Genomic DNA, 461,373 nt, shown 5'->3' with positions numbered 1-461,373 from the left:
CGCCGAGAAGACTAAGTGACGTAGCGCTTCAGAGAACACTACTAGGCGACACGGTGGTAAAGGCCGCCGATAGACCAGAAGCGGCAGCAATGCTGGGCTTCTACATGGGCGTAGTATTTGACACCCCTGCAAGACACACACTATTCGTTGGAAGCGAGGCCGAAAGCATTGTAGACATCGCTCTTGACGAGCGCTTCAAGAAAGCATACGCTTACAACACCGTACTCAGCGGTCAAGTACTGATGAGGGCGTCGGCAGAACAAATGGTTGCAGGCGGCAGGGGAAGACCATGGTACGAGCCCTTCAGCGACCTCAGCGGAATAGTAGCATTGCTTGGCGCACTACAAGTAGCCAAGATAAGGCCGTCTCCTGACAAGATACTTGGCATACGTGTGCTCAGCAAGATAAAGAAGCAAGTACTGAAGCTCGTTGACCCCTATGGCGACTACATGCTGGCACGCGGCACACTGGTACTAGAGCTGGACAAGCTGATAAATGAGCGGGAAGAAGACCCCGTCGTAGGCGTAAAGTACGAGAAGCTCGGCGTCGGAATGGCCAAGGACATCTCGTGGTTCAGAGGAAAGATACCCAGCAGAGCATACACAGCCCTTGAAGCGGTAGCAAAGGCGGTAAAGGAGAAGCGTGACGACATTAAGAAGGAGCTAGAGCAGCTCTTCAACCTAACGTTCGGCTTTACAAAGTAAAGTATGCGCTCTTAAGAATTGTGAAGCCGCATGATATAACCCCCAAGTTATCTTTTTAACACATATGCTTGTGTCATGTCTTTCTTCTCGGTTGATTTAACGCATGAATAATTATAACATAGCCGTTATGCTAGATCTCTAGCCTCCTTAAATTCTAAGTAGAGCTTGGCCAAGGATTTGAGCCCAAAAGATAAGTGTAATACCATAGCATCCAGTGTTTGGGGCAGCCAGTACCTTGGGCTACGATATACCAGCAATAGTTGCCGAGACTGGCGCAATATTGCTCGGCAGTTACATTGCGGTAGACGGTTATTATCCGAGAAGAAGGATACGTATTGTTACTCACATACATGAGGATCATACTAGAGGTCTTGCGCAAAGCATACGTGAGTCAGACTTCATTGCAGCGACACCGCTTACGCTTGACTTGCTCGAGGCATTAGGGAAGAGAGTGCCTCCAGCCAAGAAGCTAGAAATGCCGTACGGGGTTAGAGTGCGTATAGAAGATGATATAGTTGAGCTTAGAAAGGCTAACCACATACCCGGTGCTGCTGAAGTAATAGTTGAGCTTAGAAATGGTCTTCAAGTAGGTTATACTGGGGACTTTAAACTACCAGGCACTGAGATACTGAAGGGATTAGACGTCCTTGTAATAGACGCTACCTATGGGCTTGAAGAACACATACGGCCTTGGCAAGATGAAATGGAATACATCTTAAGCGATATCGTCAGAGAGGGACTCATACATGGCCCAGTTCATCTATATGCGTATAATGGTAAAGTAGAAGAAGTCATGCTTATTCTACGAAGATTTGACATAGATGCACCCTTCATAGTGAGTAGACGCGTTTACAATACGACAAAAGTGCTCTGCAAACACGGCTATTGTATAAATGACGTGTATATCGCTCGATCCAAGGCGGCTGAAGAAGCGCAACAGTACGGATACTACGTACAATTCCACCACTATTCTTCGTGGTGGAGTAGACGTAGACAGTACAGAGGAACACATATACTTCTTACGGGATGGGAGCTACGCGAACCGTATCGCCAAATTTCTCCAAATGAGTGGATAGTTTCGTTTAGTGATCATGCAGATTTCCGTCAGCTAGTTAATTACGTCGAAGAAGCAAAACCAAGATTACTCATTGTCGATGCATATCGCGGAGGACGTTCAGCATATTATTTTGCCTCCTATGTCTCTAAGCGTCTTGGAATAGAGGCCCTAGCTATGCCTTAAGCCTTGAGGGGTGATCGTTGGAGTGAGCAAAGAAGACGACGAGATTACTCGTCTTGCATGGTTAAGCCGAATAACACTTGATGATGATACTAGAAAGCGTATCACCGAGAGGATGAATGCCGCTAGGAAAATTGTTGACAGGCTCCTCCAGGCGAACGTTGAGGGTATAGAGCCTCTTTATCACCCACAAGAGGGGCAAGCCGGGTTCCTTAGAAGGGATGAACCCAGCAGCCGTGATTTTGACCTCGACACTGCTTTGAAGAATGCGGCACGCACTGAGGAGAAGTTCATAGTAGCGCCTAGAACCGTTGAGGAATAAGTGACTAGAGTTTACTGTGCTACTTGTTTAGTTCGCTATCTTTGCTGTTATTCTTAGCTCTCTGACTACTGAGGCCAATTTGGCTGCACGTTGCGGATCAATAGGCATTTTTGTTGAGCCGCCGTGCTTTATGTATGTGCCGACTATGAAGCCGTCTGCGAGGTTCCAGTAAGCCTTTATATTTTCGGCTGTTATACCACTGCCTATTATTATTGGCTTTGTTTTAGCTAGTTGACGTATTGCTGCAACGTAGCCTGGGCTTGGGGCTTCCGAGGTGGCACGACTTGTTACTATGATTGCATCCATTCTCCCTCGGGATACGCAGTCATGAACTACGTCGCTAAGTGGCCTCTCTCCTAAAGGACTACTATGTTTTACATCTACGTCGGCAAAGACGGCAACATGTCTATCGAGTCTTTGTCTTAATTTCTCAAGCTCATGAGATATCGGCATCAGCAAGCCCTCGCCGGACACTCTTACTTCGCAGTACGCGTTTATTCTCACAAAGTGGGCGCCAGCAGCATAAGCTGCTGCAAGGCCTTGGAGCCCGGCATTTCGTAATAAGCTTATTCCGACTTTTAGCCCAGTTTCACGTATGACTTCTCGTGCAATCACTGTAATAGATGATAGAACAAGGTCATTTACTCTGACTGAATAGGGATTATCAGAATAATTTTCAAGTATTACAGCGTCGAAACCGGCTTCTTCAAGCTTCTTTGCCTCGGCAACACTATATTCTATTACTCTATCAATACCCGAATAACCTATAATTGAGCCAGGTAAAGGTGGTAAATGGACAACTCCGATCAAAGGCTTGAGTCCAAAACCCGGAATGCGATACTCTGATCGCATGCCTAAGCGCCTCTTAATACGTTTTCAAGTACGTTGCCGTTCTGATAGGCACCCATACTCGTTAAACCAATATTAAGCCTTACAAATATTCACATCAACTTGGCGTTATGAGGAGACGCTGTCCCCGAGGCGACCCTCGAGGGATGAAGCTCCTCCCCCTTTGCCGACGCTGCTTGGTAAGGTCCTATTGTTCCTTAAAAACCTCTTTAACTATGTTGAGTATGCGCTCTTCTAGTCGAGATTCCTGAGTAGCTCCCATGATTACGTCAGCTACATGTCCATTTACGAAAATTATGGTCGTTGGTATATTGTCAACCGAGTATCTATCAGCTATTTCAGGTGCTTGGTCAGTATCTAGGTAGACAAAGACTATTCCTTTCTCAGGATTCGCCAGCTTTCGTGCAACTCTTTTGAATACAGGCGTATAGGCTTTGCACGGATTGCACCAAGGTGCTGAAAACTCTACTACAACTACTTTATATTTTGACAAGATCCTATCAAAATCGTCCTTTGTTGCATAGATAAGTGGGTCTCCAAGCTCCTTCTCAATAATCTTTATTTTTTCGTTGATAAGCATTTTTAGTTTTTCAACATCCTCGCTCATTCAGCTATACACCCTCTTCCTTACTCTGCCAGAGCTACACCCTTTAATTCACTGCCTTAGAGTTATCAGAACGGGGTTCTAGGTATTGAAAACCTTCTTCAAAGAAATCGTGATAAATACATCAAAAAGACTCGAGGCAATAAACATAACTCGCTACGTCGAGGAGGCTGTACGCGAAAGCGGAATACAAAATGGCATTTGCTTAGTATTTGCACCACATGCTACAGCGGCAATAATAGCAAATGAGTTTGAGCCCGGACTCATAGATGATTACATAGAATTCATTAAACAAGTTTTTAAACCAGATTATAGATGGAAACACAACCTTATAGATAACAATGCTCACGCACATCTAGCATCTGCCGTGATAGGGCCTTCACGCATTTTCCCTGTAAAAGACGGTAGACTTGTACGTGGAACATGGCAAGAAATTATTCTCCTAGAGCTTGACGGTCCTCGTAGCTCTAGGAGAATAATAGTAGAGGTTTTGGGTGAGTAAATTGGCTCAACCTAGGCTCTATGTCGCGTCTCCCGAAGATATAATCAAGGGAGAAGTCACTGATGTATACTTTAGGCGTACTAGGAAGATTTTGGAGGAAAAAGGCTTATGTGATGTACTGGTTAGGGCAGAACTTCACGCATATAGTCTTCCTAAGGGATATGAATGGGCTGTTTTTGCTGGGCTGGAAGAGGCATTAGCAATTTTAAAAGGCAAGGACATTAATGTCTACGCTTTACCAGAAGGAACGATATTTCAGCCACGAATTCCCTTAATGATCATTGAGGGGCCGTACTGCGAGTTCGCCGAGTTCGAGACCGCAATCCTCGGTGTGCTACGGCACGAATCGAGTATTGCAACAAAAGCTGCCCGTATGAAGCTGGCTGCAGGAGACAAGCCTGTTCTCTTCTTCGGGCTTCGCGCACTCCATCCAGCAGTTGCCCCTATGGCTGATAGGGCAGCCTATCTTGGTGGTTGTGATGCTGTCTCCGGAACTTATTCGGAAAAGGCTCTTGGACTTAAACCACAGGGAACTATGCCCCATGCACTAATAATTGTGTTCGGCAACCCCGTTGAGGCTTGGAAGGCCTTTGACGAAGTTGTTGAGAGCGATGTGGCTCGTGTAGCGCTTGTAGACACGTTTTACGATGAGCGCTATGAAGCACTCTTGGCCGCGAGAACGCTTGGCGAGAGACTAGCTGCCGTAAGGCTTGATACCCCGAGCAGTAGGAGAGGCAACATGCGCCAAATAGTTGAGGAAGTAAGATGGACGCTAGACCTACACGGATACAAGAATGTTAAGATAATAGTGAGTGGAGGGCTTGACGAGGAGAAAATAAGAGAGCTACGAGACGTAGCTGACGCATTCGGAGTTGGAACTTCTATAGCGTTTCCACCCAGCATAGATATAAGCATGGACATAGTGGAGGTGCATAAAGAGGGTAAATGGATACCCATTTCTAAGCGCGGAAAGCTCCCTGGAGCAAAGAAGGTTTATCGGTGCAAAACACTCGAAGACATAGTAATCCCCTGGCAAGAGGAACCAAAGACCATGTGCAGCAACGGCAAGCCACCAAAGCCCCTGCTACAACTCTATATCGAAAGAGGCAAGCTTGTCAGGGACTTACCGAGCCTTGAGCAGATAAGAAGCTACGTACTGTCACAGCTAAAGGAGATTGGCAACTCCAGCTAGCTTTCTTCCCTCAAGTACTGCAAGATTTAACATTATTTCTCTATTACTAAACCTGAGCAGCTTCGACATCCCTCTACACGTTAGCAGCAACTTGCATTCAGCGCTAAAGTCGTCACCATTAACCAATATTTCTGAGCCACTCGACACTACTCCGTTGCATGTAAATGTACAGCTGCATTCTTTGGGACAAACTATCCTATACAGACAGTTCTCTTCACGACCACACGATTCGAAGAGAACAATTTTCTCCGTTTCAGGGAATGCTGGGCTATCCTCGATGACCCCGTTCCTAGACCATAGTCGTAGTACGTGCTTACCGCTAGCTCGTAGCGCAACAATTCCGGCTTGGACAATATGAGGTATATCGTCAAGCTCAAGTACTACAAGGCCTGGATGCATCGTTGCCTTAACAAGCAGTACGTAACCATTCCTTGTCTCCTCTATGTCGAAATCATCTATTTTTGCGAGCTTCGACTCTACATCTTCGAAGTAAGACTTAGGACTTACTCTTTTCCTCAATAAGAACCCATCCGTGTTAACAAGGCCTAGTAAACAGGGTTGATCTCGCCTTATTACTAATCTTAGAACTTGTTCTCGGCTAGTGGAGTGTTTAGCTAGTACACAATCTTGGCTAACAATTTTATAGTAGTTGTCGCCCAAGGAGCACTTTATACGGAGTAAATCTATACCTTCTACTCCATCTAGTTTGCATTTTACCTCATCATCTATCTTGAATACATTCAATGCTGTAGATCTATAGCATTTCTCATTTTCATTTATGCATATGTAGACATCTTTACTGTTAATAAGCGCATTGCATTCATCCACATTTTTAATTGCTGTTATCGCTTTATCTCCCTGAAATACAACTTCTTTAAGTACCTTATTTCCTATCACTAAATTTGCGTTTATTTCACCATAGGGCTCAAGGATCTCTCCCGGTATCGCGCTAATACTGACAATGCACTTCCCGCACTGCACTCCATAACATATTTCATTGCTAGCTAAAAAGACGCTGATTCTCATGTATATGTCAGTACTATGCTCGTCTGACTGATAATACTGTCCAAACAATTCTTGAATAATATTATTGATACGCGAATCTATCTCGAACTCACTATTGTTTCCTATTCGCCGGCTAATGTATATAGACGTCTTTGCTAGAGGAATTTTACCGAAACTATTATACTCTATATCTACGTATACTTTTGATGACAAAATTTGTGCTATTATTAATTCTTTCCCTGAATCTAGCTTTACAACTGACAATATGTATGGGTGAAGTAAATCTATGTTTTCAGTACTCTTAAACACATCGAGGAATACCTTCGCCGAATAGAATGGAAAGAATGAGGAATTAATTGGTTCCAGGTCGCAAAGCACATATGTATCACCCTTAATGCTTCTACCTTTAGCCATATTTGTACAGGATGCTAGTATCTCTATGTAGCCCGAAGAATCTACCGAGAAAACTATACCGGTGTCATGGCTAACTAGGATTGCTGTATTTGTCGAAGTATCGTATCCTAAAGGCTCTATATTCTCTCTTAGGGGTATATCAACTATCCCGGTAACCGGGGAGACAACTCGAACGAAATCGTCAAATCTTACAGCAATTACCCCGCCTTCGTAGAGTATTGTTTTAGGTTTTATTGATGATATCCGCGTATGCAAAAAGCCTCCAATATCGTCGATAATAGCGAAGTACTCGTTGCCCTTCTTGTAGACAACGGCAAACGTATCAGCTTCCTTAAAAACATTGATTATTTTTATATTGTGTATTGCTTCGCTGCTAACGCATCCAGTGATTCTTGGATATATTGTGATCGATGAGTAAAACCTGTTCTTTGCGACACGATATAGGGCGCGAACACCTCTATAATCAGTTGCTAGCTTATTACACTTACCCATGTCTACTTCATTTCTATCATTGCCCGTTCCTAGTTTTACGAACTGTATGCCCCCTTTCGAGCTTATTTCAATTCCATAGGCATTTTTATACATAGCAACACTATAGGTAGCGCCATTACTTATAGTTAACGAATTAATTATTTTAAAAGGCAGCTCATAAACCATCATTTTCCTTCGAAAGTACAAGAACACCCATATATTATGCTTCAGCATAATACAGTGTAGCAGAGCCCTCTGACACTATTTCACAAGACAACTGTACGCGTAAATGTTATCTACTTGTAGAAGACCTATCATCATTAAGACAAACAGATATTGTAACAGGAAATGGTGGCGGGGGGCCCGCGGTGCGGGCTCTTGGTAGCGGGGGGTGGATTTGAACCACCGACCTCGGGGTTATGAGCCCCGCGGGCTACCAGGCTACCCTACCCCGCTATGTTACCCCGCCATCCTCCATGTTTTATGAAGGTACTAAGTATGGTCCCTCCTCTATATACTTTACGCTATGGAGCCAAGGGTAGGACCTTGCGTGAAGAGATTAAACCTGTGCCCAGAATACTGTGAAAAGATATGGGGATGACTTGACCTCCCCGCAGATGAGCTGACTATGTTTAAGGGTGCTGAAAGGGTGAGCTGGAAGGACCCCCATTCTCGTAGAGAAATTGTATATTTGCTAACCATGCTGGTCCCTGTGGGTCATACTGTTACCTACTCTGTGCTGGCCGAGCTTACTGGGACTTCACCCCGGGCTATAGGTGCCTATATGCGCGCCAACAAGGATATAGTCGTTGTTCCATGCCACCGTGTCGTATCAAAGACAGGGCTTGGTGGTTATAGCAGGGGCTTAGAGTTTAAGAAAAAATTACTAAAAATCGAGGGCGCAATTACTGATAACGGACTCACACATGTAATAAGAAGTGTTGACCAATTTTGGCGTGTCGTGGAAGAAGCAGGAGAAGTAGTGACAGTAATAGATGACCCCTGACTCTTTCTCAGTCCACAGGGAATTCATCACCTCCGCTTCTTCAGCTAGGTGTTGGCTCAGCATGTTGCATGATGAGGACCTTTGGAGCCGAGTGGTGATGTGACGGCGGAATACTGAGTCTATGAATAGCGGGTCGGTCCTGGCCACTTCTATCATCTATCCATTATCGCTCAGTTAAAGGGTGTGATCCTCATCCCGAGCTAAGTCTAAGCCAAGAGACATTATTAAGTGACTATGAAGCACATATTTTCTAAGCACTTGGCGCTCGGATATGCGTTAGCCTTATACTATGCTTTCATGATTTTAACACGCGAATACGGGTAGAGAGGGGAAATACTACTATGCAGGAAGCGAGACTTAGAACAGTTCGCAACAAGAGGTGGAGATACCGAGTAGAAGACTTTCCGGAGCCTTATCGCACACTTTACCGTATACTGGAGAAACAGGGCTATATAATAATAGGCAGACATAGCGCGTACAAGAAATGTCATTGGACCCATGCAGCAATAGTTGAAAATAGGTATTGCTATAAGTGCAAGTTCTACGGAATAGCAAGCCATAGATGTATACAAATGACCCCTTCAGCGCTATGGTGCTGGAACGCATGTCTACACTGCTGGCGCCTACGCCCCACAGATACCCTGTCCTTTGACGAGACTAAGCTTCCATGGGTCGACGACCCTGACCTAATTGTTGAAGGAAGTATCGAGGCGCACAGAGAAGCCGTTATGGGGTACCTAGGACACCCAAAGCTGGATGACGCCATGCGGAAGAGAATAGAAGAAGCAATGAGCCCGCACCACGCAGCTATAAGTCTAACCGGCGAACCCGCACTATATCCACGCCTAGGAGAACTCATACAAGAGTACCATAAGCGCGGAATAACAACATTTCTTGTCACGAGAGGTGTAAGGCCGGATGTCCTAGCAAACCTTGAGGAAGAGCCAACACAGCTCTATATAAGCATTGAGGCCTGGGATAAGAAGAGCTATGAGAAGTTCAATAGACCACTTGTACCAAGAGCCTGGGAACTAACAATGAAGACTCTAGAGCTTCTACCAAGTTTCTCTAGCCCAACCGTAATACGATTCACGCTTGTCCGCAGCTTCAATATACACGAAGAGGCTCTTAAGGCGTGGGCAAAGATGGTGGAGATTTCACAGCCAACCTATATTGAGCTGAAATCCTACATGTATGTTGGCGCCTCAAGGCAAAGACTTAGAAGAGATGACATGCTAAAACACATTGAGGTACTAAGCATTGCCAAGAAGTTTGCCGAAATGACAGGTTACAACATAGTATCCCAGCAGATAGAGAGCAGAGTAGTACTGCTGTCCAGGCTCGAAAAACCGGTACGTGTCGGTGAAGGATGCCCTGAAGGATGGCGCCGTGAAAAAGAAAGGCTCGAACAGATGCTTGAAGAGCTAAAGCAACATGAAAACCTCGATGAGCTTGAATACAGAATGGTTACCGAGAATAAGATATGAGAGGCTTATTGTTTTTCCTTCTTTCTTAGCCCATACCTCATTAGAATCTCATAGAGCCTCCGAGCCTTCATCGTATACAGTCTTATCTTCCCACCCTTAGGCTCCTCTATTTCGACATAGTTCCTCTCCTCGTTAAGAACGACTTTCGTACCCTCGGGAAGAGGAAAGCCAATAACCTTCCCAAGAGAACCTCTGAGCATAATACCTTTATCTGTTACAACGAAGCCCTTAGGCACCATTGGTGCAAGCGGCTTTCCAGCCTTAAGGCCTAGTCTTCGCTGAACTAGGAAGTTCAAAAGAGTCATAGCCTCAAACACACTAAGCCATATTATAAAGCCTGCAATAACTTCACTGCGGACACCAAGCCCGCGGAGACCATCCACTAGACTCTGATAATTACCTCGGATAACCCAGAACAGTGGCAGATACAGGAACACTATTGCAAATGATATCATTGAAGCCTTCATTTGCTTAGAGTATAAGTCTAATAACTCTTCGTCCTCCATAGCTAGCTGTAACGCATTCTCTTCCCGTAATAACTGCCGCGCACGCTCAATGTCTTGTCTCGATACACTAACGCCACCGCTACTTCTAGCGCTATAGGTACTTATCCCTATCATGAGCCCTAGGTATACTAGGAACAACAACCAGACGTAACGCGGAAAAGCAGCAAAAGCATATGATAATACCACGATGTAGATCTGGCTTATTATCATCATTGTTCTCTGTGAGAGCACTCCAAGTCCCCGGAGCAAGGCTTAGTCACAACCCCTTTAAAAACTAAGTAAAATAGCAGGTATAACGTAGATAACTGTGATGAAAAGAGGGAAACCGAGTTAGCAAGTGCTATGAGGAGCATGGCTGAGCGCTGAGTTCACTAAGGAAAACACAACGCTACGCTAGCTACATCGCCTCGGCCGTGGACGGGCTCTATCATTGCCCCCGGTATGGGGCTGTACTAGGCCTGCGTGTCACCTCATCGGCTATTAGGCCCGTTTTTATATGAATGAAGGAATCCCTTTATAAGCCACTGCGTCATGAAAATATAGCAAAAGTACTGGAGACGTGGAGGGCGCCGCCGTAGCTCAGCGGGCAGAGCACCGGCCTCGTAAGCGCCCGCACGTGTCCGCGGGTTCCGAGGGAGCCGGGGGTCCCGGGTTCAAATCCCGGCGGCGGCTCCAAATCCATCGCTGCGGGCCTTCCCAGCCTCTTTCAAATCTTTAAATGGTTAAGTCGTAACTATTCACAACCTGGCACTATATAGCTATTGTTTTATTTCATCTTAATGGGGCTCAGCTACCCCGGAGGGAGACATCCCACTATGGGTTCCTTTGGCATGACTCTCTTCATAGCCCAGGTACTCTTAGAGCAGACTGGGGATATCAAGGCTTAACACTGGCGGTGCTATAGTTTTAGCCCCACGTCTTTCAAGTAGGCTTAGTGGAGGCAGGCCGTGACATATCCCTGGGCACCTTCAGCCAATAACCGCGATAGAGAGGAAATGCTTAGACGCATAGGAGTAAGGGACCCAATGGATCTTTATCGTGACGTGCCGAGAGAGGTCACTCTCAAGGAGCCGCCAAGCGTTGGTTTTGGCAGGATGCTCTCAGAGTGGGAGCTTAGGAGAATAATTGACGAGAAACTTTCAAGAAACAAGTACTTCGCCGATCCACCGCCTTTCCTCGGCGGAGGCATATGTTTTCACTACGTGCCTGCCGTAATTGACGCAATTATTTCGAGAAGCGAGTTCTATACCGCGTATACGCCTTATCAGCCTGAAATTAACCAAGGTCTTCTACAAGCATTCTTTGAGTACCAGAGCCTCATGGCGGATCTCCTTGAAATGGATGTTGTGAACGTCTCTATGTATGATTGGAGCACTGCGGCAGCTGAGGCCTTATTAGCAGCTATGAGGGTTACTCGTCGCCGTAAGCTACTTGTTTCTTCAAATATTAATCCGGAGCACATGGAGGTAATTAGGACATGGCTTATAGGTAAGAACGTCAAAATAGAGGAAGTAGGTTTTGAGAAAGAAAGCGGCAAAATAGATATCAATGAAGTTGAGAAAAAGATTGATAACGAGACAGCCGCTATTTATGTCGAGACACCAAACTTCTTTGGAGTACTTGAGGAGAATCTTGAAGCAATAGCTGATAAGGCGCATGAGCATGGAGCCTTGTTTGTTGTAGGGATAGAGCCTCTCAGTCTAGGTATAGTTAAGCCGCCTGGAAGGTACGGTGCAGACATAGTTGTTGGTGATGCGCAACCGCTTGGGATAGGACTTAACTACGGTGGCCCGCTTCTAGGCATATTTGCTACTAAGTGGGATAGGAAGCTTGTAAGGCAGATGCCGGGCCGGCTCATCGGCCTTACGCGGACAATTGATGGAACGGAACAAGGCTTTGTAATGATACTTCAAACGCGTGAACAACACATACGTAGAGAGAAGGCAACATCCAATATAACTAGTAATGAGGCACTCCTCGCTGTTGCTGCAGCAGCGTACTTGTCTCTTCTCGGAGGCCGCGGTATAAGAGAGTTAGCAAAGACCATATGGATTAGGAGCCACTATACTGCAAAAAGGCTAAATGAAATCGGAGTAAAGGCGCCACTATTTGATGCAGAGTTTTTCAAGGAGTTCGTTGCCCGCTTTCCCAAGCCCTACAGAGAGATACACCGCCGACTTCTAGCAAAGGGCATAATGGGCGGCCTTGATCTCAGGGACAAACCTCCTCTCAGAGACGAGTACTCAGCCCTTTTCTGTGTAACAGAGGCCCATAGTAAGAAAGATATTGATAGACTCGTAGAAGCTATAGGTGAGTTGATGTGACTGTCCTTCGGAGGGGATGGAGACAAGCCAAATGGCCTGAACCACTTATATACGATATAGGCGGTCCTCAGCGAAGCGGCTACATAATACCTTTTAGAGAAGAAGATGACGTAATTAGAGAGAGCCTTGGAACAACACCTGAATCAGAGCTAGCAAAGCGTGGCCTCTTGAGAGAAGAGATGCCAAACATACCGGGTGCGAGCGAGGTAGAAGTCACACGCCACTTTACTAGGCTAAGTCAGATGAGCTATGGTGTGGACGTTGGCCCTGTCCCCCTAGGCTCGTGCACAATGAAGTATAATCCAAAGATCAATGAGGTCCTTACACGCGACCCTAGGATAGCATTCCTACATCCCTATCAGGACGAGGAGACTGTCCAAGGCCTCCTTGAAATGCTATACGAGCTTGAGAAGTGGCTCGCAGAGCTTACTGGTATGGATCGTTGTAGTCTCCAGGTTCCTGCAGGGGCTGCAGGAGAACTCGCCGGTGCGCTAATGATACGTAAATACTTCATTGATAAGAGGGAGAATAGGGATGAAATGCTGATACCAGATTCGGCCCACGGAACTAACCCAGCAAGCGCGGCTATGGCGGGCTTCCGTGTTATAAGAATACCGTCAACGGAGCATGGGACTGTCGATCTTGACGCAATAAAGGCTGTTCTGAGTGCCAAGACTGCTGGCATAATGCTTACTAATCCAAACACCCTGGGAATATTCGAGGACCGCATACTTGAAGTTGCAGAGATTCTTCACGAGAATGGCTCGCTTCTCTACTATGATGGCGCGAACCTTAACGGTATAATGGGTATTGTACGACCAGGCGATATGGGGTTCGACATTGTTCATCTAAATCTTCACAAGACCTTCTCTGCACCACATGGCGGAGGAGGACCTGGGGCAGGAGTTGTCTGCGCCAAAGGAGAACTTGTTGATTATTTGCCGAGGCCCCTCATAGGTAAGAAGAATGGCAAGTACTACTGGGATTACAAGTGCGAGAGATGTATTGGCAGAATCCGTGCATACTATGGAAATATTATTCCTTTAGTGAAAGCATACCTGTATATTGCTGCTCTTGGCGGGAAAGGGCTGAGGGAAACCGCAATACAGAGCGTAATAAACACCAATTACTTTATAGCATTAATGCGGGATGTAAAGGGCTACGAGCTTCCATACGACCCTGATAGGCCTAGAAAGCACGAAGTAGTTTTCTCAGCAAAGCCGCTGGCACACGATACTGGTGTAACAGCACTAGATGTCGCAAAGGCCTTACTTGATAGAGGGTTACATGCACCAACAATATACTTCCCCCTAATAGTTGAGGAGGCCTTGATGATCGAGTTCACTGAGTCCGAACCTAGGAGAGAAATAGAGCGTTATGCAGAAGTGCTCAAAGAAATAGCTGAAACTGCGTACAGGGATCCCAATAGTGTCAAGTCCTCGCCACGTAACACAAGCGTTGGAAGGCTCGACGATGTCTATGCTAATCACCCGAAGTCGGTCACACCGACCTATAGGGTCCTATTGAGAAGAATGCACGGCGAGCAGCTAGTGCTCTAAATATCTAAATAAAAGAGCTTATTATAACACATTTTTCCCATAAATTTTCTTTATGAGCTCAATAACATATTTTTCATACTTTTTTATAAGAGTCTTCGGGATAGATCTTGCTCTAGGACAATAAGGGTCAACTACAACTCCTTTTCCAGGCGCATATACGAGCGGATAAAGTCTACATCCTACGGGTCTGTAGGCGTATATCTTACACCTTCCCGTGGATGGATCAAGGAAGAAACAGTGGCCATTAATATTGCGTAATCTGGGAATCCCGTCTGGGCCGATGACGACGAACTCTTCTCTCCTATAGCCTAGTCTTTCTATACGCTTTATGTCCTCCTCGGTAAGCGGCATTTCCGTGTCATAGCAACACTTTGCACAAAACCTTCCATCACGTAGCCGGCAATCAACCGGGAAAGCAGGAACACTGTCAATGCTTGATGTAGGTGACTTTGATGCTTCCCCCCCTGAGTCTCTCTTCGACCTCTTCTCTGCCAGGGATACTTTGCGCCCCACGCCTCTGCACCTTGAGCCCTGAAGCAATGCTTGCTGCACGTAGCGCCTCTTCCATACTATGTCCCTCAACGAAATACGTGTTAAACACTGCTATGAAGACGTCGCCAGCACCGGTTGTGTCGACGACCTCGCCTTCCTTATATGCTTCGACATCATATACACCTTCGCGGGTAATTAATGAGGCACCTTCTCCCCCTTTCTTCAGCAAAACAAACCTAAGTCTTCCACTAAGCTTTGAAGCTATTAGTGCAGGGTCTCTGCTACCAAAGATAAGGCTTGCTTCAACACGGTTAACTGCAATAAGGTCAACTCTATCAACTATCTGCTCCAACAGCGTGGGCCCATACTTCTTAGCTACACGTCCGCCGGGATCATAGGTGACGAATCTCGCGTTTATTGTAGCAGTTGCACGCGCAACTATCTCTGGCTCTCTACTAGCAACGTGTAGTATATCCGATTCAGCACCCTCGGCTTCATCGCCTCTAAGCAATGTATTTGCCCCCCTCATTGTCGCCATTGCTCGCTCGCCGCCCGGCGCTACAAGTATCACTACAATACCTGGGTCCCGATCATGGTGTACAACTACATAGTCAGTACGAATTCCACTTTTTCTCAAAGAGTCTAATAAGTAGGCTCCGAGACCACGCGCACCTAGATGCCCAACGAGGAAAGACACATGACCAAACCTTGCAACGGTCACTGCATAATTAGATGCTGCACCACCGGGGCCTATATAGAGTTCTTTCGCTGTCGTATCTTCGTCGGGTCCAGGTATGTTCTCTACGAGGACATAAATATCTAGATTTATGTTTCCAATAGATATGTGTTTATAGGTGTTCATTCCCCTAAGCCCCCAAAAATGCCCGGTAAGGCCTCTATTCATATAGAAATCTTATTACTTGCCTTGCCCGGCCATTCTCTATCCAGAGGTGCCGGCAATGGCAAAGTGGGTTGTCGCGTCAGCATGGCCATACGTTAACAACGTACCGCATCTAGGAAACCTAATAGGTTCAATACTTTCCGCTGACGTCTTTGCACGCTATCTCAGACTTAAGGGAGAAGATGTTGTATTTGTCAGCGGAAGCGATGAACACGGTACACCGATCGAAATAGAGGCAATAAAGAGAGGTGTACACCCGAAACAATTAACAGATCAGGCTCACGAATATATAACAAAGCTGTTTAAGGAGTACGGTATAAGCTTTGATAACTATACGAGGACGGAGAGCGAGACCCATAAGGAATTCGTGCGAGAATTCATGATGAAGCTCTACAACAACGGATATGTATTTACACAGGACGAGATATTACCCTATTGTCCTCGCGATAAAATGTTCCTACCAGACAGATTTGTTATCGGAACATGTCCTTACTGCGGCTACCCTAAAGCCCATGGAGACCAGTGCGATAACTGTGGTAGGCTACTACACCCAACCGAGTTAATAAATCCGAGATGCGCTATATGTGGTGGGCCAGTAGAGTTCCGTAAAAGCAAGCATTGGTTCTTCGATTTACCAAAGCTACAAGATAAACTAATGAAGTGGCTTGAAGAGAGCAACTTACCCGCCAAGGTCAAAAACTATAGCCTTAACTGGGTAAAGGAGGGGCTTAAGCCTAGGAGCATCACGCGAGACAACAAGTGGGGAATACCAGCACCATTCCCTGGGGCTGAAGGCAAAACAATCTACGTATGGTTTGATGCGCTACTGGGATATATCTCAGCAACAAAGGAGTTCGGTGAAAAGCACGGCGACCCTGATCTCTGGAAGAGGTACTGGTTTGATAAAGAGACTCGAACAGTCTACTTTATAGGCAAGGACAATATTCCATTCCACGCAATAATATTCCCAGCAATGCTTATGGCAAGTGGAGAGCCATACGTCCTCCCGTGGTATATATCTGCTACTGAGTACCTACTCTTTGAGGGCGAGCAGTTCTCAAAGAGTAGGCGTTGGGGTATTTGGATCGACGAAGCACTTGAGCTTCTGCCAGCAGATTATTGGAGGTTTGTCCTTATTAAGATAAGGCCTGAGACAAAGGACACAGACTTTACGTGGAAGGAGCTCGTGAAGATAGTTAATAAGGATATGAACGATGATATTGGCAACTTTGTGCATAGGGTGCTAAAGTTCACGGAGAGTAGATTCAAAGGGATAGTGCCAGAGCCTGGAGAATATACGGACATCGATAGAGAATATGCAGAATATGTAAAGTCTGCCTCCAGCCGAGTAGCCGAGCAATTCGAAGCTTTTAGACTCAAACAAGCACTTGAAGAGACAATAGAGCTTGCACGTAGAGGAAACCAGTACTTAAACGCCAAAGCTCCCTGGGACGCAATAAAGACTAATCCAGAAGATGCTGCAACAACAATATACATAGCAATTAACGCCGTGGCAACACTCGCCGTGCTCCTGGCACCCTTCACACCAGTATCTGCGGAAAAACTATGGCGCATGCTCAACCTGGAGGGCAGCGTACACCAAAAAGGAATTTGGAGCAAGGTTGCTAGCACTTTCATAGTAAAGCCAGGGCACAAGATAGGAAAACCTGAACCCCTCTTCAAGAAACTGCCTGCAGACTTCGAGAATAAGGCTCCAAAGCTATTAGAAGAAGCACGTAGGAAAGTAATGGAGAAGAGGCCGCCACTGCTTAGGTGGTAAACGAGAGGCCTTGGATAAACTTGGCGAAACTAATACGTATAAAGAATGGGCGTTTTTATTTCGAAAAAGCTCTTGAAGAATACATTAGAATGATCTATAGATACAATACGCTCATCCGCGAGACAGGTTACTATCTCAAACCAGTGCACATTGTAACGAAGAAGACGAACGAGGGCAAGAAGACCTACATCTACATAGGCAGGTATTGGTGGAAGATAAAATACGTTGGAAAGAGGGGGAGAACCTCAAGAATTAAATGGATATATGTAGGCAAGGAGAAGCCAGCTGAGCTCAAGGACTACCCGGATCCACCCTATCACCCGCTAGCTGGCTTAAAGGTCGTTATTGATGGAAACGATGTGCTTATTGACGAGAAAACTCTACGAAAATACCGCTGGCTTTTCGAACAATCAATTCTAGCAGGCGACTCGCAATAAGCTTGCGTGCTCCGGTACTTAGCGTAAGAATTATGCACCCTAGCATTATAGATTCAAGCAATGTACGGGGGAAGTGAGGAGCCTTCCCCTCATCAGAGCCGGATGCGATGAAGAAGATGCGGCCGCCACCGATACATAATCAATAGGCGATTAGTCTTGGTAGAGGTAAAAGTCAAGATACTTGGCGCGGACAGCTTTGGCTCAAGATCTATGGCCACGAGCTTAGAAGTTGGCGGCGTCAAGATACTTATTGATCCAGGCGTGAGTTACGCTCCTCGCAGATATGGGTTACCTCCTCATCCTGTTGAAATAGCTAGGCTGAACGAAATCAAGGAGAGAATACTAGGAGAGATCAGTGATGCAGACATAGTTATCATAACACATTATCACTATGATCATTATCTCTACAAGCCAGAGGACGTAGAGTACTATAGGGGTAAAGTACTTCTTATAAAAGACCCTTCGTCAAACATAAATGTTAGTCAGCGCATAAGGGCTCATAGACTACTTAAAACGAACAAGGTTAGCGAGATAGCAAAGTCTATTAATATTCTAGACTCTAGCACATACATTGTTGATAAAGACTTCGTAGTTGTTGGCTCACCGCCAGTCCCTCATGGTGCTGAAGGCTCCAAGCTTGGCTACGTGGTAATGGTTTTGATAAGTTGTTGCGGCGAAAAAATAGTTCATGCATCTGATGTCCAAGGCCCTATGTCCAGAAAAGCACTAGATGTCATTCTTTCTTGGAAACCATCACTCGTAATCATAAGTGGGCCTCCGACCTACTTTGCAGGAATAAAGGTTGAGGAGGACAAGGTAAACCAGGGCCTCAGCAATCTGAGAAAACTCGTGGAAAGCGTTGATACCGTTATAGTCGATCATCACTTTGCACGAGATCTAAACTATCCTTCTTACCTAGAGGAGCTAAGGAGTATTAATAAGCGGGTAATGTCGGCGGCTGAATATATGGGCTACCCTATTGAACTTCTTGAGGCACGGAGAAAAGAACTGTGGAAAAAAGAGAAAGCCGCTAATAGTGATAGAGCATCTGGAGAATCATTTCTCGAAGTGGATTAGGGCAGAATACCAGCATGCGAAAAACATCGCGGGCGAAAGACTAGTCATAACTAATCTTGGCCGGTACCTCACGGAGGCAAGAAGACACGGACTATGTGGTAATACTTGTAGTTGTTTTGGAGAGTCAGTACTTGAACTTAGGGATGTGCTTTACTCTGATCCCGGACATGTAATAATCCTTGATCCCTTTGCGGAAAAGGTCTTAGAGCCAGCAGAGGCTGCTAGGGCAGAAGCGATAGTTATAGGGGGTATTCTAGGCGATCACCCGCCCCGGGCGAGGACAAGAAAGCTTCTAACTTCGCGTGCGCCCGGTATGCGGTCAAGGAGCCTGGGCCCGTATCAGCTAAGCATTGATGGCGCCGTATACGTCGCCCTTCGTGTCATAGAGGGCGCTAATCCCTCCGATGTTCCCCTCGTACATAGGCCCCGAATAACAGTTAATCTCGGGCTAGTGGAAGTTGAAATAGAACTTCCATTCTCGTATCCAGCTGTGGATGGGAAACCACTGATATCTAGAGAGGTCGTAGAACTCTTGGCTAGAGGGTTAGGGCTGGAAGAGTATAGAGAACTAAATAGAGGATAAACAGATAAGTGTATTTTGGAGTTCAGAGCACTGAGCCGATAAAGTATCCAAGCATAAGTGCTGCAGGGCTGCTAATTATTCCAGCGGAGACAACATCGTTTCTCCCAAGTGTATCGCCACGCGGCCAAACATATATGGTGGCTATGTAGATTATCACGAATATTAGTGCTGAGACCCAGCAGAGGCTTGCGTCAAGCTTCCCCGCAATTAGGCCTAAGATAAAGCCCGAGAGCACTCTTACTAGGGCTAGCTTTGACCTAGCCATTCTCTTCTCGAAATATGTACTTAATGGGTCTTGGCGGCTCAAGCGCATCCCCCTTAGCTATGCTGAGGAGGCGTGAACGTCCAGGTATCCTCTCGCGAATGTCTTCAACACTAAGAGCACTAATTAGCTCTCGGTGTTCATCACTGGCGTTTTTGTAGAAGCGCTTCTTAAGGCTTTTTGCAAGCAGTGAGGGATCCTCGTCTCCTGGTATAAGTACCGCATAAACAAGGCTCCTCCTCTTCACAAGATACTCGGGACCAATTATTACGACTGGATAGTCATTTTCCTTTCCAACGCCTAGGGCGAGCCTAAGCTCAACACCTCGGATATAGTTGCGCTTTCCATAAACCATGAATGCTCCCTTTGAGATGTACTCGCCGGGTGGAGGAGACTTCGATACCTGGTTACCCCAAACCCAGTAAACATCTACACTTCCTACACCACTCTTCCACGCCTTTGAGTAAGCCGCTGTTAACAGTGCTGCCTCGCGGAGATCAGTCTCTGGTGGCTCATGCCCCTCTGCAAACACGACAACTGCGGGCGCGCCATGTATATCCGCGTGCATGAATATTCTACGCGGATTAAGATAACGCTTCACTATTGACTCGTTCTGGTCTGCGTCACGCCCACCTATGGCTAAGAATCCATTACTGGTAACAAGCCAGTGATACCTCTCATACCATTCTTTTCTCCTGATCTTCGCCCTTGCTTCAACCCTTATGCTTTTCTGCAACGCGTCAAGTTCTTTCAACTTCCTTTCGAGCTCTTCTACTGCCTTCCTTCCGCGCTCAACTTTTGCACGAATTTCGCCAACGCGTTTATACAGGTCCACGACTAGTTGACTTGGATCGCTACGAATATCGATATCAACGACAATGCCGTTTATGTTTACAAGTATTTTTCCTTCTGAGGGCCTAACATCCACAACGCCTGGACAATTCCCGGGAATATACTCCCAGCCAGCTGTTTCTCGGTAGCGCCTAGCACATTCTAGTGCTTCGTAGAGAAGCGATATGTTTTCAGCAATAAGCTGCGCCTTCTTCTCAGCTTTCTCCATCTTAGCTTTAAGTTCTTCAAGGCTCCTCCTCGCCTTCTCAAGCGATGAGAGAAGCTTTGCCCTCTCGGCTTCAACACGGCTTGCTTTCTTCTCCTCTTCCACTGCTTTAAGTATTTCAACGAAATACTCGTCTGCCGCATCGCTAAAGCTGCTAAACTCCTCAACTCCGAAACCATAATACTCAACAAGCATTCTTGGCTTAAAAGGCACAATAGTTAATGGGGCATTATTGTCATATACTATATAGCCTCTTGAACTCAGCGACTCAGTATAGATTTCCCTAAAACTCTCTACAAGATCATCTACAACTTTAGCGACCTCAATACAACTTGTATCAGGCGATAAGCCTACACGTAATAATGCCTCCTCTACAGCCTCGCCGGGATACCCAAGCAGTCTGACCAAGAATCTAACAGCATTACACTCATTGTCCTTTTCTGCTGCCGCTAAACCTGATAGCACATGTTCTTTACTTAGCTCTGCAGGCGATATACTACTGCTTGGAGGAGGCTGGTACCGCACGCCGCGCCTTATTTCCCTATCCTTTAGCTTCATAGCGGTATTTACTTGGATAATGATTCCATTCTCATCGAGTAATGCTATAATGCCCCGAGGAAGCACCTCAACTATGAGGCGATAAACCTGGTCGCCTTTTTTAAACACGAATTCAACGATTCTATCAAAATCAAGTTGTTGGACACCATCCAGTACAAGTCCTCTCAGATACTTTCTTAGCCCCATTATGAAGGGGGGCGGCATCGATTTCTCGGCAATGTCGTATCGAGTTAAATGAACACGTTCTCCGGGCACTGCAACGACCCGAGCATCAACACCGCCGCCCTTGAATCGAAGCATAAGACCCTTTCCATAAGCATATATATTGTTTAAGCGTACACTCCTTAGCCTCGTATTAAGCTCATTTACAACTGCAACTATATCGAAACTCGTCATTGATTTCTTCTGCTTTATCAAGGCCCTTGTTCCCTACGAGGTGTCTCGTAAGCTAGTATGGCACAAGTTCTAGACAATGCATGGGAGCCGCGATGCTACACGTATAGACAGATTCTACACATAATGGCTAAAAGAAGGTACATGCATCTATTTTCCGTATAGCTAGACGCAATGCTTAAAGAAAAGCAGTTTTACTTAGACGCTTTCTTCACGAGATATATTGCTGCACGACGATTAGGCGCATAGAGCTCAACGAGGCCTTCTCTTTCAAGCCTCTTGAGGACTTTCTTAGCAAGGCTTACTGTCATGTTGTACTTTTCTGCAAGCATGTAAGGTGTGAGGTATTTTTCTCTTCGAATATCTCTGGTTATCCGTTTATACAAATCCTCTGGGACGTAGGCCGTATATTCCCTCGCCGACCTTTCCGCCATCCCGCTACCCCGCATCAAGAGGGCTTCTAGAAAACATAGTATTAAAGGTTAATGCACAATATTCGGACTGCTTGCGTGAAACCGTATTGGGAGAATACAAAAACCACGTAAGGGCAAAACAATGTAGCAAGACGCCATGTCAGCTTCTGTTCGCCGCTAGCCAGCTATCTTTTCTCCTTCCTCGGTAAGCTTGTAGACGCCTTCTTCAACTCTCTCAACAAGCCCGAGACGGACTAGTTTTCTCATCTTGGCTGCCACTCTTCGGGCATCAAGGCCTGCCTGTGCAGCTATTTCTTTAGGCCTAGTGGGCTTTCCTATTGCCTTCATAGCGCGCAGTATCGCCATGTCAATCTCATCTAGTTCTGAGCGAGTCGCCATATCTTTCTCACCCCCTGGTCACCGCTTATACTATCCTCAATTAAAATAATACAATGCACTAGGTTTTAAGTATTTTATAAAGTGATAATAGTATCTTTGAACAAGATCGTTAAAGCTTTTATTTATTCCGGGATTTGTTTTTAGACAATCTATAGATCTTTTTCAAGTTTTTATAATATGCTTGAAGAGGGCTTCTGGTACCGCATTCTGCCTTACAAATTCCGAGCGTTTTCATTTTTTCACAACTATAAACTAGGTACTTCTTACCTGAGCCCCGAAGTCCTGCCAAGTGTTCGACTTGGTATCTAGTTATTTTTTCGTTGAAATCTGGCATGTTTCTAAATAGGTCTACAACCGTCTCTATATCAGCACCGATGTTTAGCATGAATGTTGCAAGGGCAAAGCGTTCGTGATGGCTGAGGTTCTCCCCACGTCTTGCACGTTCAACTAGGTCAGATATGCAGGGTGGAAAAGCTTCCTCCATTACAACGCCTCTAGGAATGGAAATTGCGCCCTTGCTGTCTATCCTTGGCTTATATCTTTCTGCGAGAACCTTGCGTAAGGCATCAATGTGCTCTCTTATTTTCTCTTTGATCTGATACGCTGTTTTCGATGCAATATTCGCAACATAGTTTTCAATATACAGCGTTATGGCTTCTTTAGCTAATCGTGCCACCTGGTCTTTTTTGAGAAAGACATAACCGCGCAGAACGGGAAGGTTGACCGGCTTCCATGCAGGGTCGCCGATGAGCCTACGTGCAAACGTAACATACTCTGCAAATCTTACAGAGTAGTCGTATATATCGTAGACTATTATGCCTCTCACAAGGCCTATAGGCGACTTATAGAGGCCCTTGCGGTACTGTAGTGTAGAGATACCAACTAGTCTGGCTATATGCGCTAGAACTTCGTCTCTTTCATCTTTTAGGCCATTGTATGCCCTATCGGCTTCTGCTAGCGCGAATCTGGATGAAAGCCATTTATCTCTTATAGCTGCGACCATAGCTGCCGCATAATGGAATACCAGGATTTCTTCATCGGGTTGCTCGAGCGGTTTAGTGCTGTGCCCCGACTTGATTATTTTCTCAACACGCGATCTTGCGAGGTCAAGGAAATCGTTCTTAATCTCGGCGAGCTTTGCTAAATCGAGCCCGTATCGACGGTAAGCAACCTCGCCAGCATCAGCTAGGAACGGATAAAGCCTTAGGTCAACTATTGCAGCAGCAGTACTCATTGTTACCAGCCCTACAGCTAGCTAGCTGTAAGAGTGCTAAAACAAAAAGCAAAGCCACTACATACTATCTCAGATACGGTATTAGCGTAAATAGACTTATGGCATATGAGATTAGTCTCCTATCCTAGAGGGATGAAAAGGGTGGATCATCAGCCAAGCATAGATATTAGGCTTTACCCCGAGCCCAAAGAAGCCTACGAATTTCTAAAAGACGCCATTAAGCAAAAAGACACCGTATTACTGCTTGCATCGTGTAGTGTTGAATACGAGGGCAGAGGCGCAAGCAGGCTTGGACAGGGCGATAGATTAGTTATAATAAAGCGTGACGGGGCAGTATTAGTTCATAGACCGACGGGTTACTCTCCAGTTAACTGGCAACCCGAGAGCCATGTAATAAATATAGACATGGATAAGGATATAATGATAGTTAGAAGTATAAGGAAGAGGCCGAAAGAGATACTGACTATTTTCATTCATAAGGTATACCTCGTTGCCAGAGCCAAGGAGCTCATTGACGACGCCGATTTCATAGAGTATCTAGATGAAAGAGAGATCTCTGATTACATAGCGGAAAACCCCGACATAATCGAGGAAGGTTTGCACGTGATTTCACGTGAGCGCCGTATAGGAGAAGGCTACGCAGACATAATTGCGAGAGACAAGAAAGGCAACTATGTGGTCATAGAGGTTAAGAGAGTTACCGCCACAAAGGATGCCGTCAAACAATTATTTAGTTACGTCGAAGAGCTTCGGAAGGCAAATCCTAATGCACCTGTAAGAGGCATTCTCGTTGCACCTTCAGCTACGAAGGATGCAGTGATTCTTGCTCAAAGCCTTGGTCTCGAATTCAAACAAATAGACATAGTAAGGATATACCGGGATATAAGGAGCAAAAAGAGGCCAAGAGCTTCAAAATCTCTACTAGAGTATTTTGGCGGAACTAGAAAGGAGAAATAACTTGCATAGTTGCTGAGACTCATTGTTGCTTATCCAGGAGGCGCTGATGGGGCAAAGGATGGCGCCATGTTTATGACGGCTAGTAGCGAGAGCAACGTCAGTACCGTAAGCAGCGACGCATGGAAGAATCCAGAAGCGAGGCTCTGATCCTGTATCTTGCCTGCTACAAGGCCACTTAGCCAAGCATTGACTATGGAGCCTAGTGAAGCTATCAGTAGCAACATGTTAATGGTTTCAGGCGAGATTCTTGCCTGGTATGCGGCCCCGCCTATGACTACATTGCTCACTGCTTGCGACAGCATTAGAAGAGTAAGAACGCTTGACACAGCTACAAGTATAGCACCAAAGTACGGCATAACTATGTAGGGTCTCAGTCTCTTTCTTAGGGATTCATGTATATCTATTAGGCTTGCAATAAACCGCGCGATAGCATCTATTGTCGTCGCAGAGCCGCCGCCAACGTCTATCGCGTCAACAAGGAACCTCATACTTACTCTAAGTATCCAGCTAGTATAGCCTCTAAGTGCCCTACGTGCAGCTCTCTCTATGTGGAGACCGATTGAAACTGCGCCAGCTATTCTCTTAACAATGTTGTTTAGCTCACCATAGTTCCTCTTCGCTAAAACGATGAGGCTTTTCTCGGGGCTAAGTCCTGTCCTTCTTATCTCCGAGAGATCCCTAAAGAAGGAGGAAACAGCGCGCAGTACAGCCCTCTCTCTTCTCACTCTTCTCACAAACACTATGCCTGGGATAATAGATGTTGTAAATAGCCCTGCAGCTAATGACGAGGTTAGCCAGATTATAGTGCTCCTTGTAATCTTGTTTGTTAGGACATCGCTAAGCGCACCAGTAAGGCTAAACATGATACCGGTGACGAGAAAACCCGCCACACCAGATACCAGTAAATATGCGTAGGGCTCACGTATTCCCTCTTGTCCAGGTATAAGGCTATCAAGCATTGAAATTATTGCCGCTGTTATTGCCGGAAGAGCTACAAAGGTGTATAACATTATACCGTTAATGCCTGCAAAGCCGCCTCCTCCTCCAACAAGGCCGCTCACAATAAAGAAGATGTAGAAAGACAGCGTGCCAAGAATAGCTACTGCAGCATAAGCCTCTACGACAAGACCTACTTTTTCTGCACGGTTTCTCAAATCCTCCATGCGGGCTGCAAAGACTTCTTGCGTCCTTATCTCCAAGTAATGACGCACATCTCCACCAGTCCTTATAGTAGTAAGGTAGCCGAGCATGAAGTCACGGTAAAGCCTTGAGGGATGAGTGGCTGCGTTCTTCTCAAGGGCTGTAAGAATATCTTTTCCAAAGATTTTTACATCTCTTAGTATCCTTAGGGCTTCCTTGCGCAGAGCCTTAAAAACTTTGAGATTGGCTAAACGCTCTATTACCTTCTCAGGTGCAACACCTGCATAGGCCATTGCGGTCATGTAAGCCGCGAAAAATGGGAACTCTTTGTCCACAGCATCTGCTCGTGACGAGGCCTTTATACTTGGATAGGCAAGTCCTACACTGAACAAGATTAAAGGCACTAAGAACGATACCAACAACATGATGACTTTTGCTATCAGTGACTCAGCTACGAGGAGAACAATTATATCAGTTATACCCAGCACTATGCTTAAGATGAGTATTGCGAACAACAGTCGTGCGACATAGAGAGTTGGGAAGACAGTAAGCCCTGCCTTCTCTATTTCCTCGCTGAGCCTAAACCGTTTGACTATAGCCTCTGCTTGTTTCCGAAACAGCAGAAGCGCTACACTATCAAATATGAGAAGTAACGATGTAGTACTTTTTATCTCGCCCACAGCCTTGCTGTCCGACAAGCTCTAACCACCTAGTATTGGCGCAACTCGCTCCTAGCCTGGATTACTGGGCCCTAGCTCGTTGACGACGCGCTGGTAGATTCTTTCGGGCTCAAGATAGTACTCCCTAATAATACGGGCAACTTCCTTATAACCTCTAAGCCCTTTCAGCCTCATCCACTCCATTACCGTTGCTCGCCTATCTAGCTCTTCATATATTTGTTCAATGTCCCAGCCACGTAACTCGGCTATGAGCTTTAAGAGCCCACTCTTTTCGAGGAATAAGTTGTGTTCATCCTCTTTTGGATCCCATTTATGCACATCAACAAAGGTATCCGCATCGGCTATTTCCCATGTGTTTGTTATTCTTCTCGTTACAATAGGTTTTCCTGTCCTCTTATCTATCATCTCTACCCTTCTGATGAGGGCAGCAAAGTTCATTAGGGGTATATAACCCTTCGGTATGTTCATTGGCGGGCTCGTAAGCCTCTTAATTGCTGCATCTATGTTCTCGGCGTGCAGGGTCGTCATTCCGCCGTGCCCAGTGGCCATTGCCTGGAATAATACATACGCTTCCTCACCACGGACTTCTCCGACAACAATTATGTCTGGTCTGTATCTTAGACTTATACGTACAAGATCGTAAAGCGTGATTTCACCTATACGCTCTCCGCCAAGACCATAGCTCATTCGGGGAACAAGTTGCGTCCAGTTCTCAAGCGGTAGCCTGAGCTCCGGTGTATCTTCAATGGTTACAACCTTGACTGACGGCTTCAACATTGTGAGAAGAGCGTTAAGGGATGTGGTTTTACCTGAGCCCGTCACACCCATTATCATTCCAGGACGCTTAAACTCCATGAGCAACCAATAGTATGCGGCTAGGCGCGGGCTCAAGGTCCCAAATTCAAGCAAATCAACAATTGTTAGAGGTTCCTCGCGGAACTTTCTAATAGTGAATGTTGAACCAGAGGTTGACACCTCTCTACGGTAAGTTGCGGCCAGTCGATGACCGCCTGGCAGTATAGCGTCTACTACTGGAAAAGCTACTGAAACGTGTTTTCCAGCCATATGGGCCAGCTTTATAACAAGGTTGTCAAGCTCGTCCTCGTCCGAGAATATCAAAGATGTGGGTATGTACTCGTAGCGCGAGTGCCAAACATAGACTGGCTTGCGCACACCGCTACATGAAATATCTTCTACAAAGGGATCCTTCATAAGCGGGTCGATAGGACCGAAACCCACAGCATCTCTAAGTACATAATAGAGTATCTTGCTCCAAGATATACCAGGGGTTCTCCCCATTCTTATCTGGAAAGTATTTACAATTCTTTTTGCCTCAGCAGTAAAATAGGAGACAATCTCCTTATCGGAAGGAGGGGGTTCTAGTTCCCAATAAAGTATGTCCATTATTTGTTCATAGACCTCCTTTTCTTTGGGAGAAAGAGGAACTTCATCGATATAGTAGATTATTTCGCTTGTTTTCTTGTGCTGCAATATGCGTGCGTAGGCCCAGGGTTCTTCAAGAGGATACGACTCTAACTCTTTATAATCTCTGTAGCTTATCATAATCGAAGTAACATGTTCTGCTTTTTCAATTTTCTCAACAGGTATCTTGTGTTCTTCGCTATCCTCGGTCTTTGCCTTTTTGTGTTTTCTGAGCCGTATTTTTCCTAAATTTATATTCAATCGTATTTTTGGCACCTAGATCCCCGGAATATTTTGCTGCATTACTCTAAGAACCTTTGCTAGGCTCCGGATAGGTAGAATAAGCAATAATATTTTTAAGTTTTAAGGATGAGGACATGAAGCCACGGGTATAGTGAACTTGTTTAGCTTTGTCGAAGCCCGCCGCAGCCTCAGAATTAACCATGTATTAGTGACCGTACTTTTCCTAGCACTCGTAACAAGCCTGGTAATTATACATACCGTGGCATCTGCAGAAGATAGCAATTCTTCGATGGATATTCCCTTTGGGCTAACCTGGAGGCTTGGGTCTGTTTACTTGTCGCAACACTTATCGAAGGACTTGTACTTATTCGCTATTGAGAATAACAATACAAACTATGTTGTACTGATGAAAATTAAGCCTTCAGCTCCTCCACGCTACGAAATAATAAAGAACATAAGTATTCCTTCAAGAGTATCAGCTGTAGCCCTTGACAGCCTTTTGGACCCTTTATCAGTAGCAATCGGTTTTGCAAATAAGGTTCTGATAATAGATTTGGCGCAAAATACTACAACATTTTTCGCTGTATTGGGCAACATTCATAAAATATATCCATATGGGCCCCGCGCATATATAGTATTGACTGACAAAGGAGTTTTCGCAATAAGGTCTTATAAGGATACATGGTTCGAAGCCCGTCCAGTCATAGGAACGCTTCTTGAGAAGAAAAGAGAAGGAGTTAAGATAGATGATATAATTCCTGTACTCATATCGAGGAATAGCAGCCTTGAATATACTTACTTGCTAGTAGCCAAAGAAGAGGTTGCACCTGCAGCTACAATACAAGTACCAATAGAGGTTCTTTGGGCAAACGGCTCCCTAGTTAATAGCGGCTTATTGTACCTTGTTGTAAGCCATACACTCGTCTCAGAAGCTACTATCACTAATGGCTCTACTATGATAGCTATTCCAAAGTCGCAGCCCAAGCTCATGTTTTACGCTAAAATAGACAAAAGATGCTATGGTCCAATAGTAGTCCCCCTAGACCAGCTTATATCCCAGAACATTAGCAAGCCTCTTTTAATTGAGCCAAATATGACAGTACCCTGTCAATTATTAACCATGTTTTCAAAACAGAATTATCTAGCCATTCTAAGCCCGGAAGGTAATCTTACGTTAAAGGAATATCCCCTGCAACGCACAACCACGAACACATTAGGAAATATAAATGTGCTATTAGCATATATGGATAGTGATAGAATCTACCTATGGATATCCGGCTCGAGATCAAAGGTATTCACGACCGAAGACTTTATCGCAATACTAGTCTTTGCTAGAAAGGACTTTAGCCCACTAATTCAGCTATGGCGGTACTATGCAGGCATAAAGGCCACATATGTAGCTGTTAGTACTGATACAAAGCTCGTCGCAATAGGGACTAGTAGCGGCGATATCTATATTGCAGAGAAAACCGAAAACGGCTCCTATGCTCTCAAGTGGTCTCTACCATTATTATCACAAATTAGAACAATTAGTCTAGTGAAGGCAAGGAACGAGTACATTCTCTCCGGCTCGGATAGTAAAGGTAACGTAGCATTAGCTGTAATAACCGGGGATAAGCCTCCAAGAATTTACACAATCTCTACAAATAATGAGCCCTTCGTATACTTCAACGGCTTGCAGGCATTCTTTATTGAAAAATCATTCAACAATACGCTCTATGCTGTTATTCCGACAGTAAAAGGTCTTACAGTACTAACAAATGTTAACAAGGTTATAGATAAAGGAGTAACTATAAAGAGTTTTAACGATTTCATTGTCGGAACAGCTAGGATAACGGTCATAAACGAGGATAACGAGCCCATAAAGGGATTTAAAGCAATAACGAAAATACTGCTCGGCAATACAACGGTACTGCAAAGGGAGGTAGTATCAGAGACAAATATAGCCGATGTGCCTTGCTTCAAGTACGCGTTCACACAAGTAATTATAGAGCCTTTTGAAAAAGAAAAATACGAGAACATAGTAAAAACTATTAATTGTAGTAGCACATCAATTACCTACGACGACATCATAATAAAGATTCCATATAAGAAATACAACGTCTCATTATCCATTAGGGACTCCTATACCAAGGCACCTCCTCTAGTCGATCTAGAGGTTTATGTCCACGACATAAAGAGGAATAAAACCTATGTATATCACTATCCGGCTAATGTATCAGTGATTAGTCTTAAGCACCTTATTCCAGGAAACTATACAATACGTGTCCTTGACCCTTCTGGTATATTATATCGCGAATCAGCAACGTCAGCACTAATTCCTCAAGAATTGAACATAAGTATAGAAGTTAATAGAAGACCTATAACGACAATAGTACGATTATCGCCGAGCCAAGATGTTAAGAAAGCGCTTGTCGATACCACGAACCTAGATATTCTCTTAGTTAAGGTTTATGGCAAGAATGGGGAAAAGCTCTTCGAGTACCATGTAAAAGCGCCATTACAACCAACAGATATAAGTTTTACAACCCTCTATAGAGGGGACGCAATTATAGAAATTATTGACCTACCTCCTACTGGCTATGGAAAGCTATTTGCCGACATAAAGTACAACGTACATATTCCACTAGACAAGCCAACTACAATGATAACTGTAAGGCTTGTCCCAATGAAGCATCCTGTAAGTATAGAGACGTATTCGGAAGGCGAAAAACCCGTTAAGACACTGATTAAAATCTACTATGTGAATGCAACAAAACCCGTTATTACATCTGAATCAATGAATGGAAAAATAAGTATCGAGTTAATTAAAGGAAAATATTGTCTTGAGGCCATACCGCTGGAAGAGTACCTAGGGTTTAAGCTATACATGACTAATAAGACATGCTTTGAAGTTAAGGGCATTGATAGAGAGAACATTAGTATCCTTGTTAAGCGTGGCAGAAAAATAAGCAACATTATAATAGTTGATTCTATTTCAAAGGGAGGGAAAATAATTGATAATATCACTGTTGTCCTTGACGGCAAAGAAGTAGCAAGTCTTGCTAAGGGCAAAGTTCACCGGCTAGCCTTACCCATATTGATAAATGGTTCAACTATAAGTATTAAGTCAGCTAACAACGTTTATAAGAATTTAGAGAAAAAAGTTAAACCACAGAAAAAAGACATTGTTTTAAAGCTCGTAAGAAATTCATACAAGTACACATTAGTAATTATGAGCACAGAGGGCGAGAAAATAACTGGTGCAACTGTGACAATAACCGGCATTGACAACATACTAAACTTAAAGTATGTTAGCGATGAAAACGGACAAGTAAGCATAAACATTCCTTACGGCACTTACAAGGTTTGCGCTAGTTCGCCTGGTTATTACTTAAAATGCCTCGTATCAACTATCCATGCATCAGCAAGCTATATTGTAAAACTTAAGCCAACACCAGCAACTCTTATAAAGAAGTATATAATACCGATAACAATAGCAATAGTTGGTGCTATACTGATAGTTGCTGTACGCATGTACTTCAAACGCGTCCTAGAACGGCTATCAACAGAAGAGTTCTAAACCTAGACATACTTGAAAACACGTTTTAATGTACGTTGAAAATAAATTGTTTGGTATAAAAGCTTCTACATGCGTGGGGGAGAAAGGTGGCTACAGGCATAAAAGAATTCTCTTCTGCACAGGAGCTACTACGATTTATAGACCTACAATTAACAGATCTTAGAAAAACTCTTGGCGAGCTCCTGCGCATAATAGAGGAGCTGCGGGCAAAGAGCGAGCTTGATAAAAAGATTAGGGAATTAGTCATGAGGCTCGGTGCTAAAAGGGAATCTGTGCAATCTGAAAGACAAGATATAATAAAGCTTGAGGAGGGTATGGAGCTTATCATCAACCCGCCGCCATCTGTGGAGCTTCGTTATCTTGAAGACCTGGCTGAGTCTATTAACAAAAAGATAGCCAAGCTTCAGACAGCTCGAAAAGGTGTCGAAAAACTAGCAGAGATAGGGCTTGAAGCTAAGCTTGAAGTAATCTTGGTAGACGATGTCCCGACATCAATAATAATACGGTTCTAGACTCGCTTCACAGAGACTATGCTGGGAGCTATCCAATAAGGCTTTACTGGCAAGGTTTGTTCCTAGCCAGTATAGTAGTATTAGGTAAAGCGGGCTTTACCGGTGGAAAACCCTGGAGATAGAGCTTCTCCGGTATCTTTCGGAAGGGGTTAAGGACCTAGCAACGGTTAACCTATACTACATCCTTTTGGCCTTAGGCCTTTACTATTTATCCGTGCTTCTTTACGCGCTCCGTTTGCAACTTGTTTTAAGAAAAGTGAGTATCGAGATAAGCATAAAAGATGCCGTTGCTGCACATATGCTAACAATCGTCGTAAATAACCTAACGCCTAGCGCGAAAACAGGTGGGGAACTTGCAAGGGCTGCTTATGTATATTTTAAGACAAAGGCCCCTCTCGTCAATATTGTCACTGCCATAGCTTTTGAACGGTTTTCTGAAGCTTTCCCCGTCATAGCCATGGCGATTGTAGGACTCTATATGGAGCTAATGTCTGGCAACTTGACCATATACGTTATTGCTGCAGCCATATTACCTATAGTTGGAATATACATTGGAGTAAGATATTGGGATAGACTCATGAACTATGCGATTGAAAAGATGGCAGAGAGAGGGATTCAATTACTAAACGGAGACGCCGAGATAGCATCGCTAAGGGAGATGATTTCAGATAAAAAGATCCTCGCAATAAGTATTGCCATAAGCTCATTCGTCTGGATCCTAGACGTTATGAGACTATATGTTATCGGCTTGGCAGTAAGCTGGAAGGCACCCCTCTTAAGATTTATCTTATTGTCCATAGGTTATCTAGCGGTAAGCTTGTTTGCAATAACTCCCGGCGGACTAGGAATAGTGGAGGGCGGGCTTACAGCGCTTCTCGTTGCCCTTGGTGCTCCTCCAAACAAGGCTGTCACAATAATGATTATGGAGAGGCTTATATCTTATGCAATAGCTACGCTACTCGGGGGCGTTGTGGCGACCGTTACTGGAGGATGGCATGCTTGGAGACTCTTAAGATCGCGCTGGCGTCAGACTGGTTCTACCCAAAAATAGGCGGTATTGAGACCCATGTGCAAGAGTTAGCGTTAAATCTACTCCGCTTAGGTCATGAACCCCACGTGATTACTCACGATTATAGGAAATTTGGCTCAAAGTTTCAAGATAATTTTCCGTTTAAGGTTCACAGGCTCCACGGCGAAATATACAATTCTCAAGAACATATATCTCTCGGTATAAGAACAATATATGAAGCTAATAAGCTCTATAAGAAAGAGAGGTTTGATTTAACACACATACATAGTATTTACTCACCATTGGGCATAATAATTGCGAATATTTCGCGAGGACTTAGAGGAGTACCTGTAGTCGCTACAAACCATTCATTCTTTGAGTGGAAACGACGTCGATGGAAGCTATGGTTACCCATACTAAGGTACGCGTTAAAACGTGTAGATGCTTTTATTGCTGTGAGCAGAGCCGTAGCTAGAGATACGAGAAAACTACTCAAAAATGATCCTCGACCACTCCATATAGTACCTAACGCCGTTGACACGAGTTTTTGGAGACCACCAGATCATGAAGAAAGAATGAGGGCCAGAGCAGCTATCGGCGCCTCTCAGAACGATGTCGTAATCTTTGCACCAGGTCGCTTTACCGAACGGAAACGAATACACGTTGTTCCAAGGATTGTTGCCGAGGCCTCGAAGTCGCTGAGCCGTACTAAGCACAAGCGACTATACCTAGTGATAGTTGGCGATGGCCCTTATAGACCGGTTATCGAGAACGAGATAAGCCAGTATAAGGCTAAAGAACTATTCAAAGCCTATATGAACGGATTTGTTGAAAGGAAAATGCTGCGAGAATATTACTGGGCAGCCGACTTAACAATCGTGCCATCGCCTATTGAGGCGTTCTCAATAACAGCACTCGAGTCCATGGCTTGTGGCACACCGGTTCTCGGCTATCGCGGCGGCGGCATCGAAGATGTAGTCGTTGATGGCGTGACGGGATTCCTTGTAAAAGATGATGAAGAAGCTGTTAACCGCTTAGTGTTCCTCGCAGAGAGTGATGATATTCGCGCAAAAATGAGGGAACATGCTCCCTATCATGTTGCACGCAACTTTTCCTGGAATAAGATAGTCTACGAGATACTTGAGATATACAAGTCAGTGCTCGATTCAAGTGACCCCGAAGAGAAACTATTCCTACTTTATAAGGGCTGGCTGAGGCTGAGCAAGCTATGGAAAAGATAGTCTTAATAAGCTTTGATGTTGAGCCAGACTGCCCTCCCTATCTAAGCAGCACTACAGGGATAGAACAGGGAATGCCCCTGATCCTTGAACTTCTTAGCACGGAGAATGTGAGGGCTACGTTCTTCACCACTGCGGTTATAGCTGAAAAGTTCCCAAAAATAGTTAAAAGAATAGTGGATGAAGGGCATGAACTAGGCTGCCATGGATATAGACATGAAAGGTTTGACAAGCTTAGTTACGACGAGGCGCGCAAGGCTATTGAGAAGGCAACCACGCTACTGAGACGCTTCGGCGATGTCATTTCATTTAGAGCACCTAATTTAATGTTTCCGGAACATTACATTAGAATACTAATTGATAATAATTATATGAGTGACTCATCTAATGCTAAGTATAAACCTCCTTTCCCTAGAGGGCTAGAGATATTCGAGGAAGGAATTATACGTGTGCCTGCATCTGTTACTTCATCCGTACTAAGGCTTCCATGGAGAATCCAGAAAGCAATTCATTCCAGGCTTAAATCGCCAATAGTATACTTTGCACACCCATGGGAATATGTTGATATGCGGAAGAAAAAGGTACGTTTTGACTGCAAGTTTGGCACCGGTGAACACGCTTTAAAGAATCTGCAAAGACTTATACAATTCCACCGCGAAAAAGGAGCCGTTTTCATGACCTTTAGAGAGTTTGTTAAACTAGTGTTTTCTAGCAGGATCCAGTTCGCCAGCCAAATGCTTTCGAACAACACCCACAACTTCTTCGTCAAGTCTCAGTCCAATACTTTGCAGGATTTTCACGGCAACCTCTAAGCTAGATACGCCTGACGCTAGTACTCCAAGACGAAGCATAGCTTCATACATATCTCTATTATTGGCAAGCCGTTTTGCAAGACTCTTTTCGCCGCTCAAGTAAAGATACGCAAGCGTTGGAGCACCCCTCTTCACAACGGTTATATCATTATTCCACTGTGGCTCAGCTGCCGAGCCTCGTAAGAGCTTCTTTAGCCTCTGCACGGCGTATTTCTCGAACTCACTTAGAAGACCCTCCTCTACTGTACTATAATATGGTGCGATTGATCTCTTTACTAGGGAGCCAATATCACGTATTTTCTCCGTAAACAATATTATCGACGAAGCAATCGCCGCTGATATCTTCTTTATTCTAGTGACTGATACGTGGTCAGGGGTATCGAGGCTCGTATGATAATAGGCATCAGGCCACTCATTAAGCATCGAGCCAGGTACCCCAAGCGATACCAGTATATCATGATCACTTCCAGGCTCATAGGGTACTATCCCGCCATAGTTTTCTGCATCAACCCGTCCAAGCACCTCGTCGAGAACAATATCAAACGGGTTGATGAGGGGTGGCGGACTAGCAACTAACCTCAACCTTCCTCCAGTTATAGCTAGATTTGCAGCAACCATGTCAACACTAAGCCCTAGTAAAGCCTCCTCTGTATTTAATATGCCGTGGATGTCTGCGGCAGCAAGTCCTGTCCATTCTGGAACGAAGAACGCTTCTACCCTTATGCCTGCGTTGGATAGTTTTTCGCTGTAATGCTGTAAGGCAGCAAGAGCCTCTACTAGTACTGCCACTCCACTTGCATTGTCGTGGCTTCCTGGGCGCGGGTGACATATGTGGGCTACGAGGACTATTGAAGCGGCACCATCACCTATACTTGCTCGGAGGATTGGTGTCTTAGATAACACGTCATAACTGCTATCGATTCGTATTCTAACTTTTTTTCCTACGAGGAGAAGGGCTTGTTCATAGTTTATACTTGCGGCGAGTGTTCTCGGCGGGTCACGGAAGTGTGGTGGAAAAAGCCCCCAATATCTTATCCCGGGCCCTTTGTGCAAGCCTATAACAGCGTTAACACCTTCTTCGTCAGCTTCATAGTATTCTACAGTGTTAAATTTTCGGACAAGCCGTATATTGCCTTCTTCGAAGCGCAATATGCCCTCTTCTTCTCCGGGAGGCGAGCCAGCCATAGCTATAAGAGGGGTGTCGAGATTACTTAGTACTTCATGCCACTCTCCATTTTCTCCGCGGGCTTCAATTGTAGCTGACTCGAGTCGCCATCCCCGAGGCTCCCAGAACCCCCAATATTCATGTAACCCCAGGGGCCCTTGGAGGCTTTCAAATCTATATTCTATTCCTAGTTCATCGAATAGTTGGGCAACATGCTCTGCAGCAATAACCAGCTCATCACTACCCTGTAATCTATGGAACCTAGAGAGCGATGCTAGTAGCTCGTATCCGCGAAGCTCGTCTACGCTCCTAGCAACCGCGGTAAAAAGCTGACCTAGGTTCATATCACTATCCCTCCAGATGCTCCTTAACGCGTTCCTGGTTATGTAGAACATTCTTAGCTAGCTCGGAGCCTGTGGGCAGCCATGCACCTAGCTTCTTTGCCTCACTAATTACCTCCTCGAGTACGCGTATCCTGCTACCCCTCCCAATACATTGAGGATGCATAGTCAGTGAAAGGTACCCGTTATTCTCTGAAGCATACCTTATCTCCTCAAGCCACATGTCAAGAAGCTGACTAGGAGTAAGCGAGCGATAGTACTCCAAATAAGGCCAGTCATCGAGTCTCCAATCAACCGGGAGCTCGACAAGCCTTATACCATTCCTGCTAATTATGTATGGCTCTTCATCGTCCATCAAACTACTATCATAAACAAAGCCATAGCTCGTGATAAAGCCTAATGTGTGACTGCTCCACTTCCAGTATGGCGCCCTAAAACCATAGAGGTTTGACCCTACTACCTTTCGGAGCGCTGAGACCATGCTTTCAAATACCTTTCTCTCCTCTTCCCACGATAGTTCATCTAATCGCTCATGCATATACCCATGCGCTGCTACTTCATGGCCTTCGTCAATAATTCTTGCCACTAGCTCTGGGTATTGTTCCGCGACCCACCCTGGAACAAAGAATGTTGACCTTATGCCATGCTTTCGAAGGACATCAAGAACCTTAAACAAGCCACGCCGAGCTGCAAAGCGCCCCCGGCTTCTCGCTACGGGGTCAGCCCCTTTACGCGCTTCAGCAGAGTCAACATCTAGGTCGAAGCTTAGGAATAAGATGAATCTATGCAAGCAGGTCATCCCTATGCATTAGCTTATGTCTTCCTAGGTTTAAACAAGTATCCCGCTTATTATCAACAACCTTAGTATAGTAACATAAACAATCAACATGTTAAAAATTAGGCCTCGCACTCGGCGTCTGTAATATTGAAAGATTCAATTCCATGCTTTTTAAGAATATGCTCCATGAGTTCATATGCAGCGATTATCCTTCTCGCCAAGGGTGTAAGCTTTGAGCCTTTCCTATCCGTTTCAACTAAGCGGGCACCGAGTATGGTCTCTGCATGTTTTATGCGCGTCCAGAGTCTGCGATAATTTATTCCAAGCTTTTCTGCTGCTGCACGTATACTTCCAGCCTCCTCTATGGCTTTAAGGGATTCAACTAGGCCTTTACCTCCAATTATTGCTCCTCCACAACTAATATAGAGTACTGCCTCGATCCTAATGTCACATTTCATCTACTCGCCCGTGAGACAAGCTATTGTATTAAGTAACGGTAAAATTTTACATTGAGCCCGGGCTTGCTTATCTAATAGAGCGTGTTATTTCATCGTATCGTACTTGCTGCTAGGTGTGAAGCTCTATTGCGAGGCATTGCACAATTACTTAAGGATGTCTTAGGCAAGGAAAAAGTCTACGATGACTCTGCCGTGGTCTCGTTATATATACGAGAAGCTAGCGGTCTTTCTTCGAAAGAGTTACCGTTAGCAGTTGTTTTCCCAGAGTCGGCCAAAGATGTCTCGGTTCTACTCTCTTACGCATATAAACACGATATCAAAGTGTTCCCTGTCGGCTCCTCTACTAGCCTCTCTGGCTCCGCCGTCCCCATCAACAAGGGAATAGTGCTCAGTACAGAGCGGATGCGTTCACTAAAAGAGATTAGAATAGTTGATTCCATCGTTAGAGCCGAACCAGGGTTAAGAATTGACGAACTGAATCTCGTTCTCGCAAAACACGGGCACATGTTTCCAGTTGACCCGGCAAGCTCGTCTGTCGCGACAATCGGCGGCGCTATAAACACTGGAGCCGGTGGCATGCGTGGAGCCAAGTATGGAACTATGCGTGACTGGGTTCTAGGTTTAGAAATCGTGTTACCCGATGAAAAAGGAACTATAATGAGGATTGGGTGCCGTACACTCAAGTGCAGACAAGGGTACGACCTTGTAAGGCTTATCGTTGGCAGTGAGGGCACACTGGCCGTAGTTACCGAGGCATATCTGCGCATAACGCCCCTACCAGAGGCAACACCAACAGTACTAGCATTTTTTGATAATCTAGAAGACCTTGTCAATACTGTTCAAGACATAAAGGAGAGAGCTATACAGCCATTGCTCATGGAGTTCCTCGATGCAAAAACAGTTAGTAAGGCATCCGAGCTTATCAACACTCCTATAAAGGCTAAGGGGAACATGCTTCTTGTCACGGTTGATACAGCGAGAGAAGCTGCTAGCAGAGTAAAGGAAGAAATATCGAGCATTATGCGCGAACATGGTGCCTCAAATATATATACTGCGTCAAGTCTCGAAGAAGCCGAGAAGAAGGGATTCCTAGCACTTCGTAAAAGCCTCTTTCCCGTCCAAATAGCTCTTTCACGCCAAATTCTCGGGAAGAACAAGGTCCAGGTATTGATTGAAGATATAGCCGTGCCTCCAAGCAGGCTTATAGAAGCGGTAAACGAGATAAGAATGCTTGAGGAAAAATACGGTCTCCAAACCATAATGGGCGGCCATATAGGTGATGGAAACCTTCACCCAGCGGTAGGATTCGACCCCTCTGATCAAGCTCAAGTAAGAAGGGTGCACGAATGGGCTACGGAGCTAATGAGACTAGCAATAAGGCTTGGAGGAACCATTAGCGCAGAACACGGAATAGGCTTGCTAAAGAAGGAGGGCCTCGTAATGGAACTCAAGGCCAATAATGCTATCAAGGCTCTTGAAATCATGCGAAAGATTAAGGAAGCATTTGATCCTAAGAATATACTCAATCCCGGCAAGGTGATATAAGCAATGACCAGCGACCCGTCTGCTATAATCAAGGAAGCAGAGAAATGCATGTATTGCGGTTTTTGCGAGGCGGTCTGCCCTACCCAGCCCCATGGCGACCACAGGGGATACGGGCCAAGGGGCAGAGTAGCACTGGCCAAGCTTGTCCTCGAAGGAGGCATTGAAGAGACGAAGAACGTTCTTGACTCGCTCTTTACTTGTACTCTATGTGGAGCATGCGTCCTTAAATGCCCTGCAGCCATAAACATAGTGGAGATTATTAGATATACTCGCTCATTTATACTAAACGAGCTCAATGATTCCTCGTAGATGATGAACCGTCCACCTGCGAGCCATTAGCGATGAAGAATTTGGGCGCCACTGAACGATCATGTATTTTTATTAACTACATGGCTTATCGATGGCGTTGCAAACATATTGCTGCCGCTGACCGCATAGCAACGCACAAGTACATGGTACAGATACTCGGTGCTATACGGAGAGTTAAGCATGGATACTACCAGAAGAGACCTTGAAGAGTACGTTGAAACATTGCTCATGAGGGCCGATAAACGTGTACTAAGGTCACTTGCGCCAACATATCGTTGTGCAATACTTGTGCTGCGCCAACTCGTCCATGGCCCAACTAGTATCTCGGATCTAAATACTATGATTGAGAGCAGGGGGTTTCAGTGCCGCTCACTAGGAAAAGTTATCAACATGCTTATTTTCTACGATTTTGTGAGCTGCAGTGGAAAAGAGAACGAGAAAACCTGTTCATTAACACAAATTGGCTTTGAAATGGCTTCCGCCCTTGTCGAGTTCGTTGAAAGCCTTCGCTCATTTACCTATAGTGTGCTTGACGGGACGGCTACGGAGAACGATATTGTAGCCAATCTTGCAACCAGCATGGCGAGCACTATTGGACTTGTTGAATCATATATCGAGGAGCCAAGCCTTGCCCCCCTCTATATTCCTATTCACATGTACATTACCGGTCTTAGTACTGCAATAATCGCTGTGCTTGCACGTATAGACGCCCGGGTTCTCCATGTTGTACGAAGTCTGGGCTTCAAGGAGCAGTAATAGTTAATAGTAGTTGCTTCGATTAGTGGATTTATAAGATTTCCGTCAAAAAGGTATTTTTACACACGTTTATAACACTATTCAGAAAGGCTACCCAAAAATCTAAGCCTATAGCTTTTCCTCAACGGTAATACTTATCAAGAACACACATAGTAAAACTTATATGGGTGAGACATATGAGCGAGCTAGAACTCAAAGTACTATACGAAGACGAAGAACTCGTAGTAATGAAGGCACCAACAGACGAAGAGCTAATGGACCTAGTCTACAAGTACATTAGAACTAAGGGCCGGCCAGTAACTTGGAAAGAGCTCAGAGAAGTATTCAGTGGTACGGCGGGCGAGGACAGGCTAAGAAGGGCATTGATAAAGCTAAGACAAGCCGGCAAAATAGTCGAACTCCGAGGCGGAAGGTACGCAACCCCTGACATGCCTGGCGTGCTAGAGGAACTAGAAGAGAGACGTAGGAGAAGAGTCCTAAGAGAAGCACTAAGCCTTGAATGGGGTATTAAGTTCGGAAAAAAGAGGACAAAGGCAGCCTCAGCAGCCTCAGCAACGACGCAAACAAACTGAGACACACCGCAACTTACCGCTGAATAATATTGCTATACTCTGAATAGGGCCAAGCTTTTTCACTAATCCTAGTTCTGTATAATACAAGACTAGGTCGATGTATGTATGCCGGCTAAGGCTGGCGAAAAGAAGAAGGCACGGCTTCCGGAAATATTGCTACTGGCACGGCCAAAGCAACCTCTCAGAGTTCGAGCAGAAGAGCTGGAAGGCCTCGTGGTACTCCGAGGAGAGGATGGCTCTATAGCAGTTGTTCCGCGTGACGAAGTATGTACGCTGGCTGAGAGGCTAAACTTGATAGTTGAGAACTTTAAGTGTTAGGCAATGCCTTCTAGCAGCTATGATAGAAACAATCAAATGTTTTATTATCTCTGTTTCTATACGGTTTTCTCTACACTTATTTAACCTAAATCTATAAAAACTCCCTTATGGCGAGGTTCCCTAAACGGTACAATAAGGTATAACGGTACAAACTTCGATGCACAATTGCATAGTCAAAGAGGTGCAGAATAGTGGCCCAGCTGGTTAGTAAGATGCAGGCCGATGGTACAGAAAAGGGCAACGAGGATTTCATCATAGGCAGACACGTGTATGGCAACCTATATGGGGTTAAGCGCGAGCTCCTAGAGAACGAGGATTTCCTGCGAAAGCTTGTAGTTGATGCCGCCAAGGCGGGAGACATGCATCTAGTTGATCTAAAGGTCTGGAAGTTCCAAGGCCACCATGGCGGGGTTTCTGTCATAGCTCTTGTCCTTGAGAGCCATGTGTCGATACACACATGGCCGGACTACGGTTACGCAACAGTTGACGTCTATACATGCGGCGAAAGAGGCGATCCATGGAAAGCATTCAACTACATAGTTGCAAGGCTGCGCCCAAGGAAGTATCGAGTACACTATGCCGATAGAAGCAGCATCTCGGAGGAAGATGCCTCAGAGACGGCCACGGCAATCTCATAGCCCATATTCTAGGGCTCAATGAAACACGGCTCTTCATCGGCCGTCTCTGTCTAGAATGCTGCTTAACATAATACAACCCAATGCTGAGCAAGTTCTTCATGGTAATCATTTTGGTATGACTTGCCTCTAAAACGTTATAAACGTTATAGGAGGCTCGGATTCTCAGCCAGTATGCAGACACACTAGATGGGAGCATTAAGGATTATTGTTGCTCTACATGCCTCATAAATTCCATAACAGTTATTCCTAGAATTTCCCCATCTCGTATTCTTACTACTATGTTATCGCCTATAAGCATGGCTTCTTCAGCTTCTTCCTCCGGGTCAGCAAAGTGGATATATAGTGTGTCGCTTTGCTTATCATACTCGATGTACAACTTCTCGATATCTTTTATACATAGCTTTTTAGGTCTTTTTTCGAAGAGCTCGTTCAATCCGGCGTCCCCTGCAAATGAGTCTTCTTGCAAGTACGGTTACTAAGCTTAGTGCTGCGAAAAGCAATGATAGGGCCATTAGTATTTCATTCGGCTGCATTCTTTTTCATCCATGTATGCTCTGACTAGGTCCCTCTCGGTCATAATTGCCTTAAGATCGTGGTCCTCGAGTAAGAGGACAGCTCTCTCAGTAATAGCAAGGATTATTTCTGCCACATCGCTGACCCGGGCTTCGTCATAGTTGAGTACTGCTGCTGGTGATGCGTACTCGGCCACTGGTCGTAGAAGGGTTTCTGCTCTCGGCTTTCGGACTATTGCTCGCAGAAGCGAAGACATTGTTGAAATATAGTAGTCTTCGTCGTACTTGAATGGCATTCGTCTAAAGCCTTGCTCAAGCATGAATCCGAGCGCTTCTATGAGCGGTTGTTCAGGCTCTCCTACGACTACATTATTTGTTGCGTATCTTCTTGCAGGCTTTTCTGAATCAAGTAGCTCGAAGGCAGTATCCAGCTCCGCGTAGCCTCCTAGGAACTTGCCATTATCGTCCACGAGGGGCACGAATCCTATGTTTCGAGTCACTATTAGCTCTGCTGCCTTGCATAGATCCGGCTCACGTATCACGATAGGGGGTTTTGTCGATATCTCGGCCACAGCCGTGTCAAGCACTGCCTCCATGGTTGCTTGCTCTACTGTTCCTGCATTCTCAAAGGCTTCTACAACATACTTTGCAATATCCTTTACGGATAGTATACCTACGAGGATATTGTTTTCATCAACAACTGCTGCATGGCCTATGCCGCGCGTAGCAAACAATCTTATGGCCTTGCTTATCGGTGTACCGGTATCAACTATCTCATAGAATCTGTGCAGGCCTTAGGCACCCCCCTTCTAGCATAGTGTATGCTTCTCCTAGAATACTCTTTTTGCCCACAGCATCCACAAGGTTATATGGATGTGAAGATGGCGTTCTCTCGTAGAGGTGAACTAGCATGGAGGAAGCACTGAGAAAGCTAATTCAGGAAGGAGAGAACTACGTCGATGTAACTCTCTACGTTAAGCCGGAGGCTAGATTCACGGGGCTCAAAATGGAGACCGGCGAGCTGGTATTCTACACAGATGAGCCTCCAATAGAGGGGAGAGCGAATGCAAGCCTTGTAAGGTTCTTCGCCAGGTTGCTGAAGGTGCCGACATCGAGGGTAGAGATAGTCTACGGCGCGCGCTCGAGGACAAAGAAGATTAGGATACACGGTGTGACCGCTGACCAAGTCATAGAGAAAATTATTGAGGCGCTTCGGGAAACCGAGGCTAGAGCCTAGTCTGCGCGGAAAAGGAATATAGCGTTTTTAGCATAAAACAAAACAGTACCCTTAGTCAAGTATTTTAGCTATAAGGGCGTGTTGGAGGCCTTGCAGGCGACACGAAGAATATATGAGCTTACGCCTTATCGTGTCCTTGCACGCGCTGTTGCAGAGACACTGCGGGCAATGGGCACCACGGTGGAGGAAAAAGAGGTTGAGTTCATTGTTTCTGAGTCACCTCGGCCAGAGCTAGGGGACTACGGCATCCCTGTGGCACGCTTCGCTAAGAAGCACGGCGTGGACTTCAAGCTATTTTCTCAAAGTGTTGCGGAGAGGCTGAGGAAGATAGAGCACGTTGCAGATGTGAAACAAGTTGCGGGCTATGTTAACATAGTTCTAGATGCTTCGGTGATCTCGAAGGAGCTCTTCAGGGCGGTGCTCGAGGACGGTGAGAGCTTTGGGCACTTGAAGGTAGATAAGCCTCTTAGAATAGTCGTTGAGCATACGAGTGCGAACCCAGTACATCCTCTACACATAGGCCATGCACGTAATGCTGCACTGGGAGACACACTTGCAAGGATGCTTAGAGAGAGAGGACACGTTGTGCAAACTAGGTTCTATATCGATGATATGGGGCGCCAAGTAGCAGTGCTTGTTTATGGGGTTAAGCTTCTCGGCGGCTTATCTATACCAGGGAATGTTAAGCCTGATCACTGGATAGGCCTTGTCTATGCGCTTACTCATACCCTTGCAGATATAGAGTCTCTGAAGAAAGAACTCGAGCAGCTGAAAGAGCAGGGTGAGGAAGAGAAGTATAGGGAGAGGCTAAGGGAGCTCGACGAGCTTGTAGCAGCAGCCTCGAGGCTAAGAGAGAAGGCTCCAGAGCTTTTCGAGAAGCTCGCAGAGGCCGTGAAGGGCAGGGATCCAGACAAAGATATATCGGAGATAATGAAGAGCTACGAGTTTCGCAGAGACGAGGAAATAGTAAAGCTTACGCGAGGCGTTGTAGAAGAGTGTCTAAAAGGTTTTAGGGAGACACTCGCAAGGCTCGGCATTGGCTTTGACCAGTGGGACTGGGAAAGCGACCTAGTATGGAGCAGCCTTGTAGGCCGAATCCTTGAAGAGGCGCGCAAAAGCCCCTATGCAACGACCTATAAGGGAGCACTAGCACTAAACCTCCAACCAATCCTCGACGACCCCGTCGTACGCCAGGCGCTAGGAGTACCAGAGAACTATGAAGTCCCACCACTTATCCTACAGAGAAGCGATGGCACAACGCTCTACACTACAAGAGACATAGCGTATAGCATAAAGAAGTTCAGAGAATTCAACGCAGACAAAGTGTACAACGTGATCGCGGCAGAGCAAAGGCTCCCCCAGCTCCAGATAAGGCTCGCACTCGTAGCACTCGGCTACCGACGTGAAGGCCTCAACATGCACCACTACGCCTATGAAATGGTTCACCTACCGGGGCGCCGAATGAGCGGCAGGAGAGGCGAGTACGTCACACTGGACGAGCTCATAGACCAGGCTGTCGCGAGAGCACGAGCAGAGGTTGAGAAGCGCTCACCCAACCTACCCGAAGAAGAGAAGCAAAAGATAGCAGAAGCAGTAGGAACAGCGGCAATACGCTACACACTAGTCTCAGTCTCAGCAACGAAGCCAATGACGTTCAACATCGAAGAAGCGCTCAACTTCGAGCAGAACAGCGCACCCTACATACTCTATACGCATGCCAGAGCAGCAAATATACTCGCAAAAGCAGCGGAGAGAGCAATAAGCATAGAGTGGAACAACATAGATTACAACGCAGCAAACGAGAACCCCTTGAGAAGAAAACTCGTACTACAACTGCTCAACTATCCATATATATTTGCAAAAGCAGCCGACGAGCTCAAACCAGAACTAATAGTAGCGTATCTCAACAACCTAGCAGACACCTTTAACAAGTGGTACACAAGCGGCGACAGCGCAATAAACGAGCCCGACCCAGCCAAGAGGAACTACAAGCTAGCACTGGTATACACAGCTAAAACCGTGATAGCAAACGCGCTCAAAGTGCTTGGCATAAAACCCCTCGAAAGAATGTAAAAACACCCTACCCTTACCAATCTAACAGACAACACGGGAACCAGGCGGGCCCGTAGCCTAGCCAGGATAGGGCGCCGGCCTTCGGAGCCGGAGGTCCGGGGTTCAAATCCCCGCGGGCCCGCCAACCTCTTTTATCTAAAAATTGTTTCTATCTTTTTGTAAAAATGCAGCAACAATTAAGATGTGTTTCTTGGTCGGAAGCTCCTTCTCTGTTATATCTTAATCTACTTGCTTCTAGGGGAGAGTACTACTAGAGTATAGGGAAGAGATGACCAAAATGATGAGAATACCTTCTTGGTGTAAACCGGCTTTAAATACAACAACTGTGCTTCCGGGCGATATCGTTATTAATATAAGCAATGGTGGTGTTTCTGCTGTCGTTAGGCGTGTTATTGGTGGATTCTATCTTGTTGTTCCTAAGTACGTTTTCGGCCAGGGGCCTTGGAGGTTTCTTGGAGAAAGTCTTGAGCGGCTACTTTCTAGTTATGCACCTGGCGAGGTTTATCGTGCTGCACGTAGATCCGGTTTCTTGTCATATGTAGCTCAGTATGGTAGGGATGTGCCGCTTATATCGGTAGGGCCTTGTGAGAGGAATGTGATTGTTTGTAGTGGCAAGTTGTTTGCTGATATGTTTTACCGTATACGGGGTCTTGATTACCTTGAGGTATGGATTGAAGCAGTATCTGAGCTCCGGGACTTAGTCGGCTCCGGTGTTATCGAGTGCTTGAGACCGACGGGTTCTCTTCTTATGGGGAGTTTTATGGAGTTCTCTGACATAGATGTCGTGTTTGATATTGCTTCTCCCTGGTGCTATGAGCGCCTTATAGAGCTGGTTGAAGCTGCGGAGGAGAAGCGCGTTCCTGTTGGCGAGAGGTTCTTGTCAGAGGAGTATGTTTTGCATGAGGCTTCTAGTAGACATATACCCTTAGGGGTTGCTAGGAGGGTCTTGAGGCCGTGGACGAGGCTCCGCTTAGCCGGCCGCGAGGCTAGCATCTCTGTTCTCGACTCGCAGCGCAGAACCGAGGAGGAGAGAAGAGTATGGATTATTACCAGCGAGGTTACTGAGACGCGGGTTAGTGTTGAGCCATACGATGCAAGGCTTGGGGATTTTCCGGGAATCGTTGAGACGAAGGAAGGCTATATCGTTGTTTTTGATGGGTTCTATGTTCCTGCTCTCTTCGAGGGAGGCAGGTTCCGTGTGAGAGGGCTAAAAGCTAGGATTGTCTTAGGAGGCGGCGACTCGGTTGATGCTATAGCTGTGGGGGTTGCTGAGGCATCTACATTTGTTGAGCCTTTATCTTAGGCTTTTTCCAGCGTTTTTCCTACTGATTTGCTTAGTATCTCATAGGCTTTGCTTAGAGCTGTCTTCTTTGCTTCTGGCGTCTCTGCCGCTAATGCTTCAACTATTGCTCCAAATAAGCGGTAGAGGTCAAGTAATTCGTCCCTCAGAAACTCTACTTTCTCTTCTAGGTCACTTATCCTCGTGTTCATAACGTCCATTAAGACGTCTATTGTGTGGAGGATCTCGTCAAGGCCCTCCACATGTTCATGGTGATGGTGGTGATGGTCGTGTGTTTCCTGGACTTCCTCTACGACTTTTTGAAGGTCCTCCTCCTTCTTTGGTAGCGTCATCCTCATACGCTTACCCATACTGCTCCACCTCTCTTATCCAACGCCAGGCGTTTGAGGAGTATGCCCGAATAGTATTAATTAGCTTAGCGTTTACGTCCGGACCGGCTATGAACAAAAGTGGTGCTAAGATCTAGTTATCACTATGGGACCCCGTTGAACGCGCTATTGCTGTTGCTCGTCCTCTTCGGGGACAAATACTTCCTCCTTGTCAACCACTATGTCTAGTACAAGGTCCTTGTTATGACGCGATATGAACGATAGGTACGTAATAACCTTTCTCGCACCTCTGTCGTCGACGCACTTGGTCTCATATATTTTCCCATCCTTTGTCTCAACAAAGAAGCGGGTCATGCCGGGAGTATCGCATTTTTCCCACCAATACCTTTTGGCTAAGCCAACTGCAACTAGGCCCTCCAGGTGAGCCACTGGAATACGAGGATAGTGTGCCATACTCATCGCCTCTCCGTTTGCCTGAGGACACCCGGAGCAATAACTGTTTTCAACAAGGTTTAATTAGTGGACATGCCGCAGACAACAACGTAGATTGCAAAGGAAATGATTAATAGGAGGAGCGCACCGTGGTTCACCATTATGAGGTGCTTGTTCTCAGCACTGTTTTCCCTCGCCTTTATCTCTACTAGGAATAATCCTGCCAAGAGTGCCGCGAAGACCAGGTAAACGCCGAGCGACATTTCCTCGCCCTGCTTAACCTCTACTCCCTTTAGGCTTTGCTTTAGAAGGTTTTATACTGATTCATTACTGGTCTAGAATAGGTGCTGTAGGTGGAGGATAAGGCTAGAATTGCACAAAGGATTGCTGATGCTCTGAAGTACTTTGGCGGCTTTGTTTACCAGGATTCGCTGGATAGACACGAGGACGTTATGAGCGTTGTCAGAGAAGCTGGTCTTGCCTTTCTTCTCAACACGGTTGTGATTGATAGAAGGCAAAGGATTTATGCACTCCTGCTTAACGATAAGCGATGCCAAGTACAATGCGCGCACAGCTCTGGCTGCCCAGAAGACGATGACATTTGCAAAGAGAAATGCTTAGAGGATTGCAGGAAGGAGCTCATAGACAAGGTCGTGGAGGCGCTAAATAGGTATGCCGAACGCATTAAACGCAAGCATTAATCTAACGTACATGATTCATTCACTAACAATATTATTCATAGCCATAGACCCCGTAGGCAATGCCCCCCTATTCTATGGGTTAACATCAATGCTCTCTGACGAAAAACGCCAAAAAATAGTTAAGGACAGCTGCGTGGTTGCAACAATAATACTGTTAATCTTTGCACTTGTGGGCGACCTATTGCTATATTATTTCGGCTTATCCCTCGCAGACTTCCGCATAGCTGGCGGAATAATACTGCTAATCTACGGAATTGCCGGTATCTTCGGCTGGACCGAGGCAACAGGAATACGCCATCCAGAAGAGGCTGAAGCGATAGCAATAGTGCCGCTTGCTACACCTCTTCTAGCTGGCCCCGCAGCCATAGCCACTGTGCTATATATAAAGGCGATTTACGGCATACTGTACGCGATTATAAGCATAGCTGTAAACACAGCCATAACCTATGCAATGCTTGCCTATAGCGAGAAATTATTAGAACTTCTAGGCGAGAACGGTGCACTCGCACTCTCTAAGATAATGTCAATCCTACTAGCAGCGATAGCTGTGTCGATGATAAGGGCGGGCATAGTTGAGGCTATAGCAACGGCTAAGAGCAAGACAACAACCTAGCATTCTTAGCTAAAAACTATAGCAGGAAAAAGGCTACTGTGATTCCTCCTTCTGAGCCTCTATTCGATACTCTTTTCCACCTATCTCTACAATCGCATATACTGCTTCAAGGTTACGAATAATGCCGAAGTATATGCTTAGCGACGACTTTGGAGCTAGGGCTTGGTCTATAGTTATTCTCTCTGTAACGCGTTTCCGTAGGTGTCCGAGCTCAACGCGCTCCGTTGATTCCATACCGGATCGCGCTATGTATACGAAGTACTCGACTTCTATGGCCTTTAGGTTTAACTGCTTATCACACTTATTGGTTATAACTATTTGAGAGTCTTCCTGCTTATAGCTTAGACAATTCTCTAATTCTTTTACAATATCTTCCGCGTGCATTGAGAGCCTCCGTCTGATGCATACTATTATGCCCCTTAGTAAGTGTTTCAGTTGCCGTGCTTCAAGAATTAGGCTCAGAGCCGGTGGAGGGCGCTCATCAGGAATCGCCGACGTGCAATCCTCTTCATCGCCCTTGTTATTATTCCCTATCTGTAGTACCGGTAATAGAAATAATGCTAGCAACACGTTTTTAGCACGTAGGAGATGAGGAGAAACCCCGTCTCATGAGCACGGGCTGTGATGAGTGCACCGGTTACCGATCCTACGATAAGAAGAAGGCAGTAGACGAGATACGATTGCTCGCTATGACGCTATTATCAAAATGTTTAAGTGAGTAGTTAGTTGTCAGCTGAGCAACTCGTCTTCATCCCTGGTAGCCAGGGGTCAGCTGAAAACCGGGCTCATCCTCGGTTTTATAACAAGTCCTTGTCAGATATATTATTGACTAGCTCTATAACCATGCTATCATAGATAGGAGGTAAGATATATTCCCTAGCAAAGGCTTGTGTAATACTGGTTATGGGGCTGCACAAGGTTGAAGCTAGTCGATAAAGGTGTTGAAGGACTCTTAGAAAAAGTCCAGGCGTTCTATAAAGCACTGAGAGAGCCCTTCGTAGCTCGAGACGAGGAGGTAGAAGCGCTGACCCTCGCACTGATGGCTAGGGAGCATGTTATTCTGATTGGTGAGCCGGGCACAGCTAAATCAGCCATAGCTAGGAGAGCTGCTGAACTCATTAATGCAAGATTCTTCAAGTACCTCTTAACCAAGTACACAGAGCCCAGTGAACTGTTTGGGCCTCTGGACCTCAATGCTCTCCACGAAGGCAAATACGTTAGGATTACTAAGGGCAAGATGCCGGAAGCCGAAATAGTGTTCCTCGACGAGGTGTTCAACGCTAACTCTGCAGTGTTAAACGCACTCCTAAGCATTATGCAGGAACGTATATGGTATGATGGTTACACAGAGATTCACGTACCTCTATGGACTCTTATAGGTGCAACCAACCGTGTGCCCGAGGAGCCAGAGCTAGAGGCTATCTATGACCGCTTCCTCATAAGGCAATATGCTAAGCCCGTGCCCGAGAACAAGTGGAGCGAGCTACTGGATGCTGGGTGGAGAATAGAGTCTGGTAAGGTCCCGCCGGCCGAGCCAGTGCTAGACATGAACACCCTCATGCAGGTTCACAAGCTAGTGTTCAACGTTGATCTCTCACAGGTAAAGCCGAAGCTGCTAAGGCTTTACGCAATATTCGAGGAAAGAGGTATACACCTAACAGATCGAAGGAAGACAAAGGCGCTGAAGGTAGTTGCTGCACACGCATTGCTAGAGGGGAGAATTGTTGCGCAGGAGAAAGACCTAGTTGCACTAAAATACGTAGCACCGAGAGATATAGAGGACTTCGAGAAAGTACATATAATACTGTCTGAAGAGCTCAAGATGCCAGAGCGCTTCATAAAAGAACTCAACGACATAAGGGCCAATGTCAGGGAAACGTACCACCTTGTCGACACGATGCGGAGCTATGATCCGAGACTCGTTGACTTGTTTAGGAGCTTAAAGATAGCTAAGAGTAGAATATTGAACATATTAAAGGAAACCGATAATCAGAGCGTGAAAAAGCTCGCCGAGCAGACACTTGAGGAAATAGATAAACTGCTTGAAAAAATCTCATATAAACTGGGGATATAGCCAGATGCCATATATTAAAGGCGTAAGCCTAGATGATCCTCCGACAAAGTATCGAGCCGAGAGAATAATATCCATACTTCATAAGCTTCTTCCAAACCCGGCCCATAAGCCGGATTTCTTTGACGAGAAACTCTCAATATCAATATACTATGCACTCTTTCTTCCATTCCCCATTCTAAGAGAGCCAGAAAAGAAGGATCAAAAAGAATTGACAAAGTATGCTCTGCTCTCCGCGCTTTTGTCCTCAAACCAGTTGAGAAACGTTAAGCGCTATACTGTGGCTGATTCAACCACTAGTACCGTCGTATCAGCAGTACTAATGGAAACTATAGCTGAAGAGCTTAGGAGGCTAAACCAGCACCAAGGCGGAGACGCGAAAGCAGATGAACAAATGCAAGCACCAAGCGCTGGACAGAGTAACGAGGAGCTTAACAACATAGTTGACAAAGCTCTAGAGTCGGTTCAAGATGTTGCTAGACAAGCCAAAGAAATATCAAGTCTTGCTATGAAATTTGCAGCTGGAAACGCATCTATGCTCTCACTTGACGACGTTATCCAAGACGTTATCAACTTGGCTAAAAACACTAATGTAAAAGCAATCTTTGAGGTACTTAAGCTAGTTGAAGACGAGGCGAACATGTATATACGGCTTAAAAAGGTTCCGAGCCCTCGAGGCGAATTAGAAGGCTATGAACTCGGCAACGACGTTGAGAAGATAGTGCCAAGTGAGCTTGCTCTACCAAAAGAGCTATTTCTTATCAAGTTTGCCGAGCGAAACCTGCTTCTATACCGAAAAGTCGTCACAAGGGATTACGGTAAATTCTACATTCTCCTAGACAAGAGCGGCAGCATGATGGGGCTTAAAATTGTATGGGCAAAGGCAGTCGCACTCGCGCTAGCACAGCGAGCAGTTAGGGAGAGAAGAGAATTCTTTGTACGCTTCTTCGACAGCATACCTTACCCGCCAATCCGAATCTCTAAGAGAATTCATGGAAGGGACGTAGTAAAGCTACTAGAGTATCTTGCACGCATAAGGGCCAATGGCGGAACCGATATAACGAGAGCAATACTGACCGCGACCGACGATATAGCGTCAACAACTTCCGGGAACCGGGTCTCTGACATAATACTGATAACTGATGGTGAAGACCGGGTAGCTATAGATATGGTAAAACGGGGGCTCGCGCGCGCAAACGCAAGGTTGCACACAGTTATGATCCACGGCAACAATCCGGACCTAAGAGCTATCTCTGATAGCTACATGGTTGCAACAAAACTTGACAAATATGAGGCACTGAAAGTCATTTCTATTAGCTAGGCGCCTCAACATCATAGAAAGCTATAATGTTATCAATATTTATTTTAGCAACGACTTCCTCGTCTATTATGCCTTCCTGTAGTAGAGCTAATTGATTATCCACGATTTCCCACGGGCATGAAGAGACGCAAGGCCTTTTAGGGTCATCTATGTAGTCCGACTCAATAAGCACTCTATCAATTCTCCTTATCTGCTGAAGCGCTTTTCGTAAGAGCTCTTTCTTACCAGGCAGAGTTGCCCAGAAACCGCTTTGTGTCGCAATGTCTGCTACGCGTGTCGACGCATGATGAAATAATATGAGGTGTCGGGGCGCTTTAGCTAGCTCTACGAGCTTCTCAACAGTCTTTACTGTTGCTGCGCCGGAGTTCTCAAGATGAAGATGTATGCGACACCCGCCGCTTACGAGTTCGAATGCTCTTAGCATTATTGTTGACGCTATAGCTAAGCGCTCCGGCATCGTCTTATAATGTTGACGGCCAACTTCGCCGATTCCGTTAATAATTCCCTTTTCGCAAAGCTCTACCTCGTACTCTACAACCTTAATGCCTACATCCAGAACCTCCTCTGGCGCCATACCAATGCTTATAAGCTTATCAACATCAGCTGGATGAAAGCCTGCAAGACATGATACGCGTATTCCTGCTTGCCGTGCCTCGGCACATCCCTTTAAGAAAATCTCTATGGACCTAATATACGCGTCAAAGGCTGTTCTTGGCGTAATATTTATTCCATAGTGCCATGGCGAGAGCGCAATAAATGCAATGAACCAGCCGTTTTTCTCCTTAAACTTCTTAGCTATATTAAATGCACCTAACCCCTTTGGAGAGAAATGTGCATGTGCATCAGCAAACATGAGTCCAGACATGACTGTCACCCTTCCAACACCTTCAAGACTATGGTACGGCTACCCCCGCTTCATGCTTTCAGCGAAGGACCACTTCATCATACCCTGGAGCACCCAGGGTCAATAAGTGTAGGGGCATCATCACAAGACAAGCATTATTCCATTTCCATGCCAGCGCGTCATTTTAGACTACTTTTTTGGCTATAGAGTTCCGAAGATATGCATGGAAGTAATGAAGATATGAATCAGTCCTCACACGGTTCTTCATAGGAATGTTGATCCTCGGCCCGGAATCGTTCATCACGGCTGCTTAGCTTCTCATATTCTCTTCTTATGATAGGTCCTGGTAAATACTATATTATGTTGCGAGTTTATTCTGTATTCTTGCGGTGCCAAAACACATGAAGCCAAGTAGCGCCATTTTTAAAGTACTATTGGCGGCTTCTATAACGTTAGCCTACATAATCGGAGCAATAATGGGGCTTTCGCATCCCTATGCTGAGCTTATTAAAGAAAACAAATACCTAAACATAGTTAACACCTTACCCGCATTTTGGGAATTTATATCAATATATTTAAATAATATAGTAGTATCGTTAATTATCTTTATATTTTCTTTAACTATACTGCTTGGATTCTACCAGGTCTGGATAAACGGCTACGCAGTTGGCACGGTAATAGCGCTTGCACTTAAGAATAATATACCTATCCTTACAGTACTATCTCTCCTCCTACCGCACGGAGTAATAGAGATACCAGCAATGCTCTATGCCGCCTTTCTCGGAATTCAATTACCTTTCTCTATTAATAAGAAAAATAGGGCCGGAAAAACGCTTTTAGCCAAGACGTTAAAAGGTCTCCTTACAGTTTCCGTGTTACTTTTCATCGCGGCCTTTGTTGAAGCTTTTATTACGCCAATAATCGCTGCGTTAGTAACTAGTTGAGAAAAAGATAATAAATAGTCTAACCATATTATCAAAAATGGCGAATAAACTAGCTTAAAGGGGAACTAACATGTCGGCAAGCCTCGAAGAAATAAGGCTCAGACTTCCTACAGGGAGAGAGGCAAGCATAGTAGAGGGACTACGCTTCTGCTACGATCTAAGCGAAACAGATACAGCAATATTAGTGGAACTACTCAAAGGCAAAGAATACACAGTAGACGAACTTGCAGAAAAACTTAAGCTAAGCAAGGCCACCGTTAATAGAAGCCTAACAAAGCTCGTTGAGATCGGATTCGTTTCAAGAACACGCGAAAAGAAGGGAGGCGCAGGAAGACCAAAATACAAATACTACGTACAAGACCCGGAAAAAGTTATTCAGAAAATAATATCGGACTTCGAGCAATGTGCACGCACATATAGAGAAGTCCTACAGGAACTCCTCTCTAAGATAGGAACGCGAAAATAACGGAAACCGCCTAGGCTATATCGGTAGCAGTATCAAGAACTACCAATGCTCCGTCCTTAACCTTTTTATCTTCATCATTATCGTCTATTTTCATTGCAGGATTATTCTCGATAACACTTACTTCCTGAGTAGATTCAAAGGATATACTGCTAACCACTTGCATGTAATAAATCAATGCCTCGCGTATGAACTCGCTACGCGACGTATAGCCTAGGCTCCGCCACAACCGGTCTATCTCCTCAAGGAGGTCGACTTCAAGCTTTATGCTAACCACTTTCTTAGGTGAAGGAATCACTATGTCAAAGACAGGGCGCTGCACTCTATTAATTCTTGCCATGCTTTCACCACGTACCTCCTAGCATATGATATTACGTTGAGCCTAAAATATAGGGAAGTTTTTAAATAATTGTCATAAAAACGCTCAATAACATGTGAGAATTTTTAAATCAAACAGGATGAAAGAGGTAAGGGTAATACTTTCAGATATTACAAATACGTATTAGTTCAAGCTCTAATAGTGAAAAACATAGGTGCAAGAAATGAGTACCAAGCAGCAAGACGAATTATTGAAAAATAACAGCACAAAATTAGTAAAGCTAGGAGAAGCAGTAGTAACATGCCCAATTTGTGGATCAAAGTCTCTCCGAATAACTGATTACTTATACGATCTACCGCTTGTTGGAAAGATAATACTCACGACTGGCAAGTGCGAGAAATGCGGATATAAGTATAATGATGTAAGACTTGCCGAGGCCAAGCCACCTCAAAGAATAATACTCAAAGTAGAAGACGAGGACGACCTCAACGCGTTAGTTGTGAGGGCTTCATCAGCATCCATAATTATTCCAGAAAAAGGCCTTGAGATGCACCCAGGGCCTGCCTCGCAAGGCTTCATAACTACCGTGGAGGGGCTTCTTGAAAGATTCCGCGAAGCAATAGAACTTGCTTGTAAAGACCCCGAAGCAAGTAAGGAGAAATGCAATGAACTCCTTGAATGGATAAAGCGGGCAAAAGAGGGACAAGAAGACTTTACCGTCATAATAGAGGATCCCGAAGGAGTTAGCACAATAGTATCTCCGAAAGCTAGAACCGAGCCACTTAATGAAAAAAGACGGGACTAACTCATAATGCTTACTCGACTTTTATTTCTAAGCCTTCTTCCTCTTCCTCTTTTTCGGGTTTTTTCTTCTCAAAAGTTATTTCAAGTATACCATTCCTATACTTCGCCTTAGCAGTTTCCGGTTTTACCTCTGCAGGTAACTCTATTTCCTTGTAGTACTTCCTATCCTTGTCCTCCGCTCTTATTATGAGCTTGTTATCTTTGACCTTTATCTTAATCTTATCCTTATCTACACCTGGTACTTCCGCGATAACCGTAACTTTGTCCTTCTCCTCTATAACATCTACTAGTGGCTCAACGACTTCTTCTACAACGGCTTTCCTACCAATGCGCTTAACGTTGCCGAACTCCTCTATTATCGGCTGTCCGTCGGGACCTATGGTTATTCTTACGCCATACACTATGGGGCCGCGTACTTCACCCTTGGATTCTAGTGACGGTGATAGTGCCCGTGCCTCGAACTCTTCCATCATCCTTGCAACAAAGCGTTCCATTTCCCTTATTGTTCTCTCTATCTCATCAAATACGTCGCCAAGCCCGAACCCAAATCTGCGTCTCCAAGGAGAACTCATCTCTACCACTCTCCAGAGGTATTTCGGGAGAACAGCCCCTAATATTCAGACTACTTTTCCCGAGACGGCGTAATCACTAACATATTAACGTGTTGAAAGAATGCTACATTGCATAGAGTATGAGACCTAGCACTAATAAACACCCGATAACAGAGTGTGAAAAGCTCGGAAACCCTTAGCGCCTTAACCGCTTAGAGGTGGTCGTGTGCGCGAAAAGTACGACGTGATTATAGCGGGTCTCGGGCCAGCCGGCACAGTTGCACTCTGGCACTTGGCACGTAAAGGCTTTAATGTCGCAGCAATTGATTGGCGCAACCTTAACACCCTTTGGGGAAAACCATGCGGCGATGCACTGGGAGCACATCATCCACGTGAAGCAGGTCTCCCCGAGCCTCCAAGCACAGTAATAAAGAACCATGTCAAGGCTATTGACATATACTCGCCAGGTGAGACTACAAGGTATAGGGTTCACGGAGAAGGCTACATCATTAACCGTAATGCGTTTGGAAAATGGCTTGTTGAAAGCGTCATTGACAAAGATAACGTCGATGTATTCTTCAACTCGAAGGTTCTAGAGCCGATAATAAAAGATAACAAGGTTGTGGGAGTACGTGCCAAGATAGCAGATAAGGTTGCCGAACTCAGATCCAGCATTGTTATCGAGGCAACGGGCTTCTCAAGAGTGCTGAGAAACAAGCTTCCACACGAATGGCCCATCTATGAGCCCATAGACCCAAGAGATACGAATATAGCGTACCGCGAGGTTATAGAATACGAAGATTACAAGATAGATGAGCCGGATGTGATACGGATATATCTTGACCAAGAAATCGCACCAGGAGGATACTGGTGGTACTTCCCGGAATCAGCGAAGAGTGTTAACGTAGGCCTCGGCGTACAAGGTGGCATGGGCTATCCGAACCCAATGACTATATACAAAGAGAAGCTAACTAAACATCCACTTCTCCAAAAGAAGTATCATGTGCACAATGCCGCCGGTGCACCTCTCCCAACGCGTAGGCCGTCTAATACACTTGTTGGACCAGGCATAGTTGCCATAGGCGATGCAGGATACACTGTCAACCCTGTACACGGAGGCGGTATGGGCTACGCGTTCCGAGCAGCATACTACGCTGCACAAGCAATCGAAGAAGCATATAACAGGAACGATTTCAGCGAAGAAGGCTTATGGAGCCTAAACATAAACTATATGCAAAATGTAGGAGCCAAGCAAGCAGCCCTAGACGTCTTCAGGAGGTTCTTGCAGCGTTTACCCAACGACGATATACGATACGGTATGGAGAAGAAGCTTCTTCCAGAGGAGGACGTGCTATATACAAGCAATGTTGGCGAACTCCGCATAAGTACGCTTGAGAAAGCAAAGATAATAATTAGGGGTCTTGGGAGACCAAGCCTTCTCGCAAAGCTCAAACTCGTCGGCGACTACATGAAAAAGGCTAGGGATCACTACATGAACTATCCGGAGAGCCCAGCGCAGCTAAGTGAATGGATAAAGGAGACAGAGAGAATATTCAACGAGTTTGAGCAAAAACTTGCAGAGAAGATGTGATGCCAATGGCGCTTCAATGGACCCCTAGCTGGGAGGATATAATAATAGAGAGTCATGGCGTGAGACTTAAAGTCAAAAGGGATAAGGAGACAGGGCTACTTCTATGCCCTATATGCGGCGAGGAGAAAAAGGCAGCATATTTCTTCACAGCTGAAGACCTTATATTTCATTTATTAGCACATACCAAGAGGCTTGAGAAACAAACAATCATGCCTCGGACTAGAGTAGAAGAGCAAGAAGAGGAATATGAAGAGGATGAAGAAGAATAAAACCTTTTTACTAGACATTTATTCAACTCCAACAATCGATGTGGTGGGAGCGAAGTTCACTAAGGGCGGCCCACCATTTTATGCATCACTTGCACTGCATGCTATAGGAGCAACTTATAGAATAATCTTAAATATCCCAGATAATGCTGAAAGCAGTTTAGCACTAATAGAATATCTTAATCCAACTAGCAAAAAACCCGTCAAAATAGACAACCATACATTAATTTTTAAAATAGACGTTCAAAATGATGAACGAAAAATAAAACTTCTCGGAAAGGAGTACAAAAGCATCGTTGTTTCACAGGAATCGAGTTTTGCGCTGTTCTCGCCCTTATTATGGGAGTACACGACTTCTGACATGCTCAAAGTAATAAACTCCCATGGCTGCACGCTAGTTGATATTCAAGGGTTTTCGAGACTAAAGCTAGAAGACAGTGAAGTCATTAACACGTTCGAGGCTGCTCTTTCCGTACTGTCTTCCATCGTGCTGAGTTCGTCTAATTGTGTAATAGCTAAGTTCAGCCTAGAAGACTTCGCAAACAACATTGAAGCCGCTACCACCGCAACGAGAATTCTCGTAAGGAGAGGCATTAGAGTAGTACTAACCATGGGTTCTGCTGGGCTTGTTGCCGCGGATAACGGAGTATGTTTAAGTATTGAGCCTTTGCTAAAATCGGGTTACTCTGTAGGTGCAGGAGATATTCTTGCTACACTCATACTTTATGCTATTTATAGCGGAATGGACTTTACTGAGGCACTATTAGCTGCTACCTCGGCGACTTCGTGCATATTAACACTGCTTGAAAAACACGGAGTTGTGGCCAGAGCCTCGTGCGCCAAACACTTTAAGGAGCATATTGCTGCGAGTAAACGCTTCCTATTCAGTAATTGCTGCTTGGAGAATGTCGCTGCTTCTCTTTCCAATAAAAGGTAGTGCTTTTTCGCGCTCCTTAATACCGAGCATTTCCAGCGCTATATCGACTATCTCCTCTACGGCTAGGCTTCTGCCCCTTGCAACTTCTCTACCGTTAATTACGAGCAGAGGCAGTGTATCAGATGCTGGTATGTATTGTGTAAATATGTCCCAGTAAACTGTTCTAGGAATAACTATGGCATCTATCCCGTATTCCTTGAAGAGTTTCTCAGAGGCCTTCTTCGCATTTTCAACGAGTTCATCTGTTAAAGGATCTAAACCACCATATACAATTATCTCGACATCTACGGCTGCGCCGATTTCGATTTCAATGTGTGTCCCGACATCATGTGTTGAGACGTTAATTGACCCTAGGCTTGCCGACACAGTGAGACCCCGGTGTAAGTACTGAGCGAATTAGCTCTTAAGATGCTGAGCCCCCAATAACCCAGCCAAGGCAATCATTAGAAATGAAAATAGGGAGAGTGGGCATCCACGGGGAATTCTTACGTTCGTTTCCGGTAGTACCTTTAGCCGAGTGGAACACCAAATTAACCGCAGAGGTATAATTAAAGGTATTACTTGGGGCTCAGCGAAGTGAGTTCGTTTAAGCATACAGACGAGGCTAAGAGGTCTAAAGATTATGTAGACCCACGATTCTCTATTGCAGAGGAAAAAGCTAGGGATATACTTATTCGAAAGGCTGGTGAGTGGCATAGCATAGTAGATGCATACTGGCTTCTGCGGAGAATGGAGGATGATATAGGCATACCCGTAACCTATGACATAGTTGAAAAGGCATACATGGGTGCTTTGCGGGTCCTCGCAACCGATAAACCGGTTAAAAGCATCACACATTTACGCATGAGTAATGCAAAGGACTTATCAAGCATAGAATCCAGTAATTCGTAGCGTTAAGCTTACTAGACCAACCACTCTCCGAGTAGACTACTCGGTGCCATACAAATTGACTACTCCTTTTTGGGACAAGGCTTTCTCCCTAATTCCTCCCGAGGCAAGAGAGGTACTAGAGCTAACACAACGCCATAATATATGGCGCAAGAAGGAAACTATTAACCTGATTGCCAGCGAGAACGCCATGAGCCCTCTAGCCCTTGCAGCATACATCAGCGACATGATGCACAGATATGCTGAAGGAAAACCCTTCAAAAGATACTACCAAGGAACAAAGTATGTTGACGAAGTTGAAACACGCGTAATGAAGCTCATGGGCGACATTCTCGGAGGAGCCTTCGTAGATCCGAGACCAGTGAGCGGAACCATTGCTAATGCCTCAGTGTTTAGAGTGCTAGGCGAATGTGGGTCAAAGGCAGTCATCGCGCCCGTGCAAGCAGGCGCGCATGTGAGCCATACAAAGTTCGGCACACTTGGAGCCCTGTGTATAGAGCATATAGAGATGCCATATGATGCTGAGAACCTCAATGTTGACGTGGATAAGGCGGTTAAGCTAATAGAGAGTGTCAAGCCATCATTCGCGGTGCTAGGAGGGAGTGTCTATCTTTTCCCGCACCCGGTTAAAGAAATTGCAGAAGCTATCCACTCTGTAGGTGGCAAGCTCGTATATGATGCTGCTCATGTCCTAGGACTAATAGTTGGAAAACGATGGCGAAATCCTCTCGACCACGGTGCAGATGTTCTAACAGCTTCAACTCACAAAACATTTCCTGGGCCTCAGGGCGGCATAATTGCTACGAGAGATGAACAGCTCTATAAGAGGATATCAAGGGCTGTCTTCCCCTACTTTGTAAGTAATCATCACCTTCACCGTCTACCCGCCTTAGCTATAACAGCTATAGAGATGAAATACTTTGGAGAAGCATATGCGGACCAGGTAGTACGTAATGCAAGAGCATTAGCAGAGGCACTGGCTGCTGAGGGGTTCAAGGTTCTCGGCGAGCACCTTGGCTATACAAGAAGCCACCAGGTAGTACTCGATGTCCGAGCACAGGGTGGAGGCGCAAAGGCTGCAGTTTTGCTTGAACAAGCAAACATCATTGTAAACAAGAATCTACTGCCATACGATCCGCCAGACGCTATAAAGGATCCGAGTGGCCTCCGCCTCGGTGTACAAGAAATGACAAGGTACGGAATGAAGGAGGACAATATGAAGGATATAGCACGCTTCATGAAGAGGGTACTGATAGATAAAGAGGATCCTGCGAAAATAGCAAAGGAGGTTACCGAGTATAGGAAGGAGTTCCTTGAGGTAAAGTACTGCTTTGATATCAACCCGATAAGCGATGGTAAATTATACTTGCTCTGGTAACAAACCATCTAGCTATCTAAAAACATGTATAAAATAATATTTCATCTAATTGTTTATTCGTATCTAAGCAAAGAATTGCGGGAGGCAAGTCCCCTTACCCTCATCCATGCCCCGTGCCGCGGGGCTGTCCGGGGGGCGGCGCGCATTTTGAATAGGTGTATTCATAGTAGGGTTTTCTAGGTATCGTTCGAGATGTACAGGCCTCGTGCATGGATAGTTACGATCGGCTATGAGCTACTTATTGGCAGAATAGTTAATACTAATGCGGCACACATAGCCAAGGAGCTCACCCTTAGGGGCGCAATAGTTGATAGAATAGTCACTATCGGCGACTCTATAGACGACATAGTATCTACCATAAGAGAGGCGCTGCAACGAGCAGACATAATAGTAACAACAGGAGGGTTAGGCCCAACCGACGACGATAAGACTCTCGAAGCAATAGCTGCTGCAACAAATAGGCCTTTAGTACTCAATAGCGAGGCCCTAGAAATGATCAATAAGTTTTACTCGCAACGAGGCTTACCACTTACTCCCGAACGTCTAAAGATGGCTTATCTGCCTGCTGGCTCAACCCCTATACCGAATAAAGTTGGAGCTGCACCGGGTATGTTACTCCACCACGATACTACATTCATAATAGCATTGCCGGGAGTTCCAAGAGAAATGGAAGAAATGCTGCCCTTAGCCCTGGATAAAATACGATTCATTTTTCCAAAAATCTGCGTCATAGAAAAGGGAACCGAGATCAAAGGTATACCCGAATCAACGCTTGCTCCTCTTCTACGAAGAGCTTCAAAGAAATGCCTAGACTGCTATGTCAAGAGCCATCCGAAGGGCCACGAACTGAGAGAACCCATTATTGATGTAAAGGTGCTAGCCTTTGGCAATACATGTGAGGAAGCAGAAAAGAAAGCTAATACTGTTTTGGCTGAGCTTAGCAAGCTTATAGGAGAACACGGGAGGTCACAATGAGTTTTTCAAGGCTTGCAAAACAATATAACACCATATTGTTGCCGATGACTGCCTTATTATTCGCCTTACTCTATGCTGCTATAAGAATAAATAGTAAAATCCTACTATTTTTAACAATAGCATTAATAATATTTGCACCTATTATAGCATACTTTTTAACTATTTCTATATTTTCAAAAAAGACACTGAAAGGTGTTGGCGAAAAAGAGTATTAATAGGCGGTTTATTTCTACTCTAGTTAAAGGAGGGTAGACATATGAGCAAAGAAGTTGCTAAGAAGAAGCTCGACCCCGAGGAAGTAAAAAAGAAGGTCATAGAAGCGCTAAGAAATGTGTATGACCCAGAAATTCCCGTGAACATATACGATTTAGGCCTTGTCTACGACATAAAGATAGAAGATGGCAAGATAAAGGTTAGGCTTGGATTAACTGCACCAGGATGCCCAGTATCAGGCCAAATAGCATTTATGGCTGAAGAAGCTATCCGCCAAGCGGTTCCGGAAGCCGAAGATGTTGAAATTGAGCTGGATCTCGAAACCCCCTGGGATCCTAGAAGAGTTACTCCCGAGGGAAGGCAGCAGCTTAAAGAACTATTTGGCTACGACGTCGTGGAAGAATGGATAAAACGCTATGAAGAAATGTACGGCTCACAGGAAGCATAGTTTGTGCATAAAACCAGGCGACATTTTTCAAAGAGAGACAACAACGTTTCGACTACCTATCCCTATTATTAATTATCTTGAGATCCTTCACGACCGCGCAATGATATATGCATTCTTCGACACACTCGTTATATGTCTCAAAGCCTTGGTGCTCTAAATTGCTGCACTTTTCGATACACTTATCCTCGCAGAACATGAGAGGCATTTTTACACCCGTATATTTTAGGCAGCCTCAGCGTTAATTAGTGGTCATGCCGCGGTTGCCTACACTTCGAACTCTGCTGCATTATATAAACTGTACAAGGGCTCGTAACGATATACACAATAACGCTCCTAGTTAGAGGGTTTTCTGTGGGGTAGCACTTCCTTGCCATGGAGCATCTTGACCTATCTTCGCAATAATCCAGAGATTTTAAAGGAAAGCCTTAGAAAGCGTGGAATGGATGAGAGCTTAGTTGATAAGGCACGCCAGCTTGACGAAGAGTGGAGAAAGCTTAAAAGAATGGTTGACGAAATTAGGCACCAGCACAACTTAATCACAAGGAGCATAGCCAAGGCGAAAGACGATAAGGAAAGGAGGAAGCTAATAGAGGAAGCTAAGAAGCTCCTACGTACCCGAGAAGAGCTTGAACAGAAGCTTAAGATTATTGAGGAAGAAAGGCAGCGCATACTGCTCTCATTGCCTAACATAGTTCACGAATCAGTTCCCGTCGGTTTCTCAGACGACGAGAATGTTCCAATACGATTCTGGGGCAAACCACGTGTATATAGAGAGTACTTGGACAAGTTTAAAGAACAAACCGAGAAGTGGGGATTCAAGGTAGACTACGAACTCATAGACTGGAAGCCAGTTGGCCATGCCGACATGCTAGAGTACGTTCTTAGACTCGGCGATACCCAGAAGGCAGCCGAAGTTGCAGGATCTCGTTTCTACTACCTATTTGACGACATCGTTTGGCTAGACTTCGCGCTACTACTATATGCTATTGATAGGCTAACTGCAAAGGGGTATAAGCTCGTACTGCCTCCATACATGCTTCGTCACAGGATAATGATGGGGGTAGTTGACCTAGAAACCTTTAAGGACGCTATCTACAAGATCGAAGACGAAGATCTATACCTTATAGCTACAGCCGAGCACCCGTTAGCAGCACTATACTACAATGAGGAGATAATGGAAGACGAGCTTCCAATAAAGCTGGTCGGTATAAGCCCATGCTTTAGGAAGGAGGCAGGAGCCGGTAACCGCGACCTTAAGGGAATCTTCCGCGTCCACCAGTTCCATAAGGTTGAGCAATACGTCTTTGCAAAACCGGAGGAGAGCTGGGATATTCACGAAGAACTGATACGCAACGCTGAGGAGCTCTTCCAGGGCCTAGGTCTGCCTTACCGGGTCGTAAACGTTGTATCCGGAGAACTAGGCGCTCCAGCGGCAAAGAAATATGATCTTGAAGCATGGATGCCTGCCCAGGGCAAGTATAGGGAAATGGTCAGTGCAAGCAATACAACTGACTGGCAAAGCTACAGACTGAACATAAGGCTTGTTCGCAGAAAAGGGATGGAGAGAGAGTATGTCCATACACTTAATTCTACAGCAATAGCATCTACTAGAACTATTACTGCAATTCTGGAGAACTTCCAGGAACCAGACGGTGCAGTTACGATACCGAAAGTTCTTAGGAAATATCTTGAACCGTTTGAGAAGGCTCCGAAGGAAGCCATATACCCTGCTGAACGTAGAAAGTAGAGCGTAGGGAGGAAGGTAGAAGTGGAGATAAAAGAGAGGATATTATCACTTATTGAGAATGCGCCGCAGTTGAATAAGGCGGCATTTTACAGCGACCCATATGTTGAGAAAACGGTAGAAGAGCTGCATCGCCGATGGGAGCAAGCTAATTATGAGGGAGAGCCTATAGACTATGCAACTCCTGACGAGCTTAACAGGTTACTCGAGCTTGCAGAATATTATGTACGGCTGCCTTTCTGGAAGGCATATAAGATAGTTAAGGAGAGGACTGAGAAGGGAAGCGCGAAGAGCGATTAAGACCCATAGGTTATGACAGTGTGTTTTGACTTCTTAATCGTAGCTGACTCCTTTTTCCTAGGCTATGGGTGCCTAGGGGATGTTTCTTTTTGAAAGATTTGTGCCGGAGAAGATTTGGCGCCGTCTAAGGCCTGACGCTATCTACATTTGGGATAACGATGAAGTACGCAAAAGGCTTAAATGGTACTATCTTGTCATGATTGATAGAGTCCCGGCAAAGTTTCTCTTGGCAAAGATTGCTGAGAGCCCAGAGAGGAAAATAGATTCCTTTGACCTAGAACAATTACTTGACTTACGCCGGAGGATGGTAAAGGAACATAGGTTGCTAGTTAATGCAGCTAGTCGTGAAAAGTACCTACTTGAGGATTTTGAGAAAGACTATAAGGGCTGGAAGGGCGTTGTTTCTCTCCTTGACGTTGATATACAGATTGTTAAAAAGCTCTTCAATCCTTGTAGGCTATGTGAACGACGGTGCTTAATTGATAGGAGCAAACGTATTGGAGCCTGCCGGCTAGATCACCGCACATATGTGCATAGCTGGTTCCATCACTTGGGTGAGGAGGCGCCGCTCGTTCCTAGCGGAACAATATTTTATGGGGGCTGCAACTTTACATGTGTATATTGTCAGAACTATGATATTAGTCAAAAATACCCTAGAAGCGGTGAAGTAGTTACGCCCAGAAGGCTGGCAGAAATACAATACCAGTTACGAATTATGGGAGCCAGAAACATTAACCATGTAGGCGGCGAGCCCACACCTAGCCTTCACACAATAATAGAGTCATTCAAATTCTTAGATATAAATGTGCCGCAAATATGGAACAGCAACATGTATATGACCTTAGAGGTAACAGAGGTATTAACAGACGTAATCGATCTTTGGCTGCCTGATTTCAAATATGGTAACAATAAGTGTGCTTTGCGTTTGTCGGCCGTACCACGCTATTTTGAAGTCGTGTCTAGGAATCACATCATAGCATCAAGGGATGGAGACATGATTATACGTCATCTTGTGCTCCCAGGCCACGTAGAGTGCTGTAGCAAAAGGATAATAAGATGGATAGCAGAGAACCTTCCTAAGGACAAGGTGCTTGTAAACATAATGGATCAATATAGGCCAGAGAACCTGGTAGCCCAATATCCTAGGCGCTGGCCGGAACTCTCGAGGCCTGTTTACAGAGAAGAGGTAGAAGAGGTAATGGCACTTGCAGACAAACTAGGCATAGTATATGAGCCGGTGAGCAGATAGGTGTAGCGGTCTTGGCACGTTTCAAGAGAGTTCTAATACTTGATGGCTATACTGACGAACCTGCTGGTTTTGGGGTACCTCCTTACCTAGACGTGTATCCAAGGTACATAGCTGGGGCTATATGGAGCGTGGATAAGACTGTCAGTATTCGCTACATGACCGTAGACCAGGCGAGAAGAAATATACACAACTTCCTCAAACAAGCAAACACATATGATCTTCTAGTCGTAATAGCAGGCGCAATTGTCCCCGGAAAATACCTCGGAGGAGAACCCATAACTCTTCAGGAACTCCAGACGTGGTTTCGCCTTATAGATAGGCCGTTCAAGGTACTTGCTGGCGCCGCCGCTAGATGGGGGATAGGCAACATCGGAGGAACGGTAGCTGCATTACCAAGGACTGTCAAGGAGAATTTCGACGTAATAGTTGCTGGTGAGCCAGAGGCGTACATTTACGAATTATTCAGATTCGGTGAAGAAAAAGCACACCCCTGGAGCATAATCGATGACGAGAACCTTGCCCCTCTTGCAGAATTTTCGCGACTAGGCGCCAGAATAGTGACCCAACACCCCAATTACGGCTATAACCTTATAGCGGAAATAGAAACCTATCGGGGATGCCCGCGTTGGATAAGTGGAGGATGCAGCTTCTGCGCAACCAAGCTATACGGAAGACCACGCCAACGGAAAGTAGAGGACGTAGTTAAGGAGGTTGAGGCGCTCTATAAGGCTGGCGTACGACATTTCCGTATAGGCAGACAAGCAGACATAATGACTTATGGTAGCAATGAACTCGCGGAAAAGGAGTGGCCCCGCCCCAATCCGGAGGCCATTAGAAGGCTGTTTTATGGAATAAGAGTTGTTGCGCCAGGTCTTCAAACGCTCCACATAGATAACGTGAATCCTGGCACAATTGTTAGATACGAGGAGGAAAGCATCGAAATCTTAAAGATAATCATTCAGTACCATACGCCTGGCGACGTGGCTGCACTAGGCATTGAAACAGCTGATCCACGAGTTGTTAAGGCGAATAATCTGAAAACTTACCCGGAAGAATCGCTTAGAGCAATAGAAATAATAAACAAATATGGCAATAGGCCTGGCTATAACGGCCTACCTGAGCTCCTTCCGGGAATAAACTTTGTACTAGGCCTTATAGGGGAGACGAAGGAAACTTATCGACTTAATGAGGAATTCCTCAGGAGGATCTACGAGAAAGGCCTCAATGTACGCCGCATAAACGTGAGAAAAGTACTCATTCTACCCAATACTGTTCTTGCAAAATATGGTACAAAAATTATCGAAAAACATCTAAAGTCGGCAAAAAGGTTTGAGCGACAAGCGCTCAATTATTCGCGGCTCTTTCTTGAACGTTTGGTTCCACGGGGCACGATACTAAGATACCTCTACGTTGAAAAATATGATCCCCAGCTAAAGGTTACCTTTGCTAGACAAGCTGGGAGCTATCCATTAGTCGTAGAAATACCATGCAAAATCGAGGTAAAGGCCGTTATAGATGTCTATATTTACGCCCATTCATCTAGAAGTGTGAGGGGACTACCCATACCACTTAATCCAAACAATACACCACTATCTATTCTCACTAGGATAGTCGGCCCCGAAGTAGCTAGGAAGATAATATCGCAGAGGCCCTTCAAGTCCGACATTGAGCTCAGAAAGATAATTGGCACTACTGGCCACAAAGGACTTCTAAGCATAAAAGGACATACATGTGTGTTTTCTTAAACGCGTTAATGAGCGTAACCTATACAATGAGCTATACCATTTAAATGTGTGTAAAAAAGAGATACACTGGGTATGGAGTAGGTGCTTAGAGGGAATAAAGATGACAGTCCCATACCAGAAAGAGAGAGCAAGCAATCCATTAGCCGACGATACCGTTATGGAGGCTCCTGGAGAATATGATCCAAAAACAAAGACCATAGTAATAGCCGAGAAGAGGATAAAGATAGGCGGACCAATACCAAAGCTTAAAGACGGCGAAAAATTCGTAGCATATACAACCAGCATTTGTCCGTATTGTTTGAGACTCCTTCCAGCAATAATATTTGAGAAAGACAACAAGATATACATCAGAAAAGTATGCCCAGAACACGGAGAGATAGAAGAACTTTACTTTGGCGATGCAAGGACCTATTATAGGTTCTTCAAGTATGAAGAAGAAGGTGTCGGGGTAAAGCCATACGTACAGCTAAAAGCACCATGCCCATTTAACTGCGGCCTATGCCCACTACATAAGAATCACACGGCGCTAGCAAACCTTGTCGTAACTAATCGCTGTGATCTCTCATGCTGGTACTGCTTCTTCTATGCAGAAAAGATGGGCTACGTTTATGAACCCACGCTTGACCAGATAAGGGCAATGATTCGCCAGTACAAGAAGCAGGGCGTGTCTATGGCTGTACAGATAACGGGCGGTGAGCCAACACTTCGAGAAGACTTACCAGAGATAATAAAGCTCCTTAAGGAGGAGGGCGTAACTCACATCCAGCTAAACACGCATGGAATAACTTTTGCAAGGCTATGGTTTGAGAAGAGCCCTGAAGAGGCAGTTAGATATGCGCGTACTCTTAGAGAAGCAGGAGTAAATACTGTCTATATGAGCTTTGACGGTGTAACACCAAGAGCGAATCCAAAGAACCATTGGGAGGTCCCATACACGCTTGAAGTTTTCCGCAAGGCTGGAATGACCAGCGTCGTACTAGTTCCAACAGTCATTAAGGGTATAAATGACCAAGAGCTTGGAGCTATAGTAAAGTTTGCCGCAAAGCACATAGATGTTGTACGCGGCGTTAACTTCCAGCCTGTAAGCCTTACAGGAAGAATGAAGAAAGATGAGAGAAGAAAGTACAGAGTAACCATACCCGACGTCCTACGCTGGGTCGAAGAACAAACCGATGGACAAATACCTATGGATGCCTGGTTCCCTATACCGGTTGCAGCAAAATTTGCTTACTTCCTTGAAGCTGTAAGTGGCGAACTAAAAGTATGCATGGGCAACCACCCTGCTTGCGGCTCCGCGACATATGTATTCGTCGAACGCGGCGCCGACGGCCTACCCAAGAAATTCATACCCATTACAGAGTTCTTCGACGTAGAGGGCTTCATAGAATATATGGACCAGAAGACTGCTGAGCTACGCAAGGACTCGGAAAGCTTCGGCTCCAAGTTTAGGAAGACGATAAGACTCGCAACAATAGTAAAGGACTTGCCCAAGTTCACTATAAAAGAGAAAATACCAAAAGACCTCAATATAACAAAGCTGCTAGTCAATGTATTCATTAAGAGGAACTACGAAGCGTTAGGCGAGCTTCACTATAGACTGCTCTTCCTAGGAAACATGCACTTCATGGATCAATACAACTATGACGTTGAGAGAGTAATGAGGTGTAATATACACTACCTAATGCCTGATGGAAGAATCGTGCCATTCTGTGCCTACAACGTATTGAACGACCTCTATAGAGACTACGTGATAAAGAAGTACGGTATACCTCTAGAGGAATACAAGAAAAAGTATGGAGGCAAAGGCATAGGGCCTGATGTGAAGTATGTGCGCAACATTAAGCTACTAAAGAGTACACCAATATACTACGAGGCATATAGAGGCATCGTTCCCGACGAAATACTGTTTGGCAAGAAAGATGAAGCAAAATAAGAACAATATCTCACATACTTAGTTTAGCCGTTAGAAGCACGTGGTATTTTTCTCTAAAGTTGTTCCATACCTGGTTTTTAACCTCAACAAAATCCATGTTCTTAATTAACGCGATTTCCTTGAGAACGTCGATGATCATAAGCGGTGTCAGTTTCATTCCACGGTACTCGTATGGCGAGTCTGACTCTGTTAGCATAATGCTAATGCTTGCCTTCTTGACTACTTCTCTATGCTTCTTTTGTATCTTTATAGCAGGATTTATGGAAATGGTATACCCATGCTGTTCTATTTGGCCCAATAAAGCGAGGGGGCCAGTATACCAGTGAAAGTTCGCATACTTGATATCATACTTGACAAGCAAGTCAAATACTTCACTCCAAGTACCTGCGGTATGCAAGTTTAGTACGAGGTTGTGCTCCCTCGCAGCCTCTAAAAATATAGCGAAGACCTTTCTTTGCTTCTCTATAGTTTCTCCAACAAATTTAGTGTCAAGACCAACTTCGCCTATGCAACGTATGCCTTTATCAAGAGCTAGTTCTACGATTCTCTTTGCCTCATCTATGGCTTCCTTTTCGTTCTTAATACTCCATGGATGGAGACCTATGCATGGAATGATCATGGAGTATTGTCTTGCTAGTTCTATAGTCCTATAGGAGGACTCTAGGTCATCACTTACACCAACTAAGATAGCTTCCTCTCCTAGGCCGGAGAGTATACTTTTAAGCTGCTCTTCACTAAACTCGTGGAGATGAGCATGCATATCGATAAGCCTTGAACCCATGCTCTGCCCCCTCATAGGTAATTCATTTTTATTGGCTTAGATAGCTATATTTTACTAGCGCTCTGGAACTGGTAAGAGAGGCTGTGATGACCATCCCGACATAGGCGAGTAAAATACGATGAAGTTGTGGCGGCTGACTGAGCCTCAACCCGTAAAAGACTCATCATTTCGATCAGCTTAGGCGGCCACGAATCATCGGCTCTTCTGCGCAATACTATATGGTCAAGATCGTCACGTCTTTTCTTGCAGGAAATGCAACATTCACTATGAGTATATTGTCTATTGTTACCTCTAGCCGTTTAGAGTTATGGGCATGACCATGTATCACTATATTTGGTTTTGACTCTCTTATAGCTTTTTCCATAAAAATACTGCCCATTTCCGGCCATATACTCTTATCTTCTCCTTCAAGTGTCAGGTATGTTGGCGCATAATGCATTAGCACTACTACCTTCTCATACTCTTTTTTAAGACGAAGAACTTCTTCTTTTAGACGTATAGCACGTTCACGATAAACTTTCTCAATGCCTGGAATATGGCGCCGTTGCCACCTTGTAGGTCTATCCAGGGAACCCCTTGTACCATAGATTGCTATCTCCTCGCCACCGCTTGATACATACACATAATGGTTGTCATTTAGCCACACAATTTCCGGGTATCTAGTGATGAACTCTCTTTCTCTATCCATGTATTCTTCGTTGCCAAAAACCGCGATTATCCTTGCTTTACCGCAAAACTTCTTTGTAACTTCAATAACCGGTTTCAGTGCAGCAACATTTCCTTTCTCAACCATATCACCAGCCCATAGGACTAGCTCTACTTTCTCGCAGTCAGCGCGATGCTTTGAGAGCGCCGACATATAGTGCATTAGATAACGCGGACTGTGAACATCAGATGTAGACATCACGAGTAAGCTCAAAGGCTTTGTCCCAGTATGTCATGCAATAACTGGAAGCCCGGACTTAAAATCGTAGAGGAAGAGAGCGCGGTGAATACGTCCCGGCCCCGATCACTCTGCTCCGCTACGGAGCTGTCACGGGGCCAATTCTTGATACTGTATCACGTTCCCTTTTATTGGATACCCTACTACCTCAGCATTGTGACTAGAATAGTGGTAAAAGTTATGAATCTCAAGTATAGTCCTTAAGAGAGAGACTGGATGTGATGAATAAACGGAGGCAGAATAGTGAAGAGGCTGAGCTACGCTGATCCAGCCTCCTTGGTATTTTCTTTGACAGTTTACTGGTGGTATGGGGGACTGAGATCTCTTGGATAAGCTATATGTATTAAAGCTTGTTGAAGAAGGAGTACCTCTATATATGCCTAAGGCTCCTCAGCGACTTGCCTTAGCTTTATCACTTTATGCATACATTATTCATAAAGACTCCTATATCTGCGCAAGCCCAGTAATTAAGACAATTATCGAAAAAACACTTGATAGAGCTGAAAAAGATAGGGTGTATTCGTGCAACGAATGTCCACTGAATAGCGAGAAGAAAGGAATAATTCTCTGGTGTGACAATAGGCCAAAAAACATCCTTATAGTTGCAGGCACCATACTGCGCAATTGGCGTAAACTTGGCTTATTGAGACTAAATGCACGCAGTATTGACGCGAATCTTTATCTTATAGAATTCGTTGACAGGCACGACGCTTTACCACGAAGAGAGTATGTAGAGATAAGAGGACTTGAATTGCTTCACCCTATAGAGGAGCCGTGTAGCAATGAAATTATGAATTTACTGCATGAATATTACGGCTCGGGCGACATCGAGCTACGCGAAGCCGTAGAAATTGTATCTCTTAATCTTAAAATACCTAAGACCATTGCCAGAAGCAAGCTCATCGAATTAGCCGAAAAAGGCTGCATTAAGATGAAAGGAAGATATGTTGAAATATACTAGCTTATTACTATAGCTGGTCTCCCCGGTATTACGGCGGCAAGTTTCTGTTTCGGCACATTATCTCCTGCTTCGTCAACACTTATTACCTCTACATTTTCTATTCCAATTCTTGACGCAATGTAGCCGCTAAACGTTTTCAGTACTTCCCGCTCATTGAAGCTTCTTATGCTTGCTATCCTTCTAATTGTTTCTTCATCAAGCCCCCGCATGTACTCGAACAGTTTCTTTGCTAGAGCTGCTGCCTGTTTGCCTCCAAGACCTTCATTCATTAATGCCTTTATTGCATCCCTCATCTGGCCCTTATTGATTATCACAGACGCCACTAGTGAGGCATACTTCCAGGCCTCAGGTTTCTCAACGATTAACACTACCTTATGCGGTTCACCTCTATAGATTCTTAATATGGCTTTTATATCCTCCACGACCTTGTCAACATAGGACACTGCGAGTTCAGCCTCATCATCGATCTTAGAGCTATCGGGTAGAGGCCATGACTCTACCGAGACGAAGCCTTGCTTCCCAATACTATGCCAGAGTTCCTCAGCTAGATGAGGAGCTATGGGTGCTAACATCCGTATCCAGGCATCAACATACTCTCTGAGCGCGGGGCCAGGTCTGCCCCTAATCTCAAGGTACTTCTTTGCATCGTTTTCCATCTCATAGAGGACCCTTACTGTGGCTGCGCGGATCCTTAAGCCATCGAAAGCATTGGTGACTTGTTCTATGTGTTTTTGTAATCTACTGACAAGCCATCTATCAGCTATCGTGGTTTCACTATCTATGTTTCTTAGCTCGCTAACTATTTGCTCTATTTTGCGTAGTTGCGACATAACGCTACGAGCAAGCTCCTCGGTGAAGTTTGCATCTTGTAGTATTTCCGCTGCTGCTAGTAGTGTCGCACGTACTGTGTCAACACCGTAGACGCGTAGAGCTCTTCTAAGTGGAACGATGTTTCGCAGGCTCTTACTCATTTTCTTTCCTTCAAGTAGCACGAAGCCATTAACCACTATTTGGCGCGGCCATTTGTCTCTGGGAAATATGGCTACGTGATTAAACAGGAAGAATGTCAAGTGATTTGGCACTAGGTCTCTGCCACTATGCCTTGAGTCCAACGGGTACCAGTACTCGAATTCACGACGCAAGTCTTCAAGCACACCAACGGGTATGCTTGTTTCCCTTGAAACAGCTGTTACATTGCCTTTTCCAAGTAATACATAGTCCCAGAAGCTCGGTGCTAGTTGATCGGCTTTTAATCCGTAGCTTCTTATTTTATGGATAACCGTGTAGAACGCCATGTATATTGTTGAGTCACTGAGACTTTCAATGATCCATCCAGGAGCCCAGGGCAGCTCGGTTCCAAGCCCACGCGTTCTTGCAGCTGCCCTTTCGCGGAGCCAGTCAACCACTTTTATGAATTCATCCCGCATTATTTCAGGAACAATCCGCATCTCTTTAAGCAGTTCAAGCACTCTTTGCTTCCAGGCTGGATCGCCATAGTTTATAAACCATTGATCCTTCAGCACTTTCACAACTATTTCTGTGCCACAACGACAATAGACGGGGCGGTTCATTATCTCATACATTTTGTCCCCGTAACCTAGTTCGGTCAACCACTTAGCTACTGCATCGCGGGCTTCGCGCACCGGACGACCAAGTATCCAGGCTTTTAGGGCAGCGACTATGAATTTCCTATACTCCTCCGGAACTTCTTGGTAAACTCTATTGATAATATCAGTCCTCATTATACCTTTATTAAACTCATCACTATAGAGAGTTTTTGTTGCTTCATCGAGCTTATCTTTTTCTAGCTGGCTCTTTATGCCCATTTTTTCAACGATATCTTTTGCCGGTATCTCACCATATCCTGGAACTCTTATAAGCGGTATAGGCTTGAGCCTTTCCGGATCTATTCCAAGCTTTGATAGAAGCTCGCTGTTATTATCAATCAAGTCACGTAGAGCCACATAGTCGTATGGAGCATGAGCTGGAACACTCATTACCACACCAGTCGCAGTGTCAGGGTCAACGAAGCTGGCAGGTAGTATTGGAACCTTTTCACCTGTTGCTGGATTGATTACCCATTTGCCTACGAGTTCGCTTCCTTTGAGCGTCTTTGTTTCAGCAACGTTGTCTCGCTGGAATCTTAGCTTAAATGCCGCCCTCTTGCTAACAATATATTTCTTGCCATCAATTATTACTAGGCTGTACTCGGCATCCGGGTTAACCCAGATATTTGTAACGCCGAAGACCGTTTCCGGCCTCAGTGTAGCTGCCGGAAGATAGTAGTCGAAATCACTTAGCTTGAACAGTATTAGAGTAAACTCGCCGATTTCCGGTTCAACGTCACCTTTGGTATCATGCATTCCTACTGGCATGCCATGCTTCGGGCACCAGCCGACAGGATGCGTTCCCTTAGTTACGAGGCCTTTCTCTCGTAGCTTTATAAACTGCCATGTAATGAATTTCTTGAATTCGGGATCTATGCTAGTAAATTCTCTTCTCCAGTCAATACTGTAACCCATTTCCATCATTGCGTTTTTTGCGTCTGTGTGAAAGTAGCGAGCTAGCGACAGGGGGTCTTTCAGCTTCTCAATATCTTCCGGAGGCACATCATAGACGTTTATCATTAGATCTATTAACTCCTTGTCGCCACTTGCTATCTGCTCTGCCATTGTCAGTATCGGTGTTCCAGTATAGTGAAATCCCATCGGGAATAATACGTTGTATCCTTTCATTCTAAGGTAGCGTGCATACGCGTCGGTAATAGTATAGGTCCTTCCGTGTCCCAGGTGTAGCGGGCTGTTTGGATACGGGAATGCTGCAGTAAGGAAGAACTTTGGTTTGTCTTCACGGGGATCTGCTTCAAATATCCTAGATTCTCTCCAAGCTTTTTGCCATTTCTGCGCTATCTCGAACAAGCGCTTTGCGTATTCACTAATCGGTTTCCTTCTAAGCGCAGCTGGCGAAGCAATAACTGACCACCTTACTTTGTCGAACTTTTGGGCACGGTACCAAGATAAGGGCCATTACACACTGAGAAATCTATTTTGAATAAAAGCTTAACGCTGGGTACAAGCTGCTTCTTTAACAATTTAAACCGTTCTAACATTGACACGAGTAAGCGGTAAGGAGGGGCTACTCTAATGGATTATGTAAGGAAGACCATGAAGGAAATAGCGGTATTTATAGAGAAGGTCGCTGACAAGCTCCACGAACAAGAAGTGAAAAGAATGATAGATGCGCTCGTAGACGCATACCAGGAAGGTAGGAAGGTCCTGGTTATGGGCGCTGGCCGCAGCGGGCTCGTGGGACGGGCTTTTGCGATGCGCCTTATGCATCTAGGGTTCAATGTCTACGTGCTAGGTGAAACGATAACGCCGAGCATAGGGGAAAACGATGTCGTGGTTGCAATATCGGGTTCTGGCAGGACGCAACTCATTGTCACAGCAGCTGAAGCGGCGAAGAAGGTCAAGGCAAAAATAATTGCCATCACAAGCTATCCTGAGAGCCCCTTAGGCAAACTAGCCGATATCGTTGTAGAGATACCTGGCCGTACAAAGCTTGCACCGGATATAGACTACTTCGCAAGACAGATACTGGGCATACATGAACCACTAGCACCCCTTGGCACACTCTTCGAGGATACTGCACTTGCTTTCCTTGATGGAGTAGTTGTTGAGCTCATGCATAGGCTCGGAAAGAGCGAGAAAGATTTGAAAGCAAAGCATGCAAATATAGAACTCTAAACCAAGAATAATGTATCAAGGACTAGACGTCATGAAGAGAAGGCAGATACTGCGCAGCGGCAAGGTCGTAAACGCATTTGACCCATGGGGCAACCCTCTTTGCACATGCCCTCCAAAATACTCCCTTAACCCCTATACCGGCTGCAGTCATTTTTGCCTATATTGTTACGCTACATCATATATCGGTAGGAAGCCTAGCACACCTAAGAAGAACTACAAGGAAAGACTTCTATATGATATAGCACATGTAATTGACCCACGATTTCACATAGATATGTCGACGAGTAGTGATCCGTACCCTCCCGAAGAGGCGAAGTACAAACTAACCAGGTGGAGCCTAGAGCAGCTCTTGCCACTCGGCTTCAAAGTATTAATTATAACAAAGGGCTCGCTTGTGGCACGCGACGCAAAACTGCTTGCCAGCGGCAACGCAGCCGTAACAATGACGATTACAACGCTTGATGAGACTCTGGCAAGGAGACTTGAACCTGGTGCACCTAGTCCTCGAGACCGCATACTTGCCTTAAAGAGACTTAACGAAGAAGGAGTACCAGTTGGTATTCGATTAGACCCTGTTTTTCCTCTTCTAACGGATTCTGAAGAAAATATCTCAGAGGTCTTGGAGGCTGCCAGGGCTGCGGGCGCAAGATTTGTTGTTACCTCAACATACAAAGCTAAACCAGACAACTACAAGAGAATGCTAGAGGCTTTTCCCGAGCTTAGACAAAAGTATGACGAACTCTACAAAATCAGGGGAGAACGACTATACGGATACCGCTATCTTCCACTAGAGATACGAAAAGAGATTCTTCTAAGAGTTAGGAAAATAGCGTTGCGACTAGGCATGGAGTATGCTACGTGTAGAGAGGGGTTTCCGAACCTACATACAGCTCCAACATGCGATGGATCACACTTGATACCTTTAAGAATAAGAGCGCGAATTACCAGGAAGAGTTCAAGAACACTTAACGAATTCATCAACAAAGAGTAAGTGTGTAATGATTCAGCGTTCTCTGAACTTAGGTGAAGCAGCCCACTTTTTGAGAAACTCAGCAACACTCCTTGATAGCCTCAGTAAGTCTTGGCGCAAGAGTTCTTGAGGAGGCCATTCACCGTTTTTTAGATACCTTCTTGCACACTCTACACAGACCCTAATAACCGGGGTCACCTGGATAGAACATTTTTCGCAAACGGGCCGACCACAAATAGGGCATGTCGCTATAGACAGATTTGATTTACATACAGCACAGAGTGCTTGGGAGCAAATTACACACTTATCGCCAGCCCAATGCTGGTCACAGACGCTTCTCCCACACAGAGGACAGACATGGGTAGCCGGCCTTCCACATATATCACATCTATTCTTCTTCGCCCTCTTCACTTGCTTCCTCCTCGGTTTCCTCTTCCTCTTCTTCAAAGCTCTTTCTCGAGTATAGCGTTGAGAGTATTTTTAAAGCAGTCTCGCGTGCCTCCGTAAGCTCCTTTTGCGATTTTGCATATATTCTCGCCTTGTACTTATCGATCCCCTCTGGCTCTATGAGAACCACTGCATCAACGGGGGCCATGTGTGCTCTTGCAGCAAACCGGCTAACCTTGCTCGCCGGTATGATCAAAGTATCGCTGTATTTATAACCATTTATCTTTACATCATCAACACTTTCTGCAACCATTCCATATGGAGAGGAGCGCGGCTGGGCCGACCGGCGCCCACGCTTACGGGGACGTCGCTGAAGCACATAGACCTCCTTTAACTGTAGCCAAGTGTCCCCATGCTTAATTAGTACTCTCAACTGTTCCCCCAGGCAATACATTGTATACTACTGGGCTATAAGGTCGCTCTTAGCAAGATGATATCGGTGAAACACTCTACTCCTCGTAATCGTAACGCGCTAAAACACCTAAACGGTCAGAGATAACACCCTTTCTTACCAAGTTCTCGTATGTTCTCCATATACGCTTAATTGTTACATGCCTAACGTCGAATCCCTTTTCTTTGAGAATCTCTAGCACATACTCCGGAAAATCGTCTGGATGGCCAGCAAAACTTCCTACCGCTTCAATGACTGCTTCAACCACGTCCCGTGAAGAAGGATAGGGATTTTTCTTGCGTCGTTTTTGCCTAAGTTCTGCCTCAGCTTCTTCAATTTCTTTTAGATATTCTTCTGGTATGTAGTCATAGTCAATACTCTCCTTCAACCTGTACGCCTCCTTTTCATCGAAAGCCTTACAGAATAGATCATTCTTCGACGCCGTAGCCCGGTTGACGATACACCAACATCCTCTGACGTTCTTAGTATATTTACTTCAAATTTTTTCCTAAGCTCTTTTATTATCTTTGATGCACTACCTCGGTCAGACAGATAGATATCGGCTCCATTTTTTAGTTCGACTATATCAATTATAGATGAAACCACTTGCCTACTTGTCTCGAAGAGGCTAGAAAGAGCCTCAGCAAGCTTTCTTGGCGGCATCCCTCTTAGCTGTACTACAACGTCATAGTCGCCGCTTCGGCTCTCCTTACAGAGAGGGCACACTGTTGGCTTAGCATATATTTCAACATTGTAGGTTTGTCTCACTACATCATCAACGTCCTTTATGACAAAGCTGAATGTTAGTTCATATACTGTTCTCCAGGATGGAATTGTATGTGGAGTTATTTCTTCAAGTTTATAGGAGATGACTAATGGTGTACACGGCTTTACTTGATTCGCAACATACCATTCTAGATAGCGACGTGCAGCATCTCCAAGCTCTCCTCCTTCAACCCACTTGTATCCTATACGTATACTCCCACAGTATTTACAATAATCAAATTCTATGCGCTTAGGAATACACAGCAATTGTGTTGTTTCAAGAAAGCAGTCCAGACACAATGCACCGACGTGAGCACCTGGCTTTAATTCCTTACCGCATCTTGCACAAACTAATCTAGCCAACTATAAATCCCTATAGCTATACTAGTGCCAGAACCGGGTATTAGTTTATGTTTTATGTCAAATGATGACATGTACCCGGACCGAGCAACAAGCTAGTGCAATGAGGTATCCTAGTCCAGCTGATATAATTTGGAGCGGCAGGATACTTCTTAACGGAGTTACGGCCTGGTAATATTAATCCTAATGCTTTTCGAAATAAAGTAAATATTAGGATAAGCGCTGGGTGCAACCTTGCCCGTGGAGGCAATTAGCGATTCCTCGGCTACAATATCTTTAAGCCAAGACGTCATACAAGAAACAAGTATTGAAAAAGAAATATCTATTGTTGCCTCAATTACTTCAGTTCTCAAGAAGCTTGGCGTCCCCGCGGATGAAGCAAGAGAGCATCTCTACGACTTATTATCGGAATGGATTAGGTCAAACACATATTACACTTACATAGAGGACTTGTTACCATACTGCAGCATGAAGGAGAAAGAAATAGATGACCTCATAGAGCTTCTTGGAGAGGATGGCTTAGAAGCCCTACTTACAGTTCTGAGCATAGGAAAGTGCAGAGAGGAGGACGAGATCGAGCTCCTAAGAGAGTTAATGGAATATCTTGGTGTCAACGAGAAGGCTAAAGAAGTAATAACAAACAAAGCGCTAGAACAAGGGTGTAAGGGATTGCGTACAGCAGCTATAGCACTATTAGCGACAAAACCAGGAGGATGAGAAAGAGTTGGATTCACGAGGCGTTCAACTGGTAGAGATCGTCGCAAAAATAGCTGACTTGGCAATCCGGAGGGCTTGCAACCTCTCCTACGACGTCTCTGCTCTTCCACCAAGCCTTAGGAGCGCTGCTCTTGAGATAATTGAGCGAGTTGCATCACAACTTGTAGTTCACGACGGCGATACGCTTAGATGCAAATTGTGTGGCAGAGGCCCTTTTACCCGAAAAGGGCTTTATCTGCATATAAGGCGTGTCCACTTAGACCAAGTCTACGAAATCACTAGAAGGGAGCTGGAAGACTACATCTGGCGTCTTAGAAACCTTTGAGAAGGGTCAGGAGGGGCGGAGCTTACTCATAGCCTCTCCAGGCTCATAATTGGAGTCTTCCTTCATCCCCTAGTTACGCAGTATGTTTTGTAAATTATGTCTCCCTTTTAGTGATCGTGCGAAAGCCTTTCTCAGTCTCAAGAATCACGGCGTCAACATCATCTGCGAGAACAACCTCTCCACAATATATGTAGATATCTTCATCAAACGATATCCGTTTGAACGCATCTAGTCCAACCTTTTGACCGTGTTTAAGCCCTTTTAATATCCGAACAGCGCGAAGACGTACAGGTTCAGGGAATAGAAGAGTACAATTGTCAATAGTCGTTATAGTAGTTCTATACGTATCTTCTTCCTTACCTCTCTCAGAAAACACTATGACCTTTCCTGGTGTAGCTTTATATCTCTCCTTATACTCTGCTACTATATCGTAGATGTCGCCAACACGCTGTTCCTCCTTTTCCGGCCTAAGTACTGTTAGCAATACTCCATCAATGTCTAACCTATCCGCTCCGAATACACGGATTACGACATTGGACTTGCTCAATAACTGTGCACCTCTACCACAGACACCACTTACAATTGTTCAAAGAAATACTTGACTTCAAAATATAGCCAAGATAAACACATAGAAGGGGTATTGTGTAGATACACTGTACGGTATGCCGGTGAGGACAACCTATGGCGGAACTGAAATAATGATGGGAGTCAGCCGGGCCCCGAGGCCATGACCTATTACTTCTTATACCCTATTTTTCTCAGAAATGCCCGTCTCTCGGCAATATCATCCTCGGTCTCAACGCCTAAAGGTGTATAGCCGTCAACAACACCTATGACTCCTCTACCCTGGTCCGTCTCGGCAACAAGCACTTGTAGCGGATTAGCTGTAGCCGCGTATATCCTTACAACTTCTTGTACGTGCTTGATGGCATTAAGCACATTTATAGGCCACGCATTACGAATATAGATTACGAACACATGGCCTGCTGCAATACGCTTAGCCGCCTCTATAGCGTAGTTTTTGAGTTCTTCATCATTACCCTCATATCTAATTAGTCGCTTCTGGCTAGCCTCGCAAAAAGCTATGCCAAACCGTATATTGGGCACACTAGTTACAAGAGCCTCATAGAGATCCTCAAGCGTTTTTATGAAATGAGATTGCCCGATAATCACATTAGCGCCTTCCGGTATCGGTATATCAACGACATCAATTTTCTTTAGTTTAGGACTAAACTCCAACAATTATCCCCCATTCTATTGTTTAGTAACTCAAAACTAATACGTTACTCTATATTACTCTTGAGGATGAAAACGTGCAAAACAATCGCCTACCATGATGTTCTTGCAGAGAAAATCTCATCTAATTCTTCATTGTATGGAGGCCCATCACAATAATCTATTCCTATACTTACGGAATTTTCTCCATTATTTATCTTGACCTCTATACTTACTACCACACACTTTATAGGCGACACAAACTTTATTATATTGTTATTGTTGAAGGATATTTTATTTAGTAATTTTGAAGAAATGTTAACTTTTTCTAGATATCCTTTGATTCGGTGCTTGTTTACTGCAATTCCCTCATCATGTAAGGCCTTAACAACTACCTCGACTCGTCCATTGGTTTCGGAAATATCGATCTCGGCTACATTCTCGTGTATAATACGTGAAAGATGCAAGAGATTCCCCATAATCTATCATCCCTTTTAGTCTCCATACATCATTGCACAGTATTCTGAAAAACAAATAAGTTTCAAACAAGAGGTAGCGGAAAATGGAACCACACAGGGGACTCCAAACTTAACGCACCAAGCTACTATAACATAATAAAGGTGTTTACGATGAGTACAACAGTCTCTCGACGAAAAATAGACTTCCTACGCCACATAGTTAACCGCGTGCTTGCAAGCTCTGACGTGCCTCAACAATTTATTGATGACGTTAAGAAACTTGTGGGGAAAGCTGAGGACAAATACAAATTTGACGCATTTAGCGGCGACATACGCAAGCTAGCCGATTATATTAGAAGCCGCGACTTCGATGACCTTGTAACTCTCTTGAAGTCGAACGATAAAGGCCTAGAAATACTCAAAAAGATACTTGAAGAAGCAAAGAAAGCATATAGCGACATACCAGAAATAGTTGAGGCGATAGATGAGCGCCTGAAAACTCTTGGCGCTGAAACTAAGGAGACAGAGACTAGAACTGATGATACAGCCGTTGTAAGAGAAGTCGCAAGCGCGCTCTCCTCAAAGGGTTTCAAGATATCTAAGCTGGATGAGAAAAATAAGATAATAGAAGCCGAGAAGGACGATATAAAGGTCGTCCTTACCGACATAAAGAGAAAGGATGGAGTCTTAATAGTAGATACTATCGAGGTTAGAAACCTGCAATTCAAATCAGCTGACGACGTCGCCGAGAAGATTTCAAAACTAAGTAGCTAGTTGTTGTCAGCAGTTACAAGCGCTTACTCTAGGAGCGATTTTAAGATAAAGCCAGTCAGTTTTGGCAACGATGTTTTTAGCCCAAGCTGACCCTTAAACCACTCTATGAGGATATCGTCATCCAAGGAGGCAAGAACCTTTTTTGCAAAAGCACTGCCCAGTGATGCACTCATACCAAATATTAGCTTGTTAATCCTTACCTGATATATTAGCGGTCTAAGTTTTTCCCGATAAGAGTTCCAGCCAAAAGACAATTCACCATCCCCGCTATATTTTAGTGACTCGAAGGCAGCAATAGCGGAGAGAACTGCAGGCCTAATACCTTCTCCTCCAAGACTCATTACGAGACCAGCTGCTTCACCTACCCTTATACAATTGCCGCTTCCTAGGCTTATTTCTGGCAATATCGTGACTATTGAGTGCTTTTCCTCTAGTATGCTGTTTTCTACTTGTTCTCCTAATAAGCGCGAAATTATTTTCAAAGATCTTGCTCGGGGTGTATTGTTACCTAGAAATCCTCCACCAATGTTAATGGTATCGCCTTTACTAAATACCCACACAAGGCCAGGTGCTCCCCCAAAATCAATGACTTGTATAGCCTCTCCCGAGATACCAATACGGTTCTTAGCTAGTGCTTGCCATACCAGCACTTTCTGCCCCTTGGATGCGAAGGGGCCGCGTGCATCGAAGAAAAGCACGTTATCATCGATATCACTTGAACATTTTATTTGTTCTCTTATTGTTTTGATTCCAACCTTATTTCTAATATTGTTTATCCATACCGCCTTATCTATGATAGCCCAAACGGGCTCCTTTGACTCGATTACGCGAATCATGTTAAGATTTTCATCATATATTTTGAATACATGTATTCGATCATATATAGGCGGCCTTGGAACATTCCACTTATCAAGAACGCCGAGAAGCCATAAAGGGAATGCCTCTCCGCATGGCTTGGTATAGCTGGGTGAGATATCATACGTTTCTACGACGAAACCATTCATGGTGGCCAAATACGCCATAATGGATCCAGCAACGCCAGCGCCTATAATCCTCAACTGGCTGTTGTTGCGACTATTGCTTGTCATCATATTTAGACCTCCTAGCATAAGCGCACAGCCAATACATTACCGTTGTCTAAACCGGCAAAAATATAGGTAGTTATTTATAGTAAAAGAAAAGCCTGGCATAAGCCCCTCCTATACAAGGTCTAAACAACGTCTTTCAAGCCTTGGCCGTATGATAACTAGGCTAATACATATGATACGGGGTGAAAACATGACCGCGAAGCATATCTCGAACGAAGAACTGGAACGTATTTTAAGTCAAGCAGAGGAGAGGGAAAGAAAAGATCCAAAGAAGCGCTGGATAATGAGAATGCTTAGAAGCGCAAAACAGTACCACAAAATGTGCCCATATTATGACAAGCGAACCGGGAAATGCTTCCTCAAGCTAGGTGAGCGCTGCGAACGAGACGGCAAATTCGATGGGTGTCCTGTATTCATAGAATGGCTTTCACAGAAATACGATGAGCTAAAGGCCAAAGGCAGGCCTCTACCGATGGACTTCCTTGACTTAACATTGGCTGTCTAAGCTATGAACAAATGTTTGCAACATGTTTTTCAACAATACTGATCAGCACTACAAGCACAAGCGCTGCAACAACAAGTCCATGCTTTCTATTCTGTTCATATTCTAAGAACGCATTAGGCATAGTTAATATAGCAAATATTTTTATAAAACAATCATTGCTAAACAACATAAGAATATTAAGTATATATGGAAAATAAAGTATAAAACTTCTTTTAAACAAATCAACATTATAATCATCTACAAAAACACTGGGGGATCTCAATAATCCGTCTGTTCCAATGGTAAAATACGCCTTTAGGCCCAGAAGGCGTGCAGCAGCGTAATGTAACATTTCATGAAGAACTATAAACACTGGTGGAATGAGTATCTTTACTATAACATCATACATAGAGACCCCTAGCTGAAACTAATGGACAGTATTAGTACAAAAAAATTTGCAAAAAACTTACATTTAGCTAAAAGAACTGCATAATAACTCCTAGAGGAACATATACAAGGTAATTATTGAATACCTATTCGAAACTTTCACCCAAGACTATACAATAAAAATAGTCATGCAAAATTTTATATAAAATTAATGTTAAGAAGAAAATACGGCATAACTACATATCATAAAGCTCTCTCCTGCATCATCCGATATGTCTATGTATATAGAGCATAGTATCTTCCTTCTTCATCTCCTTCGACTATACCTTCTTCAATTAGCTTATTGAGGGCATACCTAATTTTGTCTTCACTTGCAAGACCGGAAAGCTTACTATGCAGCTCTCGAACCGTCATAGGCCTCTCCTGTAAAAGCTCAAGAATTATATCACGCAATTGATCCTCATTAGGCGCAACAACAACTACTACATCATCGTCTTCATATAGCTTATCGAGAACTATTCCTTGATCGTAAACATATACCTCCTCGTTATTTCTGCGCCTTGGATCAGCTGCCAAGCCCACTCACTCCCCATGCTTCTCCTGTAGGGGCCACACCCTTTTATAGCCCTTACATTTTAAACCCCATAAATCTTATCGTTAATGAGGCTTTGCAGGGTATTATTAGGCCAAATCGTTTTGGACTGCTCGTAAATACTTATTCATACAACTTGCTAGGGGGCCGCAGCAGTGTTTACGGCAAATAGACTAGAGTTGCTCACAATATGTGAGCATATCAAATATGGCGAAAGACTGGCCAAAAAATACTACGAGAACTATTCAAGGAAAATGAGGGCGAGTCCAAACACTTTCCTTATTAAGAGGCTTGTAGATGAACTTGAATACGTAATTAATACCTTCAACCGTATAAGCATAATGCTATGTGACACTGATACAATTAGCCCATATAATGCGTTTAGTGAAGCCGATAAATTGTATACACGCATAATAGGCTTAGACTTCATGCCCTCAGAGATACGTGCAATGGTATATGAAATTCGCTACGAAATAAAGAAACTCTTGTAAAATAGCGCCATATCCGCTGTCTTTCCTTTGCTAACTTTTTATACATATAGGGGGTCAACGGCCTAAAGCTTCATCAAATATTATTGTTTTTCAGTAGAGGCCATTTACTATCATCCCCCGAGGATCTCTATCCTAACTAGTTAATAGGCTTATAGCCTATAGCCTATTGCGGCTAAGAAAGCTCATTCTTTTAATATTACAGTGGTAGGGCTCTAACCTGGTAGCAATAAAAGGTAGGAGAGCCGTGAAGCTCTTGGAGGCTCTACAAACTAGCTTAAGGGCTGCCAAGGTTCCCGGACAAGTCGCAGCGAAAATTATAGCTCTTGCAGAAGATGTCCTAGCACGCTATAAGATATCCGATGATAGAGAACTCTTTGGCCTACCTGACTGGAATCTTTGGCTCGTTTTAATAAAGTCATTGCTGTCAACGCTGACAAAGACACTGAAGAAGGAAGGATTCTGCCATGCAAACGCATATGTTATCGGGGCTCTAATAACGCTTGACGAGAGGGCTGCCTCGATGATAAGAGAGTGGGTCAAGACCCGGTGCAAGGCGGGTATAGACCCTTGCTGCAAGAATCCACCTTGCTGCAATATAGCATAACAATGACGTGAGGACCTTGGCGGCTAAGAGCACTTGCGAGGAAAAGCTAAGCATTCTAATAGAGGAGAATAAGCGAATAAGAAACGAGATTGCAAATATCATTAGCGAGAACAAGGTCTTCGAACAGATTAAAGACTTATTGGCCATTATACGTAAACTCGAAGAACGACTTGAAGCGCTAGAGAGGGAGAACGAAAAACTGAGAAAAGAACTCAGAGCATGTAGAGGCGAAAACACCACATCAACTGGTTAAACCAAATTAGTGCCTTGCACTTCTTCGGCCTGTATACAGAAAAGCGGCTACTATTGTATTATTACATACTTTCCTCGGAGGAGACTACGTAGTGCCATGCCCATGGTACCAGAACGGTGTCTGTACTTCGCCTAAGCTTGGTAAGCCTTCTTCAGCCGTCGTATCAAAAGAAAGATGCCTTGGCTCGGAGGCCGAGTATAAGTCGTGTAGATTCTATGTTGACCCGGAGGCTTCTAAGAAGCAGTCACCGCTAGAGGCTGCAATGAAGCCTGCTTTGGAGAAGCAGCTTCGCCCTTATACCGCTATTCACTTGTTATCAACTCGGCCCCGCTCGGAGTGTCCCTTTATGAGGGTATATAATTATGGAGGAGGCTACCTGGCGTTCTGCGAGGTACTTAATAGATTACTAACGCGAAGCGAGGTAACGAAGTGCGAGAGATACTGGTCTACATGCCCCTTCTACAAGATGGGAATAAAAGCGAGAACGTAGGGACGAGAAAATAATTACGAGTAAATTCTCACAAGCTTTATTGACTATTACAAACTATTGATGGCGGGGAAGGTAATCCTATCAATGATTCAAGGATCATATTGGAGCCTACTAGATACTCGGCTAGGACTTCTTCTGAGACATCGACAGCTGGTACAGGTATTTCTACTCCATTGACGAAAACAAAGGGAGTAAACCCCTCTTCTAGGTCTATCACAGGAACCGTTACCTCGTGCACAGATACAATATACCCTTTTTCCCGCAGAGCATTAGCAGCCTTCTCAATGTTTCTTGCTAAACTATGGCTTAATGGGCCATAGCCTCTAAACACCGTTATTTCGATAACCATGCCACAGTACCCATTAACTATATCCTCTAAGAGCTCGAGGATATACTGGAAGAGACGTAGTAATACCAATAAGGCATTGTCTAGCCTAGGCTAGTATCTAATATAAATGTATGTTAGCATATTTCTTCCGGAATAGGGGACGCTTATGAGTGCGGCAAGGCTTGAGATAGATAAGACCACGCTGAAAAAGATTATAAGAGAGCTAAAGAAATGGAAGGCGCCAGCAACCGTTCTGCTAAGCCTATATATTCCGCCGGGGAGGCCGATAAGCGATGTAGTAAACCTGCTCCGAACAGAATACTCCATAACTGATAACATTAAGCTGAAACGAACCCGTGACGCTGTTCAACGAGCATTAGCAGCCGCTATTGATAGGCTATCGAAGGTCCAAAAGGTTCCAGAGAACGGCCTAGTACTGTTCTGCGGCCAAGACATGGATACTAACGAATTCATATGCTTAATGTTCTCACCGCCAGAACCTGTACCTGTGTTCTTCTATAGAACCGATAAATGGTTCCACACCGAGTTTCTTGAAGAAATGGTTGAAAGCGACGAAGTATACGGACTCGTTATCGTAGAAAGAGATGAAGCAACAATAGGTATTCTCAAAGGAAGCAGGATACAGGTACTCGAGGAGCTAGAGGGCTATGTACCAGGCAAGCACCACCGAGGAGGCCAGAGCCAGAGGCGTTTCGATAGACAAATTGAGCAATTCGTGAAAGGCTTCTACCAGGAAGTAGCACAGGCAATGAATAAACACTTCTTACCATTCATTGAGAAAGGCAAGCTTAAAGCAATAATAATAGGCGGCCCAGCATACGCTAAGCAAGACTTCCTCAAAGAAGCAAAGGACTTTCTCGACTACCGCGTAAGGCAGAAGATCGCCTCGCAGACCGTTGACGTCGCATACCAGGGCGAGGCAGGGCTCCGCGAACTCGTAATAAGGGCCGCAGACATCATAGAAAAGAACAAGTATGCCGAACTACACAAGGCTATAGAAGAGTTCAAACTCCACCTAGCAAAAGACGATGGGCTAGCGATATACGGTGACCGCGACATCAAGACAGCACTAGAGATGGGAGCATTAAAGTTTATAGTCGTTGACGAGGAAAGGCACGACGCAGAACAACTCGCTGAAGAAGCGAAGAAATATGGAACCGAGGTATACATTCTTACAGGCGATTTCCCTGAAGCCGAGTGGATAAGAAAGACATTCAAAGGTCTCGTAGGCGTTCTACGCTTCAAACTCTACTAGCGAATAGCGTTACAACACACCTTACCCATCCTCCAAGAGCCTCAGGGGCCTAGTGAAGCCTTTTACACCAAGAATAATCTCCTAAACTTAGAATAGAGGGTAAGGCCACTGTGCCAAGAAGAATACCTCCAGAACTCTGTGCCAAGTGCAAGGGCTACAAGCGGCTCTGCGGCCTCCCCTATTGCCCAATACTTGCAAGGTTTAGAGCCCAAGTACAAGCTCTATCAAGGGCCGCAAATCCAAGGGACGTTGAAGGCTCTTCTCCTCCAAGCATAATTGTTGGTGAGAAGAATTACCCCCTCGTACCAATTTTCTACCAAATCCCTCCAGGTGTATGGGGCGAAACTGCACGACGATACGATGACCCCATCGGGTGGCACAGCTCCGGTGCAAGCCTTGGAGAGATTCTCCAGCTTAGATCACAGCTTGTAGGAGCACTAACAAGGGCCAAAGCCACAGACCCTTGGCGCCTATACGAGAAGGAAGTCTCAATTGCAGCTGCCTCAGTAAAGCCCGTAGACAGCGAAGCCAGCCTAGAAAAGCCTCCTATACCAACCCTTCGCTTCGACGGCCTACTGGCCCCTCAAGGCCCCTCAGCGCCTGCTACACTTCTCAAGATTACAAGCAATCCAGTCCTTCCGAAAAGACTTAAAAAAATGATATGGGATGACGTCAGTGCTGTCGAAGCCGTAATGGATCTCTACCGCAACAATACAGACATTTACACGATAATAAAGGCGTTCTCCCTAGGCCTCTTCGGGAAAAAGAGAAACAGGCGACTTGTACCAACACGATGGGCTATAACCGCGGTTGACCAAATTATTTCAACCAATTTGCTTCGAAGCGTCCGAACCTTTAGGCCAATTAACGAGATCCGTGTATTTAACTACTCCTATCTAGGCAACATATTCACAATTATTCTATTGCCAGGAAGCTACGAAGCTGAGCTATACGAGGTCTGGCATCCCTTTACCCCTTGGACGCAAGGAGCAAGAGAACCGATAGCTTACCGTATCAGTGAACGTCCCTCGCTAAGAATGAATATAATCGATGGCGGGTATATTGCAATAAGGCTTGCAATAGCAGAATACTTATTCAGAGAACGAAGACAAGCGAAGGCAATAATAATTCGGGAAATAACACGCGACTACTACGCACCAGTAGGCAATTGGCACATTAGAGAGAGTGTTCGGAGGGCACTTTCACTCACACCCTTTAAGACTAATAGCCTAAGGGAGGCGATCACAGAAGCATCAAAAATACTAAGATCCAAGAAGGCTGTCGAAGCCCTTAATTCGTCAAAACTGCTCACAAAGTATGCTAAGACTAAGCGCTTAGACGAGTACATAAGGCACAGCTAGACTACATTTAACCCTCCCTCAATACAGTTCTCTCATAAATGGCGATGTATTGTGCCACAGCTCTCTACAGGTTTTGTAATAGCTGGGGCATATGCTGATAAGCTACGCAGAGTCTTATTTGCACAGCTCAGGGACGAGATAAAGAAAGGAGCTATTGAGTCGAAACAAGTAGCCTATAGGGCGGGTGAGCTCAACAGGCTTCTATTCGAGATACTCGTCAACAAGCTAAAGATAGACAAGGGTGATGTTGTTCGGATAAGGATTGAGTACGAGCTAAAAGACGGCGACATTGAGTGGAAGCTTGACACCCTCAGAGTAGAGGCGTTTAGGAGAATACCTGACGAGGAAGTAGACAAGGCCGTAAAAGAGGTAATCTCGGCAGCAAAGGAGGTACTTGAGCGACCTGTATCAGAGGAAGAAAGAGCATGGACAGAGGCCAAGGAGCGCGAAGTAGAGAGGGAAGTAGCAGCACGCCGGGAAGAAATCGTCGCAGCCAAGGTTGAAGAAGAGTATAAGCCTCCAACAAGGATAGCTGATGCGCTATCTGTCGGGAAGACACGCAGTGGAGAAGAACTCCTTATTCTCAAAGACGAGAAAGGCGGAAATGTAGGCCTCGTAATACTATCACCAATAGATGGGAAAACAAAGGCTAAAATTATCGTTGTCCATGGAAAGGAGGCGTACAGCGCAGAAACCATTCTTGAAGAAGACATTGAACAAATAACATCAAATACGGAGAAAATAGTAGAAATAACAAATAATATCAGTTATAAGAAAATAGGTAAACAAGACGCAGAGAAAGTAATAAAACAAAAGCTAGAAGAACTTTACTAGCACGACATTTTTCAAACAATGCATTAAATGTCGGTTCAGCGAGGTCTCCAATCATCACTCAAAGGGTCAGAATAAATCGGCCTCTACATCCCCAGTACTCTCCATGCCCACTAGGTTTAAATACTCTGCACAACAATATATTCTATAACTGCGAGGGCAGAGAATACCCTTGGATAAACTCGGCTTTAGCCGCTTTGCTGACTCCCTTCTCAAACAAAAGAATCATAAATTGACTAACATGACAATAAACCTTAACGACATTATTGATGCGGAACTGCACGATGACGCCATATACCTGGTCACGGTCTCAGGAAAAATAATACGAATAAACATAACTCCACAAACAAGAGAGCTCTATTGGCAAATTAAGATAAGAAACCGTCGTAAAGCCTTTGGAATATAGAGTTAGAAGACTCTTCATATCATGCAGCATTTCTTTTCTATAGCTATTATCCTACTACTTCTACAACTGACTAGAATCGATGTACTCTAGGAGAACTAAGGAATAGGGGTATTGCCCTCTTTGTTTATTCCTATGTAGTTACAATAATGGTTAAATGCCAATACTCATGGTGGTCATTGTTCTGACTCTTTATATTAATGTACCCTTGCCAGTTTGTATAAACTGAGCTTTTGCTTCAATGTTATAATTTAAGATAATTAAGCTAAGCCCTTCCAGAGTATAGTAAAGCAGAGGTATTCCCCTGACAATAATACTGCGTTACTAGCCCATATGTTGAAATAGAAGAAATAACAGCTACCTCGCTGTTTCTAGATTTCTAGATGCTTGAACATAGTGCTAAGAGGCGTTTTGTATTCTTTGAGAGGCCAATGCGTGTCCCGAGTCTCTTATCGTTGTAAATATATATCAAGCCCTTTGACTGAAGGCTCCTTAGGACAGTAAGTAGCCATGCTCTATCAGCTTCAAGCGTTTTCTCAAGTTGATCTATGTAAGTATATGTCATGTTCCACTTAATGTAGTGCTCCATTAAAGCCTCAAGAACAAGTCTTTCATCTTCGTCGAGTTCTAGATCATCAAGTATTGATCGTATGCAGAGCTTCTTTGGCTTTTTCTTTTGTCGTTTATTGCTTCTATTACTAGTTAACTCGGCAATAAATGGCTGAATTTGGCCTGAGACATCGGGCTCTGCGAAAACTTTTTTGTTATTCATTGTCGCTTTTACTGTTTCACTTAGACTCTCAGAAAGTATTTGTCTTGCAAGTGCAGCGTACTGTGCCACTCTCGAGTTCATCTCGCGCTCAAGTATATTGCGAGCGAATTCCTCGCCTAGTGGTGTCAAGACCCAGAATCCGTTCTCGTAGTCAAACAAGCCTCTCGTCTTCCAGTAACTTAGATAGCTACTCACATAGCGTGTTGGCTTGCCCACAACTTGCGCTATTTCGGATGCCCGCATAGGTCTAGCAAGCAGCAGTACTGCTATAGCCTCTACAAGCTTGCTTCTCGGCTTATTACGCTGCTGGGTTTCATCTAGGGTCTCGGAACTCGCAGCCAGTATTGCGAAGTCATCGTCGCTAGTAATACTTATTCGCTTCCTCATACAACCCCATAGAGTAGTATTCCTGGAATGTGCGGGATTTCAGCGGTGGAGACGAAATAATACCTGGCTAGGGTGTTTTGAAATGGTTTATACAATACTTGTAAGTGGCCTCTTGGAGTATGATTCTGGAAAAACGTGGCTTGTGGTGGGTCTTGCCAAGCTTCTCAAAGAGATGGGATATAGCGTAAGAGTGTTCAAACCTGTAGCGGGCCATAATTTCTGGCAAAGCTATAACGCTGTGCACGAGTCGCTTAGAAAAGGCATTCTTGTAGGCAATGACATACTCATATACGAGAAATACCTTGGGCTAGAGAACCCGCATATGGTTAACCCTATTGATATATTGCTCTCCTATCCCGATCCGTTAGCAATGAGAGGTCCAAGCGAGTACTATGCGGCAATCTCTAATATCAAGAACATGGTTTTGATGGCACGGATTACGTCCTGTAAAGAAAGGAAAACAAAGCATTACTTATTTGAAAGAAACCTCTTGATTATGCCTATGTATGTACGTGAAAAAATGCGTGTCCTCGCCGAGAAACTTGACTCGGAACCAGCAGAGCCAGAAGTAATACTGAACTACTTAGCCTCACCAAACGCGAGCAACTTGCTTGAGGAATGCCGCGAAGAACTAGGGAGAGGCGCCGACATTCTTCTAATAGAGTCTTTTTCGGACTCAGTGATACCTTATGTAGGTGTTGAGAAGAGTGTTGACTTGTTTATTCTTGTTGCACCAGGGAAGGCCATGGTCTTTACAGGAGAGAAGCTGAGGCAAGCTCTTGAAATTCTTGGTATTAGTGCGCCAAAAGCTAGTAGTTTCCTCGCCGTTGCTCGGTCAAGCACTTTGCTGGTAGAGGAACTTCCACCAGCTAGGGATCCCGCTGAGCTATCCGGGCTCTTAAGGTTGACTCGGCTCGTGGAGTTAGTTGCTTAACCCCCTGTAGTTCTTAACTCTCGTATTGATGCATTTATCGAGGGGTTCGGTATGCCTGCTAAGCTTTTATTCCAAGAAGATAGTTATTTAAGGGAATTTGAAAGCGTAGTGACAAGGATAGATGGCAACAAGGTGTTTCTCCAAGCTACGGCTTTCCATCCGAGACCCGCGGGTGGCCTAGATGCTGATAAGGGTAAGCTTATCGTTGAGAATGGAGTAGCCTTAGAGGTTGTTGACACAGTTCTAGATAATGGTGATGTCGCGCACATAGTTGAGGGAGACTTGTCAAATGTGAAGCCGGGTATGAAGGTTCGTGGGATTATTGACTGGGAGCGGCGCTATAGGATGATGCAGCTACACACGGCTAGCCATATTCTTGCAGCAGTGCTTTATAATAAGTATGGTGCGCGCGTGACTGGTGGCCATATTTCTCCCGATATGGCGCGGGATGATTTTGAAATCCAGGTTGAGGACTGGAAGAAGGCAATAATGGAGGCCGTAGACGAGACGAACAGTATTATTAAGAGATGTATAGAGGTTAAAGTCTACTGGTTGCCTAGAGAAGAGGCACTCCGGATTCCAGGCATAGTGAAGCTAGCGGATAGGCTTCCTCCAGAGGTAGATAGGCTGCGCATCGTGGAGATACCCGGTATAGATATACAAGCTGACGGTGGGCCTCACGTAAAGAACACGTGTGAAATTCCAGGCATAGAAGTGGTTAGGCTAGAGAGTCGTGGAAGACGAAGAAAAAGAGTTTATTACAGATTGGTCTCTGATTAGGCTGCTAGTGCTAAGTATACTGCAAGTATGAAGAGGAGCAACCATGCAGCTATGTTTTTGGAGAATATTTTTGAGCCGTCAAGGGGGTATAGCGGTAAGAGATTAAATAACGCGAACCACGCATTGATATCGGCGAACCCTGTAAGCAAGTACACGAGACGATAGTTTGTCATACTCCTCGCACCAATAATTGCCACAAAGCTTAGAACGATGTTTGACAACGGGCCCGCTATTGCGATATTTTCCTCACGCGGAGCCCCCCAGCAGAAGGCTATTCTAACATAACCGGGTGCTAGTATTGCGAAAGGTATGCCGACACTAACCAATATGCCGGACAACAGTGTAATCAGCATACCGCGCTTCGATAACGTAAACCTTGCCATACATGATTCCCTTACTGCAGCATATTTGTGCGCATATTCGTGCACAAGAAACCCTATAAGAGCTCCAACAAGTACGCCAGCAGAGTAACCTAGGGGCCTAGCAATAATGTTCAATAATCGTATACCGTCAAAGCCGAAGGCTATAGCTAGTGACGCAGCAACTACCGATAATGGTTCAGGAAGCTCGATTTCGTCTCTCCCGTGAAACACGTACATAGCTTCCACCTTTCCATGTCCCTAGTCCACCGGCATAACATGTTCTTCTCCATAGTCAACTATGACCCTTACATATCCGCGCAGCAACTGATCTAGCTCAGGATCGCCGGTGTCTACTCTGAGCTTTCTAAGTCTTGATAACTTGCTCCTTGTTGCAATAACAATTATGTTCTTTGGCCTTGCAAGCTTCACTATCCTTGGCGAAATTTGCTGGTTACCTCGACCTAGTATGTAGCCTTGGCCCCCAATAGGCGTGACAATAATCTTAGCCTTTCCGCCTTTTTCTATATGCTTTTTTACTATATTGTATAGGGTCTCTTCGTCAACATCGAGCGCAACAACCTCCTTATCGTGATAAACATCTACGCCGAGCACTGTTTTTGGAAGACCGAGAATGTCTGCGATCTTCTTTGTCGTCGTACCCGGTCCTACGATATAGAGGGTACATTCTTCCATGTTCTCTACAACGTATCTTGCAATAGCTTCCTTATTTTCCTCTTCATCGAGTGTTGAAAGAGATGGTTGTTTTGAAGAGCCAACAAGGTACCGGCTGCACGGTGTTTTCACGTATCCATAAAGTTTGACGCGGAGTTCACCTCTTCTAAAAGCATCCTCGTCTATGTCCAATATCTCGGCGTCGCAAGTGCTTGGATTTCTAACCCAGTCCAGTAATGCATTGGCGGCTGCTTCAGGGTTTTCTGCGAATACGGAGCTATACATCTTTACCCCGCCGGGTACTCCGAGGAGGGGTATTTCCTCTCTGTTGGCCGATCTAAGAGCATCTACTATGTCGCGTGCAGTGCCGTCACCGCCTACAAAAACAACCAAGTCCGCATTATTGATTATACAGTTCCTAACAGTGTTTATAGTATCCTTAGGCGAGGTCGGGAACACTGAATAGGTATAGACCTTTTGAAAATCTTGTATGCTTACTTCCTTTAGAAGCTCCTCGCCCATAAGATCACTCGCTGTCAGAAACTCAATATCCTTATCGAGGCCAAGCTCTTTGACCTTTCTAAGAAAAGTTAAAGCTCGGCTGGGAGCCACTAGTTTTGCACCTTTTCTAAGTGCGATTAATGCTGCTTCGCCATCGCTTCCTTTAAGCGCTAAAGGTCCGCCTATTCCGGCAAGGGGATTCACGACGAAGCAGACGCGTCGCTTCAAATGAGTCGCCCGCTTTAGTTCCTAGGTAGCTGCTAGCTCTATCTTCTTCTACTCCCTGCTGCTGGTTAGTTCCCCGGGAAGTAGGGCCGTGAAGGCCAGCAGTAGAAAGAGACGAGTATTGTTCTTTGGCCGTTTTCAACCATTCCATAAAGGGCATTTGGAGGCCGTCAAGTGGCTGCTCGAGTATTTTGACGAGGTAGTAATTCTCATAGGAATGGCGGATGAGAGCCATACCTGGCTTAATCCATTTACAGCTGGCGAGCGCTTATTAATGATACACAATTCGCTAATTGAGAGCGGAATTGACGGTAGAAGATTCTTAACAGCTACAATACATACCCTAAGAATATTCCAAGGATATGCTTCATATATACTCGCATATGTGCCTCCAGTGGATGCGGTTGCTACGGCAAATCCAGCAGTAGCTCGAGGATTTAGAGACGCCGGTATAAATGTAGTAACACCTCCTCTTCGGCGCAGAGACGAGTGGAGAGGAGAAGCTATACGCTGCAAGATGATCTTAGGCGACGAATCTTGGCGCAACGCTGTACCCAGGCCTGTAGAAGAGGTAATAGACTTAGTGGACGGTGTTCAACGCGTCCGCGACATAGTGGCAGATCGCATTAATGAACTAGTGAAAACATGTAAGAAACGTGAACAACACTTATAGAGACAAGATCGCTGAAATAATGCGATAGACGCGTCAATGTTTAACAGGAACAATTTCTTAGCAATCAATTTCCTTGCAGCACTAACATAGCTTCTTGCATAAACCTCAGGTACGCCTGGAAACACAGCATCACCATCGGCGATGACTCCAATAGCTTCTAAGGGTTTTGGCGAGCCAAGGCTTAGTACGAGAAGATCCCTTACTTCAAGAATACTTTCTGAGTCAATCGCACACGGTACAATAGCTGCAGTGTAGTTGTCTACGGACTCGCATACGATGATGTCAAGCAGTTGTTTGGCTTCCTCGGTGAGAACGGCACCTCCTCTTGTGTGTTCTACGAATCCATGCCTCCTAAGCGTTAAGAGAATGTTTCTTGACCTCTTTTCGCCCACATCAAGCATCCTTGATAAGAGAATCCTACCGATTGGTTCAAGATATTTTATGACAAGAAGTGCCTCGAGTAATAATGGATCATTTTTCGGAACTTTTCTTACTAGCTTTTCTAGGTTCTTACTACACTTCACTGCTTTCGCTCCTCTTTTTGCCTTGGTCTTAGAAAGCGTGGCTCTTCTAGCCCTGAATACTTGTTAATAATCTCGATCCACTTGTCCTCGTTAATCTCGACCCCGTAGTCTAGTAGGAAAGCGGCAAACGCTTGTGCGTCAATCTCGTTTCTAAGGATTTTTTCTTCAACGTCCTTCCAGGAAGGCTTTGCCTTTACCCCGGCCTCGTAGTATAGCCATTCCACTATCTCTTCCAATGGTACATTTGATTGCTTGGCATGTACGAGTAATATTTTCTTGACTTCTTTTTCGGCAAGTGTGCGTAAAAATCTCTTGCTCATCTTGAAAAGCCTCCCCCGGTCCGTGAATACGTCATAGCCCTCACGGGCTTAGTAAAGAGGCCCCGGTCATCGGCACTACGTAGTCATGGTGCAAAAATGGCTTGATACGAACTAGCGCCTACTATCGTTACTCCGTTTTGCAAGAAAGGCTGGTTCCAAGTTTATGTTCTTTACCGGTAATTTGAGGTAGTCTGCGACCCTCTGTATAATCCAGCTATATTGTGGATTGCCCTTACTGTAGCGGAGCTTAAGCTTCTCGTAGTTTGCACGCAATAAGAGCTCGCCTGCGGGAGAATAAACCTCTATGTATCCCTTCACGTGTCCACGCAAATTACGTACAAGGTGTACTTGAACCATGTACCATCCCTCAGGAACATCAAGGTAAACTCTGTAGGCTTCACCTTTACTATAAACCGGCTTTACTGGATGAGCTATTCTAGGCCTCGCCTCTTTTACATCACCTTCAGCTGAGACTAGGAGGACTATATCGCGTACGGCGTGCTTTCCTCTCCGGCTCTTGCTCTTCTCAATCCGTGCCTCTAACATTTTATGTCGTCCTCCACGCCATTGTCGGAATAACAATGGTCGGGGAATCTGTAGAACTACTTTACGAGGAGCGCGGCGCCTCTAACCTCAATCTCCGGTTTACCGTCAATTACATACACGTTGACCCCCTTAATGAGTCCAGTTGGTGCTAGGGCAGGCCTCTGTAATGATACGAGCTTGATATTGTTAAGCTCCTTTTCCTCGGCAAGGCGCCCATCATCGTCGTAGTACTTGATCCTTACCGTGTTGCTGTCTTTAAACAACACTATTATTGTCTTCAACTACTTCACCATACTTTTGCGGCTACTCGGTCTCTATATAGAATTTTGGCGGCTCTATTCTTTGGCTCTTGCAGCGAGGACAACGACTCGGCTTGCGAGGCTCCTTTAGGTCTTTGAAGACATACCCGCAGTCTTTACACCGTGGGGGAATCATGTAGAGAACAGCCCGTCCACCATATCTTCTGCGAAGAGTCTTTGCAATATGCTTTAGGTGCTCGTAAACCTCAGCTTCCCCCCTATAAGGGTCAAGTCCAACCATTTCAGCGATTTCTCTTGCAGTAAGGGGGCGCTTGGCCTCTATGAGTAGTCTAAGTATTTTCTCTCTAACGGTTTCTTCTAGGCTCATTATGACTATTTGCACCCAGTGTTTTATTTACTCTAACACGCTTTGAGTTTTAAACGAAGAGCAGGGGTATGCTTCCCTACAACTATAATACAAGGTTGAGGATATCTAAACTCGGCTTATATATGACATATGGATTAGGTACTAGGAGGGGAAATATTCCTTTAATCGCTCTTCAGCAACTATTTGTGCTTCTTGGAGAATTTTTCTTGCATGCTCTTCGACTACTGGACTGCTTGGAGTAAGCTCTATGCCGCTTGCGGATGCTATTTGGGATATCATGTTATCAAGATCTGTTAACATGCTTGATATGGCCGGCATGACAAGTCCTTCTGTATTTCGGAGATCGGTCACAACCCGCTTAAGTACCGATAAGTCCTCTGATGCGATGAGTCCTATATCAGCAAGTGTCTCGAGCCTTATTGATGCTATTTCGAGAACGGCTTGTAAGTAGAGAATCTTCTGTAACATAGGTTTTAGTGCTTCATCTTTCGTCCTTTCATAGGTATTACGGAGCCTCGATGCAAGCAAGCTTAGTCTCGATACGGCATAGCGTGTAGCAACGGCTAGCTCTAGAAGCCGTATCCTAGGACTAGCCTGTCTCCTCCTCTTTGCGCGGAACAGCATGCTTAACCCCTTTCTTAGCTAGAACTAGGTCGTCGCCGCGCCTATATCACCATAGAGTTAGGTGTGTTTCTTAGAGATGCCCTAAAAAGGGAAAGGACACATAGGACTTACCTAGTTGCATTGTCCGACTCTAGCCTATCCATTGATAGACGATATAGGCTATTCCGAGAATGTAGGTGTCATTGCCAACTTTTTGAATTATAACGTTGCCTTGCCTATCGACGAAGGGCGATAAGAGTACTAAGTATGGCTTGAAGTGTTTAAACTTTACTGGTTTGCCCTGCTGGTTTAGCCCAGCCACGTAGACCGATGTTACGTTAAATCCTTTGCTCACTCCCTTGAAAGGTATGAACAGTATCCCGCTCGTGTTCAGATGATACGGAGCGTCTACGAACATTTTGTATATGGTTGAGTTTAAGTAGTGCTGCAGTACTCTCTGGGTTAGTCCCTCATTTAGCTTCATTACTCCAGCTATTAGAAGCATTGCAGACGATTTAGCGATGTCCCCGAGGCTTGGGCTATAGATTATAGCGCCTGTTGAAGGATTATAGAGCACAGCCTCATGAATCAGTACCAGTGTTTTATTTGGTTTAAGTCTTAAGGACTTAAGGATATTTGAAGCTTCTTCTTCGCTTGTCGTTGTAAAGAACTTTGCCAGCAGCTTAATCTGTGTACCATTAGATGTTGAGCCGTCTGCTACCGTGGCTCTGTCTGAGCCAACGGTTATCAGATAACCGTAATCCCACCATGCAACTACAACTGTATCGTTGCTTGTCTTCGTGCGCAATAAGTGTAGCAAATATAGCCAACCATATTGTTGTGCATTCATACTAGGCATGTCTAGCTGGATAGGAGCTGTGGTTCTCACCATGCTTAGCGACTCTGCTGCACCTGCTGCGATGCCTACAAATACTAATATCGCTAGGAGTGCTGCACCTACAACTTTTACCTCATAGATTTCCTCGCGTGGTCTCAAAGCTTTTGCCCTCCTGGCTTTATCTGTCGGCGATAGCCCTCTTACCATGTCTCCCAGCATTGCAGCCGTAGCGAGTACTCCGAAAACTGAGGCAACTTGTTCAAAGTAAGCCATGCCTAGAACAGCATAGTAGAAGGCTAGCGAGGCTATTGAGAGCGGCAAGTGTTCTGATTTGTTGTTTCTCAGGGCTCTATAGAGCAGGTAGAGGCCGGCAATGGGTGCTACGAAGAGCACTATGTTCATTCTATGGAGCAGGAGCGGGAAGCTTGGTGGATTGTTCTCTGCTACAGTGAATTCTATTACTCCTAGGCCTTTTGATGCGAGCCCCCTTAGGGGTCCGAGCATTGCATAGTAGTATTTTCCGGATATACCGATGGAGGGGGCAGTAAACAGTACAGCTATCCAGGAGAGTATCAGTATACCGGCATATATCGGCTTTAGCTTCTCAACTGTTATGTAACCTTTCTTGCCCTTGAAAATGCTCATAATTGCTTCATATATTGCAAAGAACACGATTGTTGCTATGAGCGGGAGAAGCATAAATCTCGGCGGTATAGACAACGAGGTTGCTCTTACCACTAGTAATGTGATAAAGTATGCAGTAGTGCCCGTGATGCCTAATAAGAAGTTTGTTCGCACCTCTTCTCGCGTGCTCGAAGCTAATGGTGAAAGTATTGCTGTAGCAGCTATTACGAGTCCGGCTAAGAGGTAACCTCCCCAGACTAATGCTATGAAGCCACCAATTATGCCTGAGAGCGCTGCGAGTATGAAGTCTTTGCGGCGTAGGCTTTCAGCAAATATCCATATAGCTGCAACGAGGAAGGGCATTGCTACGCCGACTTTCTCTACGAATCCTGCATATGTTCTAATTATAGAGGATGGAAGCACAGCAGCTAGAAGTGCTGCAGCTATTGCGGCACCTTCTCCATAGAGTCTGTACATGTATGCTGCTGCTATAAGGACTAGGAGTGCTCCGAAGATTGGAGGTATTAGTGTAACCCACTGGGCAACACTGAGCCCGCTTGGTGGTAATGCCCCTATGAATGGTATGAACGGTTTCTCTGACCGAGTAAAGTCTCTACCCCATGGGTACCAGAACTTCATTACAGCAGGATTGGGGGGCTTAAGTGTGTCCCATGAACTGAGGCCATGTGTGTGGAGGTAGTTTGCGAGCCAATATTCTATCAATGGATCCATTGCGCCGAAATATGCTACGGTTGAAACATCTCCTAGCCCCATTTCTACTGAATTATCAACTATCTCCTTGTAATTGTTATATGGCATGTAACGTACGTAATAACCAGTAACTATCGCTATAAGTACGACAGTTATTGTAAATAAGAAACCATACCGGTGAAAGATGTGAGACAATTGCTTAAGCATTGAAGCACTGGAAGAGTCTTTATGTCTGCCCCGTTTTGTCACGTCTTTCTTCACCATTACTCATCCCCGTATCGGTCATTTAGCTTCAATCTTTCCTGCGGACTTTAAGCGTTCTCAGTATGTTTGCCAAGGCAAGTAGAGCAGCGGCAGCATTGAGTACTGTAAAGATAGGGTCCCTTATCATGATAGCATAGAGGGTTAGGAGAAGGCTTCCCATAAAATACAAGACGCTTAGCCTTAAAGGAGGAAGAGCCGTTATAGATACAGCCCACCCTATTACTATGAAAATCATTCCGGCAACGCCAAGTGCCAGGACAGGGTCCATGACCTACATCCCTCATCCCTAACGATGCTTGAAGATTAAAAGGGCTAGCGCTAGGGGAGGTCATTGGGGTGAGTACTGGACGTGACCTTGGCCGAGATCGTGTTCCAGCAAAAGAAGCTAGAACAGCGCTATGGTGTTGAGGGCAGAGTTGCAGGAAAATATGTTGAGGCAGGATTCCACGTAAGAATGCATGTACAGACCAGGCATGGCAAGGTGTCTTTCGTAGCCATAAAGGGTTCGGAAAAATATGCAGTAGATGTTATAGTTGAAAAAAGAACTGTTAACAAAGCCGATGTTGAAACCCTTCTGTCAAAGGCTAAGAGTCTTGGCGCGCGCCCAGTACTTGTACTCTATGGTGCAGGGCCTAAGCTAAGCGAGGAAGCCTTGGCAACTGTTAAGGAAAGTGGCGTTGTTGTAAAAAGAATTAGGGATTAACACCTACTTGGTTTTTACAATTAGTTTAGTCGCTAAGAATTAGAGCTAATACAGCTTTTTGTGCGTGCAGTCTATTCTCTGCTTGATCCCATACGACGCTCCATGGCCCTTCAATAACCTCTTCTGTGACTTCTTCACCACGGTGTGCTGGTAAGCAGTGCATGAAGATTGCATTATTATTTGCAAGCGACATCAGTTTTTCATTAACTTGGTAATTCTTTAGAAGCCTTCTCTTCTCCTCTGCTTGGGCTTCTTCACCCATGCTAACCCATACATCTGTGTATACAACGTCAGCCCCCTTGACGGCTTCAAAGGGGTCCTCGATTAGTTCCACTAGTCCGCCGCTTTCGTTGGCAGCTTGTATGGCTGCTTGCAAGATGTCTTCACGAGGTCTTAGCTCCTTTGGTGATGCAAGAACTATGTGGCCACCAAGCTTTGCCACGGCAAGCATAAGGCTATGAGCTACGTTGTTTCGTGCATCGCCGACATATACTATTTTTACCCCTTTTACGGAGCCCTTCTTCTCCTTAATCGTTAATACGTCAGCAAGCGCTTGTAAGGGGTGCTCAAGATCGCTTAGCATGTTTATTACCGGTACAGAGGAATATGCGGCCAGCTCCTCCAGGCTCTTATGGCTATATACTCTTGCTGCGATTGCATCAACGTAGCGCGAGAGCACGCGGGCCGTGTCCTTAATAGGCTCGCCCCTGGCTAGCTGGAGTTCGTCGCGTCGAAGATATAGTGGATAACCTCCTAGCTGAGCTACTGCTACTTCCATGCTAACTCTTGTACGTGTGCTCGGCTTCTCAAAGATTAGCGCGACAGTCTTTCCCTTTAGGACAGGTATTATTCTTTCGCCGGAGTAGTATCTAGTCTTCATTATCCTTGCAGTATCAAGTACTAATTCTATTTCTTCTCTTGAAAGATCCTTTATTGATAATAAGTCTCTGCCTCTAAGTGGGCCTGGCACGTATTACCACCCTTACTCCAGGAGTATGGTTAAAATATCTAGGTGAATGTATAGAAGGATTTTGTCGTTTAAAACAGTAACATGAGATATGCTCAGTCCATGGGAGTGTCTTCATCTATTCTCTGTGACCGCTTACCCACATCATCGCGTAGTTTCGGCCTCCTCACCTAGTCAACGTGACTCCAATATTACTACAGCTACCTAAGACCTTAAGTATAATATCGCTTGTCTCTGCAACGGAGAACGGACTATCGCATATTATCCTTATGCTCGACGAAAACATTGACGGGAAGAACCCAGTGCCTTCAATTTTTTGAACAGGGTGTGGTGTTGTAACCTTTATTAAACAGTTGCTTGTCCCTATTATTATCCATGATTTCGTCTTAGTGGTTGTGCATTTTACTCTAGCTTGCTCTGCATGTTTCTTACAAATAAAGTTAAACAGCGCATCCATGCACTCGTAGATACTGGTTAGATTATGCGAGTTGGCCCCGAGCTCAACAGAGTAGCAATCAATCATAATCCTCACCAATATTAACATATGTTTAAGGTATTTTAGGCTGCATGCATCACTGTTTTTGAAATCTGGGGTGCACTACTAAAATGAATGGTGCGGGAGGATCGGTGCAAATGAACAAAATAGGGAGAGCAGCGTCGACCAGTCTGATGCACGTAATCGGTGAATTGACTAAGTTTAAGCAAACAATGTTGTTACTCTTTTCAATGTATACTGCATTTATAGCGGGTGGAGGCCTTCATAAACCCATAGAAACCCATCTATGGTTATGGATAATAGGGTATATGGCAATAGGCTCAACTACAGCTGTTAACATGTATTTTGACAGAGATATAGATGCTTTAATGGCACGTACTAATAAGCGGCCCTTGCCAAGCGGCCTCGTTAAACCAAGATCTGTTCTATACCTCTCAATAAGCTTATTCATTATCTCGCTAGTGCTGGGAGCTTTATTGGTAAATGTCTACTATAGTCTCGCCATATTTGTTGGATTCTTCTTCGACATTATTGCATATACCCTGCTTCTTAAACGACGAACACCGCTTAGCATAATCATGGGTGCTGTAGCAGGAGGAGCACCCGCGCTAGGTGGGTGGGCCGCTGCAACAAGCTCCATAACTGCACCTGCAGTGCTGTTTTCATTACTCGTTGCAGCATGGGTTCCTAGCCATATCTGGTTCCTAGCCTCATATTATCGAGAAGATTACGCCGCTGCAAATGTTCCAATGTTGCCAGTAGTAGCTGATGCCACAGCTGTCGGCACAGGTATAGGACTCGGTGCGCTCGTATTAGCACACGTGATTATAGCCCTTTGGCTTCTAGGTGCAGTGGGGGTTGCATCACTGGCTTATGGGCTCTTAGCGTCTTCCCACATCTTTAGTCTCGCAGTAGAGTATGTTGATAAAAAAGGCGATAAGGAGACTTCGTTCAAAGCGTTTAAGATGGTAAATATGCATCTCGGTATGCTGTTCCTCGTAATAATACTAGAGAAGGCCCTCATGGCACTTTCCTAAGCTATTCCAAGAGGAAGGTACCGGGCCAAGAAGCGTTAGCTAAGAGCGTATTTCCCCCATTCTTCAAGGTATTTTGTTAAGTGTTTTATGCCATCTTTTCCTGTAAACATCATTCTTCCATCTCTTTTTGGGAGGCCAAGACGCATTGTTTTCCATTTCCTTCCTGGTTTCCAGAGTTTTGCATCCAGCGGATACATTACAAATGGTTTCCGAAGGCTATTTGCCTCACGTATTGCCTCAATTATTTTTTCCACTTTTTCCTCACGTGTTGAGGCATTCGCGATGCGAGGCCTTACCTCTACGGGTTCGCCCCTCCAATTTAAGCACGGTAAAAGCTTAAAATCATAAGTAACCCTTATTCTGGTACAGCCTGCACAAAATAGGTAATTTCCTACAGGTCCTACAAGCTCTACTCTGACCCCATTATCTAGTGTAATTATGGGGCGGTTGTGTAGCCCTAGCCTATACTCTATTGATATTATTCTATTCTCGAGCATTTCTACAATGCGCCATCGGGGAAGGTAGTGGTTTTTGAAGGTTTTGATTGCCTTTCCTACGGGGTGTAGCTCTATAAATTGTACCATTGCATTGAGATCTGCTGCGAGATCAATGACCTTAGGTATATCTTGCTCGTTGAGCCCCCTCAGTATGACGAAATTGATCTTAATAGGTATATTATAATCCTTAAGAAGTTTCAAGTTTTCAATTACTCTCCGAAAGAGAGACGATCTGGTTATCTTTCTAAATCTCTCCTCATCTAGTGCGTGAAGACTTACATTTATGTGGTCAATACCTGCATCAGCTATGCCAGGTAAATGCTTATGAAGTAGTGATGCATTAGTCGTAAGAGATACGTATGCGTTATTGCGTTTTAGTATACGTACTATGTCAACAAGATCCTCACGAAGTGTGGGTTCACCCCCTGTAATTTTAAACGCCTTGATATCTAGCCTATCAGCTGCTTCCTTTAACAGCTCTATTTCTTCAAGACTTAGCTCTATCTCTCGGAGATGAGATTCCTTGTAGCCCTCCATGTGGCAGAAAATACACGAAAAGTTACATCTACCGGTAACCATTATTCGTAAGTTGGTCAAAGGCCTGCCGTAAGCGTCAAAGAGCAGAGCAGAGCCACCATGTGTCTGACTAGTGGCACCAGAACCCTATATCAACAGCGCTGAAATATTCCGCTTACACATTCTACACCTAGTTCATATGAAGGGTTAAACAGATATTGGCCGTACTCGAAGACTAGTATTTAATGGAAAGCGTGGTGTCACTCAATCAAAGAGATACGAGTAAATGAAAGGCCAGCAGGACGTGAACTGTGGTGAGTAGCTATGAAAAGTAATGGCGAAGTGGTTTGCCCAAGATGTGGAGTTAAAATGGAGTACAGAGTCGAAATAGAGTTTGGCGAGAATGGTTCCAAGAAGATACGCTATTATTATCGATGCCCCCGTTGCGGCTATCGAGAAAGCGACTTACTAATAATAGTTCGCCGCGACGGTGCAGGAAAAATAGTCATAGAGAAAGAAGAATACATAAAGCGTGTAAAAGGGCGATGATTGTACGAAAACGAGATCATGTTGGTTTAATACACCCAGCACTACATTATCTAAAATACAACAATGTTTTTATTGAAGGTCTTCGTGAATTTCCCTAATTGGGTTCTTTGCCCTTTACGCTTCAACTAGAAGCACGTGCTCTGCTTTATACCAGATAGTAGGAATCAGGTTGCAGGTGCTACGCGGAGCCTTGACAAACAAGGACGTGTTCAAGAGAATCATTAGGTCTGTAATAGACTTACTCTCACAACTTAGAAGCATGAGTACATACGCACGTATACTTGAAGCAAGAAGCATTGCTCGTAGAATGTTCATTACTAATAGTTTTGATGGGCTCCTCTCAAGCCTTGGTGTCATTCTCGGAAGTTATCTCAGCGGAGCAACCAACCCTGCTAACTACATAGGAGGCGTTGCAGGAGCTTCATTTGCTATGGGATTCTTCAGTGGATTCATAGCAACATACATGTCTGAAAGAGCCGAGAGACTGAGAGAGCTACGTGAAACTGAGAAAGCTGTACTTCACTCACTTAAGGGAAGCATATATGAACGTGCAGCGCGTGTTGTCCCACTCTACGTTGCTATCTGGAGTGGCTTTGGAGCAATAATCCTCCCCCTTATAGGAATATTGCCGTTCATCATATCAGCAGTTCTAGGGTTCGGCGCGCGAATATCATTACTTGTCTATGCGTCTGCAGCGATAATTATTGGAGAATTGTTTGCCCTTGGAGCATATCTCGGGCATATAAGCGGAGAGAATCCGATCATTAGCGGACTGCGACTTGCCTTAATAGGACTCGGTGCAGTAATATTCTTTGCCTTTATAGGAGCAGTAGTCTAGCCTGGTTCAATGCCCCTCAGTACAGCGAAGAGTTCATCACGCCATACACTTATGTAGGTATCAGCTCCGCCGGAAGCATTCATCGGGATACCCGTATGGATTGTAGCAGTATGTTTGAGGATATATGTATACGTTACAGCTGGTGTAAAAAAATAGTTGCATATGTACTAATGATGCAGGGCATGGATGAATCTCACGGCCTCCCACACACGATAAGAGTCTTATGTAACTCGCTCTACTTGGTTAAAAGGCTTCAAGACGTTAATATGGATGAAGAAGTCGTTATATTAGCATCATTATTGCATGATATTGGTAGGGGGTTTGAGGACTATCTTAATCTCCATCATGCAGAGATAAGCGCTATACTAGCAAAGCCTATTCTCGAAGAAGTAGGAATAAGTAGGGATAAGCAGAAACACGTTATTGATGCTATTCTTGAACATAGCTTTAGTATAGGAGGTAAACCTTCAAGTATGGAGTCGTGCATAGTTAGTGATGCTGACAAGCTCGACGCCTTAGGAGCCATCGGTGTCTATAGGCTTATAGAGACGTCCGCTATGAGGAGCCGAGTGGTTGCAGACACGTTAGCACATGTATGGGAAAAATTAGTCAAGCTCCCAGACCTTATGTGTCTAGATGTTTCTCGCCAAGAGGCTCATAGAAGACTAAAAGTATTGAAAGAATTCATAGACATGCTTAGAAGTGAGATCCTCCCATATGAGGATGCAATTGCCAAGTCGTTTACTATTGCGTTTGACTTCTTGGAGAAAGAACGAAAAAGGCTTACACATAGCTAGTCAAACGGTGTAGTCCTTTTGCCTAGCGTAAACAAGCTAGTATTATTAATCCTAGATGGTGCTGCCGACCGTCCTGTGGACGGCAAAACGCCTCTGAGCGAGGCAAAGACTCCAGGCCTTGACACATTGGCTAAGAATGCTGTTTGTGGTTTTCATTATCCCGTAGAACCGGGAATAGCGCCAGAGAGTGATCTTGCGACAATTTCTCTGCTCGGATATGATCCAGAAAAATACTATACTGGAAGAGGCCCTCTCGAGGCATTAGGTATAGGTCTAAGTATTCGAGAAGGCTATGAAGTCGCATTTAGGGCCAACTTTGCAACTATAGACCCTAAGACACGTAGGGTAATAGATAGGCGTGTTGGACGTAGCTTGAGCAGCGAGGAAGCCAAGGCGCTTGCAGCGAGCCTTGATGGTATGAGGCTCAGTCTTGACGGATATGCGGTTGTGAGGGCTACCATAGGTCATAGAGCAGTTGTTATACTGGGGAGCGAAACCTATAGGCTCAGTGCAGAGGTACAGAACATAGATCCAGCATATGTGAGAAAAGGCAAGGTCTCAGTCGCTGTTCAAAATCCAGATATGGTATTGCCGCGATGTAAGCCTCTCAGTGATATACCTGAGGCATATAATACATGTAAACTTGTTGATGAATTTATTGAAAAAACAATAGAAATATTAGAAAAACATGAAGTAAACAAAATGCGTGAGCAACGTGGATTACTGAAAGCAAACGTTCTACTCCTCCGAGATGCCGGCGATAAGATGCCTAAAATGCCGCCTCTGTCTTCAATACTAGGAGTGAAAAGCGCGGCAGCCATAGCGGAAATGCCCGTCGAAATAGGTATTGCACGTGCAGCAGCCATGAATATCTATACTGTTGAGCCTCCTAGCGGGAACCTAGAGAAGGACCTCCCTAACCGGCTTGAAAAAGCCATAGAAGCAATAAGAGAGAACGATTTCACATATATTCATCTAAAAGGGCCCGATGAACCTGGACACGATGGTAGCTTTGATAAGAAGAAGAGAGCAATTGAACTAATAGATGAATACTTCGTACAGCCCCTCTTAGATAGCATAAACCTCGAAGAGACCGCTATCATCGTTACATCCGACCATGCAACGCCCTGGAGCCTCAAGAGTCATAGCGGAGACCCAGTGCCCTGGATGCTCAGTAACCCGGCGATAGAAGGCGAAATTGGTAGATTTAATGAAATTGTATGCGATTCCAAAGCATTGGTAAAACTTGAGCATGGCTGGGAACTACTTCCTTGGGTCAAAAACTACCTTGTCAAGAAGGGGTTATGGATTTCTCAGTAGCGCCCGAAGCTTCATCACATTAGCAAAGGGGTCAGCTCCGGTCCACGTCAGCACATAGCTTCCAGCAATTCTTTTTCGCTCTAGGCGATTAATCTACTTATCTCCAATGATATAGTCACATTATCTCGAACACAATCGTATGCAGCATGTTAAGCCTATTAATCGCTCTAATGTAGCCGGAGTAATCGTCTTTTGCCTTCTTAACTTCTTTGGCTATTTCGATTAAAGCCCAATAATCATCCTCTTGTAGGGGCTTACTTAGCCTGATAACTGATACGCAATTTGTAGAAAATATTAGCTCTGCTAAGCCGCCTGCTGAGAGAAACTCTGCTGTTGATTCGATATCAGGGCCAGATGGATAACAATAAGGACTTGGATGTGTATGTGCCATGATGACGGCAGGTATAGACGGTAGTGATATTCGTGTTTCGCCTCCGCGTCCATATGCGGCTTCGGCGTTCCACCCAATAATTAAGAAATACTCATAGCCCGTTGATGCTGCTTGTCTCATCAAGTTTCCAAATCCTTGTATAAATAGCGATACCGCTTCCTTGCTTAAATGATCATAGGTTTTTGCAGACCATGGCTCATTTTCTAAGCATTTTATGTTGCACTCCTTAATAGGCACCATTATAGCTTTGCTGATGTAGTTTCTAAAAGCATCAATACTATCCGTACAGCATTTATGCTCGTCAAAGATAATTACTGTGTCTTTATTGTCGTCAACAGCGACCCTTGCCCTATGTGAGCAATCCTCTTCATAATATGAGAGGAGGTGGAAAGCCACTCCTCTGCACACTATTTTATTGAGTATTTTCTTTGAGTTATCTAAGCTTAGTAAGTGCTCGAACTCGGTTTCCAGAGGGCCTCGGGCCGGCATCCCCTATTCCTCATGGGTTTCGGTAGAGCCCAGGGCCTTCCTCATAAGCCCATAGAAATAATATACGATTTTTCGCCTCTTTTTCTCTATGCTCCGCGATACAATCGGTCATTGTCTAAAGGTATGTTATGGGGTAGACGTTCTAGGGGCTTTAAATAAAAAGTATGGAAGCAGCATCAATATTATTGCAAGGACCATTAATATTATTGCAGCGAGTACTGCTATTTTTACAGCTCTCTCGCTTGTTCCAAATATTATGGGTATGGGCCCTATTACTACTACTCCTCCGACCTCGCCGCTTGATGCCCTTAGGGCTGTGTAGAGGAAGCCAACAATAATGAGAAGCATGCCGACGAGAATCACTATGAACCCTATAAGCACAAGCTTTGGCGCAATACCAAGCTGCTCCATGCACAGCCCCTCAAGGCTTAGGATATTAAAGCCGACAGTATAAGTCTTTGACAAGTACTGTTCTGAGACAAGTTTTTGCACCCCTTCGTTCATCTACTTACTTTATGTAGGAAGAGGAGGGAAAGGTACCGGGGAAAGAAATGTATTGGAACTATCAGCCGTCGGTGCCTTGGGTTCCTACCCGCGATGAGGTAATAAAGGCCCTAGTATCCCTTCTTAATCCGTCGAAGGGCAGCATTATCTACGACATTGGCTGCGGCGATGGTAGAGTAGCTATTGCTATAGCCAAAGAATTCCCCCATGTAAGGGTCAAATGTATAGAGGCGCGCAAAGACCTTGTTGAGAAAGCACGTAAGAATGTTGAAGAAAACAAGTTAAGCGAGAACGTGGATGTAATAGAGGGTGATTTCTTCAAGATAGAGCTGAAGGATGCAAATATAATATATATGTATTTGCTTACGAGTGTCAACCAGAAGCTTCGGCCAAAGCTTGAGGAGGAGCTAAGGGAAGGTACGGTAATAATATCGCTTGACTTTCCGATACCGGGCTGGGATCCGGTTGCTGTTATTGAGCTGCCAAGGTCTTGGCAAAGAGTATTCTATGTATATGTAAAAGGAGTATCTGATAGAAAGCTGAGTGGCAGTGAAAAAGATAAGGTGCTAAGAAGTGCCTTAAGCATGCTGAAAATCAGAAAGGAGGAGTTAAAAATACCTTAAGAAAAACTCGGTTTTAAATTATTTCTCAATCCTCCACACGGTTTTGCCGCCCGGATAATCGAGGAGCTTTATTCCGAGTCTAGATAGTTCGGCACGAATCCAATCAGCTAGGTCATATTCTTTTCGTGCTCTCAGCTCTGATCTAACCTTCACTATGAGTTCTATTAGTCTGTTTACCTCCTCTTCAGCGGGCATTAGAGGCTTTTCTTCTATGACGTCGAAAACCGCGTTGAATTCCCTAAGCAGCTTATAGGCCATTATCCCTGCAGTAAAGTATTCGTTTGTCAAAATATCGCGATTAATCACTCTAACAAGCTGTAGTATTGATGCGAGCGCGCCTGCAGTATTAAAGTCATCACTCATATATTCATGAAACTCTTTATATAGTCTGAGTACTTCTTGTAGCACACTTGTTTCTTTCTCGCTGAGACTCCCAGGGGGCGTTATAGCTTCAAGCATGTGTAAGAGGCTCTTGTACGCCGATTCAATTCTTTTCAGATTAGTTTGTGCCTGGGTTAATGCATCATCATTATAGTCTATTTGTGCCCTATAGTGGGCGCTTAGCAGCCACATGCGCAGCGTCTTTGCACCCCATTTTTTCTCAGCTTCTCTAAACACCACAATGTTTCCAAGACTTTTGCTCATCTTTTCCCCGCTTATCATTAAGTAGCCTGTATGAAGCCAATACTTCACCCACGGCTTTTTACCAAAGTATGCTTCACTCTGCGCCCTCTCGTTTTCATGGTGAGGGAATATGAGGTCTTGGCCGCCTCCATGTATGTCGAACTGTGGGCCGAGGTATTTTGAAGACATTACGCTGCACTCTATATGCCAGCCAGGCCTTCCTTTACCCCATGGCGCTTCCCAGTAGGGCTCGCCTGGTTTCCAGGCCTTCCACAGTGCAAAATCATAGGGATGCTTCTTTTCGCGAAGAACATCCTCTTCCTGTCTCCACTCTTCTGGGCTAAATCTGCCACTAAGAGCGCCATAGTCATCGTACTTTTCTACGTCAAAGTAAACGCTACCACTTGGCGCCACATACGCATAGCCCTTCTCTATCAAGCCTTGTATAAACTCTATTATATCGTTAATATGCTCTGTTACTCTCGGATGAATATCAATTTTTATCCTTAGCTTTTTGAGCATTTCTAGATAGTCTTTCATATAGGTGTCAACTATTTCTCTCCAATCAACCCCTTGCTCGTTGGCTTTGTTTATTATCTTATCATCGATATCGGTTATGTTTTGTACATGTATGACGTTATAGCCTCGTAGTACAAGATACCTCTTTATAGCGTCAAAGGCAACATATGTTCTCGCATGACCGAGATGCGAATAATCATAGACGGTTGGCCCACACGTGTACATTCTCACGATGCCGGGCTTAAGCGGTTTGAACACCTCTATACGATTTCCAAACGTATTCCTTACCTTGATTTCAGGTAGGTCGGGCCATTCGACTATAGGAGCTTTGAACACAATAGCTCCTCAACCCCCTTGTAAATTAACCCACATTGGTTATACCTAGTTGAAAGGGCTAAAGGGCGTTGGAGGCTGCAACGAGCCTAGTTAGAAGGCTTGAGGAACTACTTAAGCTAAAAAGTTCTTTGGCTTCAAGGCTGGAATCAGAGCTTTCGCAGAGAGAAATAGAGCAAGCCAGAAACGATCACCATGCTAAGCGCCGGCCTAGGCCATGTGGAATGACCATACACACCGGTATAGGTTGTAACCTCGGATGCCTCTATTGCTATGTCCCCGATATGGGGTTTCCCATGAAGCCCAAGCCTTATCCTTTGAACGGAAAACAGCTTGTCTATGCACTGCTCATGAATAAGTACTTTGTGCCAGGACCCCATGGCACTCTCTTAGCCTTTGGTTCAGTAACTGAACCATTTCTTCCAGAAACAAAGGAGCGTGCACTGGAATACATTGAGGCGACGTATCATTATCTAAGAAATCCTCAACAAATATCAACAAAGTCTATCTTAAGTGATGAAGATATTGATAAGCTTGTCAGAGTCTCGGATCCCAATATTAATGTGCTAATCACAATAGTTACTATTAATTTTGCAAAGAAATTAGAGCCTGCTGCTCCCTCGCCTGAAAAAAGGCTTGACTTTGCCTCAAAGCTAATAAGCAAAGGCATTAGTGTAACGCTCTTTATGCGTCCAATAATCCCCGGTGTAACTGACAGGGAAGCTGAGAATATACTGTCCTTGGCAAGGAAGGCTGGTATACGAACTGTTGTACTAGGTTCCCTGCGCGTGACCCCGGGAATTATTAAAAGGCTTAAAGCATCGGGAGTTGTTGACATAAGGGAAATCTTAAAGAGGTTGCCAAGGAATCCGCGTTCGGATAAGGACCAAGCCACAATTGTTGAAAATGACATTAAGGATAGAATCGCCAAATTGGCTAGAAAACTGGGACTTATCGTGCTACCAAGTAGCTGCTCCGCCAATGTGTATTCGCATAAAATGTGGTGCTATGGATGCAAGTGGGGGCCATGCGGTATATCCTCTAGAGAAATTAGGTACAGCGTAGAAGAACTAATCGAGGCTGCCGAGGCTCTCGGATGCAAAAAACCCCGAGTACATACTCGTCGAACAAGGCCATGGCTTGTAGAGCTTAGGTGTAAAGATGTCAAAGATGCAGGCAGAGTTGCGGCTTGGTTAGAGACATTGCTAAGAAGAGAAGTGGTTGTATCAAGATATTAGGCTCTTAGCGCTCTCCTCTTCTAGCCGACGAGATATAGGGAGGATGAATATTGGGCCTCAGCAAGCTATTCAACCTAATAGTAGCTCATGAACCAGGGTACTATGCGTCAAGAGAGGCTATGAGGACGATCCGAAGCATACTGGGAGCTGTGAGGCTCTTTGCTGCTCCTCAATCCCTGCTGCTTTTAAGCGTTGATGACCCCTACAAAGCCGTGGCTAAGCTCGCACGTGAACTCACCGACGATAGCGTCATATTGAGAGCTATACCTTTAGATGCGGTGTCTTCACCGTATTTAGACGATGTTGATAAGACTGTTAAGAAAACGCTTCAAGAAAAGTATGGAAGTAAGGATGGTAAGACGTTTGCCATTAGACTTGAAGGGCACTTAGTAGATAATGAGAGTGGGAGGCTTCTCCACAAGGATGAAGCGATAAGGCATCTTGCGAAAGGAATAGAGCTCCCGGTTAACCTAGATAATCCCGACATCCTTATACTCGTAAAAATCGTACGTGCATCGAAAGGACTCTACTATGCCGGCATAATGGTTGCTCCACCGTGTTCCATATATTCTAAGGCTAAGGGAGGAAACGTCTGCATAGAATATCCTGACGCGGCCGAACCTTTTTAAATATCATTGAGACCTCTCATAGCGTAATAATATTGTTATTCGGGGGTAATCCTGTCGATAATGCATGAAGACCATGCTGGTCCTGGTAGTGTTCGTGCGGAGAACGATATCGTTGGAGTAGTTGTAGATAATGCAACGCCAAGCGTAGTAAAGTTTGTCTCGAGGAATCCGCCGCCCGTAGCAGATTACGTGTTAGTAGAACATAGTAATGGTTTTGTCCTGGGGTTCGTTGAGGCTGTTGGAACCCGAAGCTTAACACTTTCAGCTATGCAAAGTATATATGACCCGATCGTGTTAGAAAGGCTGTTTTCTGGTGGCGGAGATAACAACGATATTTACTTTGAATGCGTCGCCCGTCTACTAGGGGACTTAGAGAGACTAGAGCTTCCTAGACTTCCACCGCTTCCTGGCTCACGCGTCTACAGAGCTCCTTCCGATCTTTTGCGCCGTATATTCGGAGGCCAAGAGCCGTATAAGATAAGGATAGGTAAGCTTGCTTCAAGAACAGATGTACCAGTCTATGTTAATGTTAATATGCTTGTTACGCGTCACTTAGCCGTACTAGCTGTAACCGGTGCTGGAAAAAGCAACACGGTCGCAATAATTGCTGACCGTCTTGTCCGAATAGGTGCCACGATCCTCATCTTCGACTTTCACGGCGAGTACGTTAATTCGACGATAGGTGGAGGTAGGCTGAACATTATTGAACCTAAGCTTAATCCTTGGACGCTCAGTGTCCAAGAAATAATGACTCTTCTAGGTGTTGAAAGGCGCTTCTATAACCAAGAAAGAGTCTTGCGCAAGGCTCTTAGATCACTAAGGGAACGGAATGAGCATCGCAGCGACTTCCTAGACGAGCTCGTTGAAGAGCTTGAAAAGATTGCCTCAAAAACGCGACTACGAAGAGAGGAGTCAAGTGCTGCAATTGCGCTTCAAAACAAAGTTGATAATCTGAAGGAGAGATACGGAGAAATAATAGACGATACCGCCGTCGATCTTGTGTCGAGACTAAGGTTTGGCTATGTGAATGTTGTTGACCTTAGCAGGCTGGACAGAGATGCAGCCGACGTTATAGTTAGTCATATGTTACGCGTTATTCTTCAGGAGCGCAAGCAGCACCGCCTTCTAGGTAAGAGCCGCATCCCGGTTCCAATACTTGTTGTTGTTGAGGAAGCGCACATAATAGCACCTCGAGACGAGGATACATTGTCCAAGTACTGGCTTGCCAGGATTGCTAGAGAGGGAAGAAAGTTTGGCATCGGATTGACAATAGTTAGTCAAAGGCCAAAGAACGTTGATCAAGACATACTCAGCCAGGCAAACAATATGATAATACTGCGAATAGTTGAACCAAGTGATCAAAAGTATGTACAAGCTGCTAGTGAACGTCTCAGCGACGACCTCTTAGCTCATCTGCCATCGCTTAATATCGGTGAAGCAATAGTCATCGGGCCCATGATAGCTTTGCCGGCGCTAGTCAAGATAGACAAGTTTGAAGGCAAATTTGGGGGTAGCGATATAGACGTTGTAGCCGAGTGGGTTAAATCGACGGCCATAGATAATGACGAGAATATAGTAGAAGATCCATGGTCCTCAATATTATGAAGTAATACATCCGGATCTTACTATGTAGGGGTAGGGTGTATAAGTGTTGGAGGACACTGCAGCCATTTTACATGTATCAGATACTCATCTAGGGTTCCGACAATATGCCCTTGTGGAGCGTGAGCGTGATATTTACGAAGTTTTCGGAGAAGTAATTGACATAGCTATCAAAGAGCATGTTGATATCGTCATACATAGTGGTGACTTCTTTGATTCTGTCAATCCACCACCACAAGCCTATTATCATGCTATTCCTCATTTATCGCGCTTAAGAGAGAAAGGTATACCCTTGCTTGTTGTTCCCGGCGATCACGATATCCCTAAAAGAAGAGTGATTCCACCACTCCTGGTGTTAGAGCGTCTTGGCCTTGTTAAAGTGGTTGGGCTTCGCGAGCCGGAGAAAATACAAGTAAGAGCGCGCGGGAAGAAAGTTATCGTTGCCGGCTATCGTAACATGAAGGGTCCAGGTGCTCGTCAAAGGATTCTCGAGGCGTTCAAGAAACTGAGTCTAGGTAGGTCAGAGGCTCCATCCATCCTTATGCTTCACCAGACGCTGAGAAACGTTGCACCTGAATACGAGATCGAATTAGGTGAGCTCCCTAAGAACTACTCATACTATGCCATGGGGCATATCCACCTATTTAAAACGTTTAGACTAGGTGAAAGCGCTGTAGTATATCCAGGTTCGCCTGAAGCTCTCCGTCTCGATGAAGCAGAGGCTCAGAGTGAAAGGTATATTGTATTAGCCGAAATTGGGGCTTCAAAGACTATAAGCATTAACAAGGTAAGGTTGACAAGTCCTCGTCCTCAGCTAGTTAGAAGGCATATATTCTCTGATGATAAGGCGTTAGCATCATTCCTAGTAAGCCTTAGAGAAGAAGTAATGAAAATAGCTAGTTTCGGGAAGAAACCATTACTCCACATCATAGTGGAACGAGTGCCTAGAGGGAAAAAGCAGCAAATATATTCGAAGATAGAGCAGCTCCTCCGTGATTACGTACTCGCTCTCAGACTGAGAATATCCACTATTGACACTAGGCTTCCCCACCCTGTGCAGCAGAGCACTTCAGCGATAAACCTCTATGAGATTCTAAAAGAGGTGTTAGGGAGCGACGAGGAGGCTAAGCTTGCACTAGATCTTATAGACGCATTAAGTATTGAGCCCAAGCAAGCTGCCCTTCGCCAAGCAGAGGAGATCATTAAGAAATACTTTGGGGTAGAGGTGTAAAACAATTGATTATTGAAAGGGTTGAATTAGAGAATGTGCTAAGCCATAGAAAGAGCACTATAGATCTCGGGAAAGGAATTATAGCTATTGTTGGTCCGAATGGTGCAGGCAAGTCGAGCATTATAGATGCTATATCATATGCGTTTTTCGGTACGCATAGCAGGGATCCGCGCAACAAGAAAGAAACTATAATCCGGCTAGGCGCACACTATGCTAGAATTATAATAGATTTCATCAGTAATGGGCGTTACTACCGCATACAAAAGACTATATCAAGGCATGGACGCACCGATACTAAGCTCATTGAGATCATTGACGGAAAACCAGCAGTCATAGCTACTTCTCCTTCTACGGTAGCCTCGGAGCTAAGGAAAATAATAGGCATAGATCCCCAAATAGCCGAGAAGTTGATAATAACAAGGCAGGGTCAGATAGAAGAAATACTAATTAATAAGGATAAGCGAATTGAACTAATAGATACCATTTTAAGGCTCAAGGCTGTTGAAAAAGCTTTCGATAGAATAGCTGACATTACCCGTACAGCAAGGAAGATACTTCAAGACAGAGAACGATTGCTCCAAAGAGAGAAGCAAAGGTTGGAGGTTCTCCGCTCCGAGATTGCAAAGTCTAGAGAAATTGAGGAGGCTTTGGCTAGAAAGAAGCCATTGCTTCATGAAAAAGAGCAGCGGCTCTCAGCGCTTAAGAGCGAGCTTGATGAAAGCACAGGGCGATTAATAAGTCTTGAGAAAACTATAGAAATGATAGAGAATAAAAAGAAGGACCTTGAGGTACTTATCAAGGATCTCGAAGCTGTTGAAAAAGAGCTAGCTGAGGCCCGGAAGGCATCTATTCGGCTCGAAGAACTGAAAAAGAAACGTGAACAAATAGAAATGAAAACCGAGCTGGTTAGAATCTTAAGTGATTTAGAATTATTTGAAAGGGAAAGACGGCGGCTAAAGGAGCGTATAAAAGAGCTTGAGAACGAAGTTAAGGAACTAGATGAGCTAGAACCTAAAGTAAAAGAATACGAAGAACTATTAAGGATTATAGAGGATAAGAAAGATATTGAGGACAAGTATCGCTATATAGAGTCAGAAATAAGTAGATTGAAGAATAAAATAAACGAGATCACAAGTCTAATAGAGAACGAGACACAGCGGGTTATGGATAAAGCTAAGCATTATCTCCCCTTCGAGCCGCCAAACGACATAAACGCGATTAGTGATGCTGTTAAAACTCTCCTTGATGCACTAAGACGCCAAGAAGAGAACCTTAGGCAGAAAGAAAAGACAATTCAATCTCTCATTGCAAGTGCGACGACGAGGATTCGTGAACTAGAGGATAAATTGCTAAAGCTAACAACGGCGCGAGGAGTATGCCCGCTTTGTGGCAGACCGCTAAGCGACGATGAACGTGTAAAGCTAATAGCGAGGCTACGCGATGATAAGAGAAGGCTTGAGAACGAATTATTACAACTTCAAAGAAAAGGTAATGAGATAGAATCTCAGCTGGCAAAAGTAAGCGAGCTAAGAAACGAAATAGAAGCACTTCTACAAGACGTAGAAGTAACCGTAAGATCGATAAGGCTTCGTCAACAAGAGCTAAGTGAGCTTAATTCGCGGCTACGTGAACTGAAGTCTTCCCTCTTAGAAGTATATGCTGCTTACAAGGAGTACAAGGAGGCAAAGGATAGGGCGGAGAGGCTTCACGAATATGTAGTGAGATATCAAGTTCTTATACGAAGAGCAAAAGACCTCGAAAGGTACAAAGAAGATTTGGAAAAACTAGAAGCAAGTATAAGTTCACTAGTACTTAGGGCTCGCGAAATCCTTGACCGTCTAGGACTAAGGGAGCCTCCCCAAAGGAGTCAACTAGAGGAAGAGATTAGACAATACATGGAAGAGGTTGCAAGAGTAAGCTCAGTAGCCCAGAAGCTTCCGGAACTTGAGAGAAGGCAGAAGCTCTTAATGGATCGTATTAATTCTATTAAGAAAGAGATTGAGGCTCTTGACCAGCTTAGAGAAGAATATGAACGGCTTCGCAAATATGTTGAGGCAAAGCGTGAAGAACTTTCATTACTTGAAAGAGAAGTTAGGGGATTATACAGTGAAGTTGCAGAGCTGGATGCAAGGCTGCGCGTAATTAAGGAACGCGAGAAAGAGTTCAAAGAAGCTATGGAAAAGATAAGAGAAATTGAAGAATATGTGGAAAAGTACAGAAAAGTAATAAACGTACTTGAAAAAATACGTAGAGCTTTGAGCCCGAATGGAATACCGAGGATAATTAGGGAAGCTGCGAGAAACCGGCTTGAACAGTGTCTACGAGACATACTATATGCCTTTAACATAGACTTCACCGATATACGGCTTGACGAGGATTACAATGTCTATGTTGTGACCAGGAATGGTGAGAAGAGTGTACAGATGCTTAGCGGAGGTGAACGCATAGCCTTAGCGATAGCATATAGACTCGCTATAGCGCGGTTAGTTGGTGAGAGTATCGAGACGTTAATCATGGATGAGCCAACGGTTCACCTTGATGAGGAAAAAAGGAGAGAATTAATCAACATTATACGTTATGGATTAGAATCAACGGGTCTTGCCCAGTTGGTAGTAATTACTCATGAAAGAGAACTAGAGGAAGCAGCAGACAAGGTAATTGAGGTTCAACAAGTAAATGGTGTGAGCAAAGTCTTAGAAAGAACTCCGGGTTCACAAGCTCTGCTCGTAGAGAGTTAAGGGCTCCCAGCAATTAGTGCAAAGCACGCTAACCTCTTCCCATGAACCATGCACAACCATGTCCCTATCCACAAGGACGGAGACAACATGGTCTGTGTCTTGATGTTTTTTGCGCAATTTAATGCGAAAGGCTATACCACTCACTACAGGCTTGATAAATGTATTTTTATCTTGACGCCCTATACTAATAATCGATAAATGCATTGTTTTAGCTATTTCCACAGCAATATTATATATATCGCTTGGCTCTGTCACGTTGCTTGCTTTTAGTAACCCTGCATAGAGCTTGGAGAGTGCAGCATGTAGTCTTAAAGGCTCCATGAACTTTTTTTGTTTTCTTAAACTGTCGGCATAACTTAAAACGAAGTCTGGCGCGCCATATTGATATAGTAGGATATCTTCGTCAATATGGTGTAGAAAGCTACATCTTCTAATGATTTGTGCGTGTTTTTCCAGCGGTAAGATCGGATATGTCGTCTCGAACCCAATAGTATTATCAACTAGCACTTCATCTAGGCTTTCGCCGTCGCTACGGCTAATTATTTGCTTATCGTTAACGAGTTGTAAAACACCTTTTCCTGCAAGTATTGTGCGTTTAGTTGTAGATATAACAGTAGATTTTCTTTCTAACATTCCGTAAAAATCAGTATTTGGGCTAGAATCTATGACTAGGACTATCTCAGCCTCTTGATAAGGCGGAAATGTCTGGACCATGTGTGCTTTTACAGGTGTTTCTGGAAGGAGCTTATCTAGGGAAGGATACCTCATTGAGATGTTTGCTCTTCCGCCTTTAGTCTCACCTATTAGGCATCCGCCATGAATTCTGAAATCAATTCCCTCCTCTCTATCAATGAATTTCCTAGGAGCACAAGTATATAGTCTATCACAAGTTGATTCAATAGTAATCTTTGGAATATTGGTTGCATCGATGTAAGCGAAGATGCTGCACTTCATTGGAGTTTCCCTCTTCCCCGTAACTTGTTCTAACAATGTACAGAGCTTATAAAATAAAGAAAGCATGAAGACCCGAATATTGTACAGAACAAATGATAGAATAATATATAAAGATGTTCAAGAAGTCTCTAGTGGAGGGCGTTAATTTGAACAACATTATAGGTGGGATACCGAAAGAAGTTCAATGGATAGAATTGCAGTTTACCGATTTAGCGGGCTATCTTAGAAGCGTAACGGTTGCCTCTCGCGAAATAGACGAGAAGGCGATCAAACAAGGCTTGAGCCTGCTTGATGGTAGTAGCGTGGAAGGATTCACTTCTATAGATGAAAGCGATTTAAGGCTAAAACCAGTTCTTGAAACGTTTGCCGTGATACCTTGGAGAGATAGAAGTGGGAGAGTCGTAGCAGAAATATATGATCGTAGTGGACGATATGCAAAAGACCCTCGATACATAGCTGAGCGCGCAGTTAAGTACTTGGACTCTCTAGGAATGAAGGCGTACTTCGGACCCGAAGTAGAATTCATGCTATTAAGCAAGGTGTATTTTGACGTTGCATCGCCTGTAACAGGGCTATGCTATAAGGTGGAGTCGCTTGAATATCCTCCAAGCGCCAATGGTTCGGGCTTCCAACGCATCAAGAAAGCATATCATACGCCGGAGCCGTTTAACAGAGTATATCCAGTTCTTATCGAGATAGCCGATACGTTGGAGAAGTATTTTGGCTTCCGAATAGAAAGCATGCATCATGAGGTAGCTGCTCTCGGACAAGTCGAGATAGGTTTTAGGTTCGGAGAACTCGTTGAAACAGCTGATAGAGTTATAACACTGAAGTATGTTGCTCGTAATATTGCGGCAAAGTATGGCTTATGGGCAGTCTTTATGCCCAAGCCCGTTGCCGGAGATAATGGGAACGGAATGCACACACATATAAGCTTGTGGAGTAATGAACACAACCTCTTCTACGACCCCGATGACGACTATGCTCAGCTGAGTCAAACAGCAAGATACTTCATAGGAGGCATAATAGAGCATGGAAGAGCTCTTGCCGCCATTGTCGCTCCTACAGTAAACAGCTATAAGAGACTAGTACCGGGCTACGAGGCCCCAGTCTACCTCGTTTGGAGCAAAGCTAACCGAAGCGCTGCAATAAGGATACCGAGCTACGGAGTAGAAGGAGAGAAGGAGAAGAGAATAGAATTCCGGTCACCAGATCCAAGTGCCAACCCGTATCTCGCGTTTGCAGCAATACTTGCAGCCGGTCTTGACGGTATAAAGAAGAAAATAGATCCAGGAGACCCTGTCGATAAAAACGTCTATACTATGAGCGAAGAAGAAAAGAAGAGACTAGGAATAAAGGAACTACCCAGAAGCCTTGACGAGGCCCTTGATGAGCTAGAAAGCGACAACGACTTCCTAAAACCGATATTTACCAAAGAGGTAATAGAAGGATTCGTTGAGCAAAAGAGACAAGAGTCTCGCGAAATAAACTCGTACCCATCACCGATAGAGGTATACACATATTTCACAATATAATCAATACATCTTTGCAAAAGTATAGTATCATAATGTTAAAATTTGGAATCCATCAGATATTTCTCCATGTAGTCCCACAATATGGTGGCTACTTACTCCACAGCTTGGAGTTACAACTGATAAGACCATTGTACAGTACACTAGGTACGACGTAGAGCAGCAAGCCATGACAAATAAACGGTATATAGAATGAAAGGTGGCGGGCCCGCGGGGATTTGAACCCCGGACTACCGGCTCCGCAGGCCGGCGTCCTATCCTGGCTAGACTACGGGCCCAGCCGTGTTAATAGACGAATAATCGTTATTTCCCTTAAAAGCCTTGTTTTAGTTGGTATCTCGATTCGTGAAGTAGCCAGGATCTATAATGGTCTGAATGGTCTGAGTGCTCTTATACGGTGTTACGCTCTAATACTATGTTACTATGGGTGCGCTAGATAGATGCCGCCGCGGCGTTTGCGCCAGCGTCCTGAGGGTGTAAAGAGCCTACTAGAATTTCTCGGCAAGAAAGAAGATAGAAAAGAGAAGGAACAAGAGTTTCCTAAGAAGAACAATTCTGCCTCTTTAACACCGCCTTCTAAGGATAACGATTCTGCAGCTGGAAGTCTTGAGGAGTTGTTGAACGAGCTTAAGTCTCAAAGAACTCGCGAGCTTAGCGTAGATAGTGCTTCTGTCGATATGCTTAGCGAGAAGCCTAGTTCAATAGAGGAGCATGACGCTAAAGAGCGTTATAAAGAAAATGTTGAGGCTAACTTGTCTAATGTCAGTGCGGCGAAGGAGCAAGCGGGTGAAGATGAATCTATTGATGTATCGCTTTATGAGTCTCTAAAAGAAGCTGAAGTAGATTCTTTGAGAAGCCTTAGCTCGTTGCCTCTTCTTAGGCTTCCGCGTGAAGCCGTTGAGGGAGATAAGGGCTTTCTCATACAAACCTATTATGATGGTGATGCAGGTGTTGCAGTTGTAAAGCTATATGATGATCAGCGTGGCGAAGTCATAGTTTATCATGATAAGACAGGATATAAGCCGTATTTCTTAACAGATATACCTCCGGATAAGCTGCAAGAGATACCTAGTGTCGTTCGGCATCCAGGCTTTGATCATGTAGAGGTCGTTGAGAAGTTTGACCTACTTAGATGGCAAAAGAAGAAGGTTACAAAAATAGTCGTGAGAACCCCGGATATAGTCCGCGTCCTCAGAGATAAGGTTCCACGTGCTTGGGAAGCTAACATAAAATTTCACCATAACTATATATATGACTATGGGCTTGTTCCTGGCATGATATATGAGGTTAGGGGAAATAGGCTTGTAGAGAATCCTATAACTGTCAGCGGCGAAGAATTATCATATATCAAATCTGCGTTTGAGAATGAGGATGAAGATACAATTAACCTAGCTGTAAAGTGGTATCCTATATTTGAAGCACCTCCCCCTAAGCCGAAACGAGTAGCAGTTGACATTGAGGTCTATACACCGTTTAAAGGTAGAGTTCCGGACCCTAGTACGGCCTCTTACCCTGTAATCAGTGTCGCATTTGCCTTCGAGGATGGTAGCCAAGCAGTTTTCGTCTTAAAAAGGCCTAATCTAAGACTCGGTAAGCTTCGCGAGGCGCTACCAAAGAATATCCATATCGAAATATTCGATGATGAGCGTGCTCTAATTCTTGAAACCTTTAAGATACTCGCAAACTACCCAATAGTGATAAGCTTCAACGGCGATAACTTCGACTTTCCCTATCTCTATATGAGAGCATTACGACTAGGTATAGATAAGAGCCATATACCGTTCCGGATCACGCGAAACTATGTTTCAATGAAGTATGGTGTACATATCGACTTATATCAATTCTTTAACATTAAAGCTATACAAGCATATGCTTTCGGCAACGCCTATAAGGAGTTCACACTTGACGCTATTGCCTCGGCTCTTTTAGGCGAACATAAGGTAGAAGTGGAGTCATCGATAAGCGATCTCTCTTTACTTGAGCTCGTAAGGTATAATGCGCGGGACGCGTACCTAACTTTACAGCTTACAAAGTTTAATAATGACCTTGTATGGACGTTGATTATACTGCTAATGCGTATATCGAAGCTTCCTATAGAAGATGTAACACGAAGCCAAGTATCTGCTTGGATTAAGAGCCTTTTCTATTGGGAACATAGGCGCAGAGGCTATCTCATACCGACAAGGGAAGAGATTATTAAACTAAAAGGAGGGGTAAAATCGCTTGCAATAATAAAGGGCAAGAAGTATCAAGGAGCGATAGTACTTGACCCTGCTAGTGGCGTGTTCTTTAACGTAGTTGTGCTTGACTTTGCAAGCCTGTATCCAAGTATAATTAAGAGATGGAACTTAAGCTACGAGACAGTTAATCCAGCATATTGCCCCGAATCAAAATTGGTTGATGTTCCAGGTGTAGGTCATAAGGTATGTATGAGTATACGTGGTCTTACATCGCAAATAGTTGGATTACTAAGAGATTATCGAGTAAAAATATATAAGAAGAAGGCGAAAAACAAGGAGCTTCCTCCTGATAAACGTGAATGGTACAACGTAGTACAAGCAGCTATGAAAGTATATATAAATGCCAGTTACGGTGTATTTGGTGCTGAAAACTTCCCATTTTATGCACCACCAGTAGCTGAAAGCGTCACAGCTATAGGACGTTACACGATTAAGCAAACGCTTCAAAAGGCTGCCGAGCTAGGCCTCCGCGTTCTATATGGAGACACAGATTCTCTCTTTGTTTGGAACCCTCATTCCGGCAAATTACAAGAGCTTCAAGAGTATGTTGAAAAAGAATTTGGACTCGATTTGGAAGTTGACAAGATTTATAGATTTGTAACATTTAGTGGACTAAAGAAAAACTATATAGGAGTATATGAGGATGGAAGTGTTGACGTAAAGGGAATGGTTGCAAAGAAACGCAACACTCCAGAGTTCCTAAAGCGCGAGTTTGCCGAGATAATCAAGGTCATAAGTTCAGTTAGGACCCCTGAAGACTTCGTCAGGGTACGCAATGATATCAAGAAGCGCTTAAAAGAAATGTATAAAGGTCTTCGTGATCTAAGCTACAACTTGGATGAACTTGCAATTAAAATGGCGCTCAACAAACCCGTTCATGAATACACGAAGAATACGCCTCAGCACGTCAAAGCAGCCCGTCAATTACTAAGTGTCGGCGTACAAGTGCTTCCAGGCGATATAGTGTCGTTTGTAAAGGTTAAGAGCAAGGAAGGAGTGAAACCAGTCCAACTTGCAAGGCTGCCAGAAGTCGACATTGAGAAGTATATTGAAAGTATGAGAAGTGTATTTGAGCAACTACTATCTGCAATAAGTATGTCATGGGACGAGATTATCGGGGCCTCGCGGCTCGAAGCATTTATTTTCTCTAGTAAAAGATAATTTGTCGATGAGGGTAGCTTATATGTGACATTTCTCACTTTTCAGCGAGTCCTACTTCTTTCGTTTTCTTCTCTTCTTTCTTGGTTTTTCTTCTTCAACTTCTTCTAGTCCCTCTTCTAGCCGTTTTAATTCTTCTTCACTTAGAGTTATCTCAGCTTCTCCTGTCCCGACTTTCTTCGGCTCCTTAGTTGCATCAACCAAATATTCTTTAAGCTGTTTGGCCTCTTCTTCGTCCAAGTATGGAGCTATAAGATACATGCGTTTATCTAAGTAGGAGTCGCCGAGCCATGCATTATCAAAGCTTATTGTAAGTACTGGTAGGTTTACTACCAGTTCATTTCCCTCTCTAAACATTTCAAAGTTGTATTCTTGTAGCTTGTCGAAGAGATCGGGATCAATGGGTAATCTGTATCTTAGTTCAAACTTTGTCCGTATTGCAGTGAAGTCGCTGCTTTCTGGGTTCCATTCTTCTAGAGCTTTCTTAGAAACTGCCTTTGCTATTTCACCGAAATTACCCTCTTGTATGTCCTCTTCTGTTATCTTTCCTTCATCTGCCCGTATCACGATTACCTTAATGATTCGTCACCGTGGTAGTGCTTCACAAGAATGAGGATTTTTAAACCTTAAATTTCTTCGTGATTATTTATCCGAGTATCCTATTATATATAAGTAGAGGTTGTGTGATACTCTTCCATCGTTTACGGTAGAGAAGATTATTGGTTCCCACTTTGTTATTCTAAACTCGTGGGAAACTATACGTGTTCCTACACGGAGTTCTTCTCTGAGTTTTGATGCAAGTGCGTCATTTACGCTTGTTAAGAGGAAGAGCGTTACTATCGACGCCTCGGATATATTAACCTTAAACATATCGTCGTTTATTATTTCAATCTTATCATCAAGTCCTAGCTTGTGTACATTCTCTCTTGCTTGCTCTGCAAGATGTCTTTGTATTTCAACACAAATTGCGCGCTTAACATTAAATTCTTTTACAGCGATAATTGGTATTCTTCCATCTCCGCATCCTAAGTCAATGACAACGTCGTCTTCTTGTGCCCCTGCAAGTTCAAGCATCTTTCGAGCAACGTATATAGGTGTTGGAACGAAGGGGACAAGTACCGAGTTCATATTATGCCTCCTGGTATCTGAGTTCCGAGTTATAATACTTGACTATCTTTCTAGCTCCTCTAGCTTTTTCATTATTTCCTCTTTCGCTTTTTCAATGCTTGGCTGCAGCTTCTCATCAAGAGGGAGTCGTGAAAGCAGTAATTTTATCTCGCCATTGTCAAGTTCTACTAGGAGTTGTGGAACCCATGCCATTCCAAGCTCGTCTGTATCGCCGTGTTCTATAAGGAAAACATAGTCCTCAATTCTGACCTCCTTATCGAGGCCCTTTTCTTTAGCTATTTCATCGAGTAATTTTAACCAGAGATTGTGATGAGGATGGTGCTCTGCAGTTACTAATATCAATTTCCGCGGCTTAGGCAAGTGTTTTTTCACCGAGGGCAAGACTTGCTATGTTAAGTTTATATGTTCTTTTGCTCCACTTTCTGACCAGTCCTCTTCTGTGCATTTCGGCAAGTATTCGTCCAGCAGTTTTTGTTGAAACGCCTAAGAGTCTTGCTAATTGGTCAACACTTACATAAATAAACCCTAACGCCACAAGTGTTGATGCTAAACGCTCAATACTTAGTTTTATTTGAGGCATTGTATCCCCGTCTTTAAGGCAGCAAAGCGTATCTAGAGGTTTGGGTGAGTAGACCGAATCTATCACTTTAGTCATTACTACACTTGTTACTTAGCAAGTTTTTCCTAGCATAATGGTTTTGCTTTGAGAGAAAGAGAAAAGAACAGCTAGGCAAAATGTTTTTGTTCCTAATGGGGAGTTTTGGAGCCGTGTACGCATACACGGAGTCGTCGCTGCCGGTATACGTACCGGATACAAGCGTGATAATTGAGGGGATGATTTCTAGGCTTATAAGTGAGGGTAAGATTAGAGGCAAGGTAATTATTCATAGGGCTGTTCTTGCCGAGTTAGAGAATCAAGCTAATCAGGGCAGAGCAACCGGCTATGCAGGGCTAGAAGAGATTAAGAAAATACGAATGCTTGCCGAACAAGGCCTTATAGAGCTAGAAATAGCAGGGCAGCGTCCATCATTCAGCGACATAAAATATGCAAGGTCCGGCTCCATTGACGCACTAATAAGGGACTACGCTTACGAAGCTGGAGCAACGCTTATCACTTCTGATAGGGTTCAAGCACTCGTTGCTGAAGCTATGGGTATGAGTGTTGTGTATATACCTCCGCGAATAAAGTCTGTAGAGAGGCTAAAAATAGAGGAGTATTTTGACGAAAACACTATGAGCGTCCACATAAAGGAGGGAGCACCGATTGTCGCGAAAAAGGGTTCGCCAGGTAATTGGGTACTGGTTGAGCTAACTTCTCAAAGTTTAAGCAGAGATGAGGTCGAGCAAATAGCGAGAGAGATAGTTGAAGCAGCCAGGCGTAGACAAGACGGCTTTATAGAAATAGATCGTGAAGGCTCTACCATAGTCCAGCTTGGCTCATTCCGTATAGTAATCACAAGGCCTCCTCTAAGCGAAGGATGGGAAATAACAGCTGTCAGACCCGTTAAGAAGTTAAAACTCAGCGATTATAAGCTCCCGGCAAAGCTCTTACAGCGGCTCGAAGAGAGGGCAGAAGGTATACTGATTGCAGGAGCTCCTGGCATGGGTAAGACAACGTTTGCCCAGGCTCTTGCAGAATATTACTCATCAAAAGGCAAAGTAGTGAAGACAATAGAATCTCCTAGGGATATGAGTTTGCCTCCTCAGATAACTCAGTACTCTAAGAGTTTTGCAGAGCTAGGTGAACTCCACGATATACTGCTCCTAAGTAGGCCGGACTATACTGTATTTGACGAACTACGAACAGATGAGGACTTCCGTCTATACATTGATTTACGCCTTGCGGGTATCGGTATGATAGGAGTTGTACATGCAACATCGCCTATTGATGCGGTTCAACGATTCATAAGGCGTGTTGATATAGGAATGTTGCCTAGCATCATAGATACAGTTATTTTCATAAATAAGGGGAGTGTTGAAAAAGTGTATGGTCTGAGAATGACGGTGAAACTGCCAACAGGGCTACGTGAAGCAGAGCTTGCAAGACCTGTCGTGGAGGTAAGAGATGTGCTCACAGACGAACTTGAATACGAGATATATACATTCGGAGAGCAAACTGTTGTTGTGCCGGTTAAGTCTGTGCAAGCACAAGGGCCCGCAGAGAAAATTAAAAGAATTATTGAGAGGATGATTCCAGGGGCACAGGTAGAGGTACAAGACGGTACCATAGTTGTCAATGTGCCGAGAGTTGCGGCAAGAGCTCTGATGAAGAAGATGAAGAGAATAAGAAAGCTTGAAGACAAGTATGGCGTCAATATAAGAATCAACATGATAGGATGAACGAGAAATGAATAGACGAAAGAGAGGATTCAGAGCCGAGCGTGAACTTGTTCAAAAGCTCTGGTCTAGGGGGTTTGCAGTAATTCGAGGCCCTGCTAGCGGTTCAGGTGCTCGTAAAATCTTTTACCCAGATGTTGTAGCAATATATAAAGGAAATGTATATGTTTTTGAAGTCAAATATAGAAGCAATAAGGACCATATAATATACCTTGATAAAGAAAAAGTTAGAAAATTGAAAGATTTTGCAGCAAGAGCAAACGCGCAGACTCTCCTTGCAGTACGATTTAAGGGAGGAAAATGGTATATAATTCCACTAGATAGCCAAAGCCTTGAAGATGTTGGAACAAGATATAAAGTTAATATTCAAAAATTAAAGGCAATCGAACTAGAAGAATTCATTAGGAACGTAGTTAATAATAGACTTGATAAATATATTAATAATTCAGCTGGGTAAGTTATCTTCATTCTGGCTTAATCAGTCCGGGAGTAATTCATCATTCTAGCTATGGTGTTGTATTTAAAGCCGACGCTAGGAACTTCGTACCTTTATTTCTCTAATAAAGTTTTCACCTTTATGCTTCCATATAACACGTATTGTTGTTAAAGCTTCTGGATTAATTTTTACATTTATTACCTTTGTTTCACCAGGATTGAGCTCATCGATAATCTTGCGCTCTATGATATTGCCTAGAGAGATGCTAACTACTATCATGTTTGTTACTTTCTTCTCCCCACTGTTTCGTATCTCAATGCTAACAGTATCATACTCACGTCTTGTAGCCATTCTTACATCTATTACTGGTTTTGGTGCTGTAGTTTCATATATTAACATTGCTGGAATGATAATCTCCCTAGGTAGGTAAGTAGCGTTTCCAATATGTGAAAGCATTAGTGTCTTTATGCTTCCGACTTGACCCGTATACTCTATTGTCCCCCTATATTCTGTTAACGCTTTTTCATACCCATCGCCCTTTATTAACAGCTTTGCTGATGCGTGAGGCAAATATATGCTCATTTTGATGTTTGCCTCGCTCATTGGCTGATCTATGTCTATGCTTATTGATCTGTTAGCCTCAATAACTATAGGCTCAACAACATATATGTATTTACTTGATGCGTTCTCGTCATTGTACACGGTTAAAAGACCTATATGAAGCAGTGTAAGCTCTTTTAGTTCTAAATAGTTTATCTCTACATTATACTCATCAGTCATCTTTGACTTGATAATGGGCGTTACATCGAATACGAGCTTACAGACATATCCATTGCTAATTTTTCTGCAATTTTGAGGCTTAAATTCTCTAGTTAATACCACATCTGCTATAGAAATTTTCCATCTTCTAACGCTAAGATCTTTGACAAGTACAGCTAAATCTAGAAAAGCGCTCTTAACAGAACTAGGTTCGTGATATAGGTTAAAATTCATAGAATATTTCGTCTGATTCCCGGTCCCGCCGAGACTTATATCAGGGGCAACAATATCATAAGCCACATCAAACTTGCCTTGATTCTTCAACAGTTGCATTATTGTCTCCCTCGTTAGCCACTACCTTCCTGCCGTCATAACTTTCTCTACCCTAGAGGCATATAAGAAGGATGCACCATGTTTTACTCAATTCCTGTATAATTTTTATTCTATTAGCCTAGATACTCTTTTACCTTAGACAAGACTTTCCTCATCGTTGTTTCCTCATGTGTGCCTTTGAGCGCTATATAATAGAGCCGTGCAGTTTTAGACTTGCCCGGACGAAGTAATCTTCCAAGTCTTTGAATGAACTGTCTCCGAGAAGAGGTTCCTGACACAACTATTCCGACGTTTGCATCAGGGATATCAATTCCTTCGTCGCCTAGAGTTGTTAAAACTAAAGCCCTATATCTCCCGTTTTTAAATAAGTTAAATATTATATTCCTAATATTTTTGTTTGTTTTACTTGTAATAACTGGTATCCCAAGGTTCTTTCCTATAATCTCTGCTTGCTCAACGTATTGAGTAAAAATAAGTATTTTCGAGCCCGCATTATACTCCCTTTCGAAAATCTCTTTAAGTTTTTCAAGTTTGGCTTTTGAGCTTATAAGAAGCTTTCTAGCTTGATTCATAAGCTGAATTGCTTGCCGAGCTGAGTTATCGCCCACGGCTGCAGCTCTTACTAGTTCTTCAATACTACGTCCCCTTGCTAATGTAATAAACTTCTTTCTAATTTCACGATATTTTGCTAGTATATCGCGTTCTGGACGTACAACTACAGGTATTATTTCGAAGGGCGCCACGTAGCCTTGCTCCATTAACTCGCTTAATGTTCGTCTATATACTATTCCGCCTATGAGACTGAATAGCTCTTCATGTCTACCGTCTTCCCGGTAAGGTGTCGCTGATAAACCTAAGCGATAAGGGGAAAGGACTTCTTCGGCTATCCGCTTAAATTTGTCAGCAGGAAGGTGATGGGCCTCATCAACGATTAGAAGCGAGAACTTATCTTTCAATATATCGATATTTCTGTGAGCTGATTGGTAGGTTGTGATGGTAATTGGTTTAATTTCCTTTTCGTCCGAGTAGAAAGCACCAATAAGTCGTTTGCCATTGTCTGTAAACGTTGCTATCTTGTTCATCCACTCAAGGAGCTGTTCCCTCGTATAAACTACAATAAGGGTTGGTACTTTGAGTGATGCTATAGCCGCAACTCCTATTATGGTCTTCCCCGTGCCAGTGGGTAGTACTATTACGCCTCTAAACTTGTTATTGCGCCAGGCTTCAAGGGCTTCAAGCTGATAATCACGTAGATTACCTTTAAACTCTATATCTATGTTATTAGGTCTTATAAGACTAGTTTCATCGATTATTTTGAATCCTTCAAGCTCTAATCGTTCGATTATATCTGCAATAGCATAAGGCTTTACAATAAAGCCTTGCTTAATGCGCGAGTACCTTACTAGCCCTCTTTCCCTAAAGTATGTGAGATAATCGTTTAGATAACTCTGGGATTTGATAATATATCCTTTCTCATCTTTTCTTATAATGACTTTTCTTAGTTCGTTTTGAATTTTTTCAATCAATAGTCTGGAGTCTGTATCCAATTCTCCCCCAAATCTTTCAATAAATTCTATAATTTCCTCAATCTTCTTTGCATAGCTATTACCATCTAAAGTTATCATAAAGAGACTGCAGCCCGATTCTCTGCCCAAGTAGGTCGCAAGTCTAATAATAGATTGGAATTCGCTCCTCTCAAGCCATCTGCATATTTTAAACTTCACAAACAATCATCAGCACCTTTGCTTAGCCTCGTTATTGCGGTCCTAGCGCCCTCCTAAGTTATCAATAAGCAGTAATACATCCTAGTTTTTCGCTCAATTCTTCAATAGCGTATAAACAAATAATTTTTGGCGATTTTTCAGAAGCCTCCTTTTCCCTAATATTAATACACTTAAGTATATCGGTAAAGACATCCTCTCTGTCTATAACTAGTATTAGCTTATTCTCTTCTCTGCATATATATAAAAGGGAATCAACAGAAATATTATTTGTGCATTTATTTACTCTATTTAGGTATAATATGTACCCTAATCTAACAAGTTCATCGTTGTCCCCGCTAAGCGAAAGCATGACTTTATATAAGTAGCCAATAATGGTGTCATTATTTCTTAGCAATATAGCAACATATCGGCAATCATTAATACTTGCAAACGCCTTCAAAAAGTTCTCATCAACTAATAACTGGGGCTCCCGGCGTGGGTTCGTCATCATTTCCCCTCTGTCAGTGTTTAAAACCTCGGTCATCGCGCCCAGATATACAAATAAAGTCTCTATTCTCAGTTATCTTGTTTTTATCCATACAGGAAAGTATTAGTATCTTAAGTGCGGAAAGTCTAAGTTCTTGTATTATTCTCGTTTTAATATCATTAGCCAATTCTATAGGAATAATTAATGGATAAAGTAAAAGTGCCCTTAATGACCTATATCGGGTTCTGTATCCTCTTTTTGCACACACATAGAATATAAATCGCGAACTCGTTAGAGAGAAGCAGTCCGCGTTTAAATAAGGAACTATTGGAACAAAATGCAAAATTAGAATATCTTTTTGTTCGCGTTCCGAAAGCTTAGTGGCTATGAGTATGGTCGGATCATTAAATCCAATAATAAAGTCAATATTACTAAGCAATTCCGCATAATTATTGAGTATTACGAGGTTTATAATTTCGGATACTTTTTGCGTATATAAAAGATCAGGTTCTTCTTGTAAGAGAGTTATAAATCTTTCAATAATATTCTTATTTTGAAGAAACTTTTTTATTATTTTATTGGCCATTTTTTCGCTTGGTAAAGTTTTTCTACGTAAATAGCGGCTTATCATTGAAATAGGTATACCTGTTAGCATGGAGATCTCTTTATAGCTGTAGAAGTTATGCATTACATCCAAAACATAAGTTGATACTACCCGTTTATCGTAAAGGTTCTCTCTTTTTGGCCTCATACTTATACCGTGAAGTGCATTCGTATTACAAGTATAAGAATACCCCATTAACACTTGTAAATATGGGAATGTTAATAAGAGAACGCTGGCAACAACGCACTAATCGGTTAGAGTTAGAGGTGGCTACCGTGTCGGCATCGCGCAATGTCCCCCCCGAAGTAAAGGCTCGTATAGAGGCTATAAAAAAGATAAGAGAACAAGAAGAAAGAGTTAGAAAGAATTTAGAAAAAATAAAATATAAGATAGCAATACTTAGCGGTAAAGGAGGAGTAGGTAAGTCATTTGTAACTGCAAGTCTCGCTTTTGCACTAGCCTATCTTGGCCGTCAAGTGGGCGTTCTTGATGCAGACATTTATGGACCATCAATACCTAAAATGATGGGGGTTGCAGGACAGCCGGTTATGGCAACAGACGACGGTCGCATACTTCCAGTAATTGCTCCTTTGGGAGTAAAGGTGCTATCCATAGGAATCATGTTGCCCTCAGAAGACACACCAGTTATTTGGAGAGGTCCTCTATCTACATCTGCTATACGAGAAATGTTAGCATATGCTGAATGGGGCACACTTGATTACCTTCTTATCGATCTTCCGCCTGGCACTGGTGACGAGCAACTCACAATAGTCCAACTTATAAAGGACTTAACGGGGACAATAATAGTTACAATCCCGTCTGATGTTTCACGAATTGTTGTTGCCAAGGCAATCAACTTTGCCCGGAAACTAAATGCCCCCATACTCGGCATCGTTGAAAATATGAGTTATTTCAAGTGTCCCGATGGATCAAAGCATTACATCTTTGGTGAAGGCGCTGGAAGAAAGATAGCAGAGAAATATAATGTGCCGTTCCTAGCAGAGATACCGATCGACCCAAGAATATCACGTGCAAACGATAGTGGTGAGCCCTTCTTCGTCAAATACCCTGATAGTGAGGCGGCAAAGATCATACTTGAATTAGCGAAGAAGATCATAGATATTGTTGAAAACAAGGAGAATGTATCCGAATAAGCAACAAAATCCATTTTAAGTTTTACAATACTTTATGGTAAACGGTTGGGAAAATGAGAACAACCGAGATAGTGAAAGTCGATAGCAAGGGAAGAGTAACTATCCCGCTAGTTGTTCGCGAGGCACTAAATATAGTTGAAGGCATGAATCTCATACTTATCGCTGATGCAGATAGACGTGAAATAATATTGACGCCTCTGCCAAGCACGGAAGCAAAGCTATACGAACTCCGTATTGAGATAAAGGATGTTCCTGGCGCGTTAGCTAAAGTAGCTAGTCGTTTGGCAGAACTTGGCGCAGATATAGTAATATCGCAGTGTACTTCAATAAAGAGAGGAGAATTCGCTGAGTGCGTGATAGTGGTGGATGTGTCGAAGTCGTCGAAAGACATCGAGGAAATAAAATCTGAGCTATCTAACCTTGATGTTGTAAGATTCATACAAGCTCGTTCGTTGAAGCGTTGATAAGATAAGAAACATGCTATAGTTTGAATCTTGTACTTTTTTAGAGATAAATAATACTTATAGTAATGAACGAACCGTAGGAGCCTACGAGTAAGCTTAACAAAAATACGATACTGGGCAGTCTCCGGCAGGGGTCTTTCCTTGCCTGTTTCTCAGATCTGGGTTGGGTGCTGCGGGTTCCCCGTAGCTAGGAAAAAATACTTTGAACATTTTAAGACTGTAGAGCTTCAACAAACATTTTATAATTTGCCAGAGAAGAAAACGGCTGAAAAATGGCGAAATGAGGCTCCCACAGACTTCCGTTTCAATATGAAAGCGTGGCAGGTTATAACACATCCGGCATCAAGCCCGACCTGGCGTAGACTTCGTCAACCACCTCCCGGAAAAAAGGAAAACTATGGATATATGAAGCCAACAAGAGAGAATCTTAGTGCATGGATTAAAACTGTTGAGATAGCGGCTATACTTAACGCACATGTGATAGTATTGCAGACGCCGCCCAGTTTTGGATATAGCGAGGAGAACGCAACTATGGTTAGGGAGTTCTTCAAAGAAGCTACTGGGTACATTGAAGATAAAGGGAAAATCGTAATCGGCTGGGAGCCCAGAGGGACATGGCGTAATCATAAAGAAGTGTTGCAATCAATTATGTGTAACTATGGCATCATACACATAGTTGATCCCTTACGCGATGAACCAATTATTTGCCAGAGTCAATCGGTGCTTTACTTCAGGCTGCACGGCCTTGGCGGTCGTGAAGTAAATTATCGTTATAAATACACTGATGAAGACTTATCAAGGCTAGTCAAAATAATTGAGAAGTATATTGTTAATAACGACATATCAGATATCTATGTAATGTTTAATAATATTTACATGTTTGAAGACGCGCAACGTTTCAGAAGCATAGCCCGAGATAACTTTGCAACAAGTAAGCAAATTGTTGTACATTAATGTATGCCGTATAAGGGGCTCAGTCGGTGGTTAGATCTTCATCCGGCACGTTTTTGTCGAGGCGGGTAGAGCTGCATCATTGCCGTTTCTGCTAACGAATCATAGCCTCAGGCATAAATAAGGTTCTCTTTAACTTAGTTCTATATTAGGAAGGTGTAGGGCATGAGCTTTAGAGCCGTCTATCCTGCTGCGACTAAGTTTAAGTATATAGTACAGACTATAGCGAAAGTTATGGACGAGATACCGTTTATAGCCACAGCTGAAGGCCTTGAGGTTAGGGCATTAACCCCCGATAAGACAACAATGATTATTCTAAGGCTCCCCGTTACTGTATTCGATTCTTATGAGCTCCAGGAGGAGAAAAAGACGTTTATTGTGAGCTCAGACGAGCTCAATCGAATAGCGAAAAGGGGTACAAGAAACGATATAGTAGAGTTGAAACTCGACGAAGAACATAGGCGACTGGAGGTAAACTTTCATGACAAGAAAACCGGAATAGTGCGCTCATTTTATGTACCATTGCGTGAAGGCGTTGTGGAGGAGCTAAGTGAGCCCCAAGTCGAGTTAAGTGTTACTGCAAGAATGATGGCAGAGGACTTTAAGAATGTAATTAATGATGCCAAGATTGTGAGCGATGAGGTTGAGTTTAGAACGCTTGAGGATAAGATAGAAGTTCACGCGGAGTCGACGCAAAAGAGGTACAAAGGCATACTTCTCCAGGGAGATCCATTATTAAGCTTGGATGTAACCGGTAACCCGCCCATAACGGCAAAGTACTCCATAGATCTGCTCAAGGCTACTCTGAAAGCTACCAGTGCTGCAGATACAGTTACATTGCAGTATGGTGAATCATTGCCTATGAGGCTTAGCTTTGACTTACCGGGTGGCGGTATATTGGTTTACTGGGTTTCGCCAAGAGTCTAGCTGCTTTCCAGCTTTCTAAGCAATTCTTCCAAGGCTTTTTTAGCCTCAACATCCCTCGGCGGCCTTCTTTCTACGGCTTTTATTGATGGAAACCAAGCTGGCCTAGGGCAATGCGGTCTCTCGGGGCAAGCTAAGCAACAATAGGGGCAGACATTTCTCTCCGGATGAAGCCAACACTGCCTTGTAGGGCGATGTCTTCCACAAATGCTACACCGCTCCCAATATATGCTCACAGGTTTTCACCTCCACGCAACAGCTAGTATTCTTAGCACTCTAGTGAATAAAAGCCCGTCTACACAATGAAAATATTACTAATGGCTGACCGATGATGCGCGGTAATCGCGGCGGGGTACATTTGCTTAATGCCCCGTTTTGTAGGCCGCTCTGAGGGATGATGCCGCATCCTCTATTTTGGTATTCAGGTTTATTACTTGGACTAGGCATATTCTCTTCAAGGGGTGTAGTATCGTTGAGTATCCAAAAGACCATAATCCTAGAAGTAGATTTTGCAAAGTATAAGAGTGTAAAACTTCCTCGGGACGAAGCAATAGAACTTCTTGAAAAGATATCAGAGATGCTAGGTAAAACACCGAATGATATACAGGAGACGCTTCGATATTTGAAAAATTTTGATGAATTTTATGAATATATGAGAAAGAAATTTAAAGATTATTTGGCCCCGCCGCATAAGGCTGACGATTATATAAAGGGCGAAGCAATTGTTGATAAAGTTAAATTGATAAAAGAAGATGATAAGCCATATGCTGTAATAATTTTTGATAGGAGAATATCAGTAGATCTCCTGGTAAATGCTCTGAAGGCGCTCGGGTACGAAGTTGAAGTAAAGAAGGCTTTTTGAGATACATATAACTATTTACAAACCAGTATTAATTTCATCTTCTCTTCCGTCTTCGTTTTGAGCCTCCTAATACGGGTACCGGTGTTGCTTGAAGCTGGGCAAGGGCCTCTTCAACACTTATTTCTCCTTTAAGCGCTTTTTCAAGTATTTCGGTTCTCTTAACCATCGCTTCGAGTAGGGATGCATTGATATCGATCTCAACTGTTTCTTCAACATCCTCAGCTTCGGCTGCGCTTGTTTGCTCTTCCTCGGCGCCCTCCTCAATAATTGTTTCTTCTTCCGACACTTGTATCATGCCTCCGCGTTACCACATGTCTTGCATGAACACGTTACACGAGTTACTGCCTATTAAATATTTAATGCAAAAGGGTATTGTTTTTGATTCTTATTTAAAATAATAGCAAAATATTAATTAAGAATTATTTTTACAAGAAGAGGTTTATTTATATAATAATCACGTATAATTGCATAGCCTTGCGGAACAATATTGAGAGTCTCCACTAGTACCTTTAGTTCATCCTGCTCGATTCCAGAGGCAAGAGCCTCTGCTACTTGTTTAGCCGTTTTTGGCTCAGTATGTCTAAGGGCTATCTTTGTTCCTATGTTAGCTAGTATAGCGTCATCAACGTCATCATATTTCTGCGTAACCAGTATCAATGATAGGCCGTATTTTCTCAATTCTGCAGCCATATTTGTTACTACGTTTCGGCGCTTAGTTTTGCGAGCAAACAGATGGGCTTCGTCGATAATCATTATTAGTCTTAGCTTGTCAGTAATGCCTTTCTCCTTAAGATATACATAGATTTTTTCAAGAAATAGCTCCGTGAATAATTGTTGCCATGTACGTTCACTCAAACCCGATAAATCTAGTATTATTGGTTTGTTTGCTTCAAGCAATTTATTTATACTTATACTAGTTTTTCCGAATATGCGCGAGACTAAAGACTCGATATACATCGCTACAACGTCTGCACGCTTATCGTTATGTGCGAGTTTTCGAAGTATGTAGGCAACGTCTTTAAGCGATGGTGGAGCAGTTTTCCACGTCTCTTTGTCTGATTCAATTATTCCTCTTGATTCGTATGCAATGATTATGGCCTCTTCAAGAATTCTTGATTGGAGTGGGCCAAGATTAAAGATACTAGAAATTATGAGTGCAACCTCGATAGCACGCTGGCGCGGGGACCTACCGTTAAGATCAAGAGGATTTATTGAATATTTGTCTGCTTGCACTATTAATGCATCTCTGACATAATCCTTATACTCTCCATGAGGATCTATAATAAGTATTGATGGACTATTACCTACTCTGCTTAATGACTTAGCTATAACTGCTGCAGTGAATGATTTGCCTGAACCGGAGGAACCGGTTATGATTATGTGCGGATTTTCCTTTGTTTCAGGATTTAATCTATACAGTACTTCGCTGTATATTAATGCCCATTTATATGTTGATTTAGTTTCAATTTTTAATTCATTATATCTTATGAGAGGATTACGTTGTAAGACTGCAACAATTTCGCCTATTTCCGCTCCTTTCTTTTTCAAAGCACTATAGTAGACCTCAAGTGTGTCGAAAGGGAGAAGAACGGCTAACGTAAATATTATTGGCGGATACCGTAAAGACGCGATCGATATCAATAAGGATGTTAAAGCTAAATGTAGGGATGTCGTATAGAATGGTATAAATATAATAAAAAATATAATAAAGATAATAGTATTGGTAATATTAAAAATAGTATTATTAGTGATAATTATCTTTGAAGAATACTTTGCTAGAATAAAGAGTAGTATTGATAGCAATGAATATAGGAGAGGTAATTTCGATTGAACGATACAGAAATTGTCAACGTAATGGGATACAGCTATGCTAAGATTGCTGAAGACTCTTTCAACTGGCAGATCTGTTTTTATTTTGCGAAGTATCATAATTATTATAATAAACCCTAAAATTGGATAAAATATAATGACAGCGATCAAGGATTGTAGAGTAGTAGGGTGTAACATCCATTCTCTTGTAGATAGAAAATCTGTATATATAATGTTTAATGGTATTAGCAAAATATTTGTAATAATAACGTAAACTATTGTTGAGAAGGATAGGGTTATGAGGATAATGGTAATACCTATTAATGGGGCAACGATTAGGAATATTTGCGAGGGTAACAAGAGAGTAGCCAAAGCTACGGATAATGTAAAGAGTATCCTCTTATCTTTAGTGTCCATAAGGATGTCTTCCCAAGAGGGGAACACAGAGGCATGGTGCAAAATAATGCTTTCTCGCTATTGCACGAGAGACTCAGAAAAGTAATAGAAAGGTTTGGTTATAAGGAGCCTACAGTAGTACAAAGAGAAGTTATACCGATAGTTCTTAGAGGATATAGTGTGCTTGTTTCAGCGCCTACAGGGAGCGGAAAAACAGAAGCTGCCTTCTTTCCAGTAATGTCGAAAATACTTGAAGAAAGACTTACAGGTATAAGGGCACTATACATTACGCCTCTACGTAGTCTTAATCGTGATATTTTTCATAGATTGACTCAAATAGGTGACTCGGTTGGTGTGTCAATATCGCTGAGGCATGGTGATAGCAGCGAAAGAGAAAAACAAGAGTTTCTAAGGAATCCACCCGCTATTGCAATTATGACTCCGGAAACATTTTACCTAATGTTATCTGTAAAGAAATTTCAACAAAATATCAAATATTTAGAATATATAATTATTGATGAAGTTCATGAACTTTTATCCAGCAAGAGAGGTGTTGAACTCTCACTGGCCTTGGAACGTGTTGAAGCTCTTTATAGCACAAAGAAGATAAAAATAATAGCGTTATCAGCGACGCTAAATCGGCCTTACGACGTAGCACGATATATAATGGGTTATAGAGCATTCAAAGTAGTTGACCTTAGGCATCTCATGAAGAATTATAATATTCGCGTAAAAATGCCTAGAACGCAGGGTAGCAGTTCTACTGAGATAGATGATAGAGCAAAATTCATAGCAAGCATTGTTCGTGGTACGTACGGAAAAGTGCTCATATTTACGAATACCCGTGATACAGCAGAGGTACTTGGGGCTCTCCTGCGTAAAGAGCTTGGTGATATTGTTAGAGTTCATCATGGCAGTCTAAGTAAGGACGAGCGAATACGTGGCGAGAACGAGTTCCGTGAAGGCAATGTAAAGGCGCTTGTTGCGACCTCTAGCCTAGAGCTCGGAATAGATATCGGAGAAGTTAATCTTGTTATCCAATATATGTCGCCACGCCAGGCATTAAAACTTGCCCAGCGAGTTGGTCGCGCGTCACACAGAGTAGGGCTTGTATCCAGGGGCATCATAGTTACCTCAAACAATGTTTTTGACATTCTCGAGTCAGCAATAATAGCTGCAAGAACTATGCGCGGCAACATAGAGAATCTATATATACATGAGAACGCGCTTGACGCCCTCATACATCAGTTAGTTGGACTTGTAATTGAACAAGGTGAAATAGAGGTTACCAGGGCGTATAACATTATTACGCGCAGCAAATTCTACGAGAACCTTGACTTTGATACTTTCAACCAGCTCATACAAATAGGCGAGACTGTTGGAATACTAAGGATTAGGGATAATAAGATGAGGCAGGGGCCTAGGAGTAAGAGCTATTATTATTCAACAACGATGATAACAGAAACTAAGCAATATATTGTGATCGATATATCATCAGGCTCTAAGATAGGTGTGCTTGATGAGGAGTTTGTTGCTACGCTTGATAAGGGTGATATGTTTGTTCTTGCGGGCCGAATATGGGAAGTAGTTGATATAAGTAATGATAGTGTTAAAGTCGTCCCAAAGAGAGATTCCGAGAAACTATTTCCTCCTGCCTGGGAGGGCGAACTCATTCCGGTTGAAAACGGCGTTGCACGTGAAGTAGGAAGTGTACTGAGAAGAATCCTTGCTAACAAGAGTGTACTCAACTCATATCCTCTTGACGTAGAGTCTAAGAGATACGTAACGGAAAAGATTAGCAATTATTTATCACGAATAGGTGTTTTGCCGAACGATAAAAACATAGTAGTTGAACACTATGGAGATATAGTCATAATCTACAGCTTTCTTGGTTCACGTGCAAACAAGGCACTTGAGTATCTATTAGCAAACTATATCAGCCAGGTCGAGGGATATAACCCCGCCACCGCAAGCACTCCCTACATCGTTGTTGTTAAATTTTCATCAATTAAGCCAAGTACCTATGTAAAAACAATGCTTGAAGGTATTACAAAGTTGAATAATGATGAAGTTTATAGACTCGTTGTTGATGCAGTAAAGAAGAGTAAGCTGTTTGACTGGACCCTATTTCGTGTAGCACTAAGAAGTGGTGCAGTTAATAGGAATATTAAAGATCAAAGCATGCTGAAGCGTATTTTAGTAAGACTCAGAGACACTATTTTAGGTGAAGAGGCTCTAAGAGAGATATTTGTGAGGAAAATAGATTTAGTTAAGCTACAAGAATTCATTGATGAGCTTCGGCGAGGAAAGAAGCGGCTGAAGATAGTTAAACTTAGAAATGCTAGTCCGTTAACTGAAGATGCGATAAATGAGGCTAGGTTTAGTGATAGGGTTGTTGCTCAGCAGTTACCATCGACGCTTATAGCAGAAGCAGTGAAGCGTAGACTTTCGAAGAAAGAAGTCACGTTGATATGTTTAATGTGTGGGAATAGCTACAGGGCTAGAATAGAGAACCTTCCAGATAAACCGTCGTGTCCACGTTGCGGTTCTAGGTTGCTTTATCCTGCTAAGAGCCAAGAAGAGGAAAAGGAAGTACGGCGCCTTCTTGTGAAGAGAACAAGAAAGGGCAAGCTAAAGCGGGAAGAAATAAGGAAGCTTCAAAATATCTACGAGAAAGCCGATATAGTTCTTAATTATGGTAGGAAAGGCGCTGAAGCATTAATGTGGATCGGTGTAGGGCCTGCTACGGCTCGTAGAGTACTTCAGAAGATAGTGTTTGGTGAGGAAGCCTTTTATAGAGCATTAATAGAAGCAGAAATAAATTACCATAAATATAAGCATAAAATTGAGAAAAAGAAATAGTTATAATAGTTCGTTTATATTGCTTTTAGAAAATAGTTTTACCCGAGTCTATGCCTCCACATCCTATTTTGCCTAGGATGTAGGGGTAGTATTGGGCGACATCACGACTTTCATCAGCACACTTACAAGCAAAGTTGTTGCAGTTGCATGGGGCTTATTCCTACTAACATGGAGTATAGGATGGTTACTAAAAGGTTCTCCAATACCTTTCATCAGAGTTAAAAGAGTGGGCCAAGACCTCGTTGAAGATGCCGTGTGGGCAGCATTCTGGCTCGCGCTTGGCTCGTCAATATTTGCATTGATCTCCTACATAGTCAACATGGTTGCAGGCGCACCCGCAATTAACGTTACCGGGTGATTCTAGTTGGTCAGACTAGAGCCTACAAGTCTTCTTCTTTTGGCAGCTCAAATAGCGGTGTTAACATATTATATAGGAGTCCTCATATATATGCTTCCTATTCCGGTTAGAGGGTTAAAACGCTGGGCTCCGATACTCATACAGGATAGCATATGGGCTGTAATCCTGGTATTGGCATTCTCATCTATATTATACTTGTCTGATATGATAGCTTCTTGGAGTGGATATACACTTAATGACATAATTACCTATGTAAGGGCACGAATGTCTGCCCTTCTCATATTTGACCTCATATATAGAGCTATTTATGCATCGATTTCCATCTCAATGTCGTCAATGGGACGCTTTGTATCCTTCTTTTTCTTGCCATTAACGTTTAATCTCTATGCCATTATAGTGTCGCTAGCCATAATTGCGATAATAGCCTCAATAATCGCAGCCGCTAAGGCAACGTTAGTAGCACTTGGAACAGTACTAATGGCTCTACCATTTAGAATTGGAAGAAATGCTGGCGCATCCTTGATAGCTTTCAGTATAGTAAGTAATGCGATGCTCCCCTTTCTACCTCATTGGCTAAGCTTTCTGTATCAAAACATGTTTCAAGGCTATTCAAGCAGCATGATAGTTCCAGAAAAGCCACCATCATACTCCTTGGCCTTCTATAATTTATGGGGAACGGTGTATGATGCTTCTAAAAACACCCCTCAGGGAGGATTACTTAAGTTTCATAATATTCAGCTTAATATTACTTATCTGCTAAAGCTAAGGCCCGATGGTTCATACTACATTATCCCGCCTAATAGTTTGCCTAATGGTACTTATGATATTAGATTCGAAGCAATGGGCATAAGGTCAGATACTGTATACAAAGTAAATATCCCTAAGGATCTTAAGGCTACATATGAACTCGATGAAGCACCTTATAGGCTCAATATAAGGCTAAAAGATATAGTTTATATAAGACCTGACATAGTTATTAAGGTACTTGATTGTGATAATATAAGACTAATCGAAAATAGTGCTGATAAAAGCATAATTGAATGTACGCCTATGAATACGCATTTCGTGAAAATTGTCATAGGTAGTCCTAGAGATTGCTCAATACGTGTTAAGACTGAAGGCGGTGATATATACTCAAGGAGCTTTAAGCAAGCCCAATGGCGTGGTATAGCCGTATCATTATATGGTTTCGGGATTTACGGAGGAATAGGCTACCCTATAAGAGTAGTTGTCGAAAAAAGCGGCGTATGTAGTGTTGAATGGGATCAAGTTGTAGCCAGTAGTATTATAAGCGGGACAAGCAGGAATGAGAGCTTTCCTTTTGACACGTTTGCCTACCTTATAATGTATATGGTGTTATTGCCTTCTGCCATATTCGCTTATTTAACAATCATGGGGCTTATATCAACATCTTTTGCACGATTATTAGGCGCTACTCATGCCCGTGTAATGCTCGACTTCTAGTTTAAGGCTACTGTAGTGTGAGGTGAAAACAATATGGCTGAAAAACCCAGGCAGATAAGACTGAGCCTTCCTCTAACGCTAGCTATAGCTTTTTCAGCCTCCATAATAGGTTTAATGGTATCAATTAATAATAATGAAAAAATACTATCTTTGCTATCATTTATTAATATAATGTCGTTTATCATAGTAGTGAATCTAATAAGAAGTGGTGTGTAAAATGACCGTGATTCCAATTTTTATTCTATTTGCTGGCGCCGTTTTCTCAGCGCTTGTAGCTCTAGACGATAGAATTGGGTTGTTTTCAAGAAGTATGTCTTCAGCGACTAAATGCTGTCTGTCTCTTGGAAAAAGCTGTTTCTATGTATTAAAAATAAGCGGAGAAGAATGTATTAATGACCTTTTTAGAAATAATGCCTTCTACGATATCTTACATAATAGGGTTAAGGGCTTTATCATATTATTTGAGAATATAAATTTTGTTAAAGCATTAAGAGAGCTTGAGGCAAAAATAATAACCTATAGGGTCGAGATTGAGCGTAATCCTGATAATTTACGAGCTAAAAGGAAGCTAGAATTAATGGAATCTATTTATAAGGAGATTTCAAAATATAATGATCCTGTAAAACCTGAGATTATACTTTTATTTGAAAGTGAAGATGCGATAGATAAAGTTAAGTCAAGTCTTTCTTATTATGGTTGTAATCTTACACCTTTATGTAACTTATCTATAATAAAGAGAAAAAATTTAATATCAAAAAATAAAATAATAAGAAATTTTCTTGATATTATTGATTATGATTATATAATTTCAAGCTTGTCTCTCGATAATGGTGTAATTATTGGCAGCGAATTACGTCTTAACTCTCCAGTAGTATTACCGTTAATCGATAAAGAAATAGGCTCGCTTCAAACGGTTATCGTCGGGCCAAGTGGTAGAGGTAAAACAACGCTGCTAGGCAATATAATAATGAACCTCTCGATTAGTGAGCAATATTGTATTGTGTTTTTTGATCCGAAGGGGGATTTAAAAAGAATAGTAAGAGATTCCGACCTTCGTGAATATGATAACGTACTTGAGGGTGATATAGAGAATTTAAGAGATATTCTTAGAGCAAATAATATGATGGAGAGTATTAGGTCAAATAATTGTAAGAATATTGCTATAGTTATTGATGAGTTTTGGCGGCTTTCTCGATATTCTGGCTTTGCAGAAATTATCCGAGAAGCACGTAGCAAAAATGTTAACCTTTTCCTAGCTTCCCAGGAGCCTTTAGACTTTGCCGATTATGTGTGGAACAATGTTCACAATATAATAATTTTTGGGTCTTCAAGCAAAGAATATGTTAAAAATGTATTAAAATATAGTAATATCGGCGATGAATACGCTCAGTACTTGTATAGACTTGGAGTAGGTGAGGCTTTATTAAAGAACTTCAAAAGATCAAAGCCCATCCTATTCCGAATACGAGTACCCTCGATAACAGTTAAGAGGAAGCAGAGGAGGCACGTGGAAGCTGGGAGCAGGGTGCTAAGACATGGGCAAGCGCTTGATAATACAGCGTAGAGGCAAAGGCTCACCAGTATATAGGAGTAGGCCATGGCTTCATCCAGCGCCTGCACGGTATCCACCGTTAACCCCAGTCACATTAAGAGGCAGAGTTGTAGAACTAGTTCACGACCCTGGAAGATGGGTGCCGCTAGCTCATGTGGTGCTTGAAAATGGACAAGAATTCTGGATACCGGCTGTTGAGGGCATGTATGTTGGACAGGTAATAGAAGTCGGGCCAGACGCAAAGCCTGCCAATGGCAACATACTGCCAGTAGGCAAAATACCTGAAGGAACACAAATAACAAACATAGAGATACATCCAGGAGACGGAGGGAAATTAGCAAGATCGTCTGGCACTTATGCAGTAATAATAGGGAGAAGCGGAAATAAGACACTGGTTCAGCTTCCTAGTGGAAAAGTCAAGGAAATACCTAATGATGCTAGGGCAACAATCGGAGTTATAGCTGGCGGAGGACGATTAGAGAAGCCCCTTCTCAAGGCTGGCGCGGCTTACTACAAATGGAGTGCTAAGCCGCATGTGTGGCCTCGTGTAAGAGGTGTTGCAATGAATGCGGTGAATCATCCACATGGCGGTGGCAGCCACCAGAGCCCAAGCTTCCCAACAACTGTATCGCGCAATGCACCACCGGGCCGCAAGGTTGGCCATATAGCTGCTAGGTCAACAGGTAGAAAGAAGAGGTAAACCTAATTCAACCCCCCTTTACATCAGGTGCAAGGGGAAAAGGTATGCAGAGGCAGCGATTACAACTCGATGAAGAAATGAAGAAATGGTTGGATAGTTTGCCGCCTGAATGGAAGAAATTCCGATACCGTGGATACAGTCTTGAAGAACTACTATCTATGCCGATGGACGAGTTTGTAAAACTCCTTCCTGCAAGACAGAGAAGGAGCCTACTGCGAGGCCTTACTGACGCACAGAGAAGGTTGCTATGGAAAATACGAAAAGCACGTAAGAAGATTCTTGAAGGCAAAAAGGTTGTTGTGAAAACGCATGTTAGAGATATGATAATACTTCCGGAAATGGTTGGACTTACAATAGCTGTGTATAATGGAAAAGAATTCGTTCCCGTACGCATACAGCCGGAAATGATAGGGCACTACTTGGGCGAATTTAGTCCGACATGCAAGCAGGTACAGCACGGAGAGCCAGGTCTAAAAGCTACGAGAAGCACGCTACATGTCGCACTCAAGTAAGCAACTTTTTTGTACATTATACAATATACGCGCTCCTTTATCAGCATCACACATGTTCTAATCTATTATACCAAATACGTTACGAGATTTTGGTTACATGCATGCTTGTTTCGAAGCGATGTACGGTTGCTAACTCATTAATAATAACTTTTACTCTAATTACGCTCTTCAAGACGGCATAAGGGTATTGAATCTTGATAAACAATCCTAAGGGCTGGGCTAGAAAAAAGATCCTAAGGATAAAGTATAATGCAACAAGTGCTGGATACGATGAGCTTTATGGAGAGGAGCAACGCAAAAAATACAATGTTGCAACCAAGCGTCTAAGACCTCAAGGCGTAGTGCTTGATGATGGTTGTGGTACGGGTCTCTTTTTAGAATATTGCATCAAGAATCAGTTTTCCGACTCTATAATCTACTATATTTGTCTTGACCTTTCGCCTGGAATGTTAAAAAAAGCTAAAGAACGTATACACAAGTTGGGCATCGAATATTTAGTCGATATAGTTGAAGCAGATGCAGAATACATTCCATTACGCGATAAATGCATTGATACGGTTTTCTCTTTCACTGTACTGGGGTTACTTAGCGACCCAACAAAAGGCCTGGCAGAGATTAGGCGCGTAAATAAGGGATGCTCTATTGTCTCTATCCTTAAAATAGGTGAAGCCCGTAAAAGCAGTGTCATAAGGTTTGGTACTTACATAGGCGAGACGGATAAGGACATAATATTTATATGGTGTAATGGCAGTGAATTAAATAATAATTTTGCCGATATTTAGAGCTTTAAGAGTACTTTTCTAATATCATTTGGATGAGATATTGTATATACACGTATACCTTCATTATGTGTGCAAAGTAGTTCTTTAATCATGGGGACGATTAACACAATAATCCATCCTCTTCTTCGTAGCTCAGATAGTTTCTTACACACGTCCGCCTCCGTATAGGGCCTAACTGTCTGTTTTAAATCGCTTATAAGTACAAGCTTCGTTGGTGAGAGTCCTTTAACAGCTTCTTCAAGCGCTTTTATGATATTAGTATAGCCGTAGAACTTCGTGCCTAGGACCATACTTATTAGCTGATGTATCGGTACTTGATCGATTCTGTTAACTACATATACGTCTGAATCAAAGAAGACGATTTTTCTTACGAAGGGGGCTAGTGCAGTAGCTGCCAAAAGTGCATTCACAGCATATGCGTTCATGCTAGCACTTTTGTCAACTACGAGAACTATGCCCTTACGCCTAGCCTTTTGACGCGCAACGGGGACATCTTGGCGCCACCGAAGAAGCAGCATTATAGTCTTATGGACATCTATGCGGCCCTGGCCCTTTCTTGTCTTTGTTGCCCATCTATTAATAGTATACTTGTTGCCAATCGCTCTTTTTATGCTAATAGAAAGTAATCTTAGAGCGAGCAGCCTAAGCTTCTTGTCTTTCGAGTGCGCTGCCACTTCGTAAAGAAATCGTATAGCGTCTGCTGGGCCCATTTCCCTTACTTTAGATTTAAGAACCGCATATATGTCACCGGTTGTTAGAAGCTTTGCTTGTGCCATAACGGATTCATATATTCGCTTTATTTCTTTCATAACCTTATCGTTGTCGCTATGCATGTTCTTTAAGATACTTGCCGCCTTTTCTAGTTCTGAGAGGGCGTAGTCACTATATGCCGTATTTAGTCCCTCTTTAAGGCTCTTTGAAAGCAAATTCCTTGCTTCCGCAATTCTGTTCAATATCTCGATTGCCTGTCCATCTATTTCTCCTTTCTGAAGGGCCTCTAGAAGAGAATTATTGCGAAGAATCTCTTGTATAGCCCCTCTATATCCTGATGAAAGTCCTAGTGCTTTAGCAGTGATTTCTGCCCCCTTTGAGGCATTTCCTAGTCTTTTTATACTCTTTATTGCGATGTCCAAAAGGGTATCCTTACTTACAATTTTTCTGATATTGTCAACTGTTCTTGGATTACTTATCACGATTTTCTCTAAAATATCCTCGGTTAGCATGTTCTCTTTTCGTAATACATTTAACAAATTGTATGCCTCTTCCTCGGTAAGTACTTCTCTTTCTCTAGCAATGGTATGGGCTATGCTAGCGATCTGCCTCCTAAGCACCTTGTCTCGTGAATAATGATAAATCTTTGCCAGGTCATTGATGCCAATATTCTTCAAGTCAATGTATTCAAACAATTCAGAACCGAGCTGAGCTGCTAAAGATAGAACTGCTTCCCGGTGCCTATTAGCTAGAATGATCCTAGAAACAGCATCCCTATAGCCGTTAGACTTCTTTGATAATCTTTTTGCAATGCTGCGTATTCCGGCCTCGTTTAGAACGTAGCTACCTCCGCGATATTGAAGTACTCCGAGCAGACGAAGTCTTGCATAAGCTGCTCGCAGCTCTTCGCTCGAATTAAAATCACGCGGTTTCTTAATCTTTGAGCCTGGATGCAGACCGAGCCGATTCAAGTCCCTGTATATACCTCTAATTATGTCTTTAAATGGGGTGTTCCTAGAATCCTTGCTGTTAATGATTTCTTTAATAATTTTTGCAAGTATTTCCTTATCTTCTTTTCTTTTACATATAACAGAGCAGGCTACAAGATATAGATCGTCCACTGTAAAGCTCTCGCTCAAGCTATAGTAGATGTCGAGCAACTTAGAGAATTCGACGAGCTCCGATGTTGAGACTTTTAAGCCAGCTCTCCTAGCCTCGTTGCCTATCTTAACTACTAGCTCTCGTATAGTATCAGTATGATTGTTTTCCAAAGACTCTTTCGAGAACCTCGTCAACAATCTCAGCCTCATCAACGCGTTTATATAGAACGATCGAAGCAGCATCTATGACATCTTTTTCAGTAACTTCTTTGTGCCCCCTAAGTGCTGCTAAGCGTCCCGATATCCTAGCCCATAGAACAGTGTCCGCCGGGCCTGGTTTGTAAACAGCTTTCTCTCGGAGCAGTGAAGCGGCAGCCGCAATTTTCTTCATTAACGTGGTGCTAAGTTTTACATCAATATCATATCTTATCCGTATTATTTCCATCTCGAGTTCTGGTGGCGGATAACTAAATTCTATACGCACAACCCTTCGAAGAAATGCATCACTTAGCTCGCCTTGAGCATAGTCTTCTGGATTACTTGTAAATATTATTTGAAACCCGTCCCCTTTAGCCCAGAAAACCTTCTTGAGCTCGGGAACAATTATTCTTCTCTTATCAATAATATCAAGAAGAAGATTTTGGAATTCTTCATTACTTCTACGTATCTCGTCTACGAGGACACCGGTATCTAGTAGTAGTGCTGCAAGCAAAGGTCTAGGAGTAAAGCTCTTCTCATTAAACCCATACCGTAGCGCCATAAGTGGATGGAAGTCACCAATAACCCTATACTCGTCATAGTTTTCACTGCACGGTATTATAAACGCGGGCTTACCAGACCATAAGGATAGAATGGCCTCCCCGATCTCGGTCTTACCGGTTCCAGGAGGCCCTTCAAAAAGGACAGGACGTCCAGCTAGGAATGCTGCAACTACAAGTGTAACAACGCGTTCATCTACTATGAGTTTGAACTCGCTTCGGAGCAGACGTGCTATTTCTTTTGGATTTCTTACGGGCTTTCTACGTGCCCTAGATATAATAGGCTCGTATATTGCTTTTACTTTCTCCTCTATGGTTTCTGATACTTTATTACTAATGTTTCCGTCCTCTCTATGTATGCCGAACATCTCTGAGACTATCCTTTCTTCAGACATGGCTTCCCTTTCCCATTTTCGAAGCGTATTGTCGTTATCTATTTTGTTGCTCCGCTACAAAGTAGTCAAGCACTTCATGCCTAATTAATGTAGCGAGCTAAATAACCCGTGCTGAAGGTTTCAAACTGTATGCGGGATATACGCGTGGAGAACGTCATTTACAGTGTATGGATTCGTCGTGGCCCTGATATAGTAAAGTATGACTTAATATTCGGAGAGACTGAGCTAAGACTACGCTATCTAGGAGAATATTGGGCAACAGTACGTCCTCGTACGGGCCTGCAGCAACGTGCTGACATGTTTCTATACTCTATTCGAAAGAAGCGTGTACGCAATGGCAAAGAGAAAAATGAAATCATAATACCGTATTGTAGCATTAAAGAGATATCTCTCAAGAAACCAGCTCATCAACCCGTCACCGAGAGCAAGAAAAGTATCAACCAGAGCGCAGCCTTAATAATAAGGCTAGTAGACGGAAAAGTAGTGACAATAGAATTTGCACCAAAGGTGTACAAGCTCGTTAAAGAGGCCATTAAGAAGCACTTATTAAAGGCACTAGAGAATTGTCCAGGAATGCGGCGATGAAGTTGGCCCGATAATCTGACTAAACTTTGTCTAGAAGCGTTATGTAACTGGTGATGATGGATCAACCGGCGGAGCCGTTATCTGGCTACTACCTTGATTATAGGGCTACTTTGATGCATCAATACTATATACTTTTAGTCCAAATATCGTGTCAGTCTTATTTTTTGCAATAAGCTCTTTAATCGAGTTCTCCATTTCTATAAGGTTATTATTATCAGCACTTATTTCGATAAAGTAAAGTTCTGGCACAACCCTTGACCTAGTTATTTTCGTAATATTGAATCCATTGTCTTTTAGTATATTTATTATTTTTTCTGCATCTTTCTCATAGTAAGTGTTGAAGACTATCCTTACGGCTTTTCTACCCTTAGGCAAGATTAGCCGTACCTCGCAATATACTCGTCTATGTCCATAACTTTTTTACAGTCCTTTAAATCAGTCACTTTGCTAAAATCTTTGGAAGACACATATTCGCTTATTGAACTAAATTCTATGAAAGCATTTGTTGCGGCCTTGAATTCATTCGGGAAAACCTTGGGTATGAAGTCTGGCTTACTCATAAGCCTATCTATTATATCCTTGTTCCTCTTAACCCAGTCACATTTACCGGACACCATTAGTCTACCGCTCGGCATTTCTAGTAGCAAAGGATACATCTTGCAAGCATATGGTTTTTTCTCATGTATTGTGCACTTTTTGGTCTCCCTATCGTAGAATGGACAAAAGCCACGAATTATCCATCGATATAGTGTTACGACACAGATGCCGTTTTTGTCTCTAAATATCTGAATGGGTTCAAACTCTAGTCTTATTCCTCTAGCCTCGGCTAGTTCCTCTAGGAGGCGTTTTTCCCAGGCAAATACTGTTGGCATCTCTATCGGGTCTTCAAAATAGCAGCAGTGCTCACAAAATAAACATTCAAATCTCTTCATTAAAGGCCTCGTCATAATAGCTAACCCTATAGCCTAGCTTTCTCCCACAACCCTACATATGGGCAACGCAGTGATGATGGGTGCAAACGCGGATTAAGACTTTGCACCATCGTGAAGAAATGAACCCGTCTGAGCATCAAGATGGAGCCTCAGTAGAAGGGGTTGTTCAGCACTACTTCTCAGTACTCGGCAAAAACCTCATCGGCTCCAAGGGGATAGATCAAGTAAAAAAGCCCCTATCTTTAACTTATCGTTAAGGGGAGGGACCTATGGGAGGTCGTCAAAGAACAACACTATTCATGACAGGTGAGGAGAAACCAACGAGAGAGACACGTCAGCAGCAAAAAGCAAAAGGAGGCAAAAAAGGTAAGAGATAGCACCCTCTCGGCTGCAATTGTCTCATAGTTTTACGATTTTTGTCTCGTAACAAAATAACTCTCTCAAATACTCATCGTTGTGGCTGTTAATCTAGTTAATGCATCTTTCAGACACTTGTGAAGGCCCAATTATTGATAACGATTATTTCATCGCCCTTATCTTAAAGGGGCCTTGTTGAGCGGTGTGCACGGGAAATGTTCGTTCACCAACGCAATTGCCCGATAGATATTGCTGTAGCAGCGTCCTATACATTAACAGAGCACTCTCTGCTGCTAAAGACTGTTAAAATAGGATATCTTGGGCGCATTGCAGCAGTTTTTCGTGTTCGTAGAATAATTCTCTATATTGATCGCGCTGAAGCGTGGAGGGAAGTCAGATATTCTAAGAAGATATTGGAGTACCTTGTGACAGCGCCATATTTGCGGAAACACGTGTATCCGCCTAATGTCCCCGAGTTGAGATATGTGGGGATTCTTCCGCCACTTCAGCTTCCAACCCATGGTGTTGGTGGGCCGCGAATTGGAGAGATCAGAGAAGCTCTTGTACTAAGACCTTCAAAAGGCGGCATTCTCGTAGAAGCCGGTCTCGGGAAACCCGTTTTAATAAAGGCTGTAAATGCACCTCGTTCAACTCGGGTACTTGTAAGGATAGAATCCCTTAATCCGCCACGTTTAAGCATGGTTAACAGTACCAGCATATATGCTGGATATAGTGTCGGCATAGAGGATTCATTGAAGAGCTTGATAAGACGATATCGTGGCAGCTTTATAATAGCAACAAGTAGAAGGGGGAAAATAATAAACCAAGCAGTGATTGAGCGCACCAAAGCAGCATGTAGGAAAGGCATACTAGTTCTCTTCGGTGCGCCAGACAAAGGGTTATACGAAATAGCTGATCTAGAAGGAATAAATTTGGATGAGAGCGTTAATGTGGTCATAAATACTATTCCCAACCAGGGTACTCGTACAGTAAGGGTAGAAGAGGCAATATCGGCAACACTTGCTATTTTAAACCTCTATTTAGACTAGCAAGAATAAATTCCTGCGGATTAACACTTAGGGATAAAAACGAGTAGGGGTAGGAGTGGCTACGGGAGGTTACGTTAGCATCGGTAAAGGCGGTGGTGCTCTGTGGGTGCGCGAAAGAAGCATGCGCCTCGACGAGGCAGCTTAGGGTTAAGGCCACGTAAGAGGGCCTCAAGGCTTGTTCCCAGGATAAAGACCTGGCCAGAAGTAGCCAGCGAGAACCCGTTACCGCTTGCGTTTCTCGCTTACAAGGCTGGAATGACGCATGTATTTGTAATAGACGATGTTCCTGGCTCTATTACGCAGGGCAGAGAAATCTTTATGCCGGTTACGGTTCTTGAGGCTCCGCCGATGGTGGCGCTAGCGCTAAGGGTATACGGATACGATCCAAACATAGGACTATACACACTTGGAGAAGCATGGGTACAGCCGGAAACCGTTGTTGAGAAGTACAAGCTTGACATCTATCGAGCAATACCTAGGCTACGCTTCCCCGATACAGAAAAGGCTGTCAAGAAGCTAGAGGAGAAACTCAACGAAATCTATGACGTCCGCATAATCGCTGCTACACAGCCCCGCCTCGTAGGCGGCCTCAGCAAGAAGAAGCCAGACCTTATAGAGATAAAGATAGGTGGCGGAGGAAGCCTCACTGACAGATTTAACTACGCGGCAAACCTCTTAGGCAATGAGATAAAGATAACGGATGTCTTTAAGGAAGGACAGCTCGTCGACGTGATAGCTGTCACGCGTGGAAAAGGCTTCCAAGGCGTCATAAAGAGGTTTGGAGTCAAGGAGCTACCACGCTGGCATAAGCACCGAAAGGGTAGCAGAAGCGGTCCCGGTACACGTGGCCCAGCAACAACGTTCTCTTGGAGCGAGGTCCCACAGCCAGGCCAGATGGGGTTCCATAGAAGAACGGAGTACAACAAGCGGATAATCAAGATAGGCGAAAACGGATTAGAGATAACTCCTGCCGGCGGTTTCCTCCACTATGGTATAGTTAGAAGTACATATGTGCTACTGGCAGGAAGCATACCAGGTACGCCGAAGAGACCAATTGTGCTGAGGCACCCAGTGCGCCCCACTTGGACTCCTGAGTCGGCTCCACGTATCACTTACATAAGCTTACAGAGCAAACAGGGTAACTAATGCATAGGGGTTGATAAAAATGAGTAAAGTTGGCTCAACTATATTCCTACTAATGAGAGAGAGCCCACAGGTACCGGTTTACGCCGCTAATGCCGAGAAAATAGACGAGGTTAAGCTACCACTGGTCTTCGGTCTACCTGTTAGAATAGACCTAATTAGGCGTGCATTCTTCTCAGAGTTTACCGCAAGGCTTCAACCAAAGGGTAGGGATCCGCTAGCAGGTAAGAGAACAAGTGCTAGGAGCTTTGGCGTCGGCCTCGGTATTGCGCGTGTTCCGAGAATCCCAGGGCTTGGAAGAGCAGCATTCATAAACTCGGCTGTTGGAGGCCACTTAGCTCATCCACCTAGACCTGAAAAGCGCATACATGAGGAAATAAACAAGAAAGAAAAGAAGCTTGCAACAGCCTCAGCTCTTGCCGCGACAGCAATTCGGGAATTCGTGGAGAAACGTGGACATGTGTTTACAGCCGAGCACGTACCTATTATACTCGCAGATGACGTGGAGACAAGCATTGCAAAAGTACGTGATGCCCGTGCACTCCTAGAAAAACTAGGACTATGGAGCGACATCGAACGAGCCATGTCGAGAACAAGAATACGCGCTGGTAAAGGAAAACGCCGAGGTCGAAGATATGTAACACCGCGTAGTATACTCTTCATAGTCAATAATCATAACTCGCCATTCGCGCGAGCTGTTAAAGGTCTGCCAGGAGTTGATATAGCTGAGCCTTGGAACGTAAGCGTGCTCCAACTGGCTCCAGGCGGTGTGCCAGGAAGACTCACGGTTATAACGAGGTCGGCCCTGGACTCGCTAGCTGAGAGGTTCGACAAAATAGTGCTTAGAGTCTAAGAGCCGGAAAAATAGGATATGTGAATAGGGGTGAGCTTGATGGGTCTTGAAATAATAATACGACCCGTGCAGAGCGAAAAAGCACTAAGGCTCATAGAGCAAAACAATACACTAACATTCATAGTTGATAGGAAAGCTACAAAGCACGACATAAAACGTGCAGTTGAGGAGGCGTTTGGTGTTAAGGTTGTTAAAGTAAATACTCTCATAACTCCGCGTGGAGAGAAGAAGGCTTACGTAAAGCTGTCGCCCGAGTATAGCGCGGCCGATGTTGCTGCACGGCTAGGCCTCCTCTAATCATTAATCTTTTATTCATTTCTATACAGTTTTGGTGTTCCTCGCTTTAGGTATTCTCAACTCGCATAATTTGCTGCGTGCATGTTTACTCGTGTTGTGAGATCGCCTTATTTTAGACCTCTCCTTAGTATAGCTTCTCACGGATGGAGCAGGCCCGCGTGAGTGCCCCGAGTCCCGGGGCTCGGTGATCGCGTGGAGGCTCCACCCCTAGGCGTCAGGCCCTCCGCACAGTTCTTGACTATTCATTCTCTGAAAGGGATGCGGGACGCCATTTACTTATACTTATATAGGTGAGCGCTCGTCTCAGAAGGCGCTGGGATTCACAGTAGCGAGAGGGGTCGGCTGTGCCTAAGTGGAAGTACTCGGTGAGGGTAGACGAGGAGCGCTCTGCTAAAGCTATGACGTGGGATGCGCCAATCTCTTACAAGAAAATTGTTGACCTAGCTAGGCTACTTCGAGGCATGAAAGTTAATGAAGCTAGGAAGTTCCTGGAACGCGTTGCGGCGGGCAAGGAGCCTGTCCCAATTAGGAGGTATATGGGTAAGCAGGCTCATCATAGAGGTGTTGCCGCGAAGTACAAGTGGCCTATAGCCCGCTATCCAGTGAAGGCTGCAAAGATACTCCTCAAGCTGCTTGACAATGCTGTAAACAATGCAGAGGTAAAGGGGCTTGACACAGAAAGGCTTAGAATCTCGCATATAGCCGTCCACAAGGGCAGGGTTATCAAGAAGTGGACTCCAAGGGCTTTTGGCCGCTCATCCCCGTGGTTTCGTAAGTATACTCATATAGAAATGGTTGTAACGGAGGAGTAAGGCTATGGTACTCATAAAGAAATACTTCATTAAAAAAGCCATGTTGCAAACAATGATTGATGAGTACCTAGCCAAGAGATTCTATCGAGCTGGTTATGCCGGGGTACAGATAATACAGTTCCCTCTAGGTACAAAGATCTTTATTGACGCCGAGCGCCCAGCGATGATAATAGGCAGGCGCGGTGAAACCATACGACAGCTAGCCGCAATCTTCGAGCAGGAATTCGGCCTACAGAACCCCCAGATAACGGTTCGAAGAGTCGAAAATCCAGACCTAAATGCACGTGTGGTTGCATCGCGCATAGCTGTCCTGCTTGAAAGAGGCGCTTACTTCCGTAGAGTAGCCCACGTAATGGCTCGTAGAGTGCTAAATGCTGGAGCCCTTGGAGTACAGATAGTGATCAGTGGTAAGCTTCGAACAGAGCGAGCAAGGTACGAGAAAGTACGTGTTGGCAAGGTATACTCCACAGGATACCACGTAGAACACATGGTTGATAGAGCTGTAATGCACGTACTCTTAAAGCCAGGCGTCTTCGGCATAGAGGTAACGATAGTAAAGCCTGCTAAGACTAGCGACTATGTACGAATAAAGGAGCCGGAAGAAGTTCGTGAAGATATTGAAGAGATAAGGAGCGAGCTTGAGAAAATAAGGGCAGCAGAGGCGCAGAAACAGATAAGTGAAGCAACAGGTGAAGCGGAGGCCCAAGAAAGCTAAGCGGGGGATAGCTTATGCCGAAGTACATGCTGCGTACTGATGATATAAGGAAGATGAGCCGAGAGGAGCGCCTAAAGAAGCTCGCGGAGCTAAGAGAAGAACTCGTAAAGCTAAGGCTCAAGGCGGCAATGGGTACGCTTGATAACCCAGGAGCTATACGTGCCATAAGAAAAACCATAGCGCGGATATTAACTGTTATGCGCGAAGAGGAATTAAAGGCGCAGAAGAAAGCCTAAGGAAGCCTAGAACAGCTTTTTGGAGAATAGTGTCTTGCGCCGCACAGACTGGAATGTTTTCGTACACGTGCTCGCTGGTTTGCCTATCATAGTGATCTCTCACCCTGATCCTACGCTGCGTGGGCTACAGGGACGAATTGTTCGCGAAACGAGGAATATCCTGGTTGTTGAGACGCCTTCTGGAGAACTGAAAAAGGTCCTGAAACTAAACGCTCTTTTTCTCCTACAGCTTCCCTCCGGTGAATGGGTGCTCGTGCGAGGAGAAAAAATACGGGGGACACAGCCCGACAGGCTTAGGAGGGTAGAAAGAGTCAGGGGGGTCAAATGGCTTGTCCGTGAGGGTAAGAAACATAGGTATACCTGGGCTCAATCCACCGGAGAAGACATGTAATGACAGGAAATGTCCATGGCATGGAAATGTCCGTGTCAGAGGCCTAATACTTACCGGTGTAGTTATTAAGTCGAAGATGAAGAACACTGTAGTTGTTGAAAGAGAGTACCTATACTATAACAAGAAGTATCGCAGGTACGAGAAGAGAAGGAGCCGTATACATGCTCATAATCCGCCGTGTATAAACGCACAGCCCGGCGACATTGTTGTAATCGGTGAGACAAGGCCTCTAGCAAAGACAGTTCACTTCGTCGTACTTGGCGTTATAGGCAAACAAGGAAGCAAGTAAGGCGTGCATCGACATAGTTATTCATAGATACTGTCCTGGTTTCTTTTGTTTAGGTTTTAAATAGGCCTAGATGCTTACCCAGCGTCCTCTCGGGGCGTGGACGCGCTATGCCTAAGGGCTCAAAGGGCGCTGCTCCAAGGAGGCGTATACCAGCTGGCTTGCAAGTAGGCAGCTATGTTACTGTAGCCGACAATAGTGGCGCGAAGGAGGCAATGATCATAGGTGTCATAGGGTATCGTGGACGGCTTCGAAGGATTCCCCCCGCAGCTGTGGGCGACATGGTAGTTGTTACGGTCAAGAAGGGTACCCCAGAGATGAGGAGACAAGTCGTAAGAGCAGTTGTGATAAGACAGCGCAGACCATATCGGAGACCAGATGGTACTTGGATAGCATTTGAAGATAATGCCGTAGTAATAGTGTCTCAAGATGGCACGCCGAAAGGCAGCGAGATACGCGGACCAGTTGCACGTGAGGCAGCTGAACGCTGGCCAAAGGTTGCTAACATAGCAAGCATAATAATTTAGAGAAGTCTTCGCGACGAGGTGGTATTGAAATGAAATGGGTTAAATCGTCTCAGCCTCGGAAGCAGAGACGCGCACTATTTAACGCCCCTCTGCATAAGAGGCAGAAGCTAATGTCTGCTCCACTTAGCCCAGAGCTTCGCAAACAGTATGGCATCCGTAACCTTCCGGTACGGAAAGGCGACGAAGTAGTGATAATGAGGGGTGACTTTAAGGGTCACCGCGGAAAAGTAGTCCGCGTTGATTTAAGAAAGATGAGAATTTATGTTGAAGGAGCGACCATAAAGAATGCTAGAGGCGAGCCGCGCTACTACCCGATACACCCGTCGAACGTGATGATAGTGTCCCTTAACCTTGAGGACAAGGCTCGCCGCGAAATAATTGAGCGCAAGAAGAAGGCACGTGAGATACAACTAAGCCTAATGGGTAGAGGGACAGTTTCTTCAACCACTGGGCAGGAGAGCTGAGAAGCAGGGGTGTAACGCGCTATGGCGAGAATGGGTGGTCGTAGGCATCTGAAAACGCTTGCTGCACCAAAGTATTGGCCAGTACGTCAGAGAGCAGGGGTATTTACTGTTAAGCCGAGTCCAGGGCCTCATCCAATAGACAGGTCAATACCGCTCCTCATACTGGTACGCGACGTTCTAGGCTATGCTAAGACTGGCAGAGAGGCTAGAAAGCTCATAGCAGAGGGTCACTTCAAGATAGACGGTAGGGTAAGGAGGAACTACAAGTACCCTGTTGGCTTTATGGATGTAGTCGAGATAGTTGATACTGGTGAGACATTCAGGGTACTTCCGTATCCGATTCGCTTCTTCACCCTTCACCCTATAAGCAAGGAGGAAGCGAGCTTCAAGCTCTGCCGTATCGAGGATAAATCAACCGTTAAGGGAGGCCACGTACAGTTACACCTACATGACGGTAGAAACGTGCTGATACGTGTAGAGAATCCTGCTAACCCTGTTGAAGCTAAGGATTACCGTACGCTCGGTACCGTAAAGCTCGGAATTCCGAACCAGGAGCTTCTCGGTTATGCAGCGCTCGATGTTGGAAGCCTTGCAATAGTCGTTGGCGGCAGGAACGTTGGTAAGGTTGGAAGAATAGTTGACATAAGGAAGGGTATCGGTAGGAAGAATAGCATTGTAACGCTTGAGGATGCGCGCGGCGAGAAGGTTCAGACAAACCTTGACTACATATTCGTCATAGCCCCGCCTGAAGAAGAGCCGTGGATAAGCTTGCCGGAGGGAGCTTGGAAATGAGCTTCATGACTGCAGAGACTGCGCGTGTGCAACAACCTCTACCTCTAAGCCCCGAGCAAGTGGAGGAGATTAAGAAACGCTGGGAAATGAATCCGATGCTTAAACCCAGAATAGTGAAGGTGACAGTTAATATCGGGGTTGGCGAATCCGGTGAGAGGCTCCAGAAAGCGGCCAGAGTCCTAGAAATGCTTACAGGGATGAAGCCGTCAGTTAGGAGGGCTAAGAGAACGATAAGGGACTTCGGCATAAGGAAAGGCGAGCCCATAGCAGTTATGGTTACACTTAGAAGAGAGAAGGCAATAGAATTCTTAAAGAAAGCATTCCAGGCAATAGGCTACAAGCTCAAGGCTAGCCAGTTCGACGAGTTTGGAAACGTCTCGTTCGGTATCCCAGAGCACACATTGCTACCAGGCGTGCGCTACGATCCCGAACTCGGAGTCTTCGGAATGGATGTTGCAATAACAATCGAGAGACCAGGTTATCGTGTAGCAAGGCGAAGGCGAGCAAGGAGATCTATACCTAGAAGACATAGAGTAACTAAGGAAGAATCAATGGTTCTTCTCAACGAGTTATTCGGCGTAGTAATAGAACCAAAATAAACCGCGCTGGTTTAGCTATGCACCGGGGTGGCGAATATGGGGAAGTATAGGCCCCCGAAGATCGTAAAGTATGGACGAGGCGCTTACAAGTGTCAAAGGTGTGGTAGCAGAGACGCGGTCATACGAAAGTATGGCCTCATGCTTTGCCGGCAATGCTTCAGGGAGCTGGCCGTAAGTCTTGGCTTCAGAAAGTATAGCTAGGGCGAGGTGAACTTGCATGGTTATGCTTGATACGCTTGCAAACGCTATGGCCGCTATAGTCAATGCTGAAGCGCGTGCAAAGCCCGAAGTAGTGATAATGCCGGCTTCAAAACTCATAATAAACGTGTTAAAAGTGATGCAGCGCGAAGGCTACATAGGTGAATTCGAGTACATAGATGATGGACGTTGGGGCAAAATACGTGTACAACTGCTTGGCAGAATAAATAAGGCTGGCGTGATTAAGCCAAGGTTCCCGGTAAAGTATAAGGATTTATTACGAATGCCTGATTGGATGAGAAAATATCTGCCAAGCCGAGATATAGGCATACTCATCATATCTACAAGCCAGGGAGTAATGTCCCATAGAGAAGCCATAGAGAAGCACGTAGGTGGAGTACTGCTAGCATACGTGTATTAAGCCCTATATATAACAATGGCTTGTTGCCTTTTTCCACGAGTAACCCCTTTGACCGTCCCCATTGGGGTCGTGAAGCACCAATATAGGTGAAGGGTAATGTCTAAGATTGTGCATGTTGCGGAAGAGGTAAGGATACCAGAAGGCGTTGAAGTGAGTATAGACGGAATGAAAGTAAAGGTGAAGGGGCCGAAGGGCGAGCTTGAAAGAGACTTCTCGCATGCACGTGGTATACTCTTAAGACTAGATGAGGATGAGGAAGGCAAAAAAGTAGTTGTTGAGGCATACTTCGCTAATAGACGCCTCAAAGCACTCGTGGGCACCGTTGCATCACACATAGAGAACATGATAACTGGTGTTACGAAGGGCTTTAGATATAAGCTCAAGATAGTGTATTCGCACTTCCCAGTTACAGTTAAGGTTGAAGGCGATAAAGTAGTTATAGAGAACTTTCTTGGAGAAAAGGCGCCGCGCGTGGCTAAAATTATGCCTGGCGTTAAGGTCAAAGTACAAAAGGACGATGTGATAGTTGAAGGTATAGATATAGAGGCTGTCGGGCAGACAGCTGCTAACATAGAGCAGGCAACTAAGGTAAAAGGTTTTGATAGGAGAGTATTCGTTGACGGAATCTATATCTATGCAAGGGAGGTGGCCGAGTAATGGCTGATATAACGCAACGTGAATTCGAGAGATTGTTAAAGGTTAGGAAACTACTGAAATCAAAGAAGCCGGAATTTCTGAGAACTTTGTGGTGGAAGTTTCCCAAGTTTAAGAACAATCCTAAGTGGAAGAGGCCAAAAGGCATAGACAACCCTATTAGGCTTAAGCTTAAAGGAAGACCACCAATGGTTGACGTAGGCTATCGCAGTCCAGCAGCGGTTCGCGGTCTTCATCCCACCGGCCTTGAACCAGTAATAGTCTATAACGCCAAGGATCTTGATAAGCTGGATCCAGCAAAGCACATAGTCTACATAGCCTCGTCTGTAGGCCTAAGGAAGAGAATGGAGATAGTCAAGGAAGCTAAGTCTAAAGGCTTCCGTGTAGCAAACGCCTAGCGGGAGGGTAATCAGAAATGGCGCAGGATCTCTCACTTCAAAAGAGGCTTGCGGCAGAGATACTCGGCGTAGGCGAGTCAAGAATATGGATTGACCCGTCAGCAATAGAGGATGTAGCAAGCGCCATAACAAGAGAAGAGATACGAAGACTCATTAAAGAAGGTGTTATACAAGTAAAGCCTGCTCACCGTCCTTCCCGTGGACGCTGGCGTGAGCGTCATGAAGCCCGCAAGAAGGGTAGGAGAAGGGGATATGGTAGGCGGAAAGGAGATGCATCAGCACGCCGTGATCCCAAAGAGGAATGGATGAACCGGATCAGAAAGATTAGAAGGTATTTGCGTTATCTCCGCGACAACGGTGTGATTGATAGAAGGACGTATCGCCAGCTATATATGTGGGCCAAGGGTGGCATGTTTCCAACATTTGCATCGCTCCAGCGCTGGTTGAGAGAGCACGGCTACCCAACATCTGTTAAAAAGTAATATTTTAAACTAAGTTCCTCGTCTTCTGCGATGATATATAATATCTACTTATTATCCACGGTTTTTGGCCCTAGCGAATGAATAATGATTTCCTAATGGCTCCATCATAGTTTTATACAGTGTTAGCTTATTAGAGGGCTCCGGGTGCCCTTGCTCCGGGGTTGCGAAAGCGTAGCAGCGGTGGCTTGGAATGGCGCATGGTCCACGGTATAAGGTCCCTCGTCGGCGGCGCCGTGAGGGTAAGACCAACTATTATAAACGCTATGTAATGGTTCTGTCAGGTAAGCCTAGGCTAGTTGTTAGGAAGACGAATAAGTACATTTGGGTTCAAGTAGTTGTTGCTAAGCCGCAAGGGGACGTAACTGTGGCTGCAGCCCATAGCAGGGAGTTAGTGAAGAGGTATGGGTGGCGCGCTGGTACAAAGAACACATCTGCCGCCTACTTGACCGGCATGCTTGCAGCCCTGCGTGCGCTTAAAGCAGGAATTCGCAATGCGGTCTTGGATATAGGGCTTCACCGTCCAGTAAAAGGTGCAAGAGTGTTTGCTGCTCTCAAAGGTGCTCTTGACGCGGGTCTCGAGGTTCCTCACAGCGAGGAAATATTCCCAGACGAGTCGAGAATACGTGGTGAACACATAGCTGCCTATGCGGCAATGCTTGCACAGAATAATCCCGAGCTCTATGAGAGGCGTTTCAGCATCTATCTTAAGAATGGCTTGCAGCCCGAGAAGCTTCCGGAGCACTTCGAGGAAGTTAAGAATAAAATACTAGAAGACTACCGTGATGTTCTAGAAAAGGTGAAAGCAGCGGAGGCGGTGCAGCAATGAGCTTGTCGCCATACGAGCTAGAGCAAGAGTGGAAACCTAGGACATTTGTAGGCCGCCTAGTGAAGGAGGGACGTATAAAGAGCCTGGCAGAGATCTTTGAGCACAACCTGCCAATACTTGAGCCGGAGATAGTGGACTACCTAATAGGGCCTGAGCTAAAGACTGAGACAGTAGATGTGGCACTCGTCCAGAAAATGACTGATGCTGGTAGAATCAATAGGTTCAGAGTCGTAGTCGTAATAGGCAATGAAAACGGTTTTGTAGGCGTAGGCCAGGGCAAGGCGAGACAGATAAGAGTAGCCATTGATAAAGCAATACGCAATGCCAAGCTTAACATAATCCCGGTAAGAAGGGGCTGCGGTAGCTGGGAGTGTCTCTGTGACCAACCTCACAGTGTACCGTTTACAGTAAGAGGAAAGAGCGGCAGCGTTGAAGTCGTGTTAAAACCGGCACCAAGAGGAACCGGGCTTGTGGCCGGTAACGCTGCCAAAGTAGTACTAAGACTAGCCGGGATCAAGGACGTATGGACGTTTACGCGCGGCGACACACGAACTACGATAAACTTCGTCAAGGCAACATATAATGCGCTCAAGCAGACCTACAAGTTCGTAACACCTATCGACTGGGTGCGTGCAGCCCAGGCCTAGCGCAAAGCTTTACGCATCTTTTGGCAAGATGCTTCACTTATTACCCTTATAGTGGTAGGGTGAATGTTCGATGAGTGTTGCGATTGAAAAAGAAGAGGGCAAGAATGAACAGAAGCAAGTAAAATTGTATGCAATAATAAGGATAAGGGGCAGGGTTGACGTACACCCCGATGTTGAGTACACTTTATCTCTTCTAAGGCTGCATAAGAAGCACCACCTTGTTCTATACCCCTCAACTATGCCTGGCATCGAGGGCATGTTACGCAAGGTGCGTGACTGGATAACGTGGGGAGAGATTGACCGTGAAACTCTCATACAATTGTTAAAGACGCGTGGGAGAGTACCTGGCAACAAGCCGCTAACGGACGAGTATGTAAAGGAAAAGCTAGGTCTATCCGGCATCGAGGAGCTTGCGGATAAGCTTCTCAAAGGAGAAATAATGCTCCACAAGCTCTATGACAAGAAAAACAAGGTATGGATAATTAAGCCCGTCTTCCGCCTCCACCCGCCGAGAGGAGGCTTCAAGGGCAGTATAAAGAAACACTATGGGGCAGGAGGAGAACTAGGGTACCGCGGCCCGGCAATAAATGAGCTTATAAAGCGTATGCTCTAGGAAATGCAGAAGCGGGGTGCATGAAGAATGGTCGTTAGGCGTAGGAAAAAGAGTAGAAAGCTAAGAGGACGCACAAGGACAATGGGCTGGGGCAGGATAGGGCAGCACCGTGGAAGCGGTAGCAGGGGAGGCTTCGGCGCAGCTGGTATGCACAAGCATATGTGGACATGGGTAGTAAAGTATGCACCTACATGGTTCGGCAAGCACGGTTTCAACCAGCCTCTAAAGTACCAGATTAGGACGGAGGAGATAAACGTAGGCGAGCTAGCAGAACTTGTGGACAAGCTAGCTGCTGCGGGCAAGCTCGAAAAGGAGAATGACAAGTACGTGGTGAACTTGGCCGAGATGGGCTATTACAAGCTCCTTGGGAGAGGTAAGATAAAGCAGCCAGTAAAAGTAATAGTCCCTGAGGCGACAGAACTGGCAATAAAGAAGATAGAAGAGGCCGGAGGAGAAGTAGTACTCCCAAGAAAGGCTGAAGCATAAATATTTATTTCCAATCAATCGTCTCAATTCCTGTGACAAAGCCGCTCAAGACCCAGAAAACCCCGTATACAAAGATATACTTGCTACTCCTGTGCCAACTTCTCATCCAATCTTTGCTGTCCGTAATATGTCCGGATCTTCTTTTGGAACTATTCAACCATACTTACTAGGCGATGAATTCTTAGCGCCCCATATCCTCAATAAAGTTCAACTGCTGGTAAAGTGGCACAGTTTTAAACTATAAGCAGTTTGTATTAAAAGCCGCGTTACCCAAGGGTGGTGCGTGGGGCGGTTCGGTAATGCCTGGAGTGCTAGAAGCGCTTGCAGAGATTTCAAAATATATTCCAGCAGTGGAGAAGCCGGCTCGGCGGCCCTCATTACCGACAAGGCTCATGTGGACCGGTATCGTCGTATTACTCTACCTTATTATGAGCGAAATACCCATGATCGGCGTGAAAACAGCGGGTCCAACAGCATCGGCTGCCCTAAGCTATTTATTGCTTGGAATGAACCTCGGCACCCTTATGACGCTCGGTATAGGCCCCATAGTGACTGCTGGTATTGTGCTCGAAGTCCTTGTCGGCGGCGGCCTCATAGAAATGGATCTAACGAAGCCGCGTGATCGCAAAATATTCATGGGTGCCCAAAGGACGCTGGCGCTCGTCTTTGCGGCCCTAGAGGCGGCAGCTTATGCATTCGGTTGTAGGTTCTGGTTACAACCTGGAGCAGGTATCGGAGCATGCCCGGTAGGACTTGATGTAAAAATCCTTGTAATAATACAACTAGTTATCGCGACACTTGTCTTAATGTGGTTTGATGAGCTAGTACGAAATGGATGGGGTATAGGATCGGCTCTTAGCATGTTCATCGTGGCCAACGTCCTTAAGGGTATGTTCTGGCAACTAGCAGCTCCCGTAAAATATAAGGGCGAATATTATGGATGGCTAACTCAAGTGCTCTTTAACAAAGATCCCGCTATCCTACGCCTTGGAATGCCCGACATGATCGGCTTCTTAGCAACGATTTCAATAATAATGATACTTATCTACTTGCAATTAATGAGGGTATACATACCTGTCACGAGTCCACGCTACGGAAGCATAAAGACAAGGATACCGCTTAACTTTATCTATGTAACTAACATTCCAATACTCTTTGTCGCGATAACAGTATCGGATCTTCAAATACTTGCCAACATAGCGGCGTCAATATCGGGGCCGGATAGCATCTGGGCTAAGATATTTGCCTACATGTACGTCTATATGAGGCCTCCCCGAGGCCTTCTAGACTCAGTCCAAGACCCTGTCCACCTAGCAACGTTCATAACATCTTGGCTCGCCCTGGGCCTTCTCTTCGGCTTTATCTGGGTAGAAGTGGCTGGGCTGAGTCCACGTCACCAGGCAGAAAACATCATAAAATCAGGAATGGAGTTGCCAGGTATTCGTCGCAATGTGAAGCTCTTGGAGAGGATACTTGCCCGCTACATTTACCCGCTAACCGTTATCAGCTCGCTGATAGTAACGGGTATAGCGATACTTGCAGACTTCTTCGGAGCATATGGAAGTGGATCTGGTCTCGTACTGCTGGTTGGTATAATCTATAGCTTCTACCAGTCGCTGGTATACGAGAGAACACTAGAGATGTATCCAGCTCTGCAGAGAATACTAGGCCGGTAAACCGTAGGCAGCGGCTGCAATCAGTTTTTAACGCCTTTTTCCATACCTGGTGAAAGGGTTTCATTGATTTAGCACATCCCTTATCTCCGTAAAGGAGATGATGTATCATGGTTCGGAGGAACCCGTTTACAACAATAATAGTCACAGGTGTCCCAGGCGTAGGGAAGACAACTGTTCTCAACAATGTAAGAGCTTTGCTTGACGAGCGTGGAAGGAAGTATATGATTGTGAACTTTGGCGACTACATGTTCAAGGTGGCTTCTATGAGGGGGTTGGTGAAGCATCGTGACGAGCTACGCCACCTGCCGCTGCTTAAGCAGCTAGAGTTGCAGGAGTACGCAGCAGAGGCAATACGGCTAGATGCCGAGAAAACACTTAACGGTGGCGACATCTTGTTCGTTGATACTCACGCGGTTATTCGAACTGATACTGGGTATTGGCCTGGCCTGCCAGAGAACGTAGTCAAGGCGTTGCAGCCGGACTCAATAGTAGTTATTGAGGCCCCGCCGGAGGTTATCGTTAAGAGGCAACAAAGAGATCCAACGCGCTATCGAGCAGACCTCTCTAGAGTAGAGATTGTTAGTGAGCTTTTACAAATGGCCAGAATAGCTGCAATGGCCAGTGCGGTGCACGTCGCAGCTAGCGTATTTATAGTTGAAAACGTTGAAGGCGACCCTACTATAGCAGCCAACAAGGTAGTTGAGCTGGCAACCAAGCTGCGCTGAGGCCTAGACAATGGCTATCAGTATCGGGTTCTATACTTTTTACTTAGCGTTGCTCGGCTTTGTCGCCACGCTCGTCTCGGAGTACTTGTTCCATACACTAACTCACTTGCGCCTTATCCATGCTAAGGCAGAGCTTGAAGCCGTTCTCGTAGAGCTGAAATCTCTTTCACGCGATAAACGCGGGCAAAGGAAAAAGGGCAAACTTTCAGCAAAAATAAACATGCTTTACACTAGTGTTAAAAAATACTCATTCTTTCGTACATTCTTGTTGTTAGTGTTCTATACAGCTGGTGTAGTGGCAGTCTTTACTCGCCAAGTTGTCATTCCATCGCGTTGCCCAATTCCGCTCTTAACGGCTCCGCTGGAGACCCCGAACGGAGGAATAATGTACGTAACCTCCTCAGCCATAGTACTGGCATTATCATTTTTATCGTCTATGTTCATCGTTAGGGAAGACCTAGTAGGATTATTAATGCTTAAGTTACTCTGGCGTAGAACACGCAGAGAGCTACACGGGGGATAAGCATGCCGCGCCCGCATCACCGTACACGATCGCTACGAAAAATCCACGTAAGACTACCTGGTGGCGAGACAGCAGTACACTATGAAAAGAGAAGACCAAGCCCTGCACGCTGCGCAATCTGTGGCAGACCTCTCAGCGGTGTGCCACGGCTGCGTCCAGTAGAACTGCGTAGACTACCCAAGACAGCCAAGAGGCCTGAACGAATATTCGGCGGAGTTATATGTCACGAATGCCTTGAAAAGCTATTAAAGAGAAGCATTCGTGGTCAGCTAATTGCGAAGCTCCAGGAGCTGCGAAAGTCTCAGGCAGCAGCTGCATCAGCATAAGGGGTTTTCTACGGCACACGAGTTATTTTGTGTGCACATTCATATACTAGTTGTAACCGAGACTTTAGATGAGTATAGCTCCCTGGTTTTCGATGTAAAGGTTATGGTGTAAGCCAACCCTTTAAGGTGCTAGCAAGCTTGGTAATAGCAACGTCTAGGTGTGATAACAAGAAGAATCCGACAATTGCTTTCAGCGGGCCACCTGGTGGCGGAAAGACGACGTATGCGCGGAGACTTGCAAACGAGTTAGGCTTAAGCTATTATTCTGCTGGCTCGATATTTCGCTCGTATGCCGAGGAGAAAGGCCTAAGCCTTGAAGAACTTAATAGGCTTGCAGAGAAGGATCCAAGCATAGACTACGAGATTGATACGAGAACCTATATGCTCGGCTGTAAAGGCAACGTCGTTCTGGAGGGACACCTCGTTGCATGGATAGTTTCATCAGTAGCCGATGTTAAGATCTACGTGACAGCCCCGCTGGAGATCAGAGTAGAACGAATAGCCAAGAGGGAGGGACGAGATTTTAACGACGTATTACGCGAAACCGTCGCTCGCGAGTATATGCATAGACATCGTTTTCTCAAGCTCTATGGCATAGATATCGCGAATCTTCAGATATTCGACCTAGTAATAGATACAGGATATCTAGGCCTCGAAGAGGCGTACAGTATCATAAAATCATTCGTGTGCGAAGTGCTGAGGCGCAAGGGATACTATTTATCCGGCTGTGCTTCGGCGAAAAGTAACGCTTAAAGGATTCACTTAGCGGAGCTAGCTGGCGGGGAGTAAAAGATGCCGGCAATAGAGGTTGGCAGGCTCTGTGTAAAGCTCCGTGGCCGCGAAGCTGGTAGGAAATGTGTAATAGTAGAAATAATTGATGATAACTTCGTTGTAATAACCGGTCCTAAGGATGTCTCTGGAGTAAAGAGAAGAAGGGCTAATATAAACCACATAGAAGTATTGCCAGAGAAAATCAGCATCGAGCCTGGTGCAAGCGACGAGGAGGTCAAGAAGGCCCTCGAGGAGGCCGGGCTCCTCGACTTTATGAAGGAAAGGGTACGCGTTGAGCTCAAGCCCGGCTATTTCTAGCATAGCAGCATGTATGGCGCGTTGGTTCTAGCTCTAAACAAGGGCTTTATTCCCGTCTTTTTACCTAGCAGTGCCTCGTTCTGGCAGTACTAGAAGAGCTTAGTAAGGGCTCTATCTTACCTAGCTCCTAGGGAGGCATAGCCGCGGATACAAGGGTACTCAACGGTGCTAAAGCTATGGTGTCTGACCTAACAAGAAAAGGGATAGAATTTGTAAAGAAGTTAGACGAGTTCGCTGGTTTAAAGAGGGAATGGCTTGTCAAGATTGAGGGTGAGGAGACGAGCCCAGAGTATGGTACACCGCCCTGGGAGAGGCCTATAGAGCAGCATATACGGATGGGGGTTATTCCGCTGGATAAGCCTCCGGGACCCACGAGCCACGAGGTAGTTGCATGGATTAAGAGGATGTTTGGCCTCAGCAAGGCAGGCCACGGGGGCACGCTTGATCCCAAGGTTACCGGTGTTCTCCCCGTAGCTCTCGAGGAGGCAACCAAGATTATAGGACTAGTAGTCCATACCGGAAAAGAATACATGTGCGTAATGCAACTCCATAGCCCAGTGCCAGAGCCTGATCTCCGAAAAGCAATATCCATGTTTATTGGTGAGATATATCAGCGTCCCCCGCTGCGCAGCAGCGTCAAGAGGAGCCTTAGAACTAAGAAGATATACGACATTGAGCTACTAGAGTACAACGGAATATACGCACTCATGCGTGTTGAATGCGAAGCAGGCACATATATGAGAAAGTTATGCCACGATATCGGCCTAATTCTTGGCGTTGGTGCACATATGAGGGAACTTAGGAGGACAAGAAGCGGCCCCTTCCGCGAAGAACACGGGCTTGTAAGGCTACAAGATCTCAGCGAGGCTCTATACCGTTGGAAAACTGAAGGCAAGGATGACTGGCTTCGTAAATACATACTACCTGCAGAATACGCTGTAAGCCACTTGCCAAAGATTATAATAAGAGATACAGCAGTCGATGCAATAGCACATGGCGCTGACCTCGCTGTACCCGGCATAGTCATGCTGCATGCAGGAATAGAGCCTGGAGACACAGTAGCATTATTCACCCTAAAAGGGGAACTTGTTGCAATTGGTATAGCAAAGATGAGCAGCGAGGAAATAATGAAGGCACAAAAAGGAATAGCCGTGAAAATGAGAAGAGTGGTAATGAAGCCGGGCACGTACCCGCGAGCATGGAAGGCTAAAGAAGCAAAGAAAGAGAAGAAGGAGGAACAAGCGAGGGAGAAGCAGCAACACTGAAAAATGTTTACGCAATTCAATAGCGGGTTTCTCGGAAATAATTTACCCTGGACTCTTTATGGCTAGGGCGTGTGCTCTTGCCTCACTACTTCAGACCGTCAAGGCGAAAAACACCACGTATGATAATAAGTGACAACTTGCGCGGGGTTACTGTGGAATTCTATGTCACAGCAGACGTGTTCTCGCCCAAGGGTGTAGATGAGGGAACACGTTTGCTCATAGAGCACGCACGTGTGCCGGAGGAAGGAGTCATATTAGACCTTGGATGCGGTTATGGAGCTATTGGCATAACCCTTGCCAAGGCCTTTCCTAGACTCCGGGTATTCATGGTTGATATTAATCCTAAGGCTGTCAAGCTGGCTAGGATGAACGCAGAGTTGAACAATGTAAGTGATAGAGTAGTTGTGCTTGAAGGAGACCTCTATGAACCTGTAAAGGATCTAGTATTTGATGCCGTTATTTCGAATCCACCCTTAGCTGCAGGCTCTAAAACCGTAGAGAGAATAATAACTGAAGCTCCTTCGCATTTGCGTGACGGCGGGAGCCTACAGTTAGTTATGAAGAAGGGTGCTAGTAGGGCACTAGATTTGATGAAAAAAGCCTTTGGACGAGCAGAGGTCCTTCTCCGCAAGAAAGGCTATACAGTGCTCTACGCGGAGAAGGGTCCTTAGGCTTCGCGGAGGCGGTCACGAGTGATACAGGTGGGTGTGGCTGCGTTCTCCGGTATGCCGAGCACTGAGCTGCTTGAAAAATGCAAGGCCTTTGTAGCAACCTTGGCCGACGAGTGTCCTGATGCTGTTCTTGTTCTTGGTGGCTACTGGGGATTAATGAAATGTGTTGTTGATGAAGCGCTTCGAAGGGATCTTCATATCCTCTTGTTTCCCCCATTAGAGAAAGAGGACATAGAGTTTCCAGCTGAGGCCATTGTTGCGCGCACGGGGTCAAGTATGAGGCTGCGAAGTATCTACCTGGTAAGGAGTTCTGATGTGCTTATTGCACTAGGAGGGGCCTCGGGAACAATACAAGAAGTAGTGACAGCTTATACTGAAGGAATACCTGTCTTCATACTATCGGGTACTGGTTTGCCAACGGATCGTCTTAGGAACGTATTATCACCATATCTTGATGATAGGCGAGTAGCACCAATAACCTATATCAGTGATCCCCAAGTGCTTGCAAAGAAGGCTTGTGAAACAGCTAAAGCTAAGCACTAGGCCTCTTTACAGCTCTCTGAGAGAATACTTCTTGCTTTTTCAAGCGCTGATGCAAACAATCCTTCCCCTGCATACCCATACTCTAAGACAAACCGTTTGAGTTCCCCGCAAATTTCAGAAATCAGACGCAACTCATGGGTGTTATCTGGCGGCTTCTCGGCCTGAAGCTTTGGCCCACCCTCCATAAAGCCTTCAGGAAAGTACCAGTCCTTGAACCAGCGAAAACCTTGAAGATATAGTTTATAGCCGAGCCTAGTTGCAACTGGAGGCACACCAAGCTCTAGTGCTCTCATAGTTTCATCATCGTAAAGGTACTCGATAAAGATTCTATCACCGGGCTCCGTCGCAGCGCCTAGCGCTTCTAGAACAGCATCCTCGAAAACACTATCCTTAAACTCTATTTTATTCGATCCCATCTTGACTTTCTTTCTTACGCTATAAACTTCGGCCCATGGTCTATAGTGTGGAGGCCTTCCATGGAATACGTCAAGATAAAACAACTCGTCACCGTTGATAATTACTACGTAGCTGTGTTTCTCCTTTATACTCCTCTTGCTGAGTTTCTTTATTTCCACGTCCCAAGCTCTAAGCCTCTCCATAATTATGCTGATTAATAGGCCTATGTCCAAATTATCCTCCCTTATTTAACGTGTGATAAAGTTAGTACAAATATGCCTTATCCTTAGCTTCAGCGCTATAAAACTATTGTCTTCTTAAATATTAATCCTTGAGCTGTATTGAAGTATTACATTAGGCAATGTAATTAATCAGCCACGTACTGCGTAGTAGTATTGGGGTGATGTGTTCCAGGCCCCTGACCTAATGCAGGGATGACGTAGGGATTAGCCGCCTGACCGTTGCCTTAGGCTTCTTTTAATATCGTGTCTCTACTGTGGTGTCTAATTTAGTATAGATGGCTTAGTACTAGTATTGTTGCTAAGTGAGCTACTAGGCTCCATGCAAGAACTCTATAAAGCTGCGCAGCAATGTAGTAGTATTTGCCCCCTCTTTCAAATACTATGGCAAGTGTCTCAGTGGATGCGATTACATGAATTGCTCCAGTAATTATCAAGAGGTCTGGTAATGTGTCTACGTGCAGGTATGCGCATAGTGGATAGCCTCCTAGACGCCCCAGTATCGGGTCATTGGAGAGCCAGCTTTCCTTTAAGCATAGACCGCTGAGTGCTGCGAGATAGCCTAGGACGAGTAAAAGCATGCCCGTTATTGCAGTTAAAGCCCGGAGCCAAGAGTAATTAGGCAATTCACGTCCCTGGAATAGGATAGGGTTTGGATACAGCTAGATATCTCTGTCAGAGAGGTTTTGAGAGATTTGGTCTCCCGGCGTGCGTTTCTTCGCGGTCTCTTTGGCTCCTTTTTAGCAGCCTTAGCAATGCTAATCGGTCTCCCTCTAAGCTATAAGTGGAGGAAACGCATGTCGCCGACCAGGCATAGTATGCCAGAAACGCGTTCCGGGGCCATCCCTCTTCCTTATCCAAGAATTAGGGGCGAGATGAGCCTAGAAGAAGCTATAGCCTATCGGCGCTCTATAAGAGATTACCTTGATGAGCCAATAACGCTTGAAGAACTCGCACAGGTGCTGTGGGCTGCACAGGGGGTGACTGAGACACGTTACGGTTTCCGAGCAGCCCCCAGCGCTGGCGCCACCTACCCGTTGGAAGTCTACGTTGTTGTTGCTCCAAGAGGCGTAGTCCTACCTAGTCATGATTTCCTTGAACCAGGGTCGTATCGATATGTCCCTCAGAGCCATAGTCTTCTCATTGTGAGGCAAGGTGATCTGCAAGAGCCTCTCTACCGGGCAGCTCTTGAGCAGGAATGGGTTCTCAACGCACCCGTTAACATCGTCATAGCCGCGGTTTATGAGAGAACTACACGAAGATACGGTGAGAGAGGTATACGCTATGTCCACATGGAGGTTGGGCACGTAGGGCAGAATATCTATCTACAAGCAACAGCGCTTGGACTCGCAACAGTAGCGGTGGGTGCCTTCGTAGACGAAGAAGTACAGAGGATCATTGGGGCCGGGCCCCATGTTCATCCCCTTTACATTATGCCTCTCGCCAAGCCCTTAGAACCCTACCGGGTTTCAAAAGAGGAGCTAATAGGATATATAGAGTCGCATAGGAAAGAACGCAGATAGTAGAATAAAAGGTAAGATCTACTTGTTCTCAGTCTTTTTGGCTCTCTGTGCTTCTTCTAACAAGAACCGGTAAACCGTGCCCCAGATCTTGCCGTCTCTCCGCATCTTGTTCTCAAAATTGTTTATAGCCATCCAGTGCTCGAGGGCGCGTAGAGTAGCCTCGTCTAGTCTTCCCGTTACAGGACCAGAATAGTAACCTAGAATCCTTAGTGCTTCCTGTATCTCGGCAGCAACCTCGCCGAGATCGTAGACATCATTAGGGTCTTCGCGCTCAAGTATAGTCAGCTCCCATATCTTGAAGAGTCTTTCAAGCTCAGAAACAGGGTCAGGGTGATCATCCACTCGGAGATCAACATATCTGTCCACACCTTCCTCGCACCCGCCATAGCCACCGCATTTCCTGACCACGATTATAGCAGCGCTCTGTCTCCCTCTACGATCGCCGCCAGCCTTGTCGCCAGCCTTGAGGGCGGCAAGCAGTCTGTCCACGAGCTCTCCTCGAGCAGACTCAAAGGCATGCGCCATTGCCTCAAGAACCTCCTCGCCGACCAGTATATTACCTTGCACAGTGAAGCCATCACCAACAATGTGGCCGGCATATGGCAGGCACTTGGAACCAGTAAACGCGTAGGCCTCGCCCTCAGCGTTAACGACTCCTAGCTGCCTATGCTCTCGGCGCGGATCAGTACTCAGAAGAGTCTCAACAGCCCTTCTCGGCGAGAAACCCTTCTCCAGCATGTAGAGGGTCATTGGGCCAAGCTTAACATTAGCCCAAGCTTGTGTCGCAACAGCTCCCACGCCTACCTTAACCCATGGAACTAGAGCACCTACAGCGATAAACTTTGAGGCAACAGCTACCCCCAAATCTCCCTTCTCTCTATCAACAGCTACTATGGAAAACGTCAAACGAGCCCCCACCAAGCATGATCATTCTACGAGACCAAAATAAAGCCCCTTGAACGCATCTCGCCGACTAGGGAAACAGATACACGGGAAAAGGGGGACTAACCGGTGCTGCCACGGTGGCTGGTATACGCGGTAGCTTCACTACTCCTCTGGGGTCTCTGGGGCTTCGTGCTTGGCTTCGCATCTCGCGGATTAAAATGGTGGCAGCTTTACGTGTTCAGCGGCCTAGGAACAGTAATAGGAATCACAGCAATTACGGCGATATATAAAGGCAGCATACTAAGCGCCGAACCCCGCTACATAGTTCTAGGCATTGTAGCAGGATTGCTGGGGACTACAGGATACCTGGCAATGATAGGTTCCCTGGAAGCTGGCGGAGATGCATCAATAGTTGTTCCCTTGACATCTCTTTATCCCGCAATAACTGTTATACTGTCTACACTAGTTCTCCGAGAAGAAATGTCCCTAGAAAAAGCTATAGGAGTAACGCTTGCGCTTATAGCAATATATCTACTGTCAAAAACTTAGAACAAGAGAAACCAGATACGAAGGATTAGGACCTATCGGGCGAAAAACTAAGAAGAGCCTTCTCCTTCTATATACCTTTAGACTACGGTGAGATAACTGACTCCTCAACATTCCACCGACCCTAGGGGACATAAACACGCTAAAAGCGCTGTACTTGTAGCCACTCTCGCGGCATTTATCACAGGCCTAATTATTGGTGGGCTTCCAGGCCCCTGGCAAGACCTCAGTAACGTACTCGGTATTAGCACTTCAAGCACCTCCATACGGTCTACACTCTCAACCGCGCCATCAACCGTAACAGTTACGTCAACGCTTTACAAGACCAGTATAGTCACCTCAACTCTCACCCATACAGTGACTCTTACCACGCTATCAAAGATAGTAATTGAGAAAACAACAACGATCACAAGAACAATCAGTACGACTGAACTAAAATCAACGAGTATAATTATTAGTGAAAACAACACTATAATATCTTCAAACAGCTTTTCACAAGAAAGCCGGGAACGAGATAGAAGCTCTGTTCCCTCGCATACTGTTGCACAAAATAGTAACAGCTATTACTCTGATCCAAGCCCTCCCAGACTCTTAGCACCTACGTATACAATCGACAATGTAGCTCTTTATGATGGAAAATACTTTGCTATTCAGATAAGCGGCTCTTATCCCGGCTTCTTCGGGCTAGAAACAGTGCTTAAGCGAAACGGCACCTATTACTTCCTCGTACCGGATGGTGCACCCGTGGAGAACATAATTCCTCCAAGCTACCTCCGGATAGAAAATGGCCAAATCCTTTTAGCTTATAACTCTGGAATGCTTGCCTTCACCATAGGGCCGGGAACCTACGACGCCATAATCCCGCTTAGTGAAGATAGTGCAATTGTGTGTAAATTTAGCATAACATCAAGCCAAACCAGGCTTGCCGATTGTAAAAAGGAGTCTGTGAAGCTATCTAGGCCGAGCGTAGCAGCTGCCGGATATTCCTCAATATTGGATGCTGTGCTCGAATCGTTTAATGAAACAACCCTCGTAAAGCTATGTGGTATAATAGGCTGTGCAGCTAACGGTACGAACTCAGCAGAAAAGGTATGGCATATACTAGAATGGGTCTCAGACCACATAGCATATGATTATGTAAAGGAAAGTAGACGTGACATAACGGTGCTCTCTCCCCTAGACTTGCTAAGGAGAGGTAAAGGCGTATGCGCAGACTATGCTGTCTTCACAGCAGCTGCGGTACTTGGTGCCGGACTAAAGGACGCCTATATTTTAGAAATAGGGACTAGTCCGGTACCGCATGCGGTTGCCGCAGTAAACATCAATAACACACTCTACGTCATGGACCAGCACCTACCACCTATAGAGCTCGCAGACTATGCTGACCACGTCCTGGGCTCGAGGAGTTTTCCTACATATGTTCTCCACATCGAGCTAAAGGACGACGGTTTAGTGGTTGTGGGGTATAGGCTTAGCCTCCTCGGAATCACCGACACGTACCCCGAGGACGTAATCGAGGAAGCTGTGGTCAAAGAGGCCATAGACAGGGCTGCTATTGTTCTAAAAGAGACACCTTCTCCGCAGCTTTCAACAGTGATACAGATAGGGGATGCCTATGTGTACTTAAGGTTAAGCCTCCATAGCATAGGTGGGCTAGCTAATAAACCAGTAGCTATTGCTAGGCTTTACTCGCCAACATTTCGAGAACAATGGGCCTCATGGATAAGCAGCTACATAGTGAGCCTTGTAGAGCACTATTATAGCGAAAGCGTTGATGGAGGCTCATTCTGGGCAGTAATACGAGACGAGCAAGGCGCTACGGTGATCAAAGTCTATGCAGTGCCGTTCAAGACTCCAGTAGTTCAAGTCATAACAAACGATATTCTTAGCCTAGTTGTTGAGGACATTGGTTTAGATCCTTACGAGAATATTCAAATACTCCTCTATCGGCCCGGAGAGAAGACGCCATGCGCCGGAATAGTTCCTAAAGGCTATAAGTATTCGAATCTCCCATATATCGAGGCAGATGCTTGGACAAAGACAGGAAAGATGATAATAATATCTATAGGTGCTAAGAGGCTGCAAAACCTTATAAGAACAGTTTGCGAAAATAACGCGGTACTCAATGTATGGGTCAAAGACAGAATAGTATACTCTACACTACTAGGCAAAGAGTAATAGACCAGTACTTCACCACTACTTTGCTTATACCATACTTAAAGGATGTAATAATGAGCTAACTAATAACCAATTTGTTCAAAAACGGAAGCCCATGTCCTCATAATGCTTAGGCTCTTTGCCGGTTTTTCCGGGCTTTCCTCGACATACTTTGTGTAAATTTCCCTAAGGGTGCGTATTATGTCATTGACTAGGGGAGGCAGCTCCAACGCCTCAATATATTCTTTCAATCTATCCTTATTCTTCGCAACAACTATTACAGCATCTATAGGAGCACTATCGATCACGAACCTTAGGGCCTTTTGTCCCGGTGTTCCGGGCGCGTTCTCAAGTACATTTTTAACTTCCGAGTATACTTTGAAGGCCCATTCGTACCACCCGTTTCTCCTCAGGCTGCGGTGATCGCTAAGATTCCTCGCCTCGGCAAGCGTGATAGACTCGTCTAGGACACCGCCCCCATGGGGCACTCTTGCTATGGTTCCAACACCTCTTGATGCAGCCATTCTCGCTATCGTGGCTCCTGGCTCCTGCTCAAGAATATTATATACGAACTGAATTGACTCTACACGCCCATGTTGCAGCAAGATAATAGCGTGCTCGAGCACATCGGTTTCAGGGCCAAGCGCCACTCCAACATGTTTTGCAAATCCTTCTTCGGTTAGGCGCTCAACTGTTTTCCAGAAAGACATGTCGCGGAGAACGTGGAGTGACGGATTGTGGATCTGTATGAGATCTATAGGTTTTTTGCACAGTCTCTCGCTACTCTTCTCCGAGGCCCATAATAAGTAGGTTTCATCGTACCTCCTGGGAGGCGGGGTTCTCCTGCTATAGAAGTCATACCCGATCTTAGTAGCAACCACTATTCTCGCCATGCCCCGTTCTCCGAAAGCTCTGCACAGTAGCTCTTCTCCATATCCGTTAGCATAGACATCTGCTGTATCGAAGAAGTTTATGCCAAGTCGCTCAGCGTAACGAAGAAGCTCGATGGCATCCTCCTCCGGGACGCTGCCATATAGCCCGGTTAAGCTGTAGACGCCAAAGCCTATGCGGGAGACGCGTAACCCGGTTCTACCGAGAAAACGATAGTCCATCTTCCTCCCTCTAGGGACAGACTTAGCTGCAAGCAGGAGGCGAGGAACTGAAGAGAATAGGCAAGGGTACAGGCCTAAAAACCCATGTTGATGAGCTGTGTTTGAGTTATGGGTGTTGCTAAAAGGTTACTGGAATGTTACTTTTCTGTTCTTTAGGCTGCGATTTAAGAGGTCTGCGTGCTCTAGTGTCACTTGGTACTCTGTCAATTTCTCTAGCTTTATCTCGCCGCCTTCTATCTTTACCCTGTTGACGTATACTTTGCCCTCGTCGAAGCCGACAGTGTAGACGTATAGGTCCTTGGTTTCGAGGAACTTCTTTATCTCTTCGTCCTTGAGGGCTTCAGCTACGCCACCGGCGGCGAATATCCTTACATGGAACACTATTGCGCCTGGTATGTTCTCTTTCGCAGCAGCCTTTAGGAACTTGACAAAGCTCTCTTTGACCTTCTCTATTGGGTCTTCGCCGCCAAACTGTAACAGTACTACTTGTGCTCCAAACTCTTTAACCCTCTTGGCTACTTCCTCTTCATTAGCCCCAAGCTCAACCATGAAGTGATATGTAACTCCGCCACTATGATCTAGGAATGAGGCCTCTGTCGCCGTTGCTATGCTACTACATATGATATTCTTTGGCGCTACTACTGCTAGCTTGTTTACACCTAGGTCTGCGAGAGCCTTGCCCACTAGTCGACCCGTCAGTGCTCGAAGATAGATCTCTTCTTCGAATGTAGTTAAGGCCATATTTTTACACCGAAACCGATACTGGTTTCGAAACAGCACTTAAGTTTAACGCCAGTTAATGTAAACAAGTGTTGTAAACGCTGAACAAAGACAACAAGGTAGCAAAGCCATAAATTATAAGAAGATCCTAGTGAACGCAAGTTAAATAATTAGAGAAATAATATTTATATTGTATTTATGTTTAGAAGATTATAAAATTAAGTCTACAAATAGTGCAGGTAATTGAACCTAGACCGAGGTTTCTTCTCTTGTACTAAGAAAAATCATAGTCCTCATAGACCTATAATTAGTTCCACTACAGCATCAATACTTGGTGCTGGCGAAAGCCTAGATGATAATAATAACAGTAATAGAAGGCTTTATTTAATGTAACCGTCAAGATATTCTTTTTGACACCTTAAACCTAAGAGCAAGGACTAGTAGTGCAATAATAGATATTAGATATGAAAAAGAACTCATATGCATTATTCTCTATGGAGATAATCAGCCCATAGGCTATGCAGAGGGCCAGAAGAGGAGAGATAATCTATGTAATCTGCGCTTACGGTGAAGCAGCGCAATTCTTCACATTTTATGACGGTTTCCGTACTTAAAGTTAAGAGCCTTTAATTTAAGAAAGCATAAAGGACTTCATAGCAGCTAGCAGTTTTTGTCTCCAAAAGTATGTAATATTTTAATCATCTAACAATAATGATTGTTAAGCCGCTTCAAGGATTATACATAATGGTATCCCGGTCTCTCAAAAGAGGTGTGAATCCCAAGTGAAATGCTATAGTGGCTTAGAGGCCTCTAAAAAGCTAAAATCGTTAATAGCAAACGCTATCCAAGCACTATGGGTTGCAACAGCATTCCTCGATAATACTGGTGCTAGCCTCTTAAGTGAAGCGGCTAAAAGAGGCGTGCAAGTTAGACTTCTCGCTTCGGATCGTGTTGATGAAGTACTCCTTGAAAACCTCTCGAAAAGCGGCGTCGAGGTTAGGGTTTATGAAGAGCAGTTCCTCCACACAAAGATATACATTGCTGACGGAAGAGCCCTAGTAGGCTCCGCAAACCTAACCCGGCCAGCGCTTGAGGCCTCTAACATAGAGGTACTCTGTGAGGTAGACCTGAGGGAGGCTGTGAATCAGTTTAACAAACTATGGGACATCGCAAAACCCTTAATAAAAACGCCCCCTCGAACCAGCACCTCGCTTCAACTAGTCTTTATCATCACAGAGAGACGAGAGGAATACACAAGAATAATCGAGTTCACAGTACCTGACCCCGAGGTTAAACTAACACTAGTAAATCCTGAAGCACCCGGCGGTTACATGATAGCCGAGATAGGTGACATACACTTCCGCGCTCTTGAGCCAATCTGTGACACAATGAGAGATCTAAGCAAGTCGTATAGCTTCCATAACAAAATCGGTGTAATTGAGGCACAGGATCTATCAAGGTGCGGGCTTAGCGAACATCCAAAATGTAGCGATGTACTCTCCCAGCTTAGGCCGACACGCCTCCTAAAAGATGAGGAAGCTGTTGAAGTAGCGAGAAGATTATACCTTGTATGGGATATTACAGCAGCTTTCCTTAATGGGCTCGATTCAGAAAACTTAGAAAGGCTTTAGAAGCAGATGCTAGCAAACTAGCAGAAATAATACCCGACACTGATGTAAAGAGCGTTCATTTGTCTGGGGGCATATCATCGCTATCTATATGTAGAAGGCTAATACGCGTTGAAGCAGATCTTTACGTTGACATAACTAGATTTGATAACAGGAAGCTGTCAAGAGTGCTATAGAGTCAGGAAGCTGGCTTACCAGCACTAGGAATGTTATTGAGAATATCATATCAGAATATGGACAGTGGATTAGCCTGCACGGTATACGAGGGCTAAGCGTAACTGTGAACGTTAATGTTAAAGCTTGGCTTGGGCAAGATCTATGGAGATCAAGGATGGAATCGATAATAAAGCAAGAAGTTAAGATTGAAGAGCCCTTAGGAAATGATAGCTAAATATGATTTTAGCAAGAGATATTACCCTACAGTTATTCTGCTTGTATTTTCAATCCTGTTATTACTTCTCTAAGTACTAATATATCAAATTCCGAATATATAGAAACATCTAACCTCAAAACTAGATAAGATTTTCTAAGAAATCCTAGAAGTCTCTAGATATGGAATCGGCGTAAACCTGGTATAATAAATTATGAAATATCAAGCTAAATTTTTAGTAAACTTCTCTATTTTTAATATTAAGTTTAAGAGAATTACATATACTATACAGAGTGCATCTAACTATGTTTTAGCTATACAGCTGGCGGTAACGTGATCGTATATTGTTTGTGCTCCATCTTTCCTAGTGTATGATGACATGCTCCATACAGTAAAGTCGAGGCACCTAGTTATCGGTAGGTATAGTGCGAAGCTACAACAGCTAGCAGGTTTATCATCGGTCCTAGAAGTTTGCGGGAATGGCATGTCTTTGGAGAGCGTGTAGGCGTAGCCGAGGCCTGGCACACGGCTGAAAGGCATGCTGCACTCTGCTATAAGGTGCTTTGCAAGTATGCCTAGGCATATGGTGTATTTTGCAAAGTTCGTAGCCGTTTTTTGCTCTTTGTCAAAGACTTGCATCGCAATATTATTGTCCAATGCTGGGAAGATTGACGGCATAAGAAGGTGTAAAGCCTTATAACCCCATGTTGTCCCGCCATTAGCGCCAATGGTGTTTAGTGCACGGCTTACAATTTCTTCAAGCTCACTATGGCTCAACGTGGCAGCGATGTCAACTATTGTACTGTCAAGTGCAAGGTCTCTAAGTGTCTTGTAATCCTTAACGTTTACATTCATAGTAAGCAGTTTAGACACAGCCTTCAGCTCGACACCTTTAAAACGCTGTATTCTCCCCCAACCCATTATCGTGCCTATAAGTGCTTCTAAATGAGCTGGCGTTGGAGGCTTGCCTTGCACTATCAGCTCGTTAGCAAGCAGGTTCACAGTATAGATAGCTTGAATCTCTAGCGCAACGCATGCCTTGGAGCTGTATACCGTGTTATGAATCTTTTCGACTTCACTACATACGCTGCTGGGCACTTTAACCTTCTTACTCTTTACACAGCTTTTCAAAAAGCTAATTACTGCATACCGATTACCACCCGCACCAGCCAAAACAGCCACCAAAACCTCCAAGGAATTTTCTAGATATTTAATATTAGCCGTGTTATGTATAGTATAATTACGCTATAAGTTTATTTCAAATAAGTACTAAACATCGTAGAAGGGTACAACTAAGCCTGAAACACCATGCCCAAAATCCCACAGGCCTAGGAGAAGCCAAGCTTCTCCTTAACCCTAGCGAGAACCCTACGCCTAGCATCGCCGCTTAAACCTCTCACGTCAACCTTATCATGCCAGTTATCTTCAGGCTTGAATTCCAGACCAAGTTTCCGTCGCCTGAAGACCCGGAAACCATAACCGTCAGCAATCAGATCCACATAAGAAGATATATGGTTGTGGCGCCGGGGGCGGGATTTGAACCCGCGCGGCCGTGCGGCCACCGGCTCTCAAGGCCGGCCCCTTAGACCGCTCGGGCACCCCGGCGCCCAGAAGGGGTTCTCCTTCCGTGCTAGTTACCACTGTTCCGGGTTTTCTCGTTTATTCCCTCTTTCACTTCCGGACTCTTTGATTATGGCTGAGTATATGTATGTCCTCGACCATATATTTTCTACTAGTGGAGGGTGTTCTCCGCCTTGTTGTTTGGTAGGCGTCGTGAATACCTTGTTAAGCGTGGCAAGGAGTTTGTTGTTCGTTCGCCGAGCTTCGAGAATAGTGGCCGCATTCCAGTAAGGCATACGTGTGATGGGGAGGATGTGTCGCCTAGGCTTGAGTGGAGTGGTGCACCAGAGAATACTAAGTCTTATGTCCTCATAATGTATGACCCTGATGCGCCTGTAGGCACTTTTATTCATTGGGTCTTGTACAATATACCTGGTACGAGAAACTACGTTGAAGAAAATGTGCCGCGTGCACCAGAAGTCCCAGGTCTCGGAGTCCATGGAGTCAACGATTTCGGCTTCTATGGATACGGTGGTCCTTGCCCGCCACGAGGGCATGGTGAGCATCGCTACTTCTTTGCGTTGCATGCTCTCGATATAAGCGATATAGGTCTTGGTCCTGGAGCCAAGGCATCACAAGTAATAGATAGAATAAAGGATCACGTTATAGGATATGCTGTACTTATGGGGCGATATAGCCGAGGCTAATGCTACGTAAGTATTTTAGCATTTTTATTATTTTTCTCTCTAAATTTTGAGATATTAGTTTAAGATGTTAGGCAGCTCTGCAAGATCATATTCACTCTTTTTCAAAAGTATATCGTCATTAATTCATTAATAGTGCTATTGTGGTTATTGCGAGGAGAGCTAGGGCGGTCTTTGTGGTGGGAAGAACCCTACTGCTATATCTTGGTATTTGTTGATCGTCCTTATTGGTGCAAAGAGTGCCCGATACAAGCCAAGCTCTTTTAACGCGTCTAGACTACTATTGTTTGTACCTTATTTTTCATGTGCAGCTCTTTCCGCATCTTAAGGCGCGGGGTTGACCACTATGATGGACGTATGGACGTCTTGAGCTCCCTTAGGGGTGTCCGGCTTTTCTTTCAAGTCTTCTCCTCTAAGGACTAAAGCCTACATGTTTACAGTAACGGCTGCTGTATTCTTTAAGAACACTGTTGTTAAGAAGAGTGTCTCTTTTTCTAAGCTTTTTTAGAAGAGGTGACAGCGTGGTTGAACTATATGCTAGTGCTTTTATTACAACATGCCCGTCTCTTTTGGTAAACGTTTAAGTAACTGGTTATTCTTACCACTGGGCTGTGGTGCATTGGTATGGGGCGTGGAGCGCTCTTTGCGGTAACAGCAGTAATTATTCTCGCGATAATAGGTGTGATAATCTACTATGCCTATGAGCACACGGGTGGTCGTGAGCATTCAGCGCAATTTACTACGTCGCCATCCACGAGCCATGTTGAGGCAACGGGCATAGAACGGCAAAAAACATCAACGACCAGCAAAGAAACCCATGCCATGAACAAGTTGCCCGAAATAAGAATTGGTACAATACGTGGCGGTATCTCGAGTCTCGACGTAATACTTGCGAAGAAGCTGGACGAGGAAAACGGGTTTAGGGTTAAACTTGTACTTTTCACAGCCACTCTTGACCTAGCAAATGCGATAGCTCATGGAGATGTCGATGTAGCTATAATACCTGCTGAGTTCGTGGCAAAGCTGCGCGAAAAAGGCACCAATGTAACGATACTTGCTGTTGACTTCTATCAGAACCAGGCCATAGTTGTGCAGGGAGATGAGAACATAACCAGCATAGAGGACTTGAAGGGTAAAAAAATAGCAGCGTTTAAGCCCACTGGGACCTATGCGATGTTCAAGGCGTATATGAAGGCCATCTATGGGCTTAACGCCGAGACTAGCTTTAATATAGTTAACCTGCCTCCTCCGCAAATAGTGCAAGCGTTTGCAAAGAAGGAAGTAGATGCAGCAGTAATATGGGAGCCCTTCGTATCAAGGCTCATAGCAGATTACGGGGGCGAAATACTCGTATCGTATCAAGAGCTTTGGCAAAAGTGGGGTAAGCACATAGGAGACAACGGCGTGATGATTGTCTATGCTGCCCGCGGAGACTGGGCAGCAGAGCATCCAGGGCTGGTGGAGAAGCTATTAGCTGCTAGGAGCAAAGCAGCAAGCATATGGAACAGTGACGAGGAGCTCGCCGAAAAAATACTCGTAGATAACTACGGGGTAAGCAAGGAGGCAGCAAAGCTTTGCTGGAGCAGACTAAAAATGGAGACAGCGAAGGAACTCACCAAAGGCCTAGTGAAGAACATATTGGCGGTCTGGGAGTTAGCAAGGGAAGGAGGCTACATCTCTTCACAGCCGGAAAGTCTAGCAAAGGGAGCGTTCTGGGAGGCTGGGCAGTAGCACTTGCAGCCCTCCTCTCCACATGGGAGATTATCCACGTGTTTTTCCCCGGACAAGTACCCGGCGTCGCCTCCACGCTGTTGTTCATTGCGTCAGAGGGGTTCTCAAAAATATCCTATAATACGGGGCTAACATTGCTGCGAAGCACCATAGGCTTCTCCCTGGGCTTCGCCACCGCCCTGCTCCTAGGGCTGCTATATACGCTGCATCCTCTACTGAGAGAGACCGTAAGAGCGTTAAACACGATACTGCAAAGCATATCCGTACTCATCTGGGTAGTAGTCCTCGTCATGATATTCGGGGTGCTTAGCCCCCTACCACCGATACTTGTTGCAGCCTTGGTCTCCCTCCCCATAGTCCTAGCAGCAACGGTGTCAGGCCTTGATGCGAGTAGCAAGAAACTCGCAGAGCTAGCGGCAATGATTGGAGCAAATAGGCTTAGTTATTACAAGGACTTCCTTCTCCCAAGCCTTGCGCCTACGCTGGCGGGCGCGGCGCGCTCGGCCCTAGGAGCAGCGCTGAGAATCAGTGTAGTTGCTGAAGCCTTCGGGAGCAGCGGCGGCATAGGTTATATGATAACCAACTACTATAACCTCGCGGAGCCGGAAGGAGTATTCGCTTGGGGACTAATACTCGTCGTACTAATGATCCTCCTAGACAAGGCCGTGCTAGAGCCCATAGAGAAGAGGGCTGCACGATGGAGCATAGCAAGCTAGCAGTAAGGGTAAACAATCTTTACAAGAGCTTTGGAGCCCAAATCGTGCTCGCAGGGATATCTATAGAAGCATACACTGGAGAAGTAGTAGCAATAGTGGGGCCCAATGGCAGTGGCAAAACAACCTTACTACGAATCATAGCGGGCCTCGAAGAGCCCGATAAAGGTAGAGTAGAGGTAAACGGCCGCGCTCTACTGGTCTTCCAGGAAAACCTCCTTCTGCCGTGGAAAAAGATACGCGATAATATCGCTCTAGGGCTCTATTATAGAAAGCTTCCCAGCATGGTTATCGAGAAAAGAGTACAGGAAGTCGCACGGCTTCTAGACCTTGAAGACCACTTAGAGAAATACCCATGGCAAGTAAGCGGGGGGACTGCGAGGAAGGCAGCAATCGCCCGAATACTAGTACTTGATCCCGACATACTATTACTAGACGAGCCGCTAGCAGGGCTTGACGTAAAGACGCGTCAGGCATTACTGGATAGGATAGTCTGGATAGCCCATACAATGGATAAGACAGTAATCTTAGTAGATCATAGCATAGAAACTGTGGCAGCCTATGTTGACCGCCTTTACGTGATAGGATATCCTCCAAGCAAAGTAGAAGCAGAGATAGATCTCAGAGGAATAGAGCCCCGCAAAAGACTAACAAAGGTCTATGAGGCCTTAGCGAAAACTATGCAAGAATAGAGCTAGAATAAAGATAACATACTCATCCTTGTTTTGAGCCAGCTCCTGCACTCAGGCTAGTTCTTATCGGGGAGTAGTTTGCAAATTCTTCTTGAATAACAGGAATAATCTGTTTCTCTAGGTATTTTGCCATCTGTGGCCCCAGAGCCCTAGTCGCTAATTCTACTGCTTTGAAGGAGTCCTCGACAAGGAGCTGTGCAAACGTTTTTCCTTCAACTCATTTTGCTGCAGTATTTAGAACCGCATATGCACCGATGCCCGTTTTCCGGCGTAGAAGTGTATCTATGCTTTCGGGTTCGGGGCCCAATACTAGGTGAAAATTACCACCCATATATTGTGGTATTACCCCATAGTAGAATAAATATTTTCAGCACCCATAGGGGGGTGCGGCTTTTTAGCATATGTTATAGTTCTATAACTCGGATAGACTAGCTCTTTAACCATACTCGAAATATAATAGTGGTTTTGGGAGAATAAGGCGTGGCCGCATTCACAGACCTTCGTGGATTTATTGACACCTTAGCAGAGCGGGGTGAGCTACGAGTAATTCGCGAGCCCTTGAGCCCTATCTTGGAAATTCCTGCGGCTCTCCGCATAGTCATGCAGAGGCGAGGCCCGGCTCTTCTCTTCGAGAATGTGAAAGGATTTCCAGGCTGGAGGGTTGTAGGCAACCTTTTCGGCACAATTGATCGCATCAAGCTAGGTCTCGGCGTAGGCAGGCTTGAAGAGATCGGTGAACGCCTAGTTTCTTTCGCGTGGCGTCCCCCGCCTACTGGTATCGGAGAAAAGTTGAAGAGCCTACGAGAAGCGCTTGATCTAGGCAGGTATGCTCCACGTCGTGTCCGAAGAGCAGCCTTTGAGGAGACTGTGCTCGAGGGCGAAGAGGCCAGCCTCTCTAAGCTTCCGCTTTTCAAGACCTGGCCAAAGGACGGTGGCCGCTACATAACATTCGGCCAGGTCTACATACGTGACCCAGCTACGGGTGTGACCAATATAGGCGTTTACCGTGTAATGGAGAAATCAGGTAGGGAAGCAGTTATACATTGGCAGCTCCACAAGCGTGGCCGACATGCATACCTAAGCGCTATCGAGAGAGGAAGCGAAATACCGGTTGCAATAGTCATTGGCGCAGAGCCGGCAGCAATGCTGGTTGGCGTTATGCCTGTCCCCTATCCGCTTGACAAGCTTCTCTTCGCCGGAGTAATGGCGGGTAAAGGAATCAACGTGTACAAGCTGCCTAGCGGGATAATGGTCCCAGCATCATCCGAGGTAGTAATTGAAGGAGTGATTGAGCCGGGCAGGGAGTCTGAGGAGGGCCCATTTGGAGACCATTGGGGTTACTATGACAAACCAGTACACCAGTTCCCGGTCATGCGTGTTGAGCGTATATGGATGAGGAAGGACCCTATCTATGTCGGAACGGTTGTTGGGAAGCCAGTGCTAGAGGACGCAGCCATCGGTAAGGCAGTTGAGAGGATATTCCTCCCGATGCTCCGAACCCTTCTCCCAGAGATAGTTGACGTAAACTTTCCCGAGCACGGTGTGTTCCAGGGCATGATGATTGTGTCGATAAGGAAGACTTATCCAGGCCAGGCTAAGAAAGTTATGATGGCTCTATGGGGTCTTGGGCAGACTGCACTCACAAAAATAATAATAGTTGTTGACCGCGACATAGATGTTCACGACTTGAACCAAGTCGTCTGGGCAGTATCGGCTAATGTTGACCCTCAAAGAGATGTCGTGGTTGTTCCGAATACGCACACAGATCATCTGGACCCTGCAGTGCCTGTTCCAGGCTATGGTAGCAAGCTGGGCATTGACGCTACTCGTAAATTGCCTGAGGAAAATAATTGGAAAGAATGGCCTGAGGAAGTAAAGGAGGACCCTGATATAGAAAAGAAGGTTGTTGAGGTTCTTAGCCGCGAGGGTGTACTGAGATGAGTAAGGCTGTGGTGTGGGATCCGGGAAGGGTCTCAAAGCGTAACCGCCTTGAAGCAATAATGAAGCTCATACGTATAGAACATACCCTGTTTAGTCTCCCCTTCGCCTACGCTGGCGCCGTGCTTGCTTATCCCCGGGGCTTAGGCCTATGGGAGGCTATTTGGATAGGCCTAGCTGTTCTTGGGCTTCGCTCAGCCGCAATGAGCTTTAACAATATTGCTGATCTTGATATTGACCGGCTTAATCCGCGCACAGCTAAGAGGCCACTAGTGACAGAAGCTGTTCGGCTAAGAGATGCATGGCTTGTAGTGGTGGTGGGTAGCCTTCTCTATTACCTGTCAGCTGCGATGTTGAACATTTACGCGCTAATACTTAGCCCTCTGCTCTGGATACTTGCAATGACCTATCCTTATGCTAAAAGGGTTCACTGGCTGCCGCACCTGCACCTAGGCCTTGTTCTAGGATTTGTTGTTTTCGGTGGAGCAGTAGCGGTATATGGTTCTCATGCTAAGAGCTTAATGGACGTTCTGACACACATTCCGTGGATCTATGTTGTAGCAGTCACGCTATGGGTAGCGGGCTTCGACGCGTACTATGCAATAATGGACGAGGATTTTGACAGAAAAATGGGCCTTGGAAGTCTCGCAGCCCGCTTCGGTGCAGGAGGAGCGCTACTCGCAAGCAGGATAATACACGGTATCACGGCCCTACTTCTACTAATCAGTATTCCCGTCTACGGCCTAGGCCCTATAGGCGCCTTAGGCGTAATAATGGGTATAGCCCTCCTATTGTACCAGCACTATATATTGTACAGGGATGGGCTTCAAGCAATACCTAGGGCTTTTAACACTAACCTCTTGCTCGGAATAGTTATCGGGCTAGGCGTGTTTTTAGACAAACTAATCTACTTGTATGCTCATTAACTGTCAACCAGCTAGGACTGCTAACAAGAGGACATAGATGGAATAGCTTGCATCGCTGAACCGTTGCAGTCTCGCTACCAAAATATTTGGCTAGCAGCATACCCTAGCACGCGGTTCCAGGCCTTGAAGTCGCCAATCGAAAAACTAGCCCAGCTAATAGTTGACTATTGTGTATCGGTCAAGAAAGGTGACGAGGTAACCATAGGGGCAGGTCTCGAAGCGCTTCCCCTGGTTAGGGAGATTTTCAAAGAAGTTGTGAAGCGGGGAGCCTATCCACTACTAGTTTCACTAGAAGACGAAGCTCTTGACGAAATACTCTATCGCTATGCAACAGACGAGGTACTAGAGCATGTAAGCCCGGTGGAGAAACTATTATCAGAGACAATAACTGTAGCAATAAGAATACTTGCTCCTAGCCACACTAAGCACTTAATGGGAATCCCGGCTGAACGAATGGTTAAGAGAAGTAGGGCACGGTTTGAGCTAATGAAGATATTCATGGAGAGGAGCGCAAGGAACGAACTCAGGTGGACAATAGCTCCGTATCCTACGAGGGCTCTTGCACAAGAGGCAGGCATGGGTATACTTGAATACGAGGAGTTCGTTTACCATGCAACCATGGTTGACCGTGATGACCCTGTCAAGGCTTGGCAAGAACAAGCTCGCTGGCAGCAAAAGATAGCTGATTTTCTGAACAAGGTATCGGAGCTCAAGTATGTTGGCCCAGGGATCGATTTCTATATACGTGTAGATGGCCGAAAGTGGATAAACGATGACGGCAAATACAATATGCCTGGTGGGGAAGTATTCACCGGGCCAATAGAAGATAGCGCTGAAGGATACATAGAGTTCGACTATCCCGCTATATGGCGTGGCCACGAGGTTGAAGGAGTAAGACTTGTGTTTAGAAAGGGACAAGTCGTTGAAGCAAAGGCGCATAGAGGCGAAGAATTCTTAAAGAAGATGCTTGAAACTGATGAAGGTGCAAAGCGTCTCGGAGAACTAGCATTTGGGCTCAACTACAATATAACCAGGTTTACGAAAGAAATACTCTTTGACGAGAAAATAGGAGGCACAATGCATATCGCGTTAGGAGCTTCGTACCCCGAGACCGGTGGGAAGAACCAGTCAAGCATACACTGGGACATGATAAAGAGCTTAAAGAACCACAAAGTATATGCCGACGGCGACCTTATATACGAGAATGGCAAATTTATCGAGGAAGTACTCTAAGTAAACCCTAAACAAAAACATATCCCTAATGAGTTTTCTTAAACAACAAGACACTAGGTTTGCTCAACGAGCATGGCTTAGAGGAAGCATCGCTAGTCAAGCTTATAAGCTGTACCAAGTGCTTGGAGCAGCAACCATGTGTTTAGGAAACGGAAACATACATAGGGGACCAGTGTTAGTAAAGAGTTCTGGCTCCTACTCGTTACATTATCCAGTGTACCTAAGCAAGACTTCTGCAAACACTTACTGCTCTTATAAAAACAATATAAGGGAGGTGATAAAAAGCAATGAGCCTTGAAACGGCCGTCGTTGTTTCTCCTAGCCTAATAGAAAAATATGCAGCAGCAAACCCGTTGATAGCTAAGGCGTATAGATTGCTCGAGGAGGATGAGGAGGTTAACGAGCTGCTCCGCGTCGCCAATATAATGGCTGTTGGCAGGCTAAAGTACAACGACCACGGCATAGTACATGCACGAATAGTATCGGGAGTAGCGCTACACTTGCTTGACCTGCTAGTGAAGGCTGGTAGAGAACCAACAACTCTCCGAGACGGCACTGCCAAGAGCCTCGACGATGTAAGGCTCATAGTATTGTTCTCTGCCTATTTGCACGATATCGGTAATGCCGTGCATAGGACGTTCCACGAATACGTGGGCGCACTTCTGGCAAAGGACATACTGAATAGACTGCTACCCGAGCTCGGTATAACAGGGCGCCGCCTCATCGATATAAGGCAGGAAGTAATGCACTCGATATTCGCGACAGAGTACAATACTCGCTGCCTTACAATGGAGTGCGGCATAGTCAAGATAAGCGATGGCCTCGATATGGCGGAGGGACGAGCAAGAGTACCATACAAGATGGGCAAGCTCGACATGCACGCGGTATCAGCTATAAGTATAAAGAGAGTTGAAATAGAGCAAGGAGAACGCCCAATAAAGATAATTGTCAACATGAACGACATGGCAGGCCTCTTCCAAGTAGAGCAAGTACTCATGCCAAAAGTCTTAACGAGCACCATCGAAGACGATGTTGAAATATACATAAGGATAGATGGGAGACTTAGGAAGTACTACCCCAAGGAGTAGCCACGGTAATGTCGCAGGGAGCTGAGAGATCTAAGAAGCTTAGGATAGTACTTTTAGAATCACCGCTAGAACTTGTGCCGCCAGAAATACGGCGTCATCCCCAGGTGAAGCGATACACGGAGCGCTTCGGAATAGAGCCAGGCGAGACTCTTCTCGACAAAACCTATCACTATTATGCAATGGAGCCTCTCCCCGAGAAGTGGAAGCGCGGCCGCCCCGATATAGTCCACTTCTCGATACTGCTTCTCCAGGACAGCTTGCTAAACCAGAAGGGATTTCTCGAAACCTATATACACGTATACGACGGCCGTGTTTTCTACATTAAGCCGGAGACGAGGCTACCCAAGCACTATGACCGCTTCAAGGGCTTGATGGCGCAACTCCTAATCTATGAGAGATTGCCGCCAAGCGGAGACACGGTGCTCGTGGAAAAAGTGGCTGATTCTCTTGAAGAGTTCGTCGAACAGATGGGCGGACTTATACTGCTATGGGAGAAGGGCAAGCCTCGTACAGCCAAGACTATAGTTAGGGAAGCTATGGAGCTTAAGTGGCCTATCGGTGTAGGCATGTTTCCACGAGGGGATTTTCGAGCAGAAACAATTAGGCTAGCAAGGAAGCGATATAGCTTGCGAGGCGTAAGCGGGTCTCTTAAGGCTTGGAGCGTGCTACACTATTTACTTTGCAGCGCCGAGCAGCTGCTAGGCATCTTGCCCTAGCAAGCGAGCCCACTCCTTGACAATCTCTGTTGCTACTTGATGCGTACTTGAGTCACCACCTATGTCTGGCGTCCTGATACCCTTTACTACAACTATATTATTTATTGCTGTGTCGAGCGCCTCGGCGGCTCTCCTCAACGCCTCGTCCCCTCTAGCATATCCTATGTGATATAGGAGGTATTGTGTAGCCCTAAGCGCCGAGACAGGGTTGGCTAAACCCTTGCCCGCTATATCGAATCCTGTTCCATGAATCGGTTCAAACAACATGCCATTCTCTCCTAGCTGGGCTGATGCACAGAGACCAATACTCCCAGCGACAGCAGCAGCGACATCACTCAGTATGTCACCATACTGGTTGAGTGTAACTAGAACAGCTGATTCAGGAGGATCCTTCACCAGCCTGTAAGCGGCACTGTCAACAAGCATATCCCCAGTAGCGACTTCTCTGTATTTCTCTGCGACCTCGTAGAACGTCTCTAGAAATAATCCATCTGTTGCACGAAGAACAGTGGCCTTATGTACGGCATAGACGCTCCGGTACCCTCTTTGAACGGCGATTTTAAAGCCCTCTTCGCTTATCCTCCTTGATGCTTGCTTACTGACTAGTTTTAGACTAATACCTTGTTCTCGGATACGTCCCTCAATACCAGAGTATATTCCCTCCGAGGCCTCTCTCACAATGACAACGTTGATTTTGTTAAGCGATATGCCGGGCAACGAGTGAAAAGGCCTAATATCAGCATAGATTCCGAGGATCCTGCGGAGCCTCAGAGTTATACTCTCATAGCCTCTTACCGAAGGAGTTGCCAACGGCCCCTTGAGTACACCGTCAGCTTCAAGAGCAATATCGAACAAGTCATCCTCGTAGGGCTTACCCGCCTCTCTATAATAGCTAAGCCCTGCCCGTCTAACCACTATTTCGAAAACACCAAGTCCCTCTAGTACCTCCACGGGATACCTCATGATCTCTGGGCCAACTCCATCACCAGGTACAAGTAGTACCTTGTAGCGCGCCATCAAAGTGTCACCACGGAAGCCTTCCAAACTTCTTAATATACTCAATGAGGCCTCCCGACTTCAATATGCTGAGCAGAGGCTCCGGTATAGGAGATACGTGCTCTGCAACGTTCTTCGTCTTGTTTATAACCAGGCCCTCCTCCAGATATACCTCTATTATATCGCCCTCCTCCGTAACCCTAGGTATCTCGTTCGCAATTATCACGGGGAGGCCTGAGTTTATTGCATTCCTGTAAAAGATCCTATGGAAACTCTTCGCAATAACTGCGCCAATACCTACAAGCTTTAATAATCGTGCAGCGTGCTCTCGGCTACTTCCATAGCCAAAACCCCTTCCAGCAACTATTACGTCACCCGGCCTAACCTTCTCATAGAATCCTGGTATCACGTCAGCAAACACGTATTGTACCATGTCCTCGAGGCGCCCCATCTTACTATACTTGTACTTACCGCTGATGATGTGATCCGTTGAAATATTGTCTCCGAGCACCCAAGCCCTCCCTCTAATAATCCATGTAGACATAGGTCGTCACCTTGCACACAGTAATTGCTACATGTATTTCCTTGGATCCGTTATGCGCCCCTCTACGGCTGAAGCAGCTGCCGTTAAGGGGCTAGCCAAGTATACCTTGGAAGACGCATGCCCCATTCTGCCAACAAAGTTCCTATTAGTCGTGCTAACGGCTACTTCGCCTTCGCCTAAGAGGCCAAAATGAGCACCCAGACATGGGCCGCACGTACCGTAAGTTACGCTGCAGCCAGCTGAAACAAATACGTCAAGAATACCGGTCTCCATGAGTGCTCTAAACACTCTCCGCGACGCCGGGATAGCTATGCACCTAACGCCTTCACGGACCCTCCTACCCTTCAATATCTTCGCTGCTTCAGCAAAGTCCTCAAAGCGACCATTAGTACAGCTCCCAATGAAGATCTGGTCAACCTCTACCCCCTCAACCTCTGTCACGGCTTTCGTGTTGTCAACGCTTGGCGGAGCAGCAACCATAGGCTCAAGACGATTCATTTCAAGCTCAATCTCGTCACTATACTCGGCGTCACGGTCAGGCTCTAGCACAGCATAGCTACGGCCGAAGAGCTTTGATGCCTTGATAGCAGTGGCCTCGTCAACAGGAAAGAGACCAGCCTTCGCCCCGGCCTCCACGCTCATATTGCTGATAGTTAGTCTCGCATCGATACTTAATGCATTTATATCGCCTTGAAACTCCAGGGCCTTATAGATAGCACCATCCGAACCTATATCGCCTATAAGGGCTAGTGCCACATCCTTGCCCATGATACCCTGCGGCAACCCTCCATGAAGCCTTACACGTACCTGCTCTGGGACGCGGAGCCACATCTTTCCGGTAGCAGCGGCTATAGCTGCATCAGTGCTCCCAACACCGGTAGCGAAGACCGCCATCGCGCCGAGAGTCACGGTATGACTATCGGCACCAATGATCAGTCTACCCGGTTTCGCATACCCCTCTTCAACCATGACTTGGTGGCTTATACCCGTACCTACGTCGAATAAGCGTACTCCATGCGTGCGCGCAAATTTTCGCATCTCTTGATGCACGAGGGCCGCAGCGACACTAGGAGCAGGAGCAGCATGGTCTATGAAGAGCACTAGCCTAGAGGCATCAACCCTGCTCTCCATTCCTGCTTCACGAAGCACCCTTAATGCGAGCGGAAAAGTACCATCATGCATGTAGACGTAGTCAACACGTACAACTACGTGCTCGCCAGGCGCCGGTACACGGCCAAGTTTACTATTCAGTATCTTCTCGGTAAGCGTGAGCCCCATAAACGGCGCCCCGAATTAGCTATAATGGTTTTCATCGAGGAAGTATCGTAGGGCAAGCTCATAGAGCTCTTCGTCGCTTAGTGGTTCCTTCCGCCCGCCTTCCTCGTACATCCTCACTATCTCTCTATACATCTCCTCAACGCGGGGGTCGTCCTTACTGATACCCTTGCCTAGCTCGGGCATGTTGAGGCGAATCCATGCAACGATGGCCGCTCTTCCACCATACGCGTTAACCTCTATGCGTGGGCGACGCCCCACAAGAAGAGGATCGAAGGGAAGATAAATCTCTGGGTTCTTGAGGAGCCCGTCAATGTGTATACCGGCCTTTGTGTTGAAAGCGTTTCTCCCAACAAGCGGCAAAAATTCTGGAACACGATACCCCATTTTCTCAAAGAAGGTAGCCACCTCGGGAAGTATGGAGAGGTTCACATCATTTGCTCTCCCCGTTAGACCGACATAGTGGACTAGCATTACCTCTAGGGGACAGTTACCAGCGCGCTCACCTATACCGAAGAGCGTACAATTACTATAATCGGCTCCATAAATCCACGCAGCAAGATGGTTAGCAACAACTAGTCCAAAGTCGTTATGCCCGTGAAACTCGAGCTGGTTTGTTGAAAGACCGAGGTCTAGAAGCCTCCGTATAAGTGCAGGTATGCCGCGCGGAGGTGGAACCTCCGGGAAAGGCACCCCTAGTCCAAGGGTATCTGAGAGCTTGAAACGAAGCGGTACTCCATATTTCTCGCTAAGCCTTATCACTTGCTCAACAAATGGTCCTATATTGTTGTCAAAGTCCGCTCTAGTGACATCTTCAAGGGCACACCTAACAGCTATGCCTCTGCGGAAAGCCTCCTCTAAGACGCTGAGGTATTTCTCAAAGGCCCTCCTACGATCAGTTCCAAGCTTGTAATAGATATGGTAATCACTTATGCTTGCAAGTATGATTGTTTCATCGAAGCTTGCTTCGAGGACAAGTCTGAGATCGTTCATAGACGCTCTTATCCATGCTACTGGCCTCGGATTTTCCGCCCCGTATTCGCGAATCTTCCTAGCTAGCTCGCGGTCTCTACTAGTGTAGAGGAACAGTTCAGTAGACTCAATAGCCCCTCCGCCGCCAAGCTCTAGGAGGAATTCATATATCTTGAGCCCCTCCTCTACACTGAAAGGCCTCCAACCCTGTTGGCCATCCCGCAGCGTCGTATCTGTTACGCGTATTCGACGAGACCTGAAATCCTCAATATTGTTTAGGATTATTCGGGGAAAGCTAGTGTATGGAAAAACGTCTCGGTAAAGTATAGGTAGTTCTTCGCTCCTAGTTGCGGGACTTAATTCAGCACCACCTCGCCATCTATATACTTTGGGTCCTGGGACGATGAGGCGCTCTGTGCCGGGGTAAAAGAATAATCAACATAATGGCTGGTACGGATTACGTTCACCTGTTATATAGATTCAGAAACTATCATGGAAAACACTGCCATGGATAGCTTCATTAAGCTGTGCGGACTCCGTTTAGACAGTGACAAGAAATCGGAATGTGGCGAAGATTGTGAAGTCTTATGCCGAGCCGCAGTTGCGTAGAAGGCTTATTTCTTTGACAGGGGAGACTTGTCAGAGAGGGGATGAAGACCTTTCGGTCGCCCCGACGCGTGGGCGACCCGATGGGGAGTTTTCCTCCCCCTGACCCACAATTGGGACGTGAATGGTGAAGGAGCTTGCAAAGCAATGGGAACTGTTATGTAGAAAAGCATGAGTGCGGAAGCGGCCAAGTCTTGCTACTGCTTTGTAGAAACAACCCCCTAGATGACCCTAGAAGCGCTAATGGTAAAGAGAAGTTTCGCGGGTTAGCTCCCGGCAGCCTCTCCATGGCCTACGAGGATGATTGGAGCCGAGCCTACTATGTCTACTATTATCCAGGTGTCGGCGGCTTCTACATAGAGGGCGATATGGATGCTTTTGATGATCCGGAGTGCGGGGACAAGGTCGTTCCAAGAATACTTGGTTTTCTCAAGGAGCGAGGGCTGCCAGCTGACGCCGAGAGACTCTTAGAGATAATATTGTCACGAAGAGTATTCACTACTCAAAGGCGTCCTTGGTAAAAGAAGTTAGGAAATAATGGCGTGGCTAGCTCCCAATAACGACTTCCTCCCTGCCCGTGAGTCTTCGAAGCAGTTCTATCACCGAGAGGGCTGCCAGCCAGCTGGTGCGCGGGTTTTCGGGGCTAGGCGTGTTTTCTATTTTTATTTCGAGCTTCGAGGCAACTGACTCAACGATAATTACATGTGTATTCTTTGTAGTATTTGGATCAGCTATTACCTCTACCTCGGCCTCCTTACCCGCTGCGAGGCTGAGTGCAGCAGCGACATTAACGTTGAAGGGAAACCTCTTTACTGCCTCGCGCGCTGGGCCGCGGTAAAGCACCGTTGGCTCAGAGACCTTTGCCCCGAGGCTCTTAGGGGGCTTGATTGTGCGCAGCGCTACTCGGTTAATCCCTACAAGGCGTAGTGCCCTAATCGCGTCGAGCCCGGCAATCGCTCCTGTAGGAGCATATATGTGGGCCCCTGTGTCTCTCGCAATGGCTCTAAGTCTTTCCAGCAACTCGGCGTCGAGTAGTGCGCCGACGCTCAGCACTACGAGGTTTATTCCACGACGCAGTACTTTCTCCCCATATTCTCGCACAGCTTCTTGGCTTGCAGCTTCGACCACGTAGTCCATGTCGTGCTTAAGGAACTCGTCGATGTCGGTTTGATATATTTCCGGCTTTTTCTCCAGCATCTTTGCCAGTCGCTCGCACTTCTCCGGATAAATATCCATAAGCGCAACTATGTCGGCATTAATCATTCCAACTACAGCAGCCTTCACTATCTCTGAGGCTATGGCCCCGCATCCAATAATACCTATGCGTGCCTTAGCACTCAACTCTTCTCATCTCCGCTGAGAGATCTACGCGGTCGGGATGGTAAAACGGGTAACTAGTACTGATGACGTCCACTCCCGTCGCCGCATATGTCGCTATGTTCCAGGGCCCTATGCCGCCGCTTGCCTCAACAACTACACGGCTCCGAAGACCAGCCTCTTCTAGGAGGCGGAGTGTTTTCCTTACCTCCTCCGGCGACATGTTGTCAAGCATCACTATGTCTACGCCAAGCCTTGCGGCAAGCACAGCGTCCTCGGGCTTAGAAACCTCTACCTCTATGCGCTGAACAAAGCTCTTCCTTTCCAGAACTCTTCTAATAGCCTCCTCTAGGTCTCCGACAACCTCTACATGGCTATCCTTCACTATTATCGTATCGCTAAGCCCCCATCTGTGGGTGTCTCCACCGCCTTGCTCAAATGCTACTTTGGCACAAAATCTAAGGCCAGGAGGAGTTTTTCGTGTCGCAGCCACCCTTATCCTCGGATTTACTTGGCGAGCCTGGTTAACTAGTCTACGAGTAGCCGAGGCAATACCGGAAAAGTATGCAAGAGCGTTCAAGAGAGTCCTCTCAAGCAGTAGGAGATCCTCTGCGGGTCCACGTAAAGCCATTACTATATCGCCTTCGGAGAACTCCTTACCGCTCTCTATAACTTGTTCAACCCTAAGCCCTAGCGTCTGCAATGCCTCAGCTAACTCGGAGCTACACGCGGCCACACCACCCGTCTTGGCCCGGATAATGAGCTGAGCGCATACACCTTGCAGTCTGAGCGTCCTTGTCGTAGCATCACCGTATGGTGCATCTTCTCTTAGCCATTCAAGGATTTTTTCCGCAAGGATTCTCCCAGATAGGAGTCTTACTTTCGGCATATGAGCCCCCAGGAGGTACTTGGCGATACAGCTGCTAAAACGTGTTTACTGTTACTGGTCAAGAGAAGAATAATTCCAAAACACTGGATCGCATTCATTGGATGAATTGTGCGAATATTAATAGCAATAAAAACAAAATACAATGTTGAATTATTTAGGCTTCTTACCTATGAGCTCGAGCCCTCTCTCTACTGCTTCCCGAGCCCTTCTTGCAATTACTGGATCTATTTCAATACGCGGCTTGAGGCTCTCTAGGCTGGCCACAACCTTGTCTAGCGTCACCTTCTTCATGTCTATACAAATAGTCCTAGGCGATACAGGGTATACACGTGCTTCTGGATAGAGTCGCTTAGCGCGATAAGCTAGGCCTTCCTCGGTGCCAAGGATGTATTCGCCTCGGGGATCCGTCTTACCTATGTAGCGTAGCATCTGGCTCGTGCTACCTACGTAGTCTGCAAGCTTTCTCGCAGGCCTAGGCGCCTCGGGATGTATAAGCACTCTCGCTGTAGGATGTTCTTCCTTGGCCTTGCGCACATAGTATTCGCTGACAAGGTGCTCGTGGACAGGGCAATGCCCGTTCCGCGGTACTGGGATCACCTTCTTGTCGGGGTTGTTTTCCTGTACCCAGTCTGCGAGATTCTTATCCGGGGCAAAGAGCACGGTCTCTGTCTCTAATCTCTTGACAGCCTCGACGGCAGAAGCACTTGTTACAACGTAATCGGATTCAGCCTTAGCGGCAGCATAGGAATTTACATAGATAACAACAGGTGCTCCTGGGTGCTCCTTCTTTGCATTGCGAATCAGCTGAGGTGAGGCAAAATCGGCTAATGGGCAGCCAGCGGCCAGGTCTGGGTGAAGAACTATTCTATCAGGGTTCAGAAGCTTAGCGACCTCCGCCATGAAGCGGACGCCTGCGAGAACAATTACGTCTGCACTGGTTTCGGCAGCCTTGATTGCGAGCTCGAGACTATCGCCAACGAAGTCGGCAGCATCCTGTATCTCGGGAAGTGTATAGTTATGTGCAAGAATGACTGCTCTTCGCCTCTCCCTTAGCTCGTTTAGTTTATCGACGAGACGCCTTAGGTACTCATTCACTACTTACACCCGGGTTAATAATCACTAACCTATGCCGGTAAAAAGATGAGATGACGGACAAGTTCGCGCCGAGAACTACACAGTTATTTTACCGCGCCAAGGCGTGAACGGACAAGGGCTACAAATGAGTGAAATAGTTGACTATGTTTACCTAGCGCTGGACCTAATACGTAAAGCATGTCAAGACCCGTGCGCCTACAACGTCTGCGAAGAACTTGAAGACGCTCTTCTAGTCTTGCTCGATGAGGCAGGAGACCCGGATAACATAACCCTCTATTCTGCACGGGCAATAGAGTACGCCATAGATGAGCTTAGGAGAGCCGAGCAAAAAGCCTCTGAGAAGAAGTGCGACCGCGCTATTGCCTTGTTCGCGGAGGCTCGTAGGCATCTCGAGCACGCCTTTGCACTCGTCTCAAGACTATGGATAATGCTTCTTCAGAGCCGTAGAGGAGAGTAGGAAGAAGTATAAGAATTTGAAAATTGGTATGGTAGTATTTTAGTTTGATTATATAATTATAGTTAATACTTTTCCTACCTCGTTTTCCAAAGTCTTATATTTCTGCGTGGCTATTTTTGATAGCGGTGAGGCTGAGCATGGTATACGTAAGCATTGCTATGATTCGCGTACTTGACGAGAAACTGGACCGAGGAGAGTTTAGCTTTCAAGAATTCGTAGAGAGATTTGGCGGCGAAGAACCAGCTCTTCAAGCCCTTATGGATCTCTATAGTCAAGGCCTACTAGATCATCGCGGAGAAGGTGTGTTTGAAGTAACTGATGCTGGGCGTAGGCTTGTTGAGGCTTGGAGAACAAGTGGTAAGCCTGAAGCCGAGCCATGGCTGGATAGCCGTGTTTATACCATGCTCCATTCTTCGGTAATAGCTGGTGGCAGAATACCAGACGCCTGGAGAAATTTCCTTGAAGAAAGAGGTTTTGTTGACGAAGAAGGATCTCTATCCCCGGAAGGCTACTCCGTTTATGAGACATTGGCCGGAGCCAGCAGGAGGCCCGTAATTACAAAGGCTATCGCGGCTGCGTTAGTATCGTTGCCGGAAGGACCGGCAGAGAAGAAGTTTTACTCGAGCCGGTTTATCGATACGCTTGAAGCATCAGAGCTATATACTAAGAGTGTGCCGAACGGCCTCTACGCTGCCTTAACGAGGCCGGGAAGGCTGCTTAAGCGAGCTTTTAGAATGCTTAATTTAAACGCCAATGTGCCGGCGCTTCTCAATCCCATAATATATGGTGGCCTCGAGGCCTTATTGCGCGGAGAAGAATTGGATAGAGAGCTGCGGGAAATGCTTGGCGAAATAGGCTACATTACTGCGGCCGGGTCTTTGACGCTTGCTGGGCGGCTTGTAATCAAGGCTTGGCGCCTTATTCAAAAACCCTTGTCTACGGCGCCCTCTGCTCTTAGTGAGGACGAATTAAACGTTATGGATGTGATTGTGGAGCTTTGGGAAAAGGCTAAGAGCAATCCGGAGCTTGCACCAGATCATAAACTCGTCAAGGAATGGTCAGAGAAACTTGGCAAGAAATACCGTTACTACACACCAGGATTAGCCATATACCACTTAGAAGCCATGGGCATGATAGCAGAGGAGTATGACAGCAAGCTCAAAAGAACTGTGCTTAGGCTCACGAGGCTTGGTGAAGAAGTCTATCGTCGTAGTGCTGGAAAGCCGTCTACAGCGCTAGGAAGCCGTGTTCTAGTAGAGGCTGACCAAGGCCTTGGCTTCAGCGAGGAGTGGGCTCGGCGTGCAAAAGACGAAGGCCTGCTTGGCACCGGTGGTCCGACTAAGTATGGGCTTGCGTTGCAGAAGGCGAGCCGTGAGGCAAAGAGAAGTATATTGGTAACCAGGCTAGAGGCGATGCTGCTTAAGCGCCTTCCCGAAAAGCGTAGTATGAGTGTAGAGGCTCTGAAGAAGAGTTTCCCCGGCGAGGAGGAGGCCATAGGCTATGCTCTCGGCAAGCTAGAGTCCCGCGGTCTAGTGGAGACATTGCCCGATGGGAGAGTTGTTATAACCAATATAGGCCTCTTAGTAAAGTCAGCGATAGTTGCAGCGCCTAGTGGAGTCGCTACACCGGTTAATCCTCGCATAATCAAGCTCTTAGAGGCGGTTAGAAAGCTACGCACAACAGAAGATGTCGCAAAGCTGGTCAAGGAGACAAAGCTCGGCCTAGATGAGCTGAAAGACGCCTTAGTAATTGCCAGGAGTTGTAAGTATATCGGGAGGAACAGCCTCACTGGTGAAGGCGAAGCACTTCTTGAAGCTATTAGATTGCTTAGCGAGCAAACTGAGGCCGAGAAGCCCGTCTAGCTTATCACAACACTACCACTCCTTTACCCTTAATTGATCACTATGCCGTGAATAATATTATCCAGAAACACCGTATCTCCACCTACCTCTCAGTATGGTTGCCAGTGTATTTATTACATCGTCTTTAGTGCTTCCTGCAATTTTCTCTGCAAGCCTATAGAACCAGTCTTTATGATTTCTATACGATATGTGGAGCTCGTAGAGGTGCATCGCGGGGCATGCCATGCATCCTATGCGTACGAGGCCCTCGTTGTACAGCTGGTTAACTGGGAGATTTCTTTCTGCCAGGAAGAGCTGCACGGCGAGCCGGGGCCAGTGATATATCGGCAGGGCCCGCACAACTCCCGGTATCAGCGGGTTCTCGCCAAGCCTTGGCGTCTTGGCTCGCGTGGTGCTCTCCCATTTACGTGCACCGTCGAGAACCAGCCTAACTCCATGCTTCTCGTAGAACTCTTTCAGAGGCTCTAGCTTCAGTAGCCTGGTACACCAGCGATTGTCACGTGTCATGAACCCTTGCCTGGCTATTAGCTCAACCGGGTCCAGTTTCGCGCTGACAACCTCTAGGTCTACGCCAATTATTGATACTATTTTCTCGACGTATGCCTTGGTCTCAGGGTGCTCCATGCCCGTGTCAACGTAAACAGCAACTACGTTCCCGCCCCCTACGGCCTCTCTAGCAAGTTCTAGGAGAGCTGTTGAGTCAGCTCCTCCGCTGAAAGCGACGTAGAGTTTGCCTCGGCTTGCCTGAAATCGTGCATAAACACGCCTAATGAACTCTCTTGCCTCTGAGGCAAGGGCACCAATTATTTCCGTGTTTGCCTCTACTGCTTCATCTATCTCGCTGGGGCTCAGGGGCTTGAATCCGAGTGGTGCCAGATCCTTTATCTTCACAATACAGTTTTCCTTGTCGATGACCTTGGCTGGGCCGATCCACTTATCCGTTCCAACTAATACCCAGTCCTTTCTGTTGCATGCTTCTCCGCCGAGCCGTAGCTTCTTACCCTTTAGCCTTCTCCCCTTATCGCTACTGGCTTGAAGATAGTTGGCGCCGATTGATGCAAGTACACTTGCTAAGGCACCGCTTGGGTGCAGAATCCATCCCTTTGACCCATATTCTAGCACGCCTATGCGAACAGCGTGAGCAAATACCTCGACGGCATACTCTCCTGTAGGAGCAGGTATGCGGTGAAACACGACATGGTGGTTATCAAGATCAAGAAATACGTCAAAGTGGCGGCGAATAAGGCGGCTTAACGTGTTCTTCTCAAAGCGGCCAGCAAGCCAGTAATCTCCCCGAACACGCCAGCAAGCCTTAGAGCCTCGACAACCTATTACCGGTACTGCAGGGTGACGACGGTATCCCAACTGCTCAAGTGCCTTTATAATGCCGTCAAAGCCGTTTCTTGAACTCATTGCTGAGCCCCTTCAAATAATTGCTGTCCTAAGGGGCAGCGGCGGTGTCCTCCGCCAAATCCTAGAGGCAAGACCCCTACCACACTTACACGGAGCGTCAGCTAATATTGATTCGATCTGGGAAGGAGGTGGCTGACCCGGTGGGAGTAAACCCAGTGGAACACTATTTGCGCGGAGGAGTGTTAGCAGAGATGGCTGAATGGCTCCAGGGAAGATGGGTTGCTGTTGCCGGCAAAAAGGGAGAAGAGAACATCTTTATCCGGCACATGGGGCCCGGTCGCCCTTTAAGGGTTCGTGGCCCAGAGGACTTGCGTAGACTAGTCATTAGGTATAAGAGCGTGATACGGACCATCTATGGCTCCGTAAATATATACTCAAGGCTGGAGAGCGATAATGACCTAGAAAACCCCGGCAACATTGTTGCAACGACGCCCTCGTGGGACATTGACGCGAGTATTGATAAGTGGCGTTTCGCCGTAGAGGCAGCGAAGATAATAGTATCGGCCCTTGAGGAGCACGGCGTAAAGCACTCAGTATACCTTGTTTGGAGCGGCGAGGGCATACACGTCCATATAAATGAGAACGCTTTCTCTCAGAGCCTGCGGGAAAACATACACCCCTTTAACGCAGCCTACGCCGTCGTCGAGTACATTCTCTTGGAGACGAGGCACAGGCTAATAGAGCTGGCTAAGAGGAGCGGCGGCATCCTAAAGGTAGAGAACATAATGGATGTTAAGAGAGTCTTCACAGCACCACTCTCGCTGCACCGTGAGCACGATCTGGTCGCGGTTGTGTTTACTCCAGACAAGCTTGACGAATTTGACATAGAATGGGCTAGGCCAAGCAACTTCAAGCACCAGGCATACGCGTGGAAACAATACAAGGAAGGCGAGGCTGATGCCCTCGCAGAGGAGGCCGTGAAGAAGCTAGGGCTGCGCTACAAGCTCTGGAAGGGGCTGAAGACAAGGCGCCAAGTAGTATCTATCCAAAGCACCCGGGAACAAGGCGTCACAGAGGCGGGAGAGAAGCCGAGGATCGGGCGCTTCGAGGTCATGGCCCTACTGCAGGCCGCCCGTTACTACCTCTTAACCGGCGACCTTGACAAGGCTAAGAGCTTTGGGCTTAACCGTGCAATATTCTATGCATGGGCAAAGTACTATGGGCCTAGTGGGCGCTATGGAAGAGTAGCAGCTTCGAGACAGGCCAAGTCTCTGCAGGAGAAGAAGTTCGTAAAGGCGCTTGGCGAGGAGGTACCCGTTGGGCCTAACGGATACTTCGAGATGGGTGGGAAAGAGCAGCGCCCCGAGGACTTTGATCGCCAGATTAAAGCCAAGTTTGAAGCCCTAATGCCCTGGGCACAGGTATGGAGAAAGGCACTGGAATATGTTTCCAAGTTTCCGCGAAGCGTTCTCCGTGATCCACAGAAATTCTACCAGGAAGTCTACCTCCCAGTGCGCGACACATTTGTCGAGAAGATACTTCTAGGTAAAGAGGAGAAAAGAAAATCGATACTCGACTTTATAGGAGGTCGAAAGAAGAGCGAAAACGATAACAGAGAAGGCTCTGAAAGAGCCTAGCTGATGAGCTTCGTCACAGCATCTTCTATTTCCTCATCTTTTATAGTCCCAGGGTTCTCGATAATCCCTCTCACATCGACTTTGAATGCGTTGAGCTTCTCTGTGAGCTTCTTTGCAGCAGCTCCTCCCCAGCCATAGCTGCTTATTATTAGTACTCGTTGGCCTCCTGCAGCTTTCTCGCAGAGCAGCATCGTGACGTACTCCATGAGGGGCATTACAGAGGCCTCGTATGTTGCTGCTCCGATAACCCATATCCCGGAATCAATAGCATCGCCTATGACGTCAGAGATGGGTGCTCTATCCTTATCGTTGAACCCATAGATCTTTACTGTGAAGCCTTTCTCTCTCAGCATTTCAGCAACTCTTTTTGCGGCTTTCTCGACAGTGCCGTACATGCTTGCGTAGACTACGAGTGCCTTCTTCTCAGCATGCCTCTGTAGTCCCCATGCCTCGTAGAGGCTTAGTGCGTCGTCAACGTGTTTCCTCAGCACGAGGCCGTGGAGGGGTGCAATTGTGTTGAAGTCTTTTCGCCGAGGCATAAGCTTTGATACGCCTTTAGCGACCCATCCACGATAAGCACCTATTACTGTGGCGAAGTATTTTCGCATGAACCACTCATATTTCTTGAAATCAACATTGTCGTCAACTAGTTCCTCTGGTATAGAGTAGGCACCGAAAGCGTCGCCGCTGAACAAGATCCTGCTTGGTGATAGGATGCTCATATATGTATCTGGCCAGTGAAGCCACGGCGTGGATATGAATTCTAGCGTGTTGTCTCCGCCGAGGTCTATGCGTAGACCATCCTTCAGCGAAACGTGCTTTGAGAGCCTAATATTGAACGTGTTTTCTATAATGCGCCTAGCTATAGGATGCGAATAGACTACGACATCGCCCCTCTTGCTTAGCAGGGCTGGTAAGGCCCCACTGTGATCCGGCTCGCTGTGATGAACAACTATGCCATCAATATCATTTATCGATGTAAGCGAGCTAAGCGCCTCCATGAAGCAGTCACTGAACTCGGCCTTAACTGTATCAAGAAGAACGGTCTTTTCTTCTCCGATAACAAGGTATGTGTTGTATGTTATTCCTTCCGGAATCTCCCAGAGGGCTTCAAAGAACCTTATCCTACGATCGTTGACGCGAAGCATGTAAACATTATCATGGAGCTTTGAGACGACAATTTCTCCGCCATTACATGGATAAGTTTTTTGCATAACACTCCTCCGAGGAATACTGTGAGAACGATGACAGTCTATAAACCCCTGCCTCGCCTCTATTGAGCTTTCATAACCCAGTGCTCTTAATTCCTGGCTGTAGAGACGAGTCTGATTGGACTCCACCCCTCGAGGACCAAGCCATGGCGATAATTGTAGGCGTAGTGCTTAGCGGCTCAACGAGTAGCGAGGCCCGCGTACAGCTGACGGAGAAGGGCGAGCAGATACTCCGAGAAGGTATGTTGGTCGTAATAGATGCTGAACGCGGCAGAGAACAGTTGCTTGCTAGGGTTGACGAGCTACGACCTGTTCACGAGTTCTACTCGGAGGGCGACATATGGTCTGAGGCGCGGCGTAGAGGCGTAAGGCCAGAGCTACTTGATAACATTGCCCGAAGATACATGCTTGCCTCGCTCACGATCCTCGGGAAGAAGGGGCCGAGAGGCCTTGAGGAGCCTTCACGCCCACCTCTACCAGGAGACTACGTGAGACTTCTTGAAGGAAAAGAAATTATGAATATGCTTGGGCTACAGCCTGGCGAGCCGGGCATAATTATCTTCGGAGAACTACTGGGCTACAGCAATGTTGGAGCACCGCTTGATGTGGAAAACATAACTATGCATATCGGTGTTTTTGGTGAAACCGGGAGTGGTAAGAGCTACGGAGTAGGCTACTTGCTCGAACTCTTATCATCTATAAGTGTCGGCGAGGGAGAAAGAGCCGCTCTGCCAGCCCTCATCATTGATGCCAACGGTGACTACCTGGACTACCACCAAGTATTCGTAAGAGGGGGCAGCGTCGGCGAATACAAGTTCGTGAAGAGACTAGTATATCCTCTTAGCCCTGCCCGCTACAAGCCCTACACAGTACCAATCACTATAACACTCGACGTCTTCACGGCGAGAGAGATAGCCGAGTTCATAGTTGCCTACAAATCCGGCGGAGTAGAGCTAAACGAACTCCAAGTAGCTGGGCTCGAAAGAGTATTACGTGAATTCGAAGGCGTTTATGGCTTTACCGAGCTCCTCGTTAACCGGGTCAACGAGGTATATGAGGAGCTAGCGGCTCTCAGCCGGGGCCGCGATGCGGTCATACATGCTCAGACTGCTAGGGCTATACATGCGGCTATCGAGAAGTTCCACAGAGACCTAGTAGAAAACTATGGAATAGTATCAACGAAGCCTAGCCTCGGCCCAGGCTTTGTCGATGAACTAGTAAGCGGTCCGGGTATGGCCATACTCGATTTCTCCGCAGAAGGTGCCCCAGGTGTTCCTCTCCCGGTCAGACAGCTCGTTGTAGCATACCTCCTTAGGTTGCTCTACAAGGCGTTCACAGACTACAAGGTCTCGGGGCGTGAGCGCTACCTCCTCTTGGTAATAGAGGAGGCACAGAACTATGCTCCAAACCCGAAGACGTACCCAGTATCGTGGAGCCTTGCGAGAGACTATCTAGCACTTATAGCGACACAGGGAAGGAAGTTTGGAATAAGCTTGCTACTAGTAAGTCAGCGCCCGGTGTTCGTTGACCCCGTTGTAGCCTCTATGATTAACACTTGGATAGTGTATAGGCTTCCAGTGGACGATGTGTCCTTCGTTTCAAGAGCTGCTGGGGGCCTCCCCAAGCCCTTAGAGAAGCGCCTTCCCAAGCTTCCACGCGGTGTTGCGCTCGTTCATGGACAGATGAATGTGTTGGGATTTCCTGTCCTTGTGAGGACGGGTAAGAGGAAAGTAGGTCACGTTATGGGGAGGACGAGGGTCGTCGAGACGCTGAGAAACCTTTACTCGAAGAAAAGGAGCTAGTGAGGGGTGACCGAGTATGAGTGAGCAACACGTAGCTGGCAGCGAGGACGAGTTATACCAGAAGCTAGTAGAAAAAGCTGTTAGCAGGCTTCGCCAAAGAATACAAGGATTTAGAAACGCCATACGTGACGCAGAGTCGCTGATTAGATCATTGAGGGAAAAGGGGCTGTTCATCGCGGTGCGCAAATACCGCGATGACCTACACGTCGCAGGACTTGACGGCTCGAGACAAGTTATTCGCAGCGGGCTCGGGCGCTACCTCGTACTCGCTGCCACGGCTCTAGTTGAACTACCAAGCGGTATGCGCTCCGAGAAAGTAAACATATCGTATCCAGGCGCGGACGCCTATGAGGTGCATGATCCCTCCGGGTTCCTCGTCGATAGTGTTGCAGAGGCGGGAATGCTCTTGCTGGAGACGCTTTCTCTGCGCGAGGCACTATCTAGGCGCATTCCAGTGCTAATGCTTGATGGCCCAATAATTGACCCGCCAACACTGCTCCCAGAGGAGGCTTGGACTAGGCTTGGCGAAGAAGCAAAGAGAATAGGCATAACAAGTAACCAGGATTTTCACGAACTGCGGTCAAAGTTGATAAGCGAGCTTGTCTACAACGGGGCAGCCGTAATAGGCATAGTTAAGCGGATTAGTGGAGAACATTTGCTCAGCTCGGTAATTCCTAAGGAGTACGAGGTATTGAGGGATCTAAGCGATGACGAAATACTTGTAATGCTCTCCAACATCATTAGTGGAACACATGTCTGTATAGGGCCCTTTACACCAGTCCTCACTAAGGAAATCATCAATAGGTACGAGGCGCGCGGTCTCCGAATAATCACGTACTACACTTTCTCGCGTGGCAGCGGGAGGCCTCTCAGAGTCGAGGTAGCCATTAGTGACGGCGAGGACCAGTTTGAAGCACTTGAAGACACTGCTCAAATAGTTCAAGGCTTAATAATGCCTGGGCACCATGTACCCTTAGCCGTGCAATTAGCCCATGAGAAGTCGCATATACCGCGAAGTGTCGCCACTCTTATCTATCGTGAGGCGCTTACACGGCTCGCAGCAGAGCCTGAACTCGCAAGCCTCGTAGCATTCTTCTCCGATGAGGCCCCATAGTGGGTGAAATGAATGCTTACAAGGCTGAGGAGCAAAGTATCTGGAATCCTAACAGTATTAGCAGGCAAGCTAGCAGTGCTTCCGGCAGACTTCTACACTGTAATAGGGCTAATCGGTGCCATTTTATTCCTCTTGTCTGTCAGCCTAGGCCCCCTTGTTGCTGCGGTGTTCCTCGCGCTAAGCGGAATACTAGACGCACTTGACGGTGCAGTGGCCCGTCTCCGAGGAGAAGCAGGCCCCAAGGGCGCCTTCCTAGATAGCATGCTTGACCGCATAGCGGATACCTTTTACGCTCTAGGCTTCTACATGCTAGGATATCCCGCTGAAGCAGTAATCCTATTCCTCTCTGCAGCCCTCATAACCAGCTATGCAAGAGCTAGATACGAGGCCCTCGTAGGCCAGAGCATGGAAGGAGTAGGGCTCCTAGAGCGAGCAGACCGGCTGGTCGCACAAATAATAGTGCTACTCGTACAAGCAGCCATAGGCGGACATGTTGCAGCTATCCTTTACTGGCTCCTTGTAGTACTAGCATGGATAACTGTTGCACAACGACTAGCTGTTGGCTACAAGGCTCTTCCGCGCAGGAAGCGAGACACTTAACTTAAGCTAGCCCCTAAATATAAAGAGTGGCCGACACCCGGGGCGAGACCGCCGAAGAATCCCGGGCGGCGCTGTGACCCCGGGACCGGCTGGAGGCCGCCAGCCCTTCACACTTTTCGATTTGTTTGCTAAATAAATGAACTTATATAGTTGCCGTGTTGTTAGTCCTCTTTGTCGTCTAACGCATTTTGCCACATAGTCTAGGATTGTAATAGATCTTAGCGTGGTTACATCTCGTACTGTGACATAAGCGTAGCGTGTTTTGCGTATCTTTTGTACTAAAAAAGTGCACGTCTAGAGAGGAGACCGGAATGCGAAGTCTTGCATCGCTATAGATGTGTAGGCCTAGTGCTTCTTTAATAATCATACTATGATTTCTACGTTAGCTTACTCAAATGGTTTCTCTTTTGCAGGCTTTCCTTCATGTAGCCAGCATGCTGCGTAGTGGCCTGGCCCTACCTCAAAGTACGGTGGTTGTTCTTTCCTGCACTTGTCCATTGCGTGTGGGCATCTTGGGTGGAATCTGCATCCTGGTGGCGGTGCTCGTAGATCCGGTGGCTGGCCAGGTATGTAGTTGAGCTTCATCCGTGGGGCCCTTAGCCTTGGTATCGCCTTAAGGAGTTCTTGTGTGTATGGGTGCTGCGGATGATTGTATACCTCTTCGCTCGGTCCATACTCTACTATCTTTCCTGCATACATTATTGCTACTTTGTCGGCTAGTTCGGCTATAACGCTTAGATCGTGGCTTATCAGTATTATGCTCATGTTGAGCTTGTTCTTGAGCTCTTTTAGCAGGTTCAGTATCTGTGCCTGGATTATCGTGTCTAGGGCGGTGGTGGGCTCGTCTGCTATAACTATTGGCGGCTCCAGTATCAACGCCATTGCTATGACTACGCGTTGCTTCTGGCCGCCGCTTAGCTCGTGTGGATACCTGTTTGCTATGTCCTCGCTTAGACCGACCATGTTGAGGGCTTCTACTGCTCTCTTGTATGCTTCCTCCTTGCTGTACCCTCTATGTATTATCAGTGGCTCAGCTATCTGTTCCCATACCTTGTATACCGGGTTGAGGGCGTTCATCGCTCCTTGGAATATCATGCTTATTTTCTGCCATCGTATCTTCTTCCTGACTTCTAGTTCGCTCATAGTGGTTATGTCTTCCCCGTCTATCAGTATGCGCCCCTTCACGATGCGGCCAGGGGGCGGAACGAGCCTCATGAGGGCCCATGCAAGCGTTGATTTTCCGCAGCCGCTCTCGCCAGCTATGCCGAGGACCTCTCCGCGTTCGAGCTTAAAGCTGACATCTTCTACGGCTCGTACAATTCCTCGAAGTGTATAGTAGTAAACGTGTAGTCCGTGAACCTCAAGTATGGCTGGCAAAGTCTAGGCACCACCCTTTTGCAGGCCCAAGGACGGCTTGCCACGGTTAGAGTATGCGTGGGAGGAATCTTTAAGGTTCCCGTAGCTATGCGGTTCAGTCTCCATGGGTCTTCCGGATGGGCTTGGCTCTCGATAAGAGGGTTCTCAGAATAGTTGTGATCTTCGGCGTTGTGAGCCTTCTCGCCGATATGAGCTATGAGGGGTTTCGCAGCATCCTAGCACCTCTTATCGAGAGGAGCTACGAGCTTGGAGCAGTGGTCGGGATAGGAGAGGTCATAGCCTGGGGTCTGCGCCCGCTTACAGGAGTCATAGCCGACATTACTGCAAGATATTGGCTACTAACAATTACAGGGTACGCGCTAGTACCTGTAGGCATACTTATCGCTGTGCAGGGGTGGCCCTGGCTAGCCATAGGCTACAGTATTGAGAGGTTCGGCAAAGCGCTGAGATCTCCTGCACGAGACTACCTACTTTCAAGCATAGCTGGTAAGCGACGTGGCCTCGTCTTTGGCATACATGAGCTCCTAGACCAGGTGGGTGCTGTACTCGGCCCCATGATGGCGGCGCTTGCTTTTATGGGCTACTATGGGCTATGGGTTCTCTCAGTCCCCGGTGCCTTTAGCGTAGTCGCGCTCCTCTATGCTATGGATCTCTATCCTAAAACAGCTATGACTCCCAAGCGCCATAGCATCTACGAGTCATTTAAGGGTGGATTGTGGCCAGCCCTTTACGTATTTTTGGCGGGAACCATGACCGCGAACCCTATAGCGATCCAAGAAGTGGCTAAGATAATACTATCGCCAAGCAAGGCAGTCCTCGCAATGCTTTACGCAGCAGCAATGCTCAGCGACGCAGCCGCAGCAATACCGCTTGGTGCACTGTATGATCGTGCACCCCGGGCTGCGGCGCTATTACCGCCCCTCTTTGGAATACTAGCAGGCCTCGCAGCACTAGCTATGGGGCACAGTGTTGTAGGCATAGTGCTAGCGTCGCTTCTTAGCGGCGTAGCGATCGCCGGCTACGAGACAGTCGCAAGAGCAATGGTCAAGGGCGGTGCTACTGGTTACGGAGTCTTCGGACTATCTTATGGAGCGGCGACAGCAGCATCTATAATCATCTATAGTCTTCTCGCAATAAAAATTGGCAGGATGATAGTTATTTAATACTGTACCCCCTTTTTAAGTCTTTCTCAGATAATGATTAGTATTCTTGACATAATGTATATATACAGCTACTATAACCTATCTTGTCTGTGGTGTGATATCTTGGTTAAACTTGCACAGTTTTTGCATACCGATTTCCTTGCTTGATAAATTATGCAAAAAGAAATCCAATTAAAGAGAAAAGTGCAATCATACTTATATATCATTTTTCAAAACGCTCTAAATATTTTCTAAAAGTATTATCTGAAAATAACTTAGTAATTGAGCGTATTATTCCAATACCTTATTCGGCTCAAAAAAGTGTTATTGATGAGCTTAGTAATGAATATAATGTCACCTTGGTTAGTTCCCTTGATGACATTCCTAGAGTAGCTCTTAAAGCTTTAGAGGACGCAGTTAAAAGATACGATAAGGTCGTACTCCTTGAAATAGGAGGATACTGTGCAGAATGCATTAATAAGTTTGCCTCCTCTAACCTTAAAGGTGTTGTTGAATGTACGGCTCAAGGTCATTGGCGTTACGGTCGAGAACAGCTAATGTTGCCTGTAATTTCTACTGCGAAAGCAATGCTAAATTTAGCTCATTATCCTGCAATAGCACTTGATGTTTTACAAGTGTTGAACCAAGTCCTTGGCGAGGTCTTCTATGATACATTGGCCGGGAAAATCGTTGGCATTCTTGGGTATGGTAACCTAGGTAAAGCCTGTGTGCGAGTTCTTCAAGGCTACCCTTGTAAAGTTCTAACTTATGACATTGAGCCTATACGAAGAATTGAAGCGTTTCTTGACGGATACTATGTAGATAAAGAGGAGCTACTTAAAAACGCTGATATAATTATTGGCGCCACTGGAAACTACAGTATAAGGGGTACCGAATTTCTAAAATTAAAGGACGGAGTTATCCTTGCAAGTGCGACATCTCGACAGGTTGAGTTTGATATAGATTCTCTAAATAGTATCACCAAAGAGAAAACAAATATCAATTCTTTAGTTACACTATATCGCTTAAATAATAATAAAAAGATATATCTGCTAAATGATGGATACCCGATTAACTTCAAGCACATGTATCTAGGTGCATTAGAAGACCTGCTCTTTACAATGCATTATGAGGCCGTCAGAATACTGCTCGAGAATGACTGGTCTCCTGGCCTTCACGAGCTTCCATATGATAGTATGAATAATATAGCTAAGACATGGTTGCGCTACTATGTAGAGAAAAATAAATAAGAAAATAAATTATGCACCACTATAGTTTTCGTTGTTATAATTTGTGACACCTACCTCCTTACTTTTTTGTGAACTTAAGAATTGTTATTATGTTTGGCATTGCTAAACGAGGATTCGGAACGATAAGTAATGGGGATATATCTTGCTGAGTCCTAGAAATATATGGAGATTCATTAAGAGACAGGAGCATGTTTTTAAAGTCAATATGATTAGGGCTGCTTTACAGAATTTTGCAGAGTCCCTGTTGTCCCAGTACCAATCCGTCTATATTTCTCTCCTAGGTGCAACGGCTTCGGAAATAGGGCTTATAGGCAGTTTAAGAGGTCTTACAACTACTCTTATAGCACCTTTAGTTGGCTGGCTAGTAGATAAGCATGGTCTAAGGACAACATTTAGCATTGCTACTTTTATAATGATCTGGGGCTCGTTATTCTTCGCCTTGGCTAGTAGCTGGGAAATGATTATTCCGGCTTTCTTTTTGTTTTATCTAGGCTTAAATATGGCAATAATAGCTTGTCCAGTTGTCTGTGGAAGCACATTAAGAGATGAGGAGAGGGCTACAGGGCGTGGTATATGTGACACACTTACTGCTACGCCTCGCTTAGTGGGTCCTTTGGTTGCTGCATACCTCATCTCATTGCTTGGAGGAATGAATGTAAGAGGAATTCGTCCACTTTATTATCTTCAAGCGCTCATTCTCTTAGTAAATCTTATACTGGTGTTAAAAACGTTTGATGAGCCTAGAATAAGAAAAGTTCTTCGGATAAGGATGGGCCTCGTTAGGTCTATCAAGATGGTGTTTGAAAAAGGAGTAGCAATGAAGAGATGGATTATATTCGATTCTCTCTCAAAGATACCTCACTATGTTGCATCAAGCATTTATGTACCATTATTTGCGGCCAAGGTCAAAGGCGCGGATCAGTATGTTTTAGGTATTATGGGTACTAGCTTAGTAGTAGCCCCACTTCTGCTCTCCATACCAATAGGAAGGTGGGCTGATAGAATTGGCAGAAAAAGGGTCATCTATTTCCTTGTAGCAGTCTATTGTGCCTCACTTATCATGCTAGTCTATGCACCTAATGCACAATTTCTTATAATATCAGCTATTTTGCAAGGATTTTCCGAGGTTCTTGCAGTAGTTCGAGGAGCTATGACAGCAGAACTTGTTCCACCCTACTTACTTGGAAGTACACATGGAGTTTTAGGCTTTTTTAGGGGACTGAATTCTCTTATAGTGCCTATTATAGCAGGTATTATCTGGGATGCTTTGGGGCCTGTTCATGTATTCACATTCATAATAGCTACGCAGATCTTGGGTGTATTGCTTTTATTAACAGTGCCTGAGACTTTGCATAGAAGTTAATAGCTTGTTGGAGCTAAGATATGTGTTTTTATCGGACACGACCTCCCTTTTGCATATTCTGGATATTCTATAGAGGAGTCTCTACCATAAGGTATTACCTTGGAAGATTCTTTTTGGGTGCAGGGGCTGTGCTGAAACATGTCGGCGATTGGTTCATTGATATATTTACAAGCGAGGCAGAGAAGCTAATTGACATACTAAAGGAGAGGCGAGAGTCCAGGATACTAATACGCGCCCCCAACTACTGGTGGCTACATGGTCTACCAGCCCGCAGCCCCAGTACCGTAACGGCGGCAGTAGATGGCGGTGGAGGCATACAGCCCCTAGCCTTTGGCTGGAGCGTCTACATTGCACGCGCATATGGTTACGTTGAAGGCGGCGAGCCCGAAAGGGGTCTTGAACTACGCATCTTCCCAGTAAGGGATACCCGCGTACTAGACGCTCTACGCTCTTGGCTCGAGCATCGCGTAGCGACAACCCTTGCCGCTAGACTCGGTGCTTCGGACACGATCCTGATGGACGGCAGCCTATGGGTTACAGTGAGTGCGGCATTTGCATCCCTGGCCAGGCTCGCCTCCGGAAACGTTGAGAGCATTGCTGGCGTATATACTGCCCTCTTTAGCGCCTACCTCTTAGCAGAAATAGTCAAGTTCGTCGAGACAGCTCAATCGCGTAGAATAGTTGTCGCATACGTGTCCAAGGATCACGGGTTTCGAGCCTACAAGGAGAAAGTACTCCTCGACTTTGTCGCTGAGAAGACCCCGGTTCTCGGCGACCTTGTCAATCGCGCCCTTGAATGGTACCCCTTAGCGCTGAGAGACCAGCTCATAGCAGCGCGTCGGCTAGTGCCAGCCGAGTATCGCCCAGTATTTGATGCAGCACTCGACCCTAGCTATAGAGACGCGCTCTTTCTCGCCGACGTTGTCGGGGGCAACGCGGTAGGCTATACGTGGATACTCAACATGCCTCCCAGCCGTAGGGTTGCAAAGATACTGCAAAAGGGGGGAATAAGGACACTTGTTGAGCGCGCCATTGCTAAGGCAGAGACGCTGCTAGGCGACGAGCCTGAGGTTGAAGAGCTGCGCTCAATAGGCTACCGGCTCATGAGCGAGCTGGACCGGCTTCCACGCATAAAGATGCTCTATGTGAAGCTGAGCCCCGAGGACTACCCGTTGCTGGTAGAGGTGCCGGGTAGTCCCGGCGACTACTATTCTCCCGGGCGCCTCCTAGAGGAGCCTGGCAACGATGCTGAGCACGTGGTGGCGTTGTTAAAGAGCCAGTACGCAGGCCCAAGCTACTACAATATCCCACTCATAGCTGCACACATAAACGCTACTTTCACAGGGTCGCAGCTAGACCAGTACATGGCGTTGCTTGAGCAATTAGCCAATGCACGTGGTGTGTCAATCCGATTTGCTAGACGTAGAGCTGTTTGGGGTATATTAAGTAGAGGGAGACATAAAGTCAAGTAGCCATTACCCTCAATTTTCATAATTTTTGTTAATTTTATTAATTAATTTTTTAAATTCATATACTTTTTCGAGGTTATTTTTATCGTCGGCTTCAAGTAATAATTTCTCGAGAAAACGTTTCTTATAATCTTTTCTATGAATGTTTTTGTAATATTCCTTTACTGAAAATAGGGGGCCAGCATCGCAAGGCTTATTTCTGCACCCATTTAGGCCTAAGGCAATGCATGCTAAAGCCTCCATGCAAGGATCAACAATTATTATATCAACGTTGTTTGAATGAAGTCCATGTTTATCACGAATTTGCGTCTCTTTCTCCGTTGGGTTTTCGAGCTCGGCATCTGCGACGATAATTATGTGTCTTCCATAGTCTTGATGTGCTGAAATTATTCTGCTGAACTTTGTGCTACAGATAGGTAAGTATTGTACATCAAAGCAACTTATTTGCCTTTTTATTAGCAATTTTCGTATAGCTTCTTTTGCATACCTATCTTCAACTACTATAATTACCTTTGGGCAGTTCAATGTAGGATCGCCATAAGTCTATGTGACCTTATGTTTCTAGTAGACTATAAAGAAGTGCCTCGCTTGGTGTGATGCCTAGTTTTTTCAGTTTTTCAATAAGTTTATCTGATTTTTCAATTCTTTTAGCAATTGTAGCATTGCCTTGCAGTTCAACAATAACTATTTCGTCAAGGCTCTTTGCGGCGTCAACTACTATCGGTGAATGAGTAGCTATAATTGTATTGGGTACGTTATTTCGGAGTTCTTCAAGTAGAAGTTCTTGTGCAGATGCATGTAAGCTGTTCTCAAACTCATCTATAGCTATAACACTTGCCCCGCTTAATATAGCAGCCATTATAGCCATTGTTTTCCAAGCACCTTCTGGTATTGCAGGTTGAGAAATATCGATATTATCTACTATTAGGCGAAAAGTTATCCGTCCGTCGGAAGTGGGTTCAAAGAACCCAGACACGGCAGTTCCGTGTAGAACATCTGCTAAGACAACTGCTATATCCTCCGGTAATCTACCTTTACCAAGGTTAAATAAAATAGAAAGAAGATTAGTACCATCTTCTCGAAGTCTGCTTGGAGGCTCTAGTATTTGAGGCGAACGGAGCGAGCTATAATCAAGTAGACGGAGGATAACGATATTATCAATAAATAAACCAACCATATAAATGGCTAAATCTAGTAGCTCTAGCATATAGTTAGTTATACTGAAAACGATACTATGTATAGTTAAATCAGTTATAATTTCTTCGATTATATCGTAGTACGTCTTATCTTTAAATAAAGTCTCCTTATGGCAGTAAGGAAGTAAATCGTGTACAATTTTTCTGATTTTTTCCCTCGTTGTTTTCTCGGCTTCAGTCTTTATATCATAAAAGAATTTATTAAATCTTGCAACAGTTTCATTTCGTGTATAGATTGACAAAATACTTTCTATGTTACTCTTCGCTTTAAACTTAGATTCCATGTAGTCTTTTAATAATTCATTTATTATTCTTTTTAATGTATCTTTTCTTCTTATCAACTCATCAAATATTTTCATATAACAATTCCATACAATGCCTTTGATCGATGTTGGGATATCCTTTTTTATAGATATCGAAATAACTATAGGCATCGAGGATAGAATAGGCTCAATAATCTCATCGAATGTTTTAATTGGTTTAGCTATGTTAAGTATTAGTTTCCCTTGTTTTGCCGTTAGGCAAGCAATGTTTTCGATACAGATTTCATCCATTAATACTTGAAAGTTACCTCCCGTCCCAGTTACATGAACGTCATATTTAATTCTATAGTTACGTATGATATTAATATGTCTTACTCTTATTTGTTTTAGACTATCTTTGTATGATTTTAAAACCTCCTTGTTGCATGCATTACAGTCAAGCGTAATTGACAATCTTATAGGTTTTGTTTCGTCGTGTTTCCATACTATATGATAATAGCCCCACCACCTCAAAAAAGGGTTAATAATTCGTCCTCGTATATAGTCAACAATGTCTCGCAAGAGTAAGAGCGATTCTATAATGGCTGTTTTGCCTGAACCATTAGGTCCTACGAGTATTGTGAGCTTGCTAGGCGTTTTAAGTTTCATATGTTGTAAGGACTTGAATCCCGATACTTCTAGTTCTAGAAGCTTGCAGCATTGAAACCCTTTGCTTGACATGTAGTCCTTACCCAAGAGATTATCCTACTGGGCGGAAAGAGTATAAATATGTCTGCAGCCTATTGTGTTAGAATTTATTTATAAAAAATAAAATTAAAAATAAAAGTATACTAATTTTTAGTATTATGTTGATCGATAGAGAAGTACGCTCTATACTTAGACCCCCTTCCTAGGAGCAGTCTTTAGGGGATCACAGACTTGGACGGGTTTGCTAGACCTATACCTCTTTTTAAATTCATATATGCTAAGCTTGTAGCTGCTAAAATCCCTAAAACGGGTGCCAGGTGGCAAGGAGGCCTCCTGGTAGAGGTTGAGGGGCGCCGTGTCCTTCTCCTCATGCCTGGAGCTATTGCGCGCTGGATACGGCCTGGAGAGACTCTTAAGATAGTCTTTCATGAAGAGCCTGAGAGGGTTGACGGGGTCTACGTTGCTCCAAGGGATACCTATGAGCTGTGGCGGCTTTGGAGCGAGGAGGGCCGCATCGATGAGGTAAAAGTATGGCCTCCTTGGAGAAAGGAGGCGAGGCTCTCAAGAGAAAGCGTTGTCGGCGAGAAGGTCTATGAGTACCATATTGTGGCGAGAGAGGCGGTCACGGAGGAGGACTATAAGGAGATTGTTGGTCTAGAGCAGTACCACTATGCTAGCAAGGAAGAGATTGTTGCAATCTGGAGATGCCCTATCTGCGGCCAATACATGGAGTCGAATGTTCAGCCCATTTGTCCAAAAGATGGCGTTCCCATGAAGCTCCAGGAGATTCGTGGAAGCTTGCCCTCCAGCCGCTTCCTGGTCCTAGAGCTGGCTACGCGAGAGCCATATGAGCCGAGGATAGTCGCCTATGTGAGAGTCGATACACCCATACCGCTGATGCATCGCAGAATAGTCGTTGACGGCGAGATACGCGTAGAGAGGATGATAAGGGAGAAAGTGTTCCCCAAGGACTGGTTTCACCCCACTTTCTGGCCCTTAGCAATATCGAGGAGAGCCGAGATAAGGAAGAGGTTCAAGGAGCTAGCAGACCTCTACGGCTCCAAGAGGATAGCAAGGGCCGTGGTTGGTGAGGAGATAGCCGAGGAGGCTCTTCGAAGAGCAAATACGGCAGCGGCTAGGATAGCTAGGGTGGTTGTTCATCCGGACTACCGCGGCGACGGCCTAGGCGTGTTGGCCGTAAAGATGGCCGTCGAATGGATTGCTGAGCGCAGGATACCCGAAATGAAGCGCAGGAAACACGTTGTAGAGACCATAGCTCAAATGGCTCGGTACAACCCGTTCTTCGAGAAAGCCGGGTTCTACTATATGTGGGACACTGCCAGCGGGAGACCAGTCCTAATGTATCCCTTGACGGAGGAGGCCAAGAAGATAATTGAGCGCTTCTTGCGCGAGGATCCCTACGCGCGGCAACATGGAGGCAGGCTCTTTAGGCCGAGGTACCGTATTGACGAGAAGCTCGGCGGAGCCATAGAACTTGTCAAGGTCACTAAGATCTATAGAAGCGAGCTTGACGTCTCCCGGATGCCTCCAGAGCTACAAGAGGTACTAAGAGCATTTGGGGCCGAGCGCCGCATAGTAGAGCGCTATGTGCTGAAGGACGTGAATATTAGGATAGAGCCTGGGGAAATAGTAGCAGTTGTGGGTGCGAGCGGTGCAGGAAAGACAACGTTCCTCAGAATGATAATAGGGGCTGCCCTTCGGCTCGAAGACGAGAAGTACTGGCCAAGCAGCGGAGAAGTAAGGGTACCGGGTAATGTTCGTCTAGCAGCACTATTGCCCGGAGAACTCGAGCCACGTTTCGGCTCAGAGACGCTGCTCGAGCACATTACCGCTAAGCTTGGTGACCCAGCCGCGGCGGTGGAAGTTCTCTCAGCCGTAGGCCTTAGCGACGCTATATTCTACAGAGCGCGTTTCGACGAGTTATCAACTGGGCAAAAAGAGAGGGCAAGACTGGCAAGCCTCTTAGCGGAGAAACCCAACCTCCTCATAATAGACGAGTTCACGGCCCATCTTGACAGGCTTACGGCTCAGAGAGTTGCGCGCAAGATAGGCTCTCTTGCAAAGAAGACAGGCATAACCTTGATAGTCTCGACTAATAGGCCGGAGATTCTCCGAGTCCTATCTCCTGACAAGATAGTGTTGGTAGGCTATGGTACTGCTACGGTCATTTCATCCCAGGAGGGATAGCACCATGGCTCTAAAGAGGCTCGTGATCATAAGCGGTGTATCGGGGCTCGATCTCAGCAAGGTCCTTGAGCTTGCACAGAGCCTTGGCGCTGCTACAGCAAAGTACGAGGATTATGTCGAGGACGAGTTTAAGGCGCCAATATACCATGTGTCAGAACTACTCCTAGTTAGGTATAGTACTGTCGTAGAGAAGTTCAATAAGGCATTCGAGAAAATGATGAAAGATCTTGAAGCCTCGGGGTCAGACGCAGCTGTTATTGCGGCCCACATGGCTTACTATAGGAGAAACAACGTAGTTGCCAGCCCTATTGTTGCCCACCTTGCGCAGCTAGCATCCAAGGGAGTAGAGGTATCCATAATAGACTATGTAGATGATTATTACCACATTTTGTACAGAGTTGCTAAGCGAGTAGCAAGCGGCGAGACGCCCGGCGTTGCTGGGTTCCAGGTACTGGATCCCCTAGGTGTCCTAAACTGGAGAAGCACTCACCACAGCATTGTACAGACACTGGTCTTGTTCGGCGCTAGCTTGTACCTTTACGCATCTAAGCATAGTCGTACGAGCCATGAGCGCCTCCTCTCAATGCTGTTGGGGCTTGAGCCTCCCAGCGGAGGCAAGTACATCTCAGCATACATCTCGCACCCAATAACGATTGTGCGCAAAAAAGCTCTGGAACAAGGGGAGTCCCTGGATCGCTTCAGGGATGCCCTCGAGATTGAGGAGTTTAAGGAAAAGCTTGAAGAGAGTTGCGAACACCTCGTCATCTTCTCCCCAACAACCATAGATGAGCTGATAACGAAGCCCAATAGCGATGAACTCGAGACCAGAATAGAGCGGTCAAACAGGTGGCCTCACACCGAGAACGGTCTCCACGAGTATCCGTACCCGGTTGATCTCCGCGACGAGTTCTTCGACAAGTACCTCTACCCGGTGCAACGGACAACGATGAATCCGGGATACTTGACGCAGCTAAAAGCGAGCATAGAGGCCAGTATAGAGAGACGAGACTTGGGCTATGTGTCTCAGGCAGACCTCATAATCGCCTACCGGCCTACAATGTACCTGGCTACACACATGGGCGTAGAAACAGAAATAAAGACAGCAATAGCGATGGGTAAGCCCGTTTACAGCGTCATGCCTCCAGATGAGAGAAACATAGCTTATCGACTGTTCCGGTTCGAATACCCACTCTATAGTACCGAAGAGCTATTAAACTTGTTGAAGTGTACTAAGGGCAAATAGTTAAGCATCATTCGCTCCTTTAGTGCTGTTTCTTGCTAACTTGTTTCGCTCTCAGCCTTCTTTCTAGGCATGGGCGCGTGGAGAGGTGGATGCTGAGGCAGAGCTGCTAGCGGGGCCATGCTGAACGTGTTTGGTGGAGCTTGCTGTGGTGGGGGCTCTGGCTGGGCTGCTTGTTGCCCAGTTTGTTGCGGAACCATATAGTTTGGCAGTGGCGCTGTTTGTACTTGCTCGCTGCTAGCCTGGTATGGCTGGCTTGGTGGCTGTGGGTACTGATGGTAGGTTGGGGGCGTAGGTGGCGCATAATAGGCTGGGTAATAGTTGGGTGGCGGCGGATATGGTTGGTACATGGGGGATGTTGCCCCGAAGGCACGCTGGTAAGCTTCTCTCACGTCATCGGTGACTAAGTGGAGATATATCTGTGTGACCTTTATGTCGCGGTGCCCTAGTAGCCTCTGGACTACGGGCAGCGGTACTCCTCTACGAAGAGCCTCAGTAGCAAAGGTGTGACGCAGCACGTGCGGCCTAACTTTTCTAGGGTCTATTCCAGCCCTCTTCGCGAGGGCTTTGAGCCTCTTGTAGAGACCGCTATAGCTTATTCCGAGCAGCTTGTCGTCCGGCTTGAGCCCAGGGTTCAGCTGGAGCCATATCCGTAGCGCTTGCTCCGTTAATGCACCGTAGAACACTATTCTCTCCTCGCCGTACTTTGCATTCCTTACGCGTATCTCGCGCCTAGCAAAATCTATGTCACGTAGCTTGAGCGATACAGCCTCCTGTGCTCGTAGCCCAGTCTCGAAGAGAAGCGCCACGATCAGCAAGTCAAGAGCATCGTTAACCGCATTGAGTAGTCGCTCAATCTCGGCGGGAGATAGTGCTTCAACACTGCGGCCTCTCGGCTTCTTAACCACCGGTACATGGACAGGGAGGCCCAGCCACTCGAAGAAGCCACGCAAGAATAACGTATAGTAGTGCATAGTTACTTGTCGCTCGCGCTGTTCTTTAAAGAACTCATCGTTAGGGCTACGAGGCCTCCTCACACCTTCTGATAGCCTGCGATAAATCCATGCCGCGACGTCAGCATCACTTACACTCTTGAGAGGCTTGTCACCTATGAAGGCGAGGAAATCGGCTATAGCCGATCTATATGCTTTAACGGTCTTAGGACTTGCGCCCCCCGCAGCAAGAGCCGCCAAGAACGCCTCAAGAACCTCCTCATTACTCCTTTCAAGGGTTCCTGGAGGTGGCGGTGGAAGCTCAAACCGAACCAATATCGATACCCCACAAGATATACTCTTATTCTTACTCCGGACTTCACCCTCACACCCATATCAATACCAGAGTACTACCCGGGTAACCTCTCTATAATGGCGAGCTAGCTGGGAGGGGCTTTCAGAGCCCCATCTCATCTATTTTGCATTACCAGTATCTTCTACAAAGTCGCTGAACAGAGTCTAGAGGAAAATAGGGGTTCTTGCATTCTTCCGAGACAAAGACCGAGATGCTTCAACTCTCTTGGCGAACAAGTTCTATTTCTTGGAGTGTCTTGGCCTCCTCTTTTCCCTTCTCACTTTCTTTGGCTCTCTGTGTTAACCGGCGCACAATGCCTATGAAGCGTAGGGGATCTATTGAGACAACGCCTAGGGCTTCAGCGAATCGCCTTACCCCCTCATCGTTACTGACAAGTATTGCTTGGAGTTCTAGTGCGAGTAATATGGCGTCAAGGTCTTCAACGCTGTCTAGTACCCCGTGTCTAGTTGCTTGTCGGTAGCGCTCGCGAAGCCCTCTTATCAGTGCTCCTAGTTTTTCGCTTCGTGTATCGCGCGGCGTGGATTCTTGAGGATACATTCCTCCAGCCTCAAAGGCTCTGCGAACATGTTCTTCCGCTACTCGCAGCCCCCTAGTCATTCTATTTCTAACTTCTTCAACGTACTCCCTGAAAACAGTCGCAGGTACCCGTATCTCATGACGGGCTGGCGGCTTTATGGTTATCCAGGTAGATAGTTCCTCAAAGGCTTTGAGAGAGACGCCATTAGAGAGGAGGAATCGCCTAGCCTCCTCATAGACGCTTGGAGGCATATATATTTCTAGGCCGTAGACGAGGCGAGCCTCTGCCAGCATTTCTGCTAGCAATCGTATGGCCTCGTCAACGTCTTTTGCTCCGAGGAGGCCGCGTATCCTTGGATCGGTGAGAGCACTAGTATCGAGCACGTATACTCGTAGGCTCCTCTGAAGCCTCCTCTCTTCCGCCATGCTGCATCACCTTTGCCTGGCTAATGCTGTCTTGGTGTGAATTGGTAGCGCCCCATTCTACGTATTTTGTATAGTTGCTTCTTGTCTGAAAATAATATTTCCCCCAACGAGCACGAAGAGAGAACGGCTTGGCTATCCCTACCGCACACGAGGCAACCATGTGTATGAGGCGCTGAGAAGTCTTGGAGACCATAGCGCGGAGTCTTACCGCAGTAGCCATTACTGCTTGGGGTTTGATATTCTTCGCGAGCCTATTCAGCATTGGCTTGCTCCTCTCCGACCTCAATACATGGCTCCCCTTTGTTGCAAGATACTGGTTGGCAGCGGCTGGGCTTTCAGCAGCCTCCACCTATGCTGTTGGCCGCCTCCTAGCAGAGCACTACTCTATGGTCCTCCGTGTGCTGGAGAATAATGAGCCGCGGCTTCTCCTAAGATGCCCGGAGCCTAAGGTCTACGACTCTGTCGCGAAGATGGCGCAGGTTGTTGCAGGTTTTGAGCAGCTCTCTTCACTATGGCTTTTCTCAGCAGCTTCTCTAGGCCTACTCAACATCTATAGTATTGTTTACACGTATTTTCTCGTAAAGCTAGGTAATAAAGTCCTAGCAGAGATAACAGGAAGAAGAATTGGCTACAAGGCTCCACGGGTGGCACTGGTTTCCGCACTGCTAGTAGCCTCGCTCGGCCTACTATCTGTTGTTCCAGGCTACTTTGTTAACAAGTTGCTCACCAATAGCTATAACGTTGCATCAATGTATATGAGTGAGGAAAATGCCTCGGTGCAAATTGCTGGCTAGCCTAATCCTGCTGGGCTACATACTCTACGTTGTGGCACTATTTGTGCCCAGGCTATCATATTATGTTGTCAGAGCTTCTCTTGCAGTAATCGTAGGCGTGCTAGCCTATATGGCTATACTGTACTTAATGGCTCGGTGTACTCGTAGAAGCCGAGACGAGAAGGCGGATGAGTTAGCTAAAACACCTATAGGCTAGTCTATCGGCGTTAGACCGGTTTCGAGTATCTTTCTAACCTCGACCCAAGTATCCTTGGGCTTCCTTATCCTTGCCTTTAAGAACCCGTTTTCTTCCCATGTTGATAATATGACTAGGTCTATGCCAAGGCTCGACATATAGTCTACGAACTCGTTAAGCTCATCAGCGTTAGCGAATTCTAGTTCGAACTCCTCTGCAACCATTTCTCCCTTCGCAACGAGCGTAACAGTCTCTATTGCGGGCTTCAATATGGCTGTGCCGAGCTCCAATGCTAGACTATCAAGCTTTGGCCCTTGCAGCCCCTCCTCATAGGCCCGGAATATTTCTCTAAGTATCCTTGAGAACAAGAAGCTACGACCCTCCTCCATGAAGAACCGCATACCGTAGCGTAGGTCGCCGATATTCGTCGCTGGAGTCGTATACTTGAGCGGCGGTACTCGGTACTCCGGATCCTTCATAACAATGCCTTCTCTCCCCTCCCTGTTAAGCTTCTCAAGGATAGCCTTGATGCTGTCAACGTCATCTTTGTCAACGATACCTAGTACCGGTACGTGCGGTATACCATGCTTCTCCGTCACCTCGTCCCTTATCCGTGGCGGCAATGGTTTTCCTTCGCGAAAGATATCGAAGACGAAGTATCCGAACTTTGGTGCCTCTGGGTAGAAGTACCGGGTATACGGATTCTCTAACCCTATTACCTCGCCGGCCAAATAGTGGTCGTCGGCGCCGATTTCTCTAAGCGCCTCCTTAATTTTTTCGCCTAGGAGTCTCGTAAGCCTAGCAGTAGTATAGGGGCATACTAGCCCGCCCCGCGTTATTGCCAGAACCCTATCGTCGATGAGCACTACTCTCACGTTATAGCCATTAAGCTTCTCCTCGACAACCACCTTGTCGATGAAGTGCCTTGGGACAGCAACGCGCAGCAACACGGCTCTCTGGATAGGAGGATAGCCGTGAACGACCCTACTCCATCCCCGGCCAAAGAGGATTACAGTACCCTCAGGATAACCTGCTAGCTCACGTCGAAGCGATGCATACATTATGCCTCGATACGAGCGTATCCGTATAACTCTACTACGTACAAGGTTCTCTACTCGATCCCTCTCAATACCTAGGGCGTCTGCAATAGTATCGTAAACCCAAGGCTCTGGCGTCCACTCCTCAGCCATTTTAGCCACCTCCTGCAGTATTCCGTAAGTTGTTTCTAACCCCCGCTTGTTATCCTAAGGCCCGTAGAGAGCAATATAGATATGGAATAATGAATATAATAGGCCTGTATTACCCAGCTACATGACCCAGCGGTACCGCTTTCTCCCGAGCCTCCCAGTTAGTGCCTCGTATTCCTTTCTGCGAAGAACAGTTACGACCTCAACAAAGGTGACACGATCAGCCACAACAACGGCTACGTTGTTGGATCCAAGAACGAGGTACACATCCTTTCTACGATCATACAGAATCTGTACCGGCTCACTAAGAGCACGACGCACGTCCTCCTCGCTTATGCCCCGCTCAACCATTCTCTTTCTAGCATGATTTGTGAAGACTAAGCGGCGTCCACCAAGGCTCCAAGGAGGCTCATCTAAATAACGAATCATCGCGTGCTCCCTTCCTAATACGCGTAAAGGGCAACAATGATAAGCAGTACCGAAAGCACCTCAATAATCACATTGGCGACTCTGCTGCTGGAACGCAGTCTCGCCAAACGATACCTCCTATGCCTAATAGGATAGAGAAGCGCGACCCCCCTAACCGTAAGAGAGTCTAAAAATACGTGTCCAAGAAAGCCTAGGAGAGAAGAAGCACCCAGCACAGCAGACAATGTAGTTGATACGAAGCGGCCTGCGAAAAACACAGCAAGAGTGATACCAAGAGCAACGAAGACGTTGTGCATAATCATCCTATGCTTCCAGCGCAGATCAGTATCGGGCACTAGCCCAGCCAATATACCAGCTAGAAGGCCAACATACCAATAGAGAATGTCATGGGCTATGAGTTTTGCGGCAACTAGCCCTAGTAGTGCAGAGAAAGCAACATGTGCTCCACGATTCACGGCAGCATACCCTCAAAGCATTGGAAAGATCTTCGGTACAATACTATGGTGAATCACTCCCTAAATTTCCTTAACTAGTCTTACTATATAGGCTTTAACACACTCCTTTCCCGAGGAATGATTATAGCTAATGGGTTTTGGCCGCCATAGGGTTATGGGGGAGCCACGTACATAGTATAGGAGCGGTGACGGGTATGGCGCTACCCGGATACGTTTTCGTAACTGGTTCAAGTCGCGGTATTGGGCGCGCAATAGTGCTCCGATTCGCCTCAGAGGGATATGCTGTTGCGGTGACCTATAGAAGTAGTCGTGATAAGGCTGAGAAAGTCGCTGAAGAGGCCCGTAAGCGAGGAGCAGCCGACGTACTTGTCATCCCCTTAGACGTGACTGATCCCAAGAGTGTCGAGGACGCTCGTAGGGCGGTTGAGGAGAAGTGGCCGTACCTAAACGTCCTAGTAAACAATGCAGGCATACTGCACGTGGGCTCAACGGAGGAGACGAGCCTAGAGGACTGGGAGAAGGTGATAAAGGTAAACCTTACCGGAGTTTTCCTCGTAACTAAGACCTTCCTGCCTCTGCTCCGCAAAGCACCCTGGGCAAGCATCGTAAACATTGCCAGCATAGCCGGGCAGACGGGCAACATAGTGGCATCAACAGCGTATGCCGCCTCAAAGGCAGGTGTAATCGGGTTTACGCGGCGGCTTGCTGTGGAGCTAGCACCTTACAAGATACGCGTAAACGCGGTAGCACCCAGCTTTGTCGAGACAGACATGGTGCGCGACTTCATAGATACACCGGAGAAGAGGAAACGAATAGAAGAGCTACACCCACTTAAAACAATCATACAGCCCGAGGACGTAGCTGAGGCAGTCTACTTCCTTGCATCGCCAGCAGCCAGGACAATAACTGGGCAAGTACTAGGAATCAACGCCGGCAGGCTAACGTGTTAAGCAAATCGATAACTGCGCGTGTGTCGGTAAACCCCGCCTCCCCATCACAGCACGAGGCTCAGCCCCCGTAGACTTCTCCCCATTTTTCTCTAATCCTTGTCTAAGAGAAGGCTTAGCGCAACAATAAAAGTAAAGTTTATGCTTAATCCAAGTCCTTTCAATCTAAGGAGAAGAGACTCAAGATAATCGGAAATAGTTATCATACAAGAGAGTTAGATTCGAGTACCTACTTATTGGCAGTCTTGTGCATAAAGCATTCGTACACGTATTGCTCGTTATTTTGTGTGTAAATATCGCTGTAAGCACATGCCTCTGAAAAATTATAACAATAAAAGTGATAGTATAATGGCGGCGGATTGGCGTCTTCTACATTTCAGTTTAGCTAAAAGATCCCCGTTCAAGTATTTTTAGTAATATTCTCCTAATTATTCTTCTTAGATGTCTTGCATTCGCTATGTGTCGTAGCGCTTTGTCTATTTTTTCTACCTCATTGTCTAGAAAGAACTGTGTCCTAAGCCAATGTTGGAGGTCACCTCTTTTTACATGGTAAATCAATGACTCTATAGGTACTTTTTCTACAGCCTCTATAAGTTCCTTTATACTCCTAGCCGAAATGCCTAATGGAATCCCGTTAGGCATGTAGAAGTAGAATGCTCGGCTCCTTGGAAGCCTTATCCTTGTAACATACTTTGTCGGATTCTTTGCTATTTCGTCAACAATGTCTCTTAGGAGCAGCGTGAGCGCCTCAACATAGTACTGGTAAGCTGCGTAAGGGGACTTGTATGGAGAGAAGTAGTGATGAACCTCTCCTGCAGGCCCTGTCTTTGTAGCCATGTAGTAGTAGTGGTCGCTTATCCCTAGCAACCTCCATGCACGCAGAGCCCAGCCTCCGATAGCCTTAGCGTAGGGCTCTAGTTCCGCGTAGAGGCGGAAGACGCGCTGCTGCATCTCGTTACCAAGCCACGCCGACGTGTCCCGCTCATCGGCCCAGCTTATAGTAGCCCATCCAGGCACATCATATGTGTCAACGGGCTGGTGGCTTCTGGCAGCCTCTTCTGCGCTCATGATTCTCAATCCCCTTCTCGTAATCTCTCTTGGCAGATGTCGGAGAAACCCATGGATGCCAGTCTCTGGTTTATGGTGCTCTCCGAACGTCTCGTAGTCCACAGCGATTAAGACTACGTCGCCCGGCGTAGCCCTAAGCCATTCCGCGTACTTGTCTGCTGTAAGTGGGTACTGGTCCCAGCTAGTCATAGAGAATCGGAACCCTATGTCATCACTGAGGCGATAGTTTCTTAGAAGAAGGCGCAGTGGTACGCCCCATGCACGGTAAACATAGTTTGGGCTCCGCCATCCAAGAACCCAGTCAACGCCTTCTGTGATAGCAGCCTCGTATCCAAGCTGGTAAAAAATGCGCGCAATATCATTATTGTAAATCATCTCTGTGTTCTCGGCAACCCTTGGTTCAACTCCAAACACTTCTTTTATAGTATCTCTATGAAGCCTTAGCTGGTCTATGAACTCGTCGGGATCAGGGAGCAGGGATGCGAGAGTATGGTAGTATGTTTGCTCGATGATTTCGAAGAAGCCTTTTTCAACACCTTTGCTAAGCAAGTCGATTACTTCTGGCTTGTACCTCTTCGCTTGCTCGATGAAGACGCCGCTAATGCTGAAGCTGAAGCGAACACTATGTCCCTCTTCGGCTAGTTTATCAGAAGCCTCTAGCAATATCCTTGTTGTCGGTATATAGCAGCTCCTTGCTACTCGCTCAAACACTTCTCGATCAAGCATATGGTTGAAAACAAGCTCTTCTAACCGCTTGCTGACGGACCTGCCGCTGAATGCGTCGTGCAGCAGTTTCCGTGCCTTATCAGCCGCGAGGCGATAGGGTTGATGAACCTCAAACATGAATACAACGTCTCTAACCATATAGGCCAGCTCTCCACGCCTTTCCTAGACTATTGTTAGTCCCGTAAAGGTGACGTTTGAGGGCACGTACTTGCCGGGCCATATCTTAGAGTCTATGACGCGGGCATTCCTTCCGACGAACACGTTGTTCCCGATAACGCTATTTTCTATTACGGCTCCGTCGTCTATGCGCACATGTCTCCCGATAACGCTATTTCTTATCCTTACTCCCTTGCCTATGTACCCTCTATCCATTATGACGGAGTTCTCTATTACAACGTCATCCGATACTACAACATAGTTATCAATCACGGATTCAGCTATTAGCACATTCTCCCCAATAGCCGTATGTCTCCCCACGAGAATTGGGCCCTTTACCCTGATTCTCCCCTTCTTTGCCTGATCAATGAATCTCTTCTGAGCCTCCCTCGATAGCTCGCTACGCCCGAGCATCAGTATATCGCCATAGACGAAGTCTACGCCCAGAATCTCCGGTGAGCCATGCCTAAGGAAGTACCTAATAGCACGCATATACGATTCATGAGTCCCTATGTCGAACCACGCCCCCTTCATAACATAGCCGCATACACGGTAGCCATCCTCTATGAGCGCAGGTATGACGTGGCGACCGAAGTCCAGCAAACCGTTCTCGTATAGCCTCCGGCCGCGCCCCTCTTCGAGAAACTCTACGAGCATCCGCGAGTCAATGACATATATGCCGGTATTGATTAGCCTTGAAGGTGCCTCCTCAACCCTCTTCGGCTTCTCAACGAACCGTGCAATAGTTCCATCATCGCGCAGCTCGGCCACGCCGAACCTTCTGACCTCTTCGATGTTCTCGAGCTCATAGAGAACTATCGTCATGTCGCACTTGTTTTCCTCGAAGCTCTTACCGAGGTCTTCGAGGTCGAGCCCGTCAAAGATGTTGTCGCACTGAGTTATGAGGACGGGTTCGTCGATCTTGTAGTACTTGATTATAGAGTATACTGCCTCGGCGTTGCCGCGCGAAATTATGTTAGGCATATATCGTATACGGAACTCGTCCCTACCATAGCCAAGTCTATGAGCGATAGCCCGCCCCGAGCCAAAGTAATCATATACCTGGACGTAGTTATGGTAGCCGCTCACACCCATATATATCACACGTATACCTTGAAGCGCGAGCATTGTGACTATGTGCTCCAGTAATGGGCGATTCAAGAACCTAACCATGGCTTTAGACGTGTCAACAGTTAACGGATATAGTCTTGACCCGACACCACCTATGGGTATGATCGATGTCCTTAGCTTAGTCATTAAGCGCACCCGTCTTAATCCTCGGATTCTACTCCAGCGCCACCGAGAAAATGTTTAGGGTGGAACTATACTAGATAAGTGTGCCGCAATCACCCGATACCTTAGGTGTAGCTGCAGAATTGCCGCTCTACGCCCCCCCGAGTATACATAGGGTCTGGCACATTACCTTCGAGTATCCACGTATCGCGAAGGTAGGTGGGCTCGCCGAAGCTGTGCGATCAATGGTCCGTGGCCTAGTATCCAGAGGCTACGATGTAACGGTCATCATGCCCTCCCACGGAGTCCACCTCAATCCTAATCGAGGTTTCTGGCTCAGAGCCCTAGACTTTGAGGCAAGCGGTACAAGGATAGGAATAGACGGATCGCACTATCATTACCGAATAGGGGCTGAGGAAGCCAGGCTTGACGGTGCCCGCATAATATTGTTCAAAGGGCTTGATACGTCCACGGGCCTAGTGTTTGATGCCCCTTATCCCTATGATAATGCCGAGGAGAAAGCTGCACTCCTAACACGCGCAGTCACCGCTTTCGCCGAGCAACACGGGCTCCCTGACCTCGTTCACGTACATGACTGGCCAACTGTGCTTGCAGGCGTAGCGCTAAAGGATCTCGGGGAGAGAAAGGGGCTCGCAATACCGCTGGTATACACTATTCATCTCTCCGGAGGCAAGTGCTTTCCCTGGCACTATGCATCAGAGGCTTGGAGCGGGTTACAGGATAGGCTGCACCCGGTATGGAGGGTTGTTCGCCACGAGTATCTCAGCTACCGCCAACTCTGGGACAGTCTCGGAGGATGCCTAGAAGCGTTCGGCGTACACGAGAGCGACTTGTTTACCACTGTCAGCTACGGGTACCTAGACGAGCTTCTCAAAAAGTATGGTGAATGGCTTCGCCCAAAGACCTGCGTCGTGTACAACTCGACAGATTGGCGCGTAGACGAGGTGCGAGAATGGCTACGTAACCGCTATGGAACAGACGATAGAAGGACGCTAAGGTGGAGACTGGTAGTTGAGGCCCAGCAGCAGTGCAGTGATAAGTGGGGATGGATAGAGCCCGGGGATGGCCCCCTCTACATAACGTCTGGGCGTATGACGAGCCAGAAAGGGTTCGATATAGCCTTACAAGCCCTGGAGTACGAGCCTAGGGCGAAGCTCCTTGTTCTCGGCCTCCCTGTAGGTGACCACGGATATGAGGCGTGGATTCGGGGCTTAGCGGCAAAGTATAGTGGGAGAGCAGCAGTCCTCAAGTGTAGACTAGACCCAATGATGTACAAGGCGCTGTTCTATGTGGCCACGGGGTTTGTCGCCGCTTCCCGGTGGGAGCCATTCGGTATAGTGGCGGTGGAGTCCCTCGCAGTGGGTACGCCGGTCATAGCTTCTGCTGTGGGCGGGCTAAAAGAAATCGTTATTGATCTTCGGCGTGACCCAGTGAATGGTACGGGTTTGCTCGTTGAGCCGGAGAATCCCTGGGCACTCGGTGACGCGATGAGAACCTTGGCAAACATTGTTGAGTACAGCGAGCTCAGTGAAAGAGTGAGAGAAAACTGCGTTAGGAGAGTGGATACAACGTTTAGGATAGGAGCAACGACCACGATGCTGCTAAGATGCTATGAGAAGGCGCGCCAGATGGCCTACTATAGAGCCCATGCATGAAAAAGACGAGGATAGGGTTTAGGGCCTCTTTATCATCTCGGGTGCTGCTACCAGTGTTAGCGTGTCGCGTACTTCTCTCATCGTCCTTATGTGCTCGGTTATCGTCTTTGCTAGCTCGTCTACAGTCTTGGCCTCTATTCTCACTACTAGGTCGTAGATGCCTGGGACGGATAGAACCTCTGTGACGTTCGGTACCTTGATGAGCCTTTCTGCGATCTCCTTCTCGCGCCCAGGCTCAACGTTCATTAGCACTAGTGCTACTGCCTTTGGCCCAAGCTTCTCTAATACGTCGAGCGCGGTGAATGCTAGGTCTGTTACTGTTACGACTCTCACGGATCTCGACTCTGGCTCCATCGCTATTAGCCTCATGACGCCGTTCTCCTCCATGAGTTCTACTGCTGCCCTGGCGTCGAACGTTATTGGTACGCGTAGTGCCACCTTTCTGGCGTAGTTGGCTACCTTTGCGGCCTCTAGGTCTTCCTCCTTGACTACTGCTTCAAGAAAGTCCCATTCGCGTAGAACCTTTAGGTCCTCGCCTTCCCTTATGAATACCTCTGTTACGCCGTTAGCCTCCATGGCCTTGGCGGCTGCCACTATTGAGGCGTCGGGTGGCAGTACTACTGGGTTCCTGGCTCTAGCCTCTATGGTTGCCATGCCGAAGGGTATCTCCTTCCAGAGTTTGAAGGCAATGTGTCTCGGCTCTACAACGCCCTGGATCTTGTTACGATAGTCTACTACGGGTAGGAATCTTACACTCTCCTTCCTCATAGCTCTAAGCGCTTCCTCTACGGTGTCGTCAATCCTTATTACCACTGGGTCCGTTACAGCGTACTGTGCAAGCGTAGTCTTCGCAATGTTGACGCCCTCAGCGATGGCCTTTACGAGCCTTCTGAAGGTTAGTACTAGGCTGGGTCTCCTCTCAACATCGGTCGTCACGACGCCTAGTAGCTTGTTGGCAAGCATTACCTCAGCTGCCTTCTTGAGCGTCTGGTCAGCAGCCATTAGGGGCAAGTGCTTCGACTCCATTACATCCTTAACCAGTAGCATCATAGGTCTCACCTCTTTAGAACTGATTCTACCCGTGTATAAATATAAGTAATAGGGAGCCGCTTCTACAAAAGCATTATCCTCAAGAATTACACGCGGAATCGAAAATAGAAATAGTGAGTCAAAAACAATATATCAATATTAGCAAACGCTTGCCGGCTCACTGATTAATAATGTCTGTAAATATGCCTGGACAAGTACGATTAAACACTAATTATTACTGGGGTAGTCAATGGAGCATATGGAGGGAAAGACAGCTAGGCGGTAGTCTTGCTCCTAATAAGCCTATGGGGCAAAGGGGGTGTCGGCAAATCAACTATCGCGGCAGCTCTCTCCACAATTGCTGCAAGCAGCGGTAAGAACATACTACTATTATCTACTGACCCCGTGCCAGCTGCCAAGCGACTCCTATGCGGAGACAAAGAAGCAGAAACTGGTAAGGCTCTTTGCAGAGGCATAGAGGTCATTGAGCTAAGCGAGGAGGATGTTAAGAAGCTCTGGATTAAGAGATTCGGCGATGAAGTCTATGAAGTTGTCTCATCGTTTCTCCCAGTAGACAAGTGGATCATTGACTATGTCGCAGGTGCACCAGGTATTGCTGATCAATTTCTACTATACTACGTCTATGAGCTTGTTAGAAGCGGCCGCTATGACGTGATTGTCTGGGACACGGTAGCAGCAGGCGGCAGCATCAGGATGCTTCGTATAGAAGAAGAACTCTATACACACATGGGCGACGCTGCTAAGCTATATCTAAGAATTAAAGGCGTATTGGACCGTATCCGCCGCGGGCACAGAGACCCTCTCGAGCTAATAGACGAGTGGCGCGGGCTTGCAAGAGGAATACTTGACATGTTTGCCTCAAGTATCCACCGTCCCTTATTGGTAGCCGAGCCAACAGAACTGGCTGCGGCAGTTACTATGAGCATATACCGAGAACTCTGTACTCATAACGTGATTCCCAGAGGCCTGGTAATTAACAAGGTCCTCATGGAAAACCCTTGTAGGGACTGTAGCCTCTTAGAAGAAGTTGTAGAAGAGCATAAGAACTCTCTGAAAAGCCTCGACGAGATAAAGCTAAGGAAATACATTGTGCCATTCATCGAGGCTAGGGGATTTAAGAGAATAGAAGCCGTAGCAGCCGGCCTCGAAAAACAAGGGATCTGGAAGGATATTGCCTCATAAAGGTTCTAGAGCTTTCCCAGCTTTCTCAACGCGTCCTCGATTCTCTCTAGGCGTCGTAGCATAACCTTGCGCTCTATTGAGGCCACCAGTCTCCTCGTTGCTATCACTGCGTCGGGGTTAACGCTTATACTATCGATTCCCGCCTCTACTAGGAACTCGACTATCTCTGGGTACACGCTTGGCGCCTGGCCGCAGATAGACACAGTCCTACCGTGGCGGTGAGCGCCCTCTATCAGCATCTTTATGGCTCTTAGTACCGCTGGGTCTCTCTCATCAAAGTACCCCATTTCTGCTAGGAGCTGTGAGTCTCTGTCTACACCTAGTACTAGCTGGGTTAGGTCGTTGCTGCCTATGCTGAACCCATCTACTAGTTTCGCAAATTCATCTACGAGGAATACGACACTCGGAACCTCGGCCATGATCCATACTTTGAAGTCCTTGCTCCTCTCAAGGCCCTCCTCGGCCATTATGTGTAGTACTTTCTCTACCTCCCACGTGGTTCGGACAAATGGCAGCATTACCCATACATTCTTGAGCCCCATCTCCTCCCTTACCTTCCTGACGGCTTGCACCTCTAGTCGGAACGCCTTCTCGTAGGCTGGGTGAATGTAACGTGATACGCCTCTCCATCCAAGCATAGGGTTGCGCTCCTCTGGCTCGTATTTCTCACCGCCCTTCAAGCCACGGTACTCGTTGGTCTTGAAGTCGCTGAACCTTACAACCACTGGTCTTGGATAAATGGCGCTAGCGACCTTTGCTATGCCCTCGGCAAGCCTATTTACGAAGTAATCTGGTTTACCCTGCTCAATCAAGTAGACTGGGTGATAGCCTATCCAGTCAGAGAGAATGAACTCTATCCTCATCAACCCTATACCGTCGAATGGTAAATCAACGTACCTGTCAATAGCTTCCGGCTGGCCAAGGTTCATGTATATCTTTGTCGCCGTGACAGGGTATAGGTCGTGGAGCACTTCTGGGCTCAGCGCCGCCGCAGCCTTGACCTCCTTCTTTTTCTTCCCGATCTCTACTCTGCCCTCATAGACTACTCCGAGGCCACCGTCAACCGTGACCAGCATGCCGGTCTTTATCACCTTGGTGGCATTCCCGGTTCCTACGACGGCTGGTATGCCGAGCTCCCTGGAGACTATTGCTGCGTGGCTAGTCATTCCTCCCTCATCCGTCACTATTGCAGCGGCCTTCTTCATCAATGGTACCCAGTCTGGGTCAGTCATCCGGGTTACGAGGATATCGCCCTCGCGGAACTCGTGGGCTTCAGGGCTGTGCGGGTCAAGTATGACTCTTGCGACTCCGGTAGCTACGCCAGGACTAGCGGGCAAACCCTTGGCTAAGATCTTGTGTTCCGCTGTCTTGGCCTCCTCTTTCCTTGTTTCTGCCTTCTCCTTCTTGCGGCTCCAAACCGTCTCGTATCTCGCCTGGACAATGAAGATGTTATTGGGCGGTGCAATGTCCTTGTCAATAGCCCACTCGATGTCCATGGGGTGCTTGTAGTGGTTCTCTATCTGTATACCGTACTTAGCCAACTGCTTTACCTCGTCGTCGCTTAGGCTCGGCTTCTTCGCCATCTCCTCGGGAACCGCCATTTCAACATTCTTACCCGTTTCAGGGTCATAGGTTATCATAATCTTCTTCTCGCTTATTCTCTTCTCCTTGATCTCCAGGGTCTTCTTGTCTACAACGAATTCATCCGGAGTAACCTTGCCGCCTACTACTGCCTCCCCAAGTCCCCACGAAGACTCGATGACGACAACATCTGGGTTGCCAGTAACCGGGTGGATGGTGAACATTACTCCGGCTGAGCGCGCGTTGACCATTTTTTGGACAACTACGGCCATGTATGCTTTTAGATGATCTATGCCCATTTGCTCCCTGTAGAATATGGCTCTTGCTGTAAAGACGCTTGCCCAGCAAGCCTTAACCCGGTCAATTACGTTGTCTTCCCCCTTCACGTTAAGGTAAGTCTCTTGCTGTCCGGCAAAGCTTGCCTCGGGCAGGTCCTCGGCTACCGCGCTGCTCCTCACAGCGACCAGGGGATCCTTGATCCCTATTTTTTCGCCGAGCTTTCTATACGCTTTCCTAATAGCTTCCTCGACATCCTTGGGCATCTCAGCCTTCATGATGAGTCTTCTGATCTCTTCGCTAACCTTTTCGAGCTGCTCCGTGTTGTTCACGTCGAGGCCTTCGAGAAGCTTAGCGATCTTCTCCTGGAGCCCGCTTTTCTCCAGAAAGAGTTTGTAGGCTTTCGATGTCACCACAAAGCCTGGTGGAACTGGAACACCGGCAGTAACGAGCTCGCCTAGGTTAGCTCCTTTGCCTCCAGCTAGCTCTGTATCAGTTGCTCTGAGATTTTCTATCCATATTATAATAGGTTCGGAAGCCGACAAGCAGTAACCCTACCCCACTATTCTGCTATTTCTTTAAATGTTTTGTTGCCTCTATATTCGAGAACCTCGCGATATTACTAGCAATCTCAGCAATATTAGTCTCCAATACCACGAGAATCCGAATGCTGAGAGGCAGTACTTCTCAGCGAACCCCATATAATGCTCCGATACGGCATAGACTAATTTGAAGCCCTAGAGAGCCTAATCCTATGCGTTCTGAGAGGCTGACTCCTCATGCCGGAATTCGAACCCTACCATGCATTCGTCGACACCTCTTTCAAACCCGACCCTGAGGAGCACATCATAGTAACATATCGCGCTATTCCCTCTGAAGGCTTCAGTGCCACCGATGTAGCTGGAGCCATAGCGGCAGAGAGCAGTGTAGGCACCTGGACAACACTCTATGAGTGGTATTCTCGTGAACGAGTCGAGAAACTCAAGGGCATTGCTTATGAGATACGCGGCCTCGGTGATGGAAGCTACTTGGTGAGAGTAGCATACCCTGTGGACTTGTTCGAGGAAGGAAACATAGCTGGCTTCATGGCCTCTGTGGCGGGCAACGTCTATGGAATGAAAAGGATTAAGAAGCTAAGACTCGAGGACATCTACTTCCCGAAGAAGTTTCTCGAGTACTTTAAGGGCCCGAACAAGGGTCTTCCAGGCGTACGCGAAATATTCCGCGTCTACGACCGCCCTATAGTCGGCACGGTTCCAAAGCCCAAGGTTGGTTATTCTCCCGATGAGGCGGAGAGAGTAGCGTACGAGATACTCGTTGGTGGAATGGACTACATAAAGGACGATGAAAACCTCACAAGCCCCAAGTTTTGCCGTTTCGAGGCACGGGCAAAGGCGATAATGAGGGCTATCGAGAAGGCAGAGAAAGAGACCGGTGAGAGGAAAGTCTGGTTTGCAAACATAACCAGCGATGTAAGAGAAATGGAGAAGAGGCTTAAACTCGTAGCAGACTACGGAAATCCATACGTAATGGTTGACGTCGTCATCGCGGGTTGGAGCACAGTAACATACATCCGCGACCTCGCCGAGGAATACGGCCTAGCAATCCACGGCCACAGAGCATTCCACGCAGCCTTCACGCGCGACCCGTACCACGGCGCATCAATGTTCGTCCTAGCAAAGCTCTACCGCATCATAGGCATAGACCAGCTACACATAGGCGTACCAGGAGTAGGAAAAATGGAGGCAAAGACCATAGAGGTGTTAAGCAACGCTAACGTCCTAAGAGAGAAAACCTTCAAGCCCCTTGAAGGCGACGAGGTCCGCCTACCTCAAGACTTCCACCACATAAAGCCAGCAGTCCCGGTATCCTCCGGCGGCCTGCACCCCGGAAACATCCCAGACGTGATAAAGCACCTAGGCATAGACCTAGTCCTCCAAGTAGGCGGCGGCGTCCTCGGTCACCCCGACGGTCCTAGGGCGGGAGCAGCAGCTGTTAGACAAGCCATAGAGGCTACAATAAAGGGAATAGAGCTAGAAGAATACGCGAAGACACACACTGAGCTGAGAAGAGCCCTAGAGAAGTGGGGTAGGGCAAAGCCTGCTTAGACGCTACACAACTAACGACATAGCCATATAGTCATAGTAGTGACTGATTAATGAGCACAATGCTTCGACCAAATAACTCATGTGCGTAGCGTGTGCGGCTTCCTTGGCTTTTCTTAGCGGCTTCTCAGTGCTCAGCCCCTCTTCATCCCCTCATTCTTCGAGGAGGGTAAGCGGGGTTCGAAAGACTCAGCACTATCCAGGCAGCCTTATCCTTTATCATGGGGATAAAAACACGCTGTTCCCAGTGATGATGCCGGGCAGCAGTTTTTGTATAATCTCTCGTGCCTCGGCAGACAATATAGCAATATGGTAAAATAATAGGCCTAATATAGTAGTACATTGGGGGCGCCCATTATTGTCTAGAACTAGGCTCCTGGTTGCAATACTCCTTGTAGTAATCGGTATCAGTAATGTTGTCCTTGCCCTACTTGTATCTAGCAAGCAGACTCTTCACGATGTGCGCCGTGTCGTCGTATTTAGTGCTGATATTTGCGAGGACGGAGTATATACTGGGTATGGTTTCCACGTAATCAGTAAGGAGTATGATAGCCCTACGCCGCAGCTTGACAGCATATTCGGATACATAGCTGAAATAGACTACTTCGTATACCCCGTAGAGCCGCATAACTGTAAGCGATTCCTCCTAAAGCGCTACATCTACGTACAGAGCCCCCTAGAGCATAGATACTACGAGGTACTGTCTTCCTCGGACCCCTTGTTTAGTGGCACGCTCCCCGATCTACGCCTCGACAACGATACAATTGGCTTGATTAAAACGATGTGTCCCAGCCTTAAGCGCGCGGTACTCGATATCTATGTCGAGTTCAGAGACTCGTATATCGTGCTAGACCCCTTGACGAGGCCTGCCGAGGTTGCTAGACTCCAGTTCGGTTTCCCGGAGACCGTGGTCACGCTCAGTGTCCCACTAGTGATTGAAGAGGATAAGGCTATGCTTTTGCCCCAGGAAGCCAACTACAGTACCACTGGGTTCTACGATATAGAATGGAGTCAGCCACATTGGATAGCGAGCGCTAAGTGTAAGTCATTTCCCTTCTACCTCGTGGAAAAGGAGCGCTTAGCTCTACGCGAAGTCAGCGTAAGGCTGCCGGACATGTTTAAGCTGTTCCACTACCTGGCGTGGGCTTTGGTCGCGGAGTCTATTCTACTAGTAGCGGCTGGGCTCGTGGTTGCTAGGGGCAATAAACGAGGAAACACTTGATCAGCCTCTTAGTCTTCTTGCAGCGTTTTTATCCCAGTGTGTTCTTCCCCCTTAGAAGCTCCAGTACAGCCTCAACGTATACTTGGATGGCCTTCAATAATTCCTCGCCAGTTATCCTCTCAAGCCTTGTATGTGCAAGACTGGGGTCGCCTGGACCGTATGCTGCAATACTATCTGTCATCCTTACCAGGTAGTTCATATCGCTTGTACCTGCCTTCACTACTGGTCTCGGCTTCTCCCCGATCCTTAGTATCGCTCTTACGAGTGCACGGGGAACAGGCTTGTTAAGAGAGACCTTGACGGGGGGCACGTACTCTCCCATGGCTCTGGCTTCGCAGCCCGTAGGCAGGATACGCTGCAGCTCTTCGAGGGCGTTGCCCAGGTCTTTTCCGGGAGGGATGCGTGTGTCTAGAATTAGCTCTGCCTTCATTGGGACAACGTTGTCTCCTTCCCCTGCAACGAGCCTCGTGGGGGTAAAGGTTACCTCGGCGACCGAGGGCTTCCTAGCAGCCAGTTCTTCAACTATCTTCGCCGCCTTGAGCAGCGCAGACTCACCCATCCATGGAGAAGCACTATGCCCTCCTCTCCCGCTGCACGCTACAGCTATCCTCGCTGAGCCCCTATACCCTATTGCTATTCTGGTCGTGCCAGTTGGTTCGCCTATTACTATGTGTCTAATGCTGCGGGGCCCGGTTTCGAGGAAGTATTTTGCGCCCGGGCTATCCGCCTCTTCACCCACAAAGCCAGCAACCCAGACCGGCAAAGAATCATCAATTCTAGCAAGCGTTGCGACAGCGTAGATCATTGACACAAGGGGCCCCTTGGCATCAACAGCACCCCTACCCCTTACTGCGCCGTCTTCAAGGCTCGCTGGGAACCAGTCCCTCACAGTATCCACGTGGCTCGCGAGGAGTATGAGTGGCTGGCTGGGCGCGTTGCGCGGTGCTGCGTAGAAGTTAGTAGCCCTGTCAACCCATGCATCGAGCCCCATGGACTCCGCTATGTCGATTAAAGCCTTTACTACTCTGCCCTCATTCCCAGAGGGGCTAGGAATAGAGACTACACTGTACAGAGTCTTTAGGATGTCCTCAGCCCTCAAGGCATCCGCGAATCGCACCTACTATCGCCTCCACGTCCCCAAGACCTATACTATATGGTGGGAGCAGACGTACAACTGTAATACCTGCACGCAGGGCGAGCACATGGAACCTATCCTGCATACACTTGAGGACGGGAAGGGGCTGCTTACGGAGCTCGACGCCAATCATGAGCCCCTTGCCCCGGATATCGCGGACAAGCCGGTTCCCGCCAACCCTGTCAACAAGGGCATCAAGCAGCGCCTTCCCAGCCTCAGCTGCACGCACAGCAACACCTTCTTCAAGCAAAACGTCTACTGCAGCAGAGACCGCCGCTAAGGCAAGAGGATTCCCGGCATAAGTTGACCCATGCCGTCCTCCACGAAGGCTCTCAGCCAGCTCCCTCCTAGTAAATACCGCCGAGACAGGGAAACCTCCACCAAGAGCCTTGCCAGCAGTAACAATGTCAGGCCTAATACCATAGTGCTCTAGGCACCACGTACGCCCCGTCCTACCGAACCCAGTCTGGACCTCATCCACTATGAGGACAGCACCATTCTCCCTTGCCACCTTCTTAACAGCTTCTAAGAACCCCTTCTCCGCCAGGACAACACCGCCTTCCCCGAGGACAGGCTCAACTATAATAGCTGCAGTATTCTCGTCAACAGCCTTCTCAACCACATAGGGCTCAGCGTTGTAAGGGATAAACTCAACGTCCTCCAGGACGGGGAACCCTTTCCTATAGCTAGGGCTCCACGTGACGCTCAACGCGCCCAGCGTCCGGCCATGAAAGGAGCCCTTGAAGGCTACAACCTTTCTCCTCCCCGTATAGGCCCATGCTATCTTGAGGGCAGTCTCCACGGCCTCCGCTCCACTATTAGCGAACAAGACGGTATCGGCTCCGGGCGGCGCGACTCTGCTGAGCTTCTCCACGGCCTCTTGCTGAACACTACACTCGAAGGAGGGACTACATATCGTTAGCTCGTTAAGCTGCCTCCTAAGCCTAGAGACAATCCTGGGATTATTGTGCCCGAGGAAAGCAACGCCATGACCCGTGTGTGCATCCAGGTACCTTGTCCCATTAGTGTCCCAAACATACTGCATGCTTGCGCGAGCTATGCGCAGCCCACGCGACCCGTAGTAGCGGAAGAGCTCGAGAACCAAGGCTCATGGTCACCGATTAAGGGCAAGCGTAGCGTGGGCAAGCTTGACGAGCCTTACCTCTTCGCCTGCTCGACGACGTAGCGGGCTATCTCGTCTGCAATATCTACTCCAGTAACCCTTGCGATGTTCTTGTACTCGGGGACCGCGTTGACCTCGAGAACTACATAACCCCTTTCGGGGTCCTCAACGACGTCCACGCCGCCGACCTCGACCTTTAGCGCCTTACACGACCTAATAACCAGGTCCTCGAGTATGGGGTCAACCTTGGCTGGTTCAGCTCTCCCACCACGCGCCGTGTTTGTGATCCAGTGATTGCTCACACGGTATATCGCGGCCGGGACTCCATCGCCGATACACATTGCCCTTATGTCGCGGCCAGGCTTATCAATGTACTCTTGCACATAGTGTACCTTATACATGCTTCCAAGCATCTCTCGGTGCTCGGCTATAGCCCTCGCAGCCTCCTCGTCGGAGGCAAGGGCGGCTAGGCGCCCCCAGCTACCCATAAGGGGCTTCATGACTACGGGGAAGCCGAGTTTGCGGGCAGCTTCTACAGCGGAGTCAATGCTGTAGGCGAGAAGCGTGCGGGGAACGGGGATCTTGTGCTGATATAGGACTGAGAGGCTCCACGCCTTATCCTCGGCCATTGCGAGGGCAAGACTATTATTAATGACCCTTATACCCCACGACTCCACGGCAACGGTTGACGACATTGCGCGATAGAAGCTTATCGAGCGCTGAAGTGCGACATCTGCCTCAGCGTAGCCGCCTATCTCGAGAATCGAGGACGAGACGTGAAGAGGCTCAACCTGCGCTCTTGCACGCAAACGGTCTAGGAGCATCTTCTCATCAAGGCGCAGTACATCGTAGAGGAAAAACACTTTCACCATACAGGACCAGCCCTCTTATCGCCTTATTCTCCCCAGTCCTCTTGGACGCCCTCGAAGGGCCTAAGCGCTAGGTTGCCGTTCTGGTCGCGGTAAACCTCTAGCACAACTCCACAGTCATGCTCTATGAGTTCGCCCGGCATTGCGTCGTCTGGGACTTCTACCGGGTTCCCGCATACGGGGCACTTGAGCGTTGGCACACCTACCAGCCTCCACGAACGTGTTTTGGGTACTGGTTCATGTACTCCGAGGTACCTCTGCTAGTACAGTATTTAAGCCCCTTGTCTCAATGAATTGGTGCGGATTCATTTAATGCTGTTTCAATGAATCTCAACCGGCAGCCACCCTGGCCTATTAAATCCGCGTACCGGGGCTTGCGAAGCTGGACGGAGCAGAGACTACATAGTATTGCTCCGCACGCGGCTCCCGGCAATGGGGTTGTTACGGGTTTGCTCCGCGCAGCAATACTTGGTGGTTCGGGATATACTGGCGGAGAACTGCTCAGAATACTCGCGGCCCACCCACATGTAGAGGTATTCTACGTGACTAGCAGAGAATATGCTGGCGCTCCCATTTATTTCGCGCACCCAAATCTCCGAGGCTTCTACCAGGGATTACGCTTCGAGAAAATGAGCATAGATAAGGCCCTCGAAGCCGACGTCGTCTTCTCCGCACTCCCCCACGGTGTCGGCCTAGAGACCACGGCACGGCTCTACGAGTCCGGCGTACAAGTAGTTGACCTGAGCGCCGATTACCGGCTCAAGGATCCGGAAGCCTATAAGCTATGGTACGGCTTTGAGCATCCCTACCCCGAGCTCCTAGAGAAAGCAGTCTACGGCCTACCAGAGCTCCACCGCGACGAACTAAAAGGCGCCAAGCTAATAGCGTCACCGGGCTGCAACGCCACAGCAGCCATACTCGCATCGGCACCCCTGGTAAAGCATGACCTCATTGAGGACACCAGGATAGTTGTCGATGTTAAGGCGGGGAGCAGCGAGAGGGGCTCCAAGCCCAGCAGGTCCTCGCACCACCCGGAGAGGGAGGGCTCAATACATCCGTACTCGGTGAGCGGTCACCGCCACGCAGCGGAAGCGGAGCAGGAGCTAAGCCGACTAGCCGGTACGAGGATAAAAGTGTCGCTTGTCCCCCATGCTGTCCCCTCCATCCGCGGCGTCCTGGCATCAGCTTATGCATGGCTACGTGAAGGGGTATCGGAGACCGATGTCGCCAAAGCATATGCAGAAACCTATCGTGGCTCCAAGTTTGTACGCATAGTTCCCGTAGGGCGCCAAGGGACAATTAGCCCGAAGTTTGTCCAGGGAAGCAACTTCGCCGACGTAGGGTACGCTGTAGAAAGGAGGCTTCGCAGGGTGACAGGGTTCGCGGCAATAGATAACCTTGTAAGAGGAGCTGCTGGCCAAGCCGTCCAGGCCTTCAACGTATCAAGGGGATTCCCTGAAGAAGCTGGGCTCAGCACGCCCCCACTGCACCCCTAGCAGAGGCGCAGTAGCAGATCAGTGGCCAGGGTGGCTCGCATGTCTGTACAGAGGCCCATAGTCGTGAAGGCTGGTGGAAGACTTGTAGCGAACCCGGAAACGAGGATAAAGATACTCAGAAACATAGTTGAGCTAAGCGATAATGGTAAACCAGTAATATTTGTTCACGGAGGAGGCGACGTTGTCACAGAGTATTCTAAGAGAATGGGTGTTGAGCCGCGCTTCGTTGTTTCTCCGAGCGGTATTAGGAGCAGGTACACGGGCCCCGAGGAGCTAGAGGTATACGTCATGGTTATGGCTGGGAAGCTTAACAAGGAGATAGTAGCTGAGCTCAACAGCGACAAGGTGAGAGCAATAGGTGTCACCGGGGCGGATTGCGGAATAATGGTGGCGCAGAGGAAGAAGAGGATAGTAATAATCAATGAGCGTGGCAGGAAACAAGTAATACCAGGCGGCTATACGGGCAAAATAGTCTCTGTTAACAAGGAGTGCATAGAGAAACTCTTATCAATAACTAATACCGTTGTTGTGTCGCCGATCGCGCTGGGAACAGAGGGCGAGCTCCTAAACGTTGACGGAGACCAAGCAGCATCAAGTATAGCTACAGCTATCCAAGCCGAAGCACTCGTCCTATTATCGGACGTAGAGGGCGTGATCATAGACGGCAAGGTAGTGCCCACAATACCGCTAAGCCTTGCCGAGGAGTATGCTGCAAAGACGGGCTACGGTATGAACAGGAAGATATTGATGGCAGCCGAGGCGGTCGCCAAGGGCGTGGGAAAGGCTGTCATAGCTCCTGGGAACGTAGAAGACCCCGTTACAAAAGCTTTGAGCGAGGAGACAGGGACCTCGATAAAGCCTTAACCGTGACGAGAGCGCAGCCAATGGTAAAAAGTAGTGCTCGCCTACCTATCCTTTCTCCCGAGCACTATTTTTCACGGGCTTAAGTGACTCTCTAACCGCCTCGATTACTGTCTTGACGAACCCTCGGCTATGGCACCACTTGACTATATATCTTAGAGTTCCAGGCAGCCTTGATGGATACAGTATTATCCCTCTGGATCCCAGGAGGCTGAGAACTCTTTTCCAAGCCCTTCCAACATTGAATGCAACGAGCGGAGTCCAGGGCTTGGAATAGACGACTACCCCTGCTTCCTCGAGCCCCACTTTAAGCTCCTCGGCCAACATCATGAGCGTTGTGGTTAAGCGTTTGAGTCCTTCTCTCCCGAGAAGCCTTAGCCCCGCATAGGTTGCTGCAAGCCCGGCAGCGTTGCGGGTCCAGAGGAGTCCTTCCTGTGAACCCATAGGCATATATGGTGCATCAAATCTAAGCGCGTTCATGAGATCATTGTCTAGGACTACGAGGAGGCCGGAGCCAGGCGGGGCATAGAGCTTGTGCGGGTCCAGGGAAAACGCCTTGACAGAGCCAAGGGTAAGGAGCCGCGTCTCCCCCTTGGCCAATAAGTGGAAGCCGCCAAACACGGCATCAATATAAATAGGTATGTCGTTGGCCTCCGCTATCTGGTTCAGCTCCTCAATGGGGTCCAAGGCGCCGTTGTCTGTAAGGCCTAGTGTGGCTACCAGGGCTACCCGGTATGGCAGGCTCTCCACGAGCTCCTCAACATCATCCACGCTGATAGTTAGGTCAGGGTTCACGCCAGCCATGTGGCATCGCAGGCCCAGTATCCTGCAAGCCTTAAACACACTCGCATGTGCAGCCCTTGATGCAATTATACCCTTGACTCCATATGTTTCCCTGAACGCGTAGAGCGCGCTGAGAGTGGACTCGGAGCCCCCGTAAGTATAGAGCAGCCTTATTCTCCGCCCAAGAAGCTCGGAGATCAGCGCCTCTAGGCGCTCCTTGACAACATGTACTGAATTGAAGGAAGCAGGGTCGTTATAGTTAACATGCATGAACATCCTATACGCTTCCGCAGCAACGTCAAAGGGCTCAGCAACCATAGTGCCAGCGACACTGCACGGCCTAGGATCACGGGAGATCAGAGTCCCCAGCTCCTCAATAACGTCTTCGCATCTCTTCTCCCCAAAGACCTGCTCTCTGCACCTTCTCATCGATTCCATCAAGAGCGCCCACAGCCATGCTTCCCCACGGCCGGAGGAACTAAGTCTTTACCCGTAGAAGACGGCAACGAGTATCGCATAGCAAAAGACTAGGTGGCAACTATTATACCTGGGCAGAGGCAACGTAGCTGCCACGGGACGAGTATGCAACTTCTCCTAATCGCTGGCGAGGGACGCGACGTCGGAAAAACGCTTCTCGGAGAGAAACTAGTCAAAGCGCTTACATCCAGAGGGCTCAGCGTAGGCGTAGTAAAGCACGTACACCACGGTGTAGACTACCGGGTAAAGGACACGGGGCGATACCTAGCGGCAGGTGCCCAGCGAGTAGTCGCAGTAGGCCCAGCCGAGTACATGGTGGTTGAGCCCCGAAGACTAGGCCTCGAAGAAGCAATATGCTTGGTATCGGAAAACGACGTAGTCATTGTAGAGGGCTTCAAAGAACACATAGAAGATGTGAGGAAACAGGGTGGATGCGCGGTCTTTCTCCGAAGAAGCGGAGCAGCCGAGCTATGGTATAGGAGCGAGCACAGAGAGATTACTAGCATCAATGCGGTATTTGAAATCGTTCTAAGACTGCTCCAGGACTCTTCTTGTAGCACGGTGTTTTCGTGCAGAAATAGCTCCTCCTAACGCACCACCTATAACAGCCACACAGATACCGCATCCACCTATTACGAAAAGCATTGCTGACAGCGCCCATCCCAGTAGTGCGCCAAGCCAGCCAAGCAGGGCAGCGCCAGCGCTAATCGCGATAAGTGACCAGGCTACGAGCGCAATCAATGACGAAACAAATCCAGCCAATGCACCCTTCAGCGGCCCCTGGCCAGCCAGGTAGCCTGCGAGAAACCCAGCAATAAGATAGCCGAGGAATATGCCTAGCGGAAGAGGAGTTGATACGAAAGCTATAATAGTGCCTATAGCGATGGCAAGCACCAACCCCATCATTATCCCCACGGAGCTTTTTAGACGCTTTTATCCCGCTCTTCTTTGCTTTCCCTAATTGGCTTCTCGGGGACGACAGGGTTGACTATACAGCCTATCTTCCCTATACATACTTCAACTATGTCGCCTGGCTGTAGGTGCCTGGGAGGGTTTCTAGCGAAGCCTACTCCTGGAGGCGTTCCTGTCGCGATTATGTCGCCGGGTTCTAGGAATGTGCCTCGACTAGCATAGGAGACGAGCATTTTCACGTCGTGTATCATGTCGCTAGTGTTCCCATGCTGCAGTTCCTCGCCAGATACCCGTAGGATGACGTCTACGCCTTTCCACGGGCTGATGAGCGTGCGCGGCACTATGACTGGCCCCATTGGGGCATAGGTGTCCCTGCTTTTTCCCCTCCACCACTGGGAGGCGCCTACAAGGTGCTGCTCATACCTCGCCGAGACATCGTTGAACGCCATGTACCCCCATATGTTCTCTATAACCTCTTCCGGCTCGAGGCTCCTGCCCGGCAGCCCTATAACGACCGCCAGCTCGGCCTCAGCATCGACACGTAGCCCGGGGTCATGCAGTATTATTGGGTCACCTGGCCCGATCACAGTATTCACGGTCTTCACGAATAGGTCTGGAACCGGTGGAGGATTTCTTCCCGTCTCTGCTGCATGGGCGCGATAGTTTAGCCCAACAGCTATTATCTTCGACGGCCTCTCTATCGGGGCGAGAAACCTTACACCTCCGAGCGGCAACCCCTTATCGCTGCTACTCACCATTCTAGCCAGGTGCTCTATGTCCTCTGGCGGGTACTCTAACATGACCTCTTTAACGTCATTGAACCCCCATGCCGATAACGGGTAGACGCGGCCCCGATAGACGAGCGCTGGCTCTACGCCGCCGCCTGGAGCAGCTATGCGCGTGAGGCCTATGAAGCTCCAGACCTCGTAGCCGAGGAGAAGCCTCAGGTCTGCTAGCTTCACTCCCGTTCCCCGTCTCTACCTATGTAGATAGGTATCACCGTGAATAAGGTCTTGTGTAATCCCGGAGAGAGTGCGACGCCTACCAGAGCGATACAGTGGACAAGTCGCTAGGCACTATGGTGCCGCGTGCACGTATTTTCCCCAGTTCCTCTATGCTTGAAAGAGTTATATGGACAAGTGCTAGCAGCGAGTCATTGCTCATGTACTCGCGGTATCCTAGTGCCTGGCTCACTGTCTGATGCCCAGTGGCCTCGGCAATACTCTCCATCCCAGTCGGCATGGTGGCCTCGGTTACGAGCATCGATACTGTTCCCGCGAGGCGGCGGTACTGTTCAGTAACACGTGTATCAGAGGTGTAGAGCAGTCTAGCAGCACGATTCTCTACGAGTACGCCGTAGCATGGTATGCTGTGAGAAGACTCTATTGGGGTTATATTAAACGAGCCCAGGCTCGTAGCCTCTCCAGGCCTTATCGGCACTACTCGTAGCTTCTCGCGAACCGAGCGGGGAAGAAGCCCTATAACAGTGTTCTCGAAGTCTTCGAGAAGAGGCACGGCAACAATGATTGCAGGCGGTGAAACACCCTCCACGGAGGCATAGACTGTTAGTTCGAACAAGCCAGACCAGTGGTCTAGATGCAGATGAGAAATATACACGTAGTCAAGGTCTCTTACGCTGAACCCTGCCTCGTAGAGCCTCTGCCCGCAGCCGGGTCCACAGTCTAGCAGCATCCGCGTATCTTTGTCCTCGACAAGTATCGAGTTCTCTGCGCGGCCCGGAGGCGCACCCGCCCCACCAGTGCCGAGAAATGCTACACGCAACACACATACCCGGCTTTAGAGGGAGAAGGCCTAGGCATTAGAACTTCTTTCCAAGCCTATTGGTTAAGCGGCAATGCGCTTCTTAAGCAAGACGCCTTTATCCAAGTAAATGGTGGCAAGGTAGGAGGTGTAGTTCATTTTGCCTTCTTGTCTGCTCAGCGACCTACTCTTCTATACGGGGATCGCTGGCCTCTCTATCGGGATAATAGTACTGCTATTTCTCGCGCGAAGGCTCTGTAAGGCGAGCTTCGAGATAAGAGATGACTTGTTTCTCGTCAAGCTTGGGCGCTGCGGGAGAATCGAGATACCACTGGGCTCTATAAAAGAGGTAAGGATAGTCGAGAACCCTGGTAAGGGCATGCGGATTGCTGGCATAGCTGTACCGAGATACTTCTACTCTGGGCGCTTCCGCTTCAAAAACATCGGTGAAGTATTCATCTATGCTGATAAGCCCCATAACCTCCTCCTGGTCGAGACGATTGATGGGAAGAGGCTGCTCTTCGGCTACGGAGCAGCCGAGATGAAGGATCTTCTAGAGCAGAGAGCCGGTAAAGGACCAGTTGATGAGACAAGGATAGTTTCTCGTCGAAGTCGCTACCTCTTAGCAAGCCTACTACTAAGCATACTAAGCCTCGGCCTCGCAGTTGTAGCGGCCATAGTGCTCCCACAGAAGCTAGTATTTGCCGGGGAAGTAATAGAGAAGGGTGACGCACTCCTCCTAGCCTTCATACTCGGTGTAATGGGTTTGTTCGACGTGCTTGTCTTCTACGCGATCAGCCAGGATGACCCGGTAACGCCTATTCTTAGCCTGCCCTCAGCAGCTGCGTCAACACTGATAGTGTTGTCTATTTTGCTTGCAATGGCTCTTTGTCCAGCGCAATGAAAACTAAAATCGGATTAAGTATAGTGATATTTTAACAGTGGAGTATTGTTAGGAACTCAATTAGTTAAGCTGCGTGAAGGTTCAATGGAGCCCATAGTAGTAAGGAATAGGAATGCGTATTATGTAAGCTCTTAGATTCATCAGTTGAATCAAGCCTGAATTGCTAGTACCTGAGGTATAGGAATCTTATCTTTTTAATGAGTTACGTTCAAATACCATGATATAGATGATTCGGTTTAAGAATATGGTCAATGGTAATAGTATAGTCCATTCAGTGTGGCTGAGTATAATGGTGTGTTACTAGGCGTTGCATGCCTTTTTCATTATCTAGTCCTTTTCCTTTCATGTAGTCTACGCAATTAGGCAATGGATTTAAAGGATAATCTAGGGCTCCTTAGAGTTAGATGCTATATGATAGCGCAACAAGGGAAGCTGCTGCTTTACCTTAACATGAGCACAGTGGTATAAGCCCTAGAAGACTCTAAGACTAGGAGGTTTCCTTAGAGAATGTTACTCTAAGCATAGCTGCGTGATAAGCAGCGTGCACTGGCTCGAGGGCTAGAAGGAGGAGACCCTAAGGGACCGTTGAGACGCTTATTGAGGGAATAGGCGTAGAGGATAAGGGATAAATCTAGATAGACTTAGCTCTGAGATAGATAAGTTATGTAGGAGAATGTTGCTAGAGCCCAAGGAGAATAATTGACCCTATGTACGTTCTTGCTGCAAAGACTCTTGGTTGCCACAGAATAATAGCTGTTGACCTCTTCATAGCCCTGCGGCGAGAGAATATGGTCTGCTCTATACTAACTATGTTAATAGGATATTTCAATAATGTTCTGTTCTGCTAATGCTGTCTAAGAAGCGTTATCTTCTTCTCGGCTAACGCGTTTAACAGTACTACGAATATAATGTCTAACTTTTTGTCTGACTTTTTTCAAGCTCTTTCTTCTATGCTTCTTAAGAGTTATATAATGGGAATACAGACGGTGATGGGGCCACCGGATTCTCTGCATGTTGTGCCTAGCTCCACGATATGAATGTCTAAATGAAGGTATATAATTGCTCGGACCAGATACTTTTTGAGCCCTATATGAGCTATAGTAATGGCCCCTTCTTGTTCCTCTAAATGAGGCTGGAGGAAGGAAGGAAATGTTACAGACGCCGAACACTTTGACACTCTCTACTTCAAAATGTTTTCCAAGGTACATCAGTATAGGGCATAAAACTATTACTATGAGGATATAAAGGATAATAAGAATAATTAAGTTAATTTGCTTATTAATAATTTTATCAATTATGTAACTATTTAAAAATATATTATTAAAAAAGAGGTTCAGAACTGTTTGAATGCGGGATCACCTGCTTTCAAGCTTGGTTAGGTGAAGTCGTAGAATACCATGTACTTCGCCTTCCCACCCATTATTGCCTTAATTATTGTTGCGAGGCCGTTTAGCCAGTCGCCGTATATTAGCACAATGACTTTCTTCGGTATTGTTATGAGCGTGGGGTCGCAATGGCCTTCCAGCCTGGTAACCCTGATATACGCCTTATCGGTTCCGAAGAGACCCTTCTGCCTTGTACGTCTTCCAAGCCTGCTTGCGAGGCGTAGTAGTTGACTAGGCGTATTTTGGGCCGTCGCGTCCACGCCGGCCATGACGGGGAGCGTGCCGCGGCTTGGGCATGCTGTGTAGACGCCTAGTCTCCTTAGCTCTCTTAGCTCGAGGGCACCACTCCTTATCGACTCCTCTAACCTCTCTGAGTCAATTAAGTCCTGGGATGGCTTTATTACGAATATTAGGTCGTCGCCTGCAGCATCTGTGGAGTATATAGCATGTGCTAGGTTAATCGCATCACGGTAACCTATCCCTAACTCGTTGGCTAGTCTCCGGAGCCAGTTTGAGGCAATAGTAATAGCCGAGTCGCTTCTAATAATGCTTTCGAGAGCCTTTAGGGACTGTGCTAAGCCATTCTTGTTCCCATTTTCTAATTCTAGTAGTGCTGTTAGAGCATCACGTGCGATTGCGTTAACCGCTAGACGACCTATCCACCTCGTTAATCCGTTCAGCACGGGCCCAGAGGCAACAACACCCTTGACTTTACCACCTATGACTCTCATTTGATGGGGTTGTGGCACAGCTCAGGCACCGATTACTAGAGTGTGTATACAAAAGCTATTTATGTTTTATTGCGTACAGACATTTAATGTGGCTGTAACATTATTCTTTAAAGCCTACTTTGTAGTTCTTGGGTAAGCCTCGGGCCTCTAGGTGCTTTAGCTGCTTTATCGAAGTGTTGTACAAAATGTAGACTATTCTGGCTATGTCATACGTATTGTTAACTAGTATGGCCCTAACCAGGATCAAAAGGTACGGTGCAGCCGAAAAGAGCAATAAGAGTACGTCTTTGAATTTCTAAAGGTTATTTAAGGTTATTTTAATCAACGCGTTATTTTGAATTAATCTACTCTCATATTTACACCATTACATTATTAAGATTTGAGAATATTTTGTCTATTATGCTCTCTATTATTTCTGCGTTTTCCCTGGCTTTAGGCGAAGCCAGCACCCTTATTTCAAGCTTGTTTTCTATTAGTGTGACGTCTATTATCATGTTTTGAAGCCAGATTCTTGCTTCCATGCTTGCACCTATGGTATATACTTCTAGGTCCAAAGGATTTAGTTGCATAAAAACGGTTTTAATAGTACTTTGGTCCTCTATTTTTAATGAGCCTGGTAATAGGCAGCGGGCTAGATATATTTCACCAGTACTGAGAAGTCTGCAATACCTGAGGCGTTTCGGCGGTTTTATTATCCCTATTCTTTGTGCTTGTTGTATTTGCGTTGCCTGGTCACGGATCCTAGTAAGCCTTACAATAATTGGCGCTAGGACTGTAATCTCATGGCCTGGTGCCTCTTTTTTCACTTTTTGTTTCAAACTTCGGGCCTTTTCTACTAAGGTTTTACTTGTTAAACCAGTTTTTTGCAATTCTTTATCTATGCTTTTGAGAGCGTAATCTGCTATCTCAAGCACCTTGTCAAAATCATATATCCATAAAGCATTATATATCTCTAGAAGTCTTTCTGCCGCTTCTACTGTGAGTTTCTCATATACTTCTTTTCTTTCTGATTCGAATCTTTCAGAATTCATACATTATTCACCTCCTTATTAACGGTATTGAAGTAGCGGACAGTAACTGATTTGGTTGGTCCCTCTGTACTAGAAATAGTATTCCTAAGTCGCCGTAGTCTATTGTAGTAAGTAATTGCGCGAGACCTTTGGCTATTTTATTGCGATCATTTTGGCCGCTCGCTGAAGTCTTGCACTCAACAAATAGTTTTGAGTAATTTGATATAGTTGGTGAATTATTGCATAGTAATGGGCTTAGTCTCACTATGTCTGTAGGGTCAAGTACTACAAAGTCTGGTGTTAACATAATAGCTTTTTCCGGTCTAAGGTGGATTATTCTTGATGCTCCATAGATCATTGTTGTTATGTAGACGAATAAGCTTTCACCAATATTGCCGGATATGTCTCCTGAAAAGTATTTTTGAATGAGAGGATATCTTATGCCGGTTGCGGTTTTTATATTAGTGTTTTGGCTATGCCAGGGCGTATAAGGCCTATATCCTATGTGGTAAAAGGGGAAGGCTTCCCTTAAGCCAGGTATAAATTTTTCAGTATAGTCGAAATTTATCTTTTCAAGTATATTTGAATAAATATCTATACTTCTCACATGTCTCCTCCTGCTGATATTAGCAAGAACCTGGTTAACTAGGTGGTTAAAACTTATAGATAACTGAGCACGAAACTCAATACGTCCCCAGATACGTTTATTTTTAGTCATTATGTGTGCGTTCTTATAAATTATGGGGTTGGTGCAATAAAGGTCGATAGGCAGAGGCACTCTGTGTCTCCAGCTTTGAATGTATTTATGTTAGTTTGTTTTAAATATTATTATGGTATGTACATATTTTAAATCTAATTCAATAATAATGCGAAATACAATTGGTGTTGTAATTTCATATATAGTGCAGTAAATAAGTATATCTTGTTTACGAAAAGAAAGACTTAGATAGTGAATTGCGTTTTAAGCCTCGGGCTTATTACTTTAGTCTTTAGTCTGTATACTTCTCTTCATCTTAGGAAACTTGAGCGAGTCAATACGAAAATACGGAGAGTGTGGATCTTCGCTTGTCATAACACTCTTCAAGTGAATCTAGCTCTGTTTTCAGTATTATGCTCATTTAAATAATTGCATTGCATGCATTGTTATCCAGAATATTGCTTCTTCTTGTAGCGGTTCTTATAATCTACAATACCGAGTATACAGCTAATCGTTAGGAGATACGTAAAATCTCACAGTATTCGCTTGGTGCATGGGGGCAATGTTTTTAAAGCCTTGTACGTGGGGCTAGTTGTTTCCCGACGACTACTGGTTAGAGTCTGGGCGCGCGGAGGGGTGACCGCTTGGATTCGGATGGCTATTAGATAGAGATGTTTGTCTCCAATGCCTCTTCGGGAGCCGAGAAAAGCTTGGCCTAGCGCGGGAGGAAGTAAAACAAGTACTCGATCGCTACAAGGGTTCTCGTACCCGCGTATTCGTCGAGTCCTTCCGCCTCCTATACCGTGACGGACTAGACCCATTGAAGACTATGAAGACCCGGCTTAACATGAGGGCACTGGAGCAAGTAGACGCGGTTGCGGCGAAGATTCTCGGCGAGAAAAGACTCGCAGACGTGGTCGGACTGGCGGCGCTCGCCAACAGTGTTGACATATGGCTTCCTGGGCGCGAGGAGAAAGGCCTAGTTCTCGAAGGCTATGTCAGAATCAACGATAGGGAACGCGTTGAGCGTATTCTGGGAAGAGCTGGGCTCGTAGCCTACCTGCTAGACAACGCAGGAGAAGCGGTTGTGGATATACTCGTTGCTCTCCGGCTAGCGCAGGAAGGAAAAGAAGTGGTTTTGGTTGCTCGCAGCCAGCCCTATGAGCTAGACGTCACCGTAGACGATGTGAACAAGTTGCTTGTAGAGATCGGTCGCCGTCTGAGAATGAGTACTCGTAACATAAGGGTTATCGGTACTGGGTCAGCCTATCCAGCGCCAGCTACCGGGTACGTGGCTAATAGGGTTGCGTACCTGCTTGTCGACGCTGACGCCGTCGTTTCAAAGGGCATAGCCAATTACGAGGCCCTCGGCGAGTTCTGCAGCATTGTCCCAGACAAGACGATTGTAGCCCTTCGCGCTAAATGTCCGCCGATAGCTAGGCTTCTCGGAGCAAATCTCGATGACGCAGTCGTAGCTGCTGGTTATAGGTGTATGCGGGGTGCCTAGGGACATGGATGTCCGAATCCTCGTGACGGATCACTTGCACAAGGTCTTCCACGAACTGGCAAAGCGGTGCGGTATACGGGTAGACGAGAGGCTCGGCGCCACGAGGGATGAGCTGCTGAGGCTTGTACCAGGCTACGACGTGCTCGTTGTGAGGAGCCGTACAAGGGTTGATGGTGAGATCATTGCTGCTGGTAGGAAGGGGCGGCTAAGGCTAATAGTGCGTGCCGGTGTCGGCTTGGACAACATTGACCTTGAGGCTGCTAAGAGGTATGAGGTGGAGGTTGTGAATACCCCTACGGCTTCAACGCAGAGCGTGGCGGAGCTAGTATTAGGCCTAATGATTGCAGCCGCGAGGAGCATAGCGTGGCTAAACTACCGTGCCAGGAACGGTGTGTGGCTCAAGGAACGCGGCCTAGAACTCTACGGGAAAACGCTGTTGGTGGTAGGGTTTGGCCGCATCGGTAGAAGAGTAGCGGCAATGGCCAAGGCGCTCGGCATGAGAGTAAAAGCGTACGACGTCATAGATATCGAGAGGAGTGCTAGGAGCCTAGGCGTGGAGCCGGTATACGACCTCTGCGAGGCGCTCCGATCAGCCGACGTGGTCTCAGTCCACGTGCCGCTAACGAAGCAAACCTACCACTTGTTCAGCGACAAGCTATTCGAGTGCATGAAGCCGAGAACAATATTCATAAACACGTCCAGGGGGGCAGTCGTCGACGCCGAGGCACTTCTCCGAGCACTAGAAGAGGGCAAGGTCTACGCTGCCGGCCTCGACGTACTAGAGCACGAGCCCCCAGCCACCCCAGCGGAGAAGAAGCTCCTCGAACACCCAAGAGTAATAGTGACCCCACACATAGGCGCCTCCACGGAGGAGGCACAGTACCGCGTAGCAATACTCTCCCTAGCAGCGATAACAAGGAGGCTCGGAATCTGCTGCCCAGAGGCAGAGGAGGCGATCAAGCCGGTGTGCGACCAGCTAGAAGAAATGGGCCTCAACTGCTAGGAGCCATGTGTACCAGCAAGAGGGGTGGAAAGCGATGGCCAAGCTCATGACCCCAGGCCCCATAGAGCTCCACGAGAGAGTACTCAGCGCGCTAGCCAAGCCAATTATCAGTCACCGGAGCCAGGAGTTCAGACAACTACTGAGAGAAATAGTTGAAGAGTTATCCTCGCTCGCATCGGCGGAAGAAGCCTACGTGCTTCCGGGAACCGGGACCACGGCAGTAGACGCCATGGTTTGGAGCCTCATTGAGCCCCGTAGCAAGGTATTGGCGCTCGTCGGGGGCGAATTCGGGAAACGCCTAGCATATTCCGCGGAAGCGCGGGGAGCATGCGTTCATAGGGCCTACGTGGATCCCCGTAGGGGGCCCCTTGTAGAAGAGGTCTTAGGGCGCCTCGAGGAGGAAAACTACGACTACCTACTAGTGGTTCACAATGAGACTAGTACTGGGCTCGCCTTCCGCGACGTCGAGAGGCTGGCAAGGCTAGCTGAGCGATATGGCGTGAAAACCCTTGTCGACTCTGTCTCAGGGTTCCCTGTCGAGGATATACGTCTCCGCAACGTATACGCCGTGGCCACGGCCACCCATAAGGCCTTGGCAGCCCCCCCAGGCGCAGCAATAGTAATGGTCAGCCGCGAAGCTGTCGAGGTGCTCGAGAAGAGGGGACAGAGCAGCATAGACGTCCCACCAGCGATAGATCTCGCCCGCTACCACTGGTTCCTAAAGGACCGGGGAGAGACGCCATTCACGGCACCGATAACGGTTATGTATGGGCTGAGGGAGGCCCTCCTCCTGGTAAGGGAGAAAGGCGTTGAGAATATACGGAGAGAACACCGCGCCAAGGCAAACATACTGTACGACGAGCTGACTAGGAGGGGCTACGAGGCCTTCGTTCTGCGCAGCGATTACCGGAGCGCGACAGTAGCTGCTTTCCTCGTCCCCAAGTGCATGTCGGCGCTGGACGCGAAGAAGTATTTGGCAGAAAACGGCTACATAGTTGCAACAGGGATGAGCGAGTACCGGGAGAAGATGCTGAGAATAGGAGTAATGGGAGCAGTTACAAAGAACGACGTGGAAACCGTGGCGAAGCTACTGGTAGAGCTCTATGTCGAGAAATGCCTAGTATGAGCGCAGCACTATCATAGTATAGGTGCTCTGTACCCCCTCGATAGACCTTATGTAGTCTATTATGCTGTTTATGTCCTGCGACGACCTCGCCCTTGCAATAACCAATATATCGTACTCCCCCGTGACCTCGTACACCTTCTCAACCATACGGTTCTGGAGAATCTTCCGGGAAACATCTGGTGTCTGTACCGGTGGCTGCGTCTTTACGAGTATGAGCGCAACCACCTCGCCTGGCACGTCATAGTCGATAGTAAACCTCCTTATCACGCCAAGCTTCTTCAGCTTCATTATCCGCTTGCGCACAGCAGACTCGGAGATCCCCAACTGCGCGGCAAGAGCAGCATAAGACTCCCTAGCATTCTGCCTAAGCAGCTCCAACAACTTGTAGTCCTTCTGATCCAGCCTTGTCTCCAGCTCGCGGTCTCTACTCAGCAAGCCGTGGAACCCTTCTAGCCTCTCCAAACCAGACCACAATATAAATTTATTTATGCAGTTATAGCACTTTACAAATCTAATAACCCTAGACAGCATTCTCTACAACCGTTAATGAAAATTCAAAGTACCATTACACGTCACCGTTACCCTCTTACTAATATCACGATCTAGTGCTAGATTCCGAGTTTTTGTAACGCTAAAATAAAGAAATGTGAGAAAATTAGTGAAATAGCCCACTACTTAGCGCTTCTAATTCTATGAACACTTTTGAAGCCAAGAAACTTCTTAAGAAAAAGCTAATTATCAAACCCTTAGAGGTAGGACTATTATAATTTTACTCTATATGTGTTATAGAGTCGGGTCTATTGCATTGACGCATATACTCAGAAGAATGGTTGAGAAAATGGTGAGACTCATAGCTCAGCACACATTAGCAGCTTTCCTAGTCGTATTCATCATTGCAGGCAGTGCCTCGTATATTGCAGCTCCGAGACTCTGGGGTCAAAGCTATACAGTAAGCATTGTAGCCAAACTGCCCACCATACCGGGCGCAGGAAAACTCTATGGATTTGCAGAGATAATAGCTACTGCTCCCGGAGCAAAACCGATAGCAAAAATTGTAGAGATAAAGCCTGGCCAGGTCGAAATAAAGGCGCAGATAAATACTTATGAATTGGTAAAAAGTTCTAAGAAGAACATAGCCTCTGCAAAGAATCCCACAATGTTAAAGATATTTAAGGAAGAGGCATCTGCGATAACAGTCCTCCTAATGCTCTACGATAATAAAGGCAACCACTACCTAGGTTCAGCAATAGTAGGAAGTTACGACATAGCGTTGGCAAAGTACAAGAACCCCCTCAAGGCGGTTGAAAAGGATCCCTACCTAGTACTTCATGCCGGAACGGTAATTATTCCGGCAAAGCAGTTCGCGCTGGTTAATGTTACCCAGCTCTATGCAAGCATAGTGGAAAAATATTATCAAGAGCCACTCTTGAAGAACAAAACGACTCAGAGAACGAGAGCAGCGGTCACGGGTACACGACTACCAAGTGGATGCGAAGTAGTAACAATAAAGAACTATAAGCAATACGGTCTTCAGCTAACAGATGGCGACTTCATAACAATACCCGACCTATATAACGCCCAACCACCAAGCAGCTACATGCAACACCTACAGGGAGGACTAAGCGATACAGAAAAGAAGCTAATGTATCACGAATTCGCAGAAAAATTCTCAACAAGAGTATACATACCGTCAACATGCCCTCTCGATAGCGCAATATACAATGCACTAAGAGAATGGTATGATCCTCTATGGGATCAAGAACCACGACTAGCAGGGCTACTAACGCTTCAAGCATTCTGGACAAAAATAGCTAAAAACATAGGAATATACTTTGAGCCTAATCATTACCCTACTTGGCAAGATGCAAGCATTTACTTAAAGAGCATAGAGGACGCACCTCTCCTCAGGCTAGCAGGAGTATGCCAATCCGGATGTACATCAAATAACCTGCAATTTCAACTTGCGATATCTGCGAACGAGGGCCGTTACTACAAGAACGGATTATCTATTGTAAATACAATATTCATAGGAGAGGAAAGAAAAGCTGTGACAAGCGGACTTGGATTAACTGATCTGTCGCTACATTATCTAGACCAAGGATACGTCGGGTTCATAATAACAAAGAATTTGTACATTTATAGTAGCGGAGATGGCGTGTTTATAGACTACTATGTGACAAAAAAGAACGTGCCAGATTACCAGGGTATTTCTCATGAATACTGGGTCGTCGAACCAATTGTTGCTTTTACTCCGTTGCAAGGAGTTAGTGTAGACTGGGATTCTCTAAGAGGAATAAGAGTAAAGACGGGATCGTCTGAATATCAAGCATACATGGATAAATACTATGAGTTAGTTGGAGCTACAAGGTCTAATTATGTCTGGAAAAGCTTTCATCTACAACCTAGTGACAGCATCCTAGAGGTGATAGATACAAATAAGGTATACTCTTATAGAACAAGCATTGCGGGAGCAGTAATAGGAGTATTACAGATGCCATTGAAGTGGGTAATATCTGCGGTAGTCGGCGAGGAGGGAGGACTTGCTTCAACTTTGGCTGCTATCAGCGGTAATTTGATTAGTTATGCATATACGAATTACGGCGAGACAGCCATTATTGTAAAGCTCAAGGTCTCCAGTCTTGAGCCCTATGGCGGAGGGGACTTCGATCTAGTCAAAATGACGCCTCATCTAGGGTATCCGTCAGAAAATCTCTACTTTACTAGCAACGAAGAGCAATATTCCTGGTATCCGATATTCATAACATACTTTATTGTATATAGAGGCTAGAGTTGACATAATCTCCCACTATCTTTTCTTTTTAGGAATACAGCTATGTTCTTTAGGAGAGGTTGTTCTTGTAACTTCCACTCTCTTTTGCAGGGATCGTACATTTCTATGGGTAGTGTTGTGCCGAATCCCCTTGTTACTATATTTGCGTGTGTTATGCACTCTTTTAGCCTATCTTTTACTTTCTGGCTTAATTCGTCCGGCAGGACCATTACTGTTGCTGCTACATTCTTCCCGATGAATATGCTTGGCGCAGACCAAGTTTCAGCCGCTACTTCATAGAGGTGTTGGCTACATTCTCGCTTTACTTCGATATACATTGGTATTGGTCTTTCTGTTTTTAAGGCAAGCAGTAGGAGTAGAACACGTCCTAGAAGGCGGCTCTCGCTTAGCCTCATGTATGTTTTCACTACTTTACCCATGTGAAGCCTATAACGAGTGTTCGTAATACTTAGCCTTTCGCGCAGGACCGGAGCTATATCTAAGAGTTCGCTGAGGCGTGCTAAGGGCGATAGGTCTAGTAAGGCGTAGATTAGTAGGGCAAGCATTCTTGAAATTCTACTTGGTAGGCTTGGCACAAATAGTGTTGCATCTTGCCTGTTGCCAGTATTGTCACATTGTGGCCTAACCGGTATGGTGTAGCCGTAGTCTACGTCTCCAAGCTGTTCAAGTACATCCATAAAGTCATCTATGAGGTTTTGTGGAGCAAAATAACTGTAAATAGTTGCTCCGTCGAAGGTTTCTCTGTAGGAATGCATGTAGCGGTATAGAGGAACATTGGTCCGTTTAAGGTCTTCAACATCTTTCACTTCGGGTAAGTGTTTCTTGCCTCGAACAATAATTGTAGCGAGTCCTAGTGGGCGGATATCGCGTATGTGTTGTGGCCAGTATTTGTAAGGATTGCTTCGTAACCTGCTTATTATGGCCCAATAAGTTTTTGTTGAGATTTTGCACTCTTTTGCTATTTCCTCTGCCTCGGTACGAAGGTCTTTGCATGCTATGTACTTAGCGATACAACGGCTTATCGTCTGCAACATAACTGTTCATCCATTATGGTAGGCGAGAAAATTCTATGTTGCTTGTGTTAGTATTCTCTGTAATGATGCGTAAATGGCGTCTTTCGTAACCTATTAAAGTAAGTGAGTCTTTTAAGCGCTTAGGGGATGATGGCAGGCCACGTAGTGACCAGGTGCCTTCTCGCTTAGTTCGGGCTCCCTTTGCTTACATTCTTCTGATGCAAAGGGGCATCTGGGGTGTAGTCTGCATCCTTTTGGTATTCTTGAGGGGTCTGGTACGTCTCCTTTGAGTTCGACTTGTATTGGTGGTTTTCTCCGCGATATTCTCGGTATTGCTGTTAGTAGTGCGGCTGTGTAGGGGTGTAGTGGCTTTGTGAGCACCTTGTCTGCTGGGCCTAGTTCGACTATTTTTCCGAGGTACATTACTGCTATGCGGTCGGCTATCAGCTTGGCTGTGGCTAGGTCGTGTGTTATGAAGAGCATTGAGCCTCCTAGCTTGTCCTTGAAGTCCTTTAGTAGTCGGAGTATCCCTGCTCTCACCGAGACGTCGAGGCTGGATGTCGGCTCATCGGCTACTATGAAGTCTGGTTCTAGCAGCATTGCTCTGACTATTGCTGCTCTTTGGAGCTGGCCGCCGCTGAGCTGGTAGGGGTATCTCCGGTAGAAGTCCTCGGCTGGTACTAGGCCTACTTCTTCGAGTCCTTCGAGGACGCGTCTCCTCGCCTCGCTTGGCGGGGCTATTTTGTGGACGAGGAGTGGTTCTTCGAGCTGCTCTCCTATCCTCTTCAGGGGGTTGAAGCTGGCGTAGGGGTCTTGGGGTATGAGCTGCATTCTCTTCCGTAGGGGTCTGAGCCGCTTCTCCGGCATATGGGTTATATCGACGCCGTCGAACACTATCTTGCCGCTTGTCGGCTCGTAGAGCCGGAGGAGCAGCCTACCGAGGGTTGATTTGCCGCAGCCGCTCTCGCCTACGAGCGCAAGTGTTTCTCCACGATACACGGTTATGTCGACGCCGTCAACAGCCCTCACTATTTTCTTGCCGAATACGCCGCCGTGGACGAAGTACTTCTTGAGTTTCTCTCCGACAACTAGTTCGCGCCTAGGCATTTCCGGCACCCTCTTCTGCGTAAAGCCAGCACGAGACCAAGCGGCTGCCTATACGGGTCAACGGAGGCTCCTTCTCTCTACAAATCTGCATAGCTTTGGTGCATCTAGGTGAAAAACGGCATCCCGGGGGAGGCTTGCGGAGATCTGGCGGATTCCCGGGTATGGGTTCGGGCCATTTATCGCTATCAATGTCGGGAACCGATGCTATTAGTGCCCTCGTGTATGGGTGGAGAGGGTTCTTCAAGACATCCTCCTTGGGACCTACCTCTACTATTTTGCCAGCATACATTATTGCTATTCTATCCGCCCTTTCCGCCGCAAGGGCTATATCGTGCGTAATGAGGATTATCGTCATGCCGGTTTTCCTCCTAATATCGTCGAGGAGATCCATTATCTGCTTCTGCACGATAACATCGAGCGCTGTCGTCGGCTCGTCGGCTACCAATACCCTTGGGTTGAGCGCTATCGCTGCCGCAATCGCGACGCGCTGCCTCTGCCCACCGCTCAGCTGGTGGGGATAGCGCCTCGCAAGCTCACGTGGGAGCCCAACGCTCTCGAGAAGCTCACCCACCTTTGCTCGTGCTTCTTCCTCGCTTACACCGTGCTCTGTCATGACCTCTGTTAGCTGGTCCCCGATAGTCCGTACAGGGTCAAGGGTTGTAAAAGGGTCTTGGAATACTATTGAGACGAGCTCCCCCCTTGCCTTCCGAAGCTCCTCGCCGCTGAGCCTGACAACGTCAACACCATCTATGAGCACCGAGCCCCTCACTATCTTGCCGGGCGGGGGCACGAGTTTCAGCAACGCGTAGCCGAGGGTTGACTTGCCAGAGCCGCTCTCGCCCACAAGGGCTAGTAGCTCGCCCTTATCGGCGTCGAGGAACGCGTCCTCAACTGCCCGGACAATCCCCCTCAACGTATAGTAGTGGACGACTAGGTCTCTTACCTCCAAGACCTTCTCGGCCATGGTGACCCATCTCCCGGGCTACATTGTTTTCCTTATCTTTTCTCCGAGGCCCTCACCTATGAGGGCAAGGCCTAGGGCGAGCAAGGTTATCATTATGCCCGGCCCCATTATGAGCCAGGGCGCACTCCTTATGAAGGCCTTAGCGTTGTAGAGGTCGAAGCCCCAGTCCGGTGTAGGAGGCTTCACTGCTAGCCCGAGGAAGCTCAGCGCCGCCTCAGTTAACACGGCGTCAGCCGCGCTAAGGCTGAACACGACCATTATTGTCGGCAATAGGTGTGGCAGGATGTGCTTCATCATTATCCTTGACGAGGGGAGGCCAAGCGCCCTAGCGCTCTCTATGAACGGCGTTGCCTTGACCTGCAGTACTTGCCCCCTTATCATCCTGAAATAAGTTGGTATGTAGACGACCGAGATAGCTATTGCTGCGTTGACAGGGCTCGGGCCAAGTACTGCTGCAAGAGCGATAGCGAGTATAAGGCTCGGGAACGCATAGATAGCGTCCATTACCATGCTGAGAGCCCTATCGGTTCTTCCACCGTAGTAGCCGCTAAGCAGTCCCAGGGGGATCCCAATCGAGGCGCTTATCGCTATGGCCAGCGCGACTACCCAGAGAACTATTCTCCCGCCATACACTATTCTTGAAAACACGTCGCGCCCAAGCTTATCGGTGCCCAAGAGATGCTTAGTGCTCGGCGGCTGGAGAGGAGTATCAACCATTTTGGTCGGATCATAGGGGGCGATGAAGGGCGCAAAGACAGCCATTACTACTATCGCGAGCACTATTATGAATCCAGCTATGGCCAGCTTCCTGGCAACCGGCGGCAGCTCTCCCAGGAGGCTCGTAGCGGAGCCGAGGAAGCGTTCACGGATAATAGTTATTGCCTCAACCATAAACACTCACCTCAGCATTAATACCTTATGCGTGGATCAATGTACGCATAGATAATGTCCACTATGAGGCTTATTAGGCCAACTATGAGGGCAAATACAAGTATAACGGCCTGTATCGCTGGGTAGTCGCGGTACTGTATCTTGTCGACAAGATATGTGCCTATGCCTGGCCAATCAAACGTTGTCTCGGTAAGCACTGCTCCTCCGAGCAGGAGCGCGAACTGGAGCCCAGCATAGGTTACAACAGGTATAATCGCGTTTCTAAAAGCATGCCATGTTATCCTCCTCTCCCTTACACCGTGTGCCCGGTATGCGAGAATAAAGTTGGAGTCAAGTACTACGGCGAGGTTGTTGCGGAGAAGCCTAGTATAGGGCCCGCTAAGCACTATGCCCAGGGTCAGCGCCGGCAATACTATGTGAGCGAGGGCGCTCTTGAGAGCAGCCCAGTTACCGGTCAGCAACGAGTCAAGGACATAGAGCCCAGTTATGGTCTTGACCTCTACCTGTGGATCAATCCTGCCGCTAACGGGGAGCCAGTGAAGCCAGACAGCAAAGACGAGCTGGAACAACAATCCAAGCCACGGGATGAAGAGAGTGTACGTCAGGGCACCGTAAACCCTCATAGCTACGTCTATCTTAGTGTCCCTGCGCAGCCCGGCCACAAGGCCCGTGGCGAGGCCTAGCACCAGGCTTACCAGCAGCCCCGCGACAGCGAGCTCAATAGTTGCTGGCAAGCGATCGGCGAGGTCAGCGGCAATCGGGCGGCCGCGCACAATTAGGCTTTGACCAAAGTCCCCGTGAAGCGCTCTCCACAAATAATCAAAGTACTGGACGTAAAGGGGCTTATCCAGCCCAAGTTGCTTCTCTAAGGCAGCTAGCTGTTCCGGTGGAATATTCTTAGTGCCAAGGACGGCGAGTATAGGGTTCCCCGGCAGTATGCGGAGAATGATAAACGCCACAGTGTACAGGATGAGAACGCTCGGAATAATTAAAGCAGCCCTTACAGCGACATAGCGCGCAAGCCCCATCCTTCTTCACAACCCCTATTGCACCGGGAGTCTCCTCCAGGGATAAATAGAGCCCACGCTCAGCCAACCAGCTATCAACATCTCTAACAAAATATTAATACCAGCACCATTACTGTCCCACCATACGAGAACAAGGATGGAATTAACCCGGGAAGGTGAAGCCCATGGCGTCTCGTACAGGCTTGATAACCGCGACGGTAATAGTTATCCTCATCATAATCGGTGTTGCAGCATATTATGCTTCAAAGGGCGGAGGTAAGACAACCACCACACCCGCGACGACAACGCAGCCCCAAACCACGCAGCCAGCAACATCAACTCCACAAGAGGTGGCTACAACGACGAGCAAGCCTCCCGCAACAACAACGACACCTCAGACTTCAACGCCTCCACCAGCCACCACAACTGCTCCTGCAAAAGCATCAACGATAATAATAGGTACAACAGACAAGGTGACAGACCTTGACCCCGCTAACGCCTACGACTTCTTCACGTGGGAGGTACTAACGAACACTATGGACACGCTGGTCAAGTACAAGCCTGGAACAGACCAAATAGTTCCAGCAATAGCCGAGAAATGGGAAGTAAAGAACAACGGAACAGTATGGATATTCCATCTGAGGAAGGACGTTAAGTTCTGCGACGGTACACCCGTGACAGCCAAGGACGTAGTCAGGAGCATCAAGAGGGTTATGACGATAAAGGGTGACCCCTCGTGGCTAGTAACGAGCTTCGTAAAAGACGTTAAAGCGCTCGATGATTACACGGTTGAGTTCGACCTCAAGCATCCAACTGGCTTCTTCCTAGCACTGCTGGCCACCCCGCCCTACGCAGTTGTGAGCCCCAAGTATCCTAACGACAAGATAGTGAGCGACGCTACCTGGGGTGGCGCAGGCCCCTACTGTATAAAGGAGTTCAAGCGCGACGAGTACCTCGTATTGGAGGCGAACCCGTACTACTATGGAGAGAAGCCGAAGACGCAGAAAGTGATCATAAGGTTCTACAAGGATGCTACAACGCTTAGGCTGGCACTAGAGAATGGAGAAATCGATATCGCGTGGAGAACGCTCCGCCCCAATGACTACCAGGAGCTAAAGCAAAGCGGCAAGTTCAACGTAATAGAGATACCTGGTACCTTTATAAGATACATAGTCGTCAACGTCAAGATGGAGCCAACGAATAACAAGCTGGTAAGACAAGCAATTGCGGCAGCAATTAACAGGAAGCAGCTAGCACAAATAGTGTTCATGGGCACGATGGAGCCCCTCTACAGCCTAGTGCCGAAAGGGCTCTGGAGCCACAAAGACGTATTCCTCGAAAAGTACGGCGACGGCAACATAGAGCTAGCGAAGAAGCTCCTCCAGCAAGCAGGCTACAGCAAGGACCACAAGCTCAAACTAGAACTATGGTATACGCCAACACACTACGGTGACACAGAGGCCGACCTAGCACAGCTCATCAAGCAGCAGCTCGAAGCAACCGGCATGATAACCGTGGAGATCAAGAGCAGCGAGTGGGCAACATACGTAGACCAGCTACGCAAGGGCCAGATGATGCTCGCACTCCTAGGATGGTACCCAGACTACATAGACCCAGATGACTTCCTAACGCCATTCCTCCACAGTGAGGCCAACAAGTGGACTGGCAGCGGCTATAGCAACCCAGAAGTAGACAAGCTCCTCGACGAGGCTGTCCAGCTAACCGATCAGCAGGCTAGGGCAAAGCTCTACGAGAAAGTACAGGAAATACTGGCGGAGGACGTACCGATAATACCGCTCCTACAAGGCAAGCTCTTCATAGTGACTCAGAAGAACGTTGAAGGGGTAAAAGTAGGGCCAACGATGTTGTTACCATACTACACGATTTACAAGACAACAAGCTAAACGTCTTGCACAGCCACGGCATCTAGGCTTTTTTGGCCTCGCCGCTACGCATTCTTTTCCTATACTCCTCAAGGATTTTTTCAACGCTCTCAATAACTTCTCTCTCGCTTGGCTCATCGCTATCATGTGAACCGGTATCCTCGTATTTCCGGTAGGAGTGTATGTAGGTATCCATGTAGTAATTTACCAGGTCTCTAAGCCTATCAAGATGCGCCTTAGCGTTCTCGTTGGTAAGAGCGCAGCGTCTGTACATAGTCTCCAGCTCTGACACGGTACTCGAAAAGGAAAGAGCCAATGCACGTAGATCGTTAATGACGTCTCTTAAGCGGAGCCTACAATTAAGATAGGCGGCTTCTACGCGAAAATAGTACCATCGCTTATCCCAGATCTCCCTATGCCTCGAAGGATCTCCATACATTTCCTCAAGCTCATGGTAGCGATACCCCTTATTTACGAGCTCTCTTAGCGCATCAACGATCCTCATGTTTTTCTTTTTAGCATAACGCTCTACATAGCTGTATAGGTCTCCCAGTAGCTCACTAAGAGTTTTCTCAACCTCCTTCTGGGAGGGCTTGTGCTCGTTTCCGCGCTTCCCAATCCTAAACAACTCGGTAAATCGCCCAGACTCCAATTAACACTGTCTAGGCGCTAAAAATGAGTTCCTGCAGCTGGGGTAGCGAAAAGCACTACCTACATGTTAGCTATGTAAACTAAGTCACGAATTTATGTCTGAGCATAGTTCCTTCTCTCTTTAATAGCTAACTTGTTCCTGGAAGCACTTGTTGCGGGGAGAATGGGCATCGAGAGGGAAGTATCTCGAAACGTGCGTGCACTAACGCTTTTCAGCTTGTCTCGGGGCTTCAGCGTTAGCGGTTATCAAGCCCTCTTTGCAGCATATATGAGGACTATCGGATACAGGTTGCACTCCTCATCCTAGACCTGCCGGCCTCGATACCTGTACTCATTCTATCCTATACCCTGTTCATGCTTGGCTTCCTCTTCGGCCAACCCTCGCGCTCAACGCTGATGGCGAAGAGTGTTCCTCGTCAAAGGCTGGGCTACTATGTATCAATAACCACTTCTGCTTTTGCTGCCTCGCGTATACTTGGACCATATATCTCCGGCCTCCTTGTGGTCAAGACAAGTTATCAGCTAGCCTTCGGCGTCTTAGCCGTTGTGGCCCTCCTAGGAGCGGTGTTATTTCACATATACTCTGTTGAGCCGGGGAAAGAGAGTTGCAACAACATGTATTCAAGGATCAGTAAAGCGTACCAACGCCTCTTGCGGCCATACCCTGAGCTTAGGAGATTCTACCTCTTCCTCATATTTGATAGGGTCGCATGGAGCCTCTGGTTCCCGCTCCTCAGCGGCCAGCTAAAGGACGCCGGGTACCGCGAAGACATGATAGGGCTGTTCTACACCGCTCAGTCAGCCACCATGAGTGCCACGAGCATGGTCTGGGGAAAACTGGCGGACCGCATAGGTTTCCTCGTCATTGCGGTCTCCGAGTTTCTTGGAGCCTTAGCCCTTGCTTTCATATACTTAATGAAGCCCTGGATATTCCCACTCGTAGGCCTAGCGCTGGTAGGGCTGAGCATAGCCGCATGGGTCCCCTCCTATAACCGGACAATAGCAGTACTAGCCCGTGGTGAAAGCCTCGGAGAAGCCTATGCGAGTGCAAACGCTGTTAGAAGCATAGCTGGCGCAGCACCACCAATACTCGGCGGCCTCATATATGATGAGCTAGGCTCATTATCGCTCTACGGGCTTGCAGTAGTTCTCCTCGTAGGGGCAGGAATATATGCGCTCTACTTCGCTGAGAGAATAGAGCAGGGAAGAGGAAAACAATAATGGTTCAAGCAGCTAGCCAGGGGGTTAAGCCTACGCAAGTCCACCTGCTCTTATTACTATTTATGCCGCTATACATAGTCTCTTGCCGCTACATCTATAGCACGGTGCCTGGTGCCTCTAATGCCTTCTCTGTTGTGTCTCTATCGGTTTTCTCATACGCGTACCTCGTAGGAATAATGCTTACAGCAATAGCCGTCCTGGTTAGCATGTCGTTGCGAACATTTATTGACCTAGTGGTATCCGTTACTTATTCATTGTACTCTCTCTCTGTGCTTCGACAAGCAAGCACCCTAAGCCTAGCAGCAATACCTTCAGCTATACTATTTGTAGCCGGATTTGCAGCATTCGTGTACAGCGTGGTAGATGCGGGCAAGATCTTGTTTACAACGAGTAGACAACCCACAAGAAGGAGGCCACTAATCCTACCAAGAACGTAGATGCTGGGATGCCGAGGAGCCCTTCTCTCTGGAAGAGAATAGAGGGCATATGCGGACAAAAAGCGGGAGCGAGTAGGCGAGGAGGCCTTACTTCTTGGCAGCGATTTCCTCCTTTATGAGACCCTTCTCCTTGGCCTTTATTAGTACGTTTTTCGCCAGTTCTTCCTTATCCATCTTGTCGGCGTTCTCTATCCCCAGCTTCTCCGCAAGCTTCCTTAGGGTCTCCTCGTCTAGCTCTCTAGAGATTTCCTCTCTTTTCTCTTTCCTCGATTCTCCCTCATCTATGAGGCCCTGCGAGGCTTTGCGGAACTCGTGTATTGCTTGGCCGAGGCCGCGGGCCAGCTGAGGTAGCTTACTCGGCCCAAATATCAGCAATATTACCAGTAATATGATTACCCATTCAAAGCCGTTGAGGAACTCGAACTGACCCTTGACCACCGGGTAGTGGAGTGGCAGCACCTTCTATCATCTCCAAATATGTTTAGTTTTTCCAGTCCCGGTTAACCCAGATAGGAAAACTCGCTGGGGTCGGCTTATTTTTTGTTTCTCACACAGCCGAGGCAAGGCTTAGAAAGAGTCCCAGATCCGCTTGGAGTATTCTCTTATAAGTTCTCGAGCTTCCTGGGCATTTCATGTATCTTGCTCGGCCGCTGACCAGCATAGTCGACATGGATGACTACTTCGCAGCCACGCTGCCGGAGCACTTCTTGAACCTCGTCTGCTAGGAGATCGGCAATATCTGGCCTAATCCCCTTAAGGGGCTTGACAATCATGTCGCCACTACATGTTTTCTCATCAATCATTCTAAGCCTTATCCGTACGGGGACCAAGCCTCTCAGCTCGGCTTCCCTCTTTACCTCGTCATAGACCCGCTTAGGGGGACTAACATCAGCAATATTTACTACGAGCTTCCTATACGTCTCGAGTGCCTCGTAGAAGAGAAACCCGAGTATAACCATGGCCCCAGCAAGGTCGTAGACATATCCAAGGACGTGGCCAAACCATGTACTGGGTATATCCACTAGGGTCTCTACTAGCTCCGCTGACGTGAATCCAGCATACACGCGTATGGCCTCGTCAAGGCCCTTTGAGAATAGAACCGCGAACGCGTAAAATAATCCACCCACGACAGCCAAGTAAGTGCTCTCCTCCTCTACAACATAGCCTCCTCTGCTGAAGTACAAGGTCGCCGCGGAGAAGCCTGCTATAAACATGTAGACTGCGAGAACGGCTATCACTCCTCCATACCTTAGCCTCAAATGGCCAAATGGGTGGTCACTATCCGGCGGCAGGCTCGAAACTATGAGGTAGTGGATAACAATGACGAGCGAGAACATATTCCCTATACAAGTGAGGGCATCAACAAGGAGTGCACGGCTACCATACAGCAGCGCGCCAAGCATTTTAAAGAGAAAACCCAAGACGGAGAAGACAATCACTAGTAAAAGCTTGCCACGAAGAACCCTAGTAGCAGCCGCGTAGTACCCGGTCTCTGTCGCTGCTCTCCTCAGCCCGGCCTCAAACACATTTGCTCATCCTAGGCATCGTTCCTAAACACTAGGGCCTATTAGCCTTACCTATGACGACTAATACACATCACTGTGCTATCTAATAACATGTATCTCCCTGAGCCTAAGCCTCTCGAGCCGCCACCGGGGAAGGAGCCGAAAAAGCTGATTGTAAAATAGAGGTTACGAGGCTATAGAGCTACCTAGCCACGTGCTCGTTATACCCTGCTCCCGCGCATCACAAGCAGCACAGCCACGGCAACAACTACTGCGGCAGCGACAGCTACTACAATTATCGTGCTTAATGCCCATCCGCCACCCTTGGCCGTAGATGTAGCTGTGGATACTGTAGTAGACGCTGTAGGACTCGGCGGCACCGACGTCTTAGTTGTTACTGGGCTTGTCTGCGTAGTTGATGCCGTAGTAGAGGCTGTGGGCTGCTGCTTAGACACCTCTACCTTGACAGTTGATAGCTCGGCCACAGATACCCTAGTCTGTGATACTCTTACGCCTCTTGATGCTGGCTCTAGCTCAATCGTATCGGGGATTGCTTTGCTTATGCCCTGAACAGCTATCTCTAGTTGGCGCAACTGTGTCTTGAGACTCGTTAGCTGCGAGGATAAGAGGGTCAATACCTTCATCGCATCTACGGATGGATCTCCCGTAGGCTTCTCTATGGACTCTCTATGCCCAGTAGAGTACACATCTATGACTATTCGGTCGCCGCTGCTCCTTATCTTGACATCTGTCTTGGATTCGCTTGGAGCTACGATCTTTAATGGTAGAGATAACTGGCTCGGCGCCATAGCGGAGGAGACTAGCATGTACTGCATCAGTTCCTCGTTACCCGTTTTCTGTGCAACATTGTGCAGAATAGCAGTGATAAGCTCATCTATTAGTCTTAGGGCTTTATTCTGGAGCTCATTGGCTTTCTCTATATCGCCGTGAGTCTCAGAGACGTAGTTGAGGCTGAAATCAGCCTTATTGCCTGCAGCGCTGAGGCTAAACTTGAGAGAAGCACTAGTGTTTAAACTAAGTGGTGTGCTTAGAAGGGCCTTCAACTCGTTCGCATCGCTTGCGGGCATTCCATTAGAGACAGCTACGCTAATCATTTCGTCAACATCGATGCTTCCCTCAAGTAATAGCTGTACACGGTTACCCTCCATGATCTTGACTCCGGCTGAGGATATCCTTATGAAGCCTAGTCCGCTTTCTTTGAGCTTCTTGTTGATTTCCTCAACGCTTGGTACTTCTCTACTAATATTTGTCATGTTTGTCCCACTAGGCGGCTTCAGCTCGATGACGAGCTTAAAGAAGGCCTTCGAAGCATTCTCTGCCCTTATGCTTGCTTCAGCAATGTTTACCTTAATATTGTTCGTCTCGTTTACAAACTCTATGATGCCGCTTAGAACGGCCTTCATTCTCGTACCTTCTTGGACTGCGTGTATACTCATGTCTAAGTTGATGGTTGTTTTGCCCGCCTCGAGCTCCTCTGCGTAGACCGTGCCCCTGGCCACTGTTTCAGATTTCGAGTAGTCTTTCGTAACACTGCTCTTGCTGTGGAACTCTATGTCTATGTTAGCGTTTTTGAGGCTGCTTGGTGGTAGCTGAATATATGCTTTCAGAACATATATGGGCTGAACAGAGCCGTCAGGATAGATACAGAGCTTCAGCGATGAGTTCTCTACGTTGAAGGCTAATCCTGCAGCCACTGATTGCTGGGCATGGGCTATTTGCGAAACAGATAGTAGAGCAACTACTAGTAGGATAATGGTTAGGAGAGTTGTTTTTGAGTAAAGGTGCATACTACTAACCTACACCTCCTCACTATGCTGTGAGGAAATAATAGAACTATACCTTATATATGCCCTGCTGCCAAGGGAGGAGTGCAAGGAATAACATTATTATGATGAGTCTATCAATACCTTGTAGTGGTGAGGATGTGTTGCCAAGAACAAGTTATAAGAGCTATGAGTGCGAGAACCCGCCATGCCTACACGTCGTGGTTGATTATCCGCGCAAGGTTTTCGCAATATTCCTGGAGACGAGCGACGGCGAAGTGGTGTATATTCCTTTTGAGAAAGTAGAGAAGGCATACCTGGAGGCAAAAGAGTTGGCAAGCAAGAGGTTTAGAGAGGCAAGTGGTGATGAAATAGACCGGTTGGCATCAGAGTTTCTCGGCGCCGAGCCAGTAGAGGATGAGCCGGCTTGAAGCCTTATGGCCCAGTTGTAGGTGTTGGAGCCCTAGTAGTTCGTAACTGTGGAGGAAGCGAGCTGGAAATCCTCCTTGTCAAAAGGAAATACAAGCCGTTCGCTGGTATGTGGAGCATACCAGGCGGGCACGTGGAGCCAGGAGAGCCGCTGCTGGATGCTGCTAAGAGGGAGCTCTTAGAAGAAACGGGTATTGAAGCAGAGCCCCTGGGCATCATACATGTCCATGAAGTGGTTGCCGAGGGCTCTAAGGGAGTAACCCATTACGTATTAATCGATGTACTAATGGGTTATCGTGGCGGAGAACCACGTGCAGGAAGCGATGCACTAGAAGCCCGGTTCGTGCCCTACAGTGAGGCACTCAGCCTAGAACTAACGCCGAGCGCCCGGGCTTTCTTGGAGAAGCTTCTTGAGCTACTAGAGAAGAAATGCATGATAGAGCCGCTGAGAACCGTGGAGAAAACATGAATGTATAATAGGCTATGGCCTCAATACTAGTGCGAGTTCGTTACCTTCTATTCTCCACTTCTTGGCCTCCTTTGGCGCCTCGTCTAGGATTTCTACTTCCTTGACCCTTACCTCCCGCTTGATGAACTCCATGTGCTTCACAACTGCTTCTCGTAAGTCGCCGGTAGCGTATACTAGTAGCTTCTCAGCTACATGGTCTACTGGCAGGTCTAGTTCTTTTCGGAGCACTTGCGCCCTCCTTACGACTTCGCGGGCGAGCCCCTCTAGGAGGGTTTCTTTGTCTAGCTCCATGTCGGTATAGACCACGAGGTCGTCGGTTTCTATTCGGAGCGCTGCCTCGGCCCAGTCGGGGTTGTTGCTGACTACTTCGACTGACTTTATGTTTGCGAAGCGCTCTAGCACGCTCTTGGACTCTTCTACGGCGCTTCTCAGCTCATCGTTCTTCACGATTATGGCTGCTCGGCGTAGGGGCCATCTTCTCTTGAGCTTTTTCTCGCTTCTAGCTGCGAGTATTTTCTCGGATGCCTCTAGCAGCTCTTCTACAGCACGATACGTCTTCTCGTCTAGGATGTTGCCGGGGACGCTGGGCCATTCGAGTAAGTGTACTGTCTCCGGGCTATGGGGCTCGTACTTCTTTACGAATGCTTGGTAAAGATACTCTGCTAGGAACGGTGTAATGGGTGCGATCATTGCTAGAGCATTCTTAAGCACATAGTAGAGGGTCGCGTAGGCCGCGTTCTTGCTCGGTGTCATCTCCTCTTCCCAGACGCGTGGCCTTATTAGCGGTATGTAGCGGTGGCTAACCTGCTCAACAACGAAATCGACTATGGCTTTGACGGCGTGGTGCATGTTGTCCTCCTCTATCGCCTTGGACACGGTTTGGAGTGCTTCGTGGAGCTTGTAGAGTATCCATTTGTCCTCGGCGGCTAGCTCAGCTTTCTCGGGGCTCACGGGGCTCCACTTGTCGAGCTCCATATAGGTGTCTGCGAACTTGACGCTGTTCCAGAGGATGTTCAGGTAGCCCTGATATCTTTTCACCTCGTCTGGGTCAAAGTTTATGCTCTCCCATGGCGCCCTGCTCAGAAGGAATATTCTCATCGGGTCTGCTCCATGCTTCTCCATCCAGTCGAGAGCCCATATCACGTTGCCTTTGCTCTTGCTCATCTTCTTACCATACTTGTCTAGCACGTGTCCCTGGAGCAGTACCTCACGATAAGGCTTCTCATCGTACCATACAGTGCTTGTTGTAAGCAGGGTGTAGAACCAGCCGCGTGTCTGATCGGCTGCCTCGGTTATCCACTTGTACGGGAAGAGTTTCTCCCATAAGTGGAGCCAATTGTACTGTGCAAGCGCAGCGGTGTGCGCTACACCGCTATCCATCCACACATCGACGACGAAGGGCTCCCTCCTCATTACTCCTCCGCACTTGGGGCAGCGAAGCTCTACCTCGTCTATGGCTGGCCGGTGGGGGTCATCCGGCACCTTGGACGGGTCTACTGCAAGCTTCTTTAGCTCCTCGAGGCTTCCTACGACGACTACGTGGCCGCAGCTAGTACACTTCCACACTGGTAGCGGTGTGCCCCAGTATCTCTCCCTGCTTATACACCAGTCCTTGGCGTTCTCAACCCAGTCTCCCATCCTCTTAGCAGCCCAGCTCGGAGCCCATCTCATTGAGTAAACGTGGCTGCTCATCTGCTTCCTGAGGTCATCGGTTATCTTTATGAACCACTGCCTCGAAGCATAGTAGAAGAGCCTCGTTCCACAGCGCCAGCAGAACGGGTACTCGTGGCGATACTTTCCTACATGGACTAGGAGCCCCTTGTTCTTCAGTACCTCGATTACTTTTTCGCCTGCCTTCTCAAACCACATTGTCTTAAATACTCCCGCCTCGTCGCCAAAGTAGCCGTCCTCTCGTAGAGGCGTATAGACCTCTACGCCGACCTTTGCGGCAAGCTCGAAGTCCTCTGGGCCGTGGGCTGGCGCGGCGTGAACGATTCCAGTACCTTCCTCCATTGTAACCCAGTCAGCTGCATAAACCGTGTGATAGGGCTTCACATCGTGATCCTTATGATAGGGGACCTCTTCGAGGAGTGGATGACGATACCGAAGCCCCTCCAGTTCCTTACCTTTTAGCTTCTCGACAACCTTGTAGCTCTTAAGCCCCACATCCTTGGCAAATGCTTCGAGCCTCTTCTCTGCGACTATCCACTTCTCGTCGCCAACGTCTATGACAACGTATGACTCATCGGGGTGCACTGCAGCCATCTCGTTAGCTATTATAGTCCAGGGTGTTGTCGTCCACGCAACGAGGAACGTGTTAGGCCTATCTATGAGTTGTAGCTTAAAGTAAACGCTAGGATCATCTACTTCCTCATAGCCCTGTGCAACCTCGTGGCTGCTGAGAGCTGTGCCGCAGCGAGGACACCTTGGTACAACGCGGCGCCCCTCATAGAGCAAGCCACGCTCATGAGCGCGCTTTATGAATCTCCATACTGTCTCTATATAGCGGGGATGCCGCGTCTGGTAAGCATGCTCATAGTCCAGCCAGAGGCCTAGTCTCTTGCTGGCCTTCTCCCAGTGCCCTATATAGTAGTCTACGAGCTTCTTGCACTCCTCTATGAACCTATCTACACCGTATTTCTCAATGTCGCGCTTCGTCTTGAAGCCAAGCTTCTTCTCAACCTCTAGCTCAACCGGTAATCCTTGTGTATCCCAGCCAGCCTGATCCCAGACGCGATAACCCTTCATCCTAGCATATCGGAGCTTGACGTCCTTCAGCGTTCGGCCCCGGGCGTGGCCGACATGCATAAAGCCATTAGCGGTGGGAGGGCCCTCTAAGAACGCGAATATCGGGGCCCCTTCTCTCTCATCCCAGGTCTTCTTCTTGACAAGCTGATAGACTTTGTTCTTCTCCCAGAACTCGAGAACCCATTTCTCAACAGCTAAGGGATCATAGCTTCTTCCAAGCTTTGGGCGCACGGATAATAGACATCACCGGGGATAATGCCAGAGAACACGCCGGATATATAAGCATTAACCAAGGGATCCTAGAGCTGCAATAAGGATAGTTAATTATACTGAGCTAGCCAGCTATGATATACCTATAGACATGGTATTTGGCGAGGCCTCCATCAGGGGTCCGAGGATAAAAACGTACCTCAACGACGCCTTTTACGCCCCCAAGAACCTTCTTCACATCTTCGAGTACACGTAGTACCAGAGAAATGTCTACGAAGCTCGAGACATAGAATAGAATAGGTACAAAATCTCTCTCGTAGCCGAGAGGTGTCTCAACTCGTGAAGCCCATACGTCTCCTTTGTCTAGAAGCTCTAGCAACCGGGAGATGACTTGTGCGCGCGTAGCTCTGCTAACAGTAACGACCCAGGCTCCTTCAAGGAGAAGTAGCGCGGTATCAATGTCTTTGCAAAACCTTCTCGAAGATAGAAGAGTATCAATATGTTCGCGTAGGTTTGTAAACTCGGGTTCTATTCCTTGCTTCATAGCCTTCAAGCCTATTGTGGATGCATTATACCTGCCAGTACATAGTGCATCAACGTCTTCGTATAGGAGTTCTCTTTGAACAGGATTTGTCCTATTAAATATTATTAGAGTGTTATCCGAGAGACTGCCGTTACATGAGGCGATAAACCTAAGTACTTTTTCAAAAACATCTTTGCGTATACCATACTTCTCTAGAGAATCGGCATACACCCTCCAAGTAGTTAGGCGAGACAGCATGTACCATTTCTCGATCATTTTGTTAATGATTTCCTCGACTTTATCCGATTTGATCTTGTTTATCTTAGAGAGCGTCTTCACGGCTTTCTTATACTCTTTCTTATTTTCCGGGTCAAAGATTATTCCTTGGATGCACTTATCGCATACAGGCACGAAGTCCCTCAAAACGGCTATTCCATGATCCTGTACTATCGCATAATCCCATACCTCTACAATGTGCTTTGCCTTTCTTTTTCCGCATATCACGCATCGTTCTTCGAGAAGCTTACTGTATAAATTTTTTATTTTTTGTAAGCTTTCTTCCACAATATTGTATTCTGTTCCAGCAATGCTTGCAGCAAGAAAAGGATCCATATGAATTATTCGAGAAACATAGACACCTTTCTCTTTGAGAGGCCGTGGAGTAAGTATTGGACATGCCCTTGTAAGGTGATTGCACGCTAGTCCGCTCATTTCATGTGAGCACCTTTTATATCCATATAAATGTTCTTAATCAGACATTCACCACCATGTTAACTCGTGTTAATATATTGGGTGTTATACTCCTTAACGTTTTAACTCCACGCACTTTAATGATTTAACAGAGATATATTTAGATAGTATACTGTTAACAGTAATGATTGTATAGCGATTTCGCTGAAGATAATACTAGATATAACTCTGTATTGCCTCTAAACCATATATCGGGTAAGCTAAGCTATCTTATAAATAGCTTAAGGCATAACAAGGAGCAAGGTCCTAAGGATAAAACTTGTCTTTGAAAAATGTGCTGAGACTCGTTACAAGAGTTCTTTGAGGAGCCTTGGTATGTCGTAAGGCATCTCGGCCACGGGTATCCCGGCTTTTTGAAGCGCGTTTACCTTGTCTTGGTAAGCACCGGTACCCATTGATATTATCGCACCGGCGTGCCCCATCCTCTTACCAGGAGGTGCAGTGCGGCCAGCTATGTAGGCTACTATGGGCTTCGTGAATCTTCCTTCCCTATACATGGCTGCTACTCGCTCTTCCATGTCGCCGCCAATCTCGCCTATCATAACCACTGCTTTAGTCTCTGGGTCCTTTTCGAGCATTTCAAGTGCTTCAACGAAGTCTAGGCCTACTATTGGGTCTCCACCTATACCTATGGCCACTGATTGCCCTATACCCTCTCTTGTCATGGCAGCAGCTACTTCGTAAGTAAGGGTGCCGCTTCTCGATATTATTGCTACGTTGCCTGGGCGGAATGGTGTTACGGGCATTATTCCTATCTTTGTTCGACCCGGCGCTATTATTCCCGGGCAGTTTGGCCCTATAATCACTGAGCCCTTGGATTTAGCGTAGTTCACGAACCTCATTGTGTCGTGAACTGGTATATGCTCCGTTATTACAACTATTACCTTTATTCCGGCGTCTACTGCCTCGTAAACGGCGTCGGGCGCGAACCTTGCCGGCACGAATACTATGCTTGCATCTGCTCCATGGTTCTTCACTGCCTCCTCGACGGTATCGTAGACCGGGACACCGTGTACCTCTTGTCCACCCTTGCCTGGAGTTACGCCTGCAACTATCTTCGTGCCGTATTCTAGCATGAGTTTTGTATGGAAGCTTCCTTCTTTGCCTGTTATGCCTTGGACTATGACTCTTGTATCCTTGTCAACGAGTATTACCATAGGGGTTTCACCTCCGGGCGAGCTCTATTGCCTTATCGGCGGCCTCGATGGGGTCTATGAAGGCCTCGAGGCCGGCTTCTTTCAAAATCCTTCGACCTTCTTCTTCATTTGTACCTGTAAGCCTGACCACGATAGGCTTCTTAAAGCCAAGCTCCTTTATTGCTGCCACTATGCCTCTCGCTACTTCGTCGCAGCGGGTTATCCCACCGAATATGTTCATGAATATCACCTTTGCCTTGGGGTACTCGTAGAGGATTTCCAGGGCTTGTTTGACTCTCTCGGCAGAGGCTCCGCCGCCTATGTCTAGGAAGTTTGCTGGTTTTCCTCCACGCTCGTAGACGAGATCCATTGTAGCCATAGTGAGGCCTGCACCGTTGCCGATGATCCCTACATCGCCGTCCAGTTCGACAAAGGCGAATCCAAGCCTCCTCGCTTTTGCCTCAAGCTCTGTGTACTCGCCGGTTTCTGCCGGATCCCTCTGCGCTATCTCTGGGTGACGATAAAGCGCGTTATCGTCAACAATTATCTTTGCGTCAAGGGCTACGAGGCCGTCACTTGTCACAGCAAGCGGGTTTATCTCCACTAGGTCGCCGTCGTAGTCAACAAACACGTTGTACATTGCGAGCAATATCTTCTCGAATAGTTGCAGTCGCTTCCCGCTAAGGCCTAGACTCTTGCCAAGTCTGCGCGCCATGTAGCCTCGCAGCCCTATCCATGGGTCAACATAGGCTCTATGAATTTCCTCTGGGTGCTCCTTAGCTATCTCCTCTATATCAACGCCGCCTAGGCGAGAAACGAGAACAACGGGTCTGCGACGGGCACGATCCATTGTTATGGATGCGTAGAGCTCGGCTTCGTGCTCAACGGCCTCCTCTACGAGTAGGACGCGGGGCAAGAGCCCCTTAATGGGCTTATTGAATAACTCCTCAGCTATCTTCTCGGCCTCCTCGACGCTGCGCGCTATCTTGATTCCACCGGCTTTCCCGCGGCCGCCGACGAGGACCTGGCTCTTAATAGCGACTGGTGGCTTTATGCCATGCTTTTCCATCAACTCCTTGATGCTTTGCCCCCTTTCAAGAACGAAGCCCCGGGGCACCGGTATACCATACTTTGCGAAGATCTGTTTAGACTCGTACTCGTAGAGCTTCAAGGAAAAGAGATCACCTTCCTAGCTCTGTGCTCGTTCTCCATGGTATCATTTCTAGCTCCTAGGAAGAATTAGAAACTTTTGGCGCAGACAATAGAAAGAGTCTACACCGCGACCAAAGACTGGTCGGCACATGCTAGGGTTTAACAATGGTTTCCTTGCAGCTCTGCCAGCCAAGCCTCCCAAGCAGCCTCTTAACCTCCTCAACTGTCGCCACTAGCCTCTCCGTGTTTACCCGGGGCACCCCTGCTGCAACAATCAATATCCTTCTCGTAGAGTTCCTTATCATTGTAATTCTGCTATCTCTGTGCGGATACAAGTGCATCACAACGCCACGTTTATCAATCATTATTGGTGCGTTCTCTCGGACAGTTTCCTTCCTGCCTCCTATCGGCTCAAAAACCTCATCTCCTCTCGCTAACACTATTCGGGCCGGCGGAACAAACGAGTCTAGATCATAGAGGCCGACAGGAACCATGAATTTCGCGGACGCGATATTTCCTGCATCAACAACCGGGTTTATGCGCGGCCATGAACCGCGGAGAGCCCTACGCACCAGGGCCTCACTGCTGGGCCGGGTCTTCGTTGGATCTATTCCTATCCTCCAATAGAAGTCGCGATAAGCGCGGACAATAGGGTCGTCCTTTAGCTCCTCGAGCCTGTACCTTGATCTAAGGTAGTTCATTAGCGCCTCTTCTTCGCCTCTTAGAGGCTCGCCGCTCAGTTCTTCAACAGCCTTGCCCCAGGAAGCGGAGAACGCGACTCTTATGCCAAGAGCAGCCGCAGCGTTGTCAACATGTAGTAGCTTTTCAAGATCCCTGCAAATATCGGTCTCATTATTGTTCAATGCCTACCCCGGTACCTTGCTGGTAACATGGTAGGGGCTTTACAAGTACTATGCCCGGAGAAGCATGCAAATCAGTACGTAAAAACCAGGGTCAAGCATTAGTAAGGTTCCGAGAACAAGGGGTGATTCTCGTAAAAACGCGTTAGGGAGGGATAAGATATAGCGCCTTATTTCAAATCTTAGTGGATTATTCTGAAGATGTCGCCCCAGCCACTGTTTAGCCTTATTATGTCATTGTTGCCGGGTAGCCCGAACGCATAGTACTTGGGATCTCCATATCCAAGTACTGCAACTGCTGCAAGCGCTGCTAGTCCAAGCAGCTTTATCCTCTGCTCTGAGGCTAGGCGGACGAATATCTTTTTGAGAGCCTTCATCTCGGATCCCACCTCCCTCGGTTTGTGTCCCTGGCCTCTCGGCCGTGTACAGTAGAGGGGCAGAGGCTTGTCATGGAGCTTTATCCATGGAAAAATATTTATGCTCCGCACATAGGGGCGGTGGTGCTAATCAGTCTCCACGGGTGGTCCTTGTAAGCACTCGTTGGAGGGAAGTGTTGAGGTTTTGAACGAGATTGTTGTGGCACTATTGATGGGAATGTTCTTTGGACTAGTAGCGTTAAGGACGGGGCACAGCACTATTGTAAAGAGAATTTGTGAGGGCAGTGTTATCGTAAGCGCGTTTGCTGTTATTTTCCTCGTGGGAGTGCTCTCCGGTATTAGGCTTAGAGAACTGGCACAGATAATTGAGGCGCTCGGGCTGAGCCTCTTCTTCTCAATTGCTACGACCCTTTCTAGCTTAGTCGCTGCTTTGCCGATAACACGGCTCTACGTCTCCAAGGCTAGTCGTCAGGGCGGCGACGGGGAGGGAGGCAAGAGGAGTGGTAGTATACTCGTCTTCACGCCTTTGCGCAGTGTACTCGTCTTAGTCACGGGCTGGGTTATCGGCTTTCTTATAAGCGAGTTCCTCCCGTACGCATTCGTGAGTAACACGCTTACTCACTTAGTAGCTGTGCTTGTATTCGCGGCTTCGGCCGTCATAGCGTTCGAGGCCCGCGGCTTTTCTAAGAGCCAGCGCCTAGTAGTGGCGGGTATTGTACTCGCGGCCTCAACGATGCTTGTGAGTGGCCTCAGTGCTGCCGTGCTCTCCTTGGCTTTTGGCATTCCTTTCCGTGTGGGGATGGCTATCGGGTCTGCGTCTGGCTGGTATAGCCTAGCTGGTCCCCTCTTGGCAAAGATAGATCCCCTTTACGGCATTATAGGGTTCTTTGCAAACATGTTCAGAGAATCAATGCACATACTCCTATACCCATTCATTGCCAAGCGCGGCCTAGGAGTACCAGCCGTAGCTATGGGTGGGGCCACGTCAATGGACACGGGGCTCCCAGTAATAATAGTGTATGGTGGATCGGAGGCAGCAATTATTGGAATGGTTCAGGGAATAGCCATAACCTTATCAGCACCCTTCGTCCTCTCAATAACCCTGGGTGCAGGCTAAGGTGAGCATAGACCTTGCCTTTGAGCTCAGCTACCTGCTCAGCGATGTAATAGGGAAGGAAGTAACGATCAAAGACTATAGTTTCGACCCGGAAGCCGGCACCCTATGCGTTAGCGCTGAAATCGAAGACAAAAACAAGACGGCTTGCATAGAGATAAAGCAGTGCAAGAAGATACCCAGCGAGACCAAGCAGTTCAAATGCATAGTGAGAACGCTGGCAAGCAACGAAGAGCTCCTACGCCGGCTCGCCGAATTACTTCAAGGTGGCTGAGAGCATGGTAAAACCTATTGTGATTCGTGTAGATCCCCTGAAGCCCGAGAAGAATAGATTACTTAGAGCAGCCGAGGCGGCGAGGAAAGGCATGCTGGTTGTCTATCCGACAGACACTGTTTACGGCCTAGGGACTAACCCCTTCGACGAGAAAGCCGTCCTCCGGGTCTACGAGGCGAAGAAGCGGCCTCCTACACGACCACTACCAGTACTCGTCTCAGGCCCCGAGGCTGCTGAGAACCTGGTAAAGGTTACGGAGAAAGCACGTATACTCATGGAGGAGTTTTGGCCAGGCCCACTAACCATAGTCTTGCCCGCAAAACCAGGGGTCCCGCGCGCCCTTCACGCGGGGACAGGGAAGATAGGAGTAAGGATGCCGAATCACCGAGTAGCGTTGCTCCTCATAGAGCTTGCTGGCGGAGCACTTGTAGGCACGAGCGCTAATCTACACAGGCATGAGCCGCCACGTACAGCCGAGGAAGCGCTACGTCAGCTCAATGGGGCGGTAGATGTAGTTGTTGATGCGGGCCCGGCTCCGGGAGGGATACCATCAACAGTTGTAGAGCTGGAGAACGGTAAGGTTAAGCTGATCCGGGAGGGTCCCATAAAGCTTAGAGATATCGAGGCAAGACTTATATAGAAAAGCCGGACTATATATGGATATAGGGTAGACATCTAGACAGTAAACCACAACGTAATCCGGGTAATGCTCCATGAGCAACGACTACTACTCCATATACGTTGAGCCCGTCAAAAGCATTGTTGAAAAAGGGAAACAAGCCGACAAGATTATACCCAGCTGGCTCCCCGTCCTATCATTCCTCATACAAATTACTGGATCCTTCATACTGTTCAGCGTCGCGGTATCCCTTGCACAGAGGGCATCAATAACGCCCCTCTACAGCATAGAATTATCGCACGAAGAAGAACTCAGAATCAAAGCAGGATACACATTAATCACACTTGGCGCGCTTCTCTTCATATCACTCCTATATATACTTATCAGGCGCAGAGATGATCACTTTAGTAGATCACTTGAGCTAATGGAACACGTTAAGGACAGTCTTAGGGCAGCAGGCTTAGCCAACAACCTTGCAAAAATGGAGGAAATTCTCACAAGGCTGAAAATCCTCGGGGAAAGAAACCCAGGGCTCTGGGTAACCACGTACCTCGTAGTGAGCCTATTCTCGGGAATACTTGGATGGTCAATACTATTCTGGCTCCAACTACTCGTCCTCATATACATCCTCCACTTCCTGACAAGCGATTTCGCAAAACACGAGGAATACGAGCGACAATTCTTCTACGAGGTACGGAAAACCCTATGGAGCCGTCAAATAGATTTTGAGCCTCCCCAGATAACTATTGAGCCTCGAAACACACTCGTCTACGCAATAGCCTCGCTAATTACACTCGGCTTGTTCACTATTTATTGGCTCTACGTAGTCACAGCTGACCCCAATAAGCACTTCTACGAGCATAGACGCTTCGAGCCAAGCCTAATAGAAGCCCTGGAACAATTATTCTCGAGACCGATTACCAGCTAGGCCTGTTCCAACATATAGGAAAGCGCTTGTCAACTAGCTTTAGGCTTTCTGATTGTAGGAGTAAGTAGTCGAGGATGTGGCAGAATTAAATGTAAATATTGATAGCGATATATATAGCACTATATTTACATATTAATGTGGCGAGAAAGGGTGACTCTGCCTAGAGAACGCCGTTTTAAACTACTAATAGCTATCGCCTTCGCAGCCATTGTCCTCATCTCTGCATCAAGCCACCTATCCAGAGCAGCCGACGAACTACAAATCTTGTTCAACAACTATGTCAAAGGAAAAGAGTCCGCTATAATTAACCTACACGTAGAAGTTCCCAAGGTGAACGCCGACTGGTGTACAGTCTACGTGGCAAGGTTTCCAACACCCTCTAATCCCGTAAAGAAAGGCGGCCTCGAACTAGTCGCCTTGAAGAGGACAAGGCCTGGGCAGAGCGTAGTCGTGAAAAGCTTCATAGAAAACGCCATACCGGTAGCCTATAAAAGAGACCCAGATATCGGAGCACTAAAAATACTGTATCGGGAACCACAAGAATACCTTATAAGCGTCAAGTGCTACAAGAAAATCAGCGATAGAAAAGCTAGGCTAGTAGGTGCATATACCCGTATCCATATCCACGAAGTTAGAATAAAGAAGCCAATAATGAGCGTAGAGATAAATGCAGGATTAGCGCAGCCAAAACCCGTCAAGCCAAAACCGGTTAGCATAAAGAAGCGCGACTATGGGACTTTAAACCTAGGTTCCGCTCCAAACTATGTTTCATGCAATTTCGGTAATAGCGATGTATGCGTAGCCTCAACGAGGCTTGCTAAGCTCAATAGTATTCCTGGCCTCGAGGTAACGTATAAGCTAGAGCTAAACCCTCCATCCGCTGTCTATCTATCAAGTTACATGAGCGACTGTGTTGAGTACGACCTGCTTACATGCGAGTGTAGTCAGTGGGGATCCTGGACTGAGTCCGGGAAGAAGCTTACACCTTCAAACGTTGTTGACGCTCCAGGTACGAATCCTGGAAGCGTCAGCGATGGTGAGAAGGGCTATGTATATGGCTTTGTAGAGTATGCAAAAGAATACATTCCGGGAAGCAGTGATGGCTTTGCTGGAGTATGTTATTTAGGACCATCATACCTGGTTTATCCGGTACAAATAAATGATTATGACGGTGTTTACCAGGTTGGGTACTATGTTCAGCCAAGTAGCCCTCCGCCATATGCAACTGGCCCCGTCAAAGGGAGCCGTGGACACCCCTTTGCCGATTATAGGGATAAAGTAAGGGAAACCGATGAGAAAATTGGTGTTTCGACAAGCATTTCTTTCTGTGCAAATGCGTGGCAAGCAATAGGCTTATGCGGGTCACTAAATATTGATGTCTATAAGGCTGGTAGACACGATTCACAATATACAACACCGCTATTCTTTATCTATGATAGAAGCGGACGAGATTTCGGCTGGTACTATTGGTGGTTTAAGGACAACGATCCCATGACCTACGAGGTAATGTTTTATACCCCCTTCCAGTCTTAGCTTTTTAACAAACACTACTTTATCTTTTTATTCTATGCTGCATGTATTGTTTATTATTATATTCCTCTCAGAAGCAGCTTATAGGTGAACCATTGCAGCGGGGGCGGTATTGCTCTATTGAAGCGTAGCTCGCTGTAATCTGCTCTTCCGAGGTAGCGGGAAGATGCCTTGTCGAGGACTCTTACATCTTCTTCTCTGAGCTTCAGCGTTGCTGCCCTTGCTGCATCCTCTACGTGCTTTCTCCTCCGGGCACCCACGACCGGGATAGCCTTCTTAGCGATAAGCCACGCTAGTGCAATCACGGCCTTTGAGACTCCGTGCTTCCTTTCAATAGTCTCTAAGGCTTCTTGTAGCCTCTTGTCGCGAGCAGCTCGGAGGAAGACAGGGTCAAGCATCCTTGCAGCATTGTCCGGCTTTGTCTTCCCTGCTAGAGCGCCCTTGGCCAGGGGCCCCCACGCCATAATCCTTACTCCTAGCCTTTGCGCCAGCGGTATGAGCCTCTTCTCCGGGACGCGGTGCGCGAGGCTATAGTGGACCTGGTCTACTAGTATCTCGTGCCTCTTAGCGCAGTGCGCGGCCTCCTCGAGGTCAGCAGCGTTGAAATTGCTGACACCGATATAGCTTGTCAATCCGTGCTCAACGAGCTTCTCAAGCAGCTTCACAACCCTGCACACTGTGAAGGGCCAGGGAGGAGGCCAATGATAGAGCACGATATCGGGGCGGCGCCCAAGCCTGCGCACTGAACCCTCTACGGCCTTCCGGAACCCGTTCCACGTCACCCGGAACCCTGCAACCTTGGTAACAATTACTGCTTCTCCGAGGCTTCTTAGCTTTCTAAGTGCCTCTCCTAGCAGCTTCTCGCTCCTACCGTTACCATAGATCTCGGCGGTGTCGAAGAGAACTATGCCGTGCTCAAGCGCAGCGCCAATTACCTCAACAGCTTCTCTTAGCCCGTACCTCCCCCAGAGCCTGCCCCCAGCCTGCCAAAAACCAATACCTATACCGGATACCCTTAGCTCGCACCTCTTGCCGAGACACGTCTCAGCGAGCACGGCCAAGAACACCGCTACGCAGCTAAGATGCCGAGACAAGCACCTTTTCGTAGCGTTGCTGATGCAGACCCTACTCTAGTTCGTGGATCTCCCTCTTCAGCTCCCGGGGCACGTACGGCTCCGTGTCGTAGCGTATATAGAACTCTTCAAACTCGCCCCTATAGGGCTCCCAGACTATGACCACCTTCCGTACGCGCGCCAGCGGTGGGCCGTGGTGGGCCCACTCAATCACCTTCTCCACGGCCTCTCTAGGCCCCTCAAGCACGGCTTCAACGCTTCCGTCGGGCATGTTGCGTACCCAGCCCTTGACGCCATGCTGGTCGGCAACCTCCTTCATAGTGGCTCGGAAGAACACTCCTTGCACCCTGCCATAGATGCGTAGATACGCCCTAACCATATCGCCTGCCAAGTATTCTCACCCCTCTCAAAGGGTCTTGGTGCGGCTTGTAGCCCCTCCGGTCCCCAATCACTTACTAAATCATAACTAGGCTGGCCCTGGTTTTAGCCCTGACGTTGTAAGCAACGTGTAGTACACGGATAGCCACGCGGCTTAGCAATCCTATATCCAAGGGACTCAAGGGTTTCAACAAACCGGGCAAAACCCATGGACAAGAGTCTTGTCCTCCTAAACCGGCTACGGGCAAACGATTCGGCGACACTGCTTCCCAGGAGCTTCCTTGCCTCGGCCGAGGCCTCGCGGAGCGACCCGCCGCTGAGCGGCAGTGGTGGCAGCACCCAGAACCCCTTACCGGTCAGCGCTACAGGCGCGTCTCCTCTTCTCCAGTAATGCGGCGAGAAAGCCAGCCTAGGATACGTAGCCAAGGCCCTGCTCCAGCCGAGGTCCGAGACATTGATAACGCGTTCGACAAGTATCCCCCCGACAAGGTATATGCCGGCAAGCCCCTTGGCTGCGAGGACGGCAAGACTTCTCCACTGCTTCTCTCCGAGCGCTTGTTCCTTGGCGAGGCCAGCAGCAAAGAGCACTACATCGCCCCCGCCAATCATCCTTGGTATTCGCCCTCTCGGGGCGTAGTAGCCCGTATAGAAGCCATGGTCTAGCCGCGGGTCATTGTGGAGCACGTATCGCCTCGGCATGTAGTCTGCTAGGCGTCTGGCCGTACATGGGCTAAGCACGCACTCTGGGTTCGTGAAGCAGGGCGGCCTCTGCGTCCTAAGGGGCTTTGTCTCTGGAATAGGTATCAGTGTTGGACAGCCCGTCGGGTGCAGCGCTGAGTAGAAGCCACTGGTAGAGGTATCAGCCCATGCTCTCAGCACGAGCAGCTTCTCCGTCATAGCCTCTCTCCCATATAGGCACCTCTCTAAGCGATTCTCCTTGAACGCGTGGTGGCAGTGGCTGATTCCTGTAAAGCGAGGCTTAAAAACTATTGTTCGGCCCCACTACTGGTGGAGAATACGCCTTGTCTACTCAAGAACTCTATGAGAAGGAACACTTATACCCCCCGGAGGAATACGTTCGCGTTGACCATGTCTCGTTGAAGGAGTTCGTTTCAAGCGTTTTCCAGAAGCTCGGTCTGCGCAAAGAATACGCCGACAAGATAGCCGATAACCTAGTCGCCGCAGACCTAATGGGCATCTCGAGCCACGGCGTGCAGAGAATTAGGCGCTACATTGGCGGCATAAAGGTCGGCTCAGTCAACATTAACCCCAATATAAGGATCGTAGCCGACGCTGGTGCAGCACTGCTCGTAGACGGCGACAACGGGCCAGGCCAGGTAGTCGGAACCTATGCCATGAACCTTGCAATAGAGAGGGCTAAGAAGCACGGAGTAGGCGTGGTCTTCGTCCGGAGAAGCCACCACTACGGCATAGCAGGCTACTATGCGCTAATGGCGGTAGAGCACAATATGATCGGGGTATCGATGACCAATGCGAGGCCCCTGGTCTCATACATAAATACTCTCAGCAAGTACCTCGGCACAAACCCAATAGCCATTGCCGCCCCCAGGAGGAATCCGCCACCCTTCCTCTTCGATGCGGCTACGAGCACGGTTCCGGTAGGCAAGATAGAGATCTACGCCAAGACAGGGAAGAAGGTTCCACACGGCTGGGCGGTGAGCCTCGAGGACGGGAGAGAGCTAACAGGGGACGCTGCTCCAATACTTGATGCCATAAAGAAGGGCAAGGCAGCACTGCTACCCCTGGGAGGATTGACTGAGGAGACAGGAGGCCACAAGGGGACAGGCTTCGCGTTGATAGTTGAGCTGCTCTCAGCGATAGTCAGTGGGGCAGCATGGACAGTGCACGTCAGGAACACCACTGACCCGCAGCCAGCAAACGTAGGCCACTTCTTCATGGCTATAAACATAGGTGCACTGGTGCCCATGGAGGAGTACTATGACCGCTTAGAGAAAATGATCGAGGAGATAAAGAGCCTGCCGAAGCACCCGCAGGCGGACAGAATATGGATTCCAGGCGAGAAAGCCTGGTACACGAAGCTAACAAGGGAGAAGAAGGGAGTACCCCTTCACCGCAACGTGTTCAACGACCTAAAGAAGGTTGCAGAAGAAGTAGGAGTACCCTTCACGGTCAAGGTGCTACAGGAGCACGCCTAAACGCGGCGGCATTAGCTACTTTGCCGCGCCTACCCGTAACCCCTTTTTCATCGTCGTAGATCTTTTCTCCCGCAGCAAACGCGTAGAGGATCCTCATACACCTCCTAGCCCTCCAGGCGTACGGTGTCAGCCTCGCCTTCGAGTAACGATTGTAGCTGCTTGCCTCACTCCACGAAGCCTCCGCGACGACAACATTGCCCCGGTAACCGGGCTCAAGCAACCCATAGACGTGTCCCAAGCCGAGAACCTTAGCGGGCCCAGCTGATACTAGGCGGAGAAACTCCGGAAGGGAAAGCATCCCCGCTGCCCCCACGAGGCAGTAGAGGATGAGCGGCCACTGCTCAAGCCAGGCAATCCCCGGGGGACAGGTAAGCGGGTCCCCCAGCTTCTCCTTCTCGCTGTGCGGTGCATGGTCGCTGGCAACAGTGTCCACGACGCCCTCCAGGAGGAGTTGCAGCATTAGCTGCCTTTCAGCGAATCCACGAATCGGGGGATTAACGCGATAGAGGCAGCCCTCTCCCGGCTCTAGGAACAGGTACGTGGGGGTTGTATCTGTGCTGAACCCCGCTCTCTTCGCGGCTAGGAGCGTTGAGGGACACGATACGTGTGTTACATGGATTTTCGCAGAGGGTTCCAGCGCCGCAATGTATTCAACCGCGGCCGTCTCCCATGAACAATTCCTAGCGGCTCTCCTCGCATCCTCGCTGTCCGCAACAGGCTTCTCCGCCTCCGGGAGCTCGGGGTGAACAACAACGAGGCCTTTGCCTCTGAGAAGCTTCTCTACAACACTGCCCCTCTTCTCCAAGTCGCCAGGATATATCTTGAAGCCTATCGCCCCAGCCTCTAGGAGCCTCGCTGCTTCATCGGCGTCGCTTGGCACTCCCGCGTAGACAGCGTAGTCTACGAGGCTCTCTTCTTCGAGGCTTTGCAGCTTCGCGGCAAGAGCCTCCACAGTGTCCAGCCTCGGCACAGTGTTAGGCATATCGCCTACAAGGGTTACACCAGCCGCGGCCGCGGCTGCAGTGCCGCTATATTCGTCCTCCTTGTAGCTAAGCATGAGCCCACGGAGGTGTACATGCAGATCAATGAAGCCCGGCATGACGAAGACGTCGCCGCGGCTACGCACATCGATAGTGTTTGTTGTCGCGGCTGCATCCTCCCTTATCTCCGCGATGAATCCGTTCCTTATCAGGAGGCAGCCCTCGCCCAGGAAGCCTCTAGCATCAACCAGGTTGCCGCAGACGACTGTTTCACCCATGCCTCGTAGCACCGCCTCCTAGCCGTTAACGGGGCACCCCATCCTGACCCACTGGGAGAGCTCTTTGGAGTCTAGGAAGGCACCGTCCCTGCACAGTAGCTTAGTGGTGCCTGGTATGGCGCACTTACCGCAAAACCCTAGCCCGCACCGAATAACCCTCTCCGGAGCCATGTAGAGCCTATCAGCTATCCTACGTTCTTGCTGGAGCTCGTAGAGCCTGCAAAGCATAGCGGGAGGCCCAGCTGCATAGGCCTCGCTGAACCCCCGGAGCTCCTCCTCCACCAAGGCATCGATGACTGTTCCGCGAACACCCTTGCTCCCATCCTCGGTCGCGTACAAGGTCTCCACGTCGCCGACATAGGGCTCTATGGGCGCCAGCTCGTCCCCACTCCTAGCGCCATAGACGAGGACGGTTTCCAGCCCCCTCTCCACCGCACTCCTAGCGATCGATGCAACGGAGGCAACTCCAACACCGCCTGCGACGAGCAGGATCCTCGGCCCAGTGGGGTTCACGGGCCTGCCCAGAGGCGCTATTACTCCCGCGTAGCGTGGCGGGTCTTGTACGATTTTTCGCGTAGTAGGCCCCCTCTCGGCTACCAGGAACACTACAACATCTTCGTCACTATATAGCGGGGTGAGCGGTATAGCCTCGTAGCCTGGTACCCAGAAATGGACAAACTGGCCAGGCAAAATATCCACGGAGTCGCCAAGGTAGCGGTACTCTAGGATAATGCCACGCTTGCTCCGCCAAACTACGCGGCCTAGCCCCAGACTAGTATACCTATACCGCGGAAGCCCCGCTGCCCTCCGCAGCCCAGCCCGGGTAACACCCATGCCGGCCTACCCGCCTATTAACTGCTTCACAACATCATCTTCAGACACAATGGTCCCACAGTACATGCACTGCAAACGCAGAGGACGGCGGCTCAGCACCCTGAACCTGGGCTTCACGGGCTCCCTGGGCTTCCTCGTAATACACGTGGGGTTAGTGCACTTCAATATACCCTCGACGATGCTGGGTAGCTCTACGCGCTTCTTCTCAACAACCTCGTAGTCGCGCACAATGTTTATAGTAGCGGTTGGCGCGACCAACGCTATCTTGTTAACCTCTTCGGGGCGGAGATGCCTATTCTCAATCTTAACTATGTCCTTGCGGCCAAGCCTGCGGCTCTCAACATTCATCACAACGGCTACTCTGAGGCCCTCCCTCCCCGTTATGCCGAGGATCCTCAGCACTACTAAGGCTCTCCCGGCAGGAATATGGTCTATGACTGTCCCGTCGCGTATCTTGCGGACGAGGAGTGCTTCCCCGGGGCTCATTTCTCCCACCCTCCGAGGACAAGGGCTAGCAAGGCCATGCGAACGGGTACTCCGTTACGGGCTTGGATGAAATAAGCCGCATACTTGGTCTCGTCCACGTCAAAGCTTATCTCGTCAACGCGTGGCAATGGATGCATAACCCTGAGTTCGGGCTTAGCGTGCTCCTCTAGGAGCCTCCGCGTAACCCGGTAGCTGCCCTTCACCTTCTCGTACTCACTCGGGTCCGGGAAGCGCTCCCGCTGAATACGCGTCACGTATAGCACGTCGAGCCCCCCTATCACTTCCTCCAGGCTGCCCGCCTCCTCGAACACGATCCCCCGCTGACGAAGAACCTCTAGGACCTCCTCCCTAGCCCGGAGCAGCGGAGGCGAGATGAGGTAGAGCTTCTTGGGACGAAACAGCGTCAACCCCAGGATGAAGCTTGTCGCCGCCCTACCATAGCGGAGGTCGCCGAGCACTCCGTACACCAGTCCATCCACTGAGCCAAACAGCTGCCTCACGGTATAGAGGTCTAGCATAGCCTGCGTCGGGTGATGCTGCTTCCCATCACCAGCGTTGATGACGGGGTGCTCCGCTACCTCTGCGGCGTAGAGCGCCGAGCCCTCGTACTTGTGCCTAATAACTATCGCGTCAGCGTAGCTATCGAGCATCCTGACAGTGTCGGCCAGGTTCTCGCCCTTAGCGATACTCGTTCCCTCCTCCCCGCTAAACCCGATAGTCTCGGCGCCAAGCCTCTTAGCAGCAGTGTCGAAGCTCAGCCTAGTCCGGGTAGAGGGCTCGAAGAAAGCCAGCGCCACCAGTTTGCCTTCGAGAAGCCTCGGAACACGGCCGCTGCGCAGAAACCTGTCCATCTCGTCTGCGACTAGGAAGAGCTCCTCAAGCATATCGCGAGAGAAATCGAGAATACTGATAACGTCGCGGCCAAGCCATGTGGCTCTAGCCGAGCCCACTAAGCCCTCGGCAATGCTTCAGCCATATAGCTCCCTTATAACCCTTAAGACGGTCTCCCTCTCAACAAGCCCCTCCTCGCCAGCAGCCTCCAAGACCTCTCTCAGCGTGGCCAGCCTCAACAACCGAACACCGAGCCCACTAAGCCTCTCACCCGCACCCTGCCCGCGATCAACAACCACCACGGCGTAGCAGGGCCTCCCACCAGCCTCCCTAACAGCCTCAGCTGCAGAGGCCAGGCTCGAACCAGTAGTAGCAACATCGTCAACTATGACTGAGCAACCTCTAACCACGCCCTCAACGCGGCGACCAGTACCATAACCCTTCTTCTCCGAGCGAACATAGGCAAGGGGTAGGCCAAGGCTCAGCGCAACCCCCGTAGCCCACGGCAACCCACCGGTAGCAACCCCGACAATAGTCTCGGCATCACCAGCCTCCGAGGCCACGAGGCCAGAAAGCATGGCAAGAACACGCCTAAACACGTCGGGAAAACTAGGCACAATCCTTAAGTCAACGTAGATCGGGCTACGAGCACCACTACTGAGAACAAACTCGCCAAACTTGATGGCACCAATGCGTATGAGGAGGCCTGCAAGCACCGTGGCTACGCTATCGTCTTGTCTAGCCATTGAGGCCTCGCCCAGGACTCAGACTAGGGTATTGACGCAAGGGCTCTAAACTCTTACCAAGAATCACCTAGTACACGTTCGTCCCGGCATCTGCTCCATTCAGAGGAGGGGTGTCAGGGTCGCTCCACCTGTCCCCACGGCCCGGGGAGAAGCTGGGCCACTTGTCGGCACGTCCCTACTACCTCATCCACCCAGGGGGAATGTTATTGTGTGGGCCGGTGTCCATATTTCTTGCGCCTTCTTGTTAGCGGTGTGCCTGGTAACCCTCTTACGCCTTGCCCGTGTACTATAGTCTCGGCGGCGGTGTGCTGGGGCGTTGCCTAGGAGGCTCTTCGGAACAGCTGGTATAAGGATGAAGTACCCCGGGGAGTTCGACGCTGTCCTCGCCTATAGGCTTGGCCTCGCGGCCGCAAAGGTTGTCGATGGGCGTGGCGAGGCCTACGTGGTCCACGATACTAGGACTACGGGGCCCCTGCTCACGTTGGCGTTCATGAGTGGCCTCATGGCTGGCGGCGTCTCGGCAGGCTACGTGGGCGTGGCCCCTACTCCTGTCGCGGCCTATGCTGCTAGTAGGCTCGGCGGCTCCCTCGGCGCCTCGGTTACGGCTAGCCATAATCCGCCAGAGTATAATGGGCTCAAGCTCTACGACAGCGAGGGCTACGAATTCACAAGGGACCTAGAGGAGAGAGTTGAAGAGCTCGTGGAGACGGCTGAGCCCGGTGATTGGCGGGTCGCCAAGGGCTTCTTCCACGCAGAGGAGGCTGTGAGCAAGTACATCGGGGAAATGGTTTCGAGGCTAGAGCCTTCACGGGTCAAGGCAAGGCCTAGGGTACTCGTGGACCCCGCGAACGGCGCCACCTACATGGTTACGCCCACCGTGCTGCGAATGCTAGGCGCCAGAGTGGTCACAGTGAACTCTAACCCGGACGGCTTCTTTCCCGGGAGGAGCCCAGAGCCCCGCAAAGATGTCCTCGAGCCCCTCCTGCCCTTCTACCGCGCAGCCAGCCCAGACCTCATACTAGCCCACGACGGTGACGGGGACCGGTTAGCAGTACTTGATCCCCGCGCTGGGTTCGTTAGGCAGGACCGCCTCATAGCCTTCTACGCCGCGCTCTTGCTGAGAGAGCGCAAAGGCACAGTAATAGTGAGCATCGATACGGGTAGGGTGGTTGACGTTGTTGCTGAGAGGCTCGGCGGCCGTGTAGAGCGTTACCGGCTGGGAAAAACCCATGAGAGACTAAAGCAGCTCGGAGCAAGCAATGTGGTTCTCGCAGCAGAGCCCTGGAAGCTAATAGACCCGAGATGGGGGCCCTGGGTTGACGGCGTATGGCAAGCAGCACTAGTAACCAAGACCCTTATCGAGGAAGGCAAGCCCCTGGCCACGCTGCTAGACGAGCTAGGCATACCCGACTACCCCTGGGACCGCAGGAGCTACCTCCTCGAGCCAACGAGCCTACGCGACAAGGTATACGAGGAGCTAGTTGAGGAGCTGAAGAGAGCCCTAGGAGAACCAGCCAAGGTGCTCAGCATCGATGGCATGCGCTACGAGTACGACGACGGCTCCTGGGTACTCGTGAGGAAGAGCGGCACAGAGCCAAAGCTACGGGTCTACAGCGAGGCCGAGACAAGGGACCGGCTCAGAGAAATAGTAGAGACCGTTGACAAGCTCGTTAAAAACGCAGTAGAAAGGCATGGAGGAAAGATAGTTGAGGTAACAATAGGCTAATGCTTCAAGCTTTGCATGCTTAAATTAAATCTTGGTAAACTTAAATAGCATGATTTCATAACACCATATTATAGTGTCGTGGAGCAAGGCAAGGAGGAATAGTAATTACCGTAACCCGGGCTAAGAACCAGGGTTTCCGGAGAAAAGGGTAAGCATCTTGCGCAGGCTTAGGCCTAGGATAAGCGTTGAGCTAGTAATCGGGGACCAGGTAGTAGTTGACGAGACCACCGGGAAGCTCCTACTCCTCATAGACAAGTGTGGCTCGATTCTCTGTGCCGCCAGGAGTCTGGGCCTTGCCTACTCCAGGGCGTGGGAGCGCATAAACAGAGTGGAGAGACTCCTCGGGGAAAAGATCGTAGAGGTCCAGAGAGGCGGGAGGAGAGGCGGAGGAGCAAGGCTCACCGATAGAGGCAAAGAGCTTCTCACAGTGTTTCTCGAGGCCTACCGCCGCGTCCACGGTGAGCCACCGAGCCTTCCCGCCCAGCAAGCCCTCCCCGCAGGCAGTGTCGTTGTCTATGCTGGTAGCCATGACGTCGCCCTTAGCCACCTAGTAGGCCTGGCTAGGGACGTGAACGTGCTCGTAGAGGCCCACTGGATTGGCTCAGTGAGGGGTCTCGCGGCACTAGTCCTCGGCGAAGCAGACCTGGCAGGGCTCCACGTCTATGACTCTGCCTCGGGGGAGTATAATATTGGGCTTGTGAGGAGCCTTGCGAAAGGTATTAGCATGGTTCTCGTCAAGGGGTATGAGCGGCTCCAAGGAGTTATAACGAGGCACGATATGAGCCTCAACGAGATAGCTGAAGGCCTTCTCGAGGGCCGTCTTACACTTATCAATCGAGAACAGGGAAGTGGGACAAGGATCCTATTGGAGTATTTTCTGAAGAAGTGGGCAGAGGAGCACGGGGCCCGTTTCGACCCGGCCCAGATAAGGGGATGGACACGGGAGGCGAGAACCCATGTAGAGGTTGCTGAGGCTGTTGCGCGCGGAGACGCCGATGTGGGGCTCGGGATACAGTGCGTAGCAGAGGCCTACGGACTAAGATTCGTGCCGGTGGCCTGGGAGCGCTTCGATATAGTGACAACGAGGCATTCTTTGGAGAGAAATGCTGTAAGAATACTTCTCGAGAAGTTCTGCTCCGACGAGTTCATGAAAGTGCTTCAGAGTCTTCGGGGCTACCGGGTCCCTGGAGACTTCTGCGAGAAAATCAAAGCCTAGATTGCAGTGCTGAAGGAAGCCCCTGGTCCTCTGCTAATAATTCGTTATCCGGCTTCGGATAACGGATAAATATTGTCCAATGGCTTTACAGTACCGGTGGACTAGGTGGGCACGCGCTTCGGCACAGCCCTCGCCGCCATCCTAGTCGTTGTCCTCGTTGCCACGCTCCTCTTGTACGAGAGCAGAGATCAGTGGCGTCTCCGGAAGGGCGGCGAGATAGTTGTCTGTAACGCCGGGTCACTCATCTTGCCGCTCCAGGAGCTCGCCAAGGGCTTTGAGAAAAAGTATGGTATCCGCGTCCTCCTCGAGCCAAGCGGCAGTGTTCTCGCGGTCCGAAAGGTGACAGAGCTCGGCAAGAACTGCGACATCGTCGCAGTCGCAGATTATAGGCTCATTCCGCGCATGATGGTTCCAGACTACGCCGACTGGTACATCGCCTTTGCCTCAAATAGCCTCGTCATAGTGTTCACGGATAAGTCGCGCTACGCCCAGGAAGCAATGAGCAGCAGCGGCGACCTCTCAGTATTCCGTATTCTCGCGCGCAACGGTGTCCGCTACGGGTTCTCCGACCCCAACCTAGACCCGTGTGGCTATCGAGCAGTAGGCGTCATAGGCCTCGCCTCTCTCGAGACGGGGAACACGTCTCTCCTCAAGAGCTTGATCATAGACAAGATTAGGGGCGCCCGCTACGAGGTAGTCAACGGTACGCTCCACATCTATATCCCGCCCAGCCCCGAGGCATCCGGGAACCTCGTTATTAGGCCGAAGAGCATAGACCTTATCTCATTGCTTGAAGCAGGCAGCCTAGACTACGCGTTCGAGTACAGCAGCGTCGCAGTACAGCATAATCTGAGCTACGTGGAGCTACCGCCCAGTATAAACCTGGCAGACCCGGGTATGGCCTCTAGGTATGCACGAGTGGTTGTGCACATAATGGCTGGCACGGACAAGGAGAAGGCGATACCAATGGCCCCAATAATCTACGGCGTAACGGTCCCCAAGAACGCCGAGCACCACAAGGAAGCAATACTCTTCGTAAAGTACCTTCTCAGCGAGGGCCGCAGCGTCTTCGAGGAAATGGGGCAGCCATTCCTCGAGAAACCCCTCGGCTATGGCAACCTACCGGAGGAGATAAGAGGCCTTGTCAGGCACGAGGGCTAAGCCACTCATAGTTATCCATGCGCTCGCCTCACTGCTCGTGATCTTCATAGCCCTACCTGTCTTCTCGCTCTTTGCGCGCCTAGAGCCCTCTGTCCTCAGAGAAGTCCTGGGCGAAACTATTCTCGCGGAGCAGGTTAGGAGCGCGTTCCGTGTCACACTAGAGGCCTCCCTCATAGCCGTCGCAGTGCTCCTTGCAGCGGGCGTTCCCCTGGCCTATGTTCTCGCCAGGTACGAGTTCTCCGGGAAACGAGTAGTAGAGACAATAGTGGATCTTCCCTTCGTCATGCCCCACGCTGTTGCAGGGATAATGTTGTTAACGGCCTACGGTAGGAACGGAGTAGCATCACCCCTGGTCAAGAGCCTGGGTGTTTGGCTCGAGGACAGCTTCGCAGGAGTAGTAGCGGTAATGGTGTTCGTGTCCGCCCCCCTCCTGGTTGACACAGTAAGGGCAGGCATAGAGAGCATAGACCCGATGACAGAGGCTGTTGCCCGAAGCCTCGGGGCGACGCAGCTACGAGTACTCCTAACCATAACGCTGCCCATGAGCCTCCGCCACATAGTCGCGGGAGCACTACTCGCATGGGCGAGGGCTGTTAGCGAGGTAGGGGCACTCCTAATAGTAGCCTACCACCCCAAGACCGTGAATGTGCTGATAATAGAGGTGCTGAACGCCTACGGCCTAGACTATGCGGTAGTTATCTCGGCTCTGCTCGCAGCTCTTGCAATCGCGGTCTTCGTAGCACTTCGTACGGTGACGCAGAAATGATGCTCATAGAGAACCTGGAAGTAGAGCTAGGTGGGTTCAAGCTCAGCATACCCCGCCTAGAGGTGGGGAGGAGAGAATACCTTGTAGTACTAGGCCCCAGCGGTGTAGGCAAAACAGTCCTAGTACTAACCATAGCCGGGATAATCAGGCCGAGACGCGGCCGCATAGTCATAGACGGGCGCGACGTAACCCACCTACCCCCAGAGGAGAGGGGAATAGCCCTAGTCCCCCAGAGCTACGCGCTCTTCCCACACATGACCGTATACGATAACATAGCCTACGGGCTCAGGGCTAGAAAGACGCCCAAGAACATAGTGGATGAGAAAGTAAGGGCAATCGCGAAGCACCTGGGGATAGAGCACCTCCTCGACAGGAAGCCAGCAACGCTCAGCGGCGGAGAACAACAAAGAGTAGCACTCGCAAGGGCACTAGTAGTGCAGCCAAAGCTGCTCCTCCTAGACGAGCCCCTAAGCGCACTGGATCCCGCGCTGAGACTGGTCGGGCGAAACCTGCTCAAGCAACTCCACAGAGAGATAGGGTTCACAGCGATCCACGTAACTCATAACCTGCCAGAAGCACTCCACCTAGCAACAAGAATAGCCTACATGAGGCACGGAACACTACACGGAGTATATAAGCCAAAACAATTCCTCGAAACACCCTACGCGAAACCATACCTCGAAGAACTAGCACCACTACTCGGCAAAGAATATGGACAAAGCAGCTAGGCATACTTATTTCCTCCTTTAATGTGCTTGTCAGCGATTTACCTTGGCTCTAGCGTTCGACAGGATACGAACATATGACGAAGAGCTGACCATGTAAGCTCGCCTCTAATGAGGTAGAATGTCATCGTGCGCCCTAGGCTAAGTAAAGCGTCTTATATAATGCTAAGCCTGTCACTGAACCTAGTTCCTGGAGGCGTTAAACCTTGTCTCGTGTTGTGACTATTCGTCTTCGTGTGCCAGCATGGGTTAGCGATGAAGACGTTGAACGAATTGTTAGAGAAATTGAAGAAATGCTTGAAAGTAGCATGCCCGTAGATGTTCTTAGGAGTATGCTTGGTGTAAAGGAGGAAGATCTAGTTGATAGACTAGAAGCTGTCGATTGGGAAAGGATTGAGGAGAAAGAAAAAGAGAGGCTAAGGAGGCTCTACGAGTCTTGACTATATATGATACTAGCATAGTAATAGATATAGCTAAGAAGGGAGAAACCATAGACGGTAGTATAACATCAATTACGCTAATTGAGTACCCAAAGATAATCTTTTATAGGAAGTTTAGAGGCAACGTAGAGTTCCCAATAAAGGAAGATTATATTGTTGCTCATAGACTACAGTTAAAGCTTATGGAGAAAGGTAATCCGCAGCAAGCAACAGATCTACTCATAGCAGCTATAGCGATAAGACTTAAAGAAGAACTAGTCACCAGGGATAAGGACTTTGAAGTCATAGCGAAAGCTGCCAAAGAGCTTGGTTACAACTTTAGGCTCAAGCTGGTAACAACCTTAGACTGATTTACGTCAGTTACCCAAGCTTGTAGGAAACCCTTAGACGTCAAGCCATAGGAACCTCAAGTGCTAGGCTCTGTACACGTATATTCCTCGGTGCATTATGCGTAGCTCTGTTACGGCTAGTTGGCCTTTGTCCCCCTCTGCCGGGTAGTCTAGGCTGAGCATGATCGTGCCCCTGCCCTCCAGCGCCTCCAGCGCCATCCTCACAGCCCTTGGCAACAGGTAGGCGTAGGCCACGTCAGCCCTTCGGGGCGAAAAAGTCGCCAAGTCCCCCTGTACCACGTCTACGAGGAGGCTCCTCGTGTTCTTCGCGGCCAGCTTTGCAAGCTCTGCGTCAAGCTCTAGGCATACAGCGTAGTAGCCCCGGGCCGCCACCCTACCCGTTATCTTCGCCGTGCCGCAGCCAGGCTCGTAGAACACAGGATTAGGCCTAGACAACGCAGCCCTCTCCAGGAACGCCTCGAGGAGCACCGTTATCGGCTCCTCGACATAGTCCTGGGTCGGCACGAAGGGCGACAATGAGCCGCCAACGCTCTCCACGGTGTGGAACGCGTCGTAGAGAAGCTCTATGGTCCGGCCAAGCTCCTCCGCATCCAGCTCCCTTGGCTCCCGGTTGTCCCCCAAGGCCCGCCTACACCAGTTATCCGATGCAACTGTCCCGAGAGGCCTAGCAGTAAGGGGTGTAGCGGCTCCTAATTACCCTACAGATACCAGCCCCTAGCCGCGACGGAGATGATTGTACGGGGAGCCTTTCTAGGCTTGTTTAAGCTCGCCCAGCAAGTGCTGCTTATCGGCTTCTACTCCTAGCTGTCTCAGCCGCTTCTCCAAGTAGTTTGCCATCGTCTCAAGCACTTCTTCTAGGGATGCGCCTTGCTGTATTAATGGTAGTATCTGCTCCTCAACCTCGTAGTATATCGGCACCCTCTGCTTCGCTACTGCTACGTGTTTCTTGAGGACTGGCTTGAGCCGCCTCATTGCCTCGTAGAGCATTCGTAGCTCCTTGTCCTCTTCGAGGCACTTGATTATCCGGTGTAGTGCGTGGCGCGCAGCTACCCCGGTCTTGCCCTCGCTGGTTACTGCTACGCGGAGCCCGCCGCCGTAGACCTCGCCGCTGTACGGTACCACTATCTCTGTCCTCTCGGCACTGGTGGCGTCGTTGACCCACTTCCTAGCCTTCTTGGCAAGCTCCCATACCCTGCTGTTGACTAGCTCGTTGTCCGTGGCTACTACGACTATGTCTGCCCACTCAACCAGGGGGCGCAGGAACTCCTTGTTGCCCGCGTCTCCCTCTACTAGTGTGAGCCGGTTGTTCTTCGCCGCGGCTTCTCGCAGCTTCTCGCTAAACTCCTTGGCGACTACTTTTACCTCTGCGCCAGCGTCTAGGAACATGAGAGCTCTCCGCGTCCCAACGCTTCCACCGCCGACGACGAGGACTCGTCTACCTCTCATCTCTAGCCATAGTGGTATGCGCAAGGGTTGGCGACACCTCTTCAGATACTGTTCCAGCGAGCCCTTTCCCGTGCCCGGGGTTGGCGTGTATCCCTTCTTATTGTTGGCGAGGAGCGGGGCCGAGCCGCTCCTCCGGGGCGGGGAAACAATTAAAGCATACTTGTTTCTAGTAAGAAATTGGTTCGGATAGCTTTGCGGCCTCCACAGCCAGTTCTCGGCCACCGAGGAGGCGTTTACCCTAAAAACATAGCTGTTAGCCACCACTACTTAGCGGGGTGAGGCCACGAGATGCCCATACCAAGGGACAAGATGAGGCTCGTCGAGCAGTTCTGTAGAGAGGAAGCCACCGCCACGAAGGCCTACGAGCTATTAGCGAGCAAGACTGGGGACAAGGAGCTGCGCAGAATACTGAAGGCGTTCGCCGAGCAGGAGAGGAGGCATATGGAGTTCTGGTCAAGGGTTCTCGGCAAGCACTGCGAGCCATACGGCTGGAAGCTGAAGGGGCTAAGCCTCCTCTACAAGCTCCTCGGCCCCGTGTTTGTGCTCCAGCTCCTGGAGAGAGGCGAAGAGGACGCTGTCCGCAGCTACAGGGAGTTCCTGCCCCACGTTGATGGCGAGGAGAGGAAAATACTCGAGAGCATCATAGCGGACGAGGAGACACATGAACACGAGCTCTTGGAGAGAGTTGAGGACGTCCGCGTAAAATACCTGGGCTACGTGGCCCTAGGCCTCGCCGACGCCATAGTAGAGATTACTGGCGTACACGCGGGCTTCCTAGGAGCAACCAGCAACACGATCATGGCCGGCGTCGCCGGCCTAGTAGTAGGCTTCTCCGCGGCACTCTCAATGGCTGGCGCAGCCTACCTGCAGGCAAAGCACGGAGGAGAAACAAAGCCCTCCACAAGCGCAATGGTGACCGGCGCCTCCTACATATTCTCCGTGGTACTCCTAGCCCTACCATACTTCCTAACACACAACATGCTACTAGCCTTCACCACATCACTACTACTAGCATTCCTACTGACCGGCGCCTTCACCTTCTACAGCACAGTAGTACAGGGCAAAAGCTTCACAAGAGAATTCCTAGAAAGCGCGACACTAATGATAGGGACAGCAATAGGCAGCTTCCTCTTCGGCGAACTACTAGGCAGAATATTCGGAATAGAAAACATAGAAACCTAAGCACCACGAGCAATTATAGCATCTTTGCAGAGTAAATACACAGACGTTACAACTCTTTCTCCATTTACCTAATACGTCCCTCTCCTGCATCCAGATAACGGATTACATTATCCTCAAATTATTTTCGAGCATATCCAGTATCGGTTATCCATGCTGAGCCCGTGTATACGGGCACCACGCTTACAATTCTCTTCTGAGTTAGAGGTGGTTATGACTCAACGATGGTGCTGGCCACCTGATAACCCCCTTACGACTCTCTATTGAGTTTTACATTTAGTGTAGTGTGGAGGGAGTCAGCCGGTGACAAGGGAATGTAAAGAATGGAGAGTCGGGGTTTCTCATTGGGTTGTGCGTAGGGTGAAGCGCTATCCTCAGCTGCGTAAGCGCCTCGATAGCCTAGTTGAAGAGCTAAAACATGATCCATACAGCGCGGCTGATAAGTTGCTTCGGGGACGCTGTAAAGGCATGCTTTCTAGGAGGCTTGGTGATTATCGTGTTATTTACCGTGTAATTGAGGATAAGTGCGAGGTTCTTATTGAGTGTGTTGGGCCTCGTGAAAGAGTGTATGAGGAGTGCTGCTAGCAGAGTAGCTCCCGGGCCTCCTTGCTGAGCACGCCCCTGTCGCAGAGCTGGAACAGTTTATCCAAGTCATCATAGTCTATGTATATGTCGGGGGTTCCGCGGTGGTTTAGTCTTACTCGCGCCCTTACCCCGTGGCGGCGAAGCTCCTCCATAATCCTTTGGAGTACCTCCTGAGGTACTATCTCCTCAACGGTATTCCTAGCTACATCCACGTGAGCCATCTTCCGCATTCCCGTAGGAGAATAAGCTGCCAGCAAATATATACTATGCTCGAATGCTGCACAGTTTAGAGTCGAGTACTTCAACATCAGTCTTGTCCCTGGTTTCTCTTGTTCTCTAAGCCCGTGTATGCCCGGTCTACATAACCCGCATTGATAATTCTGATAAAGAAATTATTAATGCCATCGCCGTGGACGCGGTAATTAGGCCTTTGAGTCGGCATCGAGGGCGGAGCATCATCTCCCAGCAGGCTTAGAGTAGCGGGGGGTTCTGGAACTGTGTTCCCGGGAAGACATATGCGGCTTGCTGCATTACTCCTAGCAATACATGCCGCACTGCCCGCGATAACGGTCGTGGCCCACACTGCCGGCGGCACCGAGACGGCTAGCCTAAGGGAGCTGGCGACGGCTTCGCGACGATACTGGCGCTCATAGGGGCTATAGCCTACCTCTGGAGTGCGCGGATATAGCGAAGAGCAGCTAGGCCTAGGCGGTGACCGTGGCTGTTATTGTTGCCTGGGTCTCGGGGCAGGGTGGCGGCTCTCTCGGCGCCGCCGGGGGGAGGCGGTTGGGTTCAGATGTTCTGCCCGCCAGCGAGCTTTTACAAGTATATCCCCGTCAGTGTCGTTGTTGCGGCCTCCGGGGCAGTGGGTTAACGTGACGGTTGACTGGGGCGATAACACGTCAAGCACTTGTAGCGGCAACGGGTACTGCGTGGCCAGTGCGTTATCCTCGATAAGGGCTGACTGTGGCTGGAACCCCGAGACGTGGCCAGCTATCTTACAATTCTCTTTTGAGTTCTAGTAACTACAGCGACTTGCTGAACCAGCTCTACGAGCGCGGCTACAACTTACAATTCTCTTTTGAGTTAGAGGGACAAGAGGATAGGCATAAAGGATTTCATCGCCTTAGCTGAATCACTTACAATTCTCTTTTGAGTTAGAGGATGGCTACAGGCTCAGAGAGGGGGCTAGCCCTGCCCGGGCGCTACAACTTACAATTCTCTTTTGAGTTAGAGATGAGTGGGCAGAAGAATTCATAGAGCTCATAAAGCGTATTGACACTTACAATTCTCTTTTGAGTTAGAGCCGCATCTATCTTGTAGGAGACAGGGACCTGGGCTTTTTGTTGGCTTACAATTCTCTTTTGAGTTAGAGCTAGAGCGAAGCTCCCTCCACTCAGCCAAGAGGCGGAGAGCATGCTCTCTTACAATTCTCTTTTGAGTTAGAGTTGAGCCACGTAAACGCGCCGCTGATAGCATCCTTTAGAGAGCCTTACAATTCTCTTTTGAGTTAGAGACGGGACAGACGTCAGCGGGGTAAACATAACCATAGTAGCCATCTTACAATTCTCTTTTGAGTTAGAGATGGTATAGATGCTTATTCGTTTTCCTCCGTTCCTCCAAACCCATTCTTACAATTCTCTTTTGAGTTAGAGACGCCATAGATCGTTACCGATCGCTGCTGAATCATACGCTTACAATTCTCTTTTGAGTTAGAGTGGTTTGTTCCCTTTTGGGATCCGAATAATTTTCCTTAAGGCACTGCTATTTATCTCCTTTGGAACACGGTCGGCTTATAAGGTGGTTGGTAATGAATATCTTACCCGTTTCCCCATTCTACTCTATGCGATAACGTTCTGATGGAAATGTATGGGTTTGAAACGTTGTTCCCAAGAAGCCTTACAACTCCACTAAGGACAGGTTCCAATGAGAAAAGAAAGAGGAATTTAAAGACGAAGAGGGTTGGGGTAAATACGCAATGCGAGAAAATGATCATGGTTATCTTTATTTCCGTGGGGTTTATGGGGTTTCGGCTGGTGTTGTGGCTTGTGTAGGCTTGTGGCTGGTGTTGCTAGGGGCAGTGGGTTAGGGCTTATTGCTGAGCTTGTGAGGCTCCTTCCTCTCGCTGCTAGTGATGATCACTACTTGCCTGCTATTACTGGTGGTGATGCTCGTCACTGCCATGGGTATGGGTTCTTTGTTGCACGGAGGATAAGGGGTTCTTGGTTCATGGCTTATGAGAGGTTTGATGCTGGCGGCGTTGGTGTCGGCGGGGAGGAGGCGTGTAGGGTTAATCTCCGTGCTCTCGGGGAGGCTGCGGAGCGTGTCGCCAAGCTAATCTCTTCGAGCGATACCGAGGAGGCCGTTGTGGTCTTCCATGCTCGTAGGGCTAGTCGGGGGGAGCCGCGCGGCACTACTCATGCTCATCCGTTTCTAGAGGTTGTAGAGTTCCCGAGTGAGCGCATAGACATCTATGTGGCGCATAACGGTGGGCTGTACAAGGACAAGCTGGGCGAAGAAGTGGGTGTTGTGACCCAGGCGTATACTGATACGCAGGTGTTCGCCATATTCTTGTCAAGGATGCTGTCACTCGGCTACGGTATAGGCGAGGCCGTGGAGAGGGCGAAGAAGTATACTAGGACAGCCCTAGACCTCGCAATAGCCACGGTATCGTCGCGCACCATGTCTCCGAGGCTCTACGTGCACGGCTACCTAGCCCCAGGCCTGGACGAGAAGAGGAGAAAATACTACGAGCCCCTGCTCGCCGAGGCAGAGGGGCTCGCAGCCTACGTCTCCTCAACCATAGCCGACCTAGCAAAGGAGAAAGGCCTAGAACTAGCAGTGAAGCCCTTCACCGGCCTACAAGAACTAAGACTTAGCCAATGATACTAGGCAATAGCTTGGCTCTTTTTTACTTCTTCTTTTTCGCTACGAGTATTGCGGCAGCTATCACCGCTATTACTGCCGCGGCCCCCGTTGCGAGTAGTATTGTCTTGTTGCTTGTCTGTCCCGGTGTTGTTGCTGCTGCAAAGCTGCTGCGTAGGAGCTTTACGTGCATCGTTGTGGTCACGTTGTTCTGTGTGTTGCTGGCTGTTGCTTCTATTAGCCAGCCTGTTTTCTTGTCGTATGTCGCTGTCACCGGGGTGTCCTGTGGCCCTGCGACCACCTTTCCGTCCGGTGGTAGCTTGGAGGGGTCTGCGTAGAATATTGGCTGTTTGGCCGGCTCCTTGTCGAAGGGCACGAACACTGTCTGCGTCTTCAGCGTCATGTTCTCCATGTGTTTCTCGAACTCTTTTGGCTCGACGCTGTAGGATACTATTCTCATCTCTGCCTTGAAGCCGGTCTCGTTCACATCCATTATGGTTATCTTCACGGTCTCGGTTACGCGTAGCCTCGTGGCCCCGAATACTAGTTGGAGCGGGGCCCCCTCCATCACCAGCTCAGTCTCGTATTCTGCCCAGTTGCCCTTCTTCGCCCAGTCGGGGGCGGCGTGGGCTTGGAGAATGAGCGCCGAGAGTAGGGATGCTGCGAATAGGGTGAGGACGGTGATTGCTGCTTGTTTCCTCACGGCGAATATTGCACCTTTTCCTGCTGTGCCCAGCGGCCTCTATATATTGGTTGTCTCCCGGGGGAGGTGTGTCAGCCTATGACTAGGCCCTCGTGTATCAGCCTGCCTTCCCGGAACCTTGTCGGGAGATACGGCTCCATGTCTGGGTGGACCTTGTCCTCAACCATGTTTATCGCTACGAGTTCTCCAGCATAGGGGGACATCATTAGCCCGTGGCCGCTGAACCCGGTGGCGACGTATAGCCCCTGTGGCCACTCGGGGTCCCTGCCGAGTATGTGGCTGTGGTCGGGGGATACGTTGTAGTGGCCGCTCCAAACCCTCATTAGGTCTAGTCTCGCCCACGGCACTAGCTTTTTCACGAACCTTGCCGTCGCGGCTATCCAGCGCAGCGAGACGCTCCCGAAATCCATTGTCTCGGGCTCGCCGGGCGCATACTTCATCGTGGCTATTATCTCTCCCTTGGGTGTCTGGCACACGTAGCTACCCGTCTCGAACTCCGTTACGAAGGGCTTCAGCGTGAACTTGTATGGCTCGGTCACGAATAGGCTCTTCCTCACCGGCTTGAGCGGCAGCTCTATCCTCATCCTCTCTAGGAGTGTCTTCGTCCAGATACCGGCCGCCACCAGGACCTTGTCGGCCTCTATTGTGCCGTGCCCCTTGACCCTCACCCCCTTCACTCTGCTGGCCTCAACTACTATTTCCTCGGCTTCCGTGAACGGCGCGATTATCACGCCCTTTGAGGCCGCGTAGGTAGCCTCGCCTATAATCATGTAGTCGTGGTGTACGCTGCCGTTCTGTGGCCCAAATGCTGCGCCAGCATAGCCCTCCGGGTTAAGCAGGGGGAACCTCTCCCTGACCTCCTCGACGCTCATGAACTCTACTGGGGCGCCTAGGGGCCTCCATATCTCCTCGTTCGTCCTCCGGAACGCTTCAAGGGTCTCTTCTCGCTGGAAGAGCCACAGGTAGCCCCCGAGGGTTATGACCGGGTTCACGCCGGTCACGTGGGGGAGTTCGAGGATCCTCTTCCTCGACTCTAGGGCGAACCTGGCGTTCTCCTTTGAGAAGAAGTGGATCCGGAACCTCCCAGCATTCCTCGTAGCAGAGCCCCTGCCAAGGTAGCCTCGCTCTAGCACCACTACGCGGTGGCTCTCCGAGTACCCGAGCCTGGCCATGGCGTAGGCGGTGGCTATGCCAGCGGCCCCGCCGCCAATAATGACTATGTCTGCCCTGTCTGGGAGCTTGTCCGCGAACCTTATCCTGGGCAACCCGTGCATAGTCTCCTCTCCACTCATGCCGTTTCACCACTCTAGGGGGATCCGCGCCAACAGGTCTAGGCTTGGCGCGGAGTGGGGTGGCCTCGCGCGGAAAACACCTATGCTTAAGGGATCCCTGCCGGATATCGCTGCCAGTATCATCGCCGTGCTCGCCGCCGAGAACCTTCCCTGGTCCGAGCCCGTGCCCAGGCCCGTGCTCCTCTTGAGCAGCTCCATAACCTGGTAGCCCTTAGTGAAGGCGGAGTAGGCGTGGTAGAGCAGAATATCCTCATCCATGTCCACGAACTGTAGCCCCTCCACCCTGCCGCTGAGCCACACCGGGGGCCGCGAGGCCGTAGCGCAGCCCTTCTCCGCTGAGGCGAGAGCCTCCCTCAGCAAGCCATAGTAGTGCTCGGCATCGGCCTCGCCGGCCGCGCCGAGCCACCTCGCCGCCAACACGGCAGCGTACTCCGCCGAGGCCTTCACCGCCTCCAAGTCCTCGTAACCAAGGACACTGCCCGCGGGGACCAGGCCCCCAACCGCCTCCATAGGGGTGCCTGGCTCCGGGGCCTCGGGGGCGAAGCGCCAACACCTCGCAAGGAACACTGGCCTGTAGCCAGCAGCGTAAACCGGATTAGCGTCAGGGTACTCGCCTAGAGCAGACAGGACCATGTCGGTCGCGATCTCCTCGCCTCCCCCCAGCACTAGGCCCTCGACCCGCTCCACGCCCAGGAAGCCCTCAACGGTGTCGGCTTCGACTAGCTCGGCCTTCTCCGGCTCCCCGGCGAGGCCGCCCCGCGGCGCCACGAGCCTCGTCTCAACACCCGTTTCGGCCAGCTTGTCGGCAACCCTTGGCGCCCAGTACCCATAGCCGAGCACGACTGCTCTCCGCGGGCGATAGCCTAGCTCGGAGACGATCTCTAGACCGTAGCTGGCCGAGACGATCCCCGGCAAGTCATTGTTAACAGTGACGGGCGGAGGAGTCTCCCCGCCACCAGCATAGATCACGGGGCCACGCGTCACGTAGAGTGTGTCGCCAGCTAGGAAGGCGTGTCCCTCGTCGTAGAACCCGATATAGCTGGCCTTGACTATGGGTATATCCTTTGCCTCTTCTAGCACCTTGTCGAGCCCGGGGTCCATGCCCCTGAAGAACCTGTAGAAGCCGCCAACCCTGCCACTGTTCTCGAACACTACAGCTCGGACGCCGAGGCCGCGGAGCCTCCGAGCAACGAGGAGCCCAGCAACACCAGCTCCAACAACAGCGACAGTGTCCTCGAGAACCTCTACCCTAAGCTCCTTCCCCTCCTCCACACCCGCCACTGTCCCGCCGGGCACCAGGGGCTCCAGCCCCATAATCGAGGCGGCAAGAGAGGCAGCAGTAAGCGGCAAAGACCTGGCCAGCCCGCCGTGCAGCGCCTCCGAGGCAACCATGGGCCACACGGAGGAGAGCACACTGCTCAACATGCTCCTGCGATAAATCTTGATACCGGTATCCTCCCCTAGAGGCACAGTGGCCTTGACGTAGTACTTGCCGGTATAGGCGCGGTTATTCGGGCACCAAGGCCGAGAACAATAAGGCCACCTTGGCCGATGAAAACGCGGACTACGATAAACCCCCGCGAAGCCGCCAACCCTGCCAAGAACAGCCTCGTCAACCCTCCTACCGCGCTCAACGGGGACAAACTCGGCCAACTCTACCCAACCACCCAGAAGAAGAGCAGGAAGACACCCAGTCTAGCAACAGTGAAGAGGAGAGTACAAAACACTAGCCCCAGACAAAACAACCACCACAAACAAAACACGCGTATGCATCGTGCTAGGCTTTAGCGTGTTCTATGAGCTGTCCCGGCTGCCTTCTCGAATACTAGGCAGCGGGATGCGGCTATAGCTTCGAGGCTATCAATGGCCCGAGCCATAGGGACATTGTTATTTTCATTCATTTATTTTATTAGTTCAACGGTTATGCCTAGAACATTGCGAATCCGTTCCTCATTTTCCTTGAAATCTGTGTCGGCTGTGAGGAGCGTGTCTACGGGTATGCCTTGCTCTCTTAGCGCCTTTATGTAGGCTAGGTGGAGTAGGTCCAGGGTTCTAAGCCTGAGCTTCTCAGACAACAATATGGAGTACGCTATGGGGCCGTAGAACCTGCCGAGCAGCGTCCTCGAGAACTTCTTTACGGGGACGTATCTCAGCCCGAACCTCTTCAATATGTAGAGGAGGACCGCGACAAAGGCCACGGACTCGTCTACGCCGAGCCTGCGCCTCACCTCCTCCAGTACGCCGCGCTGCCGTGAGAGAACACTCGCCAACTCAGCCGAGACAAGCTCAGAAACAATCTTGCCCACGGGGCGCTGAAGAGCCCTCCTAGCCCCATCCCTCCTGGGATCCAAGGGATCAAGAGCAGCCACGACAACACTCGTATCAACGTAGACCAGCGACAACTAGAGCCTCTCCCTCTCAGAGAGCAACTGCTCCAAAGCCCCCCGAAGCCTCACCGGTATATCACCCTCCTCCCTCTCAAGCTCAAACAGCTTCCCAACAGCCTCCGAAACCACTCTAGCCCGCAACACATGCCTCGCACCTATCCGTATAAGGTCCCTCAAAGCCTCACTCCTAGAACCATAAAGACCAAGCCTCACAAGCTCATCAACAAGCTCCAACAACTCCTCATCAAGCCTCACCGGCACAACCCTACTACCCATCCCCCAAGCACCACCAAGCCCACACGTATACGCACCCGTATACATATAGGTTTCCAAGAGGAAAGCCAAACCACCAACCCTACTACCCTCATTCCCGCATCTTCTCCAGCTCCCTGCTCAGCCTCCTCGAGATGTACTCGGATAGATCCAGTACGGGGTTCAGGTCGAAGGGCAGCACGAAGCCCGGCATCCCGGCGACAAACGCCTCGAGAGCCGCCTCCGGCACGCCTTCCCCAACCCCGTCGCCAGGCTCCAGGCTGAGCTCGTACACTCCCTCAGTTTCCGCCAGCACTTCTTCGAGGCCCATGTACAGCCTCGTCCTCTTAGCATACGATATGACCCGCCTAACAATCCTCTCAGCCCTCTCTGGCCCAAGCTCCTCCCATTCAGCCTCGCCGCCGGGGCCAATACTTGCATAAACCCTTATGCCTACGTGATGCGGGTCCTCGGCAGACGTCTGCGCCTCCAACACGAGACTACTGGGAGCATGCTCACCGCTGCCTGCAAAGCTTATCGAGAAGCCACGCGCATCCCTACAGCTACTCACTACAGTGTCCTCCTCGCCCTCCACGAGGCAAAACACGTCCTCCGGAACCATTACTCGCAGCAACCTCCTAAACCCGCGGAAGAACAGATACTCAAAGGCATCAACAAGCACGAGAGACGCCTGGAGAGAAGCACCATAGTCCTCAACACTCATACCGGGCACGGGAACAGGGAGACGCGAAGCAACATCATCGACACTAGCTCCAAGTACGCCAGCAATCCAGGCCAAGTGCTCACAAACAACCCCACTAACACAGCTACTCTTACGAGAAGAACCCATACCATATACACCTAGCAGCATAGAGAACCTAGTCAAGTCAAGGAGAGCTGCAATATCCCTAAAAACCTACTGTAAGGAAATACATTAAAGGAATATTTAGATGTGCTAACAATAGCTCTTTGTCATAGAAGTTTAGCTTAGCTATTATTAGTAGTTGCATCGGTGACACATCGGAGAGGGAATAACAGTATTGAGGCTTCTTTCTAGGGTTAAGCTATGACGCTGATAATACCCTCATGGTATTCTAGCCGCTTATGTATCACCTTGCATAGTATCAACGGTATTGACCATGATACTGGATTAGCTTTTCTGGTATTATTGAGTGTATCAGCTTACCTTGGATATGGTACTCCAGTAGTAGTTGTGGAGAGGAGAGGGGTTGAGCCAAGAGGCCCGTCTAAGAAGGGGTGTTGTGAGAACTGTTCGTCTAAGGCTAAAGTTTAATGGTAGAGAATACTATGCTTACGGCGTCTTTGAGGAAAATAGAGACTATATCTCTGTTGAGATTGAAAAAGTGGTACCTATTACCAATGGCGGTACTGGCTCAAAGCCCGTGGCTCGGGCCAAGCAGTTACAGCACTAGTGATCTACGTGGTTTCTATTTCTGTTACTTCGGCGATGTACCGTGTCTCTACTCTCTCCTCTACTATTCGTTTCCTTAACCGCTTGAAGCCTAGTTTTGAGAGAGGGTCGTGTATAGTTATGATCTTTGGCTTATCGCCGCACATGTTTAGAACAATGTATAGCCAATACTTGTCTCGATGTGCTTTTGCAAACTCATATTCTTTCTCGGTGAGCTCTACTATGGCTTTGTCGCCGCAGTGCGACTTAACCTCTATGTAGCGTAGCACCTCTCCGGTCTGTGGATCATAGGACTCTATGTCGTAGCTTCTTTCCTCGTGTACGTCTCTGGGCACCCTGCCGTGGTCAAGCTCGTACCTCATTACGACAGGTATAGCTTTTCTCTCTATTTGCTGTCTTCTCTCTAGCTCGTCCAGCGCTGCAATATCCTCTTTCAAAGCCCCCTGGCGCTCCTCACTGGCCTCACTTACTTTACGGGGTTCTCTAGGTGCACCACCTACGGGGCCGTGCTCAATAAGAACAATCTCGGACTCTAGTGGCTCAACCCTGATCCTTGTCCCGATGCTGGTTTCTTTCCCTGTTTTCTCTCCTATTAGTTTCCATAGTGCTTCGAGATTATCCCTCCTAAACGATATGCTTAGGCATTGTTGTACATGGTTTTGCGCTCTTAGGAGTAGTATGTTTTTCTCCAAAGGACTAATCCTTGCTTTATCCGCGTACTCTATTCCCTTCTCGGCTATCTCTACAAGCTTGTCTAAGAGCATGGGGCCCACTAGGATTGTGTAAGAGCTGCGCCCCTTACTAGAGTACATTATTCCGACGAGTTCTTCGTAGAGTAGGGCACCGTTGGGAGACTTCACTGCAACAGGGATGATTGCTAGCCGAGTGCCCGGCTCGAGGGCTGGGCTACGATAATAATGCTTGACTGTGCTGCCCTTCTTCGAGGCAAGCAGCCATGCTAGTGCCCCGCGCAGGCTCTTTACTGCATCATAGCTGTCCTTCGGCTCGTCCCTGCCAAGGAGGCGTTGCAGTATTTTTGCTTGCTTCTCTACTATCCTCATAGGAGGCTCTGGCGACCCTAGGCACATCTCTAGCCGCTTTTTCAGCGTTAGCGGCTCGATATACGATGGATAGATATTCTTCTCCTGGATCTCCTGCCTTAGCTTGTTTATCCTCTCCAATATCTTCTTGGCTATCGCGTCCAGGTTGTTTTCGAGAATAGCCCTCGCTATGCCTACTTCTCCCTCCTCTTCTAGCGCGTCTGCCACAGCATCGGAGCTTCCAGGTGCTCCTCCCCGATACAGCTTATCAATGCTATAGAATTCTCCCTCAGCATAGAGCTCAGCCTTGGCGCCGATTATTGGCCTTGATGTACCGGTGGCCTCATGTATGGCGAGGATCTTCGAGTACAGCTTCTCCACTAGAACATAGTCTATTGACGCGGATCTGAAGAGGCTATATATTTCCACCTCGTTGCGCTGCCCAAGCCTCCATATTCTTCCGATTCTCTGCTCGAGCTTGACAGGGCTCCACGGGACATCGTAGTTTATCAGCACGTTTGCATGCTGTAAGTTCAGCCCCTCGGACGCAACATCTGTTGCAAGGACGACGTCCAGGTCTCCGGCCTCCAGCTCGCTCTTAATGATCTCTATGTTTTGGCGACTACATGGCCCATAAGCAGCGCCACTAATACACCTTATCCTTAGCTCTCGTCCGCCGACACTCAGGCCTTTTAGACGCTCATACAAGTATTCGAGGGTATCACGGTACTCTGTGAAGACCACTACCCTGCGGCCCTCTGAGACATGTTTCTCAATAATGTCTACGAGGGCTTTGAGCTTGGACTCTCCGTCCTCCTCTATCTTTGCGGCGAGGCTAACAAGGCTCGCAAGCTCCTCTATATCCTTCCTCGTGAACAAGCCGGCCGCGGAGCCGAGGGCCTTTCTAAGCAGCTCCTCTGGCTCCTCACTCAACTCGGAGAAGTCTATTGAGAGAATTTGCCGCAATGACTCAACATCGGCGCCTTCCCCCAGCCTCTTGTTGAAATTCTCTATCAGTGTTGCCAGGGTCTTTCTCGCCGCGTAGACGCTGCTACTAGCCCTCTTCAAGAGCAAGGCTATGATCAAGCCCTTAGGGTTTCCTCGCTCCCATATCTCGGAGCCCCATTCGCTCACCTTCCTCTCAGCGAAGCCTCTCAGTATTTTCTCGAATTGCTGCTCCTCCCTGGACACGTTGATGATCACCGCATAGAAGTGCGCGGGCCGAAACACCTCTCTTTCTTCAAGCTCGTTTACCAGCTCCTTAGTCCTCCTATAGACCAGGGTTCCGTGCGTCTTCTTGTAGAACTCGTTGTTGTCGAGTATGCTTACGAGCTGCCTTACATCCTCCAGTGCTATCTCCGGTACGAGGAGCATTAGCCTAGCTATGTAGTCTCTCGACTTCCCCCGGTGCGGCGTAGCCGACAACAAGATCACGGATCTATGAGGAGGCCTCGTGAGCCTGAATACTAGCTGGTAGGACTTGTTTGGCGACTGGAAGCTGGGTCCAACCCCGACATTATGCACCTCGTCAACGACTACTACGTCCCAGTCTACATTAACCAGCCTATCGGCATAGTTTCTCAGCCTGAGAAGCTGGATACTGCCAATATAGTAGCCCGGCGGCCAACCCTTCTGCTCCACCCAGTCAAGATCTTCTCCCGAGCGGAGCATGTAGATTCTAGCATGGCTAATAGACGCCCTTGAAACCAGTTCGTCGAACCATTGCTCAACGAGTATCCGGGGGACCAGGATCAGTGCCCTAAACTCGTCGCGCCCTTCCCTCGTGGCTGCTTTCCTCCTAGCCTCGAGTAGTCTCAGCGTGAGAGCCGCTTGCGCCGTTTTGCCGAGCCCAACCTCGTCGCCAATCAGTACCCGTACCACCGGTCTAGAGGCGTTATCTCGAAGGACTACGACTTGGTGAGAGTACGGCACATATGGCCGCGTAGCAGGGGTTGAGAACACGTAGATAGGGTGCCAGCTCAGAAGCTTCGAGAGCGCCAAGTAGAGGAGGCCCGCCCCTGCCTCGTTCAGCAAGAGCGATTTCACCTTGCCAAGCGGTATAGTATCTTGAAGCTCCGGGCAGGCCTATACATGCCCCGCCTACCGCTGCCCCGGTATCCCTGGGAGAACTTGTTGGCCCAGAATCTCAGCTCTAAGAGCTCCAGCTCGTCGGCTACTCGGCGCAGCTGGGAGAGTCTGCCACTGCTCCGCAGCGTCTGCGCAACACCATAGAGTATGATTGCTTCGAGAAAAGCCGTCATGCTTCCAGTCTTCCACTTGTTGGGCCCAGTCTCTTCGAACCCGAGTTCGCGGAGCCATGTAAGCGTCTGCGGCCACGCCAGGGTTGCAGCGGCAACAATGCTGCCACCCTCAACGAAGAATAGTACTTGTTTCCCACGCCTCCTCCTAAGCTCGATAATGTACTCCTTCACTGGCTCGTGCTCCATCCCCTCATTACCTCCTAATCCTCGCCTTGCATACGACGCCCGCCGGGATAGGGGAGATAAGCCGCTTAAGCAGTGCCCTGTCCGGGTAGTTTGAGCCGAAAGATATGTCAAGTTCTATCCTTGGGGGCTCACCGCTGCCCTGCCCTACTATGTTCACGATGTTCTGTGCAAGCATGTACACTATGCCGAGTTCGCGGGGCTCCTCGATCTTTAGTAACACTCCTCCGGCACTGAGGGTGCCAGTTGCGACAGCCTGGCCTACTGCCTCCGCAATATTCTCCACGATGATTGAGGCGTTGCCCCATTCCCCGCTAATCCTTAGCCCAGTAACGATGCCAGGCGCCTCGTCGAGCCTCGTGCACTCAACCTCCTCTTCACGCCCCTTCACCGTCACCTCTATACTGGCCCTGTCTTCGTCTCCGCGCTCCGGTATAGCCGTAATGGCTACCGTGTAACTGCCTTGCCGGAGGGCCCTGATCCTTATCTCTGCCTCCTCGCCTACCCGTAGCTCTGTTTTTGAGACTTCTATTTCTAGGCCGTCAAGCTTGTCTATGCTTAGCCTTACCCTGCCCGGGTCAAGCTCACCGATGGACTCGACGGAAGCCTTGACTGTGTACTCCTCGCCCTCGTCGATGGAGATCTTCTCGGTGGAGAGGATTAGCCTTATACCCGGCCTCCTCGCCGCCTCGGTTATGCAGTACTTCGCCTCAAACACTACGTCGGGGCTAGGGCCTACCTCGCTTACGAACTCTCTGAGGCTGATCACCTGGTTGTAGAGGGAGACCTTCACGCTGCGAACGAGCACGCTCCCATCAGGGCGCTGCTCAACGCCCTCCAGGCTGGCCAGGTAGTCTAGCAGCTTCTTTGCCGTCTCCTCTGTCGCCCGCCCCGGCTCCGCGAGCACAACCGTATCGTCGTCGCCCAGCTCGCTAACCAGGAGTGGTTCACCGGAGTCACAGTCCCCCTGCAGGATTCCAGCATAGTAAATTCGCTTACCCTGGCGCGTAACCCGCTCGACGAGCAGCCTGCCGCCCCGATGCCCCTCTAGCAGAGCGTTTATCACGGCTCTACGCGTAGCCATGGGCAGCGAGGGGTCTATTCTGAACATTGATACTACTTCGCGGACGCTTCGCGGAGTACTGAGGGAATTAGCGGTCTCCTCAAGCTTCTCGACGAGATACTCGAAGCTCATCTCGAACAAGGCCTTCCCAAGGGATTCCAGCGCTCTCTCGGCCTTCTGGGCAAGCGAGACAGCGGTCACGCCCAGCCTTGACGCGTCAACCTTCCTGACACCAGCTTCTCCGGGATAGTATATTGTGTCGAAGCCGTTGAACAATATGTTGTAGAGTTCCGAGACGTTGAACTCCCTTACATCACGTATAAGTGACAGCTGGATGCTTCTTATAACGGATCTCATAGATGACGGGACTCCTTGGAGGCCTTGGATTATTGAGCCCAGCTCTCTCTCCACCACGTTTGCCGCCCGCACCTTTGCATATGTATCGATTATAGCGTTCTCTAGCTCGGCTGGGTCCCGCGGAGCGAGCACAACTACGGTGTTGCGGTAGACTCTCTCTGCCAACCTCCCGCCCTTCACGCTATGCGTCACTATCTTCTCAAACCCTTGCTCCGGTGGGTGAAGGGCGACGACGAGCTTATACCTCTCATCATCCGGCACATCCTCCGGCTTAGCAGTCACAAATGTGTCGTAGTGCTCGAAGAGCCTCATCTTGATCCTGCCGCCAAGCCTCCGGTCCCTGAACTGTCTCGAGACCAGGCCGCGCAAGTAGTCGTCGCTAGCCACGACCTCCTCTACGAGCCTAGGCCCCTCCATCCTCGCTATCTGCTTCGCCCTCTCCTCTATCATCTGTATGACGTTCGGAACGTTCCAGAACCAAAACCTCTCCCCATCGGTCCACAAGTAGTAGAGATTACGCCTCAGAGTGTCAACAGCCTCCGGTATATCGCTCGGCATCCAGTGATTCTCGGCGAACAGTGCTGGGTCGTAGACCAGCTGGGCTATCTTGTCCCTCGTCGGGAACTGTGGTAGCGGCTTCGGGGCTTGGAAGGTATAGGTGAGCACGAACACGGCGGTGGCCGCCATCTTGGCTAGAGGCGCCTTGTCGCCCAGAGTCTTCCGTATTTTCTTCATGTTGTTCTTGAGGTCTGCATCAACAACCATTTTGTAGGCATCGAACCCCTGCAGTATGATTGAGAGCTCTGACACAGTAGGGTCAATGTGCCACGCCATAACCATGTCTTCTCGCAGTTCCTTCTTCTCCCACCTTGAGTGTAGCTGCCTTGCAATAATCCTCGCTATCCTTATAGCGTCTCTCGTTTTCTGGAGCTTATCGTTCCTCTCAATGATAGTCCTCAGCGCCTCTATGAAGCCAGGGTGTAGAGGATACATGTAGCGGAGTTCCTCGGCGTAGCGGGTATCGTCGCCGAACACGTCTTTCTCGGAGCGATAGACGTTCTCCAGCTCAAGGGACAGCCTCTTGGCGTAGTCGTCTTCCACTTTCCTAAATAGTCGGCGCTTGATAATCCTCCAGAACTCCGCGGAGCTGACGGGCTCAAGCGGCGCAGAGCCTACACGCATAGCGGCGCGCGTTATTTTTTGGAGAGCCTGCTCAACTGTCCTTCCCTGATACCTACTCTCAAGCACAAGCGTGCCTCCGCGCTCCTCGCCTGGCAGGGTAAACACTATTGCCGTGTCCACGCTCCTAGCAGCGCTGAACAAGTTGTCGAAGAAGGAGACAACCTGGTTAGCATAGTTGCGGTCTACTTCGCTGCTGCTTTCAAGGAGGCTGGCGAGCCTGTCTGCAACCTCATCCGCCAGCACAAGGACACGCTTGCCCGCAAGTATTTTCTCAAGCCTATCAATAGCCGGCGCCCGCACATGCTCATCATCTATCCTTATCTCATTATAGCGGCCAAGGAGCGCCGCCAAGTACCCCCATAGTGTTTTGACGCGGACACCGTTTACCTCTACAGGGTGGGAAGGATCGGGGAAGAGCCTCTCATACTTCCCGCTAATAACCACGACACTTATGTCTCCAAGCCCCCGTAGGCGCTCGACGAGCCTTCTCCCCCTCTCAACGAACTGTACGCGGTCACCGCTATACGTCTCGGCGGACTCCTTGACCGACTCTAGGAGGGCATCGGGGTCGCGGAGGGCGTGGTAAATCGTTATCAGTGTATGCGTCTTACCTCCGCCGAAGAAGCTGTAGAGGAGGAAGACCTTGTTACCCGTACCGCTCAGCGCGTCGACGACACCTTCTAGCACGGAGAGCATGTTATCGGTTACGAGTGTGCGGCTAAAGAATTCTCGTGGATCACTGTAGATACGGTAGATTTCTCCCCTGCGGAACAAGTAGTCTAGCTCCGGGGCCTGGTGCTCGTCAAGCCTCTTGTCGAGAACATCGCTCCAGAGCACAGCGTGCTCAAATATAGGCATAAAGAGTAATCCCTCCCCTGGCAACAAGGGCCACGTATAAGGATAATAAAGATGATCTCCGCAGACAAACAGAAACACTTCAAAACCAGAGGCAATGCACTCTTTACCAGTGGTGTCAGCTTGCCAGAAAACAGTACAAGCAATAACGACACAAGGCTTATCGAGAGCCCCCGCATCTACACCGAGCAAATACCTCTCCAAGGCCGCCTAGCCCAGAAAATAGGGGCTAGGCGCGCCAACATAGTCCGCATAGTCAACGAGTACAGCTTGAGCGAGAAGTCCGGAGGCGGGCGCCCCGACTACTGGGAAATGGTTTTCTGGTGGACTCGGAAACCCCTCGTCGGAGCACGCTTCGTCATAGCGGCGAGCCTCCTACCCGAAAACACCGACATAAGGAGCCTCGCCAAGGCCCTCCGCCTCCTAGAAGACAAGTCCCCCCACAGCCTTAACCCAGACCTCAACCAGCTAGGAAAAAGGGAACTCATAGAGAGAATAAGGTCGGCCAAGCTACTAGACCCCTTCGCGGGCTTCGGCTCCATACCCCTAGAGGCAATCCGCCTAGGCGTCTCAGAGGCAGTAGCAGTAGAGCTCCTCCCCACAGCCTACGTGTTCCTCAAAGCAGTACTCGAGTACCCAGTCCTCTTCGGAAAACACCGCGTAACAGTAAAGCACGACGAGCTAAAAGAGCTAAGCGACATACTGGACATTGGCTCCCTCAAGAGGAAAGGCCTAGCACGAGAAACACCCAGCGGAGTAGAACTACCAGCACTACTATACGACGTAGCCCGGTGGGGAAAATGGATAGTAGACCGGCTGCGCGAAGACCCCGACATAAAAGAGCTATACGACGATGACGTAGCAGTCTACATAGGCACATGGGAGATCAAGTGCCCACACAGCGGCAAGTACAGCCCAATGATAGGCAACTACTGGCTAGCACGCACGAGACAGGGCAACCGCTACCAGAGACTAGTATACATGCAGCCAAAAGTAAACAACAACGGCGAAGTAGAAATCGAGATCATAGACCTAAACAAGATGGGGAAAGACGTCACAAGAGCAACAATAAACGGCAACACTATAAGAATAGGCAACGAGACCTACAACGTACCCGAGCCAAACATAGCGCCACGCAGCAACACCGCCACCTGCATACAGGACCGCCGCCCCCTAGGCTACATAGACCCCGAAACCGGGAAAACATACACGACAAAAGAACAAGCACCACAAATGATACGCAAGAGACTAGAATGGTACCCAAAATGGGCAATAAAGCAATGGAACAAGCTACTAGAAGACTACCTAGAAGGCAAAATAAGCTTAGACGAGCTAAGAAACGCACCAGCCAGGCCACGACTACTAGCCAAAGCAAAGATAGTCAACGGAGACCTAGACTTCCAGCCAGCAACACAGCAAGACACCGAGAAACTATGGAAAGCGCTAGAGAAACTCAAGCAGATATGCGGAGACCCAGACATACCAACAGAACCACTCTGGACGTATACATCCGGAACAGCAGGAAACCTCAGCATAATAACATGGGGCTTTAACAAATTCTACAAGCTCTTCAATCCACGCCAGCTTCTAGCCCTAGTTAAGCTTGCTAAACTGATACGGAAGGCAGGCAAAAAAACTGAAGAGATGAAGCTAAGAGAAGGATGGAGTGAGAAGGAGGCGTTCAGATACGCAGAGGCAGTAACAACGTATTTAGCAATAGCATTAATTGAACATGCAAGGTATAATGCTATTGTTACTTCGTGGAATCCTACTTCGTGGGCAGAAAGTAAAATCCGTGATGCCTTATCGTTTAGAGGAATAGCTATGGTCTGGAATTTTGTGGAGGTTCCTGTATCTATTTCAAAATCGGGAAAAACTATAATGTATAGCTATAGTTGGTCTATGAGAATAGAGACTAATAGCCTTAAATATCTTATCTTTGTTACCTCTCCTAATAGTCTTAGCTATACTAAAGTCCTACTTGACGATACAACTACTTTAAGTAAGCTTGGTGTAGAGAGATTCAGTACCATTGTTACTGATCCGCCGTATTATGATGATGTTCCGTATAGTGAGCTTAGTGATTTCTATTATGTTTGGCTTAAGAGGGCTCTTAGTGATGTTAAGGGTGGTAGGCTTGTTCCGAGGTTTGTTGCGGATGCCTTCTTTCGCCGTGTTGGTGGTGCGTGGTTTGAGCGTAGGACTCAGTGGGAGGAGGTTGCTCGTCGCGAGATTAGTGTGAATCTTGGCCGTCTTGGCAATGCTAGTTTAGAGGATGCTGTTAAGTGGTTTGAGGAGCGGCTCGGCCAGGCTTTTAGAACTATGTCTGGCTTTCTCGGGGAGAACGGTATTATTGTGACTTATTATAACCATACAAGTGTTGATGCTTGGGCTTCTCTTCTGCGAGCTGGCTGGGAGCTTGGTGGCCTTAGGGTTTCTAGTGCTGTGCCTCTCGTGACTGAGTCTGGTACCCGTGTTACTGCTCGTGGCAAGATAAGGCTTGACACTAGTATTGTTGTTGCTTGGAGGAAGAGAGAGGATAGTAGGCGTTGTGATGCTGCGGCTGTTGAGGCTGAGGCGCTTGAGAGGGCTAGGAGCTTTGCATTGAAGATTGTCCGGGAGGGCGGCGTTGTTGGCTACGACTTGTTGTTTGCTGCTCTTGGTGCCGCGTTGTCTGTTCTTACTCGTTGCGAGAAAATAATCCATCCGAAGGGCGTTCTTGATTCTCGTGGCGTGGCTGATCTTGCTTACAGGGTTGCTGGCCGCGCTGTTGCCGAGGCGCTCTCCGGTGTTGGCGGCGCTGTTGTGTCGTCGGCTCCGGCCAGGTTCTACTTAGTCGCTAGGACACTGTTCTCCGAGGCCGGAGACATAAGGCTTGATGGCCAGTCTATGGGGTTGCTCGGAATAGCGCTAGGAATAACCGATTACCAGGACCTCGTGCGGTCTCGCCTCGTCGCCAGGGCTAGGGACGCGTTCGTGCTACACTATCCGCGTGATGCTCGTAGCGCCGCGGATCTCGAGAGGCTGCTAAGGGAGCGTGGGCTTGAGCGCGACCCGGAGAGAGCTATTGCCCGGAGCAGCGTGGATATTCTCCACCTACTATACTATGGCGCCGCGCGTGGCACCCTCGAAACCTATAAGCAGGTTCTTCGAACGAGGTATCCTGGTCTCTATGACGAGGCCCTAGGAATAGCAAAGGTTCTCTGCAAGCTGCTGCCAGAAGACGACGCGGAGAAGAATCTGGCTTGTAGAGTTGTTAGCGAGAAGGGTGGCGCACTAGACACGTGGCTAAAGAAATAACGATAGGAGAATAAGGATTAGCTTCCTACTTTTTACACCTCTTCTCTAGCTCCCTGATTATCTTCTCGGCGTCCTCCCTGGGTATCGGTTTTCGGGCGTTAGCTATTGTTCCTACGAGGTATGCTTGCCAACGATCCTTCTTCTCTATGAAGGACAAGCTGCGCACCAGTTCTTTGAGCTCCGGTGCCTCTGGACCCGTACACTCTATGAGCGGCTCCACATCTACTCGGTAAGGGTAGAGGACCCTGTTTTCCCGCTCCTCGTCGGGCCATAGAAGGGTGTCTTCTCTCCTCCACTCACTCTTGACCCGATAGGCCGCCGCTATTCTTCCTCCGAGGCTCTTCGAGCCGCGCTTCGCGACATAAACCAGGATAATGTCCCCGGGCTTTATGAGGCGAGTTGCCGTCTCTCCTCTTGTGGCAGGTACCCCGTAGACGCGGTGAGACCTTATGGTGTGATAGTTCTCCTCAGTAACCACAACAAGCCAATAATCAGACATGGATTTCCCCATTCTCTAATTAACGGAAATGCATCCAAAAATAAAGATTTAGTAAATGTGTTGGCGCAGGGGGCGAGAATCGATAATAGCATATGATCTCTTTTTAATATCTAGGCTATATGGCTATTTGGCGATATTGTTTATATTGTATTACATGTGTAATTTATTAGCAAGGATTACATAGCTATGGTTACGCTAACAAACAATAAAGAATTTAATGACTTGGACAAGTTCAGGGAAATTTTCAGTATGAATGTAGAACATGTGATCTTCAGTAAGATCACCGATATTATCAATAAAGGGAAAAGATTAAATGGAATTCTTCTTGCCGGCCCCCGTTCGGTAGGTAAATCATACGTTATGAGTGACTTGGCATCAACTCTTCTCTTGCGTAATCGTAGCATAATTGACTGTATACAAGAAAAGCGTAGATATAAGAAATGTGATAATAGGGATATTATTAAAATTATTAATCTTATAAAAGAACATAATATTATACCTATATCATTAGATTGTGCAATTAATAATAATTTATCTCTAGATAAAATTAATGAATATTTACATGTATTTTCAAATTATTATATTAATGATAACAAATTTACAATACTGCTTCTGATAGATAACGTTCATTACTGTTATGAAAATGTCCGCAAAATTATTTATTCAAAACTTTTAGGCAACGCCGTAGTTATTGCTGCAAGCCCTACTGCATATTTGCCACGTAGCCTTAAGAATAGAGGATTAGAGGTAGTGAGACTTTATCCGCTGAGGTTTGGAGAAATAGGTTTAAGGATTATTAAATCGATTTGTCCTAAAATTAAGAGATTACATCCTCTTAAAGGTACTGAAAGGCGTAAGATTATCGAAGATACACAAGTACTGTTTAATCACCTAAGCTATCTCGGTACTAAACTTTATGAAAAGGCTAAATACATGCCTTACATTAGGTTGTTGTTTGCTCTTTATGCAGTCTTTGGTGGCACTATCTTTGGATTTGAAATAATTAAAGACATCTTTAATCAAAATAAATATAAAGATTTTTGTAAAAATAAGAAAAGTATCAATAATAAAATAGGACGATATATAAAACAATATATAAGTGCACTTAAAAGAACCTATGATTCTATAGTTAATGATGCAATTAGAGTAGAGAACATCGATAAGAACTATCAGCCGTACGTTGAAGCCTCTTTTCAAGTCTTGGCAGCATCTATATTCAGCAAAAAAGCTAATATAACATTCTCTGGAGAGGATTTAAAAAGAAAAGCAATAGAGCTCGGTGACGATATCGCTTTAAGTCCTTTATCGCATCATAACGCGCGAAGTGTTGTAGAGAGTGTACTTAAGTATTTAAGAGAAGCTGACATCTTGTTCCAAGTTACAGCATATAGGCCACCTATTGAAGAGTCTAGTGTTGAAAAGAGATCTGACGGCAAAAAGAAAGACAACGAACAGAAGAAAAAGAAGCAAACACCTAAATCGCGTAAGCATAAGTTTGTTTACAGTGATCCTCGATACCTATATTCAGCTTATTATGGCTATTTATTATACAATCCGTTGGATAGTACAACTGATCCATCATCTATTCTTAAGGATGTTTTAGAGGAAGTTATACAAGAAATAGCGTGCGAAAGAGATGGAGATAATAAATTTGTAACCAGAGGTATTGTAGGCACATTACTAGAGATGATAACTTTACAAAATATAATGCTCAACTTATATGCTATACGAGCTTCAGCCGACAAGCCTATAGGGGCACAGCCAGCAAGCTACGGTCTCTATACATATCGATTAGAACAAAACGATAAAATAGATAAAAATCAGGAAAACGAAAAATGTAATCAATTTGAAATAGATGCACTTATAGTTAAAGCTACTAAGAAAGGGGTCAGACCTATTTATGGTATAGAGATTTCAAGAAGCCCAAAGAAATGCGATGAACTTAAATGCCAAACATCCTTTATTAAGGATAATGAAGAGGAAAGCATAAAGACGTTATTATTTAACATATATCTTGTTAATCGACATAGCAAGACTAGTTATATTTGGTCAGAGAAGTGTAATGACGTAGACATAATTTATGCGCCTATAGAATTATTTCTCATAGCGACGCACTAGATAAATTAGAACTCTCTCATACTCTGGCGAGGCTCTTAAAGCTTGCTGTGCTCAAAAGACATTTAAAGCCTTATATAAGAAGAATTTTGTTTGCTATTTGGATATTGTTTACAAGGAGGTTCTATATATCTTGAACAAGAACACCCGACTAATTATACTGAAGAAACTTATTACAAGGTTAGAAAACGAACTTAGTTGGGAAAAGAAGGTTAACGATAGCACAGAGCTGATTAGAAGAGATCGTAATTGTAGATAGCTATAATGGTTAATTAAGTTGGTTAATATTGTTACTTGCCTAGGGTTAGTTCTATTTCTAGGTCTTTCTTCTCCTCGAAGCGCATTGTTACTGTTACCTGTGTGCCTAGTTTTTGTTCGAGGACTTGTTTGAGCTCTGCTATTAGTTCTTCTGCGCTCCACTGCTTAGATGAGGCTATGCTCCTCACCAGGTTGTCGAGGGCGTTGTATTCTAGGGACTTGTTGTCCGCTGTCCATTCTACGCATATGTCGCTCACAGTTGTGTTGTCTTTTATCCTGCAGTGCCAGGGGACGTGGCGTATGCAGGCGCGGATCCTGGGCCGGTAGCCCTGGGTGTTGACGCGTACTATTAGCTCGTCGCCCAACTCGTCCACCAGGTGCCTCCCTTTCCTAGGCTTTTGCTATGGGGCAAAAATTGCTAACACGGGCATGGATGGGTATTGGTTCTCCTGCTGGTCTTGGTTTCTTTGCCGTAGTGTTAGGGGGTTGCTCGGAGCCAGGGTACTCGCTTGAAGTCTTCGTCGAAGGTTAGGATGGTGTCTATGCCGTAGTGCTTGCACGTTAGGGCTATGATTGCGTCTCTTGGCGATAGCCTGTACTTGTCCATGGTGCTGATTATTTGGCTTGGCTGGGTCTCGGCGTCCGTCACCACCCTTACATACAATTCTTCTAGCAGTGAGGAGAACTTGGCTAGGCTCTCCTTGGCGAACGCTACCCCTTTGTCTCTAATGAGCCTTCTTAGATCGTATGCCCTCTTAACCCCGTACTTGTTCATCGCCTCCCTTCTTATAATGAAGTGAAGCACCTCGTCTACGACGCCGATACTGGTCGCCAGCAAGGGGTGTTTCTCTAATAGGTCCTCGGCCTCAGAAGCGCGGGCACCCTCGTAGAGGAGCTGGATAAACACATTGGAGTCTACGAAGACGTATCCGTTCATAGGGGTTCCCACTCTGCTTCGGCGAGTAGTTCCTCTATCTCCTCCTCTGAGGCCTTGCCCAGTATGCCCCGGTACTTCCTCAGAATCCTCTTCCTCTTCTCACCGATGGGGATGAGTACTGCAATCACCTCCTCGCCTTCCCGGAGATCAATGGGCTCCAGGGGCTTGAGCACGCCTTTCTCGTATCTCACCCTCACAGCTTTAGACACTCTTTGCACCCATAGTAGAACATGGCTCTACGAGCCAATTAGGATTGCTACCCTCAACAGTGATCAGTGTTACCGAGTGGTTAGAGACGAGGAGGAAGAGGGAGAGCACGAGCATGTTCCTTGGGGATAAAAACACTGGGTTGGGGGTTAGGGTGGGGTTGTGTACCCGTATAGTGGTATTCCGTAGATCTTCCAGGGCTGTACTGCGAGGGCTATCGTGATTAGTGCTGCTATGAGCGCCGCGTATACCCTGTAGTCGTCCCTTATCGCTGGAGTTTCTTGGCTCGGCTTCTGTACTAGCTGGTAGAGCATGTAGCCGTAGTAGTAGGCTGCTATCGCGAAGTTTAGTAGCATTAGGAAGGCTAGCCAGGCGCTTGCAGATGCTGCTGCTACTAGTAGGTATAGCTTGCTCCAGAACCCGAGGGTGAAGGGCAGCCCCATTAGGTTCATAAGTGCTATCGTCATCGCTATTGCTGCTGCTGGGCTGCGGTGGGCTAGTCCGCGTAGCCTCTCCCACTTGCAGGGCTCGTCTCCGCAGGCCGCGTCAAGCACCTGGAAGCTTGCTAGCTTGGAGAACGCGTAGGCGACTGTGTGCAGCGCTATGCCCGCGAGCGCTGCCTTGGTGTTGATCCCTGCGAGCGAGGCTAGCGTCGCGAAGCCGACAACTATGTAGCCTGCCTGGCCCACGCTGCTGTAGGCGAGCGCCTTCTGCGGAGAGTCCTTGACCGCGGCTGCGCCTCCGAGGTTGCCGTAGAACATTGTGAGTACTGCGAGCAGTGCCGCCACCCAGAACAGGGTCTGGGGTGCTCCCTGCGCGAAGGGCGTCAAGAGCTTGATGACGAGCAGTGCTACTATGAGCTTCGCCAGCGCCGAGGCCGCTGCCACTGCTACTGGGCGGGCGTTGCCGTAGACGTCTACTGCCCACGCGTGGAACGGGACGACCCCCATCTTGAACCCGGCGGCGATTATTGCCAATGCCACCACTGGCACCGTGAATACGGCTTCTGTCTGGAGGAGGCCGGGCGCCATGTAGACGTCTCCGTGCACTATGTAGTAGAGCACGACGCCGAGCAGCAACAGTATCGTCGCCACGGAGCCCGTTACGCCGTACTTTATAGCCGTCTCTGCCGAGATACCGTTCTTCCTCATAGCTATAAGTATGTACGCCGAGACAGCGGCCATGATCCAAGCGGTGTACGCCAGGTACACTGTCCGGGCGAACCCTATAGCTACCAGGCCCAGCGCTATCAGCGAGAGGACCGCGTAGAACGCGTCACCCGCGTCCCAAGACTCGGTCACGCTGTGCGCGCCCAGCCCGGCCAGCAGGAAGACAGTGACAGCCATGGTTACTAGGAACAAGGAGTACTTGTCAAAGACGACTGCGCCGCTGAATACAGTCACGTATGGCTCTGAGCCCATCGCGGCCGCGATGTAGAGTAGTGTGAACAGTGTTAGCAGCGAGGAGGCGTAGAACGCCGCCTTGGCGAACCTCTTCCCGAACAAGGGGGCGGCTAGCGCCGAGAACCCGTAGGACGCTACTGCTACGAGTATTCCAGCCTCATACACCGAGACCATGAGCCATCACCCTTCCCTATTCAACTCCTCTAGGCCTCTCACCCGGCTAAAACAATCACGAAGGCAGAGATCAGGGCAGCGAGAAGTATACCCGCGAAGAAGTACGCCAGGTATCGCTGCAGGTCACCGCTCTGCAGCCCCCGTATCCGCTGCCCGAGCCCGGTGCTCGCAGCAGGCGTCGAGACGTGGAGGAGCATGTCGTAGCCCTTCTCGACGCCGTCGCGGAGCCACTCGGCGAACCTAGCGCCAGGATACACTATCAGCCTATATATCACCGAGTTCACGTACCAGCGGTCATAGAGGAAGTTGTATAGTACCTGCAGAGACTTGCTCCTCCTAACCCACTCCATCGGCCTCACGCCGGCAAAGTACAGTGCAACAGTGGAGGCGCCCAGCACGGCGGCAATGGTTCCCGGCAACACGTCCCCAACGGTTAGGTGAGGCGCCTCGGCCCCGACGGCCTCCGCTATGTGGTGCTCAACCCACGGCCAGACGAGGCCCAGGCCGAGGGCGGTTAGGCCTAGTACTAGGTAGGGGCCGAGCATCAGGGGGTGCGCCTCGTGGAGGTGCTCGTGCTTCCGAGTGGCGGGCGCGTGGAACACGTAGTATATCATCCTCATCGTGTAGGCGCCGGTCAGCACAGCGGTTACCAGGGCGCCGAAGGCAAGCCACCAGCTATACTCGCCCATAGCGTGCACGGCTAGGTCCTTGCTCCACCACCCTGAGAAGGGCGGTATCGCTGCCAGGCTTAGGCCAGCTAGCAGCGTCGCCAGATAGGTCCACGGCATGTACTTCCTCAAATCACCCATGTCGTCTATGAACCTGCTGTGCACTGCGTGGATTATCGCGCCGGCAGCGAGGAACAGCGCCGCCTTGAACACTGCGTGCGAGACCAGGTGGGAGAAGCCACCCAGGTCGCCGAGCGCAGCCTCGTCCACAGCTGTGGCGGCGAAGACCGCGCCAAGCATGTATGATAGCTGGCTAGCAGTCGAGTAGGCAAGTATCAGCTTCAGCTCCCTGGCCACGATCGCCATAGTGGCAGTGGCGAACGCTGTTAGGAGGGCTAGCCACGCGAGAGCCTTCATAGTGATGACCCCGGTCGCGAGCGGTGCGAACAACCCGACAGCCAGTATCGGGGCGAAGCGGAGGGCATAGAACACGCCAGCCTTAACCATCGTCGCAGCGTGTATGAGCGCCGAGACCGAGGTCGGGCCGGTCATCGCCGTGACGAGCCACTCGTGGAACGGGAACTGGGCACTCTTCGCCAACGCGCCCATGAAGAACAGTAGTAGCCAGTAGGCTGCTAGGCCTCGCAGCGTCAGGTCGGCGAACAAGGTGTAGATGTTGTCCCTCAGCACGGCTATGCTCGTGGAGCCGGTGACGGCGTAGACCATTCCGAAGCCGATAAGCATGCCGATGTCGCCGAGCCTCGTAAACACTATGGCCCTCAGCCCGCTGTGGCTCGGAGTAAACCACATCGGGACCTTCCAAGCCTTCCTGCCGGGATCGCCTACCCAGAACTCTTCGCGGTCATCGTAGTAGAAGCCTATCAGCGCCCAGCTCGAGAGACCAGTACCCTCCCAGCCAATGAACATGGTTATCATGTCGCCGGCGTAGACGAGCAGCAACATGCTCGCGACGAAGAAGGTGTAGAAGAACCAGTAGCGCGGCGCACCCCACTCCCCGATGTACTCGACGCTATAGATTCCTATGAGGAGGCTGAGGGTAGCAACCACCACGCCCATTATCGTTGCGAGCTTGTCGCCTAGCAGCGAGAAGTTGACACCGAGGCTCCTGACCCAGTGATAAGTCAGCTCGCCCTCGGGCGAGGCGAGCGCCATCCACGCAAATATCGTTGAGAGCACTAGGCCCGATACACTGGTCCACGCAACCGTCTTCCACTTGGCGTGGAGAGCGCCTAGCAGTAGAGCTATGACTGAGAACACGTAGCTTGTCAGTACGCTCCACAGAGCCCACGTAGCCGCGTCCATCAAGCCATCACCTCAGAGCATATGTGCTTCCAAGACCCTGCGCCAAGGGGTCGGCGAGCCAACCCATGAATATGAAGAAAACTATTGCCAGTACGAGGAGCACGAGGAGAGACGCTATGAGCCCCCTAGCAGGCTTCTCCGAGGCATCGTCGTACAAGGGGCCCGGGGGCCCGTAGAATACCCTCTTGAACGTCGTGAAGCTATAGATAACGGTGAGAGTCATAGCGGCCATCACTAGTATTGTTAGGCAGACGAAGCTCCAGAGACCATAGCTCATAGCCCACTTCGAGAACCCGAAGACGAGGTAGACCTCGCTCCACATACCCATGGTTGGCGGGAGCCCCGATATCAGCATGAAGCCTGTGAGCGCCAATGCGCCGGTATAGGGCATCTTTCCCAGCAAGCCACCCATCTTCTTCAAGTCCCTGGTGCCGAGGGCTACTATGAAGACGCCCGCGACGCCGAAGAGGATCGCCTTGCCGAGCGCATGGGTAAGGTAGTGGAGTATCGCGCCCGCCTCGCCCTCAGTGTTGGCGATGCTGAGGCCAAGCATCAGGTACCCCATCTGCGATATACTGCTGTAGGCGAACAGCCTCTTGATATCCCGCTGCGCCAGCACCAGGAAGCCGCCGTAGAGCATCGTTGCAACCGCCCAGAGGAAGAGGAAGGGCGTCGCCGCACGCCAGAGGTCGGGGAAGAACCCTATTCCCGCCCTCAGCAACACGTAGCCGCCTATACCGATGAGCAGTGGGGACAAGAGAGCCGATATCGGTGTCGGCGCCTCGGCGTGCGCGTAGGGAAGCCATAGGTGTAGCCCACCCATAGCCATCTTGACGCTAGCACCTATCAGCACTAGGAGGAACGCTGCCCAGCTATGGCTCACGCCCACCACGTAGCCGTGGCCAGGCACGTAGAAGTCGAAGACGTTTGCGACGAATAGCCCGATGACGAACAATACTGCTCCAACATGGGTCCAGATGAGGTAGATTAGGCCTACGCGGAACCTATCACCATAGCCGTAGAGTACTATTAGGAGGGCGCTGGGTATCAGCGTCAGCTCCAGGAACAGGTAGAACAGTATAGCGTTGCTGGCGAGGACCGAGCCAAGCATGCCGGCTGTGAACAACTGGTAGAGGAAGAAGTAGGTGGAGAAGCTCCCCGAGCCCATCTCCTCGAACCGGTGCTCCATGTACGGCGCCGAGTAGGCTGCGACAATGAGGCTTACCAGCGCCACGCTCAGAGCCATTATGGCCGACACGGGGTCCATGAAGAGCCCTAGGGTCCCGAAGCTACCAGTATCAACATACCAGGGGTCAATAGCCACGACTTTTTCTCCGAGAACCTTGTGGAGCACCGGTAGCAGCAGTGCCAGGGTAACGGCCCAGGAGCCAGCAGCGACCGAGGTGTGGAACGCCTTGGAGCCTCTGCGGGCAGAGGCATTTACCAGGCCAGCCGCTATGGGTGTGAGGACCGAGGCCCAGAGTATAGGTGATCCGAGAACGTATTCCTGCACCACTGCTCACCCCTTCGCCTCACGAAGATCCCTCACGGCGAGAGTCTTCCTCGTGCGATAAATCAGGACAACTATCGCGAGGAGGATAGCCATCTCGACAATGGTTAGGGCGATAACTGTTAGCAGGACGGAGTAGAAGCCGCTGCTGCCGGCAGAAGGCGATACCGCGCCAATATATATCGCGATGAGGACTATCGTGTTGAACAAGAGCTCTGCCGACACGAGGAGCCTTAGGAGGCTCCGGGCGGTTAGGAGCCCATAGAGCCCCGCGGAGCCTGTGATAACAGCCGCGGTGTAAACTAGTGCAGCCAGTATCTCACCGTTCAAGACCCTACTCCTCTCCTCCAAGCTGTTAAAGCATGGATTATATGAGGGCTTAAAGGGATAGCCCCAGGCATAACTTCAAAAAATTGTGCGCCACTTTAACACCCCTCTAGGCCTGGCTCTTGCGCGCAATAGACACTGCCTCTATCAGTACGGCCGCAATGGTGACGAGTATCAGTATTGTGCAGAGCCAGCAATCAGTGAAGAACCTAGCGGCATCCGCTAGCCCATACTTGGTCTTCACTATCTCGCTGCTCGGCACCGGGTGTCTGGAAGCATAGAACAGTATAGGTGCGCCGAGCGCCGCGGCAGTGATTATAGACAGTAAGAGCAGGTCGGGCTTCCTAGGCGCCTCTTCGTATAGGTCGCCGAGCATCATAACTATAAACGCTAGCAGCGTGATCGTCGTACCAGCGTAGACTACAACGTAGAATGCCGCCAGATACGAGTACCCCATGAGGGCCATGAGCCCCGCCACCGAGAGGGCGGCAATGCCCAGCATGAATACTGCCTTCATAGTCCTCTTTGCCACAACAGTGCCTATGGCGGATAGCGCTAGAACGGTTAAAGAGCCAACAATAGCCGAGTCGACGAGGAGATTACTCGACAGGTTCATATCTCAGACCCACCTCCTCATCAACGCGTGCTACGACGAGCTTTCTCTTCCTCTTAGCGTGCTCCTCCAAAAGCTTCTGCGAGATAAGATGCCACTCGACAGGGTCGAAGTCCATGCTCTCAACTGTCTCGAATACCTCGTCGTGTACCGGGCTCACACTCAGCGCGTCTGTCGGGCAGATGTCTGTGCAGAGGCCGCAGTGGATACAGCGTCCAGCGTCGTAGCCGGGCCTTATCCTCTTGTCGCCGGGGACACGGTACATGTGGATAGCCCTGGGCGGGCATATCTGGGCGCAGAGGCTACAGCCTATGCACTTATCGTAGTTGAATACTATGAATCCCCTGAAGTACTCCGGCCTCTTCTCCTCCACGTCGGGATACATGAGCGTCATTGGGCGCTTCGACAACCACTTCAGGCCAGTGGCTATTGCCTCGAGGTGTGCTAGGACGGGGTTTATGCGGGGCCTATGATCATCGCCCCTATCCTCGTTTCTTTTCCTCTTGTCCTCCTCGCTCGCCATGCAGGGAGCACCTCCTTGCACAGGGTTATGCGTAGATCACGTGGGCTATGACGGCTATTATGAGCGACGCGAAGCCTAGTGGGAAAAGCTTGGCCCAGAACAAGTTCATCGCATGGTCTAGCCTCATCCTGCCATAGACTGTTCTGAGGAACACCGAGAACAGCATGACTAGCAGAGACTTGACGTAGACGGATATGCTTCCCCAGAGCGGGGAGCTGAAGGGCGCCCAGCCGCCTAGGAAGAGCAGCGTGAAGGCGAAGCTCAGCGCGTAGAGCTTCACGTAGTCAATAGACATTGTCAAGGCGTAGAGGACGCCGCTGTACTCCGTGTAGGGTCCCTGCACTATCTCCTGCTCACCCAACACTATGTCGAAGGGCAGCCTGTCCGTCAGCAACAGCATTGCTAGGAAGAAGAGCAGTGCAGCCAACGGGTTAGAGATAAGGCCTATCACGCCGGTCTCCGCCTGCTTCTCAACAGCCTTCACGAAGTCAAGGGTACCATACATGGCGGCAGCTGATAGCATTGCTATGCCGAGGGTCAGCTCGCCCGAAATAGTTAGCAGTGCCTCACGCCCAGCACCTATCATCGAGAACTTGTTGGACGAGGCCCAGCCCATCAATATAACCGTTATAGGGGCCAGCGTGAGCAATGCGTAGAGAATGATTATGCTGAACTCGCTGTGGAAACCATAGATGCCCGGCCCGCCGGGAAGCACAGTGAAGGGTAGCACCAGGAAGGTGAAGGCCAGTATAGGGCCTAGCACGAACATAGTCCTATCGGTCTCAACGTGGATAATTATCTCTTGGAGCGCGAACCTAGTACCATCAGCTATTAGCTGGAGGGCGCCGCGGAGCCTCGGGGAAACATAGTAGGGGCCGACGCGCTGCTGCACCCTTGCAGCCATCTTTCTCTCAGCCCATAGCAGGAAGAGCACTGTGCCAAGAACGGCCACTAGGCCGGGATAGACCAGGGGTCCAAGGATTCCTCTGAGGAGCCAAACCGGTACGTGGAGAATATGAGCGGTCTCCTCTAACACCATGCGGAACACACCTCCACATCCGAAGGTTATCTATCTGCCTCGGGCGGGAAGTAGTCCATGCTACCATAGATCGCGGGTAGGTCCATCAACGTGTGGCCGGGCGGCAGGATGGAGAACATTATGGCGTTCCTAGCGCTCGGCGTGACTATTCTCAGCCGGTAGGGCATCATCCCGCCATCGCTTACAAGGTAGTACGTGACCTCTCCGTGGCCCATCTCGCCCCTCGTGAATACTTCTCCCCTCTTGGGGCGCAGCCTCACGTAGCCGCCCGGGAGCTTCACCCTGCCCTTCTCGAACCACTTCTTCATGGCCGGCGGAACCATTTTCGCATACCTCTCGTGGAATATTGGTCCCTCGGGTAGCTGCTTCAGCGCCTGCTCTATGAGGTCTAGGCTCATCTCTATCTCGCGCAGCCTAACCCACACCCTCTCCAAGCCGTCCCCGTACTTGCCGACAACTGGCTCGAAGTCGAGCTCGCTGTAGGCGGCGTATCCTAGGAGGCGGGCATCGTACCTCACGCCACTTGCTCTGAGATTAGGCCCGGTGATACCGTAGGCTATCGCCTTGTCCCTTGGCAGTACTCCTACGTTCTCGAGACGGCTCCTTATGACCGGGTTGTTGAAGAACACCTTGTCGTAGTCCTTGAGCTTCCTCAGCATATACTTCTTGGCTTTCTCGAACTCGTCGCGGAAGCCCTGGGGCAGGTCCCTCCTAACGCCGCCGAAGATGTTGTAGGTGTGGGTTAGCCTGGACCCGGTTAGCAGTGAGGCTAGGTGGACGAAGACTTCGCGGTCGCCGAACCCCCACATGAACATGGTCGAGTGGTTTAGGAAGATGCCGCCAATGCCTAGGCCGTAGAGGTGGCTCGAGATACGGTTTATCTCGCAGAGGATTGTGCGCAGATACTTCGCCCTCGGCGGAGCCTCTACTCCTAGGAGCTTCTCGACGGCCTCTACGAAGGGTAGCGTAATGTTACACGAGTCAATAATAGTCATTCGCTCCACGAGGCTAATAACCCTAACATATTCACGTATCTCGGATAGCTTCTCCATTGTTCGGTGAACGTAGCCTATGTCAGGGTCAACGCGGACAATAATGTCGCCATCAAGGTAGACTATGAGCCTCATGTGGCCGGAAGCAGGGTGCTGGGGACCGATGAACAGCTCTACGACGCGATAACCATCCTTCTGGCCGAGCTCGTGGCCAACCATACCGGGCAGCTCAATCTTGGACAAAGAGCTTTCACCTATGTTAATATAGGGATGGGCGCTACTATGCTGGAGCCCCTAATACCCGTTATCCTTCCACGCAAAGGCATCCTTAATAAGGATAGGCCGGGGCAGAAACAAACCGGGTAGTCACCCACTGTAATAAGCGCGTGTTTAAAACGTTTAAAGCGGAGGCGCGTCCCGATTTGAGCACAACCGCTTCTCCGGAAGAAGCGCTCCAGGGCATAGCCTCTTCTAAGCAGGCGAGGGAGAACTTCCAAGCATTCATAGTCCCCGCTGAGAAGATACGCGAAGCCGCTAGGAAGCTAAGAGAGCTCGGCTACGACTACCTCTTATCAATAAGCGCAGTAGATCTCCCCAAGGAGAAGAGAATCAAGCTCGTGTACCACTTCACCCGCACAGACAACCCCTCAGACCAGGTAGCCCTCGAGACCTATGTCCCCCGCGACAAGCCCCAAATAGACACGATTACCGACCTCTACCCTGCCGCCCTGTTCCAGGAGAGAGAAGAATACGAAATGCTAGGCGTCTACTTCAAGGGCCACCCAGACCTACGCCACCTCCTGCTTCCACCCGACTGGCCGCCCGGCATCCACCCGCTGCGCAAAGACTTCCACGTCCACGAAGAGCCAATACACTCCTCCAAACCCTCTAAGCCCATCTGGGTGCTGAAGCCAGAGCTGAAGCCGAAGACCGGGCAAAGCCAGGGACAACAGGGCCAGGGGGCTGCGAAGAAACAGTAGCCTCAAGGGGGCCCTAGGGGAACCTAGGGCGCGGAAGAGCGGTGAGAAGGGCCTCGTCGCCCGGGGGCCTAAAAACTCGTAGGCGGGAACAAATGCCCCTAGTCTATGGGGATGCCTTTCGTCTTGAAGTAGAAGTTTGTCTCCTCTTTTAGCGGCTTCATGAGCTCCTCCACGAACTTCTTGTTCTTGACGTCGCGTGGCTTCCATTCTCCTCTCCTAACCTTTTTCTGTAGCTCCAGTATCGCTCGCAGCACTGCCTCCGGTGTCGGCGGGCACCCTGGTATGAAGTAGTCGACTGGGAGTATATCGGCTGGCCTCACGATGTTGTAGCTGTTGTAGAAGAGGCCTCCCGTTATAGCACAGGCGCCCATAGCTATGACGAACTTAGGCCAAGGCATCTGCTCCCAGACCATGCGCGCAGCGCGCGCCATCTTCCTGGTAAGCGTCCCCTCTATGAGTAGCAGGTTTGTGTTCCTCGGGTGAGTGAACGGAAGGCTCCCTAGGCGCTCACCGTCGTACTTCGGCGCATAGGTTGCGGCGAACTCGGCGCCACAGCAGCTGGTTGTGAGGTGGACGGGCCAGAGGCTGAAGCTTATAGCCCAGTCTATGAGGCTCTTGATCGGCTTCTTGTTGAGGAGCCACTTTGTGGCCTTCTCGGCTACTTCGTCCAGGTTGCCTATGAATATTAGGCCGCTGCGCGGACAAGCACTCATGGATACACCACTCTCCGGGTCTAACCCCCTTAGTCTAGGGACCATAGATCCTTACGCGAGGCGTACCTTAACGCGTAGAAGAGCGGGGGCACCACTATTATGCCTGCCACCGCGTTGAGCCCTATCCAAGTCCAGTCCCACTTACCGGCGACAACAGGAAGCGTGTAGAGCAGCATGAATATCGGGTCGAGCACGACGAAGGCCACGACGTAGCCGAGGTACTGGTATAGCACGGGTGGCCGAGGAGACCCCTTAGGCGGGTTAGCTGCCTCGTAGCGAGCCTTGACGAAGAACCTGTCCGGCCCCCGAGTCACCAGGGCCAGCACGTAGTACGCGAGCAGGAGCACCAGGGGCAATAATACCACGACGACGGCGATAGAGACTATGGCGTCATACAATGCCCGGCACACCCCTCATCCATGGAGCAACGCGGTAGTGGTCCCGGGGGGCTGCATCCCCCGTGTAGAAGCTATTCCGGGGCACACTAGTTGTTAAACCTAGCCCGGTTCGATGCGCTGGACAGCCTAAAACGTAGCAGGCGGGCTAAAAACAGAAGTCCCTCCTATAACCCCTTACTTGTATCCGGCGTAGAGCCTTGGCTGAAGAAATACGCGTACTCAACTACATCGTCCTAAAGGACCGCCTCTACACCAAGACAGATGAGTGGGTGAAGAGGGAAGACGGCATCGTAGTTGTGGGCATAACTGATTATGCTCAGAAGAAGCTGAGAGATATAGTCGGCGTCGAGCTCCCCGAGCCCGGCGCCAAGGTCAAGGCGGGAGACGCAGTGGCAAGCATAGAGTCGGTTAAAGCCGCTGCAGACGTCTATGCCCCCGTCTCCGGCGAAGTAGTAGAGGTCAATGAGAGGCTCTACGACGAGCCCGAGCTCCTAAACAAGGACCCCTATGGAGAAGGATGGATGTTCAAGATAAGGATCAGCGACGAAAAAGAGTTGGAAAAACTGCTCACGCCCGAACAGTATGCCGAGAAGATCAAGAAGGAGGAGGAAGGACACTAAACCCCTAAAGCAGCACCAGGCATTTTACTCGTAACCTAACTATTATTTCAAAACTTACCGATTACCGCGAAACCCGATTAACAAGAATCGCAACCACACTATGCTAATGGTTTTGCCCCGTCAGCCGCCAGGCACATTCCCTTAGCTTTCTAGCTGATCCGTTGTTTCTACTGCTTCGCGCAGAAACGGGTCACAAAGTGCACCAAAACAGCGTCAGCATGGTTGTGGAGATCCATAAACGCCGCCAGCCTGGTCGCATAAATAAGCTGATATCATTGGTAAAACTTATGAGTTTAGCTAATATGTCTAACTACTGGGAAGAGATTTGGCCCTAACGGTTCGCGTCGGGAAGAAAGGCATCATAGTATTGCCTAAGGCTGTACGTGAAGCCTTGAACATAGTGGAGGGGTCTCTCCTCCAAGTAGAGGTCAGGGATGGTGAAGTAGTTCTCCGTCCCCTTGATCTGTGGGAGCGTGTATGGGGTTGCTGCAAGGGCTCAGCAGAGGAGGCCGAAAAGGAGCTAGACGAGGAGGAGTCTGAATGGCTGAAGAAGAGAAGCCTAGGAAAGTAGTTGTCGACACTTATGCCCTCCTATCAATGGCGTATGGAGAGCTCACTGAAAGAGCGTCAGATGTGCTTAAGGATATACGCAAAGGCATTGTTGAGGGCATTATACCTGTAACAGTAGCCTATGAATACACTATACATTGGTACCGTGGCAGAATCCCCGTGCTCAGGACACTAAGCGAGGTCGTAACATTCCTAACAGTCTACTTCCGCATCGAAATGCTTGGACTAATGGATTGGCTCCGGGCAGCCGAGATTAAGAGCCAAGGCGATAAGATGCTACAAAATGCTGAAGATCCGGGGCTAAGATCTCGGCGGCTAAGTATAGTAGACTCAACAATAGTGGCTCTGGCTCAGAGACTCAGGGCGCCTATCCTTACTGGCGACAAGGACTTGGCGTATGTAGCGAAAGCCCTTGGGCTCCAAGTTGTTTGGTAAATAAGCAAAAATATAGTGTCTTATCGAACATTGAAGTTATCTAGTTACTTGCTTTTCCTCTTGGGCAGGCCTAGCCTCATAGAGGTCTTTGGCTTGACTTTGCCGGTCTTCCTCCAGTCTCCCCTTATTTCGACGTTTTTACCCCTTCTCTTCTGCAGGTAGTTGAACGCTGAGAGTGCTGCCTTTGCGCCGTCGCCTGCCGAGATCACGGCCTGCTTGAATGGTATCTGCGTCACGTCCCCCGCCGCGAAGAGGCCTGGTGTCTTCGTTGCCTGGGTGGTACAGTCGACCATTATTTCGCCGTTCTCGTTCAAGTCTACTAGGTGCTTGACGAAGTCCGTCTTGGCCACATAGCCCAGTTCTACGAAGACGCCGTCTACCTCAAGGCGCTTTTCCTCACCAGTCTTCTTATCCCTCACTACCAGAGTTGTGACCCTCATCCCGTCGCCCTCTACCCTAACGGGCTCGTGGTTCTCAAGAATCTCGACCACTGGCGCTGCCTTAACCCTTGCAACTAGGTCTGGGTCGCCGAAGAGCCTTGTCGGAGTTACGTAGTAGACCTTCTTCGCTAGCCCTGCTAGGAGCGCAACAGCCTCCAACCCCTGGTCCCCGACACCGACCACTACTGTCCTCTTGCCAGCGTAGAGCGGCCCGTCACAGATAGTACAGTAGCTTATACCGCGCCCATCGTACTCGTCCTCACCCGGGATGCCCATTCGCTTGGGCAGCTTGCCTATTGCGAGAATAACTGTCTCAGCCTGGTATCTCTTGCCACGGTTGCTCTCGAGTAGAAACGTGCCGTCCTCCAGCCTGTCTATCTTGGTGATTACTTCGCCGTAGCGGAACTTCGCGCCAAACGTCCTAGCCTGCTTCTCAACGCGCTGAGCAAGATCAACACCCTTCACCGCCTCTATGCCGGGGTAGTTCTCGATAACAGTTGCCTGCATGAGCTGGCCGCCGAGGTCCGCGCTAATAACCAATACATCGACTCCCTGCCTGGCGAGGTAGAGTGCAGCGGTAAGGCCGGCCATACCCGCGCCAATAATTATTGCTTCATGCTTCTCCACTTCATCCGCCAAGCTGCTCTTCACCCCCGAATCTCATTGTCCTAAGCTATTACGCTATTATATTTTTACACATACGTTAACATTGCTAGTTTGAGCCGACGCGCCGAGAAAACCCGCCAAGACAGCGAGCCAGGCCCTGGTTTACCTTGAGCTTCTCCACGCCCTGGGCGCTATAGGGACAGGTATTCTTCTTCCATCGACCTCTGCAAAGGCTACCTCCACGCCGAACACTCTCTCCAAGACATCCCTGGCCAACACTTCTCCAGGACCTCCCTCATCCACTACCCTGCCTTTGTCCAAGAGCAGGATCCTAGTAGCATAGAGCGCCGCCAGAACCATGTCGTGTGTTGCAACTATGACTAGTCTGCCGCTCTTCGCGTACTCTCTCAGAACACTGTACACGAGCACACGTCCATACATGTCCTGGAAGCTCGTAGGCTCATCGACAACAAGTACCTCGGGGTCACGGATAAGCGCGTGAGCCAGCTGGGCTCTCTGCCTCTCACCACTACTAGTAGCGTAGAGGGGGCGAGAGGCGAGGCCGCCAATACCCAGCTTTCCGAGAAGCTTCTCCGCCTTCTCTAGGTCCTCTCTACTCGGGCCCAGGGCTAGCCCGCTCCTAGCCGGGTAGAGGCCTGCCGCGACGAACTCTGCGACGCTCTGGCCGAGCCCCGGGCTGGGCAGCGCCGGGGGAACATAAGCTATGTGTACTGCTCTGTCGCGGGAACTCATCTCGTAGACATCGGTGCCTCTGAGCAATACCCTCCCGCTCAGCGGCTTATGGAGCCCCGCTATTGTTCTTAGAAGCGTGGTCTTCCCTGCGCCGTTCGGGCCAAGCACTACTAGTAGCTCACCAGGCTCCGCCGAGAAGCTGACATCCCGGATGACGATGGTTTCGCCGTACCCGGCGCTGACGGAGACGAGGCGCATCAAGCTCATTGCTCCGCACCAGCACCGCTACGGATAACCATGTATGCGAGAAACGCGCCCCCCACAATGGTCGTCAAGAGGCCTCCAGGCACCTCGCCAGTACCAGCTGCAAGCGCTATTAGCCGAGAAGCCACGTCTGCCCCCAGACCTATCAACGCGCCTATGAGCAGGGTTGCTGGAATAGCTCTAGAGGGGTGGCCGCCCATGAGGAGCCGCGCAGCATTGGGAGCCATGAGGGCCACGAAGTACACTATCCCGGCAGCGTAGACCGATACCGCGCTCAGCAGGGCCGCCACCCCGGAGGCGGCGAGGCGCACAGCTCCAGGCCTATAGCCGAGGTCGGCGGCGATCTCGTCCCCGTAGGAGAGGGCATCCAGGCCACGCGCAAGCGCGAGCGAGGCCGCGAGCCCCAGGACGAGCCCCATAAACGACACCGTCACCGAGTCCCACGTCGCGTACGCGAAGGTGCCGAGAAGCATTAGTGCCGCACTGACACCGGCCAAGGCCTCGGCGAGCACCGTTAGGAGGCTAGAGGCCCCGGCAAGCATGCTGGCCACAGCTATGCCTGCCAGCACGAGCCCCGTCCTCGTAAACCCGGTGCGAGACGCTATGAGGATGCTCAGCCCGTAGGCAGCAAGGCCTCCAAGAAACCCAGAGGCAAGGGAGGCGCCAAGGGGAGGAGAACCACGGTAAACTATGACGACGAGCATCGAGGCCACGTAGGCGCCCTGTAGCACGCCGAGGATATCTGGGGAGGCCAGGGGGTTCGAGACGCTGTACTGGATTAGGAGCCCGGAGAGACCGAGAACAGAGCCCACGAGGACTGCTAGGAGGGTGCGGGCCAGCCTAAGCTCTAGCACGGTCCTAGCCAGCTCTCTTGGAGGCGAGAAGCCGAGAGGCCCGATCACGAGCCCGGCCAAGAGGAGGATGCCTAGGGAAAAAACCAGCACAGCCCATGCGATGCTCGTCCTCAAGGCTTTTGGCGCCCCACGGTCCTAGCCCTGGCTCTCTGTACACTTATAGGAGTCTGCTAGGCTGCTTGGCGGCTCCACCTTGCCCGGGTGGAGTATCGAGGCCAGCAAGTAGGCTGCATCAACTATTCCCGGCGAGGGGCGGTTGATCCTATCCGTCGCCTTCCCGTAGAGGACGCATATGTGTCCCTCACGGTATGCTTTGAGCTCTTTTAGCGGCGTGGTCTTGAAGAACTCAAGTGTCTTGTTATAGTCGCTCGGAGACATACCGGCAACTATCACGTAGTCGGGGTTCTTGGCAAGCATGTCTTCGAACCCGACCACTTGCCAGCCGTAGAGGCTGTGGAACGCGTTGCTCCCGCCAGCAAGCGTTATCAGTGTGTCCTGGAACGTCCCGCCGCCAGCAACCCATGCCCCGTTCTTCTCCAAGTAGACTACGAGGGCTACGCTCGGCCTAGTAGTGTTTGCTAATGCCTTCTCCAGCTCGGCTACCCGTTGCTGCATCTCCTTGATGACCTTGTCTGCTGCCTCCGGCTTACCGAGCAGCGATGCTATCGCTGATAGGTCCCAGTAGATGTCGTCCAGGCTCTTGGCCCTGCTACAGCGGAGGAAGAACACCTTGACACCCATACCCTCTAGCTGCTTGGCCATCCTCTCCTGCGAGGGCACCCCGCTACAGGCTAGAACCAGGTCAGGCTTCAAGGCCACCACCTTCTCTGTGCTAGGCTGCCAGTAGCCCCCAACAGTGACAACGTTCTTCGGCAACCCCTTCACAGTCTTAGAGAAGTCGTCTACGCCGACCAAGCGGTCGCAGAGCCCGAGCGAGCACACATCCTCGGTTATCGATGGCGCTAGGCTCACTACCCTAGCCGCGGGCTTCTCGAGGACAACTTTGCGGCCCAGAGCATCCACGAGCACTACCCTGGTAAGTGTACGCGTCTCCTTCTTCACCAGCGTCGTCGTTGCTGTCTTCTCGATCGTGCTTGTCTCGGTAAGGGTCTTAGATGCTGTGAGCGTGACGGGGCTTGTAACGGTAACGGTTCTGGTAGAGCCTTTGCCAATATAGTAGCCGGCTACAATACCGACGATGAGGAACAGTATGGCTAGTGTTGCGGCGAGGACCTGGCCACGCATAACCCGGTCACCAAGTAACGCTTAGAAGCTGGCCCCGGGGTCCAGGATAAAACTCTTCTTCAGCAATAAGGGAGCGGCATGGAAACCCTTTACTACACGCCGGTTGCGAGACTAGAGGAAACACGGGCTATGAGGAAATGTAGCAAAGCGGAGAACCCTGGAAAGGCTCAGTGAAGACGCCGGCGACGCCGAGCCCCATCACTTTCCCGGGGACAAGCGTTATGGGCCCGAGCCAACTGTTCTCTAAGACTATGGCTTACAGATCATTTTTGCGGCCTTACATGCCTCCCGGTATCCTGGGTCACGCTTGGCTAGCTCGCTGTATATCCTCCTCATATTCTCTTGCACTGGCAACAATAAGTCATCCTCCGTGAACTTGAACACTGCGTAACTTATACCGCCCACCGGCTCCAGCTTCTTCAGCTCCTTGGCTAGGCCTACTGCCTGCATCTCCTCGGTGATCTCCAACCCTTTGGCCTCCTCTTCGAACATGTGCTTAATCATGGAGAACGGCAGGAAGAGCCATGCAAGTCTAGCGCCAAGGCTTATCTTGGGGGTCTTCGGCCTGGCTGGCTTCCGCCCAGCAATCTCCTCTAGCTCGCCGAGCTGCTCAGAGATGCTTACGCGTGGCTCAAGCCTACAACCATTACCCCTAACTCCCTCGACATAGCTGATGGGGTGGACTAGGAGGACTGTTCGGAAACGCTTCTCTAGGAACGGCCAGAAGAACGCGTCGATCCCTACTACGCGGTCTCCCAGCCTAGCAAGATTAAAGGGCACTAGGACCTCTCTTGCCAACCCACTACAGCCCCTTGGAAAATAAGGAGGGGCAACCCCCTTATTCATACTACTCTCGAAGACCAGTCGCGATTACTTGTTCAGCGGGAGGCGAGTTTGGCCACGTTGCTGTAAACGGTGCCGTAGCCCTCTAGGTGAACAGTAACTATGACGGCTAAGGGCTTCTCGTCCTCCGGCGTATATACCGATACGTGGAGCCTCGCCTCTTCACCGGGCACGACTATGCTGTCACCGTACCACATGTACTCTATGCCGCCGATGATACCCTTCTCCGCCCTAAGCCACATAGTACTGTTATTGCCTAGCGCCACCTTCACGTAGACATCAACACCCTCTATTGGTGCTGGATGAGCAAGCCTGCTCCCATCAATAATAGCGTCGAATCCGAGCATCCACACGGTTACGTTCTGCCTCCCAATCGGATGAGTAATTGTGGTTAGCCTAGGTGGCTCAGTCACAGCGATCTTTATACCTATGCTGGAGGCGGCAGACTTGCTTGAAGCCGCTAAGATCGTGACAACGAAGATAGCTACTGCTGCAATACCTATAGTGTAGAGGAGGACTCTTCTCTTCAGGAAGTCCCACCTCTCGGGATCTGTTAAGGTGTATAGATGCCTATATAGTTTTATATCGTGAAGAGCGTCTATGCCTGGATGGGGTTGGAGCAGAGCTGCCATACACCCTTGGGTGCAGAGAGGGAAACGTTTTACCCCCTAAATAGTGTATGGTGTTTCACTGGGAACCGGCATTGGCGAGTACTGAAGCTGTGCTTGAGAGCCCGGAGGCTAAGCTCACGGCTGCTACGGCCCTCGCCGCGGGCGTTGATGGCGTGGACATCGTTGTGGCTGCGCATGAGGGCCTGGTCTATAATGTTGAGGCAAAGAACCCGGAGCTGGAGCTGTATGCAGAGGAGCTGGCCTCACTCTCCGTCAGCTACCTAGAGGCTCCTCCAAGCCGCGCCTTGAACGCCAAGCCCTCCATAATTGTTGCCTCTCACATGGATAGAGCCCTCCTGATCGCAAACATAGGTGGCGGCTACACTCTTGCAGCCCTAGGCGACCCGCGCGCCATTAGCTCGCTCATAGAGCCTCTGAGCCGTATAATCAACGGCACACCGCTGCGGTGCCCGAAATGCGGCGCAAACGTAGAGGTGTTCACGCAGACTTGTCCGAGATGCGGCCGCAGAGTACCCTTCGGCATAGCTTCTTGCCCCTTCTGCGGCGCAGACCTATCGCTCAAGACCTGCCCTAATTGCGGCACCTCGTTAAGGCTTGTTGAGAACAGGCTCGAAGTAGTAGAGAAGCCTGAAACAGTCGAAGTTGCAGCCACGGCGCCTAGCGAAGAGAGGGCTAGAGCTGAGGAGAAGCCTCTGCGTCCAATACCTCCAAAGATTGGTGTTAGTGTTGCAAGCCTCGGCGCAGCAATATACTTCATACTAGTCTATGGATTCAAGCTACCCATGCTTGAGTCAACAATAGCAGGCATAGTCCCGATAGCTATAAGCTATATCCTCGGACTCGCAAGGAGGCTATAAGGAGCCGAACTTGTTGTACCACGGGTTTCGCCGAACTATTTACCGCTTTTAGAAGATCCTTGGAGTAATGTAGAGTTTGCATCTTCCTCTCTTGCTCACAAGGGTGCTCGCATCCACAGTTTTTCCATCGGCAGTCAGCATTGCGCACCCACTTGTATCGCAAAGTATGTTTATAACTAAGCCGTCATCAAGCCTACAGTTAGCATAGACAAGGTGATCAGGGCTCATATTGGCTAAGGTGTTACCCAGCGCCTCCGCTATGGAGGTGTTTTCAAATGTACGCGTCTCCTCCGACCTGAGTATCATCTTTACTAAGGTACCCACGTCCTTTAGCAGGGTTCTCAGCATTGCAAGCATTTGCTCGCTTATCTTGATCTCGCCGACTGGTTGCACTAGTGTTTCCGGTGCTTGCTCGGCCTCCTTCTCCGTGCCGAGCATTTTTCTAAGCTCACTCTGATCTATGGCTGCCTCCGGCTCTGATTCAAGATCTATTCCAATGTTTTCCTTACTGAGCTCAACTATCTCTGCGAACCCCTCTTTAGAATCAAGTACTCTTCCTAGGATCTTTAGCGCGTCTTTGCCCTTCATTATGGAGCCAGTGCCCTGTTCTCGCGCAATTATCGCGACCGGTTTTCCGTCAAGAAGCTCTATCTCGACATAGTAATCCGGTGTATTTATCTGTATGCGCCCAGTGAAACCCGTCTCCATATATTTCTCTAGAACCGTGCGAGGAGCCTCATTAAAAAACTCGTGGAATCTCAGCGTGCGGCCGCGGCTGAGGAACAGCATTACCTATGTGCCCTCTGGGCCTGCGAGGCTATAATGCTGCCTTTATCCTTTCCTTCTGCTTTTTCATCTCGTAGCGTATTCTTCCGAGGTATGCCCTCTTGTCAGCTATTACTGTGAATACTGCATCGCCCAGGTCCTCGAGGAGTACATAGTTGTTCGCGAATTCAAGCATAACCATGTCTAGGTTTCCGAGCTTTAGCTCGGAGCCTACTCGCTCAGATGCACCATAGACCGTGATTATCATCGCGGCTAGTGCGTCTGGGTCTATTTCCTCGCCTCCCGGGATAACCGCATCTATTACGAATCCGTCCTTGCTTATCACTGCCGCGCCGTTTACGCCTTGTATTCGCGTGAACTCAGATATTACCGAGCGTAATGGGGATGACAGAGCTGCTCACCTCCATATTCTACTACTTTATCCACGTTACCAGGAGAGGTAATAGAGTTTAAAGTATTTGTCCTTAAACCTGAAAACCTGAATCCTTGGACCACGTCGCCGGCGCCTCAAAGCCCCAATTGTAGTGTTTTTTGCTGTAGGGGAGAGGCCCTAGATATATTAATCATAATTCGTGCAGTTATCATAGTTAGGGATGTATTAATGAATAGTGCAAGTAATGATACTATGGAGGCGTTGATTAGAAATATTAATGAGAGGAAGATTACGCCACAACACGCATTCTTTGCCCTATACTTGGCTGCCGGGGCGTATACTGGCGTCCTAAACCAGGGCGCTATGAGCATGTTCGCGCGCTATGTCGCGCCTAGGCTCAAGCTCTACCTAGAAGGCCTTGGGTACAAGTTTCCGCAGTCCAGCGGTAACGACCCTGTCCAAGTGCTCGACGAGATAGTTACGACGCTCAACGAGGCTCTATCAATAAGCGATGAGGTAAAAGTAGTCCGGGAAGGTGAGGACAAGGTCTCGCTCATAGTGCTGGGGAACAAGTGCCGCTACTGCCCAAAGGGTGTCGGCTTAGCCGAGATACCGGGCACCCTATGCCCATTCCCATACCTCGTCGCGGAGCTCGCCAAGCTACACGGCATTGAGCTCGAGATCTTAAAGAGGCGCGAAGGCGGAAGAGTAAGCATACTTAGCAAGGAGAAGGGCTACTGCAAGACGGTCTTCCGGCTAAAGAAGTGAAGAATATTCCCGATAACTGTGCTGCCTCGCGACTTGCTGCCCTAGGCTTAGGGAAGCACGCCTAGCATTGGTACGCGGGTTATCCGAGAGTAGAGATATTGTACTATTTCCAGCGTTTTGCTTCTCGGCTCGGGGAGGTAGAGGCTGTCTTGGCCGGGCCCGAGATCGTTGGGAGACGTGTCCTCTGCCGTGGCCGTAGAATGGTTTTTGGCCAAATCATTGCACGCATAGGCGGCCGCGAGGTCGCGTTTGACGCTCTCCTCCACGGTGGCGCGGTGGTTGTTCTACCAGTCAACGAGAAGGGGGAGTTGCTGCTCGAGAAGCAGTTCCGCCCGGTTGTTGGCGAGTGGCTCATTGAGGCACCTGCGGGGACTATGGAGGAGGGGGAGGAGCCGGAGGAGACTGCTAGGAGGGAGCTCATCGAGGAAACCGGGTACGAGCCAGGGGAACTAGTCTACATGACCACGATATACCCCTCGCCGGGCACCTCGACCGAGCACATACACATCTATCTCGCGCGCAGCCTCAGGTTTGTCGGCGCTAGGCCGGAGCACGACGAGCTAATAGAGACCATGTGGGTGCCTCTCCCCAAGGCACTCGAGATGATAAGGAGCGGCGAGATAAAGGACGCGAAGACAATAATAGCCATCACGTTCTACAAGCTGTTTCACACTGATGCCGCGAATAAGCCGCTACATGGTTAGCAGGTTTATTGCGCAGCTTTTTTCGAGGCCCTACGCGCTAACTGTTCTGCCACCTCGGCTACATCTTCGGGTTCCAGTATTCTCAGACCTGGCGGCGGGGCCGCGTCTGCGCCGGAGAGGCATACTGCGCCAGCAAGGGCTGCACCGATTTTTCTAGCCCTCTCGTACGCGGCTATGAGGTCGCTTCGGCTACATGTACCCATTTTTACCTCGTAGGCTGCAATCGCGTACCTTGCCCGCTTATCCAGGACAACTATGTCTACGTCTCCCTCGCCTTGGGGCAGTATAGTGTAGGCCGGTACCCCGTCATGGTACTCGGCGAGCATCTCTGCTAGCGAGAATTGGAGTTCACGTGCATAGAGCGCTAGTACTGTGTCGCGCATAGTGCCCGGAGGCACCGGGTACTCGTCCACAGCGTGGCTCTCGGCGAGGCCATAGACTATTGCTAGGAGGGGTGATGAGTGCCTATAGTATATGCGCTTGCCCCTGGTCATCCACAGCCTCGTCTTCGTCACCAGGCCCATTGAGGCGAGCTTGTCCAGTACCCCCGTCACGGTCGAGGGACTTGGAGACTCTATGAGGCCGCGCTGATAAAGCAACGCTGCCAATGACTTGGAGTCCCAGACCCCGTCACCCAAGAGGCGGAGAACAGCATCGTATAGCCTTGTCAGCTTCCTCTCCTCCTCGGTGAAGACCTCGCCTACTAGGCCCGAGGCAACACTATAGAGCAGCCGTGCATTACTGGTTATCCAATCCCAGGGTGCTTCGCCCAATACGCCGGGCATCGATGTAAGCCACGGCTCTCTGAGCAGTAGAGCCCAAAGAACAGCCTCCCTGGCGCTGAGCCTCGGCAGGAGCGATACTACTACGTCGCTTAGATGGAGCAAGTCTATGCGCCATGGAGCCGCTAGCCCCAAGAGGGGACTATGCCTCGAGAATACCCGCTCAACAACACCAAGGCTCGAGGCAACCAAGATAAGCTGCCCGTTTGGATGTATCGAGGCAAGCATTTCCCACAGCGATTCCGGAAGCCTTTGAAACTCGTCAATAACCACTACATCTCCTCTTCGCAGACGCCCAGCTATCGCTCTAATTGCCTCCTCTATGCTCAAGAGCCTGGGCTCGCTCCCCCTTTCCTCAAAAACTATCGTGCTGTCTCTCGCCACAATGGAGTATATACTCCACTCGGCGAGCAGCCTCGTCATAAACGACTTGCCAGTCTTTCTCCTCCCATACAGGAGGAGCCACGACCCGCTACGGAGAAATCTCCGGAGCCCAAGGAACTCCCTCCTCCAAAGAATTATTCCCGCCAGAATATTCCACCCAGAATATTCTGAAGAGAAGAGCTGCTTCTTAAGCACTCTCCCGTATAGAGGGAGCGTTTGTTTTTGGAGCCACTTGTAAGGGAAAGGTTTAAATAGAACAGTCGTCGCAGGGGTTGTTGCTTGGTGTAGCCGATGCGCCAATGGCGATAGACCCCATAAAACTCCGTGCCCCACAAGTAGAGGAGATTGTGCCAAAGCATTGGTACAACATTGTGCCAGATCTCCCGGAGCCTGTTCCTCCTCCACGCAAACCAGACGGCTCCATAGTGAAGCCCGAGGAGCTTGAAGCAGTCTTCCCCAAAGAGCTGGTACGCCAAGAGACTAGCATGGAGCGCTACATAGCCATACCCGAGCCCGTCCGGCAAGCATACCTTGAGATCGGTAGGCCGACTCCCCTCCTAAGGGCTAGGAGGCTTGAGGAGAGACTAGGCACGCCAGCCAAGATATACTACAAGTACGAGGGGGTTATCCCGACGGGCTCCCACAAGGCTAACACGGCCATAGCACAGGCCTATATGGCGTCCCAGGAGGGCATTGAGAGGCTAACCACGGAGACTGGTGCAGGGCAGTGGGGAAGCGCACTAGCCCTAGCAGGCGCGCTCTTCGGGATAAAGGTCCGCGTCTACATGGTGCGCGTCAGCTATGAGCAGAAGCCCTACCGCCGCGTACTGATGCAGATCTACGGCGCAGAAGTGGTCCCGAGCCCGAGCAAGCTGACCAGCGTCGGCAGGAAGATACTGGAGGAGGACCCTGATAACCCGGGCAGCCTCGGAATAGCCATAAGCGAGGCAATCGAGGACGCCCTTACAAACCCCAACACGAAGTACTCGCTGGGCTCAGTGCTCAACGCAGTGCTCCTACACCAGACCGTTATTGGACAAGAGGCCATGAAGCAGTTGGAGCTGCTGGGAGAAGAGCCCCCGACACACCTGGTCGGCGCAGTCGGTGGTGGGAGCAACTTCGGAGGCTTCACTTACCCGTTCATAAAGGAGAAGCTCCGCGGCAAGCTAGACGCAGAGGTGATAGCTGTCGAGCCCAAGGCAGCGCCCTCGATGACTAAGGGCGTCTACGCATACGACTACGGCGACACGGCCGGGCTAACGCCTCTGATAAAGATGCATACTCTTGGCCACCGCTTCATACCGCCACCGATACACGCCGGGGGCTTACGCTACCACGGCGTAGCGCCAACGCTCAGCATACTGCTCAACCACGGCGTCGTGAAGCCAGTAGCGTATAAGCAGACAGAGGTGTTCGAGGCAGCTAGGTTCTTCGCCCAGGCAGAGGGCATCGTCCCGGCGCCAGAGAGCGCCCATGCAGTCAAAGCAGTGATAGACCTTGCTAGGGAGGCTAAGAAGAAGAACGAGAAGCGCATCATAGTGTTCAACCTGAGCGGCCACGGCCTACTAGACCTCAAGGGCTACGAGGACTACCTGGCAGGCAGGCTCGAGGATACCGAGCCGGAGAGCTTCGACCTATCGTACCTGCCGAAGGTGGAGGGCTGACCGCCTATTGTGGAGCCAAGGATACTCCTACTGCCGATCCGGGAGCTACGAGTACACGAAAAAGCCGACAAGCACCACGCACAGCGAATAGCCCACAGCATCGCCGCGGCGGGGCAAGTACTGAGACCGATAATAGTTGAGGAGAAGACGCTCACCATTATCGACGGGCATCACCGCTACACGGCGCTCCGCTTACTAGGCGCGACCCGGGCGCCAGTAGTACTAGCCAGGTACGGTGAGGACATAGAGGCGGTAAACCCGCCCACGAGGACGCTGACGGTACGCGCAGACAGCGCAGAAGAAGCGCTCTTGTTCCTCGCAGAGCTACTAGAAAAGAGCGTCCCGCGGGGCAGCGCCCGCCTAGAGCTAAGACACGCTGGGCTCAAACTAGTGCTCCACAGGGACAAGGTGCTCCTACACCATGCGCTAGCAAGGCTAGAGAACCAGGCACTAGGCCGCGGCGACAAAGCCTACAAGATAAGGGCAATAGCAGAGCCCCCCTCGCCAGCAGAGATACTAGGCGCGGCGGCAAGGAGCGAACAATACCCCATAAAGACGACAATACACGTCACGAGCCTCAAAAAGCTCGTCGCACCCACAAGGCTCAAGAACCTATTCTAGACGATGGCGGCGACAATAAAGGGGGGTACGGGGCACCGCCTAACAAGCATTTTTGACGCACCCAGTCCCTACCGTGTGTCTCTCTTCCCTGTGGAGCATCCGGCGGCGATTAACCACAGCTTATAACTCCTCGTCGCCGGCCCCCGGGGCTTCTAGATAAATGGGTCCTCACTGAAGAGAATCTGCGCGGCGGCAAGTATTGCGGCTAAGAGCAGTCCTCCTAGACCTTGGAGGCACGTTGATGATTGAGGAGGGTAGCGAGGGGCTCAGCAGGGAACTGGCTAGCTCGCTCGGCATAGATGCCCCTCTAAGCTACCTTGATGTTTACCACGGCTACGGTTTCCGCTACGCCGATATCTGTGAGACCAGCTTGGAGGCAGTCGCCTACTACTATGTCTCGCGGAGCAGGAAGAGAGTCGTAAGGCCAGAGGAGGCCCGCAAAACCTATCGCGACCTTGTACGCATCCTCGCAGCCAGCCTCAAGCCGATCCCCGGCGCCCTGGACGCGCTAAGAGAGATTAGAAGGCTCACGGACCGAGTAGTCATCGTCTCGAACGCCTCCTCCCAGGAGGCCATAGAGGAGGCTCTACGCCTCCACGGCTTCCTAGACCACGTCGACGCCGTGGTGACCAGCAGGCTCGTAGGCGTAAGGAAGCCCGACCCAAGAATATTCATCTACGCGCTAAGCCTCGTAGACGCAAAGCCAGGCGAGGCAATCCACATAGGCGACCGAGGCTACGAAGACATATGGGGAGCCAAGAACCTAGGCATAAAGACAATCCACATAGCAAGAAACACACCACCATCACCGATAGCAGACTACGTTGCAAACGATATAACCCAAGTCCCTACCATACTCGGCAAAATAGTGAACTCCTAGCTCCAAGACATCATATCATCTACGAGGCAGAACAACTTCTAGCTCCCAGCAATAACCTAGTGAAATACGGGTCCAGGCGTGGCAGTACTAGAAAGACTCTTAGGACTCATGAAAACTTATTATTATGAATTCGTGGATGCGCTAAAGGACTATGAGGCCGGGCAGGAACGCGTATATGCTGTTGAGAGGCTCGCCCAGCTAATAGCACGAACAGTACTTGATTTTGCTGCAGTACTAGCCGTGCGCGAGGCCGGAGAAAAGCCAGGAACCTATCGCGAAGCCGCAGCATGGCTAGCACGGAGGCTTAAGCTCAACAAGGACCTAGAAGACTTCTTGGTGGGACTGGCAGGCTTCCGCAACATACTGGTACACATGTACGCCGAGCTCAGAGAAGACTTAGAGCACCAAGCTTTTATAGAAATAGCTGAGAAAACCCCATACCTGTTGCAACGACTTGAGAAAGTAGCACAGAACGATCCATGCCTCAATGAGGTAGCTGAAAAGCTCAGGAAAATCGGCGAGGAGATAGGGGCACGCTACATCCTAGTATTTGGTTCTCTTGCGCGAAAAGGCTGTGGCAACGACGTTGACGTAGCCGTAAAGCTGGGCAAGAAGCCCCGGAGCGCCCTGGAGATAGGGAAAAAATACAGGCAGTACTAGAAGACGCACTACAAGCACCAGTGGACATAGTCATAATAGATGTCCTTGACGACCCGGTCCTCGGCGCAGTAATAGCAGAGGAAGCCGTGTTGGTCTACGGCGATGCAGCTGAAGCCGAGGAAGACAGAGCTAAGCTGCTTAGCAGATACCTAGACCACGTAGAACATGTGAAGAAGCTGAGGGCTCTAAAGGGCCATGTATAAGAGGCGTGGAGCTGCATGGGGCTCTATTGCGTTTGCTATGGCTTATTTAGGTACAACTAGTGAATACCATGGCCCGGTTAAGAGGGCAGAAAATACTCATGGAACACCTTTCTTCTCTAGAACATAGTGTAGGTACACCGCCTCTACGACTATAGTAATAAGTATGCCTAGGACAGAGAGCTTTGCGGGAGCACTAATTGATACAAATAGTTTAGCCTGAGGATCTATGCCCGTAGTTGCTACAATGTACTCTGTTACCCCTGGTACGGCATTCATTGGGCGAAATAGCATGAAGATCACGAAGAGCGTCTTGCCCAACGCCTCATTGATGAATGGTGAAAGGAACTCGACCAGTATAAAGGGTAGCACGAGTAGCAGTGTCGCTGCTACTATAACGTACTCGGCGAACCTGCCATGGTACGCGAACACTGCGCCAAGCAGCATGTATAGTAAGAGTTCTAGGACAAAGAGGCTAAGTGAAACAGCGCCGAGGAAGAGAGAGGGTCCGACTCCGCGGAAGCCTATCCACGCATTTATCCACGGAGCAAGGAGTATCGGTGACAAGGCAACGAAGCTTAGTACGGTGTAGAACAGGGCTTGGGACAAGGTATAGCTGGCTAATATTCTTCCGCGAGAGCCTCGCAGAGCAGCCATCACTGAGTAGACACCGCTTGAGAACAACTCATGCAACACACCAGTACACGTAATGGCAAAGAATAGTATAATGCTATGCAATAGAGTTGAGAGGCCGGAGGCGAGGAACCCAAGCCTATAATTAATCGCGTCGTAGGGAGCCATCACGGCTACCTTGTTGAGCTTGTCCAGGAGCTGAGGAGCTGCTTCCTTGGCGGCACTAATAACACTATACGGGTTTCCAGGATCCACATTGTATCCAGCGAAGCGGAGACTCACTATCAGTTCTTCTAAACCAGGCGGAGTCCAGTTAGCATAATAATAGTAGAGAGAAAGCATGGCAACCAAGGAGACAATTATGACGAGTAGCAGCCTAAGCCATCCATATAGTCTGAGAAACCTAATGTACAAGGAGCCGCCACCTAATTGGTAGCACTTATACTAGTTATGTACGCGTACAATGCATCCGTGTTCGAGAATAAATCAACACCATGGACACGTTGATTCTCGCCTAGCTTCTCCTCGCTTACAATAAGGCAATAATCACCTACATGTATGGCTGCGGTGCCTCTGTCCGCTATCCTGCTACACATGCTGCTAGGCCCCAGGTAGAACCTATACCTTTCAACCTCATGCCTAAGCTCATCCACCGGTTTCATGTAGAGGTGTCCATCTCGTAGGGCGGCAACATGAGTAGCTTCTTGCACCATGTACCCGTCAACGACGTGGCTGGCAAGCATCATTACGCTGACTCCCTTCTCCTCGCGATACTCTAGGAGAATCCCCCAGAGTTTCCTGCGAGAAAAAGAGTCAAGATTAGCAAAGGGCTCATCCACGAGAATACAGCCGATCCTATCCCTCCAAGCGGCAGCTAGTACTGAGGAGATGAAGAGCTTCCTAGCCTCACCCATGGAGCATCTTCTAAAACTCTTCCTTAGAATCTCGTAGACCCCAAGCTCTTTAGCCAACTTAGCCAAGAATTCATGATCACAATCCCCGATGACCTCGCAGAGGTCGAAAGCGTTGACAAAGCTTCGCCTAGGCACGGTCTCCGGCACGTACACTTTGCGTGACCCACACGAGGCCTCCCCCTTATCGGGAACAAGCAGGCCAGCAACTACCCGGAGAAGAGTAGACTTACCACTACCATTCGGCCCAACAAGGAGTACAACACCCCTGCTCAGAGCAAGGCTTACATCGCCCAGAACTACTTTGCCGCTATACTTCTTCACGACACCTTGTAGGCGAAGCATATCGTCTACCTCCTCATATATAGTACAAGGTATATTGCTAAGATAAATAAAATGATTAAACTAAAAATAAGAAAATGCAAATAGCTAGAAGAATCGTACCTAGACACCGGAGGAGCCTCTACCTCTATAACACCACATTTATGCGGATAAATGAACCAAGCATACTGGCCAATAGTTACAACCCCTTTATTGGTAAAGACCTTCTCATCAACATCTATCGTGTAATTACCGCTCTTCACAGTCTGAAAAGTCAAAAAGAGCTCATAAGCAGAACAATTACACTTATCGAACACTATCTTAACAAACCCGGTCTCATTTGTGTAATTTAGTTCAATATGCTTCGGCCTACTAGTGTTTGAAACAATAAGAGCCTTCAAGGGCCTCATATAAGGTGCCTTAATAATTATCATCAACGGCAATGAAAGCATACTACCAAGACTATCACTATTACTAGATACGCTACTATTCGCTACAAGCACACGAAGAGTAAACCTCTCACCCAGAGTTTTGAAACCTAAGAGACTACCCGTAGTTGTAACGACTACGCGGGGAAGACCCAGGCTAGAGGGCAGATAATAAGCACACACTTTCTTTAAAAGAGACACATTACCCGGAAGATAGAACATCTTTCCAGCTATCTCAGAAATACAACTGCCCATATAGCTATTTGAACTATAGTTCACATATATGCCGACCGGCCCAATTTTTCTTAAAATAGAAATAACTGGATCCATTTCCAAAATATCGTAGAAGCTTATATTATCTAGACATTTCCCGTCATTATTTATTATCCCCGTTATTACTGCCCTATCTATATTGCTAAATATATTATATTCAAATGATAGGTAGCAAAGACTATTTTCATTCAAGTATAAAGTTATCTTGCTTGTAACGTTAATATCAAGTATAGATTGAATTACTTTGTATAATTGATCTGAAATATTATATTTTTCTAGAATATTTATATTCTTTTTATCTATATTTATTATCTTTTTACATTTCTTCACATCTTTACTATAGTATACATATACACCAATGTATCCATATTTATTTATAACGAGCAAGCTATGAATATATTTTCCAGTGGTTGCATCGCTAATCACAACATAAGAATTGCTAGCAAATACAAGTAGAAAGAATGCAAACAGTATTGATATTGCTAGAAAAGATGGATTCATGTCTGCCCCCACATGCTATTACTCACTAAGCCTCAGCGTGTACTTCATATGTGGATATCCTAGATATAATTACCTATATAGTTATGGTTCAATACTGCTGCTATCAGCATCACTTGCTTCAATTCAACTATTAATACAAGTATTCTCAAGTATCAAGATCGCGCAACGACTCATCCAAAGTTTTTCACTCAATGTACTGCTCTAATCAATTATCAATTCCGAAAGTATGATTTTCTTTAATTATATTTTTCCTTTAAGTCCTTTAAGGTATCTATGCAGAGGAACTATCTTGGCTAGTTTTCGCGCGGTTTTTCTCAATTTTCTCTTCGATTGTTTTCACGAGTTTTTCTATTTCCTCTATCGCGTCTTCTACATGCTCCTTGCTGCACCATCCTTCGTAGAAACAGACATGCATTGCCGTTGCGTGTGCCCATGCATTGCTAACCCATTCTCCTAGCTCTTTGCGCAGTACTAGGGTGTATCTCCAAAGTTCTCCGTGGCTCGTAAGCCTTTTCCCTTCTCTCCAGGCCGCGTATGCCTTAACTGCTAGTGCTGCTGCCCCCCAGGCCTTTTCCGCGGCCTGCCTCACATCTCCTCTTTTCAGTTCTTCGCAGGCTTGTTCTAGGAGTTCTCGCGCAGCCTCAATGTACTCAAGCGCCCTTTCCGGCGGATCCAGGCCCTGCGCAACAAGCTCTACAAGATACTCCTCCAGCCCCATACCCTGCTTCTCAGCCTCTCGGCGGAGACGTTGAGCAATGCTACGAGGTAGCCGGATGGTCTCTGATAGAGCCAAAGTCGAAACCACCACTTGGTATTATTTCTATAGCTGAAGCTTTTAAGCTAGAAAGATGGCCGACGTTGATGCGGGATCCTTGGCCTCTAAAATAGCAGGCATTATTCGCGCCTAGTACAAGTGGCGCCAGTTACTATTTCGCTGACGATAGCAAGGGGCTAATCTCCAAGCTGATATCCTAGGCTCTCAGCGCTATTATCGAGGCAAGTAGTATAGCTTGCTTAATCCTAGGTGTCTTGGGGTAGGGGGTAGCTCTGAAAAGCAGTGATCAAACCCAGTATTAACCATTGCTAGATTTCCCCTCTATTATTGGTCTGATATGATATGTCTGGAAGGGTTTTGTTAGCCGTACTTGTCTTCGCTGTACTTGTTGCCGGAATTGTTTTCTCTGTCCCAGTGTTCGCGGAGACTCATAAGGCTAAGTGGACTATCCTCGTCTACATTGATGCCGATAATAATTTGGAGCCGAATGCTTTTCTCGACGTAGAGGAGTTGGAGAAGATTGGCTCGACACAGGACATCAAGGTAGTCTTTATCCTTGACCGCTCGCCGAAGAACTATGAGGCCCAGGCGGCTGCCTACATACCGGGTATTGAGGCTTATGGTGATTGGAGTGGTACTCGTATCTACCTTGCGGCGCGGCACCCGGGGCCTGGTATAGGGTCTAAGCTGCTCAAGGATCTCGGAGAAGTTGATATGGGTGACCCTTCTACTCTTCGCGCCTTCGTAGAGTATGCTGTGGAGATGTTTCCTGCTGAGCACTATATGCTGGTCCTCTGGAACCATGGCAGCGGGTTCGGGGTGGCATACGACGATTCTAGTGGCGGCGATGGCCTTACGCTTGACGAGCTGAGGAGTGTTCTCGAGCAGCTGGGGGCTGAGGGGATAAGGTTCGACATAGTTGGCTTCGATGCCTGCCTCATGGCGACTCTTGAGACTCTTAGCAGTGTCGCTGGCCTCACTGACTACGTTGTTGCTTCGGAGGAGCTTGAGCCGGGCTACGGGTGGCCCTTGGACTCTATGCTCGAGATCCTCGTCTCTAACCCGAGTATTTCTCCAAGGGAGCTGCTCGCTGGCCTCGTCAAGGCTTATGGGGAGTTCTACGAGTCGCGGGGCATGATGGATACCACTCTCTCTGCCTTCGACATGAGGGAGCTGAGCCGCCGAGACATCGTTGAAGGCGTGAAGTCCTTGGCGGCCTTCACCCTTCAGCATCCTAGCGTAATGCAGGCGGTGAGGAGCCGCATCGACGAGTACGGCGCCCTGGAGGACACGGGGGGCGTGACTGTCGACTATGTCCAGTTGGTGAGAGAGGCTGCCAAGCACGGGCTCAGCGGAGCAGCGGTGGCGCTGGCTGATAAGCTTGTGGAGGCTAGGATTGCAAACTATGCTGGCCCAGGCAAGGCTGAGAGCAACGGGGTAGCAATATTCTATCCCCGGAAGAACCTCGTGGAGGCGTACAATAGGCTCACCTCATTCGGCTCGGAGACGGGATGGTCCAAGGCACTCGCTGTGGCTGTGAACATTGAGCCAGAGATATCCGAGAACCCCTCGGTGAGCGGAGACGTAGAGACGAGCAATGCTGCCGCGGCTGGCGAGGGGGCTTCCCTGGTCTCCGCCCTCGGCAGGCTGAACATCGATAAGAGGCCCGGGGACGAGCTAGTAGCAGTGCTTGCAGCAGAGGGCCAGGATGCTGACGGCTCCGTAATGGTGGCCTCCTATGTGGCTGTCGGGCTACGCGACGGGAGGCTCGTGAAGCTGGTCGACAAGGTTGTCGAGAAGGCTGAGAATCCAGAGGACTTCCTTCTCCCTGTGCTTGCCACCAGCTACGACGCTGACCGGGACGGCGTTGAGGACGTCTATGTAGCCGACCAGCTCTACTTGGGTAGCGACGGCATACCCGAGACCCACGTCTTCCGCATAAACCCCTCGACAGGCAAGGTCGTTGTGACTGGTAGCATAGGTTTCTTCGAGGTCTCGGGGCTAGCAGTGGCAGACCTCGACGGGGATGGCCACGCAGAGCTTGTCGTGGCTGGTACTCGTTACGAGGTAGACAACGAGGGCTACCTTACCGACGTCTATGGCGCCATCTACGTGGTCGATGCGGTCACGTTCAACCTCGTAGGCAAGTTTAAGGTGTCGAGCGGGCAGGAAGGAGTACTTACCTCGATAAGCGGGGTAGCTGTTGTAAATGCTAGTGGCCGCCTATACCTAGCCGTGGGAGTCAACCACTACGATACAGAGCTTAGCCCGTTGCCAGACATGGACACTGTGTACGTATACCGGTATAGGGGCAACAAGCTAGACACCGTGATGCACATACCCTATAGCTCTAACGACCTCGATGCAGGCGACGTGACCGGCGACGGCGCGCCAGAACTCATAGCGGCTAGTAGCCAGGAGTGCAGCGCAACAATCTTCACCATAGACGTTGGCCGCGCACGGTACGGCGAGTACGCTACAATACAGTTCCCGGCAAGTATTTGCGACACTGTGCAGTCTGTCAGCGTCTTCGACCTAGACGGCGACGGAGTCAACGAGGCAATATTCATGCTCGGCGTACTGGACGAGGAAGGAGTCCTCGACGACCTCAATATGAGGGTGTTCAGCTTCGTTGATAGGCCTAGGCTCGAGCTGCGCCTAGACCACTTGTTCACAGGGAGCACTGCCAAGATCCCCCTAGCCCTCGACATGGACGGTGATGGCAGGCTAGAGGTGGCGTACGTGGCGTTCCAGGGCAAGGGCCTACGGGTAGAGCTTCACAGTGTAACGAACTATGTTGAGACAAAGGGCTCTCTGCGCGGAAGAGTCGTGGACGAGAATGGCCAAGGAGTACCAGACGCTACTGTGACCGTCTCCGTGCCGAGGCAGAGCAAGGTCTACACCACGGTAACGGACGACAAGGGCTCATTCGAGCTGAGAAACATCCCTGCCACCACGTACGAGGTACTAGCAGTGACCCCCAGCGGCGAAGTAGGGCTCACAAGCGCCTCCGTGAAGCCGGGCAAGACTAGCCAGGTCACAGTAAGGGTTTCAAAACTACAACAAAGCAGCGAAGGCGAGGAGACAACCACGACCACGACAAGCACGGAGACCGCAACAACCAGTACAGCATCCCCAACGAGCACGACGACCACGAGCCAGGAACCGACAACCACCACACATACAACCACGCATACACAGACAACGACCACCCACACCACACAAACAGGCACAACAGCCTCGCCGACAACCAGCAGCCAACAAACAAGCACCGCAGGTCGAGAAACAACTACTAGGACAAGCACTCACGGCGACATGAGCCTCACACTGCCAATACCCATAACCACGCAGAGCACAGCCACCGGCAAGGAGACAAGCAGAACAAGCGAATCGCAATCAACAACCGAGGAGGCTTCAACACAGAGCACGGAAACGATTACTCCGAGCACAAGCCCCGCATCACCGGCAAGGAGGAGCAGCGGGAAAACCTACTACGTGCTCCCAGCCATAGCACTGGCTGCCGCAATAGCGTACATAGCTATCCGTAGGAAGGAGGCAGCGCCGCCAGCTCCTCCACCGCCTCCGCCAGCCTAGGTTCTTTCCCGTATCACCCAAAGCAGCGCATGGAGAAGAATAGGAGGTGTTAGTCCGCGTGCCTAGCTCCAAGTACTTGAAGCTCGTCGGGCTCAAAGTCTACGATCTGGACGCGAGATACATAGGCACAGTAACCGATATAGGCTTGATGAGCAAGGAGGAAGGAGACCTCCAACTATACCTAGTTGTCTCGAAGGGCTCCGAGAACATGGCTATACCGGTAAAATCCATACACTCCGTGGGGGACATTATATTGTTGAGAGAAGGCTATGAGGCTGAAGCGATAGAGCAGCAGGCCAGCGCCCCGGGAATCAGCACAGCCGTCTCCGCAGAGCCAAGCACTGTCACTGCACACGCTGAGGCACTGAACAGCCCAAGGGTGCAATCAGGAGCCGAGAAGCATGTTATTCCTAGATGCCCTAGCTGTGGCTCCGCACTGATCTACGAGCCGCGGAAGAAGCAATGGTATTGTCCACGGTGCAAGAAGTACGTCAAGATACCCGCCGAGGTTGAGGCAAAGGTGCCCCGTTGCCCTAGCTGCGGTCTACCACTGTCATACATAGAGGAGTATGGGAAGTGGTACTGCTATAACTGCAGGAGGTACGTTGACGTTGAGTAGGAGTGGCGAGAGCGGCTCAGAGATAGAGATACCTAGCGAGCTAGTAGACTTTATCGAGGAGGTTACTGGGCTCCCGAGGAAGACTATTGAGAAGGTGCTCTGGGCTGAGCGCCAGTACTACATGATGCTAGTATCATGAATACTTGCTATAGTTGCTTGGCCAGCTCCGCGAGCCTATCGGCCACGCTGTCTAGGCCAGCGGCGCGGAGAGCCTCAATATAGGGTGCTGCATCAATAGGCGAAACCGCTACCGCCCTCTTACGCCGAGCCTCTATGAGTTCTTCTGCGAATCTTCTTGCATCTCTGCCAGCGAGCTGGTAGGCGGCAGCAACGGCGAGCCCGTCTAGCTCTGATCCGTTCCAGGAACCTATTTTCTCCTCAACAATGCTCTTGAGCTCCTTTGCCACCCTGTACGCTGTGCTATAGGACCCCATTTTTATCAGTGAGAGAACCTCTACAGCCATCGTTGAGGTAGCTGAAGAGTAGTGGCCCTGCTTCATGAAGGCCTCTCTCGCCTCGTACGCGTAGCGGTAGGCTCCATGAATGTTCCCTGCCCGCAGGTAGAGCTCGGCAAGTATCCACTTTACCCTGGCAAGCAGCGGCTCCGGAGCGTCTAGGAGGAGCCTTCCGAGAGCCTCCTCGGCCTCAGCTATGGCCTCTTCGAGCCTCCCCATCATCCCGAGCACGAGGGCGAGCTGAGCCCTAGAGAACGCTACTTCCCTGGGGTTGCCCCTCTTCTCGGCGACAGAGAGGCCTAGCCGGATAGCGCTAAGCGCTTCCCCGACCTCTCCCCTCATGGCGTAGTACCTTGCAAGGTTGGAGTAGTAGACGTCCATGGCCCCGAGGAGGCATGGGTCTTCACGTGAATTCCCGAGAATCTTTTCAGCCTCTCTCAGCAATTCCTCGGCTTCTCCGCCGCCCAGCTTCAAGGGATAATGCCATAGGAGGTGGCCGACGATGTTGAGCAGTAGACAACTATCCCTATACATGCGGGTAAGCATCCACGCCTTCCTAAGCAGCTCTAATGAGCCATCGTAGTCTCCCCGCTCTCTCGCGACGAGAGCAAGCTCGGCCAAGAGGTAGGCACGGGCATAGTCGCTCCTAGTACTCTCCAACGCCTCCTCCAGCTCCCGGCCATAAGTATCCCTCACAAGGGCCATCTCATGCCCTATACGGGCTATACGTGTCCTAATCGTCCTCACAATCTTCCTCTCGTCGCCTGCTCTGCGGAAGAGGTGCAGCGCTGCAACAATGTGGTCGGGCCTGGGCCTCTTCACAAACCACTCACCAGCGCCTAATAGGCTGCTGAGCCTGGGTCTCCTCGGCCTAGTCCTTAACACTATGTCGCGGACAACGTAGCCCCCACCAGCCTCCGTCACGAGGCCAAGGTCTAGGAGACGGTAGAGGGCAGCCACTGGCGCCTTACAGCTACACGTATCCGCTACCAGTTCGGCGGGCACAGGTATCTCTAGGTCGACAAGCAGCTCCAGAACCTGTCTCTCCGACGCGCTTAGCCCCGCCACAATGCTGTCCCAGAACTGTGTGCCCAGCCTCCTCTCATGGAGCAGTCTTAGAGCCTCATCGACGCCCTTGGACGCAGCTAGCTCCGCGAAGAGTTTCAGTAGGAGCGGGTAGCCCTGCGTAGCCGCGTAGAGCATGCTGAGCCTCGGCGCATCGAGCTCCACGCCAAGCCTCGCTAGAAGCTCCCTTGCCTCCCTCGGGGAAAGGCCGCCCAGGCTCAGTACCTGGGCGCCGGGGACCTCGGCTAGGAGGCTGGTAGGCTTCCTCCTCGAAGCAACTATTATCCTGGCCTCGGTGAGCATTGGCGCGGCCTCGGCTACGAGCATTGCTATGTGCTTATCGCTCACCCTGTGGAAGTCGTCGAGGACGAGCACCGCGCCGTACTTGTCAAGTATGTCTGCGAGCAGCCTAGCCGCCTCACCTACGCCGATGTCTCCGGCTCCGAGCCTCTCATAGAGGCTGGTATCGCCGAGCGACGCCGCGAACAGCGAGATTCTCCACAGTAGCTGTGTGAGAGACTCGTAGCCTGTCACCGTGTACCATGCCACTGGGCTCTTCAGCTTAGAAGCATGGGTTGCTAGCAGCGAGGTCTTGCCGGAGCCCGGTAGCCCAACAACAACCAGGAGCCCGGGCGGGCTCGACTCAAGGACTGCTAGCTCCTTCTCCCTGCCCACGAACCACGAGGAGCTACGTGGAGGAGCAAGGACCGGGCCTAGGCGCCTCGCGAGGGCAGCAGGGTCTACGCCTTCTCCGCCGCTCTCGATACCTACTCCTTTCTTGCTTATCCTTAGGCATAGGCGGCTACCGCGTAGCTTGTAGACTCTGATGTTTCGCCCTGAGACGCGGCGCCACTCTGCAGAGACAAGCCCCATGCGTTCGAGGCGGCGAAGCCTCCTAGAGACATCGGTCTCGTCTCGGCCGAGAAGCCGGGCCAGCTCCCTCGGGTTGAACTCGCCGCTGGAGAGCACGGCCAGTAACTCGATGTTGCCAGGGTTCGAGAGTAGGCGGAAAACCCTGGCGACTTCCTCGAAGTCGTCCCTAAGCCTAGCCACAAGTACCAAGCTCCGTGCAGGGCTAGGTGGAGGAGGTGGCTCCTCCCCGCTATATCTGCGCCGTTGTTCCTCTTAACACTAGCTATTATGTGTCCGTGTAGCCGGGTAATGCGAAGGGCTAGGGGTAGAGCACCTTATCTGTTATCCTCGCGGTTACAAGCGCCACAGTCACGAACATTATTATCGACATTATTAGCGAGGTATAGGGGTCCACATAGTCCCACGTATTGTACATGCTGTACCTTATCATTTCAACAACGTATGTAGAGGGCATGGCGTAGGCCAGGGGCAGTAGCTGGCGCGGGAACACCACCTTCGGGAACACGATGCCCCCTAGGAAGACCATTGTGAACCTTACTATGTTTAGCACTGCTACCCCTGAGACAGGCTCGAGCGGCAGAGTTATCGCGAGGGCCAGTAAGGTGAAGGTTAGAGACCCCAATAGCACTGCGGCTGCAAAGAAGCCCAGGTGAAGCAGCATCGTGTGACCAGTGGTAGCGTACACTATGAGGCCTGCAACCCCGACACCGATGAAGCCATAGGTTATCCCGCCAAGCGACTTGCCGAGTAGCAGCTCGTGCGGCGGGATAGGCATGAACAAGAGGAGCTGGAAGCTGCCACTCCTCTTCTCGAACGCCACGGCCACCTGCGCCATACTGGTTGCGGCGAACAATAGGCTGAGGACAATCATTCCCGGCACAAGCCTGTTCTCCCCATAGGCGGCCAGCCCGAGGCTCATCAAGACCACTGCCGTCACTGGGAACAATAGGCCCCAGCTAATCACGGGGGCCTTGAGATAGTACTCCCTCATGTCCTTGGCGAATATGTGGAGAGCCCTCCTCACCCCTTTCCCACCCCCCTGGCCTTAGCCTGGGCCCTTGCTGCCTCGGCTGGCAGCTTGCCTAGAGAGATTATGGTTTTGAACACTTCTTCCCACGACGGGGGCAGAACATCTATATCTACAATGCTTATCCCCAGGGGTCTCAACACGTCCTCGAGGAGCCTCAGCGCCTCATGAGGCTTCTTTGTCGAGAACTCCATGCTCCTACCGCTAAGCCTCGGCTCCCCCACAATGTCGCTTCCCCGTAGTTCTTGTAGCAGCTTCTCGGCCTCGCTGCGAGGAGGAGCCTTGTCGAGCAGGATTGCGACCCTCTTGCTTAGGCCGAGCATTCTCCGAATATTCTCCGGAGTATCCTCTACGACTTTGACGCCGTTGTAGAGTAGCAGAACCATGTCGGATAGAGACATTGCCTCATCTATGTAGTGGGACGAGAATATTATCGTCTTGCCTAGCCTCCTCAGCCCCCTTATCGTCTCCCTCAGCTTCGAGGCAACAAGCACGTCCAAGCCCGACGTCGGCTCGTCAAGGATTAGGAGGTCGGGGTCGTGGATGAGTGCAGCCGCTATGTCTACTCTGCGCCGGAAGCCCTTTGAGAGCCTACCGTACCTAGTCTTCAACACCTTCGCCAAGCCCATTGTCTCGGCTACTTCTCGCAGCCTCTCCCGGAGGGCTTGTCCACGGACACCATACATCTTGGCTATGAAGGCTAGGTTGTCCTCAACGCTTAGCTCCGGGTAGAGGCTGGGCAGCTCGGGTACAACACCTATCCTGGACCTCACAGCGTACTTGTGGGCCCAGCTGTCTAGGCCAAAGACCCTTACCCTGCCACTGCTCAGCTTGACCGAGCCAGTTATCGCCTTAATAGTGGTCGTCTTTCCAGCCCCGTTCGGGCCCAGGAGCCCATATATCACGCTCTCCGGAACCGTGAATGAGACGCCTCTTAGAGCCACGACCCTGCCATAGCGCTTAACAATGTTCTCGGCCTCTACCACGGGCAAAGGAACAGCCTGCCCCACCCTCTTAGCATCCCCTAGGCCAAGCTATATAGTGTGGTGCTTAGCCGAACCCTTCCTGGGACAAAGGGGTTGGAGAAGAAACTAGCCCTCCCCCTTCTAGCAGCACTTCTCCTACCATTATTCGGCGCCACCTTGGCCCACGCGGGGCAAGGCGGCTCGAAGATCGTGTGGCCTACGCTGAAGTACAGCTTCGACCGCGCCGGCTACGTCGACATAAGCCGCCTTGCTTCGAAGCCCTTCCACTACACGGACTACGATATACTCTGGACTTTCAAGACGGGGCTCTGCGTAGCCTCCTCGGCGGCCCTAGCCGACCTAAACAATGACGGCAAATTAGAGGCTGTTTTCAGCTCGTGCGACGGCTTCCTATACGCCGTGGACGCTTCTAGTGGCACCCTGCTCTGGAAGCGGGAGACAGGGGGAGGACTACACGCCGACCCAACCATATGGGATATCAATGGCGACGACAAGCCGGAGATAATGGCCACAGGGAGCACCGGGTCACTATACGTCTTCAGCAGTGATGGCAAGCTCCTCTGGAAGCACGAGGGCAGCTTCCACGGCAACCCGGTCGTGCTCCACTTCGACACCCGGGGCAGCTACGAGGTAGCAATAGGCAACATGAAGGGCGAGATCTACGTCTTCACGCCAGACGGGGAGATAAGGTACCTCATAAAGGTGGGAGACCTACCAGTCTACCACCTAGCCGTAAGAGACGTTGACGGAGACGGCTTAGACGACATAGCCTGCGTAGAGGGAACCTATTTCCACATAATCAGCTACAAGGGCTCAAAGCCCACCGTCTACACACTCAACCTCGGGAGGATACTCACCGGGGCACCCGCCCTATACGACCTCTACGGCAACGAGACAATAGAGGCAATAATCGTCTCCCGCGACGGCCACGTATACGTAGTGAACCCGGAGAAGGGCACCTTTGTCTCCAAGAAGCTGCCAGGCGTAGAGGACGCCACCTCGACTCCCTCAGTCGGCGACGTAAACATGGATGGCAAGCCGGAGATCGTTGTAGCCACGATGGAGGGCCTCTTCATACTGGACACAGGGCTAAACATAGTCCGAGAATACCCCGACCTCCAAGTCTTCCTCTCATCCTCGATAATAGCCGACATAGACGGCGACGGAGAAAACGAGATACTAGTAGGAACCTACCAAGGAGACATTGTCGCAATAAAGCCAACCATACCGAGCCCCGACGAGAGCGAATTCTACATCTATACCACCAATGCCCCAGTAGTAGCAACAGCCTCGATAGCCGACGTGGACGGCGACGGCAAACCAGAGATACTCATAGGGAGCAGAGACTACAACATGTACTGCTTCAAAGGAATAGAGGAGACAGCTCCCCAGCCAGCACAAACCACAACGCCACAACAAACACCCACAACAACAAACACGACAACCACAGCAATAACGCAGAAAACAAACACAACACGGACAAGTAGAACAATAACTTCTTCAACTACTTCCCGTGCAACCAGCCCCGCCGAGACAAGCACGACAAGAACAATAGCAATGCCAATCGGCGCCGGGAAGTACAAGCCAACAATAAACTACAAACTAGTAGCAGCAGGAATCATAGCAGCAATAATAATCATAGCAATAACTTATCAGTTGACGAGAAAATAGAGCCACGTCGTAATAAACTACTCTACTTTTATCGCCTTTATCCTCAAAGCTTTGAAGAACCACTCATAGTCCTCTGAGCCTGGTGCGACAATGTGGAGGTCTAGTAGGCTTGGTGGGAGACCGAGCTCGTCTTCCAGCCATAGGATTATGTCTACCTTGTCTCTCAGCCTCTTTGGCGCGTGCTTCGTGACGACCAGTATGTCTATATCGCTTGCCGCTGTGCAGCGCTCCTCAACCACGCTGCCGAAGACGTAGACCTCTGCGTCGGGGAACCTCTCCTTAATCTTCTCCGCTACCATTCTCGCTATTTCTCGCCAACGTTTTAGCAGCCTGTACCGTTCATAGCGTACTGCAGCGTCTTGGCCGAGGAGTCCTTGCTGGCCACTGCTTTGCCCCATACCTGGTATGTTGCTTTGAAGCAGATATATGAGGAGCACGTAATTTAGTGCTAAGGATGGATTCGGGGCCTTGCCGCACTCTCGGCGAATAATGTAGTTGCTGCGGCGAGCAGAGAGGTCTTGATGACGCTAAGCGGGCGATGAGTGACGAGTACTATGATCTGGCCATATTCTATGCTGAGTAGGCGGCCCAGCTTGCTCTCAAGGCTCTCATACTCTATACTACTGGTTCTTACCCCGAGATTCATGGTCTCTGCATGCTTCTCGGCGAGTACTATAAGGCTACCGGGTGACGAGGAGGCCGTGGATGCGGTAAGTGTTGCTGAAGAGTTGCTGGGCTTCGCTAAGAAGCGCATAAGTCTCTGCACCGAGTAGGTGCATAGCCGAAGCATCCATGCTGAAAACCATACCTGGGATGCGTGGAGGAGGGAGATCCGGGTAGCTTTCCCTTGTTGTGCGTTGAGGCTCCTTGGCTCTGGCTTGATGAGTCTATGTATCCTAGTTTCCTTTCCTCTTTCTATAGTTATGTGGGGCCTGGGCGTTGGGTTAGGAGTACTGGTCCTTGGCGCGGCTCTGAGCTGGGCTACCGGGATGGGAGGCTTTGTTGCAGTGGGCCTGGGTGTAGTCTTGACTTGTTGAGGGGTGTTTCGGGCGAGTGGTGCCTAGGAGAGTGCCTTGGCTGGGTTAGGCGCTCCGGCTACCGCAGGCTCTACCGGGGCCTCGTTGTTTCTGCTGCTCTTGGGGCTGTTGACCGCTTCCTGGTCTCAGTTGCTGTTGTTCTTTCTCGGCGTACACGGTATGCTACCAATGTTAGGCGGTGGATGCACATATTGTTCAATGGAATCAACGCTATCGATGAGGATTCGTTGAGGCTTGTTGCAGAGAGGGCTGCTCGGCTCCCGAGCCCCCAGCCCAGGACGCTGGCTAGGCTGGTGAAGGATCTCTGGCGTCTCGCCTCCTGGGAGGGAGACGCCTGGGAGCTGAGGAGGCAGCTACTAGGACTCCCCGGTGTGGGGCCGAAGACTGCTGACGCAATCCTCCTCTTCACGGGGAGGACGACGTGGGTTGCTCCGAGCGATACTAATCTAGCAAGGTTTGCCCGAGAAGTCCTCGGCCTAGAGGTCAGGCCTCCGCAGAAGAGCACGTGTCTATGCTATGACCCGGCATGCCCGAGATGCGCGATAAGGGGTAGCTGCTTGTCGGGCACGATAGTGGGGCGCTACGGCGGCGCAGCGGGACTAGTACAGACAGAAGCATACCTTTACAACCACGTGGGAGCAGGGCCGCGTTGGAGAGAAGAGCTTAGAAAAAGACTAGAGAAACACTATAGTTGAGCACTGTGATGGTATGAGAGTAGGCTTGGTTCTCGTGTAGGCTATTGGACCGTGTTCTACTATTCTCATGTAGTACTCTTTTTACAGATTAAAATAAGGAAGACCTTGCTATACCTACTATGGGTGTCTACGTATTGGGTAGATATGTAACTGTTTCCGCCAAGGTTAGGAGAGAGATTGTCGAAGAGGCTAGGAGACTAGGCATTAATGTTTCAGAACTTATAAGAAAAGCTCTTGAGGATGAGGTTCAGCGACGCAAACTAGAATTACTTGAAGAGAAGCTGCGCAAGCATAAACATGTGCTTGAAAAACTAGATATTGATAAGATCGTAGAATTAATCCGAGAAGATAGAGAGGCAAGATGATAGTGAAGCCAGCTTATTTATTTGACGCGTCTAGCATTATAAGGGCACTAAAGGAGACACGACTACTCCCGCTTAGGAACCAGGCAATTCAGTGGCTAACAATTTATGAAGTACTCAATGCCCTATGGAAGGAGGTGAACCTTCTTCACATCCTTGAGCCCGGAGAAGCGTCTTTTCTAGCAAGCACCTTTGCAGAGCTTCTACAAACCATGAAAATACTCAGCCCTCAGGGACTCGAGGTAGAAATACTTAGTATATCCATTTCAACGAGACTAACAGTCTACGATGCATCATATATAGCTCTCGCTAAAAAGCATGAGCTCACATTGGTCACCGAAGACAAGAAGCTCAGAGACATAGCTAGTAGATTTGTTAACACTATTAGCCTCGATGATATCCAGCTAGAATCACACTAAAACTATCCAGGTAAAAACAATACCGTCCCTTGTCAACAAGTTGAAGACTATGCTTGCTCTTGTAAAAAAGGCAAAAACAACAAGTCCTTCCCGGGGTTTGATTAGGTTCCTTCAGAGCTAAGTGCGATACCACTGCTCGGTGCCTCTTTGTCTTCTTGGATGTGAGGGTGATTTGAAGGCTTCTGTGCAAGGAGTTGCTGGTATGGGGCGGCGTGTTAGCCCGGTTGTCCTTGCGGGCGTATTGCTCATAGTTGTTGGCCTGGGTATGGTTGCGGCTTCTCTGCGGGGAGGCGGTGGCACTGGCAAGGTTGATGTAAAGCTACTTGCCCGCCAGCACGTCGTGTCTGCGGCGTACAAGGCTTATGGTAACGAGAAGCTCGGGTTCTGGCTAGCCAAGACCATTATCTCTAATCCCGGCGACACCCCGGTCTACGACGTGAAGGTATCGTACAAGGTTGAGGGGTTTACTGATTGGAGCCAGCCCCACACCTATGCTGCTATTCCTCCCGGCGGCGCGGTCGTCGATCTCTACTACCCGGTGTTCCAGCCAAGCATCACTAAGCTGTCCTCGGCTACCCCGAGCAAGGTCGTGGTCAAGATCGAGTACCGTGCCTCGAAGAGCTCCAAGCCAGTAGAGGTGACGAAGACCAGACAGGTCCAGGTGCTCGGGGTAAACGACATAGTGTTTAGCAGTATCCCGCCAGAGGAGAGCACCGGTAGCTTCTACGACGTCTTCAGCAACTACCCGTTGCTCGCCGCCTGGGTTACTCCCAGCGATCCTGTGCTGCTGCGATTCGCGGGCATAGTGGCCCAGATAGCAGGTGGCCCAGCGACGGCGCTCAGCGACGAGGACGCTATAAGGTTTCTCGCCACTGCGTGGCAGTACAGCGTAGCGAACGGGATAAGCTACCAGACAGAGCCCAATGCCTACTGGACGGGGAAGTTTAGCGAGCACGTAAAGTTCCCTAGGGACGTTCTACGAGACCACAGCGGCACGTGCATAGACACGGCTATATTCTTCGCCTCGCTCGCGATGAGCCAGGGCCTCAAGGCATACATAGTGCTGATGCCTGCCCACGCCTTCCCGATAATAGTGTTGCCGAGCGGCCAACTAGTCCCCATAGAGTCCACTGCGCTCAACCTCAAAGTCTCGTTCGAAGAGGCTGTGAAGTACGGGATACGTACCGCACAGATGGCTTTCAGCGGCCCACACATAGTAGTCGATGTAGCAGCTCTCCAGGCGCAGGGCATTGCGCCGCCGGAGCTACCAGAGCTACCAGCAAACGTGCTAGAGCAATGGGGCTACAAGGCGACCATTCAGCAGCCCCAGCCCTCCCCCCAGCCGGGCCCCAGCCCCGAGCCACACAACAACGAGGGCAACAATGGAGGCCAGGGCGGAGGAGGCGGTGGCCAGGTCTTCGCGAACACAAAGGTCCAGCCATACTGGGCGATACAGCTTGTCGGCGAGGGCTGGGAGACCAATATACAGCCCATTAACCAGCAGGGTGTTGTTGGTGGACAAGCAGGCGCAGCGTCAAGGGCGCATGGCTTATCGATAGGAGTGCTGTGGGTGAGAGGCGTCAGCGCTGAGCAGATGCGGACACTGCTAGAAAAGATGCTCGAGAACGCTGGTATCAGCGCTGAGCCTAGGGACGAGAAGGCAGTCAGCTTCGCAGGAGAGCAGGCACTACGCGTAGCGTATGTCGCTGAGATACAAGGTAAGCAAGCACTGATCCTGGCAAGGTACTTTAGCCACGATGGCTACGGGTTCGCTGTTTTCTACATGCTCTTCAACCCAAGCCAGGACTCCCTGAACCTCGCAGAACAAATCATATCAACATTCCAATGGGTGGCTGGAGCGTGATACCCGTGAGGAAGAGTAGCCTATTCCTAGCCATAGTATTGGCGGCGCTGCTCGCCGCAACCCTCGCCACGGTTGCGGCACAAGCGCAGGAGACGTGGATGCAGCCAATAACGAAGACGAGGATAGAAGCCGATACAAATGCCACGATAACCTTGAGCGGCACAGCGATAGTCGGCGGAGAGCTCCGAATGAGCACATCCGCCTACAAGATGTTCAAGGAGATCTATAACCCGCTCTCCGTGTTCGTCAGGCAGATGAACTGGGGCAATACTCCCGCCCAGCTAGTAGACGTGAAGGTTGAGGCCGACGACGCGAACAACCGGGTGAAGCTGAGCTACAAGAGGCTCGGAGCAGCAGTATACCAGGGCAGCGGCAAGTGGAAGGTAAAGCTCGAAGACGATGACGCTGAGGTCAAGCTCGTAGCCCAGCAGGGCAACAAGCTAGTAATAACGATAACGTATGCAGCGAGCCAGGACCTAGTAATGACTGAGACACTGCACCTAGCGCTACCCAGCAACGCGAAGAACATAGTCTTCGACAAGGAAGAGAAAGCAATCTACTACGAGGCACCACTACCCGGAGAAAAGGGAGGAAATAGGGCAGGAGTAGCAGGCGGGGCAGCACTAGCAGGCCTAGGAGCAGCAATACTGCTACTACCCATCACCAGGAGAAGGAAAGAAGAGGAACCAGAGCTACCACCACCGCCACCAACAAGGCCTTAGAGAAACAACTAGAGAGAAAATAGCCAGTCTAAACGTTTTTACTCCACCAGAATCCTTCATTTTGTCTTCGGTCGAAGCAAATAACTAGTTGTCATAATCTTAGCTCAAGCCGTAGCCCGAGGTCTCTTAGTCTCAGAAAATCTTTATCCATTGTTACTAGTAAGGCATTATTCGCTATTGCGGTAGCAGCAATCAGCAAATCGGCGTCAGGTAGGAGGTTGCCTCTTTTTCTCAGCTCGTCGTACAGCCTACAGTACTCTAGTATGACCTTGTTATCAATACCTAGAACGATATACGAGTTTTCTAATAATTCCTTAACGCGTTGTCTCTTCCTAGGATCCACGCCACGAAGAAACTCTATAAGCGTTATAACCGATATAGCGCCCTCTTCAAAAACGCCTTTTCTCACGTTGTCTATGAGCACGCTTGTATCGAGCAACCTCAACGTAGCCTAAACCTCTTCCTGAAATCTCTACTAGCCTTCTCTATTTCCTCCAAGTCCTTATCGTTAAGCAATTGTACTAGGTGCTCGAATGCTTGTCTTGCCTTAGCTTGCTTAGCCTCTTTGTAGAGTTCTAGCAGGTATTCACTCCAATTCTTATCCCCTTTATCCCTTTCCAGTAGCTTCTTAACCTCTCTACGGACAGAGATAGTTACGTAACTATCCAACTACGACCCCAATTAGTTATGGGCCTCAAGTAGAACGGAAAAACATTTCCACAAATAAAGAAGCATAAGATGATAACGATACTAGCCGTTATTTTTCCTCTCTACAGGGCAATGTATTATATCAGCTCGCGTGGTATTTCTCCCGGCTTGTACGCTATCCTTGGCTTGAGCCCTGTTCTTCTCAGCAATTCCTCTACGTGGGGGTAGAGGAAGACGTATTCAGGATCAATGCTTCCCGCAAGCCTCGGGTGTATTGAGGCTAGGAGCTTCTTTATCCTCTTCACGCCCTTCTCGTCAGTGAAGCTGAGCATGACTGCGGGGTAGACTTCCTCCCCGGGCTCTAGGCCGTAGCGCACCAGGTTTTCAAGAGCCCTTAGCTGCAAGTACCAGGCCTCGGGCTTGGCCCTGGTTAGCTGCCAGAACTCCTCCGGGCTCGTCCCCTTTATCGAGACCCTTACCTCTATCCCTACTCCGTGGAACTCTGCGAGCCTGCGAGCATAGTCCTCCCTAGCCCCTATAAGGATGCCATTGGTCTCCAACACGAAGTGTAGGCCTTTATCGGTCACGGTCTCGATGACCTTTACGAGGTGCTCGAAGCCTATCGTTGGCTCGCCGCCGGAGAGCCTGGCCTGCCTAGCCCCTGTCCTCCGGGCTAGCCGGAGCAGCCGCGAGGCAGCCTCCTCCGCGGAGAACATGACGCCTCTATCGTAGCCCGTCCAGGTGAAGCGCCAAGCCCAGCAGAACCCGCAGCGAAGATTACAGCCAACCACGTCACCCGTCACTATGCCGCCGTACCAGCGGTCGCGGCGGAACCGATAGTAGCGGCGGAGAAGCCTCCCAGCCTCCCGCCTAGTAACCATCCGCTCAACTATCTCGGAGAGCCTTAGCGGATCATAGCCGGGCATGAGTTGCCAAGCCCCCGCAGCCCGAGGAGCCTCTAGGATAGCGTGCAAAACCGTAGCCGAGGACTATATTGCAGCGTGCAGCAGCCAAGAGGATAGTATCCGGGCTATTAACAGCTAAAATAATTATTTTGACGAGCCAGGGAAAAGATTCTTCGACGAAACTGGGAATTATCCGGAGAGTATATTCCTGCATTGGCGCTCTTCGTGTTAAGTACATACGGCTATATCTTTATTCACCCTTCTAAGGAACTATACATGGGTGTCTTCTTGTCATCAGAGGCTCTTACAATAAAGATCCCGCGATCAATAGCCCAGCGCCTAGAGGCCGATGCAAGGAGAATAGGGTTAAGCATTGAAGAATACGTATTAGAGCTCATAACTAGAGGCCTTGACCCGGAGGAAAGAGTCAATGCTTATATTGAGGCTGCCCAGGCACTTCTAGAGCAAGCACTACAAGAACTTGCAAAGGGAGATACTAGGCAAGCAGTTGAGAAGACCTGGGGAGCTGCTGCACTAGCGATAAAGGCCTATGCAGAGTGGAGGGATGGAATAAGAATTACGAGTCACCGAGAGCTATGGGAGTATCGCAGAACGATCGAAAAGGAACTCGGTGACTGGGTATACGATGCATGGATGGCTGCAAACGGTATGCACACATGTTTCTACGAGGGCTGGTGCAGCGCCGAGGACGTCCGGGAAGCGATTAAGAGGGTACGAAGACTGGTAGACGAAGTAGCCTCGAGAATTAAGAAGAGTTAGCTACGAGGAGCACAGACGTTTTTATCTTCTCCCTCGCAATCATAGTTCTCTTACAGAGAATGGCGGGAAACAAGTCTTCCTCCATGAGGCGTACTCGTAGAGTGTGACACGACATAACATGAAACCCTATGAACAGGGCACGACCCGGTCGTAGCGCCGTATTCGTCCGGTCCTATGCATAGCCTCCCGAGGGGCACATACATGGACAAAACCGAGAGGTGTAGCCCAGATAGCAGCTAGGGACGAGGGTAGGAGGAGCAAGAAGGGTAGGAAAGAAGAACAGCAGCAGTAACGTAGCCCAGGAATAATACGACTCGGTCTGGTTTTCTAGGCTGTTTTGTCCTTGATGGCTTGTTCCTGGCCTATCTTCTTGAGCCTTGTATAGTCGAAGTAGTTTCGTCTACGACGGTTCATAATCATTCTTGGCGAAAAGAGCTTTATTCTCCCGCTATATAGTATGGTTAATTGATAGTTAAACTGTGTTCTTATTGAAGTGGAAAAGTGGTGGTAAATTGGTAGACGAGTCTAAGAGAAACACGCTTAAGGTTCTTGGAGCGGGTGTTGTGGGCCTAGTTGTCGGGCTTGCTGGCGGCTATGCCATCGGGGCTTCGTCGAAGAAGGGTGCGACCAAGACCGTGACTGTTACGAAGGAGGTTGGCGGGGGTGCGGCGGCTAAGCCGTCCGGTATTCCGTCGAAGCCGCTTAAGATAGGATTCATGTACTTTATGAGTGGGCCCTTCGGGACCTACGGCAAGATGGCTGGTGCTGCGCTCGAGATTGCACGGGACGAGATAAACTCGAGGGGAGGTATCCTTGGCAGAAAGGTTGAGCTGATATCCAAGGATGAGGCTGATAGACAGCACGTTATCGACAATATTGTTAAGATGGTTCAGGAGGAGGGGGCTGAGATCCTCATCGGTATTGATAGTAGTGGTGACTCGCTCAAGCTCATCAAGACTATTGAGGAGGAGCTGAGGGTTCCTCTGATAGTGACTCATGCCGCGACGCCTAAGCTCACTGAGTGCGGTAAGAGGAAGTACATTTTCAGGATAAGTATGTACGAGGAGCCTATCGATATCGCTGCTGCAGAGCTGGTTGCGAAGATGTATCCTGATGCTAAGAAGGTTGCGAGCATCGGGCCGGACTACGCCTATGGCTGGGACTCTTGGACCGTGTTCTCCTCGAGGCTCAAGGAGCTTATGCCGGGCGTGGAGTTCGCTGAGCCTATTTACGTCAAGCTCGGGACGACCGACTATACTAGCTACATAGATAAGATGATAGCAGCGAAGCCCGACATAGTGTTCTCGTCGCTATGGGGAGGAGACGCAGCAACGTTCTTCAAGCAGGCCGCGTCCAAGGGCTTATTCAAGAACATAAAGGCGTACCTAAACCCGATGCTAGGCGCTACTGATACCCTCAAGGCCATTGGGGACGAAAACGTCCCAAGCGGGGTAGACATCTGGGGAAGCGGCCGCTACTGGTTCAACTATCCGCCGCACGATGTCTACTCGCTCAACAAGTCGTTCGTGGAGAAGTTCAAGGCCAAGACTGGCGAGTACCCGCCATACGTCTCTGGTACCAGCTACACCGCGCTCTACGCGGTAAAGAATGCAATAGAGCTAGCGTATGCTGAGCTGGGTAAGTGGCCATCACCCGAGGAGCTCATAAAGTACCTTGAGGGCTTGACTGTAGCAGGCCCAATGGGCCCAGTGTACATAAGGCCTGAGGACCACCAGGGAGTCTACTACGTGTACTGGGGCAAGCTCGCAAAAGGCGGGCCCCTGGGCTTCCCGCACCCAGTGCTAACCGACCTAGAGATATTCGACTTCGGCAAAGTAGTTCCACCGCCATTCAAGACCTACGTGAAGTGCGGCTAGCCGGCTCCTCGGCAGCCAAGCCGCCAATGAGCAGCGTTTTTGACACCTCGGGGTGCACAGCGTGGATACTGGCTACATAGTAGTCCAGACGATTAACACGTTGTTTTACGCCTCGATTCTTTTTCTCATAGCCTCTGGCCTCAGCCTCATCTACGGCATTATGCGTGTACTGAACCTTGCTCACGGAGCCTTTTACATGCTTGGAGCTTATCTCGCATATAGTGCCGCAATGGTGTGGATAGGTCCTAGTGCGCTGGGCTTTGTTCTCGGATTCGTCCTCGCCGTAGCAGTGCTTGCCGTCATTGGAGCAGTCTTTGAGAGGACACTGCTGAGGCCTCTCTACTCTAAGCCGGAGGAGCTTCAGCTCCTCTTCACCTTCGCCGTGATGCTCATGCTTGACGACATCGTGAAGATGGTATGGGGGCCGGAGTACAAGTCGTACACTGTTATACCTGGCGGCTCCGTAGAGGTTGGGGCGTACCAGGTTCCTCTCTACACGGTGTACGTGATAGTCATCGGGTTCGCTGCCGCGGCTGGCCTTTGGTGGTTCTTCTCGAAGACGGTTATCGGTAAGCAGATGAGGGCTGCGGCTTTCAACAGCGAGGTCGCGGAGGCCCTCGGCATTAATACAAGCATATTGTTTATTGCAGCGTTCGCGATAGGCTCTGCGCTTAGCGGGCTGGCGGGTGCTGCTGCTGCACCCATTCTCACCGCTTACCCGGGCATGGGGGCCGACGCCCTTGTTCTCTCATTCGCTGTGCTCGTCATAGGCGGTATGGGCAGTATTGCCGGCTCCTTGGTGGGGGCGCTCATAGCGTCTGTTGCGAGGACTATAATGGTTATAGTGTACCCTATGCTGGAGGTCGCGCTGATATACCTTATAACAGCCGTGATGTTGCTGATAAAGCCTTCAGGGCTCTTCGGGAAAGAGATTGAAAGGAGGTAGCCTGGCATGGGCTCGGTGAACGAGTGGAGAATCCACCTCTACAGCACCATAGCAATACTGGTCTTCCTCGCGGCTGCGCCGCTCTTCACGAGCCAGTACTATACGAGGCTACTAGCGGTAGGAATACTCTTCGGCCTAGCCGCCACCGGGTTCAACATACTGTACGGGTACACGGGGCTCCTCAGCTTCGGCCATGCCATGTTCTGGGGGCTTGGGGCCTACGGTGTCGCAATAGGCTTGCTCAAGCTCGGGATGGGCTACGCGTCCTCATACCTATTCGCGCTATCACTGGTAGCCTTGACCGCGCTCGTGACGGGCTACTTGAGCCTGAGACACACGAAGATATACTTCGCGATACTCACGCTCGCCTTCGGCCAACTAGTGTACGCGGTTGTGCTGAAGTACCGGGACGTGACGGGGGGAGATGAGGGGCTCTACGGGATACCGAGGCCCCTTGGCAGCATCCCTAGCTACTACTACCTTGTGCTCGCGACTGCGTCGGTGATCCTGGTACTGGTTTGGCTCTTGCTTAGGTCGCCGCTAGGCCTCGTATTCCAGACTATAAGGGATGACGCGTTCCGCGCAGAGACCCTCGGCTACAATGTTTCGAGGATGAGGCTGCTGAGCTTCGTGATAAGCGCGCTGGTGACTGGTGTTGCTGGGTCGCTCTATTCTCCGCTACAGGGAGCGGTGACCCCGGAGAGCCTCTACTGGACGTTCAGCGCCGAGATAGTGTTCATGGCGATCCTTGGCGGGACAAGGGTGTTCCTAGGCCCTTTTGTGGGAGGGATCGTCTATGTGTTCCTCCGCGACTACGCCATGGACGTCACCGAGTACTGGCTTTTCGCGATGGGGCTGGCGCTCGCCGTGCTCATATACGTCTTACCCCAGGGCATCCTAGGCGCAATCATAGAGCAGGTATTGAAGAAGACTAGGAGGTCTTCGGATGGGAGGTGACCTACGCAATGGGAGAGGCTAGGGAGGTACTTGTTGTAGAGAATGCTAGGAAGTACTTTGGCGGTGTAAGGGCTGTCGACGACGTCACGCTCAAGCTCTTGGAGCGGGAAATACTGAGCATTGTTGGCCCCAACGGGGCTGGGAAGACAACGCTCCTAAACATAGTCTTCGGGGTAATCAAGCCCGACAAGGGTAGGGTGTTGCTGCGCGTGGGGGACAAGTTCCTCGACGTAACTGGCTGGCCCCCGAGGAGGCTGGTGAGGATCGGGCTGGCAAGAGCTTTCCAGACACCAAGCGTCTTCAACGACATGACTGTTATCGACAACGTAAGGGCCGCCATAATTGCCCGCAAGAAGGCCCTCTTCAGCCTCAAGGGGTACTATGCGCTAGGGGATGTTGAGGAGGAGGCTTGGCAGCTCCTAGACTACTTTGGGCTCGGCGACAAAGCGTACGTGTTGGCGAAGGATCTTAGCCACGGGGAGAGGAAGCTCCTAGACATAGTACTAGCCCTCGCCTCTAGGCCAAGAGTGCTCCTACTCGACGAGCCGACGGCCGGGCTGAGCGCGTCGGAGAAGCAAACCGTGATGGAGATTATAAAGAGGCTCAGGGACGACATGGGTGTATCAGTTATCGTTGTCGAGCACGACCTTGACGTCGTGTTCGGGGTATCGGACAGAGTAGTAGTGATGTATGAGGGCAGGGTGTTGGCCGAAGGGCCTCCCAGCGTCGTCCAAGAGGATGAACGTGTCAGGACCCTGTACCTGGGCGAGGAGGAGGTGAAGAAGCCATGATCATAGAGGCGGGCAGGATATGGGTTAGGCTTGGCGGCGTCGAAGTACTGAGAGGAGTCGAGATAAGGGTCTCGCAGGGCGAGTCAGTCGCCCTTATAGGGAGGAACGGTGCTGGCAAGACTACGCTGCTCAGAACACTCATGGGTATAGTGAGGCCGTACCGGGGCTCCGTGAAGGTAAAGCTAGGCAACAAGGAGTTCGATGTCACGAGGCTTAAGCCGCACAAGGTGGCAAGGCTAGGAGTGGGCTACGTGCCGCAGGGGCGCATGGTGTTCCCCGACCTAACTGTCGAGGAGAACCTCGAAGTAGTCTATGGCGGAAAAGTGCCCAGCGACACACTTGAATGGATATACACCGTCTTCCCCGAGCTTAGGAAGCTCCGCGGGAGGCTCGCAGGCTACCTTAGCGGCGGCGAGCAACAAATGCTCGCAGTAGCCCGGGCACTAGTAAGGAAGCCAAAGATACTGCTACTCGACGAGCCCTTCGAGGGCCTAGCGCCTAGGGCCGTGGCCAGGCTGGCTGAGGCTCTCCGCGACATCCGGGCCGAGGGCGTCGGGCTCCTAGTAACCGAGCCGGGAAGCGTTAAGCGCGTCCAAGGAGTAGCCGAGGCAGCGTACGGTATAGACAGGGGAGAAATAGTGTACAGGGGGCCCCTCGAGGGGATACTCTCCGACCCGGTTGCAAGGAAGAGGATATGGGGCTTCGAGTAGGCTACACGGCGCCGAAGAGGGGCTTCTTCCACGAAGCGCGGCTAAACGTCAGCGAACAGCCTATGACGTTGGCCTAGCCAATGCCGTCAGCGACGATGAGCAGGGCCGTGAAGACTGTTTGCGCTAGTAGTTCCCTCCTACCGTATTGTTTTAGCCTGTTTATCTGCAGCTTGTAGGGACCCCTTACGGCATTCCTAGTCATCGTTACGACGGGCTCTATGAGCGCTACTAGGAGGAGGGGCTTATAGATAGCCGCCACTACTATGGCTGCTCCTAGTACGGCTACGGAGATCCATGGACTGTAGTCTCGGAAGGGGAGCCTTGACTCAGTGTACGCTGTCCGAGCCACAACGTGTAGCGCAAAAACGCTCCACAGAGGCAAGAGGCTTGGCTCGTGACTGTCTAGGACAGAGATTATCGCGAGGCCTGCGAGGGCTGGGATCACTGAGCCAGCTACGTAGGCGTCGGGGCTCCTCGGGTCGAGGAGGTACGCTGTAGTCGCTAGCGCGAAGACCGCGATGGCTAGGAGAAGCCCGGGGACGAAGACCTCGGTTACGCCCCGCAGCCACAGTATTAGAGCGTAGGGCACCGAGTTGAGCAAAGCGAGCATCGCTAATCGTCTTAGGCGCCGGCCCCGCGCAGCAGCGAAGCCCGCGTCAAAGCATAGGAGATGGAGTAGTAGCAGCGCCACCGAGCCAGCCACGAGGCCGGTGGAGAGAATCTGAGCCTTGGAAAGCGCGACGAGGAGACCGAGCACCATTATGCCTGCTGCGCTCGGTTCCCGGGGCAGCGCGGGGCACTTGGCAGGAGCTGCAGCGGCGTGTCGGCGGCCGTGCTGAGCACTGCTCGGGCGCTGCATGGCTCCTCCATGCCTGGTTCCGCGTCCTACGAGCATCTTCCCTTTTTCAATACTTTGCTGAAAATATACGAGGAGGACTCGGCTGCCACTGTTCGTGGAGGAGGAGGCGCTGTCTTCTCTGCCGTGTTTCTCCGTGCACATAGTTTTTCAAGGAGGCCTTGGTAGCAGTGTAGGATGGCTGTGCATGGATAGGGGTTTTGGTGTTGTCCTGGTACCCTGGGAGCCCTGTTGACTACTTGTTGCACTGCGCCACGGTTGCTGAGGAGAGCCGTATCTGTGACACGGAGGGGCGCTGCATCACCTACTCTGGGCTCCTGGTTGCTGCGAGCAGGGTTGCTGAGAAGTTCTCCGGGCTCGTCAAGGAGGGCAGTGTTGCAGCTGTTGCTCCTGTTAATAATCTTCCTGGGTTGGTTGCGCTGTTTGCTGCTTGGCTTGCTGGGCTCCGGGTGGCGGTTGTTGATCCTCTGTCCGGGGAGTGGGATCTCCGGGTGCAGCTGAGCCAGGCTAGGCCGGGGCTGCTCGTGGTTAGCTGGGATGGTGTTGAGATGTGCCGCGTCGCTGAGGGGCTGGGGGCCAGGTGCATTGTCGCCGAGGACCTCTACGACTCTGTAACGGGGAGCACATCGCCCTGGGAGGGTTATTGGCGGCCCCGGCCCTGGGAGGAGTTGCTGTACTACTTCTATGCTGGGATAGCTGGGCGCAGCCTACCGGTAGCTCATACCGGTGCATCGCTTGCCGCATCCGGGATGCTGACGGCGACACACTTCGGGCTAGAGCAGGGCTCTAGAGTCTACGTGCCGGTCCCGATAAGCCACGGCCTCGGCCTACAGATAGCCGTTTTCGGCGCCATGTATACGTGCTCCAGCATAGTGCTCTACACCAAGAGGGGGCCCCTTGACCCAAGGGAGGCTGCGAGGAGCCTCGCAGAGAGTAGGGCGAGCCACGTCTTCAGCGTACCCCTATACTACAAGGCTGTGCTCAAGACGGGGTACCGGGGCCACAACGGCCTAGTCGCAGCCATCAGCGCAGGGTCACCGATGCTGCCCGGGCTCCAGAGGGAGTGGAGGAGCCGCACCGGGGCCCCGCTCCTCCAGCTCTACGGGATGACGGAGGCCCTACCCATTACAGCCACGAGGCCAGGAGACCCGGACTGCAGCATCGGGCGCCCATTGCCCGGGATTGAGACGCGGATAATGGGTAGGAGTGATGAGGGCGAGCTCCTAGTGAGGGGCCCGGTGGTCATGAAGCGCTACCTCGATGAAGAGGAGAACGAGAAGGCGTTTCTCGGCAGGGGCTGGCTCCGGACAGGCGACGTGGTACGAATAGACAGCAGCGGCAACTACTACTTCGTCCGCATCGTGAAGCCCATGTTGAAGTATAAGGCGTACCCAGTGCTGATAAGGGATCTCAAGGAGCTACTCACACAGCACCCAGACGTCGCCAAGGCAGAGATCATGAGTGTTGACATGGGTGACTTGGGTGAGGCAGCGGCTGCGCGTGTCTGGCTCCGGAAAGGAGCCAGGGTATCCGAGCACGAGCTGTTGGAGTGGGTTAACTCGAGGGTTGCTCCTTATCGTCGCCTATACCGCGTCGAGGTAATGGGGTACGCGTAGCCGTTGAGCAAAGGTCGGGGTGCACGGTGTAAGCCTAATATCCTTGACCCGTTGCTTGTTTTCCCGGTAGGCCGGAGGATGCATGCACACGTATTCGTGGCTATTAGCAACGGGTTTGTCTCGCTGCTCCTCCTGCTGCTTGGCCTCGTCCTGGTCTTCGCCGGCTTGGAGCTTGTGAGGATTGTGGCAGGCCTAGTGCTCGGAGTAGTGCTCGCCCTAGTTTTCTACGCTATTGGGTCCGGGCTCGGCCTCCTTGCAGCGCTGGTGCTGGGCTTTGTTGGCTTCATAATAGGAGCCGTAATCGGCTTCGCCTTGTTCAAGGCAGGGATAGCGCTTATCGGGGGACTTGTCCTCGCAGACATTCTCGTCAAGCTCTTCGCGCCTGGAGCGGCTAGTGGGCTAGCAGTCCTAGTGCTGGGCATCGTTCTCGCTGCAGTGTTCTACGTTGTCGTGGACTACTTCGTGGTCGCCGCAACTGTTGCTGCAGGCTCACTACTGGTCTACGCAGGGCTACTCTACTGGGTCCCTAGCATCCTCGCAGCCATTGTCTCGCTGCTCCTCTTTGCCGCCGGGATAGTGTATGGCTGGGGGAAGATGAGAGGCGGCAGGCGCTGAAAGGGTTTCCGAGACGATAGGGGTTCTGCCCTCGGAGCGGTTGATTGCTGCGAGGAGGAGGCGTTCGGGGTGGGACGCGCCAGGGTCATCCCTGGGGCCTTTTCAGCCCCTGTCTCCCGGCGCAGCCTCGTGTAGAGAAAGAGCCCTTGCTAGGCTCCTTATCGTTTCCGCCTCGGCGGGGACTCCGTGCTAGGTTTTATCGGGTATCTCCGCCCTAGGTATAGCTGGACTGCATCGCCTAGCTAAAAGGGGGCCAGCATGGTTAGGGCTAGGAGGCTTGACGAGTATCTGCGCCAGCTAGGCACGGCCGCTGGGGGGCTCGGCGCCGGAGAGCAGGAGGGAGGGTTAGAGGAGCTTCTGCGCCGCGTGGTAGAGGAGGCTGTGCGGGAGGCTCTCGAGAAGCACGGCATCGGGGCCAGCGGAGCCGGTGCCGCTGAAGCGGCTGAGGTTTTGGAGAGGCTGGGGAGGCTTGAGGAGAGGCTGAGGAGCCTAGAGGAGGCTATTACTGGGCTCCGGGAGGAGATTCGCAGGAGCCGCGGCGGGCTGACGCGGCGAGACATAGAGGAGCTCGCCAAGGCTATTGCGGCAGCCGTTTCGGTGGCTAGGGAGCAGGCTCCCCAGGCTAGCCGTGAGCCCAAGTGGCTTCGCTACGTCGCGGAAAGGCTCCGGGAGAAGGGAGTGGTATTTGTTGACGAGCTTCCGCCCGATGTGCGGGCGGAGATAGATACCGGGGTCCTAGAGGCCCGCGGCTACCGCGTCATAGCCGTGGCTGGGCGCAGAGTAGTAGCGACCAGGCAGGCCCTCGACGAGTTCCTAGAGAAGCTTAGGCGGCTCAGGGCAAGCGACGAGTATGAGGCAGAAGCAGCTCTCGAGAAGTATGGTAGGCTTTTCCGCCTCTTGCGAAGCGAGGGCCTAATCTACTACGCCGGGCCCTCCCGGGGCTGGGTGCTTGAGAAGAAGGCTGAGAAGCTCCTAACCTAGGGGCTGGTTCTCCTCCTTTGCTCCGTGCCATTCCAGGTTCTTTGCTGGACCCGAGCAGCCATCCCCCAGGGGACTTAGTAGTATCGCCTGCTGTACGCGACTATAGCGAACCATATGAATGTTATGGCTATGCCTATGGAGGCTACAGCTATAGCGGCGTACTCGTCTATCTCGGCCAGCTTTCTCACTAGCAGTAGGAATACGAGTAGCCATGCGATGAGCCTTGACACGGCACCCATTGAGGGACAACCTTATATGTTTTTCGACCAGGCGTTGGCCCTAATGTAAAAGAAGGATTTATCTGGGTCCACTCGCCCCGATTTCCTTACAGGTAATATTTGCCACTATATATACGTTCCGAAACATAGCCCTTCATGCAAAACACTTATTTTAGAGAAGCAGGGCGGACATGCCTCGATATATGTTTTATCCTATAACGCGGCAGCGTAGTACCGAGACAAACAAGGTATTAAACTATACTTATACTGTAGGATTGCTAGGCGGTACAACGCCCCGCATGGCATGGATTATCTGAAGAGTTTCGGCGAAAAAGGTGCAGCAATGATCTTTCCGCTACTTTAGGCCGAGTAGGAGGTGGAGTCTTGGGCTAAAGTTTACCCGGTTTTGTAGCGCTTCTTCTGCTATCTCGCGGTGAAGCTTCAGTATCTCCTCTATTGTCATCCCTTCACTCGTCAATGGCATTATGTATACTCTTTTCCTCGGTATACCGTTGTTTTCTACATACTCTATTATCTTCTCCACGTGCTGTTTGTTCGCCGCCACGAACTTGAACCATACGTTGTTGTAGCGGCGCACGAGGTCAAACCAAGAAGGGTGCGTCTTCGCGCCAGGGACTGGTATGGGCACGTCCTTCGGAGAGACGACGAAGAACGCCTGGGAGAGGGGGGTTCCGGGCTCTGGTGCCTCGAGCGTACCATTGGTCTCTACCTGTACCGGGTAGCCGAGCCTGTAGAGCATGCGCACTAGTTCTTCCAGCGCGTCTCGCTGGAGCAGGGGCTCCCCGCCGGTAACCACGACTAGGGTGGGGTCAGCCCTGCCCACGAGTACTACTAGCTCCTCAATGGTCATCTCCCTGGCGTTCTTCACGTCCCATGAGTACTTTGTGTCGCAGAAGGGGCAGCGGAGATTACAGCCAGCAAGCCTTATGAAGAGGCTTCGGCGCCCAGTAAACGGGCCTTCTCCCTGGAGGCTGAGAAACGTCTCAGCGACCAATAGGCTATCGCGGCGAGTACTCAACGCATAGGTCTCGGGTCTCACAGACCTCGACTCGCTCAACCCTATCACCGAAAGACTCGGCGAGCCCCCTGGCCACAATGACTGCGAGGTCCTCGCTAGTAACCGTCTCGCGGCCCAGCAACTCATTTAGGTACCGGTGGTCGAAACGCTCGAAAACGTTCACCCGCAGCCACTTCTCCAAGTCGTCTAGGTCAATACCCATTGGCTCGTCCTCGCGGAGCCAGACACAAACCCGGTAATTATGGCCATGTACCCGGCCGCAGCGGGGATGCCCCTTAATGCTATGAGCGGCGGAGAACTCTGTACAGGCCTTAACGAGGAAACTCATCGCTAGCACACCCCGTCCCAGCTAGGCCATCGCCCCTCAGAACAGCCGCTACCAGGCTTATCAAGCTACCCCTGCGAAATGCTATGCGGAAAACGATGCCTTCGAGAAACAGCACAGCAGAACACTACAACGAGCCTACATGCAGCACCACAAAGAGGCGCCGGGGTCGCCCCCGAGGTTACATCCCCATCGCGCCGCAAGATGCGTCGGGCTGGTAGCCCGATCGTCACACCCCGGCACCCCAGGAAAGCAACAAGACAGCAACACGCATATATAGTCTAGCCCAAAGAGAATCATGATTTCTTATCCTCTATTTCGAGCAACAACTTCAAGCATGCATTCAACCCAATAAGGAATTATAATTAGCTATGATTGTTTTCCTATTAGGGATTTCTGTTACAAGGTGCATGAGCCTATACTTACAATTCTCCTTTGAGTTAGACATAACATGTATCGGCTTACTCGGCTGGCTAGGCTGGTTGATCTTACAATTCTCTTTTGAGTTTATCGTATATGTGAGCCCCGATCTCAAGAAGCGCCTTATGTACCTGACTTACAATTCTCTTTTGAGTTTATCGAGAGACCCTAAGCCGGAGAGGATACTGGTTTACGCCGCCGTCTTACAATTCTCTTTTGAGTTTATCTACTTGGTAAGGTAGTGCTCTACTGGCTTCACAAAGGTCTTTGCCCTTACAATTCTCTTTTGAGTTTATCACCATCGACTACATAGAGATGTCGAACCGCCGTAGCGCCGACTACCCTTACAATTCTCTTTTGAGTTTATCCGTAGCTGGGCGAACATAGAGGACGCGTACGACATCACGGTGTACACTTACAATTCTCTTTTGAGTTTATCCTATTATCAGGTTCGAGTTCCGTAATGCTACTGACCCTACTGCCTTACAATTCTCTTTTGAGTTTATCGCACTAGCCACTTACTGTGCCCAGTCCTCGACGCGGCCACGTACTTACAATTCTCTTTTGAGTTTATCTATTGGAAGAATTATTGAACACGCTCTTGGAGGCTGTGTAATCTTACAATTCTCTTTTGAGTTTATCGTGTTCCTTTTGGTTTTGCTTCTAGTACTAGGAATTTTTCACTTACAATTCTCTTTTGAGTTTATCCGAAGCAACACCCGAAATGGTGGCTAGGGCTATGGGATGGCTAGCTTACAATTCTCTTTTGAGTTTATCTCACCTCTATGATACCGTTTACCTGTGTGAACTCTACCTTACAATTCTCTTTTGAGTTTATCTTGTTGTGCTTGGTTTGTCTGTGGCTGAGGAGGTTGCTGTGACTTACAATTCTCTTTTGAGTTTATCCCAAGTACCTCCCAGAAGCACACACGCTGGACAACGCCCTGTGGCTTACAATTCTCTTTTGAGTTTATCTGGTTTGTTCCCTTTTGGGATCCGAATGATTTGTGCTATGTTACGGGTATTTATCTTCTTCGGAACACTATTGGGTTATAAAGGGGGTAATGTATCATAGTTAGCAACAATTCTCTTTCTACTCTATCCCATAATGTTCTCATGGATTTGCATGGGTTTGAAACATTGTTCCCAAGAAGCCTTACAACTCCACCAAAGACAGGTTCCAATGAGAAAAGAAAGAGGAATTTAAAGATAAAGAAGACTAGGACAAACACACAGTCAGAGAAAATGGTTGTATATATTAAAGAGGTTAGGTCTGATTGTTACTTAGCATAGTTTGTTGTTATGAATTTGATGTTATTTATTGACTAGGTTGTGCAGTCATGTTCGTTGTTTTGACCTTTGCATATTCATGCCTCGTTGTTATTGACGGGGTATGTGTTGCGACGTGGATATGATTAATTATTGAGGGTATGGCTGGCATGTTATCAAGTTTTTGCGTGGGTATTGGGTGCGCAAGTCGGGGACTATGCTTGTAGGGGAAATAGATTTTGACCGGACCAGGGACTAGATAGTATTTGAGATCTATGTTAGTTACGTGATCTGTGGCGTTGCTACTTTTAGGCATTGGCGCTGGTTTCTCCCTTATGATGTAGGAGTGCTTGTCTAGTGTCACTAGTTCTAGGTTGTGGTTGTATGCTTGTGCAGCTATTATTAGGTCTACTGTGGGCAGCGGGCTTCCTAGGCGGCGTAGCCTTGGCTTGCCAGAGTATTGCTAAGTGGTAGTCCTGTTTCTTGGGGTAGAGTATTGCTAGGATGCGGGGTATTGCCGGCGGGTACTCTATCGCTGTTATCACCGAGATGTAGCCCGGAGATGATGTTGGCGCTCCTCTTGGCTACTAGCTCTATTGCTGCGCCCGTGTCATAGGTTTTACCCTCCTCTACTCCTCCACCCTCTCGTACATTTCCTCTTCTTGCGGACCAAGGGGGCTCCAGGTCCCCAGCGCTTAGCCCCAGCTCCCTTAGCTTCTCAACCAGTTCTCCCGGCGCCTCAACCCTCTTGGCCTCCCCTAGTCTCTGCAGATACTCCTCTATGGCTTTGCGCACAACCTCGCTCCAGTTGATCTCCCGGTGCCTCCTCATCTCCTCTGCTAGGCGGCGCGGAATACGCACAGTAATAGTCACAGACATACAAGCACTAAACGTATACACGGCATTACCTTTAAATGACTCGCCTAGTTCTCGTACACTGCATAAAGCGCTCACCATATAGATGGGGTCAGAGCCCCAGCTGTATCCCCTCGGGGACACACAGAGCCCTGCCAGCGAGAAAGAAGAGAGGGGTGCAGTGCAGCATTGGGTGTTGAGGCTAGGTTCTATGTTGTCAACCTCGTATTCCGCGTCGTTTCCCGCGTCAAGCTCGTTGCGTGGAGCGGGGCAGTGGCGGGCAAGATAGTGTACGACTCGCTGAGCCTCGCAGGCACCGTGTTGCCCGAGGGCGGGCTGTTCCGAGTCTCCCCCATATATCCCGCAGAGGGCGGCTTCGTCCCGGTCTCCGGGTTCCTCGCCCCCGGGGAGCGGTATAGGCTACGGGCAGTGTTCTGGGGCAAGGCGGGCGAGGTGCCCGCCCACGTCTTGGCGAGAGGGTTCACGACCGGCGTAGTGTTCAACAAGGACATAATTGTCGAGGGCCTCGACATGAGAGAGGAGGTGGTCGACGCCCCGCTGCCCGAGCCGCCCAGCGACCCGGGAGACCCAGTAGCCGCAGTCATTGTGGCGAGGCACGGGGCAACATTCTACCGGTTCCACGGAGCCATAGTCTCGTACCCGAGCCCCTGGAGACTAGTAGCAAGCATAGCCAGGAGACTCTCAGCAACCACCGGGCTAGACTACAAGCCACTAGTAGCAGCAATCCAGCCCTGCCTAGAACTAGCACAGGACAACACAAAGAAGGCGAGAATAAGGCTAACACACGGCAAAGAAATCAAAGTATTCACGGGCGAAGCCCGCTACCACCTAGTCTGCGGCGAGAAGCTGGCAGAGGCGGCGAAGAAGCTCCTAGGAGCAGCACTCCTCACCGGAGCCGGAGGAAGCCCAGGCCTAGGCCTAGGAGAAGTACAAGCAATAACCATACAACCACCAAGACACCCAACACCCCCACCAGTAGAGCCATGGGCAGAAGAAACCACAGAATAACAACATAAATAATATCAACCAAGAAGAGAATCCTCAAAAACAATCCCACCAACCACACCCAACCAATCCATATCACTATTCTCTCCCAGCTCTTGTTTAGCCTAATCCTCGTAGTCTTTAAATTCCTCTTTCTTTTCTCATTGGAACCTGTCTTTGGTGGAGTTGTAAGGCTTCTTGGGAACAATGTTTCAAATCCATACATTTCCATGAGAACAATATGGGATAGAGCAGAATGGGGAAACGGGGTAAGATAATTACCAATTATCTTATAAATCAATAGTGTTCCGAAGGAGATAAATACGAGTATCATAGCACAAACCATTCGGATCCCAAAAGGGAACAAACCACTAGAACTCAAAAGAGAATTGTAAGTTATATCCATACTTTGCTTTCAAGTAGCCCTCTATACGGCTAAGCCCTAGAACTCAAAAGAGAATTGTAAGACCAAACATTTTTAACTCCTTATCTAACGTTTAAGGTATTTCTGTCTAGAACTCAAAAGAGAATTGTAAGAAGAGTACAGGGAACAGCTCACAAAGAGACCATACTTGAAAATAGCTAGAACTCAAAAGAGAATTGTAAGAGTGTACCTTGTCACCCTTATGAACCTAGTCAAGCTGGTCTTCGGCTAGAACTCAAAAGAGAATTGTAAGTGTTGTTGGGGCTCACAGAGCCCACCTCGTAGAGGAAGCGGGGCTAGAACTCAAAAGAGAATTGTAAGCTCTTGTCTGCTCTTTGTTAGTCAATTGTATATTTTGCATAGATATCTCTGAGACTAGAACTCAAAAGAGAATTGTAAGATAACTGCTAACGTTACGTGCAGCCTCAGCGGTAGCGTGACGCCTAGAACTCAAAAGAGAATTGTAAGGCACAGTTTACGGACACACAGTTCCTCTCACTATAGCAGTTCTCTAGAACTCAAAAGAGAATTGTAAGTTCTAGATCAACCCCTTCTCAACCAATGTCTTAATAATTATGCCTAGAACTCAAAAGAGAATTGTAAGATTTTGTCCAACAGTACTGGCATACTTCTCTCGATACACTAGAACTCAAAAGAGAATTGTAAGACTACTGCGGCTGAAGTACAAATACCCAAAGTGGTAGTCTTTAACTAGAACTCAAAAGAGAATTGTAAGTGGAGAAACACTTAGCTGGGACAACTACGTTGCCGGCAAACTATCTAGAACTCAAAAGAGAATTGTAAGGGTATCGGCTCAATCTCGGTAACCGGTACCCGCCTAACCTCGCTAGAACTCAAAAGAGAATTGTAAGTGTACATCTCGAGCCCAATAGTCTTAAGCGTGTTGAACAGCTGCTAGAACTCAAAAGAGAATTGTAAGAGGAAGACGCCCTTTATCGCTCTTCCACGACTGTCAACTATCAGCCTAGAACTCAAAAGAGAATTGTAATCATTTGTCTTGTCATACATGTCGTCAATGTCTGGCTCGAAGTGAATAACTCAATAGAGAACTGAGAGGACAAACCTACTTCTTAAGCAACCCTTTTTGGTCATGCACGGGCAAGGATGATGAAGGCATTGCTGGAGTTTTAGTTATGATTAGAACGGATTTTTAGCAATACAAATATTTCAAGGAAGATTTTTATAAAATATGAGAGTAATCGTTAAAACGTGGCATGTGCTGTAATCTTTATGTAGTAAACGGTATGCTTGTGGCTAGTAGTTTGTGTGCCCAATAGCGAGGCGGATTGCATTCTTCCTGTTGTGACTCGTAGATAGTTCCCGGCATGAGGGTTGGAATTGGTGTTTTTTGTTTATTTTCCCTATAACTCCATCCAGTCAGTAAACCTATTTCACCGTGGTATGCAATTATCCTCTCGCATCTTGTCGAGACAATTTTTTCCTTTTGTGGGAGTATCCCTATATGCGAGACTGCTAGTCTTGTCATTCCCTCCTTCTTAGTTAGCTCAGTTATGGCTTGGTCGGCTACGGCTATTATTACGCTTCCGGCACTCTGTTTTCCGCCGATATCTATCAAGTACTTGTTTTTCCTCCCAGCTTCTAACGAGCTCTGGAGCTTATTTACCATGTCCTTGGGTAGTGTTGCTTCTATGCAGTAGGATGGCGTGATACAGGAGTAGCCATTGCATAGTGTTATGTTTCTTAGCCCAGTGTAGGAATATATACTTCCTTTTCTCTTATTCACTACCTTAATTCTCCTCTCTAGTGCTATGCCTATGCGGCTTTCCTTATCGGATATTACTTGATACTCGTTGCTACTATTTATTCTCCCGGTACGCGTATTAAGTACAGCATATACTAGCTCAAGCCCTTTTTCCGAAAAGCCGAGGCCCATAGGCCTCACCTCTATGGTTGCTACTGCGCCATGGCTTATTCTAGGTGACTGAATTGTTCCCCCTAGCGGCTTATAGAGGGGAACATATATCGTTCTGGGCTTGTTGCCACGGAGTATGTCACTAAGAGCTTCATTGTCGGCCACGTATGGGCCGTAGAACATGATTTCTCCTTTCTCTACCTCCTTCTCTAACATGCCCGGATTTATCTCTAAGATCGTGCCTAGTATGTTTAGGGATGCACCGCTTAAGTTCCATATTGATGGAGCTATTGTAGACCTTCCCCTTGTATAGGGCTCTAACGGAATATTATTGCCTAGGTATATTGGCGAGAGATCGCCGAGTAGTTTGAAACAGAAGTATACTACCTTGTTCACTAGCCTCAGCCCCCTAACTCGGGAAGGATTGTATACCTATGTAGCTCAGCTATGTCTAGTAAAATAGTGCTTAAGTCTTGCGCCAAGACGTGGACTCCATCACTTGCTTCGAAGACTTCGTTCTCTGATTTCTCTAGAATGCGTGCCGTCTTGGGTGCTGTGTCTTTTTCCTTTAGTAAATCGATTAGCTGATATAACTCTCTTATCCAGTAGCCAAAGTCATTTATATGCGTTGCACTTAGTAGGTTCCTTAGCCTCTGCTCTATGCTAATAGTTCTCGCATAGAGCGATGAGATCCTTGCCACCTCGATGGCTGCTCTGTACAAGTCGTCTAGGGATACTATGTCTAGCGGGACTATGCTTGTACAGTTCCTGCTGCTTGATGTAAGACGCGTATACGCTAGCGAATTCTTTGATCTATTCTTATCTATTGTAACGCTTTTTGCATATTTATCAACAATTTCATAAGCTGTTGATATTACTATGCGCAACGGCACCCTCACATGGGCTGCAACTATTCCAACCGATGCACGGAACCCGTTCTTCTGTAGAGCGTCATAAATGCCACGGATGAGTGGAAAAGTATCCTCAATTGGCGCTAGGAAGAGGAAGTCATCGCCAGCCATGTATACAGGCAACCCGGAGAATAGTAGCCTTGTAGATACTGTCTCTAAGGAATTAGTCGGCAATTTCTCCATGAGGAACACCATACTAAGAATACTCGACTCGACGGCCCTTAGAACTCCACGGCTTGTCCCTAGGAACTCACTTGAAGCGTTATCGGAGTCTATGTAGATTAACGCATAGTAGTTGCTAGGCATAAAGCGCAAAGGAAGCCCTATCTCATAAAGGCTCTCCAGATTCTCGTATCTCAAGGTTAAGTAGCTATAATCTTTCCCTCGAAGCTTTGCAGCAAACTCCTCAAAGAGCCCCCTCATGCCTTTTTCTTGGCTAAATATTTTCACTCCTATTATATCATTAAGATGCCTAAGGCTCTCTGACACTGATGGTCCAAGTCTATTCCTTAGCCGCTCTACTAGTGCAGCCATTCTATCCGGGTAGAGCAGCTCCGGAAAGTTATGGATTATCCTTACAAGCGTTCTGCATCTTTCGTATTCCTTGTCTAGCACTAGGGCTCTAAGCCCGTTATAGTAGGTTGTACACTCATTACTAGGACAATGATTTATTGCTAGGCTTAGTGACTCATCTATTCCCTGATCTATTCCGAGATTTCTAGCAAGCAATTCAAACTCTTTCCTATGTTTTTCTATCGCGTCGCACGCCTCAACGATGTTTTCGAAGTAACTGGTTAGCTTACTGCCGTGATACACATCAGCTAGGACTGCTAACAGTGTGAGCCTCGTGTAGAACGATGCTATGGCATATAAGCTCTTTGAACGCTTCTGCAGGGAACTATGCACGCTATCATCGGCCAACCTGTACCCCCTCCATTAATCTTGCTAATAAGTGAAATATGCATAAACGCTCACGTGGACGAAGAACTAGCTTATAGTTTTCGCCGCAATCAATGACCACGCTATACTCATTGCTATTAGCTACTATGAAGGGCTCGCTATAACAATTAGTGCAGAGTATGCTACGACCCCTGACCCGCCTAGCGGCCCCTTCATAGAGTCTGTGAGTGAGCTCACTATACGTCCAATAATACTTATTCATAGCATAAGAGCTGTGTAGAGCTTCAGCCAGTGAGAGCATGACGCTCCAGGGGTTCTCTGGATCAAGCCTGTATCCCAGCGATTTAACAATAGCTATATGCTCCGGAGACGCGCCCTCCATAAATAGCCTTGTTACTTCTTCGCCGCTAAACGATACATATGTGACAATGAGGCTGTAGGGAGGATTCTCTGAGACCTTAGCTATGAGCTCGTCTAGGGAGACTTTCTCTGCGAAACTATCGTTTACTATAACTCCTGGCTCAGTATTACTAGATAGGCTATGTAGGCACTCCCTTAGCGCAGTAGAGTATGTTGAGACTATGTTCCTCCAGTACTCTTTAGCATAATCTCTTATATGGTTAACTATGTTAACTATGGCGTTGACCTCATTAAGGCCTTTAGGGACTATTAGTGTCAGCGCGCCAGGAGGACTATAGAGGTCAAGAACATGAACTCTCTCTATCCCTATTGCTTTAAGATAGTCTATAAGCTGCATTGATAGTGGGCGAAGAAGCTGCCACGGCGAAGTCATATTCGATATGACTCTTGATGCTATATAGCCTATTACATTACTTATAAGTCTGGATGCTATGTACATGTCACGAGGAATTCTACTAGCAACTATGTTCTCTTTCTTCCTAATAACCTCAGCAATGATAATAGATAGGCCGCTAGATGTACCCCTAGAGACAAGGCCAGCAAAGTATGCTGAACGAATAACCGAGTAGAGATATAATATCCTTGTGTCATAATTCTTTTTAATAAACTTGTCTACGATATACTTATCTATAGCTCTTTCAAAACGCTCTTCGCCTAGTCCCTCTATGTGCCGAACTAGCTCCTTAAGCATCTTAACAAATTCCGTATCGGATACTAGGCTCCTCAGCTTCCCGCATCCATAGCTACCTAGCATTTTTGCTATAATACCGAGCCTATTGCTTGAATCATCACTACTGAAAGCCTTTAGCTCGATACTCTGCATGGCCCTCTTTAGGCCGCATGCATGAAACAAGTCCGCAAGCATGGCCAATAATCTGTTACTCATAGGATACGACCCCCGTTGTTACTAATCAGATTCAATTCTGATCTCATTTGGCTGCAAGACTCCATAGCTTAGAGTCGTCTTAGCACCTATGCCCTCCACGAACAACTTGCTAACCCACTCGGTTACAGCTTTCATGCATTCATTTCCAATACTAGGCCCAAGTCCTATTGCTAAAAAGAATCGAAGCCCTCTAGCTACTGTTGGATAAATTACCGGAACGGGGCGCGCTTCGTGCTCCCTTATCCTCGGGTCAGGAGAACCATCACCGTATATTGGTGTTGTCACATCTAGCTCTATGAGCAGGCCCCTACCCTGGGGGATGGGAAACGCATCAGTAAAGATTATTGAGCCCTTTCCCTCCTTGGAGCCAAATGCCTTTGCCACAAATTCTTCAAGAGTATACGTGTTGCATGTATATCCTGAGGTCTCAATGAATGCTCGAAAAGCGCCCTTAATGCTTGAAGCCGGTATATACGGTATACCCAGCACTGGGTGTAGTGCTGTCCCATATTCGAAAACTGAATCAATGTTAATGGGCGGCTTACCAACTATGAGCCTCGTGACCGTATGTGCGCGGAGCGTTATGACGCGATAACCGAGACTCCTTAGGGCACGTAGTGTGTGCTCACGTATATAGCTTAGAGCCTTCCCTACACTTTCATCTATCCTTGCGATACTAGAGGACTCCGCTAAGAGCTCCGCAACGGCTCGCTTAGCTAGCGCATCGACGCGGTTAAGGTTCTTCTCTAGTCTTCTCCTATCCCGAGGATGTAGCTTTTTGCGAGCAATTTGCCGCAGCTCTGGCCCATACCGGCCCACAAGGTAGAGAATCTCGAAATAGGTTCTCGACGAAATCACTGATTGAGCTAGAGAGTTCCTCAGAGAAGGAGCTGAGCTGAGCAACTCAGTAATGTATCCGCAGAACTGTAATGGACGCCTTCTCTCCTCCTCGGGAAGCAGTTGCATCATTCCACATATCTCGTTGGCAGCCCGGATTAGCTCCTGATAGGCTTGGCTGTCAATACTTCTCCCAGAACCGGGTCTAGGCACTCCATTTCACCTCTTGACAGCTAATACTTGGACCAAGGTCCTGCCGTTGCTCGCCTAAACAGTTCTGGAGGAACTCGACAGCAGTATCCATAGCAGATATAATGACGTCATCGCTGACACGTATAGAGGTACTCGAATGACCTCCTATCCATTCTATCTGGCTTGGCCAGTCAGATGAATAAAATGCCTGCAAGAGTGCGTATCCTCGATGCACTGTGAAGATTAGTGGAGAAGCCCGCCGCTCAACTCCTCTCGCCTTGTATCCCGTTCCTTTCTGCTCCCGGGGGAGCCCAAGGATCCATGCATACAGTCTACGTCGGAGAACATCGCCACCCTTAACGAGCTTACGATACTGCGCAGTAACACACTTAGAGAACTTTATCGTCGCATCAACAGGGTCTACATCGTCCAGTTTGCAGAGGAGCACCCGGTATACACCAGGCGCTATCGCGGGAACCGGTGGAAGCCCTTGTCCCTCCTCGGCGCTTCCGCCCCCAGCGATCTCGGCAGCGAGTCTATGTATGCTTGTTACCAGCTCTGAGAGAGATGATGGAAGCCGAGACCTAGCACTATGCAGCCATGGAGGCAATACACCGGAGACTATATCGAAACAGCCTAGGCCCCGCCTAGAAGCCTTGCCGAGGCAGCCAAGCTCAAAGAGCGCTACTAGCATAGCTGACGCAAATGAGTAAAAACTCTGGGAAGCTGGTACAGTCCTAGAGTAGAGAATTATGTCCGCCATGTTAACGGCTCTGTACTCACTAGGAGGCAGTCTTCCCCCACCTAGCTGGAGAAGTCTTAGCCGTTGGTGCTCCCGGGAAAGCTTGCGCCATGTAGAGTTATCGCACATGGATACGCCCTGCTCGAGAGAACGGATTACAAAGGGGGATGCAGACTCCGTCGAGCCCCACAATGTTTTAGAGAGATCTATAACTTTGCGCACAAGCTCGCGGCCACGACTACCTCTAGCATAGAGAGCTCCAGCCAAGAATGCACGACTCCACCAGCGAAGCACACCTTTTATCGACTGTGTGCGCAACGGCTCAACTATCTCTAAACCAGCCAGCCTCCTCGTGAACCTTGTATCATAGCCTCCTAAGAAGAGAGGAGTTGAAGAAGTAACTCTTATCCTTGCTATCTCCCTCAGCACGTTACTCCTCACCAGCCTTGATGAATGCCTCGATACTCCTGCGTGCAGAAGCAAGTGAGCATAATACCTGCTCATTTAACGCTTCGAGGAGCCCAGCATCACTGATAGTCTTCTCGATAATCGTGTCAAATGCTTCCTCAAAATCAACACTATCTACTCCGTATATGTCGCCTAGAACCCTTAGCAGGAATAATAGCAACAAGCTATGTGCAATAGCATCCGGGCTACCGCCCTCTCGGCATATATCGGCCACGGCACTCCTTATGTCATCATAGCTCTCTTTCGCCGGCAAGTGCTTTTCGTAAATCTTTCTCGCTGTATCTATGCCGCTCTTAGAGAACAAGTAGAGGAGAGTATCTACAGAGCCCTGCGAAGCATAGTAATCAACTACCCTGCGAGCAATGCTCCTAAGCTTCCTACCAATCTCTATGCATGTATTCCTAGTAGAACTGGATCCCTCTAAACCCAGACTATATATCGCCCTAACAAGACGGGTAAACCATGCGATGTGCCTATCCAGCAAACTCCTCGCAACAATACTCACGGCTCCCTTACCCCTCTACAAGCTTTATATGTACAAGCCCTCTACCAACAGTCTCATGCCCACCGATAATAGTATAGAAGGAGCTATCCGCGCCTGCGCCTGCAAGCTTACGGAAAACCGATCTAACAAACTCAGCGTCCTCCACACTAGCCGAGTCCTCTTTCAAGAATTTCCTGCAACTACTCGCTCTCATTGGCTCTCTTGGCCTCGAGTAGAGGAATATCCCGTAGAACAGGCTCAGCTCGGGCACATACTCTTCGCTCCACAAGGCCCCAGGCCTAACACGCTTACTACGATAATCAAGGCTCACACGAGTTCTCCGCGGAATAAGGCTCTGCCCCAATAACCGGGCAGCAACGTTATCAGGGACAAGCACTACTCTCTCAGAATATACGCGGGCAGCATCCTCGCCAAACACATAGCGAAAGACCCTCCGGAAAACATCTCCAAGCATGCTTTCAAGCACAACATGATCGGATGAATAGATCTTTGTGCCAAACACGAGATACTTCATATCCTGTAGAGAAGAAACCGATACAACAGGTCTCCCAGCATTAAGAGCATCCTCATTAGACTCCAGTAATTCGCTTGCATCCCGCAAGAATGCGCTAAGAACGTTCCGCAAACCATTACTGATCTCGACAAGCCCAGAGACCAAGACATTTGCAACACTCATGAAACGCTGCAAAATAAACGGCGATGTAAAGAAGCATACACCAAAACTACAGGGACCAGCCAAGGCAAGTAGACCGAAATCGGAGACGTACATGGATCCAGCAAAAGCCTCTATATCTTCTCTTTCATTACCGAACAAGACCCTAACGCAATCCCTACACCCCTCTCCCGCACCTTCACACCTAAGGGTAAAAGCAGACCGCAAAGCCCCCTTCAGACTACTACCCCATATAATAGGATACCCTGCAAAATCACGCTGAACAGCCAAATCAACACTACAACTCGTATCCCTACCACTACCAACAAATAAGCCTGAAACCGGCGATAAGAGAACCAAGTCACCCTTCTCATAGATACCCGCTAATGCTCCCTGACCCATATCAAAAACACACCACAATAATATAACCACTACAAAACTATAAATACTTAAACTCAATGCCGGAGGCATGGCATACATCACTTACTTATATCTCTATCGCTATCAACAAACTTACTCAACTATAGAATAGTATAAAACAAATCAAAAGCAACTAAAAAGCCAGGCTCATACCAAATACTCGTAAACAAAAATCTGGCTAGGTGCTCAACGAGATGAGCAACATAAGCGAACCTTACCTCTTTGCCGTAAAAAACTTCAAAGCAATCATAGCAGATCCGCAAGAAGAATCCGATTACATGAAGAAAGGATACGTAATGCCATCCTTAGGGGACTTAACAATATTCCTTGGATACAGAGGCGTAGGAAAATCCTCCATGCTCGAAGCACTACGCCTTCTCTCACTAGCAGCAAGGCACTACGAAGAATATGATAATCTAAATGTAACCTTTTCCGACAAAAAGGGATGTAGAATAAATGAATCTAAATTAAAAGGCCGATTTATAATCAATGATAAAGAACAGTTGATGCATCATATCATAAATAAATTCAGTAAAGAAAGAAAATTTGAAATAATACTTTATTCTGGATTAAAATATTTTGGTATTTATGGATCATATAATGGATATACGTGTAATCTAGATTTAGTTAGTACAAAACATGCTAGGGAAATAATAGGAAGCGAGGAAGAACCGGAAATAGACTCTTCTATTGTTCCTTTTGTTCACCTAATATCAATAAAGCGGATATTCCCCGCTACTACAGAGAAAGAACGAGTAGAAACTACTATAGAGTATGAGGCGGTAAGAAGAGATGGCGTAGGGGCAGAAGGAGAGAACGTTACTAATATATTGTCTTGGTCAAATGTATTCTCGGATCCAAATACCCAATTTTGGCATGATATTATTGAGGACTTTAAAAAGTACTTAAGCGAGGTAGCGAGAACTGGCGAAGGAAAAGAGATACTAGATATAAAAATAGATATCAAAGAACAACAACTTGTTGTAAATGAGAAAGCTGAGAGTGAAGGATCTACTAAAGAAGAAGCATACATTCCTTTTAACTATCTCAGTATGGGGACACGCAACCTTATCTCAATGCTATTAGAGGCTAGTATTGCTGAAAAACTAGCAGAAAATGGAGAAGAGGTAGTAGTAGCTATAGAAGAGCCGGAAATAGCCTTACATCCATCGTCGTTACAAGGGCTTATAAGAATTCTAGCAGAAATACCTAATAGAAATAAGAACAGAATACGATTTATATTAACAACGCATTCATTAAGGTTGATCTCAGCTATTGTAGGTTTAATGAAGGAGAGTGCTAATCTAGATATAAGAATGTATCACTTTTCACGACAAGGTAAATATATATCAGTAGATGAATTTGGTACTGCGCAGACAATATATAATGATATAACATTTACTGCGTTAAGAAACGAAATAGAATTAATTTTTGATATATTATCATATGGAAAATAAACAGTTATCTGGTGATAGGATGGCTGTTGGAAATTGTAGAAGGTGCGATGGTGATTGTAAATATAATGATTATGATTGGTTTTTTAATAATATAAATAATATTATTTGTATTCCTTTAGATAATTATAATCAAAATACATCTGAATGCAACCAATATGAGGGGACACATGCTAATTTAATGCATTGCCTACGCTTAAATAATCAAAATAATTCAGGTATTCCTGACATAGGTTTAAGAAATGGAAATATAGTAATATATATTGATTGTCACAAAATTAGTAATAATCCCATACTATTTAAAACTATTCGTGATAAGATTCGTAGACGTTTTAATATATTGGGTATCCCGGTATGGGAAATTATTAATATTCTTCATAGAGAAATGCTAGTCCAAGGTAATAAAAGAAGACTATGTCAATATACATGTGCTTCACATAGACGATATTGCGGTAATCTCAATCTATGTGTTTGTTGTATAATACCTAATAAAGGTTTGTTTCCCTCTTCAACAATTTTTAGTAGAATAAATATAAATAATCTTCTTAATTATTGCTATAGATAAATTATAATAACTAGATTAGGTGGTATAGATGGCTATAGTTATTAAAATAGATGATCAAAAACAAAAATATAATGAAATAAATATGTTAGAAATTAATGAAAATAAATTTAATTGTTATAATATCTCTAAAAAATTTTACGTGTGTGAAACAAATATTTCTAAAATTATTAAATATTTCTTTAATAATTTTAATAATAATATAATTAATGAGATATTTAATAGTATAATAAAACAATTTGGAGAAATTGAATCACTTTATGGCATTGATTGGTTCTTATTTGACCCTCTTAATTTATATCTATATGCATACAAATCTAATAGTGAATCAGACTTAGTGAATGCTGTTAAGACATTCTTACTTACGACATCATTCTTTAGTGAGTGCATCTATACTTTTTCGTTGGCATTAGGCAGTGAGATAAACAAATACACAGGTACATGTTGTACAGATATTGTTAAAGAATATGAGAAAAAAGGCATTGTTGCTAGATTTAGTATAAGTATTAAAGGAATAGAGTTTAGCATCTACCTGTTTAGGCCGGTCGATATTGGTGATTTTAGTAGACTTGAAGAAGATGATCTTATTGGTCGTTCGCCGTTTATTAGGTTATTTAAGGATTGTGTTGAGTGTATTGTTGATTCTATTGGTAAGAATAAAATAATTCAGGCTAGGGTTTGAGACTTATGTTTTTATTAGTTCTTGTATTGTTTTTATTTGTATTTTTCTTTGTTGCATTTGTTTTATTGTGAGGGCACTTATTGATGATATGAATCCTGGTATGTAGGTTGTTTCTCTGCTTTTTTCTACTATTTTTGTGTATAGCTTTGATATTATGGTTGGTATTGTTTGGGGTACTATTATTGTTTTAAATGTTATGTTGTCTATGATTATTTCTTTGTTATTTATTTCTATTTTTGGTTTTGATATTTTTTCTTGGAAGAGCAGCATTATGTGTATTATATTTTGTATTGTTTCTGGTGTTGCTATTAGGTATACTGTTTGTATGCCCGTGTTTGCCGCGAGGAGTATGTCTGCTAATGAGAATTGTCCTGTTACTTCTATTATTGCTGTGTCTGTGCCTAGTTTTTGGGGATTGGTTACTAGTCGGGTGAATTGTTGTATTTGTTGTTCGGGGCTTAGTGGTAGTGTTATTGTGTGTTGTCCTAGGTATTTTCCGTATAGTTGGTTTATGATGCTTTTGTCGCCGAGTATCTTCCTTATTGTTTTTTGGATCTCGCTTGTGTTCTTTGCCTGTATGATCTCGCTTATATATGTTTGTAGTCTTTGTGGTGGTATTTGTGGTGCTATTTTTGATACGGCTAGGGTCTCGTATCTTAGCTCTGAGCTTTGTAGCTGGCTTAGCTTGTATAGATAGGCTTGTACGAGGGCTTCATAGGTGTTGCGTGTTAGATTGCTGGGGTCTAGCCCGTGGAGTATTATTGTTGTTGTAAGCATTGCTTGTACTAGGTCTATGCCTCTTCTCGAGGAGTTTGTCGCTGTTGCGGCTGGTGCTAGATACAGTGTCTTTTGGTAAGTGCTGCTGTCCTCGTATATCTTGTAGCGTTCCGCTAGGGGGAAGAAGCCGGAGCCGGGTAGAGCTCCCTCGTCTACTAGTGCTGCTAGGTTGTAGTCGCCCATTAGTGTTAGTGGGTTATAGGCTAGCCACTTGTATATGGATAGGACGTGAATATGGCTGACTGTGGACTCGGTGCGTACTGCTAGGGTTCCAGTGATCGGTTCAGCGCAGTATTTTGCCACCTTGTATTTCCGTTCTCCGCGTACTATTGGGAGTAGTGGTGATGCCAGTAGCTCCAGTAAGGGGTCTATCCTAGAGATATTGCCTTCGAGCGCATAGCAATATGTCCTATGTGCTGGGAGTCTTCTCACGAAATAATCACCTCTGATTACACGGTGTAGCCTGTATCGAAAATATTGAGAAGGCATTGGCCGGGTTTACCGCTTAACTGGTTTTGCTGATTCTGTTGGAGCTTGATGCAAGGAGCTACCGACATTAGTACCGCTGCTTTCTTTAAGCCAGCTAGCTTTTTGAGCAATTCTACTATCAAGGGTTTCGCTAAGTCAAGTACTATTACTAGCACAGAGCACTCATTCTCGGGAACAATTTCCACAATTTCTTCGGCTACTTCGCCTGCATCCTCCCTCTTCCTTAGCTGGTAGGAAAGCTTATTTGGACTAGCTAGTTCTCGGTGCAGCCTGTTTTCTATATCCCTGATGGCAGAGGCCGAGACGTGCGGATACACAAGCCATATAGCGTTCAAGGTTATTCCTACACTTTTTACCTTATTTATTACATATTTCGTTAGCTCTACAAAGTAGTATGTTGAGTGCACTACAGGATATAGTAGGAAAAGGTTTACAGATCCTCCACACTTACTTGTGAGGCCTCTTAGAACTTGTAGGGCCCCCTGTTCCTGGTCTAGCATAGTGCTCCATTGACCTTGGCTAACAAATGAGTATAGCTTTCGCAGTCTCTCGACCATGCTATTCTCTTTTAGCATTTCCCTGAGAAGCCTATATATGTCTGAGACAACGTTATCGTTTCCTAGAACTTCTAGGGCATTTCGAGCACTTGATTCAACTAGTTCTTCGTAAAACGTTCTTGATGCAGGACTAATCGCCAAGAGCTTAACAAGGCTGAAGAACTCGCCAAATATCGCGTCAAGAATGTTTAGGTCTTGACAGCTAGTAGCTGAGCTATTCGCTCTAAACCTCTCCAATATAGCTCTATACAGCGGCATCCTAGTCCTGTTAACAATAGTCTTATCGGCTCTGTAAGGGAGCCAAGGCATATAGAGGGTTGATGCCAGCGACTGTAAGGCTTTCTGATAAAGTAGCGTCTCTCCCCGAGCCTGCGACTCCTCGATACCGTAGACAAAGTGCTCATCATCGACTACCACTTTGTCTAGCTCAACGAGGGGAACGAGTCCGGAAAGTATATCGAAAATGTAAATGCGATACGAGCTGAGGCACTCGGACAGACCGTGTCACCTCAACTGGCCCGGTGAGGCGAAGACAAGCTAACCCGAACAATAAAGCAGTTCATAGCTTAGAGTATATAAGTATCCATAATCAAGAATCTACAACTTATTAACACATCCAAATTCCTCTTTGTTTTCCCTTGAGAACACCCTCTAGACAGATTTGAATTTGTCCTTGGGAACAACGTTTCAAATCTATGCAAATCCATCAGAACATTATTGGATGGAGTAGAAAGAAGAGTTGTCGCTAATTATGACTCATTAACAGCTTATAAGCCAATAGTGTTCCGAAGAAGATAAATACCCGTACCATAGCCTTAATCATTCGGATCCCAACAGGGAGCATACCTGCTAAACTCAAAAGAGAATTGTAAGTGGCGGGGATGGCTTCTCGCCCGGGGAGCTAGGGGAGCTGGCTGGCTAAACTCAAAAGAGAATTGTAAGAAAGCTGACCGACAAGCTCACGGACATAGACGTCTACACGCTCGGCTAAACTCAAAAGAGAATTGTAAGTAATTTTCCCGAAAATTGGATAGGGTAAGGGTTAGGTAGCTAAACTCAAAAGAGAATTGTAAGCTATACCCTGTGTATTATCCTCCTGTACTTCTCTGCTAGCTTTCGCTAAACTCAAAAGAGAATTGTAAGTCCATACACGCCGTTATTCGTAAAGCCCTCCTTATTGTCTCGCTGCTAAACTCAAAAGAGAATTGTAAGAGATCCCAAGCCCTCAAGCAGGTTCTTTCCAAGGGCAATGTTGAGCTAAACTCAAAAGAGAATTGTAAGCATCAGTAAGTGTTGCAACAATGTGTAGAGTAGGCAATACTAATCAGCTAAACTCAAAAGAGAATTGTAAGTCCGTTACTACGAGTATTGCACGGTTTAGCAGAGTGCCCACAGGCTAAACTCAAAAGAGAATTGTAAGCCAAGTTGCAGGGGTCTATCCAGATCACGCAAGTTTATGGCCGGGCTAAACTCAAAAGAGAATTGTAAGTCCTCCCACCTGTCGGTGGAGGTGGTGATGGAACAGGCCTTGCTAAACTCAAAAGAGAATTGTAAGGTAGAACCCTATCCTCACGAGGGGCAGCCAGAGAGCAACAAAAGGCTAAACTCAAAAGAGAATTGTAAGCAGATACTCTACTCCACGAGCCTCAACCTTCAGCAAGGAAGCTAAACTCAAAAGAGAATTGTAAGATCCCGAGCCCGATGCTCTTAACGAGCTCGGTTACGTTCTCGTGCTAAACTCAAAAGAGAATTGTAAGTTATCGGTGAGGCACACTGTGCCGAGATATTCCAAGCGCTAAACTCAAAAGAGAATTGTAAGTGTTGGGCGCTGAGTCGCGGAGCTCAAGGAACTTCTTGACGAGCTGCTAAACTCAAAAGAGAATTGTAAGATGAGGCCTTGGTGCTTGTTTGATTGTTGGTGGTAGGGTTTATGTATAACTAATATCTTTATAAGGTATTACTGGCGTACTGTTTTGCTTCCCCGCAGAGTGTGGGACTTTATACGCAGCCTCGGGGCTGAGGGTGGGGTCTTTGCAGAGATAAGGGGTTGGCGTTTCGACTATGTTTCTCCACGGTATCGTTATCGTCCCTCGCCTAGCGAGGTTGCGGGCATTTGTCCTGTGCATCGTGATGTGTTTCTGCGCCGTGTTATGCGGATCAAGCCTAAGAGAAGCAAGGAGGCCGTTTATGGTGCTATAGTTCACGAGTTCTTTCTTGAGCCCTTTAGGCTCGTAGATAGAGGCGTATCCGACCTAGAGGCCTTGTCTCGGGCTATGTGGAGGCTTGGTAAAAGGCTTGGTGTGAGGATAGATGGGTTCCTTCAACGGGTGTACACGGTTGGAGCTGGGCTAGCCCTTCAGTCGATCATTGATGCTGATATCCCTGTACGTGTCGAGCCTCAGATTCCGGGGGCGGCTGTAGGGCTTAGCGACATAGTGCGCCCAGACTTGCTCGTCGGGTTTCTCCCTGTAGAAGTGACTACTGCTAGTTCGTCCACGCGTTACGGTGAAGGTAAGGAGCTTCAGCTCGCTGGCTACGCCTTGGCGCTCGAGGCTTGGACTGGCTTGCCCGTGGACTATGGTGTTGCTCTCTATATTCGTCGCAGAGACTCGGGCGAGCCCTGGCTAGAGTGGCGTGTCGTGGTAATAGATGATGGGCTTCGCCGCCGCTTTCTGAGGGCTCGGGACGAGGTAGCAATGATAGTTGATAATAGTGTTGATCCTGGCCCTGCTGGAGAGAATTGTCCACCGTGGTGCCCCTTCCGCGGGGCTCCTGGATGCCCGCCTGCCGAGGCCTAGGGCTAGGCGTTCCCGGGCTTGGAGAGGGGTGTCTCCCCTTTGGGCGAGGTGTTTGTTGTCTCAACACCGGGTGCAAGGGTATTCGTTAGGAGTGGTGTCGTCTATGTCCAGGCTCCGGGCTCTGACCCGGTGCCAGTGACCTATGATGCTGAGCTCGTCTTGTTGGCTACGGGTGCCGTTAGTATAAGCGGTAGGGCTCTGCGAAGGCTCGCCGAGCTAGGTATACGTGTCCTTGTGCTCGGTCATCGGGGCCACGTGGTTGCAGAGTACCGGCCTATCGATAGGGTTAACAAGACTGTTGAGGCCCGCATGGCCCAGTACGAGGCCAAGCTGCGCGGAGACGCGCTCCGCTACGCTGCTGAGATGGTGAGGGCTAAGATAGTTAATCAGGCAAGGGTGCTACGCTATATTTCTAAGAGCAGGAGAGAGCCGTGGATAAGGGATGAGGCTTACCGGGTCGAGGACGAGGCCTATGAGCTCTCCAAGCTAGTTAAGAGCGGGAGCCTAGACGCAGACAGGGTTAGAGGGGTTGAGGCAAGGGCTGCGAAGAAGTATTGGCAGGTGCTAGCGGCCCTGCTCCCCGGAGACTATGGTTTTACTGGTAGAAATCCTCGCGGCGAGGACGCCGTCAACATGGCTATAAGCTACGCCTATGCAATACTCTACGGTGTAGCCTATGACGCCCTTATAGTTGTAGGCCTAGACCCCTATGCCGGCTTCCTCCACGCTGATCGAAGCGGGCGGGTGAGCCTCGTCTACGACTACAGCGATACTTTCAAGCCCCTCATAGACCGAGTGCTTTTCACGAACATTGACCCAGCGCTCTTCGACTCCTATAAGGGCAGCTTGAGCTATGAGTCGCGCAGAAAGATAGCAGAAAGAGTAACCAATGCCCTCACATCCCAGGTGAAAGACTTTGAGGGAAAGAAGAGGCCCCTAAGAGACCACGTCTACGCCTATGCTTGGAGCCTCGCTAAGGCCCTTCGGGAGAAAACCCAGTACCGTGCATTCATAGCCGTTATTTAGGCTCATTAGCCTACTCCTAACCTCGCTCCTACTGAGAGCCCTAAGCAGGAGCCGGTTCTTCTTCAGCATCCTGGATGCCAGTGCGGGGTCTCTGGCTGCTCTCAGTAAGTGGTACGCGTTATGAATTGTGCGCGCAAGGATGCCCCGACGCCCCCACTCGGAGAGAGCCCTAGGGTTCGTTTTGCAAACGGGGCACTTGCAGCGAGAAGCCAGCTCGGCGGGGTCAGCCGCTCTTCTCCCACCCTTACGTGGAGCTACTTGGAGCAATGAGAAGCTTATGGGGTCCCTTGCTAAGCCGTATTTCGCGTCCGCGAGCGGGCTACTAGTATCAACGCTGTCCGCTATTCGGAGCATTAGGAGGAGGATGGCTATGCTGTTCCCCACGCCGAATACATGGAGACGAGTATCTATGAGGAGGCGGGCCTCGGCAACAGCTTCAAGGAGCCTGCCGGGGTCATAGCGGGCCAGAGGGGCTAGGCTTCCAAGCCCAAAAGCCCCGGCATGGCCGCCAGCAACCCGCCTTGCTAGATCCAGGGCCTCTCTCAGCTGTTGCCCTGTTTGTGCGTGGAGAGGGTAGAGGAAGTGGTCTCCGAAGACTCGTTGCCAGAGCCTAGCGTTGCGCGCCGTAGCCTTGTTAGCTGCACGGAACTCCGCATCGCTCGCCCGAAGGGGGTGCGGGACAGGTGTGTCGAGCAGAACGGGGAAGGCGCCGACCTCCTCGTATAATGCCTTCTGCACCTCTAGGACCTTCTCGGGCTCCGGTAGGCGCCGCCTACTTATCAGCCGGTAGCCCCCGCTATCGACTATCACGTCTAGCCCGCGTAGCTGTTTCACCGCAGTAGGCATCTTCTTGGCAACGTCGTCTGCGGAAACCATTACGTGTGGGTGCCCGATGTTTTTCCACAGCATAGGGTTTAGCTGGGTGAGGCTATGGACGAAGTATATTCTCGCCAAGGTGCAGTATCCGGTAGGAAGCCTTATATCGAGGACTAAAAGGTATTACTACCGGGTTCCCACGAGTGTCCCCGCTCGCAACCATAGCCGACATAGCCTATGAGGCAGAGAGCGTTGCACAAGCCGTTAAGAGGAAGCCCCCCAGCAAGCTAACCCTCCCCCCGCCAACCGACGAAGCCTCGACGGACGAGGTACAAGATGCTGGCAGGAAGGTCGTACGCTCAGAGCTCCCCATACGCGAGCAGAAAAGCCTCGAAAAGCTCATCTACGTGATCGCCCCGGATAAGCCCGCCTATGAGTACATTGGTGTTGACGGTAGTAGTAGGAAGCTCGAAGCCTATAACCTCCTCGTCGGAGCCTATGCAGTCGCGACGAGCATTCTTGACGGAGTCTATGTTGTGGCAACCTATCCCGATACCGGTGTATATCCCGTAGTCGGCGCCAATAATACGCCAGTGGCAAGTCTTGCCCCCGAGTTGCCGGGCACGGGCCTGCGCTACACCGTGACGAGGCCGCTTGTGGATCCCGCTAAGCTTGCTGACGCGATAGGCTGTAATAGCAAGAAGAGTACTGGTTGTGGAGCACTACAGAGCCTCGGATACGGGAACGGATACAACGTCTCGACAATGCTGGACGAGAACCGTACTCTTGTGGAGAACAACGCGCTCTCCTACATATCTTCTTCCCCCGTCCTCGCGACAAGGTATACCAGGGTCATGGTTGACGGCCCGGTCTACATGACACCGGGCCTGCTTGTCAGGTTTTACAACATGGCCCAATTCCGCGGGAGCGGGCCAGCAATCCTAGTAGAGGCGGTCTATACTCTTAGCTACTTGTTAAACGCCCTGAAAAGAATCAGGATAGTTGCCTCGCTTTCTCGGAGAAGCGTGCTCGTAATGGGCGTGGTTAAGAGGATAAATAGGAGCAGGGTACTAGTGAACGCGCTTACAAGCCTCAACCCTGACTCACAGCTACCCCCTACGGATCCGCAACTCGTGGAAGCGCTCCTCTCGGAACGGGGCTTCTATCCAGTTATGCAGCCATACGCATACGGGATAGGTATCGCAATAGGTCCCGTCATAAGCATAATAAGTGCCAAGAGCCTCTGGGAGGCCCTGCTCAACGCCCTCGGTCTAGGAGGGCAGCACCCGATCCCCTTCTATAACAAGAAGGTTACCCGTAGCGGCGAAACCCTCGCAGGCATAGACAGGGAGGCCAGGGGCACCCCCTACGTCGTAAAGAGGAGCTACTACCTCGTCGTAAAGACAGGGCTCGGCGGGCACCGAATAATCCGCGTAGAGTTTCCACAGCTGCACACCGAGCACCCTGTCCGCCTCGACCAGAAAGGAGAGATACACGTGGAGACCCTGGAGGACAACGAGGACATCATCAGAACCGTCGTGGATAATGACCTAGTAGTGCTCAGAGAGATAGCGTGGCTAATGACGAGCCCCGGTGCCCTGGAGGCCCCTGCCCCTATAGTGCTCGCAGACCGCGTCGCCAGGACCGTCTCGAAGACAGTGGCACTTACCTGGTTTAGCAGGTTACGCGACGTGGTTACTTTTACCTATGATACCTTGCTCCAGCTCACCGCCATGTAGAGCGGGAGAAGGGGTGCATAGGTGTTGGACGAGGAGGATATCCGTGAGAATGCTCTCCGCCTAGTAGACGAGGTTGTTGCTGAGAGAAAGGAGCTCTTCAGCCAATACGGGGAGAGAGCGAGGCTGGCAGACGAGGTAGCACACGCCATATCCTCTACCGGCTTCATCGTCGGCAGGGTTGCGCTCACCGAGGACGTAGGCGGAGACGAGATACCCGTAGACATTCCCCCCGAGACGTGGGTGAGGCTAGCCCATGAGAATCCCTCTATGCTCGGCGAGGGCTACTACTACGTGGTCGTTGACCCGAAGACTCTCTCGCTCATACTCGCCTCCGTCTCCTCCACAGTGAAGCCAAGCGGCACGAGGGTTCTCGGAGCCCAGCAACCACTAGTAACAGTGCCCCTCGAAACCCTGCACCCGCTCAGCATAGCAGCGAATGTTGTCTCGCTGAGGCTCATGCTCCGCCCCCTCCTCCTAGTCCACCTAGGAGAACACGTGAAAGAGATTGCCGAAGCAGCGAGGAGCCGCAGCGACGAGGCCGCAAGCATAGTGGCGGGTATTGTCGAGAAGCTAGGCTACTCTGCGCCAACCATACCCCCGGACCCCAATAGCCCGGTTATAGCTCCCTCGCCCAAGGTACTAGAGGCGCTACTAGCCCCTAGCCGGGAAGGAGTACTCGTAGGCGGCCTCGGCGTAATGGACTCCCTCTACCTCGCCGACGGCAAGCCGGTGGCGATAAGGCTGCCGTGGAGCGTCCTCGTAAAGCACGTGCTAGTCACCGGGACCACGGGCAGCGGCAAGACAAGCCTAGTGAAAAACATGATGCTGGACGCCTCGAGGCATCCCGGCGTCCACATAGTGGTTCTCGACGCCAGCAGCGACTACGTGGCAGGCCTACTACCAGGCCACATACCAGGAGAACGAGTAGACCCAGAAGCCGCCGCAGTCCTTCAACTATACGGGGCAAGCGCCGAGCAAGGAAAACCCGTACTACACCAAGGGCTCCGCGGGATAGCACTAATACCCTGCATAAACTGCCGCAACCCCAGCGACTACGCAGAGGAAGCAACCAACTACACGAATTATCTGGAAGAGACGCTTAGGAAGAGCTACGAGAAGCAGGGCTGCAGCCTCAGCCTAAGCGAACCAAGCCCCACCCCGGCGCCGCTGACCTACAGGGTAGAGGCAATAGTATCCTGCAGCGGCGCCGAGGAGAAGCAAGAATTATTCATTGCTCCCAGGAAGATCATAGTAGAGAGCATAGACGAGGTCGCACAGCTAGACCCCTACCTCACCGCCAGGGCAAGGGAAGCACTACGCATGTTGGTCGCGAAGTGCGGCGCCAAGAAGCTAGAAGAGCTATTAGGCATAATAGCAAGGCCTCCAGAGGATTGCAGGAACCTGGTGAAGAGAGTCATCCACGCCGAGACGCTCCGCAACCTGGAGTCAAGGTTGCGAGCCCTCAGCGAGCTAGGCGTAATAGGCTACATGGACGAGGATCCGAAATGGGCCCAGTTAGACTACACAGCACTAGCAAAAATCATGGAAAAGCTAGAAGCGAGGTCACTTGTACTAGACCTGGGCTACGCAGCCCAAACCGCGGCATCGAAGACAAGAGCCGTAGACTCACAGAGCACAAAAGTGTTCCTAGGCTACCAGCTCCTCAAAACACTAGCAGAACACATGGAGCGGACAAACATACCAAGCTACGCTCTCCTAGTGGTGGATGAAGCCCACCTATTCTTCCCGCCAAGCCGCCAAGAATACGCCGAAATACTCCGAATAAGCATAGAGCATCTAGCAAGGCTTGGTAGAAGCAGAGGAATATCAATAATCTTCTCAACCCACAAGGAAACAGATGTATCACCAGTTATAACAGTACTGACAAACACGAAAATATATTTAAGAATAGATAGAAGGACAGCAGAAGAAACACCACTACCACAAGAGTACCGAAGAAGACTACCATACTTCAAAGACCACGCAGCAATACTCTCAAGCTACGCTGTAAGAGGAGGATACCTAGCAATCAAGAACGCACCACCACTAATAGGACACAGAACAACCTAAACCCATACACAACACCACTACAATAGATTCTTTGACGATATGACGAGATAATCATAAATCCCGTTTACTAAGAACCCTATTAGTTTATTAGAAACAAACATTTTAGCCCATAATACCCTCCTAGAACCTCTCACTAAGTTGAAAACTAATTATTTGAACCAACATGGATTGTACACAGCTTCTTGCTATAATATGTACAATTCTCTATTGACTCTATTGAGTTTATCCGTGCTCAACTACATTGAGGCCAAGATAAGGGAGTACTATCTTACAATTCTCTTTTGAGTTTAGCTTCAGTATCTTCTCAAAGATGCTCTTGTCAACAGCCGTTACTACCTTACAATTCTCTTTTGAGTTTAGCAGGTGTGGGATGGCTCGGCTTGGCAGACAATAGGTTGAAGCTTACAATTCTCTTTTGAGTTTAGCTCCTCGTTAAACACGCTTACAAGAAACGCATTATGTGGATAGGCTTACAATTCTCTTTTGAGTTTAGCTTGACCACGTTAACCAGATCCTGGTACTCCTGGGGCACGTTCTCTTACAATTCTCTTTTGAGTTTAGCCTATGTCTTCACTCATATCTTTTAGCTTCTCTTCTGGCCATTGCTTACAATTCTCTTTTGAGTTTAGCTACTCAGACTACAACCTAAGCTTGATAATGCAGATGCTCGGACTTACAATTCTCTTTTGAGTTTAGCTAGACGCTTATGAGAAAGAGAGGCCCAATGTGGTTCTTACCTTACAATTCTCTTTTGAGTTTAGCCAATGACTACGGCGTTCATGTGGGCGGTAGAGGAGCTAGAAGAAGCAAGCTTACAATTCTCTTTTGAGTTTAGCCGGGAACCTTGGCTGCGAGTGCGAATGCGTACCAATAGACGAGCTTACAATTCTCTTTTGAGTTTAGCCAGCGCTCGAGGCAGCAGTCTCGGCCAACGACGTACAGATAATCACTTACAATTCTCTTTTGAGTTTAGCATGATCGCCACAGTGCCGTCTAGGTATACGAGCTTGGCAGAGACACTTACAATTCTCTTTTGAGTTTAGCTCGAGATCTCAGGGCCCTACATGACGCCAAAACTACTGGAGACAGCTTACAATTCTCTTTTGAGTTTAGCGGTGCCTGAGTCGCTCAAGGAGTACCTAGAGGAGATCCGGACTTACAATTCTCTTTTGAGTTTAGCAGGTATGTTCCCTTTTGGGATCCGAATAGTCTTTGCTATGGTCTGGGTATTTATTTCTATTAGAACATTGATTACTTATAAAAGGCTAGTGAATGTTGATTTACAATACTCCTCCATTCTGCTCTATCCCATATTGTTCTCATGGAAATGTATGGATTTGAAACATTGTTCCCAAGAAGCCTTACAACTCCACCAAAGACAGGTTCCAATGAGAAAAGAAAGAGGAATTTAAAGATGAAGAAGACTAGGACAAACACGCAATGCGAGAAAATAGCGATAGTTTTCAATGATTATATGTGACCTACTGTGCCATATGTTCTCTATATGAAGAAGGGTTAGCTGAGGTACGGTGTTGGCTTATTATGGTTAGCGATATTTGGTGGTAGTTTTGGCAAAGGTTGGATAGAACTACGTGTCTATTTCGTGGGTGTGTTCTAGGATTGTTTATGCTGTGCCGTCTTGCCTTGTCTCGTATAGTTTGTTTATCCTCTTGTTTATCTCCTCTATTTTTCCTAGGAGGTTTGTGTGTAGCTGGTCTATTCTTTGGCTCATGGTCTTGTTGAGGTCATCGATTCTTCTGTTGGTGTCTTTCATTTCGCTCCATAGCCTGGCTTCGACGCGTTTTATTTCGTCTCTTAGCTCGTTCTTTGTCTCTCTTATCTCTTCGCGTAGGTCCCTTATCTCTTTGTGAGTCATGTCGAGGTATAGTAGCAGGATGTCCTCGGTGCTAAGCTTCTTGCCCTTCTCAAGCTTCTCCAATATCTTCTTAGAAACCTGTGACAAAACGCTAGACAATACTGCTTCTTCCGCCAACCGTGACGTCCCAGAAAAGTAGAGAGCTTATCTTATTATGCTATAAGAGTTGTTCTCGGTGCTGCAGCCCTAGTAGGACTCGTAGTGTCTCCTTTTCCCTCGTAGCTAGTTCTCGGAGGGCTTCTGCCGCGTCTCTGTCTCCCTCTAGTTTCCATTCTAGTTCTCTCAGTGCTTGCCCAGCGTAGCTTCTTAGGTGCTCCTGGTCCCCTCTTCTCCCGTCTAGGAGCGATGCTGCTAGGTAGTCTGCTAGGCTTAGTGCGCCGGTTAGCTGGGACGATGTTATCGTTAGTAGGGGGCTGCTTATCGCTCTCGCTGCCTGCTTGACCGTTCTCAGCGCCGTGAGGGGGCGTATCTCGGTGTGCTTTTCTGCGAGCTGGCATAGCGTTGCTGAGACCCTGTTGCTGGGCAAACACGCTTCTAGTTCTTTTGCAATCATTTGTATTTCCTCTGGCGTGAGGGCTGGCACTAGGCCTTTGCTTATAGCTTCACTACACCAGGCTATGTTCCTTAGCCCGTGATGGTGTCGGAGAACCGCGATAGAGGCTGCTATGACAAGTATCTTCTCTTGTTCTCTCGTCTCACGGGCTAAGAGCCTCTTGGCAACGTGATGAACTAGCCCGGCGGAGAGGACTTCGTGACAAACAAAGGAAGGGCTCCCGGACAGTATTGTCTTTTGGAACTTTTTCGCAGCCTTACCCGCGTCGTGGAGGAGAGCTGCCAGCACAGCCGCCTCTAGGACCGTGTGCTCTGGGAGCTGAAGCCGCTTTGCTGTAACGTGCAGCTCGTCTCCGAAGAGGCCTAGGAGGAGAGCTGCCACGTTTACGCTATGGAGCCCGAGGCGTACACCGGTCCACGCGTAGAGCGTCACGGCGTTAACCCCAGCCCTCTCTTGTATGCCCCCCTCCTCGCGGCGAGATAGAGCTGTGCGGCGCGAAGCCCCTTATCGCCAAGTGCCTTGGCGGCCCTTGCTAGTAGTCGTGGATAAGCCTCGGCGTAGTTCCTACACTTCTTGAGCATATTTCTGACTAAGTTCTTTTCAAGCTTCATTACCTTGTAGGCTGTGTCTTCATTGCCGTAAGCCAGTACCACTACCGTGCATCCAGAGGCGTCGCAGTCTAGCACCTTCTCGCTGTGCTTCGACAAATACTCTAGGCTCACCTCCAGGGTATCGAAGCCCTCGCTCTCCTCATCCTCCATGGGTATTGCAAGCGTTACCAGCGCGGAGCCGCGGACCAGGCTACAATAGCTCTCTAGAAGCCTTTTCGCGAACCCCGGATCACCTAGGGGTAGGGCCATGCTCGCCCACAACAGGTTCCGGTAAGCGGCTGAGGCCGCAGAAGCCTCCCCCTCTAGGCCTTGGTTCTCAACAGTTTCAACCAGCATATGGAAGGATACTGCGTCGTAGCCGTCGGCACGGGTGTTGTCCAGAAGCCTCCACTCAATGCTCTTCCCGGAGGCGAGGACCTTGTGCACCGTCTTAATGGTCTCGGGGATGGCGTCCCCGTAGGGGTGGCTGGTCTCCGGCTCGTAGAGTATTACCTCGGGGGGCTCTCCCTTGCACTTCTCGGCCACCTCTCTGCTCCTGCATAGTCTGCCAGCCCTCTGGGCCAGGCTGCTCGGAGCAGCAGCCTCGGACACCAATACCTCGGCGTCAACATCCACTCCCGCCTCTATTACTTGAGTAGCGACTATGGCGGAGGCCTTGTTGAGCCTCTTTAGAGCCTCCTCGCGGTCCCGGTGGGAAAGCCTGCCATGGATAAGCACCACCTTGTCCACACCGAGCCCCTCGGAGAGAACGCGATACGCATCAAGAGCAGAGTCCACCGTGTTGGCTGTGAAGAGGACTCTTCTCCTGGTCTCTGCGAAGCTAATGGCCTCCCGCAGCGCCTCTTCCCTGCTCATTATCCTCGTCCTCCAGCGGAACATATGCTCAGAGAAGTAGTCGCGGTCAACAACCCTCATCCACTCCTTCTTCCCGCACTCCTTGCAGACAGCAATGACACGTGCCATTGCCCTCCCAGCTATGTCCTCGACGAGCCTTGTAGCCATGGTAGCGGTCTCAACAACTAATGGGATCCGGGCCTCTGAGAGGAACCTCAGAGAGATGGAGAGGAATCGGCGAGACAAGGGCTCTTCGTCGAGCACCCATGGCTCGGCGTAGAGGTGGGCCTCGTCAAGCACCACTAGGGAGGATGCGAGGGCCGCTCTAGGGAGCTCGTAGTGGCCCTCGAACACGCCCCGCAGTGTCTTCTCGAGCTCTGCTACTGGCAACCTGGCAATGTTGAGGGCGAAGCTGTCAAGGGTCGAGACTACTGCTGCCCTCAGCATATATCCGCTGAACCCTTCCCTTCCCAGGCCAAGGCCTCCCGCAAGGTAGCCAGCGCAACCCCTGCAGCCCTTCTTCTCTAAGAAGTCTCGCATGAAGAAGTACTGTTGCTTCACCAGCGCCCTAAGGGGGAGAACATGGATAACTCTAGCCGCTAGCCCCTCCCCCCTGGCCTCTTGGAGCAGCCTTGGCACAGCCTTGCTCTTCCCATAGCCAGTTGGGGCGATGAAGACCACGTTCTTTCCAGAGCCGAGGAGCTCGGCGACAGCATCTACGCCTGGTCGCTCCCAGGGACTCGGCAAGGCCCGGCTACCCTACCGGGATCCATTGCTCGGCACTAGCCACTTCAGCAACGCTTCTGGCACACCATAGAAGAGAGTCACGCATCCTCAGGCACTGCTTCGACTCCGCAGCGCCTCTCAGCAGCCTCGTACAGTCATAGAGATAGATGTTATTCCCGGTAACAGCGTATAGGTAGAGCTTGCCTACGCACTGAGCGACCGCGTCGAGGCCTGGGTCCTGGCTACCTCCAGGGCATAGACCTCTCTGTACTCCTCGGCCCAGGAGTTCCCCAAGAGCAGTTAGTGGCTTGCTTCCTAGGCGGCAGAGAAGCCCGGAGAAAACCATTGGGGTAAGCTCGTTGAGTATTGCCCGGTTTCCCGTCTCGCTTATCGATGCCAGGAGGAAGCGGTCGAAGACAGAGCCGGATCCGCAGAGCTCTCCCGGAGAGGCATCGAAGACAGTGGCTAGGAGTGCCGAGCCATACACAAGCACAAGGGTGTCGAGGCTAACGGGGAGCTCCTGCACCCTCGGCAGAGACAAGAGGCGTCCAAGAGGAGGTAGCTGATATTCCCCTTCAACAACTGTGACAGTATAGTGCGGCGCTATCTCAAAGAGGTCGTTGAGCCCTACCTCAGGGGCTGGGAGCAAGTATACGCCCTTATCTCCCACACGTCCAACCTTCGATAAAAGACCGCCTACAAGGGCCAACGCGAAAGACGCAGGACTAATCTCTGTCGGGTTCGGCTTCACCCTCTCCGGCTTAACACCACCCCTCACGCTCCTCAAGTACTCGAAGATGTTTAGCTTCATAAGCATTAGCGCCTTGACCCTAGGCTCATTGAGATCGATCTCACCCTTGCTGAGCCTACCGACAACTACCTCGGCGGCCTCATCCCACTGCTTAAGCCTAGTGCCCACAAGCTTGGAGACAGGTTTGGGGTCATTTCCGAAGAGCCTCGGCCTCTGCAAGAGCCCCTGGCTCAGAAACCCCTTGGCAATCTCTAGCGCCTCGTTGAGAAGCGCGAGATAGTCGTCCTTGCTGCCGAACACTGCCTCTCTCACAGTGATGTCTCTAACCCTGTGAGGATCAATACTGAGAGCTAGGAGCTGAAACCCTCTACCGATCCAGCCAGGCGGGAAGAGCTCCACGCTGAACAAGGGGACTTTCACGCCTCCTTACTTGTAGCTATGCATAGGTTCTGGGAGCCCTTGAGGCAGTAGGCTCTGGCTCCTTCCCTTAGCCTGAAGCGTATCGGGTCCTCGGGGGGAACTAGAAAAGACGGGGTCGAGACAGGGCTTACGGGGACAAGGAACTCCGCGGGGCTAGCCACTTGTTCTCCGCAGAAAAGCTTGGTCGGTCTATGTCTCCACATATGCACTTTAACGATGTTCTCTGGGTCAAGTGGTACAGTTGTCTCCGAATCCTGGTAAAATACTGACTCGAACGCGGCGTCTCCCTTAGCCTCCTCTGCTTTACTTATCTTAGCCTCCTCTACAATTGCTAGGCCTTCCTTGGACCCTAGGCGCCACCCGCTCCACGCAACTTTCTTCAGCAAGTCCTCCAAGCTATCTATGCCTATGCCGAGCTCCTTGCCGAGCCCCTCAGCATCAATAACTATTCCGAGAACTAAGCGAGTTGAAGGTGCATAAGAGGCGCCGAGGGCTTGAACGCTCCAAGCATATGGCTCCCATTTAGCCCTCTTACGCTGATATACTAGTGAGAGCACTCTGGTAACGTCGCTGTGAAGTGCTATGCCAGCTGGGCTGCCTGGCTCTAGGCCAGCGGCTGCTGCAAGTGTATAGTTTGCTAGGAGTTCTGCTGGGCTACAGTACTTGCTCTTAGCTAAGTACTCGGGAAGCCCTAGTAGCCTTGCTAAGGGCTCGGCATAGAACCCTATGACTGTTGTTGGCGGAGGCAGTGGTAGGGCTGGCTGCGCTGCGGAGAGCCCGGCATAGCGTATGCTGAACCCCCAAGCGGTTCTAACCCTGCTGACAATCATTACTGGCTCCGTCACTGGTCTCACCACTCTGTAGTTCATTGGGCAGGGTGACATAGGCTATGATAAAAACAATAGTGGGAGTGTATAGGTATGCATTTGCAGCGTCTTCTTAGGCTAGCTTCTCCAGTATCTCCTTCTTTGCTGCTTCTATGGCGTCGAGGTAGCTTTCGTGCGTACTGGAGCCTACGGTGTTGCTGGCGCATTTCTTGGGTTCTCGGAGTCCTTCGCCGTCGTAGTAGTGGATGCTGGCTGCGAACTCTTTTATCATGTTTGATAGCTTGCAGGCCCTCGCTACTGTTTCCGCTAGGTACTCCTTATCGTGCCCGGGCGAGACGTTGAATGGTATTGGCTCTGTTACTGCTACTACTAGGCTGAGTATCTTCCAGTGTGGCTGGAACCTTGTGGTCTTGGCCCCCCACGTCATTCCTCCGAGTAGTGCTGCTAGCGCATCTAGTGCTGCCTCAACTCTCTTCCTCCTCTCGTCGAGGCCAAGGATATACGGGTTATCTTGCGGGGCGCCCTCGTTCTCCATGCTATAGGCTCCTACAGCGGAGGCGTCTAGCGCGTAGGTGAAGACATATGCAGCGCTGCCGACCTCGACATAGTATATTGCTTGTTCGCCGCCCTTGGCTCCTGGTGAGTACCTGACGTGGAACTGTGCCTCGGTAGCCGCTGCCCCGGTTTCCAGCGCGTCTAGTGCTGGTATCATGTAGCCGACGCGGAACCGGGAGGTACGCTTAACAGTCATGTCTGTGAAGAGGAAGCCGCCTACGTCTTCAACTACGCAGTTCTCTACAACGTATTTCTCGACCTCAGCCGCGTTTTTGAACACGTTCTTCGGCTTATCTATTCCATCGTACTTTTTGAACACGTTGCTGTCCGCATGTTTGAGGAAGACACCTTGCTTACAGGCAGGGCAGACCGGTATGCCGCGAGAAGCCGCTATGTCTGCTAAGAGGCGCTGATAGTGGTGGGCCAGGCTCTCACCACTTATGACCGGTACATAGCGTAGTGCGAAGCCATCACTCCTCCGAAGTATTACTGGTGCGCGTCGATGACGTACTACGTTGCCTACGCTTTCAGCCATGTTTAATGCTTCCAGGTTAACCAGTATGCGAGCCGATAGGGAGAAGAATAGGGGCATGTTCTTACCCACCTCCCTCCATAACTGTCCCATGGTGTTTCCCGAGGGCTAGGAGCGCTGCTGCTCGGGCTATTCGTAGTCCCTCCTCGCTCCTAGCTGGATCCAGGAGGAGCTCGGCCAGCTTGCTTACCTCGTACTCAGCTCTTACCAATAGCTCCTTCGGGGGTATTGTCTGGCCATCTTTCGTCCTTACGCGTGGGCACTTCTCCTCGGGCTCTTCCTTAACGCAGTTGCTGCGATATATTCTGAGAGCATCGTAGAGGGCTGCGAGCGCTTGATCAGGGCCGAGCGCGTTAGCTATGCGATCTAGAACGCCGAACTGCTTTGTTTCGGCGAAGTATGCTAGCAGCTCGGGAAGCCATATGGGTCGGAGGATCTGAGCTTGTTGAGTAGGCAAGGCGTCTACTCCGCCAATATAGAGCAAATGGAATAATATTTATGAGTTCCCAGTATTGTGTTCCACCTCTGCGGAACACCTGCTCAAAGCAGAGCTCAAGGCTCTGCTTGAATCTCTAAGTACCTAGCGTCCCTCGGAGATGAGCTACCTTATGCATTTGAGGACTTGTGGTAAGACTCTTCTAGCCAGTTTCGGGTTTGACGAGAGGTTCGCTATAAGGGCGATAAGCGATCATAAGCCATGCAAGGTTGTGGCTGTGGCACTTGATACTGGTAGTGATGCGTGGAGCCGTGTCGAGAGGGCTTTCAGCCAGCTACGAGTCTTTGCCTCCAGCCTAAGGGTGGAGAGCGAGCTCGTATCGGTGCCTTATCGGGGTGAGTCGCTCTCTAGGCTGGTTTACAACTTGGCTAGGAAGATTGGAGGCTTTATTCGCGTGGCGCTTGAGCAAGGTGAGTTACTAGTGCTTCTCTCTGGAGGTCCGCGCCTACTAGTCTTAGGCCTCTATATTTTGCTGAGTATGCTCCCAGAAGAATATGCTAAGAAGATAACCGTTAGGGTAGAGGGGGAGGGTTTCAACGCCCTCGTTGAGGAGCTGTTGGCCGATCTCCGTGTGCCGGAGCTAGATGTTCTTGATAGGAGGCTTGTAGCGCTAATCATTGAGAGGATGGATACTGGGCTGGGAGTGAGTGAGGCCGCTAGGCTCCTCGGCGTAGCCAAGTCTACGGTGTATAGGAGGCTCAGCGCCCTCTCGGAGAAAGGGATAGCTGTACGCGATGAGGAGAAGGGCCGCTACTATCCCAGCGAGCGTGCCTTCCTGGCTGCTTCCTTGCACCACGTTCTCGGTTAGCGCGCAAAGGGGCATACGTGGCGATAGCTGCAGACCCTGCAACGCCTTCTATTAGTTCTAACTGTTTCCGGCGGCTTAGCTTCGAGAAGCATTCTTCTAAGCTCTTTGGCTGCGTGCTCTACTAGGCGGCGGAGAAGCGGCGTAATCTTGGCCTCAATTAGCTTATCAACTTCCGTGCTATAGACATAGGCGGCCTCCAAGGGAAGGCGGAGCGCCTCCTCGGCGGCGATAGCATAGGCTGCCAGCTGTATTAGTAGCCTCTTATCTCTCCCCCGGAGAGCCCTTCTACTAGTCTTCGAGAGCTTAGCCTCAACCACAACAACGGCATCGTTAACGGTTATAGCTACGAGGTCAACGCGTCCACCAAGTCTAAGCCTACGTGAAACAACCGGGTGCTCCCACAGTAGCTCGTGGACTCTGTGCCTCTCCTCCAGCAGCTCTACTATACGGTCACGCGGAACAATCTCAGCACCAGCCATCATACTCTCCGTAGGCGCCTCGCGCCAAGCCATAAGCTTGAAATAAGCCTCCATAGGGCACCAATAATACTCCTTAACAAGCCCTATAGGGATCAAAACGTCTTCGACAAGGCTAGACGACAACAACCACGCCCTCAGCCTTCTCAGGACTATTCATAAGGCGCCCCGCGACCAATATCCTCCTAGCATAGTCCTCGGGAACAACAACAGCGGCCACACTATCCTTCCCCCTATCCACTAACCGGAGAGCAGCACGAACAACCTCCTTCGCCTTCGTAAACCCGCCACGACCAATGAAAACGCTGCGCTGAACCCTTACAAGCCCAAACGACTCCAACAACTTAGCCACCTTGAAGCGACGCCTATCATCGCTAATATCATAAAATACAACAACATACGGCAGAAACACCACCACTAAGAAAGGTATTACCAGGAAACATATAGCCTTATCCCACCATAAAACACAAGCAAAACTAAATAAAAGCAGAAAACATAACCATTTTCTCGCATTGTGTATTTGCCCCAACCCTCTTTATCTTTAAATTCCTTATTGAATTCTCATTGGAACCTGTCTTTGGTGGAGTTGTAAGGCTTCTTGGGAACAATGTTTCAAACCCATACATTTCCATCAGAACATTATCGCGTAGAATAGGAAGAAAGATCACCAACAATTATGATTCATTAACAACTTATAAGCCAACACTGTTCCAAAGGAGATAAATACCAGGACGATAGTAGAGACTATTCGGATCCCAAAAGGGAACAAACCAGTCTAACTCAAAAGAGAATTGTAAGTCGCTGCCCAATGCCAAGTAGTGCTGACGGTAGCTGACCGAGGTCTAACTCAAAAGAGAATTGTAAGCGAGGTTCACGTAGCGGCTCCGCAGCTCCATGTTCTCTTTGAGCAGTCTAACTCAAAAGAGAATTGTAAGTTGCAACCCTTACCAAGTGCTCTGCTTCCTCGGCCCTGGCCCCTGGTCTAACTCAAAAGAGAATTGTAAGTGAGCTTCCTGGCCTACGAGGCTGGCGAGTACATCAAGCTAAGGGAGTCTAACTCAAAAGAGAATTGTAAGAGCGATATTGTGGAACTCTGACTCAAGTCTCTCGTGCAGCTGTCTAACTCAAAAGAGAATTGTAAGTAGTGCTGCTACTGCTAGCCGTGTTGCCGCTTCACGCTAGCGCCGGGGTCTAACTCAAAAGAGAATTGTAAGCAAACAGCTCGCAATAAAGATGGAGTTAATGAGGTGAAGGCGTGAGTCTAACTCAAAAGAGAATTGTAAGCTAGCACTGTCAATGACCTATGGCTCCGCCAAGGTCACGGTACTCGTCTAACTCAAAAGAGAATTGTAAGTGGTCAATACATTCATAGACTCCATGCTTCGCCACGTTATGCCCAGTCTAACTCAAAAGAGAATTGTAAGCAGAAGGGACGGGACCCCAACCATGTGGAGCATGCGGCTCAGCTACTGGCACCCCAGTCTAACTCAAAAGAGAATTGTAAGGGAGGGCAAGCTACACGGTATCTGGAAGCTACTTCATAGAGTCTAACTCAAAAGAGAATTGTAAGAGACCCAGAAGGACCTAGTAAACTGGCTCCTAGAAACAGGGCTCGGTCTAACTCAAAAGAGAATTGTAAGCCCAAAGCTCTTCCACTTCCTCCTCCTTCGCTACCAGCTCATGGTCTAACTCAAAAGAGAATTGTAAGTTTTGGGACGTGAGAGAGGCTATACGGTTCCTCCGCAAGCATAGGAATAAGATCCTATCCATAACGGTTCTGGTTGACGTGGATAAGCCCCAGGCCCTGGGAGGGATAAGGAAGAACTACGACTCGGTACTAGTAAGCGGGGTCTTCGTGATAAGCCAGCCTACTGCTCGGCCTCGAGGGCCTCGCGCACCTCGCGGGGAAGATACCTCGACACCACGGGCCAGTAGAGAGCCGCCAAGAGGCTCGCGAGAAACGCGAGCAAGAGAACCATGACCATCGTTATACGTATCTCCCTCACGTAGCCATAGCGATTGACAAGGTAAAGAGTCAAGACAGTGCGGTCCAAGCCAGCCAGCTTATAGACAACCGTGAAGCTCTTACCAACAATAAGCGCTACCATCGTGGCCCTGCGAATGCTCTCCGTTCTTGAATAGACAAGACCCCAGACAAGAAACATGCCAAAAACCATGACGCTCCAAGGAAGCCAAGAAGAAGCCAAGGAGCCTATCACCGGGCTTCGAGCCTTCTAAGCTTCTCCAGCGCCTCTTCCCGGCTGATCTCGCCTAGCAGGTACCTTGCGAGGACGTCTAGGGCTCTCTCATCCCTCTTCTCTTTGTATACTCGTATAGCCTTAACTATTATCGGCTTCATCCTCTCCCTAGCAATCCTCACCGGCTTGAGGGGCACCTTTCCTCACCGCTCCGGTAATTAATACAGCAAAGACCCGCCCTAATAGCCCGATTGCACGCAGCCCGGTCGCTCGTAACAAAGTACTCCACGCCCATCAGCCTAGCCGCGTAGACGTGGAGATAATCTAGGAAAGAGTTGACTGAGAGCCCAGGATGCTCGAGGATAACGCGCTTCGCGAGCCGCCGAAGAGTAGGGCGCCTAAGCTTAACTAGGCGGACACCGTGCTCCGCCATAGCTCTCCTAGCGGCAGAGCTGCGCCCGATCTCCCGGAACTCCGCGACAACGAGAGACGATGAGCACATTACGCCCCGACGCCTCTTAGCAAAACCCACGGCAGCAGCATTGCTACGCATTAGATCCACGATAAAATTAGTATTGACGTAGTATTTGCAGCGCCTCCTCCTCTTCCCTGTCACCCTTGCTACCGCCTCCCACCGCTGCCCGCCGCTATAGCCAGCAGGGCTGCTAGGAGCGAGAGCACGCCGGCGAGGATCACCGCCACCCTCAGCTTGAGGCTCATTGCCTCTAGTCCTCTCGCGCCGCTCTGCTCATAGTCGACGTACATCTGGATAATAGTGGCGATAGCGACCAGGGCGGTGGCTAGCGCGACTATTGGGAAGTGGAGCGAGCCGCGCCTCACCCTTTTCTTCATTCTTCGTGGTGCCAGTTGCTGCTGTCTAGCGCCTGCAATACTCGAAGGTGATCCGGTCACGCGCTGCTGGGAAGGATTGTTAAGCAGAGGGTTTCGGTGAGAGTAGACGATGGTATAAATCCGGGCAGGGGCTGTAGTGCTTGGAGCGGTTGTTTGTCGTCTTGCTTGTCTCTCTGTTCCTGGCTGGGGCTTATGTGCCGCGCGTGGTTCCTGCGCAGGGTGACCGTTTTCTCTACTCTCTTCACGCTAACGACTTCCTGGTATATAATTGCACGAGAACCAGTGCCGGCGGCGGTGCTTGTAGCTCGTTAGTTGTTGTCTGGGTCTTTTCTAGGAGCAATGCAGGCGTGGAGTATGGTGTTAAGAGCCTTGGTGATTGCTGCCTTGTTGCTGGCCGGGACTATTCACGCGTCCTCCTAGACCTTGGTAAGCGTTCCGCCTCAGTAGTGGAGGGCAGGGAGGTGCCCACAGTGTTTCTCTGGCCAGCTGGCACCTCCTGTATAGAGAAGGACGTGGTTGTCGGCGGGGTGTCGGGGACTGGTACTCTCTGCTACGTGGGCGGCGTGCTGAGCCGCGCGACCATACGCTACGGCTTCGGGGTCGAGGAGCTTAGGCTGCTGTACTCCTCGAACCCGTTCCTAAACCTAGAGGTAGGCGGTAGGCCCGGAGAGGGGCTCAACCTTACCCGAGTGCTCTCCGAGGCTATGCCGGAGGCCCGTGGTGCTGTTAAACTACCATACAGGGTGGGCGACTTCATCGAGTACCGGGTTGACATGTCTGGGCAGGCGGAGTGTAGGGCGAGGCTCGTCGCAACAGTTGTCGCAGTGAAGGGGCCGCTCGTAGCGGTCGAGACGAGGGCGTGGCCGGAGAAGGGCTGTGAGGAGACAGTACTCGTGGCTAACGCGACCAGGGTGCTTGACGCCAGGGAGGGGCCCGGTGGCGCGAAGAAAGCATGGTTCTTCATAGCGCCTGGAGCGAGCGGAAACAAGTCAATAGACTACTGGGAGAATGGGGCACACATTCAGGGCTGGCAACTGTACGTCAGCGGCGTACTCGTCGAGGAATCAGAGAAAATAGCGGGAAAGGAGGGAGCGATGACGGTGACGATAACGGCTGTAAACACCTCTATCCCCGGGGTAGCCGAGTGCATCGTGAACATTACTAGCTGTGTGCAAAAACATGACAGAGGAGTCGATACTCGTAAGCTGATATCCCTTGTCCTCGCCGCAGCGGCGCTGGCGGTAATAGTCCTGGTTCTTAGGCTTGAAAAGAACCGGTTATCCACAGCTCCGCGGCTGGAAGAGGGCTAGGAGGATTCGACGGCCCTTATGAAAAACATTGATTAGCGGGGCCCTCCGTGGGCCAAGGAGGTCTTAGAGCTTGGCGAGCGCGTCTACTAGCTGTGGCTCGAACCTCCTGTGCTCCAGGAAGTGCTCGTTGGGATCCTTGGTGACCACGTATATCCAGTAGAGGCCGAAGAGACCCAGCGTTATTATCGTTAGTATCACGTATAGTATGGTGTTTCTGTCGGGTATCCGTTTCTCGGGGAGCATTAGGGCTATATTCCTCCTAGTCAGCATGTCTGCCAGGTTTCTGTAGAACATGTGTTCGCGGTGCTCGTGCTCGACGAAGTCCCTTGTAAGGAAGTGCATTATGTACGCCCAGGCTATGAAGCCGAGCAGTATGTAGAGTATTAGCCAGAGTCCTGCACCCCTGCGCTGCTCCTTGAACCTAACCTCCTCCAATATGTTCGTCATCGTGGTCAACTCTGGGTCTTGTAGCCCCTTAACTCGGAGATAGTCCAGTATGAGCGAGCGCAGCCGCTGCGATCTCTCGAAATGGTCGTTCCTCCTAGCAATCCACTTGTATATCACGTACAGCTGAATAATGTCCGCGATAATCAATAGGATAATAAACGTGGCGAGGGCCGTGACACCGGCCGCTTCGGATCCCAAGGCGAACCCTATCAGAATAGCCAGTACGCCTATCACTGTGAGGATTGCGCCGAAGTAGGGCAACCACAACGGCATGATGTAATCGGTTCTCTCCGCATCACTGACCAGCTGCTTTATTTGAGCAATATATGATTCACTTAGCTGGCTACTCAACTATCACACCCATCCGATTACCACTAGTTTATACCTGATATATAAATGAGTTTATTTCATAAACACAATTAGTAAAAACCTGTCAACAAAATCCAAAGCATGCCGAACTGTTCCAGCCAAAACCTGATACACAGCCCCAAAAGCGCGCATGCCTAGGGCTCGGTCGCTGCAAGTGCCCCGCGGCGCCGAAGCCATTCTACATAATACACTATATCAAGTGTACCAGCCGGGCCCCTCTGGGCCATTATCGCCCAAAAGAATTATCGAAGACATGCTATTCTCGCTGCAACCATAGTGGCTGTCACTTATTCGCATCATTCTTCTCTTCTATGCTGACTCTCCAAGACGATTCTCCATGAGCCGCAACACATGCTATAAGTTCGCTACAACGCTTAACTACAGCACAGAGGAGCATTAGGCAACGCGTCTGGATACTAGATTAGGGGCTTCCCGAGAACCCTAATGTATCTAGACAAGGGGTTCTGCGAAGACGCGGAACCAGGGAGAAGCGAGGGAGCCATGTTGCAGCGAGGAGGGGCTGGGCTCGATGAGCTTGGGGAGATGGTGTGGAGGGTTATTGAGGCTGAGAGGAGTTCTAGGCCGAAGCTGGTTGTTCCTGCTAAGGGGCTTAAGATTCTCGTGGAGGCTGTTAAGCTGGCTGAGGAGTTTAAGCCTAGTCAGCACGCTAAGCGCGTAGTGTTTAGCAGGCACGGTGTCCTCGGCACCGGGTTGGATCGGCTACTGACCTCCGTGTTCTACGATGTTTTGAAGAAGCAGGGGCTCCTGGACCGCGTCATAGCGGAGCTCACGGGTGTTGAGAGCAGCCTTGTGCTTGACCCTTGGCTGCGCGCCGCCCTCCGGGTAGCGGTGGATATTGTCCTCTTCTATCGTCCTGACCAGGAGACTCTTCGCAGGCTTCGCTGGAGTATAGCGGACTACCTCTCCGCTAAGACGCACCCCTACGTCGGAATGTACTACTGGAAGCTGTTCGACAAGGTGCTCGGGTACCGTCCTAGGCCGAGGAGCATAGAGGAGGCGCTTGAGTGGAAGTATCTCTTGCTGGCATGGTTTATCCGTAGGATGAGGCAGCTGCTCGGCCCCGAGGAGGCGGAGGAGCTCTTTAAGGCTCTGAACAGGAAGCCGCTGATAAGTGTGAGGGTTAACACGCTTAAGGCGAGGGTTGAGGAGGTTGTTGAGGAGCTGAGGAGGGAGGGCAAGGACCCGGTTGTCAGCGAGAGAGTGCCTGTGGTGATAAGGTTTGAGGGCCCCTACGACTTCGATGGGAGTAGGCTGTACAGGGAGGGCAAGATAATTATCCAGGAGGAGGCCAGCGCTGCCGCCTCCCTGGTACTAGCACCAAGGCCAGGCATGACTGTGGTCGACTTGGCTGCTGCGCCCGGCGGGAAGACCACGCACATGGCTGAGCTCATGAGGAACCGTGGCGTCATTTACGCGTTCGACGTAGACCGGGCCCGGATAAAGAGGATGAAGATGCTGATAAAGCGCATGGGGATAAAGATAGTCAGGATATACGAGGAGGACGCCAGGAAGGCCCCAAAGATACTCGGGGAAGAGGTAGCCGACCGAGTGATGCTTGACGCTCCGTGCACGAGCACTGGCACCATTGCTAAGAACCCGGAGCTCCGCTGGAGGGTGAGAGAAGAGGGGCTAGAGGAGATAATCAAGCTACAGCGGGAAATGATGGAGGCAGCGGCGCGGCTGCTGAAGCCAGGCGGGAGAATGCTCTACTCGACCTGCAGCCTCCTACCCGAAGAGAACGAGGAGAACGTGAAATGGTTCCTAGAGAAGCACCCAGAGTTCCGCCTAGTAGAGCTAACAACCCCCTACGATCCATCACCGTGGCTGCCCGGCGCGATGAGGGCCTGGCCACACCGCCACAACACAATAGGCTTCTTCTACGCACTCCTAGAGAAGGAAGACAGAAGGTAAAAGGGGCAAAAGAGCGGCATAGGGCTAGGGCTGTCGGCGCGGCAGAGCAGTCACTAATGCAGAGACAGGAGCAGTGCCCTGCTACACGACGCTGGTCTATGATTCCTCGTAGCTGCTGCGAGCCGATGGCTCCTAAGTATCTTCACCGCTATAGCTAGCAGCATGAGCACCACTATGAGAATCAATAACTCTTGCGTCTTTGTGCTTAGCCTATGGCGGCTTGGCTTGCCAAGGTAGTGGTATTCGATACCTCTTGGAGACGCCTCGGCCACCTCCCCAGTGTCGGCCCATATGGCGACCTCGTAGCCGTAGATCACTCCGTTGAAGCCTATGGGTTTCCCGTTGACCGGCTTACTGAACTCTATTCTTACAATCCACTTGGGGTAAAGGGCGCGCAGATCGCCGCGGGCTCCGCTCGTATCGGGCGAGAGCACTAGGCTCGCGTTAATGCTTGCTATGTTGACGCTCTGCTCTGCAAGCACGCGGCTCATTTTCTCTTCTACTAGGCTCTTCGCAATCCTTATCGCCTCCTCCCTGGAGACCTTGACCTCTGTCGACGCGACGTAGTATACGTCTATGCCGTCGTAGACTCCTAGCACTAGTCCATTCCGGTGCACACAAACCATCGCTTTCCCTGGATCATAGTCTACGCGGAGCCCCCGATCCACAGTCAACGAGGCGCACACATCGCTCGGGCTTATCGTTATACGGAGCAAGTATCTCCCGTCAGTGACAACTGCCTTGTCAGTAGCGAGGGCCTCGGAAAGCATCTCTGAGAAGCGACCCCAGCTACTAGCATTGAAAAACGCCTGATATCTTTCAACAACCCCCAGTATGATGATCAAAAGCCTCGTAATATTCGTGCTCGTGTTCACATACACATTCTCGGGAACTATCTTGCAGCCGAGGAACTTGTCCCCGAAGAACGATATAATGGCACGGATCCTCGTGCCATTAGAACTGAGAACTATATCAACATATGTGTAGGGGGCTTGAGTTGAAGACTGCCTAACATCTATTGATACAGCCCTGTACTTCCTCATATCAAGCCCAACAACCTTTTCCAGAAAATCCATAGCCGTTACAACGCGATCGTCGCTGCCAACGCGACGGCTTCTGAAGCGAAAACGCTACAAGACCGCCAGCCACGAGGAGAATCATGACCAGCAACATTGCAGTATACAGGGATTTCTTGGTCAGTGCTGCTTCACCGTAAGCACGTTATTTGACAACAGTTTGTCGCGGATTAAGCTTTATTCTCAATCCTCAGGCTAATTGCCTTAGGAAAAGCCTTTATACATTGCTTTGGAAAATGGTTTAGAGACTCGGAGAATAGTATTTTGGAGACTTTCTCGGATCCAAGGCTAGATAGTTAGCCGCGTAAACCGGCTTGTTAAGCGACAAGGGCATGATATTACTCTTTATTGATCCGGATCAAATCATTTTACGTAAGAGAGTCTAGTTTCTCTTTAATCTCCTCGTCTTCTGTAGACCTCACGAGAAGAGTGTCAATATTCAGACGCCTCGCGTGAATAGCCATGGCTTCATCATCTGTTACAAGCAAGGCTCTAGTCTTTAGTGCCAGTGCTATGAAGTATGTATCGAACCCGGAGGGCGCCTCTGTCATTGCTACTTCGATTGCCTTGTCAAATATTTGCTCCTCGCGGACTATGATAAAGGTCTTCTCCATAGCCTCCAGTATGTCCTTGACGATGCCCGGTTCTATACTATTCCTTCTCAGAACTGCAGCAGTCTCGACGAGTCCAGCCCTTGGAAAGTATACTAGGTAGTCTTTCTCCTTAAGCTGCCTCATGATTGCCTTGCATTTTCTATGAGTTTTTAGCTCTCGTTCATAGATGTGGCGTGGCAGGTGCTTAGGCGGCTTTAGCAAACTCTTTATGATAACCGATGTATCTAGAACCACGCTAGGTGCTCTCTCTACTGCGCTCACGTATCTCAGCCATAGTCTTGTCTATGTCCTCCTTCGCCTCAAGCTCAAGTTTCTCGACGAGATCATAAAAATCTCGATTGGTGAGAACAATAATCTTTACTCTTTCGCCATCTTTTAACTCAATCTTCCCCAACGGCTTAAGCACACCTTTTTCATAAACAGCTTCAATCACCCTTGACACTGTCCTGTCCCTAAGTCATAAACATGCCATAAATGTCTCTAATAAGTAACCAGGTTCTCAGCAAGCTAGCTTACCGGGGTAGAAAATGAGCTAAAATATGCCAATGCAAGTATAGAGTTCACGTTAATTATTCGTTGGGCCGCTAGATACGTTTTGGGAGAAGGCTTGGCGCAGGGGTTGCTGAAGGGTTTTACGGCTATCGCCAATGAGTATGATGCTGTGCTTGAGGCTCTTCAAGGCCTAGTGGGAGAGGTTACTGGGGCTACTGCTTCAGCCAAGTCTATTGTACACGTGGAACGTGTATCGCCTAACATGTTCCGGGACATGGTTCTCGGCTTGGCCTCGTCTAGCTGGGTCGTGGGAGCTGTCTCTACTGGTTCTCTTTGCGTCGCCTCCTCGTTCTTCTTGAAGAATGGGCGATATGCGTGGCTCCACGTGTGCACACTGTCCCCGTTGTCTAGGAGGGCGGTGGTTACTGGTAATCCGCCTCTCCCTGCCAGGAGGAGGCCGGAGGCCGTGCTGTACGCTTATGTTGCGAGGCTGCTACGCGACGGCGCCTCTCCCGAGTACTTGGCGGCCAAGCTCGCGGAGAGCGCTGGGGGGCTTGGAGCCCTCGTCCTAGTATCGGAGGAGGCGAGGGAGAGGCGCGCCTACATGGCTCTAGCCGCTTCGGGTAGGACGAGGCTATGCATAACGCATCTCGGTAGAGGAGTGGTCGCAGAGCTTACCAGGGAGACCGATAGGAGGAATTGCGGGGACCACGTGGTGGCCAGGCTGAGGCCGGTATCCGGCACTGTCCGCGTGGAGATACGCGGGATTGAGAAAGTGCTCTACGCGTAAAGCCTCCAGAGGTGCTTGACACGCGTCCCCGGAGACGAGGAGTGCCCCGGGCCCATCTTGTAGGGTCTTATGTTGATTGTGTGGCTGCCTCACCGCCTACTTGGTTTATCGGCGATATGCTGGGCTCTGATAGTAGTGCTAGTACTGGTTTCTCCTCGCCCGCTTGTAGTGCTTTGAGGAGCTTCTTGGCGTAGATGGTTGACGTGTATACCTTGTAGCTGCCCTTGGTGAACACTGGCTCAACTATTCCGAGGGCTTCTAGGCACTGGAAGGCTGCGAGCACGAGGTAGCGGGGCAGCCCGGTCTCGACGACCACGTCTCCGGGGGAAACAAGGTCCTTGGAGACGATTGCCTCGAGTATTTCTCTTAGCCTCTCCCTACTCTCTTGGGCCAAGTATGCATCCCCGGAGGAGTAGTGTATCTTGTGCGGGGCTCCCTATAGCGGGGGTGGCGCAGTAACACCTCTCTTCCGGAGGATATGGTTGTTAGCGGTACCTTAGCTTCCTTCTGGCTGCTTCGAGTGCGTAGAAGAAGCCTATCACCTCGAGCCTGCCGAGCAGCATAAGTATCATCATTATGACTTTTGCCGAGAACGAGGCGGTGGCCGAGGCTATTCCCACGCTTAGCCCGACTGTGCCGAGGGCGCTTGCCGCCTCGAATGCCGCGTCTATAGCGCTGTACTCCGGGTTGAACGCTATGAGGGCTATCGTCCCTATCATCCAGGTTAGGAAGAAGTAGGTTATCACGGCGAACGCGTTCAGTAGCTCCTCGGGGTTTGCCCTGTAGCCCCCGACTCTCCTCGTAACCATTATGCCGCTGTAAACGGTCTCCTTCACCGCCCACCAGAGGTTCTTGAACATTATCATGAGGCGGTACTGCTTTATGCCACCAGTCGTCGATAACACTGAGCCGCCTATCAGCATTAGGAGCGAGAGGATGAGCTTCCAGACGTCGTGCGCCTTGGAGAGATCGCTTATGCCGAAACCCGTGCCCGTGATAGCGCTTATCGCGTGGAACGCTGCCTCTCGTAGCGGGTGATAGGGCGCCCATGTTACTCCTACGCGCCAGAGGATAAGAGTTGAAGCAGAGACTGAGACCGCTATGACTATTAGTAGGGAGTTTATTTCGCCGCTGAGCCTCCTCCTCTTACCCATGAGAATGGCGTAGATGTCGGCGAAGTTCGACGCACCAACAATCATGCCAGCTATGGCTGCTAGCTCTACTTTCACCGAGTGGTAGAAGCCTATGCTAGAGCTGTGAGTCGAGAAGCCTCCGGTCGCGAGAGCAGTCATCGAGTGATATATTGCATCGCTGAGCGTCATGCCCGCCTCGTAGAGGAGGAGCACTTCTACAAGGGTTAGGAAGAAGTATGTGCCCATGAGTGCTCTGAGGCTCTTAGCGATGCTTGGCTCGAGTCTCTGATACCTCCCCTCGGCTAGGCCGACCAAGTGGGCTGGGAGCCCGCCTAGCCTGGCGAACACGAAGAACATCACTACTATGCCGAAGCCTCCGAGCCACTGGCAGTAGGCCCTCCACCAGAGGATTGTTGGAGGAGCCTCCTCCACGCTCGGTATGTATTTGTGGAAGTAGGGGTCCACGCCACCGGTGAACGTCGTTAGGCCCGTCGTCGTGTAGCCGCTTATAGACTCGAACCACGAGTCTATCAACGGTATGTGGAGCACAGCGGTAACCGGTATGGCGGAGAACAGTGGGGTGAAGATCCAGGCCAATGCTACCAGTATGAAGGCCTCTGTCTTGGTGAGGCTGCGGGAGGGCCTCGTCCAGGCGAACCAGACACCAGAGATGCCCAGGTAGAGCACAGCCCATGTGAGTACTGGGAGAGAGTAGGCAACGTCCCCGGAGAAGAACCCGGTCACGGCTGAGAGCAGGTGCGTTATCCCCGCCGCCGCCAACGACACCATGCTGTGGCGGAGGAGCGGGTGCACATAGAATACTCGTGCCGCCCTCCTTTCTGCAAGTGCACGGGCCTCCCGCGGGCCAATAGTCTCCAAGGAGCCTCGCTACCCCGCACATGTGAGCGGAATACTCAATACTCGGGATAAGCTTCTAGGCCCCTAGCGTTTTTCTCTTGAGGAGCCAGAGCTTTCTCCACGCTTCTACGGGATAAACGCGTTGCGACAATACCGTCCGTGTTTCTGGGCCGCGTTAATATTTATGGCTTTATCGTGGGCGGCGAACCCCCTATATACGGGCTGGGAGGCTATATCGCTGTGCCCGGGTTAGCCGTTTTGCCGGAGAAGAAAGTTAGGCCCGAGAGCCTGGACGGACTCGTCCTTGTCTCGAGCCCTAGTGTCCCCGCAGAGGACCCGGGCAAGGTCTTCTACGTGGCCACGAAGATATCGCTGGAGACCGACCGCTACGAGTCAACCATAATGCTGTACGATGCCGTGCATGGCTCGGCCCGCGTGCTGCAGAGCGGGCCCAGCGACACCTGCCCACTCCCCTCGCCCGACGGGTCGCGATACGTCTTCGTACACCGAGCGGAGCAGGGCCAGAGGCAGCAGAAGGGCTCTAAGCTGCCCGGCTTGGAGCTGAGGCTCGCAACCCCCGACTCCACGGGCAGCATGCTCCTCGCAAGGATACAGGGGCTGGCCTCTGCCTCGTGGGCTCCTGGCTCCCGGCGACTAGTAGTAGCCATAGCTACTGGTAGGCCCGATGAGGACGTCAAGATAGTTGAGCACCTACCTGTCTGGTTTAACGGCAAGGGCTACGTCTACAATACCAGGGTTAAGCCCTTCATAATAGACGCTGACTCTGGGGCAATGGAGGAGATTGACCTAGGGCTGGAATGGGTGCAAGTGGGTAGCGTTGACTGGAGCCCGGACGGGAGATACATTGCCATGGCAGTGTCCTATGACGAGGAGAAGCCCTACCTCACGAGGATCTACATCTACGACACTGTTAGGGGAGAGCACTGGGTTCTAGCAGACGGGCTGAGCGGCTACGGAGAGGTAGCCTGGTCCCCTGACTCCAAGAAGCTGGCCTATCTGGGGCATCGCAGGGAGCATGGCTTCGCGACCCACAACAAGGTAATAGTGTTCGGGCTCGATGGGTCGGAGGAGTGCCTAACCTGCGGCCTGGGCCGCAACGCCTCCAATACCGTGAACAGTGATGTGAGGGGGCCTAGCTGTACCCGCCGCCTCCTATGGACTAGGAGGGGCATAGTGTTCCTCGTGAGCGATCATGGAGAGGTGAAGCTCTACGCGGTGGACGAGGGAGGGGAGCCGAGGCCCCTAGTGGCTCCTAGCGGTGCCGTGGTCGACGAGTTCTCGGCGACGAGGAGCGGAGAACTAGTAGCCTACACTCTCATGACGCCTACGAGCCCCAAGGAGCTCTACATCTACCGGGACGGCGTCGCCAAGAAGGTGACGAGGCACACAGAGGCGTGGACTAGGAGGCACTTGCTCAGCGAGCCACAGCGCATAGAGTTCGTGGCGAGTGACGGCGAGCCTATAGAGGGATGGGTGCTCCGCCCGCCGAGGGGCGTCGAGGAGAAGGGATGGGTGCTCTACATCCACGGTGGCCCCAAGACCATGTGGGGCTACGGCTTCATACACGAGTTCCACGTGCTAGCAAGCCACGGCTACACAGTGGTCTATGTCAACCCGAGGGGCAGCGACGGGTATAGCGAGGAGTTCGCAGACATAAGGTGCAAGTACGGCGAAAGAGACTACCAAGACCTAATGGAAGCCGCCCAGTACGCCGTAGAGAAGCTGGGACTCCCCAAGGACAAGGCAGCAGTCATGGGCGGGAGCTACGGAGGCTTCATGACAAACTGGGTCATAGGGCACACCGACTTCTTCCGGGCAGCTGTCACGATGAGAAGCATATCTAACTGGATAAGCATGTACGGCACCACGGACATAGGATGGTACTTCGTAGAAGACCAGATATGCTGCACACCGTGGAGGGACGCCGAGAAGTGCTGGGAGAAGAGCCCGCTAAAGTACGCGGACCGCGTAAAGACGCCTACGCTGATAATTCACAGCGACCAGGACTACAGGTGCTGGCTAGACCAAGCCCTTCAGCTATACACGGCGCTCAAGCTCCACCACGTCCCAACGAGGCTAGCAATATTCCCTGGAGAGAGCCACGACCTGTCGAGGAGCGGCAAGCCAAAGCACAGGGTGAAGAGGCTCCAGCTGATACTAGAGTGGCTTGACAAGCACCTGGCCGGCGAAAAGAAGGAGGAGCAGGAGAGGAAAGAGGACACACGGTGAGATTTTTAGAAGCCTCCCGCCTGCCTCACCTTCTCCTCTATCTCCTTGGCCAAGTCTACTGCTCTCTTCGTCGCATCCCTTACGGCGTCTATGACCGCTGACTTGAAGCCCTTGCTCTCAAGAATCCTTATAGCCGCAATAGTCGTGCCCGCCGGGGTCGTCACCTCGTCTCTCAGCTCGCTCGGGTGCACATCAGGGTGCTCGAGCAGGTAGTGGGCAGTGGATTCTAGGAGCTCTGCCGCAACCCTCCTAGCAACGTCGCGGGGGAGCCCGACGGATAGGGAGGCTAGTACGATGGCGTCCAGGAACTCTGCTACGAGCGCTGGCCCGGAGCCAGCCACTGCTGTCCACGCGTCCATAAGCTCCTCGGGTATCTCGTAGACACTGCCAAAGCATTCGAGAAGCCGCTTTACCAGCTCCTTGTTAGCAGCATCCTCGGGGGCATAGAGGGCTGTGAGGCTACGCCTTATACGGATATTCAGGTTAGGCATAGTCCGATAGATCTCTGCACCGGGCAGGGCTCTAGAGAGGAGCCGGTGAGGTATAGCAGCCATCACGGAGACAACTATCCTGCCCTTAACCACGCTGCTTATCTCCCTGGCGACCACGGGGAACTGGTAAGGCTTAACAGCTATGAAGACTACTCTCGCCTTCTCCACTGCGCACCGATTACAATTAGTCGACTCGAGGCCCAGGAGGCGGAGCTTCTCAACCGTCTCCCTGCTCCTAGCAGTCACAATGACCCTTGCGCCGCAGTCTCGGAGCGAGAGAGCTATAGAGGAACCAACCTTCCCTCCACCGATAACAGCTACACTAAGCCCCTGGAAGACTCATCCCTACATACACCGAGCACCAGTGAGACAACAAACCCACACTATAAAAGCGTTACTATCCAGGCCCTACAATGCTGTAGAAGCTGGCCCTATTATAGCTAAAGATCGGTTAAACCGCTAGCTGCGCAGTTTCCCGTGATAAACGGCGAGTAAACCTTGCAAGCTCGTCTCTCGCATGCAGGAGAAGCACACTCCTAATTCCGGGCACCTTATCTACGAGGATTAAGCCCTTAGAGAGGATTTCTGCCCTTAGCTTTGGAGGAGCGTATTCTAAGAGCACTACGTCTACTGCCTTCTCGATACCAAGCTCAATGCGCAGGAGCTTCTCAAGATTATGACGCAACTCGTCTACATAGACAGGCCACTCTTCAGACCCAACCCTATAGTCAGTATAGACTGCTACATCGATATCTCTAACGGGTTTGCCGCGTATCAATAAGCCCCCGAAGAGAATCGCTAATACTACTTCATCGCGTTGTTGCAAAGCACTAGCTAACAGGTTCTTAATAGCCTCTAGTTGTTTCTCATTAAATCTTATACTACGCTTCTTTATGTCCTCACGGATCGATAGTCTCGACATACTTCTTCAAAGCCTCTAGTATACTCTTCGCATATGTTACGTTTTCACGTGTTTCCCTATATAGTCTTGCATCATCTATGCGCCAGTAGCGGTGCACAAGCATATTTCGAAGCGAAACCAGCTTTACTAGCCTTTCTGCAAGAGAATAGGGTATTATGCCCTTTTCGGCGGCTAAGAGTACAGCTTCGCGATAAGAGTCGGGAGCTACTCCATGATCTGCTTCCAATACTAGGGTTATAGCATCGGTTACAGCCTCAACAAACGCTATAAGGGCATAGCGAAGAGCATAGCGCGCCTCAAGACTTGCCATAAATGTCTCAAAATCCCTACGCACGAGTCTCTTCGCCTCGCTAATGGCTTCACTAGCTTCTCGTAGGAACATCTCCAGTTGTTCGCGACTCACCCTTGTCATTTCATAGTAGCACCTCCGTTCTATTTCAAGGCAATGTAGTAAACCTTTACGATGCTCTCATTAAACACCTTGACTATTTTCAGTTAATACCTAGATTGCTGGGGGTATTGTTTTGGGGCCTTTTCTCGGCCATACTATTAGCGTCATTGCTACAAGTGCTAGTATGTAGGTTATTAGCGCGGTTGTTAGGCTTATGGGGAACGCTATCGTGGCTATGAATAATAGTATGTAGCCTAGTGCTGTGTATCGCCTCGCAGTCGCGATGCCGAGAATTATGGGCACCATCATTGGGGCGTGTATTAGTATGTGCTGGGTGACGAAGCCTATTGTTACTGTGTGTATGTGAGTGAACAGTGTTAGTGCTTGGAGAGGGGCGCCCCAGTACATTAAGGCTGTTCCGAAGGCCATTAGGCTGTATGCTGCTGCGAACCAGTGGCCTAGAAGAAAGTACATGTGGCTACTCCTTGCAGGTCCCGGCGGCATTGACCTTATCTTCGCTAGGTATCTAGGCGAGCGATCAAGCCCTATCGCCAGGGGGTAGAGGAGCATAACGGTGCTAAGCACGAGAGCCCCTATGGGCGGCTCCGCCATGTACGTTGCCAGCCCGGCTCCCTGTAAGGCGTAGAGCACGTAGACTAGTAGGAGCCGGGGCTTATCACCGTATGTTGAGGGGAAGGAGTGTATCGTTACCGCGTAGATAGAGGTAACAGCTACCGCGTGCACGAGGCCGAAGAGGTCCTCGAAGAACCCCCTATTGCTCGCCGGGATAAAGGTGTAGACGGCTGCAAGGCTGAATGCATAGGCGAGGCCTGCTACGCTAAGCCTAACAGTGCCTGGGGGCGTAGCAGCCGCCGCAGCCCACAGCGCTAACGAGAAGACAAGGTATGCTATACCGAGCCCCCATAGCTCGAAGAAATTGCTGGAGACCACGAGGACGCCTGCAACGAGACCCGCCAAGGCGACAACGAGTACGCCGAAGGAGAGGAGTAGGGAAATCCTCCCTGCCCGGGGATGCCGCCTTGCACCCGAGACCGCATAGCTGGCAGCAATAGAGGCGACAAAGACGGGGAGAACAACCGATGCCATCAAGTAGGCATGACCAGGGTACCGACTAGTAGCCGCAGCCCACAAAGCCTCCACGAGGAGCACAAGGCTCACATAGACGCCGAAGGCACTGCTACGATGAACCATCTTCACCGGCTGCAACTCTGTTCAAGCCCTCCTAGCCGAAGGATGCTCCGAGGCCAGAGACTAGAACCGGGCTAGCTAAACAATGTTCCGATAGAAACAAGGCTCGGAGAAGAATAAACATTATAATGGCGTTGCCCTAGTACTAACAGTAAATTACCAAAAGTACCTAGGTAATGCCATAAGATTGTTACAGCTAGCTCTTATTCTGCGATTCTAGATGCTTAACCAGGTCTTTTAGGGGTCCCGAGGTTATATCGCTATAATGAGGTGCCGAATTCTTGAATGAAGCCGTGGTCCTTCGTGGTAGGCTTGCTAGGCGTATCAGGGAGGAAGCCAAGAAACTTGGCTTCAGCGTTGACGAGTATCTAGTAGAGCTTCTTAGCCAGAACATGGATCCACGGGACAGGGCTAGGGAGTATGTAGAAGCCGCCATGGACTTGCTAAAAGAGGCCAAGGAGGAGCTCAGCAGAGGCAATGTTAGACAAGCCGCCGAGAAGCTTTGGGGAGCCGTTGCTCTAGCCGTCAAGGCCTATGCTTACTGGAGGGAGGGTAGGAGGTTGACAAGCCATGGAGAGCTATGGGAGTATAAGAGGAGGCTCGAGGAAGAGCTTGGAGAATGGGTTAGTGATGCATGGTTTGCCGGTAACTCAATGCATGTTTGTTTCTATGAGGGCTGGTGTGCCGAGAGAGACGTAGAGGATGCTTATAAGAGGATTGAGAAGCTGGTAAAAGAGGTCGCATCCCTCATAAAGCAGGGAAACCAAGCTAGTTAGGCGTAGAGATAAGCGCTTACGCAGTTCTCATCACGTATACTACTAGCTTGTCTCTGTACTCTACTACTCCTCCCTCAACGCTACCATCCCAGCGATAGAGGAGGTGGAAGCGCTCAGCACTGCCGTGTACTAGGCCGAAGTAGAGCGCATTGACTATGTCTGGTGCCCCGCCAGCGAGGTTTGCTGCACCCATGATGCAGAGCGCCAATGCTGCGAAGCCACTTGTGAGTATAGCAGCCCACAGCAGGATAGGCGTGAGGAGCTGCGGGGCTAGGGCAACCACGACGTATTGCTTCGGGGTCATGTAGTTGTAGTCGAGCATTACTGCGCCAAGCCTCCGGTTAAACACCAGCCTTGCTCCCGGAACGTGTAGGAGCCTGGCAGCAGTATAGTGGGCCGACTCGTGGATCGCTACAAGGAGCAGTGCAGCCCCTATGGCGCCGAGCAACCCGAGTACCGCGCTAGACGATCTACATGGAGCATAGCTGCACCTTGTAGCGAAGAGCAGTGGCGAAGCGATCAGAATAGCTATGGATAAGAGGAGGCCGATGTAGAAGGGCTTGAACTTTGCAAGCTCTACATGTTTTCCAGGACCAGCTATGGCTCCCATGCCTTGTTTCCTACTCTTCCCAGCGTATCTGAAGCAGAGGCTACTTCGGTACACGTATCTTATATACTTTACCGCGTCTAGTAGCAGAGCCTATGAGCCGCCCATGCCTATATATTGCTGCAGTGACGAAAGCAGCATCGCCTTTATCTAAGCCTATCATGAACCAGGGGACGGCCAGTTCAACAACATCTTTCAATGCTAGTTGTGGAACTCTATAGAGTTTTACCCATCCCTCTGAACCATCTGCCGCGTTTACCGCTGCATCTAAATTCGGAATAGTGACCTCTATTTCGAAGAAAAGCCCCATTCCAATATCGTTGCTGGCACCGCGCGGATAAACATTATATCCGGGGTGTCGTGGATCCACGCTTCTCCAAGGACTAGCCACGTATATGGATGCAGTGACTTCTCTAATACTCTTCAACGACTGGCGGGGTCCAGGAACAATTGCTAAATATAGATTATCCTTGTCTACTGCTAGGAGGACTTCATCGATAACGTCACTCCTTATCGGTAGCTTAAGAGGGTGTAACCATATTTCATCGTCTAAGACGCCGTCTATTACTGGAGGATTAGCCGCTGGCTTAGGAGCCTCCGTATTCAGTACACCAGCGGGTGTTCCATCGAGGTTAAATGAGGCGGCCAAGTACTTAGGTAGGCTGAACCCTATGGACTTATAGGCTTCTGCCAAGTAGTGTTTAAAGAGCTTGTTGACAGGGAATTCAGGGCTATCACCGTACCACCAGAACCAGTCGCTCGCCTCGGCTCTTAGCAGGTTCTCAACTGCTCTTGGACTTCTTCGGTAAGCGTCTTTGATGCTCGTTGTATTGAGTGCCTTAAGGACATCGTTTCTTGTTTGTGCTAGTATTGCCCATGCAGCATTCTTCTGCCGCCTACCTATCCATTTAGCTAGCTCGCCGCCAGCCCAAGACCCTTCAGCTATCCTTGCATATACCGTACGGCGCGGTATCTCATTGTAGCCGTCCCTTTCGAAGCTCATCGGTATATCTGCTATGTTTTTCCCGGCTATGTCCAAGTACTTTTGCCTAGTTAGCGGGAGTTCGCTTAAATCGATAGAGCTAAGTTTTTCAGTAATATCAGTAATTATTGTCATAGACATTTCTCCCTGGCTTTGCATAGCAGCAAGCTCCGAGTACAACGTGTCAAGAAATGTATCGCCGAAAGCCTCATACCATTCCCACGGGTTTTCGCCATCGAGTGCCACGACTGTGACTGCATCCACGGAGGTTTCTAGCGTATTCTTTATGCTACGAAGCCTATTGATAAAATCATTTACAGCTGTCTTGGCATCCATGGTGTGGTATACGAAGCTTATTAGGTCACTGAGCCCGGTATCTCTAAAGTACACGTATAGTTTATGACCGCTCTCTGTTTTGAATAGCCATGGCCTTAGCGTGTTTCTCGGCGTAGATATGTCTATCCCGCTTTTAGCAAGCAGGGATTTATCGGTTATAGCGGAGTCAAAGAACCTTGAATATAGCTCAAGTACGTCATTATTAACCGCCAGTTCTGGGGGCCATATCGTTTTTGGCCTTAGCCCGAAGAGTCTTAGAAACAAGTCTATACTTTTCTCTATATGTATCTCTAAGTCTTCTAACCAGCCCAAGTCTGCAAGAATGGGGGAAAGTGGATGACTATATGGGACTAGAATTAGCTCTGCTTGTTTGCTATGGGCAAGTTCTCGGAAAAACCCTATTGTCTTTTTCATAATTTTTTCGTGGAAGTTAAGGAGTATGCTGAGCTGTTCTCTTTCAAAGCGAGCAATGTTGCCTCGGACGGCGTTTTCCCGCACTTCGTAAAGAGTTGGGCATTCCTCTCGAAGTATGAGCGGGTCTGTCCAGAACAGGTTAAACAAAAAGGCTATATCTATGAGGTCTTGATCCGTGAATGAAGAAGTTAGCTTTTCCTCATAGTCTCTATCAGTGAGGAGATCATATTCTTGAGATATCCTTGTTAGTTTGTCTTTTAACTCACGGTACCTCGGTACCTTGGAAACTATCCTGTCCTGGTTTATATCAAAGAAGCCGCCAGGAATGCTCAGCATTGCTTTTTTCTCTTCAGCTGTAAGCTCGTAGCCTTCTGCAAGCTTTTTCGTGATCTTGGCATGCCTATCCACTAACCCCTTCTCACTATAGATTTCAAGCTGTGCGAGGAGTGAACCACTGAAAGTAAATGCGACACGTATTTCCGGGTGCCTTGATAGAATATACGCCATCTTATAGTAGTTAGCTGTAGTGTGTAGCCTTGTCCAGGGAAGCAGGAGCTCGTCTCCAACAAGGTACCAGGGCTGATGAAAATGCCACACCAGTACGAGGCTGAGCCCCTTCCGAGACGTCATTGGCGTCACCACTATAGGCTTCACTACCTCTGACAACCTTGTAGCTCTCTGCGCCATGGATAGTATTGTCTGAGCATTCTCAGCGCGCTCGCCTCTCGGAGCGCCTTCTTCAACGCGTTTAGCCCTATTTTCCAGTACTCGTCGCTCCTCCAGGCACCCAAGGCTTCTGAGACCGTGGTGGAGAAGTCCTGGAAGTCTTCCTCGTCTATCCTCTTCGCCTCCTCGGAGCCGAGGTCTATGAAGTCGTGGTTGTCGTGGCCGAAGAGCCATCCGGTTACCCTGTGCTCAACGAGTTCTAGGGCTCCGCCGTCCCGCGAGCTTATCGGTGGAACAGCGTTGATCATTGATTTCATGTAGCTTGTGCCGCAAGCCTCCCAGCCGGAGAAGGGCGTGAAGAGGAGGTAGTCGCCTCCACTGAGCAGTGTCTTCGCCTTTTCTATGTCGTATCCGGGTATGTAGGCGACATTAGCCTCTTTCTGGGAGAGCGCTATGAATTCCCTCAGGAAGGCCTGGCCCTCCTTGTCGGCGGGGTGCGGCTTCCCTGCTAGGACGAAGAACGCCTTGTTGGCTGCATCGGGGTTTTCTCGTAGCAAGCGGGTAACAAAGTATGGTCTCTTGTACCTGGTTATTCTCCTAGCCCATACAAGTATCGGCTTGTCGCGCCACTGCTCTATGTCGGGCTTATGCCTAGCTACTAGTGAGACCAGTGCCCTGCGCAAGGTCTCGTGCTTCTCCCTGAGCTCGTCAATGGTTGTTTCCTCGGGCTTCTTGTTTCCTAGGAGGTCCTTGAGGGGCTTTGCCATCCACCGTTCAACACAGACGCCGTTTGTGATGTAGTCTAGCTTGTCTGCGTGTTCTGGGAATATCTTCCTAGTTATCTCCAAGTGCTTCTTTGAGACTGTGAATGATTTCTCTGCCCGCTGGAACCCGATCAGCGTCAATACCACCTTGTCGCCTTCCAGCTCGGCGCCGAACTCTTCCCGGAGAATACTGGTCGGGAAGACGGGGTGCCCCCAGGGCCCCGGGGTATGCGTTATGAACCTGTACCTGGCCTGGTCGCCGAGCGCGAACATTACGAGGACGCTATAGGCCTCCTGTAGGTCGACAACCTCTACGTTGCCGAGGCCGATTCTCTCCTCGATGTACTTGGCCGAGGCCTTTGCGAGCAACACGTACTTGTAGAGGCGCTCCTCTTCGGACCCCTCTATGTATACTCGCTCAGTGAGACGAGCCGCCCAATCAGGGTGCACTGCGTTGAAGAATACTGTGTGTGCTCGCCCCTTCTCGTAGACGAGAGGCTCTACTACGACCTCTTCCCCGCGGAGAGTGACTACAAGCTCCTGTTCCCTCTTCAAAACACGACCGGGGTCAACGGGGTGCTGCTGCTCCATGGGCACGGGGTCGGTGCTCAGCGGGTAGTCTACGTAGCCTTTCCTGTAGAAGAGAGTAAGCACAACGTAGTCGAGGCCTCTTAGCCCGGCTGCGAGGAACTTGTCCCCCTCGAGGACTCCTAGGCCGCCAGCATACGTGTAGAGCTCTTCCAGCCCTATCTCGGGCGTAACCGATACTATGACCAAGGCGCTGGTCACCGATGCGGCTCCGAGGCATAGATTGGTGCATGGCTCTTGGGTCTTAAGGGGCTATAATAGTTCTACGCCGCCGCGCAAGGTAGTCTGCTACGCACCCGTCCTGGCGTAGAGGGAGGCTAGTTCCCTCAGCCACTTCGCGTGCTCTTCTTTGAGCTGGTTGGGTAGGAGCCTCCACTCCCAGTTACCCCTAGCAGTGCCTGGGCGGTTCATCCTGGCCTCCTTGCCTAGCCCCAGCACGTCTTGGACAGGGATGACAGCAAGTGCCGCGATAGACGACATGGCCATCCTTATGAGGATGCGGTGCACGTTCTCCCGGGTAACCCTCACGCCCGCGTAGCGGCGCAGGAACAGCTTATTGACGGGCCTCGCCTCCTCGGTGTACCAGCCCTTAGCCGTGTTCGTGTCATGAGTACTGGTGTATACTGCTAGGTTTTGCTCATAGTTGTGGGGAAGGTGCTCGTTGAACGGGCTGCCCCCGAAGGCGAAGACGAGGACCCTCATTCCGGGGAGGCCGAGACGCCTCATAACCTCCCTGACGTCGGGGGTTATGAAGCCAAGGTCCTCTGCTATGAAGGGCAGCGTAGGATACCGCGACACCACTGCTCTGAAGAAGTCCTCGTAGGGCGTCCTAACCCATCGCCCCTTGGCGGCCGTCTTGCTGCCCGCAAGTACCTCCCAGTAGGCGAGGAAGCCGCGGAAATGGTCGAGCCTCACTAAGTCGTATAGCTCGAGGCTCCTGCCTATCCGGCTCAGCCACCACTTGAAGCCCTGCTCTCTGTGCTTCTCCCAGTTGTAGACGGGCGTCCCCCACAGCTGCCCGGTCTTGCTGAAATAGTCGGGCGGGACCCCGCTAACGTAGAGCGGTTCGCCCTTCTCGTCAAGCTTGAAGAGCTCCTGGTTTGCCCAGACGTCGGCGCTGTCGTGCATAACGTAGTACGGTATATCGCCTATTATCTTGACCCCTCTCTGGCCCGCGTAGGCCTTGAGCCTCATCCACTGCTTCTCGGCAACGAACTGCTGGAAAACAACATAGTCCACTATGCCTGCTAGCTCTTTCTCTGCTTCCCGGAGGGCGCTTGGCCTCCTCTCCCTTAGCTCCCTTGGCCACCTGGTCCACGGCGACCCGTATTTCTCTCGGAGCGCCACGAACAATGCGTAGTCTCTTAGCCAGTACTCGTTACGCGCGACGAACTCCTCTAGGCATCTCCTATACTCGTCTCTTTTCTCGAGGAAGGACTCGTAGGCTTTGCGCAGAGCCTTCTCCTTAACACCGTAGGCCTTCGGGTAATCAGCCCTGGTGTGGGGAGGGAGCCTTATCTGCTCGGGGAAGGCTTTGGGGAGGAGACCCTCCTCTACGAGGAGGTCTGGGCTAACGAGGAGAGGGTTGAGTGCGAAAGAGGAGTCGCTCGCATAGGGCGAGTTGCCATAGGCCTCGCTCGTGGGGACCAGGGGGAGTACTTGCCAGTACCCGCTACCCGCCTCTACGAGAAAGTCTACGAACCGGTACGCCTCGGGACCGAAATCACCAACACCGTATGGTGATGGAAGAGAGGTTACATGGAGAAGTACTCCATACGCTCTCCCGATGAGCAATAATGCATCAACCTATGGTTGGCCGGCTCCTCTGCAGCTACTAAGCGTTTTCCTCTGCTCCTCGATTATCCTCCGAGCCGCCTCCACGGGGTTCTCTGAGCCGGTTATCGCTCTCCCAACGATCTCGTAGTCTGCTCCAGCGCAGAGGGCTTCGCCAGGCCTAGCCCCCTGCGCCCCAACGCCCGGAGCAAGTATCTTCACTGTATTCCCTAGCCTCTCCCTCACGAGGCGTATGATGCTTGGCCGCGTAGCCGGGGCCACTACGCCCCAGGGCTTAGCAGCCTCTATGGCTTCAAGTACCTCGCCGAGGACCTTGTCGTACGTCTTAGCTGCGCCTGGGTGGCTCATCGACGCAACTACTATTAGTTTCCTATCCTTCTCGTCGAGAAGCCTTTTGAGCTCGTCGAGGCCTCCCTCGTAGCCAACAAAGCCGTGAGCTATCACTGCGTCGAAGAAGGGGGCAACGATGCTAGCAGTGAGCCCCATCACGTAGCCTATGTCTGCGAGCTTCAAGTCAGCGACCCATAGCGCACTAGGACACTTCTCTCTTAGAGCCCCTGCAGACGCGGCGCCGTTGGCTAGGAGAAAGGGAACCCCGACCTTGAAGCCGTCGACCACGCCGCATAGTTTCCCAACAAGAGCTGCTGCCTCGTCTACTCCCCCTTTATCAAAGGCGACTATCAAGCCCATACCGTGATACACCATCACTTTACTGCTGAGAGCTTGCTCGGGACTATTCAGCCCCGCTATCACGGTGTTATAAGGCCTTAGCCAGGCGTCATGACCGAGCCACTCTATAAGGGGGCTACGCCATCCCTTGCTCCGGGCATAGCGGCTTGGAGAGCCCATTAGCTGTGAGCGTGGCTGGCCTAAGGCTCCAGCACCCCGTCATGAATGCTAGCGGCATTCTCGGCTCGAGTAGAGAGGGCTTTGCCCGGCTGGCTTCGGCCGGCGTGGCGGCTATAGTGACTAAGTCGTTTACCCGTGAGTCTCGCCGAGGCTATCCTACGCCCATAGCTGTGCCCCTGGAGTATGGACTGCTCAATGCTGTTGGGCTGAGCAACCCGGGCGCAGAGGCGTTGCCGGGGCTCGTGGCGGAGGCCAAGAAGCACGGAGTACCGGTCGTTGTGAGCATTGCTGGCGGCGGTGTTGACGAGTTCGTAGAGGTTGCAGGAATCGCTGAGGAGGCTGGGGCGGACGCTGTTGAGCTGAACCTTAGCTGCCCCCACGCTGAGGGCAGGGGACTCGAACTGGGCATGGACCCGGCAATGGTTAGGAGGATAGTTGGCGCTGTTTCGTCCACGGTGAGGGTGCCGGTTCTCGCTAAGCTGGGTCTGAGCGACCGTATCCTTGAATCGGCTGGTGCTGCGCTAGAGGCGGGGGCAAGGGGGCTCGTACTCATAAACACTATACGGGCTATGAGGATCGATGTCTGGGCGAAGACGCCGATACTCGGCAACATTGTTGGCGGGCTCTCGGGCCCAGCCATACATCCTATCGCGGTGCGTGTCGTCTACGAGGTGTACGCTGAGCATGGCGCAGACATAGTAGGCGTTGGAGGAGTCTATGACTGGGAGACAGCGGTCGAACTCATCTTGGCGGGCGCGAGGGCCGTACAAGTAGGAACGGCTATAATCGCGAAGGGGGAGCAGGTTATCAGCGAGATAGTTGATGGCCTACGAAGGTACCTAAAAGTGATCGGGGCACAGGGTATCAGTGAGATCGTTGGTGCCGCTCATCGCCGCTAAGGGAGGCGTGCAATGGTTATCCCGATAATATTTGAGACGCTGGAGAGGCTTCGAAGAATCCTTGGCCGCCGCCTGAGCCGTAACCGGTTTCTCCTAGTCGCCTTGTTCTTTATCTCCATGTGGCTGCTCTCTGCCGTACTCTTCTACTACGCCGAACACGTTGTAGGCAAGAAGCCGGTCGATTTCCCTACTTCTCTCTACTGGAGCCTCATAACAATGGCGACGGTGGGCTACGGCGACGTCGTGCCATCGACGGGTCTTGGACGCATAGTCGCTGGGGCTACCGCGGTTCTAGGAATAGTGGCTTACACGTTAACGGTATCAGTTATAGCTGATGCATTCCTTGAGAGAAGTATGAGGAAGGCGATGGGATTGGCGCCTCTAAAGAAGAAGCAAGTACTCGTAATAGGTGACGATGAGACTTGCCTCGACCTCATAGACGAGCTTATAGCTAATGGGCTCGGCGACGTAGTTGGCTGGATGACGCCGAACCAGCCGAAGACACAGCCCCCGGTAGACTTCATGGTTGGAGATCCGCTGAGCCCGCAAGATCTATCAAAAGCCGGGATAAAGGATGCAAACCACGTAATTCTCTGCCTAATCGATGACGCTAAGGTTCTGCACACTGCACTCTTGGTGAAAAAGCTGAACAAGACTGCAAAGATACACGCCATAGTACGTAGCTCTGAGACGGCTGAGCTGCTGAAGGAGGCTGGCGTCTCAACCGTCCTCTCGGTAAGAGTTCTGGGTAGGGCGATTGCATCCGCGATCTTCGAGCCCAGCGTGGTATACTTTATCGATGAAGCAGTATCGGTTAAGGGAGCTGCTGATGTAACCGAGGTGGAAGCCAGAGGCTTCGTCGGTATGAGCCTTGCCGAGGCGCAGAAGAGGCTAAGCGAAGTAGACAAGGAGTACCGCTACCAAGTACTGGGTATAGTCCGAGGCAACGATCTCATACTTGCACCGGATCCCGGGGAGAAAATCAGGGAAGGCGACCGGCTCCTAGTTCTCCGTGTCAAGAAGTCCGCCGCCTCAATAAAGCTACAATACTAGCGGTAAGCAGCAAAACGAGCACTGATATAGTGGCTAGGCACGCGTTTTTACTAATGCCGCTCTCCTTTATCGATAGTGTTGCATGGCTCGTAGTCGTGTTTGCTTCCACGGGTTTTCCCGCTGCACGTATCTTCTCTAGGATCTCGTCAGCTACCCATCCGACTCCGGCAGAGCTGAGGCACGGGCGCAGCGCGTTAACGCAGCCAGAGGCATCCATGAGGCTAGACTCGTTGGCCCCATATATCGCTACGATTAGTGGCTCGCCGCTGCGATAACCATAGACTATTGCTACCGCGGAGCCGCAGCCGACCTTGGTCAGCGGGATGAGTGGGTTACCCATTTCACCCGGCTCTATACTCGTAGAATTGATTCCCACCACTAGTAGCAGGTGGTAATCCTGGCTCACATCCTCGGGATACGCAACCAGGGCTGTATTGACGGAGGTGATTGCCAGTGCACTGAGCACTAGAAGCGGCACGACAAGCTTTCCCAGGCTCGTCAAAAAGGCTACACCCTTTACTAAGGCGAAAGGAGAGGCACAAGTATTGGTTTTACGTTATCTAGGCAGGACTAGGGGCGCCCACAGAGGGTATAAGCATAAATAGTTTTCGAAGCGCATATATCGCTAATAATGCGCGCAGAGACAGCAATATTGGCGCCCTGCAGGCCCGCCGAGACCGAGGAAGGCCTCGTACGGGCTGTGCACGATTTCTTCCAAGCGCGTTGCCTTGGTATCCAAGAGGGCGTGCTCATGGAGTGGGCGATTGAGGCAAAGGGGCTCGTTAAGCGCTACTATACTTCTGAGAGGCGCGGCTTCCTTAGACGTAAGCGTAGGGTTGTTGAGGCTCTCCGTGGCGTCAGCTTCCGGGCTCCATGGGGCCGTGTCTTCGGGTTGTTGGGACCCAATGGTGCCGGCAAGACCACGACTGTGAAGATACTTACTACCTTGTTGCTGCCAGACGAGGGGGAAGCGTTCGTCGCTGGCTACAATGTTATTGAGGAGGCTGTTGAGGTTCGTAAACACATAGGTGTTGTTCTCAGTGTTGAGCGGGGCTTCTTCTGGAAGCTTACTGGGCGGGAGAACCTTCGCTACTTCGCTATGCTTCGTGGCCTGAAGGGCCGCGAGCTTGAGGAGAGGGTTGAGCATGTTCTAAGGCTTGTTGGTTTGACCGAGCTAGGTGCTGCTGATAAGCTCTATGAGGAGTACTCGCTGGGCATGAAGGCTAGGCTCTCTCTTGCAAGGGCGCTTGTACATGATCCCCCAGTGCTTATTCTTGATGAGCCAACCCTTGGCCTCGACCCGCCCTCTGCTAGGAGGATTAGGCGCCTAGTTCAGAGCCTTGCAAGGGAGCAGGGGAAGGCCGTGCTGCTTACGACGCATAACATGTTTGAGGCAGAGATAGTGTGTGATACTGTTGCGATAATTTCGCGTGGCAGGATTGTCGCGCAGGGCTCTCCGGAGGAGCTGAAGGCGCTGGTTGCTAAAGAAGTCCCTATTGTGGTCAAGTTCCGGGAGCAGAGGGCCACGGGCAGGGAAGCAGGGGAGCTAGCAGCCCTCTTGTCGAGTAAGCTAGGCGTTAGAGGGGTCAACGTTACGGAGGAGGGTGATGGGCGCTTTGTCGCAAGGATTCTTGCACATAGTGGTGAGGAGGAAGAGGTGCTCTCACGCTCGATAAGCATCCTAAGCAGTCTCGGCTACGTGGTGGTCGGCGTTGAGGTCTCTAAGCCAAGCCTCGAGGACGTGTTCATAGCGCTTACGGGCGGGGAGGAGAAGTGAAGCCTGGATTCGCGGACCTTGTGAGGGCGGAGTTCTATGCCTATACGAGGTTCTACAAGAATAACCGCGTATTCTTGTTCATGGCGTTTGTCTGGCCTTATCTACTAGTCCTGGTCTTGCTCGGACTCGGCTATCTCTTCGGGAGCCCCGAGATCTATGCTCGGAGAATGGGTGTCAGAAACCCAGTCTTCTTCATAGCCTCTGCGAGCAGCGTTGCTATGAGCTCACTCATAATAGTAGAAGACGTGGCTGGCTACACCATCTATAATAGGTGGAACGGGACCCTGCCCTACATACTCCTCACCCCAACCACTATGGCTAAGCAGTTGCTTGCTGCAAGCCTCCCCTCAACACTCCTCTCCCCCGCGGTGACGCTGACAGCGATACTGCCCGTAGCCGTCTACTACGAGGGCCTTCGGGGCGCAGCAATAGTGGCCTCACTCTACGGCGTCATCGTGCTTGGTATGCTTCCTCTGGCAGGGCTGGCTGTCCTCATAGCCGGCCTCGTGCTGATCGTGAGGGAGGAGAGCAATATTGCTAGCAGTCTCTCGCCGTTCCTACTACTTGTCTCCGGCATATTCTACCCCGTAACCGTGCTTCCAGAGATACTGCAGGTTGTCTCGGAGGCTGTGCCGCTGAGATACGTTGTAGAGTTTGCGAGAGCGCTGGCCTCCCACGGGGCTGCATCAAGCCTCTTCTACGCTGTATACGTCTTAACACTCATGGCTTTTGCCTACAACATTGTAGCTGCTCCAATGCTTTCAAGGATAGAGGAGAAGGTGAAGCAGCGTGGCATCGACTAGGCTGGCGAGGCTCAAAGCCATATTATACCTCCACGCGTTGAGGACCTGGCGCTACAAGTACAGCTTCATAAACTCGTCGATAAACATGCTTCTCTGGATAACCATACTAATCCTAGGCGTCATAATGTTCGTGCCGAGCGAGGAACTTGGCAGCGTCGTCCCCAACCTGTTCTGGGGAATAGTGGTCTGGAACATGATAAGCTACACAGTGATATACGTTGCGGGATGGACCACGTGGTTCCTCGTAGCCACAGGCCTCATAGAGGAACACATCCTCCACAACACACGGCTATCTATGCTCCTTATGGGCCGCCTGATAACTGTGGCAGCAGAGCTAGCCATAGCAGTGCCACTAGTCTACGCAGTACTGGGATCCATAGCGGGGCACCAGCACCTCATCACGAACCCCTTGCTACTCGTCTACGGCGCAGCCGCGGCAGAGGCAATGGCACTGGGCTACGCCCTCACCATATCCGCGCTGGGCCTACGCCTAAACATTCCAGGAACCCTGCTCGACGTCGTCAACTTCCTGCTCTTCATTATAGGCGGCATAGCTGCCCCGATAGTACGGCTACCAGAACCCCTCCGAATAGTGGCGATACTGACTCCGTACTCCCATGCAGCCGAGGTCGTGAGGTACGCGGCCACCGGTACGAGGCCGTACCTCGGGCTATGGGTGGAAATAGTTGTGTCCGGTGTCCTAGCCGCAGCCTTGCTCACCACCGGGATCATTGTCTACAGGCTCGTTGAGGACAGGTACATAAGGCGCTACGGGGTCCGGGGCCTAGGAAGAATGTAGGCAAGGGATAGGGCATAAGAGGAGCCAGGGAAAGGGAATACTAGTGGAGCCTCCTCGCCGGGGCCGACAGCGCCGCGTAACGGCGCCAAGGATGCTTGGATGAGCCCCGGCTGCGCGCCGGAACACCTCTCCTCCCAGCTTCTGCTAAGCCGAGCCTCCTTGCCGTGCTGGAGCAGATTATTATACGTGGCCTAGCACAGTATCTATTATACGGTGGCTAGAGCAATGATACTATTTGACTGGGGTACGTATAACGCTCTCTCAACACTCGTGAAGGCCGCTACGCTGGGAATGAAGCTGACAGAGATACCTCCCTACGACTTCTCCCGTAAGAGCAGGAGGCTGGAATACTTCCAGCAGTATAGAGAGATAGCCTCCAAGGCGTTCACCACGATAACGGCACACGCACCATATTATAACGTTGTGTCAACCGTGCCAGAGGTGTATGAGAGGAGCAAGAAGGCCCTCGTAGCCGCTGCCAAGAAGGCCCGGGAGGCCGGGGCCGAGATATTCAACCTCCACCTTGGCTGGAGGGCGTGGATGGATCACCGCGACATCGAGCAGGCGGCAGAGGTCGTTAAGGCTATCCTCACCGAGGTCCCCGACATAGTTGTGACACTGGAGACCATGTATTCGAGGAGGATGCTCGGCACTTTCGAGGACATAAAGGCGATAATGGAGGCTGTTGGCAGCGACAGAGTGCAGGTATCCACGCAGCTAGAGAACGTATTCATGCTTGAGACCGGGGCTTCTGAGCACGGCAACTTTGAGGCTGCTAACCGCTCAGTCGATACAGCATTCTGGAGGAAAGTATTGGAGAAAACATTGCAGCTGAGCACCAAGTACTTGTCGCTTAGGTTCTCCCAGGTAGTGGGCTTCGCACTAGGCCGCAGAGTTCTAAAGAAGCGTGTGCCGCTGGGGAAGGGCTACCCAGACCTCGACCCCTTGGCGAAGGCGCTGGCAGAGTTCATGGTCCACGAGGTTCACGAGAAGCAGCTAGAGCTAAGGATGCATCTAATATACACGGGTCCCCCTGAAACCAAGTACCGCGACACCATAATGCTCTACGCGAGGGTTATGAGCGAAGTTGTTCCTCACCTACACTGAGGACAACCAGTTCCCTTTTTCTTAGCCTGATCTTTAGCCGTAGCTTTCTCCGCAGCACGGAGAGGTCCGGCACTAGTTCATTGATGCACTGATTTCTGGCTATATGTGCTGAGCACGAGTACGCTACCTTGCATCGCAGGTTGCATAAGGGAATCCCTATGCTGTTTTGCCGTGGGGGCACCGTGTTTTGGCCAGGGCTCCAAGGGTTCGCCAGAAGCCTAGGAAGTACCAGCTAGAGGCGTATGAGTGGGCCTACCGGGTTCGTCGCGGGGTCGTTGTACTGCCTACGGGTACTGGGAAGACCCTTGTCGCCGTGATGTGGGCTAAGAGGCTTATAGAGGAGGGCAAGGCTAGGCGTGTCCTCTTCCTCGAGCCTACTCGGTTCCTCGTGGAGCAGGTTGCGAGGTATGTTCGCTGGGTCTCGGATCTGCCTGCTGAGCCCGTTCACGGCGCTGTTCCGAGGCACGAGAGGGAGCGTAGGTGGAGGAGTAGCGTTGTTGTAGCGACGCCGGAGATTGTTATCAGTGACTGGGAACTCGTAGAGAAGAACAGGGTTGACGCTGTAGTAGTTGATGAATGTCACCACACGACGGGCAAGGATGCGTACAAGGAGGTTATGCAGAGGCTCTCCAGTACAGAGTACCGTCTTGGGCTCTCCGCGTTCATACCTAGGCACCGTCGCCGAGAAATAGAGGAGACGATTGGGGAGATAAGGGAGTGGAGCTGGAGTAGCCCCGAAGTAGCCCCCTATATACCGCCATGGATAGGCGAGGTATACGAGGCCTTTCTCAACGAGGCCGAGAAGAAGCTGTACGATGCGTTAGAGGAGCTAGGGAACACTGTTGCTGGCAGGCTTCGCGGCCTCGTAAGGAACGCTCTACGCTGGTTCGTTAGGGACGGTGCACTCGCGCTCCGGGAGAGCGCGTCAAAGGAGACGCTACTGGCGAGAATGCTGGACAAGGTACGGGACCTTATCTTTGACCCCGGAGTGAGGCCCAGCCATAAGGCGGAGCCGTTTCGCAGAGTGCTTAGAGACCATGAGGGATACTTCTCGAAGACAATAGTCTTCATAGACCGCGTTGTGGTCGCTGAGTATGCGTGCAGCGTCGCCCAGGAGCTAGGGTATGGCTGTGTCCTGATACGTGGCAGGATGAGGGGCACAGAGCTCCGAGAAGCCTTGGAGAGGGCTGCTGCGCCGGAGACGAGGGTAGTGGTATCCACGTCGGCGGGCGAGGAGGGGGTTGACCTTCCGGAGGCAGACCTCCTCGTCATGTGGAGTATAACTGCCTCTCCTCTACGCTTTATCCAGAGGCATGGAAGGGTTCTGAGGGCTCGAGAAGAGTCCCCTCGGAAGCCTAGAATAGTCGTGTACATAGTCACGCTAGACACTATTGATGTCGATAGCTTTGTCGACGCCATAGAGACTGCGAAGAAGATAGGCATCGACATACCCGTGGATGAGGAGACCGTTGAGTCGCTTTGGCGCAGGACCACGAGGAGCAGGATAGTATCTGTTCTCGAGGGCAACCCTATGCCTCTGGAGCTATTGGCCGAGGCTACTGGGATGCCCCGGGACCGGCTCGAGAGGGATCTGCAGAGGCTAATGCAGCACGGCGAAGTACTATACATCTACACTGGCATAGGCAAGATATACGCGTATAGCGGCGACATAGAGATCCTCGAGGAGAGGTTCAAGGAGTACCTTGAGCCCGAGGAAGGAGTAAAAGCTAAGGCAAAATACCTAGCACTAGGCTCCAAGACGTGGAGCCGAGCAGTAAGCGGAGACTATGCACGCCTCTACCAGAGGCTCTCAAGAATAGTAGAGGAGAAGCCCTTGCAGAGACTGATAATAAGCCTCGAGGTCCGGTTGCCGAGCGGGCTCGTTAAGCTGGTAAACCTACAATACAACTTCCTTATAGATAACGAGGATAAGCTTAGGCTTGTGCTCCGCAACGCGCTGGCCGCGCCAAAAATAGTGAAAGAACTTGGCACCATACCTGCATAGCAGGGAGAGGGAGGAGTATCTTGGCGGATGAGAGGTCTAGGTCAGAGTGGCTGCGCTCACTCGTCTCACTCTTGGTCGGCCTCATCACGCTTTACCTCGGGTACCAGTTCTTCATGTACAGCATTGGGTTCTTGTCGCAGGATCCGCCGCGTGTCACCGCAGGGCTCATGGCAGGGCTCGCTGGCTTCACATTTGTCGCGGCCGCCGTGACATTGTTACGGGACTGGATAATAGCAGAGAAAGCAGCTACCGCAGAGGAATAAGGAGTAGCCGGAGGCGAGAAAAACGCACAGCATTGTTCATGATACTACTTGTTGCACTCGAGGCGCGCCTCAGACTCTATCTCTACTGAGCCATGGACGCCGCGTAGCACGACTCTTACCCAGCGGGGCTTCGCTGCCTCGCAGATATCCCTTGCTATCTTCATCGTGATTTCTTCTTGGTAGGCTCGATGCTCGCGGAATCCCTCAAGATACTCCTTGAACCCGTAGGCCTCTATGTAGAGGTTCTCGGGGCCTGGCTCGTACTCTACGAGCAGCTCGTACCGATCCACCAGCCCCGTTATGGGGCAGACTGCGTCAAAGTTGCTCCTCAGAATGGCCTTTCCAGCAGCGTTCTCGAGTTTAACAGTCTTCAAAGGAGTCATAGTCCTCCACTCTCCACGGCCAAGCAGCGAGCCCTGCCCCTATTACTCTTAGCTTCTCGGGGGAGCATTTGTCTCAGAAGCCGCTGGAGACAAATAAGGAGGAGGCTGCATGCATTCCTGCAGGAGACAAGTAGATGACAGAGAGGAGTAGCCTTGCGGCTGTAAAGAGGCTAAGTAACACCGTCCTCGCCGAGGTATCGAAGGTCGTCTACGGCCTCGGGGAGCAGGCTAAGATCATAGTGGCGTCGCTCATAGTTGGCGGCCACGTACTAGTTGAGGGCGTGCCCGGTGTTGCTAAGACGACGCTCGCAAAGGCTATCGCGTCCTCCCTTGATCTCAGCTTTAAGCGTATACAGTTCACCCCGGACCTCCTCCCAAGCGACATAATAGGTACAATGGTGTTTGACCAGAGGAGCGGCGAGTTCAGGCTCCGGAAGGGCCCTATTTTCGCAAACATCGTGCTGGCTGACGAGATTAACCGTGCTTCTCCTAGAACCCAGTCAGCCCTCTTAGAGGCGATGCAGGAGAAGCAGGTAAGCATTGAGGGCAATACGTTGAAGCTACCAGAACCCTTCATGGTTATTGCGACGCAGAACCCTATTGAGCTTGAGGGAACATTTCCTCTACCTGAAGCACAGCTTGACAGGTTCCTAGTCAAGGTCGTAATACATAGGCCTCCGCGAGACGTGCTTAAGCAAGTGCTGCGCAGTGTACGTGTAATAGAGGAGTGGCCCGTTAAGCCCGTGGCTGGCGCAAGGGATGTCTTGGCTGCCCGCGAGGCCGTCTGGAGCGTGGAGGTCTCTGAACCCGTTCTCGACTATATCGTAGACCTCGTTGAGGCTACTCACGAGGAGCAGGGAGTAGAGCTCGGAGCGAGCCCACGTGCAGCCATAGCTCTCCAGCAGCTTGCGAGAGTGCTGGCAGCAATGGATGGCCGCGACTACGTTATCCCCGACGACGTGAAGTACGCTGCTCGCTATGTTTTACCGCATAGAGTCATACTGAGGCCAGAGGCAGAGGCAGAGGGGCTTACACCCGAGAGAGTCATTGAAAACGTATTGTCAAGAGTAAGGGTCCCAGTGCCATAGGTTTCCCTGGGCCCGGTTAAGGGGAAAGGGGGCGGGAAGGCCTGGTTTACTTCAGCGTAGCAGAATTTATCTAGTCACGATAAGGTCGTTCTTCTAAGCGGTGTGCTTACCGTTTGGTTCTTGACGCGAGAGACGTAATCAGCATGATTAAGTCCAACATGGAGGAGAAGGGGCTCCCACTACCCATCGACAAGAGCGTTATCTACGAATGGTCTAAGGGGCTTGACCTCCCCAAGAGCGGTGACTATCTCCTCTATACTGGTGGTCTTTACCAGCTCCTGCCATACATCGAGAGCCTTGTCAACCAGCTCGAAAAGGTTGAGAAGAGCAAGGCTGGTGGCCTCGCCCTACGCTTCGCCAAGAAGGTTATGAAGATAGTTGATGTATCGAAGCTTGTTAGTAAGCCGGATAAGGAGGTCAAAGAATACGCTGACAAGGTCCTCAAGAGCATCACTATATTGTTGAAGGAGGCTGGCATAAGCTTCTACTATGATCCGGAGCTCGACGGGTATAGCGGTGCCCTTCTCTACGACATGGGTCTCGTGAAGAGCTTTAAGCGTCACGCCGAGAACGTGTACAGGCTCCTCAACGAGAAAGGCGTGAAAAGAGTAATCACTATCGATCCGCACACAACCCATATGCTGAGAAGTGTCTACCCCAAAGTTGTTCCCGGTTACAACCTTGAGGTCAAATCCTACCTCGAGCTTCTAGCCGAGAGGACTGATTCGCTAAGATTCCGCGGCGGGAGTGCCGGTCCAGTAGTGATCCACGATCCATGCCTCTATGCGCGCTTCGAGAACGTCCTAGAAGAGCCTAGGAAGCTGCTCAGCGCCGCTGGCTACGAGGTAAGAGAGCCCAGGAGGAGCGGGAAGCTGACTTATTGCTGCGGGGGCCCCGTGGAGTCCCTCGCGCCGACTCTCTCCAAGAAGATAGCCAGTAACCGCATAGAGGAACTCAAAGAATATGCTAGTACTGTTGCAACTCTTTGCCCCATTTGTTTTGCGAATCTTCACCGCGTAGCTCCCAGCAATGTACGCGTAGTCGATATATCAATCCTCCTAGTAGAGAGGCTTGAGACTCATGGGAGTTAAGCAGATCACGTACAAGGAGGCACTTGAGGAGATTTACCGAGGACTCAGCGACGAGGAGTTCCAGCGCGGGCTGCGCATAGGCGTTGGAAACGCTGAGGGGAAGTTCCTCAAGATCCTAGAGGCTCATCCTGAGCTACGGGAGCTGGCTGCCCTAGTGGAGGACGCTAAGAAGAAGGTTATCGCCAACCTCGAGCACTACATCGATATGGCTATGGAGTCTCTGAGAAAGGTTCACGCTAAACCCTACTTCGCCCACACCGCGGAGGAAGCCAGGGAGATAGTGCTGAAGATCGTGGGCAGGGGTAAAACGATCGTCTTCTCGAAGAGCATGGTTGCCGAGGAGATAGGGCTACAGCACTTCCTAGAGGAGAGTGGTAACGAGGTATGGGAGACCGATACCGGTGAGTTCCTCATAAGGCTTGCAGGAAGCAAGCCCATGCACACCACTGCGCCGGCAATACACTTGTCTAGGCAGAAGGCGATAGAGCTGCTGAGGAAGAAGCTCGGGATAAAGCTCCCAGACAACGCTATGCACGAGGAGATAGTTGGCGCGATAAGGAGGTTCCTACGAGAGAAGTTCGCGAAGGCGGACATCGGTATCAGTGGAGGCAACGCGCTCGCAGCCGACACTGGGTCAATCGTGCTGGTTGAGAACGAGGGCAACATACGCCTCGTGACAGGGTACCCGCCCGTACACATCGCGGTCATTAGTGTTGAGAAGCTGTTCCCGAGCCTCCAGATAGCACTCGCAGCCGCAATAGTGCAGGCCGCGTGGGCAGGCCTCTACCCGCCAACCTATCTCAACGTGATAAGTGGGCCAAGCTCTACCTCGGA

At 48.9% G+C, this 461,373-nt stretch carries 477 protein-coding genes, 5 tRNA genes, 2 pseudogenes and 6 CRISPR repeat arrays (2 of these 490 cut by a window edge); of the genes and pseudogenes, 249 read left to right on the top strand and 235 right to left on the bottom strand.

All coding sequences use genetic code 11. The features are described from left to right. The 3 genes from SBG41_RS05305 to gatC form a co-directional block, all read left to right on the top strand. Positions 1-704: the 3' portion of a hypothetical protein gene (locus tag SBG41_RS05305; RefSeq protein ID WP_317894517.1), read on the top strand. 307 nt of this gene lie to the left of the window's left edge; the window shows 704 of its 1,011 coding nt (coding positions 308-1,011); the start codon falls outside the window, past its left edge; it ends in the stop codon at positions 702-704. Between the two features lie 235 nt (positions 705-939). After that, complete coding sequence (locus tag SBG41_RS05300; protein WP_317894516.1) at positions 940-1,944, top strand: MBL fold metallo-hydrolase; 1,005 nt, start codon at positions 940-942, stop codon at positions 1,942-1,944. 22 nt (positions 1,945-1,966) lie between these two features. Beyond that, positions 1,967-2,263: an Asp-tRNA(Asn)/Glu-tRNA(Gln) amidotransferase subunit GatC gene (gene gatC / locus SBG41_RS05295; protein WP_317894515.1), complete on the top strand. Its 297-nt coding sequence runs from the start codon at positions 1,967-1,969 to the stop codon at positions 2,261-2,263. Positions 2,264-2,290: 27 nt separating this feature from the next. Here the strand turns inward: gatC and SBG41_RS05290 are convergent, their stop codons facing one another. Next, positions 2,291-3,115, bottom strand: a complete 825-nt coding sequence (locus SBG41_RS05290; protein ID WP_317894514.1) for a BtpA/SgcQ family protein — start codon at positions 3,113-3,115, stop codon at positions 2,291-2,293. 184 nt (positions 3,116-3,299) lie between these two features. Continuing rightward, entirely contained in the window at positions 3,300-3,719 is a 420-nt protein-coding gene (locus SBG41_RS05285) for a thioredoxin family protein (protein ID WP_317894513.1), read from the bottom strand. A gap of 85 nt (positions 3,720-3,804) precedes the next feature. On the opposite strand from SBG41_RS05285, the gene SBG41_RS05280 reads away from it, so the two are divergent. Continuing rightward, on the top strand, positions 3,805-4,218 hold the full coding sequence (locus SBG41_RS05280; RefSeq protein ID WP_317894512.1) for a secondary thiamine-phosphate synthase enzyme YjbQ: 414 nt from the start codon (positions 3,805-3,807) through the stop codon (positions 4,216-4,218). 1 nt (position 4,219) lies between these two features. Then, positions 4,220-5,410 carry a nicotinate phosphoribosyltransferase gene (locus SBG41_RS05275; protein ID WP_317894511.1) on the top strand — a complete coding sequence of 397 codons (1,191 nt, stop codon included), beginning with the start codon at positions 4,220-4,222 and terminating at the stop codon, positions 5,408-5,410. On the opposite strand, the gene SBG41_RS05270 is transcribed toward SBG41_RS05275, so the two are convergent. Both SBG41_RS05270 and SBG41_RS05265 read right to left on the bottom strand, forming a co-directional pair. Continuing rightward, the gene (locus SBG41_RS05270) at positions 5,384-7,507 is read right to left on the bottom strand and encodes a hypothetical protein (protein WP_317894510.1); all 2,124 of its coding nucleotides are present in this window, start codon (positions 7,505-7,507) and stop codon (positions 5,384-5,386) included. The genes SBG41_RS05275 and SBG41_RS05270 overlap by 27 nt on opposite strands. Positions 7,508-7,679: 172 nt before the next feature. Then, positions 7,680-7,756 (bottom strand) — tRNA-Met (locus SBG41_RS05265). 193 nt (positions 7,757-7,949) lie between these two features. Here SBG41_RS05265 and SBG41_RS05260 point away from each other — a divergent pair. Then, positions 7,950-8,306, top strand: a complete 357-nt coding sequence (locus SBG41_RS05260) for an MGMT family protein (protein ID WP_317894509.1) — start codon at positions 7,950-7,952, stop codon at positions 8,304-8,306. 341 nt (positions 8,307-8,647) lie between these two features. Further along, a complete protein-coding gene (gene twy1, locus SBG41_RS05255) occupies positions 8,648-9,793 on the top strand; it encodes a 4-demethylwyosine synthase TYW1 (protein ID WP_317894508.1) in 1,146 nt (381 codons plus the stop codon). 5 nt (positions 9,794-9,798) lie between these two features. On the opposite strand, the gene SBG41_RS05250 is transcribed toward twy1, so the two are convergent. Further along, entirely contained in the window at positions 9,799-10,530 is a 732-nt protein-coding gene (locus SBG41_RS05250; RefSeq protein WP_317894507.1) for a DUF2208 domain-containing protein, read from the bottom strand. A gap of 337 nt (positions 10,531-10,867) precedes the next feature. Here SBG41_RS05250 and SBG41_RS05245 point away from each other — a divergent pair. From SBG41_RS05245 to gcvPB, 3 genes are all read left to right on the top strand, one after another. After that, positions 10,868-10,974 (top strand) — tRNA-Thr (locus SBG41_RS05245). Between the two features lie 272 nt (positions 10,975-11,246). Beyond that, positions 11,247-12,623 (top strand): aminomethyl-transferring glycine dehydrogenase subunit GcvPA, encoded by a 1,377-nt coding sequence (gcvPA, locus tag SBG41_RS05240; protein WP_317894506.1) that lies wholly within the window; start codon positions 11,247-11,249, stop codon positions 12,621-12,623. After that, on the top strand, positions 12,620-14,182 hold the full coding sequence (gene gcvPB, locus SBG41_RS05235; RefSeq protein WP_317894505.1) for an aminomethyl-transferring glycine dehydrogenase subunit GcvPB: 1,563 nt from the start codon (positions 12,620-12,622) through the stop codon (positions 14,180-14,182). Before gcvPA ends, gcvPB begins: the two co-directional genes overlap by 4 nt. A 21-nt stretch (positions 14,183-14,203) precedes the next feature. Here the strand turns inward: gcvPB and SBG41_RS05230 are convergent, their stop codons facing one another. Next, positions 14,204-14,533 (bottom strand): YkgJ family cysteine cluster protein, encoded by a 330-nt coding sequence (locus SBG41_RS05230; protein WP_397470749.1) that lies wholly within the window; start codon positions 14,531-14,533, stop codon positions 14,204-14,206. Positions 14,534-14,609: 76 nt separating this feature from the next. Beyond that, positions 14,610-15,536: a carbohydrate kinase family protein gene (locus SBG41_RS05225; RefSeq protein WP_317894503.1), complete on the bottom strand. Its 927-nt coding sequence runs from the start codon at positions 15,534-15,536 to the stop codon at positions 14,610-14,612. 97 nt (positions 15,537-15,633) lie between these two features. Here SBG41_RS05225 and metG point away from each other — a divergent pair, with 97 nt between their 5' ends. The 4 genes from metG to SBG41_RS05205 all read left to right on the top strand — a co-directional run bounded on the left by metG (position 15,634) and on the right by SBG41_RS05205 (position 19,452). Beyond that, positions 15,634-17,355, top strand: a complete 1,722-nt coding sequence (gene metG / locus SBG41_RS05220; protein WP_317894502.1) for a methionine--tRNA ligase — start codon at positions 15,634-15,636, stop codon at positions 17,353-17,355. Then, complete coding sequence (locus tag SBG41_RS05215; protein WP_317894501.1) at positions 17,349-17,792, top strand: hypothetical protein; 444 nt, start codon at positions 17,349-17,351, stop codon at positions 17,790-17,792. Before metG ends, SBG41_RS05215 begins: the two co-directional genes overlap by 7 nt. Positions 17,793-17,948: 156 nt before the next feature. Further along, complete coding sequence (locus SBG41_RS05210) at positions 17,949-18,869, top strand: MBL fold metallo-hydrolase (RefSeq protein ID WP_317894500.1); 921 nt, start codon at positions 17,949-17,951, stop codon at positions 18,867-18,869. Then, positions 18,829-19,452, top strand: coding sequence for an SAM-dependent methyltransferase (locus SBG41_RS05205; RefSeq protein WP_317894499.1), 624 nt, complete (start codon positions 18,829-18,831; stop codon positions 19,450-19,452). The genes SBG41_RS05210 and SBG41_RS05205 overlap by 41 nt, the downstream gene beginning before the upstream one ends. A 22-nt stretch (positions 19,453-19,474) precedes the next feature. Here the strand turns inward: SBG41_RS05205 and SBG41_RS05200 are convergent, their stop codons facing one another. The 5 genes from SBG41_RS05200 to SBG41_RS05180 form a co-directional block, all read right to left on the bottom strand. Next, positions 19,475-19,759, bottom strand: a complete 285-nt coding sequence (locus SBG41_RS05200; RefSeq protein ID WP_317894498.1) for a hypothetical protein — start codon at positions 19,757-19,759, stop codon at positions 19,475-19,477. Next, positions 19,710-21,746, bottom strand: coding sequence for a ribosome rescue protein RqcH (gene rqcH, locus SBG41_RS05195; RefSeq protein ID WP_317894497.1), 2,037 nt, complete (start codon positions 21,744-21,746; stop codon positions 19,710-19,712). Before rqcH ends, SBG41_RS05200 begins: the two co-directional genes overlap by 50 nt. A gap of 170 nt (positions 21,747-21,916) precedes the next feature. Next, positions 21,917-22,156, bottom strand: a complete 240-nt coding sequence (locus SBG41_RS05190) for a 30S ribosomal protein S25e (RefSeq protein ID WP_317894496.1) — start codon at positions 22,154-22,156, stop codon at positions 21,917-21,919. A 156-nt stretch (positions 22,157-22,312) separates the two neighbouring features. After that, entirely contained in the window at positions 22,313-22,534 is a 222-nt protein-coding gene (locus SBG41_RS05185) for a DUF2250 domain-containing protein (RefSeq protein ID WP_317894495.1), read from the bottom strand. A 118-nt stretch (positions 22,535-22,652) separates the two neighbouring features. Beyond that, positions 22,653-23,768 carry a hypothetical protein gene (locus SBG41_RS05180; RefSeq protein ID WP_317894494.1) on the bottom strand — a complete coding sequence of 372 codons (1,116 nt, stop codon included), beginning with the start codon at positions 23,766-23,768 and terminating at the stop codon, positions 22,653-22,655. A gap of 141 nt (positions 23,769-23,909) precedes the next feature. Here SBG41_RS05180 and nucS point away from each other — a divergent pair, with 141 nt between their 5' ends. Further along, positions 23,910-24,725, top strand: coding sequence for an endonuclease NucS (gene nucS / locus SBG41_RS05175; RefSeq protein ID WP_317894493.1), 816 nt, complete (start codon positions 23,910-23,912; stop codon positions 24,723-24,725). A 29-nt stretch (positions 24,726-24,754) separates the two neighbouring features. Here nucS and SBG41_RS05170 read toward each other — a convergent pair whose 3' ends face one another. Both SBG41_RS05170 and SBG41_RS05165 read right to left on the bottom strand, forming a co-directional pair. After that, positions 24,755-26,563: a type II secretion system F family protein gene (locus SBG41_RS05170; protein ID WP_317894492.1), complete on the bottom strand. Its 1,809-nt coding sequence runs from the start codon at positions 26,561-26,563 to the stop codon at positions 24,755-24,757. A gap of 33 nt (positions 26,564-26,596) precedes the next feature. After that, on the bottom strand, positions 26,597-28,228 hold the full coding sequence (locus tag SBG41_RS05165; protein ID WP_317894491.1) for a type II/IV secretion system ATPase subunit: 1,632 nt from the start codon (positions 28,226-28,228) through the stop codon (positions 26,597-26,599). A gap of 139 nt (positions 28,229-28,367) precedes the next feature. Here SBG41_RS05165 and SBG41_RS05160 point away from each other — a divergent pair, with 139 nt between their 5' ends. The 5 genes from SBG41_RS05160 to SBG41_RS05140 all read left to right on the top strand — a co-directional run bounded on the left by SBG41_RS05160 (position 28,368) and on the right by SBG41_RS05140 (position 35,343). Then, the gene (locus SBG41_RS05160) at positions 28,368-31,772 is read left to right on the top strand and encodes a carboxypeptidase-like regulatory domain-containing protein (RefSeq protein WP_317894490.1); all 3,405 of its coding nucleotides are present in this window, start codon (positions 28,368-28,370) and stop codon (positions 31,770-31,772) included. A gap of 86 nt (positions 31,773-31,858) precedes the next feature. Then, positions 31,859-32,284 carry a hypothetical protein gene (locus SBG41_RS05155; RefSeq protein ID WP_317894489.1) on the top strand — a complete coding sequence of 142 codons (426 nt, stop codon included), beginning with the start codon at positions 31,859-31,861 and terminating at the stop codon, positions 32,282-32,284. Between the two features lie 112 nt (positions 32,285-32,396). Next, positions 32,397-33,335, top strand: coding sequence for a lysylphosphatidylglycerol synthase transmembrane domain-containing protein (locus tag SBG41_RS05150; RefSeq protein WP_317896500.1), 939 nt, complete (start codon positions 32,397-32,399; stop codon positions 33,333-33,335). Continuing rightward, a complete protein-coding gene (locus SBG41_RS05145; RefSeq protein ID WP_317894488.1) occupies positions 33,284-34,534 on the top strand; it encodes a glycosyltransferase family 4 protein in 1,251 nt (416 codons plus the stop codon). The genes SBG41_RS05150 and SBG41_RS05145 overlap by 52 nt, the downstream gene beginning before the upstream one ends. After that, the gene (locus SBG41_RS05140) at positions 34,522-35,343 is read left to right on the top strand and encodes a polysaccharide deacetylase family protein (RefSeq protein ID WP_317896477.1); all 822 of its coding nucleotides are present in this window, start codon (positions 34,522-34,524) and stop codon (positions 35,341-35,343) included. Before SBG41_RS05145 ends, SBG41_RS05140 begins: the two co-directional genes overlap by 13 nt. Here the strand turns inward: SBG41_RS05140 and SBG41_RS05135 are convergent. From SBG41_RS05135 to SBG41_RS05125, 3 genes are all read right to left on the bottom strand, one after another. Then, the gene (locus SBG41_RS05135) at positions 35,230-36,852 is read right to left on the bottom strand and encodes a M28 family peptidase (RefSeq protein ID WP_317896476.1); all 1,623 of its coding nucleotides are present in this window, start codon (positions 36,850-36,852) and stop codon (positions 35,230-35,232) included. The genes SBG41_RS05140 and SBG41_RS05135 overlap by 114 nt on opposite strands. Before the next feature lie 4 nt (positions 36,853-36,856). Further along, the gene (locus SBG41_RS05130) at positions 36,857-37,639 is read right to left on the bottom strand and encodes a polysaccharide deacetylase family protein (protein WP_317896475.1); all 783 of its coding nucleotides are present in this window, start codon (positions 37,637-37,639) and stop codon (positions 36,857-36,859) included. Between the two features lie 107 nt (positions 37,640-37,746). Further along, a complete protein-coding gene (locus SBG41_RS05125) occupies positions 37,747-38,085 on the bottom strand; it encodes a winged helix-turn-helix domain-containing protein (RefSeq protein WP_317896474.1) in 339 nt (112 codons plus the stop codon). 126 nt (positions 38,086-38,211) lie between these two features. Between SBG41_RS05125 and SBG41_RS05120 the strand changes: the two genes are divergently transcribed. From SBG41_RS05120 to speD, 6 genes are all read left to right on the top strand, one after another. After that, positions 38,212-39,630 (top strand): FAD-binding oxidoreductase, encoded by a 1,419-nt coding sequence (locus SBG41_RS05120; protein ID WP_317896473.1) that lies wholly within the window; start codon positions 38,212-38,214, stop codon positions 39,628-39,630. 3 nt (positions 39,631-39,633) lie between these two features. Further along, the gene (locus tag SBG41_RS05115) at positions 39,634-39,939 is read left to right on the top strand and encodes a 4Fe-4S dicluster domain-containing protein (RefSeq protein WP_317896472.1); all 306 of its coding nucleotides are present in this window, start codon (positions 39,634-39,636) and stop codon (positions 39,937-39,939) included. Positions 39,940-40,119: 180 nt separating this feature from the next. Beyond that, the gene (locus SBG41_RS05110; RefSeq protein WP_317896471.1) at positions 40,120-40,695 is read left to right on the top strand and encodes a hypothetical protein; all 576 of its coding nucleotides are present in this window, start codon (positions 40,120-40,122) and stop codon (positions 40,693-40,695) included. Positions 40,696-40,871: 176 nt separating this feature from the next. After that, complete coding sequence (locus SBG41_RS05105) at positions 40,872-41,267, top strand: hypothetical protein (RefSeq protein ID WP_317896470.1); 396 nt, start codon at positions 40,872-40,874, stop codon at positions 41,265-41,267. 105 nt (positions 41,268-41,372) lie between these two features. Further along, complete coding sequence (locus SBG41_RS05100) at positions 41,373-41,585, top strand: hypothetical protein (protein WP_317896469.1); 213 nt, start codon at positions 41,373-41,375, stop codon at positions 41,583-41,585. A 212-nt stretch (positions 41,586-41,797) separates the two neighbouring features. Then, entirely contained in the window at positions 41,798-42,223 is a 426-nt protein-coding gene (speD, locus tag SBG41_RS05095; RefSeq protein ID WP_317896499.1) for an adenosylmethionine decarboxylase, read from the top strand. A 202-nt stretch (positions 42,224-42,425) separates the two neighbouring features. On the opposite strand, the gene SBG41_RS05090 is transcribed toward speD, so the two are convergent. Together SBG41_RS05090 and SBG41_RS05085 are read right to left on the bottom strand one after the other, a co-directional pair. Beyond that, a complete protein-coding gene (locus SBG41_RS05090) occupies positions 42,426-42,656 on the bottom strand; it encodes a DUF2283 domain-containing protein (RefSeq protein WP_317896468.1) in 231 nt (76 codons plus the stop codon). 78 nt (positions 42,657-42,734) lie between these two features. Continuing rightward, the gene (locus SBG41_RS05085; protein ID WP_317896498.1) at positions 42,735-43,508 is read right to left on the bottom strand and encodes a CBS domain-containing protein; all 774 of its coding nucleotides are present in this window, start codon (positions 43,506-43,508) and stop codon (positions 42,735-42,737) included. Between the two features lie 137 nt (positions 43,509-43,645). Between SBG41_RS05085 and SBG41_RS05080 the strand changes: the two genes are divergently transcribed. The 4 genes from SBG41_RS05080 (at position 43,646) to SBG41_RS05065 (ending at position 47,348) form a co-directional block, all read left to right on the top strand. Beyond that, positions 43,646-43,972 (top strand): DUF167 domain-containing protein, encoded by a 327-nt coding sequence (locus SBG41_RS05080; RefSeq protein ID WP_317896467.1) that lies wholly within the window; start codon positions 43,646-43,648, stop codon positions 43,970-43,972. A gap of 90 nt (positions 43,973-44,062) precedes the next feature. Further along, positions 44,063-46,045 (top strand): arginine--tRNA ligase, encoded by a 1,983-nt coding sequence (locus SBG41_RS05075; RefSeq protein ID WP_317896466.1) that lies wholly within the window; start codon positions 44,063-44,065, stop codon positions 46,043-46,045. Positions 46,046-46,091: 46 nt separating this feature from the next. Continuing rightward, a tRNA-Arg gene (locus SBG41_RS05070) sits at positions 46,092-46,169 on the top strand. 153 nt (positions 46,170-46,322) lie between these two features. After that, entirely contained in the window at positions 46,323-47,348 is a 1,026-nt protein-coding gene (locus SBG41_RS05065) for a hypothetical protein (protein ID WP_317896465.1), read from the top strand. Here SBG41_RS05065 and SBG41_RS05060 read toward each other — a convergent pair. The 3 genes from SBG41_RS05060 to SBG41_RS05050 all read right to left on the bottom strand — a co-directional run bounded on the left by SBG41_RS05060 (position 47,345) and on the right by SBG41_RS05050 (position 48,369). Beyond that, complete coding sequence (locus SBG41_RS05060) at positions 47,345-47,695, bottom strand: hypothetical protein (protein ID WP_317896464.1); 351 nt, start codon at positions 47,693-47,695, stop codon at positions 47,345-47,347. The genes SBG41_RS05065 and SBG41_RS05060 overlap by 4 nt on opposite strands. Positions 47,696-47,839: 144 nt before the next feature. Then, entirely contained in the window at positions 47,840-48,127 is a 288-nt protein-coding gene (locus SBG41_RS05055; protein ID WP_317896463.1) for a hypothetical protein, read from the bottom strand. 59 nt (positions 48,128-48,186) lie between these two features. Further along, positions 48,187-48,369: a hypothetical protein gene (locus tag SBG41_RS05050; protein ID WP_317896462.1), complete on the bottom strand. Its 183-nt coding sequence runs from the start codon at positions 48,367-48,369 to the stop codon at positions 48,187-48,189. Between the two features lie 90 nt (positions 48,370-48,459). On the opposite strand from SBG41_RS05050, the gene SBG41_RS05045 reads away from it, so the two are divergent. Further along, complete coding sequence (locus SBG41_RS05045; RefSeq protein WP_317896461.1) at positions 48,460-48,807, top strand: hypothetical protein; 348 nt, start codon at positions 48,460-48,462, stop codon at positions 48,805-48,807. Next, positions 48,779-49,420: a MarC family protein gene (locus SBG41_RS05040; RefSeq protein ID WP_317896460.1), complete on the top strand. Its 642-nt coding sequence runs from the start codon at positions 48,779-48,781 to the stop codon at positions 49,418-49,420. Before SBG41_RS05045 ends, SBG41_RS05040 begins: the two co-directional genes overlap by 29 nt. A 33-nt stretch (positions 49,421-49,453) precedes the next feature. Here the strand turns inward: SBG41_RS05040 and SBG41_RS05035 are convergent, their stop codons facing one another. Next, positions 49,454-49,804 (bottom strand): hypothetical protein, encoded by a 351-nt coding sequence (locus SBG41_RS05035; RefSeq protein ID WP_317896459.1) that lies wholly within the window; start codon positions 49,802-49,804, stop codon positions 49,454-49,456. A gap of 535 nt (positions 49,805-50,339) precedes the next feature. Between SBG41_RS05035 and SBG41_RS05030 the strand changes: the two genes are divergently transcribed. Together SBG41_RS05030 and SBG41_RS05025 are read left to right on the top strand one after the other, a co-directional pair. Then, positions 50,340-51,494 carry an AAA family ATPase gene (locus SBG41_RS05030; protein ID WP_317896458.1) on the top strand — a complete coding sequence of 385 codons (1,155 nt, stop codon included), beginning with the start codon at positions 50,340-50,342 and terminating at the stop codon, positions 51,492-51,494. A gap of 4 nt (positions 51,495-51,498) precedes the next feature. Beyond that, positions 51,499-52,812, top strand: coding sequence for a vWA domain-containing protein (locus SBG41_RS05025; RefSeq protein ID WP_317896457.1), 1,314 nt, complete (start codon positions 51,499-51,501; stop codon positions 52,810-52,812). Here the strand turns inward: SBG41_RS05025 and SBG41_RS05020 are convergent. Continuing rightward, complete coding sequence (locus SBG41_RS05020) at positions 52,805-53,677, bottom strand: TatD family hydrolase (protein WP_317896456.1); 873 nt, start codon at positions 53,675-53,677, stop codon at positions 52,805-52,807. The two genes, SBG41_RS05025 and SBG41_RS05020, sit on opposite strands and share 8 nt — an antisense overlap. 380 nt (positions 53,678-54,057) lie before the next feature. Here SBG41_RS05020 and SBG41_RS05015 point away from each other — a divergent pair, with 380 nt between their 5' ends. Together SBG41_RS05015 and lrs14 are read left to right on the top strand one after the other, a co-directional pair. Next, on the top strand, positions 54,058-54,600 hold the full coding sequence (locus SBG41_RS05015) for a stage II sporulation protein M (RefSeq protein WP_317896455.1): 543 nt from the start codon (positions 54,058-54,060) through the stop codon (positions 54,598-54,600). Positions 54,601-54,670: 70 nt separating this feature from the next. After that, positions 54,671-55,066: an HTH-type transcriptional regulator Lrs14 gene (gene lrs14, locus SBG41_RS05010; RefSeq protein WP_317896454.1), complete on the top strand. Its 396-nt coding sequence runs from the start codon at positions 54,671-54,673 to the stop codon at positions 55,064-55,066. 10 nt (positions 55,067-55,076) lie between these two features. Here lrs14 and SBG41_RS05005 read toward each other — a convergent pair whose 3' ends face one another. Further along, a complete protein-coding gene (locus SBG41_RS05005) occupies positions 55,077-55,403 on the bottom strand; it encodes a ribbon-helix-helix domain-containing protein (RefSeq protein WP_317896453.1) in 327 nt (108 codons plus the stop codon). A gap of 202 nt (positions 55,404-55,605) precedes the next feature. Here SBG41_RS05005 and SBG41_RS05000 point away from each other — a divergent pair, with 202 nt between their 5' ends. Beyond that, positions 55,606-56,187: a ZPR1 zinc finger domain-containing protein gene (locus SBG41_RS05000; protein WP_317896452.1), complete on the top strand. Its 582-nt coding sequence runs from the start codon at positions 55,606-55,608 to the stop codon at positions 56,185-56,187. Positions 56,188-56,197: 10 nt separating this feature from the next. On the opposite strand, the gene hsp20 is transcribed toward SBG41_RS05000, so the two are convergent. Next, positions 56,198-56,758, bottom strand: coding sequence for an archaeal heat shock protein Hsp20 (gene hsp20 / locus SBG41_RS04995; protein WP_317896451.1), 561 nt, complete (start codon positions 56,756-56,758; stop codon positions 56,198-56,200). A 205-nt stretch (positions 56,759-56,963) separates the two neighbouring features. Between hsp20 and SBG41_RS04990 the strand changes: the two genes are divergently transcribed. The 3 genes from SBG41_RS04990 to SBG41_RS04980 are packed head-to-tail and all read left to right on the top strand — an operon-like array spanning position 56,964 to position 59,531. Beyond that, on the top strand, positions 56,964-58,328 hold the full coding sequence (locus SBG41_RS04990; RefSeq protein ID WP_317896450.1) for a digeranylgeranylglycerophospholipid reductase: 1,365 nt from the start codon (positions 56,964-56,966) through the stop codon (positions 58,326-58,328). A gap of 5 nt (positions 58,329-58,333) precedes the next feature. Next, positions 58,334-58,597, top strand: coding sequence for a hypothetical protein (locus SBG41_RS04985; protein WP_317896449.1), 264 nt, complete (start codon positions 58,334-58,336; stop codon positions 58,595-58,597). Continuing rightward, positions 58,575-59,531: a PfkB family carbohydrate kinase gene (locus tag SBG41_RS04980; RefSeq protein ID WP_317896448.1), complete on the top strand. Its 957-nt coding sequence runs from the start codon at positions 58,575-58,577 to the stop codon at positions 59,529-59,531. The genes SBG41_RS04985 and SBG41_RS04980 overlap by 23 nt, the downstream gene beginning before the upstream one ends. Here SBG41_RS04980 and SBG41_RS04975 read toward each other — a convergent pair. Continuing rightward, on the bottom strand, positions 59,475-59,897 hold the full coding sequence (locus tag SBG41_RS04975) for a Rossmann-fold NAD(P)-binding domain-containing protein (RefSeq protein ID WP_317896447.1): 423 nt from the start codon (positions 59,895-59,897) through the stop codon (positions 59,475-59,477). The two genes, SBG41_RS04980 and SBG41_RS04975, sit on opposite strands and share 57 nt — an antisense overlap. Before the next feature lie 210 nt (positions 59,898-60,107). On the opposite strand from SBG41_RS04975, the gene SBG41_RS04970 reads away from it, so the two are divergent. From SBG41_RS04970 to SBG41_RS04950, 5 genes are all read left to right on the top strand, one after another. Next, complete coding sequence (locus SBG41_RS04970) at positions 60,108-60,422, top strand: hypothetical protein (protein ID WP_317896446.1); 315 nt, start codon at positions 60,108-60,110, stop codon at positions 60,420-60,422. Between the two features lie 55 nt (positions 60,423-60,477). Beyond that, positions 60,478-61,797: a serine hydroxymethyltransferase gene (gene glyA / locus SBG41_RS04965; RefSeq protein WP_317896445.1), complete on the top strand. Its 1,320-nt coding sequence runs from the start codon at positions 60,478-60,480 to the stop codon at positions 61,795-61,797. Between the two features lie 192 nt (positions 61,798-61,989). After that, a complete protein-coding gene (locus SBG41_RS04960; protein ID WP_317896444.1) occupies positions 61,990-62,772 on the top strand; it encodes a nicotinamide mononucleotide deamidase-related protein in 783 nt (260 codons plus the stop codon). Continuing rightward, positions 62,769-62,987: a hypothetical protein gene (locus SBG41_RS04955; RefSeq protein ID WP_317896443.1), complete on the top strand. Its 219-nt coding sequence runs from the start codon at positions 62,769-62,771 to the stop codon at positions 62,985-62,987. Before SBG41_RS04960 ends, SBG41_RS04955 begins: the two co-directional genes overlap by 4 nt. A gap of 41 nt (positions 62,988-63,028) precedes the next feature. Continuing rightward, entirely contained in the window at positions 63,029-63,433 is a 405-nt protein-coding gene (locus SBG41_RS04950; protein WP_317896442.1) for a metal-sulfur cluster assembly factor, read from the top strand. 52 nt (positions 63,434-63,485) lie between these two features. On the opposite strand, the gene SBG41_RS04945 is transcribed toward SBG41_RS04950, so the two are convergent. After that, positions 63,486-63,638 carry a hypothetical protein gene (locus SBG41_RS04945; protein ID WP_317896441.1) on the bottom strand — a complete coding sequence of 51 codons (153 nt, stop codon included), beginning with the start codon at positions 63,636-63,638 and terminating at the stop codon, positions 63,486-63,488. A gap of 162 nt (positions 63,639-63,800) precedes the next feature. On the opposite strand from SBG41_RS04945, the gene serS reads away from it, so the two are divergent. The 5 genes from serS to tes all read left to right on the top strand — a co-directional run bounded on the left by serS (position 63,801) and on the right by tes (position 70,404). Next, on the top strand, positions 63,801-65,180 hold the full coding sequence (gene serS / locus SBG41_RS04940; protein ID WP_317896440.1) for a serine--tRNA ligase: 1,380 nt from the start codon (positions 63,801-63,803) through the stop codon (positions 65,178-65,180). A gap of 21 nt (positions 65,181-65,201) precedes the next feature. Further along, positions 65,202-65,477, top strand: coding sequence for a hypothetical protein (locus SBG41_RS04935; RefSeq protein ID WP_317896439.1), 276 nt, complete (start codon positions 65,202-65,204; stop codon positions 65,475-65,477). Positions 65,478-65,556: 79 nt separating this feature from the next. Next, positions 65,557-66,726 carry a radical SAM protein gene (locus SBG41_RS04930; RefSeq protein ID WP_317896438.1) on the top strand — a complete coding sequence of 390 codons (1,170 nt, stop codon included), beginning with the start codon at positions 65,557-65,559 and terminating at the stop codon, positions 66,724-66,726. Positions 66,727-66,737: 11 nt separating this feature from the next. Continuing rightward, positions 66,738-68,471 carry a radical SAM protein gene (locus SBG41_RS04925; protein ID WP_317896437.1) on the top strand — a complete coding sequence of 578 codons (1,734 nt, stop codon included), beginning with the start codon at positions 66,738-66,740 and terminating at the stop codon, positions 68,469-68,471. 100 nt (positions 68,472-68,571) lie between these two features. Further along, complete coding sequence (gene tes / locus SBG41_RS04920; protein ID WP_317896436.1) at positions 68,572-70,404, top strand: tetraether lipid synthase Tes; 1,833 nt, start codon at positions 68,572-68,574, stop codon at positions 70,402-70,404. Positions 70,405-70,414: 10 nt separating this feature from the next. Here tes and SBG41_RS04915 read toward each other — a convergent pair whose 3' ends face one another. Next, positions 70,415-71,185, bottom strand: a complete 771-nt coding sequence (locus SBG41_RS04915) for a TatD family hydrolase (protein ID WP_317896435.1) — start codon at positions 71,183-71,185, stop codon at positions 70,415-70,417. 214 nt (positions 71,186-71,399) lie between these two features. Next, positions 71,400-72,104, bottom strand: coding sequence for a metallophosphoesterase family protein (locus SBG41_RS04910; protein ID WP_317896434.1), 705 nt, complete (start codon positions 72,102-72,104; stop codon positions 71,400-71,402). 349 nt (positions 72,105-72,453) lie between these two features. Here SBG41_RS04910 and SBG41_RS04905 point away from each other — a divergent pair, with 349 nt between their 5' ends. Beyond that, positions 72,454-73,089: a hypothetical protein gene (locus SBG41_RS04905; protein WP_317896433.1), complete on the top strand. Its 636-nt coding sequence runs from the start codon at positions 72,454-72,456 to the stop codon at positions 73,087-73,089. Here SBG41_RS04905 and leuS read toward each other — a convergent pair. Further along, the gene (gene leuS / locus SBG41_RS04900) at positions 73,086-76,028 is read right to left on the bottom strand and encodes a leucine--tRNA ligase (RefSeq protein ID WP_397470787.1); all 2,943 of its coding nucleotides are present in this window, start codon (positions 76,026-76,028) and stop codon (positions 73,086-73,088) included. The genes SBG41_RS04905 and leuS overlap by 4 nt on opposite strands. A 204-nt stretch (positions 76,029-76,232) precedes the next feature. Here leuS and hxlB point away from each other — a divergent pair, with 204 nt between their 5' ends. Then, entirely contained in the window at positions 76,233-76,835 is a 603-nt protein-coding gene (gene hxlB, locus SBG41_RS04895; RefSeq protein ID WP_317896431.1) for a 6-phospho-3-hexuloisomerase, read from the top strand. Positions 76,836-76,866: 31 nt separating this feature from the next. Then, positions 76,867-77,826, top strand: a complete 960-nt coding sequence (locus tag SBG41_RS04890) for an SPL family radical SAM protein (RefSeq protein ID WP_317896430.1) — start codon at positions 76,867-76,869, stop codon at positions 77,824-77,826. A gap of 367 nt (positions 77,827-78,193) precedes the next feature. Here SBG41_RS04890 and SBG41_RS04885 read toward each other — a convergent pair whose 3' ends face one another. The 3 genes from SBG41_RS04885 to SBG41_RS04875 form a co-directional block, all read right to left on the bottom strand. Beyond that, on the bottom strand, positions 78,194-78,625 hold the full coding sequence (locus SBG41_RS04885; protein ID WP_317896429.1) for a hypothetical protein: 432 nt from the start codon (positions 78,623-78,625) through the stop codon (positions 78,194-78,196). Between the two features lie 76 nt (positions 78,626-78,701). Beyond that, a complete protein-coding gene (locus SBG41_RS04880) occupies positions 78,702-79,031 on the bottom strand; it encodes a hypothetical protein (RefSeq protein WP_317896428.1) in 330 nt (109 codons plus the stop codon). Continuing rightward, on the bottom strand, positions 79,028-79,771 hold the full coding sequence (locus SBG41_RS04875) for a 60S ribosomal export protein NMD3 (protein WP_317896427.1): 744 nt from the start codon (positions 79,769-79,771) through the stop codon (positions 79,028-79,030). Before SBG41_RS04875 ends, SBG41_RS04880 begins: the two co-directional genes overlap by 4 nt. A 237-nt stretch (positions 79,772-80,008) precedes the next feature. Between SBG41_RS04875 and SBG41_RS04870 the strand changes: the two genes are divergently transcribed. Together SBG41_RS04870 and SBG41_RS04865 are read left to right on the top strand one after the other, a co-directional pair. Continuing rightward, a complete protein-coding gene (locus SBG41_RS04870; RefSeq protein WP_317896426.1) occupies positions 80,009-80,485 on the top strand; it encodes a hypothetical protein in 477 nt (158 codons plus the stop codon). 7 nt (positions 80,486-80,492) lie between these two features. Beyond that, complete coding sequence (locus SBG41_RS04865) at positions 80,493-80,810, top strand: hypothetical protein (protein ID WP_317896425.1); 318 nt, start codon at positions 80,493-80,495, stop codon at positions 80,808-80,810. A 94-nt stretch (positions 80,811-80,904) separates the two neighbouring features. Here SBG41_RS04865 and SBG41_RS04860 read toward each other — a convergent pair whose 3' ends face one another. From SBG41_RS04860 to SBG41_RS04850, 3 genes are all read right to left on the bottom strand, one after another. Beyond that, positions 80,905-81,357 carry a hypothetical protein gene (locus SBG41_RS04860; protein WP_317896424.1) on the bottom strand — a complete coding sequence of 151 codons (453 nt, stop codon included), beginning with the start codon at positions 81,355-81,357 and terminating at the stop codon, positions 80,905-80,907. A gap of 188 nt (positions 81,358-81,545) precedes the next feature. Next, on the bottom strand, positions 81,546-82,049 hold the full coding sequence (locus SBG41_RS04855; RefSeq protein ID WP_317896423.1) for an adenosine-specific kinase: 504 nt from the start codon (positions 82,047-82,049) through the stop codon (positions 81,546-81,548). Positions 82,050-82,138: 89 nt separating this feature from the next. Beyond that, the gene (locus tag SBG41_RS04850; RefSeq protein WP_317896422.1) at positions 82,139-82,504 is read right to left on the bottom strand and encodes a hypothetical protein; all 366 of its coding nucleotides are present in this window, start codon (positions 82,502-82,504) and stop codon (positions 82,139-82,141) included. Positions 82,505-82,654: 150 nt separating this feature from the next. Here SBG41_RS04850 and SBG41_RS04845 point away from each other — a divergent pair, with 150 nt between their 5' ends. Continuing rightward, on the top strand, positions 82,655-83,257 hold the full coding sequence (locus SBG41_RS04845) for a hypothetical protein (protein WP_317896421.1): 603 nt from the start codon (positions 82,655-82,657) through the stop codon (positions 83,255-83,257). Between the two features lie 23 nt (positions 83,258-83,280). Here the strand turns inward: SBG41_RS04845 and SBG41_RS04840 are convergent, their stop codons facing one another. Then, positions 83,281-84,345: a geranylgeranyl reductase family protein gene (locus SBG41_RS04840; protein ID WP_317896420.1), complete on the bottom strand. Its 1,065-nt coding sequence runs from the start codon at positions 84,343-84,345 to the stop codon at positions 83,281-83,283. A 190-nt stretch (positions 84,346-84,535) separates the two neighbouring features. Here SBG41_RS04840 and SBG41_RS04835 point away from each other — a divergent pair, with 190 nt between their 5' ends. After that, positions 84,536-84,850 carry an RNA-binding protein gene (locus SBG41_RS04835; protein ID WP_317896419.1) on the top strand — a complete coding sequence of 105 codons (315 nt, stop codon included), beginning with the start codon at positions 84,536-84,538 and terminating at the stop codon, positions 84,848-84,850. A 1-nt stretch (position 84,851) separates the two neighbouring features. Here the strand turns inward: SBG41_RS04835 and SBG41_RS04830 are convergent, their stop codons facing one another. Continuing rightward, on the bottom strand, positions 84,852-85,238 hold the full coding sequence (locus tag SBG41_RS04830; RefSeq protein ID WP_317896418.1) for a hypothetical protein: 387 nt from the start codon (positions 85,236-85,238) through the stop codon (positions 84,852-84,854). Between the two features lie 254 nt (positions 85,239-85,492). Next, complete coding sequence (locus tag SBG41_RS04825) at positions 85,493-85,792, bottom strand: winged helix-turn-helix domain-containing protein (protein WP_317896417.1); 300 nt, start codon at positions 85,790-85,792, stop codon at positions 85,493-85,495. A 171-nt stretch (positions 85,793-85,963) separates the two neighbouring features. On the opposite strand from SBG41_RS04825, the gene SBG41_RS04820 reads away from it, so the two are divergent. From SBG41_RS04820 to SBG41_RS04805, 4 genes are all read left to right on the top strand, one after another. Beyond that, entirely contained in the window at positions 85,964-86,299 is a 336-nt protein-coding gene (locus SBG41_RS04820) for a hypothetical protein (RefSeq protein ID WP_317896416.1), read from the top strand. 244 nt (positions 86,300-86,543) lie between these two features. Then, positions 86,544-86,903 carry a hypothetical protein gene (locus SBG41_RS04815; protein ID WP_317896415.1) on the top strand — a complete coding sequence of 120 codons (360 nt, stop codon included), beginning with the start codon at positions 86,544-86,546 and terminating at the stop codon, positions 86,901-86,903. A gap of 16 nt (positions 86,904-86,919) precedes the next feature. Then, positions 86,920-87,156: a hypothetical protein gene (locus SBG41_RS04810; RefSeq protein WP_317896414.1), complete on the top strand. Its 237-nt coding sequence runs from the start codon at positions 86,920-86,922 to the stop codon at positions 87,154-87,156. A gap of 91 nt (positions 87,157-87,247) precedes the next feature. Next, positions 87,248-87,646 (top strand): hypothetical protein, encoded by a 399-nt coding sequence (locus SBG41_RS04805; RefSeq protein WP_317896413.1) that lies wholly within the window; start codon positions 87,248-87,250, stop codon positions 87,644-87,646. A 37-nt stretch (positions 87,647-87,683) separates the two neighbouring features. Here SBG41_RS04805 and SBG41_RS04800 read toward each other — a convergent pair whose 3' ends face one another. Next, entirely contained in the window at positions 87,684-87,995 is a 312-nt protein-coding gene (locus SBG41_RS04800; RefSeq protein WP_317896412.1) for a hypothetical protein, read from the bottom strand. 181 nt (positions 87,996-88,176) lie between these two features. Here SBG41_RS04800 and prf1 point away from each other — a divergent pair, with 181 nt between their 5' ends. From prf1 to SBG41_RS04780, 4 genes are all read left to right on the top strand, one after another. Continuing rightward, complete coding sequence (gene prf1 / locus SBG41_RS04795; RefSeq protein ID WP_397470786.1) at positions 88,177-89,250, top strand: peptide chain release factor aRF-1; 1,074 nt, start codon at positions 88,177-88,179, stop codon at positions 89,248-89,250. A gap of 110 nt (positions 89,251-89,360) precedes the next feature. Then, on the top strand, positions 89,361-90,611 hold the full coding sequence (locus SBG41_RS04790) for an Nre family DNA repair protein (RefSeq protein ID WP_317896410.1): 1,251 nt from the start codon (positions 89,361-89,363) through the stop codon (positions 90,609-90,611). Positions 90,612-90,662: 51 nt separating this feature from the next. Then, positions 90,663-91,445: a DUF2258 domain-containing protein gene (locus tag SBG41_RS04785; RefSeq protein WP_317896409.1), complete on the top strand. Its 783-nt coding sequence runs from the start codon at positions 90,663-90,665 to the stop codon at positions 91,443-91,445. A gap of 229 nt (positions 91,446-91,674) precedes the next feature. Continuing rightward, the gene (locus SBG41_RS04780; RefSeq protein ID WP_317896408.1) at positions 91,675-91,848 is read left to right on the top strand and encodes a hypothetical protein; all 174 of its coding nucleotides are present in this window, start codon (positions 91,675-91,677) and stop codon (positions 91,846-91,848) included. Between the two features lie 376 nt (positions 91,849-92,224). Here the strand turns inward: SBG41_RS04780 and SBG41_RS04775 are convergent, their stop codons facing one another. Then, positions 92,225-93,004: a replication initiator protein WhiP gene (locus SBG41_RS04775; RefSeq protein WP_317896407.1), complete on the bottom strand. Its 780-nt coding sequence runs from the start codon at positions 93,002-93,004 to the stop codon at positions 92,225-92,227. A gap of 82 nt (positions 93,005-93,086) precedes the next feature. Here SBG41_RS04775 and SBG41_RS04770 point away from each other — a divergent pair, with 82 nt between their 5' ends. Both SBG41_RS04770 and SBG41_RS04765 read left to right on the top strand, forming a co-directional pair. Next, the gene (locus tag SBG41_RS04770) at positions 93,087-93,938 is read left to right on the top strand and encodes a hypothetical protein (protein WP_317896406.1); all 852 of its coding nucleotides are present in this window, start codon (positions 93,087-93,089) and stop codon (positions 93,936-93,938) included. Positions 93,939-93,989: 51 nt separating this feature from the next. Further along, complete coding sequence (locus SBG41_RS04765) at positions 93,990-94,718, top strand: alanyl-tRNA editing protein (RefSeq protein ID WP_317896405.1); 729 nt, start codon at positions 93,990-93,992, stop codon at positions 94,716-94,718. Here the strand turns inward: SBG41_RS04765 and SBG41_RS04760 are convergent. Together SBG41_RS04760 and SBG41_RS04755 are read right to left on the bottom strand one after the other, a co-directional pair. Next, a complete protein-coding gene (locus tag SBG41_RS04760) occupies positions 94,715-95,317 on the bottom strand; it encodes a zinc metalloprotease (RefSeq protein ID WP_317896404.1) in 603 nt (200 codons plus the stop codon). The genes SBG41_RS04765 and SBG41_RS04760 overlap by 4 nt on opposite strands. Before the next feature lie 21 nt (positions 95,318-95,338). Further along, positions 95,339-96,481 carry an ATP-NAD kinase family protein gene (locus tag SBG41_RS04755; protein WP_317896403.1) on the bottom strand — a complete coding sequence of 381 codons (1,143 nt, stop codon included), beginning with the start codon at positions 96,479-96,481 and terminating at the stop codon, positions 95,339-95,341. 88 nt (positions 96,482-96,569) lie between these two features. On the opposite strand from SBG41_RS04755, the gene SBG41_RS04750 reads away from it, so the two are divergent. Continuing rightward, positions 96,570-97,151: a nicotinamide-nucleotide adenylyltransferase gene (locus SBG41_RS04750; protein ID WP_317896402.1), complete on the top strand. Its 582-nt coding sequence runs from the start codon at positions 96,570-96,572 to the stop codon at positions 97,149-97,151. On the opposite strand, the gene SBG41_RS04745 is transcribed toward SBG41_RS04750, so the two are convergent. The 8 genes from SBG41_RS04745 to SBG41_RS04710 all read right to left on the bottom strand — a co-directional run bounded on the left by SBG41_RS04745 (position 97,073) and on the right by SBG41_RS04710 (position 102,476). Then, positions 97,073-97,675 carry a hypothetical protein gene (locus SBG41_RS04745; RefSeq protein WP_317896401.1) on the bottom strand — a complete coding sequence of 201 codons (603 nt, stop codon included), beginning with the start codon at positions 97,673-97,675 and terminating at the stop codon, positions 97,073-97,075. The two genes, SBG41_RS04750 and SBG41_RS04745, sit on opposite strands and share 79 nt — an antisense overlap. After that, positions 97,672-97,995, bottom strand: coding sequence for a hypothetical protein (locus SBG41_RS04740; protein WP_317896400.1), 324 nt, complete (start codon positions 97,993-97,995; stop codon positions 97,672-97,674). The genes SBG41_RS04745 and SBG41_RS04740 overlap by 4 nt, the downstream gene beginning before the upstream one ends. Positions 97,996-98,106: 111 nt before the next feature. After that, the gene (locus SBG41_RS04735) at positions 98,107-98,541 is read right to left on the bottom strand and encodes a hypothetical protein (protein WP_317896399.1); all 435 of its coding nucleotides are present in this window, start codon (positions 98,539-98,541) and stop codon (positions 98,107-98,109) included. Positions 98,542-98,597: 56 nt separating this feature from the next. Continuing rightward, positions 98,598-98,822 (bottom strand): hypothetical protein, encoded by a 225-nt coding sequence (locus tag SBG41_RS04730; protein ID WP_317896398.1) that lies wholly within the window; start codon positions 98,820-98,822, stop codon positions 98,598-98,600. Positions 98,823-98,844: 22 nt separating this feature from the next. Then, positions 98,845-99,168 carry a transcriptional regulator gene (locus SBG41_RS04725; RefSeq protein ID WP_317896397.1) on the bottom strand — a complete coding sequence of 108 codons (324 nt, stop codon included), beginning with the start codon at positions 99,166-99,168 and terminating at the stop codon, positions 98,845-98,847. A gap of 141 nt (positions 99,169-99,309) precedes the next feature. Beyond that, complete coding sequence (locus SBG41_RS04720; RefSeq protein ID WP_317896396.1) at positions 99,310-99,792, bottom strand: hypothetical protein; 483 nt, start codon at positions 99,790-99,792, stop codon at positions 99,310-99,312. A gap of 130 nt (positions 99,793-99,922) precedes the next feature. Then, positions 99,923-102,208, bottom strand: coding sequence for an STT3 domain-containing protein (locus SBG41_RS04715; protein ID WP_317896395.1), 2,286 nt, complete (start codon positions 102,206-102,208; stop codon positions 99,923-99,925). A 28-nt stretch (positions 102,209-102,236) separates the two neighbouring features. Continuing rightward, positions 102,237-102,476 (bottom strand): hypothetical protein, encoded by a 240-nt coding sequence (locus tag SBG41_RS04710; protein ID WP_317896394.1) that lies wholly within the window; start codon positions 102,474-102,476, stop codon positions 102,237-102,239. A gap of 81 nt (positions 102,477-102,557) precedes the next feature. Here SBG41_RS04710 and SBG41_RS04705 point away from each other — a divergent pair, with 81 nt between their 5' ends. Continuing rightward, on the top strand, positions 102,558-102,911 hold the full coding sequence (locus tag SBG41_RS04705) for a hypothetical protein (protein ID WP_317896393.1): 354 nt from the start codon (positions 102,558-102,560) through the stop codon (positions 102,909-102,911). A gap of 25 nt (positions 102,912-102,936) precedes the next feature. Here the strand turns inward: SBG41_RS04705 and argF are convergent, their stop codons facing one another. Both argF and SBG41_RS04695 read right to left on the bottom strand, forming a co-directional pair. Beyond that, positions 102,937-103,881, bottom strand: a complete 945-nt coding sequence (gene argF / locus SBG41_RS04700) for an ornithine carbamoyltransferase (RefSeq protein ID WP_317896392.1) — start codon at positions 103,879-103,881, stop codon at positions 102,937-102,939. 163 nt (positions 103,882-104,044) lie between these two features. Then, positions 104,045-104,401 (bottom strand): hypothetical protein, encoded by a 357-nt coding sequence (locus SBG41_RS04695; RefSeq protein WP_317896391.1) that lies wholly within the window; start codon positions 104,399-104,401, stop codon positions 104,045-104,047. 83 nt (positions 104,402-104,484) lie between these two features. Here SBG41_RS04695 and cyoE point away from each other — a divergent pair, with 83 nt between their 5' ends. Further along, positions 104,485-105,411, top strand: a complete 927-nt coding sequence (gene cyoE, locus SBG41_RS04690) for a heme o synthase (protein ID WP_317896390.1) — start codon at positions 104,485-104,487, stop codon at positions 105,409-105,411. Between the two features lie 35 nt (positions 105,412-105,446). Here cyoE and moaA read toward each other — a convergent pair whose 3' ends face one another. Further along, the gene (gene moaA, locus SBG41_RS04685; protein ID WP_317896497.1) at positions 105,447-106,532 is read right to left on the bottom strand and encodes a GTP 3',8-cyclase MoaA; all 1,086 of its coding nucleotides are present in this window, start codon (positions 106,530-106,532) and stop codon (positions 105,447-105,449) included. A gap of 216 nt (positions 106,533-106,748) precedes the next feature. Between moaA and SBG41_RS04680 the strand changes: the two genes are divergently transcribed. The 4 genes from SBG41_RS04680 (at position 106,749) to SBG41_RS04665 (ending at position 109,928) form a co-directional block, all read left to right on the top strand. Next, a complete protein-coding gene (locus tag SBG41_RS04680) occupies positions 106,749-106,973 on the top strand; it encodes a hypothetical protein (protein ID WP_317896389.1) in 225 nt (74 codons plus the stop codon). Positions 106,974-107,163: 190 nt separating this feature from the next. Next, complete coding sequence (locus SBG41_RS04675) at positions 107,164-107,811, top strand: VIT1/CCC1 transporter family protein (protein WP_317896388.1); 648 nt, start codon at positions 107,164-107,166, stop codon at positions 107,809-107,811. A 95-nt stretch (positions 107,812-107,906) separates the two neighbouring features. Beyond that, on the top strand, positions 107,907-108,608 hold the full coding sequence (locus SBG41_RS04670; RefSeq protein ID WP_317896387.1) for an HD domain-containing protein: 702 nt from the start codon (positions 107,907-107,909) through the stop codon (positions 108,606-108,608). A gap of 18 nt (positions 108,609-108,626) precedes the next feature. Then, positions 108,627-109,928: an alkaline phosphatase family protein gene (locus tag SBG41_RS04665; protein WP_317896386.1), complete on the top strand. Its 1,302-nt coding sequence runs from the start codon at positions 108,627-108,629 to the stop codon at positions 109,926-109,928. A gap of 115 nt (positions 109,929-110,043) precedes the next feature. On the opposite strand, the gene SBG41_RS04660 is transcribed toward SBG41_RS04665, so the two are convergent. Continuing rightward, on the bottom strand, positions 110,044-110,808 hold the full coding sequence (locus tag SBG41_RS04660; protein WP_317896385.1) for an MPN domain-containing protein: 765 nt from the start codon (positions 110,806-110,808) through the stop codon (positions 110,044-110,046). 126 nt (positions 110,809-110,934) lie between these two features. Continuing rightward, on the bottom strand, positions 110,935-111,219 hold the full coding sequence (locus tag SBG41_RS04655) for a TIGR00304 family membrane protein (RefSeq protein WP_317896384.1): 285 nt from the start codon (positions 111,217-111,219) through the stop codon (positions 110,935-110,937). A 140-nt stretch (positions 111,220-111,359) separates the two neighbouring features. Between SBG41_RS04655 and SBG41_RS04650 the strand changes: the two genes are divergently transcribed. Beyond that, entirely contained in the window at positions 111,360-111,935 is a 576-nt protein-coding gene (locus tag SBG41_RS04650) for a class I SAM-dependent methyltransferase (RefSeq protein ID WP_317896383.1), read from the top strand. 18 nt (positions 111,936-111,953) lie between these two features. On the opposite strand, the gene cysS is transcribed toward SBG41_RS04650, so the two are convergent. Next, positions 111,954-113,414 (bottom strand): cysteine--tRNA ligase, encoded by a 1,461-nt coding sequence (gene cysS, locus SBG41_RS04645; protein WP_317896382.1) that lies wholly within the window; start codon positions 113,412-113,414, stop codon positions 111,954-111,956. 68 nt (positions 113,415-113,482) lie between these two features. On the opposite strand from cysS, the gene SBG41_RS04640 reads away from it, so the two are divergent. The 5 genes from SBG41_RS04640 to SBG41_RS04620 are packed head-to-tail and all read left to right on the top strand — an operon-like array spanning position 113,483 to position 120,849. Further along, positions 113,483-114,649 (top strand): radical SAM protein, encoded by a 1,167-nt coding sequence (locus tag SBG41_RS04640; protein WP_317896381.1) that lies wholly within the window; start codon positions 113,483-113,485, stop codon positions 114,647-114,649. Between the two features lie 50 nt (positions 114,650-114,699). Continuing rightward, complete coding sequence (locus SBG41_RS04635; RefSeq protein WP_317896380.1) at positions 114,700-115,278, top strand: THUMP domain-containing protein; 579 nt, start codon at positions 114,700-114,702, stop codon at positions 115,276-115,278. A gap of 60 nt (positions 115,279-115,338) precedes the next feature. Next, positions 115,339-116,883, top strand: a complete 1,545-nt coding sequence (locus tag SBG41_RS04630; protein WP_317896379.1) for an ATP-binding protein — start codon at positions 115,339-115,341, stop codon at positions 116,881-116,883. A gap of 46 nt (positions 116,884-116,929) precedes the next feature. After that, positions 116,930-118,111, top strand: coding sequence for a metallophosphoesterase family protein (locus SBG41_RS04625; RefSeq protein WP_317896378.1), 1,182 nt, complete (start codon positions 116,930-116,932; stop codon positions 118,109-118,111). Between the two features lie 5 nt (positions 118,112-118,116). Further along, complete coding sequence (locus tag SBG41_RS04620; RefSeq protein ID WP_317896377.1) at positions 118,117-120,849, top strand: AAA family ATPase; 2,733 nt, start codon at positions 118,117-118,119, stop codon at positions 120,847-120,849. Here SBG41_RS04620 and SBG41_RS04615 read toward each other — a convergent pair. Next, on the bottom strand, positions 120,823-121,803 hold the full coding sequence (locus tag SBG41_RS04615) for a hypothetical protein (protein WP_317896376.1): 981 nt from the start codon (positions 121,801-121,803) through the stop codon (positions 120,823-120,825). The two genes, SBG41_RS04620 and SBG41_RS04615, sit on opposite strands and share 27 nt — an antisense overlap. A 146-nt stretch (positions 121,804-121,949) precedes the next feature. Here SBG41_RS04615 and glnA point away from each other — a divergent pair, with 146 nt between their 5' ends. Continuing rightward, the gene (gene glnA / locus SBG41_RS04610) at positions 121,950-123,338 is read left to right on the top strand and encodes a type I glutamate--ammonia ligase (RefSeq protein ID WP_317896375.1); all 1,389 of its coding nucleotides are present in this window, start codon (positions 121,950-121,952) and stop codon (positions 123,336-123,338) included. Positions 123,339-123,535: 197 nt separating this feature from the next. Here the strand turns inward: glnA and SBG41_RS04605 are convergent. Next, positions 123,536-123,613: transfer RNA gene (locus SBG41_RS04605), tRNA-Arg, on the bottom strand. Between the two features lie 162 nt (positions 123,614-123,775). Between SBG41_RS04605 and SBG41_RS04600 the strand changes: the two genes are divergently transcribed. Continuing rightward, positions 123,776-126,736 (top strand): DNA-directed DNA polymerase I, encoded by a 2,961-nt coding sequence (locus tag SBG41_RS04600; RefSeq protein ID WP_317896374.1) that lies wholly within the window; start codon positions 123,776-123,778, stop codon positions 126,734-126,736. Between the two features lie 51 nt (positions 126,737-126,787). Here the strand turns inward: SBG41_RS04600 and SBG41_RS04595 are convergent, their stop codons facing one another. From SBG41_RS04595 to SBG41_RS04580, 4 genes are all read right to left on the bottom strand, one after another. Next, a complete protein-coding gene (locus SBG41_RS04595) occupies positions 126,788-127,300 on the bottom strand; it encodes a DUF2286 domain-containing protein (protein WP_317896373.1) in 513 nt (170 codons plus the stop codon). Positions 127,301-127,375: 75 nt separating this feature from the next. Next, complete coding sequence (locus SBG41_RS04590; RefSeq protein ID WP_317896372.1) at positions 127,376-127,861, bottom strand: tRNA (adenine(22)-N(1))-methyltransferase TrmK; 486 nt, start codon at positions 127,859-127,861, stop codon at positions 127,376-127,378. Positions 127,862-127,903: 42 nt separating this feature from the next. Further along, positions 127,904-128,221 (bottom strand): hypothetical protein, encoded by a 318-nt coding sequence (locus SBG41_RS04585; protein WP_317896371.1) that lies wholly within the window; start codon positions 128,219-128,221, stop codon positions 127,904-127,906. Further along, positions 128,214-128,441: a helix-turn-helix domain-containing protein gene (locus SBG41_RS04580; RefSeq protein WP_317896370.1), complete on the bottom strand. Its 228-nt coding sequence runs from the start codon at positions 128,439-128,441 to the stop codon at positions 128,214-128,216. The genes SBG41_RS04585 and SBG41_RS04580 overlap by 8 nt, the downstream gene beginning before the upstream one ends. A 170-nt stretch (positions 128,442-128,611) precedes the next feature. Between SBG41_RS04580 and SBG41_RS04575 the strand changes: the two genes are divergently transcribed. Together SBG41_RS04575 and hjc are read left to right on the top strand one after the other, a co-directional pair. Continuing rightward, positions 128,612-130,201 carry a PINc/VapC family ATPase gene (locus tag SBG41_RS04575; protein ID WP_397470785.1) on the top strand — a complete coding sequence of 530 codons (1,590 nt, stop codon included), beginning with the start codon at positions 128,612-128,614 and terminating at the stop codon, positions 130,199-130,201. Positions 130,202-130,208: 7 nt separating this feature from the next. Further along, positions 130,209-130,655: a Holliday junction resolvase Hjc gene (gene hjc, locus SBG41_RS04570; RefSeq protein ID WP_317896368.1), complete on the top strand. Its 447-nt coding sequence runs from the start codon at positions 130,209-130,211 to the stop codon at positions 130,653-130,655. Between the two features lie 75 nt (positions 130,656-130,730). On the opposite strand, the gene SBG41_RS04565 is transcribed toward hjc, so the two are convergent. From SBG41_RS04565 to SBG41_RS04550, 4 genes are all read right to left on the bottom strand, one after another. Continuing rightward, a complete protein-coding gene (locus SBG41_RS04565; protein WP_317896367.1) occupies positions 130,731-131,726 on the bottom strand; it encodes a hypothetical protein in 996 nt (331 codons plus the stop codon). Positions 131,727-131,839: 113 nt separating this feature from the next. After that, positions 131,840-133,450 (bottom strand): DEAD/DEAH box helicase, encoded by a 1,611-nt coding sequence (locus tag SBG41_RS04560; protein WP_317896496.1) that lies wholly within the window; start codon positions 133,448-133,450, stop codon positions 131,840-131,842. Positions 133,451-133,511: 61 nt separating this feature from the next. Beyond that, positions 133,512-133,937 carry a hypothetical protein gene (locus SBG41_RS04555; RefSeq protein ID WP_317896366.1) on the bottom strand — a complete coding sequence of 142 codons (426 nt, stop codon included), beginning with the start codon at positions 133,935-133,937 and terminating at the stop codon, positions 133,512-133,514. Between the two features lie 13 nt (positions 133,938-133,950). Next, positions 133,951-134,667 (bottom strand): hypothetical protein, encoded by a 717-nt coding sequence (locus SBG41_RS04550; protein WP_317896365.1) that lies wholly within the window; start codon positions 134,665-134,667, stop codon positions 133,951-133,953. Between the two features lie 128 nt (positions 134,668-134,795). Here SBG41_RS04550 and SBG41_RS04545 point away from each other — a divergent pair, with 128 nt between their 5' ends. From SBG41_RS04545 to SBG41_RS04525, 5 genes are all read left to right on the top strand, one after another. Further along, positions 134,796-135,674 (top strand): Mrp/NBP35 family ATP-binding protein, encoded by an 879-nt coding sequence (locus tag SBG41_RS04545; RefSeq protein WP_317896364.1) that lies wholly within the window; start codon positions 134,796-134,798, stop codon positions 135,672-135,674. Between the two features lie 53 nt (positions 135,675-135,727). Continuing rightward, positions 135,728-136,138: an ACT domain-containing protein gene (locus SBG41_RS04540; RefSeq protein WP_317896363.1), complete on the top strand. Its 411-nt coding sequence runs from the start codon at positions 135,728-135,730 to the stop codon at positions 136,136-136,138. Positions 136,139-136,279: 141 nt separating this feature from the next. Beyond that, entirely contained in the window at positions 136,280-137,092 is an 813-nt protein-coding gene (locus tag SBG41_RS04535) for a DUF72 domain-containing protein (protein WP_317896362.1), read from the top strand. Between the two features lie 162 nt (positions 137,093-137,254). After that, on the top strand, positions 137,255-138,016 hold the full coding sequence (locus tag SBG41_RS04530) for a DNA polymerase sliding clamp (protein WP_317896361.1): 762 nt from the start codon (positions 137,255-137,257) through the stop codon (positions 138,014-138,016). Positions 138,017-138,485: 469 nt separating this feature from the next. Continuing rightward, positions 138,486-138,875 carry a hypothetical protein gene (locus tag SBG41_RS04525; RefSeq protein ID WP_317896360.1) on the top strand — a complete coding sequence of 130 codons (390 nt, stop codon included), beginning with the start codon at positions 138,486-138,488 and terminating at the stop codon, positions 138,873-138,875. A gap of 34 nt (positions 138,876-138,909) precedes the next feature. Here the strand turns inward: SBG41_RS04525 and SBG41_RS04520 are convergent, their stop codons facing one another. After that, on the bottom strand, positions 138,910-139,170 hold the full coding sequence (locus SBG41_RS04520) for an RNA polymerase subunit Rpo13 (protein ID WP_317896359.1): 261 nt from the start codon (positions 139,168-139,170) through the stop codon (positions 138,910-138,912). A gap of 113 nt (positions 139,171-139,283) precedes the next feature. Then, positions 139,284-141,101, bottom strand: a complete 1,818-nt coding sequence (locus SBG41_RS04515; protein WP_317896358.1) for an ATP-binding protein — start codon at positions 141,099-141,101, stop codon at positions 139,284-139,286. A gap of 33 nt (positions 141,102-141,134) precedes the next feature. On the opposite strand from SBG41_RS04515, the gene SBG41_RS04510 reads away from it, so the two are divergent. The 8 genes from SBG41_RS04510 to SBG41_RS04475 all read left to right on the top strand — a co-directional run bounded on the left by SBG41_RS04510 (position 141,135) and on the right by SBG41_RS04475 (position 149,310). After that, on the top strand, positions 141,135-143,942 hold the full coding sequence (locus SBG41_RS04510) for a DEAD/DEAH box helicase (protein ID WP_317896357.1): 2,808 nt from the start codon (positions 141,135-141,137) through the stop codon (positions 143,940-143,942). 91 nt (positions 143,943-144,033) lie between these two features. Further along, complete coding sequence (cedA1, locus tag SBG41_RS04505) at positions 144,034-144,300, top strand: DNA import protein CedA1 (RefSeq protein WP_317896356.1); 267 nt, start codon at positions 144,034-144,036, stop codon at positions 144,298-144,300. A 6-nt stretch (positions 144,301-144,306) separates the two neighbouring features. Then, positions 144,307-145,764: a carboxypeptidase-like regulatory domain-containing protein gene (locus tag SBG41_RS04500; protein WP_317896355.1), complete on the top strand. Its 1,458-nt coding sequence runs from the start codon at positions 144,307-144,309 to the stop codon at positions 145,762-145,764. Between the two features lie 33 nt (positions 145,765-145,797). Next, a complete protein-coding gene (locus tag SBG41_RS04495; protein ID WP_317896354.1) occupies positions 145,798-145,980 on the top strand; it encodes a hypothetical protein in 183 nt (60 codons plus the stop codon). Position 145,981: 1 nt separating this feature from the next. Continuing rightward, positions 145,982-147,328: a type IV secretory system conjugative DNA transfer family protein gene (locus SBG41_RS04490; RefSeq protein WP_317896353.1), complete on the top strand. Its 1,347-nt coding sequence runs from the start codon at positions 145,982-145,984 to the stop codon at positions 147,326-147,328. Next, positions 147,300-148,016, top strand: coding sequence for a 50S ribosomal protein L2 (locus SBG41_RS04485; RefSeq protein WP_317896352.1), 717 nt, complete (start codon positions 147,300-147,302; stop codon positions 148,014-148,016). Before SBG41_RS04490 ends, SBG41_RS04485 begins: the two co-directional genes overlap by 29 nt. Positions 148,017-148,060: 44 nt before the next feature. Further along, a complete protein-coding gene (locus SBG41_RS04480) occupies positions 148,061-148,528 on the top strand; it encodes a 30S ribosomal protein S19 (RefSeq protein ID WP_397470767.1) in 468 nt (155 codons plus the stop codon). A 194-nt stretch (positions 148,529-148,722) separates the two neighbouring features. Further along, a complete protein-coding gene (locus SBG41_RS04475) occupies positions 148,723-149,310 on the top strand; it encodes a class I SAM-dependent methyltransferase (protein ID WP_317896351.1) in 588 nt (195 codons plus the stop codon). On the opposite strand, the gene SBG41_RS04470 is transcribed toward SBG41_RS04475, so the two are convergent. Both SBG41_RS04470 and SBG41_RS04465 read right to left on the bottom strand, forming a co-directional pair. Continuing rightward, positions 149,307-151,364, bottom strand: coding sequence for a VWA domain-containing protein (locus SBG41_RS04470; RefSeq protein ID WP_317896350.1), 2,058 nt, complete (start codon positions 151,362-151,364; stop codon positions 149,307-149,309). The genes SBG41_RS04475 and SBG41_RS04470 overlap by 4 nt on opposite strands. Beyond that, positions 151,273-152,247: an AAA family ATPase gene (locus SBG41_RS04465; RefSeq protein ID WP_397470784.1), complete on the bottom strand. Its 975-nt coding sequence runs from the start codon at positions 152,245-152,247 to the stop codon at positions 151,273-151,275. Before SBG41_RS04465 ends, SBG41_RS04470 begins: the two co-directional genes overlap by 92 nt. Before the next feature lie 171 nt (positions 152,248-152,418). Between SBG41_RS04465 and SBG41_RS04460 the strand changes: the two genes are divergently transcribed. Further along, positions 152,419-152,859: a hypothetical protein gene (locus SBG41_RS04460; RefSeq protein ID WP_317896348.1), complete on the top strand. Its 441-nt coding sequence runs from the start codon at positions 152,419-152,421 to the stop codon at positions 152,857-152,859. 105 nt (positions 152,860-152,964) lie between these two features. Here the strand turns inward: SBG41_RS04460 and SBG41_RS04455 are convergent, their stop codons facing one another. Together SBG41_RS04455 and SBG41_RS04450 are read right to left on the bottom strand one after the other, a co-directional pair. Then, complete coding sequence (locus SBG41_RS04455; protein ID WP_317896347.1) at positions 152,965-153,234, bottom strand: hypothetical protein; 270 nt, start codon at positions 153,232-153,234, stop codon at positions 152,965-152,967. Between the two features lie 2 nt (positions 153,235-153,236). Next, entirely contained in the window at positions 153,237-153,806 is a 570-nt protein-coding gene (locus SBG41_RS04450; protein WP_317896346.1) for a YkgJ family cysteine cluster protein, read from the bottom strand. Between the two features lie 557 nt (positions 153,807-154,363). Here SBG41_RS04450 and SBG41_RS04445 point away from each other — a divergent pair. The 31 genes from SBG41_RS04445 (at position 154,364) to SBG41_RS04295 (ending at position 173,855) form a co-directional block, all read left to right on the top strand. After that, positions 154,364-155,197, top strand: a complete 834-nt coding sequence (locus tag SBG41_RS04445; RefSeq protein ID WP_317896345.1) for an RNA methyltransferase — start codon at positions 154,364-154,366, stop codon at positions 155,195-155,197. Between the two features lie 102 nt (positions 155,198-155,299). Beyond that, positions 155,300-156,343: a 50S ribosomal protein L3 gene (locus tag SBG41_RS04440; RefSeq protein WP_317896344.1), complete on the top strand. Its 1,044-nt coding sequence runs from the start codon at positions 155,300-155,302 to the stop codon at positions 156,341-156,343. Positions 156,344-156,362: 19 nt separating this feature from the next. Beyond that, positions 156,363-157,193: a 50S ribosomal protein L4 gene (gene rpl4p / locus SBG41_RS04435; RefSeq protein ID WP_317896343.1), complete on the top strand. Its 831-nt coding sequence runs from the start codon at positions 156,363-156,365 to the stop codon at positions 157,191-157,193. Between the two features lie 39 nt (positions 157,194-157,232). Further along, positions 157,233-157,490: a 50S ribosomal protein L23 gene (locus tag SBG41_RS04430; RefSeq protein ID WP_317896342.1), complete on the top strand. Its 258-nt coding sequence runs from the start codon at positions 157,233-157,235 to the stop codon at positions 157,488-157,490. Positions 157,491-157,834: 344 nt separating this feature from the next. Further along, on the top strand, positions 157,835-158,302 hold the full coding sequence (locus SBG41_RS04425) for a 50S ribosomal protein L22 (RefSeq protein WP_317896341.1): 468 nt from the start codon (positions 157,835-157,837) through the stop codon (positions 158,300-158,302). 4 nt (positions 158,303-158,306) lie between these two features. Beyond that, entirely contained in the window at positions 158,307-159,017 is a 711-nt protein-coding gene (locus tag SBG41_RS04420) for a 30S ribosomal protein S3 (protein WP_317896340.1), read from the top strand. Positions 159,018-159,031: 14 nt separating this feature from the next. Then, positions 159,032-159,253 carry a 50S ribosomal protein L29 gene (gene rpmC / locus SBG41_RS04415; protein WP_317896339.1) on the top strand — a complete coding sequence of 74 codons (222 nt, stop codon included), beginning with the start codon at positions 159,032-159,034 and terminating at the stop codon, positions 159,251-159,253. 19 nt (positions 159,254-159,272) lie between these two features. Further along, positions 159,273-159,644, top strand: coding sequence for a ribonuclease P protein component 1 (locus tag SBG41_RS04410; RefSeq protein ID WP_397470766.1), 372 nt, complete (start codon positions 159,273-159,275; stop codon positions 159,642-159,644). Further along, a complete protein-coding gene (locus SBG41_RS04405) occupies positions 159,583-159,933 on the top strand; it encodes a 30S ribosomal protein S17 (RefSeq protein ID WP_317896338.1) in 351 nt (116 codons plus the stop codon). Before SBG41_RS04410 ends, SBG41_RS04405 begins: the two co-directional genes overlap by 62 nt. Before the next feature lie 107 nt (positions 159,934-160,040). Next, positions 160,041-160,457, top strand: a complete 417-nt coding sequence (locus tag SBG41_RS04400) for a 50S ribosomal protein L14 (RefSeq protein ID WP_317896337.1) — start codon at positions 160,041-160,043, stop codon at positions 160,455-160,457. 29 nt (positions 160,458-160,486) lie between these two features. Next, positions 160,487-160,921: a 50S ribosomal protein L24 gene (gene rplX / locus SBG41_RS04395; protein ID WP_317896336.1), complete on the top strand. Its 435-nt coding sequence runs from the start codon at positions 160,487-160,489 to the stop codon at positions 160,919-160,921. A gap of 21 nt (positions 160,922-160,942) precedes the next feature. Beyond that, positions 160,943-161,713, top strand: a complete 771-nt coding sequence (locus tag SBG41_RS04390) for a 30S ribosomal protein S4e (protein WP_317896335.1) — start codon at positions 160,943-160,945, stop codon at positions 161,711-161,713. A gap of 5 nt (positions 161,714-161,718) precedes the next feature. Further along, a complete protein-coding gene (locus tag SBG41_RS04385) occupies positions 161,719-162,312 on the top strand; it encodes a 50S ribosomal protein L5 (protein WP_317896493.1) in 594 nt (197 codons plus the stop codon). Between the two features lie 36 nt (positions 162,313-162,348). Next, on the top strand, positions 162,349-162,513 hold the full coding sequence (locus tag SBG41_RS04380; protein ID WP_317896334.1) for a 30S ribosomal protein S14: 165 nt from the start codon (positions 162,349-162,351) through the stop codon (positions 162,511-162,513). A gap of 16 nt (positions 162,514-162,529) precedes the next feature. Then, positions 162,530-162,931 (top strand): 30S ribosomal protein S8, encoded by a 402-nt coding sequence (locus SBG41_RS04375; RefSeq protein ID WP_317896333.1) that lies wholly within the window; start codon positions 162,530-162,532, stop codon positions 162,929-162,931. A gap of 96 nt (positions 162,932-163,027) precedes the next feature. Next, positions 163,028-163,588 (top strand): 50S ribosomal protein L6, encoded by a 561-nt coding sequence (locus SBG41_RS04370; RefSeq protein ID WP_317896332.1) that lies wholly within the window; start codon positions 163,028-163,030, stop codon positions 163,586-163,588. A gap of 8 nt (positions 163,589-163,596) precedes the next feature. Beyond that, positions 163,597-163,983 carry a 50S ribosomal protein L32e gene (locus SBG41_RS04365; protein WP_397470783.1) on the top strand — a complete coding sequence of 129 codons (387 nt, stop codon included), beginning with the start codon at positions 163,597-163,599 and terminating at the stop codon, positions 163,981-163,983. Positions 163,984-164,000: 17 nt separating this feature from the next. After that, positions 164,001-164,465, top strand: a complete 465-nt coding sequence (locus tag SBG41_RS04360) for a 50S ribosomal protein L19e (RefSeq protein ID WP_317896330.1) — start codon at positions 164,001-164,003, stop codon at positions 164,463-164,465. A gap of 190 nt (positions 164,466-164,655) precedes the next feature. Then, positions 164,656-165,291: a 50S ribosomal protein L18 gene (locus tag SBG41_RS04355; protein ID WP_317896329.1), complete on the top strand. Its 636-nt coding sequence runs from the start codon at positions 164,656-164,658 to the stop codon at positions 165,289-165,291. Beyond that, a complete protein-coding gene (locus SBG41_RS04350) occupies positions 165,288-165,938 on the top strand; it encodes a 30S ribosomal protein S5 (protein ID WP_317896328.1) in 651 nt (216 codons plus the stop codon). The genes SBG41_RS04355 and SBG41_RS04350 overlap by 4 nt, the downstream gene beginning before the upstream one ends. Positions 165,939-166,008: 70 nt before the next feature. After that, positions 166,009-166,551 carry a 50S ribosomal protein L30 gene (locus SBG41_RS04345; protein WP_317896327.1) on the top strand — a complete coding sequence of 181 codons (543 nt, stop codon included), beginning with the start codon at positions 166,009-166,011 and terminating at the stop codon, positions 166,549-166,551. Between the two features lie 27 nt (positions 166,552-166,578). After that, positions 166,579-167,037 (top strand): uL15m family ribosomal protein, encoded by a 459-nt coding sequence (locus tag SBG41_RS04340; protein WP_317896326.1) that lies wholly within the window; start codon positions 166,579-166,581, stop codon positions 167,035-167,037. A 299-nt stretch (positions 167,038-167,336) separates the two neighbouring features. Continuing rightward, complete coding sequence (gene secY, locus SBG41_RS04335) at positions 167,337-168,713, top strand: preprotein translocase subunit SecY (RefSeq protein ID WP_317896325.1); 1,377 nt, start codon at positions 167,337-167,339, stop codon at positions 168,711-168,713. A 107-nt stretch (positions 168,714-168,820) separates the two neighbouring features. After that, entirely contained in the window at positions 168,821-169,438 is a 618-nt protein-coding gene (locus tag SBG41_RS04330; RefSeq protein ID WP_317896324.1) for an adenylate kinase, read from the top strand. A 10-nt stretch (positions 169,439-169,448) separates the two neighbouring features. After that, positions 169,449-169,961, top strand: coding sequence for a hypothetical protein (locus SBG41_RS04325; protein ID WP_317896323.1), 513 nt, complete (start codon positions 169,449-169,451; stop codon positions 169,959-169,961). A gap of 2 nt (positions 169,962-169,963) precedes the next feature. Beyond that, positions 169,964-170,287 (top strand): 50S ribosomal protein L34e, encoded by a 324-nt coding sequence (locus tag SBG41_RS04320; protein ID WP_317896322.1) that lies wholly within the window; start codon positions 169,964-169,966, stop codon positions 170,285-170,287. 144 nt (positions 170,288-170,431) lie between these two features. Further along, entirely contained in the window at positions 170,432-171,040 is a 609-nt protein-coding gene (gene cmk, locus SBG41_RS04315; RefSeq protein WP_317896492.1) for a (d)CMP kinase, read from the top strand. Between the two features lie 39 nt (positions 171,041-171,079). Further along, positions 171,080-171,376 carry a 50S ribosomal protein L14e gene (locus tag SBG41_RS04310; protein ID WP_317896321.1) on the top strand — a complete coding sequence of 99 codons (297 nt, stop codon included), beginning with the start codon at positions 171,080-171,082 and terminating at the stop codon, positions 171,374-171,376. Between the two features lie 176 nt (positions 171,377-171,552). Further along, complete coding sequence (locus tag SBG41_RS04305) at positions 171,553-172,641, top strand: RNA-guided pseudouridylation complex pseudouridine synthase subunit Cbf5 (protein WP_317896320.1); 1,089 nt, start codon at positions 171,553-171,555, stop codon at positions 172,639-172,641. Positions 172,642-172,718: 77 nt separating this feature from the next. Continuing rightward, positions 172,719-173,312, top strand: coding sequence for a class I SAM-dependent methyltransferase (locus SBG41_RS04300; protein ID WP_397470765.1), 594 nt, complete (start codon positions 172,719-172,721; stop codon positions 173,310-173,312). A 21-nt stretch (positions 173,313-173,333) separates the two neighbouring features. After that, a complete protein-coding gene (locus tag SBG41_RS04295) occupies positions 173,334-173,855 on the top strand; it encodes an SLOG cluster 4 domain-containing protein (protein ID WP_317896318.1) in 522 nt (173 codons plus the stop codon). Here the strand turns inward: SBG41_RS04295 and SBG41_RS04290 are convergent. Both SBG41_RS04290 and SBG41_RS04285 read right to left on the bottom strand, forming a co-directional pair. Continuing rightward, positions 173,852-174,484: a DUF1122 family protein gene (locus tag SBG41_RS04290; protein ID WP_317896317.1), complete on the bottom strand. Its 633-nt coding sequence runs from the start codon at positions 174,482-174,484 to the stop codon at positions 173,852-173,854. The two genes, SBG41_RS04295 and SBG41_RS04290, sit on opposite strands and share 4 nt — an antisense overlap. A gap of 275 nt (positions 174,485-174,759) precedes the next feature. After that, on the bottom strand, positions 174,760-175,116 hold the full coding sequence (locus SBG41_RS04285) for a hypothetical protein (protein ID WP_317896316.1): 357 nt from the start codon (positions 175,114-175,116) through the stop codon (positions 174,760-174,762). 69 nt (positions 175,117-175,185) lie between these two features. On the opposite strand from SBG41_RS04285, the gene SBG41_RS04280 reads away from it, so the two are divergent. Next, positions 175,186-176,013 carry a SagB/ThcOx family dehydrogenase gene (locus SBG41_RS04280; RefSeq protein WP_317896315.1) on the top strand — a complete coding sequence of 276 codons (828 nt, stop codon included), beginning with the start codon at positions 175,186-175,188 and terminating at the stop codon, positions 176,011-176,013. Between the two features lie 18 nt (positions 176,014-176,031). Here SBG41_RS04280 and SBG41_RS04275 read toward each other — a convergent pair whose 3' ends face one another. Continuing rightward, a complete protein-coding gene (locus tag SBG41_RS04275; RefSeq protein WP_317896314.1) occupies positions 176,032-176,919 on the bottom strand; it encodes a DUF1028 domain-containing protein in 888 nt (295 codons plus the stop codon). Between the two features lie 105 nt (positions 176,920-177,024). Between SBG41_RS04275 and SBG41_RS04270 the strand changes: the two genes are divergently transcribed. Together SBG41_RS04270 and SBG41_RS04265 are read left to right on the top strand one after the other, a co-directional pair. Beyond that, the gene (locus SBG41_RS04270; protein WP_317896313.1) at positions 177,025-177,447 is read left to right on the top strand and encodes an EamA family transporter; all 423 of its coding nucleotides are present in this window, start codon (positions 177,025-177,027) and stop codon (positions 177,445-177,447) included. Between the two features lie 690 nt (positions 177,448-178,137). Continuing rightward, positions 178,138-179,622 (top strand): transglutaminase-like domain-containing protein, encoded by a 1,485-nt coding sequence (locus SBG41_RS04265; protein WP_317896312.1) that lies wholly within the window; start codon positions 178,138-178,140, stop codon positions 179,620-179,622. Between the two features lie 62 nt (positions 179,623-179,684). On the opposite strand, the gene SBG41_RS04260 is transcribed toward SBG41_RS04265, so the two are convergent. After that, positions 179,685-180,713, bottom strand: a complete 1,029-nt coding sequence (locus SBG41_RS04260; protein WP_317896311.1) for an aldo/keto reductase — start codon at positions 180,711-180,713, stop codon at positions 179,685-179,687. A gap of 126 nt (positions 180,714-180,839) precedes the next feature. After that, complete coding sequence (locus SBG41_RS04255; protein WP_317896310.1) at positions 180,840-181,454, bottom strand: type 1 periplasmic-binding domain-containing protein; 615 nt, start codon at positions 181,452-181,454, stop codon at positions 180,840-180,842. A gap of 761 nt (positions 181,455-182,215) precedes the next feature. On the opposite strand from SBG41_RS04255, the gene SBG41_RS04250 reads away from it, so the two are divergent. Continuing rightward, a complete protein-coding gene (locus SBG41_RS04250; RefSeq protein WP_317896309.1) occupies positions 182,216-183,064 on the top strand; it encodes a phospholipase D family protein in 849 nt (282 codons plus the stop codon). 670 nt (positions 183,065-183,734) lie between these two features. Here SBG41_RS04250 and SBG41_RS04245 read toward each other — a convergent pair. Then, positions 183,735-184,604, bottom strand: coding sequence for a hypothetical protein (locus SBG41_RS04245; RefSeq protein WP_317896308.1), 870 nt, complete (start codon positions 184,602-184,604; stop codon positions 183,735-183,737). A gap of 345 nt (positions 184,605-184,949) precedes the next feature. Beyond that, a tRNA-Ser gene (locus SBG41_RS04240) sits at positions 184,950-185,036 on the bottom strand. A gap of 149 nt (positions 185,037-185,185) precedes the next feature. On the opposite strand from SBG41_RS04240, the gene SBG41_RS04235 reads away from it, so the two are divergent. The 9 genes from SBG41_RS04235 to SBG41_RS04195 all read left to right on the top strand — a co-directional run bounded on the left by SBG41_RS04235 (position 185,186) and on the right by SBG41_RS04195 (position 194,732). Then, positions 185,186-185,698 (top strand): YbhB/YbcL family Raf kinase inhibitor-like protein, encoded by a 513-nt coding sequence (locus SBG41_RS04235; protein ID WP_317896307.1) that lies wholly within the window; start codon positions 185,186-185,188, stop codon positions 185,696-185,698. Positions 185,699-186,319: 621 nt separating this feature from the next. After that, complete coding sequence (locus tag SBG41_RS04230; RefSeq protein WP_317896306.1) at positions 186,320-187,426, top strand: ABC transporter substrate-binding protein; 1,107 nt, start codon at positions 186,320-186,322, stop codon at positions 187,424-187,426. A 38-nt stretch (positions 187,427-187,464) separates the two neighbouring features. Further along, positions 187,465-188,142 carry an ABC transporter permease gene (locus SBG41_RS04225; RefSeq protein ID WP_317896305.1) on the top strand — a complete coding sequence of 226 codons (678 nt, stop codon included), beginning with the start codon at positions 187,465-187,467 and terminating at the stop codon, positions 188,140-188,142. Next, positions 188,124-188,831: an ABC transporter ATP-binding protein gene (locus SBG41_RS04220; protein ID WP_317896304.1), complete on the top strand. Its 708-nt coding sequence runs from the start codon at positions 188,124-188,126 to the stop codon at positions 188,829-188,831. Before SBG41_RS04225 ends, SBG41_RS04220 begins: the two co-directional genes overlap by 19 nt. A 480-nt stretch (positions 188,832-189,311) precedes the next feature. Beyond that, complete coding sequence (locus SBG41_RS04215) at positions 189,312-190,772, top strand: UbiD family decarboxylase (protein ID WP_317896303.1); 1,461 nt, start codon at positions 189,312-189,314, stop codon at positions 190,770-190,772. Further along, positions 190,769-191,695 (top strand): UbiA-like polyprenyltransferase, encoded by a 927-nt coding sequence (locus tag SBG41_RS04210; protein ID WP_317896302.1) that lies wholly within the window; start codon positions 190,769-190,771, stop codon positions 191,693-191,695. The genes SBG41_RS04215 and SBG41_RS04210 overlap by 4 nt, the downstream gene beginning before the upstream one ends. Positions 191,696-191,818: 123 nt before the next feature. After that, positions 191,819-192,928, top strand: a complete 1,110-nt coding sequence (locus SBG41_RS04205) for an aminopeptidase (RefSeq protein ID WP_317896301.1) — start codon at positions 191,819-191,821, stop codon at positions 192,926-192,928. Positions 192,929-193,215: 287 nt separating this feature from the next. After that, complete coding sequence (locus tag SBG41_RS04200; RefSeq protein ID WP_317896300.1) at positions 193,216-194,016, top strand: HD domain-containing protein; 801 nt, start codon at positions 193,216-193,218, stop codon at positions 194,014-194,016. 8 nt (positions 194,017-194,024) lie between these two features. After that, on the top strand, positions 194,025-194,732 hold the full coding sequence (locus SBG41_RS04195) for a 16S rRNA methyltransferase (RefSeq protein ID WP_317896299.1): 708 nt from the start codon (positions 194,025-194,027) through the stop codon (positions 194,730-194,732). Here the strand turns inward: SBG41_RS04195 and SBG41_RS04190 are convergent. The 4 genes from SBG41_RS04190 to SBG41_RS04175 are packed head-to-tail and all read right to left on the bottom strand — an operon-like array spanning position 194,715 to position 198,765. Continuing rightward, positions 194,715-195,749, bottom strand: coding sequence for an isocitrate/isopropylmalate dehydrogenase family protein (locus SBG41_RS04190; RefSeq protein WP_317896298.1), 1,035 nt, complete (start codon positions 195,747-195,749; stop codon positions 194,715-194,717). The genes SBG41_RS04195 and SBG41_RS04190 overlap by 18 nt on opposite strands. 7 nt (positions 195,750-195,756) lie before the next feature. Then, positions 195,757-196,260, bottom strand: coding sequence for a LeuD/DmdB family oxidoreductase small subunit (locus SBG41_RS04185; protein ID WP_397470782.1), 504 nt, complete (start codon positions 196,258-196,260; stop codon positions 195,757-195,759). Between the two features lie 39 nt (positions 196,261-196,299). Next, positions 196,300-197,550 carry a 3-isopropylmalate dehydratase large subunit gene (locus SBG41_RS04180; RefSeq protein ID WP_317896296.1) on the bottom strand — a complete coding sequence of 417 codons (1,251 nt, stop codon included), beginning with the start codon at positions 197,548-197,550 and terminating at the stop codon, positions 196,300-196,302. 15 nt (positions 197,551-197,565) lie between these two features. Then, positions 197,566-198,765 (bottom strand): homocitrate synthase/isopropylmalate synthase family protein, encoded by a 1,200-nt coding sequence (locus tag SBG41_RS04175; RefSeq protein WP_317896491.1) that lies wholly within the window; start codon positions 198,763-198,765, stop codon positions 197,566-197,568. 497 nt (positions 198,766-199,262) lie between these two features. On the opposite strand from SBG41_RS04175, the gene SBG41_RS04170 reads away from it, so the two are divergent. After that, complete coding sequence (locus tag SBG41_RS04170; RefSeq protein ID WP_317896295.1) at positions 199,263-199,646, top strand: hypothetical protein; 384 nt, start codon at positions 199,263-199,265, stop codon at positions 199,644-199,646. A 25-nt stretch (positions 199,647-199,671) separates the two neighbouring features. On the opposite strand, the gene nadX is transcribed toward SBG41_RS04170, so the two are convergent. The 3 genes from nadX to nadA all read right to left on the bottom strand — a co-directional run bounded on the left by nadX (position 199,672) and on the right by nadA (position 202,426). Continuing rightward, entirely contained in the window at positions 199,672-200,466 is a 795-nt protein-coding gene (gene nadX, locus SBG41_RS04165) for an aspartate dehydrogenase (protein ID WP_317896294.1), read from the bottom strand. Then, on the bottom strand, positions 200,456-201,331 hold the full coding sequence (gene nadC / locus SBG41_RS04160) for a carboxylating nicotinate-nucleotide diphosphorylase (RefSeq protein WP_317896293.1): 876 nt from the start codon (positions 201,329-201,331) through the stop codon (positions 200,456-200,458). The genes nadX and nadC overlap by 11 nt, the downstream gene beginning before the upstream one ends. A 150-nt stretch (positions 201,332-201,481) precedes the next feature. Continuing rightward, the gene (nadA, locus tag SBG41_RS04155) at positions 201,482-202,426 is read right to left on the bottom strand and encodes a quinolinate synthase NadA (protein ID WP_317896292.1); all 945 of its coding nucleotides are present in this window, start codon (positions 202,424-202,426) and stop codon (positions 201,482-201,484) included. Between the two features lie 124 nt (positions 202,427-202,550). Here nadA and SBG41_RS04150 point away from each other — a divergent pair, with 124 nt between their 5' ends. After that, positions 202,551-202,883 carry a hypothetical protein gene (locus tag SBG41_RS04150; RefSeq protein WP_317896291.1) on the top strand — a complete coding sequence of 111 codons (333 nt, stop codon included), beginning with the start codon at positions 202,551-202,553 and terminating at the stop codon, positions 202,881-202,883. A gap of 137 nt (positions 202,884-203,020) precedes the next feature. Beyond that, positions 203,021-204,745, top strand: a complete 1,725-nt coding sequence (locus SBG41_RS04145; RefSeq protein ID WP_317896290.1) for a DUF505 family protein — start codon at positions 203,021-203,023, stop codon at positions 204,743-204,745. 57 nt (positions 204,746-204,802) lie between these two features. On the opposite strand, the gene SBG41_RS04140 is transcribed toward SBG41_RS04145, so the two are convergent. Further along, positions 204,803-206,158 carry a phosphoadenosine phosphosulfate reductase domain-containing protein gene (locus SBG41_RS04140; RefSeq protein ID WP_317896289.1) on the bottom strand — a complete coding sequence of 452 codons (1,356 nt, stop codon included), beginning with the start codon at positions 206,156-206,158 and terminating at the stop codon, positions 204,803-204,805. Positions 206,159-206,265: 107 nt separating this feature from the next. On the opposite strand from SBG41_RS04140, the gene SBG41_RS04135 reads away from it, so the two are divergent. Beyond that, the gene (locus SBG41_RS04135) at positions 206,266-207,735 is read left to right on the top strand and encodes a bifunctional DNA primase/polymerase (RefSeq protein WP_317896288.1); all 1,470 of its coding nucleotides are present in this window, start codon (positions 206,266-206,268) and stop codon (positions 207,733-207,735) included. Here the strand turns inward: SBG41_RS04135 and SBG41_RS04130 are convergent. Beyond that, positions 207,732-209,075, bottom strand: coding sequence for an FprA family A-type flavoprotein (locus tag SBG41_RS04130; protein WP_317896287.1), 1,344 nt, complete (start codon positions 209,073-209,075; stop codon positions 207,732-207,734). The two genes, SBG41_RS04135 and SBG41_RS04130, sit on opposite strands and share 4 nt — an antisense overlap. A gap of 17 nt (positions 209,076-209,092) precedes the next feature. Here SBG41_RS04130 and SBG41_RS04125 point away from each other — a divergent pair, with 17 nt between their 5' ends. From SBG41_RS04125 to SBG41_RS04115, 3 genes are read left to right on the top strand one after another with little or no spacing between them, the layout of a single operon-like run. Further along, positions 209,093-210,748, top strand: coding sequence for an ATP-binding protein (locus SBG41_RS04125; protein WP_317896286.1), 1,656 nt, complete (start codon positions 209,093-209,095; stop codon positions 210,746-210,748). Positions 210,749-210,764: 16 nt separating this feature from the next. Further along, the gene (locus SBG41_RS04120) at positions 210,765-211,862 is read left to right on the top strand and encodes a DNA double-strand break repair nuclease NurA (RefSeq protein WP_317896285.1); all 1,098 of its coding nucleotides are present in this window, start codon (positions 210,765-210,767) and stop codon (positions 211,860-211,862) included. Positions 211,863-211,874: 12 nt separating this feature from the next. Then, positions 211,875-212,462 (top strand): CDP-alcohol phosphatidyltransferase family protein, encoded by a 588-nt coding sequence (locus SBG41_RS04115; protein WP_317896284.1) that lies wholly within the window; start codon positions 211,875-211,877, stop codon positions 212,460-212,462. 387 nt (positions 212,463-212,849) lie between these two features. Here SBG41_RS04115 and SBG41_RS04110 read toward each other — a convergent pair whose 3' ends face one another. Then, positions 212,850-213,839 (bottom strand): ABC transporter ATP-binding protein, encoded by a 990-nt coding sequence (locus tag SBG41_RS04110; protein ID WP_317896283.1) that lies wholly within the window; start codon positions 213,837-213,839, stop codon positions 212,850-212,852. Positions 213,840-213,955: 116 nt separating this feature from the next. Between SBG41_RS04110 and SBG41_RS04105 the strand changes: the two genes are divergently transcribed. The 4 genes from SBG41_RS04105 (at position 213,956) to SBG41_RS04090 (ending at position 219,066) form a co-directional block, all read left to right on the top strand. Further along, on the top strand, positions 213,956-215,002 hold the full coding sequence (locus tag SBG41_RS04105; RefSeq protein ID WP_317896282.1) for an MFS transporter: 1,047 nt from the start codon (positions 213,956-213,958) through the stop codon (positions 215,000-215,002). 143 nt (positions 215,003-215,145) lie between these two features. Continuing rightward, complete coding sequence (locus SBG41_RS04100; protein WP_317896281.1) at positions 215,146-216,231, top strand: NAD(P)-dependent oxidoreductase; 1,086 nt, start codon at positions 215,146-215,148, stop codon at positions 216,229-216,231. A 142-nt stretch (positions 216,232-216,373) separates the two neighbouring features. Continuing rightward, positions 216,374-217,594 (top strand): MFS transporter, encoded by a 1,221-nt coding sequence (locus SBG41_RS04095; protein ID WP_317896280.1) that lies wholly within the window; start codon positions 216,374-216,376, stop codon positions 217,592-217,594. Between the two features lie 128 nt (positions 217,595-217,722). After that, positions 217,723-219,066, top strand: coding sequence for a DNA double-strand break repair nuclease NurA (locus SBG41_RS04090; RefSeq protein WP_317896279.1), 1,344 nt, complete (start codon positions 217,723-217,725; stop codon positions 219,064-219,066). 9 nt (positions 219,067-219,075) lie between these two features. Here SBG41_RS04090 and SBG41_RS04085 read toward each other — a convergent pair whose 3' ends face one another. Then, positions 219,076-219,588, bottom strand: coding sequence for a hypothetical protein (locus tag SBG41_RS04085; RefSeq protein ID WP_317896278.1), 513 nt, complete (start codon positions 219,586-219,588; stop codon positions 219,076-219,078). A 28-nt stretch (positions 219,589-219,616) separates the two neighbouring features. Beyond that, complete coding sequence (locus tag SBG41_RS04080; RefSeq protein WP_317896277.1) at positions 219,617-221,257, bottom strand: AAA family ATPase; 1,641 nt, start codon at positions 221,255-221,257, stop codon at positions 219,617-219,619. Between the two features lie 183 nt (positions 221,258-221,440). On the opposite strand from SBG41_RS04080, the gene SBG41_RS04075 reads away from it, so the two are divergent. Next, positions 221,441-223,417, top strand: coding sequence for a GNAT family N-acetyltransferase (locus SBG41_RS04075; RefSeq protein WP_317896276.1), 1,977 nt, complete (start codon positions 221,441-221,443; stop codon positions 223,415-223,417). A gap of 4 nt (positions 223,418-223,421) precedes the next feature. Next, on the top strand, positions 223,422-224,660 hold the full coding sequence (locus tag SBG41_RS04070) for a TIR domain-containing protein (RefSeq protein ID WP_317896275.1): 1,239 nt from the start codon (positions 223,422-223,424) through the stop codon (positions 224,658-224,660). A gap of 35 nt (positions 224,661-224,695) precedes the next feature. Here the strand turns inward: SBG41_RS04070 and xerA are convergent, their stop codons facing one another. The 3 genes from xerA to SBG41_RS04055 all read right to left on the bottom strand — a co-directional run bounded on the left by xerA (position 224,696) and on the right by SBG41_RS04055 (position 227,193). Continuing rightward, positions 224,696-225,925 carry a site-specific tyrosine recombinase/integron integrase gene (xerA, locus tag SBG41_RS04065; RefSeq protein WP_317896274.1) on the bottom strand — a complete coding sequence of 410 codons (1,230 nt, stop codon included), beginning with the start codon at positions 225,923-225,925 and terminating at the stop codon, positions 224,696-224,698. A gap of 235 nt (positions 225,926-226,160) precedes the next feature. Beyond that, a complete protein-coding gene (locus SBG41_RS04060) occupies positions 226,161-226,907 on the bottom strand; it encodes an RNA ligase partner protein (protein WP_317896273.1) in 747 nt (248 codons plus the stop codon). After that, complete coding sequence (locus tag SBG41_RS04055; RefSeq protein ID WP_317896272.1) at positions 226,852-227,193, bottom strand: hypothetical protein; 342 nt, start codon at positions 227,191-227,193, stop codon at positions 226,852-226,854. The genes SBG41_RS04060 and SBG41_RS04055 overlap by 56 nt, the downstream gene beginning before the upstream one ends. On the opposite strand from SBG41_RS04055, the gene SBG41_RS04050 reads away from it, so the two are divergent. Then, on the top strand, positions 227,174-227,701 hold the full coding sequence (locus tag SBG41_RS04050) for a hypothetical protein (protein ID WP_317896271.1): 528 nt from the start codon (positions 227,174-227,176) through the stop codon (positions 227,699-227,701). The two genes, SBG41_RS04055 and SBG41_RS04050, sit on opposite strands and share 20 nt — an antisense overlap. Next, positions 227,676-227,897, top strand: coding sequence for a hypothetical protein (locus tag SBG41_RS04045; RefSeq protein WP_317896270.1), 222 nt, complete (start codon positions 227,676-227,678; stop codon positions 227,895-227,897). The genes SBG41_RS04050 and SBG41_RS04045 overlap by 26 nt, the downstream gene beginning before the upstream one ends. Here the strand turns inward: SBG41_RS04045 and SBG41_RS04040 are convergent. From SBG41_RS04040 to SBG41_RS04030, 3 genes are all read right to left on the bottom strand, one after another. Beyond that, positions 227,894-229,066 (bottom strand): RNA ligase, encoded by a 1,173-nt coding sequence (locus SBG41_RS04040; RefSeq protein WP_317896269.1) that lies wholly within the window; start codon positions 229,064-229,066, stop codon positions 227,894-227,896. The two genes, SBG41_RS04045 and SBG41_RS04040, sit on opposite strands and share 4 nt — an antisense overlap. A gap of 117 nt (positions 229,067-229,183) precedes the next feature. After that, positions 229,184-229,492, bottom strand: coding sequence for a DUF4258 domain-containing protein (locus SBG41_RS04035; protein WP_317896268.1), 309 nt, complete (start codon positions 229,490-229,492; stop codon positions 229,184-229,186). A 14-nt stretch (positions 229,493-229,506) separates the two neighbouring features. After that, a complete protein-coding gene (locus SBG41_RS04030) occupies positions 229,507-229,947 on the bottom strand; it encodes a metal-dependent hydrolase (protein WP_317896267.1) in 441 nt (146 codons plus the stop codon). 194 nt (positions 229,948-230,141) lie between these two features. On the opposite strand from SBG41_RS04030, the gene SBG41_RS04025 reads away from it, so the two are divergent. Continuing rightward, on the top strand, positions 230,142-230,897 hold the full coding sequence (locus tag SBG41_RS04025) for an SDR family NAD(P)-dependent oxidoreductase (protein WP_317896266.1): 756 nt from the start codon (positions 230,142-230,144) through the stop codon (positions 230,895-230,897). Positions 230,898-231,275: 378 nt separating this feature from the next. On the opposite strand, the gene SBG41_RS04020 is transcribed toward SBG41_RS04025, so the two are convergent. Both SBG41_RS04020 and SBG41_RS04015 read right to left on the bottom strand, forming a co-directional pair. Further along, positions 231,276-232,826, bottom strand: coding sequence for an alpha-amylase (locus tag SBG41_RS04020; protein WP_317896265.1), 1,551 nt, complete (start codon positions 232,824-232,826; stop codon positions 231,276-231,278). Between the two features lie 24 nt (positions 232,827-232,850). Continuing rightward, entirely contained in the window at positions 232,851-234,101 is a 1,251-nt protein-coding gene (locus tag SBG41_RS04015) for an NDP-sugar synthase (protein ID WP_317896264.1), read from the bottom strand. Positions 234,102-234,220: 119 nt separating this feature from the next. Here SBG41_RS04015 and SBG41_RS04010 point away from each other — a divergent pair, with 119 nt between their 5' ends. Continuing rightward, the gene (locus SBG41_RS04010; RefSeq protein ID WP_317896263.1) at positions 234,221-235,753 is read left to right on the top strand and encodes a glycogen/starch synthase; all 1,533 of its coding nucleotides are present in this window, start codon (positions 234,221-234,223) and stop codon (positions 235,751-235,753) included. Positions 235,754-235,771: 18 nt separating this feature from the next. Here SBG41_RS04010 and SBG41_RS04005 read toward each other — a convergent pair whose 3' ends face one another. Further along, positions 235,772-236,803 carry a CBS domain-containing protein gene (locus SBG41_RS04005; protein WP_317896262.1) on the bottom strand — a complete coding sequence of 344 codons (1,032 nt, stop codon included), beginning with the start codon at positions 236,801-236,803 and terminating at the stop codon, positions 235,772-235,774. Between the two features lie 267 nt (positions 236,804-237,070). On the opposite strand from SBG41_RS04005, the gene SBG41_RS04000 reads away from it, so the two are divergent. Then, complete coding sequence (locus tag SBG41_RS04000) at positions 237,071-237,985, top strand: ArsA family ATPase (RefSeq protein WP_317896261.1); 915 nt, start codon at positions 237,071-237,073, stop codon at positions 237,983-237,985. A gap of 5 nt (positions 237,986-237,990) precedes the next feature. On the opposite strand, the gene ppsA is transcribed toward SBG41_RS04000, so the two are convergent. Next, positions 237,991-240,387 carry a phosphoenolpyruvate synthase gene (ppsA, locus tag SBG41_RS03995; protein ID WP_317896260.1) on the bottom strand — a complete coding sequence of 799 codons (2,397 nt, stop codon included), beginning with the start codon at positions 240,385-240,387 and terminating at the stop codon, positions 237,991-237,993. A 234-nt stretch (positions 240,388-240,621) separates the two neighbouring features. On the opposite strand from ppsA, the gene rbcL reads away from it, so the two are divergent. Together rbcL and SBG41_RS03985 are read left to right on the top strand one after the other, a co-directional pair. Then, positions 240,622-241,950 carry a type III ribulose-bisphosphate carboxylase gene (gene rbcL, locus SBG41_RS03990; RefSeq protein ID WP_317896259.1) on the top strand — a complete coding sequence of 443 codons (1,329 nt, stop codon included), beginning with the start codon at positions 240,622-240,624 and terminating at the stop codon, positions 241,948-241,950. 355 nt (positions 241,951-242,305) lie between these two features. After that, positions 242,306-243,169, top strand: a complete 864-nt coding sequence (locus SBG41_RS03985) for a hypothetical protein (protein ID WP_317896258.1) — start codon at positions 242,306-242,308, stop codon at positions 243,167-243,169. Between the two features lie 28 nt (positions 243,170-243,197). Here the strand turns inward: SBG41_RS03985 and SBG41_RS03980 are convergent, their stop codons facing one another. Genes SBG41_RS03980 through lysW/argW form a run of 4 tightly spaced genes read right to left on the bottom strand, consistent with a single transcriptional unit; the run spans position 243,198 to position 246,496 of the window. Further along, positions 243,198-244,286: a M20/M25/M40 family metallo-hydrolase gene (locus tag SBG41_RS03980; RefSeq protein ID WP_317896257.1), complete on the bottom strand. Its 1,089-nt coding sequence runs from the start codon at positions 244,284-244,286 to the stop codon at positions 243,198-243,200. Then, entirely contained in the window at positions 244,258-245,409 is a 1,152-nt protein-coding gene (locus SBG41_RS03975) for an aspartate aminotransferase family protein (RefSeq protein WP_317896256.1), read from the bottom strand. Before SBG41_RS03975 ends, SBG41_RS03980 begins: the two co-directional genes overlap by 29 nt. A gap of 53 nt (positions 245,410-245,462) precedes the next feature. Then, positions 245,463-246,299 carry a lysine biosynthesis protein LysX gene (gene lysX / locus SBG41_RS03970; RefSeq protein ID WP_317896255.1) on the bottom strand — a complete coding sequence of 279 codons (837 nt, stop codon included), beginning with the start codon at positions 246,297-246,299 and terminating at the stop codon, positions 245,463-245,465. A gap of 23 nt (positions 246,300-246,322) precedes the next feature. Continuing rightward, positions 246,323-246,496 carry an alpha-aminoadipate/glutamate carrier protein LysW gene (gene lysW/argW, locus SBG41_RS03965; RefSeq protein ID WP_317896254.1) on the bottom strand — a complete coding sequence of 58 codons (174 nt, stop codon included), beginning with the start codon at positions 246,494-246,496 and terminating at the stop codon, positions 246,323-246,325. Positions 246,497-246,745: 249 nt separating this feature from the next. Here lysW/argW and argC point away from each other — a divergent pair, with 249 nt between their 5' ends. Next, on the top strand, positions 246,746-247,792 hold the full coding sequence (argC, locus tag SBG41_RS03960) for an N-acetyl-gamma-glutamyl-phosphate reductase (RefSeq protein WP_397470781.1): 1,047 nt from the start codon (positions 246,746-246,748) through the stop codon (positions 247,790-247,792). A 39-nt stretch (positions 247,793-247,831) separates the two neighbouring features. Next, entirely contained in the window at positions 247,832-248,656 is an 825-nt protein-coding gene (locus SBG41_RS03955) for a [LysW]-aminoadipate/[LysW]-glutamate kinase (RefSeq protein WP_317896252.1), read from the top strand. Positions 248,657-248,701: 45 nt separating this feature from the next. Here the strand turns inward: SBG41_RS03955 and SBG41_RS03950 are convergent, their stop codons facing one another. Then, positions 248,702-249,874: a pyridoxal phosphate-dependent decarboxylase family protein gene (locus SBG41_RS03950; protein ID WP_317896251.1), complete on the bottom strand. Its 1,173-nt coding sequence runs from the start codon at positions 249,872-249,874 to the stop codon at positions 248,702-248,704. 144 nt (positions 249,875-250,018) lie between these two features. On the opposite strand from SBG41_RS03950, the gene SBG41_RS03945 reads away from it, so the two are divergent. Next, positions 250,019-250,504, top strand: coding sequence for a molybdopterin-guanine dinucleotide biosynthesis protein B (locus SBG41_RS03945; protein ID WP_317896250.1), 486 nt, complete (start codon positions 250,019-250,021; stop codon positions 250,502-250,504). Here the strand turns inward: SBG41_RS03945 and SBG41_RS03940 are convergent. The 3 genes from SBG41_RS03940 to SBG41_RS03930 all read right to left on the bottom strand — a co-directional run bounded on the left by SBG41_RS03940 (position 250,442) and on the right by SBG41_RS03930 (position 252,607). Then, positions 250,442-250,816 carry a DUF5518 domain-containing protein gene (locus SBG41_RS03940; RefSeq protein WP_317896249.1) on the bottom strand — a complete coding sequence of 125 codons (375 nt, stop codon included), beginning with the start codon at positions 250,814-250,816 and terminating at the stop codon, positions 250,442-250,444. The genes SBG41_RS03945 and SBG41_RS03940 overlap by 63 nt on opposite strands. 20 nt (positions 250,817-250,836) lie before the next feature. Beyond that, positions 250,837-251,787: a fumarylacetoacetate hydrolase family protein gene (locus SBG41_RS03935; protein WP_317896248.1), complete on the bottom strand. Its 951-nt coding sequence runs from the start codon at positions 251,785-251,787 to the stop codon at positions 250,837-250,839. Between the two features lie 79 nt (positions 251,788-251,866). After that, entirely contained in the window at positions 251,867-252,607 is a 741-nt protein-coding gene (locus SBG41_RS03930) for an MBL fold metallo-hydrolase (RefSeq protein WP_317896247.1), read from the bottom strand. A 139-nt stretch (positions 252,608-252,746) separates the two neighbouring features. Between SBG41_RS03930 and SBG41_RS03925 the strand changes: the two genes are divergently transcribed. Continuing rightward, complete coding sequence (locus SBG41_RS03925; protein ID WP_317896246.1) at positions 252,747-253,490, top strand: PH domain-containing protein; 744 nt, start codon at positions 252,747-252,749, stop codon at positions 253,488-253,490. Positions 253,491-254,865: 1,375 nt separating this feature from the next. On the opposite strand, the gene SBG41_RS03920 is transcribed toward SBG41_RS03925, so the two are convergent. The 3 genes from SBG41_RS03920 to SBG41_RS03910 form a co-directional block, all read right to left on the bottom strand. Then, a complete protein-coding gene (locus SBG41_RS03920; RefSeq protein ID WP_317896245.1) occupies positions 254,866-255,624 on the bottom strand; it encodes a hypothetical protein in 759 nt (252 codons plus the stop codon). 338 nt (positions 255,625-255,962) lie between these two features. Beyond that, positions 255,963-256,637, bottom strand: a complete 675-nt coding sequence (locus SBG41_RS03915) for a hypothetical protein (RefSeq protein ID WP_317896244.1) — start codon at positions 256,635-256,637, stop codon at positions 255,963-255,965. Between the two features lie 7 nt (positions 256,638-256,644). Further along, positions 256,645-257,223 (bottom strand): hypothetical protein, encoded by a 579-nt coding sequence (locus SBG41_RS03910; RefSeq protein ID WP_317896243.1) that lies wholly within the window; start codon positions 257,221-257,223, stop codon positions 256,645-256,647. 901 nt (positions 257,224-258,124) lie between these two features. Between SBG41_RS03910 and SBG41_RS03905 the strand changes: the two are divergent. From SBG41_RS03905 to SBG41_RS03895, 3 genes and pseudogenes are all read left to right on the top strand, one after another. Next, a pseudogene (locus SBG41_RS03905) lies at positions 258,125-258,820 on the top strand (ARMT1-like domain-containing protein); the annotation flags it as partial. Positions 258,821-258,824: 4 nt separating this feature from the next. Beyond that, positions 258,825-259,823 carry a D-2-hydroxyacid dehydrogenase gene (locus tag SBG41_RS03900; protein ID WP_317896242.1) on the top strand — a complete coding sequence of 333 codons (999 nt, stop codon included), beginning with the start codon at positions 258,825-258,827 and terminating at the stop codon, positions 259,821-259,823. A 34-nt stretch (positions 259,824-259,857) separates the two neighbouring features. Beyond that, positions 259,858-260,949, top strand: a complete 1,092-nt coding sequence (locus SBG41_RS03895) for a pyridoxal-phosphate-dependent aminotransferase family protein (RefSeq protein ID WP_317896241.1) — start codon at positions 259,858-259,860, stop codon at positions 260,947-260,949. Here the strand turns inward: SBG41_RS03895 and lysM are convergent. Beyond that, the gene (gene lysM / locus SBG41_RS03890; RefSeq protein ID WP_317896240.1) at positions 260,941-261,411 is read right to left on the bottom strand and encodes an HTH-type transcriptional regulator LysM; all 471 of its coding nucleotides are present in this window, start codon (positions 261,409-261,411) and stop codon (positions 260,941-260,943) included. The two genes, SBG41_RS03895 and lysM, sit on opposite strands and share 9 nt — an antisense overlap. Before the next feature lie 343 nt (positions 261,412-261,754). Here lysM and SBG41_RS03885 point away from each other — a divergent pair, with 343 nt between their 5' ends. Beyond that, positions 261,755-263,737 (top strand): hypothetical protein, encoded by a 1,983-nt coding sequence (locus tag SBG41_RS03885; protein ID WP_317896239.1) that lies wholly within the window; start codon positions 261,755-261,757, stop codon positions 263,735-263,737. Here the strand turns inward: SBG41_RS03885 and SBG41_RS03880 are convergent. From SBG41_RS03880 to SBG41_RS03860, 5 genes are all read right to left on the bottom strand, one after another. Continuing rightward, the gene (locus SBG41_RS03880; RefSeq protein ID WP_317896238.1) at positions 263,734-264,774 is read right to left on the bottom strand and encodes a hypothetical protein; all 1,041 of its coding nucleotides are present in this window, start codon (positions 264,772-264,774) and stop codon (positions 263,734-263,736) included. The genes SBG41_RS03885 and SBG41_RS03880 overlap by 4 nt on opposite strands. A 111-nt stretch (positions 264,775-264,885) precedes the next feature. Continuing rightward, positions 264,886-265,860: an ABC transporter ATP-binding protein gene (locus SBG41_RS03875; protein ID WP_317896237.1), complete on the bottom strand. Its 975-nt coding sequence runs from the start codon at positions 265,858-265,860 to the stop codon at positions 264,886-264,888. Then, positions 265,853-266,824: an ABC transporter ATP-binding protein gene (locus SBG41_RS03870; RefSeq protein ID WP_317896236.1), complete on the bottom strand. Its 972-nt coding sequence runs from the start codon at positions 266,822-266,824 to the stop codon at positions 265,853-265,855. The genes SBG41_RS03875 and SBG41_RS03870 overlap by 8 nt, the downstream gene beginning before the upstream one ends. Positions 266,825-266,842: 18 nt before the next feature. Beyond that, entirely contained in the window at positions 266,843-267,715 is an 873-nt protein-coding gene (locus tag SBG41_RS03865; RefSeq protein WP_317896235.1) for an ABC transporter permease, read from the bottom strand. Positions 267,716-267,732: 17 nt separating this feature from the next. Beyond that, complete coding sequence (locus SBG41_RS03860; RefSeq protein ID WP_317896234.1) at positions 267,733-268,743, bottom strand: ABC transporter permease; 1,011 nt, start codon at positions 268,741-268,743, stop codon at positions 267,733-267,735. A 164-nt stretch (positions 268,744-268,907) separates the two neighbouring features. Between SBG41_RS03860 and SBG41_RS03855 the strand changes: the two genes are divergently transcribed. Next, positions 268,908-270,626 carry an ABC transporter substrate-binding protein gene (locus tag SBG41_RS03855; RefSeq protein ID WP_317896233.1) on the top strand — a complete coding sequence of 573 codons (1,719 nt, stop codon included), beginning with the start codon at positions 268,908-268,910 and terminating at the stop codon, positions 270,624-270,626. Positions 270,627-270,648: 22 nt separating this feature from the next. Here SBG41_RS03855 and SBG41_RS03850 read toward each other — a convergent pair whose 3' ends face one another. Beyond that, positions 270,649-271,233 (bottom strand): hypothetical protein, encoded by a 585-nt coding sequence (locus SBG41_RS03850; protein ID WP_317896232.1) that lies wholly within the window; start codon positions 271,231-271,233, stop codon positions 270,649-270,651. A gap of 287 nt (positions 271,234-271,520) precedes the next feature. Between SBG41_RS03850 and SBG41_RS03845 the strand changes: the two genes are divergently transcribed. Beyond that, positions 271,521-272,477 carry an MFS transporter gene (locus tag SBG41_RS03845; protein ID WP_317896490.1) on the top strand — a complete coding sequence of 319 codons (957 nt, stop codon included), beginning with the start codon at positions 271,521-271,523 and terminating at the stop codon, positions 272,475-272,477. Further along, positions 272,477-272,914 carry a hypothetical protein gene (locus SBG41_RS03840; RefSeq protein WP_317896231.1) on the top strand — a complete coding sequence of 146 codons (438 nt, stop codon included), beginning with the start codon at positions 272,477-272,479 and terminating at the stop codon, positions 272,912-272,914. The genes SBG41_RS03845 and SBG41_RS03840 overlap by 1 nt, the downstream gene beginning before the upstream one ends. Positions 272,915-273,001: 87 nt before the next feature. Here SBG41_RS03840 and tatA read toward each other — a convergent pair whose 3' ends face one another. The 3 genes from tatA to SBG41_RS03825 form a co-directional block, all read right to left on the bottom strand. Then, positions 273,002-273,370, bottom strand: coding sequence for a twin-arginine translocase TatA/TatE family subunit (gene tatA, locus SBG41_RS03835; protein ID WP_397470780.1), 369 nt, complete (start codon positions 273,368-273,370; stop codon positions 273,002-273,004). 146 nt (positions 273,371-273,516) lie between these two features. Beyond that, a complete protein-coding gene (locus SBG41_RS03830; protein WP_317896229.1) occupies positions 273,517-274,440 on the bottom strand; it encodes a cation transporter in 924 nt (307 codons plus the stop codon). A 200-nt stretch (positions 274,441-274,640) separates the two neighbouring features. Continuing rightward, complete coding sequence (locus tag SBG41_RS03825) at positions 274,641-276,227, bottom strand: hypothetical protein (RefSeq protein ID WP_317896228.1); 1,587 nt, start codon at positions 276,225-276,227, stop codon at positions 274,641-274,643. A 140-nt stretch (positions 276,228-276,367) separates the two neighbouring features. Between SBG41_RS03825 and SBG41_RS03820 the strand changes: the two genes are divergently transcribed. Together SBG41_RS03820 and SBG41_RS03815 are read left to right on the top strand one after the other, a co-directional pair. Continuing rightward, positions 276,368-276,634 carry a hypothetical protein gene (locus tag SBG41_RS03820; protein ID WP_317896227.1) on the top strand — a complete coding sequence of 89 codons (267 nt, stop codon included), beginning with the start codon at positions 276,368-276,370 and terminating at the stop codon, positions 276,632-276,634. Then, positions 276,631-277,101, top strand: a complete 471-nt coding sequence (locus SBG41_RS03815) for an NUDIX hydrolase (RefSeq protein WP_317896226.1) — start codon at positions 276,631-276,633, stop codon at positions 277,099-277,101. Before SBG41_RS03820 ends, SBG41_RS03815 begins: the two co-directional genes overlap by 4 nt. Before the next feature lie 12 nt (positions 277,102-277,113). Here the strand turns inward: SBG41_RS03815 and ileS are convergent, their stop codons facing one another. The 6 genes from ileS to SBG41_RS03785 all read right to left on the bottom strand — a co-directional run bounded on the left by ileS (position 277,114) and on the right by SBG41_RS03785 (position 284,857). Then, complete coding sequence (gene ileS / locus SBG41_RS03810; RefSeq protein ID WP_317896225.1) at positions 277,114-280,080, bottom strand: isoleucine--tRNA ligase; 2,967 nt, start codon at positions 280,078-280,080, stop codon at positions 277,114-277,116. 103 nt (positions 280,081-280,183) lie between these two features. Continuing rightward, complete coding sequence (locus SBG41_RS03805; protein WP_317896224.1) at positions 280,184-281,293, bottom strand: hypothetical protein; 1,110 nt, start codon at positions 281,291-281,293, stop codon at positions 280,184-280,186. Positions 281,294-281,619: 326 nt separating this feature from the next. Then, positions 281,620-282,489, bottom strand: coding sequence for a succinate--CoA ligase subunit alpha (gene sucD / locus SBG41_RS03800; protein ID WP_317896223.1), 870 nt, complete (start codon positions 282,487-282,489; stop codon positions 281,620-281,622). 7 nt (positions 282,490-282,496) lie between these two features. Further along, on the bottom strand, positions 282,497-283,639 hold the full coding sequence (sucC, locus tag SBG41_RS03795; protein ID WP_317896222.1) for an ADP-forming succinate--CoA ligase subunit beta: 1,143 nt from the start codon (positions 283,637-283,639) through the stop codon (positions 282,497-282,499). Between the two features lie 133 nt (positions 283,640-283,772). Further along, positions 283,773-284,483 (bottom strand): B3/B4 domain-containing protein, encoded by a 711-nt coding sequence (locus SBG41_RS03790; RefSeq protein WP_317896221.1) that lies wholly within the window; start codon positions 284,481-284,483, stop codon positions 283,773-283,775. A gap of 179 nt (positions 284,484-284,662) precedes the next feature. Then, the gene (locus tag SBG41_RS03785; protein ID WP_317896220.1) at positions 284,663-284,857 is read right to left on the bottom strand and encodes a hypothetical protein; all 195 of its coding nucleotides are present in this window, start codon (positions 284,855-284,857) and stop codon (positions 284,663-284,665) included. Positions 284,858-285,041: 184 nt separating this feature from the next. Here SBG41_RS03785 and SBG41_RS03780 point away from each other — a divergent pair, with 184 nt between their 5' ends. The 5 genes from SBG41_RS03780 (at position 285,042) to SBG41_RS03760 (ending at position 289,325) form a co-directional block, all read left to right on the top strand. Then, complete coding sequence (locus SBG41_RS03780) at positions 285,042-285,974, top strand: lysine exporter LysO family protein (RefSeq protein ID WP_317896219.1); 933 nt, start codon at positions 285,042-285,044, stop codon at positions 285,972-285,974. A gap of 1 nt (position 285,975) precedes the next feature. After that, positions 285,976-286,245, top strand: coding sequence for a hypothetical protein (locus tag SBG41_RS03775; protein ID WP_317896218.1), 270 nt, complete (start codon positions 285,976-285,978; stop codon positions 286,243-286,245). Positions 286,246-286,249: 4 nt separating this feature from the next. Continuing rightward, complete coding sequence (locus tag SBG41_RS03770) at positions 286,250-286,885, top strand: L-threonylcarbamoyladenylate synthase (RefSeq protein ID WP_317896217.1); 636 nt, start codon at positions 286,250-286,252, stop codon at positions 286,883-286,885. 73 nt (positions 286,886-286,958) lie between these two features. Beyond that, positions 286,959-287,792 (top strand): DUF4234 domain-containing protein, encoded by an 834-nt coding sequence (locus SBG41_RS03765; RefSeq protein WP_317896216.1) that lies wholly within the window; start codon positions 286,959-286,961, stop codon positions 287,790-287,792. 150 nt (positions 287,793-287,942) lie between these two features. Next, complete coding sequence (locus tag SBG41_RS03760; protein WP_317896215.1) at positions 287,943-289,325, top strand: hypothetical protein; 1,383 nt, start codon at positions 287,943-287,945, stop codon at positions 289,323-289,325. A 56-nt stretch (positions 289,326-289,381) separates the two neighbouring features. Here the strand turns inward: SBG41_RS03760 and SBG41_RS03755 are convergent, their stop codons facing one another. The 3 genes from SBG41_RS03755 to SBG41_RS03745 all read right to left on the bottom strand — a co-directional run bounded on the left by SBG41_RS03755 (position 289,382) and on the right by SBG41_RS03745 (position 291,670). After that, positions 289,382-290,416, bottom strand: a complete 1,035-nt coding sequence (locus tag SBG41_RS03755) for an aldo/keto reductase (RefSeq protein WP_317896214.1) — start codon at positions 290,414-290,416, stop codon at positions 289,382-289,384. A gap of 31 nt (positions 290,417-290,447) precedes the next feature. Continuing rightward, positions 290,448-290,774: an acylphosphatase gene (locus tag SBG41_RS03750; RefSeq protein WP_397470779.1), complete on the bottom strand. Its 327-nt coding sequence runs from the start codon at positions 290,772-290,774 to the stop codon at positions 290,448-290,450. Positions 290,775-290,878: 104 nt separating this feature from the next. Continuing rightward, positions 290,879-291,670: an Nmad3 family putative nucleotide modification protein gene (locus tag SBG41_RS03745; protein WP_317896212.1), complete on the bottom strand. Its 792-nt coding sequence runs from the start codon at positions 291,668-291,670 to the stop codon at positions 290,879-290,881. Between the two features lie 125 nt (positions 291,671-291,795). Here SBG41_RS03745 and SBG41_RS03740 point away from each other — a divergent pair, with 125 nt between their 5' ends. Beyond that, on the top strand, positions 291,796-292,950 hold the full coding sequence (locus SBG41_RS03740) for an Ldh family oxidoreductase (RefSeq protein WP_317896211.1): 1,155 nt from the start codon (positions 291,796-291,798) through the stop codon (positions 292,948-292,950). Here the strand turns inward: SBG41_RS03740 and pyrC are convergent. From pyrC to pyrE, 5 genes are read right to left on the bottom strand one after another with little or no spacing between them, the layout of a single operon-like run. Next, positions 292,925-294,208 (bottom strand): dihydroorotase, encoded by a 1,284-nt coding sequence (gene pyrC / locus SBG41_RS03735; RefSeq protein ID WP_317896210.1) that lies wholly within the window; start codon positions 294,206-294,208, stop codon positions 292,925-292,927. The two genes, SBG41_RS03740 and pyrC, sit on opposite strands and share 26 nt — an antisense overlap. An 18-nt stretch (positions 294,209-294,226) precedes the next feature. Then, the gene (locus SBG41_RS03730) at positions 294,227-295,042 is read right to left on the bottom strand and encodes an iron-sulfur cluster-binding protein (RefSeq protein WP_317896209.1); all 816 of its coding nucleotides are present in this window, start codon (positions 295,040-295,042) and stop codon (positions 294,227-294,229) included. Positions 295,043-295,048: 6 nt separating this feature from the next. Then, on the bottom strand, positions 295,049-295,528 hold the full coding sequence (gene pyrI, locus SBG41_RS03725; RefSeq protein WP_317896208.1) for an aspartate carbamoyltransferase regulatory subunit: 480 nt from the start codon (positions 295,526-295,528) through the stop codon (positions 295,049-295,051). Continuing rightward, positions 295,525-296,478, bottom strand: a complete 954-nt coding sequence (gene pyrB / locus SBG41_RS03720) for an aspartate carbamoyltransferase (protein ID WP_317896207.1) — start codon at positions 296,476-296,478, stop codon at positions 295,525-295,527. The genes pyrI and pyrB overlap by 4 nt, the downstream gene beginning before the upstream one ends. Before the next feature lie 18 nt (positions 296,479-296,496). After that, on the bottom strand, positions 296,497-297,105 hold the full coding sequence (pyrE, locus tag SBG41_RS03715; protein ID WP_317896206.1) for an orotate phosphoribosyltransferase: 609 nt from the start codon (positions 297,103-297,105) through the stop codon (positions 296,497-296,499). 316 nt (positions 297,106-297,421) lie between these two features. Between pyrE and SBG41_RS03710 the strand changes: the two genes are divergently transcribed. The 7 genes from SBG41_RS03710 to SBG41_RS03680 all read left to right on the top strand — a co-directional run bounded on the left by SBG41_RS03710 (position 297,422) and on the right by SBG41_RS03680 (position 303,489). After that, positions 297,422-298,831: a phosphohexomutase domain-containing protein gene (locus SBG41_RS03710; protein WP_317896205.1), complete on the top strand. Its 1,410-nt coding sequence runs from the start codon at positions 297,422-297,424 to the stop codon at positions 298,829-298,831. A gap of 157 nt (positions 298,832-298,988) precedes the next feature. Continuing rightward, positions 298,989-300,047, top strand: a complete 1,059-nt coding sequence (locus SBG41_RS03705; RefSeq protein ID WP_317896204.1) for a substrate-binding domain-containing protein — start codon at positions 298,989-298,991, stop codon at positions 300,045-300,047. A gap of 105 nt (positions 300,048-300,152) precedes the next feature. After that, positions 300,153-301,208, top strand: a complete 1,056-nt coding sequence (gene wtpA / locus SBG41_RS03700) for a tungstate ABC transporter substrate-binding protein WtpA (protein ID WP_317896203.1) — start codon at positions 300,153-300,155, stop codon at positions 301,206-301,208. Then, positions 301,189-301,974, top strand: a complete 786-nt coding sequence (locus SBG41_RS03695) for an ABC transporter permease (RefSeq protein WP_317896202.1) — start codon at positions 301,189-301,191, stop codon at positions 301,972-301,974. Before wtpA ends, SBG41_RS03695 begins: the two co-directional genes overlap by 20 nt. Then, positions 301,971-302,702, top strand: a complete 732-nt coding sequence (locus SBG41_RS03690) for an ATP-binding cassette domain-containing protein (RefSeq protein ID WP_317896201.1) — start codon at positions 301,971-301,973, stop codon at positions 302,700-302,702. The genes SBG41_RS03695 and SBG41_RS03690 overlap by 4 nt, the downstream gene beginning before the upstream one ends. Before the next feature lie 203 nt (positions 302,703-302,905). After that, entirely contained in the window at positions 302,906-303,139 is a 234-nt protein-coding gene (locus SBG41_RS03685; protein ID WP_317896200.1) for a hypothetical protein, read from the top strand. After that, positions 303,136-303,489: a PIN domain-containing protein gene (locus SBG41_RS03680; RefSeq protein ID WP_317896199.1), complete on the top strand. Its 354-nt coding sequence runs from the start codon at positions 303,136-303,138 to the stop codon at positions 303,487-303,489. The genes SBG41_RS03685 and SBG41_RS03680 overlap by 4 nt, the downstream gene beginning before the upstream one ends. A gap of 63 nt (positions 303,490-303,552) precedes the next feature. Here SBG41_RS03680 and SBG41_RS03675 read toward each other — a convergent pair whose 3' ends face one another. Continuing rightward, complete coding sequence (locus SBG41_RS03675; protein WP_317896198.1) at positions 303,553-304,110, bottom strand: methyltransferase domain-containing protein; 558 nt, start codon at positions 304,108-304,110, stop codon at positions 303,553-303,555. A 129-nt stretch (positions 304,111-304,239) separates the two neighbouring features. After that, a complete protein-coding gene (locus SBG41_RS03670; protein ID WP_317896197.1) occupies positions 304,240-304,959 on the bottom strand; it encodes a precorrin-2 dehydrogenase/sirohydrochlorin ferrochelatase family protein in 720 nt (239 codons plus the stop codon). Between the two features lie 264 nt (positions 304,960-305,223). Between SBG41_RS03670 and SBG41_RS03665 the strand changes: the two genes are divergently transcribed. Both SBG41_RS03665 and SBG41_RS03660 read left to right on the top strand, forming a co-directional pair. Further along, entirely contained in the window at positions 305,224-306,117 is an 894-nt protein-coding gene (locus tag SBG41_RS03665) for a VIT1/CCC1 transporter family protein (RefSeq protein WP_317896196.1), read from the top strand. A gap of 300 nt (positions 306,118-306,417) precedes the next feature. Continuing rightward, positions 306,418-306,699 (top strand): type II toxin-antitoxin system RelE family toxin, encoded by a 282-nt coding sequence (locus tag SBG41_RS03660; protein WP_317896195.1) that lies wholly within the window; start codon positions 306,418-306,420, stop codon positions 306,697-306,699. On the opposite strand, the gene SBG41_RS03655 is transcribed toward SBG41_RS03660, so the two are convergent. Then, complete coding sequence (locus SBG41_RS03655) at positions 306,696-306,920, bottom strand: hypothetical protein (RefSeq protein WP_317896194.1); 225 nt, start codon at positions 306,918-306,920, stop codon at positions 306,696-306,698. The genes SBG41_RS03660 and SBG41_RS03655 overlap by 4 nt on opposite strands. A gap of 86 nt (positions 306,921-307,006) precedes the next feature. Continuing rightward, entirely contained in the window at positions 307,007-307,294 is a 288-nt protein-coding gene (locus tag SBG41_RS03650; protein ID WP_317896193.1) for a hypothetical protein, read from the bottom strand. A gap of 402 nt (positions 307,295-307,696) precedes the next feature. After that, a CRISPR array of direct repeats spans positions 307,697-308,417; the repeat unit is 25 nt; unit sequence CTTACAATTCTCTTTTGAGTTAGAG. 328 nt (positions 308,418-308,745) lie between these two features. Between SBG41_RS03650 and SBG41_RS03645 the strand changes: the two genes are divergently transcribed. Next, positions 308,746-309,585, top strand: coding sequence for a hypothetical protein (locus tag SBG41_RS03645; RefSeq protein ID WP_317896192.1), 840 nt, complete (start codon positions 308,746-308,748; stop codon positions 309,583-309,585). A 25-nt stretch (positions 309,586-309,610) separates the two neighbouring features. Here the strand turns inward: SBG41_RS03645 and SBG41_RS03640 are convergent, their stop codons facing one another. The 6 genes from SBG41_RS03640 to SBG41_RS03615 all read right to left on the bottom strand — a co-directional run bounded on the left by SBG41_RS03640 (position 309,611) and on the right by SBG41_RS03615 (position 315,048). Next, positions 309,611-310,267, bottom strand: coding sequence for a hypothetical protein (locus tag SBG41_RS03640; RefSeq protein WP_317896191.1), 657 nt, complete (start codon positions 310,265-310,267; stop codon positions 309,611-309,613). Positions 310,268-310,338: 71 nt separating this feature from the next. After that, complete coding sequence (locus SBG41_RS03635) at positions 310,339-311,559, bottom strand: NAD(P)/FAD-dependent oxidoreductase (protein ID WP_317896190.1); 1,221 nt, start codon at positions 311,557-311,559, stop codon at positions 310,339-310,341. Between the two features lie 6 nt (positions 311,560-311,565). Then, complete coding sequence (locus SBG41_RS03630; RefSeq protein ID WP_317896189.1) at positions 311,566-313,212, bottom strand: NAD(P)-binding protein; 1,647 nt, start codon at positions 313,210-313,212, stop codon at positions 311,566-311,568. Between the two features lie 248 nt (positions 313,213-313,460). After that, on the bottom strand, positions 313,461-313,961 hold the full coding sequence (locus SBG41_RS03625) for a type II toxin-antitoxin system VapC family toxin (protein WP_317896188.1): 501 nt from the start codon (positions 313,959-313,961) through the stop codon (positions 313,461-313,463). Then, complete coding sequence (locus tag SBG41_RS03620; RefSeq protein WP_317896187.1) at positions 313,962-314,291, bottom strand: ribbon-helix-helix protein, CopG family; 330 nt, start codon at positions 314,289-314,291, stop codon at positions 313,962-313,964. Between the two features lie 19 nt (positions 314,292-314,310). Beyond that, positions 314,311-315,048, bottom strand: a complete 738-nt coding sequence (locus SBG41_RS03615; protein WP_317896186.1) for a hypothetical protein — start codon at positions 315,046-315,048, stop codon at positions 314,311-314,313. Positions 315,049-315,427: 379 nt separating this feature from the next. On the opposite strand from SBG41_RS03615, the gene SBG41_RS03610 reads away from it, so the two are divergent. After that, entirely contained in the window at positions 315,428-315,631 is a 204-nt protein-coding gene (locus SBG41_RS03610) for a hypothetical protein (protein WP_317896185.1), read from the top strand. 4 nt (positions 315,632-315,635) lie between these two features. Here SBG41_RS03610 and SBG41_RS03605 read toward each other — a convergent pair whose 3' ends face one another. Genes SBG41_RS03605 through SBG41_RS03595 form a run of 3 tightly spaced genes read right to left on the bottom strand, consistent with a single transcriptional unit; the run spans position 315,636 to position 322,574 of the window. Then, positions 315,636-318,704 carry a helicase-related protein gene (locus tag SBG41_RS03605; protein ID WP_317896184.1) on the bottom strand — a complete coding sequence of 1,023 codons (3,069 nt, stop codon included), beginning with the start codon at positions 318,702-318,704 and terminating at the stop codon, positions 315,636-315,638. Between the two features lie 8 nt (positions 318,705-318,712). Continuing rightward, complete coding sequence (locus SBG41_RS03600; RefSeq protein ID WP_317896183.1) at positions 318,713-319,117, bottom strand: hypothetical protein; 405 nt, start codon at positions 319,115-319,117, stop codon at positions 318,713-318,715. A 7-nt stretch (positions 319,118-319,124) separates the two neighbouring features. Beyond that, positions 319,125-322,574 (bottom strand): DUF499 domain-containing protein, encoded by a 3,450-nt coding sequence (locus tag SBG41_RS03595; protein ID WP_317896182.1) that lies wholly within the window; start codon positions 322,572-322,574, stop codon positions 319,125-319,127. A gap of 219 nt (positions 322,575-322,793) precedes the next feature. Between SBG41_RS03595 and SBG41_RS03590 the strand changes: the two genes are divergently transcribed. Beyond that, the gene (locus tag SBG41_RS03590) at positions 322,794-325,871 is read left to right on the top strand and encodes a DUF1156 domain-containing protein (RefSeq protein ID WP_450088470.1); all 3,078 of its coding nucleotides are present in this window, start codon (positions 322,794-322,796) and stop codon (positions 325,869-325,871) included. A gap of 25 nt (positions 325,872-325,896) precedes the next feature. Here SBG41_RS03590 and SBG41_RS03585 read toward each other — a convergent pair whose 3' ends face one another. Next, entirely contained in the window at positions 325,897-326,370 is a 474-nt protein-coding gene (locus tag SBG41_RS03585) for an EVE domain-containing protein (RefSeq protein ID WP_317896180.1), read from the bottom strand. A gap of 186 nt (positions 326,371-326,556) precedes the next feature. Between SBG41_RS03585 and SBG41_RS03580 the strand changes: the two genes are divergently transcribed. Then, a complete protein-coding gene (locus tag SBG41_RS03580; RefSeq protein WP_317896179.1) occupies positions 326,557-328,488 on the top strand; it encodes a hypothetical protein in 1,932 nt (643 codons plus the stop codon). A gap of 287 nt (positions 328,489-328,775) precedes the next feature. Here the strand turns inward: SBG41_RS03580 and SBG41_RS03575 are convergent, their stop codons facing one another. The 11 genes from SBG41_RS03575 to SBG41_RS03525 all read right to left on the bottom strand — a co-directional run bounded on the left by SBG41_RS03575 (position 328,776) and on the right by SBG41_RS03525 (position 338,702). Then, complete coding sequence (locus SBG41_RS03575) at positions 328,776-329,117, bottom strand: hypothetical protein (RefSeq protein WP_317896178.1); 342 nt, start codon at positions 329,115-329,117, stop codon at positions 328,776-328,778. Between the two features lie 104 nt (positions 329,118-329,221). Continuing rightward, the gene (locus SBG41_RS03570) at positions 329,222-329,680 is read right to left on the bottom strand and encodes a PIN domain-containing protein (protein WP_317896177.1); all 459 of its coding nucleotides are present in this window, start codon (positions 329,678-329,680) and stop codon (positions 329,222-329,224) included. Next, the gene (locus tag SBG41_RS03565) at positions 329,677-329,889 is read right to left on the bottom strand and encodes an antitoxin family protein (protein ID WP_317896176.1); all 213 of its coding nucleotides are present in this window, start codon (positions 329,887-329,889) and stop codon (positions 329,677-329,679) included. Before SBG41_RS03565 ends, SBG41_RS03570 begins: the two co-directional genes overlap by 4 nt. 147 nt (positions 329,890-330,036) lie before the next feature. After that, the gene (locus SBG41_RS03560) at positions 330,037-331,464 is read right to left on the bottom strand and encodes an NADH-quinone oxidoreductase subunit N (RefSeq protein WP_317896175.1); all 1,428 of its coding nucleotides are present in this window, start codon (positions 331,462-331,464) and stop codon (positions 330,037-330,039) included. A gap of 38 nt (positions 331,465-331,502) precedes the next feature. Further along, positions 331,503-333,455: an NADH-quinone oxidoreductase subunit 5 family protein gene (locus SBG41_RS03555; protein WP_317896174.1), complete on the bottom strand. Its 1,953-nt coding sequence runs from the start codon at positions 333,453-333,455 to the stop codon at positions 331,503-331,505. 7 nt (positions 333,456-333,462) lie between these two features. Then, positions 333,463-334,971, bottom strand: a complete 1,509-nt coding sequence (locus SBG41_RS03550) for a complex I subunit 5 family protein (RefSeq protein WP_317896173.1) — start codon at positions 334,969-334,971, stop codon at positions 333,463-333,465. Positions 334,972-334,974: 3 nt separating this feature from the next. Continuing rightward, positions 334,975-335,295, bottom strand: coding sequence for an NADH-quinone oxidoreductase subunit NuoK (locus tag SBG41_RS03545; protein ID WP_317896172.1), 321 nt, complete (start codon positions 335,293-335,295; stop codon positions 334,975-334,977). A gap of 106 nt (positions 335,296-335,401) precedes the next feature. Continuing rightward, positions 335,402-335,908: an NADH-quinone oxidoreductase subunit J family protein gene (locus SBG41_RS03540; RefSeq protein ID WP_317896171.1), complete on the bottom strand. Its 507-nt coding sequence runs from the start codon at positions 335,906-335,908 to the stop codon at positions 335,402-335,404. Continuing rightward, positions 335,892-336,428, bottom strand: a complete 537-nt coding sequence (locus tag SBG41_RS03535) for an NADH-quinone oxidoreductase subunit I (protein ID WP_317896170.1) — start codon at positions 336,426-336,428, stop codon at positions 335,892-335,894. The genes SBG41_RS03540 and SBG41_RS03535 overlap by 17 nt, the downstream gene beginning before the upstream one ends. Positions 336,429-336,453: 25 nt before the next feature. Next, complete coding sequence (nuoH, locus tag SBG41_RS03530; RefSeq protein WP_317896169.1) at positions 336,454-337,467, bottom strand: NADH-quinone oxidoreductase subunit NuoH; 1,014 nt, start codon at positions 337,465-337,467, stop codon at positions 336,454-336,456. A 26-nt stretch (positions 337,468-337,493) separates the two neighbouring features. Next, positions 337,494-338,702 (bottom strand): NADH-quinone oxidoreductase subunit D, encoded by a 1,209-nt coding sequence (locus SBG41_RS03525; protein WP_317896168.1) that lies wholly within the window; start codon positions 338,700-338,702, stop codon positions 337,494-337,496. 179 nt (positions 338,703-338,881) lie between these two features. Here SBG41_RS03525 and SBG41_RS03520 point away from each other — a divergent pair, with 179 nt between their 5' ends. Then, positions 338,882-339,439, top strand: a complete 558-nt coding sequence (locus SBG41_RS03520) for an NADH-quinone oxidoreductase subunit C (protein ID WP_317896167.1) — start codon at positions 338,882-338,884, stop codon at positions 339,437-339,439. Between the two features lie 98 nt (positions 339,440-339,537). On the opposite strand, the gene SBG41_RS03515 is transcribed toward SBG41_RS03520, so the two are convergent. Both SBG41_RS03515 and ndhC read right to left on the bottom strand, forming a co-directional pair. Then, a complete protein-coding gene (locus SBG41_RS03515) occupies positions 339,538-340,152 on the bottom strand; it encodes an NADH-quinone oxidoreductase subunit B (protein ID WP_317896166.1) in 615 nt (204 codons plus the stop codon). 29 nt (positions 340,153-340,181) lie between these two features. Beyond that, complete coding sequence (gene ndhC, locus SBG41_RS03510; protein WP_317896165.1) at positions 340,182-340,550, bottom strand: NADH-quinone oxidoreductase subunit A; 369 nt, start codon at positions 340,548-340,550, stop codon at positions 340,182-340,184. A gap of 197 nt (positions 340,551-340,747) precedes the next feature. Between ndhC and gcvH the strand changes: the two genes are divergently transcribed. The 3 genes from gcvH (at position 340,748) to SBG41_RS03495 (ending at position 342,175) form a co-directional block, all read left to right on the top strand. Continuing rightward, positions 340,748-341,170, top strand: a complete 423-nt coding sequence (gene gcvH / locus SBG41_RS03505) for a glycine cleavage system protein GcvH (RefSeq protein ID WP_317896164.1) — start codon at positions 340,748-340,750, stop codon at positions 341,168-341,170. Between the two features lie 325 nt (positions 341,171-341,495). Further along, complete coding sequence (locus SBG41_RS03500) at positions 341,496-341,741, top strand: AbrB/MazE/SpoVT family DNA-binding domain-containing protein (protein ID WP_317896163.1); 246 nt, start codon at positions 341,496-341,498, stop codon at positions 341,739-341,741. Continuing rightward, positions 341,711-342,175, top strand: coding sequence for a PIN domain-containing protein (locus SBG41_RS03495; RefSeq protein ID WP_317896162.1), 465 nt, complete (start codon positions 341,711-341,713; stop codon positions 342,173-342,175). Before SBG41_RS03500 ends, SBG41_RS03495 begins: the two co-directional genes overlap by 31 nt. A 44-nt stretch (positions 342,176-342,219) precedes the next feature. On the opposite strand, the gene SBG41_RS03490 is transcribed toward SBG41_RS03495, so the two are convergent. The 6 genes from SBG41_RS03490 to SBG41_RS03465 all read right to left on the bottom strand — a co-directional run bounded on the left by SBG41_RS03490 (position 342,220) and on the right by SBG41_RS03465 (position 347,752). Then, complete coding sequence (locus SBG41_RS03490) at positions 342,220-343,254, bottom strand: NAD(P)/FAD-dependent oxidoreductase (RefSeq protein WP_317896161.1); 1,035 nt, start codon at positions 343,252-343,254, stop codon at positions 342,220-342,222. Between the two features lie 129 nt (positions 343,255-343,383). Further along, positions 343,384-344,181, bottom strand: a complete 798-nt coding sequence (locus tag SBG41_RS03485; RefSeq protein ID WP_317896160.1) for an ABC transporter ATP-binding protein — start codon at positions 344,179-344,181, stop codon at positions 343,384-343,386. Then, complete coding sequence (locus SBG41_RS03480; protein WP_317896159.1) at positions 344,178-345,146, bottom strand: FecCD family ABC transporter permease; 969 nt, start codon at positions 345,144-345,146, stop codon at positions 344,178-344,180. Before SBG41_RS03480 ends, SBG41_RS03485 begins: the two co-directional genes overlap by 4 nt. A gap of 21 nt (positions 345,147-345,167) precedes the next feature. After that, positions 345,168-346,277 (bottom strand): ABC transporter substrate-binding protein, encoded by a 1,110-nt coding sequence (locus SBG41_RS03475; RefSeq protein WP_317896158.1) that lies wholly within the window; start codon positions 346,275-346,277, stop codon positions 345,168-345,170. A gap of 249 nt (positions 346,278-346,526) precedes the next feature. Beyond that, on the bottom strand, positions 346,527-347,075 hold the full coding sequence (locus SBG41_RS03470; RefSeq protein ID WP_317896157.1) for a hypothetical protein: 549 nt from the start codon (positions 347,073-347,075) through the stop codon (positions 346,527-346,529). Between the two features lie 80 nt (positions 347,076-347,155). Next, entirely contained in the window at positions 347,156-347,752 is a 597-nt protein-coding gene (locus SBG41_RS03465) for a hypothetical protein (RefSeq protein WP_317896156.1), read from the bottom strand. 71 nt (positions 347,753-347,823) lie between these two features. Here SBG41_RS03465 and SBG41_RS03460 point away from each other — a divergent pair, with 71 nt between their 5' ends. Then, complete coding sequence (locus tag SBG41_RS03460) at positions 347,824-348,609, top strand: zinc ribbon domain-containing protein (RefSeq protein WP_317896155.1); 786 nt, start codon at positions 347,824-347,826, stop codon at positions 348,607-348,609. A 48-nt stretch (positions 348,610-348,657) separates the two neighbouring features. Here the strand turns inward: SBG41_RS03460 and SBG41_RS03455 are convergent, their stop codons facing one another. Next, on the bottom strand, positions 348,658-349,398 hold the full coding sequence (locus SBG41_RS03455) for a hypothetical protein (protein ID WP_317896154.1): 741 nt from the start codon (positions 349,396-349,398) through the stop codon (positions 348,658-348,660). Positions 349,399-349,426: 28 nt separating this feature from the next. Next, on the bottom strand, positions 349,427-349,762 hold the full coding sequence (locus SBG41_RS03450; RefSeq protein ID WP_317896489.1) for a roadblock/LC7 domain-containing protein: 336 nt from the start codon (positions 349,760-349,762) through the stop codon (positions 349,427-349,429). Positions 349,763-349,996: 234 nt separating this feature from the next. Between SBG41_RS03450 and SBG41_RS03445 the strand changes: the two genes are divergently transcribed. Further along, a complete protein-coding gene (locus SBG41_RS03445; protein WP_317896153.1) occupies positions 349,997-350,536 on the top strand; it encodes a hypothetical protein in 540 nt (179 codons plus the stop codon). A 149-nt stretch (positions 350,537-350,685) separates the two neighbouring features. Next, positions 350,686-351,240: an NUDIX hydrolase gene (locus SBG41_RS03440; RefSeq protein ID WP_317896152.1), complete on the top strand. Its 555-nt coding sequence runs from the start codon at positions 350,686-350,688 to the stop codon at positions 351,238-351,240. A gap of 5 nt (positions 351,241-351,245) precedes the next feature. Here the strand turns inward: SBG41_RS03440 and SBG41_RS03435 are convergent, their stop codons facing one another. Further along, a complete protein-coding gene (locus SBG41_RS03435; protein ID WP_317896151.1) occupies positions 351,246-352,706 on the bottom strand; it encodes an ATP-binding protein in 1,461 nt (486 codons plus the stop codon). Between SBG41_RS03435 and SBG41_RS03430 the strand changes: the two genes are divergently transcribed. The 5 genes from SBG41_RS03430 (at position 352,706) to SBG41_RS03410 (ending at position 356,434) form a co-directional block, all read left to right on the top strand. Then, entirely contained in the window at positions 352,706-354,070 is a 1,365-nt protein-coding gene (locus SBG41_RS03430; RefSeq protein ID WP_317896150.1) for a TrpB-like pyridoxal phosphate-dependent enzyme, read from the top strand. The genes SBG41_RS03435 and SBG41_RS03430 overlap by 1 nt on opposite strands. 9 nt (positions 354,071-354,079) lie before the next feature. Beyond that, complete coding sequence (locus SBG41_RS03425; protein ID WP_317896149.1) at positions 354,080-354,691, top strand: ParB N-terminal domain-containing protein; 612 nt, start codon at positions 354,080-354,082, stop codon at positions 354,689-354,691. Between the two features lie 199 nt (positions 354,692-354,890). Beyond that, positions 354,891-355,571, top strand: a complete 681-nt coding sequence (locus tag SBG41_RS03420; protein WP_317896148.1) for an HAD family hydrolase — start codon at positions 354,891-354,893, stop codon at positions 355,569-355,571. Between the two features lie 78 nt (positions 355,572-355,649). Then, the gene (locus tag SBG41_RS03415; RefSeq protein WP_317896147.1) at positions 355,650-356,231 is read left to right on the top strand and encodes a DUF86 domain-containing protein; all 582 of its coding nucleotides are present in this window, start codon (positions 355,650-355,652) and stop codon (positions 356,229-356,231) included. A gap of 20 nt (positions 356,232-356,251) precedes the next feature. Beyond that, positions 356,252-356,434, top strand: coding sequence for a hypothetical protein (locus tag SBG41_RS03410; RefSeq protein WP_317896146.1), 183 nt, complete (start codon positions 356,252-356,254; stop codon positions 356,432-356,434). 96 nt (positions 356,435-356,530) lie between these two features. Here the strand turns inward: SBG41_RS03410 and SBG41_RS03405 are convergent, their stop codons facing one another. The 4 genes from SBG41_RS03405 to SBG41_RS03390 form a co-directional block, all read right to left on the bottom strand. Then, positions 356,531-357,478 carry a hypothetical protein gene (locus tag SBG41_RS03405; RefSeq protein ID WP_317896145.1) on the bottom strand — a complete coding sequence of 316 codons (948 nt, stop codon included), beginning with the start codon at positions 357,476-357,478 and terminating at the stop codon, positions 356,531-356,533. A gap of 11 nt (positions 357,479-357,489) precedes the next feature. Next, positions 357,490-358,320, bottom strand: coding sequence for an ATP-binding cassette domain-containing protein (locus SBG41_RS03400; RefSeq protein ID WP_317896144.1), 831 nt, complete (start codon positions 358,318-358,320; stop codon positions 357,490-357,492). A gap of 5 nt (positions 358,321-358,325) precedes the next feature. Next, complete coding sequence (locus SBG41_RS03395) at positions 358,326-359,498, bottom strand: hypothetical protein (protein ID WP_317896143.1); 1,173 nt, start codon at positions 359,496-359,498, stop codon at positions 358,326-358,328. Between the two features lie 271 nt (positions 359,499-359,769). Beyond that, on the bottom strand, positions 359,770-360,291 hold the full coding sequence (locus SBG41_RS03390) for a PaREP1 family protein (RefSeq protein ID WP_317896142.1): 522 nt from the start codon (positions 360,289-360,291) through the stop codon (positions 359,770-359,772). 324 nt (positions 360,292-360,615) lie between these two features. Between SBG41_RS03390 and SBG41_RS03385 the strand changes: the two genes are divergently transcribed. From SBG41_RS03385 to SBG41_RS03375, 3 genes are read left to right on the top strand one after another with little or no spacing between them, the layout of a single operon-like run. Continuing rightward, positions 360,616-363,867: a clostripain-related cysteine peptidase gene (locus tag SBG41_RS03385; RefSeq protein ID WP_317896141.1), complete on the top strand. Its 3,252-nt coding sequence runs from the start codon at positions 360,616-360,618 to the stop codon at positions 363,865-363,867. A gap of 58 nt (positions 363,868-363,925) precedes the next feature. Continuing rightward, positions 363,926-364,486: a YfgJ family double zinc ribbon protein gene (locus SBG41_RS03380; RefSeq protein WP_317896140.1), complete on the top strand. Its 561-nt coding sequence runs from the start codon at positions 363,926-363,928 to the stop codon at positions 364,484-364,486. Continuing rightward, positions 364,479-364,625 (top strand): hypothetical protein, encoded by a 147-nt coding sequence (locus tag SBG41_RS03375; protein ID WP_317896139.1) that lies wholly within the window; start codon positions 364,479-364,481, stop codon positions 364,623-364,625. The genes SBG41_RS03380 and SBG41_RS03375 overlap by 8 nt, the downstream gene beginning before the upstream one ends. Positions 364,626-364,632: 7 nt before the next feature. Here the strand turns inward: SBG41_RS03375 and SBG41_RS03370 are convergent, their stop codons facing one another. From SBG41_RS03370 to SBG41_RS03360, 3 genes are all read right to left on the bottom strand, one after another. Next, entirely contained in the window at positions 364,633-367,059 is a 2,427-nt protein-coding gene (locus SBG41_RS03370) for an AAA family ATPase (RefSeq protein ID WP_317896138.1), read from the bottom strand. Positions 367,060-367,177: 118 nt separating this feature from the next. Continuing rightward, positions 367,178-367,903, bottom strand: coding sequence for an ABC transporter permease (locus tag SBG41_RS03365; protein ID WP_317896137.1), 726 nt, complete (start codon positions 367,901-367,903; stop codon positions 367,178-367,180). Beyond that, positions 367,900-368,916, bottom strand: coding sequence for an ABC transporter ATP-binding protein (locus SBG41_RS03360; RefSeq protein ID WP_317896136.1), 1,017 nt, complete (start codon positions 368,914-368,916; stop codon positions 367,900-367,902). The genes SBG41_RS03365 and SBG41_RS03360 overlap by 4 nt, the downstream gene beginning before the upstream one ends. 69 nt (positions 368,917-368,985) lie before the next feature. Here SBG41_RS03360 and SBG41_RS03355 point away from each other — a divergent pair, with 69 nt between their 5' ends. Next, entirely contained in the window at positions 368,986-370,563 is a 1,578-nt protein-coding gene (locus SBG41_RS03355) for a PQQ-binding-like beta-propeller repeat protein (protein ID WP_317896135.1), read from the top strand. A gap of 17 nt (positions 370,564-370,580) precedes the next feature. Here the strand turns inward: SBG41_RS03355 and SBG41_RS03350 are convergent, their stop codons facing one another. Both SBG41_RS03350 and SBG41_RS10515 read right to left on the bottom strand, forming a co-directional pair. After that, positions 370,581-371,000, bottom strand: coding sequence for a nucleotidyltransferase domain-containing protein (locus tag SBG41_RS03350; protein ID WP_317896134.1), 420 nt, complete (start codon positions 370,998-371,000; stop codon positions 370,581-370,583). 11 nt (positions 371,001-371,011) lie between these two features. Further along, positions 371,012-371,317 (bottom strand): hypothetical protein, encoded by a 306-nt coding sequence (locus SBG41_RS10515; protein ID WP_317896133.1) that lies wholly within the window; start codon positions 371,315-371,317, stop codon positions 371,012-371,014. A 93-nt stretch (positions 371,318-371,410) separates the two neighbouring features. On the opposite strand from SBG41_RS10515, the gene SBG41_RS03340 reads away from it, so the two are divergent. The 5 genes from SBG41_RS03340 to SBG41_RS03320 all read left to right on the top strand — a co-directional run bounded on the left by SBG41_RS03340 (position 371,411) and on the right by SBG41_RS03320 (position 375,662). Next, positions 371,411-372,295, top strand: a complete 885-nt coding sequence (locus tag SBG41_RS03340; RefSeq protein ID WP_317896132.1) for an HhH-GDP family DNA glycosylase — start codon at positions 371,411-371,413, stop codon at positions 372,293-372,295. Positions 372,296-372,429: 134 nt separating this feature from the next. Further along, positions 372,430-372,660 carry a type II toxin-antitoxin system CcdA family antitoxin gene (locus SBG41_RS03335; RefSeq protein WP_317896131.1) on the top strand — a complete coding sequence of 77 codons (231 nt, stop codon included), beginning with the start codon at positions 372,430-372,432 and terminating at the stop codon, positions 372,658-372,660. A gap of 2 nt (positions 372,661-372,662) precedes the next feature. Further along, on the top strand, positions 372,663-373,076 hold the full coding sequence (locus SBG41_RS03330) for a type II toxin-antitoxin system VapC family toxin (RefSeq protein ID WP_317896130.1): 414 nt from the start codon (positions 372,663-372,665) through the stop codon (positions 373,074-373,076). Between the two features lie 202 nt (positions 373,077-373,278). After that, a complete protein-coding gene (locus SBG41_RS03325; RefSeq protein ID WP_317896129.1) occupies positions 373,279-374,940 on the top strand; it encodes a hypothetical protein in 1,662 nt (553 codons plus the stop codon). Further along, positions 374,937-375,662, top strand: coding sequence for a hypothetical protein (locus SBG41_RS03320; RefSeq protein ID WP_317896128.1), 726 nt, complete (start codon positions 374,937-374,939; stop codon positions 375,660-375,662). Before SBG41_RS03325 ends, SBG41_RS03320 begins: the two co-directional genes overlap by 4 nt. A 91-nt stretch (positions 375,663-375,753) precedes the next feature. Here the strand turns inward: SBG41_RS03320 and SBG41_RS03315 are convergent, their stop codons facing one another. The 4 genes from SBG41_RS03315 to SBG41_RS03300 all read right to left on the bottom strand — a co-directional run bounded on the left by SBG41_RS03315 (position 375,754) and on the right by SBG41_RS03300 (position 377,429). Beyond that, a complete protein-coding gene (locus SBG41_RS03315; RefSeq protein WP_317896127.1) occupies positions 375,754-376,107 on the bottom strand; it encodes a type II toxin-antitoxin system VapC family toxin in 354 nt (117 codons plus the stop codon). Then, positions 376,104-376,331, bottom strand: coding sequence for an antitoxin VapB family protein (locus SBG41_RS03310; RefSeq protein WP_317896126.1), 228 nt, complete (start codon positions 376,329-376,331; stop codon positions 376,104-376,106). The genes SBG41_RS03315 and SBG41_RS03310 overlap by 4 nt, the downstream gene beginning before the upstream one ends. A 116-nt stretch (positions 376,332-376,447) precedes the next feature. Next, the gene (locus SBG41_RS03305) at positions 376,448-377,236 is read right to left on the bottom strand and encodes a radical SAM protein (protein ID WP_317896125.1); all 789 of its coding nucleotides are present in this window, start codon (positions 377,234-377,236) and stop codon (positions 376,448-376,450) included. Beyond that, positions 377,223-377,429 (bottom strand): hypothetical protein, encoded by a 207-nt coding sequence (locus SBG41_RS03300; protein WP_317896124.1) that lies wholly within the window; start codon positions 377,427-377,429, stop codon positions 377,223-377,225. Before SBG41_RS03300 ends, SBG41_RS03305 begins: the two co-directional genes overlap by 14 nt. Before the next feature lie 74 nt (positions 377,430-377,503). Between SBG41_RS03300 and SBG41_RS03295 the strand changes: the two genes are divergently transcribed. Continuing rightward, entirely contained in the window at positions 377,504-377,995 is a 492-nt protein-coding gene (locus tag SBG41_RS03295; protein WP_317896123.1) for a PaREP1 family protein, read from the top strand. Here SBG41_RS03295 and SBG41_RS03290 read toward each other — a convergent pair. After that, positions 377,982-378,110 (bottom strand): hypothetical protein, encoded by a 129-nt coding sequence (locus SBG41_RS03290; RefSeq protein WP_317896122.1) that lies wholly within the window; start codon positions 378,108-378,110, stop codon positions 377,982-377,984. The two genes, SBG41_RS03295 and SBG41_RS03290, sit on opposite strands and share 14 nt — an antisense overlap. A gap of 397 nt (positions 378,111-378,507) precedes the next feature. Between SBG41_RS03290 and SBG41_RS03285 the strand changes: the two genes are divergently transcribed. The 5 genes from SBG41_RS03285 to SBG41_RS03265 all read left to right on the top strand — a co-directional run bounded on the left by SBG41_RS03285 (position 378,508) and on the right by SBG41_RS03265 (position 383,276). Next, positions 378,508-379,872, top strand: coding sequence for an ABC transporter substrate-binding protein (locus SBG41_RS03285; RefSeq protein ID WP_317896121.1), 1,365 nt, complete (start codon positions 378,508-378,510; stop codon positions 379,870-379,872). A 61-nt stretch (positions 379,873-379,933) separates the two neighbouring features. Then, positions 379,934-380,818, top strand: a complete 885-nt coding sequence (locus SBG41_RS03280; RefSeq protein ID WP_317896120.1) for a branched-chain amino acid ABC transporter permease — start codon at positions 379,934-379,936, stop codon at positions 380,816-380,818. A 6-nt stretch (positions 380,819-380,824) separates the two neighbouring features. After that, positions 380,825-381,775, top strand: a complete 951-nt coding sequence (locus SBG41_RS03275; protein WP_317896119.1) for a branched-chain amino acid ABC transporter permease — start codon at positions 380,825-380,827, stop codon at positions 381,773-381,775. An 8-nt stretch (positions 381,776-381,783) separates the two neighbouring features. After that, positions 381,784-382,566, top strand: coding sequence for an ABC transporter ATP-binding protein (locus SBG41_RS03270; RefSeq protein ID WP_317896118.1), 783 nt, complete (start codon positions 381,784-381,786; stop codon positions 382,564-382,566). Further along, positions 382,563-383,276: an ABC transporter ATP-binding protein gene (locus tag SBG41_RS03265; RefSeq protein ID WP_317896117.1), complete on the top strand. Its 714-nt coding sequence runs from the start codon at positions 382,563-382,565 to the stop codon at positions 383,274-383,276. Before SBG41_RS03270 ends, SBG41_RS03265 begins: the two co-directional genes overlap by 4 nt. A 73-nt stretch (positions 383,277-383,349) precedes the next feature. Here SBG41_RS03265 and SBG41_RS03260 read toward each other — a convergent pair whose 3' ends face one another. Continuing rightward, positions 383,350-384,276 carry a hypothetical protein gene (locus tag SBG41_RS03260; RefSeq protein WP_317896116.1) on the bottom strand — a complete coding sequence of 309 codons (927 nt, stop codon included), beginning with the start codon at positions 384,274-384,276 and terminating at the stop codon, positions 383,350-383,352. Between the two features lie 62 nt (positions 384,277-384,338). On the opposite strand from SBG41_RS03260, the gene SBG41_RS03255 reads away from it, so the two are divergent. The 3 genes from SBG41_RS03255 to SBG41_RS03245 all read left to right on the top strand — a co-directional run bounded on the left by SBG41_RS03255 (position 384,339) and on the right by SBG41_RS03245 (position 387,344). Continuing rightward, entirely contained in the window at positions 384,339-385,748 is a 1,410-nt protein-coding gene (locus SBG41_RS03255) for a class I adenylate-forming enzyme family protein (RefSeq protein ID WP_317896115.1), read from the top strand. A 3-nt stretch (positions 385,749-385,751) separates the two neighbouring features. Next, complete coding sequence (locus tag SBG41_RS03250) at positions 385,752-386,363, top strand: hypothetical protein (RefSeq protein WP_317896114.1); 612 nt, start codon at positions 385,752-385,754, stop codon at positions 386,361-386,363. A gap of 258 nt (positions 386,364-386,621) precedes the next feature. Beyond that, positions 386,622-387,344 (top strand): hypothetical protein, encoded by a 723-nt coding sequence (locus SBG41_RS03245; protein ID WP_317896113.1) that lies wholly within the window; start codon positions 386,622-386,624, stop codon positions 387,342-387,344. A 74-nt stretch (positions 387,345-387,418) separates the two neighbouring features. Here the strand turns inward: SBG41_RS03245 and SBG41_RS03240 are convergent, their stop codons facing one another. The 6 genes from SBG41_RS03240 to SBG41_RS03215 all read right to left on the bottom strand — a co-directional run bounded on the left by SBG41_RS03240 (position 387,419) and on the right by SBG41_RS03215 (position 391,614). After that, on the bottom strand, positions 387,419-387,583 hold the full coding sequence (locus SBG41_RS03240; protein WP_317896112.1) for a hypothetical protein: 165 nt from the start codon (positions 387,581-387,583) through the stop codon (positions 387,419-387,421). Positions 387,584-387,917: 334 nt separating this feature from the next. Continuing rightward, a complete protein-coding gene (locus tag SBG41_RS03235) occupies positions 387,918-388,640 on the bottom strand; it encodes a 7-carboxy-7-deazaguanine synthase QueE (RefSeq protein ID WP_317896111.1) in 723 nt (240 codons plus the stop codon). Beyond that, entirely contained in the window at positions 388,582-388,929 is a 348-nt protein-coding gene (locus SBG41_RS03230; protein ID WP_317896110.1) for a 6-pyruvoyl trahydropterin synthase family protein, read from the bottom strand. The genes SBG41_RS03235 and SBG41_RS03230 overlap by 59 nt, the downstream gene beginning before the upstream one ends. After that, positions 388,913-389,044, bottom strand: a complete 132-nt coding sequence (locus SBG41_RS03225; RefSeq protein WP_317896109.1) for a hypothetical protein — start codon at positions 389,042-389,044, stop codon at positions 388,913-388,915. The genes SBG41_RS03230 and SBG41_RS03225 overlap by 17 nt, the downstream gene beginning before the upstream one ends. A 303-nt stretch (positions 389,045-389,347) precedes the next feature. Continuing rightward, positions 389,348-390,321: direct repeats of the CRISPR family, unit length 25 nt; unit sequence CTTACAATTCTCTTTTGAGTTTATC. 343 nt (positions 390,322-390,664) lie between these two features. Then, positions 390,665-390,931, bottom strand: coding sequence for a hypothetical protein (locus SBG41_RS03220; protein ID WP_317896108.1), 267 nt, complete (start codon positions 390,929-390,931; stop codon positions 390,665-390,667). A gap of 113 nt (positions 390,932-391,044) precedes the next feature. Then, entirely contained in the window at positions 391,045-391,614 is a 570-nt protein-coding gene (locus tag SBG41_RS03215; RefSeq protein WP_317896107.1) for a ribbon-helix-helix domain-containing protein, read from the bottom strand. Positions 391,615-391,659: 45 nt separating this feature from the next. Here SBG41_RS03215 and cas6 point away from each other — a divergent pair, with 45 nt between their 5' ends. Beyond that, positions 391,660-392,499 carry a CRISPR system precrRNA processing endoribonuclease RAMP protein Cas6 gene (gene cas6, locus SBG41_RS03210; RefSeq protein ID WP_317896106.1) on the top strand — a complete coding sequence of 280 codons (840 nt, stop codon included), beginning with the start codon at positions 391,660-391,662 and terminating at the stop codon, positions 392,497-392,499. Between the two features lie 347 nt (positions 392,500-392,846). Next, positions 392,847-393,909: direct repeats of the CRISPR family, unit length 25 nt; unit sequence CTAGAACTCAAAAGAGAATTGTAAG. Between the two features lie 239 nt (positions 393,910-394,148). Here the strand turns inward: cas6 and SBG41_RS03205 are convergent. Genes SBG41_RS03205 through cmr4 form a run of 7 tightly spaced genes read right to left on the bottom strand, consistent with a single transcriptional unit; the run spans position 394,149 to position 401,708 of the window. After that, entirely contained in the window at positions 394,149-395,189 is a 1,041-nt protein-coding gene (locus tag SBG41_RS03205; protein WP_317896105.1) for a hypothetical protein, read from the bottom strand. Between the two features lie 5 nt (positions 395,190-395,194). Beyond that, a complete protein-coding gene (locus SBG41_RS03200; RefSeq protein WP_317896104.1) occupies positions 395,195-396,625 on the bottom strand; it encodes a Cas10/Cmr2 second palm domain-containing protein in 1,431 nt (476 codons plus the stop codon). After that, entirely contained in the window at positions 396,615-397,910 is a 1,296-nt protein-coding gene (locus SBG41_RS03195; protein ID WP_317896103.1) for a hypothetical protein, read from the bottom strand. Before SBG41_RS03195 ends, SBG41_RS03200 begins: the two co-directional genes overlap by 11 nt. Positions 397,911-397,931: 21 nt before the next feature. Then, positions 397,932-398,960: a type III-B CRISPR module RAMP protein Cmr6 gene (cmr6, locus tag SBG41_RS03190; RefSeq protein ID WP_317896102.1), complete on the bottom strand. Its 1,029-nt coding sequence runs from the start codon at positions 398,958-398,960 to the stop codon at positions 397,932-397,934. After that, entirely contained in the window at positions 398,953-400,164 is a 1,212-nt protein-coding gene (gene cmr1, locus SBG41_RS03185) for a type III-B CRISPR module RAMP protein Cmr1 (RefSeq protein ID WP_317896101.1), read from the bottom strand. The genes cmr6 and cmr1 overlap by 8 nt, the downstream gene beginning before the upstream one ends. Further along, a complete protein-coding gene (locus SBG41_RS03180; RefSeq protein WP_317896100.1) occupies positions 400,112-400,654 on the bottom strand; it encodes a hypothetical protein in 543 nt (180 codons plus the stop codon). Before SBG41_RS03180 ends, cmr1 begins: the two co-directional genes overlap by 53 nt. Positions 400,655-400,661: 7 nt before the next feature. After that, complete coding sequence (gene cmr4, locus SBG41_RS03175) at positions 400,662-401,708, bottom strand: type III-B CRISPR module RAMP protein Cmr4 (protein ID WP_317896099.1); 1,047 nt, start codon at positions 401,706-401,708, stop codon at positions 400,662-400,664. A gap of 212 nt (positions 401,709-401,920) precedes the next feature. On the opposite strand from cmr4, the gene SBG41_RS03170 reads away from it, so the two are divergent. Next, positions 401,921-403,183: an AAA family ATPase gene (locus tag SBG41_RS03170; protein WP_317896098.1), complete on the top strand. Its 1,263-nt coding sequence runs from the start codon at positions 401,921-401,923 to the stop codon at positions 403,181-403,183. 590 nt (positions 403,184-403,773) lie between these two features. Beyond that, entirely contained in the window at positions 403,774-404,424 is a 651-nt protein-coding gene (locus tag SBG41_RS03165) for a hypothetical protein (RefSeq protein ID WP_317896097.1), read from the top strand. Between the two features lie 3 nt (positions 404,425-404,427). On the opposite strand, the gene SBG41_RS03160 is transcribed toward SBG41_RS03165, so the two are convergent. Together SBG41_RS03160 and SBG41_RS03155 are read right to left on the bottom strand one after the other, a co-directional pair. Further along, the gene (locus tag SBG41_RS03160; RefSeq protein ID WP_317896096.1) at positions 404,428-405,633 is read right to left on the bottom strand and encodes a hypothetical protein; all 1,206 of its coding nucleotides are present in this window, start codon (positions 405,631-405,633) and stop codon (positions 404,428-404,430) included. Positions 405,634-405,650: 17 nt separating this feature from the next. Next, positions 405,651-406,664 (bottom strand): hypothetical protein, encoded by a 1,014-nt coding sequence (locus SBG41_RS03155; RefSeq protein ID WP_317896095.1) that lies wholly within the window; start codon positions 406,662-406,664, stop codon positions 405,651-405,653. A gap of 431 nt (positions 406,665-407,095) precedes the next feature. Further along, positions 407,096-408,136: a CRISPR direct-repeat array (repeat unit 25 nt; unit sequence GCTAAACTCAAAAGAGAATTGTAAG). Between the two features lie 84 nt (positions 408,137-408,220). Between SBG41_RS03155 and cas4a the strand changes: the two genes are divergently transcribed. Further along, a complete protein-coding gene (cas4a, locus tag SBG41_RS03150) occupies positions 408,221-409,045 on the top strand; it encodes a type I-A CRISPR-associated protein Cas4/Csa1 (protein ID WP_317896094.1) in 825 nt (274 codons plus the stop codon). Positions 409,046-409,093: 48 nt separating this feature from the next. Then, positions 409,094-410,071: a CRISPR-associated endonuclease Cas1 gene (gene cas1, locus SBG41_RS03145; protein ID WP_317896488.1), complete on the top strand. Its 978-nt coding sequence runs from the start codon at positions 409,094-409,096 to the stop codon at positions 410,069-410,071. Here cas1 and SBG41_RS03140 read toward each other — a convergent pair. Next, entirely contained in the window at positions 409,982-411,025 is a 1,044-nt protein-coding gene (locus SBG41_RS03140; RefSeq protein ID WP_317896093.1) for a tRNA guanosine transglycosylase family protein, read from the bottom strand. The genes cas1 and SBG41_RS03140 overlap by 90 nt on opposite strands. Before the next feature lie 65 nt (positions 411,026-411,090). Here SBG41_RS03140 and SBG41_RS03135 point away from each other — a divergent pair, with 65 nt between their 5' ends. Both SBG41_RS03135 and SBG41_RS03130 read left to right on the top strand, forming a co-directional pair. Then, positions 411,091-412,626 (top strand): hypothetical protein, encoded by a 1,536-nt coding sequence (locus SBG41_RS03135; protein ID WP_317896092.1) that lies wholly within the window; start codon positions 411,091-411,093, stop codon positions 412,624-412,626. Between the two features lie 24 nt (positions 412,627-412,650). After that, positions 412,651-414,696 carry an ATP-binding protein gene (locus SBG41_RS03130; protein ID WP_317896091.1) on the top strand — a complete coding sequence of 682 codons (2,046 nt, stop codon included), beginning with the start codon at positions 412,651-412,653 and terminating at the stop codon, positions 414,694-414,696. Between the two features lie 267 nt (positions 414,697-414,963). Then, positions 414,964-415,876: a CRISPR direct-repeat array (repeat unit 25 nt; unit sequence CTTACAATTCTCTTTTGAGTTTAGC). Positions 415,877-416,320: 444 nt separating this feature from the next. Here SBG41_RS03130 and SBG41_RS03125 read toward each other — a convergent pair. From SBG41_RS03125 to SBG41_RS03095, 7 genes are all read right to left on the bottom strand, one after another. Then, positions 416,321-416,671, bottom strand: a complete 351-nt coding sequence (locus tag SBG41_RS03125; RefSeq protein ID WP_317896090.1) for a hypothetical protein — start codon at positions 416,669-416,671, stop codon at positions 416,321-416,323. Between the two features lie 58 nt (positions 416,672-416,729). Beyond that, positions 416,730-417,557, bottom strand: a complete 828-nt coding sequence (locus SBG41_RS03120) for a CRISPR-associated endonuclease Cas3'' (RefSeq protein WP_317896089.1) — start codon at positions 417,555-417,557, stop codon at positions 416,730-416,732. Continuing rightward, a complete protein-coding gene (gene cas3, locus SBG41_RS03115) occupies positions 417,554-419,317 on the bottom strand; it encodes a CRISPR-associated helicase Cas3' (protein ID WP_317896088.1) in 1,764 nt (587 codons plus the stop codon). The genes SBG41_RS03120 and cas3 overlap by 4 nt, the downstream gene beginning before the upstream one ends. 7 nt (positions 419,318-419,324) lie before the next feature. Continuing rightward, on the bottom strand, positions 419,325-420,467 hold the full coding sequence (locus SBG41_RS03110; protein WP_317896087.1) for a hypothetical protein: 1,143 nt from the start codon (positions 420,465-420,467) through the stop codon (positions 419,325-419,327). Continuing rightward, the gene (locus tag SBG41_RS03105; protein WP_317896086.1) at positions 420,464-421,312 is read right to left on the bottom strand and encodes a type I-E CRISPR-associated protein Cas5/CasD; all 849 of its coding nucleotides are present in this window, start codon (positions 421,310-421,312) and stop codon (positions 420,464-420,466) included. The genes SBG41_RS03110 and SBG41_RS03105 overlap by 4 nt, the downstream gene beginning before the upstream one ends. Before the next feature lie 94 nt (positions 421,313-421,406). Further along, on the bottom strand, positions 421,407-422,441 hold the full coding sequence (gene cas7a, locus SBG41_RS03100; protein ID WP_317896085.1) for a type I-A CRISPR-associated protein Cas7/Csa2: 1,035 nt from the start codon (positions 422,439-422,441) through the stop codon (positions 421,407-421,409). A gap of 4 nt (positions 422,442-422,445) precedes the next feature. After that, positions 422,446-422,838: a hypothetical protein gene (locus SBG41_RS03095; protein WP_317896084.1), complete on the bottom strand. Its 393-nt coding sequence runs from the start codon at positions 422,836-422,838 to the stop codon at positions 422,446-422,448. Between the two features lie 151 nt (positions 422,839-422,989). Between SBG41_RS03095 and SBG41_RS03090 the strand changes: the two genes are divergently transcribed. Further along, a complete protein-coding gene (locus SBG41_RS03090) occupies positions 422,990-423,685 on the top strand; it encodes a helix-turn-helix domain-containing protein (RefSeq protein WP_317896083.1) in 696 nt (231 codons plus the stop codon). Here SBG41_RS03090 and cas4 read toward each other — a convergent pair. The 6 genes from cas4 to SBG41_RS03060 all read right to left on the bottom strand — a co-directional run bounded on the left by cas4 (position 423,682) and on the right by SBG41_RS03060 (position 427,271). Then, positions 423,682-424,287: a CRISPR-associated protein Cas4 gene (gene cas4, locus SBG41_RS03085; protein ID WP_317896082.1), complete on the bottom strand. Its 606-nt coding sequence runs from the start codon at positions 424,285-424,287 to the stop codon at positions 423,682-423,684. The two genes, SBG41_RS03090 and cas4, sit on opposite strands and share 4 nt — an antisense overlap. After that, positions 424,277-424,573 (bottom strand): CRISPR-associated endonuclease Cas2, encoded by a 297-nt coding sequence (gene cas2, locus SBG41_RS03080; protein ID WP_317896081.1) that lies wholly within the window; start codon positions 424,571-424,573, stop codon positions 424,277-424,279. Before cas2 ends, cas4 begins: the two co-directional genes overlap by 11 nt. 361 nt (positions 424,574-424,934) lie before the next feature. After that, positions 424,935-425,869: a CRISPR direct-repeat array (repeat unit 25 nt; unit sequence GTCTAACTCAAAAGAGAATTGTAAG). Between the two features lie 160 nt (positions 425,870-426,029). Next, a complete protein-coding gene (locus SBG41_RS03075; protein ID WP_317896080.1) occupies positions 426,030-426,368 on the bottom strand; it encodes a hypothetical protein in 339 nt (112 codons plus the stop codon). A gap of 8 nt (positions 426,369-426,376) precedes the next feature. Further along, complete coding sequence (locus tag SBG41_RS03070; RefSeq protein WP_317896079.1) at positions 426,377-426,556, bottom strand: SHOCT domain-containing protein; 180 nt, start codon at positions 426,554-426,556, stop codon at positions 426,377-426,379. Next, entirely contained in the window at positions 426,538-426,975 is a 438-nt protein-coding gene (locus SBG41_RS03065; protein WP_317896078.1) for a PIN domain-containing protein, read from the bottom strand. Before SBG41_RS03065 ends, SBG41_RS03070 begins: the two co-directional genes overlap by 19 nt. Positions 426,976-426,980: 5 nt before the next feature. Next, the gene (locus SBG41_RS03060) at positions 426,981-427,271 is read right to left on the bottom strand and encodes a hypothetical protein (RefSeq protein WP_317896077.1); all 291 of its coding nucleotides are present in this window, start codon (positions 427,269-427,271) and stop codon (positions 426,981-426,983) included. An 80-nt stretch (positions 427,272-427,351) separates the two neighbouring features. Here SBG41_RS03060 and SBG41_RS03055 point away from each other — a divergent pair, with 80 nt between their 5' ends. Further along, positions 427,352-428,521, top strand: a complete 1,170-nt coding sequence (locus tag SBG41_RS03055) for a hypothetical protein (protein WP_317896076.1) — start codon at positions 427,352-427,354, stop codon at positions 428,519-428,521. Between the two features lie 63 nt (positions 428,522-428,584). Here SBG41_RS03055 and SBG41_RS03050 read toward each other — a convergent pair whose 3' ends face one another. Further along, complete coding sequence (locus SBG41_RS03050) at positions 428,585-429,319, bottom strand: DUF4234 domain-containing protein (protein ID WP_317896075.1); 735 nt, start codon at positions 429,317-429,319, stop codon at positions 428,585-428,587. Between the two features lie 561 nt (positions 429,320-429,880). Here SBG41_RS03050 and SBG41_RS03045 point away from each other — a divergent pair. Continuing rightward, positions 429,881-431,269, top strand: a complete 1,389-nt coding sequence (locus SBG41_RS03045) for an RsmB/NOP family class I SAM-dependent RNA methyltransferase (RefSeq protein ID WP_397470776.1) — start codon at positions 429,881-429,883, stop codon at positions 431,267-431,269. A 53-nt stretch (positions 431,270-431,322) separates the two neighbouring features. Here the strand turns inward: SBG41_RS03045 and SBG41_RS03040 are convergent, their stop codons facing one another. The 3 genes from SBG41_RS03040 to SBG41_RS03030 form a co-directional block, all read right to left on the bottom strand. Continuing rightward, positions 431,323-432,345 carry a hypothetical protein gene (locus tag SBG41_RS03040; RefSeq protein ID WP_317896073.1) on the bottom strand — a complete coding sequence of 341 codons (1,023 nt, stop codon included), beginning with the start codon at positions 432,343-432,345 and terminating at the stop codon, positions 431,323-431,325. Positions 432,346-432,713: 368 nt separating this feature from the next. After that, the gene (locus SBG41_RS03035) at positions 432,714-433,220 is read right to left on the bottom strand and encodes a type II toxin-antitoxin system VapC family toxin (RefSeq protein ID WP_317896072.1); all 507 of its coding nucleotides are present in this window, start codon (positions 433,218-433,220) and stop codon (positions 432,714-432,716) included. Beyond that, positions 433,195-433,401 carry an antitoxin family protein gene (locus SBG41_RS03030; protein WP_317896071.1) on the bottom strand — a complete coding sequence of 69 codons (207 nt, stop codon included), beginning with the start codon at positions 433,399-433,401 and terminating at the stop codon, positions 433,195-433,197. The genes SBG41_RS03035 and SBG41_RS03030 overlap by 26 nt, the downstream gene beginning before the upstream one ends. 165 nt (positions 433,402-433,566) lie before the next feature. On the opposite strand from SBG41_RS03030, the gene SBG41_RS03025 reads away from it, so the two are divergent. Beyond that, positions 433,567-434,241 carry a hypothetical protein gene (locus SBG41_RS03025; RefSeq protein ID WP_317896070.1) on the top strand — a complete coding sequence of 225 codons (675 nt, stop codon included), beginning with the start codon at positions 433,567-433,569 and terminating at the stop codon, positions 434,239-434,241. A gap of 67 nt (positions 434,242-434,308) precedes the next feature. Here the strand turns inward: SBG41_RS03025 and SBG41_RS03020 are convergent, their stop codons facing one another. Together SBG41_RS03020 and SBG41_RS03015 are read right to left on the bottom strand one after the other, a co-directional pair. Then, entirely contained in the window at positions 434,309-434,635 is a 327-nt protein-coding gene (locus SBG41_RS03020; RefSeq protein WP_317896069.1) for a hypothetical protein, read from the bottom strand. Positions 434,636-434,726: 91 nt separating this feature from the next. After that, complete coding sequence (locus tag SBG41_RS03015; protein ID WP_317896068.1) at positions 434,727-436,253, bottom strand: TrkH family potassium uptake protein; 1,527 nt, start codon at positions 436,251-436,253, stop codon at positions 434,727-434,729. Between the two features lie 237 nt (positions 436,254-436,490). On the opposite strand from SBG41_RS03015, the gene SBG41_RS03010 reads away from it, so the two are divergent. Then, entirely contained in the window at positions 436,491-438,482 is a 1,992-nt protein-coding gene (locus tag SBG41_RS03010) for a S9 family peptidase (RefSeq protein WP_317896067.1), read from the top strand. Between the two features lie 5 nt (positions 438,483-438,487). Here the strand turns inward: SBG41_RS03010 and proC are convergent. From proC to SBG41_RS02990, 4 genes and pseudogenes are all read right to left on the bottom strand, one after another. Further along, positions 438,488-439,297 (bottom strand): annotated as a pseudogene (gene proC, locus SBG41_RS03005) (pyrroline-5-carboxylate reductase); the annotation flags it as partial. 127 nt (positions 439,298-439,424) lie between these two features. Next, positions 439,425-439,895, bottom strand: coding sequence for a nucleotidyltransferase domain-containing protein (locus SBG41_RS03000; RefSeq protein ID WP_317896066.1), 471 nt, complete (start codon positions 439,893-439,895; stop codon positions 439,425-439,427). Continuing rightward, positions 439,873-440,307 carry a type VII toxin-antitoxin system HepT family RNase toxin gene (gene hepT, locus SBG41_RS02995; RefSeq protein ID WP_317896065.1) on the bottom strand — a complete coding sequence of 145 codons (435 nt, stop codon included), beginning with the start codon at positions 440,305-440,307 and terminating at the stop codon, positions 439,873-439,875. Before hepT ends, SBG41_RS03000 begins: the two co-directional genes overlap by 23 nt. Positions 440,308-440,397: 90 nt before the next feature. Beyond that, on the bottom strand, positions 440,398-441,513 hold the full coding sequence (locus SBG41_RS02990) for a hypothetical protein (RefSeq protein ID WP_317896064.1): 1,116 nt from the start codon (positions 441,511-441,513) through the stop codon (positions 440,398-440,400). 263 nt (positions 441,514-441,776) lie between these two features. Between SBG41_RS02990 and SBG41_RS02985 the strand changes: the two genes are divergently transcribed. After that, the gene (locus SBG41_RS02985; RefSeq protein WP_317896063.1) at positions 441,777-442,271 is read left to right on the top strand and encodes a PaREP1 family protein; all 495 of its coding nucleotides are present in this window, start codon (positions 441,777-441,779) and stop codon (positions 442,269-442,271) included. Positions 442,272-442,287: 16 nt separating this feature from the next. Here SBG41_RS02985 and SBG41_RS02980 read toward each other — a convergent pair whose 3' ends face one another. The 5 genes from SBG41_RS02980 to pyrF all read right to left on the bottom strand — a co-directional run bounded on the left by SBG41_RS02980 (position 442,288) and on the right by pyrF (position 449,271). Then, on the bottom strand, positions 442,288-442,881 hold the full coding sequence (locus tag SBG41_RS02980; protein ID WP_317896062.1) for a DUF3267 domain-containing protein: 594 nt from the start codon (positions 442,879-442,881) through the stop codon (positions 442,288-442,290). 40 nt (positions 442,882-442,921) lie between these two features. Continuing rightward, positions 442,922-445,240 (bottom strand): hypothetical protein, encoded by a 2,319-nt coding sequence (locus tag SBG41_RS02975; RefSeq protein WP_317896487.1) that lies wholly within the window; start codon positions 445,238-445,240, stop codon positions 442,922-442,924. A 23-nt stretch (positions 445,241-445,263) separates the two neighbouring features. Next, on the bottom strand, positions 445,264-446,829 hold the full coding sequence (locus SBG41_RS02970; RefSeq protein ID WP_317896061.1) for a glycosyltransferase: 1,566 nt from the start codon (positions 446,827-446,829) through the stop codon (positions 445,264-445,266). 87 nt (positions 446,830-446,916) lie between these two features. Next, entirely contained in the window at positions 446,917-448,422 is a 1,506-nt protein-coding gene (malQ, locus tag SBG41_RS02965; RefSeq protein WP_317896060.1) for a 4-alpha-glucanotransferase, read from the bottom strand. A gap of 12 nt (positions 448,423-448,434) precedes the next feature. After that, entirely contained in the window at positions 448,435-449,271 is an 837-nt protein-coding gene (pyrF, locus tag SBG41_RS02960) for an orotidine-5'-phosphate decarboxylase (RefSeq protein WP_317896059.1), read from the bottom strand. On the opposite strand from pyrF, the gene pyrD reads away from it, so the two are divergent. Together pyrD and SBG41_RS02950 are read left to right on the top strand one after the other, a co-directional pair. Next, the gene (gene pyrD, locus SBG41_RS02955) at positions 449,259-450,170 is read left to right on the top strand and encodes a dihydroorotate dehydrogenase PyrD (protein WP_317896058.1); all 912 of its coding nucleotides are present in this window, start codon (positions 449,259-449,261) and stop codon (positions 450,168-450,170) included. The two genes, pyrF and pyrD, sit on opposite strands and share 13 nt — an antisense overlap. Before the next feature lie 12 nt (positions 450,171-450,182). Beyond that, positions 450,183-451,223: a potassium channel family protein gene (locus SBG41_RS02950; RefSeq protein WP_317896057.1), complete on the top strand. Its 1,041-nt coding sequence runs from the start codon at positions 450,183-450,185 to the stop codon at positions 451,221-451,223. Here SBG41_RS02950 and SBG41_RS02945 read toward each other — a convergent pair. Further along, positions 451,186-451,725 carry a hypothetical protein gene (locus SBG41_RS02945; RefSeq protein WP_317896056.1) on the bottom strand — a complete coding sequence of 180 codons (540 nt, stop codon included), beginning with the start codon at positions 451,723-451,725 and terminating at the stop codon, positions 451,186-451,188. The genes SBG41_RS02950 and SBG41_RS02945 overlap by 38 nt on opposite strands. Before the next feature lie 150 nt (positions 451,726-451,875). Here SBG41_RS02945 and SBG41_RS02940 point away from each other — a divergent pair, with 150 nt between their 5' ends. From SBG41_RS02940 to SBG41_RS02910, 7 genes are all read left to right on the top strand, one after another. Next, complete coding sequence (locus tag SBG41_RS02940; RefSeq protein WP_317896055.1) at positions 451,876-453,000, top strand: ABC transporter ATP-binding protein; 1,125 nt, start codon at positions 451,876-451,878, stop codon at positions 452,998-453,000. Next, positions 452,997-453,803: an ABC transporter permease gene (locus SBG41_RS02935; RefSeq protein WP_317896054.1), complete on the top strand. Its 807-nt coding sequence runs from the start codon at positions 452,997-452,999 to the stop codon at positions 453,801-453,803. The genes SBG41_RS02940 and SBG41_RS02935 overlap by 4 nt, the downstream gene beginning before the upstream one ends. Next, positions 453,790-454,602, top strand: coding sequence for an ABC transporter permease (locus SBG41_RS02930; protein WP_317896053.1), 813 nt, complete (start codon positions 453,790-453,792; stop codon positions 454,600-454,602). The genes SBG41_RS02935 and SBG41_RS02930 overlap by 14 nt, the downstream gene beginning before the upstream one ends. Positions 454,603-454,697: 95 nt before the next feature. After that, positions 454,698-454,823, top strand: a complete 126-nt coding sequence (locus SBG41_RS02925) for a hypothetical protein (protein WP_317896052.1) — start codon at positions 454,698-454,700, stop codon at positions 454,821-454,823. 4 nt (positions 454,824-454,827) lie between these two features. Beyond that, positions 454,828-455,709, top strand: coding sequence for a TIM barrel protein (locus SBG41_RS02920; RefSeq protein ID WP_317896051.1), 882 nt, complete (start codon positions 454,828-454,830; stop codon positions 455,707-455,709). Positions 455,710-455,896: 187 nt separating this feature from the next. Then, a complete protein-coding gene (locus SBG41_RS02915; protein WP_317896050.1) occupies positions 455,897-457,714 on the top strand; it encodes a DEAD/DEAH box helicase in 1,818 nt (605 codons plus the stop codon). Between the two features lie 20 nt (positions 457,715-457,734). Continuing rightward, on the top strand, positions 457,735-457,977 hold the full coding sequence (locus tag SBG41_RS02910) for a hypothetical protein (protein WP_317896049.1): 243 nt from the start codon (positions 457,735-457,737) through the stop codon (positions 457,975-457,977). Positions 457,978-458,021: 44 nt separating this feature from the next. Here the strand turns inward: SBG41_RS02910 and SBG41_RS02905 are convergent, their stop codons facing one another. Beyond that, complete coding sequence (locus SBG41_RS02905) at positions 458,022-458,360, bottom strand: hypothetical protein (protein WP_317896048.1); 339 nt, start codon at positions 458,358-458,360, stop codon at positions 458,022-458,024. Positions 458,361-458,494: 134 nt separating this feature from the next. Between SBG41_RS02905 and SBG41_RS02900 the strand changes: the two genes are divergently transcribed. The 3 genes from SBG41_RS02900 to SBG41_RS02890 all read left to right on the top strand — a co-directional run. After that, a complete protein-coding gene (locus tag SBG41_RS02900) occupies positions 458,495-459,448 on the top strand; it encodes an AAA family ATPase (protein WP_317896047.1) in 954 nt (317 codons plus the stop codon). Between the two features lie 113 nt (positions 459,449-459,561). Then, the gene (locus SBG41_RS02895; RefSeq protein ID WP_317896046.1) at positions 459,562-460,539 is read left to right on the top strand and encodes a (Fe-S)-binding protein; all 978 of its coding nucleotides are present in this window, start codon (positions 459,562-459,564) and stop codon (positions 460,537-460,539) included. Then, a protein-coding gene (locus SBG41_RS02890) for an LUD domain-containing protein (RefSeq protein WP_317896045.1) crosses the window boundary here: on the top strand, positions 460,529-461,373 show its 5' portion. It continues 373 nt past the right edge of the window; only the first 845 of its 1,218 coding nucleotides appear in the window; the start codon lies at positions 460,529-460,531; its stop codon lies off the right edge, out of view. The genes SBG41_RS02895 and SBG41_RS02890 overlap by 11 nt, the downstream gene beginning before the upstream one ends.

It is taken from the genome of Pyrofollis japonicus (genome assembly GCF_033097485.1).
GTDB classification, from domain to species: domain Archaea; phylum Thermoproteota; class Thermoprotei_A; order Sulfolobales; family Pyrodictiaceae; genus Pyrofollis; species Pyrofollis japonicus.
The sequence above is the reverse complement of the archived record's forward strand: the minus strand, read 5'-3'. Positions and strand labels throughout refer to the sequence as shown.

What these genes read in the sequence shown, in the direction of transcription:
- SBG41_RS04350 (WP_317896328.1), top strand. Translation starts at nt 165,288, where the DNA reads ATGAGCTTGTCGCCATACGAGCTAGAGCAAGAGTGGAAACCTAGGACA.
- rplX (WP_317896336.1), top strand. Translation starts at nt 160,487, where the DNA reads ATGAAATGGGTTAAATCGTCTCAGCCTCGGAAGCAGAGACGCGCACTA.
- SBG41_RS05000 (WP_317896452.1), top strand. Translation starts at nt 55,606, where the DNA reads ATGAGTACCAAGCAGCAAGACGAATTATTGAAAAATAACAGCACAAAA.
- SBG41_RS04575 (WP_397470785.1), top strand. Translation starts at nt 128,612, where the DNA reads ATGGGGAGTTTTGGAGCCGTGTACGCATACACGGAGTCGTCGCTGCCG.
- SBG41_RS03000 (WP_317896066.1), bottom strand. Translation starts at nt 439,895, where the DNA reads ATGTCGAGACTATCGATCCGTGAGGACATAAAGAAGCGTAGTATAAGA.
- SBG41_RS04530 (WP_317896361.1), top strand. Translation starts at nt 137,255, where the DNA reads ATGAGCTTTAGAGCCGTCTATCCTGCTGCGACTAAGTTTAAGTATATA.
- SBG41_RS04145 (WP_317896290.1), top strand. Translation starts at nt 203,021, where the DNA reads ATGGTATACGTAAGCATTGCTATGATTCGCGTACTTGACGAGAAACTG.
- SBG41_RS03940 (WP_317896249.1), bottom strand. Translation starts at nt 250,816, where the DNA reads ATGGGGTTGGTGCTTGCCATCGCTATAGGCACTATTATAGCTTTCGTA.
- SBG41_RS03555 (WP_317896174.1), bottom strand. Translation starts at nt 333,455, where the DNA reads ATGGACGCGGCTACGTGGGCTCTGTGGAGCGTACTGACAAGCTACGTG.
- SBG41_RS03860 (WP_317896234.1), bottom strand. Translation starts at nt 268,743, where the DNA reads ATGGGGCTTGCGCGCTATGTCGCTGTAAGGGCTGCTTTAATTATTCCG.
- pyrF (WP_317896059.1), bottom strand. Translation starts at nt 449,271, where the DNA reads ATGGGCTCTCCAAGCCGCTATGCCCGGAGCAAGGGATGGCGTAGCCCC.
- SBG41_RS04615 (WP_317896376.1), bottom strand. Translation starts at nt 121,803, where the DNA reads ATGAAGTGCAGCATCTTCGCTTACATCGATGCAACCAATATTCCAAAG.
- metG (WP_317894502.1), top strand. Translation starts at nt 15,634, where the DNA reads ATGGCAAAGTGGGTTGTCGCGTCAGCATGGCCATACGTTAACAACGTA.
- SBG41_RS03090 (WP_317896083.1), top strand. Translation starts at nt 422,990, where the DNA reads ATGCATTTGAGGACTTGTGGTAAGACTCTTCTAGCCAGTTTCGGGTTT.
- rpmC (WP_317896339.1), top strand. Translation starts at nt 159,032, where the DNA reads ATGCCGAAGTACATGCTGCGTACTGATGATATAAGGAAGATGAGCCGA.
- SBG41_RS05060 (WP_317896464.1), bottom strand. Translation starts at nt 47,695, where the DNA reads ATGGGTAAGCGTATGAGGATGACGCTACCAAAGAAGGAGGAGGACCTT.
- SBG41_RS05110 (WP_317896471.1), top strand. Translation starts at nt 40,120, where the DNA reads ATGGATACTACCAGAAGAGACCTTGAAGAGTACGTTGAAACATTGCTC.
- cas7a (WP_317896085.1), bottom strand. Translation starts at nt 422,441, where the DNA reads ATGCCCCTATTCTTCTCCCTATCGGCTCGCATACTGGTTAACCTGGAA.
- SBG41_RS03865 (WP_317896235.1), bottom strand. Translation starts at nt 267,715, where the DNA reads ATGGTTGAGGCAATAACTATTATCCGTGAACGCTTCCTCGGCTCCGCT.
- SBG41_RS04715 (WP_317896395.1), bottom strand. Translation starts at nt 102,208, where the DNA reads ATGGTGAAGAAAGACGTGACAAAACGGGGCAGACATAAAGACTCTTCC.
- SBG41_RS03900 (WP_317896242.1), top strand. Translation starts at nt 258,825, where the DNA reads ATGGATGTCCGAATCCTCGTGACGGATCACTTGCACAAGGTCTTCCAC.
- hsp20 (WP_317896451.1), bottom strand. Translation starts at nt 56,758, where the DNA reads ATGAGTTCTCCTTGGAGACGCAGATTTGGGTTCGGGCTTGGCGACGTA.
- secY (WP_317896325.1), top strand. Translation starts at nt 167,337, where the DNA reads ATGCCTGGAGTGCTAGAAGCGCTTGCAGAGATTTCAAAATATATTCCA.
- SBG41_RS04305 (WP_317896320.1), top strand. Translation starts at nt 171,553, where the DNA reads ATGGTGTCTGACCTAACAAGAAAAGGGATAGAATTTGTAAAGAAGTTA.
- SBG41_RS04510 (WP_317896357.1), top strand. Translation starts at nt 141,135, where the DNA reads ATGGTGCAAAATAATGCTTTCTCGCTATTGCACGAGAGACTCAGAAAA.
- cmr4 (WP_317896099.1), bottom strand. Translation starts at nt 401,708, where the DNA reads ATGGGTCAGGGAGCATTAGCGGGTATCTATGAGAAGGGTGACTTGGTT.
- SBG41_RS03805 (WP_317896224.1), bottom strand. Translation starts at nt 281,293, where the DNA reads ATGAGCGGACTAGCGTGCAATCACCTTACAAGGGCATGTCCAATACTT.
- SBG41_RS03855 (WP_317896233.1), top strand. Translation starts at nt 268,908, where the DNA reads ATGGCGTCTCGTACAGGCTTGATAACCGCGACGGTAATAGTTATCCTC.
- SBG41_RS05040 (WP_317896460.1), top strand. Translation starts at nt 48,779, where the DNA reads ATGCCGAACGCATTAAACGCAAGCATTAATCTAACGTACATGATTCAT.
- SBG41_RS05005 (WP_317896453.1), bottom strand. Translation starts at nt 55,403, where the DNA reads ATGGCAAGAATTAATAGAGTGCAGCGCCCTGTCTTTGACATAGTGATT.
- tes (WP_317896436.1), top strand. Translation starts at nt 68,572, where the DNA reads ATGACAGTCCCATACCAGAAAGAGAGAGCAAGCAATCCATTAGCCGAC.
- SBG41_RS04375 (WP_317896333.1), top strand. Translation starts at nt 162,530, where the DNA reads ATGGTTATGCTTGATACGCTTGCAAACGCTATGGCCGCTATAGTCAAT.
- SBG41_RS04600 (WP_317896374.1), top strand. Translation starts at nt 123,776, where the DNA reads ATGCCGCCGCGGCGTTTGCGCCAGCGTCCTGAGGGTGTAAAGAGCCTA.
- SBG41_RS03655 (WP_317896194.1), bottom strand. Translation starts at nt 306,920, where the DNA reads ATGGCTCACGTGGATGTAGCTAGGAATACCGTTGAGGAGATAGTACCT.
- SBG41_RS04660 (WP_317896385.1), bottom strand. Translation starts at nt 110,808, where the DNA reads ATGCCGGCCCGAGGCCCTCTGGAAACCGAGTTCGAGCACTTACTAAGC.
- SBG41_RS04120 (WP_317896285.1), top strand. Translation starts at nt 210,765, where the DNA reads ATGAGTGAGCAACACGTAGCTGGCAGCGAGGACGAGTTATACCAGAAG.
- SBG41_RS03540 (WP_317896171.1), bottom strand. Translation starts at nt 335,908, where the DNA reads ATGAACCTGTCGAGTAATCTCCTCGTCGACTCGGCTATTGTTGGCTCT.
- SBG41_RS03270 (WP_317896118.1), top strand. Translation starts at nt 381,784, where the DNA reads ATGGGAGAGGCTAGGGAGGTACTTGTTGTAGAGAATGCTAGGAAGTAC.
- SBG41_RS04390 (WP_317896335.1), top strand. Translation starts at nt 160,943, where the DNA reads ATGGCGAGAATGGGTGGTCGTAGGCATCTGAAAACGCTTGCTGCACCA.
- SBG41_RS04060 (WP_317896273.1), bottom strand. Translation starts at nt 226,907, where the DNA reads ATGGCGGAAGAGAGGAGGCTTCAGAGGAGCCTACGAGTATACGTGCTC.
- SBG41_RS03170 (WP_317896098.1), top strand. Translation starts at nt 401,921, where the DNA reads ATGAGCAACATAAGCGAACCTTACCTCTTTGCCGTAAAAAACTTCAAA.
- SBG41_RS03635 (WP_317896190.1), bottom strand. Translation starts at nt 311,559, where the DNA reads ATGAGTGGAGAGGAGACTATGCACGGGTTGCCCAGGATAAGGTTCGCG.
- SBG41_RS04720 (WP_317896396.1), bottom strand. Translation starts at nt 99,792, where the DNA reads ATGCTGTTCCGCGCAAAGAGGAGGAGACAGGCTAGTCCTAGGATACGG.
- SBG41_RS04945 (WP_317896441.1), bottom strand. Translation starts at nt 63,638, where the DNA reads ATGCCTCTCATGTTCTGCGAGGATAAGTGTATCGAAAAGTGCAGCAAT.
- SBG41_RS03750 (WP_397470779.1), bottom strand. Translation starts at nt 290,774, where the DNA reads ATGGTTAGGGCGTATCTACGCATCTATGGCAGGGTGCAAGGAGTGTTC.
- SBG41_RS03300 (WP_317896124.1), bottom strand. Translation starts at nt 377,429, where the DNA reads ATGCAGGAATATACTCTCCGGATAATTCCCAGTTTCGTCGAAGAATCT.
- SBG41_RS04915 (WP_317896435.1), bottom strand. Translation starts at nt 71,185, where the DNA reads ATGGGTTCAAGGCTTATCGATATGCATGCTCATCTCCACGAGTTTAGT.
- SBG41_RS03445 (WP_317896153.1), top strand. Translation starts at nt 349,997, where the DNA reads ATGAATAGTGCAAGTAATGATACTATGGAGGCGTTGATTAGAAATATT.
- SBG41_RS04015 (WP_317896264.1), bottom strand. Translation starts at nt 234,101, where the DNA reads ATGACTAAGCTAAGGACATCGATCATACCCATAGGTGGTGTCGGGTCA.
- SBG41_RS04380 (WP_317896334.1), top strand. Translation starts at nt 162,349, where the DNA reads ATGGGGAAGTATAGGCCCCCGAAGATCGTAAAGTATGGACGAGGCGCT.
- SBG41_RS02950 (WP_317896057.1), top strand. Translation starts at nt 450,183, where the DNA reads ATGGTTATCCCGATAATATTTGAGACGCTGGAGAGGCTTCGAAGAATC.
- SBG41_RS03275 (WP_317896119.1), top strand. Translation starts at nt 380,825, where the DNA reads ATGGGCTCGGTGAACGAGTGGAGAATCCACCTCTACAGCACCATAGCA.
- SBG41_RS05180 (WP_317894494.1), bottom strand. Translation starts at nt 23,768, where the DNA reads ATGAGTACTGCTGCTGCAATAGTTGACCTAAGGCTTTATCCGTTCCTA.
- SBG41_RS03765 (WP_317896216.1), top strand. Translation starts at nt 286,959, where the DNA reads ATGAGCAACGACTACTACTCCATATACGTTGAGCCCGTCAAAAGCATT.
- SBG41_RS04765 (WP_317896405.1), top strand. Translation starts at nt 93,990, where the DNA reads ATGCCTGCTAAGCTTTTATTCCAAGAAGATAGTTATTTAAGGGAATTT.
- SBG41_RS04450 (WP_317896346.1), bottom strand. Translation starts at nt 153,806, where the DNA reads ATGACGAGGCCTTTAATGAAGAGATTTGAATGTTTATTTTGTGAGCAC.
- SBG41_RS03880 (WP_317896238.1), bottom strand. Translation starts at nt 264,774, where the DNA reads ATGTTGCAGACGATAAGCCGTTGTATCGCTAAGTACATAGCATGCAAA.
- SBG41_RS04360 (WP_317896330.1), top strand. Translation starts at nt 164,001, where the DNA reads ATGGCGCAGGATCTCTCACTTCAAAAGAGGCTTGCGGCAGAGATACTC.
- SBG41_RS03840 (WP_317896231.1), top strand. Translation starts at nt 272,477, where the DNA reads ATGGTTCAAGCAGCTAGCCAGGGGGTTAAGCCTACGCAAGTCCACCTG.
- nadC (WP_317896293.1), bottom strand. Translation starts at nt 201,331, where the DNA reads ATGCCGAAAGTAAGACTCCTATCTGGGAGAATCCTTGCGGAAAAAATC.
- rpl4p (WP_317896343.1), top strand. Translation starts at nt 156,363, where the DNA reads ATGAGTAAAGTTGGCTCAACTATATTCCTACTAATGAGAGAGAGCCCA.
- SBG41_RS04190 (WP_317896298.1), bottom strand. Translation starts at nt 195,749, where the DNA reads ATGGCGCGCTACAAGGTACTACTTGTACCTGGTGATGGAGTTGGCCCA.
- SBG41_RS04420 (WP_317896340.1), top strand. Translation starts at nt 158,307, where the DNA reads ATGGTACTCATAAAGAAATACTTCATTAAAAAAGCCATGTTGCAAACA.
- twy1 (WP_317894508.1), top strand. Translation starts at nt 8,648, where the DNA reads ATGCAGGAAGCGAGACTTAGAACAGTTCGCAACAAGAGGTGGAGATAC.
- SBG41_RS03875 (WP_317896237.1), bottom strand. Translation starts at nt 265,860, where the DNA reads ATGCCTAGGCGCGAACTAGTTGTCGGAGAGAAACTCAAGAAGTACTTC.
- SBG41_RS04740 (WP_317896400.1), bottom strand. Translation starts at nt 97,995, where the DNA reads ATGAGCAAGAGATTTTTACGCACACTTGCCGAAAAAGAAGTCAAGAAA.
- SBG41_RS04960 (WP_317896444.1), top strand. Translation starts at nt 61,990, where the DNA reads ATGTACAGGCCTCGTGCATGGATAGTTACGATCGGCTATGAGCTACTT.
- SBG41_RS04210 (WP_317896302.1), top strand. Translation starts at nt 190,769, where the DNA reads ATGAGTAAGGCTGTGGTGTGGGATCCGGGAAGGGTCTCAAAGCGTAAC.
- SBG41_RS03240 (WP_317896112.1), bottom strand. Translation starts at nt 387,583, where the DNA reads ATGGGTGCCGTGTCAAGGCTCATCGCATGGCTACTCGTATTCCTACTG.
- SBG41_RS04105 (WP_317896282.1), top strand. Translation starts at nt 213,956, where the DNA reads ATGGGCTTGGCTCTCGATAAGAGGGTTCTCAGAATAGTTGTGATCTTC.
- SBG41_RS04470 (WP_317896350.1), bottom strand. Translation starts at nt 151,364, where the DNA reads ATGCTGCTTCGATCGTTCTATATAAACGCGTTGATGAGGCTGAGATTG.
- SBG41_RS04680 (WP_317896389.1), top strand. Translation starts at nt 106,749, where the DNA reads ATGAAAAGTAATGGCGAAGTGGTTTGCCCAAGATGTGGAGTTAAAATG.
- SBG41_RS04670 (WP_317896387.1), top strand. Translation starts at nt 107,907, where the DNA reads ATGGATTGTAGCAGTATGTTTGAGGATATATGTATACGTTACAGCTGG.
- SBG41_RS05185 (WP_317894495.1), bottom strand. Translation starts at nt 22,534, where the DNA reads ATGGCGACTCGCTCAGAACTAGATGAGATTGACATGGCGATACTGCGC.
- SBG41_RS04890 (WP_317896430.1), top strand. Translation starts at nt 76,867, where the DNA reads ATGAAGAGAAGGCAGATACTGCGCAGCGGCAAGGTCGTAAACGCATTT.
- SBG41_RS05190 (WP_317894496.1), bottom strand. Translation starts at nt 22,156, where the DNA reads ATGGCGGAAAGGTCGGCGAGGGAATATACGGCCTACGTCCCAGAGGAT.
- SBG41_RS04550 (WP_317896365.1), bottom strand. Translation starts at nt 134,667, where the DNA reads ATGAGGCCAAAAAGAGAGAACCTTTACGATAAACGGGTAGTATCAACT.
- SBG41_RS03305 (WP_317896125.1), bottom strand. Translation starts at nt 377,236, where the DNA reads ATGCCCGGCTATGATCCGCTAAGGCTCTCCGAGATAGTTGAGCGGATG.
- SBG41_RS04630 (WP_317896379.1), top strand. Translation starts at nt 115,339, where the DNA reads ATGCATGAAGACCATGCTGGTCCTGGTAGTGTTCGTGCGGAGAACGAT.
- SBG41_RS04310 (WP_317896321.1), top strand. Translation starts at nt 171,080, where the DNA reads ATGCCGGCAATAGAGGTTGGCAGGCTCTGTGTAAAGCTCCGTGGCCGC.
- SBG41_RS03870 (WP_317896236.1), bottom strand. Translation starts at nt 266,824, where the DNA reads ATGGCCGAGAAGGTCTTGGAGGTAAGAGACCTAGTCGTCCACTACTAT.
- SBG41_RS03770 (WP_317896217.1), top strand. Translation starts at nt 286,250, where the DNA reads ATGGTAAAACCTATTGTGATTCGTGTAGATCCCCTGAAGCCCGAGAAG.
- SBG41_RS04035 (WP_317896268.1), bottom strand. Translation starts at nt 229,492, where the DNA reads ATGATTCGTTATTTAGATGAGCCTCCTTGGAGCCTTGGTGGACGCCGC.
- SBG41_RS03195 (WP_317896103.1), bottom strand. Translation starts at nt 397,910, where the DNA reads ATGAGTAACAGATTATTGGCCATGCTTGCGGACTTGTTTCATGCATGC.
- SBG41_RS04955 (WP_317896443.1), top strand. Translation starts at nt 62,769, where the DNA reads ATGAGTTTTTCAAGGCTTGCAAAACAATATAACACCATATTGTTGCCG.
- SBG41_RS04840 (WP_317896420.1), bottom strand. Translation starts at nt 84,345, where the DNA reads ATGACAAGCAATAGTCGCAACAACAGCCAGTTGAGGATTATAGGCGCT.
- SBG41_RS03915 (WP_317896244.1), bottom strand. Translation starts at nt 256,637, where the DNA reads ATGAATTCTGAAAGATTCGAATCAGAAAGAAAAGAAGTATATGAGAAA.
- SBG41_RS03475 (WP_317896158.1), bottom strand. Translation starts at nt 346,277, where the DNA reads ATGCGTGGCCAGGTCCTCGCCGCAACACTAGCCATACTGTTCCTCATC.
- SBG41_RS04485 (WP_317896352.1), top strand. Translation starts at nt 147,300, where the DNA reads ATGGGCAAGCGCTTGATAATACAGCGTAGAGGCAAAGGCTCACCAGTA.
- SBG41_RS05230 (WP_397470749.1), bottom strand. Translation starts at nt 14,533, where the DNA reads ATGCCGCTTACCGAGGAGGACATAAAGCGTATAGAAAGACTAGGCTAT.
- SBG41_RS04725 (WP_317896397.1), bottom strand. Translation starts at nt 99,168, where the DNA reads ATGAGCCTAGAAGAAACCGTTAGAGAGAAAATACTTAGACTACTCATA.
- SBG41_RS03950 (WP_317896251.1), bottom strand. Translation starts at nt 249,874, where the DNA reads ATGGAATCGATGAGAAGGTGCAGAGAGCAGGTCTTTGGGGAGAAGAGA.
- SBG41_RS04850 (WP_317896422.1), bottom strand. Translation starts at nt 82,504, where the DNA reads ATGGGGAATCTCTTGCATCTTTCACGTATTATACACGAGAATGTAGCC.
- SBG41_RS04020 (WP_317896265.1), bottom strand. Translation starts at nt 232,826, where the DNA reads ATGGTTAGAGACGTTGTATTCATGTTTGAGGTTCATCAACCCTATCGC.
- SBG41_RS04590 (WP_317896372.1), bottom strand. Translation starts at nt 127,861, where the DNA reads ATGAACTCGGTACTTGTCCCCTTCGTTCCAACACCTATATACGTTGCT.
- SBG41_RS02905 (WP_317896048.1), bottom strand. Translation starts at nt 458,360, where the DNA reads ATGACTCCTTTGAAGACTGTTAAACTCGAGAACGCTGCTGGAAAGGCC.
- SBG41_RS03265 (WP_317896117.1), top strand. Translation starts at nt 382,563, where the DNA reads ATGATCATAGAGGCGGGCAGGATATGGGTTAGGCTTGGCGGCGTCGAA.
- SBG41_RS03585 (WP_317896180.1), bottom strand. Translation starts at nt 326,370, where the DNA reads ATGTCTGATTATTGGCTTGTTGTGGTTACTGAGGAGAACTATCACACC.
- SBG41_RS04070 (WP_317896275.1), top strand. Translation starts at nt 223,422, where the DNA reads ATGGCTCTAAAGAGGCTCGTGATCATAAGCGGTGTATCGGGGCTCGAT.
- SBG41_RS04255 (WP_317896310.1), bottom strand. Translation starts at nt 181,454, where the DNA reads ATGGCCTTAACTACATTCGAAGAAGAGATCTATCTTCGAGCACTGACG.
- SBG41_RS03395 (WP_317896143.1), bottom strand. Translation starts at nt 359,498, where the DNA reads ATGAATCCATCTTTTCTAGCAATATCAATACTGTTTGCATTCTTTCTA.
- SBG41_RS05135 (WP_317896476.1), bottom strand. Translation starts at nt 36,852, where the DNA reads ATGAACCTAGGTCAGCTTTTTACCGCGGTTGCTAGGAGCGTAGACGAG.
- SBG41_RS05050 (WP_317896462.1), bottom strand. Translation starts at nt 48,369, where the DNA reads ATGTCGCTCGGCGTTTACCTGGTCTTCGCGGCACTCTTGGCAGGATTA.
- SBG41_RS04565 (WP_317896367.1), bottom strand. Translation starts at nt 131,726, where the DNA reads ATGCAACTGTTGAAGAATCAAGGCAAGTTTGATGTGGCTTATGATATT.
- SBG41_RS03465 (WP_317896156.1), bottom strand. Translation starts at nt 347,752, where the DNA reads ATGGCAGCTCTGCTCCAACCCCATCCAGGCATAGACGCTCTTCACGAT.
- SBG41_RS04430 (WP_317896342.1), top strand. Translation starts at nt 157,233, where the DNA reads ATGGGTCTTGAAATAATAATACGACCCGTGCAGAGCGAAAAAGCACTA.
- SBG41_RS04655 (WP_317896384.1), bottom strand. Translation starts at nt 111,219, where the DNA reads ATGGAGCAGCTTGGTATTGCGCCAAAGCTTGTGCTTATAGGGTTCATA.
- SBG41_RS03730 (WP_317896209.1), bottom strand. Translation starts at nt 295,042, where the DNA reads ATGGGTGTTACCCGGGCTGGGCTGCGGAGGGCAGCGGGGCTTCCGCGG.
- SBG41_RS03600 (WP_317896183.1), bottom strand. Translation starts at nt 319,117, where the DNA reads ATGGAGCACGAGCCAGTGAAGGAGTACATTATCGAGCTTAGGAGGAGG.
- SBG41_RS05225 (WP_317894503.1), bottom strand. Translation starts at nt 15,536, where the DNA reads ATGAACACCTATAAACACATATCTATTGGAAACATAAATCTAGATATT.
- SBG41_RS03595 (WP_317896182.1), bottom strand. Translation starts at nt 322,574, where the DNA reads ATGCCTATATTTGAGCACGCTGTGCTCTGGAGCGATGTTCTCGACAAG.
- SBG41_RS04555 (WP_317896366.1), bottom strand. Translation starts at nt 133,937, where the DNA reads ATGACGAACCCACGCCGGGAGCCCCAGTTATTAGTTGATGAGAACTTT.
- SBG41_RS03535 (WP_317896170.1), bottom strand. Translation starts at nt 336,428, where the DNA reads ATGGCGAGCGAGGAGGACAAGAGGAAAAGAAACGAGGATAGGGGCGAT.
- SBG41_RS04230 (WP_317896306.1), top strand. Translation starts at nt 186,320, where the DNA reads ATGGGGCGTGGAGCGCTCTTTGCGGTAACAGCAGTAATTATTCTCGCG.
- SBG41_RS03690 (WP_317896201.1), top strand. Translation starts at nt 301,971, where the DNA reads ATGATGCTCATAGAGAACCTGGAAGTAGAGCTAGGTGGGTTCAAGCTC.
- SBG41_RS05055 (WP_317896463.1), bottom strand. Translation starts at nt 48,127, where the DNA reads ATGGCACACTATCCTCGTATTCCAGTGGCTCACCTGGAGGGCCTAGTT.
- SBG41_RS04005 (WP_317896262.1), bottom strand. Translation starts at nt 236,803, where the DNA reads ATGATGCTACTGGTTAAGGATGTAATGGAGTCGAAGCACTTGCCCCTA.
- SBG41_RS04465 (WP_397470784.1), bottom strand. Translation starts at nt 152,247, where the DNA reads ATGTTCGGCATACATAGAGAGGACGGAAACATTAGTAATAAAGTATCA.
- SBG41_RS04480 (WP_397470767.1), top strand. Translation starts at nt 148,061, where the DNA reads ATGCAGAGGCAGCGATTACAACTCGATGAAGAAATGAAGAAATGGTTG.
- SBG41_RS04040 (WP_317896269.1), bottom strand. Translation starts at nt 229,066, where the DNA reads ATGGCTGAGGAGTGGACGCCAGAGCCTTGGGTTTACGATACTATTGCA.
- SBG41_RS04830 (WP_317896418.1), bottom strand. Translation starts at nt 85,238, where the DNA reads ATGTATGATGTTATAGTAAAGATACTCATTCCACCAGTGTTTATAGTT.
- SBG41_RS04125 (WP_317896286.1), top strand. Translation starts at nt 209,093, where the DNA reads ATGGCGATAATTGTAGGCGTAGTGCTTAGCGGCTCAACGAGTAGCGAG.
- hepT (WP_317896065.1), bottom strand. Translation starts at nt 440,307, where the DNA reads ATGACAAGGGTGAGTCGCGAACAACTGGAGATGTTCCTACGAGAAGCT.
- SBG41_RS04760 (WP_317896404.1), bottom strand. Translation starts at nt 95,317, where the DNA reads ATGTACGTGTTTCACGGGAGAGACGAAATCGAGCTTCCTGAACCATTA.
- lrs14 (WP_317896454.1), top strand. Translation starts at nt 54,671, where the DNA reads ATGTCGGCAAGCCTCGAAGAAATAAGGCTCAGACTTCCTACAGGGAGA.
- SBG41_RS10515 (WP_317896133.1), bottom strand. Translation starts at nt 371,317, where the DNA reads ATGCGCTTCTTAGCGAAGCCCAGCAACTCTTCAGCAACACTTACCGCA.
- rbcL (WP_317896259.1), top strand. Translation starts at nt 240,622, where the DNA reads ATGCCGGAATTCGAACCCTACCATGCATTCGTCGACACCTCTTTCAAA.
- hxlB (WP_317896431.1), top strand. Translation starts at nt 76,233, where the DNA reads ATGGATTATGTAAGGAAGACCATGAAGGAAATAGCGGTATTTATAGAG.
- SBG41_RS04930 (WP_317896438.1), top strand. Translation starts at nt 65,557, where the DNA reads ATGTTTCTTTTTGAAAGATTTGTGCCGGAGAAGATTTGGCGCCGTCTA.
- SBG41_RS04140 (WP_317896289.1), bottom strand. Translation starts at nt 206,158, where the DNA reads ATGAGTTCAAGAAACGGCTTTGACGGCATTATAAAGGCACTTGAGCAG.
- speD (WP_317896499.1), top strand. Translation starts at nt 41,798, where the DNA reads ATGCAGGCCGATGGTACAGAAAAGGGCAACGAGGATTTCATCATAGGC.
- SBG41_RS05020 (WP_317896456.1), bottom strand. Translation starts at nt 53,677, where the DNA reads ATGTCTGGACTCATGTTTGCTGATGCACATGCACATTTCTCTCCAAAG.
- SBG41_RS03290 (WP_317896122.1), bottom strand. Translation starts at nt 378,110, where the DNA reads ATGTCGTGTCACACTCTACGAGTACGCCTCATGGAGGAAGACTTGTTT.
- SBG41_RS04330 (WP_317896324.1), top strand. Translation starts at nt 168,821, where the DNA reads ATGGTTCGGAGGAACCCGTTTACAACAATAATAGTCACAGGTGTCCCA.
- SBG41_RS04180 (WP_317896296.1), bottom strand. Translation starts at nt 197,550, where the DNA reads ATGGGGCTCACGCTTACCGAGAAGATACTGAATAGTAAACTTGGCCGT.
- pyrC (WP_317896210.1), bottom strand. Translation starts at nt 294,208, where the DNA reads ATGGGTGAAACAGTCGTCTGCGGCAACCTGGTTGATGCTAGAGGCTTC.
- SBG41_RS05285 (WP_317894513.1), bottom strand. Translation starts at nt 3,719, where the DNA reads ATGAGCGAGGATGTTGAAAAACTAAAAATGCTTATCAACGAAAAAATA.
- SBG41_RS03955 (WP_317896252.1), top strand. Translation starts at nt 247,832, where the DNA reads ATGTCTGTACAGAGGCCCATAGTCGTGAAGGCTGGTGGAAGACTTGTA.
- SBG41_RS03430 (WP_317896150.1), top strand. Translation starts at nt 352,706, where the DNA reads ATGGCGATAGACCCCATAAAACTCCGTGCCCCACAAGTAGAGGAGATT.
- SBG41_RS05065 (WP_317896465.1), top strand. Translation starts at nt 46,323, where the DNA reads ATGATGAGAATACCTTCTTGGTGTAAACCGGCTTTAAATACAACAACT.
- SBG41_RS03260 (WP_317896116.1), bottom strand. Translation starts at nt 384,276, where the DNA reads ATGTGCACGGAGAAACACGGCAGAGAAGACAGCGCCTCCTCCTCCACG.
- SBG41_RS04260 (WP_317896311.1), bottom strand. Translation starts at nt 180,713, where the DNA reads ATGGACTATCGTTTTCTCGGTAGAACCGGGTTACGCGTCTCCCGCATA.
- SBG41_RS04775 (WP_317896407.1), bottom strand. Translation starts at nt 93,004, where the DNA reads ATGAGGAAGCGAATAAGTATTACTAGCGACGATGACTTCGCAATACTG.
- SBG41_RS03570 (WP_317896177.1), bottom strand. Translation starts at nt 329,680, where the DNA reads ATGAACGGATACGTCTTCGTAGACTCCAATGTGTTTATCCAGCTCCTC.
- SBG41_RS05015 (WP_317896455.1), top strand. Translation starts at nt 54,058, where the DNA reads ATGAAGCCAAGTAGCGCCATTTTTAAAGTACTATTGGCGGCTTCTATA.
- SBG41_RS04385 (WP_317896493.1), top strand. Translation starts at nt 161,719, where the DNA reads ATGACTGCAGAGACTGCGCGTGTGCAACAACCTCTACCTCTAAGCCCC.
- SBG41_RS03485 (WP_317896160.1), bottom strand. Translation starts at nt 344,181, where the DNA reads ATGAGCTTGATGCGCCTCGTCTCCGTCAGCGCCGGGTACGGCGAAACC.
- SBG41_RS03580 (WP_317896179.1), top strand. Translation starts at nt 326,557, where the DNA reads ATGGTTACGCTAACAAACAATAAAGAATTTAATGACTTGGACAAGTTC.
- SBG41_RS04735 (WP_317896399.1), bottom strand. Translation starts at nt 98,541, where the DNA reads ATGTTAGAGGCACGGATTGAGAAGAGCAAGAGCCGGAGAGGAAAGCAC.
- SBG41_RS03560 (WP_317896175.1), bottom strand. Translation starts at nt 331,464, where the DNA reads ATGGTCTCGGTGTATGAGGCTGGAATACTCGTAGCAGTAGCGTCCTAC.
- SBG41_RS03895 (WP_317896241.1), top strand. Translation starts at nt 259,858, where the DNA reads ATGGCCAAGCTCATGACCCCAGGCCCCATAGAGCTCCACGAGAGAGTA.
- SBG41_RS02920 (WP_317896051.1), top strand. Translation starts at nt 454,828, where the DNA reads ATGATACTATTTGACTGGGGTACGTATAACGCTCTCTCAACACTCGTG.
- SBG41_RS04770 (WP_317896406.1), top strand. Translation starts at nt 93,087, where the DNA reads ATGGTTTATACAATACTTGTAAGTGGCCTCTTGGAGTATGATTCTGGA.
- SBG41_RS05115 (WP_317896472.1), top strand. Translation starts at nt 39,634, where the DNA reads ATGACCAGCGACCCGTCTGCTATAATCAAGGAAGCAGAGAAATGCATG.
- SBG41_RS03665 (WP_317896196.1), top strand. Translation starts at nt 305,224, where the DNA reads ATGCCCATACCAAGGGACAAGATGAGGCTCGTCGAGCAGTTCTGTAGA.
- SBG41_RS05140 (WP_317896477.1), top strand. Translation starts at nt 34,522, where the DNA reads ATGGAAAAGATAGTCTTAATAAGCTTTGATGTTGAGCCAGACTGCCCT.
- SBG41_RS04800 (WP_317896412.1), bottom strand. Translation starts at nt 87,995, where the DNA reads ATGGTTATCGAAATAACGGTGTTTAGAGGCTATGGCCCATTAAGCCAT.
- SBG41_RS04580 (WP_317896370.1), bottom strand. Translation starts at nt 128,441, where the DNA reads ATGCCTCAAATAAAACTAAGTATTGAGCGTTTAGCATCAACACTTGTG.
- SBG41_RS03325 (WP_317896129.1), top strand. Translation starts at nt 373,279, where the DNA reads ATGGGGCGGCGTGTTAGCCCGGTTGTCCTTGCGGGCGTATTGCTCATA.
- SBG41_RS03785 (WP_317896220.1), bottom strand. Translation starts at nt 284,857, where the DNA reads ATGAAGGCTCTCAAAAAGATATTCGTCCGCCTAGCCTCAGAGCAGAGG.
- SBG41_RS02900 (WP_317896047.1), top strand. Translation starts at nt 458,495, where the DNA reads ATGACAGAGAGGAGTAGCCTTGCGGCTGTAAAGAGGCTAAGTAACACC.
- SBG41_RS03515 (WP_317896166.1), bottom strand. Translation starts at nt 340,152, where the DNA reads ATGAGTGCTTGTCCGCGCAGCGGCCTAATATTCATAGGCAACCTGGAC.
- SBG41_RS04345 (WP_317896327.1), top strand. Translation starts at nt 166,009, where the DNA reads ATGAGTGTTGCGATTGAAAAAGAAGAGGGCAAGAATGAACAGAAGCAA.
- SBG41_RS04835 (WP_317896419.1), top strand. Translation starts at nt 84,536, where the DNA reads ATGACCGCGAAGCATATCTCGAACGAAGAACTGGAACGTATTTTAAGT.
- SBG41_RS04540 (WP_317896363.1), top strand. Translation starts at nt 135,728, where the DNA reads ATGAGAACAACCGAGATAGTGAAAGTCGATAGCAAGGGAAGAGTAACT.
- SBG41_RS04695 (WP_317896391.1), bottom strand. Translation starts at nt 104,401, where the DNA reads ATGATTGATTGCTACTCTGTTGAGCTCGGGGCCAACTCGCATAATCTA.
- lysX (WP_317896255.1), bottom strand. Translation starts at nt 246,299, where the DNA reads ATGGTGAAAGTGTTTTTCCTCTACGATGTACTGCGCCTTGATGAGAAG.
- SBG41_RS04150 (WP_317896291.1), top strand. Translation starts at nt 202,551, where the DNA reads ATGAGTGAAATAGTTGACTATGTTTACCTAGCGCTGGACCTAATACGT.
- SBG41_RS04045 (WP_317896270.1), top strand. Translation starts at nt 227,676, where the DNA reads ATGCCTCGGTGCAAATTGCTGGCTAGCCTAATCCTGCTGGGCTACATA.
- SBG41_RS03040 (WP_317896073.1), bottom strand. Translation starts at nt 432,345, where the DNA reads ATGGATTTTCTGGAAAAGGTTGTTGGGCTTGATATGAGGAAGTACAGG.
- SBG41_RS04195 (WP_317896299.1), top strand. Translation starts at nt 194,025, where the DNA reads ATGTCGCAGGGAGCTGAGAGATCTAAGAAGCTTAGGATAGTACTTTTA.
- nuoH (WP_317896169.1), bottom strand. Translation starts at nt 337,467, where the DNA reads ATGGTGTTAGAGGAGACCGCTCATATTCTCCACGTACCGGTTTGGCTC.
- SBG41_RS05080 (WP_317896467.1), top strand. Translation starts at nt 43,646, where the DNA reads ATGGAGGAAGCACTGAGAAAGCTAATTCAGGAAGGAGAGAACTACGTC.
- SBG41_RS03230 (WP_317896110.1), bottom strand. Translation starts at nt 388,929, where the DNA reads ATGAGTTTCCTCGTTAAGGCCTGTACAGAGTTCTCCGCCGCTCATAGC.
- SBG41_RS02975 (WP_317896487.1), bottom strand. Translation starts at nt 445,240, where the DNA reads ATGACGTCTCGGAAGGGGCTCAGCCTCGTACTGGTGTGGCATTTTCAT.
- SBG41_RS04515 (WP_317896358.1), bottom strand. Translation starts at nt 141,101, where the DNA reads ATGGACACTAAAGATAAGAGGATACTCTTTACATTATCCGTAGCTTTG.
- SBG41_RS04985 (WP_317896449.1), top strand. Translation starts at nt 58,334, where the DNA reads ATGGCGCTTCAATGGACCCCTAGCTGGGAGGATATAATAATAGAGAGT.
- SBG41_RS03165 (WP_317896097.1), top strand. Translation starts at nt 403,774, where the DNA reads ATGGCTATAGTTATTAAAATAGATGATCAAAAACAAAAATATAATGAA.
- pyrE (WP_317896206.1), bottom strand. Translation starts at nt 297,105, where the DNA reads ATGGCTAGACAAGACGATAGCGTAGCCACGGTGCTTGCAGGCCTCCTC.
- SBG41_RS04200 (WP_317896300.1), top strand. Translation starts at nt 193,216, where the DNA reads ATGAGCCTTGAAACGGCCGTCGTTGTTTCTCCTAGCCTAATAGAAAAA.
- SBG41_RS05105 (WP_317896470.1), top strand. Translation starts at nt 40,872, where the DNA reads ATGAGCGAGCTAGAACTCAAAGTACTATACGAAGACGAAGAACTCGTA.
- SBG41_RS04950 (WP_317896442.1), top strand. Translation starts at nt 63,029, where the DNA reads ATGAGCAAAGAAGTTGCTAAGAAGAAGCTCGACCCCGAGGAAGTAAAA.
- SBG41_RS04025 (WP_317896266.1), top strand. Translation starts at nt 230,142, where the DNA reads ATGGCGCTACCCGGATACGTTTTCGTAACTGGTTCAAGTCGCGGTATT.
- SBG41_RS03385 (WP_317896141.1), top strand. Translation starts at nt 360,616, where the DNA reads ATGTCTGGAAGGGTTTTGTTAGCCGTACTTGTCTTCGCTGTACTTGTT.
- SBG41_RS04490 (WP_317896353.1), top strand. Translation starts at nt 145,982, where the DNA reads ATGACCGTGATTCCAATTTTTATTCTATTTGCTGGCGCCGTTTTCTCA.
- cyoE (WP_317896390.1), top strand. Translation starts at nt 104,485, where the DNA reads ATGAATGGTGCGGGAGGATCGGTGCAAATGAACAAAATAGGGAGAGCA.
- SBG41_RS05100 (WP_317896469.1), top strand. Translation starts at nt 41,373, where the DNA reads ATGCCGGCTAAGGCTGGCGAAAAGAAGAAGGCACGGCTTCCGGAAATA.
- SBG41_RS03220 (WP_317896108.1), bottom strand. Translation starts at nt 390,931, where the DNA reads ATGCCTAAAAGTAGCAACGCCACAGATCACGTAACTAACATAGATCTC.
- sucD (WP_317896223.1), bottom strand. Translation starts at nt 282,489, where the DNA reads ATGGTAATACTCGTTGACAAGGATACAAGAGTCATAGTCCAAGGCATA.
- SBG41_RS05290 (WP_317894514.1), bottom strand. Translation starts at nt 3,115, where the DNA reads ATGCGATCAGAGTATCGCATTCCGGGTTTTGGACTCAAGCCTTTGATC.
- SBG41_RS03745 (WP_317896212.1), bottom strand. Translation starts at nt 291,670, where the DNA reads ATGACGGAGAAGCTGCTCGTGCTGAGAGCATGGGCTGATACCTCTACC.
- SBG41_RS04115 (WP_317896284.1), top strand. Translation starts at nt 211,875, where the DNA reads ATGCTTACAAGGCTGAGGAGCAAAGTATCTGGAATCCTAACAGTATTA.
- SBG41_RS04980 (WP_317896448.1), top strand. Translation starts at nt 58,575, where the DNA reads ATGAAGAGGATGAAGAAGAATAAAACCTTTTTACTAGACATTTATTCA.
- SBG41_RS03245 (WP_317896113.1), top strand. Translation starts at nt 386,622, where the DNA reads ATGGTTAGGGCTAGGAGGCTTGACGAGTATCTGCGCCAGCTAGGCACG.
- SBG41_RS05025 (WP_317896457.1), top strand. Translation starts at nt 51,499, where the DNA reads ATGCCATATATTAAAGGCGTAAGCCTAGATGATCCTCCGACAAAGTAT.
- SBG41_RS03400 (WP_317896144.1), bottom strand. Translation starts at nt 358,320, where the DNA reads ATGCTTCGCCTACAAGGTGTCGTGAAGAAGTATAGCGGCAAAGTAGTT.
- SBG41_RS04340 (WP_317896326.1), top strand. Translation starts at nt 166,579, where the DNA reads ATGGTCGTTAGGCGTAGGAAAAAGAGTAGAAAGCTAAGAGGACGCACA.
- SBG41_RS04710 (WP_317896394.1), bottom strand. Translation starts at nt 102,476, where the DNA reads ATGGACCCTGTCCTGGCACTTGGCGTTGCCGGAATGATTTTCATAGTA.
- SBG41_RS04220 (WP_317896304.1), top strand. Translation starts at nt 188,124, where the DNA reads ATGGAGCATAGCAAGCTAGCAGTAAGGGTAAACAATCTTTACAAGAGC.
- SBG41_RS05125 (WP_317896474.1), bottom strand. Translation starts at nt 38,085, where the DNA reads ATGAAATGTGACATTAGGATCGAGGCAGTACTCTATATTAGTTGTGGA.
- SBG41_RS04495 (WP_317896354.1), top strand. Translation starts at nt 145,798, where the DNA reads ATGGCTGAAAAACCCAGGCAGATAAGACTGAGCCTTCCTCTAACGCTA.
- hjc (WP_317896368.1), top strand. Translation starts at nt 130,209, where the DNA reads ATGAATAGACGAAAGAGAGGATTCAGAGCCGAGCGTGAACTTGTTCAA.
- SBG41_RS03455 (WP_317896154.1), bottom strand. Translation starts at nt 349,398, where the DNA reads ATGCTGTTCCTCAGCCGCGGCCGCACGCTGAGATTCCACGAGTTTTTT.
- SBG41_RS04400 (WP_317896337.1), top strand. Translation starts at nt 160,041, where the DNA reads ATGCCTAAGGGCTCAAAGGGCGCTGCTCCAAGGAGGCGTATACCAGCT.
- SBG41_RS04370 (WP_317896332.1), top strand. Translation starts at nt 163,028, where the DNA reads ATGTCTAAGATTGTGCATGTTGCGGAAGAGGTAAGGATACCAGAAGGC.
- SBG41_RS05035 (WP_317896459.1), bottom strand. Translation starts at nt 49,804, where the DNA reads ATGCACGCGGAAGATATTGTAAAAGAATTAGAGAATTGTCTAAGCTAT.
- SBG41_RS04445 (WP_317896345.1), top strand. Translation starts at nt 154,364, where the DNA reads ATGTTCGTTCACCAACGCAATTGCCCGATAGATATTGCTGTAGCAGCG.
- SBG41_RS04845 (WP_317896421.1), top strand. Translation starts at nt 82,655, where the DNA reads ATGAGTACAACAGTCTCTCGACGAAAAATAGACTTCCTACGCCACATA.
- SBG41_RS02980 (WP_317896062.1), bottom strand. Translation starts at nt 442,881, where the DNA reads ATGGGAGCCATAGCTGGTCCTGGAAAACATGTAGAGCTTGCAAAGTTC.
- SBG41_RS04320 (WP_317896322.1), top strand. Translation starts at nt 169,964, where the DNA reads ATGCCGCGCCCGCATCACCGTACACGATCGCTACGAAAAATCCACGTA.
- SBG41_RS04520 (WP_317896359.1), bottom strand. Translation starts at nt 139,170, where the DNA reads ATGATACAAGTGTCGGAAGAAGAAACAATTATTGAGGAGGGCGCCGAG.
- SBG41_RS03045 (WP_397470776.1), top strand. Translation starts at nt 429,881, where the DNA reads ATGGTGTGGAGGGTTATTGAGGCTGAGAGGAGTTCTAGGCCGAAGCTG.
- SBG41_RS03495 (WP_317896162.1), top strand. Translation starts at nt 341,711, where the DNA reads ATGGCTGAAGAAGAGAAGCCTAGGAAAGTAGTTGTCGACACTTATGCC.
- SBG41_RS04650 (WP_317896383.1), top strand. Translation starts at nt 111,360, where the DNA reads ATGTATTGGAACTATCAGCCGTCGGTGCCTTGGGTTCCTACCCGCGAT.
- SBG41_RS04355 (WP_317896329.1), top strand. Translation starts at nt 164,656, where the DNA reads ATGGCGCATGGTCCACGGTATAAGGTCCCTCGTCGGCGGCGCCGTGAG.
- SBG41_RS03825 (WP_317896228.1), bottom strand. Translation starts at nt 276,227, where the DNA reads ATGCACCTTTACTCAAAAACAACTCTCCTAACCATTATCCTACTAGTA.
- SBG41_RS04325 (WP_317896323.1), top strand. Translation starts at nt 169,449, where the DNA reads ATGGCTATCAGTATCGGGTTCTATACTTTTTACTTAGCGTTGCTCGGC.
- SBG41_RS03945 (WP_317896250.1), top strand. Translation starts at nt 250,019, where the DNA reads ATGCAACTTCTCCTAATCGCTGGCGAGGGACGCGACGTCGGAAAAACG.
- SBG41_RS03615 (WP_317896186.1), bottom strand. Translation starts at nt 315,048, where the DNA reads ATGGGTTCTTCTCGTAAGAGTAGCTGTGTTAGTGGGGTTGTTTGTGAG.
- pyrI (WP_317896208.1), bottom strand. Translation starts at nt 295,528, where the DNA reads ATGAGCCCCGGGGAAGCACTCCTCGTCCGCAAGATACGCGACGGGACA.